We start from the raw sequence: 370062 nt of genomic DNA on the forward strand, positions 1-370062 counted from the left end.
GAGATGCCTGCCATATCTGCTATGGTCTTGACCGATTGTCCTACTACATACTTATTGATAATTCCGTTCGGGAAGACCACTTCTGCCAAACTAGCAATGACTTTAGGATCATCTATGTAATAAGCACCCTGCTCCACAAATTCCTTTATAATAGTGTCATAATCCTTTTCCGGTGCAATAATGCTTTGAGTTCCGGAGCAGATAATTCCATTATCAAAGATACGGCTGGCTATCATACGCCCTGCTGCTGCCTTATAATCGATTCCTTCATCGATAAGTCCCTGAACATTGCCTGGGCCTACCCCATAACTTGGTTTGCCGCTGGAATAAGCCGATTTCACAACTCCCATACCTCCAGTTGCGATAACAGCATCGCAGGCGGACATCAGCTCTGTGGTCAAATCAATGGTTGGTGCTTCCACAACTAAGAAGATGTCTCTTGGAACTCCCATGCGATCCAATTCTTTGTAATAGAGATCTGCCAGTGCCATGGCACATTTGATTCCTCTTGGGTGAGGAGCTATAATAATTGCATTCTGACACTTTACTGCAAACATGGCATTGCACATGGGCGTTACCACTGGATTGGTACATGGAGTGGCTGCTGCAATGACTCCCATAGGCTTGCCCACTTCTATAATTCCTGCCTCTTCATCTCTACCGATGATTCCAATTGATTTCTTCCCTTTTAGCGCATTCCAGATGTTTCTGGATTTCCCCTTATTCTTTGTGATCTTATCCTCAAAAACACCCATTCTGCTTTCTTCTGCTGCCAGCTTTGCCAGGGGTTCTGCATGATCAAAAACAACTTTTGCAAACATCTTTACAATTTCGTCCGTCTTTTCCTGATCATAAGTGCATAGAATCTGTTGTGCTTTCCTGGAACGTTCTACCAATGACTGAATTAATTGACTCATTTGGGCTTCCTCCTAATTTGTTATTAGTGATTTTTTTAACATTGTTCTTGATACTAGTTTAACTCCTTTTCTCAATAATTAGAAATACTAGTTTTTTATCATAAACGATAGGATTTTTATATACTTCTTTTTATGCACTTTTAACAACATCTTATAAGTGTATCATAGTATAAATTAAATTATTGCTATTATTTGACCACTTTTTCTTTTATCATTTGACATTTCAAACAGATGTCCAACTGATTTTTGTCATTGGATCTCTTCTGTTTTTGACAAAATACTCTCAAGTATTCCTTTATATGGTTGCAACTTTTTTCTTAAACACGAGAATAAATGTTAAAAAATAATCAAAAAAATCCAGGCAGTCATAGAGGGGGATTCCCTCTTAACTACCTAGATTTATAGTTGTAACAGATATTAGGCTAGGTGTCTTAAATCCAATCACCCATAGAATCTTCTATAAATACAATCTCATTTCTATAAAAATCCTCATGTCCTTCTTCTTTCATTGTTAGAAATGCTGCAAAAGCAACCGATGGATTGTTTTGCTTTGAGGCTTTAAATCTCTATAAACCCTTGATATATTCCCTCCGCTTAACTCCGTTAATGTCTCCATCTTACACCTCCCCCCTACACTTTCCGATACTTATGCTGGGGTCTTCCGACTTTGCCGTACTCCACTAATTTATAGATCTTTTCTTCCTTTTCCATAAGCTCCAGATATCGTCTAACCGTAACTCTAGCAATCTGAAGCATCTCTGCCAGATTTTCTGCCGTATAATATTCGTCTCCACCCACCTCAATTTTGCCCCAAATCGCCTGGTAGGTGTACTTATTAATACCTTTTGTAAAATCCTCTTCATTCTGGGCCAAATTTTGACCAGATAAGTACCGATCCAGATCCTTTTGCTCAATCACTTCACTGTTTTTAAAGCTTTCAAACCGGTCCTTATACTGTAATAGAGCTTCCTTAAAGCGTTCAAAACGAAATGGTTTAATGAGATAATCCACAACCCCATAACGAAATGCCTGCTGAATCCTCTCAATTGACTTATCTGCTGTAATTAAAATAATATCTGCATCCAGTCCCTGACTTCGAATCCAGTTTAGAAAATCCATTCCATTTTCATTGGGAAGATAAACATCAAGAAGAACCAGGTCCGGTCTCTTAGACAGCATTACCTTTTTAGCTTCCTCTAAATTGGATACCCCTTTGTATAAGGTAAATCCCTCGACTCGTTTTAAAAACTTAGAATTGATCTCCATAACCATAGGATCATCTTCCACAATCATAACTCCAATCAAGTCATTCCCCCCTTTCCATTGGAATAGCAATCTCCCACTGTACCCCTTCTTCTGACGTGAAACAAATGGTTCCCCCACATTCCTCAATAATTTTTTTCACAATGGACAATCCACAGCCTCTTTGGCCTTCCTTGGTAGAGAATCCCTGATTAAATATCTTCTCTCCTAACTCCGGACTGATACCATTTCCGTTATCCTGAACCCGGATGGTAAGGAATTGGTTTTCCTCAACAATCCGGATATCAATTCTCCCTGTTCCATCATTCTTCACCTCGTCAATAGAGTTTTCAATGAGATTACCAATGACCGAACCGAGATCTTGGGCGTTCATCCCCTCTGGTAACCTACTGAGCCTTGAGCTCTCATCAATCGTTAGCTTAATCCTACATTCCTCTGCTTTGTTGTACTTCGCTAGAAGTAGGGCAGATATGGACGAATCTTTGATCTGATTGGTAAGAATATGACTGACTTCCATTCTTATTCTGGCCACATCGGAGATAAACTGTAACGCCTCTTCATACTCTTCCAATTGAATGAGTCCTGCAATGGTATGAAGTTTATTCATGAATTCATGATTCTGGGCACGAAGCGACCAGGCAAGCTTTTTGACTCCAGTCAGTTCTTCTGCCATTTTTCTAACTTCGGTTTTATCCCGGAAGCTGGCAATGACTCCAATCACCTGACCCTTACTAATAATCGGAATCCGGTTGGTTAAAATCACCGTATCTTGAAGTTTTTGCTCGTCATCAAATTCTGCCTTTTTGGTGCTTAAGATATTTATCATACGGGTATTTGGAATCATTTCTTCCACGTTACGTCCAATCACCTGATTCTTCATCTCTTCCTTATCAAACCCTAAAATCTGAAAGGCAGAATCATTCATTAACGTGATACGGCCTTCCTGATCAATGGCAACAAGACCTTCATGAATGGCATCCAGGATTCCGATTTTCTCATGATAAAGCTTTGTAATCTCATCCGGTTCCAGTCCAAGCAGAATTTTCTTAATGTGGTTTGCCAGCAAAAAAGCTCCTATACTACCTGCAAACAGTCCCCCAAATCCAATTAATATAATGTAAAAGACAGCCAGATGTTTGGCCTTTTCAATGCGTTCTATGAGAGTGCCAACAGAGACAAAACCGATCTCCTGATTCTGTTCATCATACACCGGAGCAAAGGCTCGAAGAGACTTTCCTAAGGTTCCGGTAGCTTGAGATACATAAGTCTCTCCAAGACGAACGACTCGGTACTCATCTCCGCCTTCAAATATTTTTCCGATCATTTGAGGATTGGGGTGGGAATACCTAACCCCCTGATTATCTGCCACAATGATATAATCCACCAACTCCAGATTTTCAAGCTGCATATCTACATAAGAAGAGATTACCTTGGCATTCTTTTTTTCCAGGGCATTCACCACTTCGTTGGAATGTGCCACCAGCTCTGCCACATTCATGACATTGGTCTTTGCTTCTTTTTCTATGTTCCTAGTCATCCAGGATGCAACAAAGGAAATAATAATAGCAATTGATACAAATACAACTGCAATGACCAACAAAATCATCATTGATTGCAGCTTCATTGGTTTTTTTCTATCCATAGCACAAGTGATCCTTTCTCTACTTATTGTACCAAATTATACGTTGTATCACAATGTCATTTCTATCGTGCCATAGATACGCAAAAGATACCCCCAAGAGAAGCAAACAGTTCAATTTCATCGTCTGCTTCTATGGGAGCATCTTTATTATGATGTCTGAAACATTTTATTTGGCTAATTCTCCGCTGCCTTTTGCCTCCATGAGTTTCATCTGCCTCTGTCTCATCTTTTTAAATACAAAGGAAACAATAAATGGACAGGTAATTGCCGATACCACACAAGCTGCTGCTACCTGAGCAGTTGCTGCCGCTGCAACCACCGCAAGGGAAGGATCTGCTGCTGCAACCGCCTCAGGCGTTGCCACCGCATTCCCGGCTGTGGAACCAGTAGCCAGACCAATGATCGGTTCTTCCTTAAACAGTTTTAAAAGTATGTATGCACCGATTCCTGTAAAGGATGCCACAATACCAAGAATAATACCAGGTCCTCCAGCTTTTACAATGGTTTCAAGGTTCATTCCAGCTCCAAGTGGGAAGGAAAAGAACGGAATTAGTAAAAGTTTGCTGCTTCCCAAAAAAGATCTCATATCGCTGTCAAGATTTCCTAGAATCATTCCAATGACGATAGGTATCATAACGGCAACCACAGCTTGCACAGGAACCACGGCTAGGCCGGAAGCCCCTAGTGCAACCAAGGTAAAGAATGGGCCATCTTTAATGGATAAAAGAGCATATGCTCCTACGTCTGTTTCATCACCGTACTGAGAGGCAAGAGAAGCATAAAGGCCACCGTTGCAATTGGTTAATGCCGCTAGTACTGCCAGGGGTGAAAGTCCAAGCACACCAGCCGAACCAAACACCTTGCCAACGAGAATACCAATTCCTGCACCTACGATAAACTTACCTGTAATCAGAATAGCACCTTTTTTTATCGCCTTAGGAGCCAGTTTAAAATGAATCTGGGAACCGATTAAGAACATGAAACAAGCCAAAATGGGCTGTGATGCGGATTTACTAAATAAAGCTGTGGTAAATCCTCCTAACTGTAAAAACTGTGGAAAAAATGTATTTACGATAACCCCCAGAAATAAGGGAACTACCATCATGCCACCCGGAATCTTATCTAGTGTTTTTTTAATTGGAATCTGCATAGCTCAATCCTCCTATTTTTCATACAAGCCTCACCTTTCCTGCCAGCTATTGATGCAGGTAATCAAAAAGCCTCTTCTATATTCTGGCAACACCAGTCTCTCTGGCTGCTTTTTTCACAGCTTCTGCCACGTTATCAGATACCTTTTTATCTAATGCATTTGGAAGAACGTTTTCATCATTTAATTCCTCATCTGGAATCATGGAAGCAATGGCGTAAGCGGCTGCTAGCTTCATTTCCTCATTGATCTCCTTGGCTCTTACTTCCAAAGCGCCTTTAAAGATTCCTGGGAAGGCTAATACGTTATTTACCTGATTTGGGAAATCAGAACGTCCGGTTCCCATGACCTTCGCACCTGCTTCTTTTGCAAGATCAGGCATAATCTCTGGAGTCGGATTTGCCATTGCAAAGAGGATAGAATCCTTGTTCATGGAGCTTACCATTTCCTTACTTACGATGCCAGGAGCGGAAACTCCAATAAATACATCAGCGCCCTTTAATGCTAGACTTAAATCCCCCTTTAAATGATCTGGGTTCGTGATTTTAGCAAGATCCTGCTTTGCATAATCAACATCTTCAATTCCATCATATAAAATTCCTACTTTATCGCAAACAATCAACTTGGATACGCCGCATACAAGTAATAGCTTAGAGATGGCTGTACCTGCTGCACCAGCACCATTTACTACCACAGTAACATCTTTGATGTCCTTGCCTACTACCTTTAGTGCGTTGATTACACCTGCTAAAACAACAATAGCAGTTCCATGCTGGTCATCGTGAAATACAGGAATATCAAGTTCTTTCTTTAATCTCTCTTCTACCTCAAAACATCTTGGTGCGGAAATATCCTCAAGATTGATTCCGCCAAATCCTGGTGCAATCATTTTAACGGCTGTTACAATTTCATCTGGTACTTTGGTGTCCAGACAAATTGGAAATGCATTGACACCAGCAAATTCCTTAAACAATATGGACTTACCTTCCATAACAGGAAGACCAGCCTTTGGTCCGATATCTCCAAGTCCAAGAACTGCTGTTCCATCTGTAACCACTGCCACCATGTTGCCCTTTGAAGTATATTTATAAACATCGTCCTCATTTTCATGGATCTTCCGGCATGGCTCAGCAACACCTGGTGTGTAAGCAAGGCTTAAATCATCTCTTGTAACTACCTTTACCTTAGACGTGATCTCCATCTTTCCTGCGTGACGTTCATGTAACTTTAAACTCTCCTCGAAATAATTCATAATGAATCCCCTTCCCTCTCAACTCAATTCTATCTTTTGTTGTTTTTGCTACAAAACGAGAATAACACATACGTATTATGATGAAAATATTATTACCATAAAGAAACCATTAAGTTCATATTGTTCATTTTGTGAAATATTAAACGGTTTTAATTCTTTTTTTATAAACTTTAAACAATTTAATTTGATTTTCAACTTATGAAACCTTATGAATGCAATTCATCAAATAACTACAAGATCTGTCAGGAAGCGCACGTCAGTTGTAATTTATCACAAAAATAAGACCGAGGGTTCTGAATCGAATCCTGCGGTCTCATTTTTTTATTGTTTCTGTTATTTTCTTATCCCTTTTTCATCTACTTCAAAGCCATCTACTTTTGTGCTTTTAGCTAGAGAACCGTCTGTGTTAAAGTAATACCAGTTCCCTTGGATTTCCAAGTTGTAACATCAATTACGTGAATCATTGCAAAACAAAACACGGGTATATAAATGAATATTGAAAATTATAACTATAATTGCACACGGTATAAAAAAGCATTATAATTATACATAATAATCCATAAATCGGCAAGACGAATATCTTCTTAGAAAACAGAAGATTCGAAAGACAATATTTTAGACGTCTGTGAGGAAGGTGAAACTATGATTACCATACAAAAAGAAGGCTTTCAAATTTATATTACAAAGACTCATCGATGTGCCTGTTATCTTGTTGAGACGTCAAAAAAACGGGTACTCATCGATACCAGTATGAGATTCGAACGACATATTGTAAAGAAATGTATACAAAGCACTGGAACCAAAGGAATTGATGCGATTTTTCTAACACATAGCCATACGGACCATGTGGCAAACGCTCTCTATTTTTCCAATGCATTTCATTGTGAAGTCTACATATCAAATGAGGGAATCAGTAATCTGAAAAATGGGCATTGTAAAATGCCAAAAGGGATCAATGCATTCAGCAAGGGGATTTATTGGGCCGAAAAAAAATTACCCTTTTACGATTTTACACAGTTTGATGCATGCCCCAAGGTGAGAATTCTAGACGATGAGGTGGTAAAATATTATCTTGGAGATTCAGCCGAATTACTGAAAACACCTGGGCATAGTGATGATAGCATATCTATTTTACTAAATAGAGAAATTGCCATTGTAGGTGATCTAATGGTCAATGCTTTTGGTAACCTATATCCTCCTTTTGCAGATGATGAATCAGCCTTGAACGCCTCATGGAAGGCATTTCTAGACACAAAATGCAACGTTTTCCTCCCTGCTCATGGAAGACCGATTCATCGAGAGAAACTAATCTCCTCTTATAAAAAATACTTTCTATCTGCTAACAAAGAGTATTCATAATCGGTCACTGCTCGTTAATCGAATTGCCTGAGGGAAGCAAAAAACATTCATCGGATCGTACTCTTTATTAATCTGCTGAAGCCTGTATATATTTTCACCAAAATATTCTTCTTCATAGTCTGGCAAGCAATTATAAGGAAAATTAATATAAGATCCTACCGTGAGTTGTTTTAAGTACTGGAATCTTTCATTTACCCAGCTTCTGTTGACAGACGCATATCTGTCTTCCTCCCATACGGATTGAATTCCCATTATATAAGCTGCATCTCTGTAATAAAAGGCCGTGGACGTTCTGTCTATTTTACTTATGTTACCTCCAAGGGCATAAACGCTCACCGCAGCAAAAATCGATCCTTCTGCTCTCTCCTGAATGAGTTCAACAATGGATTCGATTTCTTCCATACGGTATCTCCTCTTTACAAATCTGCCCGTAGATTGAAATTTCTCTGAATCAGGATATCCAGCCTGAATCTTCTGTATGGCTTGAAAAAACGTCATTTCTTGGAGACTTAATACAGCGCCCCCCAACGCAAAAGGCTTAAGAATTTCAGCGGCTTCTTCGGCGGAGCCGTAGAACAGTCCTCTGCCGTAAATTCCCTTGCCATCGACAGCGGAGTTATATAGGCTCCCATTTATTGTTATTCTTGGATCCAAGTTGATGAGCCAATCCTGCCAGGTATCCAAAAAACTTGTCATTATTTTGGGGTCAGCATTCAAATACTCCAAATCAACAAGCGTTACCCGTGTAACCTTAAGTGGCAATTGAAATGTCATGCTGGTCACTACGCCAAAATTACCTCCACCAGCGCCTTTAAGCGCCCAGAACAGGCCAGAATTATGATTATCATCAGCCTTAAGAAGCGTTCCCTGATAATCTAACATATCAATTGAAGTCAGGCTGTCACACCCAAGTCCCATAAATCGACTGGAATACCCCCAGCCTCCACCCATGGCAAATCCTGCGACTCCTACGGTTGGGCAGGTTCCTCCAGGGAAAGGATATCCTCTTTCGCCCAGATAATTGTAAAGCTCACGGTTTTCTACACCGCTCTGCACAAAAACAGTATTTTTTGATTCATCCAGTTTAATTCGTTTCATATAACTGACATCTATAACCAGTATCCCATTCCCATTGGAATATCCCTGATAGTGATGTCCTCCGGAACGAATCCGTATGCCGATGCCATGGCTCCTTGCCCAACAAACTGCATTTTTAATATCTTCAACAGAATAACAATAAACGATTATAATAGGGTATTTTTGATTCGCCCTGTTCCATTCCAGCCTTGCCTGCTCATATTCTTTATTGCAAGGAGTTATAGCCTTGCCAGTTAATCCATCTAGAATTTCTTTCATATCCATCACCTGCTACTCTAAAAAATTTACTAAGTAATATATTATATGATTGCTGATATCTTAGTTGTTTTTAGGCAAATTCTATGTATGAGTATCGAGCGGTAGCACTAGAATAACTTCTCAAAAAAACAGGGACGTTTTTCTAGTCCCTGTCTTATTGTTATTATTTTTTTATAGTTGCTTTATAATCATCCACATTCTTTTGAATGGATTCTTTCACTTTATCATAACCGGCTGCTTTTAACTTCTCCCTCATCTCATCGATAGCAGCTTTTGGATCTTCATATTTTCCAAAGGCCAACTGTGGGATATATTCTGATAACACGCTTGCCATGGCGGACATTTCTGCCTCTACGGAATTTTTATCTATAATTAGGCCTGTGTAAGGATTTTCATAAGCAAACTTATTGTAATTCTCAATCATATCCTTGGTTCCATCCCACCACTGAACATCCTGCAGTTCCAGATCATCATTACGTCCGCACCAAAAGTTGGCATCCAGGGAATCCTTACTCTTATCCCAACCTTCCGGGTGATCTAATTTTCCATCGGAAGTAATCACGTAATCAACGCCCTCGATTCCGTAGTTGATCAGCCGATAACATGCTTCATCATTGCGAAGCAGATCATAAACCATGAGCGCACGTTCTGGGTGAAGGGAATTGGCGGATATTGCTGCTGCACCATGAGTTTTTAAGGGTTTAGATACATTGTTATTTTCCATTCCCCACCAATACATCTTTGCATCAGAGCCAGCCTGTTTCAGGTCCATGTTTGGTCTTATCTGGGAATAGAAGGTTTGGGAGTGATGTTCATCAGAGCCTGAAGTACCAGCGTACATTGCCTCTCTTGTCTCACCATCATAGTTTAATACATCTTCTCTCCAAAAGCCTTCCTCGTTCCATTTCTTCATAAGCTCTGCTGCCTCATATATGACATCCCCTTCCATATAGGGGGACATAATGGTAAATGGATCGTCTTTGGAAACTCCCATCCAAAATTCATAATTGCCCACATTTACACTTGGAATCACAATATTCTCTGTTTTGGAATTTAGATATCCTCCTAATAGTCCACCAGAATTGTTCTTTCCAGCCACATCCCAGGGAATTACATCTGCTTTGTTGTCCTTGATCCATTTAAAATACGTTCCAAGATCTTCAAACTGTTTGATATCACCATTCCCTATCCCAGATTCCTTTGCCCAATCTCCACGGTAAAATAGGCCGTGGTTTGTATACTGGGTATAATGATCCTCTGGAATGAAATAAATCTGATCTTGATATTTACAATATTTCCAGTCATCCATGGAAGAGACCTGCTCATATGTCTTTGGAGCGTAAGTTTTCAACATCGACTCTGACAAAGGCATAAATGCGCCTTTTTGCGTGTTTTCCCATGCATATAGCCAGTCCGTTGCAGTCGTGATGATATCCAGGCTCTTATCTCCGCTTAAAAGCTGTACGTTATACTGGGTCTGCCAGTCAGCCCACTCCACATAGGTCAACTTAAGCTCTGCATTGACTTTTTCCTTTAATATAACATTTAACTTCTCTAACATGGCTTCGCAACGTCCATTGCTTGGTTTATTGCCTAACACAAGCATAGTGACTACCTCGTGTTTTGATGTATTAACGCCTCCATCCACCCCTGGTGCACTGCTTTCCTTCTTTTCTCCACAGGCGGCTAAACTAAAGACCATAATTCCCGCCAGAAATACGGCTGCGAATTTCCTTCCTACATGTTTCCCCATACATTACCTCCCATATAATTATTTATTTAATTTCCGCTGCATCACACTAGACAAGTAGCGGATCTCGCTAACCTTTAACAGCCCCAATGGTAATACCCGTAATAAAATATCTTTGAACAAATGGATACAGAAATATAATTGGCCCTGTTGCCACCACAGCAGTCGCCATCTTAAGAGTATTGGTCGGCAGATCTGTGATGGTAATTGCTGCACCTGCCATAGAATTTTTAAGCTGGGCCGCCGTATTTACTATGTTATACAGATAATATTGCAGCGGCTTATAGGTCACAGCTGAGCCAAGATACAACATGGAATTGTACCACTCATTCCAGTATCCAAGAGCCAGAAAAAGTCCAACCGTGGCAAGAGCAGGCTTTAACATTGGAAGAATCAGGGCAGTGAAGATCTTAAAATCGTCTGCACCGTCCATTTTTCCGGATTCTGTAATTTCATAAGGAACAGACTTGGCAAAGTTCTTCATAAGAATAATTAGCCAAGGAGTCATCAGAAGCTGAAGAAATACCGCCATATAACTCCCTTTTAAATTCAGATACCGAGAAACCCAGATATAAGTAGGTGCCATACCTGCTGTAAAAAGAGTCGTAAAATAAATAAAAAAGGAAAGGACATTTCTAAGGGGAAAATCCTGTCTTTGCAAGGCGTAGCCCGTCATAGCAATGAGAAACAATCCTATGATAGTCCCACACACCGTCATTAAAATCGTCACCCCATAAGAGCCTAATATCATCTTTGGATACCGAAACACCCAGCTATAAGCAGTCATTGTAAACCCTTTTGGCAACAAGCCAAATCCTTCTCGGTTAATCACCCCTTCATTGCTAAAAGAAGCAGATACCATAAGTAAAAATGGCAATAAGCACAACAACGAAAACACAGTAACGCAAAAGTAGGAAATCATCCGAACAACCGCAGTGCTAGCCGTCATTTTTACACCTTTATTTTTCATACTTCTCCCTCCTAAAACAATGCATAATCCGGATCAATTTTCTTCACCACCCAGTTGCTGAACATAACAAGTAAAAAGCCAAACAAGGACTGGTATAATCCGACTGCAGATGAGGTGGCAAAGTTATTTTGATTCATCATTGTTCGAAATACAAAGGTTTCAATAATATCCGTAGATGGAAACAACTGAGAGTTAGCCGGTCCAATTAGGTTGTAGAACAGGCCAAAGTTTCCCTTCATAATACCCCCCAGTGCAAAGAGCATGAGTATGATAAAAGTTGGTTTTAAGCTAGGTAAGATGATATAACGAATTCTCTGCAGGCTGGTTGCGCCATCTACCTCAGCCGCTTCTACAATCTGAGAATCAATTCCACAAATAGATGCAAAGTAGACAATGGAGCCATATCCTGTTTGCTGCCAGATATTGCAAAGAATAATGACAAAGGGCCAAATCCCGGCCATGCTGTATATCTTTACTGGATTTCCACCCGTTTCCCGTATCAGAGTATTCAAAGCACCCGTATCATAATTAAGAATATTAAATGCCAAAACTCCAATCAGTACCGCTGAAATAAAATAAGGCAAAAACATGATTGTTTGAGATACTTTTTTAAACCAGTTACAACGGATTTCATTGACCATGATTGCAAGCGTAATCTGCAAGAAGTTCCCCAACAGTATAAATGACAGATTATAGAATATGGTATTTCTTGTTAGCAGCCATAACTGGCCGGATTTTAATAAAAATTCAAAGTTCTTAAATCCAACGAAAGGACTCCCAAATATTCCATCTCGGAAATTATAATTGGTAAATGCTATGTAGACGCCCGGCATAGGACAATAGGCGAAAATAATAAAGAACAGGACCGCTGGCAGACACATGAGCATTAACACTTTATTATCTCTTATTACCTTCCCTAATGGCTTTTTGTAGGGCTTTATGGTCAATTCCTGCTTTCTTCCCTTCACGTTCAATCCCTTATCCTCCTTTACCCATGAGATAGGACTGCTTAACTTGAAACCGGTTTCAAGGAAAGCATACTATCATATTTTACTACGTTATCTTTTGACAAGAATCTCTTATTACCAGTTCCGTAGGAATTATCTGCCTTTTTGGAATTTCCATGCCTTCCAAAACACCCAGAGCTGTTTCAATCAAGGCATTTCCATACTGATCGTAACCATAATCCATACTGGTTAAACGAGGAACACTGGTTTTGGCAAGAAATGTGTTATCAAAGCTTACCACTGAGACATCTTCTGGAATACGCAGGGAGTGCTCTCTTAATGATTGTATGATACCCAGTGCAGTTAAGTCATTGATTGCAATGATAGCGCTTGGGAGTTTTCTACCAGACTCAAGCATCTGGTTCATGGCCTCGTATCCGGACTCTAGTGAGTAATCTCCGGTTTCCACAACATCATACGGACAAAACCTAGTCCCATGTCTGCAAAGGAAGCTGCGATAACGAATCCACTTGGTTTGGGTGGATTCTACATCGTTTTTTCCTCCAATCATACAGATGTGACGATGGCCGTTGGAATATAAATATTCCATCACCTGATCCATTCCGTTGATTTCGTCTAAGTTTACCTGATAACAGTTGCCGCCCTCTAACTTTCCTGTAATGACTACAGGCATTAAGTCACTGATACGGTTAATTCTTTCTGCATATGCGTTATCGGTAATCAGTTCATCAACTCTGCCGCCCATAATAATTAACGCATCAATCTGCTGACCCACCATCTTATAAAGACGCTGCTCTTCCATCTTCATATCATTCATATAATTACTAAGCATCAAGCTGTAATCTCGTTCTCCCGCCGCCCTCTCACATTCCACTGCAAGCCCTGCATAAAATGGATTGCGAATATCTGGTATCAACACTCCGATAATTTTTGATCGGCTGCTGGTTAATCCTCTTGCCATTGCGTTGGGACTAAAATTGTATTTTAAAATTAGGTTTTCTACTTTTTTCCTTTTTTCTTCACTGACGTTGGCATTTTGGGTCAATACCCTGGATACTGTGGCAGGTGATACACCTGCTTCGTTGGCAATTCGATAGATACTTATCTTTTCTCTGTCCATCCAAATTCCGCCTTTTGCCATAATTGCGCTAGCTCCACATTGCTTGAAACCGGTTTCTTGATATGGATAATAATATCTGCAGTATCAACCTTAAATCATTGATGAAACTGCAGATAATCATGAACTAGGAGTAAATATATCAGATTTAACCAGTTATATTTTTGTGTATTTTATACTAATATACCACTAATATTATATGTATTTTAGCTATTTTTTATGATTGCTTCTATTCGCAAATAAGAAGCAAAAGTTATCTTATCCGACAAAATCATGCAAACAAAAAAGAGATCAGTATCAATAAATGATATCAGATCTCTTTTTTATAATTTCCTTAAGCCTTATTCTATTTCTATATCATGCAGAGTATGTACTTGTACTTATAGCGGATTTTAATTGCTTTACTCTTTTCGCACCCATACCTGCATCTCATTTTCGCCCCGGTTTGCCCAGGCATAGTAAGGTACAAAGGAAAGCTTTAAAACTTCTTTATATTCTTCCGATGCATCGTGATATAAGGTTGCTTCCTCCTGGCTCACGATCTGTCTGTATCCGCCCATCTTAATGCAGGTCATCATGGTTCCAGCGATTTCTCTTTCTTCTATTTCAGCAGATCCAACTTTGTTGGCGCTTAACAAATGAAGATTGGCCCCATTGTCAACTTCCTCCATACAATATACAATCGGTCCTCTCATTATGGCTATTTTACCAATCGTTTCACGCACAAGAGGATTGGCTTCCAGTCGACGGATCTTCATTGGAAAATGAAGTTTCAATTCTTCCCCCTTCTCCCATCTTTTTGTAAGGTAGAGATAGCCCTGGGATTCCTTTTTCTCTACTCCGTCAGCGCATAAAAGTTCATATTCCTTTCCCCACCCCGGAATGCGGACTGCAACAGTAAAGACTTCTCCGGTTCCTTGTATTTTTATGTCAACGTCTTCTTTCCAGGGAAGATCTGAATGGATGCTGATTTTAGCAACTGTTCCATTTACCTTCTTTTCGATGCTTCCTCCAATATAGAGGTGGATAAATAAGGTGTCCTCTGACTCGGTATAAGCATAAAGACCTATGGAGCTTAAAAGTCTTGCCAGATTTGGGGGACAGCAGGCACACCCAAACCACTTTTGTCGTACGGTCTTTACGTGAGCTTTTCGTTCATCTCTACGACTTGCTTCTGGCAACACCTCCAGAGGATTTACGTAAAAGAAGCTTTTTCCATCCAGCGCCATTCCGCTTAAAACCGTATTATAAAGGGCTAGCTCCATTACATCCCCATATCTGGATTCTGGATTTATTTGAAGCATTCTTCTTGCAAAAAACATAAGACTTATGGACGCACAGGTTTCTGTATAAGCAGTGTCATTTGGAAGATCGTAATTAAAAGAAAACGCCTCTCCAATATGAGTACTTCCAATTCCCCCTGTGATATACATCTTTTTACTTACAATACTGTTCCACAGTTGTTTACAGGCTTCGTAGAGAGTTTCGTCCTCAAGGCAACGGGCTGCATCTGCCATTCCAGAATAGAGATATCCTCCACGAACCGCATGACCAACCGCTTCCTCCTGTTTCCTAACAGGCACATGGGCCTGATGGTATTCGTAACGAATCTTCCCCTCCTGCCCTTTTTTAACTGCTTCCGGATGTTCCTGGTCAAAATAATAAGGCCTTGTCCCCCGCTCATTGATAAAAAAGCTGCTTAAGCTTAGATATGTCTTATTCCCGGTAGCTTCATAAAGCCGTACCAGAGCCATCTCCGCAATCTCATGACCGGGATATCCTTTGCATTTTCCTTCCGCTTCACCAAAACGAGCTGCAATGCAGTCAGCAAAACGTTCTGCTGCTTTTAAAAGCTTATCATTGCCAGTAGCCTGATAATAAGCTACCGCTGCTTCTGCCAGATGCCCAAAGCAGTATAATTCATGATGATCACGCAGATTGGTAAATGCCATATCTTTACCGTTAATCATATAATACGTATTAAGATAGCCATCCTCTTGCTGAGCATTTATGATAAGGTCAATGGCTTCCTCTGCTGTCTTTTGAAGTTCCTGATCGGGATACTGTTCCAGAGAATATGCCACGGCTTCCAACCACTTATATAGATCACTATCCTGAAATACAAATCCATAGAATTGCTCTTTTAAGTCCTTTGGATCTTCTGGAAGTACTTCAAAACCACGATACGTATAGGAGGGTTCTTCAAATGCTTCTCCCAACCTTTTTCGTTTCTCATTTAGCCGTCCTGCTACCTTGAAATTTCGTATGCAATAGCTGGGAGCAGCATCTGCGACTTGGTCATTAAGGGCTTTCCACTGATAAGGAATCATTTCTTTTCGTACCAGATTAAGCTCCTGCTCCCAAAAATAATCGGTTATTTCAATCTGGCTTAAGGGCAACGGATTGTTATACTTATTTTTATCCATTCTTCTCTCCTTTTGTATTTAAAATCACACCTTTTATAACCTTATCTTATCAGATGATATACCCGCGAACCATTGCTAAAAAGGAATGAAACATGTAAAATATGGAATAGGGAACCAAGAGACTCAGAGTAGAAAAGGAAAACATTATGCTTGAATTAGAAAAAATGGCATCACGCCATCTCACAGGAGCCAATTACGTCACTTCCATCAATGGCATGATTCACCCAGATCGTATTATGACAGATCACGATTTTCTATACATACTCGATGGGACCTGGGAGATTATGGAGGGGGACCAGACTTACCAGCTTAAAAGTGACGATCTTCTTATTCTTTGTGCAGGACGTCACCATTTTAGCAAAAAGTTATGTAACCCAGGAAACCGCCATATGTATCTACATGTACAGCCAACAAAGCTAGAGTCCTTCTTTATGGCAAATCAATCCTTAGACGCTCCTAAACACATGGAAAAAGCAGAACATATATTTTTATGCCCCACACTGATACATTGTCAAAATCATTATAAGATACGAGATTATTTTCATGAGATTATCACCTGTCATTGGTCGAAAGATCAGGAAAGAGAAAACCGCCTTACTCTACTTTTTAATTTGCTGATATGTGAGCTGGCAGAGATTGAATCTGGTTCCGCTAAATACAAAATTCAGGATACTATGGTGGAAGAAATCATTCACCGAATACACATTACCCCTCAGTCTTTTCTCACTTTGTCAAAAATTGCTAAGGAACATTTTATCTGCGCACGCACCATTAATAACCGTTTTAAGGCCGTTTATGGAAAAACCTTTCATTCTTGCCAAATGGAGATTCACTTGGATATGGTACGGCAATATTTACTCTCCCACCCGCATTCCAAACTTCATGAGGCAGCTTTGAATTTTGGGTTTTATGATGAATTTCATCTTAGTAAAGCCTTTAAGGCTCAATTTGGATTATCTCCCAACCAATACAAGAAATCTACAAACAGCCCATTGGACAAATAAAAATCATGGTGCCAGAGTCTGTTTTGGCTCTTGCACCATGATTTTATATTTGATTTAATTTTCCTTATCAACCAAGATTTTTGATATGCTCTACCGCATTTTTTCCAGCCATTCTTCCGCTGTTGACTGCAAATCCTAAGCTGTTTCCAGGAAGTACGAATACATAATCTGGATTGCAGATGGAATAGGCATCGGTACCAGCTGCATACAAACCAGGAATTGCTTCTGCTTGTTCCGTAACAACCTCAGTTTTGTCATTGATTTTAATTCCGCCCATACTGCCGTAAGCGCTTGGGGCAAATTTCAGAGCATAAAATTTATGACCATCAATGGGCTTCATGTATCTTTGCTTTTTATTAAATTCCTTGTCAATGCCGGTCTTACATGCCTCATTGTACTGATGCATTGTCTCTGACAATCCTTCTTTATCAATTCCGGTCTTTTTAGCAAGTTCTTCTATGGAATCAGCCACGAACAAAACATCACTTCCGTTTTTCATGTGCTCTTCCATTTCCTGATTAAAGTAAGACATATCCATAGATGAGGTTACTACATTAATTAGATCCAGACCGTTTTCTTCATACCGTTTCAAAATCTTATCATCTACGATGGAAAATACAACACGGTTTTTCTGACGTGCTATGGCATTGACGGAAAATACGGGATTTTCCACCACCTCTTCGTTGTAAAAGCGTTTGCCCTCAAGATTTACAAACAAGTTCGGTTGACGGAATGGAAGCTCAATGGGTGCGTATCCCCCTGTATTTGGCGCGAAAAATACAAGCTCCATGTCCATATAGTCTTTCCCAGCTCCGGCATCCCATGCCATCTGAAGACCATCTCCTGTTAATCCAGGGATTCGATAGGAGTATAAATCCTTTCCCCATTCATAAGGGGTATATTTCTTAATGAATTCAGGACTGTCACCAAATCCACCTGCACAGATAATAACGGCTCCGGCATAGACCTCTAGTTCTCCCTCTTTGTCTGTGGCGGTAACACCGATAATCTCTCCATTATCCTTAATAAGATTTTTTACCGGAGTTTCCAGCATAATGGTGACACCAAGCTCCTCAGCTCTTTCTGTCATTGCCTTAATCATAGTCGCTGCTGCACGAAGTCCTGGATTTCCGGTTTTTGGCTTAATAATATGCCATGTTGCTTCGGAGCCTGGGAAATACTTGGATGGCAAAGCAAACTCCACCCCCATTTCCCCAAGCCATTCAATGGTTTCAGAGGATTGGTCAATATACTTTTTCACAAGCTTTGCATCAGATCTCCAATGAGTATAGTTCATAAATTTTTTAAAAGCACTTTCTCTTGTAAGATCAATCAAATGTTCCTTTTGAAGCTTTGTTTCCACGCCGAGAAGCCCCATTGCCATGTTGGCACATCCCCCAGTGGTATTTGCCTTTTCCAATACAATAACCTTTGCACCATATTCTGCCGCTGTAATTGCTGCCGCAAGCCCTGCTGCGCCTCCGCCTACTACTACAATATCCCCATCAAATTCTCTCATGTTACTTCCTCCTGATTTTCTTTTATTCGCTTCTTCTACGTCTTTTTTGAGACATTAAGCTACCTTGAATGGAATCTAATTGAGCACTTCCCACTGGCACTGGTTCTTTCGGAAGATTAGGCACCGAAGCACTCGTTTTTAATATGGCACCAGGTTTACAAGCCATTACACAGTCCCCACACCTTGTGCAGGAATCCGGATTAATAATATGAATCAATCCTTCTCCACCACGAATGGACCTTGGCTCACATGTCTCTAGACATTGATTGCAACCATTGCATGTCTCTGGTGCTACATAGTACGTAATGAACTTTTTACAAACGAGAGCATCGCAGCGTTTTCTTTTTATATGCCGTTCAAACTGCTCTCTCTCATCATCTATAATTTTCTTTGCAATCCTTCCCACTTCCCTGCCATAATCGCAGGCAGAGCCTATGGACATATCTTCTGAAATCTCACTTATGACATCAATATCTCCATCCCGCCCGCTCCCTAGGGTAATGGATTCAGTCAAAACGGAAAGCTGTAAGATTCCTTCCCGACAGATTACACATTCTCCACAACTTTTGCGGCGCAGTGTATCAGAGAGCGCTTTTAGACGATCTACCGGACATGGGTTTTTTACTTCTCCTTCATACACGTTAGAGATAAAGTCTTTGATTTGATCCACAGACTTTTCTTTCCACCGATCTCTTTCTTTTCCTATCATGATCCCACTCCTTCTCCTACTTGATTTTGTAGTGTATCCAAAGCTTCGGCCTTGTGATCTGGGTCCTTAAATCACATTGCAGACACCTTCCAGCTTCCCCACATGCAGAGGAATCATTGTAACAGTCATCCATGCACTCGTTTCGGTTCGCCTCCAGAAAGCCTTCCTCTCTGCCAAGATACTGGCTTGGTATTACATCATTTGTCAGCTTATCTTCAATATCTCCATCCCCATTTAACTCCTGGCCAATGACAGAGGCTGCTTTTCGACCTGCGGCAATGGCCTGAATCACGGAATGAGTGCCATAGACGGCGTCCCCAGCAGCAAAAAGATCGTTTCTACCAATCACTTTTATTTCATTCTCTGTCGCAATGAGATTGCCTCTTTTAACTGGGACATCCCAATCCTGTGGGATCTCTGGCTTTTGCCCGGCAGCAAAAATAATGGTATCCGCTTTAATTACGTGTTCAGAATCCGGCTTTAGAATAAGCTGTAATTTTCCGCTCTCATCAAAAGTAAAGGAGGATACCTCCTGGCACCTTACCCCTGTGCCTTTATCGTTTAAGCCTTCAATCCTTAGAAAGGTTCTTCCATTTAACAACTTGACGCCTTCTTTTAAACCTTCCAAAATCTCATCTTCACTGGCTGTCATGGCCTCTCTGGTCTCTAGACATGCAATTACCACTTCCTTTGCTCCTAACCTTATGGCTGATCTGGCACAATCAAACGCAACATTTCCTCCTCCAAGGACAACCACTCTGTCACCCACCAGCTCTGAGGACCCTAATGACACGCCTTTTAAGAAATCAATATTTTCATAGACATTGTTATAATCTGCACCTTCTATTGGCAGACGGTTTCCTTTTCCTGCACCTACTGCAAGCAATATTTTATCAAACCCTTTTGCCTTTAAATCCGTTAGGGATTCTATTGGAGTATTGGTCAATATGGTAACTCCTGCCCGTATTATTTCCGAGATTTCCTCCTGGACAGCTTCTCTTGGAAGGCGGTATTTTGGTATACCCGTGGTCAACATACCTCCTGCCACTGGCAATCGTTCAAATACGGTCACCTCATGTCCCAGTTTTGTCAAGTAGTATGCTGCGGTCAGACCAGCGGGTCCGCTGCCTATGACTGCAACACGTTTTCCTGTCTTTGGTTTAAAATTTGCACGCTCTCTCCAAAGTCCCTCATCCTTGTCTGCTGCAAATTTCTTAAGCTCACGGATGGAGAGCGACTGGTTAATCTCTTTCCGTCTGCATACGCTCTCACAAAAAGCCATGCATACATACCCCAACGAATGGGGGAAGGGTGCTTTTTCCCTGATGATGGCAATGGCGTCCTGATATCTCCCCTCTTTAATTGCCCGGATGTATCTGGGCACATCCGTATGAGCGGGACATTCTGCCTTACATGGAACCAACTCAAGATCCCAGTTCAGGTTTGGTTTCAATACGCCTTCTTTATCTTGTAACGCTCCTGTCGGACATACTTCCACGCAGGCCCCGCAAAAACGGCAATGTTCTTCTTCCATGGAATGATGATTTTTAATATCCACCATAACTCTATCATCTTCCGTCATCTGATAATCAAGTACATCAACTCCCCGTAGCTCCTTGCAGGCTCTTACACAGCGGCCGCAGGAAACACAACGGTTTAAATCTCTTACAAACAATGGATTTGAAGTATTTACTGGTACACTGTTTAAGGTTCTTCTAAGTCGTGAGGTGCTGACCTCCAGGTATTGGATTAGGGACTGCAATTCACATTTTAAATATTTGGGACAGGTGGTGCAGTCGTCTACATGATTTGCCAGCATCAGTTCCATGGAAAGGCGGCGCATAGCATTCAATTTTTCTGTCTTCGTATGTATTACCATTCCATCTTCCACCTGAGTCTTGCAAGATGTCCTGATTTCCCCACCCCCCTCAATTTCCACCACGCACAGCCGGCATTCACCCACATCTGGCAAATCTGGGTGATGGCACAAGTGAGGAATGTATAAATCCGCCTCTAAAGCTGCATTTAAAATACTTTTGCCTGGATCAACCTCCAAAGAATATCCGTCAATTGTAATTGATATCTTTTCCATTAAAACCCTCCGTTCTGCATTTCCCAATACACAAAATAACTCTTATTGACTCTTTTTATTATTAATCTATAATAGACTATATCGTCTACCCTAGGGGAAGAGTCAACTAGAAAGTGTGAAAAAAATGACAAAACTATATTCGATTGGGGAAGTAGCACGTATTTTAAATATTCCTATAAAAGCTTTGCGCAACTATGACCAGATTAATCTGCTGAAACCCTCTCAAACAGATGCTTTCACAAAGTATCGCTACTATAGCTATGATCAATTTTTTATAATCGATGTAATTCGTTATTTAAACAAAACTCTCAATGTTCCACTGGAAGATATTAAAATTTTGATCAATGAAAGCAACGGAATTGATAAATTGTTAACGATTTTAGAGTCACATCAAGACCATTTAAATCAAAAGATCAATGATCTGGAATATTCAAGAAAAGTCACGAATGGTCTGATCACTGATTTGAAATATCGAATGAGAAATCCTGAGAAAATCGAGATATTTGAGCAGTATCTCCTTGCAAGAACGCTCTATTATAACGAATTGAATGTTTCCATTTACGACCTGGATAAATACGTCAGCCGCAATGCTATGGATGGCTTTAATAAGAACAATAACGAAACCAATGTCATGTGCACTTATTACTCCATTTCGGAAAAACAAGCCGACAATCATCTTCAAGTAAGAGGCTTTGGCATATTTTCTGATCATAAAATATCTGGGCTAAAATGTAAGATTCTTCCCGAAGGCCGGTATATCACGAAACGATTTTTATACTCCGAAGAAAATCTTTTCACAGCTCTCAGTGAGCTGGTCCAGTTCACAAAGGAACGAAACATTCATATCGACGATCATGCATATTTAGTATCTAAAATGGTGAACGTTTCCGTTGCTTCCAAATACAATTATTATATGGACTTGCAGTTACTGCATTTGTTACATGAGAATGAGTAATCAAGCCACGTATGGCGCAAAAAAAGCTTCTTCCATTTCTGAAAGAAGCTTTTTAATCCTGATATCATAGGCAGGCCGCACCAAAGAATTCTAGCAAAACAGTCAGATATCCCCCTCTGCTTTGACAGCCTCCTCGTCGAAGCACAGATACTGCCTGGGATCAAATCCCATGGTCTTAAATTCCGAGCTCAAATAGTCAATGCGGACAGGCGTGATCTCAATCAAAAATAAAACAGTGGGTAATTTTTTTAAATTCTCCATAGAAATCTTTTTTATCGCCAATAAATCCATATATTCCTTTGACCAAGGCTCAATAAGACGGGCGGTACCAGTAACCTGCATCCCTCGCAGATTACCAAATCCAGTATAGCTGTTAAAAATTGCCAGACTAACATTGTTGTTACCTTCCAACCCCTGAAATTTCAAACCGCCTTCTGTAAACAACTTGAATTTTCCATCCTTGAATTCGTATTCTATGGGAGTGCAGCGCACAAAATCATCACAACCAGTCGCTAATGCGCATGTATTGTGGGCTTTGATAAACGTCACCATCTGCTTCCATAAGGTATCCTCTTCAAGTCGGAGGGACTCTTTCTCCTTTTCACTCCAATAAGACGCTGCTTTTTTATAATCCATAAATACCCCCCTCATTGATTCATTCTTTTTTTCTATGATAAAGAAATAATAAAACCTTATTCTCTAAGCTTCATTTTCAAAACGGGAAAAGGATTTCCCATCTCATCAGCCTCTTTACGTTCAAAAATTGTAAAGCCAAAATGCTTATAGAATTTTTCTGCATTTGGATTTTGCTCATTTACATCGACGTATGAAACTCCATATTCCCAAATCGCTTTTGTAATCAACCGCTTGCCTATTCCTTTGCCAATGCAGACTGGATCAAGAAATAACATTTCAAGCTTATCTTTTGAAATCCCCATAAATCCCACTGGTCCTTGATTTTCGTATGCCACAATCAGATGATCTATTTCTCTTATTGCAGCTTCTACAAAGGGGCGCAGGGCTATAATGTCATTCTCATTTAAGAATCCATGAGTAGCTATTACTGAAGACTCCCATACAGCGGTTAATTTGTCTACTAACAATTTCTTTCTGATTGGATTTTCAACTAACAATTGATACCTCATAATTTCTTTTATGTAAAGGTGTAACAGTTATGAAACACTCAGCCTTAGGGGGCATTTGATCCTATATATGACGTCCTATAACTCCATCTCTTTCATAATACGCCTCTTTCACAAAGATTACCAAATAGTTTTTAACTACATTATCCCATAGATGTGATAAATCGTCTAGTACGCACTTGTAAATACTCTCCTTACTTCATTGTATGTATTTACTTCGAGCACAATGTATTAAATAATAAAGACACAAAAGAATCAAAATGATACTAGAAAGGTGGAACTTATGAAAACTCTCGTAATTTTTGCCCCATTTAAAGCAAGTGCTAACCATATGGGGTCAGTTGCTTTGCCTTATTTCTCAGTTCTTGGAGCCTCATTTCAAGCTAGTGATGAAGATATTAATCAAAGTGCAAAAGACTATCTAAACTATATTTTAAAGTAACTATAACCGGATATTGATATTAAAAAGCCCAGTCATAAACCATATGACTGGACTTTTCTTCTAGATACGATTCGATTTAAAAATATAATAATTTAACTGAACTGCTTCAGGATTCGGATAAAATGATTGGCTTCTCTTAAGACATGGTCACCCAGCAAAGGTAAGATAATACTGCGTATTTTACATTCTGAGATTCCACTGGTCCCAGCTTCCTTAAAATCTTGATACCTTAAGGTTTCTTGCAACGTCTCACCCGTGATCTGCTCAATGGTCATATCGGTTGCCGACCTCGCCTGTTCCAGCAAAGTGGCATATTCCTGTGCAAAATTGTTTGATGTATTAATCAAATCCCCTTCTGTGGGATCTAGCAACCCTCGTATGAACAAAGCATGTTCCATCATGATCTGATCCCAGAAAAGCTCCGTTTCTTTTACATTGGTATCGGGGCTTTCCCCACTATCTAATGTAGCAAGCTGACTTCGATACATATTAGCTTCGCGCAATATGTGATCTATGAGCAAAGGATAATTAACCGTAAACATATTGCAGGATAATACATCATTTAATACTCTTGTTTTAAACTCAATAAGGCCGTCCAATAATGGCATGGTCTGAGCGTTAAGTTGTCTTACCTGCTGTACCATTTCCGATGTAATCTGGGGATCTTCCATCCCAAAAAGGTCTGCTTCCATTCTTGTGATATCCTGATTAATTACAATTCCAGTAAAGTTCTGTGTTTTTTGTTCCGTCCCCAGCGTATACTCGGTTACAAGCTCACCAGAGGATACTACGTTTGGAGATATGATTCCGTTTCCTAAGACAACTGCATTGTATAAAACCGTTTCAAATTGTGTTTTAAATTGATCCGCAACTTTTGTAAAATTAGCATTTGCCGGTGTGAAACCAGCTTCCAAGAAAAGGGAGTGTTCTTTCATGATTCGGCCAAAAAACAAGTGTAATTCCAAAGATAAGATAACATATTGCTGTTGATTTAACATGATTAACTTCCAGAAGCAGTTTTTAATATAATATGACGAATCTCGTAATTTCGTTACACTAGTAGTCCCACATATTATTTCACGGAGACATATTCATTTCCTTCTATATAAAATCTCCAAGGAAAGTCCTTAGCCTCCTCCGCGTAATCAATACCAATGCGTTTTGTCGTGACGATATTAAAATCTTCAGATTCTCCATCTTCAATATATACTACACTGCCACACAAATCCATACCATTGAAGTTTCTATCTATGGAGAGCGCGCCACAAAGCTTTCCTGGACCGTTAGTAAGGCCTCTTCGTTGGCTCATCGTCAATTGATCATATGCTTTACCAAACCTCTTTTGCGCCATCCATTCTTTTCCTTCCAATGGCTCAACCGCTCTAACTAAAATGGCCTGAGGTATTTCCTTTTCATTAACGACCACATTAAAGCAACAATGCAGCCCGTAAATCATAAAGATATAAGAAATTCCTGGTTCTCCATACATAACCTCTACTCTTTTAGTTCTTCTGCCATTGTAGGAATGGGCTGCTTTATCCACCACTCCCATATATGCTTCTGTTTCAATAATCCTGGCAGAAATTCTCTGTCCCTCTATTTCATGTACAAGTACCTTACCTAAAAGCTCTTTGGCAACTATGATGGAATCTCTATTATAAAAATCTCTATCAAGTTTTTTCATTCTACCTGCCTTTATGAAATCATTACATAATTATTCAAGAATATAGGAGCAGCAATAATCAGCTACTTCATCAGCAGTCACTTTAAACTTACTGTTTGATGGTACTTCGAATGACTGTCCAGCCTCATAACTAGTCCAGCTCTCGGCACCTGGTAGCATTACAGTTAGTTTTCCTGATAACACTTCCATTTCCTCCTTTTCGTCTGTACCAAATTCATATTCACCTGGCAGAATGATTCCTAATGTTTTTCTTGTTCCATCTTCCAGAAAAACGGTACGACTTGTTACTTTTCCATCGTAATACACATTTGCCTTTTTTATTACTGTTACATGCTCAAACATATCCATAATGTATCCTCCAATTATCAAACAATTCTAATCTTATAATGTTACATAATTCTAACGATGAGTCGGCCGGCTGTCAATTACTATTTTATAATTGAGGATGATGTGGCAAATAAAACCTTTGACTTTATATTCCTGTATTATTGCTTATTCATGATTCTACACTATATTTAAGTTTTGCGCAATTTTATATTTAACGAAATAAGAGCATATATCTAGTCTATAAATGGACACACACCTGCTTTTTCATTGCTGCCAAATAGCAGGAGTTTTTTCATTGTCTCCACTCTTACCGCTTCCACTGCCGCTGGTATTAAATCAGTAATTCCTTTGCCTGAGTCTGTGAATTGTCTCATTACAGCCTCTGCTGCTGCAGAATTAATATCTGTAAAAATATTGACTTTACTAATTCCATCTATAATTGCCTGACGAAAATCATGGTCCGTTAAACCTGAACCACCGTGTAATACAAGGGGCACCGTTACCTCTTTCGCAATTGCCCGTATCCGCTCAAAATCCAGTCTAGGTGGAAACTTATAAGCTCCGTGGGCATTCCCAACGGCAACCGCCAACGCATCCACTCCGGTTCTCTCTACATAATCTTTTGCCATCTCAGGTTCCGTATAAAAAAGTGAAGGATCCGTTCCCTCATTATCTCCTACATGCCCTAGCTCTCCTTCTATTGTGGCGCCATACTCATGGGCGATATCAGCCATCTCTTTCACTTTCCTCACATTGTCTTCATAAGAATCAGTGGAACAGTCATACATAATAGAGGTAAATCCCAACTCCAGAGCCTTTAAACACGTTTCCTTATTCAGCCCATGATCCAGATGGATCACGACCGGAACCTTTGCTTTTTTTGCCATTGGAAGTAGAAAATAAGAAACCTCCTCTAAGGGACCATAAGGAAATAATACTTCAGCGGTTCCCATAATAACAGGAGATCCACTCCTTTCTGCGGCATCAAGAATTCCTCTTGCTAATTCCAGATTGACCGCATTGAAAAGCCCTACCGCATAGTGATTCTTTTTTGCCGGAACCAATACATCCTTTAAATTAACCAACATTATAATCACACCTCTTTCTAAACTATTTACACTTTTCCCAGCCATCTTTTATCTTCTTTTCTAATTCTTCCAAAGGCATAAGACCGCTTAATGCATCGTATTCCGCTACACAGGAAGCCCCCGCTGCCGCAGACAAATGTATGGACTCTTCTATGGAATACGCCTTTAGCATTGCCGTTAAGAAAGCCGCGATGCAGGTGTCACCTGCCCCCGTTCCAGAAACAATTCGTTTGGGCTGATAGCTTCTTTCAAACCCTTCCCGGTCCGCCCAGCCCAAAAGGTCTAGTTGAATTTTATTCCCCACATTTCTCAAAACACTTTCTTGTGCCGTGCGATAATACAATCCTAAAGCGCCACACTTAATCAGCAATACTTTTGCCCCATACTCCATGCAGCGATCCGACAGCGGTTTCACATCCCTTTCTACCTCTAATATTTCTGTGATATCTCTTCCTTCTGCCCGCTCCTGCCACTTGGCAAAACGTTCCCGATCAAGCATAAAGCATAGCTCTTCTGCACTTGGTTCAAAGAAATCAACATAGGGTAAGACTCTCTTTAACACGGTTTCCCAGTCGGTTTGTCCTGCTTTTGAATTGGCATCAATTGCTGCCATATCAAGGGAGGTTGCTGTTCCTGCAGCTTTTACCCGCTTCATTAAAGCAACAAGCTCATCTCCATTGTTTTCATACATGGACTTCATCAGTGGAGGATATCCAAAATGAAAGAGTGCTGCTTGTTCTAATTGTGATTGGGGAATATCTTTAGCCAGGAACCTATGGTTTGCTCCAGAATTGTGCAGAAATATCCGGTCGATTCCTGGGATCGCAAGAATTACAGAATAAGACGTGGATTCTGTTTCCGAAATCAGCATTCCCTGCTCTAAACCATAACGCCTTACTATATGTAAAATCATATCACCAAAGGCATCTCTTCCGACCTTACCAATTAAGGTCACATCTGCGCCAAGGATCTTCATAGCGAGTCCTGTGTTTGCTACTGCGCCACCGGTATGTACATTGGCTTCTCCCATTTGAATCAATTTTCCTGGTGAAAGTATTTCTGAAAGATTGTTCCACTTGTTATCTGGAAATGTGGGGGTAATATCCAAGCAAATATGTCCAGCTACGATTACTTTCTGTATGGGAGTTTTATTCTTCATAGTCTCCACCAAATGGTTTTTTCCCGCCTGACCTCCTTAAAACCACATCGTTTTAAGATTCTCTGGGAAGCAAATCCATTGAGATAAGTTTCCGCAATGACATGAGCGATGGTTCCCTGCATTAACGCCCAATCACACATTGCCTTTACTGCCTCTGTCATATAACCATTATGCTCAAATGCCTTACCCAAACCGTAACCAATTTCAACTTCCATATCCACATCAGGAGTGTTTTTGAAAGCAGCAGAGCCAATCACAACTCTATCTGTATTACGAATCAAAAGCCAAATGCTATGCCAAATATAGTTATCAGGATCTCTTTGCACCAGATCAAGTTGGCTTTTGATTATTGCTAAGAGATACCCTTCTAGCGGCTCTCCCTGATAAGAACAGTTCATCTCCTTTTCAAGTCCGGCTATATTCTCCACACAAAGTTTCAATGCATTTGGAGTCAAAGGAATAAGTTCCAAACGATTTGTCTCTATCATAAACTGCCCTCGCAATCCTAGTTTGATTTTTTGATACTTTTGCAATTAATTTTGATTTTTAGAAACGATCCTTTTCTTTAGTTATATCAGAGAGAACCTATGTAAAAATAACAATCTTGCTTCTTCCTATGTCTATTGTTGCGAAATTATGGTAAAATAAGGCAATAAGCGGATACACTTTTAGGCCTCTTTATCCTGCTATTTTCCTTGGAAAGGACTTCTCTTATGCACGAGAAAAAAGAATTTGAAATCATTATGCATACCACCATGAATTATCTGGAAATCTTTCTTGTTGAGATGACGGCTCGTGCCCCACACGGACACGATGATTTTGAAATTGGCATCCTTTTGGAGGGAAGCCTGACGATCTATATTGAGAAGGAACCCTATGAACTTCATGCCGGAGATATTTTTATTATCAACCGATATCAGGTTCACTCTTTTTTAAGTAAGAACAGCCGGAATCGAATTCTGGCATTTCAAATACATACAGATTTTTATCGGAGGGTTAACTACCAACTTGGATTTTTGTATTTTAAAGACAATATTTTTCGCAGTGGTGTCTTCTACGACAATCTTTACGAGACACTCCTATGCTGCGCGGATTGTTATTTTTCCACCACGAAGCATAAGGATTTAAAATGTTCCAGTATTTTATTTGAAGCACTGTATCGGCTCTTAAACAATGGCACTTATACCATGTGGTGTGAAAAAACCACGGTCACCGCTCAAAACAACTCTCTTCGTTTAAACCGAATCACAGAATACATATCAGAGCATTTTAATGAATGCCTTTCACTTCAAGATATTGCAGGACTTGAAAAAATATCCACGTATCACGTTTCCCATTTCATTAAAAAAATGCTCGGCATCTCCTTTCAGGAATATCTCAATCAGATACGTTTTGAACATGCACTGCAAATAATGAAACATTCAACCCTGAGCATATTAGATATTTGCATTGAATCCGGTTTTTCCAGCAGCAAATACTTAAATCAGATGTTTCAAAAGAATTTTGGCTGTTCTGCAAAGGAATACTTAAACATGAAAGAAAAGCCATACCTGACTGGCATGACTCTTCCCATTGGAAATATTGAAAATCGTTATTCGTTTGAACAATCTTCCTTTCTATATAGTAAACTTACGAGCCGGGAATCCGTTCCGCTTTAAAAGTACCGAGAAAAGGCATCTGGCAGGAGAGCGGCACATTACTATTCATCTCCCAGTAGTATATCAGCAATCCGCTTACTGGCAAAACCGTCTCCATAAGGATTGCTGGCCTTGCACATCTCTTCATAGGTATCTTCGTCATTTAGCAATTTACGAATGGAACGATAGATATTCTCTTCTTTCGTCCCAACCAAGCAGAGTGTGCCTGCTGCAATTCCCTCTGGCCGTTCCGTTGTATCTCTTAGAACAAGGACTGGTTTTCCTAGACTGGGAGCTTCCTCCTGTATCCCACCGCTATCGGTTAACACCAGATAAGCCCTTGCAAGAATATTATGAAAGTCCAGCACCTCCAAAGGTTCAATCAGATGAATACGCTCTTCATCACCAAAAACAGAACGAGCGATTTGCCTGACAAGAGGATTTAAATGGATGGGATAGATAACTTTTACCTCTGGATTTTCTTCTATGATTCTTTTGATTGCACGAAATATCTGCTGCATCGGCTCTCCAATATTTTCTCGCCTGTGGGCTGTCAATAAGATCATTTTGCTACCAGATGCCCACGATAGTTCCTCATGATTATAATCTTCTCTTATTGTAGTTTTTAGCGCATCTATCCCGGTATTACCAGTGACATATATCTTCTCAGCAGCTTTTCCTTCTCTGATCAGATTTTGTTTTGCTCGCTCCGTCGGTGCGAAATGATAGGATGCAACGATGCTGACTGCCTGCCGATTGTATTCTTCTGGATAGGGCGCGTTAATATCATACGTTCTAAGCCCTGCTTCCACATGGCCGATTGGAATCTGCAGATAAAAACAGGCCAAAGCCGCAGTGAACGTAGTGGTGGTATCTCCGTGAACCAAAACCAGATCCGGATGCTCCTGTTCCAGGATAGCTTTCATTTTATTTAAGATATTGGTTGTAATTTCAAAGAGCGTCTGTTTTTCTTGCATAATAGAAAGATCATAATCCGGGATTACTTCAAAAGCCTTAAGCACCTGATCCAGCATTTTCCTGTGCTGGCCCGTAACACATACACTGATCCGGACATTTTTCCTACCTTTTAACTCTTTAATAAGAGGGCACATTTTAATTGCCTCCGGTCTTGTCCCAAATACAATCATAATGTTCTTCATATTAGATCACCTCTTTCATTTGTTCCTATCTTTCATTAAAAAGTGTTAATTGGTGTATTCGTAAGCCAGCATTGCCATAATCTGATCAAATGCTGTTATACCAGTTCCATCCTCCATGCCAAAAGCTCCATGATAGACATAAGATGTATTAACAATTCTCATCGTTTCCATTTTTCTAAGTGCTTTTCCCTGCAGATCCTTATCCCCTATTCTTTCCGCAATCATAGCGGTCAGCGCATAAATTGCTGTGGAGTCATAATGATATCCGTCTACTACCTTTCCTTCCACTGTATAACGGGCTTTAATCCCTTCCTTGTTCATCTCTTCCTTCAGCCATGTTATGCTTTCTTTCGGCAACAAATCTGCTTCTGCCATGTGGAGTAAGGTAACTAGTGCCTCTGCCATATTCAAATCATCCGGTTCATAGCGGTTGGTCTTATAGTTATACCAGCTATAGTACAAAGGAAAGCGATCACTTATTTTGCCCTCTAGTATCAGCTTTTTTGCATTCTCATATGGCTCTTTTAAAGTCTCATTTTGCAATGCTAACTCAGACATTGTTTTTAAGTCTCCATAACAAAGAGTAAAGCGATTTGCATATTGTTTGTACTTTCTATCGTAAAAATCCACATAACGCCCTTCTTTCACTCCAAATCTCGGGAAACTACTGGTGTAATTACGGATAGGTTTCTCATATCCTCCCCACAGACGATTTGCAGAATTCAAAGCATTAAGGATACGAAGATCATCCAAAAGAGAATTTACATTGGCAGCTTTTCCATCGGCGACTTTCCAGGCGGTCAATCCGTTTACGTTCATCTTGGAGGTAATGTAAGAGAACGCTTTATCAAATAGATCCCTATCGTTTCTTAATACAGCGTATTCCAGCATTCCTCCCTGAGTCTCACTTAAAACATCGCTTTCCTCTGTTATTTCTCTAGAGGTGTTATAGATGTTGTGGACTCCGCCTTTCTCATCCATCATATTGGCGGTGATAAAATCGCAGGTTACCTTTCCACTTCCTTCTATGGTATCTTTTAATAATCCTTCAAATACAGAGGTGTCTGTTATCTGTTTGGCACTCCAAGCTCTTAGTATACCTTGTTTATCCAGAAATAACGTGGTTGGTATGTTGTGAAGGCCCAATGTATCATAAGCCTCTAAATTATTATCATAATATGTCCTTATCCCAATTCCCTGCTGGGATAAATACTTACTGGCTTTTTCTTTGGTTTCTTTCTTATGATCCAGCTTATTGATAAGAACATAATTGATGTCTCCATATGCTTTGGCTATATCAAGAAATTGATTCAGAGAGGACATTTCCTTTTGACAATCCGGGCACCAGCTAGCCCAAAAGGTAAGAATGGTCACTTTCCCCTCCCATTCCTTCACAGACACAACCGTTCCACTCTCATCCTCAAAGGAGATATCAGGTATTTTTTCATTTAGATTGCAAAAATCAGGAAGGAGGCTTGTTTTATCATCTAGATAATTTTCCTCTGGTTTTACTTCCTCCGGTCTCCATTGTGTTGCCTCTGCACTGCTTTGATTCAACCCATTCTCTTTTTCAGAAGGAAAAAATAGTAAAAGAATGCCTCCTGCAATAACAGCCAAAGCAAGCAAACAAAGAATGATAATTAAGAACTTTTCTATTTTTCTCAATGGAAGAACTGGTTTCATTTTGTTTTTCTCCACTCAACATGCTTTATTTTGCTTTTCAATCTGTTAACTGCTTTCATCTTTCCCACATTGACAGGAATCTGTTTTTCACGCTCTAGAATTTTTTTCAGCTGGTCATTATCTTTCTTAATTGGATCTTGAGATATTATGATTTCCTGATTCTCTTGGGTCTTCGGAGGTTCTATATATTTTTCAGAGACTGTTACAACCACATTGCCATTATCAATGGCAGCTTTCATATCAAACGAGTTTGTCATACTTTTATAACGGGTTTTAATCGCCTGATGCTCTTCCTCTTCAAACTGCTTTAATACATGTTGTTCTTTCAGTCGTAGGGTCTCTTTTTCCTGCCTTAAAAGGTCAGAAGATCTTACATATCCTTTTGCATTTTCAAAAATATAACCCACACCTACCGAAGCGACAATCATCATAACCGGAAGAACATGAAAATGGTACCTGTTTTGACTTTCTACCAGCAGATGCATGCCCACAGTTCCTAGATAAATAAGAATGGGCACATAGAGATAAGAGCCACTTCGCTGCAACAGATAGATGAGTGTCATGAAGGAAAACAAGGTAAATACCATATACACAATATGATTGGTCTCCATGGCAGAAGTAATAAAGCCAGCCCGCTCTAGTGTCAAATTGTTCTGTTCTTTTAAAAAGGCCAGATTCCAGGTAGCCCCGTAATCATCGTTTCCCCAAAGCAATTCATACTTGTTTATCAATAAATCAAAGATTGCCTTGGAATTGGAATTTAATCGTTTGATTGCCTGATCGCGACAGGCGATCTGAGCCTGTATGGGGGAACCAGTGCTGTCTAGATTCGCATACAAAAACTTAGAATCCTCCTCATTCCAGCCGCCTTCTGATTCCACATTTAGGCCTACCAGTAAATTATAGCCAAAGGATTCACCAAAGGAAGGCACGGACCGATTGATGGCTAATTCTGTATTCGTAGTGAGGACATTGGAAAGAATCAGATAGGACGCCAATATCACCAATCCCCTCACCCAACCTCTTCCCATGAATTGTGCCCAGATGGGTATGCTGTTTCTTGGAATGTTAGGCAGCTTCATCTTCTGTGGAACGATACAAATTAAGATAGCAATCAAAAGGATCAACGCCATGGGCCGAATGGCAGAGGTAACAGCAATAAGACAACCTAAGACAATATGAAGAAGAATGCCTCTGACTCCCCTTTTTGTAGCTGCATCATAATCCATTACCAGATGCAGAAATAAAAGAAGAGATAGATAAAGGAAGAAGGTAAAGGAGTACTCGGATGCAAGCATATTAATATAGAGAATTTGAGACGGCCAAAAGGCCGCCGCGAAAAGTGCAATAGCACCTACTAGCTGACCGCCCAATTTCCTGCCAATCCGGTAGATTATAAAAACCGTTCCTAGGGAAAACACAAGATTTGCTAGCTGACCATTGTAAACACTGGTTCCAAACACCTGAAATACGTTCTTTAAAATATAACAATAGCCAATGATATGAGGAAACATAGCAATATAATTACAATAACCCTCGCCCTTTTCTAAAAGCGTTCCATGTTTCATCATATCAGCAACTTCATAATAGGTTTTATAGTCCGACGCCGGTTCCATAGGAAGATTGACAATTACAGCGTATCGAAGTCCAAAAGCCGCAAGCAGAACCAATATTACATAAACACTCTCCATTCCAATGGAAAGGTTTTTTCTTTTTAAAAGCCTGGCTCCAACATTTAGTCTGGCAAAAAGCAAAGCAACAAAATGAACCCCTACCCAAGTAAGGAAAAAAACAAGTATGAGTATCCCTTTTCTAGCATAGGGATATAGCTGATTTTTGCTTATATCTGAAACACCGCAAATCAGAATATAAGCCATTCCTACGACTGATAATAGGATACATAATTGATAGAACCAGTTTTTTTCCAGTTTCATACTTTCCCTCATTCTTTTTCAGGCAGTATTAATTGTCCACTATTATTGACCTTCGTTTACACTTCCAGTTACTTCATAACTTCTTTTACTCGTTCCGTTTTCGGTACATGCGTATCCGAATCAATATGATAATTACTCCAATTAACATCATGGACATGGCTGAGGTTGCAATAATGGTAAATATCACAGATCTTTTATTTTGAACCAGTTTTTCCAAGGGTGCCGGTTCTGCCTTTACGGCTGTTCCTTGAAGGAACTGAAAGGCAGTGGTATGAAAATCTGGAGCAACGATCACACAATCCTTTGTAAGTTCATTTCTCTGTTTGCTGTGTCTTAAAAACTCCTGGATATGAAGTAACGTTTGGGCACTGCTCCCAGTGACCGCCAACATCCCCCGGTTTAGAGAAAACGGTGATTTCAATAGTTGCAAGACTCCGATTTGACCTGCATATTCCTTAGACAAAATAAGCTGCTCATTGCTTTCAAATCCCGCTCCATCTGGGGAATATTTAAAACTCAGCTTATCATTGATCTGGGGAAGAAGCGCATTTCCACCAAATGTACCTGCGGTTATGAGATTGTAATCCCCATCATCTTTTTTAAATTCACTGGCTTTTCTTACTAAAAAACTGCCATAGGGCTTGATTCCATTGCCATACATGGCGACCACCTGTCCAAACAGATTAAGTTCATCTCCTGAGGGTTGATCGGAAACCACCATCATGACATTGTTAAACTTTCCCTGATTGCGAAATGGGGAACCTATCAAATCAAAGAATAAGGAAGTATCTGAGGAAGGAGGTAAAAATATAGTAGATTCTTTGGATACATAAGCCCAAGGCATATCACCCTGTCTTGGCGTGCAGATGAGATCCGTAATTTCTAGATCAAAGGATATCTTTATGCTATTTGCAGCCGTTCCTACCATATCACCTGGGATTTCAAAATTAAATTCATCTCCAGAGGCATTTTCTTTGCTAAGTCTTCTACTAGCAACGGGAACATCTCCCCAGTATACGGTCATTAAGGATCTGGTAAAATCCAGGTTCTCACTGTATCGAAACTTAAGTGCCAACTTTCCACCATCAGAAAGCACAAAATCTTGTGACACAGGAAGATAAATATAGTTCTCCTGGTGAAAGGGACCTACATAGGTTAGTCCCCTTCCCATGATATCTCCAAGCGTATAATTGCCTGCCATCATATCACTTTGCTTTCCAGCATTGACCGCCAACTGAGCGCTTCCTTTTTCCACGGAAGCTATATTACCGCTCTCCTGTTTTACCCGATTCTCATCCATAAGCATATAGGCAGCTTCCATCAGGCTATCTTCAGACATTGAGGTTATGATTAAAAGCGGATTCCCTTTTAAATCATTGGTGAACGTTACCGTAGCGTTTTCAGTGGTATCAGGCGCCTTTAATACAAGATCTTTATATTCCTGGGGGAGATTATCATAAATTGACACCAGTATCGTCCGGGTCGGATTTTTGTTTGCCAAATCGGAAAGAAGACATACCTGTATGTTATTTTCTTGTTTCGTTTCAGAGCTTAAATCAGCCATTAGATTCATGGCTGCTCCTACTTCCCCATTGGCGGCCTGATCGGATACTGCTATGCTCAGTCCCTCTCCAGTGGGATTATACGTCGACATAAATGGATAAGGAAAATATGAAATGGTATGCTCCGGATCTTTTGCCTCATAACCACTCCTGATATGAGAAGTTCCATCGATTCTAAGCCAGTTTGCATCAGAATCATCATCCACGCATCCCTCTTCATCAAAAAGCCTTGCGTAAGCAGAAATGGATACGGAATTAAACCCCATACGGACTTCGCTCATGGGTATCTTTACATAGACAATCTGAGGACTACCGTTTTTATACTCCAGTTTGTAAGACTGAATGGGAACATTGTTAATGGAAAACGTTACAGAGGATGACTTACCTTCCACAAGCTGGCTGACATCATACTGAACTTGTGCATATACATACTTCACGTCCCAATAATTAGGAACGTAAAAATACAGTTCTGTAGAAGAATAAATACCCTTTAGTGTTTTCTGAGCAAAGAAATCATCTTTTGTATAGCTTGTCGGATCATAGATAGGCTCCGACACATCCGGTTTTGAGGCATTTGCTGGGTCGATAACAGGCTCCTGGCTTATCCCCTCGCCTGCCATTGCGCCATTACCACGGATCACAGATGGATTACCCTCAATCCCAGGAGTCTCACCGTCTGTGGGCATTCTGCTTGCTGCTTCCGTCTGCGTAGTTGGCCTTATATCTGCAAATGACTTCTCTGGCATCCCTGCTACGAAGAAAAGAACCATTGCCAGATATAATCCAATCATTTTCCGTATTTTCATACTCATCCTCCTTTCTTTTTCCTCACACCCGCTTCTTCAAAGCGTTCTGTTTTATCCCATATGACTTCTTTTTTATACACAACATCTTGTACGCCCTGAATCAGTGCATAAAGAACCACCAGGACCCAAAGCTTTGCGTAGGTGAACAACATAAAAAACGTCAGTACAAGATTGCTGAAATTAAACTCATTTTTTTCTACAGATAAGGTGATTGCTACATTTAACACGAAAAGCAAAATTGCCATTTCCCACAACAAGGAAGAGAATCCGCCCAAGGTTACATACCAAAATCCCAAAACCCCCATCATAAATATCAAATCGGAAAAGACTAGAGAAGAGAACATCAACAGATAAACCAAAGCATAATAAATCACGTCCAGTCTCATTCTTCCTGCTTTTGGATCAAAGGCATATTTAAAATTGCTTCTGAGGACATATAGATTTCCTTTTACCCAACGAGTTCTTTGTTTGAACCACTGCTTTAACATCTGAGGTTCCTGTTCCCAAGTGACCGCCTGGGGGATGAACTTAATATAATAACCCATGCGGTATAAACGAAAACTGATCTCAGTATCTTCAGCAAGGGCATTTACATCCCATCCCCCCATCTGGTCAATTAACTCCCGGCGGATTACGTAGTTTGTACCAGGTATTGTGCACAGTTTGAAAAAGAAAAATCTTCCCGCCTGATTCATACACTGATATGCCAGGGTTTCAATGTTAACGAATCGAGTCAGAAGGGACGCGTACTTGTTCCTCGTCCTGAACTTTCCAATTACAGCACCTAATTTATCATCTGACATCAAATTCTCCACCAAGATTTTAAGAGCCTGACGTTCTGGTGTATTATCTGCATCATAGATGGCTATTACGGTACCAGATGCAACGGAAAGTGCGATATTTAGAGCATTTGACTTCCCCTTGCCCCCAACGATATTGTCCGTATTTATGACAATGATTTTAAAATCTGGATTGTTGTGCTGAATCTGCTTCAACACTTCCATGGAATTATCGGTGGAATTGTCATTGACTACTATAATTTCATATTTGTCCTTGGGATAATCTAGTTTTAATAAGGCCTCCATAGTCTTTTGAATCACGATACTTTCATTATGTGCAGGAACCATAACCGTAACCATAGGATATTCCGGAATGGACTTATGACCATCTGTACGGTACATTCTCATGATATAGATAAATCCACCCACAGAAAATACGATATTAATAAACATTAATCCCCATATGGCAAAGATTGAATACAAAGCAAGTACATCGACAATTGACATATATCCTCCCATAAGTGATACGCTTAAAAGAAAACAAATCTTCTCTCCTATTTGATATGATCATCTTCTTTATGTCCGAAGAAATAGTTCCTACGGTTGTTATATCTGGCTACGAATATAAAGAATAAGAAAACTAATGAAGTGATTCCAACCATGTAAATTAGCATTCGATTTTGTGTTGTTAAATCTTTGGAAAACCGCTGAAGCACATTTCTCTGATAATTAAATTTCTCCGTATAAACGCTGGGGATAAAGTTTAAATCCTTTTTCTTCCCATTTAAAACCAGGCTCTGATTTTGATACGTCATCAGATCTTTTTCCATCCAGTAGCTGTGGTCCATATCCCAAAGACTTTTAAGGGGGATAAATGAGCTACGACAGGCATTTACTCGTTTCATAATTTCTGCTTTATCTGCGTTTAAGGATATGGGAACTGCGGTGGAATAAGCAGAAACATAACTTGTCCCGAAATCATCAAGTGCTGTGGAGCTTCCAATCCACTGGTGACCGTCTTTATAAACCTCATTCGTGTTCCTACCCGACTGTTTTAAATAACCATCTTCTCCTGAAGTAAATATGGTCTTAAAATGCCTCATCACTTCAATCGTGTCCTCAGAAAACAACCAATTTCCAGGAACTTCTAAGGCCAGGGGATAGACTCCCTGTTTGTTGTATATCTCTAGAGCTTGTGCCAAGTAATCCAGCATCACATCCTTGTCGAATGGATTCATTTGGTCAATGGGAGCGTTTATAATAATGGATCCTCCGTTTGCCTGGGCGTAACGAAGTATTTCACAAAAACGGGTCATCGCCGGATAATTCCCATTCACATACATGGGCATTACCGATATAACAAAAGGAGTCTTCCCCTTCACAAGTATCGTTACTACTTCCATTAACTTTTGTGGATCTTCATAGGGATAGACTTTATCTATGACGATATATTGGGGAAATATATTAGGGCTTCCATTAAAAGGCCATTTCCACTGGGCCACCTCTTTTATGAAGATGGCTTTAACCAAAGGATTGCTTAAATCTGTTACTGGTAGATGAGTCAATGGTCCTTCTTTTGCACACAGATAATTATTTTTCTCACTCACGCTAAGACTTCCATTTTGGTAACTGATTGCCTTTAAAAACAAGTAATAATCTTCTTTTACGATACCAGTCCAGTCAGTCGAACCATCAAAGGTATAGCGAATTTTACCAGTGGTACGATTAATCTGCTCATAAGCCTCACTTCTTTGTGTATGGTCCAGATAATCCTTTAGTAATTGATTGCCAACAAAGAATAGATGACCAGCATTTTCCTCAATCTTTTTAAGTATGCTTGTGAATTCTTTAGGGTACATCGTTAAATCATAACAAATAATGTAAGAGAACTCGTTCATATATTCCATGCACTCAGAAGCAGTTCCATAGCTTACTTTAAAACTTTGATAGGTCAAAACCTCCACCATATCGTTTACCAGCTTAAGAGTACTTTCATCAGAACCGTCGCTATAGATAATTAGGATATCCCCTTTTTCTATCTGCTTGCTTTCAGAAGCCCACGAAACGAGCGGGCAGACAAACATTGATATTAAAAACATGGCAATGCAGACAATTCGCCTTCTACACATCATATTGAAGTTCATTTTCTACCCTTTGCTTAAACGACATCATGTTGTCACCAAACTCCTCCTTGTTATACTCCATACTAGCGATCTTTACCTCTATTTTAATCGCATTTTCTGCGATGCCTAAAAATGCATCCGGTTCCGAAATTCGGCTTCGTAATCTATTAATAGCAATATTACTCCCCTCCTTATCACAGGTCATTATAATCGCCAGACTTCCTTTGTTATCGGTGGAATACGTCTTATCCTCCACCCGGACCGTATCGGATACAATCTGAGCCAGTCTCTGTATCATCTTCTCATAATTCTGCCTGGATAAGATACTTGCAAGCTCTGCCTCATACTTTAGCACGATTACCATGAGGGACAATGGCAGCTTATTTCTTTCGGCATAGGAAACTTGAATATACAGATCATAATAGAGGCTTCTCAGATTATAAAGTTTGGTCAATGGGTTTACCATAACCAGCTCTTCTACCTGCTCCCTAAGGATATCATTTTCCAGTTCCAGCCTTCGATTGCCAGATACAAACAAATACATGACTGCTACAGAGACAATGGGAAGGAAGATCCATACAAAGCTTTGAGCGGGTATTTCTGTATCATAGGAAAGAAACAGATACAGGCGGTAAGCGGTATAGATGGTAACCTCAAGACCGGCAAGTATAATGGATAGATAAAACAGCTTAAAGCCCGCAAATAAAAGGGCCACAAAGGTTGCAAGCAGCATGATCACCGCTTCAAAAAGCAATGCTTTGGGTGTGTAGCTTACTGTCATTGCTCCTGTAAATAAACTGGCAAGCAATAAAACCAGACCAATATCCTGGAACAGATAGCCATAAGATTTATGATTTGTCATGTAACCTCTTTCCTCCTATTCTTCCACACCAAAGGGAATCAGATTCAAAACTCTCTAAACAATTTTCAGCTTGTGCTGCAACTCTGCAAAAACACTATACGTCATGATATCCAGTGATAGCCCCACCAAAAACATGCGCTGGACCATTTCAGCATCGCCACTGCCTATAATCACTGCCACAGATTGGGATAATAGAACACCTAAAACAGTTAAATTCATATCTAAAAATATCGTGTTTCTTCGCTCCTTCTTAGGCCTTATGGAATAACCTTTATAAAATAAGAAGAAAACAAAACCTGTAAGCAAAAACAAATATCCAATGGTCTTGGGCGCAGACATCAATTTAAAAGTACTAAAGCCTGACCAAAAAAGGCTTTTTGCTTTTACCGGCATTCCAGCAGACATTTCATAATTTCCGCAACTGCCCCTTCGAATATCCATTCCAGCTCCGATTGATACATCAATCATTCCAAGTAAGCTCCCAGGATGGCGCAAGTAATAGATTGCAATATCTGAAGTAGTGAATTTATCCATAAACCCATGATATAAAGAAGTATCTCCTGACTTTACAAGGGGAAGATAATCATAAGCTGAGGCATCTGTAAGCAGTTCGTAGGAGGAATCAATTCCAAATTCCCCAAGAGTTTTTGCCGGATCAGAGGAAACGAATAACACCCCTCTCGTCATAGAATGAAATTTACTAGTCTCACTAAAATCAGATGGATAAAGGAATATACATAAAATTGCAAACAGACTCAACGCAAAAGCCGCTCCGATACAACTAACTCCCCAAAGAAAGTTTCTTCTTATAAAAATGAGCCGAATTACATAGATTGCAAACAGGAAGCCAAGTACCGCACACTGACGCCTGCTGCCAACGAGTGTGATTGCTGATACGAAAAACAACAACAGTCCCAGGTAATCCAGGGAACTAGATCGTTCCTTTTGAAAAGACATGGCAGCACCGACACAGTAAAGCATAGAAATAAGCCATACTGCTTCTGGATAAAAGGAGTTAAAGTAAGTGATATACCCGATATCGGAAAAAATAACCAGACCTGCTGCTGCAATAAAAAAGCCTTCCGTAAATTGTTTGACCCGCTGGCAAACCTGCCTGACAATCAGATATACCGCCGGGAGATACAAAACAAGGTAAATGAGACCTAAAAAACGGATGTCAAAGTAATGATCTCTTGTAACCACATAATCCAGGACCTTCGCAAGCCGAATGAGAACCACCTGACTGTTTATAGTCTTACCCGGCATATCCTCACCTGATGCAATGGTTGAATACGTTTTCACAAAATAATTATTATATATCCTGTCAGGATCTTTATCCATATAGTAAATACCAGCAGATCTCATAACATCATCGGTGGAACCATCACCTGCAACTCCCAGATAATTTGGCAAAAAAAGAATGATTGAAGCAACTAGTGCCGTAATGATCGTTACAATGAAAGCCAATCGAGAGGGAGAATATTTTCCTTCCATTTTAAAGTTTATATTTCTTAAATGCCCCTTAACTTGATTTGTAAAAGCAAGCAATCGATTCAGCCGTCTGGCTACATTTGACTCTTCATGATTCTTCATGGGGTCTCTCCATAAGGTTGTTTGTTTCAATGTTGTATCTGGGGCGATGTTTCACTTCAATATAAATTTTCCCTATATAGGTTCCAATTAAACCAACCGATAAAAGCTGGACTCCACCAATAAACCAAATGGATAAAATGATAGAGGTCCAGCCTGCTACCACCTTTCCTGACAAATACGAGCAAAGGCCATATATTGCAGCTAATATACTGCAGAACACAATGAACAGACCAAGATTGGTTATCATGAGAATAGGCTGAATGCTAAAAGAAGTAATTCCTTCAAATGCCATGGAAAGCATCTTACTTAAAGGATATTTGGATTCTCCCGCTATGCGAGATTTTCTGTCATACTTAACAATGGTGGATCGGTAACCAATTAAAGGGATAATACCTCTTAAAAACAAATTCCGCTCCGTATAACCTGAAAATACCTCTAATGCTCTTTTTGACATAAGCCTATAATCTGCATGATTATAGACGATATCAATCTTCATTAATTGCATTAATCGGTAAAAGCTAAGAGCCGTTGTCCTTTTAAAATAGGTATCTGTATCTCTTTTTTTCCTCACCCCATAGACAATATCATAACCCTGTTCATATTTATCAATCATTTCTTCTATGACAGAAACATCATCTTGTAAATCCGCATCAATGGATACAACCATATCTCCATGATCCTTAGCCACAAGTAGACCTGCTGTTAGCGCATTTTGATGACCCGTATTCCTTGCTAGTTTTAACCCAAAGACACAGGCATACTCTTTGTGGAAGTTCTCTATCATATTCCAAGTATTATCACGGCTTCCGTCATCTACATATAGGATAAAACTTTCTTTATCAACTTTACCCGCTTCCATCAGTCTGCGTATGATACTTATTAATTCTGTATTTGTATACGCCAACGCTTCTTCTTCGTTATAGCAAGGTACCACAATACAAAGTCTGTTCATCCGCATCCCTTCTTTCATCGTGTATTTTCTACTTCATTCTAAAAGTAATTTTGTTTGTTATATTTTGCCTCATAATCTCTGTAAAATACTACCTGTCGCTATCTTCTGTGTAAAACTACAATATTGTTTCATTAGGATTGCCAAATTTTGTTAATTTAATGGTCATTCTTATTAATAACCATTAAAAAAGCAGTGCCTGGAATATTATCCTGACACTGCTTTCTATGAACTCCACTGCAGGTATTTTCCAACCCACGGTAATTTAATTTACAAATAAATGTTAGCTTCTACTTCACTTGATGCTCTTCCAGATTATTATACTTTGCACTCAAGACTATAATATCGATACGTCTATTACTGGATCTACCTTCTGCTGTTTCATTATCAGCCACCGGTTTATACTCACCATAACCTACAGCAATTAATTTTTCTGGCGAAAAGTTGTTTTTATTGATGAAAAGCTTTACCACGTTAACCGCTCTAGCTGTGGACAATTCCCAGTTAGAGGCATAATTACTTCGCCTAATCGGAGTATTATCCGTATGACCTTCAATACGTATGTAGTTATCCGCAGTATTTAAGATACTTGCGACCTCATTTAAAGTTTCCTCATGTTTTTTTATCTCAGCGCTTCCTGATTCAAACAAAACTGCATTATTTAATCGAATCACAAGACCACGCATATCTATCATCGTTGACGCAGACTGATCCATACCATCCGTATGAATTTTATCATCTAGTTCAGCTTTTAAAGCTTCCAGTTTCTTAAGTTCATATTCTCCAAAAAAGCTCTCTAACTCACTTTTGGTATCAACATTTAAGGGGCCTCCGCCTCCACCGTCGCCACTTCCGGTTCCGGTTCCTTGGGCATTATAGCTTTTATCCATCATGTTCCCAGCGAACTGTTCTGACATTTCTTGTGCTTTTTTGGCATCAATCTTACTAACAGCAAAAAGTACGATGAAAACTGCCAGCAGAAGGGTCATCAAATCCGAATAAGGCAGCAGCCATGCTTCCCCACCTTCCTCTTCCTGATGAGCGTGTTTTCTCTTTTTTGACATTCGTATTCTCCCTATTCCTATTTAGGCTGCTCCATAATTTTTTTCTGCTTCGATTTGGGTAGAGTGGCAATTAACTTTTCCTTTAATATAAAGGGCGAATCTCCATTTTGCATGGACAAAATGCCTATTATCATCATTTCTTTTGACATTACTTCCTGCTGACTTTTTACCTTTAGTTTTTTTGCAAATGGATTCCATAATACATAACCTGTAAAGATACCAAGTATTGTAGCAATGAATGCTGCAGAAATCGCTTCAGCCATCTGATCTATATCATTAATATGGGACATGGCTGCAATCAGACCGAAAACCGCGCCCAAAACTCCCAGGGTAGGAGCATACATACCAGCTGAGGAGAAAATACTTGCATTGACTTCGTGTCGCTTTTCCATTGTCGCAATCTCGGTTTCTAATATCTCTTCAATCAATTCTGCTCCAGTACCATCAACAAGCAAACGGACACCTTTCTTTAAAAAGGGGTCTTCAATCTGTTCTACTTTAGCTTCTAGGGATAAAAGTCCTTCCGAACGAGCCTGTTTTGACAAATTATAGATTAAATCAATCACTTCAGCCTCTGACTGTTCTTTCTTCTGGGTAAATAGAATCCTAAACAGGGATCCGAGGGATTTTAAATTTTTACCTGGAAATGAATTCAATATAGTAGCGATGGTGCCAACAATAATTACAAAAAAGGCTGCCGGATTTAAAAGTACAGCAAAATTAATGTGCTTAAAAATCATCGCTCCAACAACGGCGACAACTCCGGCTATTACGCCTAAGATGGTAGTTAGTTCCATAGTTTCTCCTTTAGTAAATACAGTTTAGTGGTTATACATATAGCTAAACTCAGCAATACCGATGCGACGATCCGTTCTAGTATAATATACTTGTTACATATATTGTGTTAAATAATCGTTAAATCTCCATTTTTAACCATTTTTCGACATTTTTATATTTTTACAGAACTTTTCCTGTCAGGTGAAGAAACACCTGGCATTTAGAGTTTTAAATAGGTACGAATGTTTCATCGGTTTCTTAACCGCTGTCATAGATTTAATATAGTCTACCACATTTTGACTTTAAAACCAATCAATTCCTTAACATTTTCGTTATTTCCCGAATTAATACATTATCCCTGAAACCTCCATTCTGCTGGATTATGAATCGATTCCAGCTTTTTCATGATTTAAATTAAGAATCTTAAATTAGCAAAATCCTCTTAGGCTGTGCTCCATCGATTGACGCTTTGTAATACTAGCTAACATCATGTTTGAAGCTTACTATTTATTATATCGGTCAATTACCTGTATTTCAACAGGGGAATAAGTAGATTATTTTATAGTATATTGTTTTATTTTATATAATCAACACAAATTGGTACGACACGATTCGACAAATATGCTTTTAGTTATGCTTTTTACCAAACATATATCACTACCGTATAACTATGATTAAAGTCATCTGATTAAAGGGGTGATAGAATAACGTTTTTTAAAGAGGCAAAATTATTGGTCGTGAAAACTAACCTAATAACTTTGCCTCTTAACCTTTGCCTCTTACCTATTGTTTCTTATTTCATACTTAAACAATTACTTCCTCTTTAAAAAAGACCGGCATATATTCCAATGGGGAATCTACCACTTCTGACGAACCTCCCTGATAGTTAATTCCTGAATGTATCTCTTTCCAATAAAAACCTTTAGGAAAATAGACCTTTCTGCTTCTCATTCCCGTCTCAAGAATTGGTGCAACCAAGTAATCCGGACCATATAAATATTGATCTTCCACTTCCCAACAGACCTTATCCTCTGGAAATTCATAAAATAAGGGTCTCATTACCGGAGTTCCCTTTTCATGAGCTTCCTTCATCAAGCCTTTGGTATAGGGACGGAGAGATTCACGAAGTTCTAGATTATCTTTGCAGATCTCATACACCTTCTCACCATAGCTCCATACCTCATTGGCGGCCCCGGAACAGCAGGTCGCGCCTCCTGTAGTTCCAACCTGAGGCCGACGTGGCTCTCTGTCTCCATGAAGACGCATGACCGGACAGAAGGTTCCCCATTGGAACCATCTGACAAACAGCTCTCTAAACGCTTCATCATCCGGGTCTCCACCATGGAAACCTCCGATATCCGTAGTCCACCAGGGAATCCCCGCAATGCCCATATTAAGACCTGCTGCAAGCTGGTTTTTCATGCTTTCAAAGCTTGAGGCAATATCTCCGGACCATACCAAAGCCCCATATTTTTGGCTTCCAGCCCAAGCGCATCGAATTAAATTGACTATATTTTCCTGTCCCTGCGCCTTCATGCCTTCGTAGAAGGTTTTTGCGTATTCCACAGGATATATGTTTCCTATCTGAAGATTGCTTCCCTGATAATATCTGTAATTATCAAAATCATAAGCCGTATATTCAGGCTCCGCTTCATCAAGCCAGAATACTTGGACCCCCTTTTCATAGTAATTCTCTTTCACCTTATTCCAAACGTAATCCCTGGCCTCTGGATTGGTTGCATCATAATGAATGGTGGCTCCCTGAAAATTAAGCCCAACACGAAACCCTCTGTCCGTGCGAATTAAATATCCCTTTTCTAGCATTTCCTCGTAGTTTTCTGATTCTCTATCTACCGTTGGCCAGATGGATACCATGAGCTTAACTGAAAGTTCCTTTAATTCTTCTACCATAGCATCCGGATCCGGCCAATAGACAGGATCGAACTTCCACTCTCCCTGTTTTGGCCAGTGGAAAAAATCTATTACGATTAAATCAAGAGGAAGCCCCCGCCGTTTGTATTCCCGGGCAATTTCTAAAAGCTCCTCCTGAGTCTGATAGCGAAGCTTACACTGCCAGAACCCTAATCCATACTCTGGCATCATAGGCACTGTTCCTGTCACTTTTGCATAGGCTTCTTCAATTTCTGCCGGAGTATCTCCGACTGTAATCCAGTAATCTAAGATGTCCGTGGAATAAGCCTCAAAGCTTTTTATGTTTTTCCCAAATACAACGCGGCCAATTCCAGGATTATTCCAAAGCAATCCGTACCCAAGGGAAGATAAGGCAAAGGGCACACTGGCCTGGGAATTACGGTGAGCCAGTTCTAAATCCGTACCCATTAAGTTTAAATAAGGTTGCTGGTACTGTCCCATTCCATAGATTCTTTCATCCTGGTCAATGGTTTCAAATCGAACCGTCAGGTGATAATCCCCACCTGGAATTGGTTTAAATTCTCTGGCCTCTACCTCTATGGCACTGCATTTAGGATCCTGAAGATCTCTGCGATTTCTGGCATATTCCTCTAAAATCAGCTCACCCCTGCTGTTATAAAAAAGAAGTTTACCCTTTCTTGTGATTTTTGCAGTAATGGCACCATTTTTTATAATTGCTCCCGATTCATCCATTGTAATCTGAGTCTCTATGTATTCCTGCTCCAGTAATGCCCAGTTTCTCTCCTTTAACTTACCAGTCTTAAACCCACGCACGCGAAGGCTGTTTTCCCCCCACGGCTCTAGTATAACCTCCTCCGCATCATAATGATAAATCAGTTTTCCATTTTCTTTACGAAACAAATCCATTAAATCACCTATCCTTTCACTGCTCCACTGGTTAAGCCACTAATAATATATTTCTGCATGAAGATAAATACCAACGCAACCGGAATAATCGTAACAACTGCAAATGCGGTAAGATAGCTCCACTTTGTACCGTACTGACCCATAAAGTTAAATATACCTGCTGTAATGGGGCGGTCTGACTGGTTCTGGATAAAGGTCATGCCATATGCCAGGTCACCCCATGCATATAAAAAGGAGAACACGCCGCAGACGATGACACCAGGATAAGCAATCGGAACTAATATTTTAATAAACGCGGTAAAACGGTTACAACCGTCAATGTAGGCAGCCTCTTCCAATTCTCTAGGCATGGAAACAAAATAATTTTTTAAAATCAGAACGGAAAATGGGATTCCAATGGTTGCATCAGCAAGAATTGCTGATAAAGGATTATTTAACAGACGCATATCTCGAAATATAATGAACATGGGCGTTAAGATTACTGATACTGGAAGCATCTGAGTAATTAAAAATCCCAGTGTACATAATTTTCTTCCTTTAAATCGGTATCTTGCTAGACCATAAGAGGCAGGCACTGCTAGAACTACTGAAATCATCATACTTCCAACTGAGATGATAAGACTGTTATAAAATGACCGAAACATGTTAAAATCTCCGTTTTTTAACTGTGCTCCATAAGAATCCAGATTTAGTTGAGTTGGAAACAAGGTTGGGGGAATCTGAAATATCTCCTTTTCCGCTTTCAGGGAAGTGACAAAAATCCAATATAATGGGAATAACAAAAGAACCATGACAAATAGAGAAAGGATACTGAGAAACCAGTTCTTTTTTCCCTGTATTTCTTTATCAGACATCAGGCTTCCTCCTCTTCATAGGTTAATTTTAAGTAAAACAGGCTTACAATCAGAAGGACAACAAACATTATATTGGCAACAGCCGCCCCCTTGCTATACTGGAAAATGCCAAAAGATAGCTTATAAGCGTATGTAGAAAGCATGTGAGTAGAGTTTACAGGGCCACCCCCTGTCATAACGTAAACCAAATCAAACACCTTAAATGTATAGATAAAGCCTAAAACCAGCACAGATTCTATGGTTGGTTTTAAAAGCGGCAAAGTAATACGGAAAAAAGATTGAATTCTATTTGCACCGTCTATAGAAGCACTTTCATATAATTCAGTAGGAATGATTGTCAGACCAGTGGAAAGTAATATCATGTTAAAAGGAATTCCGATCCATATATTTGCAAATACTAGAGCAAACATTGCAGTCCCAGGAGATGTCAACCAATCCACTGGAGCAGAAATCAGTTTTAATAACATAAGCGATTGATTCAGAATACCCACATTCGTACTGAAAATGAATTTAAAAATCAAAGCCGTTACTGTAATTGGAATCATCCATGGAATCATTAACAATCCACGGACCATCTTTGCAGAGGCGAATTTTCTGCTGAGAAACAACGCTAGCGCAAAACCAATCATAAACTGCACAATCAGGCAAGCTACGGTGAATACCAGCGTATTAATCAGGGAATTGATCATTATCTTATCACGGAACAGTTCCAGATAATTATTTAGTCCAATCAATTCCTTTACTGGTGCATTCAAAGTTTTTACCGTTACATTCTGCAGGCTCAATACAATATTCCTAATTATAGGATATCCCACAAAATACATCATATAAAGTAATGCTGGAAGTACATATAAATAGCCTATATTTTCAAATTGGAAGAATTTCCTTATTCTGTTCAAGCCTCTCACCCCTTCTTATCCGTTTAAGATCTGGAAAGAACACTGCTGTAACTGGTGCTCCTTCCAGTCTTTCTTTAAAATGAATTAATAAGTGGCTTTACTTTTTAATAATTCCATCAATTTTACTCTGTGCCTCTTCTGCTGCCTGCTGCGGGGTACTGGTTTCTGTAATCACTTGATTGAATGCCAGAGAAATGGCATCTGAAATCTCAGGCCAGCTTGGGTGAGGACCTCTTGGCTTCGCATACTTCATCTGTTCAGCAAATTTCTTCATTACAAGATCATCTGAAAATTGAGCATCAGCTACATCCCTTCTTGCTGCAATATAACCGAAACCGTCAATGTAGCTCTTTACCTCATCTTTACTTGTTACGAATTTAACAAACTCCAACGATGCATCAATATTCTTATTTTCAATGATTGCAAAATTCTCCCCACCAAGGACAGAGGCAAACTGATTATCCTTAGGAATTAAGGCAACATTCCACTTTAAGTTAGGAGCCTGCTGACGTATGGTAGGAACCTGCCATGGTCCATTTATCATCATGGCCACATTTCCCGAAATGAACTGATTCATCACATCTCCCTGTGTCCAGTTGATGACTTCTTTGCTCATGCACCCTTCCTTTACTAAGTCCCCCACAAAGGATAGTGCTTTGATTCCATTCTCATTGTTGATGGCAAGAGAGTCATCACCTGTTGACCATAGCCAAGGCATGAAATTAAAAGTTCCTTCTTCGTTTTGAACGCCTGAGAATGCGAAACCGCTTACATTTTCCTTTGTCAGTGCTTTTGCCGTTGTCTTTAATTCATCCCATGTTTCTGGAACCTTCTGTCCTGCCTCTTTTAACATATCCTCGTTATAATAAAGGGATAGACAGTTGCTTCCAAATGGAACTCCAAAGAGTTTTCCTTCCAGTGTGCAGGAAGCAATCGGTCCATCATAATATTGACTGACATCCACTTTCCCCGTCAGATCTGCAAAGATTCCCATAGATGCATAAGATGCATGATCCGGACCGTCTATGATAACGATATCCGGAAGCTCAGCTGCCGATGCTCCTATGGACAACTGCTTTTTAAAATCGGCAAAAGGAACGTACTTTGCTTCCACGGTAAGCTGATCCTGGGATTCATTAAACTTATTAATTTCCTGCCCAAGTATCTCCTGATGCTTTACAGTTTCCCAGTAATACCAAAGTGTGACCGCTTTTTTCTCTCCCTTAGACGAAGCTACTGCCTCTTTTGTTGTGCTGGCTACCTGCCCTGTTGTATCACCAGTCCCCTTATTCTCAGTTTTCTGGCTTCCAGTGGAAGAACTCCCGCTGCTGCTACATCCTGTCAATGAAACTGCCCCCAATGCCATTGCTAGAAAAAACGAAATAACCTTTTTTTTCATAGAACATATCCTCCTTTTCTTTATATACTTATTTTAACGCTTCGAGGACTCCTATCACACTCCAAAAAACAAAAAAAGGGGGTAAATATCTAAGATTATATCATACTCTATTTATGATTCTTCCGGTAATCGACTGGCTGATCTCCTGTCACACGTTTAAACACCTTTGCAAAATACTTTGGATCGTTATATCCCACCTGACTTGCTACCTCATAACTCTTTAATCGGGTGCCTATGAGTAATTCCTTTGCCTTAAGTATCCTGTAATCTCTTAAATAAATACTATAAGTCATTCCCGTCTCCTTATGAAACTGACTCCCTAAATATTCCGGTGTCCTCTGGAGCTTATCAGCAATCTCATCTAACGTAATGCCCTGATTATAAAATTCATGAATCAAGCTTTTCACCCGCTGTGTAATTAAGCTCTGATTTTTCATATCACCTCCATGAAGACGGGTTATGAGATCCATAAAACATTCCATAAAACACTCCAACTCCTGGTACGTGACTGCTGACATGACTTGCTCCAAAAGCTTTTGCTGTTCAATATTACAAAATGTTTCATAATCTATTTCCTTGATCACATTGATGATAGACCATAGAAAACGGATAAATGACTCCTTCACTTCTCTTGGTGAATACACTGCGCCCGACTTAAAATATAGGATAAAATCAAGCATTATCTTATGCACCAAGCCAGAATCCATGGTGCATAATGCCTCTCTCATGGATGTTTCAATATAAATTGGATAGGACAGCAAAACGGTCTGGATCTGCTTGATTTTCGGATAAGATACCATTATTTCGCTACCAAGAACAAGATTCCAATCCATATGCTTTTGCAGCATTAATAAATTCTCTTTTATATTCAAAACCCCGGTCACTTCAATCCAGCCAAAGCAGGCATGAAAGGAATGAAGCTGTTCCAGACCGGCAACCACGCGATTTTGGAACCAGCGTTCTATCTGACTGAAATTCTCACACCCATACAATATAAGGAGTAGGGAACTGCTTTGAGGCAAAGCCAAGATAACATATGTTTGAAACCCCTTTTCCAAAAGAGCAGCAACAAGTCCACGTTCCATCCTTTTATGATTGCTTTCATACAATTCCCCAAGATAAACTGGAATCAATATGAATTTTTTATCGGGGTCAATCTGGTACTGATATTGTAAAAATGAACACAGTTCTTCACTTACCTCTAATCCGCTATAAAGGATTCCATAAAATATATTTTCCAAAGATTTTAACTCTATCAAACTGTCCTTTTCTTTTTTTCTCTCCTGTATCAGCCTTTCCGCATTTTTTAATGCCTTAGTTACTTCATTAACGGAGATGGGCTTTAACAAATACTCGCATACCCCCAGTTTTATAGCCTCCTGGGCATAAGCAAAGTCTGAATAAGCACTTAATAAAATAACCTTTATTTGATTATTTTCATTACGCAGGATTTTTATCATATCAAGTCCATCAAGATCTGGCATACGGATATCGGTTATTATGACCTGCGGTTTTTTCTCTCTTATTAAGCGAATACCTTCCAGACCATTTTCTGCTTCCCCAACCACCTGATACGTGGGATCTATCTTTCCAATAAGCTTTGTCAGCCCCTCCCTGATCCTGATCTCATCTTCAATAACTATAATCTCCATGCATCTTCACCCCATAGATTCTTCTTTTGGTATCATAATAGTAATTTTCGTCCCCGCCTTCAGTTCACTTTCCACCCAAAAGGAGCAGGCTGTCCCATAATACATCTTCAGCCTTTCTACTGCGTTTTTAATCCCAATATGGCTTTTATCTGCCTCTTCCATGACTTTCCCCCGATTAAGCTCTTTTGCAAGCCCCTCAGGCATTCCTTTCCCATTATCCACTATGACAATCTTTATCTTATCTTCCTCGGAACTGATGTTAATATCCAGTATATTTTTCTGTCTGACACCTTCAAACCCATGAAGAAGCGCGTTCTCCACAAATGGTTGAAACAGGAGTTTATGTATAGGCGTGTGCAAAAGGTCCGGATCTGCGTGTATATTGCACTCAAAGGCATTCTTCATCCGGGTCTGCTGCAAGAATACGTACTGCTTTAACCATTCCATTTCTCTGGACAACTCCACCGTTGAATTGCTTTTTTCAATACTGTAACGCAAAATATGTGCCAGCGAATTAATGGTATTGCTTATCTCATACTGATTGTTGTCGATAGCCATCCAGTTTATGGTATCCAACGTATTATACAGAAAATGAGGATTTATCTGTGCTTCAAGTGCAGCGATTTCCGCATTTCGCTGTTTTATGTTTGCCTCCTTCTCTTTTTCCATGGATTCCTTTAACCACTGAATCATATGGTTAAACTGATCCGCTATGGCCGTTACCTCCAAAGGCATGCGATTGTCTGTTTCAACTTGGACAGATAGTTTTCCCTGTTCTACCACCTTCATGGCCTTTACTACCTTACCAATTGATTTTGTCAAATGATTCGTTATAACAAGAGCAAGTATTACTAAAGCCAGAAACGAAACTGCGGCAGTCATAAGCGCGGTTTTCTGCTGACTTTTTATACTGGCGATGACACTGCTGTGATCCGAAACGGTAACAAATGTCCAGCCCAATTCTTCATCGTATAACGTATGGGTTGATACATACTTACCTGGCAGTACCTTTGTGTCTTTAATCAGCTTTTCATAGGTATCTGTTTGACGTTTTGGTGATTGATCCAGATCCACTACCTTCTTACCGAGTAAAGAAGGCTCCGGGAAAGAGACCAGCCTTCCCTGTTTATCAATAATAAAAATCACACAGTTGGGAATACCATTTTTAATCATTTCCTGATTACAAGTTGCGTCTAAGAGCTGTTCGTCAATGCTAAATATCAACACTGCTTCTTTCTGATTTATATTTCTGTAATCAACAATCCTGTGCGTTAAGTGAAACAGGTAGCGGTCTTTTCCACCCATTGCAGTTGCGTACTGAGAGGTCAGAATTCCTGTCCTTTGTTCTTTTGAAACCTTACTGTAAATCTCCTCACCGGAAAGTTCGAAATTATCCAGCCAGGAAGTCTTGGTGGAAGTAGCAGTTATCATGTCATAGCATATTACTTCTCCTTTTTTTGTGATCACCGTTATGGATTCAACATAAGGCTTCACATATGCATATCCTCGTAATAGCCTGCTCAATTGATTCTTGCTCACTGCAAAGTTGTCATTGTTATCAATTCTCACAGTCAATTCAGCCGCTGATTCACTGGTATAGATCTGATAAGCCAGATCTTCGTAAGAGGCAATTACAGTTTTAATACTCTGGGCTGTCTGAGATAAATTAATCCTTGTTAATTCGTCCATATTCTTTTCAACTATTTTTGCAGTATTTCGATAAGCTGAAACACTGATAAAAGCAATTGGCACAATGGAAATTAATATAAAGGCCATTATCAGGCGGAAAGCAAAACTTTTTCTATGTAACGTTATCATGACTGATCCTTCTCCTATTCATATAAAAGTCAAAAGACCCCCTATTTCCAAGTAAAATAGAGGGTCTTGTCCGTCTTTATATTAATCTTTTGCTGTATACATAGGAATCCTGCCTATGTCTTTCTCATCCAATGTAACATTGAATAGAATTTTTGCTGCCTTAAACTATGATCTTCCTATGTTCCATTCCCTTTTTAAGATTGCATATTGATAAGAATTTTCGTATTTAGGTGTTCCATCCGGTTAATTTGCAAATGAAATAAACTCAAGAAAATGGCCTTCTTTTCTCATACCTAATCTCTCACAAAGCCTATAGGATCCAGGATTGTCATCCGCAACATAGGCATAGATTCTTCTTGCATCTTTCCAAAACAAATGGTTAAGCAATGCAACTGCACTTTCATAAGCATAACCCTTTCCACCGTATTTGATGTTAAAGTTCCAGCCTACGGTATAGGTATCTGTTTCTTCCTTAATAGCAAATAGTTAACCAATAATAGCATTATTAGATTTGATACATACAGCCATTGATGCAAACTGGTATACAAAAAAACATTATTGTATTGTAAAACCTCAGTTATATAGTATGTACATTTTTTTGCCAAAAGTATTTTCAAGCATGTAATCTTTGTTAATATTTTACAACAAACCGCCTTATGATGCAACTTTTTTTCTATTTCTTCTATATAATAAGGAGCTGCTACAATTAGGATATCACCCATTTGCAGCAGCTCAAATAACGTTGAGATAAAACGAACTAATATATAATTATTCCACCATAAAATCCGATACCCCGATGTTTTTCAAAGATACCATCGGCTTACACCAGTATGACTTACAACAATTTTCAGCCATCCTTATTTTTAAGATATAATAACCCTCGTAAGGAACTGAGAATTCAAAGTTGCCCTCACAGTCAATTGGTACCCAAAACAATAAAGTATCCATATCATCACATCTTTGATATAACTTTACATCCCATTGATGAGATTTACCACAACAACAGCCCCATAGACAACCAGAAATGATGCCGCATTTAATTAAGCACTCTTCGCAAACTGGGCAAGCTGGGCATTCCGGACAAGTTGGACATTCCGGACAAGTTGGGCAAGCTGGACATGGTTCCGGTGTAGGACAAACCGGGCAGACTGGACATGGTTCCGGTATCGGGCAGGCCGGACAGACTGGACATGGCGCAGGCTTTGGACATGACGGGCAAGGGATTGGCGCAGGGCAAACAATCGGTGCCGGGCAAGTAATGGGCGCGGGACATGTTGGGCAGACTGGACATGGCGCAGGCTTTGGGCAAGATGGACAGGGAACCGGTGCCGGACATTCTTTACAGGGCTCTGGTTTCGGACATGAAACTTGCTCTGGGCACTGTATCGGAGCCGGGCATGGAACTGCCTCCGGACAAGGTTTCGGTGTAGGACATTCCGGACATGGGATGGGTGTAGGGCAAGGTATCTGCTCGGGACATGTTGGAGCAGGCTGTTCCGGAACTGGAATTTCAGGAGCCGGTGATACAGCCTGACATTTTACCCCTCCAACAAAGGGATAATAATGAAATTCAAAACCGCTGTTTGCATTAACAGCAAATGACCCCAAAGCCGCATTACCGCTTACATGGCCTCCGGTAGGATGTGCGTGGAACATAGCCTGTGGTGCTAAGATACTTCCCCAGAAATCAGAGGATTTTTCCATGTAAATATTTGTCGCATCTTCAAATACATACAAGGTTTGATTGATCTTATTGCTCTCCCCATAAACACCGTATTGCAGGTGAGCATTTGGACCGGTCTTAAGCCTTACAATTACCGTACTTCCTTGTGGAACTTCTGCTCGCAAGCCCTTGTTAATTAAACCATTTGGACTTACATCTACAAGAAATACGTTCTGAACAGGATCATTGCCTCTTAAAATCCATTCAAAATTATTATCTACCACGGTTCCATTTGGAGTCAAAGCTTCAATACAGCTTTTATAGTATCCAATGCTTTCTCTGGCATCACTAAAAAACTTCGGTATGTTAGCATTTACCCTGCTTGCAGGTATATATCTTGGAACATCATAACTGGGAACGATATAGTGATCGCCTTTGTCAGTGGGGGCCCAATATTGACTGCCTCCATTGGCCTGGTACAACATTTTAAGCTGTGGAATCCCATCAGTCGTACCATCTTTTCCTATTAAATAGGTACTGCCATTGCCTGCACGGAACCCACCACCAGCAACCACATGGCCGATAACAACCAATGGCTTTGTCATAGATACGTTACCGCCAACTAAAAAACGTACCAAATCCGGTGAGTAACCGATTTCTTTGAAACGGCTGTCTCTGGCAAATCCAACACTCAAACCCCTTGGACTGTAATAACTTCCCCCGATTGCTACAGGCCCTTCTATATCTACTATGTTATTGGCGTCGTTAAATACAATAACATTAAACCCGGAGGCAGAACCAAAAGGCTGACCTTCAATATCATACCAGTTTATATTATCATAAGGTAATCCAGCACTTACTTTAGTTTCATTTGTATAAATGTTATCATCCATATGAACTCCTGAAAACTGCCTGAACTGCAACTCATTTTTATTCTTAGTTCAGTTTATTCTAGTGAAAATGGTTCTGTGCGGTTTTCTATGCAATTGGACTAAATTCTATGATAATTGTTAAAAATTATATTATCTTTTCCTTTTAAAAACACAAAAATGATGATTAGAACAAACCATTCTTTTTGGCCAATCTTACTAAAATTTATTTTTTCTTGTCCTTACAAAAAGTAAACAATCATTTCTCCAAGCTCCAACCCACAGCTTCCTTTCTTCCTTGTAAAAACTCTTTGTACAAACCATTCTTCTGCATTAAATCTTCATGGCGGCCGTGCTCTTTCATTTCCCCCATATGAAGTACAAAAATCTGATCTGCGTCTCGAACAGTGGAAAGGCGATGAGCAATCATAATAACCGTTTTTTCTTTTGTCAGTTGGTAAATGGCATTTTGAAGTTGAAGCTCATTTTCTGGGTCCACACTTGAAGTAGCCTCATCTAAAATAATGATAGGTGCATCTTTTAAAATTGCTCTGGCAATGGAAATCCGCTGTTTTTCTCCACCAGATAAGCTGCCTCCTCCTTCTTTCACCAACGTGTCATATCCATCTGGCAACGTGCTGATAAAGTCATGACAGCATGCTTTTTTCGCCGCTTCTATCACCTGATCCAGGGAAGCACCTGGCTTACCAAAACGAATGTTATCTAAAATGGTGCCACGAAAGAGATATACCTTTTGAAACACAAAACTCATGTTGCGAAGCAGACTATCTGATGTATACTCCCTTACATCTCTTCCACCTAGTAAAACAGCTCCAGAATCAACATCCCAAAAACGTGCGATCAGATTGCACAACGTACTCTTTCCACCACCAGAAGGTCCAACAAATGCAACGGTGGTCCTCTCCGGAATTTTCAAGCTAATCTCATTTAAAATCCTGCGGTTACTATAGGAAAAACTGATATCGCGTAATTCAATGTCGAAATGAGATGGTTTTACATCTACCCCGTTCTCATCAAGAACTGGTGCATCTTTCACAGCCTTAATCCGGTTTAAATCTTCGTCTAGAAGTTCTAGCATGGAAGCTGCACCACCAACGCCCTCTATATAAGAATACATGACAAAGCTAGAGATTAAAATAGTCAAAGAACTGGTCAGAGTAAGAGTTCCATCTGTAAAAAAATAGCAGGCTGCCAATAAAATTCCACAGGATGCAAACTTAAAAACAGCAGTATATACTGCAGTCAATTCTGCAAATACTCGCTCAAAACGTAGATTTTGACGACAGCTTCCTAAGATAGCCTCATCCACAGTCCGATTTGATTTTTGTCCTAAGCCATATGCCTTAACAACAGAAATCCCTTGAATATATTCCAGGATCGCAGTGGACAGAAATGTCTGCACCTTTTGCTTTTGGGGAGCTATTTCCATGCTTTTCTTCTGAATTAAGGTATTTACCCATATCCCTAGCAAAATGGCTATAAATGATATGCAGCCTATTTTCCAGTGAAACAACGTGATAAATATGGTGACGATTGCCGCATGAACAACTCCTACGATTATGTTTGTAATTGCCATACCGGCCAGCCCCTGAACTTCATCCATGGTGGTGGTTACCGATGCGGTTATTTCTCCAAGACTATTGGAGTTAAAATATCCCATTGGCATCCGCTTTAACCGCTCGCCAATGGTTATTCGCTGATCTGCGCACATGGAAAAAGAGGCAATACTGCTTTCTCTGTTGCCCATATAATGAAATATAACTTTTCCAGCAAAGCTAACTAGCATAAGAAGAGCCGAAACCCAGATTACTCTTTCGGAAAGTAATTCTCCGGTGTCTAAGGATTTAATAACGGCAGAAAGACTATATAAGATGGCTCCGATTGGAAGTGCTTCAAACATAGAGTAGAGGATATGAAAACATACAGCCTTACCTATCTGTTTCTTGTATTGCCCTGCAAATTTGAAAATTTTATTTAATATTGTTAACATTGGCCTTTTCCTCCATCTTCTTCAGCCTTATCCTTTGCACCAATATGAGCCTCCCACATATTGCTATACATGGGGCTCTTTATTAGCAGCTCTTTTTGACTGCCCTTTGCTTCTATCCTTCCATCGTTAACTAAAATGATCTGATCTGCCGAGGAGATTGTAGAAAGGCGATGAGCAATTACAATTAGTGTTTTACCTCGGACCAGTCGTGAGATTGATTGTTGAATCACAGCCTCATTTTCCGGGTCAATATAAGCAGTTGCTTCATCCAATAAAACAATTGGTGCATTTTTCAAAATCGCTCTGGCAACGGAGATCCTTTGCCGTTCTCCGCCAGAAAGGCTGCCTCCACCTTCTCCCACTATGGTGTCATACCCATTTTCCAAGGAAAGGATAAAATCATGACAGCTAGCTTGTCTGGCTACCTCCTCAACTTCCTGATCGGTTGCGTCTTGCTTTCCAATTCTAAGGTTTTCTTTGATTGAGAGATTAAACAAAAAATTATCTTGGGAAACATAAGAAATCATCTTGCTCATTTGCTCAAGTGGAATCTGGCGAACGTCTATGCCACCTAGTGTGATACTTCCACCCTTTACATCCCAAAACCCAGCGATCAACTTGGCAATGGTGGATTTTCCCGAGCCTGAGGGTCCTACAATTGCGGTCATTTCCCTTGAGTTTGCTTCAAAGGTAATCCCATGTAATATCTCATCCTCTCCATAACCAAAGGTCACATGATCAAACCCGATCCCATAATCCAATAGATCCACCTCTGCCTTTGGTCGTATCATTTCTTCTGCATCTAAAAAAGTAGTCACCTGCTTCATGATGGTTCCCATGGAAGCAATATGGTCCGTATACTTCATCGCCTGAACCAAAGGTGTTGCAAGGCCAAAGGAAAGGATGATACAGGTAATCATATCTGAAAGTGCTAAGGTTCCCTGTTGATAAAAAATCAGAGAACAGGGGAGAACAAGAAGTATGGTAGACGGTATTACTGTCATTACTGCTGTATATTCCGGCAGTGTAACCAGAAAGAATTCTGTGATTGCATGGCAACTATTTCTAACAGCACCAGCGTAACTTTCATAAGAGGAAGCAGATTGATTAAATGCCTTAATCGCTTCTATGCCATTCACATACTCCACTGCCTGGGCATTCATCTCGCTTCCCGCTTCCATGTTTTTCCCATAATGCATTTTATATTTTTTCATAAGGGGAATGTAAAATAGCAGACCAACCGGGATGGTAACAGTGGAGATAAGTGCGATTCTCCAGTCAAGATAGAAAAGATAGGAAATGACGGCCAGCGGTATTAAAAGATTGGCGGACATCTCAGGAATTAAGTGAGCAAATGGTGCCTCTAGCTTCTCCACCGTATCTACCAAAACAGACTTTAATTCCCCAGAAGGACGTTCTGTTACATAACCTAGTGGTACCTTTGCTAGTTTACCCGTTAATGCAGTCCTGATTTTCACTAGAACTTGATACGCTGCTTGGTGGGACAATTCCGTTGAAAGTGCTCCAAATAATACTTTAACAAGAAAACCAATCAATGCCAGAAAAACCATTGTTCCCATGGTAATCATAGTCACATTATGTTCAATCATATCGTATGCGATTTTTGCTACTACAAAGTAAGGCACCATTCCTCCAGCAATACCAATGATTGAAAGTATTACGGAAGCAAATAGCTTCTCTCTGCATCCTGTCGTGAATTTCCACAGTTGTTTCATTTATGTATTTCCTCCTGACGTTTTTTCCTGCATAACACAGGTAAGTGTGAGCCCTTCCACAATAAAATTTATATGGGATTTCTTCTCGATCGTAAGTTAGCTTTCATAAGTTAGTGTCACCTAACGTCAGATTATTAGAATCCGCAAGAATCATCTTATAGGAATTCATCACAATTCTCTACCAAAAACGGGAGCATTTCCACTCAAAATGGGATGAAAAATACCGTATGCAATTGCATACGGCTATAACACCTCTTTTTATATCCTAATATTCTTCATATAACTTCCCGGATTAATTCCATACTGCTTTCGAAAAGCAGAGGCGAAATGGCTAACATTTCCATATCCAATTCTACATGCTACTTCACTCACACTAAGACTGTCCCTATCAAGCAAAGCTTTTGCAATCTCCAATCTCTTTTGAATCACATAGGCATGAACTGAAGTACCAAATACCTCTTTAAACCCCTTTTTCATCTTAAATTCATTTAGACCTATCAACTTGGAAAGAAGATTGAGGGTCGGGGGATTCACCAAATTGTTATCTAAGATTTCTTTGGCACGATACACACAGTCCAAATCTTCTTTGGTCAAATTGCGTGTTAAAGCGGGCTTGTCTGTCTGGAGCAAAGACTCCGACATATAAAAAGAAAGTAACTCTAATAGCTTTGCTTCTGTGTAAAGCCTGGACATTTTCATCTCATACGGACTATTGATCAGTTGATGTATGACGGATCCCACAGCCGGTGATATCCTGTGTCTTTCATTGGATAATAATCTGGTTTTTAACGATTCAAAGGTTTCCATATTGCAATCCTCCTGAAAAAGAATGGAGGCGGATGACACTGGCATCTTTATTTCGAGAATATTCATGTTACATTTTGCTGGGAAAACACATTCTTTCTTCGTCTCTTTGCTAATACCAATATAGCTCTCTCCCTGAATCAATTCAAATTCCTTCCTGCTTTCAGGCAAATCCCAGTGAATGGATTCCCCCAGACAAAACATGATATCTATGTGAGGTTCCTTGGATACTCCTCTCATCTCGATTGGATCCTTTAGATTCAAATTATAGTTGATGATTCGAATGTCTCTATTGATAAATGAGCTGGAAAGAACTCCGCTTCCGGTCGCTTCTGGTATATCATATTTTATCTGACCATAATTGAGATTATAGGCTGTATTCCAAGCATCACAAACCGATTTTTGTTCTGCACTATGATCTTTTACGTTGTATTCATAACGACTCATATAATATTTCCTCTCCACAGACTATTTCATGAGTTTCATCTTTCTCACTTATCTATATTTGTTTGGTTAGATTTAGCTAACTAGATTTTATCATTTACCTTCCCCTATGTCAAATTGCATGCCTCAAATAATAATAAATGTTACTTTTTTCTATATCCGTTTGCTTTTTCTCTTATTACATCTGACCTTTCAACAAAACAAACCCTGACGAAAATTTGTCCGGGTTTGTTTTACAAGCTGAAAGCTAGATTATATTTTATTTTTACAGGGAGTCCAAACCATACACGTCTATAATTACTTCTTCATGTCCATCAGCAAATGGTTTATGATAACAATAATAAATGCGGCAAGCAGTGAATTCACAAATCCACCCATATCGATACCTGTAACAAAATAATCTGCTATCATGATCGTCCAGGCATTTACAATGAAGCTAAAAAATCCTAAGGTGAGCAAGCTAAAGGGTAAGGTAATCAACAACAAAATGGGTCTTAATATAAGGTTTACCAGTAGCAGAACCACACCCATAATCAGTAGAGCTGGAATGCTGCCAATCATTATCGTGTGAGATACAAGTGACAGCAGGTATATCGTTAATACGATAGATATATATTTAATAAACAGTTTCGACATGTTACCTCCAAGAAAATTTGTTACCTTATTCTTATTAATATGTTTACCTTGTCAGTTTTAACATTGACAAGATCATATGATTCATTCTGGGCCAAAGAATCCAGCAATTTCATAACAACTATAACAAGCTCTCTTACGGTATAGATGGTGACTTTGGATGTAGAATTGGAATTAGTAGCTTTTGGTGCAAAAAAACACCCTACATTCAGTACGTCCAAGAAACAATCTAATAATTCGTAAAAGATAAACAAAGAGATTGGGAAAGGAATCTTTAAAAATCTTCTGCCCTCAATCTGAAGTTTCAGCCACAGCAAACGGCAGCCTTTAATCGACATAAACCTTCACCTTTACCATTGCCTTATGACCTTCGTCCCAGGCTTCTACGTCAACAATATTGGGATCATCCAAGGTTCCATTGATAATTTCTTCAATTATCTTTGCAAAATCAATGCTGGATATATCAATCCCTTTTGCTGCCATCTCACTCCTTGCATCTGCTGGAACCATGGTGGTCATCTTATCCGCGATTTCACTAATTGTGGTCAGCAAACGAATCGGTATGTTCACGTTAACATTAACTGATTTGGTATCCGAAGTGACTCTTACTTTAAGAAATTTATAGGTTCGTTTCGCCATTGTTACCGTTTCAATGTTTTGAATAACTTCTGTTGCTTTAGTCACATTTAAGGCTTCCAAAAGTTCCATACCCTCGGCAGCGGTTATTTGTCCCTTTTCTATCATTTCTAATATTCTTTGTTGTTCACTCATGGACTGGCACTCCTTTATTATAGATTTTTAATTTGTTCGGTTGCTTCTTTTGGAGAAATCTCTCCTTTCGATAATTGGTCAAGTATCTCATTCCTGGCGACCGTCTTATCTTCGTTATCCTTAATTGATTCCTTAGTAGTTACTTCATATCCAAGTCCTTTGATAACAGAATCCAACTTGCCTCGTACCGTGGGATAGGAAATCCCTAATTCTTTCTCAACATCTTTGATATTGCCCCGACTTCTTATGAATACTTTAACAAATTCTAGATCTTCTTCTTTCAGACGGCAAAATTCACAGGGCTGAAAATCTCCTTCAATGGCTGTAGAACACTTGGGACAACTGAGCTTGGTTATGGAAAGCTTCTCACTACATACGGGGCATTTCCCTGGAGCTTTGTATTTCATTCTCTTCACCTTCCTGATGTATTATATATGCTTACTATACAACTGCGAGTTTAATATGTCAATACGATTATTGATTATTTTAATGTTATTATCAATATATATTATGTTTTACTTAAATATATTGATACTCATATTAATTATATTAATTATTCTTTGCTAAATATCATGTATATATACCATTTCGTTCCATTCCTATAATATTTGTATTGGTTTCTGTGGCAACGTCTTTTTTAATCAACAAATAAATGATAGAATCCCTAATTTTACAATACTGTATTTTATAGTTAATATTTATTCAAAACAAATTTGGGAACAACTGTTTTACAATATTATTTATAGAAAAAGAGGTCCATATGCTCATTTATCTATAAGCATATGGACCTCTTGACATCTTCAGCATTTCATTGATTGCTAAAAGCCAGCATGAGTAATTTTAATTTTTAGCACCTACATCTATATCCGTCTTAACCAGATCAATAAATAATTACTTATCATATTAAAACATCATCAAGCATACATCCGAACCCATGAGGACAAAAGAGTTATAAACTCTCTAGAACATCTATGCTCTAAATGATCAAAATAATTATAAGAGAAAGTACCAGGTAATAATTCAGAAAAAGTCTTTATAGCTTCAGCTGGAAATAAAATATCGTTTCCACCAGCAGTCAATAATACCGGACAATTTAATCTTTTAACATGTGAAATAGTATCTACAAACCCCAAAGCTCTCCATCCGCCCTCAATATTATCAACGGAACTAAGTGGTTCGTAATTATATGTAATCGATCCTAAACTCTTTATCATAGGCAAATTAGTAAGAAAAGGTTCATCTGCTGCTACACATCTCACTCCTTTATCTTTAAAAATGGAACCTAATAGCATAGAGCAGCCTCCGCCTTGACTTGTGCCAAAAAACGAAATTCTATTTTCTATTACTTCCGTTTGTTCCACCGCCCATTTAATTGCTAAAATACAGTTCACCAGCCATTGTTTATATCCTTTTTCACCATGGCTTGATATCGTGTCAGCTAATACAGGCCAGGTATTATCCCGTTTTTTGGTTTCATCAGGTCCATTTGGGGTCGCATACCCAAGTGGCGAAATATGTAGAACATTATATCCAAGCGAAACCAGTTCGGGATGAGTACTAATTTCCGCACTATATCCGGGGGTATGGACAAGCAACGGTGCAGGCCCAGACATCACCGGTTGCCAGTAACCGTAAAATTCATCCATACCTTCCGGCATGAATTTTACATATGAAAACTCATTTTTTACATGTCTGATCCCTAGGCTGAAGGAAAAACCATTGTCAGAAAGAACTTCAACATTACATATTATTGAATTAGCCATTTTCCATATAGATTCTACCCATTTGTCTACTTCTTCAGGTTTTGGATAATTTTTAAATTCTTCATAGTTTCTATCCATGGTTGACCTCCTTATTTACTTTCCTAATCTATCATTTTCGGCTTCATATTCTCTTAGAATATGAAGCGCTTTTTCATTAAGATCACCATATAAAACAGCAGCTTCAACTTGAGGATAGATATATTCTGCGTACGGTAGCATAATCCTGATTAATCTATAATCAAGATCACCTTCAAGGATTTTTTGAAATATTATAGAAATTGAATTTCCACCAAGAAACGGAATTAATCGTTCAAGCAAATTTTCATTGATTGTGTCATATGTTGCGTTTTCCAGCAGTTTGACAACTGCATCATCATTTATGTATTCCGCAAGTGAAACAAGGCTTGAAATATCTATTCCATGTTTTGAAAGACCTTTTGCCATTTTGTCAAGTAAACTAGGCTTTAGCAACGGTGCGATATTAACAATATCAGATATGCATTGTTTTTCCAATTCACTGCTTAAATCTTGCCCTTCCACAGCGCTTTCAAGAATGACGGCTTCCTTTTCAGTTGGATGGCCGGAACTAATAAGTTCATCAAGAGTGATGCCGAAAACATCTGCAACTTCAATTAAAATAGATATATCGGGGAAACTGTCTCCGCACTCATATTTTGATATTGCTTGGCGGGTCAGGTTAAGTCGTTCAGCAAGTTCAGATTGTGTCATGTCTGCTTTCTTACGAAGTCTCGAAATATATGCACCAAATTTTCTTATATCAAACATAAAAGATACCTCCTTATATTCAGAATATCGTAGATGCAAAGACAAATCAAGCAAAGGATAGTTGCTATTAACCATATCCAATGTTGTGCCTATTCAGTGACTACCCTCATTATCACTGGAGGTTTTTTACTTGAAGCTAAAGCTGCTGTGGTTACACCTGCGTAACAGGTGATTTATTAAAACACTGCCATACAAAAAACCCCCAAGGCATTGGAAATAGCTTAATTTTTCCAACAGCCTTGGGGGTATCCCTATTCATTCCGAATCAATATAAAGTTATTATTCTATGGAAGAAAATCTTCGACCACAGTACCAAGTCCCTTTTCCTCAGCCTGTTTTCTTACGTAACAAGCAAGTGCTAAATCTAATACACCAAGTCCAAATGGACTGTAAACAACTGTTTTTCCCTCTACACGTCCTTTTTCTTTTCCTGTTATTACATCCGCAATTGGACATCTTACAAAATCCCGGTTGCCACAAGCTTGTTCTGCCAAATGGATTGCAGTTTTTTCACGACAAACATGATCAAGATCGTCCACTATATTATCTGTTTTCAATATAACATTTGGTCCAAAATCCCTTAGTGAAATATTTAAGATTGTACTATTTGAAGTACAACAAGATATATCATGAATATAAGGTACACCTACTGTTGTTGCAAACGAAACTAGTGGTGCTTTTTTTAATACTTCCTCTACAGAACTAACCACTTCCGTATCCATATCTTTTGTCTTTATATGATCTAAAAACTTCTCTGCACGTTCTGGAACCATATCAAAAGCAACCAGCTTCTTTATATTTTTAAATGCCTTTTTTAAGAACAAACTAATCTCTGTATTAATTCTTCCACAGCCTACAAACCCAACTACCGTCTCATCCGGATTGGAATGAATTAAATTTGCAGCAACTGCCGCACTTGCTGCTGTTCTTTTTGCACTAATAATAGAACTTTCTAAAACGGCTTCTGCATGTCCATTTTTAACATTATTTAAAATCATTAATGCAGATGCTCTCTCTATTCCAAGATTTATATTATGTGGGAAAGAAGAAATCCACTTAATTCCAGCTGCATCTACACCATCTCCCATATATGCTGGTAAACCAATAATACGGTTTAAATCATTGTCTGGAAATCTTAAGAACACTGACTGAGGCAATGTACATTTTCCTGCAGTATGCGCTACATAAGCCTTTGAAACAATTTCCATAATTACTTCTTCATCGTTCAAAATTTCTGAAACTTCCCCTGCTTTAATTAATAGTAAATCATTCATAGTTATAACTCTCTTTCCTTTTCTTCCATGTTAAAAAGCGTGTTGTTTAATTCCTTTACAACACGCTTTTAGATTTTATAGAAAATGTAGTTAATCCAAAGAAGATTTAATGTATTTCCTCATTCAAATAGTGAGTATCATACACATCAAAGAATTCTTTCAATGTTGTTTGTTCAAAGTCTTTCGCTTTTATTAGGAGATTATTGATATCGTCAAACTTGATTTTTGTTTTTGCAAAGTATGATTTTAAAATCTTCATTGTCAACGAATTGCAAAGATCTTGTATATGTTTGTATTTTTCTAACAGGGGATCAAACAAATCATCAAGCTCTGGATAGCGTACTTTTAAATATCGAATTCGTTCATTCATGATGCGTTTATGATTTAACATTACATGAAACATTCTGATGTTAATCCATTCGTCTTCGCTTTTTTTTATTTCTTCTATGTATTTCACCATCATATCATAAACTTCCAATCCGAAGGCAACACCATTGGCATCATCTGAATGATAGAATTCCCAATTTTCCAAACGTTTACATTGATAGTACGCTCTTAGAGAATGAATGATATTCTGAAAATCAAACACATAGTCTGCACGTTCCTTTTCTAAAATTTTATAAAAATAAATTAAACCGCTCTGATAATTTTCAGGCGCATTCGGATCACATTTCTCATAAGCTTTCATAAAATCTTCAAACGAAACCTCTGAAAACGTATAAGTAGCGGTTTTTGAAAAAAGAAAATCCGCACAATAAAATATTTTTTCATCTCTATTGAATCCATAAATCAAGATATCATGATACCCATGTTCCGAATGGTAACAATAGGTTGTTCGTAAATAATAGGGATCTAGCATAATATCAACATAGTTGCTATCTTCTATTTCCTTACATACAAATTCGATAATATCTATATTCATTGCATGTATCGTATCAGTATGGATTTTTTGAGTTCGCAGATATCTGCAAGACTCCTGGCTTCTTACGTTATAAGTCATTGGAAAATAGAAATTTCCCCAACAGTGCTCCTTCAGATTTTTTCTACAGTAAATTAGTATGTATTGGCTCATTAGCCAATCCTGAGTATAATTATATGCCCCTAGAATAGATGCAATATGAGCATCATTTGTATAAGATGCAATAATGGGCTCCTTAATAGGAAGTATCCATTCATTTTCCCCTTTTTCTTCCATAACCTGTTCACTTCCTCCTCTCACTATTTGAATGTTCAAAATTTACCATTTCCCCATAAGCTTTCTTGGAATTACTTAAAATAATCTTTTAAAACCTGAACTCTATTGGTTTGTTCCCAGCTAAGATCTTTAGTATTTTCTCCAAAGTGTCCGTAGCTTGCTGTTTTTTGATATACTGAATTTCTTAATCCAAGTGTTTCAATAATAGCGTAAGGACGTAAATCAAAATTATTATAAATTGCGTCTACTATTTTTTCATTTGGTACTTTTTCTGTACCGAATGTTTCGACTGCGATGGATATAGGTTCTGCAACTCCAATTGCATAAGATAACTGGATTTCACATTTATCTGCTAATCCAGCAGCAACGATATTTTTTGCAACATATCTTGCTGCATAAGCTGCGGAACGATCCACCTTGGTATAATCTTTACCCGAAAAGGCTCCTCCACCGTGTCTACCAGTACCACCATATGTATCTACGATAATTTTTCTACCTGTCAGGCCACTATCTGCTGTTGGACCACCAATAACAAAACGTCCAGTAGGATTAATGAAGTATTTTGTATCTATATCGATTAATTCATGATCCACATTCTCTAGAATCAGGTATTTCATGATATCCTGTCTTAATTTTGTAATATCCACTTTTTCATTATGCTGAGCAGATACAACAATTGTGTCAATTCTCTTAACTTTTCCATTGGAATCGTACTCAACTGTTACTTGTGTCTTACCATCTGGTCTTAAATACTCTAGAGTACCTTTCTTTCTTAATTCTGTTAATTTTTTCGATAATTTTTGAGCTAGTTCAATGGCATAAGGCATATAATTCTCGGTTTCATTGCAGGCATAACCAAACATCATACCTTGATCTCCTGCACCTAAACTATATTCATCCTGATTTTTCTTCTGGTCCACTCCCATGGCAATATCCCCAGATTGTTTGTCTAATAGAATTTTCACTTCACATTTATCTGCACTGATTCCTGTCGCTTCATCTGTATAACCAATATCTCTAAGCGTTTTTCGAGCGATTGCTTCAAAATCTACATTTGCATTGGTTGTAATTTCACCCATGATTAAAACAAACCCAGTATTGATTGCTGTCTCACATGCCACACGGCTATATTTATCCTGACTAAGACATGCATCAAGAATTGCATCTGAAACCTGGTCGCAAACCTTATCTGGATGTCCCTCTGTAACAGATTCTGATGTAAATAATCTTCTTAACATTTTTGTACCTCCTGATACATCTTGTAGTTTATTTGGCTACTTGTTTGTAAGTTATTTAGTTCTGATATTTAACTCTTCCTTAACGATTCTGTTTATATAGTGTGTAAACTTTTCTGCATTTTCTTCGATATAAAAATGCCCTCCTTCAAATACCTCATAAGAACAGGAACTAGCCAGATTCTTCCAGCCCTTTACTTCCTCAAAAGACAAATCTTCTTTCCCATACATAACAGAAATATTACATTTGATTTTATCCTTCCTGTCTATAAATTTATATTCTTCCAGGAGACGATAATCTGCTTTCAATAATGGTGTGAATAATTTTCTGAACTTCTTGATCTTAATCATTTCATCTGAAAATCCACCAAATTTTACTATTTCATTTAGGAATTCATCATCGTCATGCATATGTATTTTTTCGTTTTCCTGTCTGGTACGTGGTGGTTTACTTCCTGAAAAGAAAATATGTACGGGTTCCTTTAAGCCGCTACTCACTATTTTATAATAAAGTTCATATGCAAAAGTTGAGCCCATGCTATGACCAGCTAGAATATAATCATTATCACCAACTTTTGCTTTGAAAATTTCAAAAATATCCTCTAGGGCTTCTTTAAAATCTAAATATGTTCTTTCACCATAACGTAAGCCATGACCCGCTAATTCAATGGGTATTGGTTCTATTAAAGCATCTAACCCATTGGACCATTTATGCATTAAAGTTGCAGAACTTCCTGCATGTGGTATGTAGAATAATTTCATGCATTTTCTCCTTTATACATATTAGGAAACGTTTTCATACACCATTCTTCATTGTAGATAGTCGTACTGTACCTGTCTCCTCTATCTGCAAATATGGCTGCCACATTAAGATTTGTTGTATCCTTACCATTAAAATAATTGTGAATCGCTGCCACTACGGAACCCGAGGAACCTCCTACAAATATCTGATGTTCGTCCAATAGATAATTACAAGCTCTAATTGTTTCTTCTTCTGATACTTGTATCACTTCATCTATTTTGGCACACTTTAAGTTTTCTGGCTGCATACTAGAACCAATTCCAGGAATATATCTCTTTTTGGATACTCCCCCAAAGATTACAGAACCAATGATATCAACTGCAATAACTTTTGCATTCGGATAAACTTTTTTGATTCTTCTGGAAACTCCAGTTATGGTTCCACAGGAGCTTACTCCTATAAAAATGTAATCAATTGGTTTCACTTCGTTACATAATTCTTTACTTAGAGTCATGTAATAGGCTTCAGCGTTATATGGATTACCATATTGATTCACCCAATAAGAATTTTCATTCTCTTTCTGGAGCTGTTTTACCTTTTTTATTCGTTCAATTAAATATCCACCGTTCTTATCCGGTTTTCGTACCATGAACGTTTCTGTACTAAGTTTTCTAATTAACAGTTCATTGGTATATGTAATATTAGGATCTATCACACAGTAAAACTTTAGTCCCAACAGTTTACAGTAAGATGCTAGTGCAATTCCAAAGTTTCCAGAAGAAGATTCAATAATGATTGTATCTTTGTTAATTTCTCCATTGGAAAGTATCTTATTCAAAATATAATTTGCAGCACGATCCTTTACAGAACCTGTGGGATTAAAAAATTCCAGTTTGATAAATACATTTAAGTCGTAAAACACATTATCTGTTAAGTTAATAACAGGTGTATTTCCTACTCGTTCTAAATACTTTTTCATTTCTCAATCCTCCTATAAGCAATTTATTTTTTTATGAATATTAAATCTTATCTGAAGTAGACATAGAATTTCTTTTTCCTTTAGTAATTTCGCGCTCAATAGAATGAATAAGCACCCTTATTATGCTTTTATATTCTATTTTCAACTTATTTAGTAAAGCAATTGCTTTTAACATATCAGCCTCTTCTCTTTTTATAGATATTTTGATGATAGAAAGTGTAAACCGTTCAGACTGTTTTGATAATTGGTTAATTCTTTCGACTAGCTCATCTGATATTTCTACGTCATATTCGAATTTCAGTATCTCTATTCTAAGCTTCATCATAAAAATATGATGTTCAATAAACTTAATTGTTCTCATATTTAGTTGATCTAGTGCCTCTGTAAAAATGTACAGAAGTTTGTCTTCCATTGCATCAAAAATATGAATACCAGTTTTATACTTGCATTCTGAATATAACGTATATCTGATATCATTTTTTACATAATCAACTCCATCTACGAATTCATTTAAATAAAACAGAATTTTTTCTAAATTTACCTTAGGCTTACTAGAATCATAAGGCAACTGAATATTACATACTGGATTACTTAAAATATCACAGTGTAATTTCAAACCGGATTCCTTTAATTGTTCAAGGTCTGGTTTTCTTGGATTGTAAAATGGTTTCAGATTATTGACGGTAGTACATGTTAAATCATCATCCAGTTTTACACCAATCATTAGCCAGTTATTATAATTCTTATTCTCTCCGTATACCTCTTGGTAAGATGTATTGATATCACTCATTGGAACCAGTTTTTCTGAATAATTTGTAAAATTAAAATAATCGCGTCCCTTAAAATTATATTGATCATCGTAATCGTATATCATTAAGGAGTGGAATGAATGAAAATAATTGTACGTGGCATAACTTGTTATGTAAAATGTATCCACATTGTAAATTATTGTATATCCCATATCTAAATAATGTTTAATTTTATCACTAATTAATGATGAATCTCCTTTCAAACAGTCACTAGATAATTCAAATCCTTTAAACACGTCAAAGTACTCATATTTCTGTGATTCAAAATAATCTATCCAGTTTGAATTGTCTTCTTCATCTGCATAACATCTAATAAAATTCTCCGCCAAAACAAAATGATAATTTTCTCCTCCAGCCAAAATACATGAAATGTAAAAATCATTATATGGTATAAAGGTTTTAGGAGGATATGGCATGCATCTTCTCATTTTAAAACTCCTATTCCATCGTAATTACTATTGATTCGTTCTACTTGCCATACTGAACATATCTATACATTTTCTACAATTATGACAGTATTGTCTACATTTGGATTTGTTGTTAAATAATCCTTCTAAAGACTGATTATCCACATAATATTCCTTAGCCATTGTGTTATCAAAAAGACTGACGTAATTTCCATCGTATTTTTCTGCATCATAGGCTTTTATTACGTCTGTTAGTACATTTATCGGCATTTTTCTTCCTACTATTCTGAATTCATTCGTAATTTCTACATAGTGATTCAAATCTTCTGGACGGATAACCGTGTTGGTAAGTAATGAATGCGGCTTCTTCCAATAATGATTTTTACATTTCAAATGATAGTCAAATGAATCTTTAGAATGTGCAGAATGATTCTGATGAAATCTTCTCCATGGACAGTCTCCAAGACAATGTTCATTCACCATAATCCTTAACTTTGCTTTTTTCAATGCTTTTTTCATTTCAAGAAGCAAGTCGATATTATAGTTACAGTTTATAGATGGAACTATAATGTCTGCTCCAATGTTTTCATAGTAGACTGCTGATCTGCAGGACTGGATTTCGCAAATAGCAGAAGCTATAAGCTGCATACTTGTACTTTCTTTTACCTCAGTCATGATAAATGGATGACTTGCAATGATTCCAGCAACCCCTATTTTTTCCAAATCTTTCAGATATGTCCTGATTTTGTCCCAATACTTATTGTTTGTAGTGCTCTCAATTCCACATGGAGAATTAAGAGCAATCTCAATAGTTACATTCTTTTCAGCTGCTGTTTCTACTAATGCCTCGATTTCACTAAGAATGTTCCAATATTGAGGACGCTCACCAGCTATCATTTCATCCAATCCACCAGTATATAGATATATAGAGTCAATTTGTTCACTTGTTTCTAACAGCTGCTCCAGCTCCTGTTTATTGCCACTAAAACCAACATTAAAAACCGGTTTCATATTTTTCCCTCTTTCTTTCCTAATATTTTGTTATCTATTACTTAACTGTCATACTGCATTAAAGACATAAACAAAAGGGATGACCAGCAGGATCGTACATAACCCGCCAATCATCCGAATATTGATCTTCTGCAATAACTGCACCACAGTTTACGGCATGATCTACTGCCCTTTCCAAATCATTCACCGTAAAGTCAATGTGGGCCATCTGCAGTTGAGCGTCTGGTCTCGATGGCCACACAGGTGGTACGTAATCTGGATTATTTTGAAACAGGATACCTGGGTAGACCCCATGTTCCGCTTCCGGATTGTATACCATTACATATTCCTCATCAATATTTCCGATTTTCCAATCTAGCAACGCTTCATAAAATTTTGCTAGTTTTAGAGGTTCCTTACAATCCAATGTTATTGAGTACATATTGATTTCTAATTCATTTCCCATAATACCTCCTATTCTATTGTTTATCATCTAAAAAGAGTTTACCATCCAGGTGGATGATAAACTCTTTAAACAATCTTACTTTATTTTATGTTGTATAATATTGTGCCTGTGCATTCCAGAGTTGGAAATACTTTCCTTCCTTATCCAAAATCAACTTTTCATGACCGCCATGTTGAATAATTCTTCCTTCGTTAAATACCACAATGTCATTACAAAAACGACAGGAAGATAGTCGATGGGAAATGAAAACTGCTGTTTTATCTCCTACCATATCATTCATCTTCTCATATATCTCTGATTCAGCAATTGGGTCTAGAGATGCGGTTGGCTCATCCAAAATGACAAAAGGTGCATCTTTATACAACGCTCGTGCAATTGCAATTTTTTGTGCTTCTCCTCCAGATATGTCCACACCACTTTTATTAAAATCTTTATAAATAGAAGTTTCCATCTCGTTTGGTAACGATTTTAATCGTTCACCAAAACCTGCTTTTACTAAGCACTCTTCAGCCAACTCTGCATCATAGTCAACTGCCGCCGATACATTTTGCCCCAGACTGAATGATAAAAGGTTGAAATCCTGAAACACTACACTGAACAAATCCATATACTCGCGATAATCGTATTCGCGAATATCAACTCCATTCAGATATATAGCTCCTTCTGTAGGGTCATATAAGCGACAGAACAATTTGATAAATGTAGTTTTACCAGAACCATTTTGTCCTACTACAGCAAGACGTTTTCCAATGTTAAATTTAAGTGACAGGTTTTTCAAAGCATATTTATCTGAAGATGGATATTTGAAACTGACATTACGAAATTCGATTGTATATTGATTCTCTTTCTTCTTTCCTGTGCTTTTATTGCCTAGATGCATTTCATTTGGTATATCAAGGAATTCATATACATTCATTAAAAATGGTGCATTGTTTTGCTGATTTCCAAAAAAACGAAGTAACCCAGACACTCCACCAGACAATGCTGTTGTTGCGCCAATATACTGTGTAATGGAACCTACGTCATATGCTCCTCCCCAAGCCTTCAGGCAGACGAAAATGTAAATAAGAAGAGTAAACACATGACTAACTGCTGTTGATGATGTATGAAAGAATCTCATTGGACGAAGAATTGTTGTTGCACGGTCTCCGTGAACCATTGCTTCATCAAGATACTTCTTTCCCATAACATCCTGACAGTAGATTCTGGTATCTAGAGCTCGTTCACGTTCTGGGGATGATTTGGTCATAAAAATTCTGTACTTTTCAAACATGGTTATGTCACCAGAATAATTAGCCCAATAAGAATTTCCTTTATTAATCAGCATCGGTACTGTAAATGTAACTGCCAGCATGGCTGTAACAAGAACAAGGATAAAGATTGGGTTATTTAATACGGTAAGTTTTCCTGCACTTTCGGGAACTTTGTATATAAATATAGAACAACTAAGTACAATGGCTCCAAGAATGGTTAAAACAGATTCTACTAGCAAGTCAAAGTCAGCTAATAATCCTCCAAGTCCCCAGGCTGGCCAGGTATCGCTTTGCTGGATTTTCCCTCTAAGGGTGTTTGTCTGAGCACTATCTACATCCTTAAAATTCATAGACAATAACTTGCCTGTATAGAATTTATCGCGTTTGTACCATAATGCTTTTCTTTCGTATGTTTTCCATTTTGACAAGCCGGCATTGACAATTGCCAATACCGCTGTTGTAACGAGTGAAAGCCAAACTAATAGTCTTAATGTTGCAACATCCCGTTCTCCTGCGATCTCATTAATAATTCTTGCCGTAAGATAAATGGCTACATAAGGTGTTAATGCTGTTGTTATGGAACAGAACGCAGAAGATAATAACATCATGGGGTACTTTTTCCACCATAAGCGATATCCTCGAAAACTCAGACTCATGACATTATAAAATGAAATTTTATCTACTTTCTTTTTCTTAAACACAAATTACGCCCCCCTTATCCGTGTTTTTTTTGGCTTGCACTTCACTATCACGGTAATATTGACTTTGAACCTCGAATAATTCATAATATTTCCCAACCTTTTGGAGTAGTTCGACATGAGAACCCTCCTCAAGGATCGTATTGTCACCAATTAGAATAATTCTATCGCAAAAACGAGTTGATGCAAGACGGTGTGATATGTAAACGGATGTACAATTTCCAGTAATCTCATTATATTTTTCATATATCTCACTTTCTGCAATTGAATCTAGTGATGCGGTAGGCTCGTCTAGTACAATGATCGGTGCATTTTTATACAATGCTCGAGCTAACATTAAACGTTGTGTTTCTCCACCTGACAAATTGATACCGTCATCAAAAATTTCCTTACCTAAATTAGTTTCATACTGTTTCGGTAATTTTTCAATATTCTCCGTCAACCCGACCTTGTTAACACACTTACGTACCTTATCCATATCTGTGGAATCAAGAGATTGTGATACATTTTGTGCAATTGAAATTGGTAGAATTGATGAATCCTGGAAAACTGCCGAGAAATGTTTGTAATAATCACGTCGATTGTATTTTTTAATGTTCTCCCCATTTAGTAAAACTTCACCTTCTGTAGGGTTATAAAAGCCACAGATTAACTTAACAAGTGTTGTTTTCCCTGCACCATTAAGTCCCACAACTGCCAGTTTTTCTCCAGGTTCAATCGTAAGATTAATATTCCTTAAGGTGTCCTGTTTTGCCCCAGGATAACGGAATGATACATTCTTTAATTCAATTTTATATTCACTGCTTAAATTTGGTTTTATTGCCTCACCTTTTTCGAAATCAAATGGTTCCGGATATTCAAGAAACTCCCGTAACGTAGATATCTCCAAGCTTTCCTTATGTAATTCAGTTACAACTGTGAGAATACCACTTACCCAAATTGTAATTCCTCCTACTGCCGTATAAAGAAGTAGAAATTTAGATGCAGAAAGTCCATTATGTAAAACCAGCCCAATTAAATAGATATAGGCAATTCCATTACGTGTGAATGAAAGTATTACATCTGCCACATTACCCATAATATAAACTTTTTGTTCTCTGGCAATAAACGATTGATACAGCCTAAGTGTGCTGCTATATATATCTTCCAGCCAGCTTCCCATGTTGAATAGACGAATATCTTTTGCTATATTAGCTTTTCCAGCATAATTAGATATATAATTCATTTTCTGTGAAAACTCTGCTTCTTCATTCCTGTGATCATAGCTCCATTTGCTGACACGTTTATTAAACAGAAATCCAACAACGGTGGTGACCATTATCACAGCAATAATTCTATAATCAATATAGGAAAATATGACAAGATAAATAATGAAACCAGATAAGTTTTTCATAAGATCAGATAGTTTGAGCCAAAAAGCCAATGTTGTAGAATCATTTCCAATATTATACATATTAGCTCTATCCAGCTTTTTCAGTACATCCTGATTCTCTGTAAGAGGATAAGAGGACTTGACGATTTTCTGCGTAATTTTAGATGATATGATAATTCTAAACAAGTTATGTTCAAATGGAATAATTGTAAGAAAAAAAGTTTGCATTGTATCTACTAGTAGTAATGCTCCAGCAAACAGTAAGATTGTTATGACCAGTTTTTCTAGCGGAACAACTGATTCTACTTGATCTAAAATAACGGGTATGACAAGAAGCTTTAAAAGACTTAGTACCACAGCTAGTAAAGACGTTAGTAGGCAAAGTATTACTACCAGTTTACGCTCTTTCCACCCAAGCTTAACCATATAAATAATGTTTTGAACCACATTATACTTAGGCTTTAGTGAATCGCCTTGACATTTGTCACTTGTTACATTAAGCATATTCATTTCCTTTCTTATTCCTCTTTCATATTCACAATGACTATGAAATCTTTTTGGGGTGACTATAATAATATGACATATTTTTCACGTTACTTCAACTTTATTGATATTTTTAATAGAGGGAATACAAATCATTACATTCATACTCCCTCCTAACTCTTCTCTAATAATTCCCTTTTTCCCCGCAACCTAGAGCAACTGGTCAATTTACTCACTTTAATATTTTTATCACTTTTCGTAAGAGATGTATTCGTTCACACACTCTTTCATCTCTGAAAGTATTTTCTTTTCTATTTCAATGATACTTATAATGTGTGATGAAATTTTTTCTTTTGTTTTTTCAAGTCTTCTTGGTTCATAAAAGAGTCTTACTATCATATGTTGAACTTTCAGCCACATATCGCTAACATGGTATAATAGCGTATATATTTCCTTACGTTTTTCATCCTCTTTTGTTAGCTTATTGTATAAACCTTCTAATAAAAATGCAAGCTGATATCGATAATCAGATATTGCTTTCAAACCATTTGTAATGGTACATAAATAGATATCTTCCGGAATGTCGAATAAATCTGAACCGTTTTTAGTTTTACGGATATCTTCATCAAATACTTGGACCATTTTTATTCCTTCCATAATAGAATCCTCTTTGGATATAATATATTTCATCAAGCCATTCATATCCATATTTTGTGGATCGGTAGTAGATGTATAATAATAAAAATCTCCATATTCGAATACGTTTTCAGGTACTAGAAATGTCTCGTATCCTTTTATAAATGGATCGGTACACCAGATTCCTTCTTCCGTATAACCAGTTAATGCGCAGGCATGCCATATTGATGCTACATGATATCCTCTATGCCAAGGGCAGCATTGGCAATCTATGGTCATAACCACAGTCTGATATTTATCTATGTATCTCTTCAGATTTTCTACGGTCACATCTTTTTTTGGTATTTTCTTTCGACTTACTTCTAAATACTCAGAACTTATCATCTTCATATATTCTTCGTATGAGTAAACTGCCAAATCCTTGTTGTCAGGATTGTAGTCAAATCGCCACGAATTTACGAACATAGTTTTGAAATCCAAATTCATTGATGTATATACTAATTCCATAGTCATTAAAAAGCAGTCCATATGTGAATAAATTCCACTGTTTCGCTCCACTGTATCACAGCCTTTCTTTTCTATTAAATACATTTCGTTATTCATATACTCAATTAATCTTCATCCTGTCGAAAACCATTTTTTCAATCACTGACAAATGAAAATTACCTTGTGTTGTCAACAAAATCTCTTTTTCATTTTCTTCAATATACTCTTTCTCTTTAAGTATCTCAAAGATATTGCTGAAAGAATTGTATATGTGCTTTCCATAACGTTCCATATAATAGTTCTTACTAATCTTTCCACACCTTAAAGAATACACGATCTCACGAGCGATCTTATCCGTCATGTTTAGTTTTCTGTTTGCTTCTATGCTGCTGATTCCTGCCTTCTGTTTTTCAATATATTTTTTCACATTGCTTACATTGGAAAAAATCTGCTCCTGGTAATAACTATTGGCACCTGCACCAAAGCCAATCCATTCACCACCATTTATCTGAAGTCTGCTGTAAAGATGGTTGATACGCCCTGTACCGTTAAAATGATAAATGGAGAATCTTTCAAATCCTTTGGAGAGGAATAGCTCTTTTGCAGTTTCAAATACCTCTACCTGTTTTTCCAACGGAGCCATTTTACTGAAAACTGTTTCATAATTATTGTACAGAACAGTTTTAGCTTCCATACGTAGTGGATATAGGGAGAAATAGTTGATTCCCATTTCCAATGCCAAATTAATATCACGAATAGTTGTTGTTGGATCGGATAGTGGTAGATTACAAATGAGATCAATTCCTAATGTATGTAGATTATACTTTTGAGCCTCATTGAATAACTCTTTCAATTGTTCTATATTGGTAGCTCTGTTTACTCCCTGTAGTATTTTTTCATCAAATGTCTGTATTCCTAAATTCAAAGACAGTTTTCCGTATTCTGTAATTGTCTTAATATGTTCAATTGTTATTGAAGCAGGACTTGATTCAAATACAATCTCTTTTTCTTTTAAATCTGGTATACATTCATTTAGTACATTTAATATTTTCTTTAAGTGCTGTGTATTAATCACGGAAGGAGTTCCACCGCCGAAATGAATACATCTGACATTCTTTTGCTTCAACAGATTCTTGCGATTTTCTAATTCCATTACCAAAGCATCAACATAACTGTCAAGTAACTCCCCAGTGTAATTTTGATAGGTTTCGATAGAACAGAAAAAGCATTTTTTCTCACAAAATGGTATATGTATATACACTGAAATATCTGATTCAAATGATACATTCTGTGAGTTATCCGAAACATCTAGGCTGATGTTTGGCTGAAAATATACTGTATTATCATTAACATTTTCACTCATTCTAAACCACCTGATTTCATCATTATTATCATTCCCTTTCATTCTTTTGGAAGGCACACAAAAAGGAATGAATTTATGTGCCTTCATACTTTAATTATCTTAATACAATACTATCTCGGTACTCATCAACTATGGCACTGCCACTATGGATAAGATCATTCAGCATAGGAACTGCTGCTTTATGGAGTTTCTTCCATCTCTTATCAGCATGATAGATATCAATGAGCGAATATGGATTTGGAATGTTGCATTCTTCGCAACGTTCTCTAAATAACTCTAACCGTCTGTAAATCTCTTCACGGCATGGCTGACAGTTTAGCTTATAATAAGTACACATTAACATCTCGTTATACTTGTCTTCATATATACTCTCATAACCGTATATTTTCTCCCAGCTCTCGGAATCTACTTGACCACTTGGATAGAAGTAAAATGGATGTGGATCTACTTCATAAAGATTATCTTTAATCTCTCTTAGTAAATCTAATGTCTCATGAAAATCTTCTTTAGTTTCACCTGGAAATCCTACTACCCAAAATGTAGAAATCTTTAAACCAGCATCAGCCAGATTCTGTAGATTGGATTTTATTTTTTCTATTGTTATTCTCTTATCCATTAGATCAAGAACATGTTGTGATCCACTCTCAATACCTAATCTCACACGATATAGTCCTGCTTTTCTCCACTTTTTTACCTTTTCCATATCTTCGGCCATATCGCATACTCGAAGATAGGTATCCCAATAAAAACGTTCTTCTGGTGGTACCTCAAGTAAAGCATCCGCCAGTTTATCAATATTAGGATTTAGCAATGAATCGGTAAGTACAATAATGTTTTTTCCGTATTTTTTCGTAAGACTACGTAATTCAAATACAACCTTTTCCTCTCTCTTGTTACGATATTTCCCCCACTGTACAGTTTCACTGCAGAAACCACACTGAAATGGACAGCTCCTTGAAGAATACGCAACTAACTGAGGATATGAATTCATATCAAAATCCGAAAAGTCTGGTAATGGTATATCATCTAAACATACCTTTTTCACTGTCTTATCGCTCACAATAATTCTAGGTACATTTTTAAAGTTTGATTCTAATAAATTCAGTAAAATAATTTCACCCTCACCAAGTAGAAAATAATCAATGTATGTTGCTTTTCGAGCAAATGTTTCTAGTTCTAATGAATTTGAGTTAAACTGATCTGCAAAAATTCCACCTCCCATTACAGTCTTAACCTCTGGGAAATATTTTTTTACAAATTTAAAAGCAAATATACTAGGTCCCAGTGTTAAGCTGTAACAGGATATTCCATAGACATCAAAATCTTTTTCTTTGATATCATTAATAAGATACTCAGCAAGCAGCGCGTAAAATTGTTCCACCAGCTCACATAAATTCTCAATCGCTTCATCAGTTGCTTCATAGAAAAAATTATTAAGAATCAGTTGTCTAACCAGTTCATGATAATCATTTAAACTAAAATCATCTCGATTATTATAAGCGATTAGATGTGCCATTAGCACATCATATCCAACCATTGCAATATTTCCCATTCTGTCTACTGGCGTATAGGATTTCATTAATGCTATATATCGGCCACCAAAATCAAATAATGATGATATTGCATTATAATCTTTAGTACGAACACTATATCCATTTTGTTCAAGATAAGATTTCAGACATGCTATCCCCATCGGCGGCGTAAGCGGACTCCAGAAGGGCATAATAGACAACTTGACCTTATAAGGCTTCTCCTTTTGCATATCTCTACCCTCTTTCTCTCCCTAGTAAATCATACGTTTTATTTAAAGTATCAAGTTTGGAGGGTAAACTATATTCATCGGGTACCTCAATATCAAATTTACTTTCTATTCCTATAACATAACTAACAAATGAAATAGAATCCATTCCGAGTTTATCAATAAAACTATCATCATCTCCAATATCAATTGTCTGATTAGGGAAGATTGCAGCCAAAACCTCTATAATACCTTTTCTTTCCATCTCCATTGCACTCACCTCAAAACTATTTAAATTTAATCTTTTTTACTTAAAATGGATTACTTAAGAGATTATATCTTCTCAGCAGTTACAAAAAAGTATCTTCCGAAGAAGAAATCTGTATCAATGTCAATTACTTTAAATCCTGACTGTTCTAACATTAATACAAGCTCGCCATAGTGTACAAAGCGATAGTAGATGTCAATATCAGGATAAACGCTTTCACCCTGATACTCGTTAAACTGATAATGCAAGTGACAACGCTGTTCCCATGGCTCAATGGATGTACTTAATGTAATAAGAAATGGAATATCATTCTTATCACGAAATCTCTTATAAGTAACATAGCTATCTGGATTATATAAACATTCTGGATGCGACATCGCTATACTTACTGGTTTTGCAATATCAAAATATAATCTTCCACCTTTTCTAAGATTTCTATTGCAGTTCTTTAAACATTCCATCTGCATTTTCTGATTTTCTAATGCAATAAACATACCATCAGGTATACCGATCATATCAAAAGGTTCATCTGCAACGAATTTCGTACAGTCCTGTCTAAGTAATGTGATATTATCTGAAACGTATTTTTCTTCTTTTTTTAATTTGTCATTTACAATATCATGCATGTATGATGAAATGTCCAAGCTAGTAACTTTATAGCCTAAACGTGCTAAAGGAATTGTCAACATACCTGTTGCAGTTGCAAACTCCAGAACACGACCATCAGTAGTTCTCTTGGCTCCCTCTAGAAATGGCTTATTGATAAGGTCAATATTCTTACGCTTCCAAACACCAAATGTAGGAAGGTAGTCATATAAATTAGCTAAATTATATTCATAGTAAATCTTTGGCTCGTCCATTAATTCCTTATTCATATATATTATCCTCCTTATTTTATTCTTTATATTTTTTTAATTACAAAGAATAATGCGTTAAATAGTGATTTATTGCTTGAACTTAAGTATTCTGCCGGCCTGACTTTCTTTACTTGGAAATGTTCTTCTGGTATGTACATATCTTTGGATATACAGTAAGGCATTGCATTATGATACCCTTCTGTATCTGTAGAGATATCTGTACTACGGCATTTCATAAATAATAATCCATCCTTATTCAGAAGCTTATTGATTTGTTCAAAGTAAAGATTTCTTTCTGATGGATCGATACTGTGATAACAGCCTCTATCAAAAATATAATCATAAGTATCCTCTAATTTTGTATGAAGAATATTATCTTCCTGAAAGCGTATACCTGGTTCATTAATCTGGGCACTAGAAAAAGCATATGGTACTAAATCAATTCCAGTTACATTAAATCCTCTTTTGTGTAGCCATATAGCCTGTCTTCCAGAACCTGTTCCTACATCTAAGAATTTCCCAGAAGTGATATTTTCACTTCTAAGTTCCTCATCTAAATCTGGGTCAATTTCTAACTGGTTCCACATAATCACCTCAGGATTGGCACCTAAGTATGCAGCATGGAAACCTGTAATAAAATAAGGAGTCATTTTTGTATTGTGAATCTCCTTGTAGATGCTTCTTACTGTTAAGATATCAATGTTGAAAGAAAGGAAGATAATCTTATCAATTGTTTCGATTTTACCCAGGTCTCTGATATCTGTTAAAATTTCTTCTGTAACTTCTTGAATCATTGAATTGTTAATTGCATCTAAAATTGCTGATTTTATAAATATTAAGGCCGTGTTAGGTTTTTGCCCTGTTAATTTATTTTTCATATCAACAACAGAATCTGCAAATAAAAAATCATTTGTGCTAACTGCCTCTTCCTGTTCTTGAAAGTTCCAGCCTCCTATTATTCTACAATCTAAATCAACAATTTTATTCTGAATAATTTCATGGGAATAATTATTGAAATTACCCAGTATTATTACATCATTCTCCTTTACAATCTGTTCAATCAAATGAATACCTCCTCAAACTCTATGTTTAAGCTTATTTTAGTACGAATTTTTTCAATTCATTGTAGTTGTAAATAATCTCTGGTATTAATTTTTCATCGTCAATTTCAACATCATATATGTCTTCAATTTCGATAACAAGTTTGATAATATTGATTGAATCATAACCGATAATTCTCATATCGTTTTCCCAAGCATTATCTCCTGGCAATTTGCTTAATCCAATAATTTCAAGAATCTTCTTTAAAAACTTCACTTCTTCTGGATCATATCCTTCAAAGAGACTATTATCTTCTGTTGTTTTGAATAAATCATTTAATGCATTATAGTCTGTTTTTCCACTGATTGATGTTGGAAATTCATCTACTTTCAGGATATGTACTGGAATCATGTGTGGCGGCATTGCTTTTTTTAAGAAGTCTTTCAAGACAGCTACATCAATTTCATCTTTTCCAATGTAACATGCATTGATTTGTTTTTTATCTGCGTCAAATACAACAGCACTTACATCAATACCATCATATTTCAGCATTGTATTTTCAATTTCTTTTACTTCAACTCTTTTTCCATAGAATGCAATCTGAGTATCCATCCTACCGTGGAAATAATAGTTTCCGTCTTCTCCAAGAGATACTAAGTCACCTGTTTTATATGTTCTTTGGTTTGTTTCTTTGTCAATTAGGAATGCGACTTCTGTTTCTTTATCATTACCTACATATCCTCTACCTACGCAGATACCAGTAACTAAAAGTTCACCTGGCTCATCTACGCCACATTTGCTACCATCAGGTTTTACGATGGTCATTTTTGCATTACTAATTGGCTTACCAATAGGAATCGGATCAAAGTCACTGTTTTTATCCATTACTAAGTGGATAATATCGTCAGAAGCTTCCGTTGGTCCATAAGCGTTAACAAGTGTAATATCTGGTAATACATTAAAAATTTGATCTGCCAATGTTCTTGTTAAAGATTCTCCCGTAGATACTAAACATTTTAAATCTGTAAATTCTTTGGAGAAGGTTTTAATCTCATGAATTACTAATGCTAAGTAAGTAGGTACAGCCTCTAATACTTGAATATGATAATCATATAAAGTGTTTCGGAAACTCTTCAGATTTAAAAGTGCGCTTTCTTGGAAGATAACACTTGTAGCACCTACACATAATGGAGCCAACATCTGCCATACAGAAACATCAAAACTGATAGATGCATTATTTGCTACAATACTGGAATCTGTAAGATTCAGTAAACGGATTTTTTCTGATAAATGGTTGTTCATACCAACATGTTCAACCATTGCACCTTTTGGTAATCCAGTTGAGCCAGAAGTGAAAAGAATATAAGCTAATAAGCGATCTTCGATTACATTTTCTGGAACATAATCATCTGGAATGTTTTTATCATTTAATACGTCATGGACATCGATTGCTGGTAGTGTAATTTCATCAATTCTTTCCTTACTGTCTCGAATTACATATTGGGCCTTAGAAATATCAGCCATATAGTTTGCTCTTTGTACAGGTGTCTTCATATCAATTGGTAGAAAGGCAGCTCCTGCTTTTAAAATACCTAAAACAGTAACAACTGCACAGTAGGATCGATCCATATATACTGCGACAACATTTTCCTTTCCAATTGATTTTTCTGCTAAAAATTTAGCTACTTTGTTACTCATTACATTAACTTCCTCATAAGTCAATCTCATTTTATCGTCAATAATTGCTACTTTATCCCTATATGTTTTTACATTCTCTGCGAAACTTTGATATACATTATTTACTCTCATATCTTCTTATCCTTTCTTAGTACCTTTGGTACTCTGCTTTTATTAATACGATTTATTAAGAATAGAATTATACTTTAGATAAAACCACCTCCCTTAATCGTCCCACTTGTTTTGTTACCCAATATCTGAATTCGTGGAGCTTAATTTTTTTCTATCAATTTTACCGTTAACTGTATAAGGCAGAGATGACAGAAATACATATTTCTGGGGTAACATATATAATGGAAGCTTAGTAATCAGATATTGTTTTACATCTTCAGCGCTACAGTCTTTATCTGTTACCATATAGGCACATATATAATCCAGCTTCGTTTCCCGGATTAATATAACTGCAGCATCTTTTATGCTTTCGTGTTGGACAAGGAAGGATTCAATCTCCTCAAGTTCGATTCTGTATCCATTGAATTTAATTTGATGGTCATTTCTTCCAATAAACGTCATTTCTCCATCATCCTGTAAGACTGCCAAATCATTTGACTTATACATCTTGCCAGGTTTTTCACCGTAAATATCCTCCACAAAGCATTTATCAGTTAATTCTTTCTTATTGATATAACCATCTGTAACATTCAGACCAGCTATATAGATTTCTCCTATTTCATCTAACCGAGCAGGTGTCATATCTTCCTTCAGCAAATAAATATCTACGTTATCCGTAGGAATGCCAATTGGAACTGTACTTTTTGTATCCTTTTCAATATCATATTTGTGTGATGTACAGCCAATTGTCGTTTCAGTAGGTCCATATAAATTAAAAAATGTGATTCGGTCAGAAAATAACTTACAGATTCTCCTTGCCACACTAGTTTTTAATGTCTCTCCTCCTGTTACGATAACTTTTATGTTGCTTTTACTTACATCAAGTTCTTCTATAATTCGTAAATGTGATGGTGTAAGTATCAGAACGTCAACAAGATTATCCATTATTATTTTGCTAAGGGCATATCCACTATTTGAATAGTCATATGTCACTATTCCATTTCCAGAAATCAATGGTACAAGCACTGATATCACGGTCATATCAAAGGCTAAGGAGGCGTATAATGCAAACATAACCGGTTTCTCAAAGTTCAGACTGGTGACATACTGGTCCTTTGCCCATACTATAAAGTTCACTAAATTGTAGTGGGATACGACAACCCCTTTGGGTTTCCCTGTTGAACCTGACGTATAAATGATGTAGGCATAATCCTCACACCTGACTTTTTCAAGAACTGTATCATTCTCATCCTGTTTGGCGTTCATAAGTTCTTCAATTACTTCGTATACAAATGTTTCAGTTAAGAGTTTGGCAACTTTTCCCCACTCAGGATCATTCTTTACTTTATCCAGGTATTTTTGGCTTATCAGAATCAAATCTGGCTGACTATCTAATAAAATACTCTCATTTCGATATGGACCGCCTTTGATATCAAGCGGTACATAGGCTGATTTTGCTTTTAATACACCCATTACCGCAGAAACAGATTCCACAGAATTCTGAATCAGGATAGCAACTCGTTTGCTAACTTTGGGCACTTCTTCAACATATCTTGCTATTTTGGTAACAAAAAAAGAAAGCTGCTCGTATGACAACTCTCTCTCTTTATCTTTTACCGCAATATTATTTGGACTTTCTATCACATACTTGTCAAACAAATCGACTATCGTCTGCCCACCTTCTCTATGCTTTACTGGCCCCCTTAGAATTGCTTTGGGAGGTTTTTTTTCACATTCTATCCCCATTTACTTCTCCTCCTTTCTCTTATTACTCTTTTCATTTTTCTCTTCTGTTTTTACTTTTAACGATACTATTAATTTCGTTACCTCTTCCTCAGCCTTTGCAATATCTAGTAATTGTTCAGACGCCCTCTTCGCATAGTAAGCCGTTTGATCTGAATAGTATCCTTTCACAATAAAAACAACAACCATTTTCCATTGTTCTGATATGGAATCTATTTTTGATTGTATGTCTAATAGAGATTTACTGTATGCTGTAAATATATTTGATAGATAATAAAATAAATCTCCCAAATTTTTTCTGCCATATTCCATAAATTTTAATCCAATCATAAAATCAGAATAATCCAAATCGGAATACCGTTCTTTTTCGCTTTCTAAAAAGGTTATATTATACACATCTTTTGCAAAGATTCTTATACTGTCACTATTCTCAAGTTTATGATTTTTTTCCAGTTCCTGTATCATCTGTGCCAAGACATTATGTAAATTGAGTTCTTTCTTTGGCTTAACTGCTCTAAATATCAAAATTCCTCTGTAGTCTTCAAGATTCTCTAATTCCAGCTTAATTAAATCCTGAGTAAGAAATCCATCTACACATGACATAGTTTTGTCATTGATATCCGTGACCAGAAATGTGTGTAGCTTGTTTACCTTATTATAATACTGTTCATACCAAGGTATATAATAGGTACTAGAAATAATTGCAACTGGATTACTTTCTTTTAAATTTCTTCTAATATGCGATAATAATTCTTCCTTGGTTAGATCCGTCACATACTCTACATCCAGTCCAATGAAATCCTTAAGGTAATTCAATTCTTTCGTGAAATTTTTAAGGTATGTAGGATAATTGCAACTGGTTCGTAACTTACTTAACACCCCTTCTCCCTCTACTATTTTAGGAGAATAAGTAAAATTCAGCCCTTTGGCATGCAAATACATATGTTCTTTGCCAAAGTAATCGGCTACACTTTTTACAATATCATCAATACATAAATACCCTCTTTTATGATACGGTTGAATTTCGCTTAACATTTTTTATCTCCACTTGACAAGTAATTATTTTTTCTCTAATTTCATTATCAGCCAACAGGATTTCCCCCTTACTTTCTTAGACTTTCTGGTAACTCTCCGTATCTTGCTCCTAGAAAACCTGCTGAAAAATGAGGCATCCAGCCATGAACATTAAATTTTTTGTATCTATCAAATCCTGCAACTAACATGCCAGAACGATCATATCTTCCCTTGTTAATCCATATCCAGAACTCAGAATCTGGTGTCTTGTTATAGAGATAACGAAATCTTCCAATAAACACCATATATATTCCAAGGCTAAACAATACCTTTTTCTCTTCTCGAAATTGTCTTGTTATATCAATACCAGACTCACGAATAAATTCTGGTGAAGCAGTTGCTTTGGATTTGAACCATAAATCTTTTGGTTCAATACTTTCTTCAGCCAGAACATCATCAAGTGCCCAGTTTTCCAAACGCAATAGTGTTCCTAGCTGTCTCTGAGTTAAGTCTTTTGGTACACAAAGGATCATTTCATTATTATTGTTTGCTTCTTCGATTTCTTGTTTTGTAAATGGACATTCTTCCAGTGAAAATACTTCTCCTGTAATATCTGTAATGCCCATACCAATATACCACTGTTCCATTTCTTTTCTTAATGTAATGGGAGATGTAGGGTCTAGCTGGCCTTCATTCACAAAAGACCATACTTGTCTTCTATCTACTTTCTTATCGTCGATAAGCTGTTTGACTAATTGTGTATAAATCTCATTCATTTCTTTTCCTCCATCATCATCATCATATTTTATATCCGGTCTTAACAGATACTGCCTTATGAAATCTAAAATATGACAGACTTGAAATATCAACATCAATGCTCTTTCCTGTTATGATTTTACTAAGCAAATAACCACAAGCCAATCCATGCGTAATACCATGTCCATTGAAACCTGCAATACAATACATTCCTGAAGGACCATACGGACCAACAATTGGAAGATCATCTATTGTTGTTTCGTAAAAACCAGCCCACTTAGAAATCAGTTTTTTATCATAGAGGTCTGGTACTCGCTCTATTGCTTTTTTACAATGCTTAATTTCCCAGTCTAAATCAATTTCAGCAAATGACACCTCCTCTTTGCGATAAGGCCGGCTATAACCTGACAGTACTCCACCTGATTCCCAGTGAAATCCTGTTCCTTCATCCCCAAAGATAATAACCGGCATATCTTTACTGATCCAGGAAACTGGTTCTGTTACCCATACCTGCTGAAGGGACGGTTCTATGGGAATCGAGTTATTAGTCATCTGGCCAATCTGCTTCGCAAATGGTCCTGCTGCATTTACAACAATTGATGTCTCAATTTCTCCCTCATCCAATATAACCTTATTTATTTTTTCATTCTTTGTTTCGATGTCGCAAACCGTCTTGTCACATAAAATCTTCACATTTTGCTTATAAAGCTCTTTTTTTATGATTCCTAGTAACATTGACACATTTAAAAGACCATCATCACGGCAATAAGTAGTTAGCAAAACATCGTCTACACGAATATTACCAAACATTTTTGCCGTTTGTCTGGATGAAAGAATCTGGGCATTGACTGACATTTCTCTCTGAAATTTAACAGCCTCTTCTGCCTCATTTAAGGATTTCTCCTCGGTGAAGGCAAATGCATATCCACAAGGATTAAATTGTATATTACAATGGCTTTCCTTTTCTAGCTCATGCATCATTTCTCTATTTAACATAGATAACATAATATTTTCTCTAGAAGAAAACTGTTGTCTGATTCCACCAGCACACCGCATAGTTGTATAACCGCCTATATAGCTTTCACGCTCGACTATACAAACTTTCAATCCTTGTTTTGACAAATAGTAGGCTGCACTTAATCCCATAATTCCGGCTCCAATAATGACAGCATCAACGTGATCGATTATTGTATTTGCCATTGACACACTCCTTTTTTTCTTCTAAAAAACATACATATCACTCATAACTCTGAAAGCATGTTTAATTTATTTCTCTCCAGTATTTTGACGGTTTTTACCAGCTTCAAGCACCGTCATTAATCCATCGTAAAATGTTTTTGGAGAATGAAATAAATCAGGAGTAATCAGACTATCTGGAAAGTTAATTCCAAATTCCCCTTCCAATACTATCATGATTTCAATCACCCTAAATGAATTAATACCTAAATCCAACATGGTAACATTCATTTGTTTCTCCGTAAATTCTTCTATTGTGTAACGTTTTAAAATGTCAATGTACTTTGTTAAGTAACCGTTATCCATACATTTCCTCCTTCACAATATCACCAAAGTTATTCTGGAACCATTCTTGTTTTTCGCAGTTCTTGTTTTGTACTACACAGTAACTATTCGTATTATTAAATGCGAGTATGATTTCTCCTTCTATTAACTTGCTTTTCTCTTGAAGGCTGACATTATATAGTATCCATTTACTGTTCTGCTCAAATTTGTACACTACATAATCATATTTCTTAGTAAAGACAACGCATCCTTGTGCATTAAAATATTTCTTAAATGCTGCCAGTAAAAATACTGCGCGGTCTTTTGTTCCACTTGTCTGATGTCGAATACATTGATCAGCAGTCATGAGCCTATCATTCTCAGGAAAAATTGATTCCGTTCCCATCTGATCTACGTATTGATAAATCTCTTCTTCATTGCGAAAATTTACGTTTCCCCAATTACTTTGGATACTCCAGTAAATATAGGTTTCTGGCTTTGAAACACACAATGTCTGATTCGCATATCTTATCCATGGATATATGCTTGATTTTGTGCAATCCCCACTCCTTAAAACAGTATTTCTGAAATCATCTGTGTCAAGATTAGGGTTTACAGTCATGATCTCACTCTCTTTAACTATTGGATTGTATGTAGGCAAAAAAGTATTTTGGGCAATCAGATTATATTCCTCCAATAAAAGATGACTAATCTCAGCATCATTTCCTTTAAAGTCAATGAACCATTCTGCCCCAAAAACCCTGTTTATTGTTCCAGAAGGATAAATTGTGCTTTGACTGCAAAGTGTTAAATTATCATGGCTGATAAAAAACAGTTTATTCTCAACCGTTTTTACAATCAGATAATCCTGATTTATAATACGAAATTGAACCAAATGAGACGCTCTAAATCCATACCATCGAAGTAGTACATACAGGGTAGACATAAAAAAATTACAGCTTACTGCAATTCTCTTTCCTTCCTCTTTACCCGATAGAATTTCTTCTATTCCATACCAAGGTGCCAGATATTTACTTGCCCAAGTATTGTCACGGTCAGGCCGGGTTATTTGCAAATGGAACTTATCCATGAGAATATCATAGATGTATTTTAAATTCTGTTCGGAATTTTCACTTGGAAGCTCTAACTGACGGCATATATTTGGTATTACTGGGGACATCATAGTTGTCATTATGCTTGCACATTCTAATTGTATATGAGCTTCTCTAAAGCGAATATTTCTTGTTATAGCACGAGCCAACTGAATATGTTGTAATTCCTCATCTTCACTTTCCTCCTCTTTTAGAAGCGTATTTTTCCACCATGGCTCATCCTGTTTCAAAACCATTTGCCAGTTTACTTTTTTTCTCAGAGCTGGCTGGTAAAAACGCTCAATGCTTACAATTTTGATTTTTTTACTTTCTACATCTTCTTTTACACATAGTAGTAAATCCGCTAAATACTCCTTACCTTCCTGATACTGTACTTTTACCAGACATCTAATTTCACAACTGTTTTTTATTATGTATGATTCATCCAAGGTAATCCGGCAACGCTTTACCTTATATACCATAAAATAGTCTTCAAACCATTTATTCATTGACTGTTTTGCAACATCATCTTCTACCATCAGTAATCTAAGCCACTCCTCTTTATTGCCAGAAAAAATACTGTTCTTTAATCTGGTTACCAAATCAGTGAACTTACTATTCATCATGTTCCCTAGCTTCTTGACTAGTATTTACATTGAATTCATATTGCTTACAGTATTCAATGAAAAAAGAAGGTGAGTCTATTAATTTAATGGCTAACTCATCATCTTCTATCACAATATGAAATGTTTTTTCAATTTCAACAATCAGCTGCAATGCAATAAGTGAATCAATATTCAGATTTTCTATTAAATTTCCTTTGAAAAATCCATTTTCATCAACTTGGACATCTAATACTTTCTTAAAGATATCCAATAACTTACTCGCAACACTTTCAAACATATATCCCGCCCCCTAACATTGATTTTCGTATAAAAATTCTAGTCCTTCTTTATAAGTAGGATAAATAAACTCATAATTCAAAGTCTGTTTTATGAGACTATTATCCATTGCGATATTTAATGTTCTAAGCCCATGAATACTTAACATGATTCGTTCACTGATCTCCATTTCCTTTTTTAGTTGAACACACGTTGTCTTACTTAAGGCTTCAACATACTGATAAAACTCTAATTGATGCACTGGCAAGTCATCACAGAGATTAAAAATTCCTTTCGGAAAGAATTTGGTGCATTTAGTTAGAATATTTATAACATCTTTAATATGTATTTTGGCTGTATTATTCATGCCATCTCCTATTAAAGTAATCCCCTTAGAACATGCTTGAAATGGATTGGCCTCCTTCTCGCCATATACTTCTCCTAAACGAAATATTGCATAGTTTTCTGACAAATTCATAACTGTCTTCTCCATCTCCATCGTGATTTCCCCAAAAGGATGATTAGTAATTGGCTTACTGCTCTCGATATGAGGTGTCTGTGTATCTGAATAAACTGCGCTATTACTTGCCACTACCACTGGTATCTTGGGATTCCTTTTAAATTCCTGAAGCAAGTTCTCGGTGCCTCGTACATAAAGATTATAGGTATTATGATAGGTGGAATGTATTCCTGCCAGATGATACACGAACTCTATATCTTCTGCTATATCACGTAAGCTCACTGGGTCTGTTAACTCCCCATAGTAAGGAATCAGACCTAACTCAATTAAGGATTGGGCTTTAACCTTCTCTGAAGGTCTAATAAGTCCCCTTATTTTGTATTCGCTAGCTAGTAACTGCTTACACAATCTACTTCCAATATATCCTGTACAACCTGTTATCAGAATCATTTTAGACCTCTCTTCTACACACTTCTTTTCTTCTTTCCATACCTACCCGTATCAATCGAACTTACAAATAGAACTTTCTTTGGTACTTTATAATTTGGCAACGCCGTCTCGCAGCACTTGATAATATCTCGTTCCTGTAAGGAGTGTCCTTGTTTCATTACAACTTTAACTCCTAACATATCATTGCCTGCATAATTTTGGTACTTGTATGCCACAGCATCCTCAACTGCTTCATTTTTCATAATTACCTGTTCTACTTCTAACGGATTGACCAGATGTCCAGCTATGTTTATCGTTTCTGTCAGACGTCCTTTAATTTCTAAATAACCCGTTTCATTTATTGCTCCAATATCTCCCGTTTTGATCCATCCATCATAGAAAACCTTGTTATTTAATTCTTCATTACGATAATATTTTGAAGAAATCATATCCCCTTTTACAACAATTTCTCCTTCACCTTCTGTATTCTCATCTATCAAGGAAATCTCACACCCATGAAGTGGCCTTCCCACATATTTTCTCAGACTCGCTATGTCTGTAGCGTCATTGTATGCAATGGATCCCGCTTCTGAAGAACAGTAAATTGAATGAAGGCCTTGTACTGATTTTTTATAGAAGCTTAGGAAATCTTCTTCACTTAAGTAAGAGGAACTAGTGAGACAAAGTCTAACGTTCTTCCAGGTATTTTCCGTACATAATTCGCTATCAGCCATGAGCTTATAATAAAATGGTACTGCAAAAAAGACAGTAACCTTTTGCGTTATAACATTACTAAGTACCTTCCCTGGTATTGTAGATTTTGAAACAAAAATTCTGGTCCCAGAAAGTAATGCAGGCATCAGTACCGTATTTAGTGCAGCTGGTAACATTAAGGAAATTGGTGTATAAATAACATCTTTCTCTGATAATCCTAATGCCTCACCAAGAACGAGAATATTATTGGCCATATTTTCTTTACTGTACATTACACATTTGGGAAGTCCCGTTGTTCCTGATGTATAAAGCATCTGCATAATATCGTCTGTTGTGTCAATTTCCCCCTTTCCAGTACAATAGCAAGTATATTCAAGTAATACAGGTATTCTTTCCTTGATATCATTTAGCACCAGTTCTTGTGAAGATATGACTGCATGAGCGTTACTACTATAAAGCACACTGGTAATAACGTCCGGATGAGTAGAAACATCTATTGGAATCATAATACAATCTAATTCACATAAGGCAAAATATATCCCCACAAAATCCATTATTTCGTTTATATATACAACAACCTTATATCTTTTCTTGATTCCACAACGTTCTAATACTAATTTCCACTTATCCATATTTTTTTTAATATCTGAATATGTGTATGTATTTTCATCTACTGTAAGTATTATGTAGTCTGGTTTTTCATTTATAAACTTGTATAAAGTCTGAAGTAATCTCATATTTCATGCTCCTTAACCTAAAATATTGCAAACCCTAGATAGTACCTCCTAAATTACCAGTCAAATATTACTTCTTTACTTAGGCCAGCTTTTCGAAAATATTCAATATTTTCTGTATGCACATGTGGCAGTGTAACCTCATCCATTGTTACCACACCATTCTTCAGTAATGTTTCAGCCTGGGTAAAAGAATCATAGTTATCCCAACTTATTCTTTCTTCCATGATAGATTTCCATGACACTGGATTTTGTAATTCTATTTTTACCCCATTGTCAGATTGTATTACTTCTTCAAATTCCCATACCTGTAGCATTATTTTTTCCATCATTCCATGTGTATCTGCTAATGAAACAGGTATGTCGGATAACAAAATTTGTTTAGTGAACTCATTAACCAAGCTGATAATAGGCAAGAATAATCCACTGTCGACGTCAACATCAAATGTACTGTATACTTTACAGCAACCATATTCATCTTGATTATCTGTTATAGGAGAGGTAACCACCTTTTGACCTTTTTTCAGATGTAGTGATGGGATTTCTTCGTTTACCACAGATACAGAAAATAAACAATACAATTCTTTGTAAAGAATTGTATCGTTAAAAAAGAAATTCTTTTGTTCAGTTGCTAATGTCATAAGATTATGTAGTTTTTTACGATTAATTAATTTTTTCATACTCATCCCGATTCACTCTAATGATGATCTACAATGTATACGTATCTTCCACCAACTCTTGGCGAATGGAAGTTTGGCATCCAACCATGAGCACAGAATTTAGAATTAGAATCAATACCAGCAATTACAATACCCTTTCCTTCATATCTGGTATTTGGTAACCAGGTCTTACATTCTTTTTCTGGATACTCTCCAGTTAAATATTTCATTCTTGCAAGAAATACCATATATCGTTCTATGCTTATATTTAACTTTTCATCATCTTTATACTGTTTTGAGATTTCACGTGGTGTGCGATCTAAAAAGTCTGGCTCTGGACTCTTCTTAGTAGAAAACCAGAAATCAGCATATTCTGTATTTAATGTTACTAGTGGATCATGAAAGGCCCAACAATCCATATGAAACATCTTTCCAAGGGTTACTACATCAATTCCACTTGGTAAACACAATAATATTTCATCATTAGCCTCTACTTCTTTTATCTCTTCTTCTGTAAAATAAGGAAGAGTCAAACGAAATGGTTTTCCTGTAAGAGTTTCAATCCCCATATTTTTATACCAGACTTCCATCTCATCTCTTACTTTTTCTGGTGTGGTTAATACTTCTTCACTCTGTAGTGTATGCAGTAAATCATTCTTTACAACAAAACCATCTTTGATTAACTGCATTACTAAGTTAGTTCCTTTTTTTTCATCGATCATCAGGTATCTTTACCTCCTAAATAATTAATCATATAGTTAGCTACTTCATACATATCACCAACGATACCATAATCTGCATGTTGAAATATACTTGCATATGGATCATTATTAACTGCAATAATCTTTTTCACATGTTCGATTCCCTGCATATGTTGAGGGGAACCAGAAATTCCAAATCCAATATATATATCTGCAAATATTTGAGTACCTGTCGAACCGATTTGACAATTCTGAGGGAGAATCTGCCTATTTATAAGTTCTCTAGTCCCTCCTATTGCAGCATGATTTAACAATCTTGATAACTTTTCAAATAGATCCATATCTGATTTATCGTGAATACCGTTACCCAATCCAATAACAATCTGCGACTTATCCAAATTAATGGATTCTAGTTCTTTCATTATCTTAATTGCCTGATTATCTCGGATTAACAATATTCTATCTGTAATATCATGAATTTCAGGAAATGTAAGATTTCTTTCTAAGTTATAAGTTCCTTTTTCATCTAGTATTGTTGCCATCACTGGTCTTGATCTGTGAACCGAAATTTGGGCATAAGCATTATTGGAGAAAACTGTTCTAACCATATTAATCCGTCCAGAATCTTCATCATATTTAAAGTCAGAACAAGCAGCACATAGCCCTGTATGTAAACTATAAGCAACTTTAGGAAAAAGAATCCTATAGCAGGAACTATTAGTGGCCCAGGCTACTTCTGGGTTGATTTCTTTCAAAAAGCATACCAGATTATCTATTTCCTCCTTGAGAAACAGTAGTTTATTTTTTTCATTTAAGGTCACAAAGTAGATTTCATCTACTTCTATTGTTTTTAGATACTCAATAAAACTTTCAGAATTCTGTTCCATTACAATTGCTATAATTCTATATCCATATTGCTTCTTTAGCATTTGCGCCATATATAATATCTTTTGTGAATTCGATGTGGGTACTCCATCTTTGTGTTCAATAAATATACATAATTTTTTCATAGGCTTTCACCAAGAATAACCTTCATAAGCATCCCCATCTTTTCTTCACTAAAAACTATATTTTGCTGTTTTCTTCTAGTAACAAAATTCTTTTCATGAAGTGATATTACTTTTGTATAAGATCCTTTCTGCCCAACAACTTCGTCTTTGACTTTTAAGTCTTTACTTGTTAATATTTCAACCTCTTTAGATTCAGAATCTATAATATTTTTTATCGCTGGCAAGTTAACATAGTCTTTTGGACCTTGTGTTACTGTGCACAGTAATTTATCCTTTTCCGTCATCTTTACTCTGTCGGATTCCACCTCACAAGTCACTTCAAAACAATCCTCTTTACGTAGTATTTCCACAATATTAGAATAAGAAGAAACTCCTAATGCCATTGCTAATGAATGAGGGACTTGACCAGTTTCACTGTCCAACGTTTTATCCCCACAGAGAATCATACTATAATCGGAGAAATAGTTTCGAATCAATTCTCCCAATGCATAGGAGGTCGCATAAGTATCAGAACCTGCTAGTGTTTTACTTGATAATAAAACAGCTCTATCCACTCCATAAGAATATAATAGTCTAACCTGGGATTTTGCATTTAATGGTCCCATAGAGATTGTAATCACCTTGAATCCATACATCTGCTTTAACTTCATAGCCCATGCTAAAGCCATGAGATCAACAGGATTATGAAACATATCATTGCTTCCGCTATTGGCAGATGTCTTTCGTTTTTCCAAATTATAATTCTTTACTTGTTTTACGCAAACAATAATATACATATTTTTCTCTCTTTCAAACAGATCTTCAGCCTTCTAAGTCTTCTGTACAACATCTTACAATTTCTTGACTTATCTTCTCTTCTTTAATCGCTATTTTACGTATCAGGTCTACTACATTATCAATGTAACCTTTCTTTTTTGAAAGAACACTTTTAACATACAATCCTTTAAAAGAATCCCAGCTGGTTCTAACCTCCGCTAATTCCGATATAACAGAAGAAAATAGTTCTGTTTTGTGTTTTTGATTAAAATATTCTAAGCCTTTCATAAAGTTATGCCGACTATTACATACTTCTGTAACATATAATAAAAAGTATGATTTCGACACTATCTTAGCTACTTCTTTCAGATCATCTGTATCCCAGCAGTGAAGGATATGATCCGCGAGTTTGTTGATATCCTCTGTTTTATTCGGATTATTATTCCGAAAAACACGAAAAAAGTATGCAAGTTCATCTTTATATCCTTTCCCCACTGCATTGTTATTACTTAGTAAAATTAGCTTATAGTATTTATCAAACAAATACTGTATATCAATCCTGCAAAGTCCCTCAGAATGAAACGAACCATCACTACATATTAATTCATGATTCTCTTCATCAATATCACAAATCAGAAAGCAGTGTGGCCGGATTTGAAAGTATTTATTCCATGGAACTTCATTTGAGTACATGGTAGCTACTACTGGGTTTTTTTTATCTAATTCTTCTGTTATTGTACTTTTGAATGTCTCTATATCATCGAATCTGCACAGATTTAAAGATATGCCACAAATATCGGTCCATACATCTCCTCTATCATATCTGTTACCAACACCAAAAGTCATCTCCTCAAAAGTGTCTGGATGTTTACTTTCATTAATAAAATTGAATTCCGTCCAAAATACTGGCAGATAATTAACTTGCCAGTATTCACTTACCGGTCCTAAAACATTATTCTGGTAACAGTCATACTTTCCATAAAACTTAGGTTTTATATCAACCAACTTAATCACCTGACCTAAATTAATTTTTATTAATAAGTTTACCTATTACATATTCAATAAAAGAATCGACTGTAGAAAACTTAAAAGCAGATAACATTTCATCTTCAAATTCAATATGAAATGTTTCTTCTAATTCAAGAATCATTTTAACAAACATAATTGACTCTATTAAATTAAAATCCATTTTACGATCCACTTCAATAAATTTACTAATAATAGACAATACTTTTTCTTTTTGAGTATTATTCTCTTCTATCATTGTTACCTCCTCAATGTTGTAAAGTATTCTACCTATGGTAGTTTTATAGGAATATCAAGTCCAACTGTAATTGGAACACATTTTCCCATAATATCAATGTTTATGATAGCTTTCCGCCGAGAGCGGTCAATTTTCTTAATAATGCTCTCTCTACCTTTTAGTGGTCCTTTTATCACAATCGTTTTATTCCCTTTTATCAGACCTGTTGATGCTTCAATGCAATAATCCATGTTACAAAAGCTTTGCAACATAGATTTTTCGTGTTCCCTCATAACAAATTCGTAAGAGTCACCATATTTTAAAAGTTTTAATGGGGCATCGTAGTAGTGGATAAATTCCTTAATTATTGAAATAAATTTCACACCATCGAGCTTACTCTCAACAAATACATATCCTGGGTAAAGAATTTTATTTTCCATTTGTATATATCCATTTGAATATTTATGAAATATTTCCAGCTTTGGTAAGAATGGAAGGATTATTTCTTTATTAAAGTATGTTTGAAGTTGATTTATCACCTTATTCTCATACCCAACTTTAACAAAAAGAACATACCAATCATTCTCCTTAGTCTCTTCTTTTACTCTAATATCGTCCAATTAAATAGCTTCGCCCTTTCACATTATTCATTTTTAATGAAATCATGTTACCAATAATAATCTCTATAATCCTATCCTTCCCTCAACGCGCCAGGCACCGATTAAGTTAAGATAGTACTTTCTAGTACAGTTATATTCTACAAGATATCTCAACCTTTTTGAATATGCTATAGCATAAAAAAAATGTGCATTATAGCTTCGAACAATATAGGCTATAGCACATTTCTCTAACTAGTAAATTATGGTATTCTTATATTCAAGAAAGCAACACTTGGCAAAAATAAAATTATATTAAATATTCTTTTAAAAGTTCTAGTATTTTGTAAATTTTTATTATACAAATACAATGGAAGGAGTGTTGAGTTTCTCAATGTATAAAATGTTACCAAATACTTTTAATATTAATGTAGGAAACCGAATACGTAATAAACGAGAAACCCTTGGTTATTCAAGAGAAAAACTTGCCGAGCTTGCTAATATGAGCGATGGTTATCTTGGTGAAATTGAACGAGGTACAAAAGGGATATCATCATTTTTTTTATACAATATTTCCGTTTCCCTTGGTATTCCTATGGACTATTTCGTTACTCCTGATCAAGATACAAATAACGTCAAGCCAAATGAGTTACAAACAATTCTAAATATATTACATAAAAGTAAAGAAACTGATTTAGTACTTATAGAGAAAATAATGCGTGCAATAGTAATTACTGACTAGCTATTACAAATATGCATTTTTTGATTCTAAACACTTGTTTCTTCGAATCCGAAATCTTGTATAATTTGAAAGTTAGATATGTTTTCTTAACACTACTTTGTTATCACATTGAGTCATCTTTTTTTATGATATATCAGCTTTAATACGAAAGTATTACTATGTCTTAATGAGTTTTTATGTAAGGGTTATATATATATTCCTCCATAAAATCAGCTAAAGATATACTATTTAAAATACCCAAAAAAAAGATATAACCACACGAAATAATTAATTATTAACCAACTTTCAACATAACGTATAAAAGCTAGAACCTAATTTTTGTTCATCTGTAATGCTTTCTGAAATTATTAATTTATTCTTTTCATTTGGGTTAATTAGAGTTCATAAACCAAGAGGTCTCTCATATATTTTTATAAAGAGATATGCATACTTAACCAAATTTTATATTTCTTTTCTTCGATTCAAATTAACAATTGAAAAGACATTTAATATAACTTAATTAAATTACATTATAATATTAAAAATCTAAGAATGAATAATTCAAAACAACTATGATAGGAGATATGTCATGTACATTTACTGTTTGCCAGAACTCCTTCCTTGGGATGAAACTGATTCAAAATTGTTAAAATTTGTTTCATTGCAAAGATTAAAAAGGATTCAAAGCTATTATCTTGAAAGTGATAGAAAACTTTCCTTATACGCCGCCTTACTTGTACGTCAATGTCTAAGTACTATTTCTGGATTATCGGCCCTTAATCTTGTTTTTGGATGTGATAAAAATCATAAACCCACTTGCCTGACGAAAACTTCATTACATTTTAATTTATCTCATACTCAAGGCTTTATATTATGTGGAATTTCTACACATCATCCAGTTGGTATTGATGTAGAAAGAATTACCTCTGCTCCCTTCTCCATTATGAGAAGATTTTTTCACCCTATGGAAATTCAATATGTTGAAGACGCTCCATTCAGCGAACAGGATAACAGATTTTACGAAATTTGGACTAAAAAGGAAGCCTATACAAAACAGCAGGGAACAGGACTTGTACCTAATCTATCAGAACTAAATATACTTTCATCAGACATTCATCCGCTTCTTCATACCTGGAAGTATAACAACTATGTATGTTCAATTTGTAACAATTCAAATAGTCCTAATAAGATAACTTATATTCAGGAATCTGAGATCAGAAAGTATTTCTTACATATGAGCTTGTAAAATACCAAAAAAGATAATAAATGAGTTGAGATTTTCAGAAAGTCTAGTTATGTTATTTCGAAAAAAAATACAGGTCGCGATAGGTTATTTGCTAACAAATAACCTATCGGCACCTGTATTACCATAAACTTTATTTACTAAGTACCTTTCTTCCTTATTTAATAAAAACTATTTTCATTTCTTTAAAATTCTCATTAAAGAAGAAACATCTAATAAATTAACTGTCTCAAATTTTCCCTTATAAAATACTGCCCAGTTATTGAATACACAAGGTAATTCTTTCGCTTTCTGCAATGTGTCTAATAGTCTTAACGATAACGGAATTTTGTTCAAGTTACAATACTGTTCGATTAATTCTATCCTTTCGTTGATAAAAGGGCATTGCATATCATAATAGATTGTAAGTTCTTCGTTTTCGATTACTTCCTTTTTAGCACTTTCTGTAATTTTAGGAGTTGTCCCATCAAAAGAAAGTGCAAGCAGTTCATATCCCCCATCTGTAGAGTCTACAACTTCAAATCCAAACCTTTTTGCAAAATCCTGATTTGAGAGCCAAGCTTTTTGCTTTTTGGAACCTAACATACAAACTCCAGATTTACCCTTTTCTTTTGTATCTTCTATACAATATTCCATTAACTTTTTTCCGTAGCCGTTTCCTTTTTGACCACTCCACAAACAATAAATGTAATGAAAATTATCACCTGTAATAGGAACCCAAGCTGTTTCAAGAGGTGCATATTCTATAAATACCGGTGCTTTTACATTTAACTTTCTAAAAACATGACCTTCCTTTATTCTCTCAGATAGCCATTTCCGTTTTAATTCGATACCTGGATAAGGTTTTTTACTGCGTATAATACAACTTAAATGTTCACTATCAATGTTCTCACTCGTTATGGTTATAAACTCTGCATCCATATTAACCCCTCATTAATTTATTTAATTTTATTGATATGTTGTTAGGACTATTCACACAATCTATTTTTTTCTTAGGTCATAACGCTATAATTTACATACTATATTAACATTAATCACCTAATTATACAACAACCGATTATAAACCTTAATTAAAATTTCACATTTCACTCTACCAGGAGGCAGTAAAATCAAATCATTCATATGTCCATTGTTTATGCCATCTGGAAGGCCATCACGGATTTATTTATGCCGATGCTTACAAAGGATGCCCCTCTTGCGGGGTGAAGTATTCCCAGGAACGCTCTGTCTCTATGTCCTTTAAACTCATTCATTGCGTACACAGGCACTGTGTCTTTACCATTGATCAAGAACTCCGTCATTTCTTTTTCAATGACCGTTATCTTCTGGACTATCTCTTTCAGGCTGTACGCAGCGTTGTACTCCGAATGTTTCACAACATAAACAAATCCAAAAACTTTGTCCCCGGTTTTATTTGTGTTCTCCACTCGTTTGGACGTCCATTGGAATGGAATCCTCATATCCATTGCCTGATTTCAGAAGGTGGCTTCTCTGATGATGGCTTATGGCGGTCTGTGAAGCATTTTAACTACACCCTTTTAAGGAAATCTTTTCAGACTGCACTTTTGAAAGAACTGGAATCACGGATCGGTACTTCTTTCAAGAAAACAAAGGCTTTCATTTATCGCAAAGATAAAAATGGTTTCTACGTTTATGCCAAACCCAATCTCTCCGATGCCGATACTGTAATCAAATATATCAGCCGATATCTTGGCCGTCCTGTCATCGCATTGCACCGTCGTCAAAAACATGACTGACTCTGATTTGCTGGATATGCATTACTTACTTATCGAGCATGATGATCTTGATGACGATGAATCTGAAGAAGGTTTTTATATTGACCTTTTTTAGCCACCGTCTATTTGTTGTTCCCGCCTCTGCGCGGGCTATTTTATTTAGGGGCTAAACTAAGGTCGAACTTTCCTATTACAGCACAAAAAAAACATAGCTTCCTTCTTGACGAAGAGCTATGTCTTTCTTGTGTCATTTACTCAATTTAGTTGCAGGCTTCTAACGAAGCAAAACCTTATTTCTGCCCCAACGGCCCCTCTTCTTGCCGATGCGCTTCGTTTTTACCCAACGTCATTTTACGGCCCGCCTTTATTAGCAATATAATAGCTAAAACGATAAACGGAAGTCCTCCAATAAGGCCGGTGATTGCCGGGCCAAGTAGTGGGTTATATCCGCTCTTTGCAAAAATGATTGGCAGTGCCGCACCCGCGTTCACCGTTGAATGGATCATGGCAGCTGGAATGACGCTTTCCAGTTTGATTGATATATAGCCTTCGATAATTCCAAGCACAACGCAAAAAACGATCATGGCCAGAATGCCGAGCCATGGATAGCCCCAATAACCGGTTCCGTAATTGTGACCCATCACAATAACGGGCAAGTGCCAGATCCCCCATATTGCCCCTGTTATAATTAACGCGGTCCTGTCAGATAAAAAAATGCGCAGTTTGGGGAGCAGATACCCTCTCCAGCCAAGTTCTTCACCCATGGTGGGTATGATATTTACAATCGGGCCGATAACAACAAAAATCAGAGCTTGAACAATTAGCAGTGTGGACACGTCAAGTCCCTGTTTACCACTTGAAGCAACCATCCCTTTTAAATTTGTAAGCTCCGGGTCAAACGAACCGGGGAAAATCAGGAAATAAAGCGCTCCGCTCAGAACCAACAAGACTGTCGGGCCGAAGTACAAAAGCAGATACTCTTTCACATGCCCCTTGAAGTGGGGGCGAAGATACATATTCCCAAATCCTTCTTTTGTTATAAGCCGTGTTAATAAATTGGATAGCGCAGGCATAAACATAGCGACTGCCAAAATTACTGCCGCCGCCCCGCTTCCATAGGTGAGCCCACAGATCGGTACCAGCAAAAAAACGATCCAAGCAAGGATGATTGTAAGCGCAATAAATATAATCAGTCGTTTTTTTGCAGTCAATTTTTCGTGTTCCATAGTAACATTACTCCTTTTTTATATTATTCGCAGTTATGTTGAAGCTTTTTAGTTATACTCTGAAAACGCTGCTCATCTGAGAGAACTGAAAACACCGGATTATTAACGATTACATCAGACATGCTTTTCCTGATTGTTTTTTCATCCCGCGGAAGATCTGTTCCCAGATCGAGCTGATCCAGCCATCCGTCCAGACGGTCGAAAAAAGCATCGCCATGTAAGAGCAGGGGATAAATATCGCTTATTACAATCTCGGTGTACTTTTGCAGCATTTCAAGCGCCTTATCATAATTTTTCTGAGCAATAAATCCCTGCGCGGCTGAAATATAAAGGCCGACCAGGACACCGGGATGCAGATGCCTCATGTCAAACGTTTCCGCTACGACAAGCGAGCGCCGCAGTACCTCGTCGAATTTGGATGGGACATCCGCACATAGCATAAGATATGCGGGAAAGAAGTTGAACAGGACGACGATGTTCTGAAACATTCCGACCTGCAAAACGGATTTCGCCTCCTCGGTGCGCCCCGTCATTTGGTAAGCGGAAGCCAAAAGCGATTCAGGGGGCAGCGCAGGCGCGACTGATCCATCAAGCAGCTCCAGCGCGGTATTGGCATCACCGGAAATGAGGCTACACAGGGCTTCCATAAACAAAGACTGCCTGGTAATCGATACATCATCGCATTCCTCTCTGATCCGGATAAAAAGAACCTTGGCTTCTTCAGTCAAAGATGCCGTTTTTCGGGGGTCTTTCAGCAATTCTACATGGTTGATCATCAGTATTCCCAGATTCAGCAGCAGCGGAAAGCATGAATAGTATTTTTTAATTGTTTTTCGGCAGTCTTCCATCACCGAATTAAACGGTTTTGACGCAAAATCAGCCGACAGGTTTCGGTACAGCTTTTGAATATTCTCTTTTGTCATCTGCGGGTTATAATCTATCAATTCGTCAATGCTGATGTTAAAGAACGCAGCCAGCTGTGGAAGAAAGGTTACGTCCGGATAACTTTGACCCGTCTCCCATTTGGAAACGGATGCCTTGGACACGCCAATGTAATTTGCAAGCTCATCCTGGGTGATGCCCTTTTCCTTGCGCTTATTTACAAGCACTTTTGCAATATTAATTTCCTTCATATCAATCACCTCTGACTATATTTTAGTTGGTAAGCAGAAAGAAATCAATGGATTTGCAGTTGATATCGGTTAAAGAAATCAACCTATGCGATACTTTTAGCCGGAGCTGTTGTTATATCGCATTAGATGGGGTAAATAGTACAACAGATAAACTCAGCTTAACGGCATAGTTTGTATATAAATCAGTGGATGCCATAATTAATGCCCTCCACTGGTTTCGTACTATTATCACCCATCTGTTTTTTCTCTTTACCACAATACGTCATCATTATCACCGCTTCAACATGCCTTGAGTAGACAATAATGATGTTGTCAAGACATAGTTACTCCTTGGTGGCAGATTATTTTTCTTTTTCATCCATTGGGAGTTCTTTATACATTGGTACTTTCTCTAAATCATTATCCCAACTTGCTTTGCTTGCACAGTAGATGTGCCCTTGTGGTTTTATGTATATGACACTGTCAATACAGCCTGCGGGAACAACCAGTAGCTTTCCGTCAGATTGAATATTAGGTAGTGCCGATCCACATTCAGTGCAGAAGCTTTTTATGTGTCCCTCTGAATGGTAGTTAAAAGTTTTCACTTTATTTTGACCTGACAGCCATCTTAACCTGGCTGTTGATGAAAACAGATTGGCTGCATGAGCTGAACCTGTATCCTTACGGCATCGTCCACAATGGCAAAGAAAAAAATTTTCAAAATCACCTTGTATTTCAAAAGTAACGATACCACAAAGACATGATCCTGTGTATATCACAATCAAAACTCCTTTCAAAATCTAGTATTTTTATATCAGACATAGTTTGACAATACATTCTGCATGCAGCAGTGGTCGTGAGTTATCCCAATACGCAAAAATATTTACAAGCTAGAATTTTTGAAATTGTTCATTTTACAAGTCTTTGTTGTTTCACGCAGAAACGATATCTCCATAATTCGATTCGCACATACCCTCTTTAACTTATCCTTACACAGTTCTAAATAACAGATGCTCCTTAAGTTAATTTTCATCTCTTAAATCTTTTAACAGTCCTTCAAACCATTGAACATTTACTAAATGATGAGAAAGTGAATTTTCTAACATTTTTCTAAAATAAGTCGGAATAGTTTCAACATGCCGAATAGATTGTTCTAATAAAGAAATTTTCTTTTTTGTTTGTTCAATTTGTATTTCTATTAGTTTTGTTAGCTCCTCATTTTTATATTCATTAGTAAATAGCATTGCTACATAAAAAGATAAATTTATATACTCTGTCTTAGAACCATACTTATACATCAATTTTTCAAATTCCCTATCTCCTAGTTCAGTGATGATGTAATTATTCGTCTCTCTTGTATTGTCTGATTGGTTAACTTTTTTAATATATTGTTTTTCTTCTAATTGTTGAAGATTGTAGTAGAACGACCCTTTAGTGAAATTTACTATATATTTATAGTGTCTCTCTTCCATTAAGGATAATAATTCGTATCCGTAAGAACCTGGGTTTTGTTTTAATAAACCTAAAATTAGTAATGGTATCAAAAAAACACCTCATTTATGCTCTTCATGAAAATTTTATTAATAGTTATTTCATAATTATAAGGTTTAATCATTGTTGATTTGCATAACTTGAGATACAAATTCCTCATATGATATTTTTCCTAATGCAAACTCCATACTTTTTATATATATCATTTCTGTTTTGGTATGTATTCTAGCATGACTAAGATTTATCAACTCATTTTCATTATTTAACGGATTCAATACATGTTGCTTAGTAGAAAAGGCTTCAAAATATCGTAAACCAAATTTTCTTTGAGAAATTGCATCAATATGAATACCATCAGGATTAGAAGTTAAGCCTGATGCTGTGACAAAGTAACAATTATCTTGTTCAAAAGCAAATTTTTGTAACTCTTGATTGATGAAATTATATTCAGTACAACTTTTTCCAAATCCTTCTTTGCCTAAAAAATCCCCTAAGCCACCAATAATAATTGGAATATCTGGAGAATTCAACTCCTTTCTAAGAGCCTCAATAATTAACAATAACTTTTTATAATATACTTTGTAGTTACCATTAGCACTATCACTTTCTCCTTGATGCCATAGAATTCCTGTTAAATCACTGCTTTGCATAACAAATTTAGCTTCCGTTATTGCATGTCTAAAAAGCACTTCGTCTGCAGCCCACTCATCCAGTGTACTTCCACCTTCAGCACAAGGAATTAGACCAATAGTATCTTCTTGATTTTGACGACACCATGCATCTGCAAATGAACCGGCGAGACTTATTCCTGAAACTGGACGATCATAATTGATGGGCTCAGTCATCATCTGCCATCTACCATTACGTAACATTTGTATTCTTTCATTATAAATCGGGGGCACCTTATGAATAAACCCTCGTCCAGCCATATTTGACTGTCCTATCATTAAAAACGATTTTATCATTTTTTTCATCCTTTCTTTTGTTTAATCTTTATGAATAAATGCTTCCATTTCTAATAAATGTTAAGTAGTTACTTATTTAATTCATTATTAGTCTAATTAGACTAATTGTCAACTATATTTTTCTTAGAAGTAAGGCCAAAATATATTTTAGACGATGCAGAGAGATAGACTTGTGTCAATATCATTTAACTTCTGCTACTGAGTATCAGACAACTTCATGAGCCGCCTGGGGAGTCATATAATTGATTGCACTATGAATTCTTTTTTTATTGTACCAGAATTCAATAGATTCAAATACTGCTTTGCGGGCTGTATTGAAATCGGGGAATTTTTGATGATTTATCTCTTCTTTCTTTAATAATGAATGGAAGGATTCTATGCAGGCATTGTCATATGGGGTTCCTTTTCGACTGAATGAGTGAATTATATGTTTGGCTTCCATCTATGAAGGTCCATAACGGATGCAAGATAGGTCCATCCCTCTTTAGCTGTAGAAATATAAGTGATGTCTGTACACCACTTTTGATTAATACTGGTTGTTCTGAAATCACGGAACTGAAACTATACTTTGCGAAATCGCATCATATGAAATATGATCCAGGCGGGCCTTGCGCTCTTCCCTTAAACGATAGTAACAATTGGCTGTAGTAAGTTCATGCTGGCTACACCATTCTTTGACGGAGACTCCAGCAGATCTGTTTTGACATTCTCGGATTTGATCAGCCCATTGCTGAAGTCGATATTGCCTGGCCACCAATAACGTTGTTGAATTCATAGACACTCCTCTTATAGATAGCAATTCGCTCCCACTGTTTACACTATGCCCAGATATAACACCTGATCGCCATATCATATTTGTAAAATTGATTAATTTCTTTGATTTAATTCTCTTTTTTAAAACGTCCGGGAGATATACCTACTGAATGCGTAAATTGTTTTGTAAAGGAATAGGTATCACTGTATCCGGTAAGTATAGCAGTTTCTTTAATAGGAATGCCGGATAAAAGCATGAGTTTAGCGTGCTTGATACGCTGTTCAATGCGATATTGAGACGGTGAGGTTCCAATATATTTACGAAAGTGTTTTCTGAAATTCTCATAACTCATATTTATTTTAGCAGCAACCTCTTCTAAGGAAATCTCAGAGCTGATTTCTGAAGTCAGTAACTGGCAGGCTTCTTCCATAGACTTCTTGAATAAATCTTCACCAGAATTCCTATTTTTAGATATCAGTATTGCTAAAAGTAACTCCTGAGCCTGAAGAGATAAGAGAGGTAGATCATAATCATCTGCCTCTTTTAATAAGGTTAACAGTCTAGATGATTTCTGAATGGTAGTATCTTTAAAACCACCTTTTCCAACAGGTGTGTCAGTAGGTATAAGATTCAGACTGTTTAGATAATTATAGGTTGAACGGCCGAAACTGATAAAGAATTCAAGCCAGTTTCCATCAGGGACAACTTCTGTACTGTGGATAACCCCTGGGATTCTTTGTACAAAATCACCTGCTTGGATGGGAAGCTTTTCATTGTCAGCAGTATAATAAAATCCGTTACCGGATAATAATAGAAAGCAACTGTAATAATCGATAAGAAAATCATATTGAGATTGATCCTTTGTTGGTTTTGTCATATAACCACAGGCTAATATCCCGTTCGTGAAATCTGTTCCGATGCAACGATAAATTACATCTTTTTTCATTTCAAGCTTCATAAGCATCCTTTCTATCTTTTGATTACCAATTTGGATAAAAGATTAACCAAACAAAACATTTAGCAATGGACTATCTCATTTTATAATAAGTGTTAGATTAGTACAAGTAATTAAATTATGATATAACCTTACCAAATGTGACAAAGAGGAGGACATTATGAGCAGAGATTGGGAAAATCAATATGTAACACAGAAAAATCGTTATCCGATACATTCACCCTATGGAGCATATGAAACAGTGGAACAGGCATTAGAGTGCAATCGATCAGTTTCAAAGTATGTACAAAGTCTGAATGGAATGTGGAGATTTATGCTATCAGAAAGTCCTTTCAAAGTACCAGAAGGATTTCAAAATATTGATTATGTAGATACAGATTGGGATATGATACCGGTACCTTCCAATTGGGAAATTCATGGATATGGAAAACCGGTGTACACGAATATGTTATATCCTTTTGAAAGAGAAGGAGCTGATTCACATTTTGAATTGGAAATTGCAAAGGAACAAGTAGAACTAAATGCACCTTATGTACCAGAGAAAAATCTGACGGGGTGTTATCGCACTACTTTTGAAATTCCCGATTATTATGAAGGTAAAGACATATTGATTGAATTCGGAGGAGTTGAATCCTGTTTTTATCTCTATGTAAATGGCATTGAAATTGGATATTCACAGGACAGCAAGTTGGATGCTTCTTTTGACATTACTCAAGCGGTTAAAAAGGGCACTAATGTTCTGGCAGTAAAAGTTCTTCAATTCTGCGATGGTACTTATCTCGAGGATCAAGATTATTGGCATTTATCCGGTATCTATCGTGATGTTAGAATTTGTGTGAAAGCAAAGCAACGTATATTTGACTATAAGATTGAAACCTTATTTGAGAATGGAAACTTTAAAGAGTCAGAATTGAAAATTACGCTTGTTCCGAATAATACAGTAAGAGGTTATGGAGAAAGCTTTGTTAAATTAAGCTTATATAATGCGAAAAAAGAATTAGTTACTACACTACAAAGTGAGCCTTATGCAAAATGTGGCTTCTATTTGATGCCCAAGTTTACAGCAGTTACATCTGTTAAAGTAATGGAACCAAATTTATGGTCGGCTGAGGATCCGTATTTATATACTTTGGTTATGGAGACCATTGATGGAGCCGGAAATATCACAGATATAGAAAGTTCAAAGGTGGGCTTTCGTAAAATTGAAATCCTTAAGGATGGGGTCCTTTATATTAATGGAAAACGTCTCATTGTACGAGGTGTTAATCTACACGAATTTTGCCCTGAAACCGGAAGATATATTACAGATGAATATATGCGCAAACAGATTATCTGTATGAAGCAGTTGAATTTTAACGCCGTTCGCAATAGCCATTATCCACATGTGAACCAATGGTATGACCTGTGCAACGAACTTGGGATCTATCTTGTTGATGAAACGAATCTTGAGACACATGGCTATGGTGGTCAGTTAAGTTCCTCTCCTGAATGGACTGCTGCTTATATGGAACGTGCTACTCGAATGGTTCTTAGAGATAAAAACCATCCTTCCATAATTCTCTGGTCCCTTGGTAATGAATCAGGGTATGGTATGAATCATGCTGCTATGTATGGATGGATCAAAGAATATGATAAAACCAGATATGTTCAATATGAATCTTTTAATCCTGGATCAAATATTACGGATATTAACGTACCGATGTACCCTTCAAAAGACTGGATCGAAAGAAAGATGTCAGATATGACGGATTTAAGGCCTTTCATCATGTGTGAATATGCCTATGCAAAGAGTAATAGCAATGGTAATTTCATGGATTTTGGGGAATTGGTAGATAAATATTCTCGTTTTCAAGGAGGATTTATCTGGGATTTTCAAGATAAGGCATTGACACAAAGAAAGGAAGATGGAGCCAGGAAATATGTCTATGGAGGAGCTTTTCATGAAGCGATTGTGGATCCCGTAGAAGATATGTGTCTGAATGGAGTAGTACTACCGGATCTCACTTGGAAGCCAGCTGCCAATGAGATTAAGAATTGTCAGTCACCAGTTAAGATTATTAATTATGTACATCCGCATTATGGCAGTGAATATATGATGATAAAAAATAACTACCAGTTTATGAATCTCAGTCATTTAAGGTTTACCTGGGAGTTGGAATGCGAAGGTAACATAATTGAACAAGGAGAACTAAAGCAATATTTAACCGCTGCAGGAGAAATGGAACTTCTGGAACTACCGATGACACAGAATAAAATCTACGGAGAAGCTTACCTTAATATTAAAGCAGCATTAAGAGAAAATACAGCTTATGCTGAAGCGGGCTATGTCATTTATACCTCACAGTTTCCGATGGAGCATTCTGTATTTACAAAGAAGGAAAGCAACATATCTGGTGAAAAGATTGCCATGAAGGAAGTAGAAGATGAAATTATCATCACCGGACTGAATACTGAGATTTGTTTTAATAAACAAACCTGTACTTTTCAAAAAGTAGTACTGAAAGGAAAGGTGAGAATGACGGGCGGTAAAGATAACTTCTACAGGCCTGTAACTGGAATTGATGAAGGTACAAAAGATTCAGGGAGAAATTATGCCAGTGAATGGAAACAAGAAGGACTCAATAATCTGATAATAAATGTATCAAGTGTTAAAACAGCCGTAACGGATTCACAAGTATTTATTTTTACTGAAGTTTGTTACCAAGATGGAAAACTGAAAGTATCTTCACAATATAGGATTGGAAGTGAAGGCATCGAAATTAATAAGACAGTAGTTAATAACTGTTCATCTAAGACAATTCCGAGAATTGGTCTTACCTTTGTTCTTCCTGCTGACAATAATCATATAACCTGGTTTGGAAGAGGTCCCTGGGAAAATTACTGTGACAGAAAAACATCAGCAATGATTCGTTGCTATAGCAGTACTCTCTCTGAGCAGTATACCCCTTATATTAAACCGGTGGAGTGCGGCGGAAAAGAAGATGTAAGATATCTGACCGTAGGTAACAGGGAAGGACATGGATTGTATGTTTCCGGTGCCGAACCATTCCACTTTGATATTCATGACTATTCAATCGCAGCGTGCGATGCTGCTGCTTATGAGGATGAAATTCTAAAAGATTATAAGATTTATTTGAATTTGGATTATAAACATGCCGGCGTAGGCGGAGATAATGGCTGGACAAAAAATATACATCCTGAATATTGCATCGGGAAAGGATTTTATCATTATCAATTTGTAATTGAGGCGATATAAAGAAACCTTAGGTGAAATTGCACGTTTCGGAAATGGTGCACGTTTGCAAATATATGCGATTACGATTAACCTTTTAAGTAGAATGTGTAGACCTATTATATTAGCAATTGACGATAACTGCGAAACCTCCTATGTCATCCGTGGAAGAGCCAAAAAAGCGGGGCCGAAAACTGCATTTTTTAGCCCCGTTTTTTGCTCATTTTTAGTTCAAAAACCACAACTTGTTGTGGTCTAACCCCTATTTTTTCTTATCCAAACCACAATACGTCATCATTATCACCGCTTCAACATGTGTTGATACGGTTATTTGGATTCCTGTAAAACACAGTTCGGATCTAGCGAAAGCCCTATGCTCTATCCTGCATTTTGCCATGCACAAGTACTTATTCGTACAGTAATTTACATTATATCTTCTTTTTCAACGTTGTGCATTGTAAGAAATCCGCAAAGCAGAGAAACACCTAATAACAAGACTGGTAGAATTGTATTTCCCCTTAAAGACAAGTCTCCTATGTTTCCATTCATAACGAAAAACAATAAAAAAGAAGAAATAATTGCTGCCTTTGATGACCTCATCTTTTTCCCTATATACAAAGTAATAAAGCCCAGGGACACTGTAAGAATCGTCTTTAAGATAATCTGTATATAAAAACTTACACTTGTCATATCATAACCAAGCGGAAAACCGTCCTTTACCAAGGAGGTCAAATACAATAGTAGATAAATCAGCAGTTTTCCAAGGAAAAGAGCTGCTACACAGATAATCCATACTGCCATCATTTGAGATAGAATTATTTTTTTCCTGGAGATGGGATAGCTAAACATAAGGCTCTGAGTTTTATTTTTATATGCCTTGATAATAAAGGAAGACAGCATGGCTGAAGTAAAAATCAAAAATGAAAGATTGGTAAGCAAATCAATCTGCACTGCCATATTCTCTATTTCCGGTACGGAATCCGGTATTCCTGCTTCAGTATCAATCGGAACTAAATAGCACATGGTAAATAAAATAAGTCCAAGAGCTGCAATTACAATAGCCTGATTTATAACATATTTATTCGTATCATTCTTCTTCCATTCCAGCCGAATTAATTTCCACATTCGCTCTCACCTCCTGTCACTTTCAGAAAATACTCTTCCAAAGACTCCGACTGGGAATGGAACCCATGAATTTCAATCTGATTTTCTGTTAACGCCTTCATTATCTCCTGGGACGTGGCTTGCTTGGCATAAACTCTGATACGATTGTCATTTAACACTTTAAAATTTGAAATATTAAGACGTTCTGTAAAAATATAAGACGCCTTTGCTGTCTCCGGTGTTTTAATTTCCAGATACTCAAGCCCCTTTTCCGAAATCTCTTTCATAGAAATTTCTCTTACCAGCCTGCCTTTGTGAATGATTCCTATGGTATGTGCAATGCTTTCGATTTCAGAAAGCAAATGGCTGGAAATAAGAATGGTCATTCCATACTCTTTGCACAGCATCAGGAACAGATCACGGAGCTGTTTCATACCTGCCGGATCAAGGCCATTGGTGGGTTCATCCAATACCATAAATTCCGGCTTTGTAAGAACGGCTCTTGCAATACCCAACCTCTGTTTCATTCCAAGTGAAAATTCCTTCACCTTTTTTCCTCTAGTATCTGACAGAGATAGTAGGGACAATGCCTTTTCCACGCTGCCGGGACTGTAATAGCCCATATATTCACAGTGGAGTTTTAAATTTTCTTCCGCCGTCAGTTCATTGTAAAACACCGGAAACTCAATCATACTTCCCATACGCTTTAAAAATGAATATGAATCAGGGAGCAGTTTCTCACCAAATAAAATGATATCTCCTGAAGTTGGTTTCCACTGGTTGGTGATCATCTTCATCACCGTTGTTTTACCTGCGCCGTTTGGCCCAAGAAAGCCATAGATTTCTCCTTTTGCGATATGCATGTTTAAATCGGATACAATGGTTTCTACACCAAATTGTTTGTTTAAATGATCTGTTGTTAAAATTGTCTGCATTTTGTCACTTCCTTTCCATATCCAAAATTCTAGCATGTGATTTCTTCAAAACTCTTGAATAAATCTTACGAATTTCTTTCGCGCAAAAAAAGTTTCAATAATTGAACTGCTGGAGTTTTAAAGTGAATATGGTTTCCTCATTCTGAATACTCTTTAAAGTTAGTGTGCCATTGATTTTTTCTGCCAGACTCCTTGCTATGGTAAGACCTAACCCATTGCCTTGGATCTCCCGGTTCCTGGAATCTTCTAACGTATAGAGACGATCAAATACACGGGGTATTTCTGAAGATGCAATGCCCTTCCCATGGTCAATGACATCCACAAAGACAAAATTGTCCTCCCTTCGAAGGGTCAGTCCCAGGTAATGCCCTGCATCTCCATAACGGACAGCATTGCTAATCAGATTGTTAAGAATACGCCCCAATGCTTCCCGATCCGCATAAACAAACACAGGAGGGTCGGGAATGTTTATGTTCACTTCAAATTCTTTCTCAGTTAAAATATTATAAAAATCAATAATGGTTTCCCTGCAATATTCATTTAAGTTTATTTTGGACATAGTTAGTACCGTATCTCCTGCTTCCAGTTTGGCAAGTGTGAAAAAACGGTCAATCTGTTCCTTTAATTCGTTGGCTTTATGAGAAACCTTTCTTATCTTATCCTTTTCAAGCGTTTCCTGCATCAAAAGCATTTCCAAGTAACCGATGATAACGGTCAGGGGCGTCTTCAAATCATGAGAAATATTAGAAAGCATTCGTTTGGTGTTTAATACCGATCTGCGATAACCGGCATTTGCATTTTGCCTGTCTTCCAGCGTGCGATTGATCTGTTCCAGAAGATGTTTGATTTCCTTATCTTCTGTAAATATCATCACTTTTTCATCCGTATTTTCATCTAAAATCCGTTTCAGTTCATCAGCAATATTTTGAACTTGTTTTAAAATCTTTTTATTTAATAGGGACATGAATTCACTCCTTCAAACTTCCCAGCTTGTATCCAATTCCCCAAACGGTAAGGATATATTTTGGCCTTCTGGGATCATCCTCAATCTTTGTGCGAAGACGGCTAATATGAACATTAACGGCATTTTCATCACCCAAATAATCATCCTGCCATATGGAAGAATAAAGCTGTGCCTTGGTATAAACCTTTTTCGGATTGGAAAGAAGCAGACGAAGAATTTCATATTCCTTAGCTGTTAAGTCCACTGCCAGCCCATTTTTGTGCACTGTGTGACTTTCCAGATTCATCTCCAAATCTCCTAGACCAAGACAAACAGAGGTAGCTTCCCCACCGGAAGAATACTGGGTGGTACGCCTCAAATTTGCCTTCACTCTGGCAAGCACCTCCGTAAGAGAAAATGGTTTCGTAATATAATCATCCGCCCCCAGTCCCAATCCAAAAATCTTGTCTGATTCCGTATCCTTAGCGGACAAAATTATAATAGGAACCACACTTTCCTTTCTGATCCGTTTCATGACCTCCAATCCGCTGATTTTGGGCAGCATTAAATCCAAAATCACCAAGTCATAAAACCCGTTGAAAAATGTATTTACTGCCTGCTCTCCATCAAAGCAACTTTGGACTTCAAAACCTTCCATTTGAAGAAAATCGATTAACATCTCACTAATTTCTTTATCGTCTTCCACCAATAATATTTTCATCTTTCAATTTTCCTTCCTAGCAAGTACAGAATAATATCAGAAAAATGAAAATATTCTGCATAAATAAAGCTATTGTTTCCATGTTTATAATAACTGATTCCGGGATTATATATGCTATCATCGAGTTACATCATCCGTACCAAGAGTCACAGAATCATCAGCTTCCCTAATCTCGTTAGAAAATTCAGGATTACGAATCCGACCAACAATAATGATTGCTACAATGTAAATGGTAAATGTAAACACAAATGGCAGGCGGCGGTCAATGCTTGATAACCAGCCGGCTAAGTAGCCAAATGGTGAGGCAAATGCAATGGTAAAGGACATGATCAACGCATTAATGCGAGCACGCTCCTTTGGATTAATGTTCAATTGGAGCAAGGCATCTTTACGCGGCACCACAAGGGCACTGGCTACCGCCGCTACAAAAACATAAATAATAATAAACGGCATACTGCCGATGGGACTGAGTATCAGAAGAATCGAGCAAGCCGCATATAATACCAGACCGATCCACATAGGTATCCGGAATTTCACAGATTCCAGACGGTGCTGTATTCCTATCATGAAAATCAGCATCACAGCCGCATTTAGAATAGGGAAAAAAGCCAAATAACGATCTGCTATGCCCAGTCTTTGTGTTACATACAAGCTAAAGAAGTTGGTATTTACAAGATTTGTTATATGTAAAATCACAGAGACAAAAAGGACTTTCATAATTTCTTTATTTATAAGTACTTTGGGTATCAGATCCTTGTATTCAAATAACATTTGTAACACTGAGGTATCTTTCGTTTCAGCCATACGAATCTTTCCTTGCCGTGTTTCCTCACAATGCCGAAAAGTAATAATCACCTTAATCATCATGTTTACAGCAAAGATAACATATAAAACACGGACAACCGGAACCACGGTAAAGGAATTAATGAACAATCCTGAAATTGGTGCAAAAAAGATAGCAACCAGACCACCTATATTTACCCAGGTATATATTCCTAATAAATCCTTGGAATCTGTATCTTCAATCAATAAGCAATACCATGCGGTCTGGTTAATCTGTTCAAAACTGTTAAACAAAACTGCAATTAAAAAGAGCCAAAAGTTACCCGATATTGCCCATACCAGGCAAGCAATTCCCCAGCCAAAGAAATCTCCCATCATGGTCGTAAATTTCCGCCCCAGCTTATCAGTGATGATACCTCCAAAGAAGGAAAAAAGAACCTGCACAAACATAGCAATCGACAGAATCAGTCCGATTTGAACGTCAGTGATTCCCTGCGTGTACATGTACAGTGTAGCAAAAGGTGCGATTAAGTTATATGGAATTCCCCATAGAGGCTCCATTAAGATTAGAGTTCTTGGATTTCCTTTGTTATTTTTTAATAACTCAATTAAAGGGTGCCTTGACAGTGCTTTTATTTTTTGTGCTGTATTCACTGGCTTCTCCATTCCATGGTTTATATGACTGCTTCAACTGATGCATGTAAAAATCACCAGTTTAAAACTGATTTTAGTGATTTTACATCTAAATCTTTTTGTTTTGCAATATGCTCATAATAGTTCAAATATTAGTTGTATACTTCAATATAAACTTCAGGATGACTATCTATATCTTGTTGCTCCATATCATCTAAAAACAAAGGAATCGACCATTCTTCGTCACCATCAAAAGTAATAAACCATTGTAAACCATTATCATAGTAATTAAATGAGTATGCCAAGAACGTCCATACCTCACCTTTATTATGCGTTGTACCATCGTAATCAATAAAGTCTTTTATAACACGATATTTATGGCCATTATATAGAAATCCTCTTTGTTTTCCTATATTTTCAGCCTTAAGATCACTCCAAAATCCAATTTTCTTTGGCCCAGTCATTGATACACCTCAATTATTTATTGTACATAATCTTTATGAGAAGAATATCACCTTACATACCCATTTGCTTATTGAATCGCAATATGATTGATCTCATATTCCATATGTTGAAATATCTATGTATCCGTCCTCAGATACTTCTACACCTTCCGAAATAAGAAGTTCTCTTTGAGTAGCTGCATGTTTATTATCTGTAATTGATATCTTACCTTTCGAGTTAACGATACGATGCCAAGGAAGATTGTACTTCTCAGTCATTGAATGAAGTACCCTGACTACCTGCCTCGCTCCTCTGGCATTTCCTGCAAGTCTTGCAACCTGTCCATAACTCATAACCCTCCCATATGGTATTCCCTTTATTATTATGAGAATTTCCTCAGTAAACTGTGTCATATAAAACGTATCTCCTTATTTATTTTAAGGTATCCCAATTACTATCAGAAGCATCTATAATAGCTTAACCAAATACTTATAACTTTCTTGTATTATATATTTCTCAATCTTAGTAGTCAAACGCATATGCAAAATCGGCTTAATTTAAATTTGTCAATGACTTATATGGAAATATGAAACTGCAAATTCTAATCCTACGTAGGTCTAAACTACACACGCTATTTCTGAAATCAGTCCTTTGCACTGTTTCCAAAGAGCATAGAGTTTAGACCTTAAAAACATAAAAACCGTCTCAACATGCATTGAACGGTCGATAAAGAAGCCACCTAAAGCTGGTGGGGCCTTGGCAGCAGGGTATATTTCTAAATTTGTTTTTTTAAACGTTTCATAGTTCCAAGCAAACGCTCTTTTGCTCTTACGGTATAGTAAAATTTACCGGTTATCATCATGAAATAGTGCACTAATAAAAATCTTTCGATACTGCTTCTGTCGCTTTATCAATAAAAGCAGCAATTTTGCTAGGACTTTCCTTCATTCCACTCTTAACCCACTTTTTTATTATGGCAATACTGCCATATGCGGTAAATGTATACCATTTATCAAATAAGTTTGGATCAAAATATTTAACTTCTTTCATCCATTTATCAATATTTATATCGTGGCTGATATAAAGAATACGTTCTAATAATTCTTTGTCCCCATTCTCTGAAAATAATACTTCACATATATTACTATTTGCTTTTATATACTTGCAAATTTCATATGATAGTTTTCCAGACGCTTCAAGGTTCATAGTATGTTCCACAACCTGTCTGATTTCTTCATACAACTCATCTCCAATATTGGATAGAAGTTCAAACTGATTTGCATAATGCGAATAAAAAGTATTGCGGTTTATATCTGCTTTCTTGCATATATCTGTAACTGTAACTTTGCTGATCGGATGCTCTTTCATAAGTTCCAGTAAACTGTTTTTTATAACCATCTTTGTATATCTCACTCGTTGGTCAGCTTTTTCGTATGCCATAATATCCTTTCTAGATAAATCAGTAAACGAACAACACTTATACAATTTGTAAGTTATCGAACGTAATGTTATCGAACTGGCTGTTGATTAAGTAACACTGTGTTAGTATAATATATTTGAACGTTCAACTCAATCATAATTTTAAACGGAGGTAAAACAATGGGAAGTATAACGCTAGTTCCTGTATGGATGATTCAAGATATTTTAGTTTTAATCATTGCCACTTTAATGGTTTTTTATATAATTAATAACGAAGAGCGTCCAAAGGTTGTATTAATGCAATTCATATGCTTTGTCTTTTTCTACGCCGCAGCCTTTGAAAATGTTGCTGTATTTATGGGGTCTATTGGGAAAGAAGGTTTTTACTCATATGGACGCAGTATCCTAATGATATTCAATGTACCAATAACGGTTCCAATTATCGAGTTTCTTATCATTTACTCAACGTTACGTGTTTTGAAGACCATAAATATACCGTCATGGACTAAACCATTCATTACTGGGCTTACTGCTATGATTTTTGACTTTTCACTGGATCCAGTGGCAGTAAAACAAATTTTCCAAACTTCAGAAGGAATCATTGGCAGGTGGAGTTATTACCCGATCTCTGGTGAACCTGTAATATATGGGGAACCTGTCATGAATTTTACTGGATGGATCTATATAGCCGGATACTGGACTATATTTATTTTAATCGGTGAATGGTGGCATAAAAAGAAAGGCTACAGTAATCTAATTGGTTATCTATATCCATTTTTGGCTTCCATCCTTTCTCTAATTTGTTTGGTTTCACCTATATCCAATTTCTTTAATTATATGGGACCATTTTTCAACAGAACGTCTAATATGCAATGGGTAATGTTAGTTTCTCTTTCTGTAATTTCATTGGGAATTTTAGTGTTAGCTTTCGTCAAGTTCTGGGATCGTCGGTTTGTTTGCTCTTTGAATTTCAGAAAAGATTTTCCTATTATGTTTACTTTCCTGGGTTTTCCTTTGATTAATACCTTATTTTGTATTTTGGGTGGGTATATGGAGGTACTATGGCTTGTTGTCCTGGCAGAATTGTTATTATTGATAGGCTGGTGTGGAATTTATATTTTGAATAAAAAGTTTTTTCTAAGAAATTAAGTATTCCCAACAAGTTAGATAAATATTTCAATAAGTAAGCAGTAAGGGCTTGCTGCCTGTGTAGAATGTGTGGTGTGTGTTAAGCCCTTAGCTACTTTCTAAGATAAAACGGATAGGAGGTTACCCATTAACTGAGTAGCCGACATTTCATACCACCGTACGTATCGCTCGGTATACGGCGGTACCATAGTTTACTTAGTAACTTGCCAATAGTAATCAGAAAAAAATATAACCCCTAATTCCTTTAAAGTAAATATTATCTTCCGTTCTTACAGTGCAAAGCCCAGCAAAGCGTATTGGATACAATCAACGCACAATAGAGTTTTATGCTGTCTTATTACAATGAGCCATTAATTAGCAGCCAATGAAAATCTCAGATGTCCTCTATAAAAAGGGCTATTATAATCCCCCTATTTTTGACTTTCAACCGCATCCATATCATAAAAATTCGCAGGATTCTCTGTCATGATACGGGTTATTTCTTCCTTCTTAATACCATGTTCGTAACAGTAAGGAATGAATTCGTCAAAGATGGAGGTACAAGGGTGCGATTCTAAAGATTCTTTCCCCTCAGAGTAAAAGTCGTAATCTTGTGAAAGCAGCACCTTATGTGCATAGTTAAGTGACATAACATATTTTAAGAGTTCAAACTTCTCAGGGCTGGTTCCCTTTCTTACATTGTCAATTCCAATCCACATACCTTTTTCCGCCGCTCGCTTAACCGTTTCCTTATTGGATTCTTGATCAGCATGAGCCCAAAGAAATTTATCATAGTTTGCATGTTCTCTATCCAGCACTTCCATGACCTCATGTACCATTTTAGCCTCCATGATATGGCAGTGAATGGGCATACCTGTCTCTTTGCTGGCTTTCACTGCTGCAATCAACATTGCTTTATCCGAATTTGACAACTGCCCTTTATCAAGCAATAGCTTAATGTGCCCAGGACGAATCACAATACCATCAATTGTATCAAGGCCTTCCTTAAAATCTTTGATCCAGCGGTTTGCCAGTTGCTCTTCAAAATGCAATGGGAACACGTCATACAACTGTTTCGTCATGTTCCAACCGGTACATGGAATCATGTGCATGTCAACTTGTTCCGATAACATCTTTAACAACTTCACATTCTGCCCGCCAATTGGTGGAGAGGTCTCTACAACACTCCTTCCCCCTCTGGCTTTGATGTCAAGCATAATGGGCACAATGTAGTTCAAATCTGAGAGTATGCTATCCTCCTGATACTTTTTATCGAAATACATGGTATTCGCCTTAAATTCATCTGTCTCCCACTTAATATGTTCATGTCCTAATGTAACTCCAAGCTCACTCTTATGAATTGGTCCTCTTGCTGTATAAATCATATTTCTTTCTCCCTTACTCTACACTAAGTTTTATTCATTACAATATAGAATCATAACAAACAAACCCTGACATAAGAGTGTCAGGGTTTTAAATATTTTTTACAGATTGCTTGGCTTAGTTCTTCAATTTCTTTTAGAAACGCTTCCGGCTTTAGGGCGGTCACTTGTTTTGGGTGACTTAAAACCAGATTGCATATATCGCTTTTAAAGGGAGTTTTAACAGTCAGATGCAAACCATCGTTTGTGCTTTTTACATCTGCAAATTGGAGATAAATATCCTCTTTAATCACTCGATAAAGAGAGGGATCTATAATTAGTTCATAAGTATGCCATAAAAACTTATCATTTTGGGGTAAGGACAATGGACTATTTAAATAGAGATTTTCTTCCTCTAAACATGTAATTGATACGATTCTATCAAGCCGAAAGGTTCGCTTTTCCTGTCTTATATGGCAATATCCAGCAAGATACCAGCCGCCATTTTCAAAAAACAGATTTACTGGAGAGAACCTTCGATGCTCTGTTTCGTCACGCTCTGGATGATGATAACCTATTTGCAGGTCGCAAGACTTCCAAAACGCATCTAATAAAGGGGTTAACACATCATGAATATAACCTTTTGGCATAATTCTTATGATATCAAACTCGATATGAGATATCACCTGCGCCGCCTTACCTCTTTCTTCATCCGATAAGACATTAATTAATTTACTGCTGAGCAGGTTATAGTCTGTCGTCATGTTGGGGATACGAAATTCTTCACCTGCCTTTAATAACATTAGCAAAATTAAAATTTCCTTCTCATTTAGTTTAATACTAGGAATAAAGTAAGAAGAATCAATTTCATAGCCACCACCCAGACCTTCATAGGAAACAATGGGTACACGAAGCTGGCTAAGTGCATCTATGTCTCTGTAAATCGTTCGCTCACTCACTTCAAAATAGCGAGCCAACTCACTTGCAGTCATTTTTTTCCGCGCTCTTAATAAATGGATGATTCCATTATGTCTCTCTGTTTTTTTCATATAAAGTTCTCAATTCTGAATCGAATCATTCTATTGCGTTTCATAACACCATTTTGCAATTTCCGCAATCAAGGTGAGAGGAAGAGGCTTGTCATAAGGAAACTGGATCGCACCCTTACTAGTCTTATATTCTGTCAAACGGTCCCTGAAATTTACGATTGCCTCCACTCCAGGATATACTCCAATATGTTTCTTAAATGCAGCAAAATGGATTATGTTACGTCCACTCCAAAACGTTGGCATCCTCCACGAGATTCGTTCTTGTGCATCCGGCAATGCGGCACGAATTGTATCTCTGACCTGATATAGAAGCGGCTGAACCTCCTCCGCCTGTGCATCAATATAGTCATTGATTAATTTTGAAGTCTCATTGCAAAGATGACTTTGATCTTCCTTTTCAAATTCCTGATTACATTTTGGACATTGCCACATTTAAGATTCACCTAATCCCTTTATCAATAATACTAACGACAGTACCAGATACTGGTAGCTTGACCTTATTACACGATTTTTTCATATTTCCTATATGATATAATACCATATTTTTAGTATTTTATTATCCTCTAAATTCAATTAATTCACCATCCGGACCTTTAAAAACAACTCGCTTCCAGCCAGTTTCCTCAGGTTTTCTCGGACTAGGTATGTGTGGCTCACTGACAACTGGAACACCTGCCTCTTTAAGCTTCTGATAATCGGAATCAAAATCATCGCTAATGAGACAGAAATGATATCCCTTATTCTCCTTATCATTTGTCCAATGTTCAAACTCCAACACCGTATCCCCCAACTGTAGATAAACAACCTTTTCAAGGTTTGCTACCCCGGGGACATCGTGTTCAAAATATTTTTTAAATCCAAAATTTTTCTCATAAAAGTCAATTGACTTCTGTCTATCTTTTACAGATAACGCAACGTGGTCTATTCGTGTAAACATATATTAGTACCTCCTGTAATCAATTCTGAATGTTATAATTAAGCTTCGTCTTTCTTTCGAGTGTCAATTTTGATCTGCAACACAACCCAGTTATCAGAACTGGTGTTGATGAAACCATGTGTCTCGCCACTAGGTGAGAATATGATATCCTTTTCTTTTACAAATACTTCTTTATCGTTTATGGTAATTGTGCCTTCACCAGATATCACATAAAAGATTTCATCTATATCAGAATGCTTATGGTCTGGTGTTGTTTGTCCTGGGGTATAAAGCAAAAGTCCTGTATCAAAATGGCCTTCTTTGAAAATTGCCTTGCGAGCACTTCTCTCCGTTGCAAAATCCATAATACCTTCTATATTTAATTTTTCCATTACTTGTTCCTCCTGTCAATTTGGGATATAGTTAGCAGCATAGACAATCAAATCTAAAAGTTGATTAATTTGAACTGCTCTATGGTTACTATAATAAAGATACAAACTTTTTGCAAGAAGGCACTATTTAGTGTTATACTAACCAAATAGTAAGTAAATATAACAACTGACAGGAGTGATAAAAATGCCTTGCGATAAATCATGCCCTATTGAGCATACCGTTAACTTGATCGGCCACAAATGGAAAGTTCTTATTCTAAGAAACCTATTTCATAATGGTACACAAAGGTTCGTTGAGTTAAGCAAAGGAATCAACGGAATCAGCCAAAAGATGCTGACTCAACAACTTCGGCAGATGGAAGCCGATGGGATTATTTCCAGAAATGTTTATCCAGAAGTACCACCAAAGGTGGAATATTCCCTTACAGAGATAGGACAATCCTTAAGCCCAATTTTGGAAGAGATGAATAAATGGGGAAAAGAACACCAAAAGCTCAGTCATCTTAATAACCAATAGAATGATTGACACTTTGATACATTGAAAGCTTGATGCTCTAATTTCATTACACCATTCCCTCAAGCTGTTCCATAGGCATTCCAGTTTTTAGGGAAACTTTCTCTAATGACATTCCTGCATTTAATAGTCTTCTGGCTACAAATAGTAAGGACTCACTAATTTCAATGATGTGATCATCCGGGTCATAGATTCTTATGACCCTTTGTCCCCAATCATGCTCTGATAGGGGATTTACATACCGAATTCGAAAAACACTGTTTTCAAGTTTCTCAAGAAACGCATCAAGATAGCTTTCTTCAAAATAAAGCTCCCCATCATTGCCTCCCATATGGGTTTCCTTATGAATCAATTTTTCCCACATTTTCTTTTCCTGGAGGACCAATCCTTCACTTAAAATTACATTTTCCCCAAAGTCTGAGATTACCCTTAGCCCAAAAAGTTCTTTGTAGAATTTCTTCGAAAGTTCTATATCATTCACTACGATTAACACATTTTTAAACTTCATTCTTCTCCTCTCCCATCACTGATTACCATATTTCACCACTTCCTCCAGAGATTTTCTAGACAACTATGTTCGTGTCTCGTCACCATTTTCTAAAGTTATGATTCAATTCCATTTTTCTTTGTTTTCCGATTCTATATCATGATATATTTACAATATCTTCATTGATATACTTTGTCAACTGGCTAGCAACGATGTTCAACATAATTATGATTGAATACTTCCGCAAATCACAATATATGGAAAACATCTGATACTACATATACTGGCAAAAAGGACGTGAAAGTTTCCACTTCCATGTCCTCTTTGCCAGTAATTATCTATTAAACCTATGAAGGTGAGACCTCCCTATACTAACTTAAGCTGCCGCAAACTGGCTGTTATAAAGATCTGAGTAAAACCCTCTCTTTGCAAGCAACTCCTCGTGGCTACCACTCTCTATGATATCTCCGTCTTTCATAACAAGAATCATATCCGCATTTCTTATGGTAGATAGCCTATGAGCAATTACAAAAGAGGTTCTCCCTACGGTCAATTGTTCCATCGCTTCTTGGATAAGGAGCTCTGTACGCGTATCAACCGAACTAGTTGCTTCATCTAAGATTAACAAAGGGGCATCTTGTATAATAGCCCTTGCTATGGTAATTAATTGTTTTTGTCCCTCCGAAAGACTGGCTTTGTCATTGAGCAGCGTATCATATCCTTTGGGCAACGTTTTAATAAAGTGATGCAATCCTACTGTTTTACTTGCTTTCACCACATCTTCCTCAGTAACCCCTTGCTTGCTGTAAATGATATTATCCCTTATGGTTCCTTCAAATATCCAGGTGTCCTGTAAAACCATCGCAAATTGAGCATGCACATTTTCTCTTGGCACCTTATGAATTGGGATACCATCAATACAAATTTCCCCTTTGTCTAATTCATAAAATCTCATAAGCAAATTAACCATTGTTGTTTTACCAGCTCCGGTGGGTCCTACAATTGCGACCTTTTGCCCAGCTTTTATCTGGACTGAGAAATCATGAATCACCGGTTTGTTTGGTGTGTAACCAAATTTCACATGTTTAAATTCAACATCGCCTTTTACATTTGTAAGACTATTTGGCTTTTCCTCTTCATTTTCCAGTTCTGGTTCATTTAGAAAATCAAAAACACGTTCCCCTGATGCCACGGCTCTTTGCAGACTGTTCATTACCTCAGCAATATGTGCTAATGGTTGTGTAAATTGACGGACATACATCATAAATGCCACAATCACGCCAAAACTAATAGAACCTTTTATAGAGAGTGCCGCTCCAACCACGCATACTGCCAGATATCCAAGATTTCCTGTAAAATTCATAATTAGCATCATTAGGCCGGAAAGAAATTGAGATTTCCACGCACTGCTATAAAGATTATGATTACTTTCTTCAAAGATCCTCTTTGCTTCTTTGCCTCCGTTATAAACCTTTACAACATTATGACCAGTATATACCTCCTCAATATGTCCATTGATAAGGCCTAATTCGATCTGCTGCTGCCTAAAATATTTCTGTGAAACTTTTGCAATGAACATACTAAATATAATACCAAAGCCGCATGCACCGATTGCAGTAAATGTTAAAATCCAGCTATTATAAAACATCATCACCAGGGAACCAACTAGCATAATAGCAGATGTTACTAACGTTCCCATGCTTTGTGTTAATGTTTGCCCAATCGCATCCACATCATTGGTTACGCGGCTTAAGACATCGCCAACGCTAGCAGAATCAAAGAATTTAAGTGGTAAACGATTTATTTTTTGCGAAATATCACTTCGCATCCGTTTTGAAATCACCTGGGTGACTGTAGCCATAATATAACTTTGCAAATAGTTCAAGATGAACGAGCCGCCATAGAACAAAATTAGAAGCCCCACCATACTGGATACAGTATCCATATTAATTCTACCAAGTACGGTTTTTCCACCTTCCATTACCGGTAGGCCCTTCATAATTTCATTGGTTAAGTTTTTCAACTTATCCGGTCCAATTACTTGCATTGCCGTTCCACCTGCTGCCGCAATCAGTGAGACGATAATAGCTGGCAAGTACTTCTTACAATAAGCTAACATTTGAGTGAGTGTTTTACCGACATTCTTTGGTTTTTCTACGGCTCTCCCCATAGGAGCTCTTTCCATGGGATTACCATGGGATTTTTCATGCACGCTCTGTTCTCTCATGATATCATCTCCTCCTTATCTAACTGTGTTTTTGCTATTTCCATATACACATCACAGGTATTTAATAACTCTTTGTGAGTCCCCTTACCAACCACTCTTCCTTCATCTAAGACAATAATCTGATCCGCATCCATAATTGAACTAATTCGCTGCGCAACCAATAAGCAAGTGACTCCACCTGTCTCTTTTTTAAGTGCAGATCGCAAAATCCGGTCGGTCTTATAATCCAGTGCTGAGAAACTATCATCAAAAATGTACATCTCCGGTTTACGACAAACGGCACGGGCAATGGCAAGACGCTGCTTTTGTCCTCCTGATATATTGTTACCTCCTTGGGAGATATCTGCATCATATTGTCCTTCCATTTTCTCTACAAATTCACTACCCTGAGCAATGTCAATTGCAGATTTGATTTCACGATGCACTGGCTTAAGGTTTCCATTCTCTCCATAACCAACATTTGTACTTACAGTCCCTCTAAACAGAACTGCTTTCTGGGGGACGTATCCGATCTTATTATGCAGGGCCTCCTGATCATATTCCTTTACATTAATTCCATCTACAAAGATCTCCCCTTCTGTTGCATCATAAAATCTGGGAATTAGGCCAATCAATGTGCTCTTTCCACAACCAGTAGAACCGATAAATGCAACTGTTTCTCCTTTCTTTGCCGTAAAATTAATGTCTTCCAAAACATAATCGGATGCTCCCGGATATTGAAAGGAAACGTTTTTGAATTCGATTTCGCCTTCCATTCCATCTATCCCTTTTGTTCTTTGTCCATCAAGAATTGCCGGCTCCGTCTCAAGTACTTCATTGATTCTTTTTGCTGACACAGAAGCTCTAGGTAACATTGTAAAAATCATGACCAGCATGATAAACGACATAATCACTTGGGTCGCATAAGAGGAAAACACAACCATATTTGAAAATAGCGTCATCCGCTCCATAACACCTGCTTCATTGATGAGTAAGGCGCCGATAAAATAAATTGCCAGGTTCAGCCCACTCATTAGAACTGTCATTGTTGGCATCATAACCGCCATTCCGCGGTTTGTGTACAACTGGGTAGCCGTTAATTCTCCATTTGCAGCTTCGAATTTATCTTCCTGATAATCATTTGCATTGTATGCTCTCACTACACGAAGTCCTGTCAAACTCTCTCTCGTTACACGATTTAGATTATCTGTCAAGGTCTGCATCTTTTTGTACTTTGGCATTACAAAGATCATAACAAGACCAATTACTGCAAGCATAATTCCTAATGTCACTCCAGTCGCAATCGACCACTCCATTCCTTTTCCAATTATCTTTGTCATGGCCCAAACGACCATGATTGGCGCTTTAATTAGCATCTGTAATCCCATTGTGATCAACAACTGTACCTGGGTGATATCATTTGTGGATCGAGTTATCAGACTATCCGTTGAAAAACGGTTGATTTCCTCCATTGAGAAATCGTTCACTTTAGAAAAAAGAAGACTTCTAATTCTCTGAGAAAAGGAGGCTGCAATTCTTGCAGAAAAGAAACCTACCACAACAGCTGATAAAAGGCTTCCCAATGCACAAACCAACATCTTTCCCCCAACTAACCAGATAGCGCCCATCTCACTTCCTGGATTTTGTACCAAGGTTGTAATTTGTGACATATACTCAGGAAGTTTCAAATCCAGCCAAACCTGTACTACGATAAATACCAAGCTGACAAATGCCTGAATCCATTCACTCATCTTTAGACGTTTTAATAATGTAATCATAATTTACCTCCTTTTGCTAATGCAGTTATTTACTAACCATGTTAGGTATTTGTCTTAATGAATGCAGTCAAAATTTTGACTGCATCTTATTTAAATTCTTCATGCTTAAACTCAGACATTTTTTTCATAATGCGAATATAATTCTTCGCATCCTCTTCTCCCAGATGCCTCAGCATATTGGTAGTTGTACTTAGAACCTTTTCATAATGATTTCCCACCTGCTCCTTGCCGGAATCAGTCATATCAATCAAAATTCTTCTACGGTCCTGAGGATCAATGCTTCGTATAATTAAACCCTTTTTCTCCAAACCATTAAGAGCCGCAGCAATTCGCGCCGATGTAATCCCCATCTCATTGCTAATATCACTAGGAGTCACATTCCCTTCGTGTTCTGAGATGTAATTGAGTACAAAATGTTCCCCACGCATGGAATCATCAAGCTTTTTTGAAATATTTCGTTTGTGCGATTGATTCATCACTTCTATAAATTCAAGTGCTAAATCTCTATAATCCATTTTATCACCTGCTTGCATTTTTTATTTGCTAACAGTGTTTATTATATTCCGTGTTAGTGTTTTTGTCAATACTGGTTTTACAATTATCTATATAAATTTCAGAAATTATCTTTCAGCCTATATTAATTGACTTCCTTTCCTATGCATGGGTTTTATAAAAGAAAAGAATAAGGAGGAATTCACTCCCCCCTTATCCTATCAACCACATATTCTTTGTCCGGCAATGCCTAATACTTTAATCCATATCCTACTGGAAACATTACTTTATCCGTTCTGATATCTTCAACCTCAGAGTAATATGGCATGGGCAGAGTTCCTTTAAAGCTGCTCTTTCCTGTTAGTACATTTGCTACGCCGTCCCCTTCACTTCCAGGTAAGTAGCACATCACGATGCCGTCCCACTGCTTCATATAATCGGTGATAATCACATTTCTTCCTGCAACGACACAAGTCACGGTAGGATGGCCCAGACTTTTGGCAAGATCGATTGCTTTTGCATTGCCATTTAAACCAACCTCTTTGGTGATACTGATATTTGCACTGTCACCTTTCCATTCCGAATATGTCTTTTCTCCCAAACACAACAATGTCATATTGGCATCCACTGCTTTCTCCGGGTCTGTGATAATTGTCAGTTCATATTCATCTGCAAGTTCATTTAGTCCGTCGAGTATGGTCTTACCTTCTGGGATCCATTTACGACCGTTGTTATCTGCATCCGTTTTGCCAAGCCAAGTGATCGTCCAACCACCACACTGTACCCCTACATCATTGGCCGCCGGCCCTGTTACAAAGATCTTTGTTCCCTTTTTAATTGGCAATACGGAGTTATCATTTTTTAATAATACAAGACTTTCCTCCACCAATGTCTTTGCCAAATCCCGGTATTTTTGTGAACCAACACTGCTCACTTCTGAAGTTACCTTTTCCATCATAGGATCGTCTAAGATCCCCATCTCTTTTTTAACAGTCAAGATTCGTCTGACCGCATCATCCACACGATCCATGGGGATCTTATTTTCATTTACTGCTTCAACAATATAATTACGACAATCCTCAAATTTGGATTCTTCCATTAACATATCAATGCCAGCGTTGATTGCAGTAATTGTCTTAGCTTTTAAATTTTCACCTGGGATATTGTGAATGGAATCCCAATCACTTACGATAAAACCCTTAAATCCCATTTCATTTTTCAACATTGATATATACTTCTCATTGGCGTGCATCTTAATTCCATTTAGGCTGCTGTGGCTAATCATGATGGTTTTAACGCCAACATCGATCATAGCCTGGTAAACCTTTAATGATTCCTTGATTTCTGCATCTGACATCTGAGCATCCCCTCGGTCAATCAGCCTTTTTTCCTTATCCAGTGTTTCCCCTGTTCCGTACAAAACATTGCCGTCTCCAAAGTAATGTTTTGCATTGGGTAGAATCCCCCCATCGATTAATCCTTTCGCAAATGAAGTCCCAAGCTCCGTTACGATATCAGTTTCTGAGGAATAACTTTCATAGGTGCGTCCCCATCTCGGATCCTGTGCTGCCGACAAGCATGGGGAAAAGCTCCACAGCATGCCTGTTAGTTTTGCCTCATTTGCAACAGCAAGACCCATCTGATACGTTAACTCCTTATTATTAGCAGCGCCGATTCCTATATTATGAGGAAAGATGACTGTGCCCTCACAGGTATTCACTCCGTGAACAGCATCGTTTCCATATATGTATGGAATACTTGCTTCGGAATTTACGGCATGCTTCTGATATCTAAGGATCAGCGTTTTCCATTCCGCCGCATTTAAGGATTCCTCTCCATATGTAGAAAGAATGCTTCCATAGCAGTTTTTCTTCATTAAATCATCCGAAACTTTATATACTGCACCTTGTACCATCTGAGCCGCTTTTTGATCTAAGGTTAGCCTGGCAAGAATGTCATCCACGGAAGTATTACTTCCCTTATGATCGGATGCTGCAGTCGTACTTTCTGCGGTTTTATTGGTGTTATCAACCTGTTTCACACTGCAGCCCGTTAGAATTAGAACGAATGTTAAAAGTATTCCTATGTTTCTTCGTTTCATCACTCATCTCCCCCTTATATTTTTTTAGTAAATGCTATATCACACCCCAGTAATAATAGCAAAAATGGAATAAATATACATATATATTATAATTTTACTCCTGTTTTTATTCATATGCAATTATACTTTAAAAATATGAAATCAAGAAAAATCAAGTAGGACGGAGGGATTAATTTTTTAAAAAAATTAGGAAAGCATTTGACCTATATCCATAACGCAAAAATATACCAATAGTGGAAATGAGCCAAAACATATGGTATGATTAACCTTTAAAGGAATTTGAATTGCTGATATTTTATAAAGTGTGAGGCAAAGTAAAACATGAAAGAAATTTCTTTCATATGAAATTTATCATGCTGCATAATTCTGGTTTTAATGACCAGATTCTTACCTATCCTTATCTCATGAAAACAAAGTCACGCTAAGGAGGTCTTACAAATGTCACAGATAACGAAGCGAGCTCTGGAAATCTCTCTCAAAAATCTTTTATTACAAAAACCACTTAACAAAATCACTATTTCTGACATTGCAAATGATTGCGGAATCAATCGTATGACCTTTTATTATCATTTCAAAGATATTTATGATTTAATTGAATGGATTTGTACTGAGGAAACGGCAAGAGCAATTAACGGTAAAAAAACATATGAGACCTGGCAGCAAGGTTTTTTACAAACATTTCAGATGATTCTTGAAAACAAGACATTTTTCTCAAATGTTTATCATTCAATTAGCAGAGAAAAAATGGAAGATTATTTATATGCAGTCACGTTTAACTTTTTGATCGAAGTTGTTGAGGAAAAAGCAGTCGGCATGTCCGTTGCAGAATCAGACAAAAAATTCATCGCAAATTTTTACAATTTTGCCTTTGTTGGCTTACTTTTAGATTGGATCAAAAAAGGCATGCAGGAGGACCCGCAATTAATTATTGACCAGGTCAACGCTCTGATTTATGGAGATGTAACAAGAGCCTTAACCAAGTATCAATTTAACAATTCTAATCAAATGACACAAAATGATTAAAAATTATACAATATTACCTGCATGATGTGATTCTAAACAAAACAGTTATATTGATTATTGTAATAATTTCAGTAAATAGTATGCTGATACGTGTTACAACAATCAAATAAGCATGGAGGTAATAACTATGTATTATTCTAAAGGTAATTATGAATCATTTGCTCGACCTGAAAAACCAAAAGGTGTTGACGGCAAATCGGCCTATCTAATCGGTTCAGGCCTTGCCTCACTCGCTGCTGCAGCCTTTCTTATTCGAGACGGACAGATGGCTGGAAAAAGAATCCATATTTTAGAGAAGGATTCTCTTGCGGGCGGTGCTTGCGATGGGTATAAATATGACGAAGTTGGATATGTGATCCGTGGCGGACGCGAGATGGATAATCGCTATGAGTGCTTATGGGACCTATTCCATTCCATCCCGTCGCTGGAAACGGAAGATGCCAGTGTACTTGATGAGTTCTATTGGCTCAATAAGCATGATCCCAACAGTTCTCTCATGCGTGCAACCGTTAATCGTGGAGAAGATGCACACACTGACGGCAAGTTTGCTCTGTCGGACAAAGGGATGCAGGAACTTATGAGACTATTCTTCACACCAGACGAGACTCTGTATAACCGGCGAGTTTCTGAAGTGTTCAGCGATGAAGTTCTAAATTCGAATTTTTGGCTTTACTGGCGTACCATGTTCGCTTTTGAAAATTGGCATAGTGCACTGGAAATGAAACTGTACATCAAACGATTCATTCATCATATTGGTGGTATGCCTGATTTTACAGCAGTCCGTTTCACAAAGCTCAACCAGTATGAATCCATGATTCTACCGTTAGTCAAGTATTTGGAAGCTCATGATGTCCAATTCCATTACGGCTCCAAGGTGGAAAATATAATATTTGATACTCAAAAAGATAAAAAAATCGCATCACGCATTGAAGTTATCCGGAACGATATGAAAGAGAACATTGATCTGACTGAAAATGATTTGGTATTTATCACCAACGGCGGCTGTGTTGAAAACTCTTCTATCGGCAGCCAAGACACTCCGGCATCTTTCAACTATGAAATCAAGAAGGGGGGCGGATGGGATATGTGGCGTAAAATAGCGGCTCAGAATCCATCCTTTGGTCACCCGGATAAATTCTGCAATGATGCAGAACAAAGTAACTGGATGTCTGCAACTGTTACGACACTGGACGACCGCATTCCTCCTTACATCCAGAAAATTTGCAAACGCGACCCATTTAGCGGCAAGGTGGTTACCGGTGGCATCGTTACCGTTAAAGATTCAAACTGGTTGCTCAGTTGGACATTTAATCGTCAGCCTCATTTCAAGGATCAGCCTAAGGATCAGCTAGTCGGTTGGATCTACGGCTTATTCACTGACAAACCCGGCAATTATGTCAAAAAACCCATGCGTGAATGCACAGGCAAGGAAATCTGTATGGAGTGGTTGTATCACATGGGTGTTCCGGAAAATGAAATCGAGGATATGGCAGAGCACAGCGCTAACACTGTACCTTGTATGATGCCTTATATTACTGCATTCTTTATGCCTCGTGAAGCAGGTGACCGCCCTGACGTGATTCCGACAGGCAGCGCAAACTTTGCTTTCCTTGGTCAATTTGCTGAAACAAAACGTGATACGATTTTCACAATTGAATACTCTGTCCGTACCGCCATGGAAAGCGTCTATACTCTTTTGGATATTGACCGAGGTGTACCAGAAGTTTGGGGAAGCACGTATGATATTCGTGATCTGCTTCATGCAACTTCACAATTGGGGGATGGAAAAAAGATTACAGATTTAGAACTTGACCCTAATATAAAAGTCGCACTAAATGAAGCTTTCAAGAAGATTGCGGGTACCGATATAGAAAAACTGCTTAAAGAATACCAGTTAATTTAGTGATATAATAACGGTAAAATGAGCATCCAGAAATTCATATAAACCTTCAAGCTGATGTAATATAATTACACAGTTTGAAGGTTTATTTTATGGCAAAAGGAAGAAGTGGCGAGGCTTGTGGATCCCTCAAAGAAGATCAATTAAAATATGTAATTTTATACAAGAGCTCCGCCACCATCCACGATTACGAACTGACCTTGAACATAACTGGAACAATCGCTGGAGAAATAGAGTACCGTACCATTTAATTCCCCTCTTCTTCCCGGACGTCCTGCTGGGTTCATTGTATTATATTTGTTTAAAAATTCATCTGACTTAAATAAGGTATCACTCGTCATTTCACTTTCAAAAAGTGCCGGTCCAATGGCATTTACTGTAATACCATATCTTGCATAGGAAGCTGCCATACCTCTTGTCAGACCAACCACTGCAGCTTTGGAGGAATTATAGGAATGTCTGATAAATACATCAAACTTATCTGCAACTACTGCATTAACGGATGCAATATTAATAATTTTACCATAACCTCTTTCCTTCATTTGCGGAAGTACATATTTGCTTGCTAAAAAAATCCCCTTCACATTCGTATCAAAGGATTTATCCCAATCCTCTACTGACATACTGTCTACTCCGCCACGAACAGCAACTCCTGCATTATTTAGCAAAATATCAATGTGTCCGAAGGCATTAAGTACGGTTTCCATGGCTGTTTTTACACTTTCCTCATTTGTAACATCACAGCTAACCGCAACTACCTTTCTGCCTAATTTCTCAATTTCTGCTTTTACCTCGTTTAGCTTTTCGGTACGTCTTGCCAGTAATGCAACATCTGCTCCTGCATTTGCATAGGCAAGAGCCGCATCTGCTCCAAGCCCAGAACTTGCTCCTGTTACTACAGCTACTTTTCCAGTTAAATCAAAATAATTTTCCATTTATATACATCCTTTCTTTATTATACGAGAGATAACAGTAATACTTCCTAATTTTATAGTTGCTTCAACAAGCTACGTTCCTCTTCTCGTTACTCCTGCTATTATCATATCACCATTTCTTCTAATAACAAGTTCTCCTCCCAATTTTTTCAGAATACTTCCATTATCACGGCCGTATTGTACTGCCATCTCGGCTCCGGATCCGCCAGGTACCAAGACCTATCGTATATAAGCCAAGTGACTTACCGTAGGTTGCATAGACCCCTGAATTGCTTCATAGTAGTTAGCTGCAAAGGTTGGATTATTAACATGATAGATGGTAACTACTGGCATAGAAAATGGCTTCAATAGAGACGGGAGTATCCTTGCAATTGACTATATCCTTCCCAGTAACAGGCACACTACAAGAAAAGATCCAGCTTTAAAATTTCAAAGCTGGATCTTTTTAGGAATTCTTATTTCAAGATTATAGGGTTTGTTTCACTAAATCAGGTGTGATCTCAAGGACTCTATTAAGAAATGGGAACTTTTCGAACATCATATCAAATTCCTCGCCACTGTCAAGGAAACGAACAGATCCTTCTACAAGGAAACCCGTTCCCATACTTCTGTATCCCATAACGTCTCTGCTGCCGACGGTTGCTTTAATTCTGCCATTTTGTTCAATATTATCCTGGGTCTTGTTCATACCTGCCGCTGGGATAAGAATTCTATTGTCTTTGATCACCAGGTATGAATTCCATGTATTGGATACATGAACTCCATTGCTCCCCCAAGTTACTAGTGCAACAACGCCTTCATGAGAAATTACATCTAGAAATTTTTCGTTTATCATAATTATTCTCCTTTGCTTTCCTATTCATTGTTATTATAAATTATAATTGTCTCTAACAAAATATCCAATTTTAAATATTTTATAGGATACAGTTTTATATCTCATTGACATGCTAACTTGACAAGTATAATATCAAATTAGTACTATAATCTTTGCGAATTTTGCAAATAATACAGGATACAGTTGGAGGTAATGACATGATTATACTTGATAACAATTCACAAACGCCACTTTATGCGCAAATATATGAACAACTAAAACAAGAAATAGCAACAGGAATATTACCAGAAGGCTCGAGGCTTCCTTCGACCCGCCACCTTGCCCAAACGCTTGCAGTCGGTCGAAATACCGTTGAATATGCTTATTTACAGCTTTCTTCAGAAGGTTATGTCACCAGCCGGGTGGGCAGTGGATTCACGGTAGAAAAGCTAAGCGGCTTTATGTATTTAACTAATAAAAAAGACAGCCCACAAGTGGAACAAAGCTCTGCGCAAGATAAGGAGCCGTCCAATTTATATCCCTACCATTTCCAGTACGGAAATCTTAGCGCTCAGGACTTTCCTATCCACATGTGGAAGAAGATTTCAAGCAAAGCCTTGGCGTCCCTTACTGCGGAGGACATGACTGCATATTGCGATAAAATGGGGGAGATGGACTTAAGACATGATTTATCTGTTTATTTGCAAGAATCCAGAGGAGTTTTCTGCAGTTCAGAGCAAATCATTATATGCTCAGGGTTCGATTATGCTTTAACCTTACTGTGCCAGCTTCTTCGGAATAAAATGACTCATATCGCCATAGAAGAACCAGGTTATATCGGTGCTAAGAACATATTTATAGATAATGGCTTTACTCTATTGCCAGTACCCGTTGAGAAGGACGGGCTCAATATGGAAGAACTGGAACGCTCCTCTGCGGATATTGTCTACGTAACGCCCTCCCATCAATTTCCCACAGGTGCTGTCACATCAATACAAAAAAGGCTGCTTCTGCTTGAATGGGCCAAACGTAAAAACGGTTTCATTATTGAAGATGACTACGACAGTGAACTCCGTTATCATTCCAGACCAATTCCATCCATTAGCAGCGTAGTTGGTAATGAACATGTGGTTTACATTGGTACATTCTCAAAGGCACTATCTCCCAGCCTGCGTATGAGCTACATGGTGTTGCCAAAAAAGCTTCTTAATCTGTATCATAATGAATTAAATATGCAACAGACTCCTGTTTCTATACTGGATCAAAGAATTATCCAGGAACTGATGCGTTCCGGTTATTGGGCGAATCATTTGAGGAAAACCTGTGTTGTTTATAAGAAAAAGCACGATGTACTGATACGGACCATTTCTGAAACTATGGAAGGTATGGTGAAAATACATGGCAAAAATGCGGGCCTGCATATTTTATTGGAATCATTACAGGGATTAACAGAAAAAGAGATGATAGAAAGAGCTAAGGAACATGGGGTACTGGTTATGCCTGTATCAATTTTTTGGTCAGATCCCACTAACTATTCCGATAACATGGTTTTATTGGGATTTGGAAATATATCTGAACATGATATTATTCAAGGCATAAAGGCATTGTCACTGGCTTGGAAAATATAATATGTATCACTTAATCATACGATGCATTATTGAGATAATAGGGGTTATTAAGTATAGACGACTTCTTGGCTAGCTGCAAAAGCAATCCAGGAAATCGTCTCTGTATGCTACTGGATTAATGTATTATTACTCACCTGCATGAATCATTAATTTCCGAAATGATTCTTCAAAATGCTTGTCATCTTCCATGGTTCTTTTCTTAGGACCAGAAAAATGATTTTTAGATTTTGCTCTCCTTGCTGCTTTTGCCATATGCCGTTCCATAAGAAGCTGGTCTATGTTATCGTTCGTATACCATCTTCCAGACTGATGGATTGCATATGCCGCCTTCCCCAGTGCCATTGCAGCCACGCCATAATCCTGTGTCACCACAATATCACCAGATTGGCATAGGTTTATCAATGCAAAATCCACGGCATCTGCTCCTGCACCGATTATCTTTATCTGGCTATAATCAGATTGCAATACATGATTGGTATCACAGAGTAGGCATACATCTATCTTATTTTCTTTCGCTATCTTTTCCACAATTCGGACTACTGGGCAGGCGTCCGCATCCACGTAAATCTTCATTTATTTTTTCCTCATCATCATTTCAGTATAAAAGACCATTTTAAATCATTAAAATTCTTTCTACCGACACTTGTTTTATAGACCTTATACTATTTATAACTCACTGAACTCAATGTTTAACTGGAAGCCGTAAAACTGTTTTCATCTTTGCTTTTTCTGTTTTCCTTGGATCCGAAAGATAAATTTCATGGTGCCGCCGAAGGTCGTTAATATCACTCGTCAAACTGTTGTTAGTCATAAATGATTTCATGTTTGACAGGGTAATAGACTCATCATCAAAACTACCATAATGCATACATTGTACACAAAGACCCTCGGTAAAAGAATTAAGTTTTGCCTTTGACACATCAAGATGAGGTTTTTTTCTCAAAACTGTATCACAAGCTGCAATAAATACTGAGTCAGTCACAAACTCCGGTTGACGAATCATTGAGGTCCAGTTAAACTTAGATTTGCTGTTGCAATCGTATTCATCACCATCAGAGAACCACCAAAGTCCCTCAAGTGGAGGCACCACATACTCAAAATAATTCGCTGGTATGCTACCGCTCTTAGGCATCATCTTAATGGCATAGGATAACGCATAAAGCGTTTCCACCGCACTTTTATATGCTCCATTTTCATCGTTTGGATTTCCACGTCCGTCTATCTGTATAAATAGCATTTCCGGTACATCAATAACAACAGGCTGCCCCTTTGGCTGATATAGTTCTTTGAACTTTTTCTTGTAATCTATTTTTTCCATATGATTGCCTCCAATCTTTAAGGAAAGCATAACATATCAAAATAGACAACAGTCTGTCATATTATAAATACAAATTTAAGGCCTTTTGTAATCTTTCCTTCATTTGCAGACGAATATTCTCCGGGTGCAAAACTTCACAATGTTGACCAAAGGTGGCAAGATAATAATAAAGCCCCTCATCTTCCGCCATCGAAAGCTGCGTTAAGAATCCCCCGTCTGGGAGTAATTCGTATTCTGTAAATTCATCATAAACCCGATAAGCCATCTCTTTTGAAAATTTGAGAGTTATGGTGGCCAGGTTTTTCTGGAGCACTTTTTCCTTATCAAAAATCTTACCAGGGATATGTCGATCAAAGGATTCCGGTAATATTGATAATTCCTTGATTCGTCTTAATTTAAAAAAGCGATAATCGAGACGTACTCGACAATAGGCATACAAATACCAATCTTGCCCTTTAAAACAAAGCTTCATCGGCTCTACCATACGCTGCAAGCTGCTCTCACCGCTGTGATAGAGAAACTGTATGACATTTTTTTTTAGAATTGACGCTTTTAAAATTGCAAATGTTTCAGATTCCTCGTTCACATTTCCCCAACCTGAAAAATCCACCTCCACCCAGTCACTGCTTTCTTTACCAAACATAGTACTAAGTTTTTTAACAGCGGTACTGGTTCTTTCTAAGTTCACAGAATCTACCGCATGCAGTGCGGAGAGAATGTCTGCCTTTTCCTCATCAGTCAGTACCGCTTTATTTAGAATAAAATCAGGAAGAAGTGAGATTCCACCGCCCTTACCTTTGGTCATATAAATAGGGATACCCGCCGAAGATAAAAGCTCTACATCACGGTATATCGTGCGAGGTGACACCTCAAATTGTTTCGCAAATTCCCCAGCAGTTATACTTTCTTTATTCAATAACAAATAAACCATTTCAAACAGTCTATTAATTTGCATATCATTACCCCCTAATACTATTATAACGATATAATATGACATCTGCAAGTCATATTAAAATAGTTTAATTAGGACGTGCAATTTTTTGATAAATGACCGTATTATGTTGTTTGTGAAATTTGAGGAGATAAACGATAAACCAAAGCAATGTTAATATGCCATAAGCAAACTCATGCCATTTTATGTAATTGTTTAAGCTTGTTACAGCATCACTCTAAAAACACAGTTCTACTACAGTCCCTGATTATAATTTAATTCAGGCATCTTTCATATGACCGGCAAATCGTATGATATGATCCTCAGAGATTCGCACTTGATTTTGACCAGAGCCAGTTATCTTTTTCATGATAAATCGTTCAATGATATTCATTTTATCGAAATTGCAATCTCCACCAAAGGATTCCTTAGCTGCAGCAACAGACAATAGTTCTTTTGGGAAAGAAGATTCAAGCTGCTTTTTGGCGTCCTCACCATCCGACATTCCACAGATAAACAATCCTAACTTTTTATCCTTTATGGTATCCATATGATCGGTACAAAATTTCATTGCTGGCTTACGAATTTTTCCAGCGTAAATCGAACCACCGATGATTACTTTATCATATTTGCTTAAATCAGGTTGGTGATTGCTTAAATCATAGATATCCGTCTCCCCATCAAGCTTTTTCGCCAGAATTTCAGCGCATGTCTTAGTAAATCCGTATTTGGTTGCATATGCAATACATGTACTCATATTCAAAACCTCCCCTATTATTATTTTGTTAGTGCAGTTTCAATTGATTTTAAATAAGCCTTGCTTGTAACGGTGGCTCCAGATACTGCGTCCACATTGGTATTTTGCAATTTGATCACCCGGCTAAATATTTCATTGGATATCTCTGGGGGTGCAATGTCCATATCCTTAATTATTTTAATCTCTTGTATCTTGCCCCCTTTCATCGTGACTGCCAGTTCGTTTGACCATCTTCCCGCACTGTATGACCCTTTGTATATACCATCATCTAGGGAAGAGGGGTTAATACTGGAAATCTCCACCTTACTCCCCGACTTCAGTCCCCGGGTGAGAAAGAATAATCCTACTACTCCTATTGCAATGATTGCAACCACTAGTATCAGTATTACTCTTAAAGCTTTTTTCATAATTTTCCTCACTTTCATTTTTAGTCATTGCTATGTGTTCCACCAACAAGCAGGCCTTTCATCGTAAATTCTGTAAGGTATTCCAAAACTTGTGGGAAATGCTGTAGTCCGATCTCTTCTTTATGTGTCTCTACGGTAACGATTGCCGTAAATATGGCCATGATCATTCCGCTGTCAATATCACTCCTCATTTTCCCTTCTTTTTGCCATTTTTCAATGATTTTAATAAAATCTCCATACATAAAATCAAGACCTTCCATTCCTTTCTGTTCACGGAAGTACTGCTCGATCTTATCAGACACGTCTTTATTATACCACTCCTTAAGAATCGGATTTGATTTCATTCCCTCGAAATTTAGAAGCATCAGTTCTTTAATCAAACTCTGGGGCTCCTGATTGAGATCAATGGTTTTTAGTATTGTTCTCTTTAACTTTTCGTTTTCCTCCATATAGATTGCCATGAAGAGCTCCTCTTTTGAGGAATAATAATTATAAAACGTACCTGTACCTATCTTCGCAGACTTCGTAATATCGGACACATTGGTATCCTTAAATCCGTTCCGTTCAAACAGCTCCTTACCACAATCAAATAAATTTGTTCTTGTATCTTTCAATCTATGACCCTCCACATCTAATGTATAACAGGCAGAGTCATTTTCTTACTTCTGCCTCGACATCTGACGTCCCATAAAATCAAAAATACACCCAATCATCTTTTTGATCGGGTTTAATGAGACATCGTAATAATAATCGGATTCAAACCAACCTTTTTCTTTATAATACTGATAATCATAATATTCATCACTAAGCATCTCTTTCATGCTCGCTCTTGACATCCGAAACATCATTAGCCGAAATAATGATGGGGATGGTGGCACTGGCTTACTAAGCAGTTTATAAAACCTTTTGGCAGCTTTTTTTATTTCACGTGAGTTCTTATCCTGTGCGACCTTTGTTATTGGTTCCAGAGTTTTTAATACGCAGCCTTTCGAAACATTATACCCAAGATTTTGTCCCATGCTGCTTAGGTATTTCACAATGGAATTGCCTCCAAAGATGCCCTGAGTCACAATGGAGGTAAAGGCCTTTCCGAAAAAACGTGGCCGATGGAAAATAAAGGCTAAACGGTCCAATAAATTTTTCATAGACGCTGAGACTTGAAAGGAATAGTTTGGTGTGGCAAATATAACACCATCAGAATGGCTCATCTTATCTATTACCAAATCCCGATCGTCATGTATAGGACAGAATTCTTCTCCTTTATCGAAACACAGCTTACAACCTTTACAAAATTCCAATTGATAATCCTTTAAAAATATATACTCAAAATCAATATCCATATATGATTTTAAATTCCGTTCAAATTCCTGGACTGCCTCGTAAGTTGCTTTCTTTTGGGCACTTCCTATGATTGCAATAACCTTTTTCATTTAAGGCCTTTCCGCTAACAAGCAAAATGTGAATGAAAAAATAAATATTCATTCACATTTTAGCATTTACAGCCTTACTCGTCAAGCTACATTTTTTCTTATTGTCTAATAGATTGCGACAGCAACACCACGATATTTATAGTCAGCCGGTATGTCTAAGATTTATTCCACGGTTTGTGCCTTTAGATCAACCCAGACTTCTGCAAGCGGTTTTCTTTCAACAACACTTGTTAGTATGCTTTTTCCAGTAGCATCCTTATCACTTCTGATCTGGGCAGTCGTAAATATGATTTTATATTTGGTCCTATGGTAATTGGAAGGTGATAAATGCCCTGCTCTATACTGAATGCCGTTCATAGGAATCTCCGCCGCATACCATTCCCTAGGTAATATATAATTGATGAATTTTTCGCCTTTTGTCTTATTTAATAATGCTTTTATTGTGCCATCTGAGGCTGCTATATTAAAAATCTCTTTTATCTTATCAGTTTCCATTTCACATAATGACACAGTTGCACTATCCCTAGTGTAAATTGCGTACAGGCTGTTAATGGAATAAGAAGTTATCCCTTTTGCCGCACAAAAAGTAATGGTACATGCTAAACTATATATGCCTAACAATACAAGTATCTTTTTACCTTTGGATTTAGGTAGTGTTGGCAGGTCTTTAATAAAGGAACCTCTAATTGGAAAAAACATGGTTGTCTTGCTCTTATAATCAATATAAGTCTGTCCAAATTTTTCCTCACACTCTTTTTCCTCCGCTCTTGCCAACAAATAATAGACAAAAAACATAGTCACATACATTAACAAATTAATAAATCGTGGCCACATAATCAACAAACCCAGTCCACATATTCCAAAGGAAGTGTACTGGGGGTGCCGAATAACATTATAGACACCACCAATAACGGCCCCTTTACGTGTAAATTTGCTGTAATATATTTGACATGCCCCAATACAAAATCCGACAAATCCAAATATCGCCAAACATGCTCCAATATACTCATGAATGTTAAGGAGCGCTGATGATGTCTCTCTCGCAACATGAGGTAGAAAGAAGCTGTTAAGTATTGATAATATGACAGACTGATTAAAAAAATTTAGCACTGGATTGTAAACACCATAAAAATAAATTGCAAAGGGTCCCGCCATATACGCAATTTCAAATACAATTAATAAATAAAACAACACGATACTCCATAATGCCTTTTTAGCCACAATACCTTGTTTTTCCCCTGACATTCTAAATCCTCCATCTTCTAAATTTGTTTTTCAAGATGAATTATCCACTATCAGTCTTTGAATTTGCTTTGAAATGAAACATTGTTTTATGATTAGATTTATCCTCCCAAACATATTTATTTATTTTCAAATAGAATTCAAAGGAAACTATGGTATGATTAAAATAATACTGTGAATGGTGGTGGACCTATGAGAATTTTACTTGTTGAAGATGAAGCAAGATTAGCTGACGCATTAGAGCATATTCTAAAAAAACAAGGATATCTAGTTGATGTATCTTATGACGGCACGGAGGGACTAGATATGGCTGGAACCGGTATTTACGACGTAATTATATTGGACAGAATGCTCCCCGGCCTAGATGGTATCGAAATCTTAAAACATATACGAACGAATAAGATGACTACACCGGTTATTTTTCTTACTGCCAAAGACGCGGTATCCAGCAGAATCGAAGGTCTGGACGCTGGAGCCGATGACTATCTCATTAAACCATTTTCCAAAGACGAGCTTTTAGCAAGAGTTCGGGTCCTTTCCAGGCGTTCCAAACATCTGCAAGTAAATAATAAATTTAGCGTTGCTTCTTTACATTTGGACACCATGCTATGTGAAGTTTCCATCGATGGGGAAATAACAAGATTGACTACGACTGAAGTTCAGCTTTTGGAGCTTCTTATGCGTAACCTTGGACAGACTCTAACAAAAGAACAAATACTCGATCGGATTTGGGGATTTAACAAAGAGGTGGAAATAAAAAATGTAGAACTCTATATTTTTTATCTGAGAAAAAAAGTGAATTTTGAAAAAAGCGGGGTAACCATTCATACGATTAGAGGAGTTGGATATTCATTAAAGGAGATGCCATCATGTTAAAAACGTTACGTAAGCGGTTTGTTCTATTTAGTGTTATGATGATTAGTATCATACTATTAATTCTGGGATTGTTAACTTATATGGGTCCAGCCAGTTATGTGAGTTCTGGTAGATTTATCTGGACAATTTCATTGGCAATCGGTATGGTTTTTGCAGGAAGTTGGCTGTTGTCAAAAGCGGCGATTCGTCCCATTAAAGCAGCATGGCAGAAGCAGCTTGATTTCACCGCCGATGCTTCTCACGAACTGCGCACCCCCATCGCCGTGATCCGGACAACTTTAGAGCTATTGATGGATAGCCCAGAGGAAACCATAGGGAGTCAAATGAAATGGCTGAAAAATATGGAAGCTGAAAATCTACGACTGGCTAAGCTAGTAGATGATCTACTCACTTTATCCAAGGCGGATACTAACCAGCAAACACTTGAAACCAAAACATTCCTTCTTAATGATGTGATTACAAATGCTCTTCTTCTCTTTGAGCCCATAGCCACCAGGAAAAATATTGTTCTTGAAGTCTGTATTAATGATAATATCAATTTTCATGGGGATAAAAAGCGAATGGAACAGCTTATGGTCATCCTTATGGAAAATGCTCTAAACTACTCAGACGGTCCTGGCACAATTAAATTATCCATCACACAAATCAAAACAAAATATAAACTAATGCTTACAGATACCGGAGTTGGAATAGAAAAAGAGCATTTAGACAAGATTTTTGATCGTTTTTATCGCATTAATCAAACAAGAAAAAGGAATCCAGACGGTTCTGGCTTGGGCCTGTCTATTGCAAAATGGATTGTGCAGGAGCATGGGGGCACTATTGAGGTTGCAAGTACACCTGGCATTGGAACGACTTTTACAATTGTCTTACCAGTTAATAAGTGTCTGGAACTTTCGTCGTGAAATTAACTAACCGATTTATGAGCTTCTTCAAGAACCAACGCTGAGCCAAAATTCTTTAATGACATGCACAAATCTTCTCTTTCATCAATTGCTCCGCTTCGCAAATCAGTAACAACAGGTACCTCTCTTACATCAAATTCAAGAATTTCAAACATGTGATTGGTATAATCCATATATGGTTTAAAGAGACTAGCATCTGGATTTCCCTGATTAAACGAAAGAACCAGTTTTTGCTTTGTGACAACCTCTTTAAAAAATGGTGAGAATTTAGGTGAGAACCTAGCAAATAAACGATCGGTAAATATCTTCCCTTGTGCACTCATCTGTCCCATGTAGATAGGTAAGCCTAAAACAATGGCATCGGCATGTTCCATCTCTTCGTAAATCTTCTGCATATCGTCTTTAATTACACAGCCCTCTGCACCTTTGTGGCAGGCCATACACCCCCTGCATGGATTTATATTGAGATCACTGAAATGAAAGGATTGGGTTTTGGCTCCCTGATCCTTTGCTCCCTCAAGTAATTTATTTACAATAAATGCAGTATTTCCTTCTTTTCTCTGACTTGCGATAATACCAATGATATTCATAGATTTTCCTCCTATTATTATTGTTGAGCTACGATTGGCTTTTTGTGTCCCTGGACTCATTTTATGATACTGCTTTTTTGTGTCCTTGTCAACAATAAATCAGAAATAAAAAATGCAGCCCAATCTAATATCAATTTGAGCTGCCTGCTTATTCTATTCTCTTTTTGGGTAATACGTATATAATTGAGTGACATCTAAAAGCCATCACAACAGAAAGACTCTTGATGTAATCATAAATTATCACGCCATCCAGAAGTAACATCCACGTCAAGTTTTTTAATTTCTGAATCCAGATGTTTATTAAACTTTTCGGTAAAGCAAAGCATACTGTTATATTGTTCCTCTGTTATCTGCTCAAATACAGCCTTATCCCGTTCTTGGTACTCTTTATGCAGTTCTTCATGCACTTCATATACACCATGGCCTTGCTTCGTAAGCTTAAAATATATTTCTTTTTTATTTTCAGGCTTCTGATAGCTTTCAATAAGACCTTTTTCTATGAGTTTCTTCGTCAGTTTACTAATCGCACTCCTCGTCATATAAAATGACTCTGCAAGTTTTGTCACATTGGAATCTTCATTTTCCTCAATGAATTCAATGCAATGTACTTCTGAAGGGTTATATCCTTTAAGCCTGTTCTTCAATTTATATCCATCAAGCCACATTTTCTTATTAAATAGTTCCCAGAGTTCCGTCATAACCTGCTCTTCTTTATTCATAATATATCCCTCCACTTACCTACATAATAGCCATTATAATATGGTTTTGTATATTATTCAACAATTTACGTTTGTTGATGTTTCAATTGTAAGGACAATTACTTAAAGGTACATATGATATAAGCCATGTGCAATTCTTATTATTTAAGGACAATATATTGAATAAATCTGAGCAGGTAATTCGGAATTAAAATAATATTAGATCTGCTTCATTTTTCTATTTTGAATTTATATTTTAATATACCACTTTTATCTTACTAAATACCTCATTATCTTTTTCATAAATAATGCGCGTGAAGAATGGGCTGTATTACCAGTCATATTTATCACACGCAATTTTTTTGTTCAGATAAAAATTTATTTTAACCTAGAATTCACTTCGTTTACAGAAGCAATCCTTGCTCCATCAGCATCTGTTATTTCAGGCTTTTTCTTATCAGCTTCTTTGCTTTCGTTTGCTAAATTAATTACTTAATGGGACGCCCTTTGGGATATCTCTTCGCCCGGGCATCAGGGAACTACAGACGAGCCGCTTATGCGGTCACGACGCGATATCAATACTACCGGTATCACTATCCCTTCTGCTTGCAATTCGAAGGTTTATGGTGCTCCAGCCACTGAGCTCCATAACATGAGTTATTATCCTCTCACAGCATTCGACTTCAACGCCAACACTACGGTGGCGCTTAACAAACGTCCATGGACGCTTGTACCCTTTTACCAGGCTTGTGCCCTGTACCTCGTTCTCCATCTCTCGATCCCTCGAACTACTAATATGATAACAGTGGTCTTAAACCCTCGAGGCAAATATCCTGAAATTTTACTCCTTTAAAGATTTTTCTTTAGGTTGCATGATTTCTGCAAATCTGTAGTTGCTATTCAGTTGTCAACGATCTCATCAACTGTTGATAGCAATATATTAGCAGATTATTTTCTTTAATAGTAACTGGGATGGTGTATTTTCGTGAAAAGGCACCATAATTTGGCGTATTTGATAAACTATAAATTTTGTAGTTCCTTTACATACCTTACAAATCTTGAAATCGTCCAAATTCTGTCCTGCCTATCTTTTGGATAACATGAAATATATTGCTTTGGAACAACCAGTATGACTTGTTCTTCTTGCATTTCATCCATTTGTGCAGGTGAAATCCCTTGCTGTAAGGTACATAAGAATTTATCTTTGTCTCTAAGTCTGTTTGCCTCATTTAAAACCTGTCTCCATCGATCCTTACACGTAGTTTTTGCAGCTAACGATACTAATTTTTCTGTAGAAAATTTCATATCCTGATAAGCTTCTTGAGAAGGAAATACAAAGTCTGGCTTTTTATTCCCCTCAGTCACAGCTTGAGAAGAATATCTTATTTCATTTGCATCGAAAATAGCCTCTAAATGATGTTCCAAACTTTTTCCAGCTCTACTTTTCCTCCTGTTTAATACAGTATTAGCCAACTTAACAAAGTCTTCTACCGAAGAAAAACCTGCATTTACAACACTTCCATACCTACTCTGTTCAATTGCTCTAAACAAAGAATACTCCACATTCATCCATTCAATAATTTTCTTGTCGGGGTTTGAACATAGATATTCTATATGATTATATACTTCATTAGCTATTGATTGTGCGGCCTTTGACATTGCTCCAGTTTCTGGAAATTCCACGTTTAGTCCTTTAATATAATTATATATTTCCAAACTTTCTTTTCTATCTTGTTGAATACTCCCAACTCCAAATAGACAGTTTGTCTCTGTTGAACTAATTCCAAACGTTTCAAGAAACTCTTCAATATCTTCTTCCATTTCAAGAATATACCCAGAAAACTCATCCTCTGACTGTTTAGTAAAAACAAATAAAGCTCCGGTTTGTTCAGGTCTTAATAATGGAAATTTTCTCCCAAACTTCGTTATTCGAAGTTCTTTTTTACTGCTGTAATATGTAAATGTACTCTCAGTATAAAAATCATTATGCCAAAAAATTTTTACATCTCGCTTCAAAATCCCATCCAATGGAATTTTCTCAGAAAACATAATACTTTTTGCAGATGCCGAAACAAGAATACCGCTCTGATGACCTCCTGTAGCACCTGTATCATTTGCAGATAGAAACTTACAAAAAGCAGTACCACTACTTTCAACCGACTCAATTGCATCTTTTAATATTTCAGAAATCATCAGATCACCTTTCTACCCTCTTCTGGCTCATTTTCTAGACTCTTGATTTCATTTATTATAAGCTTTGCTACATTAGCAATCAACGGAACTACTACCGAATTACCAAATTGTCTATAAGCCTGCGTATCTGATACTGGGATTAAAAATGTTTCTGGAAATCCCTGAAGTCTTGCACTCTCTCTAGGCGTTAATCGTCTTGGGTTTTTCCCTCTTTGAGCTATCAATATTTCCGAACCATCTTTATGATATCTTGCACTAATTGTTCTTGATACTCCATCTAAAGGTGCAATTCCATATCCAAAACCGTTTCCTGCTGCTTTGTGTTTTGCTGCATAATTTTGCAAGTATACCCATAGCTTATCTGATAGTGTATATTTTTCATCCACCTTCTTTTCAAGAATATCTTTCATTACTGGTTTAGGCTGTATTGGAGAAAGATCAAATTTGTAATCAATATTATTTCCATAACGTTCCATATCAAATCCAACTATAATAATTCGTTCTCTATGCTGTGGAACAAAACTTTGTCCATCTAATACCGCATAAAAAATTTTATAATTTAATTCCTCTAATGATTCTTCAATTGTTTTAAAAGTTCTTCCTTTATCATGACTTTTAAGATTCTTCACATTCTCTAACATAAATGCCTTTGGACGCTTTTCCTTTAATATTCTACAAACATCAAAAAACAATGTCCCTTGAGTTTTATCTTGAAACCCTGTTTTTTTACCCATACTTACTTTTTTTGAAACACCTGCAATTGAAAACGGCTGACAAGGGAAACCTGCCACCAAAATATCATGATCTGGAATCTCCTTTGCGTCAACTTGAGTAATGTCTCCTTCTGGTTGTTCTCCAAAATTAGCATAATACGTTTGTTGACTATATTTATTCCATTCGCTAGAATAAACGCATTTTCCGCCTACTTGTTCATATGCAAGTCTCATTCCTCCAATTCCTGCAAACAAATCAATGAAGGTAAAACAAGGATCACTATTTTCATTTTGCTTCTTTTTTTTATCTGTTATGTAATATGCAACTGCCTCTCTAACACATTCCTGCATAGATTGGTCAGATTCTGAAGAATATGAATTTAGTTTTTCATATAACACATCATCTACTCTTAAATGCATTTGTTTCATCTTAATCACCTCTGGGAATTATTATGTACCACTTCTTTCCCATTCATTATACATTAAGATATAAAAAAATGCAATCGCAACATCAGAACATTTGTTCTAAAATTTCAATTGCCCTTATTTGTCTATATCTATTCATATTTTGATTTTATTTCATTAAAAAAGTAGCTAGGAGTGACGTTATATTTTGCAGATGCCTATTCTTCGTGGCGACAGGAAAGCAATGAAAACGTAATTTGATCACTGCGTGAATTTTATCCCAGGAAAACGAATCTGGCTCTGATTCACCAAAAGGAATTAGTGCACAAACTGAAATATCATCAATTCTCTTTCTAACATGTGATTTACTTCACACAAATTAAAGCAAATAAGAACACTGTAATAATCGTAACATCAGCTAGCAAAACGTTCAAGCCTACAACTAACTCCTAAAAGTGAAAAATAAAAATAAGCCCTTACTACTTATATATTACTGTAGAAAGGGCTCTTATTTATAAAATAAATTCTATTGAGATAAAATAGTATTAAAAAAACTATTTACATGATTCCAAAACCTCAAGTTTTTCTTTATTTACGGAATTTACCAGCTATATTACTTTTCCAGTGTCTTCATCGTCGGGAACAACAAAACATCCCTAATTGCATAAGAATCCGTAAGCAACATTACAAAACGGTCAATACCAATACCAATACCACCAGTAGGTGGCATACCAATCATCAGCGCATTGATAAAGTCATCATCCATGGAATTAGCCTCGTCATCTCCAGCTGCAAGAAGTGCTTCCTGTGCCTTGAAACGCTCAATCTGATCCAAAGGATCATTAAGCTCTGAATAAGCATTTGCCATCTCACGCTTTGTAATAAACAACTCAAAACGCTCGGTGTACTCTGGGTCTTCTGGTTTTTTCTTAGTCAATGGGGAAATCTCCACTGGGTGATCAATGATAAAGGTAGGCTGAACCAGATGCTCTTCTACAAACTCTTCAAAAAGAAGACTTAAAATATCACCCTTCTTATGACGAGCTTCGTAAGATACATGGTGCTTATCAGCCAATGCCTTTGCCTCTTCATCAGTATGAACCTCTGTAAAATCAATGCCTTTGTACTTCTTAAGTGCATCCACCATAGAAATTCTTTCAAAAGGCTTAGATAAATCAATTTCCACACCATCGTAAGAAACAACAGCAGTTCCAAGAACCTTTAATGCTACGGAACGGAAAAGACCTTCGACCAAATCCATCATACCATGGTAATCGGTATATGCTTGGTATAATTCCATCAATGTAAATTCTGGATTATGGCGTGTATCTACACCCTCGTTACGGAATACTCGTCCGATTTCATAAACTCGTTCTAAACCACCTACGATAAGACGCTTTAGATAAAGCTCAAGAGAAATACGAAGCTTTACATCCTCATCAAGAGCGTTATAGTGGGTTTCAAATGGTCTAGCTGCAGCACCGCCAGCATTGGCTACCAGCATTGGTGTCTCAACTTCCATAAAGCCCTGATCATCTAGATGGTTACGGATCTCTTTGATAATCTGTGATCTCTTTACAAAAGTATCTCTAACTTCTGGATTCATAATCAGATCTACATATCTTTGTCTGTAACGAATATCAGTATTGGTAAGTCCATGGAACTTTTCAGGAAGAATCTGAAGACTCTTGGTCAACAGATCTACGCTTTCCGCATGGATAGAGATCTCGCCTGTCTTTGTTGTAAATGCAGTACCTTTAATACCAACGATATCACCGATATCCATCTTTTTAAATTCTTTATATTCCTCTTCACCAATGCTGTCTCTTGCAACATAGGACTGAATGTTTCCCTTTAAATCCTGAACATTACAAAAAGCGGCCTTTCCCATAACTCTCTTGGACATCATACGTCCTGCAATCGTTACTTCCTTGCCTTCCCACTGGTCGTATTGCTCTTTGATATCGCTACTATGTGCACTGACATCGTACTTTGTAACCTGAAATGGATCCTTTCCCGCTTCCTGAAGCTCTGCAAGCTTTTCGCGGCGGACCTTTAATAAATGATTTAGATCTTCTTCTACATTCTGATTTTGGTTCTGATTCTGCTGTTCTGGCACCTGTTTGTACTCCTTTGTGAACTATAGTAAAGAATTTCGATTCGCTTAATGGTTCCTTAAACGGCTAATTAACTTAGCAAAGTCTGCACTACTTTTGACTTTGCTAAGTTAATTATGCCTATGATACTCTTTGAATTTCTAATACTTTATACTGAATAACACCTGACTGTGTTTCCACTTCCACAACATCTCCTACCTTTTTGCCCATCAATGCCTGGCCAACCGGAGATTCGTTAGAAATTTTATTCTGAAGGCTATTCGCTTCGGAAGAGCCTACAATCTTAAATTCCATCTCTTCGTCTTCATCAACCTCGTAAACCTTAACCTTACAGCCAATGTTAATCTTATCAAGATCAATTTCATCTTCCACAACGACTTCTGCATTTTTGAGTAATTTTTCCAGTTCTTCAATACGCAGCTCGATGTCTCGTTGTTCATCTTTAGCGGCATCATACTCAGCATTCTCAGATAAGTCGCCTTGCTCTCTGGCTTCCTTGATCTTTTGGGCAACTTCTTTTCTCTTAACTACCTTTAAGTTCTGAAGTTCCTCTTCGTATCTTTTAAGACCTTCGTAGGTTAAAATATTTTTCTTATCTACCATGGTTTTTCGATTCCTCCTGGTTTCTTACTCGCTCATTCGCATTCCAGATATTATAGCGTAAACATCTGGAATTGTCAAGATTCTGCTTGGTTTTACTGGTTACAATACTTCAATTCTTTCTTCCACAAAACGCCTAAATTCATCTATCGTCTCAATTTGATTGATATCATTTCTTAATCTGGCAGAATGAGGAAGTCCTGAGGTATACCATGCCATATGCTTGCGCATCTCGCGCATGGCGACAATTTCTCCCTTTAACTCCATATGCATGCTTCCGTGACGTAGGATTAATTTGCTGATCTCTCCTGCATTTGGTCCTGGAAGCAAGACCCCAGTCTCTAGATAGTGAAGCGTTCTAGAAAAGATCCAGGGATTTCCTTTGGCGCCTCTTGCAATCATCACACCGTCACATCCGGTCTCAGAAAGAAGAGCCTTGGCATCCTCAGGCTTAAAGATATCACCATTTCCGATGACAGGAATGGATACTGCTTCCTTTACCTTTCGGATGATATCCCAGTCCGCTGTGCCAGAATAATACTGTTCTCTGGTCCGTCCATGGACAGCAACTGCGGCTACTCCAGAGCTCTCCGCCATCTTGGCAAACTCCACCGCATTACTATCATCCTCGGCAAAGCCCTTTCTAAACTTAACTGTTACAGGCTTTTTAACTGCCTTAACCATGGAAGATAATATGCGCTCGGCAAGTTTTATATCCTTCATGAGAGCAGAACCCTCTCCATTGTTGACAATTTTAGGCATTGGACAACCCATATTTATATCAATAAAGGCAAAAGGACCAGATTCAATCTGGGCCGCCATGTCTGCCATTATAGAAGGATCCGATCCAAAAAGCTGAATGCTTACGGGACCTTCGCCTTCTCCAACTTCCATTAAGACATTTGTATTTTTGTTTTTATATAAAATCGCCTTGGCACTTACCATCTCTGTCACTGCCATACCACAGCCTAACTCCCTGCACAATAAACGAAATGGCAGGTCTGTAACTCCTGCCATTGGTGCAAGTATCAGGTTGTTTTCAAGCGTCACATCACCAATTCTAAGCTTCACTTGTCCACTGCTCCATTATCTAATTCTTCTCCAAGACAGAACACTCTGTAATACATTTCCATGTTTTCTAGAAGTTCCCTTTTTTCGCTTCGGTACTGCTTTATCTTTAATACACTTCCAATTTCATCAAACAGATAATCGTTCTCCTCTGCCGTCACTTTAAATTCCAAGGTTCCATCCTCTGTATATTCCAGAGTAAGAATTCCTCCTACGTCTTCGGTATAAAGCACACACATAACTTTAAGTTCCTGCTTGATGCTTTCTGGAAGGCTGGAAAATTGCTGGTTAAAGTAAAATTTCTGCTCATAGGAATTGGCACCACATAGCACCACATTGTCTCCATCATGTTCCATCTTTATTCCTGTCCCCGCACTTTCTATTTGTATCCCCTGCATGTTGCATACAATACAGATAGCAGGGTGTTTTCATTTGTTTTACTGGCTTTATATTGTAGCACAACAAAAATGAAAAGACAAGGCTAAAAATCTGTGGTACAACGTTTGACTAGTCTGCAGGGAATCTTTGTATCACGGGAAACTTCTTCTGCTTTTCCGTGAAGAATCTTCATCATATTATTAATGGTCAGATTGCATAATTCCTCTACCTTATTATCAACAGAGGAAAGTTCAGGATCACTACAGATGGAAAGTGCTGAATTGTTAAATCCTGTGATGCATAAATCCTCTGGGATCTTTAACAACTTTGAGTTTGCATATTTGATGGCTCCAACTGCAAGTCCATCGTCTGTAGCTACTACACTGTCAAACTTTAGATCTCTACGCTCTAAAAGGATATCACGCACGGAATGAATCCGGTTTTTTACATAAAGCTTTAAATCGCCAAGCACTGGCAGTCCATGGCTTTTCAAGGCTGACTCATACCCTTCCAGCTTCTGTGTTGCACTGTAAGAATGAGAGTCACAGAGAAAGAGAATCCGTTTTCTTCCTCTTTCAATCATCTGGCTGGTAACATCATAGGTTGCCTGGTAATCATCTCCATATGCGCAGTATACATTTTCATGATCCAGATATCCATTGATTAAAAATACAGGAATATTTTTCGCTGCATCGCGGACATACTGAACTAAACTGTCACTACCGCCGGATCCAGAATACACAGAACCCACCATAATCAGTGCATCTATTCTTTTTGCTAAAAGAAGGCTCACATACTTTTCTTTCACGGACTGTTCATATCCTGTACAGCATAAAATGCAGTCGTAACCATGTTCATGCATACGGCTTTCCAAGTGCGCTATGGCTGTGGCCATATAGGCATCTGAAACATCGGGACACATAATACCAATGGTTTTCATAGAATCTAGTCCCAGGCCTCTGGCAAATACATTTGGAGTATAGCCATTTTCCTCCATAATAGCCATTACTTTTTGCTTTGTCTTTTCACTAACACGGGGGCTGTCATTCACCACCCGAGATACCGTCGCAATGGAAACTCCTGCAAGCTGTGCAATATCGTAAATATTCATTGTAGTCCCTCTTAGCATCATAAATTTCATTGTTGGCAAACAACTTTTTGCTGCTTTTGAAAGCTAGCGTAAGCGCTTACACTATACTCGCTCAATTATACAGGATTTTCTCATATTAAGCAACTATTATTACTCTATATTAATAGGAAATAACCGATTATTTTTATCCCAAAAATGCGCCTTTCTAAAAGAAAAACCTTTCTTTCTCCCTTTGCCTATTGACTATGTGATTAAAATGGTGTATGTTTTATGTAAGTACTTACATTGCATGTATATAAATAAAAACCGGTACTAAGAAAGGAAGGAAGCTTATGCAGGATTTTATCAAAATTCATTCCGAAGATAACGTTGCCGTTGCCTTAAAACCGCTCACAGCCGGTACTTTAATCGAAGTAGGCGATACGGCAGTAACCCTTTTGGAAGATATCCCACAGGGTCACAAATTTTCCCTTACCGATATCCCTGCCGGCTCATCCGTCATGAAATACGGCTGTGCCATCGGCGTAGCAAAGGAGAATATCGCGACAGGGGCCTGGATTCACACACACAATTTAAAAACAGGATTAGGGGATTTACTTACTTACAGTTATAACAAGCAAGATATCAATCTTGACCAAACAGGGGACCGTACCTTTATGGGATATAAAAGACCTAATGGTAAGGTGGGTGTCCGCAATGAGATTTGGATCATTCCTACGGTTGGATGTGTAAATAAGATCGCTTCTGCCATTGAACGAGTCAGTCAAAAATATGTTTCTGGATCCATTGACGAAATTGCAGCATTCCCTCATCCATATGGTTGCTCCCAGATGGGCGATGATCAGGAATACACAAGAACCATTCTTGCCGATTTAATCAATCACCCCAATGCCGGTGGCGTTCTGGTCCTTGGACTTGGCTGTGAAAACAGCAATGTACAGGAGTTAAAACGTTATATTGGGGAATACGATGAACGCAGGATTAAATTTTTAGTTGCTCAGGAATCCGATGATGAGATGGAGGATTCCATGGCTCTTATAGAGGAACTGGTGGAATATGCAGGCGCGTTCCAAAGAGAACCTATTAGCTGTAGCGAACTTGTAATTGGCATGAAGTGCGGCGGATCGGACGGACTCTCTGGAATTACAGCCAACCCAACGGTAGGTGCTTTTTCCGATATTCTAGTTTCAAAGGGCGGTACTACCATTCTTACAGAAGTTCCAGAAATGTTCGGTGCGGAAACACTTCTAATGAACCGGTGTAAAGATGAAGAGACATTTGAAAAGACCGTAGAACTTATTAACGATTTCAAAAACTACTTCACTAGCCATAATCAGACCATTTATGAGAATCCATCTCCTGGTAATAAAAAAGGTGGCATTTCTACCCTTGAGGACAAGTCTTTAGGATGCGTCCAAAAGTCAGGCAGCGCAGAAGTCGTAGATGTGTTAAAATACGGCAAACCTGTGAAAACAAAGGGCTTAAACTTATTAAGTGCTCCAGGTAATGACTTAGTTGCTTCTACTGCTCTTGCTGCTTCTGGCGCTCATATCGTCCTCTTTACCACAGGCCGCGGGACTCCATTTGCCTGTCCAGTACCGACAATGAAGATTGCCACCAACACAGCTCTCAGTACAAAAAAGAGCAACTGGATTGATTTTAACTGCGGTGTTTTGGTAGAAGACACTGATATGGATACGCTTAAGAATCAGTTTTTTGATTTCGTGATTGAAGTTGCATCTGGAAAAAAGGTGAAATCCGAGGAAGCTGGCTTCCACGACATGGCTATCTTTAAAAAGGGCGTAACCTTATAATACATCTATGCATACAGGAAAAGGAGATTAATTTTAATGGAAAAGTTATGTTATGCAACACTGGAAAAGCAGGGTTATGACGGATATCTTTTAAAAGATGCACCAGAACGAGTACTGCAGTTTGGAGAAGGAAACTTTTTAAGAGCCTTCGTGGACTATTTTATTGATTTACTCAATGAGAAAACAGGGTTCAACTCCAAAGTTGTATTATGCCAGCCCATCGCCCCAGGTCTTGCAGATATGATTAACGAGCAGGAAGGACTTTATACTCTCTTCCTCCGGGGATTTGAAAACGGAAAGAAAGTGAATGATAAAAGAGTTATCTCCTGTGTAAGCAGATGCTTAAACCCATATAAAGAGTATGAAGAAGTCCTTGCTTGTGCGGAAAATCCTGAGCTTCGCTATATTGCCTGCAACACGACCGAGGCAGGCATTGCATACGATCCTTCCTGTCAGTTTACAGATGTTCCTGCTGAAAGCTATCCTGGAAAGCTGACTCAGTTCTTATACAAGAGATTTGAGAAATTTGGAAAAGAAGCTGGTAAAGGCTTTGTCATTCTTTCTTGTGAGCTCATTGACAACAATGGAAAAGAGCTGGAGAAATGCGTTTTAAGTTATGCAAAGCAGTGGGACTTAGGAGAAGAATTCATCAACTGGATCAAAGCTGAAAATATCTTCTGTTCCACTCTGGTAGATCGGATTGTAACTGGATATCCAAGAAATGAAGCTGCTGCTATTTGTGAGGAATTAGGCTATCAGGATAATTTAATCAATACAGGTGAAGTCTTTGGCTTCTGGGTAATTGAAGGACCTGAGCACTTAAAGAAAGAGCTTCCATTTGAAAAAGCTGGTCTCCCTGTTGTAATTTGTGATGACCACAAGCCATACAAGCAGAGAAAAGTTCGTATCTTAAACGGCGCTCATACTTCCTTTGTATTAGGTGCATACCTTGCAGGACAGGATATTGTACGTGACTGTATGGATGATGAAGTGATCTGCGGATTTATGAATAAAACCATATACGATGAAATCATTCCGACGCTAACATTGCCAAAAGAAGAATTATTAAGCTTTGCTTCTTCTGTTACAGAGCGATTTAAGAATCCATTCATTGATCATGATTTACTGGCTATTTCCTTGAACTCCACTTCTAAGTGGAAAGCTCGTGTTATGCCTTCTTTTAAAGGATTTGTAGAAAAATCAGGTGAACTTCCAAAATGTATCACAGCTTCCTTTGCATTCTATATTGCCTTCTATCACGGCATGAATTTAACCGAGGATGGTCTAGTTTCCTCCCGCCCTGCCGGAAATGAATATACAGTAAAAGATGATAAGTCAGTGCTTCAGTTCTTCTACGACCATAGAGATGATGATGCAGAGACTCTGACTCATTCCGTTTGCAGCAATACCGATTTCTGGGATGAGGATTTAAGTAAGATTCCTGGCTTTGAAGCAGCTGTTGCTGGATACTTAAAATCCATTGAAGAAAAAGGCGCTTATGAAGTTATGAGAGATTGCCTGTAATTTTACAGATTAGGCCTGTGTATTGTCATAATACACAGGCCTTTCTTTTAGAAATATTTACTTTTATATCTTCCTCTTGCAGGATTTGAATCAAGCGAAGAATACTCAATTATAAATATCTGGTTTCGTATCTCATTTCATATCTGATCACTGCCTAATGGGCTTAATAAATAAGCTTCTCATATAGCTTGAACCACTTTAATCCATACTCCTCTAATCCTAGGTCAACGGTATCAATATATTCAAAATTATTTTTTTCGTATACATGAATTGCAGGAAGATTAATAGAATAAACATCTAATCGTAACGATTCCACTCCCTGCTCTTTCGCCAATTCCTCCGCAAAATCCAATAATTTAGAACCAATTCCCTGATTAGAATAATTCGGATGAACTACAAAAGTATAAATCACCAAAACTTTATCATAGGTTAAATCTTTTTTCCAGCACGCACTGTTATATGCCTCTTCTGACTTGTGTCGTAATATAAACGAACCAACTATTACATCTCCCTTAATTGCTACATATAAATTGTTTTCCTCAATCCCCTTAACTGCATCTATACGGGTTGGATAAATCCCTTTTTTAAAACCACAATAATTAATATTTTCCGCTGAATAATCATTTAAATCATCATATAATTTTTCCAATTCATCCGCATCGCTCATCAAACCTTTTCTAATATATACGCTCATAATTTTCTCCCCAAATTTTAATAAAATTATTATACCAAAAAGGAACGCTAAGATATAGTGAAAAACATGGATTCTTATCCGATTAATTTCCAGAATATATTATTTAACTTTATCAACAGTCTTGTATATTCCTCTATATCTTAATATACTATTAATAAAAAATCACATGGCTGTTAAAAGAGAATGGGAATGGATTTCTTTAAAAATGCTTCTGTAGATAGTAAAAACCAAAGTTTTTATAGTTCCGGGCATGAAGCAGGGGGAATTTAGCTTAATTTACAGTACCGAATATTATTATCTGTTCAAACGCATTACGAATAGAACTCCAGACTCTGCTGGAATATAAAGCTTATAGGACGTAAAAAATGAGCTTTGAAACCCGTAATGGGACTTCAAAGCTCGCTTTTTATTTATACCTACTTACCTGTTACAAATTGTTCTCCCAATTAAATACAAGGATATTCCTCAAGAAATTTCCTGGACCACTCCGCATTATCTGGCGTACTATCTTCAATGGTCATCTGGATAAATGGTTTTTCTTTTTTCACAAAATTAAGAATGGTATCATACTTCATAGTACCACTTCCAGGTGCACCTGAAACAACTTTATCTCCTTCGATGACAAAGTCTTTCATATGAACCACATCTGTATATTCACCCAGATCTTTAATGGCTTCCGTAATTACCTCATCATAACGAACGCTGTTTTCTACAGAAAGAAGGTTTACTGGATCCAAAATGATTCTTAAATTCGGTGAATTAATTTCCTTTAATACTCTTAATGCCTGCTTGGAATCATATACAATGTGGCTCCACACTGGTTCTATGGCCATGATAACGCCAAACTTTTCCGCGCATTCTACCACAGGACGGAAGTTCTTAATGAAGATCTGCAAGGATTCCTCCGTGTGGCTTTCCGGTACAAAGCGGTATTCTGCGTTAGGTGCCCCTGTTTCGGTACCCACTACGCTACAGCCTAACATGGATGCAAAACGAAGATGTGCAAAATAACGTTCCTGAATCTTTTTAAGCTCAACTGGATCTGGATGCGCCAGATTCAGATAACACCCTAACACGGCAATATCCACATCATACTTAGCAAATAGCTTCCGAAGATACGTAGCATAGCCTGGAGTCAATGCAGAGTCCTCTACAGAGTGTTCTTTCACCGTTTTGGTTAATGCCAGATGAGCACAGCTAAACCCCTGCTCCTGTGCAATTTTTAATCGTTCTTCTATTGTGCCTGGTGCTATATCATGTAACCGGATTCCAATCTGCATAATTAACCTCTCCTTTATATTACATCATAGTGATCCACATTGGTCACAGTAAACGCTTCCCCTTCCTGACCGGAAATCGAAACCTGATCAAGAATCAACGTTTCAACGTTATTGATTAAGAAACCTTTCTTAGAGCATTCCTCGATTCCGCTTAACATGGCTGGTGCACCAATGTTCGCCTCCTCTGCAAAAGAAACTTCAACATTCTTAAGTTCAATACGCTCAATCTTCTGCTCTGGAAGTCCATAAAAGAAGGAAGCTGCCACATGACAATTTTCCGCTTTTATATTGGTGAAATACAGCCCTTTGATGCTGGGAGTCCGCTCATCAACAGGTAGAGCTTCACGACACTGTACATAATCGGATTTTCCATCTGGATCGCAGAAATAAAAGCTGTTCACCACAAAAGGTGTCATAACATGATCCATGTGAATATGGTCAAAATATATTTCGGAAAGCACAGAATCTTTTCCCCGCCCTCTTCTCGTCTTAATTCTTAACCCTCTGTCGGTATGGCGAAACAAACAGTATTCCACCCGGATGTTTTTAACTCCGGCTCCTACTTCACTTCCTACGGTAACCGCACCGTGTCCATTTTCCATTAGGCATTGACGGATGACAATATTTTCTGATGGTTTCTTATATCGACGTCCCATATAAATCTTCCCGGATTTGATGGCAATACAGTCATCTCCTAAAGAGAAATGAACACCCAGGATCTCAACATCTTTGCAGGATTCCGGATCTAATCCGTCTGTATTATGGGAATTGGCAGGATTATTGATGGTTAAATCAATGAATTTCAAATCTTGGCTAAAGTAGGGATGAAGCACCCACGCCGGACTGTTCTTCAAAGAAAATCCCTGTAAGCTGACATTTTTACATCTCTCTAAAAATACCATACGGGGGCGGAAGGCGATCTTCATCTGTCGAACATCGTGCCACCAGTTATCAAAGTCAGCCTGTCCATTGATCAAACCTCTTCCGTAAATCACAACATCCTCTATATCGATACCAGTAATAATTCCGGCAAACATCGGTAAGGGGTTGCCCTCCCATGTTCCCAGATTATAATCTTCCTTTTCGTCATAGCTTTCGATGACACCCGGAAACCTTGGGAATTTGTTACGGTCTGTATCCGCCTGAAGTTCGGCACCTTCGGCAAGCTCTATCTTGATATGGCTCTTTAAAAACAGGCTGGTAATGTGGTAGGTACCTTTTGGAATAAGTACTCTTCCATCTTTAGGACAAGCCATAATGGCTGCCTGGATAAACGGAGTATCATCTTGGATACCATCGCCCTTTGCCCCGATTTCACGAACATCTAAGGTCACAAACTCATGATCGGTACGGAAAAATACTTCTGCTTTTATTCCATCTCTTTCCAAGCAGATATTATAATCCATATCCGGTTTTAAGTCAAACAAAGTAAATACGGTCTTTTTTGTCTCTCCATGGCTTTCTCCATTTACTAAAATAGTTCCAGGAGTATCATATTCATAGATCTGCTCTGTTATGGTTTCAATGGTTGCAGAACGTGCTGTCTTTAAAGCAACTCTAAGTTTCATACTGACTTAACCTCGCATTTTCTTTTTGTATATTCAAAAAGGGCGCAGCAACTTAATACTACGCCCAATCTAATTTAATTAACCTTTTACGCCACCGGCTGCAATGCCATCAATAAAAGCTTCTTGTGCACAGAAGAACACAATCAGAGATGGAATGATAGAGATTAAAGACATTGCTAAAATTCGATTCCACTGGAATCCGACATCGCCATCCATTGACATACGTAAGTAAATGGAGTTTGTGTATTTCGGCATATCAGAAACGTAAATGAGGGGTCCCATAAAGTCATTGGTGGTCCACATAAACTGGAACAGTGCTACGGAAACCAAAGATGGTTTTAACATAGGAACAATTACATACCATAAAGTCTTTACATAACTACAACCGTCAATCTTAGCTGCTTCTTCCAGTTCCTTTGGAACACCTCTTAAAAACTGTACCAACATGAACAGGAAGTAAGTGTCTCCTGCAAATAGAGAAGGAACAACAAGAGGAAGATATGAGTTAGTCCAGCCCCACTGGTTGAACATGATGTACTGTGGTGCGTTTAAAACTACCTGAGGAAGGAATAAAGTGGAGATCATCAAAGAGAACATAATTGCTTTTCCCTTAAACTCAAACCGTCCAAAACCGTAAGCAGTAATGGTAGCAGAGAAAACAGTAAAGATAACTTTAGGTACTACGATTTTATAAGTGTTTAACATGGACTTGATCAGGTTGATCTTACCGCCGTAATCAACAAATGCATTGTCATAACCGTCCATAACAGGATTCTTAGGCCAGAACCATGCGCTGGTGAAGATCTCTGAGTTTGTTTTAAAAGTTGCTCCCACCATCCAGATCAGGGGGTATACCATAATGAAACCTACCGCGATAAGCATCGTATAACGAATCGCAGTGCTGATTTGTCTTTTTGTCTCTTTCGTCATGTTATTTACCTCCCGTCCTCATCTGAATAGTAAACCCATTTCTTCTGGCTTACAAACGCCACAGCCGTAAAGGTCATAACGATAAGGAACAGAATCCATGCCTGTGCACTTGCCATACCCATCTTATGACGTAAGAATGCGTTGTTGTAAATCAAGATGGAAATCAGTGTAGTCGCTCCGTTAGGTCCGCCCTTTGTTACAAGGAAAGGTCCGTTAAACTCCTGGAATGCCTGGCATAACTGGGTAATCAGATTATAGAAAATAACTGGTGTGATAAGTGGAACTGTGATCTTGAAAAATTGTGTCCACTTTCCTGCTCCATCAATGGAGGCTGCCTCATAAAGGTCTTCTGAAACTCCCTTTAGCGCGGCCAGGAAGATAACCATGGCGGAACCAAACTGCCAAACTCTCAAAAGAATGATTACAGTAAGAGCACCGTTGGCAGAAGCCATCCAGTTAATTTTTTCAGCACCAAATGCACCAATTACGGTATTAATCAGACCGTCTGTATTAAATACAGCTCTCCAAAGAATTGCAATGGCGATGGAACCGCCCAAGATGGAGGGAATATAATATGCAGTTCTAAAAAAGTTAACACCTTTTAATTTAAAATTTAGAATATATGCAATGAACAATGCAAATGTCAGCTTTACTGGAACATCAATAATTGCATACTTGAATGTAACCATGAAAGCTCTTCTGATATCAGAATCTGTGAAGATCTTATTATAGTTCATAAAGCCTGTCTTAGTAACACCACTGAACAGGTCATAATTTGTAAAGCTATAGTACAGTGAAGATGCGAATGGATATACCTTAAAAAGTATAAATCCAATCAGCCACGGTAGTACAAAGAAAAATCCCGCATTATCTGAAAGGAACTTATTAATACCCTTAGACTTCATACTGCTTATACCTCCTGTTTTCTAAGTATTGTATATTGCGCATTGATCATAGATTCTAAACCTACGCAAGTATTATTATTGTTCCCCGCAATAGTTTTCCAAACAAGTTCCCCGAAATTACTGTATCTCTCCTTCTGGAGTACCCCTATATTGCACGCCTTCAGGATGGAATAACCGATTTCCAAAATTTCAGGAGAATCCGGGAGGTTTTTCATCTTTTCTTTGACTATAACCTTAAACAAATCCCTTAATTCTCTATAATATTCGTAGATCTCTTCTGACATCTGATTGATGGTTTCGATCAAGGCCACTAATTCAGTCCCGGTAAAAGACTCTTTGTTTCGAAACATAGCAGCAATTTCGTTGTAATGTTCTTTGCTATTATAGCTTGTTTCATACGCTGTAACAAATGGCATGAAATCCAAAGTCCATTCATTTAAATCCATTGCTGAATCAATCTCTTGTCTGTATTCCTCATTGTCTGTTTGCCCATAAGCAAAAAAATATGCTAAATAATCCTGCATCGGCAGGATGCCTGCCGTCCCCTCCAGGGTTTTAAGCCCGGCTATGTGATTCAATACAAATTCTTGATAGGCCACTTCTTTCGTTGCCTCATACATCTGCATTGCTCCCACCAACTGGTATGGTTTCAATGTCTCATATCTGCATTCCATGACTTTTATCTGCCCTTTTCTTTATGGGAGCCGCCATAACCATATGGCGGCTCGTATGAAAAATGTATTACACTACTTAATGATTAGTTCTCAAGAGTATCTGTAACGCCTTTGATTAAGTCGCTAGCTGCCTGCTTGGAATCAATTTCACCTGCACTTAATTTACCAAATACTTTGTAGTAAACGCCGTCTGGGTTAGCCTTTAAGTCGTTGTGCTCAAATTTGCTGTCCAGAGTGAACTTGCTGTAGCCCATAACCTTTGTGTTAGCTTCGATTGTTAAAGGATCGCCAAGCTTGTTATCCTGAAGAATCTTTAAGCCTTCTGTAGAACAAGGAATTCCTCTCTCTGTGGAAACCAACTTTACGCCTTCTTCGTCATTCAAAAGGAAATCAATTAACATAGCTGCTTCTTTTGGATGCTTGGAGCTTGATGAAACTGCATATGCCATGGAGATCTTTGTAAATCCACCGTTGTTGTTGCCCATCTTAATGAAATCGCCAAGAACGAATTCCTGGTTTGGCTTGTTTACACTGCCTTCAAGAGCTTTTTTGAACTTGGAAGCGGAAGAATCCCACTCAAAGATACCTGCATACTTGCCATCAATCCATTTTGCATTTTTGTCAAGAGAGTCAGCCATATCACCGCTGATGGTTGCTAATGTAGGAATTACATGCTTCTGCTCTAAGCCAGTGATGAAATCCATACCATCTTTTACTTCTTCTTCTGTGTAGCTGATCTGTCCTTCATCTACCCAGTTTTTGCCATATTTAGACTCAAGGTAGTAAACCATTAAGATCATACGATCGTACTCACCAACTGCTAATGGATACATATCAGGATCTTTTGCTTTGAATGCTTCTCCTGCTTTATTCAGAGAATCAAGATCTGTAGGAATTGCTACTCCAACTTCATCAAAAGCGGATTTATTCCAATAGAAAAGACGTCCTGTTAAAGAAATTGGAACTGCCATTAACTTTTTGTCTAATTTGCAAAGCTCAAGGCTTTCTGGTGAAAACTGTTTTAAATCAAGAACATCAGAGTAATCTTCAAGATTAGCGAATGATTTTCCGCCCTGGCCGTAGGAATCAATCCAGTTCCAGTTGATCTGCATAACATCAGCAGCGTTACCGCCTAAGATGTTTAAGGACTGCTTCTCTTCCCAGCCTGTCCATGCGCCGTACTCAGGAGTTACTTTAATATTAGGATACTTTGCTGTAAATGCTTTGATTGCTTCTTCTGTTGCAGCATGTCTGCTGTCTCCACCCCACCAGGAAAACTTGAGTTCTACTGGCTCTCCGGAAGTAGTGTTTGATGCTGCTGCCGAAGTTGTCTCTGCTGCCTTTGATGTTTCTGCTGCACTGGTTGTCTCAGATGTTCCACCCTTGCTACCTGCACAAGCAGATAAAGACATAGCCATAACAGTCGCTAACCCCATTGCTGTCCACTGTTTGATTTTTCTCATTTCTCTCTCTCCTTTTATCTATCCCTCAAACGAGTTCTTTCAAAGCGCGGTGCTGCATTTACAAATTCCAACAATTTTCTCATCTGTTGCGTAAGCGCTTACACTGTGCTTTTTCTATATTATAGCACCTCTCCTGTTATAATTCATTTCAAATACAGCACAAAACATTGAATATATTGACATCCTGTGGTATAATTTTAGTAATATTAGCTAAGGAGAATACAAATTATGAAAGTACTTACCTCATATTCGGACGGAATTGACCATTGCATGGCTTCCAGATACTTCTCTATTGCACATCTTCATAAAGAATCAGGCGTATTAAGTATGCACAGCCACCGCTGTCATGAGTTTAATTTTTCCATCAGCGGAGAACGTACTTTTTTAATTGATGACAAAAATTACCGCGTAGATCCAGGGAGTTTGTTCATGATTAACTCTCACGAAAAGCACCAAGTGCTCCAAATGGACACTTCAATTCCTCATGAAAGGTACGCCATTTTCATAGACCCATCTTACTTACAAAGCATCTCTACAGAACTTACTGATTTAACCTATTGTTTTACTCACAGACCTGACAAATTCTCCCACCGCATTGCTCTTAACCAGGGCCAACAACGACGTTTTATCTACTATATCAACAAATTATCCGCCCAGGAAGGGTTTGGACAAGATATCGAGGAACGTTCTGTTTTCGCCGAGTTTATGATTTTTTTGACAAAAATCACCATAGATGCCTCCTTTGGTGACGAATCTCAGGATCAGAGGCAGTACTTCAACAGTAAAGTGGCAGATATTATTACTTATATCCACCACAATATAGATTCTCCACTCAGCATCGGAGAAATAGCCGCACATTTTTATTTAAGCTCCTCTTATCTTTGCCGGTTATTTAAAAAGGGGACTGGTACTACCATTAATTCCTACATTACCAGTCGCAGAATCGAGCTTGCTCAGACTCTTTTGTCTGGTGGATACAGCGTCAATGAGGTTTATGGCATGTGCGGATTTAATGATTACAGTAACTTTTTCAAAGCTTTTACTAAAAAAACAGGTATTTCACCAAAAAAATATGCTCAAAACAGTCTGAGCTAAACAAAGATAGGATCAGAACCGCTCTAAGGTTCTGATCCTATCTTTTCATTTTATGAAAGGTATGTCCAGCCGGTCCGTACCATCTCTGTATATGCAAGCAGGAAGGGTCCTACTCCTTTTGCATCATCTTTTACAATAGGCTCTGACATGTAATAATCAAAGGTTCCATTCCTTCTGTTTTGTCCTCCAAGTCCAGCAACCAGACAAATTCCCCCAAGACTCATATTGCCTTCTTCCAGATGAAGATATCTATCACATATTCCTAGAAAGGCTTTTTTCCCGTACTGGGCATAGGACTCAGGAAGATATCCAAGGCGTACACCTTTTAAAATAGCATAGGAGAAAATTGCACTTCCACTGGTTTCTAAATAATTCTTATCCATTCCTCCTAAATTAACAACCTGATACCACATACCGCTTTCGTCCTGGTATTTTAACATAGCATTGATAAGGCCTAAGAATGCCTCTTTCATATTACTTACTTCAGCCACATCTGAAGAATCAGCTTTATCCATAGTATCCAAAAGTGCCATGGAATACCAGCCAAGGGCTCTCAACCAAAAATTCTGGGACAAACCTGTGACTTTATCACACCAGAACATCTCTCGCTTAGAATCGTAAGCATGGTAATAAAGACCTGTCTCCGAATCACTCATACATTGCTTTACATTGGCAAATTGACTGTAGATGTCACCACAGTTCTTTTTCTCATGGAACCTGGTTTCATATTCCATGTAAAATGGCTGACACATATAAAGGCCATCAAGCCATACCTGGTTTGGATATATATTCTTATGCCAGAAGTTACCCTCTTCCGTTCTTGGCATCATACCAATTTGGCTGTATATTAAATCAATTGCTTTTCTATATTTTTCCTTACCGGTCAGATCATAAAGCTCAAACAGGGTTTTTCCGGCGTTGATGTTATCGATGTTTAATTCGTTCACATCATATCCGTCTATGGTTCCATCTTCTCTTACCCGATGATCAATAAAAGCATCTGCAAACTCAAAATATCTGGAGTCCTTTGTTATGGCATACATTTCTAAAATAGCCTTGATCATGCAGCCGTCAATATAATTCCAGTCTGATTTTTCTCCAAGAAGGAGTTTTTCAATGTTCCAGGCCGGACAATCCGGCGTACTTTTTTCCATTAGCTCATTGATGTACATCTCAATTGCATCCACGCTCGTATTCCTCTCTTTACTTTCTCTCTAATCTGTTGTTATCGATTCACACGCTGTTGTTGGTTACTCACTGTGTTTCTTTTTACCAGACGGTTTTCCAGCCACACGTCCTTTGGCAATGCTCCCTCTTGCATATAGGCAAGGAGCATTCTAGCCCCTTCTGCGGCAATCTGTATTGAATTGCGTTCCACTGTGGTCAACCTTATATCAGCATAACCGGAAATATCTAAGTTGTCAAACCCTGTTATGGAAATGTCCTCTGGCACCTTTAATCCCCGCTCCGTGGTAGCTATTATTGCTCCCATTGCCATTTCATCATTAAAACATAAGATAGCCGTCAAATCATTGTGGGCATCAAGGAGTTTTCCCGCCGCAAGTCTCCCGCTGTTATAACGGTAATTTCCATACTCAATAGGAATGGACTTAGCATCTAGCCCCCACCGGCTTGCTGCCTGCCAAAAACCTTCATGACGGAGCATGGTTGCTTCCAGATTCGGATTGCCTTCAATTACACCAATTCTCCTGTGGCCTTGTTCCAATAAGTAATCCATAACCTTCTCCATACCGCCCTTTTCATCGGTGACCACGGCCGGCACTCCTGAGTGAATCCTGCGGCTGATGGCTATCATTGGAATCCCCTTGGCCCTCGCTTCTTCCACAAACTCTTCATCTCGATCAGTCTGGGACATAATTAAGAGTCCTGCAAAATTACTTTGATTTAACGTTCCCGGTTCATGCATATCCATCGCTTTTACGATGATATGATAATCACTTCCAATAACACCGTATACCCCAATCAACACATCGTGAAGAATATAAGGAGAAGTGGATTTGCTGATTGTAGAAAAGCATAGACCTATGTTCCGTGATTTTGACTTTTTCAACATAATTGCCGCCTGATTGGGAACATATCCCATTGACCGCGCAATCTCAAGTATTTTTTCTTTCTTTGCTTCTTCTACCGCACCACTGCCATTTAAGGCTCTAGAAACGGTCGAGTAAGAAACTCCCGCATAAGCAGCAATATCTTTTATAGTTACAGCCATAGCTTCTCCTCCCATTTTCGCTTATCATATCATTATTAATTTCCATTGTCATCTCCCCCAAGTTAATATTGCAAAGGTTTGCAAGAAATAAAACTATATTATACATTTTTCATGTTTTTAATATTATTTTACTATATATATTTATACATTATTTACTATATTTTAATTTATCAAGTTTTTAATCGCTATTTTATTTGCTTATTTTAGATGTTTTCCATAATAAATATTATTTTTTTTATTTACTTTTTACCTTTTATCTTTCACGTCTTATGGTAAGATAAATATGGTGTTGGTGTGTAAGCGCTTACATTACATATGGGATTGTTTTTCCGAATTCCATTGACTAAAACATATGGCAAAATGAAAGTGAGGAAGTAATTATGAAAAAGAAGCTGGCCAAACTTACAGCAATCGCTTTATCCGCAGCCATGGGCTTATCTTTAACAGCATGTGGCAGCTCTCAGGGCAAGGCTGACTCCAAAGCAGCAACGACTGCACAGTCAGATACTACAGCAGGAAGTGACTCTGCATCAACCGAACCAGTTGAGCTTCGCATGTCCTGGTGGGGCGGTGACGAAAGACATACCGCTACAGAAGATGCAATCAAAAAATTCATGGAAAAACACCCAAATATTAAGGTAACATCAGAATATGGTGCGTGGACCGGCTGGGAAGAAAAGCAGTCTCTTGGAATTTTAAGTGGAGAATGTGCTGATATCATCCAGATCGGATCTAACTGGGTAAAGGATTACAGTAAGGGCGGGGAAACCTACCTGGATTTAAACCAGTATTCCGATGTTCTTGATTTAACCCAGTTCCCTGAGGATAAATTAAAATCAAATGAAATCAATGGAAAGCTCATGGCTGTTCCTATTTCTTTAACCGGACGCCTCTTCTACTGGAACAAGACAACGTTTGACGAAATAGGGGTAGCAGTTCCTACTGATGAAGCTTCTCTTCTTGCTGCTGGTGCAGCGTTTAAAGCTTTTGACAAAGACTACTATCCTCTGGCTCTCGGCGAATATGACCGCGCAATTTTTATGGTATATTACCTGGAAGCGAAGTACGGCAAAGAATGGATTGAAGATGGAAAGTTAAATTACACAGAAGCTGAACTCAAAGAAGGCATGGACTTCTTAAAGAAGTTAGAAGACGAACATGTAATCCCTAGCATTGCAACAATCAGCGGCGATATGGCTGACTCTCTTGACAAGAATGCAAAATGGATCGATGGAAAATATGCTGGTCTTATGGAATGGGATTCCGGTGTATCCAAGGTTAAAGCATCTTTAGAAGGCAGCGTGAACAAACCAGGTCAGGAATTTATTATTGGTGATTTCCTTAAGTTTGGTGATTTCAACGGCGGCTCCACAAAAATTTCTATGGACTTCGCAGTCAAAGCATCGACTAAGCATCCAAAAGAAGCTGCTATGCTAGTGAATTTCCTTTTAAATGATCCAGTAGGCGTTGAAACTCTTTCAACAACCCGTGGTGTTCCTTGCTCTGCAGCCGCGCTTAAGATCCTTGAAGAAAAAGGAATCGGCGATGCTATGACAAAGGAAGCTAACGCAAAAGTTCTAGGTTATTGTAAATTCCTTCAGGATCCTCAGTTCGATAACAGCGAGTTAAAAGCAAATCCAGATGGTTTGTACTATAAGGTATTTGGTAAGCTAAGTGCGAATGATATCACACCAGATGAAGCGGCGAAAACCTTATATGAAGGTGTGGTAACGGTTCTGGAAGAGAATTAAATCTAATATAATTTCGTAAGGAATGGAATGGCGGTGGATCATGAAGCATTTTACAAAAAGTATTTTAATTTCAGAGGAACAGGCTGGCTTTAAAAAGACTTCCGTTACAGCTAGTCTGGACGCTTATATCCTTGATTCTATCTCTGTATGCGAGGACAGGAAGCGGCCAGCGGTGATCATCTGTCCGGGCGGCGGTTATGGTCATTTATCAGACCGAGAAGGAGAACCAATCGCTATGCAGTTCTTAGCCATGGGCTATCATGCGTTCGTCCTTTATTACAGTCTGGTACCAGACGGCTTTCCCTATCCCCAAATGGAATTGGCTATGGCGGTCTCCATGGTACGCTCCATGGCTACAGAGTATCAGATTGATCCTGAAAAAATTGTGGTTGCCGGCTTTTCTGCGGGCGGACATTTGGCTTGCAGCTTAGGGGCGTTCTGGAATCAGTCCTTCCTATATGGTCCAATTGGATTAACCCCAGAGGATATTCGGCCTAATGGCATGATTTTGGCTTATCCAGTTATATCTGCAGGTCCCTCCTGTCATTTCGGTTCCTTTATCAATTTATTAGGATCCAGAGCAGAGGATGAAGCAATAAGACATCTGGTTTCCCTAGAGCATCAGGTAGGCCCACACACGCCAAGCACATTCATCTGGCACACCTCCAGCGATGATGCTGTTCCTGTAAAAAACAGCTATCTGCTGGCAGATGCTTTGACTGACCACGGAGTCAGTGTGGAAATGCATATCTATCCAACTGGCTGTCACGGCTTATCCCTTGCAAACAAAGAGGTCTCCGGAGAGGACGGTAAATTCATTGTTCCTTCCTGTCAAAGCTGGATCCCTCTAGCGAAAACCTGGCTGGAAAATCTATTATAAATTAATTTAAAAATGCGTGCTGAATGGTTTCAATATCCATTCAACACGCATTTTTAGAAACTCCTAATAAATAATAGGAAGCTTTTTTATGTTCTAATTATCTAACCAGCATTTTGCTGATTTGATACTGGTCTTCTGGTATGTCTTTTGTCATAGCCAAAGCTTCCTGGATATCAAAATCAACGTATTCTCCATGCTTGTAGCCTACGATACGGTTGCTCTTTCCTTCATTAAGAAGCTCAACAGCTCTGGCTCCCATAATAGAAGCGTAAACACGGTCTTTGCAGGTTGGTGCTCCACCTCTTTGCATATGGCCCAGAATAGTGGCTCTCGTCTCAATTCCGGTAGCAGCCTCGATCCTTCTTGCCATGGAGGAAGAATGTCCGATGCCTTCCGCATTGATGATGATGTGATGCTTCTTTCCACGCTTTCTGTTATCGATAATGCGGTTAATCAGGGACTGTTCATCACCATCATACCGCTCTGGAAGAAGAATATCTTCCGCACCGTTTGCAAAGCCACACCAAAGAGCAATGTATCCGGCATTGCGGCCCATTACCTCAATGATGCTGCAGCGTTCATGAGAAGTCGATGTATCACGTACTTTATCAATCGCTTCCATAGCAGTATTAACTGCCGTATCAAAGCCAATGGTATAGTCTGTGCATGCAATATCCAAATCAATCGTACCCGGAAGTCCAATGGTATTAATACCAAGTGCAGACAGCTTCCCAGCTCCGCGGAAAGAACCGTCTCCTCCTATCACCACTATACCGTCAATGTTATTCTTCCGGCAGATCTCGGCACCTTTTTTCTGCCCTTCAATCGTCATAAACTCCTGACATCTGGCTGTATAAAGAATCGTTCCTCCTCGATGAATGATATCAGACACACTGGTGCTGTCCATATCCACGATTTCTTCCTGCAGAAGGCCCGCGTATCCCCTCATGATTCCCTTAACCTTCATTCCTTTATGGATTGCAGTTCTAACAACAGCGCGAATTGCAGCATTCATACCCGGTGCATCCCCGCCGCTGGTTAATACGCCAATGGTTTTCACTTGATTTGCCATAGTAACTTCCTCCTGATTTATGGATACTAATATTGTTTTTCAATACGTACATGTTGTATTCTAATTCATTTTCCCAATCTTTTCAAGTTTTTTTTCCATAACTTTGACATTTTTTTCACCAAGTTTTCCTGTTAGATGACGAAGTAATTCTTCATTGGCATTCACATTTCGATTACTTGGAAGAACCTTTTTCGCCCTTTCTTTTTCCAGATAAATGATGACAGAATCATTCCCCTCTGAATCCTTTAAAGCTTCAAGAAGCTCTCTCTCAACATCTACATAAGCTTCCTTATCCGGGAATTTCAACCAAAGCTCCTTTGGCAACACTGAAAACGGAGTCACCCGTTCGCAAACTAGTTTTCCCACCGGATCGTCACCAATGGAGACTCTTCCCTGAATAAACACAATGGATTCTTCCACAAACAAGTCTCGCTTGCTTTCATAATCCTTTGGAAAGACGATTACTTCCACTGATCCTAAGAGATCCTCCAAGGTTATAAAAGCCATCATTTTGTTATTTCTTGTAGTTTTTACTGTTTTAGCAGTAATCATTCCTCCGATGGTCACATAAGATCCATCTGAGACTTTTGCTGCTCCGATTTCCTCATCTACAATAAAATCATTGGTAACCGCTGTGATGTTATTTCTCCAAGTATCTTCATAAGCTTCCATAGGGTGGCCACTTAAGTATATTCCCAAAGTTTCTTTCTCAAATGCTAAAATATCTTCTTTTAAAAATTCTCCCACTTCTGGAAAGGTGATCTGGTAGTGGGTCTTTTCCTCTTCCCCAGCAAAGTCAAAAAGAGTCATCTGACCTTCCATGGTGTTTTTGCGCTCCTTCGTCCTTTGATCTAGTAACTCTGGAGCGATTAAAAGTTTCTGTTTTCTTGTTCCTGCAAGGGTATCTAGGGCCCCTGACTTAATAAAGTTTTCCAAGGTTCTCTTGTTAACTTCCTTATTGCTCATCCGGTCGATGAAGTCTTCGATATCATGGAACACCCCATTTTGCTCCCGTTCCTGAACAATAAGCTCCACCACTGATCTTCCTACGCTTTTAATCGCAGATAATCCATAACGAATTGAACCTGCTGATACTGAAAATCCGCTTTCTCCCTCATTAATATCCGGAGGGAGAATCTTTATTCCCATCTGCCTGCAATTTAGGATATATTCCGATACCTTTGTTACATTATCCATTACAGATGTCATTAAGGCCGCCATAAACTCCTGAGTATAATAATATTTTAGATAAGCGGTCTGATAAGATACCACTGCATAAGCCGCCGCATGGGATTTATTAAAAGCATACTTGGCGAAATCAATCATCTCATCATAGATTCGATTTGCCACCTTTTCATCAATACCATTGGCAATACAGCCGGTAACCCCTTCTTCTGGATTACCGTACACAAAGTTCTGTCGTTCTTTTTCCATGACGTATGTCTTCTTTTTTGACATGGCTCTGCGGACAAGATCGCTTCGCCCCAGGGTATAGCCGGCCAGATCTCGAACGATCTGCATAACTTGCTCCTGGTATACGATACAGCCATGGGTAGGCCTTAAAATCGGTTCAAGCTGAGGACAGTCAAAGGTAATGGAAGCTCTGTCATTCTTTCCCTTTAGATACTTCGGAATAAAGTCCATAGGACCTGGACGATAAAGAGAGATTCCGGCAATAATGTCTTCTAGGCTCTCTGGCTTTAATTCCTTCATAAAGCTTTTCATTCCAGAGCTCTCTAACTGAAACACACCGTCATCTTTACCTGTTCCAATGGAATCAAGCACTGCCTTATCGTTATAATCAATCTGATCCATATCAATGATGATATCTCTATTTCGCTCGACACCGGCCACCGCATTCTGGATTACCGTAAGCGTACGAAGACCTAAAAAGTCCATTTTTAACAATCCCAATTCTTCCAAAGTGGTCATGGTAAACTGGGTGGTAATGGATCCGTCTGCCGCTTTTGACAGGGGAACATATTCATCCACAGAGGTTTGGCTGATTACAACGCCTGCCGCATGCATGGAAGTATGTCTTGGTAGACCTTCCAAACGCATGGACATATCAATCAGGTACTTTACCTCGGGATCTTCGTTATAGGCACTACGCAGATCAGGGCTTTGTTTTAAGGCTTTCTCTAAGGTCATGCCCAGATCTCCGGGAATCATCTTTGCGATGGCATCACAGCGGGCATAAGGCATGTCTAGCACTCTACCAACGTCCCGGACCACACCTTTTGCTGCCAGCGTACCAAAGGTTACGATCTGTACTACCTGATCCTTCCCGTACTTCTCCACTACATAGTCAATGACCTCCTGCCGTCTTTCGTAGCAGAAGTCAATATCGATATCGGGCATGGATACTCGTTCCGGGTTAAGGAAACGTTCAAATAGCAAATTATAACGTATGGGATCGATGTTCGTAATACCCAGGCAGTAAGAGACGATACTGCCTGCCGCAGAGCCTCTTCCAGGCCCAACAATAATATTCTGTGACCTTGCGTAATGGATAAAATCCCATACGATTAAGAAATAGTCTACATACCCCATGGAATGAATGACATCCAGTTCGTAGTCCAGTCTCTCCTTTAACGTACCATCCTCATCCTTCGGATAATGATTTGCAAAGCCTTCCAGACAAAGTTTATTTAAATAAGACCAAGCATCATATTCTTCTGGTACATCGTACTTGGGAAGCTTGGTGACACCAAACTCTATCTCCACATTACAACGATCTGCGATTTTTTGTGTATTATCAATGGCTTGAGTGGCAAAAGAGAATAGCTTTCTCATCTCTTCCTCGGTCTTACAATAATACTGACCACCCTCGTAGCGCATTCGATTCTCATCTGCAACTTTTTTGCCAGTTTGAATGCACAAGAGGATATCATGAGGCGCTTCGTCTTCTGCATACGTATAATGAATATCATTGGTTGCTACCAGTTCAATTCCTGTTTCCTGACTCATGCGAACTAATCCTTGGTTTACCGTCTTCTGCGACGGGATTCCATGATCCTGAAGCTCCAGAAAGAAATTCCCTTTTCCAAATATCTCCTGATAGTGAAACGCTGCTGCCTTTCCCTGTTCATACATCCCACGGCCAATCAACCGCTGAACTTCTCCTGCAAGACATGCACTAAGCGCTATGATCCCTTCATGGTATTGTTCCAAAAGTTCATAATCCACTCTAGGTTTATAATAAAAACCATCCACAAATCCCTTGGAAACAATCTTCATCAGGTTTTGATATCCCTGGTTTGTTTCCGCAAGCAGCACTAGATGGTAATATCTATCTTCTCCATTACTGACTTCCCGGTCAAATCTTGATCCGGAGGTCACATATACCTCACACCCAATGATGGGCTTAACTTCCGCTTCCCTGGCTGCTCTGTAAAAATCAATCACGCCATACATGACACCGTGGTCCGTGATTGCTACGCTGTCCATACCTAATTCTTTGACTCTTCGCACAAGCTCTTTTATCTTACTGGAACCATCCAAAAGACTGTATTCTGTATGAACGTGTAAATGCGTAAATGCCATCTGTCGTATCTCCTTCTTCGCTGATTTCTTCTATTATAACACAAAGAAACACACCCTGAAACATTTTATCCTAACTTTTAGAGGAACGTACAAAAGGCGGAGCCTCCATGTCACTTAATGGAAATCTCCGCCTAACTAACTTATATTATTTCAGATTCACTCATGATTGCTTAAATACTTCTCAATCTCAGTAATTGCCTGTTCTTCATCTGTACCATCAGCAGCGACCGTAATCTGTTCTCCAGCCGCAAGGCCTAGGGTCATCATTCCCATAATGCTCTTTGCATTGACTCTTTTGGATTCCATTTCCACATAGATATTGCTATCATACTGACTCGCAACTTGAACCAACATAGCAACCGGTCTGGCTTCTAAGCCTGATGCAAGTTCCACGGTGACTGTTTTTCTTACCATAATTATCCTCCTCATTCCTATGAACGAATCTATTACATTCTGCTGCCCATACCTGTGGTTCGCAGCCGCCCAGCCAAATCGCATAGCTTTCTAAGCCTATGATTCACTCCTGATTTTCCTACAGGCGGGTCGAGCGCTTCTCCAAGCTCTTTTAGCGTAGATTCCGGTCTTTCAAGTCTTTCTCTCGCGACCTCCCTTAAGTTGTCAGGAAGATCATCTAGTCCAATTGTATCTTTGATATATTCTATATCTTCTATCTGCTTGACCGCAGCGGATACCGTTTTATTAATATTAGCAGTTTCGCAGTTCACCTGACGATTTACGCTGTTACGCATGTCCTTTAAAATCCTAATATTCTCAAGCTCCATTAAGGTAATCGGGGCTTCCATCACGTTTAAGATATCCACGATCTGGTTTCCCTCTTTGATATAGGCTACGTAATAACGCTTTCTCTTTACAATCTTAGCTTCAAGGTCAAATGTTGCAATAATATTCTTTAACTGCTCTGCTTTTTCTTCTGTAGCACATACAATTTCAAAATGATAGAATTTTTCAGGATCACTTATAGAACCCGAAGACAAAAAAGCGCCTCTGATAAAAGCTCTTCGACAGCAGAACTGTTGAATGACTACGTTCTGTACTACATTTAAGTTTTCCCCAACTTCTCCGTTTTCATCAAGAAGCTTTACAGCATGCAATACCCTAAGGGCATCCTCATGTTCACGGATCGTTACTGTATACGTCCGGTTCTTGTTTAAATATGCGTTTCTTCTAATAGAAACATCAGTACTAATATTAAATGTTTTTTTCAATAATGTAAAGTACTTTCTTGCAACTGCTACATTTTCCGTATGGATCTTGATGGTGTAGCGGTCGTCTTCGGATATTATTATTTTTCCGCAAAGGCTGATGATGGCAGCCATTTCCGCAATCTGACAATGCCTTGCCGGGCTAATCTGCCTGGAAAGCTCTTCTTTTAACTTGGAAGAAAATGACATATCTAGACCGTCCTTTTCTGTATATTGTCCTTATCAATATCCCTATGTTCTATCTTAAGTCCGAATTCTTCTCTCGGCTTAAGCCTTTCGTAAACATCTCTTGCAATCGTTATAGAACGATGCTTGCCTCCGGTACAACCAATGGCAATCACAAGCTGATTCTTCCCTTCCTGTACATAATTGGGAATGAGAAAATCCAGCATATCATTAAGCTTGTCCAAAAATATATCTGCGGTCCCATTTTGCTTCACATAGTCCCGCACCACTTTTTCTTCTCCTGTTTTGTTACGCAGTTCTTCCACATAGTAAGGATTTGGAAGAAACCTGACATCAAAAACCAGGTCAGCATCAGATGGAATTCCATACTTAAAACCAAAAGAAAGCAAGGTAATATATAAATTCCGGTAAGATTCATGATTTACAAAAATCTTTTCCAGTTCCTGTCTTAGTTCCTTCGTGAGGAGCTTGCTGGTGTCAATGATATAATCCGCTTCTTCTTTTAAAAAAGCAAGTTTACCTCGTTCTTTTTCGATTCCGCTGTCAATCCGTCCTCCGGCTGCCAGAGGGTGTGCCCTTCTGGTTTCCTTATACCGTTTGATGAGAGTCTCATCTCCAGCATCCAGGAAAAGAATTTCAAAGGGCACCCGGTTTCTGGACCATTCATCAAAAATCCGGTTTATTACCGATAAATCTTCTCCGCTTCGGATATCGATTCCCAGAGCAGCATTCGGCGTCCCATCCGGATTATTAAGGGTCAGTTCTGCGAATTTTTCAATCAGAGGAATTGGAAGATTATCCACACAGTAAAATCCTATATCTTCCAACATCTTTAACGCCTGAGTCTTTCCTGCTCCAGACATGCCAGTTACTATTACAAGCCTCACGTTATTCTCCTTTGCATTGTCAAAACTTACCCAACGTCTTTACTTCCATCTCAAGTTCTACTCCGGATTTTTGCTTTACCCGGGCTTTCACTTCTTCACACAATGCTTTGATCTCTGCCGCTGTGGCATGATCTTTATTTACAACAAACCCACAATGCTTTTCTGATACCTGAGCACCGCCAAGGGTAAATCCTCTCAGTCCTGCATCTTCAATCAGTTTCCCTGCAAAATAACCTTCCGGTCTTTTAAAGGTACTGCCTGCACTGGGATATTCTAATGGTTGCTTATCTTTTCTCCTACCAGCAAGTTCATCCATTCTGCTCTTAATGGAGACCGGGTCTCCATCTTTTAGCCGGATCTTGGCAGACAATACCACATACTGCATCGTTACAATACAACTGTTCCGATATCCTAAAGAAAGCTCTGCCGCTGGTATTTCCTTTACTTCACCTTCTGGAGTTAATACCCGAACAGAACGTAAGACCTCTTTCATCTCAGAACCATATGCACCGGCGTTCATCACAACCGCTCCTCCCAGTGTACCCGGAATTCCTGCTGCAAATTCAAAGCCAGTCAAAGATGATTTATAAGCCTCCTGGGCAATTCGGGCTAAGGACAATCCGGCACCAGCCTGAACTACTCCTGTTTCCAGGTCCACATCACAGCCTACAAAGCCATCCATTGATATGACAACTCCGTCAAACCCTTCATCTCCCACCAAAAGATTGCTTCCATTTCCAAGAATGAAATAAGAAACCTCTTCCTTCCGGCAGACAAGCAGCACTGCTGCAAGCTCTTTTTCATCGGAAGGGGTCACAAAGTAGACGGCAGGTCCGCCCACTTTAAAGGAGGTGTGCTTTCGCATCTCTTCCCCAACTTTAATATGGTTTTCATCTGCTGCACCAAGAAGTTTTTCATAAATATCAGTCATTAAACACCTCAATCATCCTGTTTTCTTGACAGGTTTGCCTGGACGCGATTATATAATTCCTGTGCCGCGTTGTACCCCATTTTCTTTTGTCTGTAATTAACAGCCGCTGATTCAACGATAATGGCCAGGTTACGTCCTGGACGTACTGGAATGGAATGACAAACCACCCGGTTTCCTAAAAATTCCGTATACTGGTCTTCAATCCCCAGTCTGTCATACTCTTTATCTCTATCCCAGTCCTCTAACTTAATAACCATGTCAATGGCCTGGGTATCTTTTACACTCTCTACACCAAACAGGGTTTTAACATCAACAATTCCGATTCCCCTTAATTCAATAAAATGCTTGGTAATCTCTGGAGCGCTTCCGATCAGTGTAGCATCGCTCACTTTACGGATCTCTACAACATCATCAGTTACAAGACGATGTCCTCTTTTAATTAGTTCCAGAGCAGCTTCACTTTTACCGATTCCGCTCTCTCCCATAATAAGCACGCCTTCTCCATATACATCCACCAAAACTCCGTGAATGCTGATACAAGGAGCCAACTTCACTTTTAACCAGCGGATAATCTCTGCCATCAGATCAGACGTTGTTTTATCCGAAACAAGGCAAGGAACGCCGTAATGGTTGCAAAGAGCTAAGACATCCTCATCAGGCACCTGGCTTCGGCTGTACACCAGACACGGGATCTGACAGGCTAAAAGCTTATCATACATCTCAAGCTTAATTTCTTTGCCCATCTGATTAATATATTCCTGCTCTACATAGCCGATAATCTGCACTCTTTCATTATCAAAATGATCAAAAAATCCGGTAAGTTGCAGTGCCGGACGATTGACATCTGGATGGCTTAACACTATTTTTTCCGCATCAATTTCCGGTGTCAAATTTCTAAGACTCATCTTTTCGATCAAATCCGTAATCGCTACTCCATGCATGGCGAAACACTCCTTTTTCCATCTGTTTTTTTCATACTAACACAGATTTTGTATTTTGAAAAGCTATAATGGTCAATGAAAGAAATCAAAAACGCTCTTTGCAGCCCTGGCATTCATGCCTGGGACCTTTGCAATATCATCAACCGACGCTTCCTTTAAAGATTCTAGTCCTTTGAATTCACGCATAAGCGCTTTTCTCCTGTTAGGTCCAATTCCTTCAATATCATCAAGGATGGACTTCACCTGTCCCTTGCTCCTTAAGCTTCTGTGATATTCAATTGCAAACCGATGGGCTTCGTCTTGAATTCTAGTAATTAACTTAAATCCTTCCGAATGCTTATCGATTGGGATTTCTATATTGTTAAAGTAAAGACCTCTGGTACGGTGGTTATCATCTTTTACCATACCGCAGACCGGAATTGCAAGGCCCAAGTCCCGGATAACATCAAGAGCAATATTAACCTGCCCCCTACCACCATCCATCATAATCAAATCAGGGAACCGAGTAAAGCTTCCAAGCTCTTCCTCCACACCCTTTTCCTTTAACTCTTCTGCTTCTTTTAAACCATGGGAAAATCTTCTTGTCAACACCTCATGCATGGAAGCATAGTCGTTGGCACCCTTCACCCATTTGATCTTAAACTTTCGATAATCGTTGCGTTTTGGTTTTCCGTTTTCGTAGACAATCATAGAGCCTACTGACTCAAAACCACTTATGTTTGAAATATCAAATGCTTCAATGCGCCTAACTTGAGTAAGCTTAAGCCAACCGCCCACCTCGTTCATAGCTCCAATGGTGCGCAGTTCTTCTCGTTTGATCTTTTCCTTATCCTGAGACAACACAAGAGCAGCATTCTTCTCCGCCAATTCCACCAGACGCTCTTTCTGGCCTTTTTGAGGCACCACGATCTTCACCTTCTGGCCTCGTTTGGAGGACAGCCATTCTCCGATCACCGTCTCATCCTCAAGACCTGTCTGTATCCACAATTCTTTGGGAACAAAAGGAGTTCCTGCATAAAACTGCTTCACAAAACTGGTTAAAATTTGCCTGTTGTCTTCTTCCGCTCCAATGTTAACATGAAAATGTTCTCTGCCAATCAGTCTGCCTTCCCGAACAAAAAACACCTGGACAACCGCATCTTTTTCATCTTTTGCCATGGCAATGATATCTCTGTCTTCCATACCGCTGTCTGTGATCTTCTGCTTTTGAGCAATCTGCTTTACGCTATTTAATAAATCCCGGTACTCAATGGCTTTTTCAAAATCCATCTCATCCGATGCAGCCAGCATCTTCTCTTCTAGCATGGTGATCACCGGATTGTATTTTCCGCCCAAGAATTCAAGCGCCTGACTAATAGAATTGCCGTATTCTTCCTTGTTAATATACCCCTGACACGGAGCCTGGCACTGCTTAATATGGTAATTTAAGCAAGGACGTTCTTTGCCAATGTCTCTTGGAAGGTTCCGGTTGCAAGTTCGAATCTGATAGACCTTATGTATCAGCTCTATGGTATCCTTCACTGCTCCCGCACTTGTATAAGGACCAAAGTATTTGCATTTGTCCTTTTTCATCTCTCTTGAAAAAAAGATTCTTGGAAAGTCCTCATTTACCGTCACTTTGATATAAGGATAAGTCTTATCATCTTTGAGCATGGTATTATAACGGGGACGGTGCTCCTTAATCAAATTACATTCTAATACAAGAGCTTCCAATTCCGTGTCTGTTATAATGTATTCAAACCGGGCGATCCTCGACACCATCTGTTCGATTTTTACCGTCTTGTTTCTGCTGCTTTGAAAATACTGCCTGACCCTGTTTTTTAAGCTGATTGCTTTTCCAACATAGATAATTTCGTCTCGTCTGTCATGCATAATATACACGCCAGGCTGAGATGGCAGTTTTTTTAATTCTTCTTCTATATTAAATTCGATGTGGTCCATGGGAACGAATCACCTCAATCTTGCTCCATCGTATTTATTCTGCAGTTCCAGATGCCGCTTTATTGCGAAATATTTCTCTTCTGGCTCAGAATCCACTCTTCCAATCTCCAGAATCTCGCAAATAGCAAGAAGTTCTTCCTTAGAAAATTCATCCTTTCTATCGTAAAGAACCTCTAATTTCTCATGATACGTCCTTGCGTCAAGAAAAGCAAGAAGATTTTTATTTGCTTCTCTGGTTTCCTCTTTTAAAATTTCAGATTTTTCTTCCAACTGAGGCAACATTTCTTGGGAAATTGGTGCTTCTATGCTCACCTTTTCAAACCGATATTTCTGCACTACATCCGGATATTTCTCATGGTCTACTTCGCTGACAAACATATCATATGGACGGACATACACTTTATAGGTACCATAGAGTGCCTGATATACCACCATATCTTCTCTTGTTTCCGAATGGATTGCTACTGCTAAAATCTGGTATAATTTATCTTTAAAATGTTTATAAAAGTCTCCTGGCCTTAAGTCTCTTTCCATGGCTTCCCTCACTTATCTAATTCCTGGAACCTCCTGTGGTTACAATCACAACATTTGGCTTTTTCTTGGTCTTTTTATCTTTTTTTACAGAACTTTCAGGCGTGGTTTCTTCTTCCTGCACCTGTCCTTCCAGACTATGATACGCTTCACTGCTTTTGCTACTTTCCTTCGTTTCCTGTGGGGCTGCTTGGGTAGACGGCCTTAAACGCTCTATCTCTTCTTGTTCCTTTTTTCCTTCTTCCATGGTAAGGAGACCTTCCCAGGTATAACGGTTGGACGCACTCCAAAGGATCCACTCATCGTATCCCGCATCGTAAACTGCCCGAATCTGATCTCTTACTTCTTTGGGGCCGTATGGAATGTAGTGATCCAAATAGGAGGCCGTAAAGTCCTGAAGCCATGGGCGCACGACTGCCTGTTTGTTTCCTTCTTTTTTGTTCTCTAAAAGTTCTTGTTTGGATCGGTCCAGAGCAGCCAATATGGTTTTATATGGCTCCATGTCCGGATGCTCAATATCAAAATTTCCATCACTGTAGTGGGAAGGATAAATCATAGGACAAATATAGTCCAGGTGCTCAGCCATATCTTCATATACCTGTCCCACTCTCTCTGCATCTACTTTGCTTCCTATTATGGTACCAAACACATCGGCTGAAACGAAGATATCATGGGGTGAAAGCTTATCGTACGCATACTGGATAAATTCTGTAATGACGTCTGTCTTTGAACGGCCTTTTGTATCCTTCTCATCAAAAAACACTTTATTCATGGAACTGTCTGTAGCAAAACGAATATAGTCAAACTGAACTTCATCAAATCCAATCTCTGATGCCTCAATTCCTACCTCAACAAGATAATCCCATACCTCCTGGCGATAAGGATTTACCCATGCAAGCCCCTTATTGTCCCGGTGCAGGCTTCCATCTTTATTCTTAAGGCTCCATTCCGGCTTTTTTTCTGCCAAATAAGGATCGCGGAAAGCCACGACCCTGGCAATGGTATAAAGTCCCCTGGATTTTAATTCTTTCATAAAAGCATTCATATCTTTGATGCACCGTTCTTCGGCACCGATCTCCTGCACCATAGGCGATCCAGCCATGGCAAAGGTAATACGACCATCGTCATTCTTTACATCGATGACAACCGTATTAATCTCTGTTCCTTTTATCTTGTCCAGGATCTTTTCCATGCCTTCTGAGCCTGCCATATAACCGGAGATATAGATTCCCTTCACCTTTACAGGTTTCTTCCCTGGCTGGGCTGAGACCTTAACGGCACTTTCTTCCGTCTCTTTTTGGGTTGAATCTGAATCTTCTAGTTCCGTAACCTTTTTGTATCTGCTGCATCCGGATGCTACTAACGAGCACACAATTACTGCCAAAAGCCATCTTTTCATAATACTCTGTTCACTTTCTTTATGGTTTAAGGTGTCGTATTGTAATAATTATTTAACATTTTACCACATTTTGTAAAATTTACCAGTTAAAAAGTTATATATACCGGATGCAGTCTTTTTAATATCCGCTTATTTCGTATGCAATATACTCATGATCAGGCTCATAGCCAAGTTTTTTAGCCAAGGCAACAGAACCTGGATTTTGGGCATCCCAGCTTGGGTAAATCCCTCTTTTTAAACATTCTAAAATCAATCTGGCTCCACAGGCAAGAGCTGCTCCACGCCGTCTGTAGTCCGATTTTGTATCGATTTCAATTTCAATGCCACCAGGATATACCGAATATGAAGATGCTCCCGATACCACCTGACCATGTACAAGTGCGGCTACCCCCAGTCCTCGTGCGTTATAATCTTCGTAGTCTTCAAACTGGGAGCACATATCTCTAGACCATGACTCAGCCATAATCTTATGATATATTTCCTCATCAATCATATGAAGAGTGAAAGGCTCAGTAAGCCCATTTGCGATTTTCTCCAACTTTTCTTTTTGAAACCCCTTGTCGGTTTTCTTTATGGCATACCTTATCACTTTTTTCGCTTTGGTCTGCCACACTTCTTCGATTTTATCTGCCCACGCCTCATCCCTTGGAACCATAATTATGAAGTCGGATTCTCTTCCCTTTGGTTTATTACGAATCAGCTCTTCATTTGGTACTCCAGAAAAAAGGCTGAAATCTCCAAGTACAACCTGACCAGAACTTGGGGCTATACTGTCATCTGCATAAGCTCTTCCCATGACACCTCCCAGGCAGGACCATATTATAGTTTCTTCCCACCCAGCAAAAAGTGTATGCAAAACAGATGGGTCCTTTAATTCAACAACACCCAAACACAATCACTCCTTCCATATAATATTTTATCGGCAAAAACAGGAGAGTTCGTGATCATTTACCACTCCAACTGCCTGAAGATAGGAATAGATGGTTACAGAACCTACAAATCCCATGCCTCTCTTTTTTAAATCCTTGGAAAGGCGATCGGAAAGCGGAGTCTTAACGGGAAAATCATCATCTTGATTCACGATGATCTCCCCATTGGTAAAGCTCCATAAATAGTCAGAAAAAGAGCCGAATTCCTTTTGAATCGCCATAAATACTCCAGCATTTTTAACGGCTGCTTCCATTTTTTTACGGTTTCTAATGAGTCCCTGATTCTGCATCAGTTCCTCCATCTTTTCTTCCCCGTAAGAAGCCACTTTTTCCACTGAAAACTCATCAAAAGCTTCCCGGAATGATTCTCGCTTTCTCAGTACAGTAATCCAGGACAAACCGGCCTGAAAGGTTTCTAAAAGTAACATCTCATATAGCTTCTTATCATCATATACTGGAACTCCCCATTCTTCGTCATGGTACTTCACGTATACTGGTGATTTTTCATCTACCCAGAAACATCGCTTTTTTTCCATTATCTTGCTAGTACCTCCGGTCCATCTTCCGTAATTAAGATGGTATATTCCCATTGAGCTGACAGGCTGTTATCTGTGGTGTAAATTGTCCAGCCATCTTTGCTATCCTGAACCACATCTGCTTTGCCTGCATTGACCATAGGCTCAACAGTAAAAATCATACCTGGCACAAGAAGCATATCGGTTCCTCTAGTACCGATATGGCTAACCCAAGGCTCTTCATGGAACGCAATGCCTACACCGTGTCCTCCGATTTCTCTAACAACCGTATATCCGTTTGCGTAGATATATTCTGAAATAACCGCACCGATATCTCCTAGATGCCCCCATGCTTTGCATTCTTTAAGGGCAAGGTCTACGCTTTCTTTTGTCACACGCACTAGTTTTTCTGCTTCCGGAGAAACCTTACCAATGCAGTACATTCTAGAAGCATCTGCATAAAATCCATCTACAATGGTAGTTACATCTACATTGATGATATCTCCATCCTTTATGATTCGTTTCGGGTCTGGAATTCCGTGGCACACCACTTCATTGATGGATGTACATACGCTTTTGGGATATCCTTCAAAATTCAATGGTGCTGGGATCCCTCCAAGCCGTATGGTGTTTTCATGAACCAAAGTGTTGATATCCTCTGTACTCATTCCTGCTTTTATATTCTCACTGACGATGTCAAGAATCTGATTATTAATAACACCGGCATGGCGAATTCCCTGAATCTGGGAGGGAGTTTTTATCATGGAATGCTCTGGGACCTCTTCTCCCATAATCGCATAATTTTCTAATCTTTGGTCAAAAGCCAGATGGCAGTTCTTATATTTATTACCGCTGCCACACCAGCATACGTCGTTTCTTCCTGTTCTTAACATTTCTTACCTCCTTCTTACTACACCGTTTTAACATGTTTAGTCACGAATGTAAAGTGTTTCAGCCAAATAAAGGAACAAGGAAAAATCCCATGGCTTTTACCTCCTTTTTATGATACAATTTATTGATATTAAAGGCTAAGAGTTTATGAATGCTCAATACAAGTAACGCTATGGAGGAACAAATGAAATTTGGATTTGATAACAACAAGTATTTAAACATGCAGTCAGAGCATATCAAGGAACGAATTGGTCAATTTGGGGACAAGCTTTATCTGGAATTCGGAGGCAAACTTTTTGATGATTACCACGCCTCCAGAGTACTGCCGGGATTTGAGCCTGACAGCAAACTCCGCATGCTGATGCAGCTTTCTGAACAAGCAGAAATTATTATTGCCATCAATGCAGCCGATATCGAAAAGAATAAAATTCGCCATGACCTGGGCATCACATATGACGTGGATGTGTTCCGCTTGATTCAGTCCTTTACAGACAAAGGGCTTTATGTGGGAAGTGTTGTCATTACTCAGTATTCCGGTCAGAAATCTGCCGATGTATTTAAGACTAAGCTAGAGACTTTAGGAATCTGTGTCTACCGTCATTATATCATTGACGGTTACCCTAGTAATATACCTTTCATTGTCAGCGATGAGGGCTATGGAAGAAATGATTACATAGAAACGAAGAAACCTCTTGTTATCATCACAGCTCCTGGACCAGGCAGTGGCAAGATGGCCACCTGCTTATCCCAGCTCTATCATGAAAACAAAAGAGGCGTCAAGGCCGGATATGCAAAATTCGAGACCTTCCCAGTATGGAATCTTCCATTAAAGCATCCGGTAAATCTTGCCTATGAAGCAGCAACCGCGGATTTAAACGATGTGAATATGATCGATCCTTTTCATCTGGAAGCTTACGGCACGACTACCGTTAATTACAACCGAGACGTGGAAGTTTTCCCAGTATTAAGTGCTATCTTTGAAGAGATTTATGGAGAATGTCCTTATAAATCACCTACGGATATGGGTGTGAATATGGCTGGCTTTTGTATCATAGATGATGAAGTTTGCAGGGAAGCTTCCATGCAAGAGATTTTACGAAGGTATTATCAGGCACTCTTAAGGCTTGCAAAAGATACCGGTTCTAAGGATGAAATCTATAAGATTGAGCTCATTTTAAAGCAAGCGAAAATTACAACAGAGAAGCGACCAGTCATTAAAGCCGCCAACGAACTAGTTGAGCAAAAGGGCTCTCCCTGTGCTGCTCTTCAGTTAGAAGATGGTACCATTATCACTGGAAAAACCACAAACCTTTTGGGTTCCTCTGCTGCTCTTCTTCTAAACGCAGTAAAGGCCTTAGGGGAAATTCCTCATGACGTTCACCTAATCGCTCCATCTGCCATTGAACCAATTCAGAAATTAAAGACTTACTATTTAGGAAGCAAGAACCCAAGGCTGCATACCGATGAGGTTTTAATTGCCCTATCTACATGCGCAGCCACAGATCCTAATGCCCAGATCGCTCTGGAACAGCTTCCAAAGTTAAAAGGATGTGAGGCTCATACTTCCGTAATCCTTTCCGATGTGGATATGAAAATCTTCAAAAAACTTGGGGTTCACCTAACCTGCGAGCCATTATACGAAGAGAATAAAATCTATCATTAAGATAGAGATTATCTCACCTTGGCCATTGACAAAAAGCCGAAAACAAATGTAGAAAAAATGCGTTTTGACCAGTTTTTATAACCGGTCAAAACGCATTTTTTGATTCATATAGTTAAATAAAAATTGCTACCGCAGCTTTATGTTACACAGCCTTGTCAGCTTTCCTCATGACTTACTTGTTTTTCCACGAGACCCTTCACTTTAGTTCTATCCAACAAAAGGGCTGCAGCCAGTTCTCCGTATAGGAGATCTTGAGCCATATTATAATAAAAATCATCTTTTGCGGTACTCTTTTTACCTTCTGCCAATCGCTTCTGCTTTTTTAAATAAAGCGTCTTAATGATCTGCAACCAGCCGGTACCTTCGTTACGCTGCATGATTTCTTTATATTTGCCTTCCCTCTGTCTGTCATCAATCACCCAAATTGTCTCGATTTCTGGAATCTGGTCAATGAGTTCCAATGCCTCTTCCTTGGTAACAGCAGGTCTTATGGCTGCCTTTTGATTGTCTACCGGTGTATAAACCGCGCTGTGCTGCTCTTCGTAAAGCGGCTTAAGTGTGTAATAAAGCCGATCTTCCTGGGCTGCAGAAATAGCAAGACATCCTATGGCGTTTACCTTACAAATACCATGGGTACCATACATAACCAGATCGTTTACCTGAAACATAATGCATTCCTCCTGACTGAACAACAACACAATACTGCCAATGTTACAATTACTCTCCTATAATTGTAACACTTTTTGCACGGTTTTGTCAGTGCTTTTTAAAATTTTGGTTATTTTCGTGAATTATTACCAGATACAACCCTTGTATTATTCGTTCAATTTCAGGATAATTGCCATAAAAAACACCACAAACATCCAAACATTACCAAAATGTCAGATTTTAAAGGGATTTTTTTATCAGTCTTTTTGGGATGCCAGCTTCACTGCCGCACTTGCACCTACTCTGCTGCATCCAGCTTCGATGTAAGCTCTTAAATCTTCCAGTGTGCGAACACCACCTGCTGCCTTGATCTTTACGTCCGGCCCAATATGCGCTTTAAACAGCTCTATATCTTGAAGAGTCGCACCAGCGGTACCAAATCCAGTGGAGGTCTTAATGTAATCAGCTTTTGCGGCAGTCACTGCCTGACACATAGCAATCTTCTCTTCTTCGGTTAAATAGCAAGTCTCAATAATAACCTTTAAGATTTTATCTCCAGTTTCTTTCTTTAATTCTCTGATTTCTTCTTCTACCTTACCATACTCACCATTTTTTACGTCAGCAAGATTAATTACCATATCTACTTCTGATGCTCCGTCTAAAATCGCCTTCTTGGTCTCCAGAACTTTTGACTCTGTGACGCTATAGCCAAGGGGAAATCCTACTACAGTACAGATATTAAGAGTTGGGAATTCTTCATGAACTCTTTTAATACAACAAGGTGGAATGCATACAGAAGCAGTTTTATATTCTACTGCCTCCTTACAAAGTTCCTTAATTTCTTCCCAGGATGCCACCGCTTTTAATACCGTATGGTCTACGTAGCTTAACATTTCTAAATCAGTCATTTGTTTTATTCCCTTTCTTTTATACCAGACGTTCTACGCCTGATTTTGTGATTCTTGCATAAATAAGAGGCTCTGCCACAGGCTTATCATCACCGATGGTAACGGCACTTAAGAATTCTTCTAAAGAAGCAGTAAACAATTCTTCCCTAGAAGTATAAAGCACTGCCATAACTTCTCCCTCAACCACACTCTGGCCTACCTTTTTTAGGAGTGCAATTCCAGCAGTATAGTCGATTTCACTTTCCTTCGTCACTCTTCCTGCTCCAAGCATGGAAGAAGCAATGCCACACCGTTCTGTATCCATATGGGTAATGTAACCGCTTTTTGGTGCTATGACTTCACGCTTAAAGGGTGCCTTTTCAAAAAGGGAAGTATTCTTGATAACAGAGGAATCCCCTCCCTGGGCCTCAACCATAGCCACTAGACGCTCTAGTGCGCTTCCATCTGCAATGGTTTTTTCTGCTAACCCTCTGCATACGTCAAGGCTTCCTTTTCCTGCCAGATAAAGCATACCGGACGCAAGTTGCAAGCACACCTCGGTTAGATCCTCAGGGCCTTTCCCTTTTAAGGTTTCAGCTGCCTCAATAACCTCTAAACTATTACCAATGAGACTTCCAAGAGGGATGTCCATATTGGTGATCAATGCCATGGTTTTCTTTCCTGCATGCTCCCCAATAGCCACCATCTTTTCAGCCAAAGTGATAGAGTCTTCCAGGGTTTTCATAAATGCTCCGCTTCCTGTTTTCACATCCAAAAGAATGCAATCACTGCCTGCGGCAAGCTTTTTGCTCATAATTGATGCAGCAATCAGTGGGATACTTTCAACCGTTGCAGTGACATCCCGGAGGGCATAAAGCTTTTTATCTGCTGGTGCCAGATTGCCAGACTGTCCGATTACGGAAAGACCTGTGGCATTTACCACCTGGAAAAATTCTTCTTCTGTCAACGTAGTACGCATTCCAGGAATGGACTCCATCTTATCAACAGTTCCTCCGGTGTGTCCAAGTCCCCGCCCAGACATCTTGGCAACCTTGACGCCGCAAGCAGCCACAATGGGTGCCACCACCAAAGTAGTCTTATCCCCTACTCCGCCGGTAGAATGCTTATCCACCTTAATTCCCTGAATCGGGGACAAATCTACCATATCCCCGGAATGAGCTACCTGGTTTGTTAAAACAGCCGTCTCTTTATCGCTCATTCCATTTAAATAAATAGCCATCAGCATCGCTGACATCTGATAATCGGGAATCTCTCCCTTTACATAGCCATCTATCATAAAACGGATCTCTTCCTCATTGAGTGTTTCTCCGTTTCGCTTTTTAGCAATTACATCATACATCCTCATGGTTTTCCGTCCCCTCATTCTTAACTGGATTTTAAACTGTCATTTGTAAATCCCATAGGGAGTATCTCCCTTAAGGTATAAACGGATGTCTTATCTCCGGCTCCCAGAATAATCTGAAAATCATCCGGATCACAAAACTCTGCCATTACTTGTCTGCAGACTCCGCAAGGAGCACAAAAGTCTCCTTCTTTTCCACATTTATTCCCTACAATTGCAATGGCATCAAATTCTTTGATTCCCTCTGAAACTGCTTTGAAAAATGCGGTTCTTTCAGCACAGTTTGTTGGAGAAAAAGAAGCATTTTCAATATTGCATCCCCGGTAAACGGTTCCGTTTTTCGCCAACAGGGCCGCTCCCACACAAAAATCTGAATATGGCACATATGCCATCTTCTGTGCCTCATAGGCCTCTGCTACCAGCATGTTTTTTGTAGATTCACTCAGTATCATAGGCACCTCCTGTTATTTTGCTACTTGATCTAAAAAGCTCTTTCCTGCGATATCACCCTTTACGCCAAACAAATCAAGAACGGTCGCTGCAATATCTGCAAACATGTCTCTCGTACCGATGGAAACACCTTCCTTAATTCCTTCTCCATACATGAGCATTGGTGTGTACTCTCTGGAATGGTCCGTACTTGGAGTGCCTGGATCACAGCCATGATCCGCGGTGATCATAAGAACATCATCCGATCTCATACCTTTTATAAATTCTCCCAGCTGCACATCAAAATCAGTTGCCGCCTGGGCATATCCCTTCACATCGTTACGATGACCGTATACCATATCAAAGTCTACCAGATTCACAAAGCAGATGCCTTTAAAATCATCTTTTTGAGCTTCCAAAGTCTTAACCATACCGTCGTTATTATTGACGATGGAAGTGGTCTTATCAATTCCTTTTCCCGCGAATATATCGTATATCTTACCAATACCGATGGTATCATAACCAGCCTCCTGCAAGCAGTCAAGCATGGTCGTCTTCGGTGGAAGAAGAGAAAAGTCATGGCGATGAGGGGTTCTCTTAAAATTAGGATGGGTCCCATCAAACGGTCTGGCAATCACCCGGCCTAAGGCGTGTTTTCCAGTCAACAATTCTCTTGCTATTTTGCAGTAGTTGTAAAGCTCCTCAAGAGGGACTACTTCTTCATGTGCTGCGATCTGGAATACGCTGTCTGCTGATGTATAAACGATCAAATCCCCTGTCTTTACATGTTCCTCACCAAAATCTCTTATGACATCCGTACCGGAATATGGCATATTACAAAGAATTCCGCGGCCTGTCTGCTTTTTAAATTCAGTGAGAATTTCCTCTGGGAAGCCGTTGGGGTATGTGGGAAGAGGCTCTTCGGATATAATTCCGGCGATTTCCCAATGTCCTATGGTAGTATCTTTTCCCTGAGATGTCTCTGTAAGGCGTCCGTAAGAACCTATTGGGTTTTCTTCTTTTTCTCCTGCGGTCACTCCATCTATGTTAAACATTCCCAGTTTTTTCAGATTAGGTGTGTAAAACTCATCTGCCTTTGCTATGCTTCCAAGTGTATTGCTGCCTTCGTCATGGAATTTAGCTGCATCTGGTGCTTCTCCGATTCCAAAGCTGTCCAGTACGATTAAAAATACTCGTTTTGTATCTGACATATTAATACCTCCTGTTACGAAAAGGGATTGCTCTGCAATCCCTTAAACAATTAAATTTTTTCAAATCTTTCCACATCTGTTACAAATATAGTAGCACCGCCGAGTTCAACTGTCGTTGGCATCATCATAAAGCCAGATGAGACAGAGGCTAAGTTTGGCGCCGGTACATTATATGTTATTTTCTGGCGTTTCCCACAGGTATCTTTAATCAAATCTATAATTACTTCAACCTGTTCGTCTTCCGTACCTATCATCAAAGTCGTATTGCCCTTTTTTAAGAAGCCGCCTGTAGTGGCAAGTTTTGTCACGCTGTACTGGTGTTCATTCAGTGCATCGGTCACCCGGTTTCCATCATCGGAGCTTACGATAGCATAAATTATCTTCATATCTACCACCTCACTTTTCATTTGGCAAAACTGCATTTATTAGATGGTTCTATTATAATGCATAATCAGGAAAAATAAAACAACCAATCCTAAAATATTTATAAGTTTTCTGTTAATAAGCAAGATATCGCATTTTATAAAGAAGCTTTTGATAAATTCGTTCCTTCATCCATGGCTCATTGACTTCCTTTAGGCATTCTTCTAGGTCAAACCAGCCTACTGCGCTGTTTTCGTCCGCTTTGTTTCGAATGGGTAACCCATCATCTGCTTCCAATATATAAGTTATGTTTAAATGGAGATGAGATGAAACATAAACTCCTTTTTTTTCATGCCCGTCTACGGTAAGAATCTCCAAGGAGAAAATATCTTTTGTTACCGGTTCCACCTTACTAACTCCAGTCTCCTCCATGGCTTCCTTAACTGCTACAGAAAGCAGATCCATTTCCCCATCCGCGTGGCCTCCAGTCCAGGCCCATGATTCATAAATATTGTGATAAGCCAGAAGTACCTTTTTATGGGACGGATTTACCACCCAACCAGAAGAAGAGATATGGGCTTGCTTATTTTCTCTGTAAAAACAGGCGTCTCCCTGCCGTAAATAATCAAGGATCAGCTCCTTATCCCGCTCCTCCTGCTCATTGTATGGAGAAAAACACTCCACAGATTGAATCAATTGCAATCTATCACCCATTTTATTTTGTCCCCTTTTCATCTTTTTTTAGCATACTCTACCATCTTAAGGATATATTTAATTGAATAAATAAAACGAGGTATCGTATGAAATTATCATCGCTTGTATTTGCTGATCCTTCTCCATGGCCTCCCTTAGAGGTGGCCTCAAAAAATGAGCGGTACGCCAACGCCATACTCTCAAACATAGGAGCTTCTAATTCTGAAATGTCTGCAATTAGCCTTTATGTTTACAACAGTATCATCACTAAGAATCACTTTGTTGACATTGCAGAATGCTTTCACAAAATTAGTGTGGTCGAGATGCGCCATCTAAATGCCTTTGGCGAGCTGTGCGTACAACTGGGAGTTGACCCAAGACTATGGAGCAACCAAAACGGTCGCATGAACTACTGGTCACCATCCTACAACCGTTATCCAACCAGAATCGGAGAACTGGTGACCAATGCCCTTAATGGGGAGCTTGAGTCCATACAAAAATATCAGGCTCAGGTTCAATGGATTGACGACTGTCAGATTCAGGCCATTTTAAACCGGATTATCGCCGATGAACAGTGTCATGTAGCCATATTCCGGCATATCCTGGCTGAGCTAAATGGCGAAAGCCTGATTCAATCTGCCGAATGCGGTGACTCAGAAGAAGCAGACATAACCGAAGATGAATATGAGCCATTATAATGCAATATTTTTCAGTAAGGCCTGGGGTTACTCTGTCTTTATTTCCAGGCCTTCCTGATAACCCTTATCCATTTTGTGTCTGGCTTTACGATTTTCCACCGTATCAAAAATGATGGAGAAATCATACCCCTCCGGATATAATTGGGCGGCAGGAACCAACAACTGAATCCGTTTATGGTTGATCCATATCTTTTTATCGGGTAACTGTACCTGTAACACACCTTGATCGTTGACTGGTTTGCATACAATCCCCTTTTTCTTATCCGGGTATACACAGATACTGTCCCCAACGGTATATTTTGTTTGTATTTCATTTTTATGTTCAGCACTTTGACTCTTACCTAGCTTCTTATCTTTGCGAGGCTGCTTTAGCCCTTCTTTTATATCACGTTCAAATTTTAGTTGGTCAGGACTTTCCCATTCTCCGTAAGCATATCTTTTGGCTCTTTCTACCATTTGTTCCGACATCCCAAGCCGCATTGCTATATCCAGGGCACAGCTTTCTCCTGCTTCTCCAATCTCCATCCGGTATAGCGGCTTTAGGGTTTCCTTGTCAAAGGCCATACGTGCATTGGTGATTCCTTCTCTTTCCTTAGCATAAGTCTTTACCTCTGGATAATGGGTGGTTGCCAAGAACAGGCAGCCTTTGAGCCTAAGCTCATCTAATATTGCAATTGCGATTCCCATACCCTCCAAAGGATCCGTTCCAGATCCCAGCTCGTCAAGGAGAACAAGGCTTTCTTTTCCAACTTCCTTTAAAATCTTCATGACATTGGTAATGTGTGCAGAAAATGTAGAGAGATTTTCCGTAATATTCTGGCCGTCTCCAATATCACACAACACTTGCCGATTCATGCATAGCTCTGCTTCCACACATGGCACATGAAGCCCACATTGAGCCATGAGAGAAAACAATCCAACGGTTTTAATGGATACGGTTTTCCCACCTGTGTTTGGCCCAGTGATAACGATTCCCCGTTCTTTCTTACCAAGTTCAATGGTAAGGGGCACCACGGATTTTGGTTCCATAAGGGGATGACGTCCATCAACGATACGGATGAACTGTTCCGTATTCATAAACGGTTCTACGCCTTCCATCTCCTGACTCAAACGGCCTTTGGCAAATAGAAAATCCAGTTTATCCAGATATCGCTTGTTCTTCTCCAATACCGGTAGATTCTCTTCTACAATCGCGGTCAGGGTATATAGAATTCTCCTAACCTCATTTTCTTCCTCAATCCGCAATCGTTCCAGCTCTTCATTCATGACTGCGATGGCCGATGGCTCGATAAATAAGGTGGAACCAGTTGATGACTGACCGATTACACTTCCAGGTACAGAGGATTTATAATCTTTTTTTACGGGCAGACATATTCTTTCATTTCTTATGGTTACGTAAGAGTCTGAGAACCAGTTTTTATTCTTCCGCAAGATCGCTTCTGCTTTCGTCCTCAATCGCTCTTCCAGCCTGCCGATCTCCTGACGGACGCTTTTTAGCAGTTTACTCGCGTGGTCTTCCACTCTTCCATTTCGAATGCTTTCACGGATCATATCTGACAAATCCATCATAGGATCCAGCTCAAGTTCATAGTAAGGTAGACTTAATTCCAGGTACTTGCAGCGGTTTAAAAAGTCTTTCAACCTCTTTACGCCGGTTAGCATGACACCGGTCTCCTCCAGCTCTTCTGCCAAAAGACAACCGCCCTGCTTTGTGGTTGTGATTATGTTAGATAGATCTTTCATCCCTACTGCCGGCGGAAGCCCCATTCGGTCCAGTATAATCCTGGCTTCCGTGGTGTTTTGAAGGTCTTTTTTCACTTGACTTTCTACGTTGCTAGGCATCAAATTCCTGATCTGATCTTGTGCTGCTTCTGTATGGGAAAAGCTTTCTAGTTTTTCTAATATCCGATTAAATTCCAATGTTTGAAATGTATGGTTCATGTCTTTCTCCTTGATTTTAAATGATTGATAAGATTCTAAAATCCATGGAGTATAAATGCAATTAGCCTTTGAGACAACAAAAAACCTGGGAGATCACAAACGACATCTCACAGGTAATAAACCTAATCTGTCTGCTTTGTATCTTCATGGGCAAAACAGGTACACAAAACAAAGGATAAGCCGACATGCTTTCCTTACATGATTCCTGTTTTCTTTATAAAATTGCTTTATGCTCCATGCTCAGACACAATTAACAAACACACACATCCTATTCTTTTCTATTCTTTCTTCAATATAACATACCAAACCATTGCGGTCAACGACATTTTTTTGTATTCCACCAGTCAGCCAACATAAGGATTTCCTTCTCGTTTAGACAGTGGCTTATGGTACCTGACTTCATATGTAAAAGACAAGTTTCATAATCCATCCATAGAACTGATTCTACTTCTAAAGGATCAAGAACCAAGTCTGCTTCCTCCACTGTTTTTTCATAGGCATACACCTGACTGACCTCTCGGTTAAAGAAGGTTTTTCCATAAAACTCTCTTTTATCATATTCACTTCGAAGACCTACAAAGGCAAGTTCCTTAGGCAAATCCTTAATCCCAAGCTCCTCTTCTAATTCTCTGACTGCGGATTCCAGATAGTCGCTTCCTGCGATAAGGTGACCTGCCGAAGAAACATCATAGCAGCCTGGATAGGAGTCCTTTATGGCACTGCGCTTTTGCAGTAGTAGATCAAAACCGTTCGTTTCATTTGGCCTTATGATCCAAACGTGGGCGGTACCATGAAGAATTCCTTCCCGATGCATGAAAAACCTGGCCATCACCCTTCCAGTCAAGCTCCCGTCTGGTCGTCTTTCCTCCAGAAGTTCTAAAGGTTCACCATTTAATATGGCAGCGGATAAACACTCTCCTTTATAAACCAGCTTTAACGAAAAAAATGGAATGTCATCTTTCAAAAGCTCAAAGAAGATCAGATCTCCTTCCCATAAGGGAAGTTGTCCCGTTTTTTCTTTGGGAACCCATTCCAAATGTCCTTCATTGCATTCTGCTAAAGTACCTTCAAATTTGTCTGAAGTATATAAAAACATATAATCATCTGGATACTCATCGGATACAAAGGTCACGATTCCTCTCTGACGATAAGAAAGAAGGGTCAGTCCAGTTTCCTCTTTTACTTCCCTTAAAAGGCATTCCTCGGGACTTTCTCCATCCTCTAGATGTCCTCCTACCCCAAGCCATTTATCCTGATTCATATCGTTTTTCTTCTTTATCCGATGCAGCATCAGATAACTGCCCTCCTGCTCCATGTAACACAGGGTTGTAAGGTTATTATGAGCCATCTGCTCTCTCCATTCCAGCCTGTTCCGTGATTACAGCATCCATGTTAATCTCTTTATCATGGTAGGTATCTTCATTGCCTACATCCCCAACCTGTATCTGGACTACACAGTTGGTCTTTTCCTCTTTATATAATACCGGGATACGGTATAGACCTGGTGTGTTCCAATCACATTGGGTTAAATCAAAACTGAATTTCGTATGATCATAGAGTTTCTCAGAAAAATATCCATCTGCCTTTAAATCCAGAGCTTCACCAACACTAGTTTTTGCGTAGAAGGTAGTTGTGATATTCTTATCAAATATGGGTTTTGTCCTATTTTTTAATATCTGAGTCAACAAAATCATTGCCGCTGCCACAGCAAAGACTCCAGACAAACTGAGGCGAATCCATCGTTTTCTTTTATTTTGTTCCATATTCTCCTCCATACTCTTTTTAGTTTCTTATTTATCTTTGGAATGACAAGCCATTTGGTTTTGATTTCCCCATCACTAAGAAAAAGCCTGACTGCAGGTTATCTCTATGATGACTGCAGTCAGGCTGGATACCTAAAAATCAACCCGGCTGATCCTTATTTACTTGCTTATTATCTGTGACCAGCAAAAATATCATCGGCATCTATCTTATCACAGATTCTTAAGAATCACCTTTCTTGTTCCCTTAAGATTTTCTGAATTTTACATGATTTCTTGTTCCAATCAGGACATAGGGCAACATGCCATATAATACCATGCTCCACTGCCCTCTAAATCTCTGACGGGCACCAATCGTCATACAATCCGGTAGCAAAAGAACCCAACCGTTCGTTATCAGGTACTTTTCATCTTAAATCGGTATATAAATTAAAGATTACCATCTACAAGCGGCAACAATGCCTTTCCATAATTGTTCAGCATCCATTGCCTTACATTTACAGATTAACAACTAAGATACTGTGATTCACTGCCCACTAATATTATATGTCTTTTCCTATCCCCCAGTGTACAAGGTACTGTTCAGAGGTTTAACTGCGTCTTAAAGTCATTAAACTGCGAGAAAAGGATCCACCACATAGATTAAATCGTATGTGAAACAGTGGCTTTAGAACAATATGGTATAAAACGCACCTATAATCAAAAATCTCCGACATTTGAAAGAAATAAAACAACCTATCTATAGATATTTCGGAACATTCTAGATTTTATTAAGGATTTGGTCGATATTTTTATGGAATTTAGTGACTATTTTTAGATAGAACTGATTTCCAGCCAGAGACATAATGGTAACGTAAGCATCTAGCCTGATTTTTCATAAGTTCAATGTTTGAAAATTATCTATAGTAAACTTTCTATTATAAGACATCCCTGTTTTTGCGGTTGTCTTATTTTTTAATATAAATTCACATTGACATTCTTCGATTTGATGCATATACTACTCATATCGAAGAATATAGATGTGAGGTGAAGATATGGAAAAATATTCGGAATATACAAAAGTGTTTAAGGTGCTGGGTGACACCAAAAGAGCTATGATAGTAGATATGCTTTCTTGCGGGGAGCTTTGTGCTTGTATGATTTTAGAGAAATTTGAAATGTCCCAGTCCACGCTGTCCCATCACATGAAGCTCCTATGTGAATGTGGTCTTGTCAAAGGAAGGAACGAAGGTAAATGGACCTATTATTCTTTAAACGAAGAAACTATCAGTAAAACAAAACAGTTTTTCTGTTCTATCACCAGCGACAAAGAAAACTGTATTTGTAAGGAAAATTCAAATCATTGTAAAGGATGTGAGGAATATGAGCAAGGAAAAAAACACTGAAATTGGATTCTTTGAAAAATACCTAACAATTTGGGTACTGATTTGTATGGGGGTGGGAATCTTAATTGGTAAGTTCCTTCCAGGGATTCCTAAATTATTAAGTCGCTTTGAATATGCACAAATATCCATTCCCATCGCCATACTCATTTGGGTGATGATATACCCCATGATGATGAAAGTGGATTTTCAGTCCATCAAAAATGTACGGAACAATCCACTGGGGCTTCTCATATCCAGCGGAACAAGCTGGCTGATTAAACCGTTTCTGATGTTTGGTCTTGCATCATTCTTTTTCTACGTTGTTTTTAAAGCCTTCATACCAGCCGAACTCGCACAAAGTTATGTCGCTGGAGCCGTCTTGCTGGGTGCTGCCCCCTGTACCGCAATGGTGTTTGTTTGGAGTAATCTTACCAAAGGTGACCCTGCTCATACGTTAGTGCAAGTGGCAGTTAATGACCTTATTATCCTCGTTGCATATGTCCCCATTGTATCCTTTTTATTGGGAGTGACAAATATTTTTGTGCCTTGGGATACGCTAATTGTTTCTATTGTTTTATTTGTTGTCGTTCCGCTGGCGGGTGGTTTTCTCACTCGGCATTTCATAGTCAAGAACAAAGGCGAGGAATATTTTACTCAAAAATTTATACCTAAGTTTGATCGTATTACGACCCTAGGACTTCTCCTAACATTGATTATCATCTTCTCTTTCCAAGGGGATGCCATACTTAAAAATCCGCTGCATGTCCTCTTGATTGCTGTCCCCCTGATACTGCAAAATATCCTTACTTCCGCCTTTGCATATTGGATGTGTAAAGTGACCAAACAACCCCATAATGTTGCGGCTCCTGCTGCACTCATTGGAGCATCAGATTTTTTTGAGCTGTCGGTGGCTGTTGCTATTGCACTTTTCGGACCCACTTCCCCGGTGGTGCTAGTCTGTACCGTTGGAGTTTTAACAGAAGTACCCGTTATGCTCTTACTCGTAAGATTTGTAAATAATACAAAGGGATGGTTTCCTAAAAATGAATTATAAAATTAGAGAAATGCTAAAAAGTGATTGGAATCAAATCAGTGAAATTTACCAACAAGGAATGGATACGAACCTCGCAACATTTCAAACGGAATGTCCCACTTATGAAGAATTTGATCAGTCCCATATGGATCAATGCCGCCTTGTAATAACAGATGATACTACGATTGTTGGTTGGGCTGCTTTATCACCTGTATCAAGCCGTTGTGTCTATCGTGGCGTAGCAGAAGTCAGCATTTATATCCATAATACCTATAGAGGAAAAGGTGCCGGAAGTCAACTGCTGAACTACCTGTCCGGGCAATCTGAAAAAGATGGATTCTGGACACTGCAATCTGGAATCATGGCTGACAATAAAGCAAGTATTTGTTTCCATGAAAAATGTGGTTTCCGTCAAGTTGGATTCCGTGATCGAATCGGGAAAGATCGTTTTGGACAGTGGCGTAATACGGTTTTAATGGAACGAAGAAGCAATTTAATTTAATCATATAAAGGAGATAACTATCATGAAAAAAATGCAAATATTTGAACCCGCAATGTGTTGTGATACAGGTCTTTGCGGTGTGAGTGTAGACCCTGAACTGCTCCGCATTTCCACGGTGTTAAATACACTGAAAAAAAACGGGGTCGCAGTTGACCGCTTTAATTTAAGCAGTGCACCTATGGCCTTTGTTAATAACAAAGTTATCAACACCTTTATCAATGAAAAAGGGGTTGAGGATCTTCCTGCTGTTCTGATCGATGAAAGTATCGTGATTATAGGACGTTATCCGACCAACGAGGAGCTTGTTTCTCTGCTGGAGGTTCCAGCTAGCTATTTGACGGAAACAAAAGCCGCTAAGCAAGGCGGTTGTTGCTGTTCTGACGGGAATTGCTGTTAAATTGAAAAGGAGGTTCTTTAATGCAAGTGTTTGACCCAAACAAAATCACCTTAACAAAATACTTGTTTTACACAGGCAAAGGAGGCGTAGGGAAAACATCTGTTGCGTGTGCAACGGCTGTTTGTCTTGCAGACAGTGGAAAAAAGATTCTTCTTGTCAGCACAGACCCCGCCTCCAACTTGCAGGATGTATTCCATACCACACTTTCAGGGAAAGCTACTCCCATTGCAGAAGTAGCTAATCTCGATGTAGCAAATCTTGACCCTATGCAGGCAGCAGCGGAATACAGAGAAAGTGTAATTGCACCTTATCGTGGTAAGTTACCAGAATCAGTCCTTGCTAATATGGAAGAACAGCTTTCTGGTTCCTGCACGGTGGAAATTGCTGCTTTTAATGAGTTTTCTAACTTTATTACCAATAAAAGCTTAGAGCAAAAATACGACCATATTCTTTTTGACACTGCACCGACGGGGCATACCCTTAGAATGTTGCAGCTTCCTTCAGCGTGGAGCAATTTTATCAGTGAAAGTACACATGGCGCATCCTGCTTAGGGCAATTATCAGGGCTTGAAAGCAAAAAGGAAATGTATAAAACTGCGGTTGAAACACTGACAGACGGCGCACAAACAACCTTAATCCTTGTAACCCGACCAGAGACAACGCCCCTTAAAGAAATAGAGCGGGCTTCTCGCGAATTGGCTGAACTTGGCGTACTCAATCAGTCTTTGGTAATCAATGGCGTATTGGCTGATTATGACGATACCATTTCGAAAAGTCTATATGACAAACAGCAAAAAGCACTTGCAGATATGCCAAAATTGTTACAATCAATCAAAGCCTACATGATTCCCTTGCGGGCGTATAATATTACGGGCATGGAGAATGTCCGGTCATTGCTGACAAAGGATAATTATGTTATCTGTGGTGAAACCATCAAAGCAGAGAGTATTCCCCATTTACAGGATGTTATTGACGACCTATATCATAGTGGCAAAAAAGTCATTTTCACAATGGGCAAGGGTGGCGTTGGCAAAACCACACTCGCCGCCGCTATCGCTTTAGGGCTTTCTGAAAAAGGCCAAAAGGTACATCTAACCACTACCGATCCTGCAGCACACTTAAAATTTGTTCTCGATGAAAACAGCAGCATTACCATGAGCCATATTGATGAACATGTGGAACTGGCACGATATCAGAATGAAATCTTATCAAAGGCACAGGAAACCATGTCGGAAGAAGATATTGCCTATATTGAAGAAGATCTGCGTTCCCCCTGCACACAGGAAATTGCCGTGTTCCGGGCTTTTGCAGAAGTAGTGGAACGTGCGGAAAATGAAATTGTTGTCATTGATACCGCCCCTACAGGACATACGCTTTTACTCTTGGATTCTACTTTGAGCTATCACAAAGAGGTTCAAAGGACACAAGGTGATATCCCGGATTCCGTAAGAAAGCTGCTGCCACGTTTGCGGAGTACTGAAACAGAGGTCATTATTGTGGCTTTACCGGAAGCTACCCCAGTTTATGAAGCACTGCGTCTGGAAGAAGATTTGAAACGTGCTAATATTGCTACAAAATGGTGGATTGTGAATTCCTCTCTTTACCATTCAAAAACGACGAATCGTATGTTAGTAGCAAAAGCCAGCAATGAAATTCCGTGGATAAATAAAATAGCAAAACACACAAACAGCAATTTTGCTTTAATCGCTTGGACTGCAGATGATATTAAGGGTGATAAGCTAAGAGAGCTATAAAAGGAGGTTTTTCATGAATAAAGAATTAAACAAACCAAAAGTGGCATTTATTTGCGTTCACAACTCTTGCCGCAGTCAAATTGCAGAAGCGCTCGGCAAACACTTTGCTGCTGATGTGTTTGAAAGTTACTCTGCCGGAACAGAAACAAAACCCCAAATCAATCAGGATGCCGTTCGGTTAATGAAGCAACTCTATCACATTGACATGGAGAAAACACAGCATTCCAAGCTACTTTCTGAAATCCCTCCAGTTGACGTCGTTGTTACCATGGGATGCAACGTTACTTGTCCCCTTCTTCCCTGCAAACACAGGGAGGATTGGGGATTGAATGATCCAACCGGTAAAAATGATAAAGAGTATATTGAAGTTATAAAACAGATCGAAAACAATTTATTATCGCTTATAAAAAGATTTGATTCTATATAACATACAAATACTAGCGCTATCCACTTCCTATTAAAACAGAGTAATGCAAGTTCTGGATATTTCAATACTTAATTTGAATGATAAGCATATTGGACTCTGAAAGAACAGCGCATGTCAATGCAAACATAAGGCAAGATAATAAAATGCCCAGCCAATGATTGTAACAAACATAGGCCGGGCGATTTTATTTATCTAACTTAGGAGAATGGGAAATCAATGATTCTCAGCGTAGATTTTCATGGCTCTGGATAAAAAGACAGATAACCCTTCCCCATAATGATCAATATTTTTTAAGAAGCGTTCGTCTTTCACATATAATTCCCCCAATCCTGCAAATGCCTCAAGTGAATAATGATAGCCAAAATTCTTGTTGAAAAATTGGTACATCTTATTCATAGCATCTTGAGCCACCAGGGAATCTGGCTCTTCAAGACGTATCTTTCCAAGCTCCAGAAACAATTCCTCCATATTCTCTGCCACCGCATTTTGTTCCCGTGGGGACAATGAGTTTATTTTTGTATTGAACTCATTTACCGCTTCCTCTCCCCAAAGGCGGCGGGCCTCCTCCTCATACGGATTATCTCCCATTACAAATCCAGCAAATTTTTCTTTCTGTGTCATTTCTTGTTCTCCCTTCCACGACCTTATGGTCTTTTCCAGCGTGTCCAGCATGGCATCTATTCGCTCTTTTTCATGCATAAGATATTTTTTCTGTAGAACAAACGCCTTGTCCCGATCAAAACTAGGGCTGGTCAACATCATTTTAATTTCTGCAAGGGAAAATCCACAGGCTTTAAAAAACAAGATCTGCTGCAGCATATCCAAATCGTTTTCTGTATATTCCCTGTAATCGTTATCCCGATTCCTGCCAGGGCTTAACAGCCCAATTTTGTCGTAATGATGAAGCGTGCGCACGCTCACACCAGTTAAAACAGCAACCTCATTGGTATTCATTGGATTCTCCTCCTTGCAGTTTCAATCATATAGTATCACGCAGCGTAGGAGTCAAGAGTATAATTTTATTTTAGTTATTGCACTTGGCTGCATCAATTGCCAGAACTACCATAAGAGCCAGGAGACTGTCCTGCCCCTCCATTACATCAATAATATAGGTATCTGCGAGGCGTAATAGCTGCTTCTCTATGATAGCTACTGTTCTTCCAGTTGAGGACAGTATACTGTAGTCCCACTCCAGAAAACTTCCTTCTACACGCCAGCCATTACAGTCAACAGAGAAAGAAGGCTTAAAGAAGGTAAACTCTTTGCGTATGGTCCCCATGGTCTGCCCGTTTATCTGGATATCAAAACAAGGAAGAAACGTTATAATACGCTCATTTAACGTTGCCATATAATTATCGAAGCGATCATATACTTCAAGTTTGTGACCCCAGGCCAGTTTTCCTCTAACCGTGTATACAGTATTTCCGTTTTCATCATAAATATCATAACTGTCAAGCCAGGAGAATAGGCGTTGTTTAAACATTAATTTCATAGTGTTTTACATTCCTTTCGTAATAATGTCACAAGTCAAATAAATATCTTATTTGCAAAACATTAGATGACTTAGATATAAAAACTGATTTTATATTTAGCAGTGCCACTGTATTCGACTACCATTACACTTTAATAGTTGCTTATTTTTTATTATAACAGATTAATAACTATTTACATAATTTCTTTAACATATCGTTTATTCAATCTATATCTTTTCCTGATACATCTGACAAAGATTTTGAATATGAAAAATCTCAATATTTATAATCCATAGCATTACATACTACACTGATAAGTTTGTAGTACTCTTACATTGGTGATTAAATTCTCAAGAATTAGCTAGTGCCATATTTCAACCAAAAATGTACCAATTACTAAAAAATGCATATTAGATATAAAGAGGTTATATAAAGATAATTATCTGACAGTTCTCTATAAATATTAGCAAGGGTACAAATATTGGATATTGTTCATAAAATATATTGGCATGATTATTTATAGGTACATGTCAGAAATATCATGAAATGGAGGATTTAATATGGCTAATAGTGCACTTCAAATAGAGCTAAATGCAGCTACTACCGTAGCTTCAGGTGCAAACGTTCTATTTGATACCATAGTCTATTTATCTGGGGGAATTACCTATAACCCGGCCACTGGTGTAATAACTTTTACAGAGGCTGGGAGGTTCGTAATCGATTGGTGGCTTGCCACTCAATCTTCTCAATCTACAAATGGGGCATCATTTGCTCTGTCATCTTCACAAGGAGATTTTCTAGAGGGAAATTCTCCTATAAAAACTGGAGAGGTCTTTGGAATTGGAATTGTCGAAGTTATAGCAGCTCCAGTTACTTTGTCACTTATAAATAATAGTGATGCAACGATTTTTTTCTCCATGATCGTTCCATTAAAAGGGACTTTAGTCATCGTAGAAGATGATCTTACAACTGGGCCTACGGGTGATACTGGACCTACGGGTGATACTGGACCTACGGGACCTACCGGTGATACCGGACTTACTGGACCTACCGGCGATACCGGGTCTACTGGGCCTACGGGACCGACTGGCAATACTGGACCGACCGGTGATACCGGGGATACCGGACCTACTGGACCATCTGGAGATACTGGGCCTACTGGAGCTACTGGACCTACTGGAGCTACCGGACCTACCGGCGATACTGGACCTACCGGCAATACTGGACCTACCGGCGATACTGGGCCTACCGGCGATACTGGGCCAACTGGACCTACTGGTGACACGGGACCTACTGGACCGACTGGCGATACTGGACCGACTGGACCTACCGGACCTACCGGAGATACTGGGCCTACCGGCGATACTGGACCTACCGGCGATACTGGACCGACTGGACCTACTGGTGACACGGGACCTACTGGACCGACTGGCGATACTGGACCTACCGGACCTACCGGAGATACTGGGCCTACCGGCGATACTGGACCTACTGGACCTACCGGCGATACTGGTCCTACTGGACCTACTGGCGATACCGGGCCTACTGGACCTACCGGCGATACCGGGCCTACTGGAACTACCGGCGACACGGGACCTACCGGCGACACTGGACCTACTGGACCTACCGGCGATACCGGGCCTACTGGACCTACCGGTGACACTGGACCTACTGGACCTACCGGCGACACTGGACCTACCGGCGATACCGGGCCTACTGGACCTACCGGCGACACTGGACCTACCGGCGACACTGGACCTACTGGACCTACCGGCGACACTGGACCTACCGGCGATACCGGGCCTACTGGACCGACTGGTGATACTGGAACTACCGGCGACACTGGACCTACTGGACCTACCGGCGACACTGGACCGACTGGACCTACCGGCGATACCGGGCCTACTGGACCTACTGGTGATACTGGACCTACCGGCGATACCGGACCTACTGGACCTACCGGCGATACCGGACCTACTGGACCGACTGGACCTACAGGCGATACTGGACCGACTGGACCTACAGGCGATACTGGACCTACCGGCGCTACCGGGCCTACTGGACCTACAGGCGCTACTGGACCGACTGGCGACACTGGGCCTACTGGACCGACTGGTGCTACTGGACCGACTGGGCCGACCGGCGATACTGGACCGACTGGGCCGACCGGCGCTACTGGACCGACTGGGCCGACCGGCGCTACTGGGCCTACTGGACCGACCGGCGATACTGGACCGACTGGGCCTACCGGCGATACTGGACCGACTGGACCGACTGGTGCTACTGGACCGACTGGGCCGACCGGCGATACTGGACCGACTGGGCCGACCGGCGCTACTGGGCCTACTGGACCGACCGGCGATACTGGACCGACTGGGCCTACCGGCGATACTGGACCGACTGGGCCGACCGGCGCTACTGGACCGACTGGTGACACTGGGCCGACTGGACCTACCGGCGATACTGGACCGACTGGGCCGACCGGCGATACTGGACCGACTGGACCGACTGGACCCACAGGCGATACTGGGCCCACTGGACCTACCGGCGATACTGGACCGACTGGACCGACTGGCGATACTGGACCAACTGGGGCAGGTGTAACAACTTTTGGTTTCGCCTATCAATTAGCAACTCTTGTAGATGCTACCGTTGTCGGAGGCGCAGATGTTCCGTTTAGCAATAATGGTCCTTTGGCTGGAGTTACCCACACTGCGGGAACAACCACGGTAACGGTTCCAACAGCCGGCGTCTATCAGATTGATTATTATGTCAGCATTACAGCTGGTATAGGCTCGGCAATCGCAATTGCAGTAAATGGTACCGTAGATCCTTCAACTACTGTTTCAGCTCTTGTAGCTGTTGGAGAAATCTCAGGTACCGCAATGCTTACTTTAGCTGCAGGTGATGTACTGACTCTGAGAAATAACTCTGCTGTGCCATTGACATTAACTCTTGCACCAAGTGTAGGAGCTCAGTTTAACGTCATAGCTTTAGGTTAATTTAATTAAAAGCTGGGCACTAGCCGAACATAATCGGTTAGTGCCTAGCTTCAATTGTACATTTTTATGTTTACTTAATTAGGATTGAATAAGACTAACGAGAATAAACAACAACGGAATATACATATACGAGATAAACTCTTGTTTTTCTGTCTAGACCATAACAGTGGTCACAACAAGTAAAACGAAAACCAATAAATTTAATACCACAGATACCAACGCCCCAATTCCAGCAGCCTTGGCAGACTTTGGATTTGTGGTTTTCCAAACCAAGAATAAAATCAGACCTACTAGCGGAATAAAGAAACCTAAAACAGACCACCAGTTGCTTCCCTGCTGTACATTTTCTACATCTACTCTTTGCTCAATTGTACTCTCCATACTCTATTTCACCTCTCAATAATATAGACAATAAAGTTCCGCCTATATTATAAAACAAAAATCGACAAAAATTACTGTCATGTAATCATTTGCAGCTTTCATGTAATAATTAGCATCATTTCATTAAAAAAGAAGCCGTCCCGCTACAAAAAAAGCAGATCCGACTTCTTTATTACTAATCCATTTTTTTCTCACACCACGCTTCCAGCACGCACTCCCCACATTTTGCCTTCCTTGCAGTGCAAACTGCCCTTCCATGGTAAATCAACTGAAAATTAATCCGGTTCCAGTGTTCCTCTTCCAAAACATCTTGCAACTCCAGCTCAACTTGTACTGGATCTTTTCCAGTCGCCCAGCCCAGACGTCTGGATATTCGGAATACATGGGTATCAACCGTAACTCCTGGAATTCCATAGGCATCGGAACGATATAAGGTTGCAGTTTTCCTACCTACTCCAGCCAGGCATAGGAGTCCTTCCATATCCTCTGGAACTTCTCCACCGAACTCTTCCATAATCTGCTGACAGCATTTCTTCAAATTCTTCGCCTTATTTTTATAAAGACCGATGGAACGGATCGCATCTTCAATTTCGTCCAGAGACGCTTCCGCCATATTTTCTGCATTAGGAAACCGGTTGAATAACTGAGGCAACACCTCTTCCACCTGTTTGTCCGTACTCTGTGCACTTAGCATAATGGCTGCTAAAAGCTGCCAGGGCTGTTGGTGATAGAAACTCTCCTTTGTCACACCATAAATTTCATCCAATTTAGCAAGAGACTTTTTTATATGCTCCCGATTTATCTCTTCCGTTATCATGTGTACTTTCCTCCTGCATCTAATTGCAGATTTATTTTTTAATTTCCCCAGGTTCAAACAGGCGTATGGTTCCATATTCCCCATCATATCCAGGGTTGCATATTACCTTTTTCGCCCTAAGACGGGTAATGCCTTCGGCAATCCATTCACCGGAAATCTTTCTTATTTCCTCTATTGGTACGGTTCTTAAAATTGAAAATTCGGTTCCTAAGGATGTTATCAATTCCTCGTACTGGTTCTGGACCCGTTTACTGGCAAGGGTATAACCTGTGGATGCCGCAACGACCTCCAAAAGTGGTACCAAACTCTCGAATGGCTTTCCTCCTGAAAGTACAATTTCATCACTCCTGTCAGCTAGCTGATCAATCCGATGAGATACCCCTGTGGTCAGTTTCCTGCCGCAAACCGGACATTTTCCATCGTATTGCTGCGCCTGAGCAGGGGAAAGACAAAGATTGCATTTTCTATGACCATCATAATAATACTTTCCCTCTTCCGGAAAAAATTCAATGGTTCCTTCCAATCCGATTCCTGTATTGATGGCTTCAGATAATCCTTGATAGGATAAATCAATATTCATAAGATTGGCTTCTCTTCCCATCTTTGAGGGAGAGTGAGCATCCGAATTGGATAGAAGCTGAAACCGATCCAAAGCGGACAGCCTCCGGATCATGGTGGGATCGGACGAAAGTCCGGTTTCCAGAGCATGGATGTGCGGCGTTAAATCTTCAAAGCATTCCTCGATGGTATCAAAACCGGAGAATGCCCCAAATAAGGAGAAATGAGGCGTCCAGATATGGGCTGGGAAAAATATGGCTTCAGGGCATGAATCTAAAGCCATTTCCAACAGATCACGACAATCTAATCCCAGAATAGGTCTACCGTCAGAATGAAGATTGCCTACGGTCTCCAGCTTCGTAGAAAGACGTTCTGCTGCTTCTAATCCAGGAAGTAAAATGACACTGTGAACCTTTCTCACCTTTCCATTCTTCTTATATATGGTACTGATTTCTCCAGAAACAACAAACCTCGGTGTCTTTGATTCCGGTCGGTATCCTGAATCCAGGCAGTATTCTTCTTTTAATTGGTATAGTCCTTCTTCCGCTGGAATCAGTTTATCCTTTAACTCTTCACGCCAAGCCCTGTGGGTAAAGTCTCCGGTTCCCAATATATCAATTCCCTTTCGCCTTGCCCATAGGTCAAGATATTCCGGTGTACATTCCTTGCTGGTTGCTCTGGAATAGTGGGAATGAATGTGTAAATCTGCTATATACATTTTATCACCTGCTTTTCTATAGAGAAAAGGGGCATCATCTGCCCCTGTGCTTCTCCTTTTTTTTATGCTGCTTCTGCTCAAACTGAAGCTGTTTCCTGGCTTCCTTTTTATCTCGTGCCAATTCTTTTCGCTCCTGTTTTACTTCCTCTTGCTGTAATTTCATTGTTCAGACTCATTTTCCGTCCGGACTACCAACCGGATCTTCATGGCAAATACCACAAGCTGTGTTTTTATCTTTGTAAGCATATTATAACATGACTGTATTTTTGAGGGAAGACCCATCTTCTTCCTCGATTATTATCAAATTTGACTCTATAAATTTTTTATGCTAGGATATGCCTATCAATTAGGAGAAAGGATTTTTCAGATGAATATTATGAATTTAATGCAATTAAAGGAAGCTTGGGGCGTTTTTAAAGAAAATCATCCTAAATTCCCCTTGTTTTTAGATGCGGCTTCCAGAAGCGGCCTTAAAGAAGGAAGTGTGATAGAGATTAATATCACAACACCAGAAGGAAAAACTCTCGCCACCAACCTAAAAATAAAAGACTCTGACCTTAAGCTTTTTGAACAGTTAAAAGCTTCCTTTAAATAAGGACTCCTCTGTAAAAACCATTGTTGTATTTACCAAAATATGGTACAATGAACCAACCATAATGGTAAAAAGCTTCGCAGGCCATTTTGCTGTGCCTGCGAACTACAACAGGAGGATTAAAACGGAATGAAACATTCTATAAAAATATTTACCGTTGCATTACTTCTGTCCCTCTTTATGACATCGTCAGCCTTTGCCGGAACCTGGAAAGAGGATTCTAACGGATGGCGATGGCAGGAAAAAGAGCAACTATCCCCGGTTTCTTCTTGGGAATGGATTGATTCTAATAAAGACGGAATGGCAGAACGTTATTATTTCGATGAAAACGGTTATTTACTCACGAATACCACCACGCCCGACGGCTATACAGTCAACGAAGCTGGAGCCTGGGTGGCTGACGGTATCGTAAGACAAAAGGCAGCTAACCCTGCCGCCGCTTCTACTGCAAAAAAAGAAGGAAAGGAACTCTATTTTAATGCCATCCAAAAGAGTTCTGAATTAACCGGCCTAGATGTTAGCGGTGACATACATATGAGCCTTACTTATTCTGATATGGAGATTCCTATTTCTATGAAGCTGGGTTTAAAATACCATGACATCAATACTCCAAACATGGAATTTCTTTCTGAGTCAGCGATGCAGATGTTGGGAACAAAGGATTCTCACCAATCCTTTTATACGAATGGTACCTACTATTCCAACGGAGGCGCCAATAAAAAGTATCAGATGAAGATTGGCCATGAAGATATGACGAAAAACCTGACTCTTGGCGGACTGACCGGTCAGTTTTGGGCATTTATAGACAATGTTCAGATTGCAGATAACGAATCAGGTGGTAAGACTCTCTTATATGCCAGTAGTGGAGAAGGAATGGAATCATATCTTAGCAACATCAATAACCGAATATGGCCATTGCTAAATGAGCTGGACTATAAGATAGACGGAATAAGCGGTAAAGCATTCCTTACACCGGAAGGATATTTTTCAAAGGAAGACATCACCGTGTACATGACAGTGGATGAAGATGATGACACTGCTGGATTTACCATGAACATCAGACTGGACTACAACAATCCAGGTCAAACGGTTGCCATCTCGTTTCCTTCTACGGAAGGATATGAAGTAGTCGTTTACTAGAGAGAAAAAGAGTGGAAACCATGAGCCTCCCCCAAAAGTCAGACCTAAAAATCTAACATTTGGAGGGAGGTTTTTTACGAAAAAAAGTACCCTTCCGTTCCAAGAAAAACCAAAGAGCACTACATATTAAGATACAGTCCATGATTGGGATGAGTATGGCTACGGCGATATGATTGTTAATTCGGCATATTCAAGTCTTTAGCTTGGACATAAGATTCTTTGTGAATATGTTTCAAAGATACCGAATTCATGCTTACCCCATCAGGCCATCTCTTTCCCTTCGGTTAATTCTTTTTTCTATTCTGATTTTTTATATTTTGTTAAAAATAGTGTTGGTATTATAGCAATCACTGTAAAACCAACGGACCACCAAAAGGCAACATTATATGCACTTGTAACAGCTTGTATATCAGTTACGGAATGGCCGGATAGCTGATGCTCTACAATAGTTGCAAGTATCGCAGATCCGAATGCACTGCCGATTGTCTGTAATATCCTCGTACCAATACTGGCGTGAGGAATCTGATCTTTGCTTAATCCCACATAGGAGGAAACCATAATTGGAATGAACACTCCGCCCAGACCCGCTCCCCGTATTAGTAGTGCCACAGCTAACAGGACTTGACTTGTTCCGGAATTCGCAAAGGCGAATGGCAGTGTACCTATTGCAGTGATTACGAGGCTTACCAAGACTATTGGGCGCGCTCCTATGCGGTCGGTCAATTTTCCCATCTGACTTCTCGTCAATAACATACCAATTCCTTGAGGAAGCAACAAGAGGCCGGCAAACAAAACGTTTTCGCCATGCACCTGCTGATAATATAATGGCAGAAGAAGCATTCCTCCGTTTGTGATGATACCCGACATGAAAAGCAAAATGGTTGAAATGGAAAAATTGCGTGATTGAAACAGATGCAAGTCAAGCACTGGCGAAATCTTCGTGCGTAAGGCGTAGACAATAAACGCGGCCATCAGCATTAATCCGATAAATGCAGGAACAAACACTGCACTGCTGTTTAGTCCACCATGAGATGCTATTTGTGCAATTCCATAAATGAGTGAGGCAAATGCGGGAGATAACAGCAGAATGCCGACAATGTCAAGGGGCTGTTTCTCGTCGGAGGGGCCGTCCTTTGGTATTCCCCACAAGGCTAACAATAAGGCGATAATGGTCACCGGAATATTAACATAGAAAATCCAACGCCAGCCTAAGCTGTTCACAATAATTCCGCCTAACACCGGACCAAGAATCGGTGCCAGCATCATGGGTATGCTAGTAATGGAAGCCATACGTCCCATATTACGGCCACCAGATAGTTGAAAAAGCATGGTTGTCATAGTTGGCATCAATAAACCTGCGCCGATTCCCTGCAGAAGCCGGAACCCGATCAGGAAACCTATATTCTGTGACAGCGATGAAAGAATGGAACCCGCAAGAAATAGTGCCAGAGAAAATTGATACAGCCGCTTGCCACCAAAACGATTCATAGCCCAGCCCGAAATTGGTACAGCCATGGCCATCGCCAGCACATATCCCGTAATGACCCACTGGATGACTGAAACAGTGCTTTTTAAGTCACCTGCTAAGGTTTTTATGGCCACATTGACCATGGTCGAATCTAATAAGGGCGCCAGAGCCCCAAACACTAAGATTAATGATACTTTAAGCAGGACCGGGTCAAGCTTTTCATTCTGAGGTTTTGAATCGTTTACCTTATTTTTTGCCATATTAGAGCCTCCTTTTTATAGGATCTTTTATAGAACTTTCAAAAACGTCAGGCAAAAGTATGATTCTGCCTATACATGGTTGTATCTCGTTCTTATAAAGACCTTTTATTAAACAACAACTTGTTGTATCATAATACTATAACAATTTTTGACGCTACATCAACCGACAATCATGGGGGACTTGTCGGTTTTTTAGGAGTCGATGGAGGAACATTCTATGAACAAGCAGCCTGAAATTACTATGCAAACAAGAAAAAATTTAATAGATGCGTTCTGGCAAATATACTGTGAAAAACGAATCGAAAAAATCACAATAAAAGATATCACAACTAAGGCGGGTTACAACAGAGGTACATTCTATGAATATTTTATCGATATCTACGATGTGCTAGAGCAAATAGAAGCTTCCATTTTACCGGATTTGGAAAAGCACAAAGTCATCATGATAGATACGAATGCTCAACTGCCGCTCAAACATCTTATCGAGGTGTACAGCCGAAACAAAAAGTACTTTGTTATCCTATTAGGAAAAAACGGAGATCCCGCATTTCATGAAAAGCTTAAAAACGTATACAAAGCATTGTTGCGACCGCGCCTTCAATCACTCAGTTCGGATGACTTTATATTGGAATGCACGTTGGAATGTGCGGTATCCGCTTTGATCGGTGTGATGACATATTGCTTTACGCAGGAAGAAGACCCCGATATCCCAAAGATGGTGCAGTTTCTGGAGAACCTTATAAATGGTGGGTATAATAAAATAGTCAATCTGATATTTTAAACTATTTAAACAATCATTCTTTTTTATTTTAATGGTAGTGATAGATGAATGAGTTTTCCCGATTGGTGCAGCCGCTTTTATTCGCTATTTCTTTACAACCCACAACAATTTTAAAATTACCATAGCAATCTCAGGAAACATTTCAAGTATATCAACTTGTTTTCCTTTATCTTTTGTCAGGCTATACCCAAGTACAACGCCAGTAAGTCCACCGCCTATAACAACCACCTTTCGCAGGGCCGCACAGAAAAGAAGAAGCCCAGCAGAAAATGCTGAGCTGATAAATAACTTGTCGTTTACCATATAATTTTATTATAATTGGAGGTTTTTCATATTGCTATAAGTTTTATACCTTCCCCCTGTATAGCAGGGGGTTTATGCCTTTGACCGCTGCTGATATCGTATGCTGATCACAAAAAGAATAGGGAATATGATTGCTGCCAAAATTCCCACTTTAAGATTATTTTCAAAAATTCCAGAAACCTGACCGACTAACGTAGGGCCTGTGGAGCAGCCTAAATCTCCAGCTAGAGCAAGAAATGCAAACATAGCAGTTCCCCCTCCCCGCATAGAAGCTGATGCCATACTAAAGGTTCCTGGCCACATAATACCTACTGACAGACCGCATATTCCACATCCAATTAACCCCAGTGCTGGATGGGGAGACAGTGAAATCAGCAAATAAGAAGCAATGCACAAGATTCCGCTATACGTCATCATCTTTTGTAAATCTATTTTTTCTCCATACTTTCCGTACAATGCTCTTGAAGTCCCCATCATAGCTGCAAAGAACATAGGACCAGCAAGGTCACCCACGGCTTTTTTAACCTTGAGTCCTTCCTCTGCAAAGGCCGAAGCCCATTGGCTGACTGCCTGTTCACCAGCTCCTGCACAAACCATCAGTATCATAAAGATCCAGAAAATCTTTTTTCCAATCAGCGTCCGAAAGGAAATTCCTTCATTCTCTTTTACCAGAGGTGCAATTGGAACTTTAAAGAAAGAGATCATGTTGACCAATGGAACCACTGCCCATAACAGGGCCAGTATTCTCCAATTTTCCACTCCCAGCAAAACGAAAAATATGGTGGAAATCAAAACAACCCCAACATGGCCCCAGCAATAGAAGGAATGCAGCATACTCATGGCTTTTTCCTTATTATTTGTTGGACATGCCTCGACTACCGGACTAACTAAGACCTCTAAAAGTCCTCCTCCCGCGCCGTAAATCATGACTGCTAAAAGAAGACCAATCCAGGGATTTGAAAATAAGCCTGGAAGCAGAGCCAAGGAGATTAGACCAATTGCACATAGTGCTAGAGCTGTGATCATGGAAATCCGATAACCAACCCGATCAATGACTCCTGCTGATATAAGATCCACGAGTAGCTGTATACCAAAATTAAAGGTGACAAGCAAGGCAATCTTTGACAATGAGATGCCATACTCTTTTTCAAACGTAAGAAACAGAAGCGGTACAAAATTGTTAATGATTGCCTGAACAATGTAACTGGTAAAACAGGCACGAATGGTTTTATTATAATCCTGACTCATTCCCTTTCCTCCCAAATCTCATTTGTTGTATTATATCGCATAACAAAATATGATTCTTGCAAATTATGGCCAATTTATGATATAATCGAGCCATTCTTTAAAAGGAGAACCATTTATGCAAAGCACAAAAATACGGACAGATGAATCCATGATGGAGCTAGTCTCCCATGGAACAAAGGGTTTTCCTTTTCAGTACTATTATGAAGATGTTGGGAAATTTGATAACAGGTGCATTGACTGGCACTGGCACAGAGAGTTTGAACTAGTTTCTGTTACAAAGGGCATCGTACAATGCTCGATTGGTAACATCAGTCACATTTTAGAAGACGGGGATGGACTTTTTATTAATTCAGGAGTTATACACCGGTTCGCTTCCGCAGGTAGCGCTGTGATTCCTAACCTGGTATTTTCACCAGAGTTTATGGCACCAGAGGGCAGTCTGATCCATGAGAAGTACATATCTCCCTTTCTCTCTTCGGGTATATCTCATGTTGTTTTAAAATCATTCATTCCCTGGCAGAAAAATATTCTTAATCATCTTCTTTTGCTTAACAGCACATGTGAAGACAAAGAATCCGCTTGGGAATTAAAGACTTTCACCTTGATTAGTCAGGTCTGGAAGGAATTATATGAGCACCGGAACGAACTGGTTACTATGGATAATACCGGAACCAACCGTATATCCCAATCCCGTTTCCGACGTATGACCTTGTTTATTGAGGAAAATTACAGAAGGCGGCTGACCTTAGATGACATTGCTGCATCTGTAGGAGTCAGCAAGCGAGAAGCATTACGCTGTTTCCAATGTTCGGTTCCCTTATCACCGATAGAATACCTTAACAAATACCGATTGAAACAAGCTTCCAACCTCCTTCTTTATACCAGCCACTCTATTACTGAAATAGCGGAGACTACTGGATTTGAGAGTACCAGCTATTTTGACCGGCTATTTAAAAGAGAATTTCGTACGACCCCAAGAAAGCATAGAAATGCTTCAAAAGACCAGACAAAGGGTATGGTTGATTAGAAAAAGATGATATAGAATAATAGGCTCCCCTTACCGCCCGCAGTTATTGGGATTTATACTGTTTGGGACAAGAGGAGCCTATTAGATTAGGGTGCCTTTTTTGCATTCATTTTAGGATCCATTAAGAGACAGTCATTTATTGATCGAATTGACTGCTTTATGGCACCAGAATTGGTCGTAAAATAAATCCTATCAAAAAGAATAGAAAAAAGTAAATAAGGACCAAAAGAAAGCAAATTTCTCCTGCCAACCGGAATTTAAACACACTGATTCCCTTGGTCCATTTATAAAAATAATATGAAATTAATACAATTCCAAATGTACCCAACAAGATTGGCAGCCAGGCCATTATAAGAAAAAGAAGATTCATGGTTTTACTCCCAAAAAACATACTCCTCTTATCTTCTCCTTTTTTCCTTTACTTATGAGTAAGGCTTTTTTAGAATTGTTTTTTCTCCATAATTTTCACAGATATACTATAAGAGATCACATAAGCCACAATACAAATACATGCTGTTATTCCAAAAAGATAAATAGGATTGATGGTATCTATCCGATCAATTACTTCAATCATACTCATACCAAATAACTTCCCTATTTTTGACAAACCAAACACTGCTGCAAAAGCTACAGCCGTCACTCCAATAAAAGCAATCCTTCCCTTCTCGGCTCCAAATTTAAACTGGATCGGAAGATTAACTGCGCAAAATAGTTGTATCATAAAAAGATACATGAGAGCAGTCGCAAAGATTGGTCCCATATCCAAATCCTTTGTAATCACTGATTTTAAGAGGACTGCTAGTAAAAACACAATCCAAACCGTAACGCTTATAAGGATGCCAAAACCATACTTCTCTTTCACATAATCTTTTCTGGTAAAAGGAAGGGTAAATAAAAACGAATAACCATTTTCGAACTCATCGTAGCTCATCGTAGTAAAGGTAAACATCATAGCCAGTAAGGTCATATAGCCAATCAAATATCCCGGATTAAAATTAACAAACATCATAAGCCCACAAATCATTGCGAATAAGATGTAAAACTTCGCTTGGTTTTTTAGTAAAATCAAATCCTTTATAAATAAACCTTTCATAATCGCTCACCTCGAATCATTAATGTGAGAACTTCATCAATCGTCCCTTTTTCCATCACCAAATCAGGATATTTATGGACATAAAAGTCCTTATGGTCCGTCAAACACCGATAGCCGTATGCTTCCTTATAGCGCCTTATGATATGCTGATGATCTAATTCTTTATATTGCTCATTTGTCGTCTTTAGCAGACCATAGCGGTCAAGGAGTACATCTGTCTCCTCGTGGAGAATGATTCTTCCTTGATCAATTAAGTAAACATCGTCACAAAGTGTCTCCAGATCCTTTGATATATGAGAGCTAATCAATATGGAGCGATCCCCCTCTTGCATGTAGGATCTGATATAATCGAGAAGCTCATCTCTGGCTATTACATCAAGTCCCGCGGTTGGCTCATCTAATATAAGTATTTTCGCATGATGGGACATAGCCACAATCAATTTCAGCTTTGCTTTCATGCCTGTCGAGAAATTTTTAATCATCTTATTAAAAGGAAGATTTCCTTCCTTGCACTTTTGTTCGAATCCTTCTTTATCAAACTTTTTATATAGATTCTTTAAAATGACAGTAAGATTTGAAATGGTAAGATAACCGCTAAATCCGGAATCATAATGAACCACCCCAATCTCTTCCCTGTCTTCTGCGGTCAGATCTTTCAGTTCTTTATTAAAAATCTGAATTCCCCCTCCATCCACAGAGATCAGTCCTAAAGCAGATTTAAATATTGTCGTCTTTCCTGCCCCATTCAGACCTACCAATCCTGTAATGTATCCTGTACGCAGCTCCAAAGAACAGTCCAGACTATATCCGTCATATCGTTTCTGTACGTTTTCCAATTTAAGCATCATAGTCAATCCTCCAAAATGATACGAAACATTTCTGTTATATCCTCATCGCTCATGCCACAACTGCGGCCTTTGCGTATGGCTGTCTCTAAATCCAATTCCACTTCTTTTCGTTTCTCCTCCAGTAATAGGCCTTGATTTGTGCAGGCTACGAAGCTTCCTTTGCCATGTACGGTAATGACAAAGCCCTCCTGCTCCAATACATCATAAGACTTTTTTACGGTCAAAGCGCTGACTCTCAACTCCTTAGCCAGACTGCGCACCGATGGAAGAGGCTCACCTTCCTTTAATTGGCCGTCCATAATCAAACCTTTAATTTGTACCACCGCCTGCTCATAGATTGGCTGCATGGATGAATTATTTATAATGATTTTCACAACATCCCTCCTATGCAAACAGCATATAACAGTTGGCGTAAAATGTCAACTGTTATATGCTGTTTATCATAAACTTTATGAATTTATTGATTTTATTTTACTTTTTAAGATGAAACTGGAAAATTAGATTTCTAAGGGACTGGGCCTGACCGGTAAGTTCTTCACTGGAAGCAGAATTCTCTTCTGCTGTCGCTGCATTCACTTCTACTACCTGAGATATCTGTCCAATTCCGCTATCAATCTGTCTGGCTGATATTGCCTGATCCTTTGAAGCAGAAGCTATACTTTCCACTTTCTTCATGATAACTTCTGTTCTGTCAACAATAATGCCTAATCCCATTGCCGTTGTATCTGCAATCACAGCTCCCATCTCCACTGCCTCCAGGGAGTTTTCAATCAGCTGCGTGGAGGTCTTTGCTGCGTTGGTACTCTGACTTGCTAGTAAGCTAACCTGATTTGCTACTACAGAGAATCCTTTTCCTGCTTCACCGGCTCTGGCGGCCTCTATTGATGCATTTAAGGCAAGAAGGTTTGTCTGGGAAGCGATATCATTGATGGTATTAATGATCTTATTAATCTCCTGGGAGGTGGTTCTAATTACCTCCATGGCACGTACCATCTCCTGCATATTTTCATTTTCCATAATAATATTCTTTGTCACATTGGTCATCTCATCGCTGATTTCAACTGCATTCTGTGCATTCTCTGAAATTCTTCCAGACATGTCCGTAATGGTATCTGACAGATCCTTAACGATGGCCGCCTGATTGGCTGCGCCTTCAGCCAATGTCTGAGCAGAGCCTGAGATCTGAACAGAGCCCATGGAAACCTCATCGGAAACCTGGCTGATATCTCCCAAACTTTGGGAAATCTTGCTGGTAAATAATTTAAGGGATTTCTCTATATTTCTGAAATCTCCTAAGAACTCATTTTTAAAGTTCACATTGAAATTACCGGTAGCCATGCTGTCCATGACAGAATCAATATCCTCAATATAAGATGCAATCTTTTGCATGGAAACTCTTAAGCTTTCAGCTACTCGCCCAATCTCATCTCCGGACTCGTAGGTGATTTGTGTATGAAGATTTCCTTCTGCTATATCTTTAGACGCTACTTCCAGCTCTCTTAATGGAACTACAATACTTGACGTGAGACGTCTTCCCATAACAATGGCTGTAACCAGTGAAATGATAGAAAAGATTGCGAGAAAGATGGATGCTATGTTTTCTACCCTTTGACTTGTCTCGTATTTTAGTAAAGCATCTTTATCGGATTTAGTTCCTGTACTATCCAGTGCATCTGCAAGCGCTTCTGAGGAAATATCAAAATCTGAATTATAATAACTAATCGCCTCTTTGATCTTACCAGCTTCTACAAATTCAACCAGATGATACGTATCTTCCTTGAATTTGCTTAATGCGTCTGCTAAATTCTGTCCCGTTTGTCCATCATTTAAGTTGGTTTTGATTACATTTATGTAGCCATCGATCTTGCCAAATCTCTTGTCAAAATCTTCTTTTTCCTCTGCTGTAACCGCAGGGTCATTTGATATAACTGCCCACAGAATTCGTTTATTAATGGTCTGGACATCTTTTCGGATTTCCATCTGTTTTTTTGTTGTCTCATATTGTACGTTATAGAAGGTAGTGAAATTATTACCTATAATACGAAAACTCACGAGTGAAAATACTGAAGAAAGAAAAATAATAAAAACCAGAACTGCAAATACCAGAATTAAGCGACGGGAAATCTTAAGTCTATTGCTTTTTTTCATAGGTGCTCCCCCTTTTATCCTAGGATAATGAATTTATAAATATAGTTTAATTATATCAACTATCTGCCATATTTCAACATATTTTGCATAATATAACAATTCTTTAAGGTAGTATCGTTTTTACAACGAAATCCATAGGAAAAACATTTGATTGCATTAACATTCTGTAAGATTTTGACAAATATTATATAAATTTCTAACTATTTTATCTTAGAGGAAATAACGCAAAAAGACCGGAGCTGATCCATATTGGATTTCGTGCTCCGGCCTCTTATCTATCATGATCCCGACTCATATTCAAAACTTACGTTATCACTAGCCAAATCAAAAATTAGTTTATCTCCTTTATAAAGAAGAAACCTTCCACGGTGCAAATGTCCTTCTTTAATATAGCGTGTCATTCCTCCCTTATCCGGGGCAAGTAGCTTATGACTAAAGGTGGGCTCTTTTGTCTTTCCCTGATTGCTTAAATAAACCTTCAAGCAATACTTTCCCTGTTTTATGACAACCGACGTTCTTCTTTTACAAATTACCTTTACACCAAGATAAGTCGCAAAGCGATATTCTCTTCCTTTATAATGGATGACGCAAATGCAGCCTTGAAAACTTCCACCCATAAACGGAATACTGGCGACAGACACCATAACAGAAGCTGGCTCCTTAAACTGGTTGCATTGCATCCACAGATAACTGTCCGGAAAGGATCTTCCTCGATCTCCTTCGATATACCCTCTTTCCCCTTCAAAGTCCAGCACCGTTCCATTTATTATCACTTTTCCATGAAGCGTATGGGCCATGCTAATCACTTCATGCCTGCATTCCATAAAAGGCACCAGTTCAAAGGGACCCATGATGGAATAACGGAGGGGACTTATGGGACCATAATGTATAATGCCATGAATGGAAATGTCCTGAGATTGGATATTCAAACGAATCCCCCGGTGAGAAAATACATTTCGTCCAAGCATGATCCTGCTTTGCCTTTTATCAACCAAATAATCATCTTCCGAAAATTCCAGATAATAGGAAGTCTCATTCCAAATGACCTGGAGAAACGGGTGCCTAGTCCCATCCTCCTCCACACTGACTCCGGGAATCAGTGCCAGAACGCTATTCTTATTCTGATGTTTAAAGTACCAGCCTTCAAAAAAGGCAAAGTTAGCAGTTTTATAAAAGGAGGTCACACAAGAATCTCTTAAACTGTCTCTAAGCAAAACAGTTCTTGTCTTTATCTGTTTATTTAACCGTTTTATTTCACCCATGCTTTCTGGTCTTTTTTGCATAGAACACTTTTTATCATACGGCATTTGTCCTCAGTCTCCCATCTGTTGAAATTTCTATATCATTTTAAGCATAGGGTTACCAAAATTTATGATCTGTAGTCAGCTTATGGGCTGAAAATCATATCAAATATTAATTTGTAAGAAATCGATAAAAAAGAAGCCTCACTGGCATATGTTTCATAAACCAATGAGACTTTATACTTAAATTTCTTTTAAAATTTTATCTGTATATTCTTTTATTATTTCTGCGGAGCTTTTGAACTTTTCCAGCTCTTCCTTGGTCATGTGTATCTCAAGAATATCTGCTGCTCCGGTCCTGTTAAGTATGGTAGGTACTCCGGCATAAACACCTTCCTGACCATATTCTCCTTCTAACAGAGTGGAAACGGGTATGATTCTGTTCTCATCGTAAAGAATTGCTTTAATAATTCCAGCGCAGGTGGTGGCAATACCATAATAAGTAGTTCCTTTTCTTTGGTAAATCTCCCAGCCCTCTCTTACGGTCTTCTTTACAATCTCATCAAGATCTACATCTCCAAGCATGTCTTTATTGTCTTGAATAATATCTTGAAATGGTTTTCCAGCTACTGTTACGGTGGACCATGGTACCATCTGAGAATCTCCATGTTCTCCCATAGAATAGGCATAAATACTTCTTGGGTCAACATTCACCAACTCAGCAATAAAATTCTGCAGTCTAGATGTATCAAGAGCACTTCCTGTACCGATAACCTGATTTTTGGGAAGCCCTGATAAATGATGCACGTAATGAGCCATAATATCAACTGGGTTTGAGACAACGATAAAAATCCCGTCAAATCCACTTGCCATAATTGGGTCTACGATGGTTTTTACTATCTTTGCACTAACTTCCAAGGTATCAAGCCTGGTTTGCCCTTTCTGAGGCGGTGCTCCGGCAGTAATTACAATAATGTCTGCATCACCGCAATCTTTGTAACTTGCAGTCCGTACCTTTACGTTGCGGTCTAAATACTTGATGGTGTCACGGAGATCCATAACTTCTCCAAGTGCTCTCTCTTCATTAATGTCTATCATCAGGATCTCATCACAGATCCCCTGGGTCACAAGGCTAAATGCAGTGGAAGAACCTACTAAGCCGCAGCCAATAATGGCTATTTTTGATGTTTTTATCTTCATGAGTCGATTCCTTCTTTTTGTTTAGAGTCATGATTATCATAACTCAAAAACAGATTTTTATCAAAGGATTTTTCTACAGATGTTCTAATATCCCTTCCAGCTTCTTCGCTGTGGTATTTAACTCACTGATGGAATTGACTATGGTTTTAAATTCCTGGGTTTCTTCAATGAAGATATTGTTTGATTCGGTGATTTTGCTGTTTATGGCAGTGATAGAGGCATTGATGCTCTTTAAAACTGTATCAATCTGACCGATGGAATCGTTGGTTGATGCAGACATCTTTCTGATCTCTCCTGCTACCACGGTAAATCCTCTGCCAGCTTCTCCTGCTCTTGCAGCTTCTATGGCCGCATTCAGGCCCAAAAGATTGGTCTGAGTGGAAATATCCTTTACAAAGTCCAAAATGCCATCGGTATTTCTTGTGCTTTCATTTGCTTCATTTACCTTTACTGATATTTCAGCATTCATATTTTTTAACTGTTCGATGCCAGTGGATACGCTTTTTGTTGATCCTTCAATTTGAGTAATTCCAGTAGATAAGCTATTAATCATGCTGACCAGATTATTTCTTCTCTCCAGACTTTTTCCAAGAGTCAATACACCGATTACTTTTCTTCCCTTATCAAAAATAGGAACGGCATAAGATTTAAATGGAATTCCATAAACCGTAGCAGGAACATCCATAACTGTCACTCTCCCACTGTTAAGGGTCTCTCTGATTGCACCTCCGACGGGTATTAAATCTCCTGCTTGTGTAGTAAATCTTAACTGATTTCCGTTCTCAATTAATATAAATTTTTGTGTGTCAGTCAATGCGAACGCCACATCATCCTCAAATAAATTGGATAAAAATGGGATTACCTCATAAAATGAATTTAATAACTGGTGTGTTGTATTCTGATCGTACATAATAACTTCCCCCTTCATTTGTCAAACCGTCTTATGTAATTATCTAGACAGATACTCAAATTTTATCATCTGTAAAATAATTCTATTTTATTATATCCTTAGTGGTATGTCAATGCGAAGGGCTACAAGCTTTGGATTATTTATCTATAAATTCAGCAAAATGTAACATTATTTTAAAGAAAGAACGATCCATCTTATGAAAATGTAAAAATATTTACTTGGCAGACTTCTGCCCATAGTATGAGTTAGCTCCATGTTTTCTCATATAATGCTTATCAAGAAGCTCTTTTGGCGCTGGTTTCACTTCAGGGTTAATCTGTTCACACCTTGCTGCCATCTTCGCCACTTCCTCCAAAACCACACTATGATGAACTGCCTCTTTTGCATTCTTCCCCCAGGCAAATGGCCCGTGGTTTTTGCACAGGCAGGCAGGAACTGCCATATAATCCTTATCAATATAATACTCTGTGATCAGTCGTCCCGTATTCATTTCATAGGCACCGTTTATTTCCTCTTCACTCAGACAGCGAAGACATGGGATTTCGCCGTACATATAATCTGCGTGAGTAGTGCCGTAACAGGGAATCCCTCTTCCTGCCTGTGCCCAACTCGTTGCCCAGGAAGAATGAGTATGTACCACGGCTCCTATTTTGGGAAATGCTTTATAAAGTTCCAGATGAGTGGAGGTATCAGAGGACGGGTTTAAGCTTCCCTCTACAATATTTCCTTCCAGATCCACTACAACCATATCTTCAGGACGGAGTTTTTCATATTCCACCCCACTTGGTTTTATCACAAAACATCCGCTTTCTCTTTCAATTCCACTTACATTTCCCCAGGTAAATGTCACGAGTCCATATTTGGGTAAGTCCATGTTCGCTTCGTATACCTGACGCTTTAATTCTTCCAGCATTTGAATTCCTCCTCTATGGTGCAATCCGGTACATGGCGATCTCATCGGTCTCACGATTGGCGCTAATTAGTATATCAATCCCATCTTTTATTAGATGACATACATTAGCCGGACCGCAGTCTTTGTCAAGCACTTCCCATTGGTACTGTCTGTTCGCTTTGTTCCAGGTAAATAAAAGAAGATTCCGTTCTCCTTGTCTGTGTCCCACCACGAGAGTTGGTTTACCACATAAGTCTCCACCGTAGATGGCATGAGTAAATTCCGCCGTTTTTTCATATTCATATACTTTATGAAAGCTTCCGTCTTGCTTTTTATAAATGGAAATCTGATCTCCGTGAAAGGGCGACAAAACGGCGAGTTCCTTTTCTCCATCTTCATCAAGATCCACAAGAACAGCATCGCTTGCAGGGGTATTTAAAAGCTCTTTTATTTGCCAAGGCTCCTCTTGGAACGCAGGCGGAATCACCTGACAGATTCCTCCTTCAAAAGAAACAAGTGCTGTTTCCACCCCGTCTTCCATCACTGGGTAGTAACCGTGATTCCGAAACATGCCCTCTTTTATGACCTCAAGTTTCAGAGGGTTATCCTCATGAAATCCGCTTAAGTCTTTAGGAAGTACAGCAGCGTAAACCTTACCTGGACTAGACCAGTCTTCCTTGTATTCGTGTCCAGATTTTAATGTACAGGCCAGCAGATAGTGAATCCCATTTCTCTTAAGGATATCGAACCGATGGATGTGGGGCAACTTGACAAGCGTCCTGATTTGCCAGTCTCCATTCGCTTTGGGGGTCACAATTACAATTTCTGATTCCTTGGAATCATTGGGGGAATAAAATCTTTGAGTAGCCAGAAACTGCCCATCAGTACCTGGAACCTGCACCATGGACATAGTTCCTCCTGGTCCTTCCCATATCGTATCCACTAAAACCCCATCCATGTTAAATAACAGGCAGCGATCCTCTTTCTCAGCTGCCACAAGGAAATGTTGTTCTTTCCTATATTTTAATGGAACGATGGAATAACACTTTGTCAAATGCTCCAATACCTTTTTCTCTACTTTCATCCCAAGCTCCCCTTTCAGCACTGTTGATCCAATATTTCTGTCATCCTACGGTTGGCATCGTTAAGATCGTTCATCCAATCAGCATTTCCGGTAAACCAAAACTCCGTTACGTATTTACGAATTCCAAGCTCCCAGGCTGTCTGTATGGCACGCTCAAAGTCCACATGTCCGGAACCAAAAGGAATCTCCCTGAATTTTCCTGGTACCGTCTCCTTTAAATGCATGGCGACCAGATGCCCTTTTCCTGCGCGAAGATCATCTAGGGCATCGGTTCCATATGTTTTTGCTGCATTGGTGATGTTTCCGATATCTGGATAGACGTTGAGATACATAGAAGATACTAGTTTTACATACTCCATGGACTTTTCCACCGTATTCATAAACTCGGTTTCCATGGTTTCAAATCCCAGCACGACTCCAGCCCGTGCCGCAATTTCAGTGGCCTTTTTTAAATTGTCTAGGAAATATTCCTTTGTATCTGGACTGGAATCTTCGTAATAGACATCGTAGCCAGCAAGCTGAATGATTCTTATACCTAAATCATCCGCCAACTGAATGGCTTTCTTCATAATGTCCATTCCCATTTCACGAACCTTAGGGTCTTGACTTCCAAGGGGATATTTCCGGTGTCCGCTAAGACACATGGTGCGTATGGGAAGTCCCACAATCTTCATCATACTAATGAGTTCCAGACGCTCCGCCTGGGACATGGACAGACGGCTTAGCTTTTCTTCTGTTTCGTCGATGCTGATTTCTACGAAATCATACCCGGCTGCTTTTGCCGCCTCCAGCTTTTCTTTCCATCCAAGCCACGAGGGCATGGATTTTTCATATAATCCAAGGGTATATGCCTTTTCCATAAATTTGCCTCCATACAGATGCAATCAAAATGGAAGCCCGGGCATTGTTCCATTATGATTGGTTATATATCTTTTCGTGAGACCACGTACACCGTTACACCTTTTTCTCTTATGAGATCAAGGGCTTCCGTGGACGCTTTCTCATCGGTAATCAGATATTTTATTTTGTCTATGGGGCAGCTAACAAAGCTGCTGTTCTTTCCGATTTTCGTGTGATCCGCTAGGACGTATACTTCCTGGGTCGCATGATTGACCATCATTTCATTTATACTGACTTCATTAAATATTTCTGTTGTCATTCCATTTTCTGCACTGATGCCGGAGCATCCGATAAACGCTTTCTTCGCATAAATCGTCTGTAAGTTCCGCAATGCAAAATCTCCCACCATGGCTTCCTTTGGATAGCGCAGTTCGCCACCTGTCAGCACCACATTGACTTCCAAAGAGTGCTCACAGTGAATTGCTTTTCCGTTATTGGTTATAACCGTTACATTGGAGCAAGATATATGCTCCAGAAGCTTTAGTGCATTGCTGCTGGTGTTGATAAACAGTGTGTCGTTATCCGTTACAAGTCCTGATGCAAACTCAGCAATCAGCTTCCGGTATAAGGTCACTTCATCCACCGGATTCCTGGACGCAATAGCTCCTCCATGGGTTCGAACCAGTAATTTTCTATCTTCTAAGTACTGCAAATCTCTTCGGATGGTGATCAAAGATACTTCTAACATCTTTGCCAGTTCATCCACCCGCACCCTGGGGTTTTTCTGCATCAGCTCCAGGATGCGGTTTCTTCTATTATCTACACAAGCTCTGTCCTTTTTCATTTTCCTACCTCTCAACTCATAAAGATATGATTTATCATCCTCATTATAGCCTTTTAAGGAGCTTGTGTCACTTATTTTATGTTCGTTTTGATTGAATTAAATAATCCCATTGTCCTTCATTTTTTGCTCCATCTCCTGAGGAGACATGATATTACGCAATCCGATCACCAGGGTTCCTTTTTCCTGAGCACCTTTAAACATGCTTGCAAAGTTTTGAGCACAAAATACAACATCGTATTGGGCTGCTGCGGTCTTTCCTTCTGAAAGGGCACAGTGATGAACCTTTGAAGGTTTTAAACCCACCTTGTCAAGGACCTTTTGCATGGTCATCTTCATCATAAGACTGGAGCCTGCACCATTGGCGCAGCAAACCATAAAACTCATATGTTCTTTTATCATAATCCTTCTCCTTCTTATTCCTGTTTCATTCCTTTAAGTTCTTTGTAAGCTTCGTAGTTTTCTGTAATAAGGAAATATCCTTTTTTATCCTTCCGGTATTGGATCTGAGGTATTGCCACCAAAACAGCCACAACGATAGCGACTCCGCCATAACTTAAATACTTCATAACTCCGGTCATAACAGGCCACACGACAGCCCAATCCCACATGCCAAGATATCCACCGTAAGCTGCCATTCCGACCCAACCAGCAATGAGAGCCGACCCAAAAACCTGACAGATTCCAGAGAAGAAAGGAAGGATAAGAGCTGCCTTGACTCCCCCCTTTTCATTGGCAAACACTGCAATGGTCGCATTGTCAAAGAATACTGGAACGAAACCACAGATAACAAGCACCGGACTCTTTAAAACAATGAGAGTGATGATAGCCAAAATCTGTCCCACGAACCCGGCAAGGAAGCCAAGAGGAACCGCATTGGCAGAGCCGAAACCAAATACAACTGCGCAATCAACTCCTGGAAGAGAACCTGGAAGCAGTTTATCTGCAATTCCCTGGAAGGAGGCGGTCAGTTCTGTAACGAAGGTTCTGACCCCAAGCTGCAAGATAGCCAAGTAGACGGAAAAGTACAAGCAGGTCTGTATGACATAGAAGAACATGCTGGCTCCTTCTTTCATGAACTTCTGCTCCACCAGATAATCCCTGCCTAGAACACAGAGAATGGTGCCGAAGAACATTACCATAAGAATGGAAGTGCATACCATGTTTTCATTAAATATGGACATAAATCCTGGTAGTTCAATATCATCAATTTTTTTAATACTCTTACCATCTTTTTTTCTTCCAAATAGCTTTTCTGCCAGCCAGGTATTAATAGCAATCCCAAACATCTGCTGATGAGCCAGGCAGAATCCCGCACCATCGGTCAGCTCCTGACATGGCTTAATGGTCAAGTTGGAACCAACGGCCCAGTATGCACCCAGAATCAAAGCCATTACGATTAGAAGGGCAACATTATTGTTTAACAGAAATGGACAAGCAAACAGGATCAGCCAATAAGCGGTTGCGGCCTGCTGCACTTGTACATGACCAGTGGTAAACAGTGCTCTCATCTTTGTTATCTTACGAAAACGTACCAATAGGATGTTTACGATAAATGCAATGAGAAGAAGGATCATAGCATTGCCAAATGTCTTACCAAATACTTCTTCCACTCCCGCAGTTACTGCGTTCTGGCCAAAGTAAGGATCAATAACCATGGCATTCATGTTAAAACGATCTTTCAGCCCCACCAGCACGGGACGGAAATTACTAACCAAACCACCAGAGCCTACGGTCAGAATCAAATACCCTACTATTGCCTTTATCACTCCGGCAAGAACATCGTACCATGGCTTTCCCAGCAGCACATATCCGATCATAACGATCAATCCAATCATAAATGCCGGCTGCTGTAGTACATTGACTGCAAAGAACGACCAAACCTTCAATAATATATCCATAAGAACCCCTCCCATGATTAATCCAGATAATCTTCCTGAATCTTTAGTAAATCTTCCGGTGTCTCCGCTAACATTAGCGCTTCCACCGCCCCTTCATTCATTAAAAGCTCCGACAGCTTTGTCATGTTTTGCAAATGTTGCTCTGAGTTACAGGAAGCAAGAGTGAAAAACAGTTTTGCCTCCTTATCTTCTTCCCCCGGCGAAAAACTTACCGGATTGTTCAGTCTCATGAAGCCGATTGCAGTTTTGTGTACCCCCCTGGCACATTCCTGCGAATGCGGCATTGCAACATTTGGCATGATAATTATGTATGGACCGTACTTTTTGATACAACGAATGATATCTTCCTTGTAGTTTGCTTCCACGGTTCCATCTGATTCCAAAGCCTCACAACTCATGCGGACTGCTTCTTCCCAGTCGGCTGCTTCTTTGGCAAATTTATAATGCCCCAGTTTTACAAATTCTCTTAACATCTTACCCCTCCCCGGATTTTATTTTCTACAAACAGGAACGGAACGGTATGTTCTGAGGAGCTTCAAAGCAATCATCAAATCCTCTTGGGTGATGGTACGCCTTTTTTTCCCGGTCCACAGGGTACACGTATTTGCCGCCTGCTTCCCAGAAGAATGGATGGAATTGATAGTCAAGACGATCCTTTTTCATGTCGTAGAGAACCCTAATCTCATTGACATCTGCCATGAAATTCGTCCAGACATCGTAGTGAATGGGGATGACCACATCGCATCTTAATGATTCCGCCATTCGAAGCACGTCGCAGGAAGTCATTTTATCCGCCATTCCAACGGGATTTTCTCCGTAGGAGCCGAAAGCCACATCTACCTTATGATCCTTTCCGTGTTTTGCAAAGTATATGGAATAGTGGGAATCTCCGCTGTGATAAATGTTGCCTCCTGGGGTTTTTATTAGGTAATTAACTGCTTTGTCATCCATATCTACCGGACATACTCCTGTTAGTTCTTCTCTGTCTTGGCCTGTGGAATCTGTGGTTACCAGGCAGGTTCTGTCAAAGGAATCAAGGACTACGATCTCAATATCTTTGATTCGTATGGTATCTCCGGGACGTACGATCTTACACTGTTCTTTTGGAACTCCCCATTTGATCCAGGTTTCCACTGATTTTAATGGGCCTATAAATGGGACTGGGATTTGTTTTCCATCTTGGTCTGTAGTCGTCATACCGGTTTGGATTACGTGGGCCGCGTATTCTGCACTCATGTGGTCCTGGTGGTAGTGAGTTGCTAGTACTGCATCCACTTGACGGATTGCAAATGGGTCGATGACAAATGGGACTGCTCTTAGGTTCGGCTGCATGTTTCTGGCTCCACACATATTTGCCATTTGATGCCCGACCGCCATCTTTCCGTCTCCGTGGGTTCGCTTTCCGTTTCCACACCATAAGTCAATGCTCAGATTGCAGCCTCCTGGGGTTTTGAACCAGATGCCAGTGCAGCCAAGCCACCACATGGCTACAGTGCCGGGTTTTACTTCTTCTCTTTCGATTTCTTCGTTCAGCCAGGTTCCCCACTCTGGGAACGTACTCATGATCCATGATTCTCTGGATATTTCGTTTATCTTGCTCACGCCTTCTCCTCCTTTGATCTTAATGTCTGTTTTTTATGTTCTTTTTATTTCTTAAGGTCATGTTATCATGGTTTATGATAGTTATCAATAGATTTATATGAACGTTTATACTTTATATGTTCGTTAGTGTATTTTTGTAACATTATACAGATTTTTGGAGTTTTTTTGTGCAGTTTTATGGGGTTGATTTATTCTAGTACTATAACAAATGAGTTTCCATATCTCCAATCAGTAATCAGCATACAAAAATAGATGGTCAGAATTATCTGGCCACCCATATCTTTATGACTTAATATTTGTTTTTCTTATACCCCAACCACCTTGCTCCATTCGAATCACATACATAAGGTTAATAGCGTTATATACTCTGTTCAACCAATCAGTTCCCCCACTGACAATCTCAGATGGCAACGTTAACTCAATTTAAATCGTTTATGCATTAATTCTGCAAGGGCTAAATAACTTATCTGCAACAAACCAATGAGAGATGACTACGAAATTATGAACGACTCCAATAAACCATAACCAATTAACATATATCTTTTAATTAATTCTTATTAAATTTGGATGTTACAAATCAATGATTAAATTAAAAACAGTTGGGTATTTATATTCCTCGAATTGCTTCAATTAAAAGTTTCTTCGTTTTTGGTCCTATATATTTCTGAGCAATATCTAAGATATCCCTGTCATCCCCTAATATTTCTAACACAGTTATTGAAAAAATATTAATCAAATGTTCATCCCCACAGTTAGATATCTCCTCAAAATACTCTGGACTTGTGTCAATAACGTAGACACAAGTCCACAACACAAAACACTGATTGATTGTAATTTCAAATTTCTACTTAAAATTCAAATTACATAAATTGACAAACAAAGTGGTGATTTTATTTATTTTTAAACTTTATCGAATTAATTTTTTTTATTTTCTAATTATTCTATATTGTATTTTTGCTTATATTTATTTAATAACTTATTTAAAGTTTCTTGTTTATCCGGATAATCATCCATAAAAGATGAACAAATTATTTGTAGATATTTATATAAAGTTTCATAATCAATAACTATCTCTTCGCCACTATGTAGACCAAACTCAACACCTCCAAATATGCCTCCTGTTGCAATGTCATACTCATCTAAGTCATCTGGAAAAACACAAGCCCCAAAGTTTTCTCCAAATCCTCTCCCCTCACTTATTCCTTCTATAATCTGAATAAACCTTTCATCACTGACCATATTAAAAACTACTTGTACTGGAAAGTGTTCTTTATCCAGCATATTTTGATCATAAAGTCTAAAATCTCTTTTTATAATTAATCCCCTAATCGTTTTTTATTGTTCTGGATAAAACGATGTAATGTCCCCATTTCCATCACTATATCCTCTCTATTTTACTCCAGCACCATCATTGCCAACCCATTCTCTTGGTAATACACCATCAGTGCTTTTAGAAAGGGCATCATTAGCTACTTGAACTCCTTTTTCCATGTAAACTTCATCACTGATAACATTAGGATCATAAATTGTTTTAACTTTTGTTACTCCACTTTGATATTCTCCTGGTATTGGAGTTCCTGCCCTATCTAATTTGGGCATTTGATATTCAATCGTTTCAACACCTTCTAGCGTTGGATGTGGAGTGGTCCTTACAATTTGAAAAAAACTTAAAAATTTAATTATAAACTATAACCAATGGACTTATATCTAATTAATAATACAAATCTATTAAAATTATTAATCTACAAATATTTAATCCGATCAATATCTCCGAAAAGTGTTTGTAGAGCCTGTTTTTCATTGAGTGTAAGGTTATTAAAATATGTTTCTGTTAATACTCTATTTTGTTGAAAAATACTTATTAATTCAACTTTGTAAATATTGGATTTTTCGGGATAAAGCTGAGAACGTCCAAGTTTCTTGCGCACTTCTGTACGATATTCGTAGAAGTCATTAAACATATTATAAACTCCTCTATTCTGAATAATCCTTAGCTAAACTAATTATTGGATCTAAATTTAGATTTGGAAATTTATTCCTAAGATTTTCAAGTTCCATTATATAATTATCACTTTTTAAATTATATGCAACATCTTCAAAAATAGCAGATAAAAACTCAATTTCCTTTTCATTACATCCACATAAATAATTAGTTGTATTTTCTGAATCAACACTAAGTAACTGTGTTAATTCATCCCAAATATCACTAATTGATGGATCGTTTATGTCCAACAGCATACCCTCACAAATTAAATTTGTTACTTTTTCATTTAGCATATATTCTTTCCTTTCTATGGTTGAATCGCATTTGGGAATATGGTTGCAGGTTTACCATTAGTGTATATTACTCCAACTTCAACACCATCGCATATTCCATAAATCGGAACACCGTTAGTAATAGTTTTGCCCTTATGTAATTCAACTACGTATTCCCCTGCTTTTTTAATTTTTGTTGCATCCCAATTATCTGGAAACCATGACTGGCCTGTTCCTATTCTCTTTAGAGGATTTTTATGATCTGGAATATTTCCAATTCTAACACCGTTATCATAAGTTTTTTCAATATTATATGAAATTCCATTTTTCTCCAAGAAGTCAATATTGCCTTGTCCATGCCCACCACCTTTTACTTTTGATACTGAACCTGTTTTGGGATTGTATGTAAAATCTCCTATTGTTGAATGCTTTATTGTATCTTGGCTTATACTACTTACAGTTTTACCCGCCCCCTCAATAACCTCTCCTGCCTTTCCAGTACCATTTGTAACCCCTTCCTCCACTGCCTTACCAGCAACTACCGCTTCTTCTTCTACAGTTCTAAATATGACACCGCCACTTTTAGTTATTGTGGATGCCTCTTTTTCTGCTTGCGTTAGCGCTTTCATTTTCTGGAGCTCTTGAGTAGTTTTTGCCCCCTCACCAGCTTTCCCCCATGCTGACAGGGCTACGAAAGAAAATAATTCGAATGCAATTCTTCCCTCAAGTCTTGCCTTCTCCTGAGGTTTTGCCTCATAGACAAAATGGTCAGAATAATCGTGAATTTTTTTTAATAAGGCTGGGACAATTACCGGACTGTCCTTAATTAAAGTGTAAACATTTTTCATAAACTCACTTGGATCTATAGCCAATTCAATCAAAGAGTCAGCCATTCCAACCCCACCGTCAATTAACGCTCCACCAGCATTGGCCCCAATTACAGATGACATATTTGTATTATTCATTATATTATTAATAGTAGTCAACTTATCAGCGTGATTAAGGTAACCTCCTGCGGCATTGGAATACATGGCCCAATTTATGATAGCAAGCAAATGGTTTGTCTTAACAGATTCCAATGGTAAAGGTCCATTCTCCTTATAGTCACTGCTGTTCGTAAATGATCCAATTACGTTTGATATAACTGGGATCTGAGCATTATACACGTCATTCCCAAATTGGTTAAACTGGTTTTTCACATCAATTTGAAATAGCTCATACGTCAATTTCAAATATTTTTTTTTGTACTTCTGTGGCATCATTGCTCTTAACACTTTAATAGAGGATGGCATCGCCGGACTACTTAAAGTCATGTCAATAACATAACCAAAAGCATCACTCTGCAACTGTCCACGTATGATATCCTCTCGTTTAATTACTTCAGTTTTATTATACTCGTCTATAAGATTAACAATTTTTCCCATTGTACTCAAGCTTGTATTGTACACTTTGGGTTGATTCACTTGTGTTTTATTGCTGGTTTGTGCTGTAGTGGCATCTTCCTTTTTAACAGGTGTAACCATCTTCGGAACTGCCAATGCCTTTTGTATCCGACTAACAGTTGATGCAACAGCAGGAGAATTAACCACAGGCAATAATTTAGCCGCCACCTTGCCTAAACTGGAGTTTTTAATATTATTTATTTGTGGCTGAAATGCTTTTTTTGCTAATTCTATAGCTGGTTTTACACATTTTGATATTAAGGTCTTGGATACTTTTAACAGATTATTAAACACGCATACTTACCCCCTATATTTTACACCTCCAGAAGAATCTGTTCAAGTTGATCTCTGCTAAGATTTGCTTCTGATATCTGTTTTTTTGTAAAACGACTTTCATATAAAACCGCCTCTTTAAAATTACAGCCCTCCAGTATGGCATCTCTAAAATCAGTTCCCATAAAAACTCCTCTAAAAAAACTAGCTCCACGTAAATTACAATTTCTAAAACTACTACCAACATACCCTTCTTGCTTCCATGGTTCTATTTCACTTTTTCCATGATCACTCAATCCGTAGGAGAAATCTGTATTCATTAATTTGGCACCTGTAAAATCTGTATTATGTAACAAACAGCCAGAGAGAACCGCTCCCTCCATATTGCAAAATCCAAAGCGGGACCCAATGAGACGACTCATATTAAAATTAGTATTTTTAAGTGAACTCCACCGAAAATCCGAATAGTGAAAATCATGACAAAGAAGTGACAAATCATTTAGTTCCAGACCTTTGTAGTCTTCAAACAGATATATTTCTTCCTGATGATCGAAGAGTCGTTTTCTTATTTCATCTAGACCTTTTGGGGGCTGCTCCTGATAAACCACGTCTCCAGGCTCCATATATTCACCGGTTCTTATCTGCAAATCTTTTTCCTTACGCATGGTTAAATATATCTCTGTCTCTGTGGCTTCCCCGATTGAGTAAAGGACTAATTCCTTTAGATACCCATAAAAGAAACCGACCATTTCCTGCATTACCCAATCCACCTCTGGCATTGTCACTTTTCCTACGTAGCGTTTTGCCCTTTGACATAGGTTATCCCATAACTTTCCGTAGAGACCGAGAATTCCACCTAGCTGAAGTTCGCCACCCCTTACCCCTTCATGAAAATACCACCCTCGATCATAAAAAACCATAGGACAACGATATATGCCCCGAACCAAATCCGTCCTTAATAGATGAAACATAATATAGCCAGGAACAATGTCTGGTGCCACCTTTATGTACGCTTCACATGCCTTTGTAAATTCCTTGACAAAATGGATACGGAACTCGTCCTTCCTATCTTGAAAAACAGTTTCTGCCTCCAGCTTTACCTCAGACAATATAGGGTTAATATTTTTGTCCCGAAAATTACAAAACGCTTTCTTCTCCATTGCCGCCTCCACTATATTCGTGAGAGAAATTATAGCCAAGGTTTTTCCTTTCCTTTATTTCATCTCTTATGAGCACAAATTTTTCTTTTGAAATCTCTATGTAACTTCCACACCTGGGACATTCTATACAGTAGGTCACGCGATATGGAATAAGCGTAATTTTATAATGCGGAATAAAATGATTATATTCCCGTGTATTATGTTATCCTTTGCCAACACAATGTGTCATTTCAAACAACTGTTTCCCTTAAGGTTTCCAGTATCTGCAACATAATCTGCTGCCATTGCTTCTTTTCATCAATACTGCAATCAAAGGATCCTATTAACAATCCTTCCTTAACCTCCCGCAAAAACATCAAATGGTAGCAAGCTCCATCAATTAATGGAATATCCATAGAAAAGAGACTGATACTATTTTCTTTGTCTCCTATTGTTTTCTTATCTTCAATTGCGGAAGAAGGGTATAAACGCTTTAATTCCTTTGCTAATATGTCTCTAACTTCTGGAATCTCTTCTGGTTTTATCTCTCCTTTTTCCAAAGTGAAGGTAATGGAGACATCCCCGCTTTCATTGCTATAAACCCAATCCGGACTTTCCGGTCCGGGATATTTGACAGCTTTTAAACCAGGATCCATTTCTTTAAAATGAGAGGGAAGAAGCAAGGTAAGACGTCCATCAATAATTTCTATTTCTTCTAATCCGAGAGTTTCGTATTTTACAACCACATACCCCTTGGTAATATCATTTTCTATTTGATAGAAATCTTCTTGCCTTGCTGCCTGTTCCAGCTTTCTTTTATTTCTAATAATCTCTTCTGCAAAGATCTCACTCATTTCTTTCTCCTTACTGAACTTTATCCTTTGATCTGCAGCAAATCGTCGATTACAATGCTTGTTCTATCTGTAAATAATGCAATTCGTTCTTTGCTGCTTATATTTAAGCTGCCTCCTTGGCATATAAAAGTCTCTCCAGTATGAATCTTGATTCCCCGTGAACTTTTTACTTTTATCCCCTGACGATCAGACATCTGTATGGATATTTTCTTCCCTGATGCACGAAATGTAAGGGATTTGGGAGTTATTTCAAATCCTTTTCCCCTTTTTGAGGTAAAGCATTTATTATCCGGTTTACGCGTCTTAGAATTCTTCTTTCCATCTGTACGGTAGATATCCGCTATATAAGCTTTGCTTTCATCGCTTACGGGAAAACATAACCTTGCTTTGCTTCCCACCTCTGGCATACAAAACCAGTCGTTTCTGTGCCATGGATACCAATATAGCTTTTCTCCTTGGGCCTTTTTATCAACATCTAGTTTAATTCTTACACGGTCCGCTTCTACTGCTTTTATGGTACCCGCTAAGGAGGCACCTTTTAATTTTTCCTGAAACAACTTTCTCCTTTTAAGTCCCCCTCTAGGTTCCAGTTTACACCTTCGTTTTAAAATACCTCCATGGTAACAATCATGAATCTCAGTTACCAGAAGATATTTACCTTCAAATACAATACCGATGCCAAGACACATATCCCACTCCCCATCAATAGTAATGGATATGAAATCACTTTCCACCAAGGAGGAAGTGTTATTACGAAATTCCAGATATTCTGTAATTCTTTTCTTCAGCACACGATCTGATCCACCTGACAACGTATTTTTATGACCTCCAGTGCCAATATAAATCTGGAGATTCTCTCCTGTCGTGCCAGGATATATGGGTGCTTCAAGATAAGAAGAAGCACGTTTTAAGAACTCCCAATCTGTTTCTTCATATTGAATCAGAGGTGTATTAAAGTCAGAAGTATTACAAGCATAATCGAGAATATCTCCTCCATGCTCCTTTACCAGATCCCGAAACAAAGCTTTATAGGTTTTATCTTTTTTCTGAAAACTTCTTGTCTTTTTTTCATAGTCCATTAAGATTGATCTGCTGGAAAGTATAAGTGAAACATTAGCTTGTCCTTCATATCTTATCTTTATGTCTACTGGTATACCTGAAAAAAGTAGTTTGCTTGTTCCTTCGTCCTCATAAATGATTGAAAAGTTATCGTTCCAACTTATATTGCTGAATGCTTCCACATCCTCATCTTTTAAAATGCCTTCAATCCTGGCAGTGGAGTGATTATTCACCTGTTGGTCAATTTCTAGCATTGTAACTCCCACTAGTGAGACAGGCATCTCCAGGCTTATTGATTCATGAATGATTGTTCTCAAGGTCTTTGCCCTCCCTCCATACGATCGAAACAGGTATAAAACGGATGCCATATAGCTGCCGCCTTAATATATTTTCTGCCAACTCCAGTGAGACAATTAGGTACTGGGCCTTTTCTTTTCTAATGCAAAATATGTACTGATTTTTCTCCACTCCTTCACAGTGAAATACTGGAGACTCATTATGACGCCCTTCCTCTAAGAGGCATTCCTCTACTGGGCAATTCATATTCCAGCACACTATTTGAGAACGATAATCCTCATCTGTAAGAAAAAAAGGTACCATCGAAATCTCAGTAGAATAAGCTTCCAATATTTCTTTTAGCTGATCTGTAACACAAAAATAAGTATCAAAGAGAAACCTTCCGTGGAAAAAATCCGGGCATCTGTCGTCCTCATCAAATCTACCAAAGGTGACAAAAGGCTCCTTATTCCGAAACCCCGGATGGGCGTAATTTATTTCCTTGTGAAATGCAATCCTCTCGTCAGTCTGCATGATAAAATAATCCATGGTTATCTCCTATTTAATTGATTCTTACATCTGGCCCGGCAATATCTATCTTGGTATCCATCTTTATATGGCTCTTTTTACAGTGTAGTCGGATATGGTCTGATGCATAAAATTCTATGGCTTCATCCGCATCAATACGAATCCCCTTTCCACTGCTTAAGGTAACGCTCTCTTCACTTTCAATGGAGATACCCTCCCCCTCATTCAAGCTAATAGACGTTCCGTCATTGCAGGTGATGATAACTGCTTTCTTTGTAAATCGAATTTCTTTTCCATGGATGGTGCGGAAGTATTTGATGGTTGGATCACTTGTGGAAGCATCTTTATTTTCTCCGCTTCTTGAGGAGTTCTCTGCAATCCCATTCTCTTCTTTTTTATCTGGGAAATGGATAAATACCTTATCTCCTGGTTCTGGCATACAGTACCAGCCGCCTTCTGATCCTGCTGTATACATGGTCTGGTAGGGAAATTCCCATACAGATTTTTTCTCACCTGCATTTTCATCAATTACCATGTTAACAAGCACTTTATCCTTTACAGATTCTACTACTGTGGCCTCAATTGACACACCTATGAGGCTTTCTGCGTAGATATATGGTTTTTCTAGTCCGTTGGGGGTATTCAGCCAGTAGTCAAACACAATTTCTCCCTGGATCTTTTTTGCTTCTATTTTACTGATATAAAGACTTTTTCCATGGAACTTTACACTTAAGCCTGTCTTACAAAATCGACCTGAACGAACCTGGAAACTGACAGCATCGGTTTCCGTTTGAGAACCATTATTTATAGCTTGTAATCTTTTATAATTACTTAAATTCTTTTCTATTTTATAAGAGTAGCTTTGAATTTCCTCAACAGCAGTCTCCTTTTTTAACCCGAAATAAATCTTTGGTTCCCCAAATTTTGTATCCGGTAATATTCCTGCATGGAAATGGGAGGCAAGCCGTTTCATAAACTCCCAATCTGTTTCTTCATATTGTACCAACAGACTTCCTATGGATTTTCCTTCTGAAATGAAATCCATAATATCTCCGCCGCTATATTCTTTTGCTATCTCATTTAAAATCGTCTGATAGGTCTGCTCCTTTTCCTGATAGGATGCCGATTTTTTCTCAATATCCATAAGATAGGATGCTGAAATAAGATTTATCTCAGCTTTATATAAGTCACCATCAAGGTATACCGATATTTCTTCTGCTATTCCTATAAATAGTGTGGTTCCGTCATCTAAAAAGACTCTGATTCTATCTTCATTCCTATTTTCAAGAACCAGCTTGTCCTGACTTCCATCTGCTATGATTCCTTTGATCATGCAATGACCGTGCTCATTTATTTGTTCTGATAAGAAAAACTCAGTAATTTCCTGAATCATCTCTAGATCTATCTTAATTTGCCTATATGTATCATCTTTCAAATATTTATCCTCCTCAACATTTATGATTTTCCCTTAATCCGAATGATACCACCACAAGCACATGATAAGATGCTGGTGGTAAAAAGGACTGGTTCATTATTAATCGTATAATTCTTATCATCAATCAGCCATGGCGTAAGTATTACCGGGGAACAGGGTTTTTGAGGATCTTCTTTCCTACATGTACCAAAGGGAGGAATATTGGTACCGGACTTGCAATCCATAACAGTGGCCTGATTTTTTCCACTGATACTTACACCGTGGCTGGAAGGAACACAAATACAACTCCGACTGCTCCCCATTGTACAGGTTAAACAAAACCCGTCAAAAACCTGAATTCTTTCAGACATGTTAATGTACCTCTCTGCTAGTTGGTTGCTGTAAAATGGTTTTTATGATTTGTTGTAGAAATGTAGTGCTAATCTAGTATAAGGTAAAAATGTTTAAAAAATTATGGTATGTAAAAACTAGCAGTATCTAAGTAAAAATTGGTATGAATATTAGTATTTTCTTCCTTTTCATTCTTTCTCATTTTTCATTTTAATTATTAAAATATAATTCCTGGCCAGATCATTTTTGTAATGGAATAAACAACATTATATTTAACCATTCTTTTATTACCGTAAAGGGTATAGACATAAAAAATAAGCCCACATACCTATATTTCTATAAGTACATGAACTTATTTTTATGTTTTTTTATTATAGAATAACAATTAATTATAATAAAATGGAGCATAAGATTTTTCATTTTATTTCTATATATTCTTATATAGATGCTTGATGCTCATAACGTAAAAACTCTGTAGACTCAAATCATCTCTGCCAATTAGAGGCCAAGAAAATTGTAGATCATAAAAACTGGTTGCTGAAAAAGCAGGGGGAAAACAAAAAGACAGCACGCTCTGCTTATGAGGTGGCAGTTTATGAAAATAATTAAATTTGGATGGAGTTATTCATGCTCATATAAGGCACTCCCTCCAAGTACGAAGATTTGAATATGGCTATTATTTTAAGAGTGGATATAGTAGTTAATTATTTATATTTCCTTAGTAAGGGTAAAGCTAACATAACTTCATACTAAATTTACAGTTTCTCTTTTATATGTGGGAGGATTTTAACTCACAAAAAAGTTCATTATAAAACCGCTCAGAAGATTTATCTAATTGTTCTTTTCTACGAATAATCCCTATAATTAAACCAAAATCTGTATTAGCTAAATTTCTTCTTACAGTCATATCAGGTACTGGTTCAATAGCAGCTACAGGTAAAATTGAACAACCAATACCAGCCTGAACAAATTGTATAATTGTCCTACCATCATTTATTTGTATCATTGATTTTAGTGGTATGCCAGAAGAACTAAAATGTTTGTCAATCTCATTCCGATAAGAACAGTATGATTCCGTAAGAAGCAAACTTATATTACTTAAATCATTCAGTGTAATCTTTTCTTTTTTAGTAAGCGGATGCCCTATCGGCAGTAATAACTCCATTGGTTCCAAACAAATCGGTTCAAACAAAAGATTTTGATTCGTTGGCGGAGCAAAACCAATTCCAATATCCAATTGATTATTTAATATTTTTTGCGTAATAATTTCTGAACTGTTAAGTTCAAATGTTAATTTAATATTTGAATATTCTTTACAAAAATCAATTACTTTAGGAATCAGCATAGACCTACCAATTGTACTTATTGTTCCCAATCTAATATGCCCTATTTGACCACTAACAAAATTACTCATTACCATTTTAAAGGTATCTGCATGTTCAAGTAATGATTTGGCATTTTTCCAGAAAAATTCACCTTCTTTAGTAAGAATCATTTTTCTGCCTGATTTTTCAAATAATTTAATACTTAATTCTTCTTCAAGCTGCTGAATATGAAGCGTAATGGTAGAAGGCGCATATCCCATTTTTTCCGCAGCCTTTAAATAACTGCCCTCGTTAAGTATATTTTTAATAGTCTGAAGCTGTTTTAAATCCATACTTACTCCTAATATTCAGTTTTACTGAACTAAACCCATGATAATTTTGTATTTTCAATACGATAAAAATATTTTATCATAAGAAAGTAAGAAAGCAAATAACAAATTGTTCCGGAGTGGTAAATGAAAACATAAACAAATACAAAATACAAAATATATATTCAAATGGCATTAAAAGATTCTAATACAAATATACAGAAGGCTGCTAAATCAGCATTGCATTCAAAATTAAATTAAGCAATAATCAAGGAGATAAAATGAAAAAACATTCTAAAAAAAGTTCGGTGATAATACTCGTAATGGTTTTAGCATTTAATTTGCTGGCATGTAATAAAAATAATAATTTGAAAGTGGCAAATGCAGAAATAACACCATCAATCACAGAAAGTACAAGTAACAATGATTTATTGAAAATAGAAAGTGATATGAATCTGGCTAGTGCATTATCATATGACAAATCAAAGAATTTAACTGAAAATATTGATATTTTAAATAAATCATTAGAAAAAAGATATGGTAAGAGCTTAAGTATATCTACAATGGAGGACTATGAAAAAGCTAGTCAAACAGACTGGGTTTTAGTTTTAGATAATAACAGAATTGGCATTGATACAGCCACATGGAAGTTTGGGTATGATTCACATTCTGATGAAAATAAGTATATGGAAGCTATACTATCAACATTTACTTTTTTCTGCGGAGAAGAAATGGGCAATTCATTATGGAAGCTTACTGGAGATTTATTAGATGGTGGTGCAGATGAAACAATATATGGTTTTGTACATAACGGAAGTCAGATTGTATATAAAAATGGAAATGTAGCAGCTTATGAGGTCGGCAATAACAAGAGTACAATGTATATTTGGCTAACTCCTAGTGAATATTAATTTATGTTGTAAAATTTTGTAGTTCCATTTTACTTCATAATAAAATAATAAACAGCATGAAAACTTTTTTTCTTGACATAAGCCTATATTAATTATTTTGACATAAGACTTACATAAGTTTATATAAATTATAATACATGGAACTAACATAAGGTTATATAAATTTTATTTGAAAAAAATCATTAGATATGTTATATTGGGATCACAGAAGAGCAACCGCCACACAAGGTGGAAGCCCTCAAAATTGACCAATTGCTCATGTAGCCATGAGCCAGCCTATCCTGTTGGCATCAGGGTAGGCTATTTTTTTAACTTATCTATGTAAGTCAGCAATGCCAAGATAAAGGTTGCAAATAAAAGCACATCTGCAAATGAAAACATATCCGACACCACCTCCCCTCTTACTATGACGTAAAGACATAAAAACTGGAAGGATCCACCCTGTATTCGGTTACTCCGGATAGCATATTAACATATATTACCAAAGTCCACAATCTACTTTTACTGCCAAATCCTCACATTATCCTTGATACCACTTTTATATCAAAAAAGAGGCAGGATTGGCCACCCTGAGTAGGTATCCGCATTATATCTAACAGGAATCCCTTCATGAGGAACTAAAAGACTACACAAGCAAACTGTACAAGCTCCATAAGCATGACCGGATATTCCCCATACCAAACATTTCTTTCAGCACGAAATGCGCCAGAGAACCAAAGACGGGGAAGTAAAGCGCATCCACCTGCACGATCTCAGGCACCCATATGTCAAGCCCACGACACAAATTTTTCTTAAGGTTTGGCTATATGGATAAGATAACCCCGCATTTGAAACATAAAAAAATAAAATAAGTAGATACTAAGAGTGTTTGAAATATTGTTTCTTAAGGAGGATGAGAAAATTGGAACAGGGAAAATGGAACTTTAATAACAGCTATACTAAGCTGCCGAAGATTTTCTACACGAAACAATCCCCAACCACTGTGCGCGCCCCCAAGCTTATCATTTTTAATAGTTCATTGGCGTCTTCTTTGGGAGTATCTCCGCAACTGGAGGTCTTTGCCGGAAATGAAATTCCAAAAGGAGCCGAGCCTTTGGCACAGGCATATGCCGGGCATCAGTTTGGGCATTTTACCATGTTAGGTGACGGACGCGCCATCCTGCTTGGCGAACAAATAACAGATTCTGGAGAACGTTTTGATATTCAACTAAAAGGTTCTGGACGAACCCCATACTCCCGGGGTGGTGACGGACGAGCAGCTTTGGGCCCCATGCTGCGGGAATATATCATTAGTGAAGCAATGCATGCATTAGGAATTCCGACAACAAGGAGCTTAGCAGTCGTAACAACAGGAGAATCTGTAATGCGCGAAGAAAATCTTCCTGGAGCAGTCTTAACACGTGTTTCAGCAAGCCATATTCGAGTAGGCACATTTGAATATGCTTCACGTTTTGGAACATCGGAGGATGTTCGCAGCTTAGCCGATTATACCATAACACGCCATTTTCCAAGCATTGCTACATTTGAAAACAAATATCTGCAACTGTTAAGAGAAGTGATAAAACGGCAGGCTTCTCTTATTTCTAAATGGCAATTGGTTGGATTTGTTCACGGTGTAATGAATACAGATAATATGGCGATTAGCGGCGAAACCATTGATTATGGACCTTGTGCATTTATGGATGTTTATGACCCAACTACTGTTTTCAGTTCTATTGATAGTCACGGCCGCTATTCCTATGAAAATCAACCAAAGATGGCTGTCTGGAATTTAGCACGTTTTGCTGAAACCTTGCTACCCCTTTTACATGATGATAAGAATAAGGCTGTTAGTCTTGCACAAGAAGAGCTTGCAAAATTTGAGAACTTATATCAAGATCATTGGCTATCTGGAATGCGTGCCAAGCTAGGTTTGTTTAATAACGATGTAGAAGATATATCTTTGATCAAAGACATTCTGCAACTAATGCAACAACACAAAGCGGATTATACGAAAACATTCCAGTCTTTAACGTTTGATAAGAACGATGGTCAGACTCTGTTTTCCAGCCCTGATTATCATCATTGGCATGAAAGATGGCAAGCACATCTTGGCCAACAATCAAATTCATGGGATGAAAGCAAAGAGCTTATGAAAAGTCATAACCCTGCTATTATTCCAAGGAACCATCGGGTTGAAGAAGCACTGGATGTTGCTAATGAGGGGGATTTAAGCAAAATGCATCAGCTTCTCAATGCCTTGGATAATCCTTATGGATATACACCTGAACAAGAAGAGTTTTCAACGTTGCCCGCACCTGAGTTTTGTCATTATCAAACATTTTGTGGGACTTGAGGAGACTATTAGCCCTAATGTGAATCACTGGCTATAAACATACGCGTAACCTGAGGTGTGCTTAAAAAGCACACTTCTGACATTCAGTATAAAACCATTTTTTCAAGCTTATTTATAATCTCTTAAATGTCAGACAACTGATTGGTTTTAAATGCAATTTCCGGAACATAAAATGATATGATCCCAGTGCATAGTAAAGATAAGGGTGAGTTGTTATGAATTATGAAAATATGAGCGTTTGTGAAAAGCGGGAGGCCATAGAACTCCTGGGAATCATAGTGGCAGCAGTGTTGTTATTGTATTTACTCATCTCTTTTTACTTTACCAGTCATTTCTTTTTTTCTACCACGATAAACGGAGCAGATGTATCTTTAAAAAACGAACGACAGGCGGATCAATCTATAAGAAGATACACGGAAAATTATAAATTACTTCTGATTGAACGAGAATGTAAATCGGATGAGATTACCGGACTGGAAGCAGGACTGGAATACAAGAATAAAGCATATGTAAAAGAGGCGCTTAATGAGCAGAATGCACTTCAATGGATCGGATCATTATTTAAAAAACAGAAATTTCTTTCGGAAAATTTGTTTTTCTATAATGAGAACAAGCTGAATTTAACGTTGAATCAGTTAAACTGCTTTAAACAGGCGAAAATAGAACCTGAAAATGTGTCTTATCAATTTACGGACGGACATTATCAAATGGTAAAGGAAATTTACGGTAATCGGGTTGAAAAAGAAAAACTGAAAGCTGCTGTATCAGACAGCCTTTTTAAAGGTGAAACAAAACTTGATCTGGAAGCAAACTCCTGTTACATAAATCCCGTATATACCACGAAATCTCCCAAAGCCTTTAAAACCCTCAGACATTTAAATAAATGCGCATCTACTCATGTCACTTATCTTTTTGGCAGTAAAAGAGAAGTGGTTGATGGGAATGTGATACAATACTGGATTACAGTAGATGAAAATCTGGATATTATACTGGATAATGATAAAGTCAGGGCCTATGTGAAGGCTATGAGTAAGAAATATGATACGGTAGGCGTGAAAAGAAGTTTTAAAACCTCTCTCGGGACAATGGTGGATATAGAGGGTGGAATCTATGGCTGGAAGATTGATCAGGAAGCTGAGACATCGTCACTGGCCGAGAATATCAACTCAGGATGGATTGTTATAAGAGAACCCGCATATGTTCAAAGAGCAATATCAAGAGCCGGTAATGAAATCGGAGAAACATATGTGGAGATAAATATAACCAGACAGCATATGTGGTTCTACAAGGATGGCAGACTCATTGCCCAGGGTCCGGTGGTTACCGGAAATCCAAACAGAGGTAATGCCACAGTAACCGGAGCTTACATGCTAAATTATAAACAGGAAGGTGTATCGTTGTCCGGACCTGGCTACGAAGCCGGTGTCCAGTACTGGATGCCCTTTTACGGAAATATCGGAATTCACGACGCGAAATGGAGGCTTGCTTTTGGGGGAGAGATTTATAAAAAGAATGGATCTCATGGCTGTGTGAATGCCCCCTATTATCTTGCTAAATCAATATATGAATATATAGAATCCGGTATCCCCATCATTTGTTATCAGGAGAAAAAATGAGTACATAAAATCACTATTATTAACAAAGAACCCAAAAAGAAAAGAGCCAGATTTCCCTTGTATTTACAAGGTTTTCTGGCTCTAGATATTTTATTCAAACTCAATAGTAGCCGGTGGCTTCCCAGTACAATCATACAGCACCCGGTTCACGCCCTTCACTTCATTTACAATTCTTCTCGTCACGGTACCAAGAACCTCCCAAGGAAGTTCTGCAGATTCAGCGGTCATAAAGTCAGAAGTCAATACCGCACGAAGTGCAATCGCATAATCATAGGTCCTCTCATCTCCCATACATCCAACAGAACGCATGTTAGTAAGAGCCGCAAAGTACTGTCCTAATCCTTTATCAACCCCAGCCTTAGCAATCTCTTCTCTATAGATCGCATCCGCTTCCTGAACAATCTTCACCTTTTCAGGTGTCACTTCTCCAATAATACGAACACCAAGTCCTGGACCTGGGAAAGGCTGACGGTATACCAAATACTCAGGAATACCAAGTTCCAGACCCGCTTTTCTAACCTCATCTTTAAAAAGAAGTCTTAAAGGCTCAATAATCTCTTTAAAATCCACGTGCTCTGGAAGACCGCCCACATTATGGTGAGATTTAATTACGGCTGAATTTCCAAGGCCAGATTCAATTACATCAGGATAAATAGTTCCCTGTACAAAGAAATCTACAGATCCTATCTTCTTAGCCTCATCCTCAAACACACGAATGAATTCTTCGCCGATAATTTTACGTTTTTTCTCTGGATCTTCTACGCCGTTTAACTTGCCAAAGAAACGATCCTGAGCATTGACACGGATAAAGTTTAAGTCATAGTGGCCTTCTGGGCCAAATACTGCTTCTACCTCATCACCTTCGTTCTTACGAAGAAGGCCATGATCAACGAATACACAAGTAAGCTGCTTGCCTACTGCTTTTGAAAGCATAACAGCAGCCACAGAGGAGTCTACACCACCGGATAAAGCACAAAGTACTTTACCGTCTCCAACCTTATCACGGATTGCCTGAATGGAGGTTTCCACAAAAGAATCCATCTTCCAGTCACCAGAACATTTGCAGACATTATATACAAAATTAGAAAGCATTGTTGTGCCTTCCTGTGTGTGCATAACTTCAGGATGGAACTGTACCGCATAGAGACCACGCTCTTCGCATTCCATACCTGCTACTGGACACACTGGAGTATGAGCAGTAATCTTAAAGCCTTCTGGTGCCTGTTCTATATAATCGGTATGACTCATCCAGCAGATGGTCTTAGAGCTGACATTTTCCAATATTTTACTTCCGGCTTCTACAATAACCTCAGTCTTGCCATATTCACTGACAGGAGCTGTGGATACCTTGCCGCCCAGCATATGTGAAATTAACTGAGAACCGTAACAAATTCCCAGGATAGGGATCCCCAATTCAAAGATTTCCTTTTCACAGCGAGGTGACTCTTCCTTATAAGCACTGTTTGGACCACCAGTAAAAATAATTCCTTTGGGATTTATTTCCTTAATCTTTTCCATTGACAGTGTGTGGGGATGGACCTCACAGTAAACATTGCATTCTCTGACCCTTCTGGCAATCAGCTGATTGTACTGTCCGCCGAAATCCAGAACGATAATCATTTCTCTTTTCACGGGTATTCCTCCTAATTTTATCTTTGACAAATAGCGCTTTGGGTTACATTATATTCTACTTCCCTGGGCTTGACAAGTATTTTCAAGATATGAAAAAAAATCATGTGGAAAGTTACTAAATTAAAAGACGGACACTTCCAAACACCCATCAATTAGCCAGTATTTGTACTTGTCCTATTTTCACGTTTATTTCACAAAATGATCAAAGTTTCATCACAAGAAAGATTTATGATATTCTTTGTAAGCAATTGATACATTTATTCTCATAATACTTTTTCATATCGCGCTGGCAGAATCCCCCTTCTGCCAGCGTCTTCCTTATTCTCTTAACTTTACCCCATAGATTTGGATTTTGCCTTATAAGTGCCCCACTTTCACCATAACATACTAGCTGTTATACAGGAAAATCCCGCCTGTTGATCAACGCTTCTATCCTTTCAGACAGACATGTTGCAAAAGACGGAATTTCCTGTATCGGTAAAGTTACATAGCACGAATTACTCTAAATACTTCTTTATATAGTGGCCAGTGTAAGAAGTAGGACAAAGAGCAACTTCCTCTGGTGTTCCCTGGACAAGTACAGTACCGCCCTTGTCTCCCCCTTCTGGGCCAATGTCTACGATATAGTCTGCAGTCTTAATAACCTCCAGGTTATGTTCAATGACAATAACCGTATTGCCACCATCTGAAAGCTTTCTTAAGATCTCAATCAACTTGTGGACATCCGCAAAATGAAGTCCAGTGGTAGGCTCGTCCAGAATATAGATAGTCTTACCGGTTCCACGCTTGCTTAACTCCGTAGCAAGCTTAATTCTCTGAGCTTCTCCACCAGAAAGCTCTGTGGATGGCTGTCCTAGACGGACATAAGAAAGTCCTACTTCATTAAGGGTTGATATCTTTCTTGATATCGTAGGCACATTTTCAAAAAACTTCACAGCTTCTTCCACGGTCATGTCCAGTATGTCATAAATATTCTTTCCCTTATATCTTACATCTAAGGTCTCACGGTTGTAACGTTTTCCATCACATACCTCACAAGGGACATATACATCTGGAAGAAAGTGCATCTCTATCTTAATAATACCGTCACCACTACATGCCTCGCAACGTCCGCCTTTGACATTAAAGCTAAAACGCCCTTTGGAATATCCTTTTGCCTTGGCATCGGGTGTGGAAGCAAATAGGTCACGTATCAAGTCAAATACGCCAGTATAGGTAGCTGGGTTGGATCTAGGCGTTCTTCCAATCGGGGACTGGTCAATCGCTATGATTTTATCAAGCTGATCCACGCCTTCCAGAGACTTATGCTTACCTGGAACGGTTCTCGCACGGTTTAACTTCTTTGCCAGAGCCTTATAAAGAATCTCATTGACAAGGGAACTTTTACCGGAACCGGATACTCCGGTTACACAGGTCATCACTCCAAGAGGAAATGAAACATCAATGTTCTTTAGGTTGTTCTCTTCAGCACCTTTTACGGTGAGATAACCAGTTGGCTCTCGTCGCACTTTTGGTACAGGAATGCTGATGCGCCCGCTTAAATAAGCTCCTGTAACGGAATTCTTATTCTTCATGATCTGCTTTGCAGTTCCTACTGCAACAACATTACCACCATGTTCACCAGCTCCTGGGCCGATATCCACGATATAATCGGCAGCCATCATAGTATCTTCATCATGTTCTACCACGATCACACTGTTTCCAAGGTCACGAAGATGAATCAGAGTTTTTAACAGCTTATCATTATCTCTTTGGTGAAGGCCGATACTTGGCTCATCTAAAATATAGGCAACGCCCACCAATCCCGAGCCGATCTGAGTGGCCAGACGGATTCTCTGAGCTTCTCCGCCTGATAATGTTCCAGTAGCACGGCTTAAGGAGAGGTAATCAAGTCCAACATCAATAAGGAATGAAACCCTTGCTCTGATTTCTTTTAGAATCTGGTCACCAATGGCAAGCTGCATCGGTGTAAGATTCATCTGGTCAAAGAATTCTCTAAAATGAACAATGGACATATTAGTGGCTTCATAGATATTCTTATCTCCAACCGTAACAGCCAGTGACTCCTTTTTCAGTCTCATGCCACCGCAGGCAGGACATGGAGTGATCCGCATAAATGTCTCATACTCGGTTTTAGAGGATTCGGAATAAGTCTCCCGGTATCTTCTGGCAACATTCTGAATCAGCCCTTCAAAGGCCACATCATAGATGCCTTCCCCACGCTGTCCCTTATAATAGACCTTGACTTCCTTTCCATTGGTTCCATGAATCAAGATGTCATGAGCTTCCTTGGAATAATCTTCAAAAGGAATATCCAGGCGGAAACCATATTCTTTGGACAATGCGTCAAGTACCGCGCGGGTATAGCTGCCCTTATCGGTACAGGATTGCCATCCTAGAACTGTAATGGCTCCCTCATCAATACTCAAGCTTTTATCTGGGATCATCAGATCTTCGTCAAACTCCATCTTATATCCTAGACCAAAACAGTCCGGACAGGCTCCAAAGGGGTTATTAAAGGAAAAGCTTCTAGGTTCCACTTCATCAATGCTGATGCCACAATCCGGGCAAGAGAAACTTTGACTGAAATTGATGGGTTTTCCATCTATAACGTCAACGATCATAAGGCCATCTGCCAGAGCCATAACAGTCTCTATGGAATCCGTAAGACGCTTTTCAATGCCTTCCCGGATAGCCAGACGATCTACGACTACTTCTATATTATGCTTATTATTCTTCTCCAGCTTGATTTCTTCGGACAACTCGTAGAGGTTACCGTCAATTCGGACTCTGACGTAACCACTTTTTCTTGCATTCTCCAAAACCTTGGAATGTTCGCCTTTTCTTCCCCGTACTACAGGGGCCAGAAGCTGGATCTTCGTTCTCTCTGGCAGCTCCATGATCTGGTCTACCATCTGGTCTACGGTCTGCTTACGGATCTCCCGACCACACTTTGGACAATGGGGAATCCCTATTCTAGCATAGAGAAGTCGTAAATAATCATATATTTCCGTAACAGTTCCCACGGTAGAACGGGGGTTACGGTTTGTAGACTTCTGGTCAATGGAAATGGCTGGTGAAAGTCCTTCAATGTTCTCCACATCTGGTTTTTCCATCTGTCCTAAGAACTGTCTAGCATAGGAAGAGAGAGATTCCATATAGCGTCTCTGTCCTTCTGCGTAAATGGTATCAAAAGCAAGGGAAGATTTTCCCGAACCGCTTAAGCCCGTTAAAACTACCAACTCATTCCTTGGAATATCCACGGAAACGTTTTTTAAATTGTGCTCATTGGCACCTCTTATCTTAATATACTGTTTTGCCATAATGTACTCCTGTTTTCGACTAACATCCCAAGAAACACTGTCTTAGGATGGGGGCCTCCCCGGCCCATTCCCTTATAACATCACAACTGATTTTTCCAATTATATCACATTCATTTGCATTTTGCAAACATTTGTTCGATAACAAATTTAAGTCTATGCCTTTCAAGCAAAGGACCAACAGACTCCATTATATATCATATGGAGGTTAAATATAACTATGAAAACGCATCCATTCCTGGAGACATCGTGGGTTTACGTATAGAACAGAGAAGAAATTATAGGGAGGGGGTATCCACAAAATATTAGGTTTATCGTGGGATTTCAAAATAATATAATTTATTTTTCAATACATTTTACTTTCTTAACAGGAAACATACTTGGATAAAAAAGACATTTTACTTCTTCTTGACAATCGTATTGTTCTTCCCTATAATTTTTCTTATTTAACACGTATGAGGAGGTAATGGATTGAGATTTGAATATACAGATACTGTTGGACCGGATTTCATTTTACTTTGCGGGGAACTGGATCTTTCCCTGAATGAACAGGTTGGGGGGGAAAAGAACCGTTCCGAATATATACAAATGAATCATTTAAAAGATATTAAGGATGTGATTGTGGCCTATGACAACGATATTCCCGTTGGTTGTGCCAGCTTCAAACAATTTGACGAAGAATGTGCGGAGGTAAAGCGGGTCTTCCTACGAGAAGATTACCGTGGTATGGGAATATCGAAAAAGCTAATGGAACTGATTGAAACTTATGCCAAAGAAAAAGGATTTCAATACCTGATTGTTGAGACAGGAAAGCCTATGACCACGGCCATTCGCTTATACCAGAGCATTGGGTTTCAGACAATTCCCAATTATGGCCCTTATAAAGATATGGCAGGATCCGTATGTATGAAAAAGCAAATATCATTTGCTTCTATATAAATATAACAGAGCTTACATGGCACATGAGAATATGGAACAGACCCCGATCAGTTAGACCTTAAAAATGATATGCTCCTGCTTACACAGATAAGGGTAATAACCAAAATCCACTTAAGCAGGAGCATATCAAATCTAACCTCTTGGGGTCACATCACATTTCTTAGCGCTTTAAAAGCTCCGTTTTTCTTCCCAACCGTTTCATAAAGATAACAGTTATCTTACCCCTTCTCAACCTTCCTCTACTTCATCAAGTTCCCGCATCAGCTCGGGGAAGCTCTCCCGCTCAAATTCCTGAATGGAGATAGACTTCTTGTTTGGATTGGCAAATACAAAGGTTTTGTCCACATTTTCTACGTAATTTTGTATCTTATCGTTGGTTGCGCTGATGATCGCCTGGAATCCCAGACCACGAATCAGCTCAATACAGCTCGCCACTTTTTCCGCATCCATCTTTGAAAATGCCTCATCAAGAACCACCAGACGTATGGTAGGATTTCTCTGTACATTGGGAGACTGGTTGATTCGATAGGCTTGTGCAAAGCTTGCTAACAGTGCCACATAAAGGGGGTTTTGCCCCTCGCCACCGGAGTTTTTCTTAAGCATTTTACTTAACCGGATTTTGATGACTTCACCTTCATTTTGCACCAACTGCTGCATATCAAAGGATAAATAGGTGCGGTAATCTGCATACCGGTCCATATTTCTCTTGGCTTCTTCCATCTGCTCTGGCGTGGCATTGTCCGGTGGGATAAAAATGTTAATCAGATCATTGATGATCTCTCCATACTGATTTTCATGCTCCATGGTAAACAGGTTTATCTGGTCATCCACAGAATCGGTAAGCTGGGACGGATTTACTTCCAGGGAATCATCCATGAACATATCGTAATACCGTCCGTCAGGCCCTTTGTTTTTCCCGATAACAAACTGATATTTATCCTTACCAAAATCCAAACGGCTGATAATCCGGTTCAATTCTTCTTTTCGCTGAATGGCATCTCTTATGGCGCTTCGGATCTTAAACATAAAATCATCTTTAAAATGTAGCACGGCTGATTTGGCCTGTTCTGCTGCCATCTTTCGATACTCTTCCAGGTTTCCACATTCCATAAGCTCAAGAAGTCTGTCGTACTCCCCATTGTCTTTTGATGTTAGAGAGCAATTCCTGTTGGGATATTTCCTTCCGTACTCTCCTCTGGAGGATACAAGAATGTTAAAGGCCTCATCTCGTGCTTCTTCTGCCTTCTTTGATAAAGCATAGAATCTGTCCTTTAATCGGTCATACCTTGGTATTTCTTCCGTATCAAAATATTGCCTGCTTTCCTCTTCCAGGGCTTCCTCTGATACCAGACCATTTGTCTTGTCCATAAGTTCTGTTTGAAGCTGTACGATCTCTTTCTGATAGGTCTCAATCTTACCACTGCATTCAAAGATCAGCTTGTCCACGGCCCTCTGTTCTGCCCGCTTTCCATCACAAAGGGTTAATATGGCTTCCCGTTCCTTTTCCCACTCGCTGACATTTTGGGCCTTTATCTTCTCAAGCTTCTGTTCCAGCTTTTTCTTTTCTTTTTCTTTCTCTTTTAACGAAGCCATATCCTGCTGCCATTCCAGATAAACACTAGTTTCTTCCGATAAAGCTTCCATCGCAAGGATTCTCTGGCACTCTTTTAACACGGCTTCCTGAGGTTTTTTCTCTTCCTCCATGGAAATGAGGTTCTTCTCCAGAAGTCGAATTCTTCTGCGTACACTGTCCTTGCCGATGTAAGCAAATTTCGTGTAGTTATCCGGATTCATGTGCTGCAAACGGAAGGTGTGATACAACATGCAATCAGGAGTTACCCCCACCTTACAACGGCGCAGTTCCTGAACGTCAAGGCATTTCATGACCCGGCCCAACAAAAGGTCGATGTAAGGCTGTAAATAAGATTCTCCTGCCACTACCTCTTCTGACAGAGCGCCTTCTATCACTTCGCTTTTATTGGTGGAAGCTTCCTCCGTATCTAAAACGGCTACATTATAGTATTCGTTCCGGTCCAGCTCTCCATAGATTCCCATAGCAGCCTTGGCATAAGTCGGAGGCACCACCAGTGACAGCTTGTGGTTGCCCATATAGCCTTCCACTGCATTTCTCCACGTCTCGTCCCGGATGTCCAAAAGATCTGCCAGAACGCTTACCTGGACGGCCTTACCGGTCTCTTCTAGAAGACGCTTCTGAATAAAGGCTCTGGCCTGCTCCAGATATTTGGGATAAGCTTTGTTACCAGCTTTTAGCTGAGTCAGCTCTTCACTCGTCTGACGTTCTTTTTTGCGAGTATCCCGCAAGGTCCCTTCTGCTTCCTTTTTGGTTTCTTCCGTTTCCTTATGCATCTCCAAGATGGAACGCTTTAACCGGGATAAAGTCTCTTCATCCGCCTCTTTTTTACAAAAGGTCTCAATATCCCAAATCGTCTGGTTGGAAGTAGTATCTTCCTCCACCCATTCATTCAGTCTCTCTGAGGTCTGAGACCACTTCACAGAACTTTTATTTAAATGACCAATCAGCTCTTCTGTGGCATTCCACTGGTTCTTTAAATCCTCATATCCGGTGGAGGATATCCTTCGAAGGAGCTCCTCTCCCTGAATGGTCAGATCATGAACTTGCCCCTCCAGACTTGTCTTTTGCTCCTCCTGGCGTAAGAGATCCTCTTTGGCAAGTCTTGTTTTATCTGTAATGGCCTGAATTTTGGTATGGTAGTCCTTGATTTCGGCCTTTTTAAAGAAGTACATATTTTTATGGATATTGGCGTCCAGTTCCTGAACTTTCTTATATTTTTCAGACAGGTCCTTTAGAATGCCGATCTCAACCGATGTATCCTCAATCTTTTTTCGCATACGTCCATACTGCATTACACTTTCCTGCATATCCTCAATGTGGATATCCTGGTCCATACAGATATATTCCTTTACGAAATCCTCAAGCTTTATATTCATCCGAAAAGGAATAGCCCGCTTAAATAAAAGTGGAAATTTCTCTGAATCAAGACCTCCTAAGTAGACATCATAAAGCTGTCTTCGGAACCGCTCATTATGGGACGTAGCAAAATAATCCTCTTTGGAATAAGAGGAACGAAAGGTTGCTGTGATCTCTTCCATGGTCATAGCCCGATCAGCCGTCCGGTATCTATTTTCCCATAAAGGTCCTTTATGCCAAAAGAATTTCCTGGAGATATCATTGGTGGAGGTCTCTACATCAAACACTGCGCCAACGCACTGAAACTCTTTGGTATCCGTTCGTTCCAGCTCCAGCACAATTGTGGTGGAAAAATTTTGGTTCCTTAAATAAGCGAACTCATTGTTCTCTCCAATGTTCACCATGCCACGCAGATACTCGATTAAATTCCGGTCAGAATCGTCGGCTGCAGCCTTATTAAAGAATCCTCGTCCATCGGTATTGGCATAGAGAAGAATCTGCATGGCATCAATAACCGTTGATTTTCCGCTGCCAGAGTGCCCGGTAAAGAAGTTAATTTCCTTATGAAAGGATAAGGTTTTCCGGTTGATATAATGCCAGTTGTTTAAATGGATTCTGGAAAGAGCCTCAAATTTCTGGTTCGTCATCGCTGTCCTCTCCTTCTTCAAATGATTCTAACAGACCTCGCACATCATCACCAAAAAGCACTACATTGATGCAGGGATAAATGATCATCCGGCTATCCCCTTCTAAATCTTCCAAAAGATCCAAAGGCTCTAATACCTGATATTTCTTTAACAATGCTATGGTCCGTCTGATTTCCGTAGGGGCTGGTTGTTTCTTAAAAAGCCGGTAACTTCCAAGCTTCTCGTGGATATCGCTTAATGTAGTGTACACATTGACACTGGTGGATACTTCCACCATCTGCTCGTCATAGATCAACTTTAGAACAAGGAGATAAAGGGTAGCAAGCTTTGGAAGCTTATCTCCCATGGTTGTCTCACCCTGTATGTAAATAATGCCAAGCTGACTGTTTTCCATAACAGATACGCCAATCACAGAAAGATAGGCCCGGATAAATTCCAGATGCTTATTACAACTTCTAAATTCCTGATTATATAGAAAACGTTCCGTACGCCTATCGTACTTGTGCTCCAATACAAAGGTCTGTCGCAGGAGTGTTTTTAAGCCGTCTGTGACCTCTTTTTTCTCCTCTTGGCTTAAAGCATCAAAGTATGGGATCTGGCCAATGGAGCCGGTGGTTTCTTCGTATGTCATAGTTCTTTCCTCCTTACAAACACCAGTCTGGGATAGCGGTATCTGCCATTGTCAATTAATTCCGGTTCCGGATCTTCCACTGCGTAAATGCTTTTGCGCCTGGTGGAATAATCATAAGCCAAAATCAGCATTTCAAAGTCCTCTGCTGTGGTTACCGTACCTTCCGTAACTTCCATACGTCCATTTTCTATATGAGAATCCAGATAACTCTCAATCTCTTTTTTGCTGTAACGGCTTTTTAGCCTGTTTAAGTTTAAAATTTCTTCGGATGACAGCTCCACGGATTCCTCATCCGGTAAGAGAGTCTCTTTAAAAACAGACCTTGGTTTCCTTTTCTTATAAAGGGCATGCTCAGACAAAATAGATACTTGGGATAAGTTCATGAAGTTACCCGTTTCCTGGATAGCAGCCTCCTGATCCTCTGCATCGGAAAGGTGATTCAAGAGCCGGATGACAAGGCCCTTCATGTTATCCTCCTGGTTTAATAGATAATTCAGCCTTGTTACGGTAGCCCGGATATACCTGGAATGTTCCTTGTCCATATTGGCGATTCTATGCTCGATGCCATCAAACCCTCGCTCAATCTGATCTAGCTTTTCTGAGATATCTGCGGCAGTGACTTTGCTACGGCTTCTGACACTCATCTCCTCCATCCATGATACATCTTCCCGCATAGAACTGATCCACCGCTTGATGTCATTTTTATAGAGGTAAAAATTATCTGAAGTTTTTAAAATGTGGTATTTCTTTTTTACGATTTCTTCCACATATCCTTCCAAATGATCTTTTAAAAGCTCACCGTAGGCTTTTTGCTCCAACAGACTGGCAAAGAACTTGTCCATGTTGTGAAGCATATCCTGGAGTGTCTTATTGAGCCGTTTTGTATTAACATAGGCAGTATTTAAAAGGCCGATGCTGGCTCTTGGATCATTCTTTAGGGAAAATAATATGGCGTAGATATTCTGGATATAAATCTGAGTCTCATCTTCTTCATCTGTAGTGAGCTTAAAAAATGCCTCAATCATAACAGCCGCATAATCAGGGATTACGATGTGGACTGTCATGGAGGCATAATCATCTACTTTCCGAAGCCATCCGGATCTTAAAAGCCAGTTTAACACTCTAAAGGCGGGTGGTTCTGTCTCATCGGCCTCGTCTTCCAGTTCATCTTGCCAGATGACAAACCGCTTTTGATTAAAGTATTCATCAAGCACCTGGAGGCAGACTTCTCTGCTTAAAAAATAGTTGCTGTATTCGTATTCCTCATTGATTCGGAGCAAAGCTTCTATATAGGTGGACCGGTTAATGGAACGGAACAATCCCCAGAAACGGTCCGGTATTTCATTCATCAGTATCATAATTCGTTCTCTTCCTCTCCCGTCCTTTTTGCGATCTTTACTTAAACGCAGCCAGTTTCTTGCAAAAACGGACAAAAAGAAACGACTATCATAGATTCATGACAGCCGTTATGTTTCTATTAAGGCCTCTCTTTTTATTATAACAAAATTCTCCATTTCTTACAATAACATTATCGTACCCATATTGGTCGGGACTTCTTTGAATTACTTCGTCTGTAACCTATGTCATGATTTTGTAGAGCGTAATTCTTCATAAATTATATTAGTTGTAAAATTGCTTTTTGCTTTGCATCTTCAAATCGCCTTTTTTATGAAGCAATATCAGCTGCATGACTTCTTACTACATTACGAACTTCTTTCCTCAATATTTTAACTTTTCCAATTAAAATGCCTGAGTATACGGATCTACCAATATATTTTTCCATCATGATTCTTCAGTATTCATAGATTTTCCTTACAAAATGTTTCTAATTTTATCGCAACCATATCTTCATCTGTTCCTTCCATAATAAAAGTTACTTTTTCCTTACAGTTTACATTAAGTGACATTAATGCCATAAGTCTCTTCCCATCAGCTGTCTGACCATTTTTTTCTATCGTAATTGAGCTTTCATAAACAGAGACTTCCTTAACAAGCATACCAGCAGGTCTCGCATGAATTCCTGCTGGTTTTGTTATTATATATTCAAATTTTTTCATCTCTATTTCCTTCCTACTTGAAACAACCAACTACCGCTTCTATAAAATCTATATAAGCAGTGCTCTCTAAGACTTTTACTGCATTAGATTTGTCAATCAATAAAACAATTAAATTATCATATACATCATGAAAGATTGCTCTTTCTTCTCTGCTGATTGCAAACATCATTACAATACTGACTGAGTTCTCATTCCAACTAATTGGCTTTTTTTCATTCAATAATACAAACATACCCGTTTTATTGGCATTCATGTGCATAGAATGAGGAACTGCGATATGCTCAAATGCTGTAGAAGACTGCTTTTCTCGCTCAAAAATCTCTTTTGCAAAATCATCTTTTATATAGCCTTCTTTTTTCATAACATTAACCATAAATAAAATTGCATCTTCTTTCCCCTTAAATTCTTTGTCCTTATAAAAAAATCGGGGATTTGATATTTGCATCAAATGCTGTTTTAATCTTGCTTTCTTTTTTCTTAAAATGATTTTGTCGATTATATAACTAATATCTTTATAATCTTTTTCATTTAAAAAAGGGGTAACGATCACCGTTTCCATCCGCACCAGTTCCGTTATTGGAATTGTAGAAATAATTAAATCTGTTTTATCCAGCTTCTTTATCTCATCTAATGATGTAATGACTGTCTTTATTTCTAATTGATCCTGATAATGCTTTTTTAACTCCTCCATCATTTTATTGGAGAAATCATAATATTGCGGAAACAAGATAACACAGGTAATTACTTTTCTTTTGGATTTCTGAGTTTCCAAATTTCCACCAATGTGTAACGCTATATAGCCTATTTCGTCCTCTGACAAATCGTAATTTGTTAATTCATGAATTTTATTAGAAACCTCTACGGCACATTCAAAAATTAATGGACATGTATTTTTAATATGATTTACTAAAGGATTTTTTATTTTATATCCATTGCGTAATCTAACCAACATATTTTTAATATGCAATGTGAATTTAATTATAAAATCCACATTATCTATATCAACAAAATACGTATTTTTCAGTATATCGCTAAGCTGATTTACTATATTAACACATTCACTTCCTACCATATGTTCCAGATTTTCTTTATTAATTGCATTAAAATCCATTTTCATCAAATGACTTAATAAAATAATAGTTAATTCTTCAAATTCTGTTATGCTATATGTCACATTAAAATGATTTTCAATTTCTGTAGCAATATTTCTTGCCAGCTCCTGTTCACGAATACCAACACGCTTATCGTCCCTTTTTTCATTAACAAAAGTTCTTTCTTTTTTCATACGGTCGATACCTATGACTATATCCAATATTAAGTTAATCAAAGCATATTCATTTATGAAATAATGGTATTCCTCACATTTTGTTTCAATAAGCTTCTGCAGCAATTCCAGATCATACAACGGATAAATGTTTTTTATGACATCAATACTCATAATATGATCTGTAAATTCTTCATACAAAATATTGCTTAATGTTTTTCTTTTATCTAACTCATTTCCTTCTACAGCCACAAATGAATTTGTGGCTGTTAGATATAAGTCATACTCCAGAAATTTTTTGCGTACTTTATACATATCCTTTTTGATGGTTTCAAAGCTAACGTAAATTTCATCTGCGATATTATATAGATCTGTCTTACTCCCCTGGTCCGCATCATTTGATAAAATACGGATTATAATATAATTAATTCGTTCATGGGAATTCTGCGGAATATTTCTCCCCTTACTTTGAATGAAAGTTTTTGCTCTTTTTGAATCAATCAGATATCCTTTTCTGGAAGACTGAATCAAATTCGTCTCAGAGCTGTTAATTTCCGAAATGTAATTTTTTATACTTCGTTCAGAGACTCCCATTACATTAGCCAAATAACCGGCATTAATCCATTCTTCATTTGACAGCATAATTTTAATCAGTCTCTTGCAATTGTCCTTCATTCTTATTACCTTTCTTCCACTAATTTTGCTTTCCATTCAATATTCCGATTGCCGTAAGAACGCAAACAATACCTAAAACAGTAGATACTGTTATTCTTTCTGAAAAGATTAAAACACCTATGATCGTTGCAACGACCGGTTCCACTGATGCGATGACTGAAGCTCTGCTAGCTTCCATATTAATTAAAGCCTTTGTATATAAAATATATGGTATAACATTAAAAATCAAAGCAGATACGATAATGGTCACGAATGCGATCGGTGCTTTCACGCAGATTTCAACAATTCCAGGTACATCTCCAATAAAGGCACCTCCCACACTGGCAATTAAAAAGGTATAACTTATTATGGTTAACGAATGATATTTTTTCAGTAGAATTCTTGCAAAAATGCTATAGAATGCATAACCGATTGCAGCACATACCCCAAACCAAAGCCCTTTCTCTGTAATTTGTCCGATATCACTTGAAAAAATTCCGGAAACAAGCGCACATCCGATCACAGATAATAGAATTGCAGATAGCTTGTATCTTGTTATCTTCTCTTTAAAAACGGGAATCGACAATAGCATTACAAAAACTGGTGAAGTATATAAAAGAACTGCTGCAATCGATAGTGAGGTCAGTTGAACCGTGATACAATAACAGGTATTAAAAAATAACATACTAAAAATACCTATCCCTAAAAACCATTTAATATCCTTTCGTTCAACCTTCAACTTTTTTCTGTCAGTTACTGACAGAAATCCAAATAAAAAAATATCTGCAACGAACAATCTTGCAACGACCATCTGTATGGATGAAAAATGAAATTGAGAAAGAATTCTGATGGATACCCCAATTGCTCCCCACATACTTGCTGCAAGAATCACATAAACTATAGATAACCGTTTCTCTTTCATTCCACCTGTTCCTTTGTATGCTTTAATTTGGGTTGATTTTAGCAACAGGCCGTTCCGGTTATAATATCTCACCGTTTGATTCTATCACTTTTTTATACCACTGATAGCTGTCTTTTGGTATTCTCTTTCCTGAACCTTTTCCGTAATCATCTAAATCAACATAGATGAACCCATAGCGTTTACTCATTTCTGAAGAAGAACAACTTACAATATCAAGTGGCCCCCATGCATAATAACCTCTTAAGTCTACGCCATCTTTGATCGCTTCCTTCATCTGCTCAATATGGGCTTTGTAGTATTCAGTTCTATAGGGATCATGTACGTTTCCATCTTCTCCAGGCTCGTCATATAGTCCCACGCCATTTTCAGTGATGTAAATTGGTTTTCGATAACGATCATAGAATTCATTTAACAGTGTTCTAAGGCCTACGGGATCAATCGACCAGCCCCATGGATTTGCTGGTAATTCCGGATTTCTATATACGCTATTACCATCTTCAAAGCTCTCTTTGCTGCAAAGTCTTGTATAATAATAGGAGAAAGAAAAAAAGTCACAAGTATTCTTTAATACTTCTTCTTCATCCGGTGTCAATTCAATATGCAGATTCAGATCTGCGAAATAACGGATTGCATATCCTGGAATATGACCTCTTAACAATACATCCCCATAAAAATATTCCATTTGATTATGCCGCATCGTTGCAAATACATCTTCTGGTTTACATGTCGCGGCATATGCAGGTCCACCGCAAAGCATCATACCAATTTGTACATCAGGATATTTCTCATGAGAATATTTTGTGATTTGAGCACAGGAGATCATTTCATTTACTACTGCCTGATATTTCGCTTCTGTGACATGTTCAACCGCATCTTCAGGAACTCCAAGGTGGTTGAAGCTTTCGTGAAGAATCAAATTAATTTGGTTTACAATAATCCAGTATTTTACTTTTTCCTGATAACGATCCAAGATTACCATCCCATATCTTGTAAAGAAATCAATCACTTCTTTCGAATACCAACCTTTGTAATGTTGGGTTAAATACAATGGCATTTCATAATGAGACATTGTGACCATAGGAACCATACCGTTTTTGATTACTTCATCAAATAAGTCATCGTAAAATTTAAGTCCTGCTTCATTTGGTTCTGTTTCGTCACCATTCGGGAAAATTCTCGCCCAGTTAATGGACGTCCGATATGTCTTTAGCCCAAGACCGTCTTTTCCCAATAATTTCAAATCGTCCTTGTAGGTATGATAAAAATTAATACCTCTACGTTTTGGGAAAATTCTTGTTTTACTTTCCAACGCTTCTTTTATATATACAGATGTTACTTCATCATTATATTTTTTCTTTATATCAATATCGTCTCTGAATTCATTAATATCAGCAACACACAGACCTTTTCCATCTTCCAGATAGGCACCTTCCATCTGATTTGCTGCAAATGCACCCCCCCACAGAAAATCTTTTGGAAATACTTTAGCAACTTCTTTCATAGCATGTTTCCTTTCTTCACTTATTTTATTTTTAGAAAGGGGCTATGAAAGCCCCTTTTTTAAATTTATTTATTTTCAAGTGCTTCCAAACGTTTACCGACAGCCTCCATAACCTTAATCAACTGCTTTGCTATATTAATTTCGCTATAGATGGTCATCAATGTATCTTGCGCATGTGCAAACAATAAGGTATATTCAGACTTTTCTCCTCTTGTCTCGCCTTGTATTGCATCAGTCTGCACCATATGCGCTTCTATGATATATTTATTTGCCTCTTTCATTAATTCTTTAGCCTTTTCCACATCAAATTCTGCCAAAGCATCTAAGGCTTTTTGATTGCAAACTCTAGCATCTCCGGCACTCATAATAATTTTCATAGCATTTTCAATAATCTGTTCATTCATTTTTTTTATCTCCATTTATTATTCTATTTTCTTGCTTCTACTTCAGCTTCTGTCTCTTGTTTATCATATGCCTTAAAGAATGGATACCAAATTACAGATGCTACAGCAACTGAAATAATTAAGAATATAATTGCTTTAAATGAACCTGTTGAGATCCATGTAGAAATTGGATATGGGCAATACCATAATTCAAATTGAATCTTTGGCATAGGTGCAAATGCAAGAACTTTTACGAAGAACCATGTTAAAAGCGGAATCACTATACCGATGATCCACATTGGTAACATTAAAAGCGGGTTCCATGCAATACAGCCAAATACAACCGGCTCATTGATGTTGAAGATGCTAGGTAGCAAACAAGCCTTTCCTAATGAACTTAACCTTTTTGATTTTGCACGTATCAACATAATTACAAGCGGTAATGTGCAAGCTACACCACCTACCCACATATAAGTGCAATAAACTAATCCTTCTGTATAGATGTTCATGGATGCAACGGTTGCGGTTCCTGCTGCCACCATTGCCAAGTTGGCTGTAATACCAGCAAGTCTGACTGGTTGTCCAACTGGTGTTAATACCCACGCTGAAATACCCATTGAGTAGATAAAGCAACTTAGGAAACACATAAATGTAAATCCATACCAAGTATTTAAGAAACCTTGTAAAGGCATGAATATGTTTACAATGATTTGATATAAGTTAACATTATTGATTAATACTACGATCCAACCGAAGCAAACTACAATTACAATTGGTAACATCTGATCAAACCAGGTTCTTACAAAATCCGGGATAGCTGAATCCTGTTTAAAGAAACTAAATTTAGCGAATAATGCAAATACAAGTGATGTAATTACACCTGTTATCATTGCTACGAACATACCGCCGGCACCAAGCGCAGATGATCCGAAACCTACAGTTCCTTCAGCTTCAACTACCGGAGTTACACAGATTAAGAAGAAAATCAAACCTGTTAAACCAGCTATTAGCCTTTGTTTGCGCAGCTTCTTTTTCTAACAATAATTAAATGGTACTAAGAAGGCTACAAAGAGTGACAATTTACTCATAGTCCATCCAAACGGGGTCCAGAAACTTGGTAACCAAGGAATGTAGTCATTCAAAATTGCTAAACAGCAGAACACAGAACCAAGTAAGATAAATGGTAATGTCTGCATAATGGAATCTTTTAAAATAACAACCCAACTGTTTTGACTTATTTTGTTCATCTTAGGTGCAAAGCTGCTCTCAAGCCAACTAATTAACTTATCCATCTTCCATTCCTCCGCTTATTTATTCATAAAGTGATAAAATGTGTTCTATTGCTTTTGCCCCATCTAATCTGGAATAATATTCCGGTTTCATCAATGCAATTTTAACTGGATACTCATGAGTATATTCCTCCAAGTCATCCATAACATACTCAAGATGTGGTCCGACCATAATTAGATCAACATCTTCAATGTAGTTATCAATTTCAGAATCACTTCTTGCCTGTACTTCCATCTCTATTTCTTTTTGCTTCGCGGCCTTTCTAATATTTGCTGCCATGAATCCGCTGGAAGCCCCTGAACCACATACCAAAAGAACTCTTAATTTTTTCATTTCTCGGTTCCTCCTTTTTATTTAATTACATTATATCGAACCGTGTTATAGATTTCGAATAAATATTTGCACCTTTACTGTGCAAATATTTACTTTGCCTTTTTACAATAAATAGGATTGTAGTATCAGCCGATTGAAATCTGCCAATTCCACAATCCTTCATAAGTTTACATAAATTATATTTCACAAATAATGTTTAATGATATAAAAAACCGCTGCAGCGTCAGCTAACAGCGGTTCTATTAATTTAATTTTTAATGTTTCCAAGTTCGGAATCTGTTTCTTTTATTTCTGTCTTTTCTTCCGTCTTTTCCTCAACCCAGTCCGTAAGACCGTCGGAATCTTCAGATTTGTCTTTGTGTTCAGAATCCTTTTTTTGTTCTACTGGCTCCGGAATTCCTTTGGCTTCCCGGAAAATCTTCATAAATTCCTTGCCGGTAATTGTCTCGCGTTCAATTAGGAACTCTGCAATCTTATCCATAACATCACGGTTATCTACAAGCAGGGATTTAGCTTCCTCGTAAGCTTCCTTCAGCATTCTCATGACTTCATCATCAATCTGGGAAGACGTTGCTTCTGCACAGTTCATCACCACACGTCCGCTTAAGTACTGGTCTTCCTTAGCTGCAAGGCCCATAAGGCCAAATCTTTCAGACATACCGTACTGGGTCACCATCGCACGGGCAATCTTCGTCGCCTGTTCAATATCATTGGCAGCTCCAGTGGTAATGGAGTCAAATACGATTTCCTCTGCGGCACGACCTCCCAGATAGCCCACCAGCATGGCATGAAGCTCTTTCTTGGAATTCAAGAATTTCTCTTCCTCAGGTACGTGCATAACATATCCAAGTGCTCCCATGGTTCTTGGAACAATGGTGATTTTCTGAACTGGCTCTGAATCCTTTTGAAGGGCACTAACCAAAGCATGACCTACTTCGTGGTAGGAAACGATACGTCGCTCTTCTTTGTTCAGTACACGGTCCTTTTTCTCTTTTCCTACAAGAACTACTTCAACAGCTTCAAACAGATCTTTCTGAGATACCGCATGACGTCCGTGTTTTACTGCCAAAATAGCACCTTCGTTGATCATGTTAGCAAGATCAGATCCAACTGCACCAGAGGTTGCAAGAGCAATCGCATCAAGATCAACGGACTCATCCATAAGAACATCTTTTGAGTGAACCTTTAATATATCCACACGACCTTTTAAATCTGGCTTATCCACGATAATACGACGGTCAAAACGACCGGGTCTTAATAAAGCAGGGTCTAATATCTCAGGGCGATTGGTCGCAGCAAGGACCAAAAGTCCTTTAGAAGAGTCAAATCCATCCATCTCTGAAAGAAGCTGGTTTAATGTCTGTTCTCTCTCATCGTTGCCTCCACCAAATTTGGAATCACGGCTTTTTCCGATGGCATCCACTTCATCAATAAATATGATACAAGGAGCAGATTCCTGAGCCTGTTTAAACAAATCACGAACACGGGATGCACCCACACCTACGAACATCTCTACAAAATCCGAACCAGATAGAGAATAAAATGGAACGTGAGCTTCACCAGCGACTGCCTTGGCAAGAAGAGTCTTTCCTGTTCCAGGAGGTCCCACTAACAAAGCTCCCTTTGGAAGCTTGGCACCAATCTTTGTATACTTTCCTGGATTATGAAGGAAATCTACGATTTCGGTTAAGGATTCCTTCGCCTCATCTTCCCCCGCCACATCTTTAAACGTGATACCGGTTTCTTTTTGTACATAGACCTTAGCGTTGCTCTTTCCAACGCCCATCAGTCCGCCACCGCCACCAACCCGGCGCATCATGAAGTTTAATAAAAAACCCATAGCGGCAAATAAAAGCAGATAGCTGACAATGGTCTGAAGAAAGAAGTTACCATCCTTCCGGATCCTGACAGTATCGACTCCCGCATCATGAAGACGATCTACAAGCTTTAAATCATTATCCATTCTCACCGTATAATAGGAAACTCCAGGCTTGTACCCTTCCCAAGTCGTCTTCGGATTAATGGAAATCTTTGAATCGTCCACATGAACCGACTCTACCTGTTTCGCATCAACCATATTCATAAAGATGTCATAGCTCAGCTCTTTATTGGTCCTTGCTGTGATCGCATTATGAAGATAAGATATCCCCGCCACTGCAATCAGAAACGTAATGACCCATATAACGATGGCCTGGGTATTTTTCGGCATCTTATTTTGATTCTGATTCTTGTTATCCATCTGTGTAAAGTCTCCAATCCGGATAGTTTCTACCCATTCTATATCTCTATCATTATAGTGTCAGTTTCCCCATAAATCAAGAAAAGAATTATAAAATCCTTATAAACACCGGCATTGGATTTATTTTTCAAAAATGTATATTACCGTTCCTCACGGAAATAAGCCTGACCCAGACTTTCCGGTGGTTGGTGTTCTCTTTTTTTCCTCAAACTGGAAATAATTAAAACAATTATGGTTACAACATAAGGCAATGCTTTAAATATTTCCTGTGACCCACGACTTAGGCCTGGTATATATAAATAAAGAATATAAAGTCCTCCAAACAACAGGGAACCCCAGATGGCTCCTACCGGCTTCCATAAAGCGAAGATAACCAAAGCAATGGCAAGCCAGCCTCTATCGCCAAAACCATTGTTGGTCCAGGTCCCACCGGAATATTCCATAACAAAGTAGAGTCCTCCAAGACCACTTAATCCACCGCCAATACAGGTAGCCAGATATTTGTATGCAGTTACGTGAATTCCTGCTGCATCTGCGGTTGCTGGGCTCTCTCCAACGGCTCTTAAATTTAATCCTTTTCTTGTTTTATTTAAGAATAGGGCTAGAGCAATTGCAAGCGCTATGCCAAGATAAGTCATAAAACCATAAGAAAACAGAGCCTGACCCAAAAGTCCTAATTTTGAAAGTCCTGGAATCGGGGTTTTAAATGCTTGTCCTGTTACAGCAACGGATATCTGGCCTACACCACCTGCAAGCTTTGATAAAGAACCACCAAAGAAGTTACCAAATCCAACACCAAACGTAGTTAAGGCAAGCCCTGTTACGTTTTGATTTGCCTTTAACGTTATGGTCAAAATACTGTATATGAGTCCGCCAAAAGCTGCACAGAGAAATGCACAGAGAAAGGAAATTAACATGCCAACCAGTCCATTGGGAGCCGAAGCAGAATTTTCATATAAAAATGCACCAATTAATCCAGCAATGCCTCCCATATACATCATGCCCGGAATCCCCAGATTTAAGTTTCCTGATTTTTCTGTCAAAATCTCGCCAAGTGCTCCGTAGAGAATTCCGATTCCCTGACCGATCACCTTTTGAATAAAGATTACCAAAAGTCCCATGATCTATTACTCCTTCCTATTCTGCCGATGAACGTTTGCCGCCCCGGAATCTTACTTCATAGTCAATAAAGAATTCACAACCCAGAATAAAGAAAAGAATGATGCCTGTAATGACATCGGACGCATTTTCATTTAAATTGAACTGGGACGCAATCTGTCCAGCTCCCTTTTGCATAAATACAAGGAAGAAGGAAACTAGGATCATGGCAAAGGTATTAAATTTACTGAGCCAGGAAACGATGATGGCAGTAAATCCTCTGCCTCCTGCCGTACTAGTGGAGATGGTATGGCTGGCACCGCTTACGATGATGAATCCGGCAATTCCGCATAGCGCACCAGAAAGTGCTACTGTTCTCATAATTACCTTTTTCACATTAATACCGGCATATCTGGCTGTATTGCCACTCTCTCCCACTACGGAAATTTCATAGCCCTGTTTGCTGTGCTTTAAGTAAAAATACATGGCGATGGTAAGTCCTAATACAATGACCAGATTCCAGCCGTACTCCAGTCCAAAAAGCTTTGGCAGCCAGCCACCTTTTGTGGCAGAATTAATGGTACCAACGGAGTTTGAACCCTTTGGATTTTCCCAGAAAATGATACAAAAGGTGATAACCTGCATAGCCACATAGTTCATCATCAAGGTAAACAATGTCTCATTGGTATCCCAGTAAGCTTTAAAAAATGCAGGAATACAGGCCCAAATCATGGCTGCAATGGCACTTCCTAAAAGCATAAGAGGGAATAAGATTAGAGGAGGAAGGGTATTTCCAAAATAGATCATCATCGCTGCGGAAGTCACACCTCCAATTAAGATCTGACCTTCTGCACCAATATTCCAGAATCTCATTTTAAATGCCGGAGTAATACCAACTGCGATGCAAAGAAGCACCAGAGTATCTCTTATGGTCATCCAAACTCTTCTCTTGGTTCCTACCGCACCTTCTATGATACCCTTATAGACTTCAATAGGGTTAAGTCCTGTCAGAGCGATAATGATTCCCGAACAGACAACCAATGACAGAAAAACCGCAATCAGACGGATCATCCATGCCTTCCAAGGTTCAATGGATTCCCGTTTTGCCGTTTGAAACAGTGGCTCTTTTCCCTTCATCATTCCTGAATTCCTCCTGTTTTCATCATCAGCTTTCCGATTTCCTCTTTTGTTGCAGTCCTGCCGTCTACGATGCCACTTATGGTGCCACCACACATGACAATGATGCTGTCGCATAATTCCATGAGAACATCAAGATCCTCACCAACGCAGATAACTGCGGTTCCGTTCTTCTTCTGCTTATTAAGCAGATTGTAGATGGTGTGGGAAGAATGAATATCAAGTCCACGGACTGGATAAGCCACTAAAAGCACGGCTGGAGCAGATGCGATTTCACGGCCTACCAAAACCTTTTGGACATTTCCTCCTGACAGCTTTCTAACAGGTATAGAAGTTCCCGGTGTGGCGATTCCAAGCTCATGAATCAGCTTTTCAGCCAGAGCTTTTGGTGATCTTCTATCTGCAAAAAAGGATCGCCCCTTTTTATAGCTTCGAAGCATTACGTTGTCTGTTAAGTCCATGGTACCAACAAGTCCCATTCCAAGGCGGTCTTCTGGAACAAAGGAAAGACGGACACCTGCCTTTGCAATATCGGCAGCACTCATTATAGTCAATTCCTTTTCTCCACCCTCAGGAGGATAATATAGGGCTGAACCTCTGGCAGATGGTATCAGTCCTGCGATAGCCTCTAATAGCTCTCTCTGTCCACTTCCAGCAACTCCTGCAATTCCAAGGATTTCCCCACTGTTAGCAACAAAGCTTGCATTTTCTAAGGCAGTGACGCCTTCCTTACTAATACAGGTAAGTCCCTGAACTTCCAGTCTCTTCTTCGGTGATACAGGATCCGGGCGTTCTATGTTCAAGCTGACTTTCTTTCCTACCATCATTTCGGTTAAGGATTCTTCTGTCGCTTCTTTTGTGTCTATGGTACCAATGTACTGGCCCTTTCTAAGAACCGATACACGATCAGACAAGGTAAGTACCTCATTGAGTTTATGAGTGATAATAATAATGGAATGTCCTGCTTTTCTCATGTTACGAAGAACTGCAAACAGACGGTCCGCTTCCTGAGGTGTTAACACAGCGGTAGGCTCATCTAGAATAAGAAGGTCCACACCCCTATATAGAAGTTTTACAATTTCAACGGTCTGCTTTTGAGACACAGACATGGTATAGATCTTTTGATCTGGATCTAAATCAAAGCCATATTTGGCTGTCAGACTGTTGATTTTTTTCGTTACCGCTTTCCGGTCAAGGAGCTCCTGACCTGGAAGTCCTAAAATAATATTTTCCGCTGCTGTAAACACCTCTACAAGTTTAAAATGCTGGTGAATCATACCAATTCCTAAGTCAAAAGAATCCTTGGGAGACCGTATGGACACTTCTTTCCCATTCACCGCAATCTGACCCTCATCAGGGTAATAGATTCCGGAAATCATATTCATAAGTGTTGTTTTTCCGCTTCCGTTTTCCCCCAGAATCGAAAGAATTTCTCCTCTCTTTACAGATAGGCAGACTTTATCGTTGGCAGTTACCTTGCCAAACCGTTTGGTGATATTTTTAAGTTCAATGGCATAATTTTCGTTCACCGGGACAACCTCCGTTTCATTTTTTCCTGCTTTTCCCATTCCATTCTATAATAGCAAAAAGCGGGGCCAGTGTATCTGGCGCCGCTTTTAAGCCTGACTCATTCCCGTCTGAGCATTTATTTATCAATGGTTGTAATGCCATCGATTAAAAGATCAAATGCTGGTGCTGAACCGAATTCAGACTCATGGAAATATCCTTTGGAGACGTATTCCACGTCACTTCCATCCTTTTTATAGGTTTCAAGCTTTTTGCCGCCTACCGTAAAGGTAGAAGTATCAAATACGTGAAGCGTTCCTGCTTTGATCGCATCTTCTGTTTCTTTTACTTTTTCTTCTGTTCCAGGAGCAATTGCATCTTTGTTAAGCTCTGTAATGGAAACTGCTCCGTCTTTATAACCCTGACACCAGTCAGTGTCAATTGCTTTGCCGTCAATTACGCTCTGAACCGCATAGGTTACATAAGGAGCCCAGTTGATGGAAGCGGAAGTAAGTGCAGTTTTCGGAGCAGTTGCAAGCATGGAGATGTTATAACCTACATCTGGAACACCAGCCGCCTCACATGCAACAGGAGCACCTGTTGTATCAGCATGCTGGCTAATTAAAACACAACCATTGGAGATTAAAGCATCGGCTGCTTCCTTTTCAAGATCAAAGCTTCCCCAGCTGTTGGTATACTTCACTTCCATGGTAGCCTGTGGACAAACAGAACGAACGCCAAGGAAGAAAGAACTGTATCCACTGATAACCTCTGCGTAAGGATAAGCTCCTACATAACCGATTTTAACAGCATCTTCTTTTACTTTTCCATCCTGAATCATCTGGTTTAACTTAAGTCCAGCTACTACGCCTGATACATAACGTGATTCATATACGTTGGTAAAATAATTGTGCATGTTGCTTAAGCCGCTTAGCTTAGCTTGATATCCGGTTGCATGACAGAACTGTACATCGGGATATTCCTTAGCAGCTTCTATAATATAGGATTCAAAACCAAAACTGTTGGCAAAAATAATGTCGCAACCCTGATCTGCAAGATCCATTGCTGCATCTTTAGCGGTCTCATCTTCTGGAACGTTCCATTTTACAATGACCTGGTCATCAGAAAGACCAAGTGCTTTCTTCATGTCCAGGGCACCATTGTAATGGGCTGCTGTATAGCTCTCGTTTTCATCGCCGATGTAAATAAAACCTACCTTTAAATCTTCTTTGGCGACTCCGCCTTTGGGATCAGCAGATTCTGCTTTTGCGGACTCTGTTGCCTGACCTTCTGTCTTTTCTGTAGATGTAGCGGATGGGGAACCGGAGTTACCGCAGGCGGTTAATGACAGAGCCATAAGACCTGCCAGAGCCAGACCAACCAACTTCTTTGATTTCATAACTAATCCTCCTCAAACGTGTGCACTTAGGTTGATTTTAAAATGCGTCAAAAGTCACTTTTTACCTGTCTGAGACAATTGTCAACCTTCATGAATTGTAAAAATTACATTTCCCAGTATAACATTCTTTTAAGGCTTGTCAATACGAATTATGTCTTTTTTTGCACTATTTATTCTTGCCATAAGCGGGCTTAATTATCATTGATAAGCCTTGATTATATGAGGTTTTTTTAAGGGTGAAAAGTTAGGAAGTTAGGTATGAAAAAGCGTCCGGAGTTGCCAATTGGCATACCGGACGCTTTCGTCAATTATTCCATAGTAAGTTGCACATTGCTAAAGGTAACATCCGCATTCCGGCTGGCAAACATGCCTGCGTAGACAAATTCGGAATCAATGGCTGTCAGCTTAAAATCAAATCCCGCAGAAACCGGGGTATTTTCCCCATAGGTGCAGGTATAACCATCAACGCTCTTTTGAATTTTAATGGTCACCGTATCTCCAACACCATAAACCTTAGTACAGGTACTGCCCTTTTTGAGTACTCCGCTCTTTCTTGCAAAGGAGTTTGTCTGCTGGGTAGAGGCAATGTCTAAAGGACCTGCTGCCACATAATCCCCCAGCGTCTCATTGGCCGCCAGATCAAGGTATATATCATCCCTTACCATCAGCCCAAAGGAAACTTGGTTGTTTGCCACCAGCTTATTGATCTTTACATCAGCGGTAAGGGTAAAGTTCCTATCTGCAGGAATTGCCTGGTAATACAAAGCGAGACCTTCGTTAGGGGTTGATATTTTACCAACTCCTTTTCCTGCATCCTTTGATGTAAATTCACCGGCTCTGATATGAATAGTTCCGTTTTCATCGGCATCCAGAGCAAAGTTATTCTTATTAATACTTTCAGCATCTCCTACATTGCCAAAAACCGTCCCTTTCCAGGAGCCAACAGACGACCATAAAGCACTGACTCCTGTGGGTCGTACATAGACACGTTCTTTATAATCCGGATTAACTGTAAGCATCTGACTGGTTGGCACCCCATAGCCAGGTCTTATGTAATTCTTAAGTGGGCTGCTGCTCTTCATCAGTTCGTCTGCCAGTAGCCAGGCATTGCATGCCGCACCATAACTATTGGTATGGGTATCGTCTATACTGATTTCCTTGGAAGAGGTCCATGCGTGACGGTTCTTTACGCCCTCTGCTCCCAACTGCTCATAGACAGCCCGGGTTCTTGCTGTAAGATCTACTACCGTTACTCCGGTACCTGCTCCCAAACTGCGAATGGCCTGAGCATAATCGCCTCCCGGGAAATTCCCCTTATCCGTCACCTGATCAGTAGTAATGTGCCCGCTGGCACCGCTATATTTGTTGTCCTTGTTTCTTCTGACAATCGGAGTACAGAGTATAGGCGTAACTCCTGCGTCCTGTGCTTTCTTAATATATCTGGTATACAGAGAATTCTTTAAAGATCCGCTGTCTTCGATTCCACCCATGGGATTCGTATAGCGTTCTGCTTCTGTCTTTTCATCGTTATGACCAAATCCGATCAAAAGAAAATCTCCCGGCTTCATCTCCCTTAAAAGAGTTTTATATTCCTCTGAGTCAGCAAAACTCAAAGAACTGGTTCCTGAAATTGCCAGGTTCTTTATTTTCACATTCTGCAAATAAAGGTCCAGCTTAGTTCCCCAGCCATATCTTGGATAATAGTAATCATCATGAAATGCGCTGACTGTTGAATCACCTACCACCCAAACTACGGGGCGTTCCTGAGTCCCTCCTTTTCTTGCTCCTGCATAGTGAGGCGCAAGTGCTGTCAGGGTAAGAAGTCCTTTCATATCAATGGACCCATCAGAAAGCCGTTCTGGCACTATTTTTGTATCCAGACTTTCAAACATGTCCGGGCGGATAACTTCTCCCAGGCTGTTAGCCGATTTCCCGCCATGATATAGATAGTTGTTATCGGTATAGATCTCTCCAGCATCCTGACCGTTTAAATCAATTTGTTCCTCCACGTCAAGGAATTTATCCCGGTATGAGATCAGACCGTCGGCCTTAAAGGCAGTGGTAATTCCTTTGTTGCTGTATAAGGCCACATTTGCACCTTCATTGTTGTAGGAAATAGAACGGTAGACTTCAATATCCGGGCAGGAATTAGAATCAATTCCTTTCGCCTTATTCTCGTAAGATATGCTGTTTTTCAGCACATGATGACCGGATAATCCGGAGCCACCCAACTTAAAGCCGTTTCCATTTCCGGCATCAATTACTTGTCCGTCTTTGATAATATAGCCATTTTTGTATGCCACACAATTCTCAATGGTGACAGAACCAATGATACCACTTCCTACCTTCGCAAACAAATCCCAACCATCATCGGCATTATAGCTGGCAATGCATCCGTCAAATACATTTCCTTCCCCGCAGGTAAGCTTTGCCGCAAATCCATCGGCATCTTCCATGGCGGCATCCGCATTATTATAGGAATTGCAGTTTAAAATCAAGTTATTGGAGGGCCACTTTTCAAAAGATTCGTTGGAGGTACCGCTAATCTGTATTCCAGTATTTCCGTTGTTATAAGCGTTTACCAGCTCTATCTTATTGAAATTGCCTGCTACCTGAAGACCACACTTTAAATCCTTAGTCCCTGTCATATCAATATTTTTCAGATGCCACCAGCTTCCCCACAACTGAAAACCAGAACCCTGCCTCTGAAAATCAAACACAGCACGACCGCTCTCAGATGGATCTGTCTCCAAACCGATCATCTGGTCAGATGACCCGTCAATCCCTCTTTCAATCTTAAGGTTTGTAAGAGGGTAACTGCCTGGCGCAAGATAAATGTTTTGACCCGGCTTTGCATATTTTACCGCCTCCTCTAGAGCAAGGGGAGAGTTCTTACTTCCATCTCCGTCAGCCGTCCCCTGAGGTGATACGTAGATCACAGAATCCGGGTATGACTTATAGATAATAGTTTTTGCGATGACCTGTGTATCATAAGACTTAAGCTTAGTATAGGCCGCGGGCTCATAGGCATTATCCGGGGTAAATACCATGGACACCTGATTCTCTCCTTTGGAAAGGTAGAGAGGCTGTATTACTTCTTGTCCGGCCTTTACCGTTAAAGACTGCATAGACATTCCGTTTAACTTTGGAGTTACCCAGCCGTCTGCATTGGCAAGAAATACGGTCTTATAGTAGCCCGTTGCTGAGGTGGAAGCTGAGGTAATCTGATAATCTGGCTCCACATACTTAATGGGGTGAGGCTGAGCCGGTGGATCTGTTTTTCTGTCAGTCACCGAAAATTCAATATTAGAAAACGTTGCATTGCAGCCTCTTGCTACAGCGAGTCCCACATAAATCTTATCTTTTACAATCCGGCATAGCGGATCCGGCTTACCATCTAGGTAGTATACCTTTTCCACTGTTTCCCCTTTATCATTAATATAGGAAGAATGATATCCCGTATTGGTACGTTTTAATATCATGGTATAGGTTTCCCCTGCCTTAATTAAGCGGGATTTGTCAAGAACTCCATCCTCTACTGTAAAGCTGTTCTTTGCTGGTGCGTTTTCCGTGGAGCTGATTCCCGTAAAGAAACGGTATCCAAGTCCATCTTTTAAGCTTTTGACTTCTCCTTCATCCGTCGTATAGCTTAACTTTGTCCCTATGGCAGCCATGGAATTGGTGTAAAATGGTTTGTCGCTGACTTTGTTTTCCCCTATGGAGTCTCTTGCCAACAAGGCAAATCCTTCTTGCCCATCTGGTGAGGTATTCACATAATCAATGGTTACATCTGCTTTTAAGGTGAAGTTTTCATTTTCAGGGTCAATGGTTGTATAATAATAGGAAATTCCATCATAACCATCGGTAGATACAAACTTGCCGCCTTTTTTATCAATGCTTCCGTCTTGTTTTACGGAACAAGATGTCAGGCTGACACCTGATTCTATGGAGCCACCTTCCTTCATGGTATTGACACTGCCCGTGGATGTTCCAAAATATGTAAATGTCCACGGGTTTTTCACGGTCCCATCTGAGGTCTTGGGCGCAGATGCCCACGAAGCACTGCCTGCGGTTATCACGGATAAACTGCAAAGGCAGCAAAAAGTCAGAATCTTTGTTAAGCTTTTTCTTCTCATCATATCCTCCTTACACTAAAATAGCACAAAAAATAAACCCCGATATTGTAAAACTGTCCGGACATTTCAGACGTTTGCTCGAGTGATGTTCTAGATATTCTTGTGTAAGCGCTTACACTGTGTAACATATACAATATTATCATACATTCTTTTGTTTTTCAATCCAATATGCACTATAACTTTCGCTCATTTTTCTTTTTTTGTATCATTTATCATGATATCCGCATTATTTTTCGGTTAACGTAAACATTAAAATTACCATCACTTTACAATATTAGTTTTTTTCAAAAAAGCTGGATTTTTCCTTCGATTAGATGTATAATTCTTTTTTTGAAAACATCCCCATACCAACACCACAGAAGGAGGTTACACTGTTATGTCAGTGAAATACGTATTTGTCACCGGAGGAGTTGTGTCCGGACTTGGCAAAGGTATTACCGCAGCATCGCTTGGACGACTATTAAAAGCTCGAGGCTATAATGTCACCATGCAAAAATTTGATCCTTATATTAATATCGATCCTGGTACCATGAACCCCGTTCAGCATGGAGAAGTTTTCGTCACAGAAGATGGAGTTGAAACAGACCTAGATCTTGGTCACTATGAACGTTTTATCGATGAAAATCTAACTAAGAATTCCAATGTTACAACTGGAAAAGTTTATTGGACCGTATTGACCCGCGAACGCCGCGGAGACTTCGGGGGAGGCACCGTACAGGTAATCCCTCATATTACCGACGAAATAAAGAGTCGCTTTCATCAAAACCACAATTCCACGGAAACAGACATTGCTATCATAGAAGTCGGTGGAACGGTAGGCGACATTGAAAGCCAACCTTTTTTAGAGGCAATTCGCCAATTCCAACATGAAGTAGGCCACGAAAACGCGATTCTAATTCACGTGACCCTGGTTCCATATCTGAAAGTTTCCGAAGAACTTAAAACCAAACCGACCCAGGCCAGTGTAAAAGATTTACAGGGAATGGGTATCCAGCCCGACATCATCGTATGCCGTTCCGAGCTGCCCCTTGATGATGGAATTCGAAGCAAAATCGCACAATTCTGTAATGTTCCCAAGACTCACGTAATCCCAAACCTTGATGTTGAGGTATTATATGAACTTCCCCTTGTTATGGAAGAAGAAAATCTGGCTCAGGTCGCATGCGAAAGCTTAAAGCTTCCTTGTCCTACTCCCGATCTTACGGAATGGACTGCTATGATTGATAATTGGAAACATCCAGAAAAGGAAGTGACCATTGCTTTAGTTGGCAAATACATTCAGCTTCATGACGCATATATTTCCGTTGTGGAAAGCTTAAAACACGGTGGCGTTTATAACCGTGCAGATGTTACCATTAAATGGGTGGATTCTGAACTCGTTACGAACGAGAATGCAGAAGAATATTTCAGTGATGTCAATGGAATTCTTGTTCCAGGTGGCTTTGGAAGCCGCGGAATCGAAGGTAAAATTTCTTCCATTCAATATGCCCGTGAACATAACATTCCTTTCCTTGGTATTTGCCTTGGCATGCAGATGGCCATCGTGGAATTTGCCCGTAATGTAATTGGATTTTCTGATGCACATACTGCAGAGCTTGATATGGATACCACTCATCCTGTCATTAGCTTAATGCCAGATCAAAATGATGTTGAGGACATCGGCGGAACACTCCGTCTTGGTTCTTATCCTTGTGTCCTGGACAAGTCTTCCAAATCATATCAGGTATATGGAGAAGAGCTGATTCACGAGCGTCACAGACACCGCTATGAAGTGAACAATGATTATCGAGAAGATTTAAGCAATGCTGGTATGAAGCTTTCTGGTATCTCTCCTGATGGAAGAATTGTGGAGATGGTAGAAATTCCAGCTCATCCATGGTTCGTAGCCACCCAGGCTCACCCAGAATTTAAATCAAGACCAAATAGACCACATCCTCTGTTCCGCGAATTTATCCGGGCGGCGGTTGAAAATAAATAAATATTACCCCACGAACGATGGAGTTCAGATTCTCTCTAGGAGAACTGAGCTCCATTTTATTGTGAAAAAAGGAATTTACTTTAAATTCTTATTTTCTTTTGATTTTTTCTTGCACTTTTCTCATCTTCTGTTATAATATAATGCAACGTGTGTCTACAGGGAAGACAGTTGTATTCACAGGGGATACACTTAAAGGAGGATATGTATTATGAAATTAAAAAAGGTTTTCGCTCTTACTCTTGCTGCTTGCTTAAGCGCAACTCTCATTGCCGGTTGCAGCAACTCAGGTTCCTCAGGATCTTCAAACAACGGTGAAAAGGTCATTAGAATTGGTGTTTTTGAGCCAACCACTGGAGAAAACGGCGGCGGCGGCTTCCAGGAAGTATTAGGCGTACGATATGCCAACCAAGTTCACCCAACCGTAAAGATCGGTGGAGAGGAATATAAAGTTGAATTAGTTGAAGTAGATAATAAATCCGATAAGACAGAAGCTGTCAATGCAGCACAGAAGCTTGTAAGCCAGAAAGTATCTGCAGTCATCGGAAGCTACGGTTCTGGTGTTTCTATCGCTGCTGGACAGATTTTCGCAGATGCCAAGATTCCTGCCATTGGTGCTTCCTGTACCAATCCTCAGGTAACTCAGGGAAATGAATATTACTTCCGTGTATGCTTCCTGGATCCTTTTCAGGGAACCGTTATGGCAAACTATGCAAATGATAACGGTGCAAAGAAAGCAGCCATCGTCACACAGCTTGGTGATGACTACTCTTCCGGGCTTGGTTCATTCTTTAAGACCTCCTTTACAAAGCTTGGCGGAACCGTTGTAAGTGAAGAACAGTTCCAGACCAACCAGACAGACTTTAAAGCAATCCTTACAAATATCAAGGCGCAAAACCCAGACATCATTTTTGCACCATCCTCTATCACCTCTGCTCCACTGATCATTAAGCAGGCTCGTGAGCTTGGAATCACTGCTATTATTGCTGCTGGAGATACTTGGGAGAATTCAACTGTCATCGAAAATGCTGGAGCTTCTGCTGATGGCATCGTTCTATCCACTTTCTTTGATGAAGCGAAACCTGCTAACGATGAGGCTGCCTCCTTTATCTCTGGTTTCAAAACCTACTTAAAGGAACAGAAGCAGGATGAAATCATACCAGCCGTATCAGCTCTTGGTTATGATGCTTACTTAAGTGCATGTAAGGCAATTGAAACTGCCGGCTCTGCTGATGGTGAGAAAATCAAAGATGCCTTAAAGGGAGTATCCATTGAAGGCGTTACCGGAAATATCTCCTTTGATGAAAACGGAGATGCAAAAAAGGATATGGCATTTATCAAAACCGTAGAAAATGGCAAATTCAAATTTTTAACAACAACTTCCGTAAAATAACAGCATACATTGCAATGATACTAACATCACAAAATGAGTGGGGACGTATTTCCTTCCCCACTCGTTCCATTTGTAACAGGTACTTTACTACATACTTCTCAGATAGGAGGCATTTCGCCACATGAGTCTTTCAACCTTTTTTCAGCAGTGCCTTACCGGTATTTCCTTAGGCGGTGCATATGCTCTCATAGCCATTGGCTATACGCTGGTTTACGGAATCCTTCGCCTCATCAACTTCGCCCATGGCGATATTTTTATGATGGCTGGATATTTCATGATATTTGCAATGGCTAGTTTTCCATGGTTCATCTCCATACCTTTGGTGCTATTTATCACAGTTGTATTGGGAGTCTCCATCGAACGGATTGCATACCGACCTCTCCGCAGTGCCCCAAGAATGTCAGTTATGATTTCTGCCATCGGTGTTTCTTATCTGTTGCAAAATCTAGCTACCTATCTTTTCACGGCACTTCCAAAGGGATATCCAGAACTTCCAGTCTTAAAGAAAATCTACCAGATCGGTGGTCTTTCTGCTTCTTTCGTTACCTTTCTCACACCGGTTTTGACTCTTATCATTGTATACGCCCTTATGGTGCTGATCAATAAAACAAAGATCGGTATGGCAATGCGTGCCGTCTCAAAAGATTACGACACTGCATCCCTAATGGGAATCAAGATCAACCGAATCATCACCTTTACCTTTGCCATTGGATCTCTTTTGGCTGCAGTCGGATCCGTCCTTTATTTTACAGATCGTATGACCGTGTTCCCATTTTCCGGCTCTTTGCCTGGCCTAAAGTGCTTCGTAGCCGCAGTATTTGGCGGAATTGGCAGCATTCCTGGTGCTGTAATCGGCGGGTTCATTCTGGGACTTGGTGAGACTGCCCTGGTTGCAACCGGGTATTCCACCTTTAGTGATGCATTTACCTTTGTTCTGCTAATTGCCATTCTCCTGATTAAACCTACTGGTTTGTTCGGCGAGAAGACAACCGATAAAGTGTGAGGTGCCTCTTATGAAGAAGAAAGCAATATCCAAAAACAAACTCTATTCCTTGATTGCCCTTTTGTTTGTCATCGGTATTCTTGGTATGTTACAGGCTAACAGCGCTCAGTACAGCTATCAGATTTCAATTTTGGAACGAAGTGCCATCTATGCAGTGGTTGCTGTTTCCATGAACCTGCTCACCGGATTTACCGGACTGTTTTCTTTGGGTCAGGCTGGATTTATGGCAATTGGTGCTTATACTGTGGCCATTCTTACAATTCCCGCAGATACTAGAGCAAGCGTTTATTATGTAGATGGTATCGCTCCGGCTATCGCAAATCTACAATGTCCCTTCTGGCTTGCCCTTATTTTAGCAGGACTTTTTTCTGCGGCCATTGCAGCTATCATTGGAATTCCAGTCCTTCGCTTAAAAAGTGATTACCTGGCTATCGCTACTCTGGGCTTTTCAGAAATTATACGTGCCGTTATCTCTGCACCTCAGTTAAATAAAATTACCAACGGGTCCTACGGACTGAAAAATATCCCAGCTTTTCCAAACCTATTTGTAGCTTTTGGATTATGTGGCTTATGTATTCTTCTTATGGTGCTTTTGATCAATTCCTCTTACGGCCGTGCATTTAAAGCGCTTCGCGAGGATGAAGTGGCTGCCCAGGCTATGGGACTTAACTTATTCCGTTACAAGGAGCTAGCTTTTGTAATTTCCTCTTTCTTTACAGGGGTAGGCGGTGGTCTCCTTGCCATCTACATGCGCTCCATTGACTCAAAGACCTTTTCCATCAACTTAACCTATGACATACTGCTCATCGTAGTCCTTGGAGGCATTGGAAGTGTTACAGGAAGCGTAATCGGTGCCTTTTTGGTTACTGCTGGCAGAGAATGGCTTCGTTTCTTTGATAATCCACTTACCATTGGAGGAATCGATATTCCCCTGTTCCGTTCCGGTTTTCGTATGGTCATTTTCTCCATTCTTCTTATGGCAGTGGTACTCTTCTACCGCCGTGGAATCATGGGAAGCAATGAGTTCTCATGGGAGGGCCTTGGAAGGCTGATCCGCAGCATTCCAAATAAACTGAAGAGAAAAAGCAAAACACAGAAGGGAGATAATGCATAATGTCAGCAGAAGCAAAAACTCCAATCAATGTGCTCCATATGGAGGACGTTACCATGCAATTTGGTGGTGTGGTAGCTGTCAACGGCTTAAGCCTTGATGTAAATGAGGGAGAAATCGTTGCGCTTATCGGCCCCAATGGTGCTGGAAAGACAACTGCCTTTAACTGTGTTACCGGTATCTATGAGCCTACTTTTGGCAAGGTGGATTTTATGGGAGAAACCATTCTCTCCAATACACCAAAGGGAAAAGCAGAGAAAACGTATCTGGGAGAAGTAACGCCTAGACCGATTCCAGTGATCCGTAATACACCGGATAAGATCACTCAAAAGGGTGTCGCCAGAACCTTCCAGAACATTCGCCTTTTCGGACAGCTTACGGTTTTTGACAATGTTCTCATCGCAAAACATATGCGTGCGAAGCAGAATGTACTTTCTGCCACTCTCCGTTTCAATCACAAAGAGGAAGAACGCATGCGATCAGAGGCTATGGCTCTTTTGGAAGAGCAAAACCTTCTTCATCTTAAGGATGAGATTGCTGCTTCCCTCCCTTACGGCTTACAAAGACGTCTGGAAATAGCCAGAGCGCTAGCCACAGAGCCTAAATTACTCTTACTTGATGAGCCTGCTGCGGGAATGAATCCTCAGGAAACTCAGGAGCTTACCGATTTCATCAAGCAGATTCGGGATACCTATCATTTGACTGTATTTATGATTGAACACCATATGGATCTGGTCATGCAGATCTCAGACCGTATTTATGTACTGGATTTTGGCAAACTAATTGCTCAAGGTACACCAGAAGAAATCCAGAACAACGAACGGGTAATTGAAGCATATCTGGGGGTGAGTGACGATGCTGAAGATTGAGAATTTAAAAGTGAACTACGGCGGAATTGAAGCTGTTAAAGGTGTTTCCTTTGAAGTGCCGGATAAAACCATTGTAACCCTGATTGGTGCCAATGGAGCAGGAAAGAGCACCACCCTCCGCTCCATCGTAGGACTGGTAAAGCCTTCTGCCGGAAGCAGCATTACCCTAGACGGGGAAGAACTTATCGGACTTGACACCACTCAGATCGTATCAAAGGGTATCGCTCTGGTACCGGAAGGCCGTCATGTCTTTCCAGATATGACAGTTCTTGAAAACATTAAAATCGGGGCGTACTTAAGAAACGACAGCCTTGAAGATGATATCAATTGGGTCTATACCTTGTTTCCAAGATTAAAGGAACGAAGCTGGCAGCTTTCCGGTACTCTTTCCGGTGGCGAACAGCAGATGCTTGCAGTTGCAAGGGCTTTGATGAGCCACCCCAGAATCTTAATGATGGATGAACCTTCCCTGGGCTTGGCTCCTCTTATCGTGAAAGATTTGTTCTCGATCATCCGGGAAATTAACAAAAAGGGTGTGACGGTTCTGTTAATCGAGCAGAATGCAAATATGGCGCTTCATACGGCGGATATGGGCTACGTGATGGAAACAGGACGGATTACTCTGTCAGGAGCTGGGAAAGAGCTTCTGGCTGATGAGTCAGTGAAAGCGGCTTATCTTGGGAAGAAAAAGAACTGAATGGAGAAAAAGGCAGTGGATGAAAACCATCGACTGCCTTTTTTATGTCTATATTCCGAAAGTTGACTTATATCTTATAAACGATACCGAAAGGCTAAGATCGTTTTCAAAGTACTGGTTCTCTTTGGCTATTTCAGCGAGTATAGCATCCTCATACGCTACGGCCTCCACAGAAGTGCTTTTCTCCTACATTACTTAATCGTCAAGCTGTTTTTCTGTTTTGGTTAAAAATATTTGTAGCGCATCACAGATGTCGATGTCCATACGCTTTGCCAATACAATCAGCCACCATATACATTCGCCAAGTTTATGTTCCAGTTCAGACGCTGTTTCTCCGCTATGGGGCCAACGTCCCTGCTGAGACATTGCCAGACGTCCGACCAGACCAGCATCTGTTAGAAAAGCAAGCGCATCTTCTTCTACCGTCCACTCATTTCCATGGTATTGTTTTTCTAATTTATGATATTTTTTTCTTATTTGAGCCGAACGTTCCATTATCTCACTAAAACTTATATCTTTCATGCTTTTCTCCTTATATTTGTAAGTTACTATTCAGTAGAATTAATTGATCCAAATATAATCAGGCTAACCTTTTATTCCTATAGCATTTGTTTTATGTCTGTAACTGTTATTTCTAATACCCTGGTCAAAAATGTAAATTTATCTTTCATCATATTAAATTCCGCTCCTGAGTCAAAAAATCTTGCCGTCCCTTCCACAGTAAAACCGGTTCCTTGATAATTATTATATCCTAATACATTTTTACTCCCTAATGCCATCTTCACTTTATTATTTATATTTATATTTTTCTCTGTTCAACTCATGATCCCGGCTGGAATTAGAATTCTTTCATCTCCTGTTACTACCAAATAAGAGTTCCATTCATTTACAATGTGTGGTTCGCCTTCCCCCCATGTTACAATCGTTACGATTCCTTCATTTTTTAATACTTCATAAAATTTTTCTGTAAGCATATTATCTCCTCTTATTAATTGAATTACATACTCTTATACACCCTATTGGGTAATTCGTATTTCTTTTGTTTATAAATCATATTATCATTTGAAATATGACTACGTCATGTCATATTTTTTTTTTTAACATTATAATATAATAATAAATATCTGAAATTGGTTTTTCATAGATGAATGAAATCATTCACATATATAGCTTTGACTTTTCATAGAAGCTGGATTAGGTCAGTTTAGACTGCATGGTGCTGTCACCACTCGGATGTATTGGTATCATACATGTGATTTATAATAATAAAAGGGCTATTACAAAAAAGTGATGATTTACTTATTTTGCAACAGCCCTATTTCTTCTATATCTATATTTCCACTGTACTCTAAATATCCCAACAATAGGAACAAAGGCTTAATAGAATGCAGCCTGCTCCATAACACATAATATCTTTTAAATCAAAGGTGGACCCAATTACGATCCGCCAAAATGTATGCTCCTGTAGTCCTAATCGCTGTACCAGATGGAAATACTGTAGACATTCTACTCCAGCCGCAAATAAAAATATATAGAGCGGCAGCCATTTATAACCCACAGGTATTATAATACTAATAAAACTATAAATCAGGATAACAACTAGCATATCACCAATATAAGGCCTGATTATGTCATCATGCACATATAGAGCTATTAGTGTTTCCATTATGAACAAAACTAAAAAAGCAATTGCATATCCAATTCTTTTTTTCTTATGTATCCGTAGATTCATATCTTTTCCTCGTTCTATATTCTTGTTAGTTATTCTTGAAATTTAATAATTCTTAACTCATGGATTTTCATATATCAACCCTCTTCTCCCACCATTGCATCTCGTAATAGAAATTATAGCATCAATCATTAAAATGGACAAGAATTCTTCTTATACACTTTGAAATCAAGTCCAAAACACGGATCTATAAACTGGAGAAAGATAAGAAAAAAAAGAAACACTCTCCTCTCATATCTCTGCTATATAAGGCAAATATGCCGTTTAAGTGTCTCATTATCTAAACTTCCGCATACCCCTTTTCAGAACAGAAGCAATACAACCTCTAGACAAAACAATATGACATCTACATGCAAAAACTATAAAACTACCATATGTATTACATTCGACAAGTTGGTGCATTTATCTAACTATTAATATATATTTTAACGTTTTTTTTGCAAATATAAACATTTTATGAATTTTTCTTAATGTTTTACGTTTTTAGTTAACTATTAATATATAAATACGATATTATCTTCAAGTAGTAAATAAATTCAAGGAGGTGATACCAATGTTTTAATTATCATAAACAACTGATACATCAATCGAGTAACATGCAACAAGGGGTAGAAAAAGCAAAAGATGAAGACGAAAGGAACTAATTATGCGTAAAACGATTCAATTTTTCGCTACTGCAATGACAGTAGCAACAATGTTCACAGTTACCAACACTCAAGCTTTCGCAGCACCATATACCAATAAAGCATTTGAGTTAGTTCAGCCAGATGGAAGTAAGGTTCAAGTTGAGATTACCGGTGATGAATATTATCAACACATAGAAAGTCCAGACGGATATACACTGATTCGTGATGAAAACGGCTGGATCTGTTATGCCAAATTAAACGAAGATCAAACAGAATATGTATCTACTGGAGTCACTTACGACACAAATAATAGCCAAAGATCTAGTGAACCACAACGAGGCGGCGGCGGTCTTGAAAAGCATTTAAAAATCAAGAATGATGCGGTAAAAGAAAAGGCGGAAGAAGTAAGAAAAAGACTTCATGGAACCGACTTTAAAAACACTCCAAATTTTGAAGACGGAAACAGCAATGGTTTACTGGATTCCAAATTAGCAGCTTCCGGTGACGTAAAAGGCCTGACCATTTTAATTGATTTCCCAGGTACCAAAAGCGATATCTCTCAATCTGATATCAATGATTTCTTTAACAAAACTGGTTATCGAGGTTTTAATAATAATGGATCTGTCAGAGATTATTATTATGATGTGTCTGGCGGAAGAGTTACATATACCAATACTTTAATAGGATTTTATACCGCAAAACACCCTAAGTCTTATTACGATGACATCTATGAGCAAACAGGTTCCTATGCAAAATCTGATGAGCTTGCAGAAGAAGCATTTCAATGGCTAAAGACTTCCGGAAATAACCTTTCATCTTTAACAACGGATTCCAAAGGATACTTAAAAGCAGTTAATATTCTTTATGCTGGAACTCCTGATGCAGGGTGGGCAAAAGGATTATGGCCTCATCAATCCTGGTATCCAAAGTCCGATAATTTCAATGGTGTTAAAATCCAGAAATATGAAATGTCAAATATCGGAAGGGATTTATCACTATATACCATATGCCATGAAAGTGGCCATATGATCTATGGATATCCAGATCTATACGATTACGATGGAGATTCTCAGGGTACCGGTACCTATAGCTTAATGAGCACTGTGGCCAATGAGAAAAACCCAACACCACCGGATCCCTATTGCAGAAATATTATATCCCGTTGGAACCTCCCTATGAATTTAAATGAATACAATGCCGGAACTACGTTTAAAGCAGTCGCAGATAAGAATGGTAATTCCTATTCCTATAAATGGTCAGGTAATCAATCCAAAGAATATTATCTAGTTGAAAATATTCAAAAAAATGGTAGATACGCTGACGTACCAGATGCCGGACTGGCTATTTGGCATATTGATGAAAATGGAAATAATTCTAAGAATGAGATGACACCAAACAGCCACTATCTGGTATCTCTTGAACAAGCAGATGGCAATTACGATCTTGAAAGAAATAGAAACGGAGGAAATCGAGGAGATTTATTCCGTGGAGGTTATAAGGATTCCTTCACCAGCAATACAACTCCAGATTCTAAATGGTGGAATAAATCCGTTTCTGGATTAGAGATATCTCAGATAGGCAATCTGGGAAATGAAATGACATTTAAACAATCAGCCTCTAATCAAAATCCAGACCCAGATCCCAATCCAGACCCTCAAGTAACGAACATAGCCGGACAAGCCACTGCATCAACTTCTTTTGTATCCGATTGGGAAAGTATCAATGCTCTAAATGATGGAATTGATCCTTCTAGCTCAAGCGATAGAAGCGGCGCTGTTTATGGTAACTGGCCCGAAACTGGTTCACAATGGGTTCAATACGTTTTTAATGAGAATCATACCATATCAAGTTGTGACGTTTATTGGTTTAGGGATGGTCAGGGCATTGATGTGCCTTCTTCCTACCGTATTATGTACTGGGATGGAGCCGCTTGGCAGAATGTACCTAATGCCAAAGGTCTGGGCACAAAAACCAATCAATATAATACTACGACCTTTACTCCTATCACTACAAATGGTATTTCAATCATAATGGATTCAAACGGAAGCAGCTCAACAGGAATTATAGAATGGAAAGTGAACGGTAACTAAGAAGCTAAAGTACCGAATTATATCATAAAAAAAGGAACTGTAACCTCAATGCTGGTTAAATAAGCATTGTGTTTACAGTTCTTTTGATTTGGGATGTGGGGAATATAAGTTCTACCACGTCTCGTCACGGAATTACCCGGCGTATGGTAACCGGATTTCTGTAATTCCACGTGGATATTTTGATCCCACTTCTTCGGTTTGCTGCATGAACAATTTGACCCTCGCCGATATACATGGCCACATGGTCGATCTGACTGCCGCTGGAATAGAACAACAAGTCTCCTGGCTCCATATTGGAAGCTGGAACTGCCTCGCCCTCTGATGCCTGCTGTCTTGAAGTCCGGTCAAGCTGTACTCCCGCTGCGTGCTCCATAACATACTGGACAAAACCGGAACAGTCCGCACCAGTATTAGGATTGGTACCTCCCCAGCGGTATGGCTTTCCAACAAAATTGACCGCATAATTTACAACCTGGGAGCGTACATCACTGTTTATTTCCGCTTCCGGTATGGTGTAAGCTATGGTGGCGAATTCTGGGACATAAGCATAAGCAGGCTTACCCTTGTATTCTATTTGGGCCCAGCCTTTGGATCCGGAAAGGAACCGATAGGTTTCACCCTCATGGATCCTTCCAAGAATCTGGGCATCTGTATTTGGTTGACTGCGGACACGAAGTGTCTGGGTGTCTACACGAAGCATTAGCTTCATATCATAGTAGGCGATGGCTCTGGCTTCTTTTCCAGTTGCCAAATACTGTCCACACACATAACCGGTTATTTGACCCGATTTTATTTTGTACCAGCCATTCTCCTCCGAAAGCACACTGGCTCCGGAATGACTTCTTAATTTCCCTACTACTTCCGCATCATTCTTTGGTTCTTTTCTGATATTTAGGGAATCCTCTACAATCGCCACTCCTAGGTTACTAAAGATGGTGCGAAAGGTCCCAATTCTCATTTTATCCTGCGTAAGACCGGCCGTCTCTTCTCCAGACTTCTGCTTTGTGTTTTCCTGGTACTTGTCCATATAGACATCAATACCAGCTACCGGGGTACCGGTAGTCACAGTCGTCTTGGTTCCTGCGGCCTGCACATCTGCTGCTGCGATCCATACGGCACTGCCGCATGCGATTGCAAAGCCCAGCAATTTCCATGCTTTGTCAGTCATATGCACGTTCCTTCGCAAGTTTTAAATTTTAATCCAGGCAGACTAGCGCCCTTCTTTCACAACAGGATATTTACTTACTCTGACAGGGTTTTTAAATACTCCATACCGTAGTCCCTGTCCTTTTCTATCTGCACTTTTAACTGCTCCAATCCGTCAAATTTCCGTTCAGGGCGGACGAAGTGCAATAGTTGTACTTCTATAGTCTTTCCATAAATATCCTTATTCATACCATAAATATAAGTTTCTATTCCTACGGGGGATACGCCTTCCACGGTGGGCTTTTTTCCGATGTTGGTAATCCCTCCATAATACTTGCCATCTATATAAACCTTGGATACATAAACACCAAATATCGGTAGATGTTTTTCCGGTTCCGGAACGATATTAGCAGTTGGAAACCCTAATACAGGGCCTCCCAAATGATTGCCATGAACCACAGTTCCATGGACTGCGTAAGGTTCGCCTAAAAGCTCATTAGCCTTTTCCATATTACCTGCATCCAACAGCTCTCTGATGTAAGTACTGCTGATATCACGCAAATCATCTTTTTCTTTCTCAACCACAATCAATTCGTATCCATAACGGTCTTTCCACTGATATAAGCTGTCCGCATTTCCTGCACCCATATAGCCAAAGGTACAATCCGTACCTACTACAATGGTTTTTGCATTCATCTGATCTATTAATATCTGCTTTACAAACTCCTCAGGTTCCATGTGGGCAGTTTCTTTGGTAAAAGGGTACTCTACCAGATAATCAATGCCCATTCGCTCCAGATTGTTTTTTCTCTCCAGATTCGTGGTAATGACCCGTTGAGTGCTCTCCATGTCTATGGCACTAGGGGACATATCAAAGGTAAAGATAGCGATCCCATATCCTTTTTTCCTTTTTACTTCTGCCATTTCCCATAGAAGCTTCTGGTGGCCCCTGTGACGTCCATCAAACTTTCCAAGAGTCACTACGGAAGGCTCTTCCATATGAAATTCCCTGGTTCCGGTTATATACTCCATCTTTAATTTCCTCCCAGAAATACCTTTTGGGGTTTAAGAATGTTTCTTTCTTTGTCAGGCTCATAAACTCCAATAAATTGATTCTCACTGTCATAAACTCTGAGCGGACCTTCCTCCGGTGCAGAACTTTCCTGGGCCTGATCTCTTAAAAATGGATTTCCATTATGAACCAATTTATCAAACTCCGGCTTCATGACAATTGCGGGATAGTCATTAAATACCTTGTCCACTGCAAGGATTCGTTCTCCCAAAGTTCCTTCATCTCTTAGTTCTTCAATTTGAGACAGAGTAAGACTGTCTTTTAAAAGAAAACCTGAGACCTGAGTACGGACTAATGAATCCATGCAGCCTCCGCAGCCCAGTTTTCTTCCTATATCATAGCAAAGGGTACGGATATAAGTTCCCTTAGAGCACGTCACGGTCATTGTGACTCTAGGAAGCTCTATGTGATCCACCCGTATCTCCAAAATTTCTACTGGTCTTGCTTTACGCTCCACTTCTATGCCTTCTCTGGCAAGCTCGTAAAGCTTCTTTCCATCTATTTTGAGAGCAGAATACATGGGCGGAATCTGATTATAAGGACCAAGAAAGCTTAAGACTGCCTCCCTAACCTCATCTTCCTTTGCATGAACCGGATATTCAGCCAGAATCGTTCCTGTCATATCCTGAGTATCTGTTTCCTTACCCAGAAGCATAACTGCTTCATAGGTTTTGGTCTTATCCGTGAGCAAATCGCAAAGCTTTGTTGCCTTACCCAGGCAGACTGGGAGTACTCCCTCTGCCATGGGGTCTAAGGTACCGGTATGTCCTATTTTTTTCTGCTTTAAAATACCCCTCATTTTCGCTACGACGTCATGAGAGGTAAATCCTTTTTCTTTATACACATTGATGATGCCGTCTGCCATCGTCCGTTTCTCCTAATTAAGCTGTTTTACAATCTGATCGGACAGATTGTTAATCACATCATGAACGCTCCCTACCATTGTGCAGCCAGCCGCCTTTTTATGACCGCCCCCGCCAAAGTAAAAAGCGATCTTGCTCACATCAAGTTCAGCCGTAGAACGAAGGCTCACTTTATATTCCCTACAGCCAGTTTCATACATGAAAATGGCACATTCCACACCTTCTGTGATCCGAAGTTGGTCAATGATTCCATCCATGTCACTTCCTGAGACGCCGTAGAACTCCATGTCCTTTTTGTTTATCACACTAAAAATACATTGATTGTCATGAAATGAGATACTTTCTAGCAATGCTCTTCCTAGTATCTGATTTTGTATATATGTTTTCCGGTAAAAACTATCATCGATGATTTTGGAAAAATTAATCCCTTTTTCCATCAGCTTTCCGGCTATTTCCATGGTCTTTCTGGATGTAGAGTCGTACTTAAACACTCCCGTATCATGTATGATACCAGTATAAATACATTCTGCCACTTCCTTACTGATTTTGTTCTCATTAAGAAGTCCATAAAGCACTTCACAAGTGGAACTTGCATGCCCTTCCACAATGTTCTCACCTGCATATCCTATGTTGGTGATGTGATGGTCCACACAAATGCTTTTTTTTGCCGCATTCAGATATTTAACTGCTTCTCCAAGACGAAGGGTATCGCTGCAGTCAAGACATAAACACAGGTCATATTCTTTGTCCTCGGAAAAATCACTGACAATATGATCAAAATGATTCAGATAATTAAATTTATCAGACGGTTTTTCAAGATATACCACCGCCTCCACCTGAGGATAATTCTCTTTTAAGTAGTTAAATGCCGCCAGACAGGAACCTACGCAGTCCCCGTCCGGACGGACATGGCCCATAATGGCCGCATTCTTTACATTTTCAAGGATTGTATCAAGGTAACTCAAAGGTGCACCTCCTTAATCTTTGATATCTTTTGTAACCTCATCAATCAGTCTTGACATATTGACACCGTATTCAATGGACTGATCTAAAATGAACTTAATTTGTGGTGTATTACGAAGATTAACTCTTCTTGCTAGTTCTCTGCGGATATAGCCTTCTGCACTCTTTAAGCCTTCAATCGTCGCTTTTCCAGCTTCTTCATCTCCAAGTATACTGATATATGCCTTGCAGAATTTTAAGTCAGGAGTCACCTCAACAGAAACTACGGATGTCATAGGATGAATCCTTGGATCTTTGATTCCCAGACGGATGATTTCACTTAACTCCCTCTGGACCTCCATATTGATTCTTGTATTTTTTATACTGTTTTTACGCATGTTATTCCTTTCGCTTTTCATCCACATATTCAAAAAGACCAGCCCGCAATCACGGGCTCATCTTTCTAAAATCCAGGTGAAATGGTTCCTAGCGGGGAACCTCCACCATGGCATATGCTTCAATCATATCATCTTCCTGGATATCATTAAACTTCTCAAATACAAGACCACATTCATAACCAGTTGCTACTTCTTTTACATCATCTTTAAATCTCTTTAAGGATGCTAATGGTCCATCGTAAATCTTCTCTCCAGCTCTTGTGATACGTACGCTGCAGCCTCTTACGAATTTTCCATCCAGGATATAGGAACCAGCAATGGTACCAACACCAGATGCTTTAAAGGTCTGACGGACAATGGCATGACCAGTAATCTGCTCTTCAAAGATTGGATCAAGCATACCCTTTAAGGCTGCTTCTACATCTGCAATCGCCTGATAGATTATTTTGTAAAGTCTTAAATCTACTTTTTCTCGGTCCGCAATGGATTTTGCTGTTACATCAGGTCTTACATTAAAACCAATGATAATAGCGTTTGATGCGGAAGCCAAGGATACATCGGACTCATTGATGGCACCAACGCCTCCATGAATTACCTTTACCATAACTTCTTCATTAGACAACTTCAAAAGACTCTGTTTTACCGCTTCTACAGATCCCTGAACATCAGCCTTTACAATGATTGGCAGTTCTTTAATATTTCCTGCCTTGATCTGGCTGAATAAACCATCTAATGATAACTTAGCTTTTGTATCTTCCAGTAATTTATTCTTTCCTTCGGAAATAAATGTATCAGCAAAGCTTCTTGCGTCCTTCTCTGTGTCAGTTCCAACAAGAACTTCTCCAGCATTTGGAACGTCGTTAAGACCTAAAATCTCTACTGGTGTGGATGGGCCAGCCTCTTTCACTCTGCGGCCTTTGTCATCCATCATAGCGCGGACTTTTCCATAACAAGAACCTGCTGCAACGGTATCGCCAACACGTAAAGTACCCTTTTGTACCAATACGGTAGCAACTGGACCTTTACCCTTGTCAAGCTCTGCCTCAATAATAAGACCTCTTGCATGGCGGTTTGGATTCGCCTTTAATTCTTTCACTTCAGAAGTAAGAAGAATCATCTCTAGAAGTTCTTTGATTCCTTCTTTGGTATGTGCAGATACTGGTACAAAGACTGTGCTACCGCCCCAATCTTCAGAAATCAGTTCATGCTCGGACAATTCCTGTTTTGTACGGTCGATATTTGCACTTGGCTTATCAATTTTATTGATTGCAACAATAATCTCTACTCCTGCAGCCTTTGCATGGTTAATCGCCTCAACAGTCTGTGGCATTACACCGTCGTCTGCTGCAACAACAAGGATAGCAATATCTGTAGACTGGGCACCTCTCATACGCATAGCAGTAAAGGCCTCATGTCCTGGCGTATCTAAAAATGTGATCTTCTGTCCGTTGATTTCGACTGTATAAGCACCGATATGCTGGGTAATACCGCCTGCTTCTCTGGTGGTTACACTCGTCTGACGGATTGCATCAAGAAGTGAAGTTTTACCGTGATCAACATGGCCCATAACGCATACTACTGGCGGTCTGGTTACCATAGTCGTGGCATCTTCTTCTTCCTCTTTTAACAACTCTTCTATTACATCAATCTTAATTTCTTTTTCGCAGAGCACTTCGTATTCCATAGCAATCTCTTCTGCCTGCTCAAAGTCGACATCTGTATTTAAAGTAACGATTTTGCCCTGTAAAAACAGTTTTTTTACGATAGCTGATGGCTGAAGTTTCATCTTTTCTGCAAGCTCTTTGATGGTCAGGATTTCTGGAAGTATAATAGTCTTTACTTCCTGAACCTTAGCCTCTCTGTGAGACGGTGGCTGAATGGCACCTTTAAAGCCCTTACCGCCTTTTGCCTGACCCTTGTTAGCAACATCATCTTTATCTCTCTTATCGAATCTATCATTCTTATAGGTATTCTTTACAGCAGCACGGTTGTTGGTTGGCTTTGACTGGATTGGAGTATCAAAGGACTTTGTTCCAGCATCTCTACCAGTACGACCTCCTGGTCCCTGTGGTCTTCCATCACGATTTCCCTGATAGCCGCCCTGTCCTTGTGGTCTTCCATCACGGTTTCCCTGATAGCCGCCCTGACCCGCTGGTCTGTTTCCTTGATAACCGCCCTGGCCCGGTGGTCTGTTACCCTGATAACCGCCCTGACCCGCTGGTCTGTTTCCTTGATAGCCACCCTGACCCGCTGGTCTGTTTCCTTGGTAGCCACCCTGACCCGCTGGTCTGTTTCCTTGATAACCGCTACCTTCTGGTCTGTTACCCTGATAGCCGCCCTGACCTGGAGGTCTGTTTCCTTGGTAACCACCCTGACCCTGTGGTCTGTTTCCTTGATAGCCGCTACCCTCTGGTCTATTACCCTGATAGCCGCCCTGACCCGCCGGTCTGTTTCCTTGATAGCCGCCTTGACCCTGTGGTCTGTTTCCTTGATAGCCGCCCTGACCCTGTGGTCTGTTTCCTTGATAGCCGCTACCCTCTGGTCTATTTCCCTGATAGCCGCCCTGACCCGCCGGTCTGTTTCCTTGATAGCCGCTACCTTCTGGTCTGTTTCCTTGATAGCCGCCCTGACCCTGTGGTCTGTTTCCTTGATAACCACCCTGACCTTCTGGTCTGTTACCTTGGTAGCCACCCTGGCCCTGTGGTCTATTACCCTGGTAACCACCCTGGCCCTGTGGTCTATTACCCTGGTAACCGCCCTGGCCCTGTGGTCTATTTCCTTGGTAACCACCCTGGCCCTGTGGTCTATTACCCTGGTAGCCGCCCTGACCTTGTGGTCTGCTGCCTTGGTAGCCAGTAGCGTTGTCTTTGTTCCCATCCGTAGTTGGTGTGGTAGACTGCTCGCCTACTTGCTGACTTCTTGCGGGATACTCTCTTTGAGCACCAGGCTGGCTTGGTCTTTGATTACTTGTGCCCTGGCCCTGTGGCTTATTCTGCGCATTCTGGGGACGAAATACTGCTGCTATTTTCTTCTTTGGTGCATCCGGATCATCTCCACCTGATGCCTCTGTATGTCCTTGGGTGCTTGTTTTGCTATGGCCGCCCACTTCTTTTTTTACAATTGATGCCTGTTCTTCTGAAATATTTGATGAACTTTTTAAACTTACATTGTGTTTTTCCAATATATCCAGTATCTCCTTACTGCTGTCTTTGCCGAGTTCCTTTGCCAGATCATATACTCTCATGCTTTCCTCCATTCTGTGCGCACTCTACAGCACATGCGGGTAGATGTGAAGGCTCATTCTCACACTCACTACCGACCATTGTATTCATTAGTTTCACGACTGCCTTAGCAAACCCATTATCTATGATAACAAGAGACGCCCTCATCTCCTTGCCCATAGCGTGGCCCAGTTCATCTTTACTTGCAAAGAAGTAGATTGGAACTTTATAGAAAGTACACATGTTGGTAAACATCTTTTTTGTATTATCCGAGGCTTCTTCTGAAACGATTACTAATGACGCTTTTCCTGATTTTACAGATTTTTCTGTCATAAACTCACCACTGCCAATTTTTCCTGCTTTGGTGGCTAGACCAATCAGATTCAGGATCTTCTGTTTGTTATCCAATCTGCTCCATCTCCTTTTCCATTGCTTCGTATACTTCCTTTGGAATTGCCATCTTAAAGGAACGTTCCAGTCCTTTATTCTTCACTGCCTTACGGAAACACTCCATAGATGCGCAGAGATAAGCACCACGGCCGTTTTTACGACCGGTTGCATCAAGAATAATATCATCCTCCGAGGTCTTTAACACACGAATCATCTCTTTTTTACTTTTCATCTCACCACAGCCAATACACTGTCTGAGTGGTATTTTTTTTGTACTCAAGTTTCGATCACTTCCTGTTTTCTTTATTCCTGGTTATTACCGTCCTGGCTATCTTCTGGGGAGCCGCTCTGATACTCTTCCTGGTAGTCTGATACTTCTTTATCGCCGCCTTCCTGGTATTCATTTCTAAAATCTTCAAAGGATGTACTCGCATCCTGATATTCCAGACCAAGTTCTTCAAATAGACCAAGTTCTCTCGCCTGTGTTTCACTCTTAATATCAATCTTATATCCAGTCAGTCTTGCTGCAAGTCTCGCATTCTGCCCTTCCTTACCTATGGCAAGAGATAGCTGATAATCTGGAACAATTACCTGGGCTTCTTTTGATTCTTCATCTGCCACAACACAGATAACCTTAGCAGGACTTAGTGCGTTCTCAATTAAGTATGCTGGATTGTCATCCCAACTAATGATATCAATCTTCTCGCCTCTTAATTCATTGACGATAGAATTAACTCTAGCACCGTTTAAGCCTACGCAAGCGCCAACCGGATCAACATTAACTTCATTAGATTTTACTGCAATTTTCGTTCTGGAACCAGCCTCTCGTGCAATGGCTTTGATCTCTACGGTTCCGTCTTTTACTTCCGTAACCTCAGATTCAAACAATCGCTTTACTAGGTCTGGGTGTGTTCTGGAAACAGAAATTCTTGGACCCTTTGGAGTATCTTTTACTTCCAGAACAAGAACCTTGATTCTTTCGGTAGCTTTAAATACTTCACTTCTTACCATCTCAGTTTCGTTTAAGATGGCGTCTACCTTACCAAGATTAATGCTCACGTTTCTGCCCAAATATCTCTGTACAATCCCTGTAACAACTTCTCGTTCCTGGCAGGTCCAGTCGTTAAACAGTGACTTTCTTCCTTCTTCACGGATTTTTTGTAAGATCACGTTCTTGGCATTCTGAGTTGCAATTCTTCCAAACTTCTTTGAATCTATCTGACAATGAATTACATCTCCAACCTCATATTTAGGATTTGCCATCTTCGCATCTGCGAGGCTGATCTGAAGCAGAGGATCTTCAACTGTTTCAACCACTTCTTTTTCTGCAAATACATTAAAATCACAAGTATCACGATTAATGCTGACTTTAACATTATCTGCTTTTCCAAAATGGTTCTTGCACGCTGTCAAGAGAGAATTTTCAATCGCTTCTAAGAGGGTTTCCTTGCTTATGTTATTCTCTTTTTCCAGAATATTCAATGCTTCTAACAGTTCCTTATTCATTTATTTATCCTCCTAATGTTTCTTACTGTTTAGAAATCAAATGCCAGCCGAATCAGTGCAATTTCCGAACGATTAATCATAAGCTCGGTTCCATCTTCCAGTGCTATTGTCACAGTTTCTTTATTATAAGACTGCAATGTTCCATTGAATTCTTTTTGTTTATTAAGCGCTTTATATAAACGGATATCCACTTCTGCTCCAATGCTTCGTTCAAAGTCTTTATCCTTTTTCAGCGGCCTTCCAAGTCCCGGGGAGCTGACTTCTAAAATGTAGCTGTCTGTAATGAAATCATTCTCATCAAGCCATTCTCCCAACTTGCGACTAATGATCTCACAGTCATCTACTGCAATTCCGCCTTCTTTATCTATATACGCACGTAAATACCAGTTTCCTGCTTCTTTTACATATTCCACATCAACCAGTTCATAATTGTATTCTTTCATAAGTGGCATCAAAAAGCTCTCTGTCTTTGCTTCATAATCTTCCCTTTTTGCCATCTTCCTCCCACCTTTCCAAACAAATGGAAAGAGTGGACTTGCGCCCACTCTTTATCCGTCAAACATTCATGTTATCCATAGTAGTATAGCACTATTCCCTCGCTATTGCAAGGGCTTTTTCTTATTTCTAAGGTTATTACTGGAAAATCCCATGAATCTTTTGTATTCGACAAATAGGAGGAAAATAGTAGACATATCTTCACACTCCTTTTTTTCATACATATTATAAAACTATATCAGATTAGATCAAATCATCGAAAAGGAGGGCCCATGAAACCTAAACTGGAAGTTCACGGGGTCAGTTACTCCTATCATTCCCTTGAGGGTGAGACGCTGGCCCTTTCTGATATATCTTTTACGGCAGACAACGGGGAATTCCTTGCAATCGTCGGACCTTCCGGCTGTGGGAAATCCACCCTTTTATCTCTTCTCAGCGGATTGCTGACTCCTGATACGGGAGAAATCCTGATAGACGGTGTTCCTCAATCCGATTCTAGATCTAACATTGGCTATATGCTGCAAAGAGATCACCTTTTTGAATGGCGGACCATCATGGGAAATGCTGAGCTTGGCCTGGAAATCCAGAGAAAGCTTGACGGCAGCTCCAAAGAAAAACTGCATCAGATGCTTCATACCTATGGTCTTGGTAGCTTTGAACAGGCCAAACCATCTGAATTGTCTGGAGGCATGAGACAACGTGCCGCGCTGGTCCGTACTCTGGCCCTGGAACCAGACCTTCTTTTATTAGACGAACCGTTTTCAGCACTTGACTATCAGACCAGACTCTCTGTCTGTGATGACATTAGTTCTATTATAAAAAGCACTCAAAAAACTGCAATATTAATTACACATGATCTTTCCGAGGCAATTAGCGTAGCGGACAGGGTCATCATACTGACAAGCAGACCGGGAAGGCTCAAAGCCATTGTACCGGTTTCCTTTGGAGATGAAAATCTAGGGCCATTGATGAGACGAAATATGCCGGAATTTTCCGTCTACTTCAATCAGGTATGGAAGGAGTTGCAGAACCATGATTGAGACTCATCCTTCATTAGCCCAGCAGGAATTCATACAAAAAGAAAAGACGCATCGCCGTAATGTGAGCGTTATCCGAATGCTACTGCTGGTCCTCTTTTTATCTCTTTGGGAGCTATGCGCAAGACTAGGATTTATTAATGACTTTATTTTCAGCTCCCCTACCCGCGTAACCATATGCTTTCTTGATATGGTAAAAGACAATTCCATTTTTGTTCATACCGGAGTGACAGTAATGGAAACCCTAATAAGCTTTGCCCTGGTAGTCGTATTTGGACTTTTGATTTCCATACTTCTCTGGTCCAGCCGGAGCATATCTGAGGTTTTAGAACCTTATCTTGTTATGCTCAACAGCCTTCCAAAATCTGCTCTTGCCCCCATCTTAATCGTATGGCTTGGCAATAACATTAAGACCATTATTGTTGCATCTATATCAGTTGCTGTCTTTGGTTGTATCATGACCCTCCATACCGGCTTTTCTCAAACGGATCCGGATAAGATCAAGCTGATCTATTCTCTTGGAGGAACAAAGAAGGATGTGTTATTAAAGGTATTGCTTCCCGGCTCTATCCCTTTGATTATCAGCAACATGAAGGTTAACATCGGTCTTTGCCTGGTAGGCGTTATTATTGGAGAATTCCTGGCTGCAAATAAGGGACTTGGATATTTGATTATATATGGAAGCCAGGTGTTTAAGATGGACCTGGTTGTCATGAGTATTGTGATTCTCTGCATTGTTTCTGCTTTCTTGTATCAGGGGATTACTTTGTTGGAGAAGAAGATTCGCTTCTGACTGCAAAGTAATAAGAAAGGAGTTTTTACCAAATGGGAAATATCCATATGGTAAAAACTCCTAAAATTATGGAATTTGGGCATCCTCCTGTGATACACTCTGGGGCTTATTTTTTGACATGGACAGACCGCTTCGGATTATTAAAAAAGCTGCTGAAATTGTGACAGTGCAAAGGTTTTGGTTCATTTTTAGACGGAAGAATGGTATAATGCTTTTATTTAATTTTCACGTTGTTTTTTATATGTGCAACTTATATCAGGTAATTATCTGCGAGGGTTGATATACTGGGTAAAGGAGTGAAGCAAATGTCTGTACAAACAATAGAGTCAATGGCCAAGTGGGTCGAAAATAATATAACTGAGAATCCAAGCCTGCAAAATATGTCATCTTATGTTGGTTATTCACCTTTTTACTGTTCTGCAAAGTTTCACGAACATATGGGTATGACATATAAACAATTTCTTGCTCAATGCAGATTAAAAGCTGCTACATATGACCTTTACACGACCAATGACAAAATTATTGATATTGCGTTCCGTTATGGATACTCTTCATCAGAAGCGTTCGCTAGAGCATTTTCTCAAGCATTTCAATGTTCACCACGGCAATATCGGAAAACTTACGCTGTTACTCTTGGCGGACTCAGTCCCTAGATGTATTGCTTTCTCCAAATTGGTTAACGCAAGGAGATAAAATGTCTAATAAATTTGGAAGAAACGACCTCTGCTGGTGTGGTAGCGGTCAAAAATATAAAAAATGCCATTGCCCTATTGATGAACAAATCGAAATTTATCGCTTTGAGGGATACAAAGTACCTCATCAAAAACTGTTAAAAACCAAAAAACAGATTGAAGGAATTCGAGAAAGCGGAAAAATAAATATCGCATTACTTGATTATATTGGAAATTATGTTGTTGATGGGGTAAGTACGGAAGAACTTGATAGGCTTATTTTCAAAAAGACAAAAGAACTTGGTGGCATTCCAGCAGACCTTCATTATGAAGGATACCCTAAGAGCACGTGTATCTCAATTAATGATGTTGTATGTCATGGTATTCCCTCTGAGCGTGTGTTTCTGCGAAATGGTGACATCGTCAATATTGATTTATCTACAATTTACAAAGGCTTTTTTTCTGACTCTTCACGTATGTTTTGTATCGGTTCTGTTTCCGCTAATAATCAAAAATTGGTTAATATTGCAAAAGAGTGTGTGGAACTGGGTATTTTGCAGGTAAAACCGTGGGGATTTCTCGGCGATATTGGGCAAGCAGTTAATGATCATGCAAAAAAAAATGGGTATTCTGTTGTAAAGGAAATAGGAGGTCATGGTATTGGTCTGCAATTTCATGAAGAGCCTTGGGTGGGCTATGTAGCAAAGCAAAGGACTGGAATGCTCTTGGTTCCGGGACTTGTTTTTACTATAGAGCCTATGATAAATATGGGAAAAGCCAATATAATTACAGATCCAAGTGATGATTGGACCATATACACTGCTGACGGAAAACCCTCTGCACAATGGGAAAAAACAGTATTGGTAACAGAATCGGGCCATGAAGTATTAGCATACTAATGAACACAGATTCTGTTTGTCAATAGACAAATTTTAGATGAGCACGTGAAAGTTTGAACCTGTTGACAAATAGATTCTGAATTCTTTGTGCATTAACTTTATGGTCATTTACTTCAAAAAACTGGTAAAGCACGGTAGCTCCTTTTATCTATTCAACTATTTTGCAGAGCTTCCGCGTTTACCAAGCTTATTCTATTTGCTATATATTACTTCTTCACCACACTTCCATCTGGATAACGGGCAAATCTTCCCATTTCCCTTTCATGAACTGGCTCATCATCGGGCCATGGCCAACCACCAAACTGCGTATTCTGATAATCCGCATATGCCTTTTGTATTTCCTCTTCGGTATTCATAACAAATGGTCCATATTGCGCAACTGGCTCATTGATTGGTTCCCCTTCTAAGAGTAAAACGAAACTGGTTTTATCTCCATTTACCACCGTAATTTGATTTTCTCCGGATAGCTTGATTCGAGAGGAGGGATCAATATTATTACCATCTATGGTAATATAACTGCTTCCTTCATAATAATACAGGTTACGGTTTAAGGTCTTAGAACCTGCAGCGATATGAAACTCTGCCTCGGGCTCCAGCTCCACAAGCTGGATTCCTACATGATTTTCTTCCTTTGCTGCCCATGAATCTTTCGTTGGCTTCAAACTTTTTTTGTCATCATATTTTCCAGCAATTAATCGGATGGTTGCTGTCTTTCCTTTTTCATTTGTATGCTTTATCACTGGAATCTCTTCTGCCCATAACATCTTGTAATCCGGATCTGTGAATTTACTCTTAGCCGGTAAGTTCAGCCAGATTTGAAATAATTCTAGAGGATTTTCCTTATCCTGATGAACCAGTGGGAACATCTCTACATGCTGGCATCCTTCCCCGGTAGTGAGCCACTGGACATCTCCATTTCCATAACGACCTTCCGCTCCCTTGGAATCAAAATGGTCAACAATTCCTTCCAGTACAACGGTAACAGTCTCAAAACCACGGTGTGGATGAACTGGAAATCCAGGGATTTTTTCTCCATGATACATACTAAAACCGTCTTTTCCTGAGAAATCATTTCCCATTCTTCTACCTGCTAAAGAAACCGCAGGCCCCTGTACCTCATTCCCTGCCGGGAATTGATCCTGGTGATGCATACATGCCAGAAATGGACTGTCCATCCCCCATTGAAATCCTATTTTTTCAATTGTCTTTATCTTTTTACTCATTTGATTCACTCCTTGTGTTTATTTTTTTCAACAGATGCACTAACATTTCTTTTTCCTCTTCCTTAAGTCCCGTAAAACTATCTGCCAAATCATCCACATGTCTGGGAAATATCTCTTCGATTTTGTTTCTCCCTTTTTGTGTGATTGCAATAATATAGGACCTTTTATCATTTGGATTTGGATGTCTTTCTATCATGGCATCTTTTTCTAAGTTATTAATTACCACCGTCATATTGCCGGAGGTAGAAAGAATACTATCAATGATCTCGTTAATTGTTAAATCGCCTTTGTGGTACAATGCCTCCAGCACAGCAAATTGCGCTGATGTAAGACCACCCTGGTTAAAGATGGTGCCCGCTCTTCTATGCAATGCCTGAGTTGTTCGGCTAAGTCCTATAAATGCTTTTAGATTTAGATCATTTTCTTTTCCATAAGAGATTTTATTTTTTTTCATACTTTTAATATATCACTAATTAGTGATATTGTCAAATGCGTTTTGTGAGTTTAGGAATATCTGCTCACTTTCCCATTACACCCGTAAGTGATAATCATGGATTGTCAACGGTTACATTGGACGGACTAATATTAAAACCACAATATGCAATTCCTTTCAATAAAAAGGAAGTCCAGTCACTCATACTTGCCACTTAATGGCTGTTGGTATCAATGTCTGAACTCCCTGTGTTTATATCTATTTCTATCAGTTCAATTAGTTTTAAATTATTCTTACTTATTTACCTCTAATGCTTCCAGCCTGGCATAGATTTGCTCCTGTCTCTCAACGAGTCTATCCAACTTAGCGTGCAAATCCTCCACAATTAATTCTGATTTTAAATTTACGCGGTAATCATTTTCTGCTCGAAGTCGATCTTTTTTCTCCTGGCGGTTTTGACTCATCATAATGACTGGTGCCTGAAGCGCGGCTACACAAGATAATATCAGATTTAATAAGATAAAGGGGTAAGGATCAAAGGCATGAACTGTAATCACAACTGTATTTATGAGAATCCAGAGCATTAACACTGCGCCAAACCCCAATATAAACCTCCAACTACCTGCCACACTTGCTAGACGATCTGCAATTCTATCTCCCTTTGTTGCAGTGTCTTGATGGCTATTGTTTAGATTTTCAGCAACCTGCTGATTTAGAAGCAAGTGAATGATATCCTCTTCCTCCGATATATTCTCCATATCCTTACATAGAATCTGACGGACAATTTCTTCATTACTTAGCCTATTAGACATGAAACACGCTCCTTTTCATCATTTTTATTTATTGTAGCACTTCAGTTTGCATGTTGAAAGCACTATAAGATAAACTTTTATTTGAATATTATCTTGGACATACTGATATCCTTTTGACTTAAGATACTTTATGTCAAATGTAATGAGCTTCTACCCTCTTTTTACTATTTCGCCTTCCGCTCCTTCTATTTATTATTTTCTTACCAAATACAACGCGACCGCCTTTTTATTCTCCATAGGGCGATACTTAAGTATTCCTTTTTCAATTACGATCTCCGCCTTGGAATCAGAAAACACATCTTCTATATAACAAGGACAGTCTTTAGGAAGAGAAACTTCTATTATCTCAGGTAGAGTACCATCAAAGATATGGATCGTTATGTAAGCGTTATCCCCATCTTCTCCCACCCGTAAAATAGCCTGCCACCCTTCCGGGTGACGGATGCTTGACACCTCCGGCCCAAACCGGTGTGATTGACCTTTCTTAATGACTGGTGATATTTTCTTATAAAACTCCATTCCCTTCTCAATGATATTCCACTGATCCATGCGAAGCCGAGTAACATCACCTGACAGGCACATTCTTCCCAAAAACGTAGCTGCTATGGAATAAGCGATCCTCTTAAGGGAATCCTCCTGTCTGATCACTGCCCATATCTGGCTTTGCCTTGGCAGAACGGCTCGATGAAGATTAGCCGCTATGATAGGGATTTCCTCGCACTCATGAGCATCGGAAAAGGAAGCCATGCTAGTTGCTGCCATGAACCTCGGTTCCAGACGATGACCACCAGAAGCACAATTTTCCAACACCATCCCTGGAATTTCACGTTTCACTTTTTCTAAGAAATTATACGTCTTTTCTATATTAACGCGGAGTCCTTCTCCTAATGATTCAAAACCGTCACAACCAATTCCTATGGTATCATTGTAATCAATCTTCATGTATTCAAAGCCGTATTCTTTTAAAAATCCGATGACTTTTTCTGTTAGATATTCCTCAACCCATGGATCCTTCATATCCCAGAAACGACGTCTTGATGTAGTGAGAACTTTTCCGTCAATATGGAGAAGGTGTTCTTCCATTTCATAAGCCTTAGATGCTTTTCCTACGCCTTCTATTTCAAACCATATTCCTGGTTTTAAACCTGCATCTTTAATCGCCTGTACTGTCTTTAACATTCCCTCAGGAAATAGTTCTTCCGATATCTCATAATCACCCATGCTCATATCCCAGGGAACTCCGGCCTGCTTATACCAGCCACAGTCAATTACAAAATAGGTGAAACCTTTTCCTTTCACAGCATCTAGGATTTCCCTTATGTTTTCATGAGAGGGGCATCCCCAGGTGGTACAGTATTCGTTAAATACAATGGGAAGCTCCTGCTCCTCTTCTGGTCCTGCATCTGCAGCTCTTTGCCCGGCATCAGTCAGTCTTTTTGTAAAGACATCAATGGAATCCGTATGACAAACGGAAACAATTGCCTTTGGGGTGATAAACCGTTCTCCAGGCTTTATCTCTTTCAGCCAATGACCAAACTCCCGATCCGCCAAACCGCCACTGATGGCAATATCTTCATCCTTTCGATATATCTCCATCTGCCAGGAAGCACCATGAGCCAACCAAACGCCCCAGAATACATGATTTTTCCTGTCTTCCACCGTCAGAAATGGAAAATAGTGGTTGACTGGCAAGGATCCGATTTGCCCAAAGCGTTCACACCTTACCGCCTCCAAGGTCCAGGAAGCGTCAAGCTGAAGCTCCTCTATGGTCTGAGTGGAAAGTTTTCCTTCCTGACTCCAACGGCTCATTAGGCGGTGTATCAAGATTTCATGATGGCCGTCTCCTTCTAAGTAAGGGGAGATTCCTGACAGAGAAAAGCTGGAGAACATTTCAATGGAAATTGGTGTATTGCTTTGATTGATCAGTTCATTCCATAGTTCAACCGTTCTTTCTCCTTCCACCCAATTCAGATAGTGACGGATTTCATATCCTCGCTGGTCAGCTAGATACGTGATGACCGTCTGACCATCTTCTTTTAGAAGCACTTCCTGGTGTTTAAAAGTAAGACGTTCCACGCTCTCACTGTTGCGCAGAGTATTACCGCAAGCATACCCCCCTGGATAAATATCTCCGGTGATTTTTAACTGTACCATTCCATCTAGCTTAGCCCTTTTTTGTATCTCTTTTGGAATCGGCATACTGCTCGGGTATAATTGAAGCCCTAAATGCTGTTTTTCGTCAACGATATAACGTGCCACCATATCTCCTAAGATATATTCCTTCATAATAGAATCCATATACTTCCCCCATTATTCTCACAGTGCCCCAACCGTCATATCTATTCTAAGATAACTCAGCAGGCGTATAAACTAAGACGCGATCCCCGTTCTATCTTTTATGTATGGATCACTAAGCTACTATAATAAAAAAAGCTTATTCTGGATACTCGTAATGAGACCTGAATAAGCTCTATTTTATCATGCTATTTTATGGATTAAAACTTAATTCCCAATTATATCTAAAATATCTTCTACGATTTGTTCCTTGGTCATTCTGTTTTTATGAAGAACTTCTTTGACATCATATCGATCAAGGAATTCTTTCTTAAATCCATAGTTTATCACCTTCACATCAGAAGCTCCATAGAACCTAGTGATCTTTTCGCCAAAGCCACCATCTAGGATTCCATCTTCGATGGTAATTACAACTTCGTGTTCTGCCTTTAACTCTTCTAATAACTTCTCATCAATTCCGGTGATATACAAAGGATTAATTAATGTTGGTTGAACTCCTGTTTTCTCAGCGATTTCACTGGCTACCTCTTTACCAAGAGAATAGAAGGTTCCAAGTGCCACAATTGCTGCCTTTTTGCCTTTTTGTGCTACCTCGTATTGATTTAGATTTCCATAATCTCTTGTTATCGACTCACCGCCAGAAATGACTCCACCGCCTGGTACCCGGATGGCTACGGGATGCTCTTTCTGCGTAATACTCCAATCCAACATGGCAATATACTCTTCCTTTGTGGTAGGAGCAAGGTACACCAGATTTGGTATGTTTGAGATCATTGGGATATCAAAAAATCCAAGGTGTGTGACATCGGTCATTCCGTAGACAGACGCTGCGAAGTTAACAATCGTGGCAGGGTTATTATTGATACAGAGATCCTGGGAAAGCTGGTCATAAGTTCTCTGTAAAAATGTACTGTATACACCATACACGGGATTACCACCACCTGCTGCAATACCGGAAGCAAGAGCCACCGCATGTTCCTCCGCAATTCCCACATCAACAAACTGGGAACCCACTTCCTTTCTTTTATCAGCCGTAAATCCCAAAACGGTTGGAGTTCCTGAACTGATGGCAACTAATGTTTTATCTTCTTTCATCTTTTCCATAAGAAACTCTGCTGTCATATCGGAATAGTTTTCACGATTTGAGGAATACACTGACTTGCCGGTTTCTATTTCAAACGGACCGCTGTAATGCCAGTTCTCTCTATCCTTTTCAGCAGGGAGATATCCTTTTCCCTTCTGAGTATTGATATGGACCACGATTGGGTGATTGATGTCTTTTGCTTTTTCAAATGCCTCAATCAACTGCTCCGTGTCATTACCATCTTTTACAAATAGATAATCAAGCCCCATGGCTTTGAACAAATTGCACTCTGTTGTTCCATTGGAATCACGAAGCTGTTTTAGATTACGATATAATCCGCCGTGGTTTTCTGCGATGGACATGTCATTGTCATTGACTACAATTATTAGGTTACTTTCTAGCTCTGGTGCAAAGTCAAGACCCTCCAGCGCTTCGCCTCCACTTAACGAGCCATCGCCAATGATTGCTATGATATTTTCTTTCTCACTTTTTAAATCTCTTGCTTTTGCCAAACCACATGCCAGGCTGACGGATGTGGATGTGTGTCCCAGGATAAAGAAATCGTGTTCGCTTTCATTTTGATTGCTAAATCCGGTTACATCATCATAATTCTCTTCGTAAAGGAACGCATCTTTTCTTCCGGTGAGCATTTTGTGGCAGTAACTCTGATGAGAGATGTCATATACCATTTTATCTGTTGGGGAATCAAAGACATAGTGCAATGCGATGGTTGCCTCTACCATACCAAAGTTAGGTCCGAAATGTCCACCGTGTTTGCTCAGCTTTTCTAACAGTGCCTGTCGCATTTCTGCGGCTAATTCTGTTCGTTGTTCTTTGTTTAACTTCCGTACATCGGAAGGTTGATTGATTTGCTCTAAATACATGTTGTATCCTCTTTGCTTTCTTAGATTTTTTCATGTTAATCATTGGTTCTAATCCCAGTTCAGCTTTCCTGTATCAATTGCTTTTTCGTATTTTTTTATTTTGTAATTCAGTCGGTCCAGTGTGGTATCTAGCTGTTCCCTTTGCATATGCAATGCCTCTCTCTGCTTTTGAAGAAGCTCAAGCCTTGCAGGTATGGTGGATTCGCCTTCTTTACAAAGCTGTACGTATTGAATCATTACTTCAACTGGAAGACCTGCACTTCTCATACAGATGGCAAGCTCAACCCAGTCCAAATCTTTTTGTTGATAGCTTCTGATTCCACCAGAAGTACGTGTTACTTCGGGTATCATACCAACACGCTCATAATAACGAAGGGTATCTTGAGTGATTTTGTATTTCTCACTTACCTCTTTTACTGTCATAATTTATACCTCTTATAAAGCTCCCACTATTTTATGGGGAATATATAACTCTTCCAAGTATAGAATATCCAATGGACTTAATTCAATTTGAAAACTGCCAACCGCATCATCAAAATACTTTGCTTTCGTAGCTCCTATAAGGGGTGATGTAACACCCTTTGCATACTGCCATGCAAGAGCAATCTGGGTCATGGTACAGTGATACTTCTCTGCCAATTCGGATACTCTGTTTACGATTTGCATATCAAAATCTTTTGTGCTGTCATATTTTCCAGCAGCCGTAATGTCCGTTTGGCTACGAAGTGTTTCTGCAGACCAAGGTCTGGATAATCTTCCTGCTGCTAGAGGGCTGTATGGAGTTAAGACCACCCCTTGTTCCTTACATATGGGAATCAATTCTCTTTCATCTTCGCGGTATAGAAGATTGTAATGATTTTGCATGGATACAAATTGGGTCCAACCGTTTTTTTCTGCAATGCTTTGAAGTTTTGCAAATTGATAACCGTACATGGCTGATGCACCAATGGCACGGACCTTACCTGATTGCACCACATTATGAAGGGCTTCCATAGTCTCTTCCCCAGGCGTTTGGGAATCAAATCGATGGATAATCAGCAAATCTACATAATCCATTCCCAGACGTTTTAAGGAACCATCGAGTTCTCTTTTAATTGCCTCTTTTGAAAGATTACCTTCATTGAAGTAAACTTTTGTCGCAATGACTACTTTATCACGGGAGATGTTATTTTTAATTGCTTTGCCCAGATATTCTTCGCTGGTCCCTGCTGAATAACAGTTTGCTGTATCAAAAAAGTTGATCCCAAGATCCAAAGCGTGCTTTATTATGGCTTCACTTTCTGATGGATCCAAGGTCCATCTATGCATCTTACTTTCTGGATCTCCGAAACTCATACAGCCTACACATAGACGTGAGACCTCTATATTGGAACTGCCTAATTTTGCATATTGCACTTTTGCCCTCCTTCTAAAAAGCCGTTGAAATGAATATTTGCATGTTGAGCTTTTTGTTTGTTGCTTTATTGTAATACTTGGAGTTAACTCAAAGTCAAGACTTTTTTATAATTATATAATTAAAATGTAAAGATAACTTCTTGTTTCCAATACTTAATTCATGTTTCACTAAGTTAATCTTGCGCTAAGAATTATGATTGTATCCGCCTTTGCAAGCTTTGTTATGATACTAAACTACAATTGTTCCCGGTAATTCTGACTGATAACGGTACTGAATCTTAGTTCCCGGAATCTATGGAACGCAAAAAATGGTGAGCTACGCACAAAAGTGTATTATTATTATCCCAACAGCTCCTGGCAAAAGGGCATGCTTTAATAAAATCAAGAATAACAAAAAACAGCCTAAACGGTTGTACTCCATTTAAGCTGTCTCTCATAGTCCTCAATCATAAGCTGCATAAACTCCTTAAACTGGTGGAAATACCACCAGATGAGGTCACTCTACGTCCTTTATTCCTCAAAAAACAAGATGAGATGTACGGTAAGATCCACTGCCTGAATTTAGTCCTTCAAATTAACAACTTCAACAATCAAAAAATCACGTTTTCACTTAACAAACATAAATAATATCTCATCTATTATGCATCCATATAACAAAATAATAATACTTATGATACTGATTGTTACTCTGTAAGAAAAAATTTCAAATCTCTTTTTCCATTCCAACCAATCTTTTTCTTTTTCTCTGTCTTTTTTTATAATTGATACAGCACCCATAATAAGCCCTATACTTCCAACTGCAAATAAAACCACTTTTATGCTTTCCAGAGCTGTTATCAAATTTCCTCTTGAAATAACAAAACCGCATACACCGATTAGTATTACTAAGATACCGCTTACGAAGCTGCTGTACTTCAGACATTTATAAAAATCCATTCCCATAATCTTTATACGATTCATAATATTCAACCTATTTATGATATAAGTGACAGGCAACAAAATGCCCCTGTTCAACTTCTATTAATTTTGGCGCTTCACATTTACATTTATCCATTACTTTACGACATCTGCCTTGGAATTTGCAGCCTGGCGGTGTGTTTATGGGACTTGGGACATCGCCTTCTAGCATAATTCTTTGTCTGGAATCTTCAATTTTAGGATCAGCAATTGGAATCGCTGACATCAATGCTTCCGTATACGGGTGAAGTGGATTCTGATAAAGATTTTCTGATTCTGCAAGTTCAACAATAGACCCTAAATACATGACAGCGATACGGTCAGAAATATGTTTCACCATTGCTAAATCATGTGCGATAAATAAGTAAGTCAGTTTCATTTCGTTTTGGAATTGAATCAGCATATTTGCGATTTGTGCCTGAATGGACACATCTAATGCTGAAATAGGCTCATCACACATAATAAATTTAGGTTCAACAGCAAGTGCTCTTGCAATCCCGATTCTTTGTCTCTGTCCACCGGAAAATTCATGGATAAAGCGGTTCGCATGCTCTTTATTTAATCCAACTATCTCCAGTAGATGAGCGATCTTTTCTTCTTTTTCCTTCTTTGTTTTAGCTAGACCATGAATTTCAATGCCTTCCCCAATAATCTCTGCAACTGTCATTCTGGGGTCTAAGGATGCATAAGGGTCCTGGAAAATAATTTGAACGTCTTTGTTAAAGGCCTTTTTTTCTTTTCCCCTTAGTTTATGTACATTTTGCCCTTTATAATATACTTCCCCTTCCGTTGCACGATACATACCCACAACCGTACGGCCACAGGTGGTTTTACCACAGCCGGATTCCCCCACAAGACCTAATGTTTCCCCTTCTTTTATTTGAAAAGAAACATCATCTACCGCTTTTAAAACATCATGTTTGCCGACACCAAAATATTTCTTTAGATGTTTCACCTCTAAAATATCATGACTACTCATATGATTGATCCTCATCTACTACAAAGTCATTTTCATTCACAATTATCATTTTCCTGTCATCTTGGAACATTTTTTTATTAGCCGCCGGTACTTCCTTATGATGTAACCAGCAGCTTGCATGATGACCAGCTTCAAAATAAGTGATTTCAGGCATTTCTTCTAAGCAGACATTCATGCAATAATTACAGCGTTTTGCAAAAGCGCAGCCTTTGGGAGGCGAAATAAGATCTGGCGGAGTTCCTTTGATTGCATGCAAAAGCTGTTTGTTTTTCCACTCCAATTTGGGAACGCTGCCAAGAAGCGCCAGGGTGTATGGGTGCTGTGGGTGATAGAAAATTTCATCTCTTCCTCCACTTTCAACAATCTGTCCCGCATACATAACCGCCACTTTATTCGCAGAGCCTGCTACAATACCAAAATCATGAGTAATTAAGATAACAGCGGTTTTTAGTTTATCTTTCAGACCTTTAATAAGCTCCATAATTTGTGCTTGAATCGTTACATCAAGTGCCGTAGTCGGCTCATCAGCAATCAGTATCTTAGGATCACAAGCAATTGCAATGGCAATCATTGCCCTTTGCCTCATACCACCTGAAAATTCAAATGGATATTGATCAATCCTTGTTTCTGGGTTAGGGATACCTACTGCTTCTAATAACAAAATGGCCTCTTGTCTGGCTTCTTTTCTGCTAATCTGTCTATGCTGGATAATATTTTCTATAATTTGCCTTCCAATTTTCATGGTTGGATTTAGAGAAACTAAGGCATCCTGAAAAATCATAGAGCACTCACCACCCCGAAAGGCTCTTTGCTCTTTTTGATTCATTTCTAATAGGTTCTTTCCATGATAGATAATCTTACTTCCCTTTTTTATTTCACCTTGGGGAGCTTTCACCAAAGACATGATAGCCCTGGAAGTTACACTTTTGCCACAACCGGATTCCCCTATAATCGCTAATAATTCTCCTGCTTTTACCTCAAAAGAAACACCTCTCACCGCTTGTACTTCTCCTGCATAGGTATGAAAAGAAACTTTTAAATCTTCAACTTTTAGTAAAGATTCCTGGCTCATATTGATTTCCTCCTAGTCTCTAAGCTGTGGGTCAAGTGCATCCCTTAGACCATCACCTAAAATATTAAATGCTAATACGAGTAAACATAAAAGTAAACTAGGAAATAATAAATGGGCAGGATAAAATGCCATGGCCTCTTGACCTGCGGAAAGTAATGTTCCTAAACTAAATGCAGGCGGTTGAAGACCAATTCCTAAAAATGAAAGTATGGTTTCGTCAAATATAATATGTGGAATCGATGTAGCCATATCCAGGATTATTAAACTTAACGTATTTGGGATTAGATGTTTCGCAATGACTCTTGTAGTAGATGCTCCTAACGCTGAGGAAGCCATAATATATTCACTTTCTCTAAGCTTTAGAATTTGACCTCTTACCATACGAGCTGTACTCGTCCAGTTGGTGATACATAATGCAAATAATAAAGGTAGATAACCATTTCCTAATACAACTAAAATGATTAAAGTAACAATAAGATAAGGAATGCTATTTAATACCTCTACAATCCGCATCATGACATCATCCACAAAACCACCCAAGTATGCCATAACCGCTCCATAAATACAACCAATAACGACTTTAAGAGTTGCTGCTACGGTAGCAACAAAAATGGAAAATCTCAAACCTTTCCATAAACGGGAAAAAAGGTCTCTTCCTAAATAATCAGTCCCCAGCCAATAAGTACTGTCTGGCGGCAAATTTTTAATTTCTGGTGTTAATGTTGTATAATTTTGGCCACTTAAGCCAGGTCCGATCATTGACATAACAAAGAGAATTATGAGTACAGCCATTGATAACAGAGCTAATTTGTTTTTCTTTAATCTTCGCCAGGCGTCTTGCCAATAGCTGATATTAGGTCTGACTACCTCATCAGCATCAAACCTTGACTGGTCTGCGAGTTCAAACCTTTTATCTACCAATGAATTCATTCCATTTCTCCCTTCCCTTATTTTCCAGCACCGATTTTAATACGGGGATCCACAATACCATATAAAATATCTGTGATCAACATGGTGATTACAGTAATAATCGCATAAAATGTTGTTCCTGCAAGGACAATGGGAATATCTCTTCCTTGAACAGCTTCTATATAATATCGTCCCATACCGGGAATGGAGAAAACCCGTTCTATGAACAGAGAACCCGTCAAAATACCTGCCACAGTTGAGGGTAGTACCGTGATAATAGGAATAAATGAATTACGTATGACATGATTTTTTACAATCTGCATTTCAGAAAGCCCTTTTGCTCTCGCTGTGAGGGTATATTCCTGATTAATACTTTCTAGCATACTTGTTTTAGTCAGTCTAGAATAATAAGCGATGAAACTGCAAGAACCAGCAATGGTCGGAAGAATCGTATACTTCCACCCTCCAAGCCACAATTCTTTTCCTTTGGGCCATCCAATAATAGGCAGCTTCAATATATCTCCATTTGCACAATATTTCTGAAGCAGAAGGGATATAACCAACGAAGGCATGGATACTAAAAACATAGCTCCTACTAAGATCAACTTATCCCAGTAACTTCCTCTCTTCATTGCCGCTATAATACCAAGTAAAATGCCCGCAGTCACACCTAATAAAATCTGCTGAATACTAAGCCTGATGGTCACTGGAAGTTTTGCTTTTAAATTTTTGGCAAATGTTTCGCCTGGTCTGATAATCGATTCTCCAAAATCCCCCTTAATAATCAATCCCTTCATGGTAATCACATAACGCTCGATGACAGGTCTATCATATCCGTATTTTTGTATGATCTTTGTTTGCACCGTCTTTGGCAATTTAGCAATCTTTGAAGTAAGTGCATTTCCAGGGATTGCTGACAGCAAAAAGAAAGTAGCTGTGACAATCAAAAACAAGGTGATAAGCATTTCCAATAATCTCCGGATGATGTATTTTGCCATATTCCTTCTCCTACTCTATAAAGGATACCATGTAGCACATCGACGTTTGACAATGCGCTACATGGTATAATCTTTAAAGCACTTTACTCTTCCACAATATAAGCATATTTGAATTCATATTTTCCGCCAAAAACAGGATACTGAAACCCTTTCAGACGGTTATTGATATAGCTATGTTTATCACGATAAAGGAGAGGTTTGATTGCTACATCTTCTTTGATTAAGATAGTTTCTGCTTCCTCATATAGTTTCAACCGTTTTTCGTTATCTTGTTCTTTTGCTAACTGGTCCAGGAGCTTATCGTAGGTTTCACTGGAATACTTACCATAATTGCTACTTCCACCGGTTCTAAAGATATCGATAAATGTCATAGGATCATTATAATCTGCTCCCCACACCTGCATGCACATGTCAAATTCACCAGCAACTTGTGCGGAATGTGCAAGGCCGAAGTCACCTACGATATTAAGATTTACCTTTATGCCTAAATTATCTTGTATCCGTTGTACGACATATTGCTCAATGTCTTTTTCGATTGTTGATTCCCCATACCCTAAGAATTGAATCGTAATGGTGCTTAGGTTATCGGTATCTTTTCCAAGTTCTTTTAATCCTTCATGAAATAACGCCTTTAATTTTTCCGGATTATTTGCGTATTCGCTATATTCTTCTTTAATTGGTTCTGGGACTTCCGTACGATATTCTTTATCCCCAACTTTAATATTTGGTGTCACAAGACCATAAGCTGCCGTGTATCTGCTATTATAAACAGAATCAATAAATGTCTGGCTATCCAATGTATATGCAATTGCTTTTCTCACCTTTGCATTCTGCATGAGACCGCTGGGACTTGACTCCTGTGTATTAAATGAAAAGAATTGGGAAGCAACATCTCCATTTGTATATAGCTGGCATTTGCCTTCACTTGCCGCCTGATCCCATTTTTTTAAATAATCACCGGAAGCTGCTACAAAATCTAATTGATCAGCTTCAAATAACTGGAACTGGGTGGCGGTTTCATCGATCTGTTGTAGATCGATCTCTTCTAAGTAAACATTTTCTGCATCCCAATATTCCGGATTTTTTACTAGAACAGTGCTCTGGCTGGCCGTGTATTCCTGCACCATATATGGTCCGCAAGATAAGATCTGCATTGCATCAGTCCCATATGTATCACCATATTTTTCAATATTGTCTACACGAATTGGATTAAACATGGTATAAGATAATTTGTCAGTAAAATAAGGTTCTGGTGCTTCCAGGGTAAATTTGAGCGTATAATCATCAACAGCTTCTACGCCTACTTCCTTAAAGTCACATTCACCATTGTAATACTTCTCTGCATTCTTAATGGGAAAAGTAAAAAAAGCATAGGGACATGCTAGATCTGCATTTAGCACTCTTTCTATCGTATCTTTATACTGGCTGGCAACCACTTCTACTCCATCCGACCATTTGTTTTTTCTTAAATGAAACGTATAGGTAAGACCATCTTCTGAAACTTCATATTTTTCACAGCCGGCATTTTCCAGAACACCATGATTCTCTCTAAATAACCCTTCGCAAGTTGCTAAAAAAAAGGAACCAGATTCTGAATCTCCAACCTGCGCGGTATCAAAGGTAATGACATGAAATTGCTGGCCATGTGCAATCTGCTCTGATGCAAGTGTCTCTCCATTAGGTCCCTTTTTTTCATTCTGTGATGTTTGCCCAGTAGCAGCAGTATCCCCACCTGCCGATTTACCAGCAGAACCGTTGCACCCAGCTAGGCTGGCTGCAAACAGTCCTGTTACAAGTAGCAGATTAAAAAACTTTTTTAATCTCATTGACATTCCTCCCTTTCTCTTCACTTTTAAATCATATGTGATACATAAAACTTGTATTACCATATTGCTTTATAAGTGACTATGGAAAGAAAATTATCTCTTTTATTCCTTTTCCTACTCCCCCTCCTTAATTATTTATAGTTTTAACGATTCACTGACTGCTTTTCGCACACTGTACGATTATGATAGATCAATATATGACGTTTCCAGTTTCTCAACGATTTTCTTCACACATCCATCATCAAACGGACTGTCTAAGCCTACTTCTTTCAACATATTCGTAAAGAAATCACTGGCTGATAACGTACAAAGTTTTAAGTAGCTGTTCCATGCCTCCTGGTAATTTTCATCCATTCTTATTTTGAACTGGAATGCACAAATCTGTGCAATACAGTAATCAATATAGTAGAAGGGATCATCATAAATGTGAGGTTGCTTTTGCCAAAATCCCCCTTTTTCAAAGTATGGAAATCCTGTATAATCCAAATGAGGTCGATATTCCTTTTCTAACTGCTTCCAGGCATTGTGTCTTTCTAAAGGAGTCATCTCAGGATTTTCATACACGATATGCTGAAATTCATCTACCATACATCCATAAGGAATAAATGTGGCGGCTTCTTCCAAGTGCATAGAAAGGTAATCCTCCGTTCGGTCCCCAAAGAATTTATCCATCCAAGGTTCTGTAAAAAATTCCATTGACATGGAGTGAATCTCTGCTGTTTCCATGGTGATATCCGCATGCTCTTTGATTGGATCCTTTCCCGAGAGATAACCTTGGAACGCGTGACCGCATTCATGAGTGATTACATTGATATCCCCACTTGTTCCATTAAAATTTGCAAAAATAAAAGGGGAACCGTAATCAGGAAGGTAAGTCATGTAACCTCCCGCCCGTTTTTTCTTTCTGCCCAACACATCAAACAATTCATGATCTGACATAAAATCAAAAAACTCTTTGGTTTCTTTTGAAAGTTCTCCATACATACTCTGAGCACGATTCATAATTTCTTCTGGAGTGCCAATTGGATCTGGATTACCATTTGCAAAATAAACATTTTCATCTTTGCAAGATAATTTTTCTATGCCTAATCGTTTTTTTCTTTGTTCGTGAAGTTTTTCTGCAAATGGTACAAAATATTCCTTTACCTGTTTTCTGAAATTCTCTACCATATCTTTGCCATAGCAATTTCTCATGACACGATAGTAACCTAATTCTACAAAATTATCATAACCTAACTCTTTTGCCTGTTTGGTGCGATTTTTTACTAACTGGTCATAGATAGAATCAAGTTCCTCTCCGTTGGCTTCAAAAAAGGCACTGTATTTTGCATACGCTTTTTGCCGTACTTCTCTGTCCTTATGGGTTAAATATTTTCTTAATAAAGAAAGGTTAAGTGTTTCCCCCTCCCAATCGATTTCTGCACTGGCGATTAGCTTATCGTATGCCGTTGTCAGCATATTTTCTTTCTGCTTAAGGGGGATCAGCTTTTTATCAAAGGATTTTATATGAAGCTCAATATTTTTAAATGCTACCGTTCCTATCTTTTCTTCCAAATAAGATCGATATGGAGATTCATACATCTGTCGTGCATACATAACATTCATTTCAATGATTTCAGGCTCTATTTCATCGTAATAATTTTGTTCTGCTTCATAAAAATCATCTGCAGTATCAATATCATGTCTGATTTTTGCAATTGTTATCATGGTATCGATTTCACCACTAATTTTATAATACTTTTTATGAACTTCAAATTGCGCTTCCCCACTTTTTGCATTTGCAAATTCCTTCATAAGCGCTTCAAATTGAACCTTTTTCTCTTTTAAATCTACTCTTTCATAAGGCATTTCTTTAAACTTCATTTTAATCCTCCAATCATATACTTTTTGTTATTTCTAATAAATAATTAACAGCCTCTTTCTTCATTTGACCCCCTCCAAAGACTGACGCAAAACCATATCAACAAACACTCGAACCACCGCCTCATCAAACTGTGTTCCCGCATTTTTAATAAGTTCTCTTACCGCGTCTTCCTGACTCCACTTTTTATGATATCCTCTTGGATTTCTCATGGTATCGTAGGCATCTGCCACGCTTAAAATCCTTGCTGGGAGTGGAATGTCCTCACCAGATATGCCTTGGGGGTAACCTTCCCCATCCATTCGTTCGTGGTGACTTAAAACGTATTGTGCCGCCTGTGCAAATTCAGCCGAAGATTTCAGTATCTGATAGCCTTTTTCCGGGTGGCGTCTGAATTGGATCCATTCCTCTTCTGTCATAGGCTCCATCTTAGAAATAATATGTTTATCCAGCCCTATTTTACCAATATCGTGATAAAATCCTGCCACCGTGACATGGTGTATGATATCCTCGCCGAGCTCCATGGCAATTGCCAGTTCTTTGCATAACTCACTGACTCTCCGATTATGGGTCTCTTCCTCCTGATTATCATGAAACAAAGTGTCTGTAATAATCTGAATCGTCTGGTTTCTCATGGAAATACTTTCTTTTAGCTTTTGCTGATACATAGCATTCTCTGCCTCGCTGAATATATAATATATATCTTGATCTGCCATAGTTTTTGTTGCTGATCCAAAAGATACCGAGAGAATCCCGTTTTCAACCTTCTCCTTAGCCATAGCTGTTTTCATACGACTTATCATTTCCTCAGCCTCTTCCTTGCTGGTTCTTGATAGAAGAAAAACGAATTCATCGCCTCCTATTCTTGCAATGATATCTCCACACCTGCTATTTTGATGAAAGATTTCCACAGTACGTTTTAACAGCAAGTCCCCTATCATATGACCAAAAGCATCGTTGGTGAGTTTCAAGCCATTGACATCAGCCAAAATCATGGTAATGGGGAGATTGTTTTTTGTATCCATTCGCCTAAGTTCTTCTTCATAGTAACGACGATTGTAAAGGCCGGTAAGCTGGTCGTGATAGCTTAAATAAAGGACCTCCTGCTGAGCATACTTACGTTCCTCAATGTTACGGCTGGAACTGACAATCTCTACCTCCATCTTATCATTATAACGATTTTTAGAGGACATCTCTGTCCAAATCCGTTTCCCGTCCATATGGATATTTTGCAATTCAATGGTATAAGTGTTGCTCTCTTCCGGATGGGCCATAAATTCCTTTATGTTCTGAATCAATATTTGCTTTGTCTTCAAACGAAACTCATTGGGTACCAGTTCTACCGGATTCATTTCCATAAGCTCTTCTGGATGATATCCAAGAAAGTGAAATATGGAGGGGCTTACATAGGTCAATTTTAACTGATCGAAATTATAAATCCATGTAACATCAGAAGAAAAACCCATAATCATTCGAAGCTTTTCTTCACTTGCTCTCAATGCATCTTCTACTTTCTTTTGTTCTGTGATATCAACCAGAAAATATTCAATGGCAGGTTTGTCCAACCATTTTGCCCAAACACCATTTACCTCCACCCATACAATACTACCATCTTTGCAAACAACCCTGTACTGTGGCTTTTTCTCCGGTTCTTCTCCTGATAAGCGCTCATAGTAAACTTTCTTCGCCTTTGGACGATCCTCCTCATGAACAAGATCTAGAAAAGGCTTATCAAACAACTCCTCCTTGGAATATCCTAACAAGTTTGAAAACATTGGATTATTGATTTGTATCTTGCTGTTTTGCACGATCAAAATACATTCAGAGGCGTATTCAAAGATAGAGCGGAATTTTTCTTCACTTTCCATTAAAGCTTTCTCTGCCTGTCTTCGCTGCGTGATATCATATTGAGCTAAAAGAATGCAGACCTTGCCCTGATATTGAAATAACATACCAATGCCAATCGCCCAAAATACTTTCCCAGACGGCATTTTTAAGTTCATTTCATAATCCCTGATAAGTCCTGTTACTTTCACTGCCTCTACAAAGTGAATCCACTCCTTAGACTCCTCCCAATAAGGAATTACACTTTGTCCATAATAGGTTGCTTCCTCCAATTCATAAAGCGCCTGACCTGACGGATTGATATAGAGAAACGTTCCATCTAACTGAACCATGCCTAGGCAAAAAGGTAGATTTTCAATAATAAAATGAAACTCCAGATCCCTTTCCCTCAAAATTTCCATCAACTGGTCACGTTCTTCTACTTGTTTTCTTTCTTTAGAGATGTCTATGAAATTAACAACAAAATAATATAGCTCCGGTGAATATACATAGACCCGATACCAGCGGTCTAAAACTTCAGAATATCTTTCATATTCTTCCATTCCTCCATCTAGAGCTACCTTGCCATAAACCTTGATCCAATCAAAGGAATCTCCTTGTATGTTTGGCATAGCTTCTGTAACTTTCTTTCCAATCATATTTTCCCGTTTCATGCCGCTCATTTCTTCAAAAGCAGAATTCACATCCAGAAAAACATAATCACAGGGAGTACCTGCCTCATTTAAAATAATTTTGTGGTATGCGTATGCCATGGGTGAGTTTTTTACAATCGATTCGAAAAACATTTCATCCATACTATTCCTCCTCAGCTAACGTAGTTCAATATCATGCGGGCGCTGCATTATCATAGGCCAAAGAATTTATTTTCCTTTTAGCCTGCAGCTTTTTAGACCAGGAATATGAATCGATCATGCGCAGGATCTTTTTTATTTTACTCATTATATCATTCTTTATTTCAGAAAAAAACTTGATTTGTAAGGAATTTTTTTATTTACAAAGAAAGAAGCCTCTACACCATATGGTAACGTTACCTTGGTGAAGAAGCTTACATTATTTTTTATCTATTATTGATTTAAATTACGGTTTAAGGTGCCAAGGAGCTCTCCCGATGGGTCCTGGCTCAGTTCCCAAATCATAGCACCTCCAAGGTTCTTGGATTTGATAAATTCCGATTTATAACCAATGGATTCCCCATCCTCATAACTTATAAAAATAGTACCGTTAAAGAGCCAGGGAACTTTAGACTCAGAATGGACAAATCGGGTATAGCCTGGTTTATTTATGTAATTTTTCATGATATCCTGGTAGCTTATGGAACTGGCACCTCCGAACCTCTGGTATAAACCACGGTTAGAATCAGGAACGGAAGAATATAAGTATCCGTAAAATGGTATACCCAAAACTAGCTTTTCTCTAGGAAATGATGCATTTATCCAGGTATCCACTGCCTGTTCCACACTTGTTTTATACTGAGGGGAAGAATCTTGGTTGGCATAAAGAGGAGCCAGTAAATCCGTATGAGTATCCCAATGTCCATGAAGATCGTAAGTCATAAGGTTGACAAAATCCAGATATGGAGCAATTTTTGTAAGCTCTACTTTGTTTATATAAGACTTATCCGCGCCCCCTGCAATGGTAAGCAAGTAATGCTTTTGATCCCGGGCACCTTTTTCAACTAGCTTTTCCCTTATCTTCTTAAGGAGCAAAGTGAAATTTTGTTTATCTTCTGGGCGTTTTCCATTGGTATTAAGTCCTCCTGATACTGGATATTCCCAGTCTAAATCTACGCCATCAAATCCATATGTAGTAATGAAATCCACACAACTATCCGCAAAAACAGTTCTGCTCTCTTCCGTTAGGGCAGCATCAGAAAATCTCCCGGACCAATTCCAGCCACCTACTGAAATCAAAGTTTTCAGTTCTGGATTTGACTGTTTTAAGGTATTTAATAGCCTGATATTTTCTGGATCCACATCTGGATATCCCAGAGTCACCTTTAAATCAGTGCTGATATTTGCAAAGGCATAATTGATATGAGTTAATTTAGTAGCATCAATCTGATTGGGATAATAACGGGAATAGGCAGACCAAGCCGCATAATAACCCACCAGTTTATTGCTTTTAACAGCATTTTCCTCCTGTGGTTGTGCCGGTTGAGAGGTTTCTGTCGTTTTTGTTGTTTCATTTTCAGCAAATACATCCTTATGGCTTTGAAAGCCGAAAAGAGCAAGCGTAAAAATGGATAAACCTAAAAGCGTTGTTCTTATAACAGATTTTTTCATTTGATTGTCCTTCTCCATTCCAATTTTTTCAAGTATAACATGATGGTTATTCCTTGAATAGAACGCAAAAACTGGCACAGATGCCTAATATTGGTAATAGGCTTTCAAAGAAAAAGGTTCCAGGAAACTCCTAAAAGGGAGCGGTCTTAATACATCCATTCAGTGCTTCTTTGATTTGATTTTCCTTTAGATCCTTACCTATAAAAACAATCTGATTGTTCCGATCCCCCCAAAGCTCATCCCACTCTTCCATTAATTCTGGGTAGTCTCTTAAGCTTTCTTCCTGCTCCTCTTTGGTGCCAGCCGCAATCCAGGAAGAGATCGGTGTGATGGCAATGCTACTTCCTGCCTGTTCAAATAAAACCGCCTGATCTGGCTCCTGATAAAACCATAGGTAGCCTTTTGCCCTTATGATATCCTTTGGATAAGAGGTCTCGATCCAGTCGTAAAACAGGGCATTGTCAAAAGGTTCTCTCCGTTCATAGACAAAGGAACTAATACCATAATCCTGATGCTCCTTACCAGCTTCATGACGGAGCAAAGCTTTTGATAAAGCGCTGGAACTACTTAAACGATCGTAATCATATAACTTCCGGTTAAAGATCTTCGAGGTGGGCACCTGGCTGTTGGTCGTTTGAATTAATTCTGCCTCCGGAGATAAGGTTCTTATCACCGCTTCCACTCGCTCTATCTCTTCCTCTGAGAGCAGATCACATTTATTTAAGATGATAATATTACTGAACTCAATCTGCTCCATAACAAGATTGATTACGTCCTCATCTTCCTCTTTTGAACTACTTTTGCCTGCTTCCAGCTCCTCTACAAATTCCGAACAAATCCGGTTGCCATCGGCTACCGATACGATGCAGTCAATAAAGGCAGGGAAATCCTCTCCCTCCTCTTCAAATGCATCGGCTATGCTCATAGGACTGCTGACCCCAGAAGCTTCCACGATAATTCCATCAATCTGATCATTTTGGGCTATCTTCTTTATCTCACTGATAAAATCTTCCCGTAAGCTGCAGCAAATACAACCGTTGGTCAGTTCCAGCACCTGATTCTCTTGACCTAAGCCTTCCTGCTGACGAATGAGTCTGGCGTCTAAATTGACCGCCCCCATATCATTAACGATCACGGCAAGGCGCTGCCCTCTCTCCTGCTCCAAAATATGATTGAGAAGTGTGGTTTTTCCGGCTCCCAGATAGCCGCTTAATAAGGTAACCGGTTTTTTTATCATAGTTTCTTTCCTTTCCATACTCAAGTTTTAATAAAAGGGATAAACGTACTCCTCCAAAGGCTTTTCGGCAGTCTCCATCTTTTCTGCTTTTAAAACTGCATATCCGTCCTCTACCTTTAGTGTTCCAGTCACTGTAATCCAGTCATTTTCCTTTGCGGTAAGACTTCCTTTGTATTCCGTAATCAATCCCATAGGGGATAAATCTGCTGAACAGCACCACATGGATAACCGAACTAGGGCAAACTCATTCTCTTTTTTCTCTTCCAAATCTAGATAGACGAACCCTTTCATGGTTACAGTATAACCATCATATTTTTCTGGATTCGTGCCAAATTCGGTGACCCATGGACTAAAATCTTCATCGGATATGGTAATCGTCTTTGCTTCTTGATCCAGTCCATTAAGCCCAGGGGGAAGTGCCCTTGCCTGATTATCAGACGAAGTTCCCACCTCCTGATCCTGGCTTTCTTCCAAAGCTTCCTCTGGTTTCTCCAGGTCGTCTTGTGCATAGTAAGCATACTCCTCCGGGGACTGGACGGTTTCCTCCGGGGACTGGACCGTTTCCTCTGGCTTAATTCCACTTCCGCCCGAAGGAGCCGTAAGATTGGAGCCAGAGACGCTCTTTACCATAGCACCTGCCGCTAAAGAGGAAGGGGGAACTGCAAGTAGTAATATAGGGATGATAAGAACCAGACACCTCTTTACCCTGCTTTTGTACTTGGGCCGAAGGATGTTCTTTCCGTTGACCCCCGCCCAGAAAAGCATCAGAACAGATAACCCAATTAAATAAGGCTTCATTCTTGGGGTAACATAACTAAGATAAGCTCCCGTCAAGGTAAGACGAAGCAACATAACACCGAAAATCAAATAGCACAAGGATTCTACCAGTGCCTCTAGGTTCATACCTTTTCCGCGTAATCTCATAGTTTGATCCCTCCGCCATAAAAGGTGGAAAATAAAAACACTCCCACAAAGCAGACCACAAAAACAGTAATCAATAACCTTACAATAAAGGTTTTTCGAAATCCAGAAATCAACATAGCGATATTTTTAATATCCATCATTGGACCAAATACTAAAAATCCAAGGATTCCTCCTACTGGAAATACAGAAGCCATGGTTCTAGCCACCACTGCATCTGAGGAAGAACAAAGGGATAAAACAAAAGCCATTGCCATTAAAAACAGTATGGACCAAACAAGAGAACTCCCTGATCCCGTAGCAATCATGGCTGGTCGAAACTGTTGGAACAGTGCTGAGATAAAGATACCTGTAAGAAGATATTTCCCCACACTAAAAAATTCATTCTGGGCGTGGCGTATCATTTGAAGAAATCGTGAGGAGGTATCATCCACTAGGTCTTCTGCTATGCTTCCAACAATCTTGCCTGTAAACACCTTCTCTGGTGGTAAAACAAGGTATGTGAGTCCAGATACAACGGCGCAGAGAATACCAAGCCCGCTTCTAGCGCCAATCATAGCTAAATTTCCATTGAATGCATACCAAGTGGATAAAATCACAACCGGATTAATCACCGGAGAAACTAACATAAAGGTGACAGCCGCAGAGATTGGCACTCCCTTTTTTACCAGGCTTTTAAACACTGGAATGGAGGCACAATCACATACTGGTAGGCAAAAACCTGCAAAAACCGCAAATATCTGAGCCGGAATGACCTTCTTTGGAAACTTCCTTTGAATCCAGTCAGGGCTTATATATACCTGAATGGCGGAGGAAAGAAGGACACCAATGGCTAGAAACGGCACTGCCTGTAAAAATACACCTAAAAATACGGTGAGAAATATATCATAAGAAAAACTGATAGAACCTAGAATCGGCTTTATCATCAAATACAAAACAGCCGCCGCAGTGACAGACATAAGCCAGATATGAGGCTTTACATCGTAGCGAAATAACTGATTCATAAACCCTTTCCAGTTATCCTCAGTAAAAACCGGTAGATCCCGTCCAAATTTAACTTCTTTTGCTTCGCCTGTTGATAAATAAGTGCAATCGCTAGCAGCCACCTGGGACATGGAGATAGCCCCAGAATCGGCAATCCTGTGATCCAGTAATGTTTCATCGGCTGCGTAAATAACCTTTTCTATGCTGATCACAGGCTTCATTTGAAACTGTAAAAACATCTGTTCAAAGGTATGAAAATGCTCCATACCATTCCATTCAATCAAAACCAGATCCACTGGTTCCTCCGTAAGCTGGTTAAAGATCTCCTCACATATTTCATATGGGACCTCTTCAAGCTGACTTTTTGTATATTGCATACAACGGATGTGCTCTGCTTCCACTAAGGGAACGTCCCCGTTTTCAAACTGAATCACCAAGATGTCCTGCTCTTTCAGCTCTTTTTCTGCCAGCCGGTTGATGATTGTGGTCTTGCCGGAATCCAATAATCCGGTAACCACCCATGCAGGAGTTATCATATTATAGTTTCCCTTCAAATATAGATTTTATTTGCTGTTCCTTAATTCCAGTCCCAATAAAGCAGATTTTGTTTCCCTCTGCCAAACAAGGCTCTATTTTAAGTATTCCTGGTATGTAATGAAATAAGACCGTAGCATCCTTACAGCTTACGATCCCTTTTCCTCTTAGAATCATTCCATCCGCCTTATGAATCACCAGCTCCAGCTTATCTTTTAACTCTTTTGTCGTGAGAGTGGCATCGCATTCGAGAGTGACAGAAGCAAATACCTCTCTGGCAAGACGAAACGGAGAAGATAATCCACGTAGAATATGAGATATCTTTGGGGTCCTTATAACTTCTTCCCGAAGCGCCTCCACTGCCTGCACCCGGGTTCCTGATCGGAATACAGCCGCTGGTATGGTATCCCAAAAGTCAGTCTCAAGCCTTGCTTCCTGATTGCACGCTCTTAGTTTACCAAGAATTCCCTTCATCTCACCCGAATCGCCATTCATATGACTGATGAGAATCAGGTCTGCATACCGGATCTGATCCATAAAAAACTCACCGTAATTTTCTTTATACTTATCAAATCTTCTGCTGTCCACTACGGTAATGCAGCGCTTGATCTCTACAAGCTCCTTCTGCTTTAAGCAGGCTTTTATAATATCCGATAGTTTACCCACTCCAGATGGTTCAACCAAAATCACATCTGGCTGGTATTCCTTTACAATCTGTCCAATGGCTTTATAAAAATCACCAGCTATGCTGCAGCAAATACAACCCGCACTTAAACTGGTAACTGTAATATCACAGCTTGTTAAAAAGCTGGCATCAATCCCCGCTTCTCCGAAGTCATTTTCAATGACTACGATTTTTTGTCCTTGAAACACGTGGTCAGCCATTGTCTGTATCAACGTTGTCTTTCCCGCTCCCAAGAAACCAGATACGATATAAAGATCTGTCATTTATTTACTCCTTACTGCCTGTTATCCTTTTCCGCCAAGTACCTTTTTACCGGTAAAAATAAGCAGAAGAGAAAGGACTCCCACCAAAACTATGGTTCCTCCTGGTTTCAGTCCAAAATAATAGGCAAAAAAAAGCCCTGCGATCATAAACACAACATCAAAGCTTATGGCATAAATTACCGTCTGCTTATAATTTTTCCCAAACTGCATAGCACAGGCCACAGGGATCACCATCATGGAAGACACGATGAGTGCTCCTACCGTCCTAGCTGCAATGGAAATAACGGCTGCCGTTAATATGGTGAATATGAAATTAACTTGTTTCACCGGTACTCCTGCCAGCCTTGCGCTGCGTTCATCAAGGGCCATATAAAATAGTTCTTTGTATAATAGTAAAAACACGAGAAGGACCACCGCAGAAACTCCAATGACCAGATACATCTCCATATCACTAATTGCTACAATACTGCCAAAAAGAAAGCTGTTAAAGTTTGCCGAATTCTTTACAAATCCAGATAACACTCCAGCAAGTCCGATTCCGGCAGACATCATAATGGCAATCGACATCTCAGAATAACGAGGCAGTTTCCTGCGAATAGCCTCAATTCCAAAGGCTGCAATGATACAGGCTGCTGCTGCACTGGCTACAGGGTTGATTCCGAGAATAAGCCCTGCCGCAACTCCGGCAAGAGAAGTATGGGAAAGGGCATCCCCTATCATGGACAATCGTTTTAGTACAATAACGACACCAATACAAGGGATCACAGTTGCCAGCAGAATTCCCACCAGGAATGCACGCTGCATAAATCCATAGTTAAATATCTCCATGGTTTTCTCCTTTCCTCTCCTCTATTACTCGTTTCATCACTCCATCTTGTAGCTGCCAGACATCGTCTGTAAGCTCTGATAAACAGTTTCTGTCATGGGTAACCATAAAAACAGTTACCCCGTCTTCGCGATTGAATTTCTTGATCAGCCGGTAAAACTCTTCCGTGTTTTCCTTATCCACTCCAGAAGTTGGCTCATCAAGAATTAAAAGTTTTGGCTGATTTACCAGAGCACGGGCAAGAAGGACCCTCTGTTGCTGGCCCCCGGAAAGCTTTCCAATGAGTCGCTTTTGAAACGGCTCCATTCCTACCTGACTAAGTACCTGATGTACCAGTTCCTTTTCCTTTTTTCCGCCAAACCGAAATAAGCCAATCCGGGAATAGAGATTTGCCTGAACGATCTCCTCCACCGAAGCAGGGAAATCCTTATAAGATGCCATTCCATTTTGAGGAACGTAGCCCACCTGGCTCCAGCTATCAAATAGCTTTAGCTCCCGGCCCATGAGACCTATGGTGCCATTTTCCCCAGTTAAGGGCAGTTCTCCTAACAACATCTTTATTAATGTACTTTTTCCGGCCCCGTTGGCTCCGATCAAAGCGGCAAATCGGCCCTCTGGAACACAACAATCTGCTCCGTTTAAAACCGGCGTATTTCCATAGGAAAAGGTCAAGCCCTTTATTTCAATCGCGTTCACAATTCTTACTCCTGTTCCTTTTTATTCAAGTGCATCCTTTATGGCAACAAGGTTCTTCTCCATGACTGAAAAATAGTCCTCTCCATCTTTTACTTCCTGATCGCTAAGACCTTCTACCGGACTTAGTACCTGAATCTTTGCTCCAGTCTCTTTTGCAATGGCCTCAGCCACCTTAGGACTTACAAGTTCCTCAAAAAAGATGGTTTTAACCTTATTCTCCTTGACAAAATCAATGACTTCAGCCATTCTTGCGGGATCTGGTTCCGAATCTGGCGTTAAACCTTCAATTCCAACCTGGGTCAGACCATAGGCGGCACACAAATATCCGTAGGCTTCATGGGATACTACAATGGATTTGTTTTGAAGAGGATGTAAGGTATCCCTAAAAGATTGATCCAGCTTATCAAACTTTTCTGCGTAGGTCTTATAATTGGCCTCATAATAATCCTTGTTTACAGGATCGGCCTTCACAAGTCCTTCTTTTATGTTTTCCATTTCCTTTTTTGCATTTTGAGGATCCAACCATACATGAGGATCAAATTCTCCATGGTCATGTTCTTTGTCCTCTTCTTTATGAGCCTCTCCTTCTTCTTCATGGCCTTCCTTCAATGTAATACCAGTGGAAGCTTCTACAACAATCAGGTTCTTATTACCAAGGCTCTTTAATACATCTTCCGTCCAATGTTCCATTCCGGCACCGCTGTAGATAAATACATTGGATTCCTCCAAACTGGCGATATCACGGGTTCCCGGTTCCCACTCATGAGGCTCAGTCCCTGATGGAACCATATTTTTCACGTTGACCTTATCTCCGCCTACCTTTAAGGTGAAGTCATAGACTGGGTAAAAACTAGTCATGACATTAAGCTTATCCCCTTTGTCTTCCTTTTGTTTTCCGGCACAGCCGGTAAGCAGAACACTAATAGAAAGGGCAGCAATTGCTAGAAAGCAACTCGCCCTCTTTCTGTTTTTTTTCATTTTATTCCTCCGTTTTTACGATAAAACACAAGCTCAGATCATTCTCTTACTCATAAGAATGATTCAACGATTCAAACGGACCTTTAATCCAACCAGGGATAACCTAGAAGATAAAATTCCGGCATTATATTTTCTTGCCTGATTTTTAAAACAATTGTATGCGAAAATAAATAAGATCCCGCTCCCCAATGTCTGGGAAAGCAAATGAACTGTGCGGATACAAGTCCTAAGTTCAGAACAAACTACGCAGTTCATGCCTGTACAATCATGATTTAAATGCGTCAGCACAAAGATGGAAGAAAAAAGAAGGGTCATTGCAATTATTACAGCAAGTAGCATTGCAATCTGTTGCCTGTGATGTTTAAAAGCTATCATTCCCGTTCTCCTTTTCTTGTCCATTTTATTTACTGGCACTGGCTGCAATAGCCGTAAAGCACCATATGATGCTGATCTAATCTAAATCCATGGTCTTCGTTGATATGCTCATAGAATGCATCCAGCTTGGAGCACTCCAAAGGAATAATCCCACCGCACTTTAAGCATACCAGCTTACCTACATTGCTATATATGTCTTCACCGATGTAACGAAACTGTGCTTTGGATCCGTCTACAGACGGGATTTTTACCACGGCCCCGTCATCTGTAAGACGTTCTAGCGCCCGGTATACCGTTGTCTGTCCTACATGGATCCCGTCACGGTGGAGACACTCCATAAATTGCTCTACCGTACAAAACATCTCTTTTTGTTTCTCTAAACAGCTCAAAATAATCTCTTGCTGCTTTGTCCGGTATCTGCCTCTCTCTGCCATAATATACCCCCGTTTTCGAAATCAGAAATCATTTTCATATTATAACACGATTTTTTTCAGTGTCAAGGTTCTTTCTATATTAGGATAACATGATAACTTCTTTTTTATTTTTTCTTCCCCATTGACAGCTTTGGAAAAACCTGCTATTATGTTCATAAATTAACTAATTAATATATTTTTGAACATAAAGGAGAATGTCATGCAGGCTATCATTCTAGCCGCCGGTATGGGACGGCGTTTAAAAAAGCTGACAGAGAATCAGCCAAAATGTATGGTTCAGGTAAACCAGGTTCCACTGATTGAACGCATGTTAAAACAGTTAGATCAGTATCATTTAAATAGGATTATATTGGTCACAGGGCACGAAGGTGAGCAGCTTAGAACCTTCACAGCTTCCTTAACTTTGAGTACCCCCATTATCTATATTGATAATCCGGTGTATCAGACTACCAATAACATTTATTCCCTGTATCTTGCAAAGGAACACCTTCTTCACGACGATACCATCTTGTTGGAATCCGATTTGATTTTTGAACAGGAGGTCTTGACCCAGATTATACAAAATCCTTATCCCAATCTGGCATTGGTGGCGCATTTTGAAAGTTGGATGGATGGAACCGTTGTTTTACTTGATGAACAAGACAATATTACTAAGTTCTTAACGAGAAAAGATTTCCGGTTTGAAGACATTCATTCCTATTATAAGACGGTAAACATTTATAAGTTCAGCAAGGGCTTTTCTGAGACCAAGTATGTACCATTTTTAGAAGCCTACAGCAAGGCACTTGGAAATAATGAATATTACGAACAAGTGTTAAAGGTTATTTCCTTATTGGATGATCATGACCTAAAGGCTACCCGCCTGGAAAATGGTTTCTGGTATGAGATTGACGATGAACAGGATCTGGATATTGCAGAATCTATTTTTACAGATTCCCAAAGCAGGCTGAGCAGAATTTCCAGCCGGTACGGCGGATTTTGGCGGTATCCCGGACTTCTTGATTTTTGCTACCTGGTGAATCCTTATTTCCCAAACAGCCGCCTTATGGGAGAAATCAAGGCCAGCTTTGAAGCCCTGTGCACAAACTATCCTTCCGGTTTGGAAATCAACAATCTTTTGGCTGCAAAATCCTTGGGACTTAATCGGGATCATGTACTCACTGGTAATGGGGCTGCAGAACTTATTAAACCATTGATCCGTTTCTTTGAACGTGGGGTGGGCATTGTAAGGCCTTCTTTTGAGGAATATGGAAACTGCGCTAGGCAGCCAGTCCCGTTTACCGTATCTACTCCGGATTTTTCTTATACGGTGTACGATCTCATGGAATTTTATAAGGATAAGGAAATTGATGCGCTTGTGCTGGTAAATCCAGAAAACCCCACTGGAAATTACATAAAAAAGAATGACGTTGTTTCTCTTCTTGAATTCTGTGCTGAGAGAAATACGTATCTGATTTTGGACGAATCCTTTCTTGACTTTTCTGCTGCGGAAGAAGAGCCATCTTTAATGAACCAGGAGACCCTTGATGCTTACCCAAATCTGGTTCTTATTAAAAGCATTTCAAAATCCTATGGAGTTCCTGGTCTCCGACTTGGCATCTTAGCTTGCAGTGACCCGTCCGTTACAGCACTTGTTCGAAAAGAACTGCCTGTCTGGAACATTAACTCCTTGGCAGAATACTTTTTGCAGATTTTTGAGAAATATCAGTCTGACTATACGGAAGCCTTAAGAAGATTTAAGGAGACACGGATTCACATGTACGAGGAGCTTGGTACCATTCGACAGCTAAAGCTCTACCCATCGGAAGCGAATTTCATTCTGTGTGAGATTATAGATGGATGTTCCGCTTCCCAAATTGCAGAACTTTTACTCAACCGCTACAACATTTTAGTAAAGGACTTATCAAATAAGTCCGGCATGGAAGGAAGAGAGTTTATACGCATTGCAGTCCGTACGAAAGAAGACAACAATCGGCTGGCCGATGCGCTGAAACATATATTACGATAATCAAGGAGGCAACAAAGATGAATACACTGGAAACCCAAAAAGAAACCTGGAAGCAGATTTGGACCCGCAAGGGAAATGCAGACAGCACTGTAACTGATTTACTTGCTTACGATGGATATGAGGCCACTCAGGTGGATATGGAAGAGGTGGCAAGACAAATCATAGAAAGACTGGATATCCGGAAGGAAGATAAGGTCTTGGAAGTTGGATGCGGAGCGGGGGCACTTGCACAGTATTTAGACTGCGATTATGTGGGCGTAGATTACTCTCCCACTCTGGTTAAGAAACACATTGAATTTTTAAACCATTCCGTCCTCACAGGTGAAGCTGCTGACTTGCCCTTTAAAGATAATTCCTTTGATAAGGTCATCTGTTATGGCGTTTATCTATATTTTGATAATAAAGAGTATGCAAAAGCAGCTACAGAGGAACTTTTAAGAGTGGCAAAGAAAGGTGTTTTAATTGGAGAGATTCCCATGCGCTCTCACCGGGAAGAGCATCTCTTATTCCAGAAGGATGACTTTAAAGACTGGGATCTCAGCGACGGTTTCTATGACCCGTATCGCAAGGATCGTTTCAATGCATTATATGTGTTCTCATAAATTGTAAGGCTTATTAAAAATACCAGTTAAAAAGGCAGCGATCAGTATATCTGACCGCTGCCTTTTTTAGCCAATAGATCTTTCTGAAAACCTAACATTTATTAATGAAATTACTATTGTAGTATTTTTAAAAATGATTATAATGAGGTTAATACTAATTCAATCGCATTGATACAAAAAATATTTAAATCATTCTACGCAGAATGATAAAGGAGACATTATTTTTAATTCTATTATGTTATTTCAAACTTCTATTTTCTGATGTGTTTACTTTCTATATTAACACAATCTTCCCCATGACAGATCTTCTTATTTTATAAATTGAAACAGTAGTTTTACCCATTAGAAAAGGCGCAGTTTAACTAAAACCACGCCGCAGCTTTCAGACAAATTTCGACATGATTCATTATATAATACTGGCTTATTGTTTGTCAATCTAAACAAATATAGTATTGATGATAGAATTCGAACGCTTAAATACGAAAGATGCAAAGCATTTTTGGCGAAAATCACAACATTCGCCGTCAAAAATCACGTCAAAAAAGGAGAATTATAGCAATGCCACGCAAAGGTGAAAATATATACAAGCGAAAAGACGGACGTTGGGAAGGTCGACAGCAAAAAATAGGAGGAAAATACCATTACTTTTATGGCAAAAGTTATCGTGAAGTAAAAGTAAAAATGAGATTATTTCTGGAGAACAATAAATTATCAGAGAATATCATACCAATTTCTATACCTAATGCAGTTGACCAATTTAATACTTGGTTGGAATGTGAGATTGTTAACCGGGTGAAACCCTCTACTTATGAGAGTTACTACAACTGCTTAAAGAAATACATCATTCCTTTCTATTTAAATAACTATATTGATGAAATCACAGAAGAATCTGTAATGGATTTTGTGAAAGAAATGAAAGAAGATACCTCAATTTCAGAAGCTTATAAAAAAAAGATTCTGGCAATTTTTAAAACAGCATTAAAAGAAATATTAAATAATAAGAAGGACTCTACAGCCATACTTCAAGCAGTTAAACTACCCAAGGCAGAACAAAAGGAAGTAGAGATATTCTCCATGAAAGAGCAAAGACATATAGAGTGGACAGCCATTAATTATGAAGACAAACGTGCGATTGGAATTATACTTTGCATTTACACTGGCATTCGGCTTGGAGAACTTTGTGCGTTAAGGTGGAGTGATTTTGATTTGGAAGCGGGCACTATGTCAATTAAACGTACCGTAACCCGAACGAAAAACTTTACGCTACAAGATACGAAAACTCAACTCAATGTCGGCACACCAAAAAGTCGTACATCGATAAGAAAAATCCCCCTTCCAGCGTTTCTTGTAGCAATTGCAAGAGAATATATTCTGATCGATGATAAGGAAGATTATTATGTCATGTCAGGAAGTAACGTGCCTATCGATCCTAGGGCATACCAAAAGTTATTTAAAAGAGTACTAAAAAAGGCTGGCGTAAAGGATCGCAAATTCCATTCCACCCGTCATACCTTTGCAACCAGAGCACTGGAACTACACGTAGATATAAAGACCGTTAGTGAAATACTGGGTCACTCAAATGTAGCAATCACCATGAATGTGTATGCCCATTCGCTTATGGAGCAGAAAAAAATAGCGATTGATAAGTTTAATCACATGCACCTTACTAGCATGGAGCAACAATCATTCGCCGTCAATTCTTCCGTCAATACAGCTTAAAGTCATGAATAATATAGAGTTCAAGCATACTAGACACAGTTTTAGTTAAACTGCGAATCCCCCATGCACGCTTCATACTTTCTTTTTGCAGAACAAATTGAAACAATCATACATAAGAGAAAGACCAATCACAGGAGGTAAAAGGCATGAAGAATTTCAGGGATTACAGTATTACAAAAAAACTGCTCACCGCTTTTCTAGGCATGGTGCTGATNTGGAACTACACGTAGATATAAAGACCGTTAGTGAAATACTGGGTCACTCAAATGTAGCAATCACCATGAATGTGTATGCCCATTCGCTTATGGAGCAGAAAAAAATAGCGATTGATAAGTTTAATCACATGCACCTTACTAGCATGGAGCAACAATCATTCGCCGTCAATTCTTCCGTCAATACAGCTTAAAGTCATGAATAATATAGAGTTCAAGCATACTAGACACAGTTTTAGTTAAACTGCGAATCCCCCATGCACGCTTCATACTTTCTTTTTGCAGAACAAATTGAAACAATCATACATAAGAGAAAGACCAATCACAGGAGGTAAAAGGCATGAAGAATTTCAGGGATTACAGTATTACAAAAAAACTGCTCACCGCTTTTCTAGGCATGGTGCTGATGATGTTAATCATTGGTAGCGTGGGCATATTCGGCATGATCCGCATTAATCAGATGGATACCTATTTATATGAGGAACAGACAGCTCCAATCAACGAACTGTTTGCCTCTAACAAAAGCCTCTATCAGCTTCGTACCGATACCAATGCAATGATAATTCATGCAGGCAACCAATCAGAACTGGCAAACCTGGAACAAGATTATCAGAATTCAAAGCAGCTATTCTTACAAAATGCTACAGAATACCGAAAGAGCATGAAAACTGCTTCTGGGCTTGCAACACTAGACGAAGCAATTCAATTATTTGACAAGTCTTACGATCCCATCATTCAAAAATGTCTGGAAGCAGCAAAATCCGGAGATAGTAAGGCTGCTTTATCTGCACTAAACAGTGATTCCGAGAACATACAGAAAATTTACGATAACATGGATAAACTCATAAGCCTACGTATGGATTCTGCCAAGCAAACAAGCAAGACAAACGACACCACCGCAATTATACTCACAGCAACCCTTTGTATCATTGTAGCCTTGGGAACAATCGTTGCTCTCTACTTAGGCCTTAAGATATCAAAAATGATCAGCAATCCCATTAGTCAGGTGGTTTCCGCTGCAAAGAAAATTGCTTTGGGCCATGTTGATGTAGATCTTAAGGACATTGATTCCAAAGATGAAACTGGTCAGCTCGCCGACGCTTTTACACAGATGCTTCAAGGAATTCGGGAACAGGTCATGATAGCAGAAGAAATCAGCAATGGAGACTTTACAAAGGAGGTCCCACTCCGTTCTCAAGAAGACGTCCTTGGCCTTGCTCTGCGCAAGATAGAAAACGATCTTAACCGTACTCTTCTTCTTATCAACATCTCCGCTGATCAGGTAAATACCGGTGCAGAACAGGTTTCCTCTGGCGCCCAGGCATTGGCATCAGGTTCTACCGAGCAGGCTGCTACCGTCGAAGAGCTGACTGCTTCTATCACTACTATTGCAAGACAAGCGGAACATAACGCAAGTAACGTCCGTCTCGCCTCCACTCATGTGGAACAAAGTAACGCTGGCGTTTCAGCAAGCAATGAATATATGCAGAGCTTAAATGAGTCCATGAATAAAATTGGAACCGCCTCCACTGAAATATCCAATATTACCAAGGTGATCGAGGACATTGCATTTCAGACAAATATTCTGGCTTTAAATGCTGCCATTGAAGCAGCACGTGCTGGCAATGCTGGAAAAGGCTTTGCCGTGGTTGCTGACGAGGTTCGTAACCTTGCCATTAAATCCGCAGAAGCTGCTAAGGAAACCGCAGTTCTCATAAACCATTCTGTAGAAGCAGTTTCAGAAGGGGAAGAGATGGCATCTGAGACTTCCAAAATCCTAAAAGAAGTCTATGAAACGTCCAAACTGGTAGAACAGGCCATTCTAGAAATCGAATCAGCCTCAAGCAGTCAGGTGGCTGCCATTGAAGAAATCAACCAGGGACTTTCTCAGGTATCAGCTGTCATTCAGACCAATGCAGCTACAGCAGAAGAAAGTTCTGCATCCAGTGAAGAGCTATCCGCTCAGGCTCAGACGCTGCAACAAGAAGTAGGGAAGTTTAAGCTTAATAAAAACGCTTCCACTCAGTCTAACGCATCAACTGACTTTGGATCTGATTTCGGATCTAAATTGGGAACCGCCTCTATATCTGGATCTGCATCAGGAAAATACTAATGCGATAACAATATAAGAGTAGAACAAAGTTATCAATAGAGTCATGCTACATAAAAGCGTAGAATTACGACCATAGCGGTCCTGATTCTACGCTTATTTTATATCATTTCTTCCCCAAACGCAGCTTCAAACCATTCCATGCACCACCTGGTCCATTCTTCCATGGCCTTATCCCGTTCCATCAACATCTCATCATATCTGGGGGCTTCTAGCCATTCCTGCCCATTCCAGAAGTCCTGTGACTCCAGCCAGGACATCTTTATCTCTTCCAAGCGTTCGGTCAGCTCTCCCACCCGTTCTCTTGCTGGTATCAATTTTTCAAATACCAATCCCAACTTCCAATCCATGTATGCCTCTTCAGTGGAAAGTTCTTTTAATCGATGTCTTTCTGCTTTCGGTACGGCTCTCATGCCAGCGATCAAAGCCTGCTCCTCCGCTTTTACACGAGCTGCAACCCCTTCCCCAGTTTCTGCCACCCTGCTCCGTTCAATATAATGTTCATAACCGAAAGGATAATAAAACACCGATTGTTCCTCAAATAGCAGAATCGATTCTGCCACCCGGTTTAAGAAATACCGGTCATGAGAAACAAAAAGTATGGTTCCCGTATAAGTCATAAAGGCAGACTCCAGCGTCTCTTTTACCCTAATATCCATGTGGTTGGTAGGCTCATCAAGAATCAAAAAGTTCGGTCTGCTCTGTAAAAGCTCCATAAGAACAAGTCTTGCCTTTTCTCCACCTGATAAAGAATCCACGGACTTAGAAGCTTCTTTTCCACCAAATAAATAAGCCCCAAGAATGCTCCTCACCTCTTTTTCCGTCAGAGACGGGAATAAATCGTGAAAATGCTCCGCAACGGTTTTCGAGGATGAAAGCTCCGCAGAATGCTGATCAAAATAGCCGATGGTGATTTGATTTCCAATGGAATATTCTCCAGAAAGTGGGGGAATAAGTCCTGCCACTGTTTTTAAAAACGTGGTTTTCCCTGTTCCATTGGGACCCAGAATACCAATTTTTTGTCCCCTACGGATTCTCATGGTGAGTTCTGAAATAGGTTTGTCATATCCTATTTTCAGATGTTCCGATTCAAAGACCCATTTACTGCCTAAGATTGCAGGCTCTATGGTTCCAGTAAATATATGGCCTTCGTCCTCTATGGGCTTTTCCACTAGTTGGATCTTTTCAGCCGCCTTCTTCTTCGCTCTGGCAAAAGCAGCCTTACTGGGCTTGTTTTTAAACCGCTCCACCATCGCATTTAGACGGTTGATCTCCTGCAACTGCCTCTCATGCTCCTTGGTGCGGATTCTTATGGCCTTTTTCTTTTCCTCCCGGTAGTGGGTATAACCGCCGGGATAACGGGTAAGCCTTTTTCCAGAAAGCTCATAGACTACTGATACCGTCTGATCCAGGAAAAACCGGTCATGAGACACCATGACTACAGACTTATCATACCCCTTCATATACTGCTCCAGCCATTCTATGGTCTGGATGTCAAGATGATTCGTGGGTTCGTCCAAAAGCAGAATATCCGGCTTTTGAAGTAAAAGGCCAATCAATGCGATCTTTGTCTGCTCTCCACCGGAAAAATCTGAAACTTTTCTTATTTTATCTCTTTTATGAAAACCAAAGCCCGTGAAGAGCGTGTCATATTCCCGTTCATATTCAAACCGTTCCACAGAATAGGTATCTTTATAAGGGCATGAGGATAACAGTTCTTCTTCAACCGTCCTGTCCTTTTCTCCAAATGCCTGCTGCTTTAAGTATCCTACTGTAGGCTTTCTTGCGCTTACAATCCCTGGGCCATTTCGCTTGTCGTCACGATCTAAACTGATCTCCCCAGCTATTAATCTTAAGAGGGTGGTTTTCCCGGCACCATTGCTCCCCACCACCGCTATTTTTTCATTTCCCCGTATCTCAAAATCAATATGTGACAAGATAAGATTACCGCCTGCACTTACCGTCCCATCTATAATTTGATACAACATATTAAATCCCTCTGTTTCATGATATATCCTATTCTAACACAATCCGACGATTTTGGGCTATTTTTTTCCACATTCATAATACAGCAGAGATACCTCTCTCTTAAATTCTGCCATATTCCTTTCCCCTTTATGCCTATACTGAGGTTGTCTTTCGATTTCTTTAAACTTAGCCCCAGTTTATTAAAAGGATACCCAGCAATAATAAAGAACCAAACTCAAACGTCTGATTCTTTATTATGTGAATATAATCTTACCTCATATTTGAAAGAATTTGATCCATATATTACTTTATTATATCAGAAACCTTTTCACAAGTTCAAAACCGATTCGTTTCCCAAAAACGCCTAGCAGTTCTTCTCTTTTTTCCTTTAGAATTCCGTCCTCATCTTTTGCTAAAATGTAAATATAGAAAACCGGAAGATAGTCAGAATCAAGCTGTAAAATGTCAGCGATTCCACTGATGTCTTTTAAGGTAGAGATTGTCCCCTTATGATTATAGAAATAAATGGGGGAATCTAAACCGATTGAAATTCGTTTAAATAAAGTTACCGTATCATAAGTCTTTAGGTTGGTAATTAAAGAATTGGATTCCTCCTTAACAATATCACTTACCATCTGCTCAAACCCTTCGATTCTCATTTCCTTGCTGAATCTCGATATAAAAGATAAAACAAAACCAGAAGAATTCTTCCACGTATTATCTAACATTTGACGAATTAGTTCCGTGGATCGCTCCTCGCTGGATAACACTTCTTTCTTTATGAGGAATTCTTCCATCTCATCCTTGTGTTTCATTAACTCCAATTTCACGGCATCATCAATAATCTTAAAATTCTCACTTCGTTTAATCAGGGAATGGTAGCGCTTGCTGCTACGGAGTAATTCAGCCAGACGCTGGGCTAACACATACTCCTTGCTACCATCTTCGATGTCTTTATTATGATAATATTCCGTATAATAAATCTGCCTTAAAATAGTCGTTAACCAGGAATCATTCCATTGAGAAAGAGCATTTGCTTTGATTGCTGATTTTTTATCTCCCAAGGGAAACCAAAGGCCTGAGATATCAAAGGGAATCAGCACTTCATTATCGCGCTGCTTATCCAACACTGCTTCATCCAAATATTTCTTTACCAGATCTTTTACGATTCCTTCTAAAATATAATCGGATTGGATCACTCTATGATGATAAACAATATCTTTGTAGCTGTTATATCTACGCTTAACAAAATCTTCCACGGAACTTACTGCTTTTAACGGAACGCAGAAGTAAATCTCTCCATTCTCCACAATCAACTGCATATCATTAATAATTCTGCTATACTCTACCTTTCCAGAGTCCTTTCCGGAATTGATTACGTCTCTCGTGGCATAATCCAGGCGGTCGCCATCTAAGCTAGAATCAAGCAACCTATGAAGTTGCTTAAAGGCTCCTTCCTCTGCAAAAATTCTCTTTACACCTTCTAATACAAGCAGTTCAAATAAGTTTTCATCGTATTGCTCGCCATTTTCTGAAATTGGTACAATGATTTTACTTAAAATACCCTCGCTGATCTCATCTCCCATTTGTTCGTGCAATTTTCGATTGCCTTCAAAATATTTCGACATGATTTCAACAAATTCTTTTGCATTTTCTTCTTCACTTAATACCTTCTCTTTATATTCCAAGTAAACATCTTTTAACGCGAATTCCACGATATGACTAAATGGAGGATGCCCGATATCATGCAGCAGTGCAGCTGCCCGGATGGATTGAATCAGTATCAAATGCATGATTTTATACTCTTTTGGGATATTGTTGGGGATAAGGGAATGCCTCAACTTATCCAGTTCAATCTTTGGCATTTGCGTTGGTAGTCTGTCACCTAGTTTTTCCATACAGATATCCGTCTGTCGCGTTAATTTATCTAAAATCTCATCATATTCTCTGACAAAAATCTCAAAGAATTCACTCAGCATAGAATCTGTGGTATTGAGCAGAGACTGAAAAAACATTTCAGAGCAGAGTTTCATTGTACCGATGGAATGCTCAAATCGTTTCGTTCGATTGCTTGGAAACGTAAGATACACGGTTGAATTCTGATATACGTCGTGGAGACGATTGAAACCGATGGTTGAAATAATCCTTCTTTCATATTCTGTTAGTGAAATCAGCCCATGAATGGAATCGTTTAAATAAATGCCTTTTTTCAAGTCAAGCCTCCTACTGTTTTTTATCTATTATAAAGTATCTCCATTGATAATTCTACTGATTCAGCCACTATTTTTATTCATGATAACTCCAAAGAAGAACTTCCCTCCAAATCAAAAAGGCCCTATGGAGATACCATAGAAACCTTTTTACGTTAATTATTGGTTACCGCTTTTTATGACCTTTGATATTTGAATCATAACCGTAGGAATGAAAGCCAGACCATAAATCATTCCCAACTGAGCACCGCTTAAAGGAGCTACAGAAAACAGCCTGGAAAGAAGGGGAACAAACATAACTAGATGAAGCAGTAATACCCCGGCAAAAAACGCACCTAGACTGTACCAGTTGCTGGAAAAACCAATCTTAAAAAGAGAATATTTACTTCTGCAGTTAAATCCGTGGAACAACCGAGACAAGGTCAGCGTAGCAAAAGCCATGGTGCTGGCAACAGCTGGGCTGCCTGATTTTAATCCTATATGGAAAGCGGTCATGGTACAGGCTGAAATTAAAGCACCCTGCAGTAACAGTTTTAATAGAAATTCCTTTGTAAGGATTCCTTCCTTGGGATCCCTTGGCTTTTCACCTAGCAAATCGTGCTCTGCTGGCTCCATACCAATCGCTATGGCTGGAAGAGAATCCGTAAGTAGATTGATGAATAGCAAATGTACTGGTGCAAATGGAATCGGAAGTGCCATCAAGGAAGTGTAGAGAACCGATAGAATACCGGCTGTATTACCTGATAACAAAAACTGTATGGCATTCTTGATGTTTCTGTATACGTTTCGACCATTGGCAACTGCTTTTATGATAGTAGCAAAATTATCGTCCGATAGAATCATAGAAGCCGCATCCTTGGAAACCTCAGTACCTGTAATCCCCATAGCAACTCCGATATCTGCCTTCTTTAATGCCGGGGCATCATTGACACCATCACCAGTCATAGAAACGATGTTGCCTCTTCTCTGCCATGCATCTACGATACGAATCTTATTTTCTGGAGACACTCTGGCGTAAACAGACGTCTTTGTGATCTTTTGATCCATTTCTTCATCTGTCATAGCATCTAGCTCCGCTCCAGTCACTGCCAGATCTCCTTCTTCAAAGATACCAATCTGTTTTGCAATGGCAGTGGCTGTAATCTTATGATCGCCAGTAATCATAACAGTGCGAATACCCGCACGCTTTGCATCCATAACGGCTGCTTTGGACTCTTCTCTTGGAGGGTCCACCATGGAAATAAGGCCAAGGAATGTAAAACCAGTCTCTGAGTTTAATGAAAGTACATGATCATCTTCCACCTCTTTATAAGCAAATCCCAGGACACGAAGACCATTTTCCGAGAATCTTTGATTCTGATTTATTATCTCTTCCCGGTCTTTTTGATCTAGCTCTCTGATCCCTTCTGATGTCCGAATATGTGTCATTCGGTCTAGTAAAACATCTACGGCTCCTTTGGTTAAAACAGTTGGAACTCCATGAAGACGGTATTTGGTGCTCATAAGCTTACGGTCTGAATCAAAGGGAAGTTCCTCTAATCGGTGCATTAAATCACGCAAATAATCATGGCTCACCTTGATTTTCCCGGTCATTTCAAGAAGGGCATATTCCGTAGGATCACCAATCCCCTTCCCTTCCACAATTGCTGAGTCATTGGTGAGGACTGCATCGTAAATCAAGTACCGGTGAAGCTGACTGCTAATGTCCATATCCTCTGGCATCATGGTTTTTCCATCAATATAGATATCCTGAACCGTCATTTTATTCTGAGTGAGCGTTCCAGTTTTGTCTGAACATATGACAGAAACACAACCAAGACTTTCCACTGCCTTTAATTCCTTAATAATCGCATGTTCTTTGGCCATTCTTTGAGTTCCCATGGCCTGTACAATGGTTACAATGGAGCTTAAGGCTTCTGGTATAGCTGCAACCGCAAGTGCTACTGCAAACATAAGGGAATCTAAAACAGGCATTCTGCGGTAAAGACTTAAGAGAAATACCAGGGCACAGATAACCATAATAATAGCAGCAAGGCGGCTGGAAAACTGGTCCATGCTGGCCTGCAGAGGAGTCTTTTTTTCCTTTGTGGCATTCATAAGGCTGGCGATTTTACCAATTTCCGTATCCATACCCGTTCCCGTAACTGCCACCATGGCTCTTCCATATGTGACAAGACTGCCGGAATAGACCATGTTGGTACGGTCTGCCAAAGGCATTTCATTATCAAATGCTACTTCTTCCTTATCTACATTGGTGGATTCACCCGTGAGAGAACTTTCATTCACCTGAAGGGAATAGTTATTTAAAATTCTGCCATCAGCTACCACCATATCTCCAGCTTCCAAAAGAAGAATATCTCCTGGAACCACTTTTCTGGAGTTGATTTCTATTTTTTGTCCGTCCCTGATAACTTTTGCTGTGGGTGAGGACAACGACTTTAAGCTTTCAAGAGATTTCTGCGCCTTCTCGTGCTGTACCGTTCCTAAAATAGCGTTGAGCATAATAACAGCTACAATAACCACTGTACTTTCCACATTGCCGGAAATCATGGAAATAGTGGCAGCCGCAATCAGTATGATGACTAGGAGATCCTTAAACTGTTCGACAAAGACCTGAAGAGTGCTTTTCTTTTTGCCCTCTGAAAGGATGTTTTCTCCCTTCTCAAGAAGTGTTACAGCTTCCTCTGAGCTTAAGCCCTCCTTTTTTGTATGAAGATCAATCAAAACCTCTTCTCCACTTTTTTGATACCAATCTTTCAAACGTTCCTCCATTCCGCTGTCTCATTGAGACAGTCGCATCAAAATGTTCCCTAAGCTTCCTATAACTAGTGATAAAAGTATAAAAAAAAGACTTTTAATGCATTCTTTCACGGATCTTAGATCCACAAAAGAAATACATTAAAAGTCTGGTAACCACGATTGGGCATGCACTACCAGGCTGCCTTAAAACGCCAGGATGTTGACAATGCATTAAAACTACTCCCTTTTAACGAATTCTATATTCAATTAAAATACTATTTTTCTTTGAGTAAGGACATTATACGTTGAATCATTTTATTTGTCAATATGGATTCTTTTATCTCATCTTCATAAGGCACCTAACTTTTCTTAAGGAATTCTATAGTTACAACAAATGGGTTTTCAATTTAGCCCAGATAAAATCAAGGGATATCCCACTTATAATACGTTCATACGAAGTCTTCCTGATTTGCTCACTCATATCCATTCATTCCCTGATTCTATCTAAGTCAGCAATTAATTCCATTTTTACGGAATAAATTCGTAATATAAGTAAATAATATTTAAAATTGATATAAAATATACCGAACCACTAATATTTTCTTGCCATTTCACCACAATATGCTACTATAGAATTAAAAATAGGAAAGGATACAATCGAATGAACGAAACCTCAGTCCGAATAAGTAAAATTGAAATTTCAGGAATTAAAAATACACAGTACGGACAAATCGAAATGCCCTCTGCCATAGAAAAAGATTACTTTTCCTTATCCGCCGACATTCTTGGAATCTATGGTCAAAATGGATCAGGTAAAACTGCAGTGGTAGAGGCCATGGCTCTTCTTCAGATACTGCTAACAGGAAAATCGCTTCCCAAAGAAACTGGACATTTTATTTCAGAAGATATGGATTCCTTAAAAATCGGTGTAACCTTTATGATCCAGACTGCTCAGAAATCTGCTACCATTGATTATGCAGTCATATTAGGAAAATTACCAGATAGAGAATTTGAGATAACAAACGAGATTTTGACCGCTGCTCTTTGGAATGGAGAAAAGTTTGAAAGCAGAAAAAGCTTAATCGACTACTGTTCTACCTCCAAAGGTTCCGTATTTACACCAAAGTACCGATTTGACCAGTTAGTGAAAAGCAACGAGGAAAACAAAATCAATCTAAACGTTGCCAAAAAGCTGGCCCAGAAAAACATGGTTTCTTTTATCTTTGGAAGTGAAGGAAGAAACATCTTTTTATCTGCCCCTGATGAAATCTCAGAGGAATACGCCTATATTATAAAGGCGCTGCACCAATATGCCAGCTATAACTTATTTGTCATCACCAATGCTCACTCCGGTTCCATCAGTATGAATTTTATGCTCCCCTTTGCATTTCGCCTTAAAGTAGGAAAAAAGGTGGAAAAGGGAGAACTGCCCATACGCCTTGACGGTCCATCCATTATTACGAAAGAACAGTACCACATTGTAAGCCAGATTATTGAAGATATGAACGCTGTTATATCCGCAATGATCCCAGGACTCTCCATCGGGATTCACAATTTCGGGGAGCAGCTTCGGGAAAATGGGACAGAGGGCAATAAGATAGAGCTGATATCAAAACGAGATGACATTATCATTCCCTTGAAGTACGAATCCGAAGGTATTATTAAAATAATTTCGGTATTAAATGTCTTAATGTGCATTTATAATCATCCCTCTATGTGCCTGATCATTGATGAGTTGGATGCTGGAATCTATGAATTTCTTCTTGGAGAACTGCTTGCCGTCATGGAAAAAGGGGCAAAGGGGCAACTGATATTTACCTCCCATAACTTGAGAGCGCTTGAAATGCTCCATAGAAAAAGCATTGTTTTTTCCACTACCAATCCGGCGAACCGCTATATCCGGCTTCAAAATGTGAAGAACAGCAACAATCTAAGAGACCTCTATCTGCGGAGCATTACCCTAGGCGGCCAGAAGGAGGAAGTCTACTCCGAAACAGATACCGTGGAGATTGGACGGGCTTTCCGCAGGGCTGGAAAGGGGGTCTTTCATGATATCCAAAAGTAAAAAAGTCCTCATATTTATCGCAGAAGGACCAACGGATGAGGACACCCTAAGCCCAGTCTTAAAGAAAATCTTTCATAATGAAGAGGTTCGCTTTCATATTGTACACGGTGATATGACCAGCAACTGGGCGGTTTCTGTGAACAATGCCATGAAAACCGTTTACCAACATGTAGAAACCGAGAGGCAACGGTATGGATATCAAAAAAATGATATTCTAAAGGTAATACATCTAGTCGATATTGATGGCGTTTTCATTCCACCTGACAAAGTGACTCATCAAAAGGTAAGAGACATTCAATACTATGACGACCGGGTAGAAGCATCAAATCCGCAACGGGTTCAGGAACGAAACGAGAGAAAATCCAGTATCTTAAACCGGCTTTCTGAAACAGGTAAGGTGGGAACCATACCTTATCAGGTGTATTATTTCTCCCGGAACTTAGAGCATGTCTTTCACGACAGAACTGGGAACCTTACGGATGAAGAAAAAGTCACCTTTGCAGATACCTTTGCAGAACACTATCTTACCAATCCTTCGGAATTTATCTCCTTTTTATCAGACAGTGATTTTACTGTTCCAGGAGATTATAACGATACCTGGGAATTTATCAGACAAGGTCTTAATTCCCTTCACCGTCACAGCAATTTCCACCTTTTGTTTCAGGCCAAAGAATCATAGACACAAATTCCATTTACAAAGGTCTGGCATACCGATGCTTCTCTAATTTGCTTTGGATTGCAGGTTCGGATATCGAAAGATAATACGGTAAAATCGGCTGCCATTCCAGGAAGGAGAGACCCTTTTTCATTCTCCTCAAAGCTTGCCCTTGCGCTCATGGCGGTGAAGGTATGAAGAGCCTCTTCTACCGTTATGGATTGCTCTGGAAGAAACGTTTTTGTTCCATCTAAGGTGGTTCTTGTCACCGCACACTGGATTCCTGATAACACATCAGGTTCTTCCACCGGAGCATCAGAACCATTGGACACATGAATACCCAAATCCAATAAGGTCTTAAATGCATAAGTGTCGGCAGCCAGTTCCCAGCCCACCCGTTTCTCCACCACATGATTGTCATGATCCATAAAAATGGTCTGCACATAGATGTGGAGATTTAGCTCCTGAAATGTCTTAATAAGCTCTTTGGTAGTTATCTGGCAATGGACAATTCCATGTCGCATGGGATTGTCCATATTGCCTTTAAGAGCCTTTTTAATCGAATGGGCTGCCATTTCCATCGCCTTATCTCCTATGGCATGAATGGCAATCTGCATTCCATGATCTGCCCCATAGCTTACCCTATCATCAAGCTCTGACTGGCTGTAGACGGATATACCGCAGTTTTCGGGATAAAGTTCGTCATCCGCGTAAGGACTGCTTAAACAAGCAGTTCTGGCCCCTAAAGAGCCATCACCAATGAGCTTTAATAGACCAATGGTAAAAAAGGAACTGCCTTTACCTGTCTTGTAACCTTTTTCTATAAAATCTTCTAAATCTTTCTTGTTCGAAATCAAACACTGCTCGTATACCTTAACCGTCAGCCCTCCCTCTGCCTCCAGCTCTTTATATACTTCCATTACTGTTTCATAAGAAAGTCCAGGAAACGAACCAAAGTCATCGCTTTGTACAGAAGTGATTCCATAGGAATTTAATTGTTTCATGGCTCTTATGATATCAGCTTTTATTTCAGCTCTATCAGGAGGTGGGACTTTTTCACTCACCAGATTGATTGCGTACTCCCGAAGGATCCCTGTAGGCTCTAAAGCCTCGTCAAAATCAATGGAACCTCCTTCTGGATCTTTGCTTTCTCTGGTAATACCAGCAATATGAAGCGCTGCAGAATTGGCACAGGCAATATGTCCGCAGGAGCGGTATATCAGAATCGGTTGCTCCTTTGACACCTGATCTAAATCGTGGCGAGTAGGCATTCGTTTTTCTCCGTCAAAACTCTCCTGATTCCAACCTCTTAAAATGAGCCAGGCTCCTGGCTTATCTTGTTTTATCTGTCTAAAGTCATGAAGAACTTCCTTTATCTCTTTTATGGATGAGGTATGCTTTGAAAGATCAGGACAGCTTAACCCATGACCATATTGGAGAAGATGCAAGTGGGAATCATTAAATCCAGGCACTACAAAAGCACCTTTTAAATCGTGCCAGTTAACCATCTCTTTATCATACTTTTTCCTCGCCTCGAAAAGCGTTCCGGCAAATACAATTCTTCCATTCTCAACTCCCATGGCTTCTGCTTCCAGACCCATTTGCACGAATATTACTGCATTATAATAGATATCTTTCATTTCATCCCCCATGGACTTTTTTCATATAAATAAGTGTCTTCGACACTTCAGCTCCCCTATCCCCTCATTCGTGAGGAGATTTAGGGATTTCTTTTTCTATCCTTTTTTTCATAATGGACTCATAAGCATACTCTAAGATATCTTCAAAGCCATTATGTAGAAATATTATATATTTTGCACCCTCGTTAAGTTGTTATTGAAAACGTTGACAAGAATGATTAACTGCGTGTCCTCTCAAATGAGTCCTCACACTCATTGTCTGATTTCAGAAGGTGGAGCCTGATGATGGCTTCTGTTGGGTGGTGTTCGTGGCGCTTTATTACAATTATCACAGAGTTCCTCTAGAAAACTTTATAAAAGAACAAAGACTAGATGATTTATACGACGAATCAACTATATTCTTTTTCCTCCTCATAGGATACAATCAAATTCCTATTTGTAATCTCAATATCTGATAAAACACTCTCATCAAAATCCTCTGGACTAATTGTTCCCTTATACCAGTCTAAAGCATCAAAATATGATTGAATATCCTGATCCTTGAATTTTCTGCCATGTCTTGCATAGATTTCATTTCTCGCAATTTTGCACTCCTCAGCAGTAAGCCCTTTCAAATCATCTTTTGTTAATAATTTTGTATCACTATTAGGAAGTATATATCCACTCTTAGTAGCTATTTCCTCTTCCTTAACAGTTTGAGGGGCAATACTCTTATCCACATTGTCTTCATGATTATAGGAATCCAAATTAGATGTAACCACTGCTTTATAAAGGTCATCTATTGTCTGATATCCATAATAATACCATGACTTTGTACTCCACCAACCACTGCCTACTCCAGAATCAATTGTGAAGCGGTTATTCGGAGTATTGTTTTCGTTCACATCAACAGTCACTAATCCATTTGCCCCAACCGTCAAGTCCTCATAACCTATGTACCAATAGATGTCATTCAACTCATTATATGATTTCTCATTATTAGAATAATTATTTCTAATCTGAGACTTATAAATTAGGTATAAATAGTTATTACTGTTCAAAGAATCTTTGTTCTTTACTGTAAGAAGATAATTTCCAATATAGGTTAATGTTTCCAGTGTTTCTCCTTCTCCACCATCTTTAGCCATCTTAGCTCTATATACGTCTGTAGCCTGATTTTGCATAGCTGTTAATGCTACTTCATCTATTTGGCTAATTTTTGTTAAATAGCTTTCAAGTCCTTCTACCTTATATTCTTTCTCTAAATCTGCAGGTACCTTCCCAAGATTTTTTGCATAATATTCAAGTTTACTTTTATCAATTGTTACTTTTATTATATCACCATTGCTAAGGTCACTTGTTTTATCACAATTAAAATCATAATAACTCATTTCTGATCCAGTATAATTAAATTTTGCACTAGCATTTGGAGCCACACCAGAAAACTTTACGTCTAGATTTGCAAAAGCATCAAAAGTCCCTACTTCAGTGAGTCCGGTTACTGTATATTTATTATTCTTAAATTTCACCTTATGCTTGACATATTTTGATAAATTATCATCAACATTCCAAGTATATGCAATTGTTTCACCATTAGATAAACCACTGCTTTTTTCAAACTTAACACTCACACAATCCTTAATAGCGTCTATTGGTGTCATTAAGCCCATAAATCCGCCATATTCATTTTTTGCTGCGCTTGTAAATGAAAGTTTAGATCCATACTTTTTTTCTATAGCAGCCCAATCTATAGTAGCTGTTGCTGTACCATATCCATCATATCCTGTTGTCTGTACAGTAAGATACTTATCCAATTTTATTGTATTTCCAGTATTAACAGCAACAAAAATAATTATAACAAGTGCAATAGCCGCTGCACATAATCCAATTAATATATTTCGGGGAATCGACTTGATTTTGTTTGTCATATGTCCCATATTTATTTTATATGCTGAAATAATACTTCTATTATCCGTGCCCATTGACGTATTTTGAGGCGGAGTTATTTTCACTCCCGTATTACCACCATCTCCCAGTGACTTACCACAACCTTTGCAGAATTTTGCCCCATTGGCATTTTCTACTCCACAATTACCACAAAACATACTTTATCCTCCTGATAAGTTTATTAATAAAGAGATTTTTATCCCATTACATACTTATAATATCCACAAAATCATTCTTTTCGTTTCTTCTTTAATATAATAGTTGTTAAAATTATAATACAAAAACAAATGATACCAATCCAATAATAGGTTATTCTATATGCTAGTATGGTATATGCAAATGCTATATAACCATAGTATTTCGAATTAACAAACGAATTTAACCCATTCCAAGAATTATACAATGACATTAGTAATAGCAATGAATGGAATGAAACAAAGAATTCTTATTGTTTTTAATAATTTTACGCTCATAACTTACAATCCCTCTTTAGATAACATTTGTATTTGTTAGTATCACCGTTCAATACGCCATCCTGACCACTCATACCGCCTAACATGGCAAGTCTCTTCTTTGATATAATATTCATCACTATATTTATAACGATATTTCACATATACATCCGACTCTGTACATACAAGATTTCTAAGTCCCGGAATCTTAGGTAACCATTCAGAAAATATATCAACATTTGATTCCATAACCAAATTATCTGAATCGCACTCTATTAAATCTACATCCGTCGCACCCGCAGCCTCAAGAACTAATTGTCCCCAGGATACATCTTCTCCTGTAAACAAGCCCACTAAAGTAGATGCGATACCACCCCAAAAGTTAATTTGCTGTTCTGTAGCCGGGTCCAAACACCTTGCTGCTAATTCATAGTCTCCATCCTGCAAGGCATCAAACATCTTTAATACCACATCTTCAGGTTGAAGAACCATTCCAGAATAATGTTTAGCTTTTGCATTTATTTCATCATCAGTTGCCTCAGGATTCTCTGACAGATCCTTTTCTCCTTCTTCACTTTTAACTAATTCTTTTTTTTCCTCAATTTCATCTATTTTTTCTTGTACACATTTAGCATATGCTTTTGCGCCCTCAGCATTGGGATGAATTGAATATGCACTCGTAATCCCTATATCCTTAAGATCTTCTGATTTTGGGGGGAAAATAATACTATTAATATATGGATCATCCGAATAAGCCTCGTGTCCACTAAATGCATCTTCTACAGACACAAAACTGATATTCATACCTGATTTTTGATATGCTTTTACTATCTCTTCTATAGCATTATTAAATTTGCTGATATTATCATTAACAGCTTGTGCTTCTTCTTCATGAATTAATAAACCTTTTCCACTCTTATCAAGTAATTGTGGATAACCTGCAACTATTATTTGTGCATTTTCTCCTGCTTTATCAGCTACATTCATATAGGCATCTGTTATTCTATCCTTCGTTCCTCCCTCTGTATAGAAAACATCCCAAGTATGATTCAATCTATCTTCTAAGCCACCAAAGTTTAAGACCTTACTTCCCACAGCGCAAGAAGTGATAATATTTGTAAATCCGACATCGTTACCGCCAATTGTCATTGTGACGTAATCAGCCTTGCGATCTCCTAATTCGTCGAAAATCGATAACTGTGGATTCAGATTATATATCCCCTCATATTTCCCCTTATTATACGTTTTAGTAAAAGCATATTTAAAATTGTCTGTTACTGCACCTGAAGCTGCCTCAAAAAACCAATATTCATCTTTATTATCCATCATTGTTCCTTCATTGCGAGGTAATGTTAACATCCCAGGCCATGCGTTTTTGGATCTATGTGCAATCCAATCTGGATTTTTAACCTTTTCTGACTTGTCATCAGACTGCCCATAAAATGGTTCAATCCCCTCTCCCGATGAATATGAATCACCCACAGACACCATTATCTGATGTTCTTCTATTTCTTCTGCATAAACACATATACTTTGTGACTGTAACAAAACACTTATGAATAGTAATGATATAATTACGCGTGTCAATATTTTTTTTATCGTTATATTTATCATAACCCATCAATCACTCCAATAGTCAATTTATCTAATGTTTCAGTATCGATTCTATTCACAACCTTAATAATCACTTCAGATTCATTTGGAATAGTCTTATAAAATTTATTTGTCGCGCTGTCATAACTGGTAATTGTTTCGGATTCAGATATTAATAATTGAACTCCTAATTTGGATTGCATATTATAGGTCACCGGATTAGCAATCACAGCGCCATTTATAATAAATATTGTCCATAAGTCATTGCTCGACGATTGATAATAAGTTTGATAAATAGGATGCTTATCAGATGAATCATTAGTAATGTTTGTAGCGGTATAATACTCTCCGTCAATAGAATACTCAGAGGATATAGGATATTTCGTAAAACCTCTGGACTCAACAGATGACATCAGTTCCTTTTCTGTCTGAACTTCATTTGATTTCTTTGCACTGATTTCTGAAATAATCTCTGTATTCTTTTTATAGTACGCATCTGCATCAGGATGTTCTATTTTTAGACTATCTACATCCACTTCTTCTATTTCCGTCAATTCTTTTTCCACTCCAATATTAGTCATAAGACTGTTTATTATTGGGATTTGGATTACTCCAAGGTAATTTAATAATACTGTTATCAGTAAAACCATAATAAGCAACAAGATTAAACGGACAAAAAATCGTCTTATTATTTTCCCCTTAGACCATTGAGATTTTTTAGCCTTTTTCTTGATTTTCTTTTCTACTTTCTTTTCTTTTCTGCTTTTCTTCTGTGAATTATAAGATGATTCAAGAGATTCTTTCTCACCAAAATCTGCATCCCCATCAATAGTCGATTCTTGTTTGTTATCATTAGATTTTTTTGTGATACTTGTTGGTGTACCACACTTCTTACAGAACTTTGCATCATCCCCTAATTGTGTACCGCACTTCTTACAAAACATATACCTTCACTCCTTATAAAACCCTCCCGAACATAATCATTCGGCAGGGTTAATTTCAATTACTCTATTTTAGTTCCACAAGACTCACAGAACGTCGCATCTGGTTCTAATTTCGTGCCACATTGCTGGCAGTAAAATAATGGACTAACATTGTCTTCTTGAGATATCGGATCAGCCGATTCATTTCGCGATGTCGCGGCTTCTTTCTCTGCTGCATGTTTTTCTTCTTCTCTTCTTTTGGCCTCTTCCTCAGCTGCTTTCTTTGCAGCTTCTGCCTCTTCCAACACATTTTCTGGAACTGGACTTCCACAAGATGTACAGAATTTACATCCATCGACTATCGGACTACCACATTTCGAACAGAAACCTATAGCATTTTCTTTTGAAGTTTTATTACTGATGTTTGATGCAACATTCCCTGCCATTTGACTAACAGCACTCGATATTTGTGTTACTGCATTTGACATCTGATTTAATGTATTTTGTTTATTGTCACCAGAAAAGATGCTGATCAAATCTGTATCCATTTTCATCTTTTTTAACACAACCAACATTGATAAAAGAATTATCAAAATAAGTGCAATTATGTTAAACCCAAACCATGCAGTTGTTTTAAATGAACAATAGTTCTCTTCGGCAATTCTCTTTACCGAAGATCTAAATATAAGCCAAATAACAAAATCAACAATTGAACATATAAGCGTAATTAAGGCAGTCTTATTGTCAGTGAACTTCTTTATAAACATCAATACCAAAATTGCTACTGGTATAAGAAGACAAATCAACATGATTGGATGAGGATCCACCATTCTTTTCCCGTATGCCGAAACACCTCCAACTGCTGTCATGGCACTTACATTAACATTCCGTCCTGAACACGATACTAAAAACGATGGACAAAAAACAAAAATTATACATAGCAACGAAAGTGCTCTTAAAATCCTTTTTACTGTAAATAATGACTTTTCCTGGCCCACATTTGTTAACTCATTCTCTCCCATTGGGTTCCTCCTTCATACTGTACCTGCCACTCCTCTTTCATCCTTTGGTTTTACAGCATCTTTATGGATAGCCCATATATAGCTGAACTTAACAGCTCTTGAAATTCTCCCCGATGCACCAATGATTGTAATGTTCGCAGTCTCTCTCCCCATAAATCTTATACTTCTTTTACGATCTGGTATCCTTCAATCATATTTCGTCCCGAAGTATAATAAAACTCTGTGACCGCAGTCACGATTAATTCTGTATAATTCCAATATTTACCAATTTACATTTTAGATGTACAATCCGAAAAAGTCAACAAAATTCAACATTATTGTCTAATTTTCGCCATAAAGTGAAATTTTGAATTCCATTAAAATTTTATTTTTTAATAATGAGTTAAATTATAGATAATAACACCAATAACATCTATCTTAAGATAATTGTAAATTATTCAATGTCTCATTCAACTCTTTTTTATAAATTGTGGGCAGATTATAGGCAAACTTTTTCCTTTTTCTCTATAAATGCTCATTTGTTTAGTTATTATATAATAATCAATATTCTTTCTTAAGCGTTTCATATGCCTCCCACCCGGTAGGGCTTTTTATGTAATAAGCTGCAATTTCCTATTACATAAAAAAAGCAACAGGCAAACCCAAAAGGTCTGTCTGCTGCCTATGATACGGCTTCGCCGTTTTATTTGTTTTCTTCTTCTTTTACTACTTCTGTCTTTGCTACAAGATCGCCTGGTTTCATGCTTAAGTTGATTCTTCCCATCTTATCAACCTCAACAACCTTAACGGTTACCATGTCGCCAATGTTTACTACATCTTCAACCTTTTCAACTCTCTTATCAGAAAGCTTTGAGATATGAACCATACCATCTTTGTTTGGTGCCAGCTCTACGAAAGCTCCAAAGTTCATGACTCTAACTACTTTACCAGTTATAATACTACCTGATTCAATTTCAGTTACGATGCTCTTAATAATCTCAACAGCACGATCGATCTTTGACTGATCGGTTCCACATACAGAAACGCTTCCGTCATCGGAGATGTCGATCTTAACGCCGGTCTCTTCAATAATCTTATTGATGACTTTACCCTGCTTACCAACCACATCACCAATCTTCTGAGGATCGATTTTGATCTGATCAATCTTAGGAGCATACGTTCCAACTTCCTTACGAGGTTCACTAATTGCCTTAGCCATAATCTCATCAAGGATATAGAGTCTTGCTTCTCTGGTTGTACGGATTGCTTCTTCAATGATTGGTCTTGTTAAGCCGTGGATCTTAATATCCATCTGAATGGCTGTGATTCCCTTATGGGTACCGCCTACCTTAAAGTCCATATCGCCAAAGAAATCTTCCAGGCCCTGAATATCAGTAAGAACGATATAATCGTCATCTGTATCTCCAGTAACCAGACCGCAGGAAATACCTGCTACAGCTGCTTTAATTGGAACACCTGCTGCCATTAACGCCATAGAGGAAGAACAGATACTTGCCTGAGAAGTAGAACCGTTGGATTCCATGGTCTCAGATACCGTACGAATTGCATATGGGAATTCAATCTCTGATGGAAGAACTGGAACCAATGCTTTTTCAGCCAATGCACCATGACCGATTTCACGACGTCCAGGACCTCTTGATGGTCTTGTCTCTCCTACGGAGAAAGAAGGGAAATTATAGTGGTGCATGTATCTCTTGGAAGTCTCCATATTATCAATGCCGTCTAATCTCTGGCTTTCGGATAATGGAGCAAGAGTACAAATATTTAAAATCTGAGTCTGGCCACGAGTAAACATAGCAGAACCGTGAACTCTAGGAAGCATATCTACTTCAGCCGCCAGATGACGGATCTGATCCATAGCACGGCCATCAGGACGCTTGTGATCCTTTAAGATCATCTTGCGAACTGTCTTCTTCTGATACTGGTAAATTGCTTCTCCCAGTACAGAAAGCCATTCTTCCTTGTCTGCAAATGCTTCCTGAAGCTTCGCTGTAATATTTTTGATATTCTCTTCTCTTATCTGCTTTTCATCTGTAAATACAGCAACTTCCATCTCTGCTGGAGGTACTACTTCACGAATGGCAGCAAATAATTCATCCGGAACTGCACAGCTTGTATATGTGTGCTTTGGTTTTCCGCATTCTGCTACGATTGTATCGATAAATTTGATGATTTCTTTGTTTACTTCATGAGCCTTAAAGATAGCTTCAATCATGATATCCTCTGAAACTTCATTGGCTCCAGCTTCAATCATAATAACTTTGTCTCTTACAGATGCAACAGTAAGAGCCATGTCAGAAGCCTGCTTCTGTGCCTGAGTTGGATTGATTACAAGCTCTCCATCAACAAGGCCTACCTGTGTGGTAGCACAAGGACCATCAAAAGGAATGTCAGAAATAGAGGTAGCAATAGCAGAACCTAACATAGCCGTAAGTTCTGGACTGCAGTCCTGGTCAACTGACATTACGATATTGTCCAAAGTCACATCATTACGATAATCTTTTGGGAATAAAGGTCTCATTGGACGGTCAATAACACGGGAAGTCAGAACTGAATTCTCAGATGCTTTTCCCTCTCTTTTGTTAAATCCGCCTGGAATCTTACCTACGGAATAAAGCTTCTCTTCATACTCTACGCTAAGAGGAAAGAAATCAATTCCATCTCTTGGCTTGTCAGAAGCAGTTGCGGTCGCAAGTACTACGGTCTCTCCATAGTGCATGAATGCCGCTCCACTTGCCTGCTTCGCTACTCTGCCGACTTCAACGGTTAACGTTCTGCCAGCCAGTTCCATACTATAACTCTTGAACATATTGGATCTCCTTTAAAAATTAATAATTTTATATTAATTGCAGAAAGCGCCGAAACTACTGATCTACACGCAAACCGTATCTAACGGGTTAAAAATTAGATAATTGCGCCCACATCAGCGGTCTCGGGGTATGCTTCTGCCTATTAAATATCTTTTCATATATAGACAGATAGGGTGGAGAAGTTCTCCACCCTAAATGGTCTATTATTTTCTGATTCCTAATCTCTCGATCAAAGCACGATAGCCCTGTAAGTCAGTCTTCTTTAAGTAATTAAGAAGGCCTCTTCTCTGTCCAACCATCATCAGAAGTCCTCTTCTGGAGTGATGATCTTTTGAGTTCTGCTGAAGATGACCAGTTAATTCTGTAATTCTTTCTGTAAGAATTGCAATCTGTACTTCAGGTGAACCTGTGTCGCCAGGCTTTCTGCCAAATTCTGCGATAATAGCTGTTTTCTTTTCCTTTGAAATCATGTTGATTTCCTCCTTAAATGAATGATTCTTACCGTATACCAAGCAACGGCTGGAGTGGCCAAACTACCGGGTATCGGCGCAAATTTTTACTTATATAGTTTACCACAGGGATATATGCTTGTCAATTATTTCTATCCCCATGGAGTCTAAATCGTTGATAAAAGAAATTTGGCCTTTTCTTCATTTTCCTTTGATGTATAAATCCTATAAATGGTTTCTTCTCTTCCGCTTCTAAAAAGCAGCAGACGTCCACGGTTAAAGTCTCTCATCGCTGAAGTCAAATTACGACTAAACGCATTTGTTTTATATAAAATACCATCATTGGCCAATAAATTCTCTGCTTTATACATGGTTTCCAGTTTTACGCAGGTGTAAACCAAAAACCATTTCTTTTTTATAAACACGGCGGTGTCCCTCCTGCTTTTGAAAAGATACCGGAGTTTGACCGGCTGATATGTACCATTCCATCATACTCCTTGCTTTGTGAAAATGCAAACCGCTTTCTTATCTTTACTGATCCTGTGTCATATGGGTTCTAAAGTCTGTTTGTTTCATTTTTTCCACTAAATCTTTTCTGATCTCTTCCAGATTGGATTTAACCAGCTTTTTATCCTTCACCAGACACTCTCCTGCCACAAACACCGATTCCACATTGGAGGGGTTTGCGCTATAGACCAAGGCTGAATATGGATCATAAACAGGGAACATATTGGCAGATAACGTTTCTATTAGAACCAAATCCGCCTGTTTTCCTGGCTCCAAGGAACCAGTTATTAAATGTAATCCCATGGCCTTTGCTCCTTCTATGGTAGCGAGCGAAACAATGGTTTCTGCTGGAAATACACTTCTATCTTTCGTCTCATTTTTATGAAAATCAGCAAAGAGCTTCATCTGGGTTAAGATATCCAGAGTGTTTCCGCTGGCGGGACCATCGGTTCCAAGTCCAACCGGGATGTCTCTCTCAATCATTTCCGTTACAGGTGCCACTCCCTTTGCGGCCTTTGTATTGGAGCCGATGCAATGAGCGACTCTTGCTCCCTTTCGTTTAAAAAGATCCAGATCTTCTTTTGTCATATGAATGCAATGCGCTGCCAGGGTATCCTCTCCCAGAACACCAATGCGATCCAAATACGCAGCAGGTGTCATGGAATATTCTTGTTCAAAATATTTCATCTCATAATCCATCTCTGCCGTATGAAGGGTAAATGGAACCTGATAAGAAGAATCGATTTCATAAGCTGCCTTAAGTACTTCGCTGGAGCAGGTACTGGTACCGTGTGGTGCAATGCAACCGGAAATGCGAGGATGGGACTGGTATTTTTTAATGAGTCTCTCTCCATAAGAAATAGCCTCATAGGGATCGGAAAAATCACATGCGCCTTCTTCCATTATCGTCTGGCCTGCTATGCCTCTAATTCCCATTTCATCCATGGCCTTTGCTGCTTCTTCTTCATAATAATACATATCAAGGACAGAAGTTACGCCTGAAAGGAGCATTTCGCCTGCTGCATAGCGGGTGGATAAATACACCATTTCTTCATCCATCGCCTTATTTTCCATAGGAATTAAAAATACTCGAAGACGGTCCTTACAGTCATCTCCAAGTCCTCGGAATGGAATCATCCCCATATGAGTATGGAGATTGACCATTCCAGGCATTAAGATACCTTGTTTTCCATCCACCAAAGAAGCACCTAATAAATCATGTTTATCCAACTCTTCCATTGGCCCAACGGCTTTTATGATGTCATTTTCAAACAAGAGATAACCGGGATTATAGATTTCTCTCTTGTGATTCATCGTTACAACGATTACATTTTTGATTACAGTTTTCACACTTATCAACCTTTTCCCTTAGGACGGATTGTAGCTTTCCACCAAAGGGACCTTCCTTTTCGTCCTCACATCAAACAACCCCTTATCGCTTAACTTTAATTCTGGTGATACCAAAAGAGTCAGGGTAGAAATGGACATGATTACATTGCTGTTTTCATATCCCATAACTTCAATCTGACGCCGTACACCAGAAAGTTCTTTTGAAAGAGTCGTAAGACTGCCATCCCATAAAATACCTCCAACAGGGAGGGCGGCCGATGAGGTTACTTTGCTGTCACTAGCAGTCACATATCCCCCTTGCATGTGAACGATCTGATTCTGGGCAAGCACCATGTCATTTACGGAGTTTCCTAAGACCAGCAAATTATGGCTGTCATGACTCCATGTGGTAGCAACTGCGCCTTTTAATTTAAATCCATGTTCCACCAATCCATACGCTACATCACCAGTTTTTCCGTATCGCTCATAAACAACAGCCAGACATAGTCCTGCCTCTTGCCAGCGTAAGGAGCCGCCTTTTACAGGTATCTCTCGCTTCACATGGCGTATCCTGGTCCCAAAGCTTTGGACCTGCATTACATTGACAATAGCAGTCCCTTCTTCGATCTCACATCGGTTTAAGTTAAAATCAGAAGGGAGGGCCAAACGGCATTTCACGGACTGATAAAAATAATCTGGGAATGCGGCCTTTTCTATGTTAGCTTCTTTTGTATACTGTATCCCATTTTTATAGACACTAACAGGATCAAAATTTGTAAGATTATCATAAATTGCAAAATCCGCCAGCTTACCTGGGGCGATCATTCCCCTGTCATGAAGACCCATTCTTCTTGCCGGTGTTAAGGTTCCACAGTAAATTGCCTTTTCTATGGGCATGCCACATTCCACTGCAAGGGAAAGGATTTTGTTTAAATGGCCGTTTGCAAGATGATCCGGCATAGTATCGTCAGTTACGAGTGCAATATTTTCATATAGATTATTGGCAACCACCGCTTGTACTACTTCCGGTGTCAAAGATTTTTTCTGTAATTCCAAAAACATCCCCATATCTGTTTTTTCCAGAACGGATTCCGGAGTCTGCTGGGTATGATCTGCATCCACACCACTTCCGATAAAGGCAGCCAGTTCTTCTTTGGTAAGGGCAGGGCAATGACCTTCAATCCGTAGATTTCTACCATCCTTCTTACAAAGGGCCACGATTCGTTTGATCAGAGTATCTTCACCAGAAAGGAGGTCAGTATCGTTCATCACCTCACCTAGACATAAGACTCTGTCATCTTGAAGCAATTCCATAACCTCAGCCTCTCCAATGATGCCTCCGGAGGTCTCAAGCTCTGGGCTTGTAGATGGAACGCAAGATGGGATACCATAAAAAATATCCAGCTTTGTTTCCTGGGATAAAAAGCTTTTAATTCCTTCCAATCCAAATACATTGGCTATTTCATGGGGGTCTGCCACCACTGTCGTAACACCAAAGGGCAGCACTGCCGCTGAAAATTCGCCAGGAAAGGTCATAGAGCTTTCAATATGCATGTGTATATCAATAAGCCCGGGAATAATATATTTTCCTTTTGCATCTACTACGGAATCTGCCTCATAACAGGAAGCAGGGGAAATGTCGTAAAACTTTTCCCCCACTATTGCAATGTCTGCCTGTTCAAAACATTGCCTGTATGTCCGGTAGACCCATCCATTTTGGATTAATAAGTCAACCTTCATATTTTCACTGTCCTTAATTATTGATAATACGGTTCCACTGGTCGATCCAATCACTTAAAACTGGATTTACAAAGGTGTAGTCAAGAACTTTTGCATTTTCTGCAATTGGTCCGTAAGTCATGTTTTTAGAATTTTCTTCTGCAACGGTTACCTGATTGTTGGTAGGAGCTTCATTTAAAGCCTTTGTGGTTTTATCCTGTAATTCCTTGCTTAAACGGTAATTAATGTATGCATAAGCAAGTTCTTTATCTTTGCAGTTCTTGGTAATGCTGATAGTGTTAAAGTTTGCATAAGTTACTTCTGGTGATACAAATACCAGGTTTGGATTTGCCTTCTGAATGGTAGGCACGCCAAAATCACCCACAATTGCAGCTTTGATTTCTCCGGAAGTAAACATATTGATTAAATCTGAAGATTTTGCATAAGTCTTAACTAGGTTTGGCTTTAATTCCTCTAATGCTTCAAATGCAGCTTTGCCCTTGTCGCTTGTTACATCAACTCCCTTGTAATCACTTGCCATGTAAACCATAGCTGGTCCAAATGTAGTTGTGATATCAGGAATTGCAACGCTGCCTTCTAATTCTGCTTTCCATAAATCATCAAAGCTCTTAATCTCAAATCCAACTGCTTCTGGATCATACATAATGCCGATGCTGTTGATGGTATAAGCAACTCCCTGGCCAGCCTCAGCCATGGTTTTTGCTGTTCCAATGAGATTTTGGCTGTTCTCAATCTTTTTTAAATCCAAAGGCTCAAAAAGACCTTCTTCTATTCCTTTTGCAGTCATAGCCTGAGATAACTCAATCACATCAATGGAGCTCTCAGCGTTAGCAGAAAGCTTTGTATAACGCTCATTGGTGCTTCCTGTCTCTGTGATGATCTTACAGCCAAACTGGTCTTCAAAAGGCTTGTAAACTTCCTCTGCAGAGATGTCTTCACTTAAACCATAAGTAGATAAAACCAATTTCTTTGCTTCTGTGCTTTTGCTTTCTCCCTTTGGAGCAGCGCCTGCGCAGCCAGTTAATGCCATGGCGGCACATAAGGATAATGCTAATACTTTTTTCATAATGTAGTTCCTCTCTTTTTATCATTAACCGGCAATTTGCCGCTGTTACCTCTTAACTAGGATAAGCTTGGTCTCTGGAAGATAAAGGCGAAGGGTGCTTCCCTCTTCATAAGATTCATCTGCAGGTCTGTTTACTAAAAACTTGCCTGCTTCCGTTTCAACTTCATACTGATAGGTTTTGCCAAGAAACGTTCTAACTCCTATGGTGCCCGTCAGAATGTTTTTTGTCTGGCCTTCTTCTGCCACACGGATATCCTCTGGTCGTATGGTTCCCATAAGAGAATCTTCTCCACTGGCACCTTCTACCGTAAATACTGCTCCAGCCTCTGATTTATATACATCTCCATGCTTATTTAAAGGCAGGAAGTTTTCAAAACCAATGAATCTTGCCACAAACTCAGTTTTGGGTCTGTGATATATAGTTTCAGGTGTATCGAACTGTTCGATGACCCCCTGGTTCATGACAGCCACCTTATCAGAGATAGAAAAACACTCCTCCTGGTCATGGGTAACAAATAAAGTAGTAATTCCTAACTGTTTTTGAATTCTTTTAATTTCTACGCGCATATTGATTCGCAGCTTTGCATCCAGGTTGCTTAAAGGCTCGTCCAGCAAAAGGAGCTTTGGTTCAATGACCAGTGCCCTTGCAAGCGCCACTCTTTGTCTCTGTCCGCCAGACATCTGCTGAGGAAACCGGACAGAAAATTCCGTGAGACCGCATATTTCAAGAATGTTTTTCACTTTTTTATCTACTTCTGCTTTGCTTAATTTTCTCATCTTAAGACCAAATGCAACATTGTCATAAACGCTTAAGTGTGGAAATAAAGCGTAGCTTTGAAATACGATTCCAAAGTTTCTTTTATGAACTGGAACCTTTGTTAAGTCTTCTCCATCCAGGGCGAAAACGCCGTTTTCTGGCTCTATAAATCCAGCGACCACACGAAGTGTCGTGGTCTTTCCGCAACCACTGGGGCCTAAAAGGGAAACCAGTTCTCCCTCTTTCACTTCCAGATTAAGTCCTTTTAAAATCTGCTTCTTTTTATCATAACGGACATCAATATCTTGCAATGTCATAAATGCCATGGTTTTCCTCCTATTTTGCCAAAGCTGCAACGCCCAGCGTTTTATCAACAATTACCATGAGCAGAACCGTTACCGCCATTAAGACGACGGAAACCGCTGACACGGTAGGGTCGTAATTGTATTCGATGTAGTTCATCAAGGTTGCAGGGAATGTGGATACGCCTGGACCTGAGAGAAACATGGAAACTGGAATGTTGTTAAATGAATTGATAAAAGCAAGCATAAATGCAGCCGATATCCCAGATGTTATGTTTGGAAGAACCACCCGAAAGAAAGCGCCGGTTTTTGTACACCCAAGACTCCAGGCCGCCTCTTCCACAGAAAAATCAAACTGATCCAAACTTGATCCAACCACTCGGATCACGTAAGGCAACGTCACCATAAAATGTCCTGCAAGTAGTCCTACAAACACAGGGATTTTAAGGGTAAGCACTAAAAACTGGTAAAGCACAAAGCCAATAACAATTCCAGGAACTATGGTTGGAGACAAGAATACGGATTTTAAAAATCCTCTTCCTTTCATTCCTGATCTGGCAAGAGCATACGCTGCTGGAATTCCCACCAAAAGGGCAATTACCGTAGCAAGTAGTGCAATTTCCAAGCTGGTTACAAAGGAAATACGAAACGATTTTAAGGCAAATACATTGACAAACCATTTTACAGAAAAAGTCTTAATGGGGAAGGTGATAGCACTTCCTTCACCAAATGCGGTCACCGTGATAATAATAAGCGGTGCGATCATGAATACAAATACCAAGATGGCAAATGCGGTCAGTAGTTTATTTTTACGCATGGTCTCCTCCTCTTTTATCCAGCCTTGCTGCCAGGGCATTAAAGCCTTTTATCACAGCCAGAGTCACCACAATCATAATTAGGGAAATTACAGCGGCTCCATTCCAGTCACCCACGCTCATTGCTCTCTGGTAGATGAAGGTGGCAAGCACCATGTTTTTATTTCCTCCTAAAAGCTGAGGAGTGGTATACGCAGTTAAGGTACCTGTGAACACTAAAATCCCACCTACTATGATTCCTGGTAAGCTCATAGGGAAGATGACTTTCATAAATGCCTTAAGACGGTCTGCTCCAAGACTTAATGCTGCTTCCATCATATCGTCTCCGATATTTTCCATAACACCGGCTACCGTAACAATCATCAATGGGAGAAATAAGTATACGGAACCAATGATAATAGCAAAATCCGTATATAAGAGCTTTACTGGTTTGTCCACAAGTCCAGACATCATTAGGAATCGGTTCACGATGCCGTTGCTTCCTAATATATTAATCCAGGCAAAACTTCGGATTACGGAGTTGGTCATCATGGGGAAAATAGAAACCGAAAGAAGAATTCCTCTCCATTTTTTATCACATCGGCTGATAAAGTAGGCCGTAGGGACTCCTGCTGCCATACACACGATCGTAGTGATTACAGCAACCTTCACGGTTCTTACAAAGATTTTCAAGTAATAACTGTCCTTAAAAAAGTCTGCGTAAGCACTAAATAAATAATCTCCTGTATAAAAGGTCGGTACCAATACCCTTAAAAGCGGAAGAAACAGACAAATTGCCAGGATCACTAGCCCTGGCACCACCATAATAAATGCACTACTTTTCTTCATCTTACCCTCTCCATGCGTCTTATATCGTAATTCATTGGTTTTTCTTATAACCATTTATAAGCTACGTTAATTTATCTCTGTACTTTTATTATAATTTATGATATACTGTACGTCAAATACATATAATCTATATTTTCTATGCATAAAAGCTATAGTTTGGACAATCACCTGACAAAAAGGAGATCATTATTATGGAATTAAAGGAAGCGAGATATATCCTGGCCATTGCAAAGGAACAAAACATCAGTAAAGCGGCAGAAACTCTTTTCATCTCCCAGCCGTCTTTGAGTAAATATTTAAAAAATTTGGAACTGCAGCTTGGAACTCGCCTTTTCGACCGGATTGGAAGCAGATATTCCCCCACTTATATTGGAGAACGTTATATTCATTATGCGGAGAAAATCGTAGAATACGGGATAGAATGGGATATTGAATTTGATGATATTATGCACCAGAACCACGGTCGCTTAAACATTGCCATTCCCATCATGCTTGGTAATAGTCTAATTGGCCCAACTCTTTTTAATTTTCATAAACAATATCCTAACGTCACCGTCAACATGTTGGAGGAAGTTAACTTTGTTGCGGAACACACGCTGACGGACCATACGGTGGATTTAACCTTTTACAACGTACACGAATTTCCTACGAACCTCGACTACCAAATCATCGGTAAGGAAGAGATGGTTCTGGTTTTATCGGCTCATAACCCTTTGGTCTCCCTGGCAGAAAAAAAAGAAGGTTATGGGTATCCATGGATTGATCTAAGTCTTTTATCCAAGGAACCGTTTATCCTTCTCTATCCTGATCAAAATACCGGCGGCCTGGCCCTAAAGCTTTTTAAAGATTACCACATGGAGCCAGATATTCTCTTGCATACCAGAAACAGTGAGATGTCCATTTGCCTTGCCATGGAAGGTCTTGGGGCTGCATTTGCACCAGAGAGCTATTACCACTATCTAAAAAAGAGAGAGCCAAAGGAATCCGTCTGCCTCTCCATAGGGAAGGAGCGAATGGAAAATACGCTCATCGCCGCCTACCAAAAGAACCGGTACCTGCCTAAGTATGCGAAAGCTTATCTTGATATACTGGCTAACTATTGCAGCGAAGCTCATTATGAATCATAAAA

At 39.1% G+C, this 370062-nt stretch carries 325 protein-coding genes and 6 pseudogenes (1 of these 331 cut by a window edge); 57 read left to right on the forward strand and 274 right to left on the reverse strand.

Annotation, left to right across the window (positions count from 1 at the left end):
• From BET01_RS15370 to BET01_RS22570, 6 genes are all read right to left on the reverse strand, one after another.
• On the reverse strand, positions 1-917 hold the 5' portion of the coding sequence (locus BET01_RS15370) for an aldehyde dehydrogenase family protein (protein WP_120197695.1). 442 nt of this gene lie to the left of the window's left edge; only the first 917 of its 1359 coding nucleotides appear in the window; its start codon is at positions 915-917; its stop codon lies beyond the left edge, outside the window.
• A gap of 630 nt (positions 918-1547) precedes the next feature.
• Positions 1548-2222, reverse strand: coding sequence for a response regulator (locus BET01_RS15375; RefSeq protein WP_120197696.1), 675 nt, complete (start codon positions 2220-2222; stop codon positions 1548-1550).
• 1 nt (position 2223) lies between these two features.
• Positions 2224-3822: an ATP-binding protein gene (locus BET01_RS15380; protein ID WP_120197697.1), complete on the reverse strand. Its 1599-nt coding sequence runs from the start codon at positions 3820-3822 to the stop codon at positions 2224-2226.
• Positions 3823-3988: 166 nt separating this feature from the next.
• Positions 3989-4972, reverse strand: a complete 984-nt coding sequence (locus tag BET01_RS15385; protein WP_120197698.1) for a 2-keto-3-deoxygluconate permease — start codon at positions 4970-4972, stop codon at positions 3989-3991.
• Positions 4973-5048: 76 nt separating this feature from the next.
• Positions 5049-6221, reverse strand: coding sequence for an NAD(P)-dependent malic enzyme (locus tag BET01_RS15390; RefSeq protein WP_120197699.1), 1173 nt, complete (start codon positions 6219-6221; stop codon positions 5049-5051).
• A gap of 333 nt (positions 6222-6554) precedes the next feature.
• The gene (locus BET01_RS22570) at positions 6555-6659 is read right to left on the reverse strand and encodes a hypothetical protein (RefSeq protein WP_120197700.1); all 105 of its coding nucleotides are present in this window, start codon (positions 6657-6659) and stop codon (positions 6555-6557) included.
• Between the two features lie 204 nt (positions 6660-6863).
• On the opposite strand from BET01_RS22570, the gene BET01_RS15400 reads away from it, so the two are divergent.
• Positions 6864-7580 carry an MBL fold metallo-hydrolase gene (locus BET01_RS15400; RefSeq protein WP_120197701.1) on the forward strand — a complete coding sequence of 239 codons (717 nt, stop codon included), beginning with the start codon at positions 6864-6866 and terminating at the stop codon, positions 7578-7580.
• Here the strand turns inward: BET01_RS15400 and BET01_RS15405 are convergent.
• The 6 genes from BET01_RS15405 to BET01_RS15430 all read right to left on the reverse strand — a co-directional run bounded on the left by BET01_RS15405 (position 7575) and on the right by BET01_RS15430 (position 16167).
• Entirely contained in the window at positions 7575-8936 is a 1362-nt protein-coding gene (locus BET01_RS15405) for an FAD-binding oxidoreductase (RefSeq protein ID WP_207667636.1), read from the reverse strand. The two genes, BET01_RS15400 and BET01_RS15405, sit on opposite strands and share 6 nt — an antisense overlap.
• A gap of 163 nt (positions 8937-9099) precedes the next feature.
• On the reverse strand, positions 9100-10689 hold the full coding sequence (locus BET01_RS15410) for an ABC transporter substrate-binding protein (protein ID WP_120197703.1): 1590 nt from the start codon (positions 10687-10689) through the stop codon (positions 9100-9102).
• Between the two features lie 67 nt (positions 10690-10756).
• Complete coding sequence (locus BET01_RS15415; RefSeq protein WP_120197704.1) at positions 10757-11656, reverse strand: carbohydrate ABC transporter permease; 900 nt, start codon at positions 11654-11656, stop codon at positions 10757-10759.
• A gap of 11 nt (positions 11657-11667) precedes the next feature.
• A complete protein-coding gene (locus BET01_RS15420) occupies positions 11668-12624 on the reverse strand; it encodes an ABC transporter permease (RefSeq protein ID WP_243117256.1) in 957 nt (318 codons plus the stop codon).
• An 85-nt stretch (positions 12625-12709) separates the two neighbouring features.
• Positions 12710-13744 carry a LacI family DNA-binding transcriptional regulator gene (locus BET01_RS15425; RefSeq protein WP_120198067.1) on the reverse strand — a complete coding sequence of 345 codons (1035 nt, stop codon included), beginning with the start codon at positions 13742-13744 and terminating at the stop codon, positions 12710-12712.
• A 398-nt stretch (positions 13745-14142) separates the two neighbouring features.
• The gene (locus tag BET01_RS15430; protein WP_120197705.1) at positions 14143-16167 is read right to left on the reverse strand and encodes a glycoside hydrolase family 127 protein; all 2025 of its coding nucleotides are present in this window, start codon (positions 16165-16167) and stop codon (positions 14143-14145) included.
• Positions 16168-16313: 146 nt separating this feature from the next.
• On the opposite strand from BET01_RS15430, the gene BET01_RS15435 reads away from it, so the two are divergent.
• A complete protein-coding gene (locus BET01_RS15435; protein WP_120197706.1) occupies positions 16314-17171 on the forward strand; it encodes a helix-turn-helix transcriptional regulator in 858 nt (285 codons plus the stop codon).
• 67 nt (positions 17172-17238) lie between these two features.
• Here the strand turns inward: BET01_RS15435 and BET01_RS15440 are convergent, their stop codons facing one another.
• Genes BET01_RS15440 through BET01_RS15450 form a run of 3 tightly spaced genes read right to left on the reverse strand, consistent with a single transcriptional unit; the run spans position 17239 to position 21491 of the window.
• The gene (locus BET01_RS15440; RefSeq protein WP_120197707.1) at positions 17239-18690 is read right to left on the reverse strand and encodes an FAD-dependent oxidoreductase; all 1452 of its coding nucleotides are present in this window, start codon (positions 18688-18690) and stop codon (positions 17239-17241) included.
• 22 nt (positions 18691-18712) lie between these two features.
• Positions 18713-19399: an NADH-ubiquinone oxidoreductase-F iron-sulfur binding region domain-containing protein gene (locus BET01_RS15445; RefSeq protein WP_120197708.1), complete on the reverse strand. Its 687-nt coding sequence runs from the start codon at positions 19397-19399 to the stop codon at positions 18713-18715.
• Positions 19400-19415: 16 nt separating this feature from the next.
• On the reverse strand, positions 19416-21491 hold the full coding sequence (locus BET01_RS15450) for an FAD-dependent oxidoreductase (protein WP_120197709.1): 2076 nt from the start codon (positions 21489-21491) through the stop codon (positions 19416-19418).
• Between the two features lie 124 nt (positions 21492-21615).
• Here BET01_RS15450 and BET01_RS15455 point away from each other — a divergent pair, with 124 nt between their 5' ends.
• A complete protein-coding gene (locus BET01_RS15455) occupies positions 21616-22446 on the forward strand; it encodes a MerR family transcriptional regulator (RefSeq protein WP_120197710.1) in 831 nt (276 codons plus the stop codon).
• Between the two features lie 102 nt (positions 22447-22548).
• Here the strand turns inward: BET01_RS15455 and BET01_RS15460 are convergent, their stop codons facing one another.
• Together BET01_RS15460 and BET01_RS15465 are read right to left on the reverse strand one after the other, a co-directional pair.
• Positions 22549-23082: a pyridoxamine 5'-phosphate oxidase family protein gene (locus BET01_RS15460; RefSeq protein WP_120197711.1), complete on the reverse strand. Its 534-nt coding sequence runs from the start codon at positions 23080-23082 to the stop codon at positions 22549-22551.
• Positions 23083-23138: 56 nt separating this feature from the next.
• Positions 23139-23579 carry a GNAT family N-acetyltransferase gene (locus tag BET01_RS15465; RefSeq protein WP_243117244.1) on the reverse strand — a complete coding sequence of 147 codons (441 nt, stop codon included), beginning with the start codon at positions 23577-23579 and terminating at the stop codon, positions 23139-23141.
• Positions 23580-23871: 292 nt separating this feature from the next.
• On the opposite strand from BET01_RS15465, the gene BET01_RS15470 reads away from it, so the two are divergent.
• Positions 23872-24030, forward strand: a complete 159-nt coding sequence (locus BET01_RS15470; protein ID WP_207667637.1) for a hypothetical protein — start codon at positions 23872-23874, stop codon at positions 24028-24030.
• A gap of 92 nt (positions 24031-24122) precedes the next feature.
• On the opposite strand, the gene BET01_RS15475 is transcribed toward BET01_RS15470, so the two are convergent.
• From BET01_RS15475 to BET01_RS15500, 6 genes are all read right to left on the reverse strand, one after another.
• Positions 24123-25028 carry a DUF2935 domain-containing protein gene (locus tag BET01_RS15475; RefSeq protein ID WP_120197713.1) on the reverse strand — a complete coding sequence of 302 codons (906 nt, stop codon included), beginning with the start codon at positions 25026-25028 and terminating at the stop codon, positions 24123-24125.
• Between the two features lie 74 nt (positions 25029-25102).
• Positions 25103-25714 carry a DNA-3-methyladenine glycosylase gene (locus BET01_RS15480; RefSeq protein WP_120197714.1) on the reverse strand — a complete coding sequence of 204 codons (612 nt, stop codon included), beginning with the start codon at positions 25712-25714 and terminating at the stop codon, positions 25103-25105.
• 30 nt (positions 25715-25744) lie between these two features.
• Complete coding sequence (gene ppnP / locus BET01_RS15485) at positions 25745-26062, reverse strand: pyrimidine/purine nucleoside phosphorylase (RefSeq protein ID WP_120197715.1); 318 nt, start codon at positions 26060-26062, stop codon at positions 25745-25747.
• A 212-nt stretch (positions 26063-26274) separates the two neighbouring features.
• A complete protein-coding gene (locus BET01_RS15490) occupies positions 26275-27129 on the reverse strand; it encodes a class II fructose-bisphosphate aldolase (RefSeq protein ID WP_120198068.1) in 855 nt (284 codons plus the stop codon).
• A gap of 22 nt (positions 27130-27151) precedes the next feature.
• Positions 27152-28288 (reverse strand): carbohydrate kinase family protein, encoded by a 1137-nt coding sequence (locus BET01_RS15495; protein ID WP_120197716.1) that lies wholly within the window; start codon positions 28286-28288, stop codon positions 27152-27154.
• Positions 28285-28776, reverse strand: coding sequence for a GNAT family N-acetyltransferase (locus BET01_RS15500; protein WP_120197717.1), 492 nt, complete (start codon positions 28774-28776; stop codon positions 28285-28287). The genes BET01_RS15495 and BET01_RS15500 overlap by 4 nt, the downstream gene beginning before the upstream one ends.
• 225 nt (positions 28777-29001) lie before the next feature.
• Between BET01_RS15500 and BET01_RS15505 the strand changes: the two genes are divergently transcribed.
• Entirely contained in the window at positions 29002-29946 is a 945-nt protein-coding gene (locus BET01_RS15505) for an AraC family transcriptional regulator (protein ID WP_120197718.1), read from the forward strand.
• Between the two features lie 41 nt (positions 29947-29987).
• Here BET01_RS15505 and wecB read toward each other — a convergent pair whose 3' ends face one another.
• The 61 genes from wecB to loaP all read right to left on the reverse strand — a co-directional run bounded on the left by wecB (position 29988) and on the right by loaP (position 100509).
• Complete coding sequence (gene wecB, locus BET01_RS15510; RefSeq protein WP_120197719.1) at positions 29988-31085, reverse strand: non-hydrolyzing UDP-N-acetylglucosamine 2-epimerase; 1098 nt, start codon at positions 31083-31085, stop codon at positions 29988-29990.
• Positions 31086-31130: 45 nt separating this feature from the next.
• A complete protein-coding gene (locus BET01_RS15515) occupies positions 31131-32768 on the reverse strand; it encodes a TlpA disulfide reductase family protein (RefSeq protein WP_120197720.1) in 1638 nt (545 codons plus the stop codon).
• Positions 32765-34702: a glycosyltransferase family 39 protein gene (locus BET01_RS15520; protein ID WP_158585079.1), complete on the reverse strand. Its 1938-nt coding sequence runs from the start codon at positions 34700-34702 to the stop codon at positions 32765-32767. Before BET01_RS15520 ends, BET01_RS15515 begins: the two co-directional genes overlap by 4 nt.
• Before the next feature lie 85 nt (positions 34703-34787).
• The gene (locus BET01_RS15525; protein WP_158585080.1) at positions 34788-37070 is read right to left on the reverse strand and encodes a cellulose biosynthesis cyclic di-GMP-binding regulatory protein BcsB; all 2283 of its coding nucleotides are present in this window, start codon (positions 37068-37070) and stop codon (positions 34788-34790) included.
• Positions 37071-37072: 2 nt separating this feature from the next.
• Complete coding sequence (locus tag BET01_RS15530) at positions 37073-38356, reverse strand: glycosyltransferase (protein WP_120197723.1); 1284 nt, start codon at positions 38354-38356, stop codon at positions 37073-37075.
• A gap of 47 nt (positions 38357-38403) precedes the next feature.
• Positions 38404-39993: a DUF2334 domain-containing protein gene (locus tag BET01_RS15535; protein ID WP_120197724.1), complete on the reverse strand. Its 1590-nt coding sequence runs from the start codon at positions 39991-39993 to the stop codon at positions 38404-38406.
• Positions 39971-40834 carry a GGDEF domain-containing protein gene (locus BET01_RS15540; protein WP_120197725.1) on the reverse strand — a complete coding sequence of 288 codons (864 nt, stop codon included), beginning with the start codon at positions 40832-40834 and terminating at the stop codon, positions 39971-39973. The genes BET01_RS15535 and BET01_RS15540 overlap by 23 nt, the downstream gene beginning before the upstream one ends.
• Before the next feature lie 54 nt (positions 40835-40888).
• Positions 40889-42427 carry a glycan biosynthesis hexose transferase WsfD gene (gene wsfD, locus BET01_RS15545; protein WP_120197726.1) on the reverse strand — a complete coding sequence of 513 codons (1539 nt, stop codon included), beginning with the start codon at positions 42425-42427 and terminating at the stop codon, positions 40889-40891.
• On the reverse strand, positions 42414-43379 hold the full coding sequence (locus tag BET01_RS15550; protein ID WP_207667638.1) for a glycosyltransferase family 2 protein: 966 nt from the start codon (positions 43377-43379) through the stop codon (positions 42414-42416). The genes wsfD and BET01_RS15550 overlap by 14 nt, the downstream gene beginning before the upstream one ends.
• 287 nt (positions 43380-43666) lie before the next feature.
• Complete coding sequence (locus BET01_RS15555; RefSeq protein ID WP_120197728.1) at positions 43667-44440, reverse strand: OmpA family protein; 774 nt, start codon at positions 44438-44440, stop codon at positions 43667-43669.
• Between the two features lie 17 nt (positions 44441-44457).
• Positions 44458-45237: a flagellar motor stator protein MotA gene (gene motA / locus BET01_RS15560; RefSeq protein ID WP_120197729.1), complete on the reverse strand. Its 780-nt coding sequence runs from the start codon at positions 45235-45237 to the stop codon at positions 44458-44460.
• Positions 45238-46021: 784 nt separating this feature from the next.
• Positions 46022-48016 (reverse strand): glycoside hydrolase family 31 protein, encoded by a 1995-nt coding sequence (locus BET01_RS15565; RefSeq protein ID WP_120197730.1) that lies wholly within the window; start codon positions 48014-48016, stop codon positions 46022-46024.
• A gap of 8 nt (positions 48017-48024) precedes the next feature.
• Positions 48025-48870 carry a carbohydrate ABC transporter permease gene (locus tag BET01_RS15570; RefSeq protein WP_120197731.1) on the reverse strand — a complete coding sequence of 282 codons (846 nt, stop codon included), beginning with the start codon at positions 48868-48870 and terminating at the stop codon, positions 48025-48027.
• Positions 48870-49655, reverse strand: a complete 786-nt coding sequence (locus BET01_RS15575) for a sugar ABC transporter permease (protein ID WP_330513023.1) — start codon at positions 49653-49655, stop codon at positions 48870-48872. The genes BET01_RS15570 and BET01_RS15575 overlap by 1 nt, the downstream gene beginning before the upstream one ends.
• A 211-nt stretch (positions 49656-49866) precedes the next feature.
• Positions 49867-51168 (reverse strand): ABC transporter substrate-binding protein, encoded by a 1302-nt coding sequence (locus tag BET01_RS15580; RefSeq protein ID WP_120197732.1) that lies wholly within the window; start codon positions 51166-51168, stop codon positions 49867-49869.
• Positions 51169-51275: 107 nt separating this feature from the next.
• Positions 51276-52820, reverse strand: coding sequence for a response regulator transcription factor (locus BET01_RS15585; RefSeq protein WP_120197733.1), 1545 nt, complete (start codon positions 52818-52820; stop codon positions 51276-51278).
• Positions 52821-52826: 6 nt separating this feature from the next.
• The gene (locus BET01_RS15590) at positions 52827-54638 is read right to left on the reverse strand and encodes a cache domain-containing sensor histidine kinase (RefSeq protein WP_120197734.1); all 1812 of its coding nucleotides are present in this window, start codon (positions 54636-54638) and stop codon (positions 52827-52829) included.
• A gap of 243 nt (positions 54639-54881) precedes the next feature.
• Positions 54882-55115 carry a GNAT family N-acetyltransferase gene (locus BET01_RS22575; RefSeq protein ID WP_279221939.1) on the reverse strand — a complete coding sequence of 78 codons (234 nt, stop codon included), beginning with the start codon at positions 55113-55115 and terminating at the stop codon, positions 54882-54884.
• 291 nt (positions 55116-55406) lie between these two features.
• Complete coding sequence (locus BET01_RS15600; protein WP_120197735.1) at positions 55407-57194, reverse strand: collagen-binding domain-containing protein; 1788 nt, start codon at positions 57192-57194, stop codon at positions 55407-55409.
• 235 nt (positions 57195-57429) lie between these two features.
• Positions 57430-59181, reverse strand: coding sequence for an ABC transporter ATP-binding protein (locus tag BET01_RS15605; RefSeq protein ID WP_120197736.1), 1752 nt, complete (start codon positions 59179-59181; stop codon positions 57430-57432).
• Positions 59175-60917, reverse strand: coding sequence for an ABC transporter ATP-binding protein (locus BET01_RS15610; protein ID WP_120197737.1), 1743 nt, complete (start codon positions 60915-60917; stop codon positions 59175-59177). Before BET01_RS15610 ends, BET01_RS15605 begins: the two co-directional genes overlap by 7 nt.
• A 258-nt stretch (positions 60918-61175) precedes the next feature.
• The gene (locus BET01_RS15615) at positions 61176-62168 is read right to left on the reverse strand and encodes a helix-turn-helix domain-containing protein (RefSeq protein WP_120197738.1); all 993 of its coding nucleotides are present in this window, start codon (positions 62166-62168) and stop codon (positions 61176-61178) included.
• Between the two features lie 294 nt (positions 62169-62462).
• Positions 62463-62801, reverse strand: coding sequence for a phage holin family protein (locus BET01_RS15620; RefSeq protein ID WP_120197739.1), 339 nt, complete (start codon positions 62799-62801; stop codon positions 62463-62465).
• A gap of 20 nt (positions 62802-62821) precedes the next feature.
• On the reverse strand, positions 62822-63136 hold the full coding sequence (locus tag BET01_RS15625; RefSeq protein ID WP_120197740.1) for a hypothetical protein: 315 nt from the start codon (positions 63134-63136) through the stop codon (positions 62822-62824).
• Positions 63126-63569, reverse strand: coding sequence for an SHOCT-like domain-containing protein (locus tag BET01_RS15630; RefSeq protein WP_120197741.1), 444 nt, complete (start codon positions 63567-63569; stop codon positions 63126-63128). Before BET01_RS15630 ends, BET01_RS15625 begins: the two co-directional genes overlap by 11 nt.
• A 17-nt stretch (positions 63570-63586) precedes the next feature.
• Positions 63587-63976, reverse strand: a complete 390-nt coding sequence (locus tag BET01_RS15635; protein WP_120197742.1) for a DUF2089 domain-containing protein — start codon at positions 63974-63976, stop codon at positions 63587-63589.
• A gap of 507 nt (positions 63977-64483) precedes the next feature.
• On the reverse strand, positions 64484-65410 hold the full coding sequence (locus BET01_RS15640; RefSeq protein WP_120197743.1) for an acetylxylan esterase: 927 nt from the start codon (positions 65408-65410) through the stop codon (positions 64484-64486).
• 15 nt (positions 65411-65425) lie between these two features.
• Positions 65426-66118: a helix-turn-helix domain-containing protein gene (locus BET01_RS15645; protein WP_158585081.1), complete on the reverse strand. Its 693-nt coding sequence runs from the start codon at positions 66116-66118 to the stop codon at positions 65426-65428.
• 284 nt (positions 66119-66402) lie between these two features.
• Positions 66403-67392, reverse strand: a complete 990-nt coding sequence (gene sbnB, locus BET01_RS15650) for a 2,3-diaminopropionate biosynthesis protein SbnB (RefSeq protein WP_207667639.1) — start codon at positions 67390-67392, stop codon at positions 66403-66405.
• A gap of 106 nt (positions 67393-67498) precedes the next feature.
• Positions 67499-68587, reverse strand: coding sequence for a hypothetical protein (locus BET01_RS15655; protein ID WP_120197746.1), 1089 nt, complete (start codon positions 68585-68587; stop codon positions 67499-67501).
• Positions 68588-68658: 71 nt separating this feature from the next.
• Positions 68659-69825 (reverse strand): methionine adenosyltransferase, encoded by a 1167-nt coding sequence (metK, locus tag BET01_RS15660; RefSeq protein ID WP_120197747.1) that lies wholly within the window; start codon positions 69823-69825, stop codon positions 68659-68661.
• A gap of 51 nt (positions 69826-69876) precedes the next feature.
• The gene (locus BET01_RS15665) at positions 69877-70584 is read right to left on the reverse strand and encodes a thioesterase II family protein (RefSeq protein ID WP_120197748.1); all 708 of its coding nucleotides are present in this window, start codon (positions 70582-70584) and stop codon (positions 69877-69879) included.
• Entirely contained in the window at positions 70581-71543 is a 963-nt protein-coding gene (sbnA, locus tag BET01_RS15670) for a 2,3-diaminopropionate biosynthesis protein SbnA (protein ID WP_120197749.1), read from the reverse strand. Before sbnA ends, BET01_RS15665 begins: the two co-directional genes overlap by 4 nt.
• Before the next feature lie 40 nt (positions 71544-71583).
• On the reverse strand, positions 71584-72780 hold the full coding sequence (locus BET01_RS15675; RefSeq protein ID WP_120197750.1) for a hypothetical protein: 1197 nt from the start codon (positions 72778-72780) through the stop codon (positions 71584-71586).
• Positions 72781-72807: 27 nt separating this feature from the next.
• A complete protein-coding gene (locus tag BET01_RS15680) occupies positions 72808-73770 on the reverse strand; it encodes a U32 family peptidase (protein WP_120197751.1) in 963 nt (320 codons plus the stop codon).
• A 58-nt stretch (positions 73771-73828) separates the two neighbouring features.
• The gene (locus BET01_RS15685; RefSeq protein ID WP_120197752.1) at positions 73829-74215 is read right to left on the reverse strand and encodes a VOC family protein; all 387 of its coding nucleotides are present in this window, start codon (positions 74213-74215) and stop codon (positions 73829-73831) included.
• An 85-nt stretch (positions 74216-74300) separates the two neighbouring features.
• Positions 74301-76169, reverse strand: a complete 1869-nt coding sequence (locus BET01_RS15690) for an ABC transporter ATP-binding protein (protein ID WP_243117246.1) — start codon at positions 76167-76169, stop codon at positions 74301-74303.
• Positions 76162-78042 carry an ABC transporter ATP-binding protein gene (locus BET01_RS15695; RefSeq protein WP_120197753.1) on the reverse strand — a complete coding sequence of 627 codons (1881 nt, stop codon included), beginning with the start codon at positions 78040-78042 and terminating at the stop codon, positions 76162-76164. The genes BET01_RS15690 and BET01_RS15695 overlap by 8 nt, the downstream gene beginning before the upstream one ends.
• A gap of 228 nt (positions 78043-78270) precedes the next feature.
• Positions 78271-79260: a C39 family peptidase gene (locus tag BET01_RS15700; RefSeq protein WP_120197754.1), complete on the reverse strand. Its 990-nt coding sequence runs from the start codon at positions 79258-79260 to the stop codon at positions 78271-78273.
• A gap of 4 nt (positions 79261-79264) precedes the next feature.
• Entirely contained in the window at positions 79265-80593 is a 1329-nt protein-coding gene (locus BET01_RS15705) for a coproporphyrinogen-III oxidase family protein (RefSeq protein WP_120197755.1), read from the reverse strand.
• A gap of 7 nt (positions 80594-80600) precedes the next feature.
• A complete protein-coding gene (locus BET01_RS15710; protein ID WP_120197756.1) occupies positions 80601-82268 on the reverse strand; it encodes a B12-binding domain-containing radical SAM protein in 1668 nt (555 codons plus the stop codon).
• A gap of 4 nt (positions 82269-82272) precedes the next feature.
• Complete coding sequence (locus BET01_RS15715; protein WP_120197757.1) at positions 82273-82515, reverse strand: acyl carrier protein; 243 nt, start codon at positions 82513-82515, stop codon at positions 82273-82275.
• A 62-nt stretch (positions 82516-82577) separates the two neighbouring features.
• Entirely contained in the window at positions 82578-83387 is an 810-nt protein-coding gene (locus BET01_RS15720) for a class I SAM-dependent methyltransferase (protein WP_120197758.1), read from the reverse strand.
• A 26-nt stretch (positions 83388-83413) separates the two neighbouring features.
• Positions 83414-84433 (reverse strand): class I SAM-dependent methyltransferase, encoded by a 1020-nt coding sequence (locus BET01_RS15725; RefSeq protein WP_120197759.1) that lies wholly within the window; start codon positions 84431-84433, stop codon positions 83414-83416.
• Positions 84434-84464: 31 nt separating this feature from the next.
• The gene (locus tag BET01_RS15730) at positions 84465-86219 is read right to left on the reverse strand and encodes an amino acid adenylation domain-containing protein (protein WP_120197760.1); all 1755 of its coding nucleotides are present in this window, start codon (positions 86217-86219) and stop codon (positions 84465-84467) included.
• A gap of 114 nt (positions 86220-86333) precedes the next feature.
• A complete protein-coding gene (locus tag BET01_RS15735; RefSeq protein ID WP_120197761.1) occupies positions 86334-87944 on the reverse strand; it encodes an amino acid adenylation domain-containing protein in 1611 nt (536 codons plus the stop codon).
• Positions 87945-88976: a hypothetical protein gene (locus BET01_RS15740; RefSeq protein WP_120197762.1), complete on the reverse strand. Its 1032-nt coding sequence runs from the start codon at positions 88974-88976 to the stop codon at positions 87945-87947.
• A gap of 68 nt (positions 88977-89044) precedes the next feature.
• The gene (locus BET01_RS15745) at positions 89045-89731 is read right to left on the reverse strand and encodes a hypothetical protein (protein WP_147422824.1); all 687 of its coding nucleotides are present in this window, start codon (positions 89729-89731) and stop codon (positions 89045-89047) included.
• Positions 89732-89753: 22 nt separating this feature from the next.
• Complete coding sequence (locus BET01_RS15750; RefSeq protein ID WP_120197764.1) at positions 89754-90911, reverse strand: NAD(P)/FAD-dependent oxidoreductase; 1158 nt, start codon at positions 90909-90911, stop codon at positions 89754-89756.
• A gap of 66 nt (positions 90912-90977) precedes the next feature.
• Entirely contained in the window at positions 90978-91253 is a 276-nt protein-coding gene (locus BET01_RS15755; RefSeq protein WP_120197765.1) for an acyl carrier protein, read from the reverse strand.
• On the reverse strand, positions 91246-92928 hold the full coding sequence (locus tag BET01_RS15760) for a hypothetical protein (RefSeq protein WP_120197766.1): 1683 nt from the start codon (positions 92926-92928) through the stop codon (positions 91246-91248). Before BET01_RS15760 ends, BET01_RS15755 begins: the two co-directional genes overlap by 8 nt.
• On the reverse strand, positions 92918-93205 hold the full coding sequence (locus BET01_RS15765; protein WP_120197767.1) for an acyl carrier protein: 288 nt from the start codon (positions 93203-93205) through the stop codon (positions 92918-92920). Before BET01_RS15765 ends, BET01_RS15760 begins: the two co-directional genes overlap by 11 nt.
• A 12-nt stretch (positions 93206-93217) precedes the next feature.
• A complete protein-coding gene (locus tag BET01_RS15770; RefSeq protein ID WP_120197768.1) occupies positions 93218-94093 on the reverse strand; it encodes an NAD-dependent epimerase/dehydratase family protein in 876 nt (291 codons plus the stop codon).
• Between the two features lie 14 nt (positions 94094-94107).
• On the reverse strand, positions 94108-95523 hold the full coding sequence (locus BET01_RS15775) for a class I adenylate-forming enzyme family protein (RefSeq protein WP_120197769.1): 1416 nt from the start codon (positions 95521-95523) through the stop codon (positions 94108-94110).
• Between the two features lie 53 nt (positions 95524-95576).
• The gene (locus tag BET01_RS15780; RefSeq protein ID WP_147422825.1) at positions 95577-96200 is read right to left on the reverse strand and encodes a hypothetical protein; all 624 of its coding nucleotides are present in this window, start codon (positions 96198-96200) and stop codon (positions 95577-95579) included.
• Positions 96201-96217: 17 nt separating this feature from the next.
• Positions 96218-96901, reverse strand: a complete 684-nt coding sequence (locus tag BET01_RS15785; RefSeq protein ID WP_120197771.1) for a hypothetical protein — start codon at positions 96899-96901, stop codon at positions 96218-96220.
• The gene (locus BET01_RS15790) at positions 96901-97890 is read right to left on the reverse strand and encodes an electron transfer flavoprotein subunit alpha/FixB family protein (protein WP_120197772.1); all 990 of its coding nucleotides are present in this window, start codon (positions 97888-97890) and stop codon (positions 96901-96903) included. Before BET01_RS15790 ends, BET01_RS15785 begins: the two co-directional genes overlap by 1 nt.
• Positions 97887-98666, reverse strand: a complete 780-nt coding sequence (locus BET01_RS15795) for an electron transfer flavoprotein subunit beta/FixA family protein (protein ID WP_120197773.1) — start codon at positions 98664-98666, stop codon at positions 97887-97889. Before BET01_RS15795 ends, BET01_RS15790 begins: the two co-directional genes overlap by 4 nt.
• Before the next feature lie 25 nt (positions 98667-98691).
• Positions 98692-99651: a hypothetical protein gene (locus BET01_RS15800; protein WP_120197774.1), complete on the reverse strand. Its 960-nt coding sequence runs from the start codon at positions 99649-99651 to the stop codon at positions 98692-98694.
• 19 nt (positions 99652-99670) lie between these two features.
• Positions 99671-99910 (reverse strand): acyl carrier protein, encoded by a 240-nt coding sequence (locus tag BET01_RS15805; RefSeq protein ID WP_120197775.1) that lies wholly within the window; start codon positions 99908-99910, stop codon positions 99671-99673.
• Positions 99911-99942: 32 nt separating this feature from the next.
• Positions 99943-100509 carry an antiterminator LoaP gene (gene loaP, locus BET01_RS15810; protein WP_120197776.1) on the reverse strand — a complete coding sequence of 189 codons (567 nt, stop codon included), beginning with the start codon at positions 100507-100509 and terminating at the stop codon, positions 99943-99945.
• Between the two features lie 370 nt (positions 100510-100879).
• Here loaP and BET01_RS15815 point away from each other — a divergent pair, with 370 nt between their 5' ends.
• Both BET01_RS15815 and BET01_RS15820 read left to right on the forward strand, forming a co-directional pair.
• Positions 100880-101227 (forward strand): helix-turn-helix domain-containing protein, encoded by a 348-nt coding sequence (locus BET01_RS15815; RefSeq protein ID WP_158585082.1) that lies wholly within the window; start codon positions 100880-100882, stop codon positions 101225-101227.
• Positions 101228-101795: 568 nt separating this feature from the next.
• Entirely contained in the window at positions 101796-102452 is a 657-nt protein-coding gene (locus tag BET01_RS15820; protein ID WP_120197778.1) for a 4'-phosphopantetheinyl transferase family protein, read from the forward strand.
• Between the two features lie 174 nt (positions 102453-102626).
• On the opposite strand, the gene BET01_RS15825 is transcribed toward BET01_RS15820, so the two are convergent.
• A complete protein-coding gene (locus BET01_RS15825; RefSeq protein ID WP_120197779.1) occupies positions 102627-103370 on the reverse strand; it encodes a YoaP domain-containing protein in 744 nt (247 codons plus the stop codon).
• Between the two features lie 266 nt (positions 103371-103636).
• Here BET01_RS15825 and BET01_RS22605 point away from each other — a divergent pair.
• Positions 103637-104203: pseudogene (locus BET01_RS22605) on the forward strand (IS91 family transposase); the annotation flags it as partial.
• A gap of 272 nt (positions 104204-104475) precedes the next feature.
• Here the strand turns inward: BET01_RS22605 and BET01_RS15835 are convergent.
• From BET01_RS15835 to BET01_RS15870, 7 genes are all read right to left on the reverse strand, one after another.
• Positions 104476-105411: a CPBP family intramembrane glutamic endopeptidase gene (locus BET01_RS15835; protein ID WP_120197780.1), complete on the reverse strand. Its 936-nt coding sequence runs from the start codon at positions 105409-105411 to the stop codon at positions 104476-104478.
• Positions 105412-105434: 23 nt separating this feature from the next.
• Positions 105435-106544 (reverse strand): helix-turn-helix domain-containing protein, encoded by a 1110-nt coding sequence (locus tag BET01_RS15840; protein WP_120197781.1) that lies wholly within the window; start codon positions 106542-106544, stop codon positions 105435-105437.
• Positions 106545-106885: 341 nt separating this feature from the next.
• On the reverse strand, positions 106886-107302 hold the full coding sequence (locus BET01_RS15845; protein ID WP_120197782.1) for a GFA family protein: 417 nt from the start codon (positions 107300-107302) through the stop codon (positions 106886-106888).
• Between the two features lie 243 nt (positions 107303-107545).
• A complete protein-coding gene (locus tag BET01_RS15850) occupies positions 107546-108067 on the reverse strand; it encodes a PadR family transcriptional regulator (protein WP_120197783.1) in 522 nt (173 codons plus the stop codon).
• Between the two features lie 63 nt (positions 108068-108130).
• Positions 108131-108988 (reverse strand): sialate O-acetylesterase, encoded by an 858-nt coding sequence (locus BET01_RS15855; RefSeq protein ID WP_456298619.1) that lies wholly within the window; start codon positions 108986-108988, stop codon positions 108131-108133.
• 196 nt (positions 108989-109184) lie between these two features.
• Entirely contained in the window at positions 109185-109421 is a 237-nt protein-coding gene (locus BET01_RS15860) for an integrase core domain-containing protein (protein ID WP_408610173.1), read from the reverse strand.
• A 439-nt stretch (positions 109422-109860) separates the two neighbouring features.
• Entirely contained in the window at positions 109861-110691 is an 831-nt protein-coding gene (locus BET01_RS15870; protein ID WP_158585084.1) for a helix-turn-helix domain-containing protein, read from the reverse strand.
• Between the two features lie 157 nt (positions 110692-110848).
• Between BET01_RS15870 and BET01_RS15875 the strand changes: the two genes are divergently transcribed.
• Positions 110849-113944 (forward strand): glycoside hydrolase family 2 TIM barrel-domain containing protein, encoded by a 3096-nt coding sequence (locus BET01_RS15875; RefSeq protein ID WP_120197787.1) that lies wholly within the window; start codon positions 110849-110851, stop codon positions 113942-113944.
• Positions 113945-114343: 399 nt separating this feature from the next.
• On the opposite strand, the gene BET01_RS15880 is transcribed toward BET01_RS15875, so the two are convergent.
• The 8 genes from BET01_RS15880 to BET01_RS15915 all read right to left on the reverse strand — a co-directional run bounded on the left by BET01_RS15880 (position 114344) and on the right by BET01_RS15915 (position 120923).
• Positions 114344-115045, reverse strand: a complete 702-nt coding sequence (locus tag BET01_RS15880) for an ABC transporter permease (protein WP_120197788.1) — start codon at positions 115043-115045, stop codon at positions 114344-114346.
• On the reverse strand, positions 115033-115959 hold the full coding sequence (locus BET01_RS15885; protein ID WP_120197789.1) for an ATP-binding cassette domain-containing protein: 927 nt from the start codon (positions 115957-115959) through the stop codon (positions 115033-115035). The genes BET01_RS15880 and BET01_RS15885 overlap by 13 nt, the downstream gene beginning before the upstream one ends.
• Before the next feature lie 94 nt (positions 115960-116053).
• Positions 116054-116923 (reverse strand): sensor histidine kinase, encoded by an 870-nt coding sequence (locus tag BET01_RS15890; protein ID WP_120197790.1) that lies wholly within the window; start codon positions 116921-116923, stop codon positions 116054-116056.
• A gap of 4 nt (positions 116924-116927) precedes the next feature.
• A complete protein-coding gene (locus BET01_RS15895; RefSeq protein ID WP_120197791.1) occupies positions 116928-117623 on the reverse strand; it encodes a response regulator transcription factor in 696 nt (231 codons plus the stop codon).
• 117 nt (positions 117624-117740) lie between these two features.
• Entirely contained in the window at positions 117741-119060 is a 1320-nt protein-coding gene (locus tag BET01_RS15900) for an MFS transporter (protein WP_120197792.1), read from the reverse strand.
• Between the two features lie 131 nt (positions 119061-119191).
• Positions 119192-119503: a DUF3601 domain-containing protein gene (locus BET01_RS15905; protein WP_120197793.1), complete on the reverse strand. Its 312-nt coding sequence runs from the start codon at positions 119501-119503 to the stop codon at positions 119192-119194.
• Between the two features lie 93 nt (positions 119504-119596).
• Positions 119597-119896 (reverse strand): MGMT family protein, encoded by a 300-nt coding sequence (locus BET01_RS15910; RefSeq protein ID WP_120197794.1) that lies wholly within the window; start codon positions 119894-119896, stop codon positions 119597-119599.
• A 460-nt stretch (positions 119897-120356) separates the two neighbouring features.
• Positions 120357-120923, reverse strand: coding sequence for a TetR/AcrR family transcriptional regulator (locus BET01_RS15915; RefSeq protein ID WP_243117249.1), 567 nt, complete (start codon positions 120921-120923; stop codon positions 120357-120359).
• A gap of 159 nt (positions 120924-121082) precedes the next feature.
• On the opposite strand from BET01_RS15915, the gene BET01_RS15920 reads away from it, so the two are divergent.
• On the forward strand, positions 121083-122051 hold the full coding sequence (locus BET01_RS15920; protein ID WP_120197795.1) for a carotenoid biosynthesis protein: 969 nt from the start codon (positions 121083-121085) through the stop codon (positions 122049-122051).
• Between the two features lie 410 nt (positions 122052-122461).
• Here the strand turns inward: BET01_RS15920 and BET01_RS15925 are convergent, their stop codons facing one another.
• From BET01_RS15925 to BET01_RS15945, 5 genes are all read right to left on the reverse strand, one after another.
• On the reverse strand, positions 122462-123415 hold the full coding sequence (locus BET01_RS15925; RefSeq protein WP_120197796.1) for a phosphotriesterase family protein: 954 nt from the start codon (positions 123413-123415) through the stop codon (positions 122462-122464).
• Between the two features lie 80 nt (positions 123416-123495).
• Positions 123496-124440, reverse strand: a complete 945-nt coding sequence (locus BET01_RS15930) for a helix-turn-helix transcriptional regulator (protein WP_120197797.1) — start codon at positions 124438-124440, stop codon at positions 123496-123498.
• A gap of 30 nt (positions 124441-124470) precedes the next feature.
• Positions 124471-124872, reverse strand: coding sequence for an iron chaperone (locus tag BET01_RS15935; RefSeq protein ID WP_120197798.1), 402 nt, complete (start codon positions 124870-124872; stop codon positions 124471-124473).
• 124 nt (positions 124873-124996) lie between these two features.
• Positions 124997-125377, reverse strand: a complete 381-nt coding sequence (locus BET01_RS15940) for a VOC family protein (RefSeq protein ID WP_120197799.1) — start codon at positions 125375-125377, stop codon at positions 124997-124999.
• A gap of 38 nt (positions 125378-125415) precedes the next feature.
• Entirely contained in the window at positions 125416-125748 is a 333-nt protein-coding gene (locus tag BET01_RS15945; RefSeq protein ID WP_120197800.1) for a cupin domain-containing protein, read from the reverse strand.
• A gap of 184 nt (positions 125749-125932) precedes the next feature.
• Here BET01_RS15945 and BET01_RS15950 point away from each other — a divergent pair, with 184 nt between their 5' ends.
• Positions 125933-126265: a winged helix-turn-helix transcriptional regulator gene (locus tag BET01_RS15950; RefSeq protein WP_120197801.1), complete on the forward strand. Its 333-nt coding sequence runs from the start codon at positions 125933-125935 to the stop codon at positions 126263-126265.
• 46 nt (positions 126266-126311) lie between these two features.
• On the opposite strand, the gene BET01_RS15955 is transcribed toward BET01_RS15950, so the two are convergent.
• The 5 genes from BET01_RS15955 to BET01_RS15975 form a co-directional block, all read right to left on the reverse strand.
• A complete protein-coding gene (locus BET01_RS15955) occupies positions 126312-126770 on the reverse strand; it encodes a VOC family protein (protein WP_120197802.1) in 459 nt (152 codons plus the stop codon).
• Positions 126771-127125: 355 nt separating this feature from the next.
• Positions 127126-128976, reverse strand: a complete 1851-nt coding sequence (locus BET01_RS15960) for an ABC transporter ATP-binding protein (RefSeq protein WP_207667640.1) — start codon at positions 128974-128976, stop codon at positions 127126-127128.
• A complete protein-coding gene (locus BET01_RS15965) occupies positions 128973-130733 on the reverse strand; it encodes an ABC transporter ATP-binding protein (protein ID WP_120197803.1) in 1761 nt (586 codons plus the stop codon). Before BET01_RS15965 ends, BET01_RS15960 begins: the two co-directional genes overlap by 4 nt.
• An 86-nt stretch (positions 130734-130819) precedes the next feature.
• A complete protein-coding gene (locus BET01_RS15970) occupies positions 130820-131248 on the reverse strand; it encodes a MarR family winged helix-turn-helix transcriptional regulator (RefSeq protein ID WP_158585085.1) in 429 nt (142 codons plus the stop codon).
• Between the two features lie 227 nt (positions 131249-131475).
• Positions 131476-133326: a glycoside hydrolase family 3 protein gene (locus tag BET01_RS15975; RefSeq protein WP_120197805.1), complete on the reverse strand. Its 1851-nt coding sequence runs from the start codon at positions 133324-133326 to the stop codon at positions 131476-131478.
• A gap of 438 nt (positions 133327-133764) precedes the next feature.
• On the opposite strand from BET01_RS15975, the gene BET01_RS15980 reads away from it, so the two are divergent.
• Together BET01_RS15980 and BET01_RS15985 are read left to right on the forward strand one after the other, a co-directional pair.
• Positions 133765-134349 (forward strand): TetR/AcrR family transcriptional regulator, encoded by a 585-nt coding sequence (locus tag BET01_RS15980; protein WP_120197806.1) that lies wholly within the window; start codon positions 133765-133767, stop codon positions 134347-134349.
• A 127-nt stretch (positions 134350-134476) separates the two neighbouring features.
• On the forward strand, positions 134477-136252 hold the full coding sequence (locus BET01_RS15985; RefSeq protein ID WP_120197807.1) for an oleate hydratase: 1776 nt from the start codon (positions 134477-134479) through the stop codon (positions 136250-136252).
• 155 nt (positions 136253-136407) lie between these two features.
• On the opposite strand, the gene BET01_RS15990 is transcribed toward BET01_RS15985, so the two are convergent.
• Positions 136408-137184: an SDR family NAD(P)-dependent oxidoreductase gene (locus BET01_RS15990; RefSeq protein WP_120197808.1), complete on the reverse strand. Its 777-nt coding sequence runs from the start codon at positions 137182-137184 to the stop codon at positions 136408-136410.
• Between the two features lie 466 nt (positions 137185-137650).
• Positions 137651-138019 (reverse strand): pyridoxamine 5'-phosphate oxidase family protein, encoded by a 369-nt coding sequence (locus BET01_RS16000; protein ID WP_120197809.1) that lies wholly within the window; start codon positions 138017-138019, stop codon positions 137651-137653.
• Between the two features lie 197 nt (positions 138020-138216).
• On the opposite strand from BET01_RS16000, the gene pdxR reads away from it, so the two are divergent.
• Positions 138217-139626: a MocR-like pyridoxine biosynthesis transcription factor PdxR gene (pdxR, locus tag BET01_RS16005; protein ID WP_120197810.1), complete on the forward strand. Its 1410-nt coding sequence runs from the start codon at positions 138217-138219 to the stop codon at positions 139624-139626.
• A gap of 126 nt (positions 139627-139752) precedes the next feature.
• Here pdxR and BET01_RS16010 read toward each other — a convergent pair whose 3' ends face one another.
• From BET01_RS16010 to BET01_RS16045, 8 genes are all read right to left on the reverse strand, one after another.
• A complete protein-coding gene (locus BET01_RS16010; protein ID WP_120197811.1) occupies positions 139753-140199 on the reverse strand; it encodes a YaiI/YqxD family protein in 447 nt (148 codons plus the stop codon).
• Between the two features lie 109 nt (positions 140200-140308).
• Positions 140309-140944, reverse strand: a complete 636-nt coding sequence (locus BET01_RS16015; protein WP_120197812.1) for a GyrI-like domain-containing protein — start codon at positions 140942-140944, stop codon at positions 140309-140311.
• A 61-nt stretch (positions 140945-141005) separates the two neighbouring features.
• Positions 141006-141899 carry a helix-turn-helix transcriptional regulator gene (locus BET01_RS16020; protein ID WP_120197813.1) on the reverse strand — a complete coding sequence of 298 codons (894 nt, stop codon included), beginning with the start codon at positions 141897-141899 and terminating at the stop codon, positions 141006-141008.
• A gap of 256 nt (positions 141900-142155) precedes the next feature.
• Positions 142156-142632 (reverse strand): flavodoxin domain-containing protein, encoded by a 477-nt coding sequence (locus BET01_RS16025; protein WP_120197814.1) that lies wholly within the window; start codon positions 142630-142632, stop codon positions 142156-142158.
• Positions 142633-142652: 20 nt separating this feature from the next.
• On the reverse strand, positions 142653-143039 hold the full coding sequence (locus tag BET01_RS16030; protein ID WP_158585086.1) for an FMN-binding protein: 387 nt from the start codon (positions 143037-143039) through the stop codon (positions 142653-142655).
• A 20-nt stretch (positions 143040-143059) separates the two neighbouring features.
• Positions 143060-143653 carry a TetR/AcrR family transcriptional regulator gene (locus tag BET01_RS16035; protein WP_120197816.1) on the reverse strand — a complete coding sequence of 198 codons (594 nt, stop codon included), beginning with the start codon at positions 143651-143653 and terminating at the stop codon, positions 143060-143062.
• 45 nt (positions 143654-143698) lie between these two features.
• A complete protein-coding gene (locus BET01_RS16040; protein ID WP_120197817.1) occupies positions 143699-144469 on the reverse strand; it encodes a flavodoxin family protein in 771 nt (256 codons plus the stop codon).
• A 162-nt stretch (positions 144470-144631) separates the two neighbouring features.
• A complete protein-coding gene (locus BET01_RS16045; protein ID WP_120197818.1) occupies positions 144632-145714 on the reverse strand; it encodes a methyltransferase family protein in 1083 nt (360 codons plus the stop codon).
• Between the two features lie 189 nt (positions 145715-145903).
• Here BET01_RS16045 and BET01_RS16050 point away from each other — a divergent pair, with 189 nt between their 5' ends.
• Together BET01_RS16050 and BET01_RS16055 are read left to right on the forward strand one after the other, a co-directional pair.
• Positions 145904-146587, forward strand: coding sequence for a response regulator transcription factor (locus tag BET01_RS16050; protein ID WP_120197819.1), 684 nt, complete (start codon positions 145904-145906; stop codon positions 146585-146587).
• Positions 146581-147492, forward strand: coding sequence for a sensor histidine kinase (locus tag BET01_RS16055; RefSeq protein ID WP_120197820.1), 912 nt, complete (start codon positions 146581-146583; stop codon positions 147490-147492). Before BET01_RS16050 ends, BET01_RS16055 begins: the two co-directional genes overlap by 7 nt.
• A gap of 2 nt (positions 147493-147494) precedes the next feature.
• Here BET01_RS16055 and BET01_RS16060 read toward each other — a convergent pair whose 3' ends face one another.
• The 9 genes and pseudogenes from BET01_RS16060 to BET01_RS16100 form a co-directional block, all read right to left on the reverse strand.
• Positions 147495-148082 carry a flavodoxin family protein gene (locus tag BET01_RS16060; protein WP_120197821.1) on the reverse strand — a complete coding sequence of 196 codons (588 nt, stop codon included), beginning with the start codon at positions 148080-148082 and terminating at the stop codon, positions 147495-147497.
• A 230-nt stretch (positions 148083-148312) separates the two neighbouring features.
• On the reverse strand, positions 148313-148801 hold the full coding sequence (locus BET01_RS16065) for a MarR family transcriptional regulator (protein WP_120197822.1): 489 nt from the start codon (positions 148799-148801) through the stop codon (positions 148313-148315).
• A gap of 999 nt (positions 148802-149800) precedes the next feature.
• Entirely contained in the window at positions 149801-150973 is a 1173-nt protein-coding gene (locus tag BET01_RS16070) for a type II restriction endonuclease (protein ID WP_120197823.1), read from the reverse strand.
• Positions 150973-152115 (reverse strand): DNA (cytosine-5-)-methyltransferase, encoded by a 1143-nt coding sequence (gene dcm / locus BET01_RS16075; RefSeq protein ID WP_120197824.1) that lies wholly within the window; start codon positions 152113-152115, stop codon positions 150973-150975. Before dcm ends, BET01_RS16070 begins: the two co-directional genes overlap by 1 nt.
• Positions 152116-152713: 598 nt before the next feature.
• A pseudogene (gene lysS / locus BET01_RS16080) lies at positions 152714-154210 on the reverse strand (lysine--tRNA ligase); the annotation flags it as partial.
• A 118-nt stretch (positions 154211-154328) separates the two neighbouring features.
• Complete coding sequence (greA, locus tag BET01_RS16085; protein WP_120197826.1) at positions 154329-154811, reverse strand: transcription elongation factor GreA; 483 nt, start codon at positions 154809-154811, stop codon at positions 154329-154331.
• A 99-nt stretch (positions 154812-154910) separates the two neighbouring features.
• Positions 154911-155879 carry a tRNA dihydrouridine synthase DusB gene (gene dusB, locus BET01_RS16090; RefSeq protein WP_120197827.1) on the reverse strand — a complete coding sequence of 323 codons (969 nt, stop codon included), beginning with the start codon at positions 155877-155879 and terminating at the stop codon, positions 154911-154913.
• Positions 155876-156232, reverse strand: coding sequence for a DUF6145 family protein (locus tag BET01_RS16095; protein WP_120197828.1), 357 nt, complete (start codon positions 156230-156232; stop codon positions 155876-155878). Before BET01_RS16095 ends, dusB begins: the two co-directional genes overlap by 4 nt.
• A 125-nt stretch (positions 156233-156357) precedes the next feature.
• A complete protein-coding gene (locus BET01_RS16100; protein ID WP_120197829.1) occupies positions 156358-157365 on the reverse strand; it encodes a LacI family DNA-binding transcriptional regulator in 1008 nt (335 codons plus the stop codon).
• Between the two features lie 311 nt (positions 157366-157676).
• Between BET01_RS16100 and BET01_RS16105 the strand changes: the two genes are divergently transcribed.
• Positions 157677-159158, forward strand: coding sequence for a UxaA family hydrolase (locus BET01_RS16105; protein WP_120197830.1), 1482 nt, complete (start codon positions 157677-157679; stop codon positions 159156-159158).
• Positions 159159-159194: 36 nt separating this feature from the next.
• Entirely contained in the window at positions 159195-160682 is a 1488-nt protein-coding gene (locus tag BET01_RS16110) for a tagaturonate reductase (protein ID WP_120197831.1), read from the forward strand.
• A gap of 163 nt (positions 160683-160845) precedes the next feature.
• On the opposite strand, the gene BET01_RS16115 is transcribed toward BET01_RS16110, so the two are convergent.
• The 7 genes from BET01_RS16115 to BET01_RS16145 all read right to left on the reverse strand — a co-directional run bounded on the left by BET01_RS16115 (position 160846) and on the right by BET01_RS16145 (position 168196).
• A complete protein-coding gene (locus tag BET01_RS16115; RefSeq protein WP_120197832.1) occupies positions 160846-161376 on the reverse strand; it encodes a GNAT family N-acetyltransferase in 531 nt (176 codons plus the stop codon).
• Positions 161377-161822: 446 nt separating this feature from the next.
• Positions 161823-162656, reverse strand: a complete 834-nt coding sequence (locus BET01_RS16120; protein WP_120197833.1) for a sugar phosphate isomerase/epimerase family protein — start codon at positions 162654-162656, stop codon at positions 161823-161825.
• A gap of 14 nt (positions 162657-162670) precedes the next feature.
• Complete coding sequence (locus BET01_RS16125) at positions 162671-164224, reverse strand: glycoside hydrolase family 28 protein (protein ID WP_120197834.1); 1554 nt, start codon at positions 164222-164224, stop codon at positions 162671-162673.
• Between the two features lie 78 nt (positions 164225-164302).
• Positions 164303-165154, reverse strand: coding sequence for a carbohydrate ABC transporter permease (locus tag BET01_RS16130; protein WP_120197835.1), 852 nt, complete (start codon positions 165152-165154; stop codon positions 164303-164305).
• Positions 165155-165159: 5 nt separating this feature from the next.
• Positions 165160-166059 carry a carbohydrate ABC transporter permease gene (locus BET01_RS16135; RefSeq protein ID WP_120197836.1) on the reverse strand — a complete coding sequence of 300 codons (900 nt, stop codon included), beginning with the start codon at positions 166057-166059 and terminating at the stop codon, positions 165160-165162.
• A gap of 5 nt (positions 166060-166064) precedes the next feature.
• Positions 166065-166733 (reverse strand): hypothetical protein, encoded by a 669-nt coding sequence (locus tag BET01_RS16140; RefSeq protein ID WP_147422826.1) that lies wholly within the window; start codon positions 166731-166733, stop codon positions 166065-166067.
• Positions 166734-166816: 83 nt separating this feature from the next.
• Positions 166817-168196 carry an ABC transporter substrate-binding protein gene (locus tag BET01_RS16145; RefSeq protein ID WP_120197842.1) on the reverse strand — a complete coding sequence of 460 codons (1380 nt, stop codon included), beginning with the start codon at positions 168194-168196 and terminating at the stop codon, positions 166817-166819.
• Between the two features lie 228 nt (positions 168197-168424).
• Here BET01_RS16145 and BET01_RS16150 point away from each other — a divergent pair, with 228 nt between their 5' ends.
• On the forward strand, positions 168425-169291 hold the full coding sequence (locus BET01_RS16150) for a helix-turn-helix domain-containing protein (protein ID WP_120197844.1): 867 nt from the start codon (positions 168425-168427) through the stop codon (positions 169289-169291).
• Between the two features lie 50 nt (positions 169292-169341).
• Here the strand turns inward: BET01_RS16150 and BET01_RS16155 are convergent, their stop codons facing one another.
• Both BET01_RS16155 and BET01_RS16160 read right to left on the reverse strand, forming a co-directional pair.
• The gene (locus BET01_RS16155) at positions 169342-170478 is read right to left on the reverse strand and encodes a glycoside hydrolase family 88/105 protein (protein ID WP_120197845.1); all 1137 of its coding nucleotides are present in this window, start codon (positions 170476-170478) and stop codon (positions 169342-169344) included.
• Between the two features lie 38 nt (positions 170479-170516).
• The gene (locus BET01_RS16160; protein WP_120197847.1) at positions 170517-171524 is read right to left on the reverse strand and encodes a LacI family DNA-binding transcriptional regulator; all 1008 of its coding nucleotides are present in this window, start codon (positions 171522-171524) and stop codon (positions 170517-170519) included.
• Positions 171525-171901: 377 nt separating this feature from the next.
• Here BET01_RS16160 and BET01_RS16165 point away from each other — a divergent pair, with 377 nt between their 5' ends.
• Together BET01_RS16165 and BET01_RS16170 are read left to right on the forward strand one after the other, a co-directional pair.
• Positions 171902-173275, forward strand: a complete 1374-nt coding sequence (locus BET01_RS16165) for an ABC transporter substrate-binding protein (protein ID WP_120197849.1) — start codon at positions 171902-171904, stop codon at positions 173273-173275.
• 40 nt (positions 173276-173315) lie between these two features.
• Positions 173316-174155: an alpha/beta hydrolase gene (locus BET01_RS16170; protein WP_120197851.1), complete on the forward strand. Its 840-nt coding sequence runs from the start codon at positions 173316-173318 to the stop codon at positions 174153-174155.
• 97 nt (positions 174156-174252) lie between these two features.
• On the opposite strand, the gene pfkA is transcribed toward BET01_RS16170, so the two are convergent.
• The 13 genes from pfkA to BET01_RS16235 form a co-directional block, all read right to left on the reverse strand.
• The gene (gene pfkA / locus BET01_RS16175; RefSeq protein WP_120197853.1) at positions 174253-175227 is read right to left on the reverse strand and encodes a 6-phosphofructokinase; all 975 of its coding nucleotides are present in this window, start codon (positions 175225-175227) and stop codon (positions 174253-174255) included.
• 60 nt (positions 175228-175287) lie between these two features.
• Positions 175288-178773, reverse strand: coding sequence for a DNA polymerase III subunit alpha (locus BET01_RS16180; RefSeq protein ID WP_120197854.1), 3486 nt, complete (start codon positions 178771-178773; stop codon positions 175288-175290).
• 156 nt (positions 178774-178929) lie between these two features.
• Positions 178930-179187 carry an HPr family phosphocarrier protein gene (locus BET01_RS16185; protein WP_120197855.1) on the reverse strand — a complete coding sequence of 86 codons (258 nt, stop codon included), beginning with the start codon at positions 179185-179187 and terminating at the stop codon, positions 178930-178932.
• 32 nt (positions 179188-179219) lie between these two features.
• Positions 179220-180185 carry a DNA-binding protein WhiA gene (gene whiA / locus BET01_RS16190; RefSeq protein ID WP_120197856.1) on the reverse strand — a complete coding sequence of 322 codons (966 nt, stop codon included), beginning with the start codon at positions 180183-180185 and terminating at the stop codon, positions 179220-179222.
• 2 nt (positions 180186-180187) lie between these two features.
• Positions 180188-181069, reverse strand: coding sequence for an RNase adapter RapZ (rapZ, locus tag BET01_RS16195; RefSeq protein ID WP_120197857.1), 882 nt, complete (start codon positions 181067-181069; stop codon positions 180188-180190).
• Between the two features lie 19 nt (positions 181070-181088).
• Positions 181089-182000, reverse strand: a complete 912-nt coding sequence (murB, locus tag BET01_RS16200) for a UDP-N-acetylmuramate dehydrogenase (RefSeq protein ID WP_120197859.1) — start codon at positions 181998-182000, stop codon at positions 181089-181091.
• Between the two features lie 8 nt (positions 182001-182008).
• The gene (hprK, locus tag BET01_RS16205) at positions 182009-182941 is read right to left on the reverse strand and encodes an HPr(Ser) kinase/phosphatase (protein WP_120197861.1); all 933 of its coding nucleotides are present in this window, start codon (positions 182939-182941) and stop codon (positions 182009-182011) included.
• A 72-nt stretch (positions 182942-183013) separates the two neighbouring features.
• Entirely contained in the window at positions 183014-184882 is a 1869-nt protein-coding gene (gene uvrC / locus BET01_RS16210; RefSeq protein WP_120197863.1) for an excinuclease ABC subunit UvrC, read from the reverse strand.
• Between the two features lie 9 nt (positions 184883-184891).
• Positions 184892-185416, reverse strand: coding sequence for a DUF1653 domain-containing protein (locus BET01_RS16215; protein ID WP_120198073.1), 525 nt, complete (start codon positions 185414-185416; stop codon positions 184892-184894).
• Between the two features lie 16 nt (positions 185417-185432).
• Positions 185433-186812, reverse strand: coding sequence for a putative glycoside hydrolase (locus tag BET01_RS16220; RefSeq protein WP_120197864.1), 1380 nt, complete (start codon positions 186810-186812; stop codon positions 185433-185435).
• Positions 186813-186930: 118 nt separating this feature from the next.
• A complete protein-coding gene (locus BET01_RS16225; RefSeq protein WP_330513043.1) occupies positions 186931-187707 on the reverse strand; it encodes a GNAT family N-acetyltransferase in 777 nt (258 codons plus the stop codon).
• Positions 187708-187728: 21 nt separating this feature from the next.
• The gene (locus BET01_RS16230) at positions 187729-188277 is read right to left on the reverse strand and encodes a DNA-3-methyladenine glycosylase I (RefSeq protein WP_120197868.1); all 549 of its coding nucleotides are present in this window, start codon (positions 188275-188277) and stop codon (positions 187729-187731) included.
• On the reverse strand, positions 188277-189149 hold the full coding sequence (locus BET01_RS16235) for a methionyl aminopeptidase (protein WP_120197869.1): 873 nt from the start codon (positions 189147-189149) through the stop codon (positions 188277-188279). Before BET01_RS16235 ends, BET01_RS16230 begins: the two co-directional genes overlap by 1 nt.
• Before the next feature lie 182 nt (positions 189150-189331).
• Here BET01_RS16235 and BET01_RS16240 point away from each other — a divergent pair, with 182 nt between their 5' ends.
• Positions 189332-190810 (forward strand): DUF1846 domain-containing protein, encoded by a 1479-nt coding sequence (locus tag BET01_RS16240; protein WP_120197870.1) that lies wholly within the window; start codon positions 189332-189334, stop codon positions 190808-190810.
• 155 nt (positions 190811-190965) lie between these two features.
• Here the strand turns inward: BET01_RS16240 and BET01_RS16245 are convergent, their stop codons facing one another.
• From BET01_RS16245 to BET01_RS16275, 7 genes are all read right to left on the reverse strand, one after another.
• A complete protein-coding gene (locus BET01_RS16245) occupies positions 190966-191478 on the reverse strand; it encodes a CarD family transcriptional regulator (RefSeq protein WP_120197872.1) in 513 nt (170 codons plus the stop codon).
• A 237-nt stretch (positions 191479-191715) separates the two neighbouring features.
• Positions 191716-192366 (reverse strand): deoxyribose-phosphate aldolase, encoded by a 651-nt coding sequence (gene deoC / locus BET01_RS16250; RefSeq protein ID WP_120197873.1) that lies wholly within the window; start codon positions 192364-192366, stop codon positions 191716-191718.
• A 19-nt stretch (positions 192367-192385) separates the two neighbouring features.
• Positions 192386-193711: a pyrimidine-nucleoside phosphorylase gene (locus BET01_RS16255; RefSeq protein WP_120197875.1), complete on the reverse strand. Its 1326-nt coding sequence runs from the start codon at positions 193709-193711 to the stop codon at positions 192386-192388.
• Between the two features lie 20 nt (positions 193712-193731).
• Positions 193732-194160, reverse strand: coding sequence for a cytidine deaminase (locus BET01_RS16260; RefSeq protein ID WP_120197877.1), 429 nt, complete (start codon positions 194158-194160; stop codon positions 193732-193734).
• A 12-nt stretch (positions 194161-194172) separates the two neighbouring features.
• The gene (locus BET01_RS16265) at positions 194173-195348 is read right to left on the reverse strand and encodes a phosphopentomutase (RefSeq protein ID WP_120197878.1); all 1176 of its coding nucleotides are present in this window, start codon (positions 195346-195348) and stop codon (positions 194173-194175) included.
• 50 nt (positions 195349-195398) lie between these two features.
• Positions 195399-195734, reverse strand: coding sequence for a cyclic-di-AMP receptor (locus BET01_RS16270; protein ID WP_120197879.1), 336 nt, complete (start codon positions 195732-195734; stop codon positions 195399-195401).
• Between the two features lie 112 nt (positions 195735-195846).
• Positions 195847-196425: an NUDIX hydrolase gene (locus BET01_RS16275; protein WP_120197881.1), complete on the reverse strand. Its 579-nt coding sequence runs from the start codon at positions 196423-196425 to the stop codon at positions 195847-195849.
• Positions 196426-196511: 86 nt separating this feature from the next.
• On the opposite strand from BET01_RS16275, the gene BET01_RS16280 reads away from it, so the two are divergent.
• On the forward strand, positions 196512-197102 hold the full coding sequence (locus tag BET01_RS16280) for a ferritin-like domain-containing protein (protein ID WP_120197883.1): 591 nt from the start codon (positions 196512-196514) through the stop codon (positions 197100-197102).
• 27 nt (positions 197103-197129) lie between these two features.
• Here the strand turns inward: BET01_RS16280 and BET01_RS16285 are convergent, their stop codons facing one another.
• From BET01_RS16285 to BET01_RS16295, 3 genes are all read right to left on the reverse strand, one after another.
• Positions 197130-199043 (reverse strand): endonuclease MutS2, encoded by a 1914-nt coding sequence (locus tag BET01_RS16285; protein WP_120197885.1) that lies wholly within the window; start codon positions 199041-199043, stop codon positions 197130-197132.
• Positions 199044-199359: 316 nt separating this feature from the next.
• Positions 199360-200391 carry an NUDIX domain-containing protein gene (locus BET01_RS16290; protein ID WP_120197887.1) on the reverse strand — a complete coding sequence of 344 codons (1032 nt, stop codon included), beginning with the start codon at positions 200389-200391 and terminating at the stop codon, positions 199360-199362.
• Positions 200381-200806: a hypothetical protein gene (locus BET01_RS16295; protein WP_120197889.1), complete on the reverse strand. Its 426-nt coding sequence runs from the start codon at positions 200804-200806 to the stop codon at positions 200381-200383. The genes BET01_RS16290 and BET01_RS16295 overlap by 11 nt, the downstream gene beginning before the upstream one ends.
• Before the next feature lie 1031 nt (positions 200807-201837).
• Here BET01_RS16295 and BET01_RS16300 point away from each other — a divergent pair.
• Genes BET01_RS16300 through BET01_RS16325 form a run of 6 tightly spaced genes read left to right on the forward strand, consistent with a single transcriptional unit; the run spans position 201838 to position 206280 of the window.
• Entirely contained in the window at positions 201838-202188 is a 351-nt protein-coding gene (locus BET01_RS16300; protein WP_120197891.1) for an ArsR/SmtB family transcription factor, read from the forward strand.
• The gene (gene arsB, locus BET01_RS16305; RefSeq protein WP_120197893.1) at positions 202166-203221 is read left to right on the forward strand and encodes an ACR3 family arsenite efflux transporter; all 1056 of its coding nucleotides are present in this window, start codon (positions 202166-202168) and stop codon (positions 203219-203221) included. Before BET01_RS16300 ends, arsB begins: the two co-directional genes overlap by 23 nt.
• Positions 203211-203702: a GNAT family N-acetyltransferase gene (locus BET01_RS16310; protein WP_120197895.1), complete on the forward strand. Its 492-nt coding sequence runs from the start codon at positions 203211-203213 to the stop codon at positions 203700-203702. The genes arsB and BET01_RS16310 overlap by 11 nt, the downstream gene beginning before the upstream one ends.
• A 22-nt stretch (positions 203703-203724) precedes the next feature.
• Positions 203725-204099, forward strand: a complete 375-nt coding sequence (arsD, locus tag BET01_RS16315; RefSeq protein ID WP_120197897.1) for an arsenite efflux transporter metallochaperone ArsD — start codon at positions 203725-203727, stop codon at positions 204097-204099.
• 20 nt (positions 204100-204119) lie between these two features.
• Complete coding sequence (gene arsA, locus BET01_RS16320; protein ID WP_120197899.1) at positions 204120-205853, forward strand: arsenical pump-driving ATPase; 1734 nt, start codon at positions 204120-204122, stop codon at positions 205851-205853.
• 13 nt (positions 205854-205866) lie between these two features.
• A complete protein-coding gene (locus tag BET01_RS16325; RefSeq protein WP_120197901.1) occupies positions 205867-206280 on the forward strand; it encodes an arsenate reductase ArsC in 414 nt (137 codons plus the stop codon).
• Between the two features lie 213 nt (positions 206281-206493).
• On the opposite strand, the gene BET01_RS16330 is transcribed toward BET01_RS16325, so the two are convergent.
• The 3 genes from BET01_RS16330 to BET01_RS21640 form a co-directional block, all read right to left on the reverse strand.
• Positions 206494-207234, reverse strand: coding sequence for a MerR family transcriptional regulator (locus BET01_RS16330; RefSeq protein ID WP_120197903.1), 741 nt, complete (start codon positions 207232-207234; stop codon positions 206494-206496).
• Between the two features lie 70 nt (positions 207235-207304).
• Complete coding sequence (locus BET01_RS16335) at positions 207305-207772, reverse strand: LURP-one-related/scramblase family protein (RefSeq protein ID WP_120197905.1); 468 nt, start codon at positions 207770-207772, stop codon at positions 207305-207307.
• Between the two features lie 725 nt (positions 207773-208497).
• Positions 208498-208671: a hypothetical protein gene (locus tag BET01_RS21640; protein ID WP_158585087.1), complete on the reverse strand. Its 174-nt coding sequence runs from the start codon at positions 208669-208671 to the stop codon at positions 208498-208500.
• Between the two features lie 38 nt (positions 208672-208709).
• On the opposite strand from BET01_RS21640, the gene BET01_RS16340 reads away from it, so the two are divergent.
• The gene (locus tag BET01_RS16340; RefSeq protein WP_243117251.1) at positions 208710-210356 is read left to right on the forward strand and encodes a hypothetical protein; all 1647 of its coding nucleotides are present in this window, start codon (positions 208710-208712) and stop codon (positions 210354-210356) included.
• A 56-nt stretch (positions 210357-210412) separates the two neighbouring features.
• Positions 210413-210754: pseudogene (locus BET01_RS22140) on the forward strand (BclA C-terminal domain-containing protein); the annotation flags it as partial.
• Between the two features lie 153 nt (positions 210755-210907).
• Here BET01_RS22140 and BET01_RS16345 read toward each other — a convergent pair.
• The 4 genes and pseudogenes from BET01_RS16345 to BET01_RS16360 form a co-directional block, all read right to left on the reverse strand.
• Entirely contained in the window at positions 210908-211135 is a 228-nt protein-coding gene (locus BET01_RS16345; RefSeq protein ID WP_120197907.1) for a hypothetical protein, read from the reverse strand.
• 175 nt (positions 211136-211310) lie between these two features.
• On the reverse strand, positions 211311-211952 hold the full coding sequence (nth, locus tag BET01_RS16350; RefSeq protein WP_120197909.1) for an endonuclease III: 642 nt from the start codon (positions 211950-211952) through the stop codon (positions 211311-211313).
• 40 nt (positions 211953-211992) lie between these two features.
• Positions 211993-213228: pseudogene (locus BET01_RS16355) on the reverse strand (endonuclease Q family protein); the annotation flags it as partial.
• A gap of 34 nt (positions 213229-213262) precedes the next feature.
• Positions 213263-213391 (reverse strand): annotated as a pseudogene (locus BET01_RS16360) (DUF2992 family protein); the annotation flags it as partial.
• Between the two features lie 204 nt (positions 213392-213595).
• Here BET01_RS16360 and BET01_RS16365 point away from each other — a divergent pair.
• A complete protein-coding gene (locus BET01_RS16365) occupies positions 213596-213823 on the forward strand; it encodes a hypothetical protein (protein ID WP_120197915.1) in 228 nt (75 codons plus the stop codon).
• Positions 213824-213949: 126 nt separating this feature from the next.
• Positions 213950-214960 (forward strand): hypothetical protein, encoded by a 1011-nt coding sequence (locus BET01_RS16370; RefSeq protein WP_120197917.1) that lies wholly within the window; start codon positions 213950-213952, stop codon positions 214958-214960.
• Between the two features lie 297 nt (positions 214961-215257).
• Here the strand turns inward: BET01_RS16370 and BET01_RS16375 are convergent, their stop codons facing one another.
• Positions 215258-216688 (reverse strand): MDR family MFS transporter, encoded by a 1431-nt coding sequence (locus BET01_RS16375; protein WP_120197919.1) that lies wholly within the window; start codon positions 216686-216688, stop codon positions 215258-215260.
• A 217-nt stretch (positions 216689-216905) separates the two neighbouring features.
• On the opposite strand from BET01_RS16375, the gene BET01_RS16380 reads away from it, so the two are divergent.
• The gene (locus tag BET01_RS16380) at positions 216906-217469 is read left to right on the forward strand and encodes a TetR/AcrR family transcriptional regulator (RefSeq protein WP_120197920.1); all 564 of its coding nucleotides are present in this window, start codon (positions 216906-216908) and stop codon (positions 217467-217469) included.
• An 84-nt stretch (positions 217470-217553) separates the two neighbouring features.
• Here the strand turns inward: BET01_RS16380 and BET01_RS22145 are convergent, their stop codons facing one another.
• Both BET01_RS22145 and BET01_RS16390 read right to left on the reverse strand, forming a co-directional pair.
• Positions 217554-217772 carry an NAD(P)-binding protein gene (locus BET01_RS22145; protein WP_243117253.1) on the reverse strand — a complete coding sequence of 73 codons (219 nt, stop codon included), beginning with the start codon at positions 217770-217772 and terminating at the stop codon, positions 217554-217556.
• 72 nt (positions 217773-217844) lie between these two features.
• On the reverse strand, positions 217845-219020 hold the full coding sequence (locus BET01_RS16390) for an MFS transporter (RefSeq protein ID WP_120197921.1): 1176 nt from the start codon (positions 219018-219020) through the stop codon (positions 217845-217847).
• A gap of 115 nt (positions 219021-219135) precedes the next feature.
• Here BET01_RS16390 and BET01_RS16395 point away from each other — a divergent pair, with 115 nt between their 5' ends.
• Positions 219136-220047 carry an AraC family transcriptional regulator gene (locus BET01_RS16395; protein WP_120197923.1) on the forward strand — a complete coding sequence of 304 codons (912 nt, stop codon included), beginning with the start codon at positions 219136-219138 and terminating at the stop codon, positions 220045-220047.
• A 439-nt stretch (positions 220048-220486) separates the two neighbouring features.
• Here BET01_RS16395 and BET01_RS16405 read toward each other — a convergent pair whose 3' ends face one another.
• The 28 genes from BET01_RS16405 to BET01_RS16535 form a co-directional block, all read right to left on the reverse strand.
• Positions 220487-221140, reverse strand: coding sequence for an ABC-2 transporter permease (locus BET01_RS16405; protein WP_120197927.1), 654 nt, complete (start codon positions 221138-221140; stop codon positions 220487-220489).
• A complete protein-coding gene (locus BET01_RS16410) occupies positions 221137-221985 on the reverse strand; it encodes an ATP-binding cassette domain-containing protein (protein ID WP_120198074.1) in 849 nt (282 codons plus the stop codon). Before BET01_RS16410 ends, BET01_RS16405 begins: the two co-directional genes overlap by 4 nt.
• 5 nt (positions 221986-221990) lie before the next feature.
• Positions 221991-222362, reverse strand: a complete 372-nt coding sequence (locus BET01_RS16415) for a GntR family transcriptional regulator (RefSeq protein WP_120197929.1) — start codon at positions 222360-222362, stop codon at positions 221991-221993.
• A 97-nt stretch (positions 222363-222459) separates the two neighbouring features.
• Positions 222460-224136 (reverse strand): methyl-accepting chemotaxis protein, encoded by a 1677-nt coding sequence (locus BET01_RS16420; RefSeq protein WP_120197930.1) that lies wholly within the window; start codon positions 224134-224136, stop codon positions 222460-222462.
• A 278-nt stretch (positions 224137-224414) separates the two neighbouring features.
• Positions 224415-225443, reverse strand: coding sequence for a tocopherol cyclase family protein (locus BET01_RS16425; protein ID WP_120197932.1), 1029 nt, complete (start codon positions 225441-225443; stop codon positions 224415-224417).
• A gap of 177 nt (positions 225444-225620) precedes the next feature.
• Complete coding sequence (locus tag BET01_RS16430) at positions 225621-226577, reverse strand: L-lactate dehydrogenase (RefSeq protein WP_120197933.1); 957 nt, start codon at positions 226575-226577, stop codon at positions 225621-225623.
• A 73-nt stretch (positions 226578-226650) separates the two neighbouring features.
• A complete protein-coding gene (locus BET01_RS22265) occupies positions 226651-227487 on the reverse strand; it encodes a methyl-accepting chemotaxis protein (RefSeq protein ID WP_158585088.1) in 837 nt (278 codons plus the stop codon).
• Positions 227488-227701: 214 nt separating this feature from the next.
• Entirely contained in the window at positions 227702-228400 is a 699-nt protein-coding gene (locus tag BET01_RS16440; RefSeq protein WP_120197936.1) for an L-ribulose-5-phosphate 4-epimerase, read from the reverse strand.
• A 13-nt stretch (positions 228401-228413) separates the two neighbouring features.
• Positions 228414-229463: a hypothetical protein gene (locus BET01_RS16445; RefSeq protein ID WP_120197937.1), complete on the reverse strand. Its 1050-nt coding sequence runs from the start codon at positions 229461-229463 to the stop codon at positions 228414-228416.
• A gap of 14 nt (positions 229464-229477) precedes the next feature.
• Positions 229478-230323 carry an L-ribulose-5-phosphate 3-epimerase gene (locus BET01_RS16450; protein ID WP_120197939.1) on the reverse strand — a complete coding sequence of 282 codons (846 nt, stop codon included), beginning with the start codon at positions 230321-230323 and terminating at the stop codon, positions 229478-229480.
• Between the two features lie 62 nt (positions 230324-230385).
• Positions 230386-231147 (reverse strand): DeoR/GlpR family DNA-binding transcription regulator, encoded by a 762-nt coding sequence (locus BET01_RS16455; protein ID WP_120197940.1) that lies wholly within the window; start codon positions 231145-231147, stop codon positions 230386-230388.
• Positions 231148-231243: 96 nt separating this feature from the next.
• Positions 231244-231546 carry a PTS sugar transporter subunit IIB gene (locus tag BET01_RS16460; protein ID WP_120197943.1) on the reverse strand — a complete coding sequence of 101 codons (303 nt, stop codon included), beginning with the start codon at positions 231544-231546 and terminating at the stop codon, positions 231244-231246.
• Between the two features lie 14 nt (positions 231547-231560).
• Complete coding sequence (locus tag BET01_RS16465) at positions 231561-233045, reverse strand: PTS ascorbate transporter subunit IIC (RefSeq protein ID WP_120197945.1); 1485 nt, start codon at positions 233043-233045, stop codon at positions 231561-231563.
• 17 nt (positions 233046-233062) lie between these two features.
• Positions 233063-233518 carry a PTS sugar transporter subunit IIA gene (locus BET01_RS16470; RefSeq protein WP_120197947.1) on the reverse strand — a complete coding sequence of 152 codons (456 nt, stop codon included), beginning with the start codon at positions 233516-233518 and terminating at the stop codon, positions 233063-233065.
• 25 nt (positions 233519-233543) lie between these two features.
• Complete coding sequence (gene ulaG / locus BET01_RS16475; protein ID WP_120197949.1) at positions 233544-234647, reverse strand: L-ascorbate 6-phosphate lactonase; 1104 nt, start codon at positions 234645-234647, stop codon at positions 233544-233546.
• A gap of 607 nt (positions 234648-235254) precedes the next feature.
• Positions 235255-235461, reverse strand: a complete 207-nt coding sequence (locus BET01_RS22610) for a DUF7674 family protein (RefSeq protein WP_456298620.1) — start codon at positions 235459-235461, stop codon at positions 235255-235257.
• 122 nt (positions 235462-235583) lie between these two features.
• Positions 235584-235928, reverse strand: coding sequence for a ribonuclease toxin immunity protein CdiI (cdiI, locus tag BET01_RS16480; protein WP_207667641.1), 345 nt, complete (start codon positions 235926-235928; stop codon positions 235584-235586).
• Positions 235929-236036: 108 nt separating this feature from the next.
• On the reverse strand, positions 236037-236246 hold the full coding sequence (locus tag BET01_RS16485) for a hypothetical protein (protein ID WP_207667642.1): 210 nt from the start codon (positions 236244-236246) through the stop codon (positions 236037-236039).
• A 143-nt stretch (positions 236247-236389) separates the two neighbouring features.
• The gene (locus BET01_RS16490; protein ID WP_120197954.1) at positions 236390-236608 is read right to left on the reverse strand and encodes a hypothetical protein; all 219 of its coding nucleotides are present in this window, start codon (positions 236606-236608) and stop codon (positions 236390-236392) included.
• Positions 236609-236621: 13 nt separating this feature from the next.
• Complete coding sequence (locus BET01_RS16495) at positions 236622-236924, reverse strand: hypothetical protein (RefSeq protein ID WP_120197956.1); 303 nt, start codon at positions 236922-236924, stop codon at positions 236622-236624.
• Between the two features lie 14 nt (positions 236925-236938).
• A complete protein-coding gene (locus BET01_RS21910) occupies positions 236939-238639 on the reverse strand; it encodes an EndoU domain-containing protein (RefSeq protein WP_207667643.1) in 1701 nt (566 codons plus the stop codon).
• Between the two features lie 20 nt (positions 238640-238659).
• On the reverse strand, positions 238660-239778 hold the full coding sequence (locus BET01_RS16505; RefSeq protein ID WP_120197958.1) for a pentapeptide repeat-containing protein: 1119 nt from the start codon (positions 239776-239778) through the stop codon (positions 238660-238662).
• Positions 239779-240008: 230 nt separating this feature from the next.
• Positions 240009-240611 (reverse strand): hypothetical protein, encoded by a 603-nt coding sequence (locus BET01_RS16510; RefSeq protein ID WP_120197960.1) that lies wholly within the window; start codon positions 240609-240611, stop codon positions 240009-240011.
• Positions 240612-240631: 20 nt separating this feature from the next.
• A complete protein-coding gene (locus BET01_RS16515; RefSeq protein ID WP_120197962.1) occupies positions 240632-241987 on the reverse strand; it encodes a hypothetical protein in 1356 nt (451 codons plus the stop codon).
• Positions 241968-242495, reverse strand: a complete 528-nt coding sequence (locus BET01_RS16520; protein ID WP_120197967.1) for a hypothetical protein — start codon at positions 242493-242495, stop codon at positions 241968-241970. The genes BET01_RS16515 and BET01_RS16520 overlap by 20 nt, the downstream gene beginning before the upstream one ends.
• A gap of 13 nt (positions 242496-242508) precedes the next feature.
• The gene (locus tag BET01_RS16525; protein WP_120197968.1) at positions 242509-243909 is read right to left on the reverse strand and encodes a contractile injection system protein, VgrG/Pvc8 family; all 1401 of its coding nucleotides are present in this window, start codon (positions 243907-243909) and stop codon (positions 242509-242511) included.
• A gap of 20 nt (positions 243910-243929) precedes the next feature.
• Complete coding sequence (locus BET01_RS16530; protein WP_120197969.1) at positions 243930-244259, reverse strand: DUF4280 domain-containing protein; 330 nt, start codon at positions 244257-244259, stop codon at positions 243930-243932.
• A 749-nt stretch (positions 244260-245008) separates the two neighbouring features.
• Positions 245009-245896, reverse strand: a complete 888-nt coding sequence (locus tag BET01_RS16535) for a LysR family transcriptional regulator (RefSeq protein ID WP_120197970.1) — start codon at positions 245894-245896, stop codon at positions 245009-245011.
• 257 nt (positions 245897-246153) lie between these two features.
• Between BET01_RS16535 and BET01_RS16540 the strand changes: the two genes are divergently transcribed.
• The 3 genes from BET01_RS16540 (at position 246154) to BET01_RS16550 (ending at position 250734) form a co-directional block, all read left to right on the forward strand.
• Entirely contained in the window at positions 246154-246783 is a 630-nt protein-coding gene (locus BET01_RS16540; protein ID WP_120197971.1) for a hypothetical protein, read from the forward strand.
• A 901-nt stretch (positions 246784-247684) separates the two neighbouring features.
• Positions 247685-249118, forward strand: a complete 1434-nt coding sequence (locus BET01_RS16545) for a protein adenylyltransferase SelO (RefSeq protein ID WP_330513048.1) — start codon at positions 247685-247687, stop codon at positions 249116-249118.
• A 215-nt stretch (positions 249119-249333) separates the two neighbouring features.
• Positions 249334-250734, forward strand: a complete 1401-nt coding sequence (locus tag BET01_RS16550) for a L,D-transpeptidase family protein (RefSeq protein WP_120197973.1) — start codon at positions 249334-249336, stop codon at positions 250732-250734.
• A gap of 90 nt (positions 250735-250824) precedes the next feature.
• Here the strand turns inward: BET01_RS16550 and guaA are convergent, their stop codons facing one another.
• Together guaA and uvrA are read right to left on the reverse strand one after the other, a co-directional pair.
• Complete coding sequence (gene guaA / locus BET01_RS16555) at positions 250825-252366, reverse strand: glutamine-hydrolyzing GMP synthase (protein ID WP_120197974.1); 1542 nt, start codon at positions 252364-252366, stop codon at positions 250825-250827.
• A 497-nt stretch (positions 252367-252863) separates the two neighbouring features.
• Positions 252864-255689, reverse strand: coding sequence for an excinuclease ABC subunit UvrA (gene uvrA, locus BET01_RS16560; RefSeq protein ID WP_120197975.1), 2826 nt, complete (start codon positions 255687-255689; stop codon positions 252864-252866).
• Positions 255690-256157: 468 nt separating this feature from the next.
• Here uvrA and BET01_RS16565 point away from each other — a divergent pair, with 468 nt between their 5' ends.
• The gene (locus tag BET01_RS16565) at positions 256158-256625 is read left to right on the forward strand and encodes a GNAT family N-acetyltransferase (RefSeq protein WP_120197976.1); all 468 of its coding nucleotides are present in this window, start codon (positions 256158-256160) and stop codon (positions 256623-256625) included.
• Positions 256626-256853: 228 nt separating this feature from the next.
• On the opposite strand, the gene BET01_RS16570 is transcribed toward BET01_RS16565, so the two are convergent.
• The 17 genes from BET01_RS16570 to BET01_RS16645 form a co-directional block, all read right to left on the reverse strand.
• Positions 256854-260222 carry an ATP-binding protein gene (locus BET01_RS16570; protein WP_120197977.1) on the reverse strand — a complete coding sequence of 1123 codons (3369 nt, stop codon included), beginning with the start codon at positions 260220-260222 and terminating at the stop codon, positions 256854-256856.
• On the reverse strand, positions 260203-260853 hold the full coding sequence (locus tag BET01_RS16575; RefSeq protein WP_120197978.1) for a DUF4194 domain-containing protein: 651 nt from the start codon (positions 260851-260853) through the stop codon (positions 260203-260205). The genes BET01_RS16570 and BET01_RS16575 overlap by 20 nt, the downstream gene beginning before the upstream one ends.
• Positions 260850-262211 (reverse strand): Wadjet anti-phage system protein JetA family protein, encoded by a 1362-nt coding sequence (locus BET01_RS16580; RefSeq protein WP_120197979.1) that lies wholly within the window; start codon positions 262209-262211, stop codon positions 260850-260852. The genes BET01_RS16575 and BET01_RS16580 overlap by 4 nt, the downstream gene beginning before the upstream one ends.
• 441 nt (positions 262212-262652) lie before the next feature.
• Complete coding sequence (locus BET01_RS16585; RefSeq protein ID WP_120197980.1) at positions 262653-262910, reverse strand: HPr family phosphocarrier protein; 258 nt, start codon at positions 262908-262910, stop codon at positions 262653-262655.
• A 13-nt stretch (positions 262911-262923) separates the two neighbouring features.
• Positions 262924-264885 (reverse strand): BglG family transcription antiterminator, encoded by a 1962-nt coding sequence (locus BET01_RS16590; protein WP_120197981.1) that lies wholly within the window; start codon positions 264883-264885, stop codon positions 262924-262926.
• Positions 264869-265750, reverse strand: a complete 882-nt coding sequence (locus BET01_RS16595) for a DMT family transporter (protein ID WP_120197982.1) — start codon at positions 265748-265750, stop codon at positions 264869-264871. The genes BET01_RS16590 and BET01_RS16595 overlap by 17 nt, the downstream gene beginning before the upstream one ends.
• Positions 265751-265808: 58 nt before the next feature.
• Positions 265809-267251 (reverse strand): glycoside hydrolase family 1 protein, encoded by a 1443-nt coding sequence (locus tag BET01_RS16600; protein WP_120197983.1) that lies wholly within the window; start codon positions 267249-267251, stop codon positions 265809-265811.
• A 65-nt stretch (positions 267252-267316) separates the two neighbouring features.
• Complete coding sequence (locus BET01_RS16605) at positions 267317-267655, reverse strand: PTS lactose/cellobiose transporter subunit IIA (RefSeq protein WP_120197984.1); 339 nt, start codon at positions 267653-267655, stop codon at positions 267317-267319.
• 23 nt (positions 267656-267678) lie between these two features.
• The gene (locus BET01_RS16610) at positions 267679-268659 is read right to left on the reverse strand and encodes a PTS transporter subunit EIIC (protein ID WP_330513084.1); all 981 of its coding nucleotides are present in this window, start codon (positions 268657-268659) and stop codon (positions 267679-267681) included.
• A 9-nt stretch (positions 268660-268668) separates the two neighbouring features.
• Entirely contained in the window at positions 268669-268926 is a 258-nt protein-coding gene (locus tag BET01_RS22155; RefSeq protein WP_243117255.1) for a hypothetical protein, read from the reverse strand.
• A 19-nt stretch (positions 268927-268945) separates the two neighbouring features.
• Positions 268946-269257 carry a PTS sugar transporter subunit IIB gene (locus tag BET01_RS16615; RefSeq protein WP_120197985.1) on the reverse strand — a complete coding sequence of 104 codons (312 nt, stop codon included), beginning with the start codon at positions 269255-269257 and terminating at the stop codon, positions 268946-268948.
• Between the two features lie 247 nt (positions 269258-269504).
• Positions 269505-271496 (reverse strand): ATP-dependent zinc metalloprotease FtsH, encoded by a 1992-nt coding sequence (gene ftsH / locus BET01_RS16620; RefSeq protein WP_120197986.1) that lies wholly within the window; start codon positions 271494-271496, stop codon positions 269505-269507.
• Between the two features lie 140 nt (positions 271497-271636).
• Complete coding sequence (locus tag BET01_RS16625) at positions 271637-272617, reverse strand: ABC transporter permease (RefSeq protein ID WP_120197987.1); 981 nt, start codon at positions 272615-272617, stop codon at positions 271637-271639.
• A 16-nt stretch (positions 272618-272633) separates the two neighbouring features.
• Entirely contained in the window at positions 272634-273734 is a 1101-nt protein-coding gene (locus BET01_RS16630; RefSeq protein WP_330513051.1) for an ABC transporter permease, read from the reverse strand.
• Positions 273731-275260 (reverse strand): ABC transporter ATP-binding protein, encoded by a 1530-nt coding sequence (locus tag BET01_RS16635; RefSeq protein WP_120198077.1) that lies wholly within the window; start codon positions 275258-275260, stop codon positions 273731-273733. The genes BET01_RS16630 and BET01_RS16635 overlap by 4 nt, the downstream gene beginning before the upstream one ends.
• A 116-nt stretch (positions 275261-275376) precedes the next feature.
• Positions 275377-276636, reverse strand: a complete 1260-nt coding sequence (locus BET01_RS16640; protein ID WP_120197988.1) for a BMP family ABC transporter substrate-binding protein — start codon at positions 276634-276636, stop codon at positions 275377-275379.
• Between the two features lie 308 nt (positions 276637-276944).
• On the reverse strand, positions 276945-280772 hold the full coding sequence (locus BET01_RS16645; protein ID WP_158585089.1) for a right-handed parallel beta-helix repeat-containing protein: 3828 nt from the start codon (positions 280770-280772) through the stop codon (positions 276945-276947).
• A 376-nt stretch (positions 280773-281148) separates the two neighbouring features.
• Between BET01_RS16645 and BET01_RS16650 the strand changes: the two genes are divergently transcribed.
• The 6 genes from BET01_RS16650 to BET01_RS16675 all read left to right on the forward strand — a co-directional run bounded on the left by BET01_RS16650 (position 281149) and on the right by BET01_RS16675 (position 287820).
• Positions 281149-282750: a CTP synthase gene (locus BET01_RS16650; RefSeq protein WP_120197990.1), complete on the forward strand. Its 1602-nt coding sequence runs from the start codon at positions 281149-281151 to the stop codon at positions 282748-282750.
• 208 nt (positions 282751-282958) lie between these two features.
• Positions 282959-284140, forward strand: coding sequence for an ABC transporter substrate-binding protein (locus BET01_RS16655; protein WP_120197991.1), 1182 nt, complete (start codon positions 282959-282961; stop codon positions 284138-284140).
• A gap of 121 nt (positions 284141-284261) precedes the next feature.
• Complete coding sequence (locus BET01_RS16660) at positions 284262-285143, forward strand: branched-chain amino acid ABC transporter permease (protein WP_120197992.1); 882 nt, start codon at positions 284262-284264, stop codon at positions 285141-285143.
• A gap of 10 nt (positions 285144-285153) precedes the next feature.
• Complete coding sequence (locus BET01_RS16665) at positions 285154-286257, forward strand: branched-chain amino acid ABC transporter permease (protein ID WP_120197993.1); 1104 nt, start codon at positions 285154-285156, stop codon at positions 286255-286257.
• A complete protein-coding gene (locus tag BET01_RS16670; protein WP_120197994.1) occupies positions 286257-287123 on the forward strand; it encodes an ABC transporter ATP-binding protein in 867 nt (288 codons plus the stop codon). The genes BET01_RS16665 and BET01_RS16670 overlap by 1 nt, the downstream gene beginning before the upstream one ends.
• Complete coding sequence (locus tag BET01_RS16675) at positions 287110-287820, forward strand: ABC transporter ATP-binding protein (protein ID WP_120197995.1); 711 nt, start codon at positions 287110-287112, stop codon at positions 287818-287820. The genes BET01_RS16670 and BET01_RS16675 overlap by 14 nt, the downstream gene beginning before the upstream one ends.
• Positions 287821-288015: 195 nt before the next feature.
• On the opposite strand, the gene BET01_RS16680 is transcribed toward BET01_RS16675, so the two are convergent.
• The 3 genes from BET01_RS16680 to BET01_RS16690 all read right to left on the reverse strand — a co-directional run bounded on the left by BET01_RS16680 (position 288016) and on the right by BET01_RS16690 (position 289552).
• Positions 288016-288342, reverse strand: coding sequence for a nucleoside triphosphate pyrophosphohydrolase family protein (locus BET01_RS16680; protein ID WP_120197996.1), 327 nt, complete (start codon positions 288340-288342; stop codon positions 288016-288018).
• 293 nt (positions 288343-288635) lie between these two features.
• Entirely contained in the window at positions 288636-288794 is a 159-nt protein-coding gene (locus tag BET01_RS22360; protein WP_330513059.1) for a hypothetical protein, read from the reverse strand.
• A gap of 374 nt (positions 288795-289168) precedes the next feature.
• Complete coding sequence (locus tag BET01_RS16690) at positions 289169-289552, reverse strand: ribosomal maturation YjgA family protein (protein ID WP_120197997.1); 384 nt, start codon at positions 289550-289552, stop codon at positions 289169-289171.
• 643 nt (positions 289553-290195) lie between these two features.
• On the opposite strand from BET01_RS16690, the gene BET01_RS16695 reads away from it, so the two are divergent.
• Positions 290196-292265 carry a M6 family metalloprotease domain-containing protein gene (locus BET01_RS16695; protein ID WP_120197998.1) on the forward strand — a complete coding sequence of 690 codons (2070 nt, stop codon included), beginning with the start codon at positions 290196-290198 and terminating at the stop codon, positions 292263-292265.
• A gap of 124 nt (positions 292266-292389) precedes the next feature.
• Here the strand turns inward: BET01_RS16695 and BET01_RS16700 are convergent, their stop codons facing one another.
• From BET01_RS16700 to rimP, 10 genes and pseudogenes are all read right to left on the reverse strand, one after another.
• A complete protein-coding gene (locus tag BET01_RS16700; RefSeq protein WP_120197999.1) occupies positions 292390-293433 on the reverse strand; it encodes a C40 family peptidase in 1044 nt (347 codons plus the stop codon).
• 74 nt (positions 293434-293507) lie between these two features.
• Positions 293508-294443 carry a bifunctional riboflavin kinase/FAD synthetase gene (locus BET01_RS16705; RefSeq protein WP_120198000.1) on the reverse strand — a complete coding sequence of 312 codons (936 nt, stop codon included), beginning with the start codon at positions 294441-294443 and terminating at the stop codon, positions 293508-293510.
• Positions 294444-294445: 2 nt separating this feature from the next.
• Positions 294446-295348: a tRNA pseudouridine(55) synthase TruB gene (gene truB / locus BET01_RS16710; RefSeq protein ID WP_120198001.1), complete on the reverse strand. Its 903-nt coding sequence runs from the start codon at positions 295346-295348 to the stop codon at positions 294446-294448.
• A 12-nt stretch (positions 295349-295360) separates the two neighbouring features.
• Positions 295361-296311: a DHH family phosphoesterase gene (locus tag BET01_RS16715; protein ID WP_120198002.1), complete on the reverse strand. Its 951-nt coding sequence runs from the start codon at positions 296309-296311 to the stop codon at positions 295361-295363.
• A 12-nt stretch (positions 296312-296323) separates the two neighbouring features.
• Positions 296324-296686: a 30S ribosome-binding factor RbfA gene (gene rbfA, locus BET01_RS16720; protein WP_120198003.1), complete on the reverse strand. Its 363-nt coding sequence runs from the start codon at positions 296684-296686 to the stop codon at positions 296324-296326.
• A gap of 88 nt (positions 296687-296774) precedes the next feature.
• Positions 296775-299930, reverse strand: coding sequence for a translation initiation factor IF-2 (gene infB, locus BET01_RS16725; protein ID WP_120198004.1), 3156 nt, complete (start codon positions 299928-299930; stop codon positions 296775-296777).
• A 52-nt stretch (positions 299931-299982) separates the two neighbouring features.
• Positions 299983-300315 (reverse strand): annotated as a pseudogene (locus BET01_RS16730) (L7Ae/L30e/S12e/Gadd45 family ribosomal protein); the annotation flags it as partial.
• The gene (gene rnpM / locus BET01_RS16735) at positions 300308-300577 is read right to left on the reverse strand and encodes an RNase P modulator RnpM (protein ID WP_120198006.1); all 270 of its coding nucleotides are present in this window, start codon (positions 300575-300577) and stop codon (positions 300308-300310) included. The gene rnpM and the pseudogene BET01_RS16730, both read right to left, overlap by 8 nt.
• 23 nt (positions 300578-300600) lie before the next feature.
• Positions 300601-301803, reverse strand: a complete 1203-nt coding sequence (nusA, locus tag BET01_RS16740) for a transcription termination factor NusA (RefSeq protein WP_120198007.1) — start codon at positions 301801-301803, stop codon at positions 300601-300603.
• A gap of 29 nt (positions 301804-301832) precedes the next feature.
• Complete coding sequence (gene rimP, locus BET01_RS16745) at positions 301833-302300, reverse strand: ribosome maturation factor RimP (RefSeq protein ID WP_120198008.1); 468 nt, start codon at positions 302298-302300, stop codon at positions 301833-301835.
• A 270-nt stretch (positions 302301-302570) separates the two neighbouring features.
• Between rimP and BET01_RS16750 the strand changes: the two genes are divergently transcribed.
• From BET01_RS16750 to BET01_RS16765, 4 genes are all read left to right on the forward strand, one after another.
• Positions 302571-303338 carry an ABC transporter ATP-binding protein gene (locus tag BET01_RS16750; RefSeq protein ID WP_120198009.1) on the forward strand — a complete coding sequence of 256 codons (768 nt, stop codon included), beginning with the start codon at positions 302571-302573 and terminating at the stop codon, positions 303336-303338.
• Positions 303331-304128: an ABC transporter permease gene (locus BET01_RS16755; RefSeq protein WP_120198010.1), complete on the forward strand. Its 798-nt coding sequence runs from the start codon at positions 303331-303333 to the stop codon at positions 304126-304128. The genes BET01_RS16750 and BET01_RS16755 overlap by 8 nt, the downstream gene beginning before the upstream one ends.
• Before the next feature lie 305 nt (positions 304129-304433).
• Positions 304434-304781 carry a helix-turn-helix transcriptional regulator gene (locus BET01_RS16760; RefSeq protein WP_120198011.1) on the forward strand — a complete coding sequence of 116 codons (348 nt, stop codon included), beginning with the start codon at positions 304434-304436 and terminating at the stop codon, positions 304779-304781.
• Between the two features lie 41 nt (positions 304782-304822).
• Complete coding sequence (locus tag BET01_RS16765) at positions 304823-305698, forward strand: methionyl aminopeptidase (protein ID WP_120198012.1); 876 nt, start codon at positions 304823-304825, stop codon at positions 305696-305698.
• Positions 305699-305904: 206 nt separating this feature from the next.
• Here the strand turns inward: BET01_RS16765 and BET01_RS16770 are convergent, their stop codons facing one another.
• From BET01_RS16770 to BET01_RS16895, 25 genes are all read right to left on the reverse strand, one after another.
• Positions 305905-306921 (reverse strand): pirin family protein, encoded by a 1017-nt coding sequence (locus tag BET01_RS16770; RefSeq protein WP_120198013.1) that lies wholly within the window; start codon positions 306919-306921, stop codon positions 305905-305907.
• On the reverse strand, positions 306914-307375 hold the full coding sequence (locus tag BET01_RS16775) for a MarR family winged helix-turn-helix transcriptional regulator (protein ID WP_120198014.1): 462 nt from the start codon (positions 307373-307375) through the stop codon (positions 306914-306916). Before BET01_RS16775 ends, BET01_RS16770 begins: the two co-directional genes overlap by 8 nt.
• Positions 307376-307647: 272 nt before the next feature.
• A complete protein-coding gene (locus BET01_RS16780) occupies positions 307648-308166 on the reverse strand; it encodes a DUF1003 domain-containing protein (RefSeq protein ID WP_120198015.1) in 519 nt (172 codons plus the stop codon).
• 192 nt (positions 308167-308358) lie between these two features.
• Entirely contained in the window at positions 308359-310464 is a 2106-nt protein-coding gene (locus BET01_RS16785; protein WP_120198016.1) for a glycoside hydrolase family 36 protein, read from the reverse strand.
• A gap of 204 nt (positions 310465-310668) precedes the next feature.
• On the reverse strand, positions 310669-312429 hold the full coding sequence (locus tag BET01_RS16790; RefSeq protein ID WP_120198017.1) for a 1-deoxy-D-xylulose-5-phosphate synthase: 1761 nt from the start codon (positions 312427-312429) through the stop codon (positions 310669-310671).
• Between the two features lie 48 nt (positions 312430-312477).
• Positions 312478-312852: a MerR family transcriptional regulator gene (locus BET01_RS16795; protein WP_120198018.1), complete on the reverse strand. Its 375-nt coding sequence runs from the start codon at positions 312850-312852 to the stop codon at positions 312478-312480.
• A 12-nt stretch (positions 312853-312864) separates the two neighbouring features.
• Positions 312865-313824: an aldo/keto reductase gene (locus tag BET01_RS16800; RefSeq protein ID WP_120198019.1), complete on the reverse strand. Its 960-nt coding sequence runs from the start codon at positions 313822-313824 to the stop codon at positions 312865-312867.
• 606 nt (positions 313825-314430) lie between these two features.
• Complete coding sequence (locus BET01_RS16810) at positions 314431-314784, reverse strand: hypothetical protein (protein ID WP_120198020.1); 354 nt, start codon at positions 314782-314784, stop codon at positions 314431-314433.
• A 10-nt stretch (positions 314785-314794) separates the two neighbouring features.
• Positions 314795-315760 (reverse strand): ABC transporter ATP-binding protein, encoded by a 966-nt coding sequence (locus BET01_RS16815; RefSeq protein ID WP_120198021.1) that lies wholly within the window; start codon positions 315758-315760, stop codon positions 314795-314797.
• Positions 315753-316832 carry an ABC transporter ATP-binding protein gene (locus tag BET01_RS16820; RefSeq protein ID WP_120198022.1) on the reverse strand — a complete coding sequence of 360 codons (1080 nt, stop codon included), beginning with the start codon at positions 316830-316832 and terminating at the stop codon, positions 315753-315755. The genes BET01_RS16815 and BET01_RS16820 overlap by 8 nt, the downstream gene beginning before the upstream one ends.
• 12 nt (positions 316833-316844) lie before the next feature.
• Positions 316845-317762, reverse strand: a complete 918-nt coding sequence (locus tag BET01_RS16825) for an ABC transporter permease (protein WP_120198023.1) — start codon at positions 317760-317762, stop codon at positions 316845-316847.
• 17 nt (positions 317763-317779) lie between these two features.
• Complete coding sequence (locus BET01_RS16830; RefSeq protein WP_120198024.1) at positions 317780-318739, reverse strand: ABC transporter permease; 960 nt, start codon at positions 318737-318739, stop codon at positions 317780-317782.
• 83 nt (positions 318740-318822) lie between these two features.
• A complete protein-coding gene (locus BET01_RS16835) occupies positions 318823-320565 on the reverse strand; it encodes a peptide ABC transporter substrate-binding protein (protein WP_158585090.1) in 1743 nt (580 codons plus the stop codon).
• A gap of 180 nt (positions 320566-320745) precedes the next feature.
• A complete protein-coding gene (locus BET01_RS16840; RefSeq protein ID WP_120198026.1) occupies positions 320746-322428 on the reverse strand; it encodes a M3 family oligoendopeptidase in 1683 nt (560 codons plus the stop codon).
• Positions 322429-322488: 60 nt separating this feature from the next.
• Entirely contained in the window at positions 322489-325065 is a 2577-nt protein-coding gene (locus tag BET01_RS16845) for a PAS domain S-box protein (RefSeq protein WP_120198027.1), read from the reverse strand.
• Between the two features lie 270 nt (positions 325066-325335).
• Positions 325336-326553: a glycoside hydrolase family 18 protein gene (locus BET01_RS16850; protein ID WP_158585091.1), complete on the reverse strand. Its 1218-nt coding sequence runs from the start codon at positions 326551-326553 to the stop codon at positions 325336-325338.
• A 130-nt stretch (positions 326554-326683) separates the two neighbouring features.
• Positions 326684-327790: a CobW family GTP-binding protein gene (locus BET01_RS16855; protein WP_158585092.1), complete on the reverse strand. Its 1107-nt coding sequence runs from the start codon at positions 327788-327790 to the stop codon at positions 326684-326686.
• 27 nt (positions 327791-327817) lie between these two features.
• On the reverse strand, positions 327818-328714 hold the full coding sequence (locus tag BET01_RS16860) for a TIGR03943 family putative permease subunit (RefSeq protein WP_120198030.1): 897 nt from the start codon (positions 328712-328714) through the stop codon (positions 327818-327820).
• On the reverse strand, positions 328711-330231 hold the full coding sequence (locus BET01_RS16865; RefSeq protein WP_120198031.1) for a permease: 1521 nt from the start codon (positions 330229-330231) through the stop codon (positions 328711-328713). The genes BET01_RS16860 and BET01_RS16865 overlap by 4 nt, the downstream gene beginning before the upstream one ends.
• A gap of 1 nt (position 330232) precedes the next feature.
• Positions 330233-331177, reverse strand: a complete 945-nt coding sequence (locus tag BET01_RS16870) for a CobW family GTP-binding protein (protein ID WP_120198032.1) — start codon at positions 331175-331177, stop codon at positions 330233-330235.
• Between the two features lie 21 nt (positions 331178-331198).
• Entirely contained in the window at positions 331199-332005 is an 807-nt protein-coding gene (locus BET01_RS16875; RefSeq protein WP_120198033.1) for a metal ABC transporter permease, read from the reverse strand.
• On the reverse strand, positions 331992-332699 hold the full coding sequence (locus BET01_RS16880) for a metal ABC transporter ATP-binding protein (protein ID WP_120198034.1): 708 nt from the start codon (positions 332697-332699) through the stop codon (positions 331992-331994). The genes BET01_RS16875 and BET01_RS16880 overlap by 14 nt, the downstream gene beginning before the upstream one ends.
• Before the next feature lie 21 nt (positions 332700-332720).
• Positions 332721-333677 carry a metal ABC transporter substrate-binding protein gene (locus BET01_RS16885; RefSeq protein WP_120198035.1) on the reverse strand — a complete coding sequence of 319 codons (957 nt, stop codon included), beginning with the start codon at positions 333675-333677 and terminating at the stop codon, positions 332721-332723.
• Between the two features lie 63 nt (positions 333678-333740).
• A complete protein-coding gene (locus BET01_RS16890; RefSeq protein WP_120198036.1) occupies positions 333741-334052 on the reverse strand; it encodes a hypothetical protein in 312 nt (103 codons plus the stop codon).
• A 29-nt stretch (positions 334053-334081) separates the two neighbouring features.
• The gene (locus tag BET01_RS16895; protein WP_120198037.1) at positions 334082-334486 is read right to left on the reverse strand and encodes a Fur family transcriptional regulator; all 405 of its coding nucleotides are present in this window, start codon (positions 334484-334486) and stop codon (positions 334082-334084) included.
• Positions 334487-334685: 199 nt separating this feature from the next.
• Between BET01_RS16895 and BET01_RS16900 the strand changes: the two genes are divergently transcribed.
• The 4 genes from BET01_RS16900 to BET01_RS16920 all read left to right on the forward strand — a co-directional run bounded on the left by BET01_RS16900 (position 334686) and on the right by BET01_RS16920 (position 341140).
• Positions 334686-336494 (forward strand): aminotransferase class I/II-fold pyridoxal phosphate-dependent enzyme, encoded by a 1809-nt coding sequence (locus tag BET01_RS16900; RefSeq protein ID WP_120198038.1) that lies wholly within the window; start codon positions 334686-334688, stop codon positions 336492-336494.
• A gap of 17 nt (positions 336495-336511) precedes the next feature.
• On the forward strand, positions 336512-337096 hold the full coding sequence (locus BET01_RS16905; RefSeq protein ID WP_120198039.1) for a class I SAM-dependent methyltransferase: 585 nt from the start codon (positions 336512-336514) through the stop codon (positions 337094-337096).
• A 558-nt stretch (positions 337097-337654) separates the two neighbouring features.
• Positions 337655-338815, forward strand: a complete 1161-nt coding sequence (locus tag BET01_RS16910) for a tyrosine-type recombinase/integrase (protein WP_120198040.1) — start codon at positions 337655-337657, stop codon at positions 338813-338815.
• A 552-nt stretch (positions 338816-339367) separates the two neighbouring features.
• On the forward strand, positions 339368-341140 hold the full coding sequence (locus tag BET01_RS16920; protein ID WP_120198042.1) for a methyl-accepting chemotaxis protein: 1773 nt from the start codon (positions 339368-339370) through the stop codon (positions 341138-341140).
• 98 nt (positions 341141-341238) lie between these two features.
• Here BET01_RS16920 and BET01_RS16925 read toward each other — a convergent pair whose 3' ends face one another.
• From BET01_RS16925 to BET01_RS16935, 3 genes are all read right to left on the reverse strand, one after another.
• Positions 341239-343125 carry an ABC-F family ATP-binding cassette domain-containing protein gene (locus BET01_RS16925; RefSeq protein WP_120198043.1) on the reverse strand — a complete coding sequence of 629 codons (1887 nt, stop codon included), beginning with the start codon at positions 343123-343125 and terminating at the stop codon, positions 341239-341241.
• Between the two features lie 291 nt (positions 343126-343416).
• Positions 343417-345318 (reverse strand): HD domain-containing protein, encoded by a 1902-nt coding sequence (locus BET01_RS16930; protein ID WP_120198044.1) that lies wholly within the window; start codon positions 345316-345318, stop codon positions 343417-343419.
• A 156-nt stretch (positions 345319-345474) separates the two neighbouring features.
• Positions 345475-348075, reverse strand: coding sequence for a cation-translocating P-type ATPase (locus BET01_RS16935; RefSeq protein WP_120198078.1), 2601 nt, complete (start codon positions 348073-348075; stop codon positions 345475-345477).
• Positions 348076-348715: 640 nt separating this feature from the next.
• Between BET01_RS16935 and BET01_RS16940 the strand changes: the two genes are divergently transcribed.
• Together BET01_RS16940 and BET01_RS16945 are read left to right on the forward strand one after the other, a co-directional pair.
• Positions 348716-350119, forward strand: a complete 1404-nt coding sequence (locus BET01_RS16940) for an AAA family ATPase (protein ID WP_120198045.1) — start codon at positions 348716-348718, stop codon at positions 350117-350119.
• Entirely contained in the window at positions 350103-350798 is a 696-nt protein-coding gene (locus BET01_RS16945) for a hypothetical protein (protein ID WP_120198046.1), read from the forward strand. Before BET01_RS16940 ends, BET01_RS16945 begins: the two co-directional genes overlap by 17 nt.
• Here BET01_RS16945 and BET01_RS16950 read toward each other — a convergent pair.
• The 15 genes from BET01_RS16950 to BET01_RS17015 all read right to left on the reverse strand — a co-directional run bounded on the left by BET01_RS16950 (position 350780) and on the right by BET01_RS17015 (position 368933).
• Positions 350780-352414: an amidohydrolase gene (locus BET01_RS16950; protein ID WP_120198047.1), complete on the reverse strand. Its 1635-nt coding sequence runs from the start codon at positions 352412-352414 to the stop codon at positions 350780-350782. The genes BET01_RS16945 and BET01_RS16950 overlap by 19 nt on opposite strands.
• A gap of 389 nt (positions 352415-352803) precedes the next feature.
• Positions 352804-354498: a YARHG domain-containing protein gene (locus BET01_RS16955; protein WP_120198048.1), complete on the reverse strand. Its 1695-nt coding sequence runs from the start codon at positions 354496-354498 to the stop codon at positions 352804-352806.
• A gap of 357 nt (positions 354499-354855) precedes the next feature.
• Positions 354856-356406, reverse strand: a complete 1551-nt coding sequence (locus BET01_RS16960; RefSeq protein ID WP_120198049.1) for an SGNH/GDSL hydrolase family protein — start codon at positions 356404-356406, stop codon at positions 354856-354858.
• Positions 356403-357329, reverse strand: a complete 927-nt coding sequence (locus BET01_RS16965; RefSeq protein ID WP_120198050.1) for a zinc ribbon domain-containing protein — start codon at positions 357327-357329, stop codon at positions 356403-356405. The genes BET01_RS16960 and BET01_RS16965 overlap by 4 nt, the downstream gene beginning before the upstream one ends.
• Positions 357330-357388: 59 nt before the next feature.
• The gene (locus BET01_RS16970; protein WP_120198079.1) at positions 357389-358330 is read right to left on the reverse strand and encodes a zinc ribbon domain-containing protein; all 942 of its coding nucleotides are present in this window, start codon (positions 358328-358330) and stop codon (positions 357389-357391) included.
• Positions 358331-358342: 12 nt separating this feature from the next.
• Complete coding sequence (locus BET01_RS21750; RefSeq protein WP_166428738.1) at positions 358343-358483, reverse strand: hypothetical protein; 141 nt, start codon at positions 358481-358483, stop codon at positions 358343-358345.
• 529 nt (positions 358484-359012) lie between these two features.
• Entirely contained in the window at positions 359013-361139 is a 2127-nt protein-coding gene (locus BET01_RS16975; protein WP_120198051.1) for a polyribonucleotide nucleotidyltransferase, read from the reverse strand.
• 204 nt (positions 361140-361343) lie between these two features.
• Positions 361344-361610, reverse strand: a complete 267-nt coding sequence (gene rpsO, locus BET01_RS16980; protein ID WP_120198052.1) for a 30S ribosomal protein S15 — start codon at positions 361608-361610, stop codon at positions 361344-361346.
• Positions 361611-361756: 146 nt separating this feature from the next.
• Positions 361757-362014, reverse strand: a complete 258-nt coding sequence (locus tag BET01_RS16985) for a hypothetical protein (RefSeq protein WP_120198053.1) — start codon at positions 362012-362014, stop codon at positions 361757-361759.
• Between the two features lie 106 nt (positions 362015-362120).
• Positions 362121-363446: an amidohydrolase gene (locus tag BET01_RS16990; protein ID WP_120198054.1), complete on the reverse strand. Its 1326-nt coding sequence runs from the start codon at positions 363444-363446 to the stop codon at positions 362121-362123.
• Positions 363447-363464: 18 nt separating this feature from the next.
• Positions 363465-365165, reverse strand: coding sequence for an adenine deaminase C-terminal domain-containing protein (locus tag BET01_RS16995; RefSeq protein ID WP_120198055.1), 1701 nt, complete (start codon positions 365163-365165; stop codon positions 363465-363467).
• A gap of 13 nt (positions 365166-365178) precedes the next feature.
• Positions 365179-366231 (reverse strand): ABC transporter substrate-binding protein, encoded by a 1053-nt coding sequence (locus BET01_RS17000; protein ID WP_120198056.1) that lies wholly within the window; start codon positions 366229-366231, stop codon positions 365179-365181.
• A 45-nt stretch (positions 366232-366276) separates the two neighbouring features.
• A complete protein-coding gene (locus tag BET01_RS17005) occupies positions 366277-367314 on the reverse strand; it encodes an ABC transporter ATP-binding protein (protein WP_120198057.1) in 1038 nt (345 codons plus the stop codon).
• A gap of 10 nt (positions 367315-367324) precedes the next feature.
• Positions 367325-368107 (reverse strand): ABC transporter permease, encoded by a 783-nt coding sequence (locus tag BET01_RS17010; RefSeq protein WP_120198058.1) that lies wholly within the window; start codon positions 368105-368107, stop codon positions 367325-367327.
• Positions 368100-368933: an ABC transporter permease gene (locus BET01_RS17015; RefSeq protein ID WP_120198059.1), complete on the reverse strand. Its 834-nt coding sequence runs from the start codon at positions 368931-368933 to the stop codon at positions 368100-368102. Before BET01_RS17015 ends, BET01_RS17010 begins: the two co-directional genes overlap by 8 nt.
• A gap of 191 nt (positions 368934-369124) precedes the next feature.
• Here BET01_RS17015 and BET01_RS17020 point away from each other — a divergent pair, with 191 nt between their 5' ends.
• On the forward strand, positions 369125-370060 hold the full coding sequence (locus BET01_RS17020; RefSeq protein WP_120198060.1) for a LysR family transcriptional regulator: 936 nt from the start codon (positions 369125-369127) through the stop codon (positions 370058-370060).
• Positions 370061-370062: the final 2 nt, after the last annotated feature.

The sequence above is a fragment of the Lacrimispora algidixylanolytica genome, from assembly GCF_003609635.1.
Classification (GTDB): domain Bacteria; phylum Bacillota; class Clostridia; order Lachnospirales; family Lachnospiraceae; genus Lacrimispora; species Lacrimispora algidixylanolytica.

What these genes read in the sequence shown, in the direction of transcription:
- BET01_RS16290 (WP_120197887.1), bottom strand. Translation starts at nt 200,391, where the DNA reads ATGGCTCATAATAACCTTACAACCCTGTGTTACATGGAGCAGGAGGGC.
- BET01_RS16920 (WP_120198042.1), top strand. Translation starts at nt 339,368, where the DNA reads ATGAAGAATTTCAGGGATTACAGTATTACAAAAAAACTGCTCACCGCT.
- BET01_RS16695 (WP_120197998.1), top strand. Translation starts at nt 290,196, where the DNA reads ATGCGTAAAACGATTCAATTTTTCGCTACTGCAATGACAGTAGCAACA.
- BET01_RS16235 (WP_120197869.1), bottom strand. Translation starts at nt 189,149, where the DNA reads ATGTTAAGAACAGGAAGAAACGACGTATGCTGGTGTGGCAGCGGTAAT.
- BET01_RS15820 (WP_120197778.1), top strand. Translation starts at nt 101,796, where the DNA reads ATGTACATTTACTGTTTGCCAGAACTCCTTCCTTGGGATGAAACTGAT.
- BET01_RS16335 (WP_120197905.1), bottom strand. Translation starts at nt 207,772, where the DNA reads ATGAAATTAATGTTTAAACAACGCCTATTCTCCTGGCTTGACAGTTAT.
- BET01_RS16345 (WP_120197907.1), bottom strand. Translation starts at nt 211,135, where the DNA reads ATGGAGAGTACAATTGAGCAAAGAGTAGATGTAGAAAATGTACAGCAG.
- BET01_RS16030 (WP_158585086.1), bottom strand. Translation starts at nt 143,039, where the DNA reads ATGAAAAAAGCTTTAAGAGTAATACTGATACTAGTGGTTGCAATCATT.
- BET01_RS15785 (WP_120197771.1), bottom strand. Translation starts at nt 96,901, where the DNA reads ATGATCGATGAAAAAAAAGGAACTAACTTAGTAATGCAGTTAATCAAA.
- BET01_RS16910 (WP_120198040.1), top strand. Translation starts at nt 337,655, where the DNA reads ATGCCACGCAAAGGTGAAAATATATACAAGCGAAAAGACGGACGTTGG.
- BET01_RS15860 (WP_408610173.1), bottom strand. Translation starts at nt 109,421, where the DNA reads ATGGAAGCCAAACATATAATTCACTCATTCAGTCGAAAAGGAACCCCA.
- BET01_RS16550 (WP_120197973.1), top strand. Translation starts at nt 249,334, where the DNA reads ATGAATTATGAAAATATGAGCGTTTGTGAAAAGCGGGAGGCCATAGAA.
- wecB (WP_120197719.1), bottom strand. Translation starts at nt 31,085, where the DNA reads ATGAAGAACATTATGATTGTATTTGGGACAAGACCGGAGGCAATTAAA.
- deoC (WP_120197873.1), bottom strand. Translation starts at nt 192,366, where the DNA reads ATGACTGATTTAGAAATGTTAAGCTACGTAGACCATACGGTATTAAAA.
- BET01_RS16570 (WP_120197977.1), bottom strand. Translation starts at nt 260,222, where the DNA reads ATGACGAACCAGAAATTTGAGGCTCTTTCCAGAATCCATTTAAACAAC.
- BET01_RS16940 (WP_120198045.1), top strand. Translation starts at nt 348,716, where the DNA reads ATGAACGAAACCTCAGTCCGAATAAGTAAAATTGAAATTTCAGGAATT.
- BET01_RS16050 (WP_120197819.1), top strand. Translation starts at nt 145,904, where the DNA reads ATGAGAATTTTACTTGTTGAAGATGAAGCAAGATTAGCTGACGCATTA.
- BET01_RS16265 (WP_120197878.1), bottom strand. Translation starts at nt 195,348, where the DNA reads ATGTCAGATACAAAACGAGTATTTTTAATCGTACTGGACAGCTTTGGA.
- BET01_RS16425 (WP_120197932.1), bottom strand. Translation starts at nt 225,443, where the DNA reads ATGCCGTATGATAAAAAGTGTTCTATGCAAAAAAGACCAGAAAGCATG.
- BET01_RS16595 (WP_120197982.1), bottom strand. Translation starts at nt 265,750, where the DNA reads ATGAAAGAGAAACGGTTATCTATAGTTTATGTGATTCTTGCAGCAAGT.
- BET01_RS16605 (WP_120197984.1), bottom strand. Translation starts at nt 267,655, where the DNA reads ATGAATGAACAGATTATTGAAAATGCTATGAAAATTATTATGAGTGCC.
- BET01_RS16070 (WP_120197823.1), bottom strand. Translation starts at nt 150,973, where the DNA reads ATGATTTCTGAAATATTAAAAGATGCAATTGAGTCGGTTGAAAGTAGT.
- BET01_RS15435 (WP_120197706.1), top strand. Translation starts at nt 16,314, where the DNA reads ATGCTTGAATTAGAAAAAATGGCATCACGCCATCTCACAGGAGCCAAT.
- BET01_RS15825 (WP_120197779.1), bottom strand. Translation starts at nt 103,370, where the DNA reads ATGGATGCAGAGTTTATAACCATAACGAGTGAGAACATTGATAGTGAA.
- BET01_RS16665 (WP_120197993.1), top strand. Translation starts at nt 285,154, where the DNA reads ATGAAGAAGAAAGCAATATCCAAAAACAAACTCTATTCCTTGATTGCC.
- BET01_RS15815 (WP_158585082.1), top strand. Translation starts at nt 100,880, where the DNA reads ATGTATAAAATGTTACCAAATACTTTTAATATTAATGTAGGAAACCGA.
- BET01_RS16230 (WP_120197868.1), bottom strand. Translation starts at nt 188,277, where the DNA reads ATGGAAAAAAAGCGATGTTTCTGGGTAGATGAAAAATCACCAGTATAC.
- BET01_RS16885 (WP_120198035.1), bottom strand. Translation starts at nt 333,677, where the DNA reads ATGAAAAAAAACAGAAAGAGGGCGAGTTGCTTTCTAGCAATTGCTGCC.
- BET01_RS16110 (WP_120197831.1), top strand. Translation starts at nt 159,195, where the DNA reads ATGGAAAAGTTATGTTATGCAACACTGGAAAAGCAGGGTTATGACGGA.
- BET01_RS15970 (WP_158585085.1), bottom strand. Translation starts at nt 131,248, where the DNA reads ATGGATTATAGAGATTTAGCACTTGAATTTATAGAAGTGATGAATCAA.
- BET01_RS16905 (WP_120198039.1), top strand. Translation starts at nt 336,512, where the DNA reads ATGAATACACTGGAAACCCAAAAAGAAACCTGGAAGCAGATTTGGACC.
- BET01_RS15925 (WP_120197796.1), bottom strand. Translation starts at nt 123,415, where the DNA reads ATGATTTATACAGCAAGAGGACCAATTCATAAGAGTGAGCTTGGAGTT.
- rbfA (WP_120198003.1), bottom strand. Translation starts at nt 296,686, where the DNA reads ATGCGTAAAAACAGTATAAAAAATACAAGAATCAATATGGAGGTCCAG.
- cdiI (WP_207667641.1), bottom strand. Translation starts at nt 235,928, where the DNA reads ATGCTGGATAAAGAACACTTTCCAGTACAAGTAGTTTTTAATATGGTC.
- BET01_RS16370 (WP_120197917.1), top strand. Translation starts at nt 213,950, where the DNA reads ATGAAACATTCTATAAAAATATTTACCGTTGCATTACTTCTGTCCCTC.
- BET01_RS15505 (WP_120197718.1), top strand. Translation starts at nt 29,002, where the DNA reads ATGCACGAGAAAAAAGAATTTGAAATCATTATGCATACCACCATGAAT.
- BET01_RS16830 (WP_120198024.1), bottom strand. Translation starts at nt 318,739, where the DNA reads ATGGCAAAATACATCATCCGGAGATTATTGGAAATGCTTATCACCTTG.
- BET01_RS16160 (WP_120197847.1), bottom strand. Translation starts at nt 171,524, where the DNA reads ATGGCTGTAACTATAAAAGATATTGCTGCTTATGCGGGAGTTTCTTAC.
- BET01_RS16390 (WP_120197921.1), bottom strand. Translation starts at nt 219,020, where the DNA reads ATGAGTCAGGATTATAATAAAACCATTCGTGCCTGTTTTACCAGTTAC.
- BET01_RS16655 (WP_120197991.1), top strand. Translation starts at nt 282,959, where the DNA reads ATGAAATTAAAAAAGGTTTTCGCTCTTACTCTTGCTGCTTGCTTAAGC.
- BET01_RS15965 (WP_120197803.1), bottom strand. Translation starts at nt 130,733, where the DNA reads ATGATTACATTATTAAAACGTCTAAAGATGAGTGAATGGATTCAGGCA.
- BET01_RS16815 (WP_120198021.1), bottom strand. Translation starts at nt 315,760, where the DNA reads ATGAGTAGTCATGATATTTTAGAGGTGAAACATCTAAAGAAATATTTT.
- BET01_RS15880 (WP_120197788.1), bottom strand. Translation starts at nt 115,045, where the DNA reads ATGTGGAAATTAATTCGGCTGGAATGGAAGAAGAATGATACGAATAAA.
- BET01_RS16410 (WP_120198074.1), bottom strand. Translation starts at nt 221,985, where the DNA reads ATGCTTAAATTGGAAAACGTACAGAAACGATATGACGGATATAGTCTG.
- BET01_RS15400 (WP_120197701.1), top strand. Translation starts at nt 6,864, where the DNA reads ATGATTACCATACAAAAAGAAGGCTTTCAAATTTATATTACAAAGACT.
- BET01_RS16675 (WP_120197995.1), top strand. Translation starts at nt 287,110, where the DNA reads ATGCTGAAGATTGAGAATTTAAAAGTGAACTACGGCGGAATTGAAGCT.
- BET01_RS15955 (WP_120197802.1), bottom strand. Translation starts at nt 126,770, where the DNA reads ATGAAGTTTAAAAATGTGTTAATCGTAGTGAATGATATAGAACTTTCG.
- BET01_RS16255 (WP_120197875.1), bottom strand. Translation starts at nt 193,711, where the DNA reads ATGAGGATGTATGATGTAATTGCTAAAAAGCGAAACGGAGAAACACTC.
- BET01_RS15980 (WP_120197806.1), top strand. Translation starts at nt 133,765, where the DNA reads ATGTCACAGATAACGAAGCGAGCTCTGGAAATCTCTCTCAAAAATCTT.
- BET01_RS15525 (WP_158585080.1), bottom strand. Translation starts at nt 37,070, where the DNA reads ATGAAAATACGGAAAATGATTGGATTATATCTGGCAATGGTTCTTTTC.
- BET01_RS16445 (WP_120197937.1), bottom strand. Translation starts at nt 229,463, where the DNA reads ATGAAAGTAGAGAAAAAGGTATTGGAGCATTTGACAAAGTGTTATTCC.
- BET01_RS15415 (WP_120197704.1), bottom strand. Translation starts at nt 11,656, where the DNA reads ATGAAAAATAAAGGTGTAAAAATGACGGCTAGCACTGCGGTTGTTCGG.
- BET01_RS16310 (WP_120197895.1), top strand. Translation starts at nt 203,211, where the DNA reads ATGAATTATAAAATTAGAGAAATGCTAAAAAGTGATTGGAATCAAATC.
- BET01_RS16670 (WP_120197994.1), top strand. Translation starts at nt 286,257, where the DNA reads ATGTCAGCAGAAGCAAAAACTCCAATCAATGTGCTCCATATGGAGGAC.
- BET01_RS15915 (WP_243117249.1), bottom strand. Translation starts at nt 120,923, where the DNA reads ATGGCATACGAAAAAGCTGACCAACGAGTGAGATATACAAAGATGGTT.
- BET01_RS22155 (WP_243117255.1), bottom strand. Translation starts at nt 268,926, where the DNA reads ATGGATAAGTTAATTAGTTGGCTTGAGAGCAGCTTTGCACCTAAGATG.
- BET01_RS15540 (WP_120197725.1), bottom strand. Translation starts at nt 40,834, where the DNA reads ATGACAAATCATAAATCTTATGGCTATCTGTTCCAGGATATTGGTCTG.
- BET01_RS15490 (WP_120198068.1), bottom strand. Translation starts at nt 27,129, where the DNA reads ATGTTGGTTAATTTAAAGGATGTATTGGTTCCGGCAAAAAAGAATCAC.
- BET01_RS16055 (WP_120197820.1), top strand. Translation starts at nt 146,581, where the DNA reads ATGTTAAAAACGTTACGTAAGCGGTTTGTTCTATTTAGTGTTATGATG.
- BET01_RS16925 (WP_120198043.1), bottom strand. Translation starts at nt 343,125, where the DNA reads ATGTTGTATCAAATTATAGATGGGACGGTAAGTGCAGGCGGTAATCTT.
- BET01_RS16280 (WP_120197883.1), top strand. Translation starts at nt 196,512, where the DNA reads ATGAAATTATCATCGCTTGTATTTGCTGATCCTTCTCCATGGCCTCCC.
- ppnP (WP_120197715.1), bottom strand. Translation starts at nt 26,062, where the DNA reads ATGGATATGTTTGAGCATGTAACAGTAATAAAAAAGGCAAATGTGTAT.
- BET01_RS16490 (WP_120197954.1), bottom strand. Translation starts at nt 236,608, where the DNA reads ATGTTTAATGACTTCTACGAATATCGTACAGAAGTGCGCAAGAAACTT.
- BET01_RS16060 (WP_120197821.1), bottom strand. Translation starts at nt 148,082, where the DNA reads ATGAATATCATTGGTATTATCGCAAGTCAGAGAAAAGAAGGAAATACT.
- BET01_RS16395 (WP_120197923.1), top strand. Translation starts at nt 219,136, where the DNA reads ATGCAAAGCACAAAAATACGGACAGATGAATCCATGATGGAGCTAGTC.
- BET01_RS15495 (WP_120197716.1), bottom strand. Translation starts at nt 28,288, where the DNA reads ATGAAGAATAAAACTCCCATACAGAAAGTAATCGTAGCTGGACATATT.
- BET01_RS15740 (WP_120197762.1), bottom strand. Translation starts at nt 88,976, where the DNA reads ATGTTAAGCGAAATTCAACCGTATCATAAAAGAGGGTATTTATGTATT.
- BET01_RS16020 (WP_120197813.1), bottom strand. Translation starts at nt 141,899, where the DNA reads ATGCAAATTAATAGACTGTTTGAAATGGTTTATTTGTTATTGAATAAA.
- BET01_RS15675 (WP_120197750.1), bottom strand. Translation starts at nt 72,780, where the DNA reads ATGAGAAGATGCATGCCATATCCTCCTAAAACCTTTATACCATATAAT.
- BET01_RS15550 (WP_207667638.1), bottom strand. Translation starts at nt 43,379, where the DNA reads ATGAACAGACTTTGTATTGTGGTACCTTGCTATAACGAAGAAGAAGCG.
- ftsH (WP_120197986.1), bottom strand. Translation starts at nt 271,496, where the DNA reads ATGGATAACAAGAATCAGAATCAAAATAAGATGCCGAAAAATACCCAG.
- BET01_RS16325 (WP_120197901.1), top strand. Translation starts at nt 205,867, where the DNA reads ATGAATAAAGAATTAAACAAACCAAAAGTGGCATTTATTTGCGTTCAC.
- BET01_RS15945 (WP_120197800.1), bottom strand. Translation starts at nt 125,748, where the DNA reads ATGGAAAAATTAAATATAGAAGGTATTATGGATTTTGCAACGGAGAGA.
- BET01_RS16465 (WP_120197945.1), bottom strand. Translation starts at nt 233,045, where the DNA reads ATGGATATATTATTGAAGGTTTGGTCGTTCTTTGCAGTCAATGTACTA.
- BET01_RS15380 (WP_120197697.1), bottom strand. Translation starts at nt 3,822, where the DNA reads ATGGATAGAAAAAAACCAATGAAGCTGCAATCAATGATGATTTTGTTG.
- BET01_RS16955 (WP_120198048.1), bottom strand. Translation starts at nt 354,498, where the DNA reads ATGTTTTGTGGTAATTGTGGAGTAGAAAATGCCAATGGGGCAAAATTC.
- whiA (WP_120197856.1), bottom strand. Translation starts at nt 180,185, where the DNA reads ATGTCATTTTCTTCCAAGTTAAAAGAAGAGCTTTCCAGGCAGATTAGC.
- BET01_RS15570 (WP_120197731.1), bottom strand. Translation starts at nt 48,870, where the DNA reads ATGTCTGATAAAGAAATACAGGGAAAAAAGAACTGGTTTCTCAGTATC.
- BET01_RS16975 (WP_120198051.1), bottom strand. Translation starts at nt 361,139, where the DNA reads ATGTTCAAGAGTTATAGTATGGAACTGGCTGGCAGAACGTTAACCGTT.
- BET01_RS15770 (WP_120197768.1), bottom strand. Translation starts at nt 94,093, where the DNA reads ATGATTCTGATAACAGGTTGTACAGGATATATTGGAAGTAGATTGTGT.
- BET01_RS16300 (WP_120197891.1), top strand. Translation starts at nt 201,838, where the DNA reads ATGGAAAAATATTCGGAATATACAAAAGTGTTTAAGGTGCTGGGTGAC.
- BET01_RS16900 (WP_120198038.1), top strand. Translation starts at nt 334,686, where the DNA reads ATGCAGGCTATCATTCTAGCCGCCGGTATGGGACGGCGTTTAAAAAAG.
- murB (WP_120197859.1), bottom strand. Translation starts at nt 182,000, where the DNA reads ATGACTGATATTTATGAAAAACTTCTTGGTGCAGCAGATGAAAACCAT.
- BET01_RS15590 (WP_120197734.1), bottom strand. Translation starts at nt 54,638, where the DNA reads ATGATAACGTTACATAGAAAAAGTTTTGCTTTCCGCCTGATAATGGCC.
- BET01_RS15665 (WP_120197748.1), bottom strand. Translation starts at nt 70,584, where the DNA reads ATGAAATTATTCTACATACCACATGCAGGAAGTTCTGCAACTTTAATG.
- BET01_RS16450 (WP_120197939.1), bottom strand. Translation starts at nt 230,323, where the DNA reads ATGGAAAAGGCATATACCCTTGGATTATATGAAAAATCCATGCCCTCG.
- wsfD (WP_120197726.1), bottom strand. Translation starts at nt 42,427, where the DNA reads ATGAAGAATCATGAAGAGTCAAATGTAGCCAGACGGCTGAATCGATTG.
- BET01_RS16245 (WP_120197872.1), bottom strand. Translation starts at nt 191,478, where the DNA reads ATGTTTCAGGTAAACGATCTGGTTATGTATGGTACCCATGGTATTTGT.
- BET01_RS15640 (WP_120197743.1), bottom strand. Translation starts at nt 65,410, where the DNA reads ATGGATAGAAACTATGAAGAATTTAAAAATTATCCAAAACCTGAAGAA.
- BET01_RS16575 (WP_120197978.1), bottom strand. Translation starts at nt 260,853, where the DNA reads ATGACATACGAAGAAACCACCGGCTCCATTGGCCAGATCCCATACTTT.
- BET01_RS16455 (WP_120197940.1), bottom strand. Translation starts at nt 231,147, where the DNA reads ATGAAAAAGGACAGAGCTTGTGTAGATAATAGAAGAAACCGCATCCTG.
- BET01_RS16330 (WP_120197903.1), bottom strand. Translation starts at nt 207,234, where the DNA reads ATGAATACCAATGAGGTTGCTGTTTTAACTGGTGTGAGCGTGCGCACG.
- BET01_RS15930 (WP_120197797.1), bottom strand. Translation starts at nt 124,440, where the DNA reads ATGAAAAAAACAGAGAGACATAATGGAATCATCCATTTATTAAGAGCG.
- BET01_RS15500 (WP_120197717.1), bottom strand. Translation starts at nt 28,776, where the DNA reads ATGATAGAGACAAATCGTTTGGAACTTATTCCTTTGACTCCAAATGCA.
- BET01_RS16700 (WP_120197999.1), bottom strand. Translation starts at nt 293,433, where the DNA reads ATGACTGACAAAGCATGGAAATTGCTGGGCTTTGCAATCGCATGCGGC.
- infB (WP_120198004.1), bottom strand. Translation starts at nt 299,930, where the DNA reads ATGAGAGTATATGATCTGGCAAAGGAACTCGGCAAAGACAGCAGTAAG.
- BET01_RS16295 (WP_120197889.1), bottom strand. Translation starts at nt 200,806, where the DNA reads ATGGAACAAAATAAAAGAAAACGATGGATTCGCCTCAGTTTGTCTGGA.
- BET01_RS15905 (WP_120197793.1), bottom strand. Translation starts at nt 119,503, where the DNA reads ATGACTGGGCCAAAGAAAATTGGATTTTGGAGTGATCTTAAGGCTGAA.
- BET01_RS16760 (WP_120198011.1), top strand. Translation starts at nt 304,434, where the DNA reads ATGTCTGTACAAACAATAGAGTCAATGGCCAAGTGGGTCGAAAATAAT.
- nth (WP_120197909.1), bottom strand. Translation starts at nt 211,952, where the DNA reads ATGATAACGGAAGAGATAAATCGGGAGCATATAAAAAAGTCTCTTGCT.
- BET01_RS17020 (WP_120198060.1), top strand. Translation starts at nt 369,125, where the DNA reads ATGGAATTAAAGGAAGCGAGATATATCCTGGCCATTGCAAAGGAACAA.
- BET01_RS16495 (WP_120197956.1), bottom strand. Translation starts at nt 236,924, where the DNA reads ATGCTAAATGAAAAAGTAACAAATTTAATTTGTGAGGGTATGCTGTTG.
- BET01_RS16180 (WP_120197854.1), bottom strand. Translation starts at nt 178,773, where the DNA reads ATGGCATTTACGCATTTACACGTTCATACAGAATACAGTCTTTTGGAT.
- BET01_RS15385 (WP_120197698.1), bottom strand. Translation starts at nt 4,972, where the DNA reads ATGCAGATTCCAATTAAAAAAACACTAGATAAGATTCCGGGTGGCATG.
- BET01_RS15950 (WP_120197801.1), top strand. Translation starts at nt 125,933, where the DNA reads ATGCCTTGCGATAAATCATGCCCTATTGAGCATACCGTTAACTTGATC.
- BET01_RS16780 (WP_120198015.1), bottom strand. Translation starts at nt 308,166, where the DNA reads ATGTCTAATAGGCTAAGTAATGAAGAAATTGTCCGTCAGATTCTATGT.
- rpsO (WP_120198052.1), bottom strand. Translation starts at nt 361,610, where the DNA reads ATGATTTCAAAGGAAAAGAAAACAGCTATTATCGCAGAATTTGGCAGA.
- BET01_RS15890 (WP_120197790.1), bottom strand. Translation starts at nt 116,923, where the DNA reads ATGTCCCTATTAAATAAAAAGATTTTAAAACAAGTTCAAAATATTGCT.
- BET01_RS15695 (WP_120197753.1), bottom strand. Translation starts at nt 78,042, where the DNA reads ATGCTTAATGTAACAAGTGACAAATGTCAAGGCGATTCACTAAAGCCT.
- BET01_RS15535 (WP_120197724.1), bottom strand. Translation starts at nt 39,993, where the DNA reads ATGAACTTCAATATGATGTGTAGAAGGCGAATTGTCTGCATTGCCATG.
- BET01_RS16095 (WP_120197828.1), bottom strand. Translation starts at nt 156,232, where the DNA reads ATGGAACATGATGGAGACAATGTGGTGCTATGTGGTGCCAATTCCTAT.
- BET01_RS16810 (WP_120198020.1), bottom strand. Translation starts at nt 314,784, where the DNA reads ATGAATCGTATAAAGATTATGGGAATGGATTTTTATAAATGTCTGAAG.
- BET01_RS17010 (WP_120198058.1), bottom strand. Translation starts at nt 368,107, where the DNA reads ATGCGTAAAAATAAACTACTGACCGCATTTGCCATCTTGGTATTTGTA.
- BET01_RS15875 (WP_120197787.1), top strand. Translation starts at nt 110,849, where the DNA reads ATGAGCAGAGATTGGGAAAATCAATATGTAACACAGAAAAATCGTTAT.
- BET01_RS16535 (WP_120197970.1), bottom strand. Translation starts at nt 245,896, where the DNA reads ATGGATTTAAAACAGCTTCAGACTATTAAAAATATACTTAACGAGGGC.
- BET01_RS15475 (WP_120197713.1), bottom strand. Translation starts at nt 25,028, where the DNA reads ATGTTAAATCAACAGCAATATGTTATCTTATCTTTGGAATTACACTTG.
- BET01_RS16850 (WP_158585091.1), bottom strand. Translation starts at nt 326,553, where the DNA reads ATGAAAAAATCTGTTATAAGAACAACGCTTTTAGGTTTATCCATTTTT.
- BET01_RS16115 (WP_120197832.1), bottom strand. Translation starts at nt 161,376, where the DNA reads ATGAGCGTATATATTAGAAAAGGTTTGATGAGCGATGCGGATGAATTG.
- BET01_RS15985 (WP_120197807.1), top strand. Translation starts at nt 134,477, where the DNA reads ATGTATTATTCTAAAGGTAATTATGAATCATTTGCTCGACCTGAAAAA.
- BET01_RS21640 (WP_158585087.1), bottom strand. Translation starts at nt 208,671, where the DNA reads ATGGAGAAAAAAATCGTTGCATCACTATTATTTATAAGTGACAAAGTA.
- BET01_RS16340 (WP_243117251.1), top strand. Translation starts at nt 208,710, where the DNA reads ATGATCTTACAACTGGGCCTACGGGTGATACTGGACCTACGGGTGATA.
- BET01_RS15895 (WP_120197791.1), bottom strand. Translation starts at nt 117,623, where the DNA reads ATGAAAATATTATTGGTGGAAGACGATAAAGAAATTAGTGAGATGTTA.
- BET01_RS16540 (WP_120197971.1), top strand. Translation starts at nt 246,154, where the DNA reads ATGAAAAAACATTCTAAAAAAAGTTCGGTGATAATACTCGTAATGGTT.
- BET01_RS16855 (WP_158585092.1), bottom strand. Translation starts at nt 327,790, where the DNA reads ATGATAAAAAAACCGGTTACCTTATTAAGCGGCTATCTGGGAGCCGGA.
- BET01_RS16285 (WP_120197885.1), bottom strand. Translation starts at nt 199,043, where the DNA reads ATGAACCATACATTTCAAACATTGGAATTTAATCGGATATTAGAAAAA.
- BET01_RS16960 (WP_120198049.1), bottom strand. Translation starts at nt 356,406, where the DNA reads ATGATAAATATAACGATAAAAAAAATATTGACACGCGTAATTATATCA.
- BET01_RS16650 (WP_120197990.1), top strand. Translation starts at nt 281,149, where the DNA reads ATGTCAGTGAAATACGTATTTGTCACCGGAGGAGTTGTGTCCGGACTT.
- BET01_RS16270 (WP_120197879.1), bottom strand. Translation starts at nt 195,734, where the DNA reads ATGAAGATAATTTATGCTATCGTAAGCTCCGATGATGGAAACCGGGTG.
- greA (WP_120197826.1), bottom strand. Translation starts at nt 154,811, where the DNA reads ATGGTAGATAAGAAAAATATTTTAACCTACGAAGGTCTTAAAAGATAC.
- BET01_RS15855 (WP_456298619.1), bottom strand. Translation starts at nt 108,988, where the DNA reads ATGAAAAAAATGATAAAATCGTTTTTAATGATAGGACAGTCAAATATG.
- BET01_RS16585 (WP_120197980.1), bottom strand. Translation starts at nt 262,910, where the DNA reads ATGAAAAAATTTGAATATATAATAACAAAACCAGCAGGAATTCATGCG.
- BET01_RS16405 (WP_120197927.1), bottom strand. Translation starts at nt 221,140, where the DNA reads ATGAAAGGTTTATTTATAAAGGATTTGATTTTACTAAAAAACCAAGCG.
- BET01_RS15910 (WP_120197794.1), bottom strand. Translation starts at nt 119,896, where the DNA reads ATGACACAGTTTACTGAGGAAATTCTCATAATAATAAAGGGAATACCA.
- BET01_RS16025 (WP_120197814.1), bottom strand. Translation starts at nt 142,632, where the DNA reads ATGAGTACATGTATTGCATATGCAACCAAATACGGATTTACTAAGACA.
- BET01_RS16690 (WP_120197997.1), bottom strand. Translation starts at nt 289,552, where the DNA reads ATGAATCTACGGATACATAAGAAAAAAAGAATTGGATATGCAATTGCT.
- BET01_RS16590 (WP_120197981.1), bottom strand. Translation starts at nt 264,885, where the DNA reads ATGGAAAGCAAAATTAGTGGAAGAAAGGTAATAAGAATGAAGGACAAT.
- BET01_RS16170 (WP_120197851.1), top strand. Translation starts at nt 173,316, where the DNA reads ATGAAGCATTTTACAAAAAGTATTTTAATTTCAGAGGAACAGGCTGGC.
- BET01_RS16520 (WP_120197967.1), bottom strand. Translation starts at nt 242,495, where the DNA reads ATGGATTATTTTATCATGCAGACTGACGAGAGGATTGCATTTCACAAG.
- BET01_RS16755 (WP_120198010.1), top strand. Translation starts at nt 303,331, where the DNA reads ATGATTGAGACTCATCCTTCATTAGCCCAGCAGGAATTCATACAAAAA.
- BET01_RS15745 (WP_147422824.1), bottom strand. Translation starts at nt 89,731, where the DNA reads ATGAATGAGATTTATACACAATTAGTCAAACAGCTTATCGACGATAAG.
- BET01_RS15710 (WP_120197756.1), bottom strand. Translation starts at nt 82,268, where the DNA reads ATGCAAAAGGAGAAGCCTTATAAGGTCAAGTTGTCTATTATGCCCTTC.
- BET01_RS15620 (WP_120197739.1), bottom strand. Translation starts at nt 62,801, where the DNA reads ATGTCGAAACTGTTTATTAAATATATATCTATCGTATTAACGATATAC.
- BET01_RS16705 (WP_120198000.1), bottom strand. Translation starts at nt 294,443, where the DNA reads ATGGAGTATATAACCGGAACCAGGGAATTTCATATGGAAGAGCCTTCC.
- BET01_RS15940 (WP_120197799.1), bottom strand. Translation starts at nt 125,377, where the DNA reads ATGTTTACACGAATAGACCACGTTGCGTTATCTGTAAAAGATAGACAG.
- metK (WP_120197747.1), bottom strand. Translation starts at nt 69,825, where the DNA reads ATGTTAAGAAGATTATTTACATCAGAATCTGTTACAGAGGGACATCCA.
- dcm (WP_120197824.1), bottom strand. Translation starts at nt 152,115, where the DNA reads ATGAAACAAATGCATTTAAGAGTAGATGATGTGTTATATGAAAAACTA.
- uvrC (WP_120197863.1), bottom strand. Translation starts at nt 184,882, where the DNA reads ATGGACCACATCGAATTTAATATAGAAGAAGAATTAAAAAAACTGCCA.
- BET01_RS16260 (WP_120197877.1), bottom strand. Translation starts at nt 194,160, where the DNA reads ATGATACTGAGTGAATCTACAAAAAACATGCTGGTAGCAGAGGCCTAT.
- BET01_RS15520 (WP_158585079.1), bottom strand. Translation starts at nt 34,702, where the DNA reads ATGAAACTGGAAAAAAACTGGTTCTATCAATTATGTATCCTATTATCA.
- BET01_RS17000 (WP_120198056.1), bottom strand. Translation starts at nt 366,231, where the DNA reads ATGAAAAAAGTATTAGCATTATCCTTATGTGCCGCCATGGCATTAACT.
- BET01_RS16015 (WP_120197812.1), bottom strand. Translation starts at nt 140,944, where the DNA reads ATGGAAAAAATAGATTACAAGAAAAAGTTCAAAGAACTATATCAGCCA.
- BET01_RS15585 (WP_120197733.1), bottom strand. Translation starts at nt 52,820, where the DNA reads ATGGAGATTATAGTTATTGAAGATGAGATCAGGATCAGGGAGGGGCTG.
- nusA (WP_120198007.1), bottom strand. Translation starts at nt 301,803, where the DNA reads ATGAATAAGGAACTGTTAGAAGCATTGAATATTCTGGAAAAAGAGAAT.
- BET01_RS16040 (WP_120197817.1), bottom strand. Translation starts at nt 144,469, where the DNA reads ATGAAAAAGGTTATTGCAATCATAGGAAGTGCCCAAAAGAAAGCAACT.
- BET01_RS16645 (WP_158585089.1), bottom strand. Translation starts at nt 280,772, where the DNA reads ATGAGAAGAAAAAGCTTAACAAAGATTCTGACTTTTTGCTGCCTTTGC.
- BET01_RS16600 (WP_120197983.1), bottom strand. Translation starts at nt 267,251, where the DNA reads ATGAAAGAAGTTGCTAAAGTATTTCCAAAAGATTTTCTGTGGGGGGGT.
- BET01_RS15885 (WP_120197789.1), bottom strand. Translation starts at nt 115,959, where the DNA reads ATGCAGACAATTTTAACAACAGATCATTTAAACAAACAATTTGGTGTA.
- pfkA (WP_120197853.1), bottom strand. Translation starts at nt 175,227, where the DNA reads ATGGCAAATCAAGTGAAAACCATTGGCGTATTAACCAGCGGCGGGGAT.
- BET01_RS16125 (WP_120197834.1), bottom strand. Translation starts at nt 164,224, where the DNA reads ATGAAACTTAGAGTTGCTTTAAAGACAGCACGTTCTGCAACCATTGAA.
- BET01_RS16660 (WP_120197992.1), top strand. Translation starts at nt 284,262, where the DNA reads ATGAGTCTTTCAACCTTTTTTCAGCAGTGCCTTACCGGTATTTCCTTA.
- BET01_RS16820 (WP_120198022.1), bottom strand. Translation starts at nt 316,832, where the DNA reads ATGAGCCAGGAATCTTTACTAAAAGTTGAAGATTTAAAAGTTTCTTTT.
- BET01_RS15635 (WP_120197742.1), bottom strand. Translation starts at nt 63,976, where the DNA reads ATGAAATACAAAGCTCCAGGGAAATGCCCCGTATGTAGTGAGAAGCTT.
- BET01_RS16010 (WP_120197811.1), bottom strand. Translation starts at nt 140,199, where the DNA reads ATGAAGATTTACGTGGATGCGGACGCCTGCCCAGTAGTCCGAATTGTG.
- BET01_RS16145 (WP_120197842.1), bottom strand. Translation starts at nt 168,196, where the DNA reads ATGAGAAAAATCAAACAGTGGACAGCAATGGGGTTAGCGACTGTTATG.
- BET01_RS16615 (WP_120197985.1), bottom strand. Translation starts at nt 269,257, where the DNA reads ATGAAAAAATTAAGAGTTCTTTTGGTATGTGGTTCAGGGGCTTCCAGC.
- BET01_RS15625 (WP_120197740.1), bottom strand. Translation starts at nt 63,136, where the DNA reads ATGTCGATTAAAGGCTGCCGTTTGCTGTGGCTGAAACTTCAGATTGAG.
- BET01_RS16630 (WP_330513051.1), bottom strand. Translation starts at nt 273,734, where the DNA reads ATGATGAAGGGAAAAGAGCCACTGTTTCAAACGGCAAAACGGGAATCC.
- uvrA (WP_120197975.1), bottom strand. Translation starts at nt 255,689, where the DNA reads ATGGCAAAACAGTATATTAAGATAAGAGGTGCCAATGAGCACAATTTA.
- truB (WP_120198001.1), bottom strand. Translation starts at nt 295,348, where the DNA reads ATGGCAGACGGCATCATCAATGTGTATAAAGAAAAAGGATTTACCTCT.
- BET01_RS15390 (WP_120197699.1), bottom strand. Translation starts at nt 6,221, where the DNA reads ATGAATTATTTCGAGGAGAGTTTAAAGTTACATGAACGTCACGCAGGA.
- BET01_RS15645 (WP_158585081.1), bottom strand. Translation starts at nt 66,118, where the DNA reads ATGTTTGATATAAGAAAATTTGGTGCATATATTTCGAGACTTCGTAAG.
- BET01_RS16875 (WP_120198033.1), bottom strand. Translation starts at nt 332,005, where the DNA reads ATGGAGATATTTAACTATGGATTTATGCAGCGTGCATTCCTGGTGGGA.
- BET01_RS15750 (WP_120197764.1), bottom strand. Translation starts at nt 90,911, where the DNA reads ATGGCAAATACAATAATCGATCACGTTGATGCTGTCATTATTGGAGCC.
- BET01_RS16135 (WP_120197836.1), bottom strand. Translation starts at nt 166,059, where the DNA reads ATGAAGTCTAAGGGTATTAATAAGTTCCTTTCAGATAATGCGGGATTT.
- BET01_RS15705 (WP_120197755.1), bottom strand. Translation starts at nt 80,593, where the DNA reads ATGAAGGCACATAAATTCATTCCTTTTTGTGTGCCTTCCAAAAGAATG.
- BET01_RS16140 (WP_147422826.1), bottom strand. Translation starts at nt 166,733, where the DNA reads ATGGAATGCAGATATGAGACATTGAAACCATACCAGTTGGTGGGAGCA.
- BET01_RS16840 (WP_120198026.1), bottom strand. Translation starts at nt 322,428, where the DNA reads ATGAAGTTTAAAGAAATGCCTTATGAAAGAGTAGATTTAAAAGAGAAA.
- BET01_RS16765 (WP_120198012.1), top strand. Translation starts at nt 304,823, where the DNA reads ATGTCTAATAAATTTGGAAGAAACGACCTCTGCTGGTGTGGTAGCGGT.
- BET01_RS15795 (WP_120197773.1), bottom strand. Translation starts at nt 98,666, where the DNA reads ATGTATATTATTGTTTGCGTAAAACAAGTAAAGAATTATAATTTGGAA.
- BET01_RS16870 (WP_120198032.1), bottom strand. Translation starts at nt 331,177, where the DNA reads ATGACAGATCTTTATATCGTATCTGGTTTCTTGGGAGCGGGAAAGACA.
- BET01_RS16185 (WP_120197855.1), bottom strand. Translation starts at nt 179,187, where the DNA reads ATGGTAAGAAAAACAGTCACCGTGGAACTTGCATCAGGCTTAGAAGCC.
- BET01_RS15780 (WP_147422825.1), bottom strand. Translation starts at nt 96,200, where the DNA reads ATGAAAAAATTAATTAATCGTAAAAAACTACATAATCTTATGACATTA.
- BET01_RS16825 (WP_120198023.1), bottom strand. Translation starts at nt 317,762, where the DNA reads ATGAATTCATTGGTAGATAAAAGGTTTGAACTCGCAGACCAGTCAAGG.
- rimP (WP_120198008.1), bottom strand. Translation starts at nt 302,300, where the DNA reads ATGGCAAAAAGGGAAGATTATGAAGCAAAGACAGAGAGCTTTTTGATG.
- BET01_RS16045 (WP_120197818.1), bottom strand. Translation starts at nt 145,714, where the DNA reads ATGTCAGGGGAAAAACAAGGTATTGTGGCTAAAAAGGCATTATGGAGT.
- sbnA (WP_120197749.1), bottom strand. Translation starts at nt 71,543, where the DNA reads ATGAAAAAGTATTTAGAACGAGTAGGAAATACACCTGTTATTAACTTA.
- BET01_RS15835 (WP_120197780.1), bottom strand. Translation starts at nt 105,411, where the DNA reads ATGGAACACGAAAAATTGACTGCAAAAAAACGACTGATTATATTTATT.
- BET01_RS15615 (WP_120197738.1), bottom strand. Translation starts at nt 62,168, where the DNA reads ATGAGTCGTTATGAATACAACGTAAAAGATCATAGTGCAGAACAAAAA.
- BET01_RS16105 (WP_120197830.1), top strand. Translation starts at nt 157,677, where the DNA reads ATGCAGGATTTTATCAAAATTCATTCCGAAGATAACGTTGCCGTTGCC.
- BET01_RS15480 (WP_120197714.1), bottom strand. Translation starts at nt 25,714, where the DNA reads ATGAAAAAACTTGATAGAGATTTTTATAATAGAGATTCCATCATAGTT.
- BET01_RS15790 (WP_120197772.1), bottom strand. Translation starts at nt 97,890, where the DNA reads ATGAAAAAATTATGTATATTTATTGAACACAAAGATGGAGTACCCACA.
- BET01_RS16215 (WP_120198073.1), bottom strand. Translation starts at nt 185,416, where the DNA reads ATGGAAAGAGACTTAAGGCCAGGAGACTTTTATAAACATTTTAAAGAT.
- BET01_RS16865 (WP_120198031.1), bottom strand. Translation starts at nt 330,231, where the DNA reads ATGATAACTCCTGCATGGGTGGTTACCGGATTATTGGATTCCGGCAAG.
- BET01_RS15555 (WP_120197728.1), bottom strand. Translation starts at nt 44,440, where the DNA reads ATGTCAAAAAAGAGAAAACACGCTCATCAGGAAGAGGAAGGTGGGGAA.
- BET01_RS16785 (WP_120198016.1), bottom strand. Translation starts at nt 310,464, where the DNA reads ATGGATTCTATTATGAAGGAATATATCTTAGGAGATATGGTGGCACGT.
- BET01_RS16240 (WP_120197870.1), top strand. Translation starts at nt 189,332, where the DNA reads ATGAAATTTGGATTTGATAACAACAAGTATTTAAACATGCAGTCAGAG.
- BET01_RS16220 (WP_120197864.1), bottom strand. Translation starts at nt 186,812, where the DNA reads ATGAAAAGATGGCTTTTGGCAGTAATTGTGTGCTCGTTAGTAGCATCC.
- BET01_RS16640 (WP_120197988.1), bottom strand. Translation starts at nt 276,636, where the DNA reads ATGAAATCAAAGAAGTTGGTTGGTCTGGCTCTGGCAGGTCTTATGGCT.
- BET01_RS15655 (WP_120197746.1), bottom strand. Translation starts at nt 68,587, where the DNA reads ATGGAAGAAAAAGGGGAAAATGAATGGATACTTCCTATTAAGGAGCCC.
- BET01_RS15765 (WP_120197767.1), bottom strand. Translation starts at nt 93,205, where the DNA reads ATGTTTGAAAGTGTTGCGAGTAAGTTATTGGATATCTTTAAGAAAGTA.
- BET01_RS15755 (WP_120197765.1), bottom strand. Translation starts at nt 91,253, where the DNA reads ATGGATAACGGTTACTTAACAAAGTACATTGACATTTTAAAACGTTAC.
- BET01_RS15440 (WP_120197707.1), bottom strand. Translation starts at nt 18,690, where the DNA reads ATGAGAGAATTTGATGGGGATATTGTAGTAGTAGGCGGAGGCGCAGCA.
- BET01_RS16775 (WP_120198014.1), bottom strand. Translation starts at nt 307,375, where the DNA reads ATGAAAAAAAATAAAATCTCTTATGGAAAAGAAAATGATCTAAATCTA.
- sbnB (WP_207667639.1), bottom strand. Translation starts at nt 67,392, where the DNA reads ATGAATGATTTACTATTAATTAAAGCAGGGGAAGTTTCAGAAATTTTG.
- BET01_RS15445 (WP_120197708.1), bottom strand. Translation starts at nt 19,399, where the DNA reads ATGATAGGAAAAGAAAGAGATCGGTGGAAAGAAAAGTCTGTGGATCAA.
- BET01_RS16420 (WP_120197930.1), bottom strand. Translation starts at nt 224,136, where the DNA reads ATGAAAAAAAGCAATAGACTTAAGATTTCCCGTCGCTTAATTCTGGTA.
- BET01_RS16965 (WP_120198050.1), bottom strand. Translation starts at nt 357,329, where the DNA reads ATGTTTTGTAAGAAGTGCGGTACACAATTAGGGGATGATGCAAAGTTC.
- BET01_RS15700 (WP_120197754.1), bottom strand. Translation starts at nt 79,260, where the DNA reads ATGAATAACGAAATGTATTTAATAGAAAAGAAAGGCTGTGATACAGTG.
- arsA (WP_120197899.1), top strand. Translation starts at nt 204,120, where the DNA reads ATGCAAGTGTTTGACCCAAACAAAATCACCTTAACAAAATACTTGTTT.
- BET01_RS22145 (WP_243117253.1), bottom strand. Translation starts at nt 217,772, where the DNA reads ATGGTAAACGACAAGTTATTTATCAGCTCAGCATTTTCTGCTGGGCTT.
- BET01_RS16120 (WP_120197833.1), bottom strand. Translation starts at nt 162,656, where the DNA reads ATGCAGATTGGAATCCGGTTACATGATATAGCACCAGGCACAATAGAA.
- BET01_RS16510 (WP_120197960.1), bottom strand. Translation starts at nt 240,611, where the DNA reads ATGAGTGAGATCTTTGCAGAAGAGATTATTAGAAATAAAAGAAAGCTG.
- BET01_RS15730 (WP_120197760.1), bottom strand. Translation starts at nt 86,219, where the DNA reads ATGAGAGTAAATAATGTATATCAAAGTTTCGCAGAGAATGTAAAAACA.
- BET01_RS15680 (WP_120197751.1), bottom strand. Translation starts at nt 73,770, where the DNA reads ATGAAACCGGTTTTTAATGTTGGTTTTAGTGGCAATAAACAGGAGCTG.
- BET01_RS15470 (WP_207667637.1), top strand. Translation starts at nt 23,872, where the DNA reads ATGAAAACTCTCGTAATTTTTGCCCCATTTAAAGCAAGTGCTAACCAT.
- BET01_RS16950 (WP_120198047.1), bottom strand. Translation starts at nt 352,414, where the DNA reads ATGAAAGATATCTATTATAATGCAGTAATATTCGTGCAAATGGGTCTG.
- BET01_RS16845 (WP_120198027.1), bottom strand. Translation starts at nt 325,065, where the DNA reads ATGGATGAAATGTTTTTCGAATCGATTGTAAAAAACTCACCCATGGCA.
- BET01_RS15720 (WP_120197758.1), bottom strand. Translation starts at nt 83,387, where the DNA reads ATGAATAAGGAATTAATGGACGAGCCAAAGATTTACTATGAATATAAT.
- BET01_RS16100 (WP_120197829.1), bottom strand. Translation starts at nt 157,365, where the DNA reads ATGAATATTTACGATATTGCACAGCTTGCAGGAGTTTCCATTGCGACG.
- BET01_RS16275 (WP_120197881.1), bottom strand. Translation starts at nt 196,425, where the DNA reads ATGGGTGATAGATTGCAATTGATTCAATCTGTGGAGTGTTTTTCTCCA.
- BET01_RS15565 (WP_120197730.1), bottom strand. Translation starts at nt 48,016, where the DNA reads ATGGATTTGTTTCGTAAAGAAAATGGAAAACTGATTTATCATTATGAT.
- BET01_RS16485 (WP_207667642.1), bottom strand. Translation starts at nt 236,246, where the DNA reads ATGCCCAAATTAGATAGGGCAGGAACTCCAATACCAGGAGAATATCAA.
- BET01_RS15580 (WP_120197732.1), bottom strand. Translation starts at nt 51,168, where the DNA reads ATGAAAAAAAAGGTTATTTCGTTTTTTCTAGCAATGGCATTGGGGGCA.
- BET01_RS16440 (WP_120197936.1), bottom strand. Translation starts at nt 228,400, where the DNA reads ATGCTGGAAGAATTAAAGCGTCAGGTATACGAAGCGAACATGGACTTA.
- BET01_RS16790 (WP_120198017.1), bottom strand. Translation starts at nt 312,429, where the DNA reads ATGTATTTAGAGCAAATCAATCAACCTTCCGATGTACGGAAGTTAAAC.
- BET01_RS16835 (WP_158585090.1), bottom strand. Translation starts at nt 320,565, where the DNA reads ATGAGATTAAAAAAGTTTTTTAATCTGCTACTTGTAACAGGACTGTTT.
- BET01_RS15530 (WP_120197723.1), bottom strand. Translation starts at nt 38,356, where the DNA reads ATGTCAATTGTCGATGTACTTGCTTTGTATTCAATCTTTGCCATATGG.
- BET01_RS16000 (WP_120197809.1), bottom strand. Translation starts at nt 138,019, where the DNA reads ATGATAAACGAAAAATTTCTAGATGTAATTTCTCATGAAGGCGTTGTT.
- BET01_RS16680 (WP_120197996.1), bottom strand. Translation starts at nt 288,342, where the DNA reads ATGAAAGATATAAGTTTTAGTGAGATAATGGAACGTTCGGCTCAAATA.
- hprK (WP_120197861.1), bottom strand. Translation starts at nt 182,941, where the DNA reads ATGCATGGAGTAGCGATTACGGATTTGATCGAAAAGATGAGTCTTAGA.
- BET01_RS15840 (WP_120197781.1), bottom strand. Translation starts at nt 106,544, where the DNA reads ATGAAGGAAATTAATATTGCAAAAGTGCTTGTAAATAAGCGCAAGGAA.
- BET01_RS15605 (WP_120197736.1), bottom strand. Translation starts at nt 59,181, where the DNA reads ATGTTAACAATATTAAATAAAATTTTCAAATTTGCAGGGCAATACAAG.
- BET01_RS22265 (WP_158585088.1), bottom strand. Translation starts at nt 227,487, where the DNA reads ATGTACGATCAGAATACAACACACCAGTTATTAAATTCATTTTATGAG.
- BET01_RS22360 (WP_330513059.1), bottom strand. Translation starts at nt 288,794, where the DNA reads ATGCTTACAGAAAAATTTTATGAAGTATTAAAAAATGAAGGAATCGTA.
- BET01_RS16750 (WP_120198009.1), top strand. Translation starts at nt 302,571, where the DNA reads ATGAAACCTAAACTGGAAGTTCACGGGGTCAGTTACTCCTATCATTCC.
- BET01_RS15805 (WP_120197775.1), bottom strand. Translation starts at nt 99,910, where the DNA reads ATGATAGAAGAGAATAATACTCAAAAAGAAAAAGTATTGTCTATTATT.
- arsD (WP_120197897.1), top strand. Translation starts at nt 203,725, where the DNA reads ATGAAAAAAATGCAAATATTTGAACCCGCAATGTGTTGTGATACAGGT.
- BET01_RS15935 (WP_120197798.1), bottom strand. Translation starts at nt 124,872, where the DNA reads ATGTGGCAATGTCCAAAATGTAATCAGGAATTTGAAAAGGAAGATCAA.
- BET01_RS15425 (WP_120198067.1), bottom strand. Translation starts at nt 13,744, where the DNA reads ATGGACAGAGAAAAGATAAGTATCTATCGAATTGCCAACGAAGCAGGT.
- BET01_RS15775 (WP_120197769.1), bottom strand. Translation starts at nt 95,523, where the DNA reads ATGAGATTACTTCAGACTTTATACAAGTTTATAAATGAAAAACCAGAC.
- BET01_RS15685 (WP_120197752.1), bottom strand. Translation starts at nt 74,215, where the DNA reads ATGGGAAATGAATTAGAAATCAATATGTACTCAATAACATTGGATTGT.
- BET01_RS16890 (WP_120198036.1), bottom strand. Translation starts at nt 334,052, where the DNA reads ATGATAGCTTTTAAACATCACAGGCAACAGATTGCAATGCTACTTGCT.
- BET01_RS16130 (WP_120197835.1), bottom strand. Translation starts at nt 165,154, where the DNA reads ATGACGAAAGAGACAAAAAGACAAATCAGCACTGCGATTCGTTATACG.
- BET01_RS17015 (WP_120198059.1), bottom strand. Translation starts at nt 368,933, where the DNA reads ATGAAGAAAAGTAGTGCATTTATTATGGTGGTGCCAGGGCTAGTGATC.
- motA (WP_120197729.1), bottom strand. Translation starts at nt 45,237, where the DNA reads ATGGAACTAACTACCATCTTAGGCGTAATAGCCGGAGTTGTCGCCGTT.
- BET01_RS15410 (WP_120197703.1), bottom strand. Translation starts at nt 10,689, where the DNA reads ATGGGGAAACATGTAGGAAGGAAATTCGCAGCCGTATTTCTGGCGGGA.
- BET01_RS16365 (WP_120197915.1), top strand. Translation starts at nt 213,596, where the DNA reads ATGAATATTATGAATTTAATGCAATTAAAGGAAGCTTGGGGCGTTTTT.
- BET01_RS16430 (WP_120197933.1), bottom strand. Translation starts at nt 226,577, where the DNA reads ATGAAGATAAAAACATCAAAAATAGCCATTATTGGCTGCGGCTTAGTA.
- BET01_RS16380 (WP_120197920.1), top strand. Translation starts at nt 216,906, where the DNA reads ATGAACAAGCAGCCTGAAATTACTATGCAAACAAGAAAAAATTTAATA.
- BET01_RS15760 (WP_120197766.1), bottom strand. Translation starts at nt 92,928, where the DNA reads ATGATGAATAGTAAGTTCACTGATTTGGTAACCAGATTAAAGAACAGT.
- BET01_RS16795 (WP_120198018.1), bottom strand. Translation starts at nt 312,852, where the DNA reads ATGACAGTAAAAGAGGTAAGTGAGAAATACAAAATCACTCAAGATACC.
- BET01_RS15960 (WP_207667640.1), bottom strand. Translation starts at nt 128,976, where the DNA reads ATGAGAGAACAGAGCGTGCATGAAAAATCCCATGGTAATCCCATGGAA.
- BET01_RS16065 (WP_120197822.1), bottom strand. Translation starts at nt 148,801, where the DNA reads ATGAATAAAGAAGAGCAGGTTATGACGGAACTCTGGGAACTATTTAAT.
- BET01_RS15460 (WP_120197711.1), bottom strand. Translation starts at nt 23,082, where the DNA reads ATGGATTATAAAAAAGCAGCGTCTTATTGGAGTGAAAAGGAGAAAGAG.
- BET01_RS15600 (WP_120197735.1), bottom strand. Translation starts at nt 57,194, where the DNA reads ATGGATGATAACATTTATACAAATGAAACTAAAGTAAGTGCTGGATTA.
- BET01_RS15405 (WP_207667636.1), bottom strand. Translation starts at nt 8,936, where the DNA reads ATGAAAGAAATTCTAGATGGATTAACTGGCAAGGCTATAACTCCTTGC.
- BET01_RS16375 (WP_120197919.1), bottom strand. Translation starts at nt 216,688, where the DNA reads ATGGCAAAAAATAAGGTAAACGATTCAAAACCTCAGAATGAAAAGCTT.
- BET01_RS15430 (WP_120197705.1), bottom strand. Translation starts at nt 16,167, where the DNA reads ATGGATAAAAATAAGTATAACAATCCGTTGCCCTTAAGCCAGATTGAA.
- BET01_RS21750 (WP_166428738.1), bottom strand. Translation starts at nt 358,483, where the DNA reads ATGGGGAGAGAGACTGCGAACATTACAATCATTGGTGCATCGGGGAGA.
- arsB (WP_120197893.1), top strand. Translation starts at nt 202,166, where the DNA reads ATGAGCAAGGAAAAAAACACTGAAATTGGATTCTTTGAAAAATACCTA.
- BET01_RS15920 (WP_120197795.1), top strand. Translation starts at nt 121,083, where the DNA reads ATGGGAAGTATAACGCTAGTTCCTGTATGGATGATTCAAGATATTTTA.
- BET01_RS16945 (WP_120198046.1), top strand. Translation starts at nt 350,103, where the DNA reads ATGATATCCAAAAGTAAAAAAGTCCTCATATTTATCGCAGAAGGACCA.
- BET01_RS16580 (WP_120197979.1), bottom strand. Translation starts at nt 262,211, where the DNA reads ATGATACTGATGAATGAAATACCGGACCGTTTCTGGGGATTGTTCCGT.
- BET01_RS16470 (WP_120197947.1), bottom strand. Translation starts at nt 233,518, where the DNA reads ATGTTAAGAGAATTTGTAAAACTGGGGCATTATAAATTTGCCAAAGAA.
- BET01_RS16770 (WP_120198013.1), bottom strand. Translation starts at nt 306,921, where the DNA reads ATGAGTAAAAAGATAAAGACAATTGAAAAAATAGGATTTCAATGGGGG.
- BET01_RS15515 (WP_120197720.1), bottom strand. Translation starts at nt 32,768, where the DNA reads ATGAAACCAGTTCTTCCATTGAGAAAAATAGAAAAGTTCTTAATTATC.
- pdxR (WP_120197810.1), top strand. Translation starts at nt 138,217, where the DNA reads ATGATTATACTTGATAACAATTCACAAACGCCACTTTATGCGCAAATA.
- BET01_RS15455 (WP_120197710.1), top strand. Translation starts at nt 21,616, where the DNA reads ATGACAAAACTATATTCGATTGGGGAAGTAGCACGTATTTTAAATATT.
- BET01_RS16625 (WP_120197987.1), bottom strand. Translation starts at nt 272,617, where the DNA reads ATGGGACTTTTGGTAATCTTTATTCAAAAGGTGATCGGTCAGGGAATC.
- BET01_RS16505 (WP_120197958.1), bottom strand. Translation starts at nt 239,778, where the DNA reads ATGGAGAAGAAAGCGTTTTGTAATTTTCGGGACAAAAATATTAACCCT.
- BET01_RS15630 (WP_120197741.1), bottom strand. Translation starts at nt 63,569, where the DNA reads ATGAGTGAACAACAAAGAATATTAGAAATGATAGAAAAGGGACAAATA.
- BET01_RS16150 (WP_120197844.1), top strand. Translation starts at nt 168,425, where the DNA reads ATGAAAGTACTTACCTCATATTCGGACGGAATTGACCATTGCATGGCT.
- BET01_RS15610 (WP_120197737.1), bottom strand. Translation starts at nt 60,917, where the DNA reads ATGAAACAACTGTGGAAATTCACGACAGGATGCAGAGAGAAGCTATTT.
- BET01_RS15870 (WP_158585084.1), bottom strand. Translation starts at nt 110,691, where the DNA reads ATGAAGCTTGAAATGAAAAAAGATGTAATTTATCGTTGCATCGGAACA.
- BET01_RS16895 (WP_120198037.1), bottom strand. Translation starts at nt 334,486, where the DNA reads ATGGCAGAGAGAGGCAGATACCGGACAAAGCAGCAAGAGATTATTTTG.
- BET01_RS17005 (WP_120198057.1), bottom strand. Translation starts at nt 367,314, where the DNA reads ATGGCATTTATGACATTGCAAGATATTGATGTCCGTTATGATAAAAAG.
- BET01_RS15735 (WP_120197761.1), bottom strand. Translation starts at nt 87,944, where the DNA reads ATGGGGATAGAATGTGAAAAAAAACCTCCCAAAGCAATTCTAAGGGGG.
- BET01_RS16995 (WP_120198055.1), bottom strand. Translation starts at nt 365,165, where the DNA reads ATGAAGGTTGACTTATTAATCCAAAATGGATGGGTCTACCGGACATAC.
- BET01_RS15715 (WP_120197757.1), bottom strand. Translation starts at nt 82,515, where the DNA reads ATGGAGATGGAAAGAAAAGGTATTATAGAGGTTTTGGCTGCAATCTTC.
- BET01_RS16860 (WP_120198030.1), bottom strand. Translation starts at nt 328,714, where the DNA reads ATGAGATTACGCGGAAAAGGTATGAACCTAGAGGCACTGGTAGAATCC.
- BET01_RS15975 (WP_120197805.1), bottom strand. Translation starts at nt 133,326, where the DNA reads ATGAAACGAAGAAACATAGGAATACTTTTAACATTCGTTCTAATTCTA.
- BET01_RS15990 (WP_120197808.1), bottom strand. Translation starts at nt 137,184, where the DNA reads ATGGAAAATTATTTTGATTTAACTGGAAAAGTAGCTGTAGTAACAGGA.
- BET01_RS16460 (WP_120197943.1), bottom strand. Translation starts at nt 231,546, where the DNA reads ATGATAAAAGAACATATGAGTTTTATGGTTTGCTGCGCCAATGGTGCA.
- BET01_RS16530 (WP_120197969.1), bottom strand. Translation starts at nt 244,259, where the DNA reads ATGTCTGAAAGAATTCAGGTTTTTGACGGGTTTTGTTTAACCTGTACA.
- BET01_RS15450 (WP_120197709.1), bottom strand. Translation starts at nt 21,491, where the DNA reads ATGGAAAAGATATCAATTACAATTGACGGATATTCTTTGGAGGTTGAT.
- BET01_RS16970 (WP_120198079.1), bottom strand. Translation starts at nt 358,330, where the DNA reads ATGGGAGAGAATGAGTTAACAAATGTGGGCCAGGAAAAGTCATTATTT.